The organism is Clostridioides sp. LIBA-6822 (assembly GCF_056688955.1).
In genome coordinates this window covers 2,865,561-3,326,933 of sequence record NZ_CP196995.1, presented here as the reverse complement: position 1 = coordinate 3,326,933, position 461,373 = coordinate 2,865,561, and the positions used below count along the sequence as shown (strand labels likewise).

The 461,373-nt window shown below is 28.8% G+C and carries 423 protein-coding genes, 2 tRNA genes, 2 rRNA genes, 1 other RNA gene, 1 riboswitch and 5 other annotated features (2 of these 434 running past the window's edge); of the genes, 361 read left to right on the top strand and 67 right to left on the bottom strand.

Going from position 1 to position 461,373, the window contains the following annotated elements; genetic code table 11:
- The 7 genes from ACTG48_RS15920 to ACTG48_RS15890 all read left to right on the top strand — a co-directional run.
- Positions 1-1,530 carry the 3' portion of a cell wall-binding repeat-containing protein gene (locus ACTG48_RS15920; RefSeq protein WP_479917349.1) on the top strand. Its footprint begins 60 nt before the window's first position, so only the last 1,530 of its 1,590 coding nucleotides appear in the window; its start codon lies off the left edge, out of view; its stop codon occupies positions 1,528-1,530.
- Positions 1,531-1,759: 229 nt separating this feature from the next.
- Complete coding sequence (locus tag ACTG48_RS15915; protein ID WP_479917348.1) at positions 1,760-3,346, top strand: cell wall-binding repeat-containing protein; 1,587 nt, start codon at positions 1,760-1,762, stop codon at positions 3,344-3,346.
- Positions 3,347-3,555: 209 nt separating this feature from the next.
- Complete coding sequence (gene slpA / locus ACTG48_RS15910; RefSeq protein ID WP_479917347.1) at positions 3,556-5,709, top strand: S-layer protein SlpA; 2,154 nt, start codon at positions 3,556-3,558, stop codon at positions 5,707-5,709.
- Between the two features lie 247 nt (positions 5,710-5,956).
- On the top strand, positions 5,957-8,302 hold the full coding sequence (gene secA / locus ACTG48_RS15905) for a preprotein translocase subunit SecA (RefSeq protein ID WP_479917346.1): 2,346 nt from the start codon (positions 5,957-5,959) through the stop codon (positions 8,300-8,302).
- A 424-nt stretch (positions 8,303-8,726) separates the two neighbouring features.
- On the top strand, positions 8,727-10,598 hold the full coding sequence (locus tag ACTG48_RS15900; RefSeq protein WP_479917345.1) for a cell wall-binding repeat-containing protein: 1,872 nt from the start codon (positions 8,727-8,729) through the stop codon (positions 10,596-10,598).
- Between the two features lie 104 nt (positions 10,599-10,702).
- Positions 10,703-11,410 carry a PIG-L family deacetylase gene (locus tag ACTG48_RS15895; RefSeq protein ID WP_479917344.1) on the top strand — a complete coding sequence of 236 codons (708 nt, stop codon included), beginning with the start codon at positions 10,703-10,705 and terminating at the stop codon, positions 11,408-11,410.
- 32 nt (positions 11,411-11,442) lie between these two features.
- Positions 11,443-13,275 carry a cell wall-binding repeat-containing protein gene (locus ACTG48_RS15890; protein WP_479917343.1) on the top strand — a complete coding sequence of 611 codons (1,833 nt, stop codon included), beginning with the start codon at positions 11,443-11,445 and terminating at the stop codon, positions 13,273-13,275.
- Between the two features lie 50 nt (positions 13,276-13,325).
- Here the strand turns inward: ACTG48_RS15890 and ACTG48_RS15885 are convergent, their stop codons facing one another.
- On the bottom strand, positions 13,326-13,721 hold the full coding sequence (locus ACTG48_RS15885) for a GtrA family protein (RefSeq protein WP_479917342.1): 396 nt from the start codon (positions 13,719-13,721) through the stop codon (positions 13,326-13,328).
- Between the two features lie 231 nt (positions 13,722-13,952).
- On the opposite strand from ACTG48_RS15885, the gene ACTG48_RS15880 reads away from it, so the two are divergent.
- From ACTG48_RS15880 to ACTG48_RS15780, 21 genes are all read left to right on the top strand, one after another.
- Entirely contained in the window at positions 13,953-16,364 is a 2,412-nt protein-coding gene (locus ACTG48_RS15880; RefSeq protein ID WP_479917341.1) for a cell wall-binding cysteine protease Cwp84, read from the top strand.
- Between the two features lie 307 nt (positions 16,365-16,671).
- Entirely contained in the window at positions 16,672-18,249 is a 1,578-nt protein-coding gene (locus ACTG48_RS15875; RefSeq protein ID WP_479917340.1) for a cell wall-binding repeat-containing protein, read from the top strand.
- Between the two features lie 109 nt (positions 18,250-18,358).
- Positions 18,359-19,510: an acyltransferase family protein gene (locus tag ACTG48_RS15870; RefSeq protein ID WP_479917339.1), complete on the top strand. Its 1,152-nt coding sequence runs from the start codon at positions 18,359-18,361 to the stop codon at positions 19,508-19,510.
- A gap of 248 nt (positions 19,511-19,758) precedes the next feature.
- Complete coding sequence (locus ACTG48_RS15865; RefSeq protein WP_479917338.1) at positions 19,759-21,783, top strand: N-acetylmuramoyl-L-alanine amidase; 2,025 nt, start codon at positions 19,759-19,761, stop codon at positions 21,781-21,783.
- A 219-nt stretch (positions 21,784-22,002) separates the two neighbouring features.
- Positions 22,003-22,689 carry a sugar transferase gene (locus ACTG48_RS15860; protein WP_021385677.1) on the top strand — a complete coding sequence of 229 codons (687 nt, stop codon included), beginning with the start codon at positions 22,003-22,005 and terminating at the stop codon, positions 22,687-22,689.
- 95 nt (positions 22,690-22,784) lie between these two features.
- The gene (locus ACTG48_RS15855) at positions 22,785-23,840 is read left to right on the top strand and encodes a cell wall-binding repeat-containing protein (protein ID WP_021385686.1); all 1,056 of its coding nucleotides are present in this window, start codon (positions 22,785-22,787) and stop codon (positions 23,838-23,840) included.
- Between the two features lie 113 nt (positions 23,841-23,953).
- The gene (gene murJ / locus ACTG48_RS15850) at positions 23,954-25,510 is read left to right on the top strand and encodes a murein biosynthesis integral membrane protein MurJ (protein ID WP_021385722.1); all 1,557 of its coding nucleotides are present in this window, start codon (positions 23,954-23,956) and stop codon (positions 25,508-25,510) included.
- A gap of 45 nt (positions 25,511-25,555) precedes the next feature.
- Complete coding sequence (locus tag ACTG48_RS15845; protein ID WP_479917337.1) at positions 25,556-27,262, top strand: phospho-sugar mutase; 1,707 nt, start codon at positions 25,556-25,558, stop codon at positions 27,260-27,262.
- Between the two features lie 21 nt (positions 27,263-27,283).
- Positions 27,284-28,357 (top strand): mannose-1-phosphate guanylyltransferase, encoded by a 1,074-nt coding sequence (locus ACTG48_RS15840; protein ID WP_479917336.1) that lies wholly within the window; start codon positions 27,284-27,286, stop codon positions 28,355-28,357.
- An 11-nt stretch (positions 28,358-28,368) separates the two neighbouring features.
- A complete protein-coding gene (locus ACTG48_RS15835) occupies positions 28,369-29,091 on the top strand; it encodes a glycosyltransferase family 32 protein (RefSeq protein WP_021385663.1) in 723 nt (240 codons plus the stop codon).
- Between the two features lie 15 nt (positions 29,092-29,106).
- The gene (locus ACTG48_RS15830; RefSeq protein ID WP_479917335.1) at positions 29,107-30,264 is read left to right on the top strand and encodes a polysaccharide polymerase; all 1,158 of its coding nucleotides are present in this window, start codon (positions 29,107-29,109) and stop codon (positions 30,262-30,264) included.
- 2 nt (positions 30,265-30,266) lie between these two features.
- A complete protein-coding gene (locus tag ACTG48_RS15825) occupies positions 30,267-31,106 on the top strand; it encodes a glycosyltransferase family 2 protein (RefSeq protein WP_479917334.1) in 840 nt (279 codons plus the stop codon).
- 14 nt (positions 31,107-31,120) lie between these two features.
- Positions 31,121-32,296 carry a CDP-glycerol glycerophosphotransferase family protein gene (locus ACTG48_RS15820; protein WP_479917333.1) on the top strand — a complete coding sequence of 392 codons (1,176 nt, stop codon included), beginning with the start codon at positions 31,121-31,123 and terminating at the stop codon, positions 32,294-32,296.
- Between the two features lie 28 nt (positions 32,297-32,324).
- The gene (locus ACTG48_RS15815; protein WP_021385701.1) at positions 32,325-33,074 is read left to right on the top strand and encodes a glycosyltransferase family 2 protein; all 750 of its coding nucleotides are present in this window, start codon (positions 32,325-32,327) and stop codon (positions 33,072-33,074) included.
- A gap of 21 nt (positions 33,075-33,095) precedes the next feature.
- Entirely contained in the window at positions 33,096-34,004 is a 909-nt protein-coding gene (locus ACTG48_RS15810) for a glycosyltransferase family A protein (RefSeq protein WP_021385664.1), read from the top strand.
- Between the two features lie 47 nt (positions 34,005-34,051).
- The gene (locus ACTG48_RS15805) at positions 34,052-34,804 is read left to right on the top strand and encodes a glycosyltransferase family 2 protein (RefSeq protein ID WP_021385696.1); all 753 of its coding nucleotides are present in this window, start codon (positions 34,052-34,054) and stop codon (positions 34,802-34,804) included.
- A gap of 26 nt (positions 34,805-34,830) precedes the next feature.
- A complete protein-coding gene (locus ACTG48_RS15800; RefSeq protein ID WP_021385715.1) occupies positions 34,831-36,126 on the top strand; it encodes a UDP-glucose dehydrogenase family protein in 1,296 nt (431 codons plus the stop codon).
- 5 nt (positions 36,127-36,131) lie between these two features.
- A complete protein-coding gene (locus ACTG48_RS15795; protein ID WP_479917332.1) occupies positions 36,132-37,223 on the top strand; it encodes a glycosyltransferase family 4 protein in 1,092 nt (363 codons plus the stop codon).
- Positions 37,224-37,307: 84 nt separating this feature from the next.
- Entirely contained in the window at positions 37,308-39,221 is a 1,914-nt protein-coding gene (locus ACTG48_RS15790) for a polysaccharide biosynthesis protein (RefSeq protein ID WP_479917331.1), read from the top strand.
- A 198-nt stretch (positions 39,222-39,419) separates the two neighbouring features.
- The gene (locus tag ACTG48_RS15785) at positions 39,420-40,127 is read left to right on the top strand and encodes a C40 family peptidase (RefSeq protein WP_021385707.1); all 708 of its coding nucleotides are present in this window, start codon (positions 39,420-39,422) and stop codon (positions 40,125-40,127) included.
- 303 nt (positions 40,128-40,430) lie between these two features.
- A complete protein-coding gene (locus ACTG48_RS15780) occupies positions 40,431-42,545 on the top strand; it encodes a cell wall-binding glycosyl-hydrolase Cwp19 (protein WP_479917330.1) in 2,115 nt (704 codons plus the stop codon).
- 195 nt (positions 42,546-42,740) lie between these two features.
- Here ACTG48_RS15780 and ACTG48_RS15775 read toward each other — a convergent pair whose 3' ends face one another.
- Both ACTG48_RS15775 and ACTG48_RS15770 read right to left on the bottom strand, forming a co-directional pair.
- Complete coding sequence (locus ACTG48_RS15775) at positions 42,741-43,706, bottom strand: LCP family protein (RefSeq protein WP_021385667.1); 966 nt, start codon at positions 43,704-43,706, stop codon at positions 42,741-42,743.
- Positions 43,707-44,000: 294 nt separating this feature from the next.
- The gene (locus ACTG48_RS15770) at positions 44,001-44,957 is read right to left on the bottom strand and encodes an LCP family protein (protein WP_479917329.1); all 957 of its coding nucleotides are present in this window, start codon (positions 44,955-44,957) and stop codon (positions 44,001-44,003) included.
- Positions 44,958-45,325: 368 nt separating this feature from the next.
- Here ACTG48_RS15770 and ACTG48_RS15765 point away from each other — a divergent pair, with 368 nt between their 5' ends.
- The 4 genes from ACTG48_RS15765 to ACTG48_RS15750 all read left to right on the top strand — a co-directional run bounded on the left by ACTG48_RS15765 (position 45,326) and on the right by ACTG48_RS15750 (position 51,183).
- On the top strand, positions 45,326-46,114 hold the full coding sequence (locus ACTG48_RS15765; protein ID WP_479917328.1) for an HAD family hydrolase: 789 nt from the start codon (positions 45,326-45,328) through the stop codon (positions 46,112-46,114).
- A 21-nt stretch (positions 46,115-46,135) separates the two neighbouring features.
- Positions 46,136-48,259, top strand: coding sequence for a sigma-54 interaction domain-containing protein (locus tag ACTG48_RS15760; protein WP_479917327.1), 2,124 nt, complete (start codon positions 46,136-46,138; stop codon positions 48,257-48,259).
- Between the two features lie 213 nt (positions 48,260-48,472).
- The gene (locus ACTG48_RS15755) at positions 48,473-49,846 is read left to right on the top strand and encodes a M20 family metallopeptidase (RefSeq protein WP_479917326.1); all 1,374 of its coding nucleotides are present in this window, start codon (positions 48,473-48,475) and stop codon (positions 49,844-49,846) included.
- Between the two features lie 74 nt (positions 49,847-49,920).
- Complete coding sequence (locus ACTG48_RS15750) at positions 49,921-51,183, top strand: MFS transporter (protein WP_479917325.1); 1,263 nt, start codon at positions 49,921-49,923, stop codon at positions 51,181-51,183.
- A gap of 104 nt (positions 51,184-51,287) precedes the next feature.
- Here the strand turns inward: ACTG48_RS15750 and ACTG48_RS15745 are convergent, their stop codons facing one another.
- On the bottom strand, positions 51,288-51,758 hold the full coding sequence (locus ACTG48_RS15745; RefSeq protein ID WP_021385671.1) for a DUF4358 domain-containing protein: 471 nt from the start codon (positions 51,756-51,758) through the stop codon (positions 51,288-51,290).
- A 138-nt stretch (positions 51,759-51,896) separates the two neighbouring features.
- Here ACTG48_RS15745 and ACTG48_RS15740 point away from each other — a divergent pair, with 138 nt between their 5' ends.
- The 9 genes from ACTG48_RS15740 (at position 51,897) to ACTG48_RS15700 (ending at position 62,889) form a co-directional block, all read left to right on the top strand.
- Positions 51,897-52,541: an undecaprenyl diphosphate synthase family protein gene (locus ACTG48_RS15740; RefSeq protein WP_021385732.1), complete on the top strand. Its 645-nt coding sequence runs from the start codon at positions 51,897-51,899 to the stop codon at positions 52,539-52,541.
- Between the two features lie 146 nt (positions 52,542-52,687).
- Complete coding sequence (locus ACTG48_RS15735; protein ID WP_479917324.1) at positions 52,688-53,506, top strand: N-acetylmuramoyl-L-alanine amidase family protein; 819 nt, start codon at positions 52,688-52,690, stop codon at positions 53,504-53,506.
- Between the two features lie 322 nt (positions 53,507-53,828).
- Entirely contained in the window at positions 53,829-55,382 is a 1,554-nt protein-coding gene (locus ACTG48_RS15730) for a putative bifunctional diguanylate cyclase/phosphodiesterase (protein WP_021385700.1), read from the top strand.
- Complete coding sequence (locus ACTG48_RS15725; protein WP_021385699.1) at positions 55,379-55,777, top strand: RrF2 family transcriptional regulator; 399 nt, start codon at positions 55,379-55,381, stop codon at positions 55,775-55,777. The genes ACTG48_RS15730 and ACTG48_RS15725 overlap by 4 nt, the downstream gene beginning before the upstream one ends.
- A 39-nt stretch (positions 55,778-55,816) precedes the next feature.
- Positions 55,817-57,550 carry an N-6 DNA methylase family protein gene (locus ACTG48_RS15720; protein WP_479917323.1) on the top strand — a complete coding sequence of 578 codons (1,734 nt, stop codon included), beginning with the start codon at positions 55,817-55,819 and terminating at the stop codon, positions 57,548-57,550.
- Between the two features lie 230 nt (positions 57,551-57,780).
- Entirely contained in the window at positions 57,781-58,992 is a 1,212-nt protein-coding gene (locus ACTG48_RS15715) for a patatin-like phospholipase family protein (protein ID WP_021385709.1), read from the top strand.
- A 191-nt stretch (positions 58,993-59,183) separates the two neighbouring features.
- Positions 59,184-59,444: an HPr family phosphocarrier protein gene (locus ACTG48_RS15710; RefSeq protein WP_021385729.1), complete on the top strand. Its 261-nt coding sequence runs from the start codon at positions 59,184-59,186 to the stop codon at positions 59,442-59,444.
- 258 nt (positions 59,445-59,702) lie between these two features.
- Positions 59,703-61,415, top strand: coding sequence for a phosphoenolpyruvate--protein phosphotransferase (ptsP, locus tag ACTG48_RS15705; RefSeq protein ID WP_479917322.1), 1,713 nt, complete (start codon positions 59,703-59,705; stop codon positions 61,413-61,415).
- 196 nt (positions 61,416-61,611) lie between these two features.
- Positions 61,612-62,889, top strand: coding sequence for a DUF4830 domain-containing protein (locus ACTG48_RS15700; protein WP_479917321.1), 1,278 nt, complete (start codon positions 61,612-61,614; stop codon positions 62,887-62,889).
- A 425-nt stretch (positions 62,890-63,314) separates the two neighbouring features.
- On the opposite strand, the gene ACTG48_RS15695 is transcribed toward ACTG48_RS15700, so the two are convergent.
- A complete protein-coding gene (locus tag ACTG48_RS15695; protein ID WP_479917320.1) occupies positions 63,315-63,980 on the bottom strand; it encodes a hypothetical protein in 666 nt (221 codons plus the stop codon).
- A gap of 343 nt (positions 63,981-64,323) precedes the next feature.
- On the opposite strand from ACTG48_RS15695, the gene ACTG48_RS15690 reads away from it, so the two are divergent.
- From ACTG48_RS15690 to aspS, 14 genes are all read left to right on the top strand, one after another.
- Positions 64,324-65,754 carry a DUF4116 domain-containing protein gene (locus ACTG48_RS15690; protein WP_479917319.1) on the top strand — a complete coding sequence of 477 codons (1,431 nt, stop codon included), beginning with the start codon at positions 64,324-64,326 and terminating at the stop codon, positions 65,752-65,754.
- A 276-nt stretch (positions 65,755-66,030) separates the two neighbouring features.
- Entirely contained in the window at positions 66,031-66,636 is a 606-nt protein-coding gene (locus ACTG48_RS15685; RefSeq protein WP_479917318.1) for an accessory gene regulator ArgB-like protein, read from the top strand.
- Between the two features lie 3 nt (positions 66,637-66,639).
- Entirely contained in the window at positions 66,640-66,786 is a 147-nt protein-coding gene (locus ACTG48_RS15680; protein ID WP_021385659.1) for a cyclic lactone autoinducer peptide, read from the top strand.
- A 294-nt stretch (positions 66,787-67,080) separates the two neighbouring features.
- Positions 67,081-68,460, top strand: coding sequence for a thioether cross-link-forming SCIFF peptide maturase (scfB, locus tag ACTG48_RS15675; RefSeq protein ID WP_479917317.1), 1,380 nt, complete (start codon positions 67,081-67,083; stop codon positions 68,458-68,460).
- A 28-nt stretch (positions 68,461-68,488) separates the two neighbouring features.
- Positions 68,489-68,986 (top strand): gamma carbonic anhydrase family protein, encoded by a 498-nt coding sequence (locus ACTG48_RS15670; protein WP_021385726.1) that lies wholly within the window; start codon positions 68,489-68,491, stop codon positions 68,984-68,986.
- Between the two features lie 292 nt (positions 68,987-69,278).
- Positions 69,279-70,943 (top strand): ABC1 kinase family protein, encoded by a 1,665-nt coding sequence (locus tag ACTG48_RS15665; RefSeq protein ID WP_479917316.1) that lies wholly within the window; start codon positions 69,279-69,281, stop codon positions 70,941-70,943.
- A gap of 12 nt (positions 70,944-70,955) precedes the next feature.
- Entirely contained in the window at positions 70,956-73,406 is a 2,451-nt protein-coding gene (recJ, locus tag ACTG48_RS15660) for a single-stranded-DNA-specific exonuclease RecJ (protein WP_479917315.1), read from the top strand.
- A 12-nt stretch (positions 73,407-73,418) separates the two neighbouring features.
- Positions 73,419-73,931 carry an adenine phosphoribosyltransferase gene (locus ACTG48_RS15655; protein WP_021385675.1) on the top strand — a complete coding sequence of 171 codons (513 nt, stop codon included), beginning with the start codon at positions 73,419-73,421 and terminating at the stop codon, positions 73,929-73,931.
- Positions 73,932-74,004: 73 nt separating this feature from the next.
- Positions 74,005-76,212, top strand: coding sequence for a RelA/SpoT family protein (locus tag ACTG48_RS15650; RefSeq protein WP_021385682.1), 2,208 nt, complete (start codon positions 74,005-74,007; stop codon positions 76,210-76,212).
- 24 nt (positions 76,213-76,236) lie between these two features.
- Positions 76,237-76,686: a D-aminoacyl-tRNA deacylase gene (gene dtd / locus ACTG48_RS15645; RefSeq protein ID WP_021385652.1), complete on the top strand. Its 450-nt coding sequence runs from the start codon at positions 76,237-76,239 to the stop codon at positions 76,684-76,686.
- A gap of 14 nt (positions 76,687-76,700) precedes the next feature.
- Positions 76,701-77,315: an MBL fold metallo-hydrolase gene (locus ACTG48_RS15640; RefSeq protein ID WP_479917314.1), complete on the top strand. Its 615-nt coding sequence runs from the start codon at positions 76,701-76,703 to the stop codon at positions 77,313-77,315.
- Positions 77,316-77,405: 90 nt separating this feature from the next.
- On the top strand, positions 77,406-78,965 hold the full coding sequence (locus ACTG48_RS15635; RefSeq protein WP_479917313.1) for a coproporphyrinogen III oxidase: 1,560 nt from the start codon (positions 77,406-77,408) through the stop codon (positions 78,963-78,965).
- Entirely contained in the window at positions 78,955-80,217 is a 1,263-nt protein-coding gene (gene hisS, locus ACTG48_RS15630; protein ID WP_021385688.1) for a histidine--tRNA ligase, read from the top strand. Before ACTG48_RS15635 ends, hisS begins: the two co-directional genes overlap by 11 nt.
- A 73-nt stretch (positions 80,218-80,290) precedes the next feature.
- Positions 80,291-82,078 (top strand): aspartate--tRNA ligase, encoded by a 1,788-nt coding sequence (aspS, locus tag ACTG48_RS15625; RefSeq protein WP_479917312.1) that lies wholly within the window; start codon positions 80,291-80,293, stop codon positions 82,076-82,078.
- Between the two features lie 70 nt (positions 82,079-82,148).
- Here aspS and ACTG48_RS15620 read toward each other — a convergent pair whose 3' ends face one another.
- Entirely contained in the window at positions 82,149-82,415 is a 267-nt protein-coding gene (locus ACTG48_RS15620) for a TIGR04076 family protein (protein WP_021385678.1), read from the bottom strand.
- 62 nt (positions 82,416-82,477) lie between these two features.
- Positions 82,478-83,347, bottom strand: coding sequence for a LysR family transcriptional regulator (locus ACTG48_RS15615; protein ID WP_479917311.1), 870 nt, complete (start codon positions 83,345-83,347; stop codon positions 82,478-82,480).
- A gap of 404 nt (positions 83,348-83,751) precedes the next feature.
- On the opposite strand from ACTG48_RS15615, the gene ACTG48_RS15610 reads away from it, so the two are divergent.
- Positions 83,752-85,179, top strand: a complete 1,428-nt coding sequence (locus tag ACTG48_RS15610) for a cell wall-binding protein Cwp14 (RefSeq protein ID WP_479917310.1) — start codon at positions 83,752-83,754, stop codon at positions 85,177-85,179.
- A 168-nt stretch (positions 85,180-85,347) separates the two neighbouring features.
- On the opposite strand, the gene ACTG48_RS15605 is transcribed toward ACTG48_RS15610, so the two are convergent.
- The 4 genes from ACTG48_RS15605 to ACTG48_RS15590 all read right to left on the bottom strand — a co-directional run bounded on the left by ACTG48_RS15605 (position 85,348) and on the right by ACTG48_RS15590 (position 90,603).
- Positions 85,348-85,617 carry a hypothetical protein gene (locus ACTG48_RS15605; protein WP_479917309.1) on the bottom strand — a complete coding sequence of 90 codons (270 nt, stop codon included), beginning with the start codon at positions 85,615-85,617 and terminating at the stop codon, positions 85,348-85,350.
- 2 nt (positions 85,618-85,619) lie between these two features.
- Positions 85,620-87,062: a Na+/H+ antiporter NhaC gene (gene nhaC, locus ACTG48_RS15600; RefSeq protein ID WP_479917308.1), complete on the bottom strand. Its 1,443-nt coding sequence runs from the start codon at positions 87,060-87,062 to the stop codon at positions 85,620-85,622.
- 24 nt (positions 87,063-87,086) lie between these two features.
- On the bottom strand, positions 87,087-88,253 hold the full coding sequence (locus tag ACTG48_RS15595; protein WP_021385653.1) for a MalY/PatB family protein: 1,167 nt from the start codon (positions 88,251-88,253) through the stop codon (positions 87,087-87,089).
- Between the two features lie 247 nt (positions 88,254-88,500).
- On the bottom strand, positions 88,501-90,603 hold the full coding sequence (locus tag ACTG48_RS15590; protein WP_021385717.1) for a sigma-54 interaction domain-containing protein: 2,103 nt from the start codon (positions 90,601-90,603) through the stop codon (positions 88,501-88,503).
- A 233-nt stretch (positions 90,604-90,836) separates the two neighbouring features.
- Between ACTG48_RS15590 and ACTG48_RS15585 the strand changes: the two genes are divergently transcribed.
- From ACTG48_RS15585 to ACTG48_RS15575, 3 genes are read left to right on the top strand one after another with little or no spacing between them, the layout of a single operon-like run.
- A complete protein-coding gene (locus tag ACTG48_RS15585) occupies positions 90,837-91,238 on the top strand; it encodes a hypothetical protein (RefSeq protein ID WP_021385692.1) in 402 nt (133 codons plus the stop codon).
- Between the two features lie 42 nt (positions 91,239-91,280).
- On the top strand, positions 91,281-91,574 hold the full coding sequence (locus tag ACTG48_RS15580; RefSeq protein ID WP_021385716.1) for a metal-sensitive transcriptional regulator: 294 nt from the start codon (positions 91,281-91,283) through the stop codon (positions 91,572-91,574).
- Positions 91,575-91,588: 14 nt separating this feature from the next.
- Positions 91,589-92,029, top strand: a complete 441-nt coding sequence (locus ACTG48_RS15575) for a SoxR reducing system RseC family protein (protein WP_479917307.1) — start codon at positions 91,589-91,591, stop codon at positions 92,027-92,029.
- Between the two features lie 90 nt (positions 92,030-92,119).
- Here the strand turns inward: ACTG48_RS15575 and ACTG48_RS15570 are convergent, their stop codons facing one another.
- Positions 92,120-92,593: a threonine/serine exporter family protein gene (locus ACTG48_RS15570; protein ID WP_021385661.1), complete on the bottom strand. Its 474-nt coding sequence runs from the start codon at positions 92,591-92,593 to the stop codon at positions 92,120-92,122.
- Positions 92,593-93,381 carry a threonine/serine exporter family protein gene (locus ACTG48_RS15565; protein WP_054271303.1) on the bottom strand — a complete coding sequence of 263 codons (789 nt, stop codon included), beginning with the start codon at positions 93,379-93,381 and terminating at the stop codon, positions 92,593-92,595. Before ACTG48_RS15565 ends, ACTG48_RS15570 begins: the two co-directional genes overlap by 1 nt.
- 325 nt (positions 93,382-93,706) lie before the next feature.
- On the opposite strand from ACTG48_RS15565, the gene ACTG48_RS15560 reads away from it, so the two are divergent.
- The 7 genes from ACTG48_RS15560 (at position 93,707) to ACTG48_RS15530 (ending at position 101,737) form a co-directional block, all read left to right on the top strand.
- The gene (locus ACTG48_RS15560; protein WP_044213851.1) at positions 93,707-94,951 is read left to right on the top strand and encodes a serine hydroxymethyltransferase; all 1,245 of its coding nucleotides are present in this window, start codon (positions 93,707-93,709) and stop codon (positions 94,949-94,951) included.
- Between the two features lie 247 nt (positions 94,952-95,198).
- Positions 95,199-96,296: a monogalactosyldiacylglycerol synthase HexS gene (gene hexS / locus ACTG48_RS15555; RefSeq protein ID WP_021385713.1), complete on the top strand. Its 1,098-nt coding sequence runs from the start codon at positions 95,199-95,201 to the stop codon at positions 96,294-96,296.
- Positions 96,287-96,985: a polysaccharide deacetylase HexD gene (gene hexD, locus ACTG48_RS15550; protein ID WP_479917306.1), complete on the top strand. Its 699-nt coding sequence runs from the start codon at positions 96,287-96,289 to the stop codon at positions 96,983-96,985. Before hexS ends, hexD begins: the two co-directional genes overlap by 10 nt.
- A gap of 2 nt (positions 96,986-96,987) precedes the next feature.
- The gene (hexF, locus tag ACTG48_RS15545; RefSeq protein ID WP_021385730.1) at positions 96,988-98,052 is read left to right on the top strand and encodes an aminohexosyl-hexosyldiradylglycerol biosynthesis protein HexF; all 1,065 of its coding nucleotides are present in this window, start codon (positions 96,988-96,990) and stop codon (positions 98,050-98,052) included.
- Positions 98,053-98,233: 181 nt separating this feature from the next.
- On the top strand, positions 98,234-98,938 hold the full coding sequence (gene hexR, locus ACTG48_RS15540; RefSeq protein WP_021385681.1) for a response regulator transcription factor HexR: 705 nt from the start codon (positions 98,234-98,236) through the stop codon (positions 98,936-98,938).
- Positions 98,931-100,253, top strand: a complete 1,323-nt coding sequence (gene hexK, locus ACTG48_RS15535) for a sensor histidine kinase HexK (protein ID WP_021385711.1) — start codon at positions 98,931-98,933, stop codon at positions 100,251-100,253. The genes hexR and hexK overlap by 8 nt, the downstream gene beginning before the upstream one ends.
- 110 nt (positions 100,254-100,363) lie before the next feature.
- A complete protein-coding gene (locus tag ACTG48_RS15530) occupies positions 100,364-101,737 on the top strand; it encodes a membrane protein (RefSeq protein ID WP_021385668.1) in 1,374 nt (457 codons plus the stop codon).
- A gap of 237 nt (positions 101,738-101,974) precedes the next feature.
- Here ACTG48_RS15530 and pdaA read toward each other — a convergent pair whose 3' ends face one another.
- Positions 101,975-102,916 (bottom strand): delta-lactam-biosynthetic de-N-acetylase, encoded by a 942-nt coding sequence (pdaA, locus tag ACTG48_RS15525; RefSeq protein ID WP_021385662.1) that lies wholly within the window; start codon positions 102,914-102,916, stop codon positions 101,975-101,977.
- A gap of 342 nt (positions 102,917-103,258) precedes the next feature.
- Here pdaA and ACTG48_RS15520 point away from each other — a divergent pair.
- From ACTG48_RS15520 to ACTG48_RS15510, 3 genes are all read left to right on the top strand, one after another.
- A 16S ribosomal RNA gene (locus ACTG48_RS15520) occupies positions 103,259-104,761 on the top strand.
- Between the two features lie 344 nt (positions 104,762-105,105).
- Positions 105,106-108,002: ribosomal RNA gene (locus tag ACTG48_RS15515) — 23S ribosomal RNA — on the top strand.
- Together the 16S and 23S rRNA genes with 1 tRNA gene alongside form the textbook arrangement of a ribosomal RNA operon.
- 82 nt (positions 108,003-108,084) lie before the next feature.
- A tRNA-Thr gene (locus ACTG48_RS15510) sits at positions 108,085-108,159 on the top strand.
- 195 nt (positions 108,160-108,354) lie between these two features.
- Here the strand turns inward: ACTG48_RS15510 and srtB are convergent.
- Positions 108,355-109,038: a class B sortase gene (gene srtB, locus ACTG48_RS15505; protein ID WP_479917305.1), complete on the bottom strand. Its 684-nt coding sequence runs from the start codon at positions 109,036-109,038 to the stop codon at positions 108,355-108,357.
- 130 nt (positions 109,039-109,168) lie between these two features.
- Here srtB and rnpB point away from each other — a divergent pair.
- The 8 genes from rnpB to ACTG48_RS15465 all read left to right on the top strand — a co-directional run bounded on the left by rnpB (position 109,169) and on the right by ACTG48_RS15465 (position 119,941).
- Positions 109,169-109,504: RNase P RNA component class A (gene rnpB / locus ACTG48_RS15500), an RNA gene on the top strand.
- 276 nt (positions 109,505-109,780) lie between these two features.
- On the top strand, positions 109,781-112,348 hold the full coding sequence (locus ACTG48_RS15495) for an SPOR domain-containing protein (RefSeq protein WP_479917304.1): 2,568 nt from the start codon (positions 109,781-109,783) through the stop codon (positions 112,346-112,348).
- Between the two features lie 123 nt (positions 112,349-112,471).
- Positions 112,472-114,463 (top strand): hypothetical protein, encoded by a 1,992-nt coding sequence (locus ACTG48_RS15490; protein ID WP_479917303.1) that lies wholly within the window; start codon positions 112,472-112,474, stop codon positions 114,461-114,463.
- A complete protein-coding gene (locus ACTG48_RS15485; RefSeq protein ID WP_479917302.1) occupies positions 114,453-114,773 on the top strand; it encodes a hypothetical protein in 321 nt (106 codons plus the stop codon). The genes ACTG48_RS15490 and ACTG48_RS15485 overlap by 11 nt, the downstream gene beginning before the upstream one ends.
- Before the next feature lie 191 nt (positions 114,774-114,964).
- Positions 114,965-115,840, top strand: coding sequence for a UTP--glucose-1-phosphate uridylyltransferase GalU (gene galU, locus ACTG48_RS15480; protein WP_044213845.1), 876 nt, complete (start codon positions 114,965-114,967; stop codon positions 115,838-115,840).
- Between the two features lie 23 nt (positions 115,841-115,863).
- Positions 115,864-116,877, top strand: coding sequence for a UDP-glucose 4-epimerase GalE (gene galE, locus ACTG48_RS15475; RefSeq protein ID WP_021385580.1), 1,014 nt, complete (start codon positions 115,864-115,866; stop codon positions 116,875-116,877).
- A 109-nt stretch (positions 116,878-116,986) separates the two neighbouring features.
- Entirely contained in the window at positions 116,987-118,921 is a 1,935-nt protein-coding gene (locus ACTG48_RS15470; protein ID WP_479917301.1) for a cell wall-binding repeat-containing protein, read from the top strand.
- Between the two features lie 210 nt (positions 118,922-119,131).
- The gene (locus tag ACTG48_RS15465; protein ID WP_052328886.1) at positions 119,132-119,941 is read left to right on the top strand and encodes a DUF3800 domain-containing protein; all 810 of its coding nucleotides are present in this window, start codon (positions 119,132-119,134) and stop codon (positions 119,939-119,941) included.
- Positions 119,942-120,149: 208 nt separating this feature from the next.
- Here the strand turns inward: ACTG48_RS15465 and ACTG48_RS15460 are convergent, their stop codons facing one another.
- Positions 120,150-121,031, bottom strand: coding sequence for a LysR family transcriptional regulator (locus tag ACTG48_RS15460; RefSeq protein WP_021385590.1), 882 nt, complete (start codon positions 121,029-121,031; stop codon positions 120,150-120,152).
- 412 nt (positions 121,032-121,443) lie between these two features.
- On the opposite strand from ACTG48_RS15460, the gene ACTG48_RS15455 reads away from it, so the two are divergent.
- The 7 genes from ACTG48_RS15455 to ACTG48_RS15425 all read left to right on the top strand — a co-directional run bounded on the left by ACTG48_RS15455 (position 121,444) and on the right by ACTG48_RS15425 (position 133,105).
- Entirely contained in the window at positions 121,444-122,292 is an 849-nt protein-coding gene (locus ACTG48_RS15455; RefSeq protein WP_479917300.1) for a sugar phosphate isomerase/epimerase family protein, read from the top strand.
- Positions 122,293-122,369: 77 nt separating this feature from the next.
- On the top strand, positions 122,370-124,292 hold the full coding sequence (locus ACTG48_RS15450) for an oxidoreductase (protein WP_021385605.1): 1,923 nt from the start codon (positions 122,370-122,372) through the stop codon (positions 124,290-124,292).
- Between the two features lie 80 nt (positions 124,293-124,372).
- The gene (aroE, locus tag ACTG48_RS15445) at positions 124,373-125,236 is read left to right on the top strand and encodes a shikimate dehydrogenase (RefSeq protein ID WP_021385619.1); all 864 of its coding nucleotides are present in this window, start codon (positions 124,373-124,375) and stop codon (positions 125,234-125,236) included.
- A gap of 143 nt (positions 125,237-125,379) precedes the next feature.
- Positions 125,380-126,597, top strand: a complete 1,218-nt coding sequence (locus ACTG48_RS15440) for an MFS transporter (protein ID WP_479917299.1) — start codon at positions 125,380-125,382, stop codon at positions 126,595-126,597.
- Between the two features lie 63 nt (positions 126,598-126,660).
- Positions 126,661-127,443, top strand: coding sequence for a shikimate kinase (locus ACTG48_RS15435; protein WP_021385643.1), 783 nt, complete (start codon positions 126,661-126,663; stop codon positions 127,441-127,443).
- 215 nt (positions 127,444-127,658) lie between these two features.
- On the top strand, positions 127,659-129,524 hold the full coding sequence (locus tag ACTG48_RS15430; protein ID WP_479917298.1) for an HIRAN domain-containing protein: 1,866 nt from the start codon (positions 127,659-127,661) through the stop codon (positions 129,522-129,524).
- Positions 129,525-129,760: 236 nt separating this feature from the next.
- Positions 129,761-133,105: a diguanylate cyclase domain-containing protein gene (locus ACTG48_RS15425; protein WP_479917297.1), complete on the top strand. Its 3,345-nt coding sequence runs from the start codon at positions 129,761-129,763 to the stop codon at positions 133,103-133,105.
- A gap of 130 nt (positions 133,106-133,235) precedes the next feature.
- Here ACTG48_RS15425 and ACTG48_RS15420 read toward each other — a convergent pair whose 3' ends face one another.
- Both ACTG48_RS15420 and ACTG48_RS15415 read right to left on the bottom strand, forming a co-directional pair.
- Positions 133,236-134,600: an amidohydrolase gene (locus tag ACTG48_RS15420; protein WP_479917296.1), complete on the bottom strand. Its 1,365-nt coding sequence runs from the start codon at positions 134,598-134,600 to the stop codon at positions 133,236-133,238.
- A 156-nt stretch (positions 134,601-134,756) separates the two neighbouring features.
- The gene (locus tag ACTG48_RS15415; protein WP_021385637.1) at positions 134,757-136,100 is read right to left on the bottom strand and encodes an NCS2 family permease; all 1,344 of its coding nucleotides are present in this window, start codon (positions 136,098-136,100) and stop codon (positions 134,757-134,759) included.
- A 71-nt stretch (positions 136,101-136,171) separates the two neighbouring features.
- Positions 136,172-136,273: riboswitch (purine riboswitch) on the bottom strand.
- A gap of 328 nt (positions 136,274-136,601) precedes the next feature.
- Here ACTG48_RS15415 and ACTG48_RS15410 point away from each other — a divergent pair.
- The 3 genes from ACTG48_RS15410 to ACTG48_RS15400 all read left to right on the top strand — a co-directional run bounded on the left by ACTG48_RS15410 (position 136,602) and on the right by ACTG48_RS15400 (position 140,057).
- Positions 136,602-137,255 (top strand): pentapeptide repeat-containing protein, encoded by a 654-nt coding sequence (locus tag ACTG48_RS15410; protein ID WP_021385622.1) that lies wholly within the window; start codon positions 136,602-136,604, stop codon positions 137,253-137,255.
- Positions 137,256-137,395: 140 nt separating this feature from the next.
- Positions 137,396-138,667: a branched-chain amino acid transport system II carrier protein gene (gene brnQ / locus ACTG48_RS15405; RefSeq protein ID WP_479918802.1), complete on the top strand. Its 1,272-nt coding sequence runs from the start codon at positions 137,396-137,398 to the stop codon at positions 138,665-138,667.
- A 202-nt stretch (positions 138,668-138,869) separates the two neighbouring features.
- Positions 138,870-140,057, top strand: coding sequence for a DUF3798 domain-containing protein (locus tag ACTG48_RS15400; RefSeq protein ID WP_479917295.1), 1,188 nt, complete (start codon positions 138,870-138,872; stop codon positions 140,055-140,057).
- Positions 140,058-140,208: 151 nt separating this feature from the next.
- Here the strand turns inward: ACTG48_RS15400 and ACTG48_RS15395 are convergent, their stop codons facing one another.
- Positions 140,209-142,233 carry a sigma-54 interaction domain-containing protein gene (locus tag ACTG48_RS15395; RefSeq protein WP_021385602.1) on the bottom strand — a complete coding sequence of 675 codons (2,025 nt, stop codon included), beginning with the start codon at positions 142,231-142,233 and terminating at the stop codon, positions 140,209-140,211.
- 385 nt (positions 142,234-142,618) lie between these two features.
- Here ACTG48_RS15395 and ACTG48_RS15390 point away from each other — a divergent pair, with 385 nt between their 5' ends.
- From ACTG48_RS15390 to ACTG48_RS15360, 7 genes are all read left to right on the top strand, one after another.
- Positions 142,619-143,287 carry a nucleoside recognition domain-containing protein gene (locus ACTG48_RS15390; protein ID WP_021385630.1) on the top strand — a complete coding sequence of 223 codons (669 nt, stop codon included), beginning with the start codon at positions 142,619-142,621 and terminating at the stop codon, positions 143,285-143,287.
- Position 143,288: 1 nt separating this feature from the next.
- Complete coding sequence (locus ACTG48_RS15385) at positions 143,289-143,774, top strand: YjiG family protein (RefSeq protein ID WP_021385587.1); 486 nt, start codon at positions 143,289-143,291, stop codon at positions 143,772-143,774.
- Between the two features lie 60 nt (positions 143,775-143,834).
- The gene (locus ACTG48_RS15380; protein WP_479917294.1) at positions 143,835-144,962 is read left to right on the top strand and encodes a M20 peptidase aminoacylase family protein; all 1,128 of its coding nucleotides are present in this window, start codon (positions 143,835-143,837) and stop codon (positions 144,960-144,962) included.
- Positions 144,963-145,232: 270 nt separating this feature from the next.
- On the top strand, positions 145,233-146,423 hold the full coding sequence (locus ACTG48_RS15375) for a MalY/PatB family protein (protein ID WP_479917293.1): 1,191 nt from the start codon (positions 145,233-145,235) through the stop codon (positions 146,421-146,423).
- 131 nt (positions 146,424-146,554) lie between these two features.
- Positions 146,555-146,810, top strand: a binding site (T-box leader).
- A gap of 58 nt (positions 146,811-146,868) precedes the next feature.
- Positions 146,869-147,870 carry an aspartate--ammonia ligase gene (asnA, locus tag ACTG48_RS15370; RefSeq protein WP_021385601.1) on the top strand — a complete coding sequence of 334 codons (1,002 nt, stop codon included), beginning with the start codon at positions 146,869-146,871 and terminating at the stop codon, positions 147,868-147,870.
- 103 nt (positions 147,871-147,973) lie between these two features.
- Positions 147,974-148,363, top strand: a complete 390-nt coding sequence (locus ACTG48_RS15365; protein WP_479917292.1) for a YkvA family protein — start codon at positions 147,974-147,976, stop codon at positions 148,361-148,363.
- 160 nt (positions 148,364-148,523) lie between these two features.
- Positions 148,524-149,732, top strand: a complete 1,209-nt coding sequence (locus tag ACTG48_RS15360) for a dicarboxylate/amino acid:cation symporter (protein ID WP_021385368.1) — start codon at positions 148,524-148,526, stop codon at positions 149,730-149,732.
- A gap of 84 nt (positions 149,733-149,816) precedes the next feature.
- On the opposite strand, the gene ACTG48_RS15355 is transcribed toward ACTG48_RS15360, so the two are convergent.
- Entirely contained in the window at positions 149,817-150,893 is a 1,077-nt protein-coding gene (locus ACTG48_RS15355) for a pyridoxal phosphate-dependent aminotransferase (RefSeq protein ID WP_479917291.1), read from the bottom strand.
- Between the two features lie 228 nt (positions 150,894-151,121).
- Between ACTG48_RS15355 and hpt the strand changes: the two genes are divergently transcribed.
- From hpt to ACTG48_RS15330, 5 genes are all read left to right on the top strand, one after another.
- On the top strand, positions 151,122-151,649 hold the full coding sequence (gene hpt, locus ACTG48_RS15350; RefSeq protein ID WP_044213776.1) for a hypoxanthine phosphoribosyltransferase: 528 nt from the start codon (positions 151,122-151,124) through the stop codon (positions 151,647-151,649).
- 89 nt (positions 151,650-151,738) lie between these two features.
- Positions 151,739-152,671, top strand: coding sequence for a phosphatase PAP2 family protein (locus tag ACTG48_RS15345; protein WP_479917290.1), 933 nt, complete (start codon positions 151,739-151,741; stop codon positions 152,669-152,671).
- A gap of 54 nt (positions 152,672-152,725) precedes the next feature.
- Complete coding sequence (locus ACTG48_RS15340) at positions 152,726-153,952, top strand: BaiN/RdsA family NAD(P)/FAD-dependent oxidoreductase (RefSeq protein WP_021385378.1); 1,227 nt, start codon at positions 152,726-152,728, stop codon at positions 153,950-153,952.
- 83 nt (positions 153,953-154,035) lie between these two features.
- Positions 154,036-154,257 (top strand): alpha/beta-type small acid-soluble spore protein, encoded by a 222-nt coding sequence (locus ACTG48_RS15335; RefSeq protein WP_003416009.1) that lies wholly within the window; start codon positions 154,036-154,038, stop codon positions 154,255-154,257.
- A gap of 189 nt (positions 154,258-154,446) precedes the next feature.
- A complete protein-coding gene (locus ACTG48_RS15330; RefSeq protein WP_021385572.1) occupies positions 154,447-154,617 on the top strand; it encodes a hypothetical protein in 171 nt (56 codons plus the stop codon).
- A gap of 92 nt (positions 154,618-154,709) precedes the next feature.
- Here the strand turns inward: ACTG48_RS15330 and ACTG48_RS15325 are convergent, their stop codons facing one another.
- Positions 154,710-155,171: a hypothetical protein gene (locus ACTG48_RS15325; protein WP_021385554.1), complete on the bottom strand. Its 462-nt coding sequence runs from the start codon at positions 155,169-155,171 to the stop codon at positions 154,710-154,712.
- A gap of 191 nt (positions 155,172-155,362) precedes the next feature.
- On the opposite strand from ACTG48_RS15325, the gene ACTG48_RS15320 reads away from it, so the two are divergent.
- From ACTG48_RS15320 to nifJ, 5 genes are all read left to right on the top strand, one after another.
- Positions 155,363-155,824 (top strand): hypothetical protein, encoded by a 462-nt coding sequence (locus ACTG48_RS15320; protein ID WP_021385435.1) that lies wholly within the window; start codon positions 155,363-155,365, stop codon positions 155,822-155,824.
- 42 nt (positions 155,825-155,866) lie between these two features.
- Positions 155,867-157,630: a GAF domain-containing SpoIIE family protein phosphatase gene (locus ACTG48_RS15315; protein ID WP_479917289.1), complete on the top strand. Its 1,764-nt coding sequence runs from the start codon at positions 155,867-155,869 to the stop codon at positions 157,628-157,630.
- Between the two features lie 7 nt (positions 157,631-157,637).
- Entirely contained in the window at positions 157,638-158,246 is a 609-nt protein-coding gene (locus ACTG48_RS15310) for a flavodoxin family protein (protein ID WP_021385359.1), read from the top strand.
- A 72-nt stretch (positions 158,247-158,318) separates the two neighbouring features.
- Complete coding sequence (gene pduL, locus ACTG48_RS15305; protein ID WP_021385571.1) at positions 158,319-158,888, top strand: phosphate propanoyltransferase; 570 nt, start codon at positions 158,319-158,321, stop codon at positions 158,886-158,888.
- A gap of 517 nt (positions 158,889-159,405) precedes the next feature.
- A complete protein-coding gene (nifJ, locus tag ACTG48_RS15300) occupies positions 159,406-162,945 on the top strand; it encodes a pyruvate:ferredoxin (flavodoxin) oxidoreductase (protein WP_479917288.1) in 3,540 nt (1,179 codons plus the stop codon).
- Positions 162,946-163,121: 176 nt separating this feature from the next.
- On the opposite strand, the gene ACTG48_RS15295 is transcribed toward nifJ, so the two are convergent.
- The 7 genes from ACTG48_RS15295 to ACTG48_RS15265 all read right to left on the bottom strand — a co-directional run bounded on the left by ACTG48_RS15295 (position 163,122) and on the right by ACTG48_RS15265 (position 170,054).
- Complete coding sequence (locus ACTG48_RS15295; protein WP_479917287.1) at positions 163,122-163,613, bottom strand: methyltransferase family protein; 492 nt, start codon at positions 163,611-163,613, stop codon at positions 163,122-163,124.
- A 372-nt stretch (positions 163,614-163,985) separates the two neighbouring features.
- Positions 163,986-164,882 (bottom strand): CAP domain-containing protein, encoded by an 897-nt coding sequence (locus tag ACTG48_RS15290; RefSeq protein WP_479917286.1) that lies wholly within the window; start codon positions 164,880-164,882, stop codon positions 163,986-163,988.
- 407 nt (positions 164,883-165,289) lie between these two features.
- Positions 165,290-166,624 carry a GntP family permease gene (locus ACTG48_RS15285; protein WP_021385488.1) on the bottom strand — a complete coding sequence of 445 codons (1,335 nt, stop codon included), beginning with the start codon at positions 166,622-166,624 and terminating at the stop codon, positions 165,290-165,292.
- Positions 166,625-166,683: 59 nt separating this feature from the next.
- Positions 166,684-167,460: a 3-hydroxybutyrate dehydrogenase gene (locus tag ACTG48_RS15280; RefSeq protein WP_021385548.1), complete on the bottom strand. Its 777-nt coding sequence runs from the start codon at positions 167,458-167,460 to the stop codon at positions 166,684-166,686.
- A gap of 85 nt (positions 167,461-167,545) precedes the next feature.
- A complete protein-coding gene (locus ACTG48_RS15275; protein ID WP_021385507.1) occupies positions 167,546-168,211 on the bottom strand; it encodes a 3-oxoacid CoA-transferase subunit B in 666 nt (221 codons plus the stop codon).
- The gene (locus ACTG48_RS15270) at positions 168,211-168,867 is read right to left on the bottom strand and encodes a CoA transferase subunit A (protein ID WP_021385432.1); all 657 of its coding nucleotides are present in this window, start codon (positions 168,865-168,867) and stop codon (positions 168,211-168,213) included. Before ACTG48_RS15270 ends, ACTG48_RS15275 begins: the two co-directional genes overlap by 1 nt.
- 8 nt (positions 168,868-168,875) lie before the next feature.
- Positions 168,876-170,054, bottom strand: a complete 1,179-nt coding sequence (locus ACTG48_RS15265) for an acetyl-CoA C-acetyltransferase (RefSeq protein WP_479917285.1) — start codon at positions 170,052-170,054, stop codon at positions 168,876-168,878.
- 352 nt (positions 170,055-170,406) lie between these two features.
- Between ACTG48_RS15265 and ACTG48_RS15260 the strand changes: the two genes are divergently transcribed.
- Positions 170,407-171,309: a LysR family transcriptional regulator gene (locus ACTG48_RS15260; RefSeq protein WP_021385361.1), complete on the top strand. Its 903-nt coding sequence runs from the start codon at positions 170,407-170,409 to the stop codon at positions 171,307-171,309.
- A 227-nt stretch (positions 171,310-171,536) separates the two neighbouring features.
- Here the strand turns inward: ACTG48_RS15260 and ACTG48_RS15255 are convergent, their stop codons facing one another.
- The 3 genes from ACTG48_RS15255 to ACTG48_RS15245 all read right to left on the bottom strand — a co-directional run bounded on the left by ACTG48_RS15255 (position 171,537) and on the right by ACTG48_RS15245 (position 175,014).
- Complete coding sequence (locus ACTG48_RS15255; protein ID WP_021385410.1) at positions 171,537-172,349, bottom strand: ABC transporter permease; 813 nt, start codon at positions 172,347-172,349, stop codon at positions 171,537-171,539.
- A gap of 2 nt (positions 172,350-172,351) precedes the next feature.
- Positions 172,352-173,311: an ABC transporter permease gene (locus ACTG48_RS15250; RefSeq protein WP_479917284.1), complete on the bottom strand. Its 960-nt coding sequence runs from the start codon at positions 173,309-173,311 to the stop codon at positions 172,352-172,354.
- Positions 173,312-173,445: 134 nt separating this feature from the next.
- On the bottom strand, positions 173,446-175,014 hold the full coding sequence (locus tag ACTG48_RS15245) for an ABC transporter substrate-binding protein (RefSeq protein WP_479917283.1): 1,569 nt from the start codon (positions 175,012-175,014) through the stop codon (positions 173,446-173,448).
- Positions 175,015-175,231: 217 nt separating this feature from the next.
- On the opposite strand from ACTG48_RS15245, the gene ACTG48_RS15240 reads away from it, so the two are divergent.
- The 3 genes from ACTG48_RS15240 (at position 175,232) to ACTG48_RS15230 (ending at position 179,371) form a co-directional block, all read left to right on the top strand.
- Entirely contained in the window at positions 175,232-176,209 is a 978-nt protein-coding gene (locus ACTG48_RS15240) for an ABC transporter ATP-binding protein (RefSeq protein ID WP_479917282.1), read from the top strand.
- Positions 176,210-177,181, top strand: coding sequence for an ABC transporter ATP-binding protein (locus ACTG48_RS15235; RefSeq protein WP_479917281.1), 972 nt, complete (start codon positions 176,210-176,212; stop codon positions 177,179-177,181).
- Positions 177,182-177,331: 150 nt separating this feature from the next.
- On the top strand, positions 177,332-179,371 hold the full coding sequence (locus ACTG48_RS15230; protein WP_479917280.1) for a cation:proton antiporter: 2,040 nt from the start codon (positions 177,332-177,334) through the stop codon (positions 179,369-179,371).
- Between the two features lie 91 nt (positions 179,372-179,462).
- Here the strand turns inward: ACTG48_RS15230 and ACTG48_RS15225 are convergent, their stop codons facing one another.
- Positions 179,463-180,332: an AraC family transcriptional regulator gene (locus ACTG48_RS15225; RefSeq protein WP_021385525.1), complete on the bottom strand. Its 870-nt coding sequence runs from the start codon at positions 180,330-180,332 to the stop codon at positions 179,463-179,465.
- A 163-nt stretch (positions 180,333-180,495) separates the two neighbouring features.
- Here ACTG48_RS15225 and ACTG48_RS15220 point away from each other — a divergent pair, with 163 nt between their 5' ends.
- The 3 genes from ACTG48_RS15220 to ACTG48_RS15210 all read left to right on the top strand — a co-directional run bounded on the left by ACTG48_RS15220 (position 180,496) and on the right by ACTG48_RS15210 (position 185,787).
- On the top strand, positions 180,496-181,950 hold the full coding sequence (locus ACTG48_RS15220) for a UDP-N-acetylmuramoyl-L-alanyl-D-glutamate--2,6-diaminopimelate ligase (protein ID WP_479917279.1): 1,455 nt from the start codon (positions 180,496-180,498) through the stop codon (positions 181,948-181,950).
- A 276-nt stretch (positions 181,951-182,226) separates the two neighbouring features.
- Positions 182,227-184,506 (top strand): bifunctional diguanylate cyclase/phosphodiesterase, encoded by a 2,280-nt coding sequence (locus ACTG48_RS15215; protein ID WP_021385423.1) that lies wholly within the window; start codon positions 182,227-182,229, stop codon positions 184,504-184,506.
- A gap of 243 nt (positions 184,507-184,749) precedes the next feature.
- Positions 184,750-185,787, top strand: coding sequence for a GNAT family N-acetyltransferase (locus ACTG48_RS15210; protein ID WP_479917278.1), 1,038 nt, complete (start codon positions 184,750-184,752; stop codon positions 185,785-185,787).
- A gap of 269 nt (positions 185,788-186,056) precedes the next feature.
- Here the strand turns inward: ACTG48_RS15210 and ychF are convergent, their stop codons facing one another.
- Positions 186,057-187,154, bottom strand: coding sequence for a redox-regulated ATPase YchF (gene ychF, locus ACTG48_RS15205; RefSeq protein WP_021385477.1), 1,098 nt, complete (start codon positions 187,152-187,154; stop codon positions 186,057-186,059).
- A gap of 315 nt (positions 187,155-187,469) precedes the next feature.
- Here ychF and yfmF point away from each other — a divergent pair, with 315 nt between their 5' ends.
- The 32 genes from yfmF (at position 187,470) to ACTG48_RS15045 (ending at position 220,220) form a co-directional block, all read left to right on the top strand.
- Positions 187,470-188,735, top strand: coding sequence for an EF-P 5-aminopentanol modification-associated protein YfmF (gene yfmF / locus ACTG48_RS15200; RefSeq protein ID WP_021385537.1), 1,266 nt, complete (start codon positions 187,470-187,472; stop codon positions 188,733-188,735).
- 14 nt (positions 188,736-188,749) lie between these two features.
- Positions 188,750-190,036, top strand: a complete 1,287-nt coding sequence (yfmH, locus tag ACTG48_RS15195; RefSeq protein ID WP_021385478.1) for an EF-P 5-aminopentanol modification-associated protein YfmH — start codon at positions 188,750-188,752, stop codon at positions 190,034-190,036.
- A 354-nt stretch (positions 190,037-190,390) separates the two neighbouring features.
- Positions 190,391-191,137, top strand: coding sequence for a prolipoprotein diacylglyceryl transferase (gene lgt, locus ACTG48_RS15190; protein ID WP_479917277.1), 747 nt, complete (start codon positions 190,391-190,393; stop codon positions 191,135-191,137).
- Between the two features lie 29 nt (positions 191,138-191,166).
- Complete coding sequence (rsmH, locus tag ACTG48_RS15185) at positions 191,167-192,102, top strand: 16S rRNA (cytosine(1402)-N(4))-methyltransferase RsmH (protein WP_021385393.1); 936 nt, start codon at positions 191,167-191,169, stop codon at positions 192,100-192,102.
- Positions 192,103-192,580: 478 nt separating this feature from the next.
- Positions 192,581-192,928, top strand: coding sequence for a hypothetical protein (locus ACTG48_RS15180; RefSeq protein ID WP_021385411.1), 348 nt, complete (start codon positions 192,581-192,583; stop codon positions 192,926-192,928).
- 11 nt (positions 192,929-192,939) lie between these two features.
- Positions 192,940-194,919, top strand: a complete 1,980-nt coding sequence (locus ACTG48_RS15175; protein WP_479917276.1) for a stage V sporulation protein D — start codon at positions 192,940-192,942, stop codon at positions 194,917-194,919.
- A 166-nt stretch (positions 194,920-195,085) separates the two neighbouring features.
- Positions 195,086-196,459, top strand: coding sequence for a UDP-N-acetylmuramoyl-tripeptide--D-alanyl-D-alanine ligase (locus tag ACTG48_RS15170; RefSeq protein ID WP_479917275.1), 1,374 nt, complete (start codon positions 195,086-195,088; stop codon positions 196,457-196,459).
- Between the two features lie 43 nt (positions 196,460-196,502).
- Positions 196,503-197,468 (top strand): phospho-N-acetylmuramoyl-pentapeptide-transferase, encoded by a 966-nt coding sequence (gene mraY, locus ACTG48_RS15165; protein WP_021385460.1) that lies wholly within the window; start codon positions 196,503-196,505, stop codon positions 197,466-197,468.
- An 18-nt stretch (positions 197,469-197,486) separates the two neighbouring features.
- The gene (murD, locus tag ACTG48_RS15160; RefSeq protein WP_021385568.1) at positions 197,487-198,842 is read left to right on the top strand and encodes a UDP-N-acetylmuramoyl-L-alanine--D-glutamate ligase; all 1,356 of its coding nucleotides are present in this window, start codon (positions 197,487-197,489) and stop codon (positions 198,840-198,842) included.
- A gap of 51 nt (positions 198,843-198,893) precedes the next feature.
- The gene (gene spoVE / locus ACTG48_RS15155) at positions 198,894-200,024 is read left to right on the top strand and encodes a stage V sporulation protein E (protein ID WP_021385452.1); all 1,131 of its coding nucleotides are present in this window, start codon (positions 198,894-198,896) and stop codon (positions 200,022-200,024) included.
- Between the two features lie 17 nt (positions 200,025-200,041).
- Positions 200,042-201,268 (top strand): undecaprenyldiphospho-muramoylpentapeptide beta-N-acetylglucosaminyltransferase, encoded by a 1,227-nt coding sequence (gene murG / locus ACTG48_RS15150; protein ID WP_021385369.1) that lies wholly within the window; start codon positions 200,042-200,044, stop codon positions 201,266-201,268.
- 270 nt (positions 201,269-201,538) lie between these two features.
- Complete coding sequence (locus tag ACTG48_RS15145) at positions 201,539-202,279, top strand: cell division protein FtsQ/DivIB (RefSeq protein ID WP_479917274.1); 741 nt, start codon at positions 201,539-201,541, stop codon at positions 202,277-202,279.
- Between the two features lie 22 nt (positions 202,280-202,301).
- Complete coding sequence (locus ACTG48_RS15140; protein WP_479917273.1) at positions 202,302-203,000, top strand: DUF881 domain-containing protein; 699 nt, start codon at positions 202,302-202,304, stop codon at positions 202,998-203,000.
- 4 nt (positions 203,001-203,004) lie between these two features.
- Positions 203,005-203,679 (top strand): DUF881 domain-containing protein, encoded by a 675-nt coding sequence (locus ACTG48_RS15135; protein WP_021385504.1) that lies wholly within the window; start codon positions 203,005-203,007, stop codon positions 203,677-203,679.
- Between the two features lie 98 nt (positions 203,680-203,777).
- Positions 203,778-204,131 carry a small basic family protein gene (locus ACTG48_RS15130; RefSeq protein ID WP_021385508.1) on the top strand — a complete coding sequence of 118 codons (354 nt, stop codon included), beginning with the start codon at positions 203,778-203,780 and terminating at the stop codon, positions 204,129-204,131.
- A 188-nt stretch (positions 204,132-204,319) separates the two neighbouring features.
- Positions 204,320-205,477 (top strand): cell division protein FtsZ, encoded by a 1,158-nt coding sequence (ftsZ, locus tag ACTG48_RS15125; RefSeq protein ID WP_021385415.1) that lies wholly within the window; start codon positions 204,320-204,322, stop codon positions 205,475-205,477.
- Positions 205,478-205,750: 273 nt separating this feature from the next.
- Complete coding sequence (locus ACTG48_RS15120) at positions 205,751-207,025, top strand: ABC transporter substrate-binding protein (protein ID WP_021385408.1); 1,275 nt, start codon at positions 205,751-205,753, stop codon at positions 207,023-207,025.
- Positions 207,026-207,344: 319 nt separating this feature from the next.
- Entirely contained in the window at positions 207,345-208,190 is an 846-nt protein-coding gene (locus ACTG48_RS15115; protein ID WP_479917272.1) for a sigma-E processing peptidase SpoIIGA, read from the top strand.
- Positions 208,191-208,214: 24 nt separating this feature from the next.
- Entirely contained in the window at positions 208,215-208,937 is a 723-nt protein-coding gene (gene sigE / locus ACTG48_RS15110; RefSeq protein ID WP_021385541.1) for an RNA polymerase sporulation sigma factor SigE, read from the top strand.
- A gap of 91 nt (positions 208,938-209,028) precedes the next feature.
- Positions 209,029-209,802, top strand: a complete 774-nt coding sequence (gene sigG, locus ACTG48_RS15105) for an RNA polymerase sporulation sigma factor SigG (RefSeq protein ID WP_021385524.1) — start codon at positions 209,029-209,031, stop codon at positions 209,800-209,802.
- A gap of 104 nt (positions 209,803-209,906) precedes the next feature.
- Complete coding sequence (locus ACTG48_RS15100; protein ID WP_021385512.1) at positions 209,907-210,170, top strand: YlmC/YmxH family sporulation protein; 264 nt, start codon at positions 209,907-209,909, stop codon at positions 210,168-210,170.
- A gap of 22 nt (positions 210,171-210,192) precedes the next feature.
- Positions 210,193-210,654 (top strand): transcriptional regulator NrdR, encoded by a 462-nt coding sequence (gene nrdR, locus ACTG48_RS15095; protein ID WP_021385527.1) that lies wholly within the window; start codon positions 210,193-210,195, stop codon positions 210,652-210,654.
- Complete coding sequence (pgeF, locus tag ACTG48_RS15090) at positions 210,651-211,412, top strand: peptidoglycan editing factor PgeF (protein ID WP_079747032.1); 762 nt, start codon at positions 210,651-210,653, stop codon at positions 211,410-211,412. The genes nrdR and pgeF overlap by 4 nt, the downstream gene beginning before the upstream one ends.
- Positions 211,413-211,426: 14 nt before the next feature.
- On the top strand, positions 211,427-212,119 hold the full coding sequence (locus ACTG48_RS15085) for a winged helix-turn-helix domain-containing protein (protein WP_003416112.1): 693 nt from the start codon (positions 211,427-211,429) through the stop codon (positions 212,117-212,119).
- Between the two features lie 28 nt (positions 212,120-212,147).
- Positions 212,148-213,437, top strand: a complete 1,290-nt coding sequence (locus tag ACTG48_RS15080; RefSeq protein ID WP_021385406.1) for a HAMP domain-containing sensor histidine kinase — start codon at positions 212,148-212,150, stop codon at positions 213,435-213,437.
- A 54-nt stretch (positions 213,438-213,491) separates the two neighbouring features.
- Positions 213,492-214,424, top strand: a complete 933-nt coding sequence (locus ACTG48_RS15075; protein WP_021385421.1) for a YIEGIA family protein — start codon at positions 213,492-213,494, stop codon at positions 214,422-214,424.
- A 44-nt stretch (positions 214,425-214,468) separates the two neighbouring features.
- The gene (locus ACTG48_RS15070; RefSeq protein WP_021385495.1) at positions 214,469-215,401 is read left to right on the top strand and encodes a YIEGIA family protein; all 933 of its coding nucleotides are present in this window, start codon (positions 214,469-214,471) and stop codon (positions 215,399-215,401) included.
- Between the two features lies 1 nt (position 215,402).
- On the top strand, positions 215,403-215,603 hold the full coding sequence (locus tag ACTG48_RS15065) for a capping complex subunit for YIEGIA (RefSeq protein WP_021385530.1): 201 nt from the start codon (positions 215,403-215,405) through the stop codon (positions 215,601-215,603).
- 237 nt (positions 215,604-215,840) lie between these two features.
- Positions 215,841-217,169 (top strand): DUF512 domain-containing protein, encoded by a 1,329-nt coding sequence (locus ACTG48_RS15060; RefSeq protein ID WP_479918801.1) that lies wholly within the window; start codon positions 215,841-215,843, stop codon positions 217,167-217,169.
- 27 nt (positions 217,170-217,196) lie between these two features.
- Positions 217,197-218,522, top strand: coding sequence for a ribosome biogenesis GTPase Der (der, locus tag ACTG48_RS15055; protein ID WP_021385505.1), 1,326 nt, complete (start codon positions 217,197-217,199; stop codon positions 218,520-218,522).
- Between the two features lie 33 nt (positions 218,523-218,555).
- Positions 218,556-219,170 (top strand): glycerol-3-phosphate 1-O-acyltransferase PlsY, encoded by a 615-nt coding sequence (plsY, locus tag ACTG48_RS15050; protein ID WP_021385546.1) that lies wholly within the window; start codon positions 218,556-218,558, stop codon positions 219,168-219,170.
- A gap of 30 nt (positions 219,171-219,200) precedes the next feature.
- Positions 219,201-220,220: an NAD(P)H-dependent glycerol-3-phosphate dehydrogenase gene (locus tag ACTG48_RS15045; RefSeq protein ID WP_021385389.1), complete on the top strand. Its 1,020-nt coding sequence runs from the start codon at positions 219,201-219,203 to the stop codon at positions 220,218-220,220.
- 67 nt (positions 220,221-220,287) lie between these two features.
- On the opposite strand, the gene ACTG48_RS15040 is transcribed toward ACTG48_RS15045, so the two are convergent.
- Entirely contained in the window at positions 220,288-220,938 is a 651-nt protein-coding gene (locus ACTG48_RS15040; protein ID WP_021385457.1) for a TetR family transcriptional regulator, read from the bottom strand.
- A gap of 316 nt (positions 220,939-221,254) precedes the next feature.
- Here ACTG48_RS15040 and ACTG48_RS15035 point away from each other — a divergent pair, with 316 nt between their 5' ends.
- The 9 genes from ACTG48_RS15035 to ACTG48_RS14995 all read left to right on the top strand — a co-directional run bounded on the left by ACTG48_RS15035 (position 221,255) and on the right by ACTG48_RS14995 (position 234,938).
- A complete protein-coding gene (locus ACTG48_RS15035; RefSeq protein ID WP_479917271.1) occupies positions 221,255-222,394 on the top strand; it encodes a M24 family metallopeptidase in 1,140 nt (379 codons plus the stop codon).
- Between the two features lie 47 nt (positions 222,395-222,441).
- Positions 222,442-223,860 (top strand): APC family permease, encoded by a 1,419-nt coding sequence (locus tag ACTG48_RS15030; protein WP_479917270.1) that lies wholly within the window; start codon positions 222,442-222,444, stop codon positions 223,858-223,860.
- 109 nt (positions 223,861-223,969) lie between these two features.
- A complete protein-coding gene (locus ACTG48_RS15025; RefSeq protein WP_479917269.1) occupies positions 223,970-225,265 on the top strand; it encodes an MFS transporter in 1,296 nt (431 codons plus the stop codon).
- A gap of 170 nt (positions 225,266-225,435) precedes the next feature.
- The gene (gene spoIVA / locus ACTG48_RS15020) at positions 225,436-226,911 is read left to right on the top strand and encodes a stage IV sporulation protein A (RefSeq protein WP_021385466.1); all 1,476 of its coding nucleotides are present in this window, start codon (positions 225,436-225,438) and stop codon (positions 226,909-226,911) included.
- Between the two features lie 152 nt (positions 226,912-227,063).
- Positions 227,064-228,992, top strand: coding sequence for a hypothetical protein (locus ACTG48_RS15015; RefSeq protein ID WP_479917268.1), 1,929 nt, complete (start codon positions 227,064-227,066; stop codon positions 228,990-228,992).
- A gap of 54 nt (positions 228,993-229,046) precedes the next feature.
- Complete coding sequence (locus ACTG48_RS15010) at positions 229,047-230,990, top strand: hypothetical protein (RefSeq protein ID WP_479917267.1); 1,944 nt, start codon at positions 229,047-229,049, stop codon at positions 230,988-230,990.
- Between the two features lie 44 nt (positions 230,991-231,034).
- The gene (locus ACTG48_RS15005) at positions 231,035-232,996 is read left to right on the top strand and encodes a hypothetical protein (RefSeq protein ID WP_479917266.1); all 1,962 of its coding nucleotides are present in this window, start codon (positions 231,035-231,037) and stop codon (positions 232,994-232,996) included.
- Between the two features lie 290 nt (positions 232,997-233,286).
- Entirely contained in the window at positions 233,287-233,556 is a 270-nt protein-coding gene (locus ACTG48_RS15000) for an ACT domain-containing protein (protein ID WP_021385426.1), read from the top strand.
- Between the two features lie 26 nt (positions 233,557-233,582).
- Positions 233,583-234,938, top strand: coding sequence for a PFL family protein (locus tag ACTG48_RS14995; RefSeq protein WP_021385371.1), 1,356 nt, complete (start codon positions 233,583-233,585; stop codon positions 234,936-234,938).
- A gap of 439 nt (positions 234,939-235,377) precedes the next feature.
- Here the strand turns inward: ACTG48_RS14995 and ACTG48_RS14990 are convergent, their stop codons facing one another.
- Positions 235,378-236,418: a PTS sugar transporter subunit IIC gene (locus ACTG48_RS14990; protein ID WP_021385442.1), complete on the bottom strand. Its 1,041-nt coding sequence runs from the start codon at positions 236,416-236,418 to the stop codon at positions 235,378-235,380.
- 381 nt (positions 236,419-236,799) lie between these two features.
- Between ACTG48_RS14990 and ACTG48_RS14985 the strand changes: the two genes are divergently transcribed.
- The 9 genes from ACTG48_RS14985 to ACTG48_RS14945 all read left to right on the top strand — a co-directional run bounded on the left by ACTG48_RS14985 (position 236,800) and on the right by ACTG48_RS14945 (position 245,421).
- Positions 236,800-237,435 carry a biotin/lipoyl attachment domain-containing protein gene (locus tag ACTG48_RS14985; RefSeq protein WP_021385552.1) on the top strand — a complete coding sequence of 212 codons (636 nt, stop codon included), beginning with the start codon at positions 236,800-236,802 and terminating at the stop codon, positions 237,433-237,435.
- A 9-nt stretch (positions 237,436-237,444) separates the two neighbouring features.
- Complete coding sequence (locus ACTG48_RS14980; protein WP_479917265.1) at positions 237,445-238,149, top strand: YggS family pyridoxal phosphate-dependent enzyme; 705 nt, start codon at positions 237,445-237,447, stop codon at positions 238,147-238,149.
- Positions 238,150-238,188: 39 nt separating this feature from the next.
- A complete protein-coding gene (locus ACTG48_RS14975) occupies positions 238,189-238,647 on the top strand; it encodes a cell division protein SepF (RefSeq protein ID WP_021385412.1) in 459 nt (152 codons plus the stop codon).
- Positions 238,648-238,665: 18 nt separating this feature from the next.
- On the top strand, positions 238,666-238,923 hold the full coding sequence (locus tag ACTG48_RS14970) for a YggT family protein (RefSeq protein WP_021385428.1): 258 nt from the start codon (positions 238,666-238,668) through the stop codon (positions 238,921-238,923).
- Between the two features lie 10 nt (positions 238,924-238,933).
- A complete protein-coding gene (locus ACTG48_RS14965; protein ID WP_021385503.1) occupies positions 238,934-239,719 on the top strand; it encodes a YlmH family RNA-binding protein in 786 nt (261 codons plus the stop codon).
- Between the two features lie 34 nt (positions 239,720-239,753).
- Entirely contained in the window at positions 239,754-240,281 is a 528-nt protein-coding gene (locus ACTG48_RS14960; RefSeq protein ID WP_003426928.1) for a DivIVA domain-containing protein, read from the top strand.
- Between the two features lie 173 nt (positions 240,282-240,454).
- Positions 240,455-240,687 (top strand) — a binding site (T-box leader).
- A gap of 90 nt (positions 240,688-240,777) precedes the next feature.
- Positions 240,778-243,885 (top strand): isoleucine--tRNA ligase, encoded by a 3,108-nt coding sequence (ileS, locus tag ACTG48_RS14955; RefSeq protein ID WP_021385522.1) that lies wholly within the window; start codon positions 240,778-240,780, stop codon positions 243,883-243,885.
- A gap of 297 nt (positions 243,886-244,182) precedes the next feature.
- Complete coding sequence (locus tag ACTG48_RS14950) at positions 244,183-245,055, top strand: YitT family protein (RefSeq protein ID WP_479917264.1); 873 nt, start codon at positions 244,183-244,185, stop codon at positions 245,053-245,055.
- A gap of 111 nt (positions 245,056-245,166) precedes the next feature.
- Positions 245,167-245,421: a hypothetical protein gene (locus tag ACTG48_RS14945; protein ID WP_479917263.1), complete on the top strand. Its 255-nt coding sequence runs from the start codon at positions 245,167-245,169 to the stop codon at positions 245,419-245,421.
- Positions 245,422-245,582: 161 nt separating this feature from the next.
- On the opposite strand, the gene ACTG48_RS14940 is transcribed toward ACTG48_RS14945, so the two are convergent.
- Positions 245,583-246,155 (bottom strand): TetR/AcrR family transcriptional regulator, encoded by a 573-nt coding sequence (locus ACTG48_RS14940; protein WP_021385499.1) that lies wholly within the window; start codon positions 246,153-246,155, stop codon positions 245,583-245,585.
- A gap of 184 nt (positions 246,156-246,339) precedes the next feature.
- Between ACTG48_RS14940 and ACTG48_RS14935 the strand changes: the two genes are divergently transcribed.
- The gene (locus ACTG48_RS14935) at positions 246,340-247,182 is read left to right on the top strand and encodes a DegV family protein (protein ID WP_021385542.1); all 843 of its coding nucleotides are present in this window, start codon (positions 246,340-246,342) and stop codon (positions 247,180-247,182) included.
- Positions 247,183-247,269: 87 nt separating this feature from the next.
- Here the strand turns inward: ACTG48_RS14935 and ACTG48_RS14930 are convergent, their stop codons facing one another.
- The gene (locus ACTG48_RS14930) at positions 247,270-248,346 is read right to left on the bottom strand and encodes a M24 family metallopeptidase (protein WP_479917262.1); all 1,077 of its coding nucleotides are present in this window, start codon (positions 248,344-248,346) and stop codon (positions 247,270-247,272) included.
- A gap of 496 nt (positions 248,347-248,842) precedes the next feature.
- Between ACTG48_RS14930 and ACTG48_RS14925 the strand changes: the two genes are divergently transcribed.
- The 13 genes from ACTG48_RS14925 to cplR all read left to right on the top strand — a co-directional run bounded on the left by ACTG48_RS14925 (position 248,843) and on the right by cplR (position 263,668).
- Positions 248,843-250,246, top strand: a complete 1,404-nt coding sequence (locus ACTG48_RS14925; protein ID WP_479917261.1) for an APC family permease — start codon at positions 248,843-248,845, stop codon at positions 250,244-250,246.
- 90 nt (positions 250,247-250,336) lie between these two features.
- Positions 250,337-250,577 (top strand) — a binding site (T-box leader).
- A gap of 42 nt (positions 250,578-250,619) precedes the next feature.
- Positions 250,620-251,318 (top strand): 5'-methylthioadenosine/adenosylhomocysteine nucleosidase, encoded by a 699-nt coding sequence (locus ACTG48_RS14920; protein WP_479917260.1) that lies wholly within the window; start codon positions 250,620-250,622, stop codon positions 251,316-251,318.
- A 23-nt stretch (positions 251,319-251,341) separates the two neighbouring features.
- On the top strand, positions 251,342-252,343 hold the full coding sequence (gene trpS / locus ACTG48_RS14915; RefSeq protein WP_479917259.1) for a tryptophan--tRNA ligase: 1,002 nt from the start codon (positions 251,342-251,344) through the stop codon (positions 252,341-252,343).
- 446 nt (positions 252,344-252,789) lie between these two features.
- Positions 252,790-253,992 (top strand): sensor histidine kinase, encoded by a 1,203-nt coding sequence (locus tag ACTG48_RS14910; RefSeq protein WP_479917258.1) that lies wholly within the window; start codon positions 252,790-252,792, stop codon positions 253,990-253,992.
- 4 nt (positions 253,993-253,996) lie between these two features.
- The gene (locus ACTG48_RS14905) at positions 253,997-254,767 is read left to right on the top strand and encodes a LytR/AlgR family response regulator transcription factor (RefSeq protein ID WP_021385375.1); all 771 of its coding nucleotides are present in this window, start codon (positions 253,997-253,999) and stop codon (positions 254,765-254,767) included.
- A gap of 146 nt (positions 254,768-254,913) precedes the next feature.
- Entirely contained in the window at positions 254,914-256,335 is a 1,422-nt protein-coding gene (locus tag ACTG48_RS14900; protein WP_021385467.1) for a carbon starvation CstA family protein, read from the top strand.
- 176 nt (positions 256,336-256,511) lie between these two features.
- Positions 256,512-256,994: a TraR/DksA C4-type zinc finger protein gene (locus ACTG48_RS14895; protein WP_479917257.1), complete on the top strand. Its 483-nt coding sequence runs from the start codon at positions 256,512-256,514 to the stop codon at positions 256,992-256,994.
- Between the two features lie 48 nt (positions 256,995-257,042).
- Positions 257,043-257,813, top strand: a complete 771-nt coding sequence (locus ACTG48_RS14890; protein WP_479917256.1) for a polysaccharide deacetylase family protein — start codon at positions 257,043-257,045, stop codon at positions 257,811-257,813.
- A 158-nt stretch (positions 257,814-257,971) separates the two neighbouring features.
- Positions 257,972-258,418 (top strand): signal peptidase II, encoded by a 447-nt coding sequence (gene lspA / locus ACTG48_RS14885; protein WP_021385553.1) that lies wholly within the window; start codon positions 257,972-257,974, stop codon positions 258,416-258,418.
- On the top strand, positions 258,387-259,334 hold the full coding sequence (locus ACTG48_RS14880; RefSeq protein WP_044213762.1) for an RluA family pseudouridine synthase: 948 nt from the start codon (positions 258,387-258,389) through the stop codon (positions 259,332-259,334). The genes lspA and ACTG48_RS14880 overlap by 32 nt, the downstream gene beginning before the upstream one ends.
- A 356-nt stretch (positions 259,335-259,690) precedes the next feature.
- Positions 259,691-260,224 (top strand): bifunctional pyr operon transcriptional regulator/uracil phosphoribosyltransferase PyrR, encoded by a 534-nt coding sequence (gene pyrR, locus ACTG48_RS14875; RefSeq protein ID WP_021385574.1) that lies wholly within the window; start codon positions 259,691-259,693, stop codon positions 260,222-260,224.
- Positions 260,225-260,507: 283 nt separating this feature from the next.
- The gene (locus ACTG48_RS14870; RefSeq protein ID WP_021385440.1) at positions 260,508-261,716 is read left to right on the top strand and encodes a uracil-xanthine permease family protein; all 1,209 of its coding nucleotides are present in this window, start codon (positions 260,508-260,510) and stop codon (positions 261,714-261,716) included.
- 290 nt (positions 261,717-262,006) lie between these two features.
- Positions 262,007-263,668, top strand: a complete 1,662-nt coding sequence (gene cplR / locus ACTG48_RS14865; protein ID WP_479917255.1) for an ABC-F type ribosomal protection protein CplR — start codon at positions 262,007-262,009, stop codon at positions 263,666-263,668.
- 197 nt (positions 263,669-263,865) lie between these two features.
- Here cplR and ACTG48_RS14860 read toward each other — a convergent pair whose 3' ends face one another.
- The gene (locus tag ACTG48_RS14860) at positions 263,866-265,641 is read right to left on the bottom strand and encodes an Rqc2 family fibronectin-binding protein (protein WP_479917254.1); all 1,776 of its coding nucleotides are present in this window, start codon (positions 265,639-265,641) and stop codon (positions 263,866-263,868) included.
- A 294-nt stretch (positions 265,642-265,935) separates the two neighbouring features.
- On the opposite strand from ACTG48_RS14860, the gene ltaE reads away from it, so the two are divergent.
- The 23 genes from ltaE (at position 265,936) to ACTG48_RS14745 (ending at position 290,085) form a co-directional block, all read left to right on the top strand.
- Positions 265,936-266,970, top strand: a complete 1,035-nt coding sequence (gene ltaE / locus ACTG48_RS14855) for a low-specificity L-threonine aldolase (RefSeq protein ID WP_021385487.1) — start codon at positions 265,936-265,938, stop codon at positions 266,968-266,970.
- Between the two features lie 288 nt (positions 266,971-267,258).
- Positions 267,259-268,089 (top strand): diaminopimelate epimerase, encoded by an 831-nt coding sequence (gene dapF, locus ACTG48_RS14850; RefSeq protein WP_021385362.1) that lies wholly within the window; start codon positions 267,259-267,261, stop codon positions 268,087-268,089.
- A 3-nt stretch (positions 268,090-268,092) separates the two neighbouring features.
- Positions 268,093-268,974 carry a YicC/YloC family endoribonuclease gene (locus tag ACTG48_RS14845; RefSeq protein ID WP_021385520.1) on the top strand — a complete coding sequence of 294 codons (882 nt, stop codon included), beginning with the start codon at positions 268,093-268,095 and terminating at the stop codon, positions 268,972-268,974.
- A gap of 29 nt (positions 268,975-269,003) precedes the next feature.
- Positions 269,004-269,621 carry a guanylate kinase gene (gene gmk / locus ACTG48_RS14840; RefSeq protein ID WP_021385567.1) on the top strand — a complete coding sequence of 206 codons (618 nt, stop codon included), beginning with the start codon at positions 269,004-269,006 and terminating at the stop codon, positions 269,619-269,621.
- 2 nt (positions 269,622-269,623) lie between these two features.
- A complete protein-coding gene (gene rpoZ / locus ACTG48_RS14835) occupies positions 269,624-269,890 on the top strand; it encodes a DNA-directed RNA polymerase subunit omega (protein WP_021385513.1) in 267 nt (88 codons plus the stop codon).
- A gap of 4 nt (positions 269,891-269,894) precedes the next feature.
- The gene (coaBC, locus tag ACTG48_RS14830; RefSeq protein ID WP_021385549.1) at positions 269,895-271,094 is read left to right on the top strand and encodes a bifunctional phosphopantothenoylcysteine decarboxylase/phosphopantothenate--cysteine ligase CoaBC; all 1,200 of its coding nucleotides are present in this window, start codon (positions 269,895-269,897) and stop codon (positions 271,092-271,094) included.
- 278 nt (positions 271,095-271,372) lie between these two features.
- The gene (gene priA, locus ACTG48_RS14825; protein ID WP_479917253.1) at positions 271,373-273,862 is read left to right on the top strand and encodes a primosomal protein N'; all 2,490 of its coding nucleotides are present in this window, start codon (positions 271,373-271,375) and stop codon (positions 273,860-273,862) included.
- Between the two features lie 17 nt (positions 273,863-273,879).
- The gene (gene def / locus ACTG48_RS14820; protein WP_021385382.1) at positions 273,880-274,320 is read left to right on the top strand and encodes a peptide deformylase; all 441 of its coding nucleotides are present in this window, start codon (positions 273,880-273,882) and stop codon (positions 274,318-274,320) included.
- A 14-nt stretch (positions 274,321-274,334) separates the two neighbouring features.
- On the top strand, positions 274,335-275,264 hold the full coding sequence (fmt, locus tag ACTG48_RS14815) for a methionyl-tRNA formyltransferase (protein ID WP_021385518.1): 930 nt from the start codon (positions 274,335-274,337) through the stop codon (positions 275,262-275,264).
- Between the two features lie 9 nt (positions 275,265-275,273).
- A complete protein-coding gene (locus ACTG48_RS14810; RefSeq protein ID WP_021385401.1) occupies positions 275,274-276,026 on the top strand; it encodes a DUF116 domain-containing protein in 753 nt (250 codons plus the stop codon).
- A gap of 65 nt (positions 276,027-276,091) precedes the next feature.
- Positions 276,092-276,793 carry a zinc metallopeptidase gene (locus ACTG48_RS14805; protein ID WP_021385405.1) on the top strand — a complete coding sequence of 234 codons (702 nt, stop codon included), beginning with the start codon at positions 276,092-276,094 and terminating at the stop codon, positions 276,791-276,793.
- A gap of 61 nt (positions 276,794-276,854) precedes the next feature.
- Positions 276,855-278,180, top strand: coding sequence for a 16S rRNA (cytosine(967)-C(5))-methyltransferase RsmB (gene rsmB, locus ACTG48_RS14800; RefSeq protein ID WP_021385566.1), 1,326 nt, complete (start codon positions 276,855-276,857; stop codon positions 278,178-278,180).
- Positions 278,181-278,188: 8 nt separating this feature from the next.
- Positions 278,189-279,220, top strand: a complete 1,032-nt coding sequence (rlmN, locus tag ACTG48_RS14795) for a dual-specificity RNA methyltransferase RlmN (protein WP_021385364.1) — start codon at positions 278,189-278,191, stop codon at positions 279,218-279,220.
- A gap of 19 nt (positions 279,221-279,239) precedes the next feature.
- The gene (locus ACTG48_RS14790) at positions 279,240-279,992 is read left to right on the top strand and encodes a Stp1/IreP family PP2C-type Ser/Thr phosphatase (protein WP_021385496.1); all 753 of its coding nucleotides are present in this window, start codon (positions 279,240-279,242) and stop codon (positions 279,990-279,992) included.
- A gap of 16 nt (positions 279,993-280,008) precedes the next feature.
- On the top strand, positions 280,009-282,030 hold the full coding sequence (prkC, locus tag ACTG48_RS14785) for a PASTA domain-containing Ser/Thr kinase PrkC (protein ID WP_021385376.1): 2,022 nt from the start codon (positions 280,009-280,011) through the stop codon (positions 282,028-282,030).
- A gap of 107 nt (positions 282,031-282,137) precedes the next feature.
- On the top strand, positions 282,138-282,875 hold the full coding sequence (ymfI, locus tag ACTG48_RS14780; RefSeq protein WP_479917252.1) for an elongation factor P 5-aminopentanone reductase: 738 nt from the start codon (positions 282,138-282,140) through the stop codon (positions 282,873-282,875).
- A 97-nt stretch (positions 282,876-282,972) separates the two neighbouring features.
- Positions 282,973-283,857 (top strand): ribosome small subunit-dependent GTPase A, encoded by an 885-nt coding sequence (gene rsgA / locus ACTG48_RS14775; RefSeq protein ID WP_479917251.1) that lies wholly within the window; start codon positions 282,973-282,975, stop codon positions 283,855-283,857.
- A gap of 4 nt (positions 283,858-283,861) precedes the next feature.
- A complete protein-coding gene (gene rpe / locus ACTG48_RS14770; protein ID WP_021385379.1) occupies positions 283,862-284,533 on the top strand; it encodes a ribulose-phosphate 3-epimerase in 672 nt (223 codons plus the stop codon).
- Between the two features lie 8 nt (positions 284,534-284,541).
- Positions 284,542-285,183 carry a thiamine diphosphokinase gene (locus ACTG48_RS14765; RefSeq protein WP_021385534.1) on the top strand — a complete coding sequence of 214 codons (642 nt, stop codon included), beginning with the start codon at positions 284,542-284,544 and terminating at the stop codon, positions 285,181-285,183.
- Between the two features lie 132 nt (positions 285,184-285,315).
- A complete protein-coding gene (locus tag ACTG48_RS14760; RefSeq protein ID WP_021385482.1) occupies positions 285,316-285,945 on the top strand; it encodes an HAD family hydrolase in 630 nt (209 codons plus the stop codon).
- A gap of 54 nt (positions 285,946-285,999) precedes the next feature.
- Entirely contained in the window at positions 286,000-286,656 is a 657-nt protein-coding gene (locus ACTG48_RS14755) for a nitroreductase family protein (protein ID WP_021385448.1), read from the top strand.
- Between the two features lie 404 nt (positions 286,657-287,060).
- Positions 287,061-287,777 (top strand): response regulator transcription factor, encoded by a 717-nt coding sequence (locus ACTG48_RS14750; protein ID WP_479917250.1) that lies wholly within the window; start codon positions 287,061-287,063, stop codon positions 287,775-287,777.
- The gene (locus ACTG48_RS14745) at positions 287,749-290,085 is read left to right on the top strand and encodes a sensor histidine kinase (protein ID WP_479917249.1); all 2,337 of its coding nucleotides are present in this window, start codon (positions 287,749-287,751) and stop codon (positions 290,083-290,085) included. The genes ACTG48_RS14750 and ACTG48_RS14745 overlap by 29 nt, the downstream gene beginning before the upstream one ends.
- A gap of 205 nt (positions 290,086-290,290) precedes the next feature.
- On the opposite strand, the gene ACTG48_RS14740 is transcribed toward ACTG48_RS14745, so the two are convergent.
- From ACTG48_RS14740 to ACTG48_RS14720, 5 genes are all read right to left on the bottom strand, one after another.
- Positions 290,291-291,187, bottom strand: coding sequence for an ROK family protein (locus tag ACTG48_RS14740; protein WP_021385562.1), 897 nt, complete (start codon positions 291,185-291,187; stop codon positions 290,291-290,293).
- A 157-nt stretch (positions 291,188-291,344) separates the two neighbouring features.
- Positions 291,345-294,023 (bottom strand): mannosylglycerate hydrolase, encoded by a 2,679-nt coding sequence (gene mngB, locus ACTG48_RS14735; protein WP_479917248.1) that lies wholly within the window; start codon positions 294,021-294,023, stop codon positions 291,345-291,347.
- A gap of 73 nt (positions 294,024-294,096) precedes the next feature.
- Positions 294,097-295,203: a PTS fructose transporter subunit IIC gene (locus ACTG48_RS14730; RefSeq protein ID WP_021385439.1), complete on the bottom strand. Its 1,107-nt coding sequence runs from the start codon at positions 295,201-295,203 to the stop codon at positions 294,097-294,099.
- Positions 295,204-295,317: 114 nt separating this feature from the next.
- Complete coding sequence (locus tag ACTG48_RS14725; protein WP_021385450.1) at positions 295,318-295,626, bottom strand: PTS fructose transporter subunit IIB; 309 nt, start codon at positions 295,624-295,626, stop codon at positions 295,318-295,320.
- Positions 295,627-295,628: 2 nt separating this feature from the next.
- Positions 295,629-296,081 carry a PTS sugar transporter subunit IIA gene (locus tag ACTG48_RS14720; protein ID WP_479917247.1) on the bottom strand — a complete coding sequence of 151 codons (453 nt, stop codon included), beginning with the start codon at positions 296,079-296,081 and terminating at the stop codon, positions 295,629-295,631.
- A 239-nt stretch (positions 296,082-296,320) separates the two neighbouring features.
- Between ACTG48_RS14720 and ACTG48_RS14715 the strand changes: the two genes are divergently transcribed.
- A complete protein-coding gene (locus ACTG48_RS14715; protein WP_479917246.1) occupies positions 296,321-298,249 on the top strand; it encodes a BglG family transcription antiterminator in 1,929 nt (642 codons plus the stop codon).
- Positions 298,250-298,411: 162 nt separating this feature from the next.
- Here the strand turns inward: ACTG48_RS14715 and ACTG48_RS14710 are convergent, their stop codons facing one another.
- Complete coding sequence (locus tag ACTG48_RS14710) at positions 298,412-299,173, bottom strand: MerR family transcriptional regulator (RefSeq protein ID WP_479917245.1); 762 nt, start codon at positions 299,171-299,173, stop codon at positions 298,412-298,414.
- A gap of 218 nt (positions 299,174-299,391) precedes the next feature.
- Between ACTG48_RS14710 and ACTG48_RS14705 the strand changes: the two genes are divergently transcribed.
- Positions 299,392-299,868, top strand: a complete 477-nt coding sequence (locus tag ACTG48_RS14705; protein WP_021385456.1) for an Rpn family recombination-promoting nuclease/putative transposase — start codon at positions 299,392-299,394, stop codon at positions 299,866-299,868.
- 97 nt (positions 299,869-299,965) lie between these two features.
- Positions 299,966-300,118: a hypothetical protein gene (locus ACTG48_RS14700; protein ID WP_009893656.1), complete on the top strand. Its 153-nt coding sequence runs from the start codon at positions 299,966-299,968 to the stop codon at positions 300,116-300,118.
- A 159-nt stretch (positions 300,119-300,277) separates the two neighbouring features.
- Here the strand turns inward: ACTG48_RS14700 and rpmB are convergent, their stop codons facing one another.
- Positions 300,278-300,466, bottom strand: a complete 189-nt coding sequence (gene rpmB, locus ACTG48_RS14695) for a 50S ribosomal protein L28 (RefSeq protein WP_003416297.1) — start codon at positions 300,464-300,466, stop codon at positions 300,278-300,280.
- Between the two features lie 360 nt (positions 300,467-300,826).
- Here rpmB and ACTG48_RS14690 point away from each other — a divergent pair, with 360 nt between their 5' ends.
- The 19 genes from ACTG48_RS14690 (at position 300,827) to ACTG48_RS14600 (ending at position 323,841) form a co-directional block, all read left to right on the top strand.
- Positions 300,827-301,177 carry an Asp23/Gls24 family envelope stress response protein gene (locus ACTG48_RS14690; protein ID WP_021385398.1) on the top strand — a complete coding sequence of 117 codons (351 nt, stop codon included), beginning with the start codon at positions 300,827-300,829 and terminating at the stop codon, positions 301,175-301,177.
- 18 nt (positions 301,178-301,195) lie between these two features.
- Positions 301,196-302,839: a DAK2 domain-containing protein gene (locus ACTG48_RS14685; RefSeq protein ID WP_479917244.1), complete on the top strand. Its 1,644-nt coding sequence runs from the start codon at positions 301,196-301,198 to the stop codon at positions 302,837-302,839.
- Between the two features lie 80 nt (positions 302,840-302,919).
- The gene (gene recG, locus ACTG48_RS14680; protein ID WP_021385455.1) at positions 302,920-304,977 is read left to right on the top strand and encodes an ATP-dependent DNA helicase RecG; all 2,058 of its coding nucleotides are present in this window, start codon (positions 302,920-302,922) and stop codon (positions 304,975-304,977) included.
- A 58-nt stretch (positions 304,978-305,035) separates the two neighbouring features.
- Positions 305,036-305,590, top strand: coding sequence for a 16S rRNA (guanine(966)-N(2))-methyltransferase RsmD (gene rsmD, locus ACTG48_RS14675; RefSeq protein WP_021385565.1), 555 nt, complete (start codon positions 305,036-305,038; stop codon positions 305,588-305,590).
- Position 305,591: 1 nt separating this feature from the next.
- Complete coding sequence (gene coaD / locus ACTG48_RS14670; RefSeq protein ID WP_021385493.1) at positions 305,592-306,089, top strand: pantetheine-phosphate adenylyltransferase; 498 nt, start codon at positions 305,592-305,594, stop codon at positions 306,087-306,089.
- A gap of 3 nt (positions 306,090-306,092) precedes the next feature.
- A complete protein-coding gene (locus tag ACTG48_RS14665) occupies positions 306,093-306,617 on the top strand; it encodes a hypothetical protein (RefSeq protein ID WP_021385431.1) in 525 nt (174 codons plus the stop codon).
- A 189-nt stretch (positions 306,618-306,806) separates the two neighbouring features.
- The gene (locus ACTG48_RS14660) at positions 306,807-308,726 is read left to right on the top strand and encodes a BglG family transcription antiterminator (RefSeq protein WP_479917243.1); all 1,920 of its coding nucleotides are present in this window, start codon (positions 306,807-306,809) and stop codon (positions 308,724-308,726) included.
- A gap of 12 nt (positions 308,727-308,738) precedes the next feature.
- Positions 308,739-309,017, top strand: a complete 279-nt coding sequence (locus ACTG48_RS14655) for a PTS sugar transporter subunit IIB (RefSeq protein ID WP_021385399.1) — start codon at positions 308,739-308,741, stop codon at positions 309,015-309,017.
- A gap of 133 nt (positions 309,018-309,150) precedes the next feature.
- Positions 309,151-310,410 (top strand): PTS ascorbate transporter subunit IIC, encoded by a 1,260-nt coding sequence (locus tag ACTG48_RS14650; RefSeq protein WP_479917242.1) that lies wholly within the window; start codon positions 309,151-309,153, stop codon positions 310,408-310,410.
- Positions 310,411-310,412: 2 nt separating this feature from the next.
- Positions 310,413-311,153: an SIS domain-containing protein gene (locus tag ACTG48_RS14645; protein WP_479917241.1), complete on the top strand. Its 741-nt coding sequence runs from the start codon at positions 310,413-310,415 to the stop codon at positions 311,151-311,153.
- 404 nt (positions 311,154-311,557) lie between these two features.
- Positions 311,558-312,850: an ABC transporter substrate-binding protein gene (locus ACTG48_RS14640; RefSeq protein ID WP_479917240.1), complete on the top strand. Its 1,293-nt coding sequence runs from the start codon at positions 311,558-311,560 to the stop codon at positions 312,848-312,850.
- A 96-nt stretch (positions 312,851-312,946) separates the two neighbouring features.
- Positions 312,947-313,864 (top strand): carbohydrate ABC transporter permease, encoded by a 918-nt coding sequence (locus tag ACTG48_RS14635; protein ID WP_021385409.1) that lies wholly within the window; start codon positions 312,947-312,949, stop codon positions 313,862-313,864.
- Between the two features lie 15 nt (positions 313,865-313,879).
- A complete protein-coding gene (locus tag ACTG48_RS14630; protein ID WP_021385501.1) occupies positions 313,880-314,689 on the top strand; it encodes a carbohydrate ABC transporter permease in 810 nt (269 codons plus the stop codon).
- A 57-nt stretch (positions 314,690-314,746) separates the two neighbouring features.
- Positions 314,747-316,495: a DUF4091 domain-containing protein gene (locus tag ACTG48_RS14625; protein ID WP_479917239.1), complete on the top strand. Its 1,749-nt coding sequence runs from the start codon at positions 314,747-314,749 to the stop codon at positions 316,493-316,495.
- Between the two features lie 330 nt (positions 316,496-316,825).
- The gene (locus ACTG48_RS14620) at positions 316,826-317,782 is read left to right on the top strand and encodes a glycoside hydrolase family 5 protein (RefSeq protein WP_479917238.1); all 957 of its coding nucleotides are present in this window, start codon (positions 316,826-316,828) and stop codon (positions 317,780-317,782) included.
- A gap of 4 nt (positions 317,783-317,786) precedes the next feature.
- Positions 317,787-320,093, top strand: coding sequence for a glycosyltransferase (locus ACTG48_RS14615; RefSeq protein WP_479917237.1), 2,307 nt, complete (start codon positions 317,787-317,789; stop codon positions 320,091-320,093).
- Between the two features lie 10 nt (positions 320,094-320,103).
- Positions 320,104-321,180 carry a hypothetical protein gene (locus ACTG48_RS14610; protein ID WP_479917236.1) on the top strand — a complete coding sequence of 359 codons (1,077 nt, stop codon included), beginning with the start codon at positions 320,104-320,106 and terminating at the stop codon, positions 321,178-321,180.
- Between the two features lie 17 nt (positions 321,181-321,197).
- A complete protein-coding gene (locus tag ACTG48_RS14605; protein ID WP_044213747.1) occupies positions 321,198-322,616 on the top strand; it encodes an MBOAT family O-acyltransferase in 1,419 nt (472 codons plus the stop codon).
- Positions 322,617-322,632: 16 nt separating this feature from the next.
- Complete coding sequence (locus tag ACTG48_RS14600) at positions 322,633-323,841, top strand: alginate O-acetyltransferase AlgX-related protein (RefSeq protein WP_479917235.1); 1,209 nt, start codon at positions 322,633-322,635, stop codon at positions 323,839-323,841.
- Positions 323,842-324,016: 175 nt separating this feature from the next.
- On the opposite strand, the gene ACTG48_RS14595 is transcribed toward ACTG48_RS14600, so the two are convergent.
- Entirely contained in the window at positions 324,017-325,405 is a 1,389-nt protein-coding gene (locus ACTG48_RS14595; RefSeq protein WP_479917234.1) for a cation:dicarboxylate symporter family transporter, read from the bottom strand.
- A gap of 339 nt (positions 325,406-325,744) precedes the next feature.
- Here ACTG48_RS14595 and ACTG48_RS14590 point away from each other — a divergent pair, with 339 nt between their 5' ends.
- Complete coding sequence (locus ACTG48_RS14590; RefSeq protein ID WP_479917233.1) at positions 325,745-327,079, top strand: CoA-disulfide reductase; 1,335 nt, start codon at positions 325,745-325,747, stop codon at positions 327,077-327,079.
- Between the two features lie 108 nt (positions 327,080-327,187).
- Here the strand turns inward: ACTG48_RS14590 and ACTG48_RS14585 are convergent, their stop codons facing one another.
- Positions 327,188-328,105: a ribonuclease Z gene (locus ACTG48_RS14585; protein ID WP_479917232.1), complete on the bottom strand. Its 918-nt coding sequence runs from the start codon at positions 328,103-328,105 to the stop codon at positions 327,188-327,190.
- 207 nt (positions 328,106-328,312) lie between these two features.
- Between ACTG48_RS14585 and ACTG48_RS14580 the strand changes: the two genes are divergently transcribed.
- The 10 genes from ACTG48_RS14580 to ACTG48_RS14535 all read left to right on the top strand — a co-directional run bounded on the left by ACTG48_RS14580 (position 328,313) and on the right by ACTG48_RS14535 (position 339,947).
- Positions 328,313-329,197 (top strand): DUF4846 domain-containing protein, encoded by an 885-nt coding sequence (locus ACTG48_RS14580; RefSeq protein WP_479917231.1) that lies wholly within the window; start codon positions 328,313-328,315, stop codon positions 329,195-329,197.
- A gap of 211 nt (positions 329,198-329,408) precedes the next feature.
- On the top strand, positions 329,409-331,253 hold the full coding sequence (locus ACTG48_RS14575) for a bifunctional metallophosphatase/5'-nucleotidase (RefSeq protein WP_479917230.1): 1,845 nt from the start codon (positions 329,409-329,411) through the stop codon (positions 331,251-331,253).
- Between the two features lie 233 nt (positions 331,254-331,486).
- The gene (locus ACTG48_RS14570) at positions 331,487-332,194 is read left to right on the top strand and encodes a response regulator transcription factor (RefSeq protein ID WP_479917229.1); all 708 of its coding nucleotides are present in this window, start codon (positions 331,487-331,489) and stop codon (positions 332,192-332,194) included.
- A complete protein-coding gene (locus ACTG48_RS14565) occupies positions 332,188-333,498 on the top strand; it encodes a sensor histidine kinase (protein WP_479917228.1) in 1,311 nt (436 codons plus the stop codon). The genes ACTG48_RS14570 and ACTG48_RS14565 overlap by 7 nt, the downstream gene beginning before the upstream one ends.
- Positions 333,499-333,614: 116 nt before the next feature.
- Positions 333,615-334,298, top strand: coding sequence for an ABC transporter ATP-binding protein (locus ACTG48_RS14560; RefSeq protein ID WP_021385402.1), 684 nt, complete (start codon positions 333,615-333,617; stop codon positions 334,296-334,298).
- Entirely contained in the window at positions 334,291-336,678 is a 2,388-nt protein-coding gene (locus ACTG48_RS14555; protein ID WP_479917227.1) for an ABC transporter permease, read from the top strand. The genes ACTG48_RS14560 and ACTG48_RS14555 overlap by 8 nt, the downstream gene beginning before the upstream one ends.
- 270 nt (positions 336,679-336,948) lie before the next feature.
- Positions 336,949-338,091 carry a pyridoxal-phosphate-dependent aminotransferase family protein gene (locus ACTG48_RS14550; RefSeq protein ID WP_479917226.1) on the top strand — a complete coding sequence of 381 codons (1,143 nt, stop codon included), beginning with the start codon at positions 336,949-336,951 and terminating at the stop codon, positions 338,089-338,091.
- A 23-nt stretch (positions 338,092-338,114) separates the two neighbouring features.
- A complete protein-coding gene (locus tag ACTG48_RS14545; protein WP_021385547.1) occupies positions 338,115-338,639 on the top strand; it encodes an ECF transporter S component in 525 nt (174 codons plus the stop codon).
- A gap of 99 nt (positions 338,640-338,738) precedes the next feature.
- Positions 338,739-339,557, top strand: a complete 819-nt coding sequence (locus ACTG48_RS14540; protein WP_479917225.1) for a DUF6597 domain-containing transcriptional factor — start codon at positions 338,739-338,741, stop codon at positions 339,555-339,557.
- Positions 339,558-339,635: 78 nt separating this feature from the next.
- Positions 339,636-339,947, top strand: a complete 312-nt coding sequence (locus ACTG48_RS14535; protein WP_479917224.1) for an antibiotic biosynthesis monooxygenase family protein — start codon at positions 339,636-339,638, stop codon at positions 339,945-339,947.
- Between the two features lie 99 nt (positions 339,948-340,046).
- On the opposite strand, the gene ACTG48_RS14530 is transcribed toward ACTG48_RS14535, so the two are convergent.
- From ACTG48_RS14530 to recX, 4 genes are all read right to left on the bottom strand, one after another.
- Positions 340,047-342,050 (bottom strand): alpha-amylase family glycosyl hydrolase, encoded by a 2,004-nt coding sequence (locus ACTG48_RS14530; protein ID WP_479917223.1) that lies wholly within the window; start codon positions 342,048-342,050, stop codon positions 340,047-340,049.
- Positions 342,051-342,202: 152 nt separating this feature from the next.
- The gene (locus tag ACTG48_RS14525; protein WP_479917222.1) at positions 342,203-342,400 is read right to left on the bottom strand and encodes a hypothetical protein; all 198 of its coding nucleotides are present in this window, start codon (positions 342,398-342,400) and stop codon (positions 342,203-342,205) included.
- Between the two features lie 132 nt (positions 342,401-342,532).
- Positions 342,533-343,642, bottom strand: a complete 1,110-nt coding sequence (gene tnpB, locus ACTG48_RS14520; RefSeq protein ID WP_479917221.1) for an IS200/IS605 family element RNA-guided endonuclease TnpB — start codon at positions 343,640-343,642, stop codon at positions 342,533-342,535.
- Positions 343,643-344,262: 620 nt separating this feature from the next.
- Positions 344,263-344,700, bottom strand: a complete 438-nt coding sequence (gene recX / locus ACTG48_RS14515; RefSeq protein ID WP_479917220.1) for a recombination regulator RecX — start codon at positions 344,698-344,700, stop codon at positions 344,263-344,265.
- Positions 344,701-344,975: 275 nt separating this feature from the next.
- Between recX and nadD the strand changes: the two genes are divergently transcribed.
- The 4 genes from nadD to leuS all read left to right on the top strand — a co-directional run bounded on the left by nadD (position 344,976) and on the right by leuS (position 349,475).
- Positions 344,976-345,665 (top strand): nicotinate-nucleotide adenylyltransferase, encoded by a 690-nt coding sequence (gene nadD / locus ACTG48_RS14510; protein ID WP_479917219.1) that lies wholly within the window; start codon positions 344,976-344,978, stop codon positions 345,663-345,665.
- A complete protein-coding gene (yqeK, locus tag ACTG48_RS14505) occupies positions 345,666-346,238 on the top strand; it encodes a bis(5'-nucleosyl)-tetraphosphatase (symmetrical) YqeK (protein WP_021385417.1) in 573 nt (190 codons plus the stop codon).
- A gap of 115 nt (positions 346,239-346,353) precedes the next feature.
- Complete coding sequence (gene rsfS, locus ACTG48_RS14500; RefSeq protein ID WP_021385550.1) at positions 346,354-346,704, top strand: ribosome silencing factor; 351 nt, start codon at positions 346,354-346,356, stop codon at positions 346,702-346,704.
- Between the two features lie 52 nt (positions 346,705-346,756).
- Positions 346,757-346,947, top strand: a binding site (T-box leader).
- Positions 346,948-347,054: 107 nt separating this feature from the next.
- Positions 347,055-349,475 carry a leucine--tRNA ligase gene (gene leuS / locus ACTG48_RS14495; protein ID WP_479917218.1) on the top strand — a complete coding sequence of 807 codons (2,421 nt, stop codon included), beginning with the start codon at positions 347,055-347,057 and terminating at the stop codon, positions 349,473-349,475.
- Positions 349,476-349,562: 87 nt separating this feature from the next.
- On the opposite strand, the gene ACTG48_RS14490 is transcribed toward leuS, so the two are convergent.
- Entirely contained in the window at positions 349,563-350,558 is a 996-nt protein-coding gene (locus ACTG48_RS14490; RefSeq protein ID WP_021385532.1) for an asparaginase, read from the bottom strand.
- 120 nt (positions 350,559-350,678) lie between these two features.
- Positions 350,679-352,307 carry an aspartate 4-decarboxylase gene (gene aspD, locus ACTG48_RS14485; RefSeq protein WP_021385413.1) on the bottom strand — a complete coding sequence of 543 codons (1,629 nt, stop codon included), beginning with the start codon at positions 352,305-352,307 and terminating at the stop codon, positions 350,679-350,681.
- Positions 352,308-352,965: 658 nt separating this feature from the next.
- On the opposite strand from aspD, the gene ilvA reads away from it, so the two are divergent.
- The 4 genes from ilvA (at position 352,966) to ACTG48_RS14465 (ending at position 356,349) form a co-directional block, all read left to right on the top strand.
- Positions 352,966-354,183 carry a threonine ammonia-lyase gene (gene ilvA, locus ACTG48_RS14480; RefSeq protein ID WP_021385388.1) on the top strand — a complete coding sequence of 406 codons (1,218 nt, stop codon included), beginning with the start codon at positions 352,966-352,968 and terminating at the stop codon, positions 354,181-354,183.
- Positions 354,184-354,277: 94 nt separating this feature from the next.
- Positions 354,278-354,658: a RidA family protein gene (locus ACTG48_RS14475; protein WP_003416451.1), complete on the top strand. Its 381-nt coding sequence runs from the start codon at positions 354,278-354,280 to the stop codon at positions 354,656-354,658.
- 211 nt (positions 354,659-354,869) lie between these two features.
- Positions 354,870-355,583 (top strand): helix-turn-helix domain-containing protein, encoded by a 714-nt coding sequence (locus ACTG48_RS14470; RefSeq protein WP_479917217.1) that lies wholly within the window; start codon positions 354,870-354,872, stop codon positions 355,581-355,583.
- A gap of 46 nt (positions 355,584-355,629) precedes the next feature.
- The gene (locus ACTG48_RS14465) at positions 355,630-356,349 is read left to right on the top strand and encodes a transglutaminase-like domain-containing protein (RefSeq protein WP_479917216.1); all 720 of its coding nucleotides are present in this window, start codon (positions 355,630-355,632) and stop codon (positions 356,347-356,349) included.
- A 137-nt stretch (positions 356,350-356,486) separates the two neighbouring features.
- Here ACTG48_RS14465 and ACTG48_RS14460 read toward each other — a convergent pair whose 3' ends face one another.
- Both ACTG48_RS14460 and ACTG48_RS14455 read right to left on the bottom strand, forming a co-directional pair.
- Positions 356,487-357,887 carry an MDR family MFS transporter gene (locus ACTG48_RS14460; protein WP_479917215.1) on the bottom strand — a complete coding sequence of 467 codons (1,401 nt, stop codon included), beginning with the start codon at positions 357,885-357,887 and terminating at the stop codon, positions 356,487-356,489.
- Positions 357,888-357,890: 3 nt separating this feature from the next.
- Positions 357,891-358,781: a TetR/AcrR family transcriptional regulator gene (locus tag ACTG48_RS14455; RefSeq protein ID WP_021385533.1), complete on the bottom strand. Its 891-nt coding sequence runs from the start codon at positions 358,779-358,781 to the stop codon at positions 357,891-357,893.
- Between the two features lie 278 nt (positions 358,782-359,059).
- On the opposite strand from ACTG48_RS14455, the gene ACTG48_RS14450 reads away from it, so the two are divergent.
- Complete coding sequence (locus ACTG48_RS14450) at positions 359,060-359,707, top strand: M15 family metallopeptidase (protein WP_021385434.1); 648 nt, start codon at positions 359,060-359,062, stop codon at positions 359,705-359,707.
- A 326-nt stretch (positions 359,708-360,033) separates the two neighbouring features.
- On the top strand, positions 360,034-362,673 hold the full coding sequence (locus tag ACTG48_RS14445) for a cation-translocating P-type ATPase (RefSeq protein WP_479917214.1): 2,640 nt from the start codon (positions 360,034-360,036) through the stop codon (positions 362,671-362,673).
- Positions 362,674-362,724: 51 nt separating this feature from the next.
- Here the strand turns inward: ACTG48_RS14445 and ACTG48_RS14440 are convergent, their stop codons facing one another.
- Positions 362,725-363,828: a pyridoxal phosphate-dependent aminotransferase gene (locus ACTG48_RS14440; protein ID WP_021385535.1), complete on the bottom strand. Its 1,104-nt coding sequence runs from the start codon at positions 363,826-363,828 to the stop codon at positions 362,725-362,727.
- 360 nt (positions 363,829-364,188) lie between these two features.
- On the opposite strand from ACTG48_RS14440, the gene ACTG48_RS14435 reads away from it, so the two are divergent.
- From ACTG48_RS14435 to ACTG48_RS14425, 3 genes are all read left to right on the top strand, one after another.
- On the top strand, positions 364,189-365,010 hold the full coding sequence (locus ACTG48_RS14435; protein ID WP_021385490.1) for a Cof-type HAD-IIB family hydrolase: 822 nt from the start codon (positions 364,189-364,191) through the stop codon (positions 365,008-365,010).
- Between the two features lie 79 nt (positions 365,011-365,089).
- Positions 365,090-365,300, top strand: a binding site (T-box leader).
- Positions 365,301-365,387: 87 nt separating this feature from the next.
- Positions 365,388-366,704 carry an argininosuccinate lyase gene (gene argH, locus ACTG48_RS14430; RefSeq protein WP_021385418.1) on the top strand — a complete coding sequence of 439 codons (1,317 nt, stop codon included), beginning with the start codon at positions 365,388-365,390 and terminating at the stop codon, positions 366,702-366,704.
- 250 nt (positions 366,705-366,954) lie between these two features.
- Complete coding sequence (locus ACTG48_RS14425) at positions 366,955-367,293, top strand: DUF2325 domain-containing protein (protein ID WP_021385441.1); 339 nt, start codon at positions 366,955-366,957, stop codon at positions 367,291-367,293.
- Positions 367,294-367,427: 134 nt separating this feature from the next.
- Here ACTG48_RS14425 and ACTG48_RS14420 read toward each other — a convergent pair whose 3' ends face one another.
- A complete protein-coding gene (locus tag ACTG48_RS14420) occupies positions 367,428-368,714 on the bottom strand; it encodes a D-alanyl-D-alanine carboxypeptidase family protein (RefSeq protein WP_479917213.1) in 1,287 nt (428 codons plus the stop codon).
- A 79-nt stretch (positions 368,715-368,793) separates the two neighbouring features.
- Between ACTG48_RS14420 and ACTG48_RS14415 the strand changes: the two genes are divergently transcribed.
- From ACTG48_RS14415 to ACTG48_RS14395, 5 genes are all read left to right on the top strand, one after another.
- Positions 368,794-369,486: a helix-hairpin-helix domain-containing protein gene (locus ACTG48_RS14415; protein ID WP_021385472.1), complete on the top strand. Its 693-nt coding sequence runs from the start codon at positions 368,794-368,796 to the stop codon at positions 369,484-369,486.
- Between the two features lie 91 nt (positions 369,487-369,577).
- On the top strand, positions 369,578-370,624 hold the full coding sequence (gene selD / locus ACTG48_RS14410) for a selenide, water dikinase SelD (RefSeq protein ID WP_079747027.1): 1,047 nt from the start codon (positions 369,578-369,580) through the stop codon (positions 370,622-370,624).
- 50 nt (positions 370,625-370,674) lie between these two features.
- A complete protein-coding gene (selA, locus tag ACTG48_RS14405; RefSeq protein ID WP_044213781.1) occupies positions 370,675-372,054 on the top strand; it encodes an L-seryl-tRNA(Sec) selenium transferase in 1,380 nt (459 codons plus the stop codon).
- A gap of 75 nt (positions 372,055-372,129) precedes the next feature.
- Entirely contained in the window at positions 372,130-374,013 is a 1,884-nt protein-coding gene (gene selB / locus ACTG48_RS14400) for a selenocysteine-specific translation elongation factor (protein ID WP_479917212.1), read from the top strand.
- Between the two features lie 105 nt (positions 374,014-374,118).
- Complete coding sequence (locus ACTG48_RS14395; RefSeq protein ID WP_021385433.1) at positions 374,119-376,857, top strand: PAS domain-containing sensor histidine kinase; 2,739 nt, start codon at positions 374,119-374,121, stop codon at positions 376,855-376,857.
- A 118-nt stretch (positions 376,858-376,975) separates the two neighbouring features.
- Here the strand turns inward: ACTG48_RS14395 and manA are convergent, their stop codons facing one another.
- The gene (manA, locus tag ACTG48_RS14390) at positions 376,976-377,920 is read right to left on the bottom strand and encodes a mannose-6-phosphate isomerase, class I (RefSeq protein WP_479917211.1); all 945 of its coding nucleotides are present in this window, start codon (positions 377,918-377,920) and stop codon (positions 376,976-376,978) included.
- A gap of 172 nt (positions 377,921-378,092) precedes the next feature.
- Here manA and ACTG48_RS14385 point away from each other — a divergent pair, with 172 nt between their 5' ends.
- From ACTG48_RS14385 to ACTG48_RS14355, 7 genes are all read left to right on the top strand, one after another.
- A complete protein-coding gene (locus ACTG48_RS14385) occupies positions 378,093-379,454 on the top strand; it encodes a M20 family metallopeptidase (protein ID WP_479917210.1) in 1,362 nt (453 codons plus the stop codon).
- Between the two features lie 87 nt (positions 379,455-379,541).
- Positions 379,542-381,431 (top strand): BglG family transcription antiterminator, encoded by a 1,890-nt coding sequence (locus ACTG48_RS14380; RefSeq protein WP_479917209.1) that lies wholly within the window; start codon positions 379,542-379,544, stop codon positions 381,429-381,431.
- A gap of 14 nt (positions 381,432-381,445) precedes the next feature.
- Positions 381,446-381,901: a PTS sugar transporter subunit IIA gene (locus tag ACTG48_RS14375; protein ID WP_021385484.1), complete on the top strand. Its 456-nt coding sequence runs from the start codon at positions 381,446-381,448 to the stop codon at positions 381,899-381,901.
- Positions 381,902-381,959: 58 nt separating this feature from the next.
- Positions 381,960-382,277 (top strand): PTS fructose transporter subunit IIB, encoded by a 318-nt coding sequence (locus ACTG48_RS14370; protein ID WP_003416512.1) that lies wholly within the window; start codon positions 381,960-381,962, stop codon positions 382,275-382,277.
- Between the two features lie 23 nt (positions 382,278-382,300).
- On the top strand, positions 382,301-383,563 hold the full coding sequence (locus ACTG48_RS14365; protein WP_479917208.1) for a PTS fructose transporter subunit IIC: 1,263 nt from the start codon (positions 382,301-382,303) through the stop codon (positions 383,561-383,563).
- 97 nt (positions 383,564-383,660) lie between these two features.
- Positions 383,661-384,725: an aminopeptidase P family protein gene (locus ACTG48_RS14360; protein WP_479917207.1), complete on the top strand. Its 1,065-nt coding sequence runs from the start codon at positions 383,661-383,663 to the stop codon at positions 384,723-384,725.
- A 62-nt stretch (positions 384,726-384,787) separates the two neighbouring features.
- Entirely contained in the window at positions 384,788-385,966 is a 1,179-nt protein-coding gene (locus ACTG48_RS14355) for a MalY/PatB family protein (RefSeq protein ID WP_479917206.1), read from the top strand.
- A gap of 246 nt (positions 385,967-386,212) precedes the next feature.
- Here ACTG48_RS14355 and ACTG48_RS14350 read toward each other — a convergent pair whose 3' ends face one another.
- A complete protein-coding gene (locus ACTG48_RS14350; protein ID WP_479917205.1) occupies positions 386,213-387,268 on the bottom strand; it encodes an FAD:protein FMN transferase in 1,056 nt (351 codons plus the stop codon).
- A 66-nt stretch (positions 387,269-387,334) separates the two neighbouring features.
- On the opposite strand from ACTG48_RS14350, the gene ACTG48_RS14345 reads away from it, so the two are divergent.
- The 5 genes from ACTG48_RS14345 to ACTG48_RS14325 all read left to right on the top strand — a co-directional run bounded on the left by ACTG48_RS14345 (position 387,335) and on the right by ACTG48_RS14325 (position 390,698).
- On the top strand, positions 387,335-387,706 hold the full coding sequence (locus ACTG48_RS14345; protein WP_021385551.1) for a NusG domain II-containing protein: 372 nt from the start codon (positions 387,335-387,337) through the stop codon (positions 387,704-387,706).
- A gap of 35 nt (positions 387,707-387,741) precedes the next feature.
- Positions 387,742-388,416, top strand: coding sequence for a uracil-DNA glycosylase (locus ACTG48_RS14340; protein WP_021385356.1), 675 nt, complete (start codon positions 387,742-387,744; stop codon positions 388,414-388,416).
- Positions 388,417-388,664: 248 nt separating this feature from the next.
- Positions 388,665-389,504: a G5 domain-containing protein gene (locus ACTG48_RS14335; RefSeq protein WP_021385564.1), complete on the top strand. Its 840-nt coding sequence runs from the start codon at positions 388,665-388,667 to the stop codon at positions 389,502-389,504.
- A 243-nt stretch (positions 389,505-389,747) separates the two neighbouring features.
- Positions 389,748-389,844, top strand: a tRNA-Sec gene (locus ACTG48_RS14330).
- 146 nt (positions 389,845-389,990) lie between these two features.
- Entirely contained in the window at positions 389,991-390,698 is a 708-nt protein-coding gene (locus tag ACTG48_RS14325) for a tRNA threonylcarbamoyladenosine dehydratase (RefSeq protein ID WP_479917204.1), read from the top strand.
- 126 nt (positions 390,699-390,824) lie between these two features.
- On the opposite strand, the gene ACTG48_RS14320 is transcribed toward ACTG48_RS14325, so the two are convergent.
- Complete coding sequence (locus tag ACTG48_RS14320; protein WP_044213738.1) at positions 390,825-391,661, bottom strand: ComEC/Rec2 family competence protein; 837 nt, start codon at positions 391,659-391,661, stop codon at positions 390,825-390,827.
- 183 nt (positions 391,662-391,844) lie between these two features.
- On the opposite strand from ACTG48_RS14320, the gene ACTG48_RS14315 reads away from it, so the two are divergent.
- The 4 genes from ACTG48_RS14315 to holA all read left to right on the top strand — a co-directional run bounded on the left by ACTG48_RS14315 (position 391,845) and on the right by holA (position 396,354).
- Positions 391,845-392,750, top strand: coding sequence for a DUF2156 domain-containing protein (locus ACTG48_RS14315; protein ID WP_021385469.1), 906 nt, complete (start codon positions 391,845-391,847; stop codon positions 392,748-392,750).
- Positions 392,751-392,758: 8 nt separating this feature from the next.
- Positions 392,759-393,943 carry a GNAT family N-acetyltransferase gene (locus ACTG48_RS14310; protein WP_479917203.1) on the top strand — a complete coding sequence of 395 codons (1,185 nt, stop codon included), beginning with the start codon at positions 392,759-392,761 and terminating at the stop codon, positions 393,941-393,943.
- A 112-nt stretch (positions 393,944-394,055) separates the two neighbouring features.
- On the top strand, positions 394,056-395,357 hold the full coding sequence (locus tag ACTG48_RS14305) for a ComEC/Rec2 family competence protein (protein ID WP_479918800.1): 1,302 nt from the start codon (positions 394,056-394,058) through the stop codon (positions 395,355-395,357).
- Positions 395,311-396,354 (top strand): DNA polymerase III subunit delta, encoded by a 1,044-nt coding sequence (gene holA / locus ACTG48_RS14300; RefSeq protein ID WP_021385390.1) that lies wholly within the window; start codon positions 395,311-395,313, stop codon positions 396,352-396,354. The genes ACTG48_RS14305 and holA overlap by 47 nt, the downstream gene beginning before the upstream one ends.
- A gap of 177 nt (positions 396,355-396,531) precedes the next feature.
- Here the strand turns inward: holA and rpsT are convergent, their stop codons facing one another.
- Positions 396,532-396,798 (bottom strand): 30S ribosomal protein S20, encoded by a 267-nt coding sequence (gene rpsT, locus ACTG48_RS14295; RefSeq protein WP_021385419.1) that lies wholly within the window; start codon positions 396,796-396,798, stop codon positions 396,532-396,534.
- A gap of 460 nt (positions 396,799-397,258) precedes the next feature.
- Between rpsT and ACTG48_RS14290 the strand changes: the two genes are divergently transcribed.
- The 4 genes from ACTG48_RS14290 (at position 397,259) to ACTG48_RS14275 (ending at position 402,325) form a co-directional block, all read left to right on the top strand.
- Positions 397,259-398,911, top strand: coding sequence for a cell wall-binding repeat-containing protein (locus tag ACTG48_RS14290; RefSeq protein ID WP_479917202.1), 1,653 nt, complete (start codon positions 397,259-397,261; stop codon positions 398,909-398,911).
- Positions 398,912-399,100: 189 nt separating this feature from the next.
- Positions 399,101-400,753 (top strand): cell wall-binding repeat-containing protein, encoded by a 1,653-nt coding sequence (locus tag ACTG48_RS14285; RefSeq protein ID WP_479917201.1) that lies wholly within the window; start codon positions 399,101-399,103, stop codon positions 400,751-400,753.
- 243 nt (positions 400,754-400,996) lie between these two features.
- A complete protein-coding gene (locus ACTG48_RS14280; protein ID WP_021385313.1) occupies positions 400,997-401,515 on the top strand; it encodes a helix-turn-helix domain-containing protein in 519 nt (172 codons plus the stop codon).
- A 33-nt stretch (positions 401,516-401,548) separates the two neighbouring features.
- Positions 401,549-402,325: an alpha/beta hydrolase gene (locus tag ACTG48_RS14275; RefSeq protein ID WP_021385315.1), complete on the top strand. Its 777-nt coding sequence runs from the start codon at positions 401,549-401,551 to the stop codon at positions 402,323-402,325.
- A gap of 463 nt (positions 402,326-402,788) precedes the next feature.
- Here the strand turns inward: ACTG48_RS14275 and ACTG48_RS14270 are convergent, their stop codons facing one another.
- Positions 402,789-403,910, bottom strand: a complete 1,122-nt coding sequence (locus ACTG48_RS14270; RefSeq protein WP_479917200.1) for a site-specific integrase — start codon at positions 403,908-403,910, stop codon at positions 402,789-402,791.
- Positions 403,911-404,349: 439 nt separating this feature from the next.
- Here ACTG48_RS14270 and ACTG48_RS14265 point away from each other — a divergent pair, with 439 nt between their 5' ends.
- Positions 404,350-404,487, top strand: coding sequence for a hypothetical protein (locus ACTG48_RS14265; protein ID WP_021385638.1), 138 nt, complete (start codon positions 404,350-404,352; stop codon positions 404,485-404,487).
- Here ACTG48_RS14265 and ACTG48_RS14260 read toward each other — a convergent pair.
- Positions 404,484-404,879: a helix-turn-helix domain-containing protein gene (locus ACTG48_RS14260; protein ID WP_479917199.1), complete on the bottom strand. Its 396-nt coding sequence runs from the start codon at positions 404,877-404,879 to the stop codon at positions 404,484-404,486. The genes ACTG48_RS14265 and ACTG48_RS14260 overlap by 4 nt on opposite strands.
- Before the next feature lie 176 nt (positions 404,880-405,055).
- Here ACTG48_RS14260 and ACTG48_RS14255 point away from each other — a divergent pair, with 176 nt between their 5' ends.
- The 4 genes from ACTG48_RS14255 to ACTG48_RS14240 are packed head-to-tail and all read left to right on the top strand — an operon-like array spanning position 405,056 to position 406,605.
- Entirely contained in the window at positions 405,056-405,265 is a 210-nt protein-coding gene (locus tag ACTG48_RS14255; protein WP_021385649.1) for a hypothetical protein, read from the top strand.
- 36 nt (positions 405,266-405,301) lie between these two features.
- Positions 405,302-406,045 carry an antA/AntB antirepressor family protein gene (locus ACTG48_RS14250; RefSeq protein ID WP_479917198.1) on the top strand — a complete coding sequence of 248 codons (744 nt, stop codon included), beginning with the start codon at positions 405,302-405,304 and terminating at the stop codon, positions 406,043-406,045.
- A 56-nt stretch (positions 406,046-406,101) separates the two neighbouring features.
- The gene (locus tag ACTG48_RS14245; RefSeq protein ID WP_479917197.1) at positions 406,102-406,404 is read left to right on the top strand and encodes a hypothetical protein; all 303 of its coding nucleotides are present in this window, start codon (positions 406,102-406,104) and stop codon (positions 406,402-406,404) included.
- A gap of 12 nt (positions 406,405-406,416) precedes the next feature.
- Positions 406,417-406,605: a hypothetical protein gene (locus tag ACTG48_RS14240; RefSeq protein WP_479917196.1), complete on the top strand. Its 189-nt coding sequence runs from the start codon at positions 406,417-406,419 to the stop codon at positions 406,603-406,605.
- Positions 406,606-406,745: 140 nt separating this feature from the next.
- On the opposite strand, the gene ACTG48_RS14235 is transcribed toward ACTG48_RS14240, so the two are convergent.
- Positions 406,746-406,916, bottom strand: a complete 171-nt coding sequence (locus tag ACTG48_RS14235; protein ID WP_479917195.1) for a hypothetical protein — start codon at positions 406,914-406,916, stop codon at positions 406,746-406,748.
- Positions 406,917-407,054: 138 nt separating this feature from the next.
- On the opposite strand from ACTG48_RS14235, the gene ACTG48_RS14230 reads away from it, so the two are divergent.
- The 71 genes from ACTG48_RS14230 (at position 407,055) to ACTG48_RS13880 (ending at position 448,317) form a co-directional block, all read left to right on the top strand.
- Positions 407,055-407,207, top strand: coding sequence for an Arc family DNA-binding protein (locus tag ACTG48_RS14230; RefSeq protein ID WP_479917194.1), 153 nt, complete (start codon positions 407,055-407,057; stop codon positions 407,205-407,207).
- Positions 407,208-407,217: 10 nt separating this feature from the next.
- Positions 407,218-407,433: a hypothetical protein gene (locus ACTG48_RS14225; protein WP_479917193.1), complete on the top strand. Its 216-nt coding sequence runs from the start codon at positions 407,218-407,220 to the stop codon at positions 407,431-407,433.
- Positions 407,434-407,443: 10 nt separating this feature from the next.
- Positions 407,444-407,758, top strand: coding sequence for a hypothetical protein (locus ACTG48_RS14220; protein WP_479917192.1), 315 nt, complete (start codon positions 407,444-407,446; stop codon positions 407,756-407,758).
- A gap of 80 nt (positions 407,759-407,838) precedes the next feature.
- Entirely contained in the window at positions 407,839-408,117 is a 279-nt protein-coding gene (locus tag ACTG48_RS14215) for a hypothetical protein (protein ID WP_479917191.1), read from the top strand.
- A gap of 19 nt (positions 408,118-408,136) precedes the next feature.
- Positions 408,137-408,697 (top strand): ERF family protein, encoded by a 561-nt coding sequence (locus ACTG48_RS14210; RefSeq protein ID WP_479917190.1) that lies wholly within the window; start codon positions 408,137-408,139, stop codon positions 408,695-408,697.
- Between the two features lie 8 nt (positions 408,698-408,705).
- Positions 408,706-409,659, top strand: coding sequence for a DnaD domain-containing protein (locus tag ACTG48_RS14205; protein ID WP_479917189.1), 954 nt, complete (start codon positions 408,706-408,708; stop codon positions 409,657-409,659).
- A gap of 62 nt (positions 409,660-409,721) precedes the next feature.
- On the top strand, positions 409,722-409,895 hold the full coding sequence (locus tag ACTG48_RS14200; RefSeq protein WP_407815254.1) for a resolvase: 174 nt from the start codon (positions 409,722-409,724) through the stop codon (positions 409,893-409,895).
- A 16-nt stretch (positions 409,896-409,911) separates the two neighbouring features.
- A complete protein-coding gene (locus ACTG48_RS14195) occupies positions 409,912-410,319 on the top strand; it encodes a single-stranded DNA-binding protein (RefSeq protein WP_479917188.1) in 408 nt (135 codons plus the stop codon).
- 67 nt (positions 410,320-410,386) lie between these two features.
- Positions 410,387-410,806 carry a YopX family protein gene (locus ACTG48_RS14190; protein WP_479917187.1) on the top strand — a complete coding sequence of 140 codons (420 nt, stop codon included), beginning with the start codon at positions 410,387-410,389 and terminating at the stop codon, positions 410,804-410,806.
- Positions 410,807-410,808: 2 nt separating this feature from the next.
- Positions 410,809-410,973, top strand: coding sequence for a hypothetical protein (locus ACTG48_RS14185; RefSeq protein WP_199857328.1), 165 nt, complete (start codon positions 410,809-410,811; stop codon positions 410,971-410,973).
- A 1-nt stretch (position 410,974) separates the two neighbouring features.
- Positions 410,975-411,238: a hypothetical protein gene (locus ACTG48_RS14180; RefSeq protein ID WP_479917186.1), complete on the top strand. Its 264-nt coding sequence runs from the start codon at positions 410,975-410,977 to the stop codon at positions 411,236-411,238.
- The gene (locus tag ACTG48_RS14175; RefSeq protein ID WP_479917185.1) at positions 411,225-411,476 is read left to right on the top strand and encodes a hypothetical protein; all 252 of its coding nucleotides are present in this window, start codon (positions 411,225-411,227) and stop codon (positions 411,474-411,476) included. Before ACTG48_RS14180 ends, ACTG48_RS14175 begins: the two co-directional genes overlap by 14 nt.
- Before the next feature lie 12 nt (positions 411,477-411,488).
- On the top strand, positions 411,489-411,845 hold the full coding sequence (locus ACTG48_RS14170) for a hypothetical protein (protein ID WP_479917184.1): 357 nt from the start codon (positions 411,489-411,491) through the stop codon (positions 411,843-411,845).
- On the top strand, positions 411,814-411,948 hold the full coding sequence (locus ACTG48_RS14165) for a hypothetical protein (RefSeq protein ID WP_479917183.1): 135 nt from the start codon (positions 411,814-411,816) through the stop codon (positions 411,946-411,948). Before ACTG48_RS14170 ends, ACTG48_RS14165 begins: the two co-directional genes overlap by 32 nt.
- A complete protein-coding gene (locus ACTG48_RS14160) occupies positions 411,945-412,169 on the top strand; it encodes a hypothetical protein (protein WP_479917182.1) in 225 nt (74 codons plus the stop codon). Before ACTG48_RS14165 ends, ACTG48_RS14160 begins: the two co-directional genes overlap by 4 nt.
- Before the next feature lie 88 nt (positions 412,170-412,257).
- Positions 412,258-412,590: a hypothetical protein gene (locus ACTG48_RS14155; RefSeq protein ID WP_479917181.1), complete on the top strand. Its 333-nt coding sequence runs from the start codon at positions 412,258-412,260 to the stop codon at positions 412,588-412,590.
- Between the two features lie 19 nt (positions 412,591-412,609).
- Positions 412,610-412,876 (top strand): hypothetical protein, encoded by a 267-nt coding sequence (locus ACTG48_RS14150; protein ID WP_479917180.1) that lies wholly within the window; start codon positions 412,610-412,612, stop codon positions 412,874-412,876.
- Between the two features lie 107 nt (positions 412,877-412,983).
- Entirely contained in the window at positions 412,984-413,205 is a 222-nt protein-coding gene (locus ACTG48_RS14145; protein ID WP_479917179.1) for a hypothetical protein, read from the top strand.
- Positions 413,202-414,200, top strand: coding sequence for a nucleoid-associated protein (locus ACTG48_RS14140; RefSeq protein WP_479917178.1), 999 nt, complete (start codon positions 413,202-413,204; stop codon positions 414,198-414,200). The genes ACTG48_RS14145 and ACTG48_RS14140 overlap by 4 nt, the downstream gene beginning before the upstream one ends.
- Positions 414,201-414,233: 33 nt before the next feature.
- Positions 414,234-414,557 (top strand): DUF1827 family protein, encoded by a 324-nt coding sequence (locus ACTG48_RS14135; protein ID WP_479917177.1) that lies wholly within the window; start codon positions 414,234-414,236, stop codon positions 414,555-414,557.
- A 103-nt stretch (positions 414,558-414,660) separates the two neighbouring features.
- Positions 414,661-414,915 carry a hypothetical protein gene (locus ACTG48_RS14130; RefSeq protein WP_479917176.1) on the top strand — a complete coding sequence of 85 codons (255 nt, stop codon included), beginning with the start codon at positions 414,661-414,663 and terminating at the stop codon, positions 414,913-414,915.
- Positions 414,916-414,937: 22 nt separating this feature from the next.
- Positions 414,938-415,150: a DUF3850 domain-containing protein gene (locus tag ACTG48_RS14125; RefSeq protein WP_479917175.1), complete on the top strand. Its 213-nt coding sequence runs from the start codon at positions 414,938-414,940 to the stop codon at positions 415,148-415,150.
- Positions 415,151-415,163: 13 nt separating this feature from the next.
- Positions 415,164-415,532, top strand: coding sequence for a hypothetical protein (locus ACTG48_RS14120; RefSeq protein ID WP_479917174.1), 369 nt, complete (start codon positions 415,164-415,166; stop codon positions 415,530-415,532).
- A 12-nt stretch (positions 415,533-415,544) separates the two neighbouring features.
- Positions 415,545-415,958 carry a DUF1064 domain-containing protein gene (locus ACTG48_RS14115; protein ID WP_479917173.1) on the top strand — a complete coding sequence of 138 codons (414 nt, stop codon included), beginning with the start codon at positions 415,545-415,547 and terminating at the stop codon, positions 415,956-415,958.
- 91 nt (positions 415,959-416,049) lie between these two features.
- Positions 416,050-416,868, top strand: coding sequence for an ORF6C domain-containing protein (locus ACTG48_RS14110; RefSeq protein ID WP_479917172.1), 819 nt, complete (start codon positions 416,050-416,052; stop codon positions 416,866-416,868).
- 143 nt (positions 416,869-417,011) lie between these two features.
- On the top strand, positions 417,012-417,494 hold the full coding sequence (locus tag ACTG48_RS14105; RefSeq protein WP_479917171.1) for a hypothetical protein: 483 nt from the start codon (positions 417,012-417,014) through the stop codon (positions 417,492-417,494).
- A 485-nt stretch (positions 417,495-417,979) separates the two neighbouring features.
- Positions 417,980-418,114 (top strand): hypothetical protein, encoded by a 135-nt coding sequence (locus ACTG48_RS14100; RefSeq protein WP_074178760.1) that lies wholly within the window; start codon positions 417,980-417,982, stop codon positions 418,112-418,114.
- A gap of 60 nt (positions 418,115-418,174) precedes the next feature.
- A complete protein-coding gene (locus ACTG48_RS14095; protein ID WP_479917170.1) occupies positions 418,175-418,666 on the top strand; it encodes a ParB N-terminal domain-containing protein in 492 nt (163 codons plus the stop codon).
- Positions 418,666-419,433 carry a hypothetical protein gene (locus ACTG48_RS14090; RefSeq protein WP_479917169.1) on the top strand — a complete coding sequence of 256 codons (768 nt, stop codon included), beginning with the start codon at positions 418,666-418,668 and terminating at the stop codon, positions 419,431-419,433. The genes ACTG48_RS14095 and ACTG48_RS14090 overlap by 1 nt, the downstream gene beginning before the upstream one ends.
- The gene (locus ACTG48_RS14085; protein WP_479917168.1) at positions 419,430-420,062 is read left to right on the top strand and encodes a queuosine precursor transporter; all 633 of its coding nucleotides are present in this window, start codon (positions 419,430-419,432) and stop codon (positions 420,060-420,062) included. The genes ACTG48_RS14090 and ACTG48_RS14085 overlap by 4 nt, the downstream gene beginning before the upstream one ends.
- Before the next feature lie 45 nt (positions 420,063-420,107).
- Positions 420,108-420,806 carry a phage terminase small subunit gene (gene terS / locus ACTG48_RS14080; protein WP_479917167.1) on the top strand — a complete coding sequence of 233 codons (699 nt, stop codon included), beginning with the start codon at positions 420,108-420,110 and terminating at the stop codon, positions 420,804-420,806.
- Entirely contained in the window at positions 420,799-422,028 is a 1,230-nt protein-coding gene (locus ACTG48_RS14075; protein ID WP_479917166.1) for a PBSX family phage terminase large subunit, read from the top strand. The genes terS and ACTG48_RS14075 overlap by 8 nt, the downstream gene beginning before the upstream one ends.
- Complete coding sequence (locus ACTG48_RS14070) at positions 422,015-423,433, top strand: phage portal protein (RefSeq protein ID WP_479917165.1); 1,419 nt, start codon at positions 422,015-422,017, stop codon at positions 423,431-423,433. Before ACTG48_RS14075 ends, ACTG48_RS14070 begins: the two co-directional genes overlap by 14 nt.
- Entirely contained in the window at positions 423,423-424,910 is a 1,488-nt protein-coding gene (locus ACTG48_RS14065) for a minor capsid protein (protein WP_479917164.1), read from the top strand. The genes ACTG48_RS14070 and ACTG48_RS14065 overlap by 11 nt, the downstream gene beginning before the upstream one ends.
- 1 nt (position 424,911) lies before the next feature.
- Positions 424,912-425,070 carry a hypothetical protein gene (locus ACTG48_RS14060; RefSeq protein WP_021385615.1) on the top strand — a complete coding sequence of 53 codons (159 nt, stop codon included), beginning with the start codon at positions 424,912-424,914 and terminating at the stop codon, positions 425,068-425,070.
- Between the two features lie 71 nt (positions 425,071-425,141).
- Positions 425,142-425,387 carry a hypothetical protein gene (locus ACTG48_RS14055; protein ID WP_479917163.1) on the top strand — a complete coding sequence of 82 codons (246 nt, stop codon included), beginning with the start codon at positions 425,142-425,144 and terminating at the stop codon, positions 425,385-425,387.
- 1 nt (position 425,388) lies between these two features.
- Positions 425,389-425,799 (top strand): hypothetical protein, encoded by a 411-nt coding sequence (locus tag ACTG48_RS14050; protein ID WP_479917162.1) that lies wholly within the window; start codon positions 425,389-425,391, stop codon positions 425,797-425,799.
- On the top strand, positions 425,800-426,297 hold the full coding sequence (locus ACTG48_RS14045) for a hypothetical protein (RefSeq protein WP_479917161.1): 498 nt from the start codon (positions 425,800-425,802) through the stop codon (positions 426,295-426,297).
- 18 nt (positions 426,298-426,315) lie between these two features.
- Positions 426,316-426,588, top strand: a complete 273-nt coding sequence (locus ACTG48_RS14040) for a hypothetical protein (RefSeq protein ID WP_479917160.1) — start codon at positions 426,316-426,318, stop codon at positions 426,586-426,588.
- A 49-nt stretch (positions 426,589-426,637) separates the two neighbouring features.
- Positions 426,638-426,868: a hypothetical protein gene (locus tag ACTG48_RS14035; protein ID WP_479917159.1), complete on the top strand. Its 231-nt coding sequence runs from the start codon at positions 426,638-426,640 to the stop codon at positions 426,866-426,868.
- A gap of 44 nt (positions 426,869-426,912) precedes the next feature.
- Positions 426,913-427,485 carry a phage scaffolding protein gene (locus ACTG48_RS14030; protein WP_479917158.1) on the top strand — a complete coding sequence of 191 codons (573 nt, stop codon included), beginning with the start codon at positions 426,913-426,915 and terminating at the stop codon, positions 427,483-427,485.
- 15 nt (positions 427,486-427,500) lie between these two features.
- Complete coding sequence (locus tag ACTG48_RS14025; RefSeq protein ID WP_479917157.1) at positions 427,501-427,881, top strand: hypothetical protein; 381 nt, start codon at positions 427,501-427,503, stop codon at positions 427,879-427,881.
- 11 nt (positions 427,882-427,892) lie between these two features.
- Positions 427,893-428,912 (top strand): major capsid protein, encoded by a 1,020-nt coding sequence (locus ACTG48_RS14020; RefSeq protein WP_479917156.1) that lies wholly within the window; start codon positions 427,893-427,895, stop codon positions 428,910-428,912.
- Between the two features lie 10 nt (positions 428,913-428,922).
- Entirely contained in the window at positions 428,923-429,267 is a 345-nt protein-coding gene (locus tag ACTG48_RS14015; protein WP_479917155.1) for a phage head-tail connector protein, read from the top strand.
- A gap of 2 nt (positions 429,268-429,269) precedes the next feature.
- Positions 429,270-429,629, top strand: coding sequence for a hypothetical protein (locus tag ACTG48_RS14010; RefSeq protein ID WP_479917154.1), 360 nt, complete (start codon positions 429,270-429,272; stop codon positions 429,627-429,629).
- On the top strand, positions 429,629-430,054 hold the full coding sequence (locus ACTG48_RS14005) for an HK97 gp10 family phage protein (RefSeq protein ID WP_194655000.1): 426 nt from the start codon (positions 429,629-429,631) through the stop codon (positions 430,052-430,054). The genes ACTG48_RS14010 and ACTG48_RS14005 overlap by 1 nt, the downstream gene beginning before the upstream one ends.
- A complete protein-coding gene (locus tag ACTG48_RS14000; RefSeq protein WP_479917153.1) occupies positions 430,047-430,484 on the top strand; it encodes a phage tail terminator family protein in 438 nt (145 codons plus the stop codon). The genes ACTG48_RS14005 and ACTG48_RS14000 overlap by 8 nt, the downstream gene beginning before the upstream one ends.
- On the top strand, positions 430,468-430,653 hold the full coding sequence (locus tag ACTG48_RS13995) for a hypothetical protein (RefSeq protein WP_479917152.1): 186 nt from the start codon (positions 430,468-430,470) through the stop codon (positions 430,651-430,653). The genes ACTG48_RS14000 and ACTG48_RS13995 overlap by 17 nt, the downstream gene beginning before the upstream one ends.
- Before the next feature lies 1 nt (position 430,654).
- On the top strand, positions 430,655-431,965 hold the full coding sequence (locus ACTG48_RS13990; RefSeq protein ID WP_479917151.1) for a phage tail sheath family protein: 1,311 nt from the start codon (positions 430,655-430,657) through the stop codon (positions 431,963-431,965).
- Between the two features lie 20 nt (positions 431,966-431,985).
- A complete protein-coding gene (locus tag ACTG48_RS13985; protein ID WP_243194254.1) occupies positions 431,986-432,462 on the top strand; it encodes a phage tail tube protein in 477 nt (158 codons plus the stop codon).
- A 52-nt stretch (positions 432,463-432,514) separates the two neighbouring features.
- Positions 432,515-432,772: a hypothetical protein gene (locus ACTG48_RS13980; RefSeq protein WP_479917150.1), complete on the top strand. Its 258-nt coding sequence runs from the start codon at positions 432,515-432,517 to the stop codon at positions 432,770-432,772.
- Between the two features lies 1 nt (position 432,773).
- Positions 432,774-433,214 (top strand): phage tail assembly chaperone, encoded by a 441-nt coding sequence (locus ACTG48_RS13975; RefSeq protein WP_243194252.1) that lies wholly within the window; start codon positions 432,774-432,776, stop codon positions 433,212-433,214.
- A gap of 265 nt (positions 433,215-433,479) precedes the next feature.
- The gene (locus ACTG48_RS13970; RefSeq protein WP_479917149.1) at positions 433,480-434,358 is read left to right on the top strand and encodes a hypothetical protein; all 879 of its coding nucleotides are present in this window, start codon (positions 433,480-433,482) and stop codon (positions 434,356-434,358) included.
- Between the two features lie 70 nt (positions 434,359-434,428).
- Positions 434,429-436,717: a tape measure protein gene (locus ACTG48_RS13965; RefSeq protein WP_479917148.1), complete on the top strand. Its 2,289-nt coding sequence runs from the start codon at positions 434,429-434,431 to the stop codon at positions 436,715-436,717.
- 15 nt (positions 436,718-436,732) lie between these two features.
- Positions 436,733-437,422 carry a LysM peptidoglycan-binding domain-containing protein gene (locus ACTG48_RS13960; RefSeq protein WP_479917147.1) on the top strand — a complete coding sequence of 230 codons (690 nt, stop codon included), beginning with the start codon at positions 436,733-436,735 and terminating at the stop codon, positions 437,420-437,422.
- On the top strand, positions 437,415-439,385 hold the full coding sequence (locus tag ACTG48_RS13955; RefSeq protein WP_479917146.1) for a C40 family peptidase: 1,971 nt from the start codon (positions 437,415-437,417) through the stop codon (positions 439,383-439,385). Before ACTG48_RS13960 ends, ACTG48_RS13955 begins: the two co-directional genes overlap by 8 nt.
- A 13-nt stretch (positions 439,386-439,398) precedes the next feature.
- Positions 439,399-439,659, top strand: coding sequence for a DUF2577 domain-containing protein (locus tag ACTG48_RS13950; RefSeq protein ID WP_227832502.1), 261 nt, complete (start codon positions 439,399-439,401; stop codon positions 439,657-439,659).
- A gap of 4 nt (positions 439,660-439,663) precedes the next feature.
- Positions 439,664-440,083 (top strand): DUF2634 domain-containing protein, encoded by a 420-nt coding sequence (locus ACTG48_RS13945; RefSeq protein ID WP_479917008.1) that lies wholly within the window; start codon positions 439,664-439,666, stop codon positions 440,081-440,083.
- Complete coding sequence (locus ACTG48_RS13940; protein ID WP_479917145.1) at positions 440,083-441,129, top strand: baseplate J/gp47 family protein; 1,047 nt, start codon at positions 440,083-440,085, stop codon at positions 441,127-441,129. The genes ACTG48_RS13945 and ACTG48_RS13940 overlap by 1 nt, the downstream gene beginning before the upstream one ends.
- Complete coding sequence (locus ACTG48_RS13935) at positions 441,122-441,739, top strand: YmfQ family protein (RefSeq protein ID WP_479917144.1); 618 nt, start codon at positions 441,122-441,124, stop codon at positions 441,737-441,739. The genes ACTG48_RS13940 and ACTG48_RS13935 overlap by 8 nt, the downstream gene beginning before the upstream one ends.
- Before the next feature lie 11 nt (positions 441,740-441,750).
- Positions 441,751-442,776, top strand: a complete 1,026-nt coding sequence (locus ACTG48_RS13930) for a phage tail protein (RefSeq protein ID WP_479917143.1) — start codon at positions 441,751-441,753, stop codon at positions 442,774-442,776.
- Between the two features lie 23 nt (positions 442,777-442,799).
- Positions 442,800-444,398: a glycine rich domain-containing protein gene (locus tag ACTG48_RS13925; protein ID WP_479917142.1), complete on the top strand. Its 1,599-nt coding sequence runs from the start codon at positions 442,800-442,802 to the stop codon at positions 444,396-444,398.
- A gap of 13 nt (positions 444,399-444,411) precedes the next feature.
- Positions 444,412-444,759 (top strand): hypothetical protein, encoded by a 348-nt coding sequence (locus ACTG48_RS13920; protein WP_479917141.1) that lies wholly within the window; start codon positions 444,412-444,414, stop codon positions 444,757-444,759.
- An 11-nt stretch (positions 444,760-444,770) separates the two neighbouring features.
- Positions 444,771-444,938 carry a hypothetical protein gene (locus ACTG48_RS13915; protein WP_479917140.1) on the top strand — a complete coding sequence of 56 codons (168 nt, stop codon included), beginning with the start codon at positions 444,771-444,773 and terminating at the stop codon, positions 444,936-444,938.
- 34 nt (positions 444,939-444,972) lie between these two features.
- Positions 444,973-445,164: a hypothetical protein gene (locus ACTG48_RS13910; protein WP_479917139.1), complete on the top strand. Its 192-nt coding sequence runs from the start codon at positions 444,973-444,975 to the stop codon at positions 445,162-445,164.
- A 13-nt stretch (positions 445,165-445,177) separates the two neighbouring features.
- Positions 445,178-446,527, top strand: a complete 1,350-nt coding sequence (locus ACTG48_RS13905) for a hypothetical protein (protein ID WP_479917138.1) — start codon at positions 445,178-445,180, stop codon at positions 446,525-446,527.
- Positions 446,527-446,709, top strand: coding sequence for a hypothetical protein (locus ACTG48_RS13900; protein WP_479917137.1), 183 nt, complete (start codon positions 446,527-446,529; stop codon positions 446,707-446,709). The genes ACTG48_RS13905 and ACTG48_RS13900 overlap by 1 nt, the downstream gene beginning before the upstream one ends.
- A 38-nt stretch (positions 446,710-446,747) precedes the next feature.
- Positions 446,748-446,978: a hemolysin XhlA family protein gene (locus ACTG48_RS13895; RefSeq protein WP_021385516.1), complete on the top strand. Its 231-nt coding sequence runs from the start codon at positions 446,748-446,750 to the stop codon at positions 446,976-446,978.
- A 15-nt stretch (positions 446,979-446,993) separates the two neighbouring features.
- Positions 446,994-447,251: a phage holin family protein gene (locus ACTG48_RS13890; protein WP_479917136.1), complete on the top strand. Its 258-nt coding sequence runs from the start codon at positions 446,994-446,996 to the stop codon at positions 447,249-447,251.
- The gene (locus ACTG48_RS13885; protein ID WP_479917135.1) at positions 447,251-448,009 is read left to right on the top strand and encodes a peptidoglycan recognition protein family protein; all 759 of its coding nucleotides are present in this window, start codon (positions 447,251-447,253) and stop codon (positions 448,007-448,009) included. Before ACTG48_RS13890 ends, ACTG48_RS13885 begins: the two co-directional genes overlap by 1 nt.
- Before the next feature lie 20 nt (positions 448,010-448,029).
- Positions 448,030-448,317: a hypothetical protein gene (locus tag ACTG48_RS13880; protein ID WP_479917134.1), complete on the top strand. Its 288-nt coding sequence runs from the start codon at positions 448,030-448,032 to the stop codon at positions 448,315-448,317.
- A gap of 24 nt (positions 448,318-448,341) precedes the next feature.
- On the opposite strand, the gene ACTG48_RS13875 is transcribed toward ACTG48_RS13880, so the two are convergent.
- Positions 448,342-448,551: a helix-turn-helix domain-containing protein gene (locus ACTG48_RS13875; protein ID WP_479917133.1), complete on the bottom strand. Its 210-nt coding sequence runs from the start codon at positions 448,549-448,551 to the stop codon at positions 448,342-448,344.
- A 152-nt stretch (positions 448,552-448,703) separates the two neighbouring features.
- Between ACTG48_RS13875 and ACTG48_RS13870 the strand changes: the two genes are divergently transcribed.
- The 6 genes from ACTG48_RS13870 to ACTG48_RS13845 are packed head-to-tail and all read left to right on the top strand — an operon-like array spanning position 448,704 to position 451,118.
- Complete coding sequence (locus tag ACTG48_RS13870; protein WP_479917132.1) at positions 448,704-449,153, top strand: hypothetical protein; 450 nt, start codon at positions 448,704-448,706, stop codon at positions 449,151-449,153.
- Positions 449,154-449,173: 20 nt separating this feature from the next.
- Positions 449,174-449,815: a hypothetical protein gene (locus ACTG48_RS13865; protein WP_479917131.1), complete on the top strand. Its 642-nt coding sequence runs from the start codon at positions 449,174-449,176 to the stop codon at positions 449,813-449,815.
- Between the two features lie 19 nt (positions 449,816-449,834).
- The gene (locus ACTG48_RS13860) at positions 449,835-450,203 is read left to right on the top strand and encodes a helix-turn-helix domain-containing protein (protein ID WP_479917130.1); all 369 of its coding nucleotides are present in this window, start codon (positions 449,835-449,837) and stop codon (positions 450,201-450,203) included.
- A 19-nt stretch (positions 450,204-450,222) separates the two neighbouring features.
- Entirely contained in the window at positions 450,223-450,570 is a 348-nt protein-coding gene (locus ACTG48_RS13855) for a helix-turn-helix domain-containing protein (RefSeq protein ID WP_479917129.1), read from the top strand.
- An 11-nt stretch (positions 450,571-450,581) separates the two neighbouring features.
- Complete coding sequence (locus tag ACTG48_RS13850; protein WP_479917128.1) at positions 450,582-450,770, top strand: helix-turn-helix domain-containing protein; 189 nt, start codon at positions 450,582-450,584, stop codon at positions 450,768-450,770.
- 24 nt (positions 450,771-450,794) lie between these two features.
- Entirely contained in the window at positions 450,795-451,118 is a 324-nt protein-coding gene (locus ACTG48_RS13845; RefSeq protein WP_479918799.1) for a helix-turn-helix domain-containing protein, read from the top strand.
- A 228-nt stretch (positions 451,119-451,346) separates the two neighbouring features.
- On the opposite strand, the gene ACTG48_RS13840 is transcribed toward ACTG48_RS13845, so the two are convergent.
- Entirely contained in the window at positions 451,347-451,553 is a 207-nt protein-coding gene (locus tag ACTG48_RS13840) for a hypothetical protein (protein ID WP_479917127.1), read from the bottom strand.
- Positions 451,554-452,546, bottom strand: a complete 993-nt coding sequence (locus ACTG48_RS13835; RefSeq protein WP_479917126.1) for a hypothetical protein — start codon at positions 452,544-452,546, stop codon at positions 451,554-451,556. It abuts the gene before it with no gap.
- Between the two features lie 168 nt (positions 452,547-452,714).
- Here ACTG48_RS13835 and ACTG48_RS13830 point away from each other — a divergent pair, with 168 nt between their 5' ends.
- The 10 genes from ACTG48_RS13830 to ACTG48_RS13785 form a co-directional block, all read left to right on the top strand.
- Positions 452,715-452,921, top strand: a complete 207-nt coding sequence (locus ACTG48_RS13830) for a helix-turn-helix domain-containing protein (RefSeq protein WP_479917125.1) — start codon at positions 452,715-452,717, stop codon at positions 452,919-452,921.
- A 118-nt stretch (positions 452,922-453,039) separates the two neighbouring features.
- A complete protein-coding gene (locus tag ACTG48_RS13825; RefSeq protein ID WP_021385485.1) occupies positions 453,040-453,216 on the top strand; it encodes a hypothetical protein in 177 nt (58 codons plus the stop codon).
- Positions 453,217-453,735: 519 nt separating this feature from the next.
- A complete protein-coding gene (locus tag ACTG48_RS13820) occupies positions 453,736-454,131 on the top strand; it encodes a BlaI/MecI/CopY family transcriptional regulator (protein WP_479917124.1) in 396 nt (131 codons plus the stop codon).
- 25 nt (positions 454,132-454,156) lie between these two features.
- Positions 454,157-454,540 carry a BlaI/MecI/CopY family transcriptional regulator gene (locus ACTG48_RS13815; RefSeq protein ID WP_479917123.1) on the top strand — a complete coding sequence of 128 codons (384 nt, stop codon included), beginning with the start codon at positions 454,157-454,159 and terminating at the stop codon, positions 454,538-454,540.
- Between the two features lie 249 nt (positions 454,541-454,789).
- On the top strand, positions 454,790-455,743 hold the full coding sequence (gene gpr, locus ACTG48_RS13810) for a GPR endopeptidase (RefSeq protein ID WP_021385350.1): 954 nt from the start codon (positions 454,790-454,792) through the stop codon (positions 455,741-455,743).
- A 17-nt stretch (positions 455,744-455,760) separates the two neighbouring features.
- Complete coding sequence (spoIIP, locus tag ACTG48_RS13805; RefSeq protein ID WP_021385341.1) at positions 455,761-456,768, top strand: stage II sporulation protein P; 1,008 nt, start codon at positions 455,761-455,763, stop codon at positions 456,766-456,768.
- A gap of 29 nt (positions 456,769-456,797) precedes the next feature.
- Complete coding sequence (locus ACTG48_RS13800; protein WP_021385354.1) at positions 456,798-457,049, top strand: hypothetical protein; 252 nt, start codon at positions 456,798-456,800, stop codon at positions 457,047-457,049.
- Between the two features lie 278 nt (positions 457,050-457,327).
- A complete protein-coding gene (gene lepA, locus ACTG48_RS13795; protein ID WP_021385339.1) occupies positions 457,328-459,133 on the top strand; it encodes a translation elongation factor 4 in 1,806 nt (601 codons plus the stop codon).
- Positions 459,134-459,283: 150 nt separating this feature from the next.
- On the top strand, positions 459,284-460,621 hold the full coding sequence (locus ACTG48_RS13790; protein ID WP_479917122.1) for a CCA tRNA nucleotidyltransferase: 1,338 nt from the start codon (positions 459,284-459,286) through the stop codon (positions 460,619-460,621).
- Positions 460,622-460,858: 237 nt separating this feature from the next.
- On the top strand, positions 460,859-461,373 hold the 5' portion of the coding sequence (locus tag ACTG48_RS13785; RefSeq protein ID WP_479917121.1) for an APC family permease. 799 nt of this gene lie beyond the right edge of the window; the window shows 515 of its 1,314 coding nt (coding positions 1-515); the start codon lies at positions 460,859-460,861; the stop codon falls past the right edge of the window.

Below are 461,373 nucleotides of genomic sequence, written 5' to 3'. Positions count from 1 at the left end.
TTCAAAAGTGTAAATGCATCATCAGTAGTAGAAAAAATATATGGTAAAGATAGATATGAAACAGCAGCAAAGATAGCTGATAGACAAACTTATGAAACAGTAATTTTAGTAAATACAGAAAAATCACTTGCAGATGGATTGAGTGCAAGTGGATTGTCAGGTGCCACAAAAGCACCAATATTATTTACACAAAAAAATAAGATACCAACAGAGACGAATAGATGTTTAAAAAATATCAAAAAAGCATACATAATAGGTACAGAAGATACTATAAGTAAATCAGTAGAAAAAGAACTAGATTCTAAAAATATAGAAGTCAAGAGAATTGGTGGAGAAGACAGATTAAAAACAAGTTATTTAGTAGCTAAAGAAATATCAACTATAAAAAAAGTGGACAAAGTTCTATTAACTAATGCATATAGTGGAGAAGCTGATGCAATGAGTGTATCATCAGTAGCAACTAGAGATGGAGTTCCAATAATACTTACAGATGGAAAGAGTGTACCTTTTGATGTAAAAGATGTTCTATCATATTGTATAGGCTCAGAAGAGATAATGAGTAACTCTCTAGTTAAAAATACAAACTCAGTAAGAATAGAAGGAACTGACCGATTTGAAACTAATAAAAAGGTAATAGACTACTTTTTTAAAAGTACAGATGGGTTTTATGTGTCAGATGGCTATCAGTTAGTAGATGCTATAGCAGCTGCACCACTTACTAAAGACTATCCAATAGTATTAGTAAATGATGGTAGTGATAAGAATATATTAGAAGGAGCTAAACATATAACTTCTATAGGTGAATTGAGTAATAAAGTGATACAACAATGTGTAAGTGCATCGGAATCAAATGGACAACCTCCAACAATCACAGTAGGGACTACAGAGATATATAAAGGCGAAAAGTTTGATAGTGGGAAGTTGAATATAGTAGCTAAAGATAATACTGGGAAGGTATTGCCAATAAAAATTGATGGATTTATAGACACAAATAGAGTAGGTGCATATATATTGACATTAAAGGCTACAGATGAATGGGGAAAAAGCACAGAAAAAAGAGTAGAAATAAAAGTGCTAGATGATAAAACTCATGATTATAATAGCCCAGAATTTAAAACAATGGTGTCTAATGAAATGTATAACTTAATTAATTCCTATAGAAAAGAAAAAGGTAAAGAACCTTTAGTAGTGTCTAGTAAGCTAGAGAGTATGGCAAATGCATGGTCTAAGTATATGATGGATAAAAAAGTTTTTGCACATTATATAGATGGTAAAAATGCTCCACAAGTATTTTCTGATTTTGGAATGAGAAGTGAGGAAAATATAGCATATATTTATATCAACTCTAAAAATGTCCAAACTACTCAAGATGCAAAAGATTTAGCAAAGTCTATATTTGAAGTATGGAAGAAGTCTCCTGAGTACAATGCAAATATGCTTAGTAATGAGTTCTATAGTACTGGATTTGGGATTTATATATTATCTGATGGTCAGGTGCATGCTACTCAAGAGTTTTTAAATGGCAATTAAGTCGTTTTGTAAAAATTTCCATAAATCTTGTTTTTTTATTAATTTACTGATATCATAAAATGAAAATCACATCTAATGTACTTTTTATAATCTGCTTTGTTATCATCTTACAGATTATGGTATCTTAGATGTTTTTTATTTTAGTAATTTATAAATTTTGAGGGAATCACTACTGAGGATGTAATTTATGATTAGCTGAATTATATAAAAAATTAGTAGGAGGGGTTCGATGAAAGCAAATAAGAGAATATTATCAATAGGATTGGCAGTATCATTAATAATGGCAGGAGCACTAAACATTAATGCACTTTCAAGTATAGAAAAGATACAAGGGAAAGATAGATATGAAACAGCCGCAAAAATTGCGCAGAAGCAAACATATGAAAATGTGGTATTAGTAAACACAGACAATACTCTAGCAGATGGGCTTAGTGCAAGTGGATTAGCAGGGGCAGTTAAAGCACCTATATTATTATCACAAAAAAATAATATACCATCAGATACAGAAAGTATGCTAAAAGACGTAAAGAAGGTCTACATAATAGGAACTGAAGATTCAATAGGGAAGTCAGTTGAAAATAAGTTAAAGCAAAAAGGTATAGAAGTTAAAAGAATAGGTGGTAATGATAGAATAGAAACAAGTTATCTTATAGCAAAGGAAATAGCTTCAATAAAGACTATAGATAAGGTTTTTATAACTAATGGGTATAAAGGTGAAGCAGATGCAATGAGTGTATCATCAGTAGCATCAAGAGATGGTGCCCCTATAATTTTAACTGATGGGAAAAGTGTAGCATTTGAGAAAAAAGAAGGTGTACAATGTTATGCACTTGGTTCAGAAGAAATAATAAGTAATGACCTAGTTAAGAAAACCAACGCAGTTAGATTAGCAGGAGAAGATAGATTTGAAACTAATAAAAAAGTTATAAAACATTTTTATAGTTCAGCAAAAGAGTTCTATCTTTCTAAAGGATTCCAATTAGTGGATGCAGTTGCTGGTTCTTCTATAGCTAAAAATGCACCAATTGTATTAGTTGATGGAAGTAGTGATAAGTCTGTACTTAGAAGCGCTGATAAAATCATAGTACTAGGAGGCATAGATGAGAAAACACTACAACAATGTTTAAGTGCATCATCATTGGATGCAAGTGCACCAACAATAACAGTTGGGAATTTAAATGTATATCAAGGAGATAAGTTTGATATAAGTAAGTTAAATATAGTTGCAAGGGATAATAAGGGAAATGAATTAAAACCAGAACTTATAGGAGAAGTTAATACTGATAAGGTTGGTAAATATAAAGTGACTATAAAGACTACTGATATTGGTGGAAAAACTACATCAATAAATGTAGAGGTAAATGTACTTGAATATAAGACTAATGACATGAATAGTACTGATTTTAAAATGATGGTTTCTAGTGAAATGTACAATTTGGTAAATTCTTATAGAAAAGAAAAAGGGAAAGAGCCATTACAAGTATCTAAAAATTTACAAGGAATGGCAAATTATTGGTCTAAGTATATGGCTGATAAAGGAGAATTCGCACATGTAATAAATGGTAAAAATGCTGCAGAATTATTTTCTAATGGAATGAGAAGTGAAGAAAATATAGCTTTTGTTCCACTTACTACAAAGAGTACTTATACAACAAAAGATGCTAGAGAAGTGGCAAATGTAATATTTACAGTTTGGAAAAAGTCTGATAAATATAACGAAAACATGTTAAATAGCAGCTTTGCGTACACTGGATTTGGATTATATATATTACCAGATGGACAAGTGTATGCTACTCAAGAATTTCTAAATAAATAAAATTAAATTTATTAGTTTGTTACATCTTGAAGTTTTGGGTATAAAAACTCATATATTTGGATAAAATAATAATTTAAAAAAATAGCTTGCAAAAAGAATAAAAATGGATTATTATAGAGATGTGAGAAATATTAGGAATATATGGATGATTATTCTATGTACATAATAAAGAGATGTAATTTAATATAATGTTGGGAGGAATTTAAGAAATGAATAAGAAAAATATAGCAATAGCTATGTCAGGTTTAACAGTTTTAGCTTCGGCTGCACCTGTTTTTGCTGCAACTGTAGAGCCTGCAGATTATACTGTAGTACAAGGGAAGTATGAAAAAGCAGTTAAAGAGTTACAAGATGGATTAGATAAGAAAATAATAAGCAATGTTGCTGTTAGTTTTGAAGGGAAGCCAGTATCTTCAAATGTTACTGATTCAAAAACATTATTTAATCTTGTAGATGCTAAATTAGATGGATTAGGTGATGGAGATTATGTAGATTTCACAATTACTTATAATGCTGATAAGCAAAGTGTAACAGTAGACGATTTAAAAGCAATGCAAAAATCTATTGAAAATAAAGTGATAGTAAACGCTGCAACAACTGTTAAGGCAGGAGCAGTTATTGAAGGTTCTACAGTTGACAAATTTAATGTTTCAGCAGGAAAAAACCTTAAAGGTTCTGATTTGTTTGATTTTGCGATCACAGGGGCAGAGGGTGCAGAAAAACTTGTAGTTACATTAAATGCAACTGCAGCAGATAAATATAAAATTGGTATAGCTAATGGAACAGATAAGTTTGCATCTGCAACTGCTTTCACTCTTGCTACTTGTGAACTTGATGTATCTACTACAGCTAAAGCAAAAATAGATATGGATGCATCATTTAAAACTAATACAAGTTCTGGAGCGATCTCTATATTTACACCAGTTACACCAGATGCAGATAAAAATGAAGTTCTTAGAGTTATAAATGCTAAAGAAGAATCAATCGATATAGATGCAAGTTCAAGTAAAACTGCTCAAGATTTAGCTAAAAAGTATGTGTTTAATCAAAAAGATTTAAATGAACTTTATGAAGATTTAGATACAAACGGAACTAATGCAAATTCTGTAAGTACTGTTAGTGGAAAATATCAAGTAGTTCTTTATCCAGAAGGTAAAAGATTAGAAACTAAATCTGCAAGTGGAGACAATACAAATGCTCCAGCAAAATTAGTAATAAAAGCTGACAAAATCAAAGATTTAACAGATTATATAAAAGATTTGAAGAACTATAATAATGGTTATTCAAATAATGTAGTTGTAGCTGGAGATGACAGAATAGAAACTGCAGTGGAATTAAGTTCTAAATATTATAATTCAAATGATGATAATGCCTTATTTAAAGATGCAGTTGACAATGTTGTTTTAGTAGGTTCTCAAGCAATAGTAGATGGTCTTGTTGCTTCACCTTTAGCATCAGAGAAAAAAGCTCCATTATTATTAACTTCAAAAGATAAATTAGATTCAGCAACTAAATCAGAAATAAAGAGAGTTATGGATTTAAAAACTACAACTGGTGTAAATACTTCTAAAAAGGTATACTTAGCTGGTGGTGTAAACTCTATATCTAAAGATGTAGAAAATGAATTAAAAGATATGGGCCTTAAAGTTACAAGATTAGCTGGAGATGATAGATATGCAACTTCTCTAGAAATAGCAGATGAAATAGGCTTAGATAATGATAAAGCATTTGTAGTAGGAGGAACAGGACTTGCTGATGCTATGAGTATAGCTCCAGTTGCTTCTCAGTTAAGAAATTCTAGTGGTGATTTAGATACAGAAGGTCAAGCTACTCCAATTGTTGTTGTTGATGGAAAAGCAAAGACTTTAAGTGCTGAAGCAGAAGATTTCTTAGATGATGCAAAGGTTGATATAATAGGTGGAGTAAATAGTGTTTCTAAAGAAGTAATGGAAGCAATAGATGATGCAACTGGCAATTCACCAGATAGAATAAGTGGAGATGACAGACAAGAAACTAATGCTGAAGTTATGAAAGAAGAAGATTACTTCAAACAAGGCAACGTAGAAAATTACTTTGTAGCTAAAGATGGTTCTACTAAGGAAGATCAATTAGTTGATGCATTAGCAGCAGCATCAATAGCTGGTAATTTTGGAGTAACACTTGATTCAAATGGTAATCCAATAAACGGAAGTGCTACTGTTGTATCTCCAGCTCCAATAATATTAGCTACTGATAGTTTATCATCTGATCAGCATGTAGGTATAAGTAAGAGTGCAGCTAAAGATACTAAAAATTTAGTTCAAGTTGGTCAAGGAATAGCTAATTCAGTTATAACAAAAGTAAAAGATTTATTAGATATGTAATATAAGTTTTAGTAAAACTTTAAATATAAAAAGACTTCTCATATTGAGGAGTCTTTTTTACTATAAAAATAAATACAAAATAAAATAGAGGCTATAGTTAGCCTCTATTTTATGTGAGAAATACCTAAATAAAAAGATGCTTAATTTATTTAAGTAAAATCATTATACTATAAATTAAAATAATTGTCTACTATTATGGATTTTTAATGTATAATAGTAATTGGACAATAGAAAAGGAGGTACTTATATGTCAGTTATAGATGCAATACTTGACAAAGCAGATGAACAAGAAATAAAGAAATTAAATGTTATAGTAGATAAAATAGATGCTCTAGAAGACAGTATGAAAAACTCATCAGATGAAGAATTAAAAAATATGACAGAGTTATTTAAAAATAGACTTAAAAATGGAGAAACTTTGGATGATATACTTCCAGAAGCATTTGCTGTGGTTAGAGAAGTATCAAGAAGAAAACTTGGAATGCGTCAATATAGAGTACAGTTAATTGGTGGTATAGTAATACATCAAGGAAAGATAGCAGAGATGAGAACTGGTGAAGGTAAAACTTTAGTTGAAGTAGCACCAGTGTACTTAAATGCTCTTACAGGCAAAGGGGTACATGTAATCACAGTAAATGATTATCTAGCAGAACGTGATAAGGAGCTTATGCGACCAGTTTACGAATCTCTTGGTATGACAGTAGGAGTAATTATAGCTAACCAAGACCCAAATATAAGAAAACAACAATATAAATGTGATATAACTTATGGTACAAATAGTGAATTTGGGTTTGACTATTTAAGAGATAATATGGTACCAGATTTATCTTATAAGGTACAAAGAGAACTAAACTTTGCCATAGTAGATGAGGTAGACTCAATATTAATAGACGAGGCTAGAACTCCACTTATAATTGCTGGAGATGGAGATGAAGATTTAAATCTTTATGAGCTAGCAAATAACTTTATAAAAACTGTCAAAGAAGAAGATTTTGAGATGGATAGAAAAGATAAAACTATAGCATTAACAGCAAATGGTATAAGTAAGGCAGAGTCGTTTTTTGGTATAAAGAATATTACTGATATAAAGAATATAGAATTATATCATCATATAAATCAAGCTTTAAGAGGTCATAAGCTTATGGAAAAAGATGTTGACTATGTTATTTCAAATGGAGAAGTAATGATAGTTGACGAATTTACAGGAAGAGTAATGGATGGAAGAAGATTTACAGATGGACTTCACCAAGCTATAGAAGCTAAAGAAGGTGTTGAAATAAAAAATGAATCTAAAACCATGGCTACAGTTACTTATCAAAACTTCTTTAGACTATATGGCAAACTTTCTGGTATGACTGGTACTGCAAAGACAGAAGAAGGGGAATTCGAGTCAATTTATAAATTAAATGTTGTTCAAATTCCAACTAACAAACCAGTTATTAGAGCTGATTTACATGACAAAGTATTTAAAACAGAAGAAGAAAAATACGATGCTGTTGTAGAAGAAATAATAAGTATACATAAGACTAGACAACCAATACTTGTTGGTACAGTTTCTGTTGAAAAGTCTGAGAAGTTATCTAAAATGCTTAAAAAACAAGGTATAAAACACCAAGTCTTAAACGCAAAACAACATGATAGAGAGGCAGAAATAATCTCTAAAGCTGGTAAATTGGATGCTATAACTATTGCCACAAACATGGCAGGTAGAGGAACTGATATTTCTTTAGGAGCAGGAGATAAAGAAGAAGAACAAGAAGTTAAAAACTTAGGAGGTCTTTACGTTATAGGAACAGAAAGACATGAATCAAGAAGAATTGATAACCAGCTTAGAGGTCGTTCTGGTCGTCAAGGAGACCCAGGTACATCAAGATTTTTTGTAAGTCTTGAAGATGATGTAATAAAACTTTATGGTGGAAAAACTATAGAGAAATTAATGAAGAGAACAAGTTCAAATGAAAATATGGCTATTGAAAGCAAAGCACTTACAAGAGCTATAGAAAGAGCACAAAAAGGTGTAGAAGGTAAAAACTTTGAAATAAGAAAAAATGTCCTTAAATATGATGATACTATAAATGAACAAAGAAAAGTTATATACAATGAAAGAAATAAAGTTCTAAATGATGAGGATATTCAAGAAGATATTCAAAAAATGGTTAAGGATATTATACAAGAAGCAGGAGAAACTTATTTAGTTGGAAGAAAAAGAGATTATTATGGATATTTTAAACATTTATACAGTACATTTATGCCAGCAGATACATTATTAATTCCTGGAGTAGATAAAAAAAGTGTCCAAGAAATAGTTGATAGCACTTATGAAATTTCAAAAAGAGTTTATGACTTGAAAAAGATGATGGTTGGTATTGAAAAGGTTGCAGAGTTGGAAAAGACAGTACTTTTAAAAGTAGTTGACCAATACTGGATAGACCATATAGATGCTATGGAACAATTGAGACAGTATGTAGGTCTAAAAACTTATGCTCAAAAAGATCCGTTTAAGGAATATTCTTTAGAAGGATACGATATGTTTGAAGAACTAAATAAAAATATAAGGGAAACAACAATACAATACCTATATAAATTTAATTAAAAATGATAATTTAGATTACCTCCATTAAAAATAGGTAAAATACGTATTTTGATTTATATATGATAAGATTATAATTAAATTAATAAATTCATATAAATGAAAAAGAAGCTGAAAATCAGCTTCTTTTTCTGTGTGAGAAATACGGAAAAAAGAGATGCTTGAAATTTCTTTCTTCCATTTAATATTATACTATAAAGAAGATGAAAAGTCTATTAGTTATAAACTGGATTATAAAAATAAATTACAATTTTGTTACTTTTTTGTATACATAAATGTTTAAAAAATAAAGTATAAAAAAGAATTTCATACTAAATGGTTAATTATTACAATATAGCCTATTTATTGAAATAATATCAAATATATATTATAATTGGTAAATAAGGAAAAAATGATGAAAAATTGAATTTTTTAGGGGGAAAATACTATGAATAGAAAAAATCTTTCTATAGTTATGGCAGCTGCAATGATAAGTACATCAGTAGCTCCAATTTTTGCTGCAGAAACTACACAGGTAAAAAAAGAAACAATAACTAAAAAAGAAGCTACAGAATTAGTTTCAAAAGTTAGAGATTTAATGTCTCAAAAGTATACTGGAGGTTCTCAAGTTGGACAACCAATATATGAAATAAAAGTTGGTGAGACTTCATCACAGTTAAAAATAATAACTAATATAGATGAATTAGAAAAATTAGTAAATGCTTTGGGACAAAATAAAGAACTTCTTGTAACTATAACAGATAAAGGGCATACAACAAACAGTGCTAATGAAGTAGTTGCAGAAGCAATTGAAAAATATGAAAACTCAGCAGACCTTTCAGCTGAAGCTAATTCTATAACAGAAAAAGCTAAAGCTGAAAATACTGGAATTTATAAAGTTGCAGACGTAAAAGCTTCATATGATAGTGCTAAAGATAAATTAGTCATAACTTTAAGAGATAAAGAAGAAACAATAACTTCTAAAACTATAGAAATAGGCATTGGTGATGAAAAGATTGATTTAACAGCAAATCCAGTTGACTCAACTGGAACAAATTTAGACCTATCTGTAGAAGGATTTAAAGTAAATAAAATAAATAAGTTAGGTTTAGCAGGAACTAAAGACATAGCTGATGTTAAATTAGCTGAAATAACTATAAAAAATAGTGACCTAAATACAGTTTCACCACAAGATTTATATGATGGATATAGATTAACTGTTAAAGGTAATATGGTAGTAAATGGCACATCAAAATCAATTAGTGATATTTCAGCAAAAGATTCAGAAACAGGAAAATATAAATTTACTGTTAAGTATACTGATGCATCTGGAAAAGCTATAGAGCTTACTGTAGAAAGTACTAATGAGAAGGATTTAAAAGATGCTAAGGCTGCATTAGAAGGAAATTCAAAAGTTAAATTGATAGCTGGAGATGATAGATATTCAACTGCTGTAGCTATAGCAAAACAAACAAAATATACTGATAATGTAGTTATAGTTAATTCAAATAAACTAGTTGATGGATTAGCAGCTACACCACTAGCTCAATCTAAAAAGGCGCCTATATTATTAGCATCTGACAATGAAATACCAAAAGTAACTTTAGACTATATAAAAGATATAATTAAGAAAAGTCCATCAGCTAAAATATATATAGTTGGAGGAGAATCAGCAGTATCAAATACAGCTAAAAAGCAATTAGAATCAGTAACTAAAAATGTTGAAAGACTAGCTGGAGATGATAGACATACAACTTCTGTAGCAGTAGCAAAAGATATGGGTTCTTTTAAAGATGCATTTGTAGTAGGTGCGAAAGGTGAAGCTGATGCTATGAGTATAGCTGCTAAAGCTGCTGAACTTAAGGCTCCTATAATAGTAAATGGCTGGAATGATCTCTCAGCAGAAGCTATCAAATTGATGGATGGAAAAGAGATTGGTATAGTTGGTGGTTCTAACAATGTATCTAGCCAAATTGAAAATCAACTTATTGATATTGATAAAGATAGAAAGGTTCAAAGAGTTGAAGGAGAAACAAGACACGATACTAATGCCAAAGTCATAGAAACATATTATGATAAATTAGATAAGCTATATATAGCAAAAGATGGATATGGAAATAATGGTATGCTAGTAGATGCATTAGCAGCAGGACCTTTAGCAGCAGGGAAAGGTCCAATACTTCTAGCTAAAAATGACATAACAGATTCACAGAAAAGTGCTCTTGATAAAAAATTAAATCTTGGTGCAGAAATAACTCAAATAGGTAATGGGGTTGAATTGACAGTAATACAAAAGATAGCTAAAATACTAGGTTGGTAATAATCTATACTGTGGAGAAGATTCCTTAATATATAGGAATCTTTTTCTACAGTTTAGTTATTTATTGTAGATTATAACATTTTATGAAATAGGAGGATACAGTAGTGGTAGATGCAACTTTATTTTTTACACCACATCAAGATGATGAAACTTTAAGTATGGGTAGTGCTATAATTGAGCATGTTGAAAAAAGTGATACACACGTAATTTTGTGTACAGATGGTAGTAAATCAATAATAAGAAAAGTTCTAGATGATGGAGGTACATGTTCCTATCATATTAAAGATGTGCATAAGTATTCTCTATCAGAAAGTGAATTTTCAAAAAATAGAGATGAAGAATTCAAAGATAGTTGTGAAGCAATGGGTGTAAAAGAAAGCAATATACATATAGAAGATAATAGAGCTCATGATGGTGAGCTAAATAAAGAAAAAGCAAGAGAAATAATTCTTAAGTATCTAAAAGAATATCCAAATGCTAAAGTAAAAACAGTGACTCCATTTAAAGCTAGTGGAATACATGAAGACCATAGAGCATTAGGTGAAGCAGCTTTAGAATTATATGAAGAAGGTAAAATAAAAGACTTAAGATTTTATGTAGAACCATATGACTACATTGATTTTAAAAAAGTTAATCCAAATGTAGAAGTATGGGAGGTATTACCTAGCCAAGAAGAGAAGTTATTAAGTGCAATGAATTCATATAAGAAATGGAATCCAGAAAGTGGACATTATGCTATAGGGTACCATTCAGTAAAATCTCACTTTGATGAACTAGCTACAAGTAAAATACAGTATGTACATGCTCCATAAAATATTATTAAAGAATTAGGAGGTAAGAATTAATGAAAATATCAAAAAAGATAGTGTCATTATTAACTATAACATTTTTATCTATTACATTATATGGAAATACGTCTAATGCGTCAACCAAGGATACACTAACAGGTTCTGGTAGATGGGAAACTGCTATAAAAATAAGTCAAGCTGGATGGGCAAAATCTGATAATGCTGTATTAGTAAATGATAATTCAATAGCAGATGCTTTATCAGCTACTCCATTTGCAAAAGCAAAAAATGCACCAATACTATTAACTCAAAGTAATAAACTGGATAGTAGAACAAAAACAGAATTAAAAAGACTTGGTGTAAAAAATGTATATTTGATAGGTGGTTCAATTGCAATAGGTTCAAATGTTGAAAAGCAATTAGATGCAGATAATATAAACTTTGAAAGAATATCTGGTAATAGTAGATATGAAACTTCTTTAAAATTAGCTGAAAAATTAGATAAGGAAAATTCTATATCTAAAATAGTTGTGGTAAATGGAGAAAAAGGACTTGCTGATGCTGTAAGTATTGGAGCTATAGCAGCTCAAGAAAATATGCCAATAATACTTTCCGATTCGAATGGTGGGACTGAAGTAGCAGATAATTTTATAGATAGTAAAGATATCGAAAAGTCATATGTAATAGGTGGAACATATTCTATTTCTAATTCTGTAGAAAGAAATCTACCAAATGCTGCAAGAATAGCAGGAGAGAGTAGAAGTGAGACAAATGCAAAGATTATAGAAGAATTCTATAAAGATACTGATATAAAAAATATTTATGTTACAAAAGATGGTACAAAGAATAAGAATGATTTAATAGATTCTTTGGCAGTAGGAGTATTAGCTGCAAAAAATGATTCTCCAATACTTCTAGCAGGCAATAAATTAGATACTAATCAAAAAGATATATTAAATACTAAAGTTATAGATAAAGTTACTCAAATTGGTGGTTTAGGAAATGAAAATGTTGTAGAAGATATACTAGATATACAAGAAGAGACTAAGTATACTGTTGAAACTATTGATGAACTTAATGTTGCTATAAAAAAAGCAGATGCAAATGATGTTATAAAATTTAAACCAGAAAAAGATACAGGGATAAATAGTTCATTTAAAATAGAAACTGATAAAGCTATAAAGGTTGAGTTTGATGGAGTATACAAACAATCAATAACTATAAATATGCCTAATGGCGATATTAGTAATTTAGGAGAAATAAATGGTACTATAGAGATAAGAGATATAAAAAATAATAAAATCATAAATGAAGGTAGTATACAAGATTTAGATATCTATACTAAAAATGGTTGTAAAATAGAAAATGAGAGTTCTGGTGAAATTTGGCTTATAACTATATTGCCAAATGCTAAGAATATATATATTGTAAATGAGGGTGAAATAACTAAAATATCTAATAATGCTTCTGATGTTATAATAAAAAATTCTGGTAAGATAGATACAGTAACTGGGAGCAAGGAACCTGCAATAAGTGGAACAAAGCCAAAAACTAATGATACTACTATTGATGACAAACTAGCAAGAGGTATTTCTGTAAAAACAGAGCCTTTATATGTGAAAGAAAAAGGTTATGTATTGGTCAAAATTTCAAGTAAACCTCGCAATTCTGATCATGAAATTTATTATAGAGTTGTTAATGATAAACCATCAGCTATGTATGTAGGGGATAAAATTAATCCTAGGTATTGGGAGGAGGTTTCTTCATATAATGATGGATTTATTGAAAAGGCTAAAAATGGGTCATATATAGAAGTTGTTGAAATAAATACTTCAACTAATAAAGTTACTAGATGGGGAAGATCAAATGTAACTGATGATGGATTTTAAAGTGTAAATGAAATTTTAAAAGTAGATTACTATTTATAGTAGTCTACTTTTTACTTTCTAAAAATTATCATCTTACTAAATAAATAATTTAAAACTATAACAACTATATTAGTAAAAACCTTCACTATAACATCATTTACAAAAAGTAAATCAATCATTATATACATAATAACCATTTCTATAATCCCAGAAATCAACCTAAAACTAACAAAAGACAAAAACTCCTTAAATAAGAACCTTAACTCAACTCTTCTACTTTCAAACACGAAAAACTTATTAGTAACATAAGCAAATAAAACAGCAAGAATCCATGCCAAAGCATTTGCAACCATAAAATTAAATGAAATAACTCTAGTAAAAAATAAATAAGAAACTATATTCACAAGGGTAGTAAATGCTCCAAAAAATAAATATAATATTGTCTCTTTATGTTTTTTAAAAATCAAATATAACCCTCCCAAACTAATCAAATATAACTATTCTTGAAGATTCTAACATACTTTAGTATAACATATCCATTAATTAATAAATCAACACATTATAAAATATCATAAAAAATAAAATTATAACATTATACAATTAATATGCACTTATAATCCATATTTTATCAAAATAAAATATGACCTCGATTTAGAAATCTGATATAATAAAAATTAAATACATACAAGGGGGTAAATATGAGAAAGTACAAATCAAAAAAATTGTCAAAGCTACTGGCATTGTTGACAGTTTGCTTTTTAATAGTGTCAACAGTACCTGTATCAGCAGAAAACAATAAAACACTAGATGGAGTAGAAACTGCAGAATACTCTGAAAGCTATCTTCAATATCTAGAAGATGTCAAAAATGGCGACACAGCAAAATATAATGGAGTAATACCAGTTCCACATGAAATGGAAGGTACAATACTTCAAAATAAGGGAAGAAGCACTCTTCCATCATCATACAAAGCAAGTGCATCATACAATCCAATAAACCTAGGATTGACTACACCAGCAAAAAATCAGGGAAATCTTAATACATGCTGGGCATTTTCTAGTATGTCAACTTTAGAATCATACTTAAAATTAAAAGGTTATGGAACTTATGACCTTTCAGAAGAACACTTTAGATGGTGGTCAACTGGAGGAACGTATGGATGGAATTTAGACGATATGTCAGGTAGCTCAAATGTAACAGCTATAGGGTATTTGACTGCATGGGCAGGGCCTAAATTAGAAAAAGATATACCATATAATCTTAAATCTGAAGAACAAGGTGCAACTAGACCTTCAAATATGGATACTGCACCAACACAATTTAATGTAACAGATGTTATTCGTCTTAGTAAAGATAAAGAAACTGTAAAAAATGCTATAATGCAATACGGTTCTGTTACATCAGGATATGCACATTATACAAATTACTTTAATGATGATGAAACAGCATATAACTGTACAAATAAGAGAGCACCTTTAAATCATGCTGTAGCTATAGTAGGATGGGATGATAATTATTCAAAAGATAACTTTGCTTCTGATGCTAAGCCAGAATCAAATGGAGCCTGGTTAGTAAAAAGTAGTTGGGGAGAATTCAACTCTATGAAAGGATTCTTCTGGATTTCTTATGAAGACAAAACTCTTTTAACAGATACAGATAACTATTCAATGAAATCAGTATCAAAACCAGATAGTGACAAAAAAATGTACCAACTTGAATATGCTGGTCTTAGTAAGATAATGTCAAATAAAGTAACAGCAGCAAATGTATTTGATTTCAGCAGAGACTCTGAAAAACTTGACTCAGTTATGTTTGAAACAGACTCTGTAGGAGCAAAATATGAAGTATATTATGCACCAGTAGTAAATGGAGTTCCTCAAAACAACTCAATGACAAAACTTGCAAATGGAACAGTATCATACTCTGGATACATAAATGTGCCTACTAACTCTTATAACCTTCCAAAAGGGAAAGGAGCAATAGTAGTAGTTATAGACAACACAGCAAATCCTAATAGAGAAAAATCAACTTTAGCATATGAAACTAACATAGATGGATACTATCTATATGAAGCTAAAGCAAACTTAGGTGAAAGTTACATACTTCAAAACAATAAATTTGAAGATATAAATACATATAGTGAATTTTCTCCTTGTAACTTTGTTATAAAAGCTATAACAAAAACATCTTCTGGACAAGCTACTTCAGGGGAATCTTTAACTGGAGCAGATAGATATGAAACAGCAGTTAAAGTTAGTCAAAAAGGATGGACTTCTTCACAAAATGCAGTATTAGTAAATGGAAATGCAATAGTGGATGCTTTAACAGCTACACCATTTACAGCAGCAATCGATTCTCCAATCCTTTTAACAGGAAAAGATAACTTAGATTCAAAGACTAAATCAGAATTACAAAGATTAGGAACTAAAAAAGTTTATTTAATAGGTGGAGAGAATTCTTTAAGTAAGAATGTACAAACTCAACTTAGCAATATGGGTATATCAGTAGAAAGAATTTCAGGTAGTGATAGATACAAGACTAGTATATCTCTAGCTCAAAAACTAAACAGTATAAAATCTGTTTCACAAGTTGCAGTGGCAAATGGTGTTAATGGACTTGCAGATGCAATAAGTGTTGGCGCAGCAGCAGCTGACAACAATATGCCAATAATACTTACTAATGAAAAGAGTGAGTTACAAGGTGCTGATGAGTTTTTAAATTCATCAAAAATAACTAAGTCTTATATAATTGGTGGCACAGCTACTTTATCATCAAACTTAGAAAGCAAGCTTTCAAATCCAACAAGACTTGCAGGAAGTAATAGAAATGAAACTAATGCTAAGATAATAGATAAATTCTATACTAATTCAGATTTAAAATATGCTTTTGTTGTTAAAGATGGTTCAAAAAGTCAAGGTGACTTAATAGATGGACTAGCAGTAGGAGCATTAGGTGCTAAAACTGATTCGCCAGTAGTTCTAGTTGGAAATAAATTAGATGAAAGTCAAAAAAATGTTCTTAAATCTAAGGAAATAGAAACTCCTATTAGAGTTGGTGGAAATGGAAATGAAAGTGCTTTTAATGAATTAAATAGTCTTTTAGGAAAATAATAAATATAAAGATAGTAAAGCTATACATTTTATTATTAGAAAATATTTAATATAAGTTTATAGATATAAAGTAACAAAATGGAGTGTCTCAAAATGAACTTTTTAGTTCATGAGGCACTCTTTTTATATGAAATAAAATATATTTTTAGCATTTCAACAATTGGGGTGCAGTACAATCTCTATTTTGAGATAGCTCTTTTTTTATTGGGTGAGGAAAAATGTAATAAATTTAAACTGTAAAATAGTGTAAAGATATTTTATAATATAAATATAGTAAGATTTTAAACAAAATAAGGGGGTAATGATAATGAAAGCACCAAAAACTATTTTAACAATATTAACAATAGCGCTTACTTTAAGTAGCATTTCTATAACTTCATCATATGCACTTACAGAGGAAAAAATAATAGGTAATGGAAGATATGAAACTGCTGTAAAGATAAGTCAAAAGGCGTATAGCTCTAGTACTAATGTAGTACTGGTTAATGATAAGTCATTAGCAGATGCTCTTTCAGCCACATCATTTGCAAAAGTTAAAGGAGCACCAATACTTTTAACAGAAAGTAATAAATTGGATGATAGAACTAAATCAGAGATAAAACGCCTAGGAGCTAAAGATATTTATTTGATAGGTGGCACTGTTGTTTTAAGTAACGATATAGAAAATCAATTGAAAAGTGAAGGATTTAATGTAGAAAGAATTAGTGGTAATGATAGATATGAAACTTCATTGATTTTGGCTAATAAATTGAAAGATATAAAAGATGTTAAGGAAGTGGCTGTCGTAAATGGAGAAAAAGGTCTAAGTGATGCTGTTAGTGTTGGAGCACCATCTGCTCAAAATAATATGCCTATAATATTATCTAGTCCAAAAGATGGAGTAGAACCATTTGAAAAATTTATAAAAGATGAGAAAGTTATTAAGGCATATGTAATAGGAGGTACAAATTCTGTTTCAAGAGCAGTAGAAAAGAGTCTTCCTAATGCAGAAAGGTTGAGTGGAAAAGATAGAAATGAAACTAATGCCAAAGTTGTAGAAAAGTTTTATACTGATACAAGTTTAAATAATCTATATGTTACCAAGGATGGAAGTAAAAATGAAAACCAGCTTATAGACTCATTAGCAGTTGGAGTATTAGCAGCTAGAAATGAGTCACCAGTTGTTTTAGTTGGAGATAAACTAAATACAAAGCAGAGAGATGTGCTTAGTACGAAAAAATTAAGTACTGTAACACAAGTTGGTGGAAATGGAAATGAAGAAGCTTTTGATGAGATTAAGAGCCTACAAGATAAGACTGTGTTTGAGGCGAAAACTGTTGAAGAATTAACTGACATGATAAATATTGCAAGTCCTAATGATATTATAAACTTTAATCCAAAAGAGGATACTGTTAATGAGGCTTTTAGAATGGTGACAAATAAGCCAATAACTATTAACATAAAAGGCGATTGCTCAAAAACTGTTACAGTAGATATGCCTAATGGTGAAGTAAATAACTATGCTACTTTAGTAAATGTTATAGTTAGAAATATTGGAGAAGGTGGATTTAATAATCATGATACAATAACTATATTGTCAGTTCGTGACAAAAATGGTAGAGTTATAGAAAATACTAGAAATTCAGATATAGAAACAATGATGATATTGGCATCTGCTAATGATACAAAATTAATTAATGATGGTTATATAGGAAAGCTTATAGACAACTCATCTAATAGTGACATCACTAATCATGGAACTATAGATAAAAAAGTAAATCAGGTTGAGGATTTAGAGGCTAAGGTTGATTCAATAGAAAAAACTATAGATTCTATAAGCCAGAAAATTAATAAGATACAAGATATATTAGATAAACTTGGATTTCTAAAGAAGTTTCTTAATTAAAAAGATGTGTATTTAAGAAAGCTATATTTTAGACTTATATCTGAAGATATATAGTTAGATAGATTCATAGCTAAATCTAAATATACAGTTAAATCTTGGGGGAGGTAATATGGAAAGTGGATTTGAAGGTAAATTAGATACAAAAATTATGAAAAACAGAGTTAAATCAATAGATATAATAAGAGGGCTATCAATAGCCCTCATGATAGTTTGTAATAATCCTGGAACTTGGATGAGAATGTATCCTCAACTAAGACATGCTATATGGCATGGTGTAACACTTGCAGATTTTGCATTTCCTTTCTTTGTTATATCTTTAGGTGTTACAATTCCAATATCAATAAATAGTAAACTAAAAAACAATAAGTCTACACTAAGTATAATACTCAGTATATTTAAGAGAAGTATTTTACTTATACTATTTGGGTTTTTCCTAAATTACCTAGGAAATCATGACTTAAGTACTGTAAGAATACTTGGAGTACTTCAACGTATGGGACTAGTTTATTTTGTAACTAGTTTAGTATACTTACTACTAAAAAAATTAAATGTAGGAAGCACTATGACTATAATTATATTTATATGTATATCTGCATTTATAATAATAGGTTATTATGTAGTGGCAAAACCATATGGATTCGAGTTAGAAGGTTCTCTTGCACAATTAGTGGATTTCCATTTTTTTAAAGGACATTTATATAAACCAGAATTTGAACCAGATGGATTTCTAACTAGTATAGTAGCAATTTCTTCAGGAATGTTGGGTTGTACTATGGGATGTGTACTTTTAAAAGAAAACATAGGAGAATACAAAAAATTCTTTAAAATATTAGTTATGAGTATTCTTTTACTAATATGTGCTTTTATATTTAATCAATATTTTCCATTTAATAAAAGATTATGGTCTAGCTCATTTGTACTTTTAATGGCTGGAAGTTATGGTATATTACTGGCAATATTTTATTTTATATGTGACATCAAAAATAAAAGTAAAATATTCACACCAGTAATAGCACTTGGGAGTAGCCCTATTTTTACATATATGTGCCTTGAGATATTAAGCCATGTTTTTTGGAATCTTCCAAAACTTACAGATAAAGTCGATTATCCAACTACTTTGGTAGAGTGGGTTACATATGAACTTATAACACCTTGGGCAGGTACAACTTGGGATTCCCTTGTATTTTCTTTATTGTATGTCTTATTCTGGGTTATAGTAATGTCTATTATGTATAAGAAAAAAATATTTATTAAAATTTAGTGTGATATTTTTTTAGACAAGAATTCCTTTGTTTTGTTTAAATATACAGAAAGTATCGGATATAACCCAAATTTCCTCTAGATAAAATTTAAAAATCATGCCATAAAAGATTACAAAAAGATTACAATTTGTAATCTTTTGTGCTATAATGAAAAAAGATTTACATAATATTGAATTTATGTAATATAAAACAAATTTAAGACGAATTAAAAAAGATTTAAAGGTCTAAAAAATCTAGGGGGGATATAATGAAAAAGAGTACAAAATTATTGGCAACAGGAATGTTGTCTGTAGCAATGGTGGCACCAAACGTGGCTTTAGCGGCGGAAAATACTACTGCAAATACAGAATCTAATTCAGATATTAATATAAATTTACAAAGAAAAAGTGTAGTGTTAGGAAGTAAATCGAATGCAAGTGTGAAATTTAAAGAAAAATTAAATGCTGATTCAATAACATTAAACTTTATGTGTTATGATATGCCACTTGAAGCTACTTTAAATTACAATGAAAAGACAGATACATATGAAGGTGTAATAAACTATAATAAAGACCCAGAATACTTAAATGTATGGGAACTTCAAAGCATAAAAGTAAATGGTAAAGATGAACAAAAAGTCTTAAACAAAGAAGACTTAGAATCTATGGGATTAAATCTTAAAGATTATGATGTTACACAAGAATTTATAATAAGTGATGCAAATTCAACAAAAGCAGTAAATGAATATATGAGAAAAACTTCTGCACCAGTAAAAAAACTTGCAGGAGCTACTAGATTTGAAACTGCTGTTGAGATAAGTAAACAAGGTTGGAAAGATGGAGCTAAGAAGGTTGTAATAGTTAATGGAGAACTAGCAGCAGACGGAATAACAGCTACTCCACTTGCTTCTACTTATGATGCACCAATATTACTTGCAAATAAAGATGATATACCAGAAAGCACAAAGGCAGAATTAAAACGTCTAAATCCAAGTGATGTAATAATCATCGGTGATGATGGTTCAGTTTCACAAAAGGCAGTATCTCAAATTAAATCTGCTGTAGATGTGAATGTAACTCGTATTGGTGGTGTTGATAGACACGAAACATCTTTACTTATAGCAAAAGAAATAGACAAGTACCATGATGTTAATAAAATATATATAGCAAATGGTTATGCTGGTGAATACGATGCTCTTAATATCTCACCAAAAGCAGGTGAAGACCAACAACCTATAATATTATCTAATAAAGATTCCGTACCACAAGGTACATATGATTGGTTATCTTCACAAGGTTTAGAAGAAGCTTATTACATAGGTGGTAGCCAAAGTTTATCATCAAAACTTATAGACCAAATATCTAAAATAGCAAAAAATGGAGCTTCAAAAAATAGAGTTTCTGGTGCAGATAGACATGAAACAAATGCAAATGTAATTAAGACTTTCTATCCAGACCAAGAGTTGAGTGCAATGTTAGTTGCAAAATCTGACATAATAGTTGACTCAATAACAGCAGGGCCTTTGGCAGCTAAATTAAAAGCTCCAATACTTATAACTCCAAAAACTTATGTTTCTGCATATCATACTACAAACTTATCAGAAAAAACAGCAGGAACAGTATACCAAATTGGTGATGGAATGAAGGATAGTGTTATAAGCTCTATAGCATCTAGCTTATCAAAGCATAATGCACCTACAGAACCAGAAAATCCAGGAGATGCTGCAGGAAAAACTGTAGTGATAGACCCAGGTCATGGGGGTTCTGATTCAGGAGCAACAAGTGGATTAAATGGTGGTGCACAAGAAAAGAAATATACTCTTAATACAGCATTAGCAACTACTGAATATTTACGTTCAAAAGGTGTAAATGTTGTTATGACTAGAGATACAGATAAAACAATGGCTTTAGGAGAAAGAACAGCATTATCAAATACTATAAAACCAGATTTATTTACAAGTATACATTACAATGCATCTAATGGAGCTGGTAATGGTGTAGAAATCTATTATAAAGTAAAAGATAAAAATGGTGGAAAAACTAAGACTGCTGCATCAAATATATTAAAAAGAATATTAGAAAAATTTGACATGAAAAATAGAGGAATCAAGACAAAAACACTTGCAAATGGAAATGATTACCTATATGTTTTAAGAACTAATAATTATCCAGCAATACTTGTTGAATGTGCATTTATAGACAATAAGAGCGATATGGATAAGTTAAATACAGCTGAAAAAGTAAAAACAATGGGAACTCAAATTGGTATAGGAATAGAAGAATCTGTAAAATAAAACAAAAAATATTAAAGCAAAATATATCATCTCCTGTTATAATGTAAAATATAGCAAGGGATGATATATTTTTGTAAAGAATCAAATTGTTTACAATGACGTTTATTGTATTGATAATCTGCTCATTATTGAGTATAATATAGAAATAAGTCAAAAATAAGATAGAAATAAGTTGAAATTAAGAATTAAAAAAATTTTTATTCCAATATGGAGGTAACTATGTCTGGATATACTAATGATGAATGTGAAATACCTAAAGTTAAAAGCTATCCAGGGGCAGATAAAGAAATTGCAAGTGAGATTGACTATAGCATAGTAAAAGGAACAGTTTTATTCGACTTGTACCAAAGAATTATGGATTTAGTTTTATCTATAATAGGACTTGTGATAGGTTTACCTTTAATAGCAATATTTGGAATTCTTATTAAAATAGAGGACAAAGGACCAATAACTTATAAGCAAGAAAGACTAGGAAAATGCGGGAGAAGATTCTATATATATAAATTAAGATCTATGAGAACAGACGCAGAAAAATTTGGCGCACAATGGGCTGAAAAAGATGATCCTAGAATAACTAAGGTTGGAAAGTTTATTAGGAAAACTAGAATTGATGAGATTCCACAGCTGTTTAATATATTAAAGGGGGATATGGGCTTAATAGGCCCTAGACCAGAGAGACCAAACTTTACTGTTCAATTTAATGAGGAAATACCTGGATTTATCAACAGGCTTGCTATAAAACCTGGACTTACAGGTTGGGCACAAGTAAATGGTGGATACGAAATCACTCCTGAAGAAAAACTTAAAGAAGATATTTACTATATAAAAAATAGGAGTATATTACTTGACTTTAAGATACTCTTTAAAACTGTTAAAGTAGTATTGACAGGAGATGGAGCTAGATAATTTTAAAATATTAGATTACTAATCAATGAAAAAGCTCTTTAAAAAGAGCTTTTTTATTGTCAAAAAATACAAAAAAAGAAAAGGAATGAGAACTTATGATTAAAAAAATTTCTACTATATTATCGTTAGTTTTATTAATCTCTATTTCTAGTACGATAGGAGTATTTGCAGATGCAAATCCTAAAGAAGAGTTGATAGAAGGCAGTATACCAGAGATTTCTACAGAGTTAAATAAAAGAGTATTTAAGAGTTCTAAGGAAGTAATTCTTGTAAATGAAGATTCAATTGTAGATAGTATAAGTGCAACACCTTTAGCCTATGTAAAAAATGCCCCAATAGTTGTAACTAAGAATAAAAATCTTGGGAGAGTAACAAGAAATTATCTAAAAGAACTGGGTACAGAGAAAGTTACAATAATAGGTGGTTTAAAAGCAGTATCTAAAGATGCTGAGCGTACTATAGAAAGAATGGGAATGAAAGTTGAAAGAATAAGAGGAAAAGACAGATATGATACATCCTTAAAGATAGCGAGAGAAATGTATAGAACAGTAGGATTCGATAAAGCATTTTTACTTAGCTCAACTGTAGGATTAGAGAATGCCATATCTGTATATTCTTATGCCGCTAAAAATGGAATGCCAATAATATGGGCTAAAGATGAAGGTTTTGAAGAACAAATTGATTTCCTAAAAGGTAAAGACCTTGAAACAATATATGCATTAGGTGATTCAAAAGAGTTTATTGCAGAAGTTGATTCTAGCTTAAAGAATATAGAAGGTATAAAGCAAATAAATAAATCAAGTACGAATATCGATTTAATAAAGAAGTTTTATAATGAAAAGGATATAAAGAAAATATATACTGCTAGTTTAGACTTTGGTAGTAGGTCTGATGTAAATGAATATATTTCTTTGGGAGTAGTATCAGCTAAAGAAAATATGCCAATACTGATTTGTAGTGATAATTTAAGTAGTACACAAGATAAATTCTTAAAAAGTAACAATATAAATGAGGTAGTTGAAGTTGGATATGCAGTAGGGGATTATAATCTATTAAAGAGTATATTTAATCTAACATCCTTATCTTGTATAATATTAATACTATTATTGTTATTGATTACATTTAGGGCACTTAGATATGATTCAATATAGTCTTTAATTTATAAGGAAGCTTTTCATAGGTTAGATTTATTTAATCAGAATAATGTTTATAAGCAGTTTTAAAAGTTCTACTTTTAGAGTTTAAATAGATAAGGAGAAAGAAAATGTCAAAAACAGCTAAAGCAGCATTGTGGATTATGGCAGCCACTATGTTTTCAAAAGTATTAGGTTTCCTTAGAGAACTTGTACTTGCAAATTTCTATGGGACAGGTATGTATGCAGACGTATTTGTATTAACATTAAATATACCTGGTTTAATCATAGCAGTCATAGGCTCTGCAATTGCTACAACTTATATACCTATGTACTTTGAGACAAAGAAAAGACTCGGAGATGAAGGTGCCTTAAAATTTACTAATAATGTTTTAAATATATGCTATATAATGGCTATAATAATAGCTATTCTTGGGCTTTTATTTACAGAGCAATTTGTTACAGTATTTGCAGCTGGATTTAGAAATGACCCTGCTAAATTCCAAGCAGCAATATTATTTACTAAAATAATGATTTCAGGAGTTTTGTTCCTGAGTGGAAGTAAAATATTTAGTTCATTTTTACAGGTGAATGATAGTTTTGTAATTCCTGGACTTATAGGAATTCCATATAACATTATAATAATAGCAGCAATAGCACTAAGTGCAGGAAAAAATGTATGGATACTACCAGCAGGAGCACTACTTGCTATGGCGAGTCAACTATTATTTCAGTTGCCATTTGCATTTAAGAAGTCCTATAAGTATAAGCCTTATATAAATTTAAAGGATGAGTCTATAAAAGAATTAGTTAACCTAGTATTGCCTATGTTAATAGGAGTAGCTGTTGGACAGTTAAATATATTTGTTGACAGGTTATTGGCAACGACTTTGGGGGATGGAAAGTTGTCTGCTCTTAACTATGCAAATAGACTAAATGAGTTTGTTATGGCGTTATTTGTTACATCTATAATAACTGTTATATATCCTAAACTAGCAAAAATGTCAGGTAAAGATAATAAAGAAGGATTTATAAGTACTATTGTAAAATCATCAAACTGTATTATATTGGTGGTGCTTCCTATATCTATAGGAGCTATCATATTAGCAGAACCTTTAGTTAGAATCTTATTCCAAAGGGGTAAATTCGACGCATTATCAACAGACCTTACATCTATAGCACTTAGATTGTATTCGCTAGGCTTATTAGCTTGTGGAGTAAGAGATGTTTTATATAGAGCATTTTACTCTCTTGCAGATACAAAGACACCAATGATAAATGGAAGTATAGCTTTGATAATAAACATAGTTCTTAATTTAATACTGATAAGACCACTGGGCCATGCAGGTATTGCTATATCAACTAGTACATCTAATATAATTACAGTTATATTACTATTTATATCTCTTAAAAAGAAGAATGGATATTTTGGAGGAGATAAAATTATAAAGACTGGTATAAAAAGTTTGGTAGCATCGGGCGTAATGGCAGTAGTTACCTTATTGATATATAATAATCTATATGCATTTATGGGTGCAGGAACAATCAAAGAAATTATATCAGTTGGAGTTGGAGTATTAGGTGGAGCTTCTGTATATACGATATTAATAGTTTTATTTAAGGTAGAAGAGATGGATTTAGCTTTTGAATTTTTAAGAAAAGGAAAACAAAAACTACTTAAGAGATAGATATTTACATTAAAAAATTAAAATAAAGTCAGAAAGGATGAAAATATGGATTATAAGAATAATTATGAAATGTGGTTAAATTCTCCTTATTTTGATGAACAAACAAAAGATGAGCTATTAAACATAAAAGATGATGAAAAAGAAATACAAGATAGATTTTATAAGAATTTAGAGTTTGGAACAGGTGGTTTAAGAGGTATAATAGGGGCGGGAACTAATAGAATTAATATTTATACTGTTAGACGTGCGACACTTGGAGTTTTAAATTATATTATAAAGACTCAAGGAGAAGAAGGAAAACAAAAAGGAATAGTTATAGCACATGATAGTAGATACATGTCGAGAGAGTTTTGCATAGAAGTAGCAAAGACTTTAAGTGCTTATGGTGTAAAGGCTTATATTTTTGAAGAATTAAAGCCTACACCAGAACTTTCTTTTGCTGTTAGATACTTAAAGTGTGCTATGGGAATAGTAATAACAGCAAGTCATAATCCTAAAGAGTATAATGGATATAAGGTATACGACTCAGATGGAGGCCAAATCTGTATAGATATGGCAAATGATATAATAGCAGAAGTTAATAAGATTGATGATTATAGTATTATTAAAAGTTTAGATTTTGAAGAAGCCTTATCTAAAAATTTAATAACTATATTAGATAATGAAGTAGATGATGAGTTTATAAAGGCTGTTAAGAAACAAGTTTTAAGACAAGATATAATAAATGAATACGGAAAAAAATTAAAAATAATATATACACCTATTCATGGAACTGGAAATAAGCCAGTAAGAAGAGTCTTAAATGAATGTGGTTTTGAAAATGTAATGGTGGTTACAGAGCAAGAATTGCCAGATTCTAATTTTTCAACAGTTAAGTATCCTAATCCTGAAGAAAAGTCAGTATTTAATATAGCTATTGAAATGGCAAAGCGTAATGATACTGATTTGATAATAGGCACAGACCCTGATTGTGACAGAGTAGGTGTTGTTGTAAAAGATTCAAGTGGTGAATATGTAGTTTTAAATGGAAACCAAGTGGGCTCACTTTTAGTTAGATATATATTAGAGAGTTTAGTTGAAGAAAATAAACTTCCTAAAAACAATCCTACAATAATAAAAACTATAGTTACATCAGAACTAGGAGCAAAAATAGCAAAGGCTTATAATGTAGATTGTTTAAATACTTTAACAGGATTCAAATTTATAGGAGAAAAAATAAAAGCATTTGAAGAAAGTAATGATAGAAGCTTTATAATGGGATATGAGGAAAGTTATGGTTACTTAATTGGAACTCATGCTAGAGATAAAGATGGTGTTGTATCTTCACTTATGATATGTGAAATGGCAGCATACTATTCTTTAAAAGGTATGAACTTGTATGAAGCTTTGATAGATACATATAATAAATTTGGATATTATAAAGAAGAATTAAAGTCAGTGACTTTAAAAGGTATAGATGGAATAAAAAAAATAAAAGAGATGATGCTTTACTTTAGAAGTGTTAAAATAGATAATGTAGCTGATGTAAAAGTAGATAAAATTTTAGATTATAAAGATGGAGTCGATGATTTACCTAAATCAGATGTACTTAAATTTTTACTTGAAGATGGTTCTTGGATAGCTATAAGACCTTCAGGTACAGAACCTAAAATCAAATTCTACTTTGGAGCAAATTCAGACAACCAAGAAGATGTAGAATTTAAATTGAAAAATTTAATATCTTATATATTAAATGTAGTGGATTCTATATAAAAAGCTAAGGGGAGATAAACAATGAAAGTATACAATGTCATAATGGCTGGAGGAGGCGGAACTCGTTTCTGGCCACTTAGTAGACAAGAAGTACCTAAACAGCTTATAAATTTAAGCGGAGAAGATGCTTTAATAAATGAAACTATAAACAGAATAGATTCTCTAGCAAAAAAAGAAGATTTATTTATAGTAACTAACGAGAAGCAAATGGATGCTTTAAAAGATACAGTAAAAGATAAATGTTTAGATGACAATATTTTACCAGAACCATGTGCCAGAAATACTGCTGCAGCTATAGGTTTTGCAGCTTTTAATATAATGAAAAAATATGGTGATGGTGTTATGTGTGTATATCCAGCTGACCATTATATAAAAGATGAAAAAGAATTTAAATCTATTTTAGAAAAAGCTATCTATATAGCAGAAAATAATGATAAACTAGTAACTATTGGGATAACTCCTACATTTCCATCAACAGGGTATGGATACATAAATTTTAATAGAGAAAGCACAATAGAGAATGTTGCATATGAGGTAGTGGAGTTTGTAGAAAAACCAAGCTATGAAATTGCTAAAGAATATGTAAACTCTAAAAAATATGTCTGGAATAGTGGAATGTTTGTATGGAAGGTATCTAAAATATTAGAAGATTTTAAGAGATACTTACCTAAAGTATATGAAAAGTTAGAGGAAATCAGTAATTACTTAGGAACAAAAGATGAAATAGAAAAAATAAAAGAAATATATCCAACAATACAATCAATCTCTATAGATTATGGTATTATGGAAAGAAGTAATGATGTTATAGTAGTTCCTGGTGATTTTGGATGGAATGATGTTGGTTCTTGGGATTCTCTGGGTGCAATATACCCAACTGATAATGAAGGTAACATCAAAAGAGGTGAAAATATTACTATAGATACTAAAAATTCAATTATATATTCAGATGATAAATTAATATCTACAATAGGTATTAGTGATTTGATAGTAGTATCTACGAATGATGCAGTTATGGTTTGTAGAAAAGATAAAGCTCAAGATGTCAAAAAGATAGTAGAGCAATTAAAAGAAGAAGATAGACAAGAATATATGTAGGAGGTGTTCATTTGATTCCTAAAAAAATACATTATGTATGGTTTGGTGGTCCAAAAGGAAATATAGAAAATATATGTATAAATTCTTGGAAAGAAAAACTTCCAGAATATGAGATAGTAGAGTGGAATGAAAAAAACTTTGATATAGAAAAAGAGATAAAAGGAAATAAATTTTTGGAAGAATGTTATAAAAGAAAGCTTTGGGCATTTATATCAGATTACACAAGAATAAGAGTACTCTATGAACAAGGTGGAGTTTATATGGATACAGATATGCAAATCTTAAAGGATATAACTCCTCTTTTGGAAAACAATAGACTAATCTGTGGGTATGAAGATGATAGAGAATATATAAATGGAGCTATAATAGGTGCAGAAAAAGGACATCCTTTTTTAAAAGACTTATTGGAGTATTATGAAAAAGAAGTGCTTACTTCTTCATTGTTTACAATACCAAAGATTATGACTCATCTTATGGAAAAAAATTATAAGAAGATTGACCCAAATAATTATGAAGAGGGCATATGTGCCTATGATAAAGAATATTTTTATCCTTTTGGATTTAAAGAAGACTTTACACCAGAATGTATAACAGAAAACACTTTTGGGATACATTGGTGGGGAAAAAGTTGGGCTAAAAAGAGAAATTATTTCTTAGAAAGTAAACACTTAACAGGTGCAAATAAGATATGGAAGTGTTGTAAAATATTTGCAAGTAATACTTTACGAAACTAAAAGGGAGAAAGTAAAATGAAGACTTTAAACGATGATAGAAATATTATGATGAAAAAATATCTTTATATATTTGTTTTGTTTATCATAGTACTTAGAAAGTATATGATATCATTTATTGACCCAAATATAAATCTAGGGATGATTAAATCAGCGTTATTTTATTCTTCAATAGGAATACTAATGCTACTTTTTTTATTTGATAAGAGAAAAAGTATAACAGAAATGTTTCTAGTTGGAGCTTGTGTCTTACTTTATGTATTAAATAGAGAAGGAGCTATATTATTAATTGTCTTACTAGCTGTATCAGCTAAACAAATAGATGATAAATATATAGTTAAAAGTTACTTAATAATATCTGCATGTTTTTTAATAGCAGCTATATTATTATTTAATTTATTTCCTTCATTAGTATTTAATCAAGAAGTCCACTATAGATATATAGAAAATATAGATATGCTTGTTACAAGAATGGATTTTGGGCTTGGCAATCCAAATAGTGTATTTTATCATATGGTTACTATATATGCAGCATATATATTCTTAAGATATAAAAACTATAATAAATGGGATAGAATAATTTTATTTGGTTCTGCATTTTTTGTTTATCAAACTACATATAGTAGAACTGGTTTTTTTACTATATTAGCGGGATTAATATTTGTAGAAATAATAAGATTAATAAACATAAAAAAAATAAAAGGTCTACCAACACTTGTAAAGATATTGCCAATACTACTTACTTTATCTAGTGTGGCTATTGGTATAATGTTTTCTAAAAGCAGTATATTAAATAGATTATTAGCAAGTAGACCTAAGTATTGGCACGTATACTTAGCTGAAGCAGGAAATTTTATGAAACCTTTTGGAAATTCATATAGTGCAGCTATAAAAGCAACTAATCCATTAGATAGTTCTTATATATATATAATTAGTGTGCTGGGAGTAGTTGCTTGTATATTGTTTATGTATTTGATGTATAAAGGCATAGGAAGTTTTATAGAAAAAGATAAAAAGGAGTATTTAGTAGCTTTATTCATATTTTTACTATACTCTTTTGCAGAAAACTTACTATTAGAGGCTTCATTTAGTTTTGTAATAGTGTTACTAATAAAAGAAGTTATATTAAATGATAAAAGAGAGGTAGACTTGTGGAAAACGAAAAGTAGGAGGTAGTAATGTTAATATCATTAATAATGCCAACATTAAATAGATATGATGATATATACTTACTTATGGACAGCTTAAAAAGTCAAACTTACAAAAACTTTGAACTTATAGTAGTAGACCAAAATAATAATAACAAAGTTAAAGATATAGTTGATAAATACGTTGATAAGTTAGATATAAAGTATATAAAAAGTGATAAGCCAGGATTAAGTTATAACAGAAATGTAGGCATAGACAATGCTAAAGGGCAAATTATAGGCTTCCCTGATGATGACTGTGTTTACGAAAGTGATACATTAGAAAAAGTTATAAATTTCTTTAATCAAAATAAAGATTATAAAATATACAGTTGCAAAACTATGGATGCAAATAAAATTGATGCATTTAAAAAAATGGCGGATGGAACTTGTGATATTACAAGTTCCAACGTTTTAAATACTATAACATCTATAACTTTTTTTGTTGATTTTGAAGAGAACAAATATACAAGATTTGATGAAAAATTAGGTGTTGGTGGAGAATTTGGTGCTGGTGAAGAGATAGATTATGTTTTAAATTTATTGAGCTTAGGATTTAAAGGAAAATACTTTGGAGATGATATAATTTACCATCCTGCAAAAAAACATTCTAAATCTAAAGAAAAGTATCAAAAAGATTATAACTATGGAAGAGGTTTTGGAGCACTCTGCAAAAAAGAAATAATCTACAGAAAGAATTATAAGTTTGTAAAGGTTATGGCATCAAAACTTGTAAGAAATATAGGCGGTCTTATATTGAGTTCCAACAGAGATTATCATAGTGCCACTATAAAAGGAAGAATTAATGGATTTAGACAGTATAAGTTATAATGAGGATGGTGTTTATGGACAAGGTTAAATTTTTAATAAATATGCTTTTGGCTTTTTTTATGTATCCATTTAATAAGCATAAGTTTAATGGTAGAAATATCTGGCTTATAGGTGGACATTCAGGAGATATATACAATGATAATGCGAAGTTCTTTTATGAGTATATGTTGAAGGAGCATAATGATGTAGAAACTTATTGGGTAGTAAATAAAGACAGTAAAGTATTCGATAAAATTCCAGGCAAAAAATTAATAAGAGGAAGTGTAGAAAACTATCTATATTATTACAATTCAAAAGCTATAGTATTTTCACATGCGCCATCAGCAGATATAGCACCATATAATTTTGCTGTACCTGTTCTTAATTATTTTCATAAAAAGACGGTAAAAGTGTTCTTAAATCATGGGACTATAAGTTTTAAAAAGAGAAAACCAATGAATAAAAAATTCAAAAATATTATAGATAATCTATATAAAAGCTATAATATAGTTACAGCAAGTTCTGAGTTTGAAAGAAATGTTATGGTAAATGACTGGGGAATGTTGGATGACTCAGTTTATATAATTGGAAATGCAAGATACGACAATTTACCAACAAATGAAGTTGCACAAACACGAGATATACTATATACTCCTACATGGAGAGATTGGATAAAATTTAGTTCAGGAAAATTTACAGATACAGATTATTTTAAAAGTATAATGAATTTTTTGAATGATGACAAGTTAAATAAAATACTAGATGAGAAAGATATAAATGTAAAAATTTATATGCATCATCTTATGCATGAGTTTATAGATGACATAAAAGAAAATATAACGGGAAAACGAATTGTGTTTTTAGATAAAGGGGTAACTCTAGCAAATGAAATTAGAAAATCAGCTGCAAATATAACTGATTATTCAAGTGTAGCTATAGACTTTTTATATATGAATAGACCTATATTGTTTTACCAATTTGATTTGGAGGAATATATGGAAAAAGTTGATTCATATATAGATTTAAAAGGTGAAATGTTTGGGTCTTTAGCTTATAATAATGATGAAGCTGTGAATAAACTTATTGATATTATTGAAAATAATTTTGAGGTTATGGATAACCAAAAAAATGAGAGAAATAAGTTTTTCAGATATAATGACAATAAGAACTGCAAGAGGATATATGATTGTGTAATAAGTAAAATTAAATAAATATTTTATAAATGATGAGGAAGGTAATATGAAGAAGAATTTAGTATCTATAATTACTCCCATGTATAATTCTGAAAAATTTATTGAAGCAACCATAAAATCAGTATTAAACCAAACTTATCAAGAATGGGAAATGTTAATTATTGATGATTGCTCAACAGATAATAGTCCTAATATAGTCAAATCTTATATGCAACAAGATAGTAGAATAAGATGTATAAAGACTGAGACTAATAAGGGTGTCTCTAATGCTAGAAATTTAGCACTAAGTAAGGCAACAGGACAATTTATAGCTTTTTTAGATAGCGATGACCAATGGAATAGTAGTAAGTTAGAAAAACAAGTAAACTTTATGTTAGAAAATGATTATGTAATCTCATTTACTTCATATGAACTGATGGATGAAAATGATAAAAAATTAAACAAAGTTATAAAAGTACCACCTAATGTAGATTATAAAAGATTATTAAAAGGAAATATATTAGGATGTCTTACTGTTGTAATTGATAAGTCTAAACTAGATTTTGAAATCAAAATGAGTGGTGTAAGACATGAAGATTATGTTTTATGGCTATCTATATTGAAAAAAGGGCATATTGCTCACGGAATAAATGAAGTTCTAGCATTATATAGAAAGTCTAGCAATTCACTAAGTGGTAATAAAATAAAAGCTGCCATGTGGACTTGGAATATATATAGAAATATAGAAAAAATACCTCTATACAAAGCTATATACTACTTTATTAATTATGGAATAAATGGAATTAAAAAAAGTTAGATAGAGAGGAAGATTTAATTAATGTATAAATATAAATTTACTGTATTTACTCCAACATATAATAGAGCTCATTTACTTGAAAATTTGTACAATGATTTAAAAGCTCAAACTTATGACTTCAATGATTTTGAATGGTTGATTGTTGATGATGGAAGTAGAGATGGTACTAAAGAATTAGTTGAAAAATTTATATCAGAAAATAAATTAAATATAAGATATATATACAAAGAAAATGGAGGAAAGCATACTGCAATAAATCTAGGTGTAAAAAATGCAGATGGAGAACTATTTTTCATTGTAGATAGTGATGATGGTTTAATTAAAGATTCTCTTGAAATTGCTAATGATGAATGGAATTCTGTAGAGAATAAAGTAGGGTTTAGTGGAGTTGTTGGCCTTTGTGTATATCCAAGCGGAGATTTAATAGGTACAGAAATGCCTGAAGATAAGAAAATATGTCACTTTGCAGACCTATATTTTAAGTATGGCGTTAAGGGAGATAAAAGTATAGTATTTGTAACTGATGAGCTTATAAAATTTCCTTTTCCAGAAAGAAAAGAAGTGAGATTTTTACCAGAAAGTGTAGTATGGAATGAAATGTCTAAATACTATAAAGTTAAATGTGTAAACAAACCGATGATAATAAGAGATTATTTGGATGATGGTTTGACTAAAAATATATTAAATAAAAATGCATTAAAAGGTAGAGCATTAGAGTTTTTATATTTAATAAATCAGAATACATATCCATTAGGTAGATATCCATATATGTGGATAAAAAATTACATAAATTTAGCTAGATATTCGTTATTGTCTGACAGCCATTATTTTGGAGAAATCAATAAAATATCTGATAAATTGTTGTATTTAGTATTATTCCCATTAGGATATTACAAATATATTGGACAAAGAAAATTAGTATCTAAGTAAACTTGTTGGTATAGTACTGCTAGTTGCTATATAAGGAGAGTAAAAATATGAATGAGCCTTTAGTATCGATAATCACTCCTGTATATAATTCAGAAGAGTTTTTATCAGAGACAATAAAGTCAATCCAAAATCAAACTTATAAAAATTGGCAGCTTTTATTAGTGGATGATTGTTCTAAGGACAATTCAAGTGAAATTATAAAAAGTTTTCAAAAAGAAGATGCTAGAATAAAATATATAGAACTTGAAAAAAATTCTGGAGCTGCAGTATCTAGGAATGTTGGTATTGAAAATGCGGAAGGTCGATTTATTGCATTTGTAGATAGTGATGATTTGTGGGATAGTAAAAAGTTAGAAATTCAGATAGGATATATGTTAAAAGAAAAAATCGGGTTTTCTTTTACATCTTATAGATATATGAGACAAGATGGAACAAAAACGAGCAAAGTTGCAAGAGCACCTAAAAAGATTGACTATGAAGGATTACTTAGAAATACTATAATAGGGTGTTCTACAGTGGTCATTGATAAGGAGATTGTAGGAGAGTTTAGTATGCCTTTAGTAAGAAGAGGACAAGATACTGCAACTTGGTTACAGTTACTTAAAAAGGAAAAATATGCATATGGAATTCAGGAAGATTTAGTTAATTATAGGCTAGTTGGAAATTCTATATCAAGTAATAAGATAAAAGCATTAAAACGAACTTGGAATACTTATAGGAATGTTGAAAATTTAAGTTTGCCAAAAAGTCTATATGTATTTTGTTTTTATGTTTTTAATGCTATCAAGAAGAGAGTATAAGTTTTATATACTTGGAGGTAAAGATAATGAAAATAGCTATAGCTGGGACTGGATATGTAGGATTGGTTACAGGCGTTTGTCTAGCAGAAGTAGGTAATGAGAATGTAATCTGTGTTGATGTAGATGAACAAAAAGTTAAATCAATGAAGCTGGGAATAGCTCCTATATATGAAGAAGGCCTAGAAGAACTTATGGTTAAAAATTACAATAGAGGAAGAATAGATTACACTACTGACTATAAAAAAGCTTATGAAGATGTAGATGTAATATTAATAGCTGTAGGTACTCCAGAGAGAAGTGATGGTTCAGCTAATTTAGATTATATAAAGGCAGTTGCTAAGCAAATAGCTGAAACTGTAACAAAGGATACTCTAGTGGTAATAAAATCTACAGTGCCAATTGGTACAAATGAAGAGATAGAAGATTATATAAGTAGAAACTTAAAAAATGATGTCAAAATAGAACTTGCATCTAATCCAGAGTTTTTGTCACAAGGGACAGCAGTAAAAGATACTTTACATGCTTCAAGAATCGTTATAGGTGTAGAAAGTGAATGGGCTAGAGATATATTACAGCAAATTTATGAACCATTTAATCAACCTATAATAGTTACAAATAGAAATAGTGCTGAAATGATAAAATATGCATCAAATAATTTCTTGGCACTTAAGATATCATTTATGAATGATATTGCAAATCTCTGTGAAATAGCTGGAGCTAATGTAGAAGATGTAGCTTTAGGAATGAGTTATGATGATAGAATCGGAAGTAAGTTTTTAAAAGCAGGAATAGGGTATGGAGGTTCTTGTTTTCCAAAAGATACAAAAGCACTTCATTGGTTATCTGAACATAATGGCTACGAACTAAAAACAGTAAAGGCTGCAATCGAAGTAAATGAAAGCCAAAAGCTTAAATTAGTTAGAAAAGCATCAAAATTAGTTGAGAGTTTCCAAGATATGAAGGTTGCTGTCTTAGGTTTGACTTTTAAACCAGAGACTGATGATATAAGAGAAGCACCATCTATACCAAATATAAAATATTTGCTTGAAAGAGGAGCAAGAGTAACAGTATATGACCCAATTGGTGTAAATAATACTAAAAAAATATTTGGTGACTCTATACTTTATGCAAATTCTATAGATGATACAATAGAAGATGCAGAGATATGTTTTATAATGACAGAATGGAAAGATGTCTTAAATTATGATATACATAAGTATAAGGAAAAGATGAAAAATCCTCTTGTTCTTGATGGAAGAAACTGCTATAAGGTTAAAGATATGGAAGAACTTGGGATTGAGTATTATTCGATAGGAAGGTAAATATTATGAAGACTGTTTGTTATTTAGCTGATGGGTCAAATCCTCATACTTTAAAATGGTGTAGTTTTTTTAAAAATAAAGGATACGACATTCATGTAATTTCTCTAAATGGAGGTCACATGGAAGGGATAAAAATTTATGACTTTAGTTCTAATGTAGAAGAACTAAAAAATGAAAATATTTCTAAAAAAACAGGATACTTAGGCTCAATAAAAAAAATAAAGAAGCTAGTAAATGAAATAAAGCCAGACATATTGCATGCACAGTATGCAAGTAGTTATGGATTTATAGGAAGCCTACTTGGGTATCATCCATATATTATTTCTGTTTGGGGTACTGATATTTACGATTTCCCTAACAATGGTTTTATACAAAAACAAATTATAAAGCATAACTTTAGAAAAGCTGACTATATTTTTTCAAATAGTAGAGATATGGCTAAAGAAGCTAATAAATATACAGCAAAACATGTGGATGTAACCTTTTTCGGAGTAGATATGGATAGATTTAAACCTATGGAAGTAGAAAAAGAAGATGCTTTTGTAATAGGAATTATAAAGAGTCTAGAAAAAAAATATGGAATAGAATATTTAATACAAGCATTTAAGATGCTGAAAGATGAATATAAAGAAAAGAAAATAATTCTTAAAATAGGTGGTTCTGGGAGCCAGATGGACAACCTAATAAATTTAACTAAGGAATTAGGAATAGAAGAAGATGTTCAGTTTTTAGGAAGAATATCTCCAGAGAATGTCAGCAAGACTTTTAATTCTTTTGATGTAACTGTATTTCCTTCTTTAAGAGAGGGATTTGGTGTGGCAGCTATAGAATCAGAATCATGTGAAGTACCTGTTATAGTTACAAATGTAGGTGGACATCCAGAATCTGTATGGGAAAATGAAACTGGCTTAATTGTAGAGCCAAAACAACCAGAAGAAATAAAAAATGCCATAATAAAACTAATGGAAAATGACGAACTTAGACTTAGAATGGGTAAAAAAGGTCGTCAATTCGTTAAAGATAATTATGAAGTTAATTTAAACTTTAATGATATAGAAAAAATTTATGACTCTATATTGGATAAACATAAAAAATAAAATTAAAAATATACAGCAAAAGATAGATGTTGTTGGCTATGCTTAGGTGCGTAGCTTTTGCTGTTTAATGGAGGGCTTCTAGTTATGCGAGAAAGTATAGATTTAGAGAAAGAAAGCTTTTTAAATAAGCTTTTTAAAAAATATAAATTTAGACAATTAACATTATTAATTCTAGATATTTGTAGCGTGCTAGTAGCATTTCGAATGTCTTTGAGTTTGACAGGTAATTTAAATGTATTTACTATCAATGATGTAATAATTTCAGCTTGTATATATATTGTACTTCATATAGTATCATTTAGATTATTTAAGTGTTACAACACATTATGGAGATATGCAGGAGAAGAAGAAATTATCTCTATTTTTATTGCAACCTTAGCTTATTTAATACCAGCTTATATAATCAATAAATTATTAGGTTTTGATTATCCCATAATGTTTTATGTATTAAATACAATATTTATTATAATGTTTACAAGTGGTGCTAGAATAGCATATAGAGCTATAAGAATAGTCATGAATAAGACATATTCTAGAGGTAAGGTTTCAAATATCCTTATAATTGGAGCAGGAGATGCTGGAGAAATGGTTATACAGGAGTTAAAAAGAAATTCAGAACTTAAAAAGGTAGCAGTAGCTATAATTGATGATGATGAAAATAAAGTTGGAAGAATAATTCATAATGTAAAGATTGTAGGGACAACTTCAAATATAAAAGATGTAGTCGAAAAATACAATATAGATGAAATAATCTTTTCAATTGCAAATATAGAAAAATATAGAAAAAAAGAAATTATTGATATATGTAAGAATACTAACTGTAAAATAAAGACAATACCAGGAATTTACGAAATTATAGACGGAAAAGTGGATATAAAACAGATTAGAGAAGTAGACATAGAAGATTTGTTGGGTAGAGAGCCAATAAAAACAAATTTAAGAGAGATAAGTAACTATATTGAAGGAAAAGTAATTCTAATAACTGGAGGCGGAGGCTCAATTGGTTCAGAGCTTTGCAGACAGATTGCAGGATTTAATCCTAAAGAACTTATCATAGTTGATAATTATGAAAACAATGCTTATGCAATACAACAAGAATTGCTTAGAAAATACAGAAATAAATTGGATTTAAAGACAGTAATAGCATCAATAAGAGAAGAAAAAAGAATGGATGAGATATTTAATAAATATAAGCCAGAAGTAGTATTTCATGCAGCAGCACATAAACATGTTCCTCTTATGGAATCAAGTCCTGGTGAAGCTATAAAGAATAATATATTTGGTACTTTAAACATAGCTGGATTGTCTTCAAAATATAGAGCTAAGAAATTTGTCCTTATATCAACAGATAAGGCTGTAAATCCTACTAATATAATGGGAGCTACTAAAAGAGCTGCTGAAATGATTATCCAGACTATTAATGCTGAAAGTGAGACTGAATTTGTTGCTGTTAGATTTGGAAATGTACTTGGTAGTAATGGAAGTGTAATTCCACTTTTTAAAAAGCAAATAGAAGATGGTGGACCAGTTACAGTTACACATCCAGATATCATTAGATATTTTATGACAATACCAGAGGCAGTAGGTTTGGTTATACAAGCTGGAGCTATGGCTAAAGGTGGAGAAATATTTGTGCTTGATATGGGAGAGCCTGTAAGAATATTGGATTTAGCAAAAAATTTGATTAAATTTAGTGGGTTTGAACCAGATGTTGATATAAAAATTGAGTTTTCTGGTCTTAGACCAGGAGAAAAGTTATATGAAGAACTACTTATGTCAGAAGAAGGTCTGTTAGATACAGAGCATAAAAAGATTTTTATTGGTAGACCAATAGATGTTGATAGAGAAAAAATAACAAAATACTTAAAACTTTTAAGAGAAATTACTAACAATGAAGAAATTGAAAAAATAGATAGTGTTATGAGAAAATTAGTGCCAACTTACATTAAACCAGAAGATGCTAATATTAAGGAAATTGCAACAACTCGGGAGAAGTAGAATATATTTCTAATTTGTAACCAGGGGGAGCAAAAAGAAACAAATATATACGAAAAAGAAACAAAAGATTACAAAAAGATTACAAAAAGATTACAAAAAAGGTTGCAATTTATTTTGATGTAAGTTAGAATGTTAATTAGGAATTGGAAACAAATGAAAAAAATGTTAAATTTTCGAAAGGATTAGGTATTTGAGATTATGATGAATATTAAAAATAAAAAACATATATTAAAAAAATTTATAGCTATGGTGTTAATAGCAGGAGTTGTCACAGTAGAAGCAGGAGCAATAACAGCTAGTGCAGCAGAGTTAACTAATTCACCTATGACTGCAACAGTAGACCAATGTGATTTCTTAAATATGAGAAGTGGAGCTAGTGCAAATGACTCAGTAGTAGGAAAGATAAACACAGGAGACAAAGTTGAGGTTTTAGAATTACATTCAAATGGATGGATTAAAATAAAATCAGTTGATAATGTTACAGGATGGGTAAATGGAGACTATTTAACTATTGAAGGTGGAAATGTAGACGCAAAGGTACAAAATGTTTTAAACTTAGCATTTAAGCAACAAGGTAAGCCATATAGATGGGGAGCAACTGGACCAAATTCTTTTGATTGTTCTGGGTTCACTTCTTATGTCTATAAAAATGGAGCAGGAGTTAATTTACCAAGGGTATCAAGATCACAAGCAACAGTAGGAAAGAAAGTATCAAGAGCAGAATTAAAACCAGGAGATTTAGTTTTCTTTGGTTCAGGTGGTTCAATAAATCATGTTGGATTGTATGTTGGAAATTCTAAATTCATACATTCACCACAAACAGGAGATGTAGTAAAAGTTACTAGTATGGCACCAGGAACTAATTATGCAAAAAGACTTATAACTGCTACTCGTGTTTTACAATAATAATAGAAATTGATTTACATAGGATTGAATATTAACATTAAGTATGTAGAGTTACATTTAATGTTTTACATATATATTGAAATGGTTAGTAATATTAAAATAGTGATGGACGTTATAAAAACAGCAAAGAAGATAAATTTCTTTGCTGTTTTTTTTATAATAAATTATTTCATATTATAATCAAATATCAAATATAAATTTTAACTATATTATTCAATATTTGACAGATAATATGAATTTTAGATATACTTAGTAAGGAGTATATTGTAAAAAAAATAAATTTTAGAAATTAAGGGGGATGAAATGAAAAAAATAAGTATATTAGTATTATCACTTATAATGACACTTACAATGTGTAGTGTAAGTTCATTTGCAGATTCATCAAATGATAAGGAAATGAGAGCTGCTTGGATATCTACAGTTTATAATTTGGACTGGCCTAAGACTAAAAATAATGAAGCCAAGCAAAAAAAGGAATACACAGATTTGTTGGACAAGTTAAAAAGTTCAGGAATAAATACAGCAGTGGTTCAAGTAAGACCAAAATCAGATGCTTTATATAAATCAAATATAAATCCATGGTCTGAATATCTTACAGGTACACAAGGTAAAGACCCTGGATATGACCCATTACCATTTTTAATAGAAGAAGCACATAAAAGAGGGATGGAATTCCATGCATGGTTTAATCCATACAGAATAACTATGGCAGATGAGAGCATTGATAAATTACCAGCTAACCATCCAGCAAAGAAAAATCCAAGTTGGGTAATTAAGCATGGAAATAAGTATTACTATGACCCAGGTTTGCCAGAAGTTAGAAAATACATAGTTGATAGTATAGCAGAAGTTGTTCAAAATTATGACATAGATGGTGTTCATTTTGATGATTATTTCTACCCAGGAGTAAGCTTCAGTGATAATGCAACATATCAAAAATATGGAAATGGACAAAATAAAGACAATTGGAGAAGAGAGAATGTAAATACTTTACTTAGAGATGTAAAAGCATCTATAAAGAGTATAAAATCTAATGTTGTATTTGGTGTAAGTCCAGCTGGAATATGGAGAAATAAGAGTAGTGACCCAACAGGTTCAGATACATCAGGTAATGAAAGTTATGTAGGTACATATGCAGATACAAGAGCATGGATAAAACAAGGGTTAGTTGATTATGTAGTTCCACAACTTTATTGGCCAATTGGTCTTAAAGCTGCAGATTACTCTAAATTAGTAGCATGGTGGGCTAATGAAGTAAAAGGAACAAATGTAGACTTATACATAGGACAAGGTATATATAAGCAAGGTCAATCAAGTTATAATGGACAAAATATAGCAAAAGAAATAGTAAAACAAGTAACATTAAATAGAAAATACAGTGAAATAAAAGGTAGTATGTATTTTTCAGCTAAAGATATAGCAAATAGTACTTCTATACAAAACGATTTAAAGAGTTTATATTCTAGTAGTAATGAAGAGCCAGTTACTCCACCATCAAATGTTAAAGTAGAAAAATTAAGAGGTAATGAAAGATATGATACAGCAGTAGCAATAAGTAAAAAAGGTTGGGTTACAAATTCAGATACAGTAGTATTAGTAAATGGATATTCTATAGTTGATGGGATAACATCAACACCACTTGCTACAGCAAATGATGCTCCTATATTATTAGTAAATAAGGACAATATACCTACATCTACTAAGAATGAGATAAAAAGACTTAATCCAAGTAAAGTTGTCCTAATAGGAGGAAATAGCTCTATTGGAGATAAAGTTGAGAATGAGATAAAAGATACAATATCAAATGTATCAATAAATAGAGTTGGTGGTTCAGATAGATATAGTACATCTTTATTAATAGCAAAGGAATTAGTAAAAACTAATCCAGTAGAAAAATTATATATAACAAGTGGAACAGGTGAGGCTGATTCTCTTTCTATAGCTTCAAAAGCAGGAGAGGAAAAGCAACCAATAGTATTAGTATCAAAAGATAATGTAAGTGATGATGTTTATAATTGGATATCAGACTTAAAAGTAAAAGATGCTTATTTCATAGGTGGTAATCTAAGTATATCTGATTCAGTAATAACTAAATTAGATAAGGTTATTACAAACGATGTGTCTAAAAATAGAATAGCTGGAGAAAACAGAGAAGAAACAAATGGAAAAGTAATACAAAAATTCTATCCTAATGCTGAATATCCATCAATGTTTGTAAGTAAAAGTAATCAGCTAGTAGATGCATTAACATCAGGTCCTTTAGCTGCTAAATTAAAATCACCAGTAGTTATGCTTGGAAATAGTGTGACATCTGCTCAGAAAACAGCTTTAGAGCCTAAGAAAACAACTCTAGTATATGAAGCTGGTGATGGCATAAATCAAAATTCATTAAATACTTTCCTAAACTTAGTTAAGTAATAGAAAAGTTTGTTTAAGATATAGGTTGGTTTATAAAAATAGAGTCAAATAAAATCATAAATATACATTAGAAAATAAAAAAGAACTATATGCATTTTGTAATCAAGTGTAAATAATAACTTGAAAATAATTATGCGATATAGTTCTTTTTTAATATTTAATCTTATATTTCCAGTAAACTTTATGTTAAATTTCTTATTGTTTATATTCTATGTCATTAAATATAAAATCATGTAATATGTCTAAAGTATCTGGGTCAAATCTAAGAACCCATCCAGCTTTTCCATATATACCACCTGTACTGTGAATTTCATCATCAATAGGGAATTCAAATTGCTTAACATTTAAGTCACCCATTTTTAAAACTTGAGCTCCTAAAGAAAGTATTGCATTAGGTTTCATGTTAGTTTTAACATATGGAAGAACAGCATCTAATAAACCTGGATATTTAGTGACAGGTAAAGTTTCTGTTTTCTTGATTATAGCTTGTATAATCTGTCTCTGTCTACCATCTCTAGCAAAAGCTGTATCGTTGTGTCTGATACGTGCAAAAGATAGTGCTTGATATCCATTTAAAGTTTGTTCTCCTGATTTTTTAATGTATTGTATGCTACCTTTATCATCACTTTTATTCCAACCATAAGTTTCAGGAATAAATTTATTTAATTCTCGTATTTCTCCTTTTTCAATGGTAACTTCAACGCCACCAATAGCATCAATTATATACATAAATGATTCGAAATTAACACAAGCATAATTCTGAATATCAATATTAAAGTTCTCTTCAATTGTTTGTATTAATAAATCAGCTTGTCCATAAGCATAAGCATGAGTAAGTTTTTGTTTACCATGACCAGGGATGTCTACATAGCTATCACGAGCTAATGATGTAAGTTTGATATCATTATGCTTGTTATCAATAGTAAGTATCATCATAGCATCTGACCTTGAAGAATCTTCATTTGGTCTAGCATCTGTTCCCATAAGTAGTATGTTAGTTATCCCATTTTCATTTTTATGGTCATTATTATTTAACAAATCACTATTTATGCTTGAGTCATGAATAGAAGATAATTTATAATAAAAATATCCATAGACGCTTATAGGGAATATTACTACCAAGAAAGCCAGTAGTATAACAAATTTCTTTAATTTTGACAAAAGTACCCCTTCTTTCTTCTTTTTCCTGTATATTTTTTAATAGCATACACTTAATTATATTAAAGTATTGAGATATATTCAATACTTGTTTCAGTTACAAAAAAAAGACAATGATATAATTTATAAGAAAAATTGTCAATTTATATATATAATTAAAAGTATATGTAATATATTTTTTGAAAAATAAATTTATATTTTAAAATAAAAACACACCCCACAATTGCAAAGTAATTTGCCTTTGAGAGGTATGTACTTACTATAAGATTATTAATTTATTTTGTTTTAGATAAATATTTACTCTTCAACCATAATATCTTCAAATATAAAATCATGCATCGCATCTAATTCATATTCTTCAAAAGGAATTACATATCCTGCATCACCTATTTTTCTACCATTTTCAGTAGAAAGAGGGAATTCCATAGACTTAAGGTCTAAATTTCCTATGCTTAAAAGGTCTTTTCCTAAAGATATTATTTCATTAGGGTTCATATTAGTTTTTACATATGGAAGTATTGTATTAACTAGATTAGGATATTTAGTAACTGGTAAATCCTTAACACCATTTATTAAGCTTTGTATAACGCTTCTTTGTCTTCTATCTCTTTGGTCTGTGCTATCATTTTTTCTTATACGAGAAAATGCAAGTGTCTGGTATCCATTTAATTTTTGTTCACCTGAGTTTCTTATATATTTAAGAGAACCTTTGTCATCGCTTTTATGCCACTTATAAGTTTCAGGTATAAATTTGTTTAATTCTCTTATTTCACTCTTATCAACAGTAACCGTAACTCCACCTAGAGCATCAACTATATCCATAAAAGAGAAGAAGTCAACTACAGCATAGTTTTGTATGTCAATTTGGAAGTTTTCCTCTATAGTTTCTATCAATAAGTTAGCTTGTCCATATACATAAGCATGTGTTAGTTTTTCATCCCCATGTCCTGGTATATTAACATAAGTATCTCTATTTAATGAAGTTAATTTTAGGCTTTTATTTTTATTATCAATAGTCAGTATCATCATGGCATCTGAACGAGAAACTTCTTCTCCAGGTCTAGCATCTGTACCTAACAATAATATATTTGTGATACTTTCTTCATTTTTATAGTCATTACTACTCAGCGCCTCTGTATTTATACTATCATCTTGGATAGTTTTTAATTTAGTAAAAACATATCCATAGACACTAACAGGAAATGCTATAACTAAAAGGGCTAGAAATATAACGAACTTTTTGAGTCCTGACAATAATATCCCCTACTTTCTAAATTTTTTAATTACACATAGTTAATTATATTAAAAATTTGTTATATAATCAATAAAAAACACAATAAATTAGCATAAGTTTGTCATAATATAATTATTTTTATGGTATTTTATATAAGAAAGTGTGTAGTTATTATAAATTCACTTGGAATATAATTATATGAAGATTTAAATTTTTATAAATTGATGTATATATTGAAAAAAATATTTTCCTAGATATGCTTAGAACATCTTACAAAAGGAGTAAATTGTAATTTAGAAATTTTAGTGTATAATAGGAATTGAAAATTTAAACTGATAAAAAATAATAAAAAATAATCATAAATTATATAATTTGGGGGAGGAAATGTATGATAAAATTAATAGCAACAGACTTAGATGGAACTTTGTTAGATGAGAAGAGCGAAATAAATCCAGAGTTTTATAAAGTATTTAAAAAATTAAGAGAAAGAGGAATAATGTTTTCCGCGGCAAGTGGTAGGCAGTATCAAAATCTTATAAAAAAATTTGAAGATATAAAAGATGATATGATGTTTATCTCAGAAAATGGAACATTGGTAGTATATAAAGGAAAAGAAATATTATCAAATCCTTTGGATAAAGAATTAGTAAATGAAATTATAGAGACAACAAGAAGTATAAAAGGAAAAAAAATTGTGATGAGTGGTAAAAAATACGCTTATATAGAAAGTAAAGATGAAGCATTTATAGAAGAAGTTAGTACTTACTATGCAAAGTTTAAAGTTGTAGATGACTTGACTAAAGTAGAAGGCGATATATTAAAGATAGCCGTATTTGACTTCAAAGGTGCAGAACATAATAATAGTATCTACTTTGAAAAGTTTTCTGATAGAGCTCAAGTATGTATTTCTGGAGTAGAGTGGCTTGATTTAACTGCAAAAGGTGCTAATAAAGGAAGTGCTATAAAAAAAGTACAAAGAATGCTAGATATAAAATATGAAGAAACTATGGTATTTGGCGACCAATTGAATGATGTAGAAATGATGAAGAGTGCTTATCATAGTTACGCCATGGAAAATGCAAATGAGTATTTAAAAGAAATTGCTAGATTCAGAGCAAAAAGAAATACTGAGAATGGTGTTGTAGATAAGATAAAAGAGGTCATGAAAATAGGATAGCCATTTATAGTGGGGGTCTAAATGAAAAAGATTATTTTAGCTGGTATAAATGATAAGTTGAAAGTAGCATATAAATTGCAACTTGAAGAGGTATTGGGAGATGTTGCAAAAATAGAGACTTATGATATAGAAGATTTGAACTTGTCAAATTGTGATGTTATAGTAGCGATGAATTATTTAGATGAACAAATAGTAGACAAATGGATAAAAAGAAATAAAGAAAAATTAGTTTTAGTAAAAACTATGTATACTAAAGATGTAGTAGAAAAATTGAGAAAAATTCAAAAAGGAAAGAGAGTTCTCCTTATAACTCCTGAATGGATATATACACTAGAATGTATAGCAATATTAAAGAAATTAGGAATAAATCATATTGAATTTATACCATATAATAAAGAACTATTTGGGGTGTATATAGAAAATGTAGATACAGCAGTTTATTTGGGAGAACTTTTTTACACACCAGATTTTGTTACAAATTTTATTGATATTGGTTGGAGAGAAATCGTATATAATGGATATTTAGAAATATTGGAAAAATTAGAAATAGACCCTAGTATAGTAGCATTTAAGTTAAAAGTAGTGAAAGAAAATGTGTATAGTGAAGATGAGATTGATATTAAATCTATAATGGAAGATTTGAAATATAAAAATCGAGTAAGACATTTAATTGATTCCATACCAATAGGGATGATTATTTTAAATCAAGATAAAACTATAGAGCTATATAATGAATATGCAAGAAAATTACTCAATATAAAAGAAAGTAATATAGGAAAAGATTTAAGTACAATTAAGCCACTACTAAATATATATAACTTATTTAAACGCACAAATCTTAAAAAAAATATATATTACTCAGATAAAACGCTAAATAAAGAATTTATAGTCAGTAAAAACAATATAAACTTTATGGGTAAAAACTATCAAGAGTCTATATTCATAGATGAAGTGTTTGAAGCATATGAAGGAAATACTGGAAAGATAAATAAATCTTATTTGGCTAAATATACGTTTGATGATATAGTAGGAAACTCTAAGAAGAATAAAGAAGTTATAGAATACGCTAAGAAATACGCTAAAATAGACTCAACTGTACTGATATTAGGTCAAACTGGAACAGGAAAAGAGTTATATGCTCATTCTATCCATAATTGTTCAAATAAAAGTAATAGACCCTTTATATCTATAAATTGTGCAGCGATACCAGATGAATTACTTGAAAGTGAATTGTTTGGGTATGAAAGTGGAAGTTTTACAGGTGCTAGGTCTCAGGGTAAAAAAGGTCTATTTGAAATAGCTAATGGTGGAACTATATTTTTAGATGAAATAGGAGATACAAGTCAATTATTTCAAGTAAAGCTTTTGAGAGTATTACAAGAGAAGGAAATAGTTAAAATTGGTGGATATGAAAAAATTAGACTGGATATAAGAGTAATTGCTGCTACTAATAAGACTATAGATGAACTTAGAAATTCTTGTAATTTTAGAAAAGACTTGTTTTATAGACTTAGTACTTGCATACTCAGTATACCTCCACTTGAAGAGAGGAAAGAAGATATACCAGTGCTATGCAATTATTTTTTAGGAAATATGGGATATCATTATAAAAAAATCGATGACAAATTAGGAAAATTTCTGTATACATACAAATGGGATGGAAATGTACGAGAATTAAAAAATTGTATTGAATATGTTGGAAATTTTGGTGGTGAACTACTTACAATAGATGATTTACCTATGATATATAAAGACTCTTGCCAAAATAAATATATTGAAGATAAAGAAAGTGCTTCAAATACATATAACAATAATCAAAACAGAGCATATGAAAATAATATAATTAATTATACAGGTTTTGAAATTAATGATAATATAGAAAAATCTTATAATGTATATTTTGAAAACTTAAGCCATCGAGATAATATTATAGCGTGTGAGATTATGAGAATCTTATATAAAGAAAATTGTGGAAGAAGAATGTTAGTAAATAAATTACAATCAAACAATGTAGATTCGAGTGAGCATAGCGTTAGAGTAATTATGAACTTTTTAGAGTCAGAAGGATATATTGGAAAGAGTATTGGGAGAAATGGGAGTCACCTTGAAGAAAAAGGGGAGAAATGGGTTACTAAAAACTTATAAATATAAAATAAATGGGATATCGATTTAATAATATCCCATTTATTTTTTTTGTTTACAATATTATTTATTTAATCAGAATAATTAAAATTTTAAAATAGAGTATTCACAAGTCTTATAAGACTTATTGAGATTAAAACCTACTTACTTGGTATAATCATTGCTTATATAGTAAGTCACAAGTAAAAATTAATTACTATGGGGAGGGTTTTAAATATGAAAAACGATTTAATTAATTGTGTTAATAAAAATAAAGAAGATTTAGTAGAAATGGCAAAAGGAATATGGGAAAATCCAGAGACTTCATATGAAGAATATTTTGCAAGTGGTGTACAAAAGAAATACTTAGAAGAAAATGGATTTAATGTAAATACTGTACAAGGAATAGAAACTGCCTTTGTAGCAGAGTTTGGAGAAGGTAGACCTGTCATAGGGATATTAGGAGAATACGATGCCTTACCAGGATTATCACAGAAAGTATCTTTAACTAAAGAAGCTATAACTGAATCTGCCCCAGGTCATGGGTGTGGTCACAATCTGTTGGGAGTAGGAGGAGTAGGAGCAGTAGTAGCATTAAAAGAAGTTATGGAGAGAGAAAATATCAAAGGGACTATAAAATATTTTGGATGTCCAGCTGAAGAAGGTGGCGTTGGAAAATGTAATATGTATAAAAAAGGATGTTTTAGAGATATAGATTGTGCATTTAGCTGGCATCCTTTTGATGTAAATAGTCCTTGGAGACCAACTAGTTTGTCAAATTTCTCTATGAAATTTAGATTTAAAGGAATTACTTCTCATGCGGCACAATCTCCACATACTGGTAGAAGTGCACTTGATGCTGTTGAACTTATGAATGTAGGTGCTAATTATCTAAGAGAACACATATTGGATTCTATACGAATGCATTATGTAATAACTAATGGAGGAGAAAGACCAAATATAGTTCCTGGTTCTGCAGAATCATGGTATTTCCTGAGAGGTAAAAAAGCATCAGATGTAAAGAGTACTCTTGATAGATTGGTAAAAATTGCTAAAGGTGCAGCAATGATGACAGAAACAGAGATGGAATATGAAGTTATAGATGCAATGTATGATTATTTGCCTAATCAAAGTCTAACAGATGTTGTATCTGAGAATATGAGATTAGTAGGAGCACCTAACTTTAAAGCTGAAGATTTAGAGTTTGCTCACAAATTAGCAAATACAATTACAAAAGAAGAAAGAAGAAATGTAGCAACTTCATTTCAAGGTAATCCTAATATAGCAGAAAAATATCTACATGATGATATTGCTGACTTTGAAGATTATAAATACAAAAATGTATCTGGTTCAACTGATGTAGGAGATATAAGTTATATAGTACCAACTGCACAATTTGCTATGGCAGCATGGCCTATTGGTACAGCAGCTCATACTTGGCAAGCTTGTTCATCATCTGGTTCTAATGTAGGTTTTGAGGCAATGTTAAGTGCGGCAAAAGTACTTGCCTGTTCTGCATATGATATCTTGATGGACAGAGAAAAGCTTGAAAAATCAAAAGAAGAGTTTACAAAATCTTTGGATGGATTTGAATATAAACCATTGGTATAATCTTTATTTTAAAAATAGAACTATACATTAAATAATAAAATAATCTTAAATTTACTAAAATTGGGGGGTAAAAAATGGAATCAAATAATATATCTAATTCACAAAAAGGATTTTTTAGAGGATGGTTAGTTGTATTTGCTGGCTTAATACTAATGATATCTGTTTATGGAATAGTAAATAATTGTGCAAGTTTATTTATAAAACCTGTAACAGAAGACTTAGGTTTTTCTAGGTCTGAGTTTTCTCTTTATTATACAGTAATTGCTTTATCTACTATGGTAATAGCACTTTTTATGGGGAAATTAGCAAAAAAATTTAAACTAAAAAATATAATGCTTGTGGGATGTGTATTAGCAGGAATAGGTTATATAGGATATTCATATGCAAATAGTATATATGTTTTTTATTTAATGAGTATATTTTCAGGTTTGGGGTTAGGTATGACAACTCTAACTCCTCTATCAATAATAATAAGTAATTGGTTTGTAGAAAAAAGAGGTCTGGCGTTAGGTCTAACTTTTATGGGAAGTGGAGTAGGTGGTATGATATTTAATCCTATAGCTAACTATATAATATTAAACTACAGTTGGAGACAATCATATTTAGTATTGGGAATAATAATCTTAGTTACAACTATACCAGTAGTTTTGATATTTATGTCTGAAAAACCAAGTGATAAAGGTTTACTTCCATATGGATATAGTAATTCTTCTGAAAACGTTTTAGATAATTCTGCAAAAGGAATCATGCTTGGAGATGCTGTAAAAACTAAAATATTTTGGATTATGGTTGTAGGGTTAATTTTGATTACAATAATAGCTATGGGAGTACAAATGCATATTGCATCTTATTTGACTGATATAGGGTATTCTCCAACTTTTGCAGCAAGTGTTATATCTATAAACATGGGAGTAGTTATATTAGGTAAAATACTTCTAGGTTACGTATTTGATAAAGTTGGATGTGAAAAAGGTGTTATATTTGTTGGATTGCAGGTGTTTTTAGGGGTATTGGCTCTATTATTTGCTAGTAAGTATCCAGCTATAATAGTATTTATTATATGTTGGGGAATTGGAAACTGTATGGGAACTATTGTACCTGCTCTTATCACATCAGAGATATTTGGTAAAAGAGATTATTCAACAATAGTTGGTGTAGTAAATGCAGTGGTTTTATTGGGGGCGGCTTTAGGGTCAGCTGTTACAGGAAAATTATATGATATGTCTGGAGGATATACATTAGCATGGATGACATACTTGGTATTGACTGTAATTATGGTTGGATTGATATTAATAAGTCTAGTTTTAGGAAAAAAGAAAAAGCTAAAAGAGATTTAAATTATACTAATTAAGTAAATAAAAAATATCAATGTAATTTTTAATAAAATAAATTTATTTATATAAAAATTACATTGATATTTAATAAACATCAATAATGATATTTATTTTTTTATTATACTCAGTATTTTGTTTTCTATTTGAGAGGCATTTTCAGCAGAAATTAGATAAACATATCTGCCTGCTTTCTCAACTATAGTATTATTTGCTATTTCAGAATTGCTTTTTTCTCCATGTCCTTCTCCAAAAGGTGCTTGTATCATGTCTTTTTTATAATTTTCTAGAGTTTTATAAATTTTATCTACATCGTCAGTTTTTATGACGATAATATCTTCTAGAGATAATTTTTCAGAAGAATTAATTACAAAACCTTGAATGATGTCTTCTTCCACATCATTGAAATAGTTAAATTCCTTTGCATCAAAGACCTTTGATTCCTTTGTAAGTAAATCAGAAGATTTTAATGACCTTTCAATTTTCGATGTAGAAACGTTTTTGTAATCACCACTTGAAGAACAACTAACCATTCCAAATGATAAGATTATCGAAAAAAACAATATTAAAATTTTTTTCATGATAAACCTCCAAGTTTTTTAAACTCTATCTTAAATTAGTTTACTACATAATTATATAAAAATAAATGTATTTAATGTTACAGTTTTGATTAATAATGTAATATTTTGATAATAATACCTATTAAGAGGTGATTATAAATGAGAATACCAAAACATGTAGGAATTATCCCAGATGGAAATAGAAGATGGGCGAGCCAAAATGGTATGACAAAAGATAGAGGATATGAAAGTGGAATAAATCCTGGACTAGAATCTTATAGATTATGTAGAGATTTAGGTTGTGAAGAAGTAACTTTTTATGGATTTACAACTGATAATACAAGACGTCCATCAGTTCAGACAAAAGCTTTTACAAAAGCATGTATTGATGCTGCAAATATACTAATAGATGAAGGTGCGGCTTTATTAGTTGTTGGAAATACGAAATCTCCAATGTTTCCAGAAGAATTATTACCATATACTAATAGAATTCAAGCAAAGGAAGGCCAAATAAAAGCAAATCTATTGGTAAATTATGGATGGTATTGGGACTTAAATAATATATCAGGAGTAGAAAATGTAAATAAAAATAACATACAAGATTACATACAGTCATTTGATGTATCAAGATTAGATTTGATAATCAGATGGGGTGGAAGAAGGAGATTAAGCGGTTTTTTACCTGTGCAATCGATTTATGCAGACTTTTATGTTATAGATAACTATTGGCCAGATTTTAGAGGTGATGATATAAAAGATGCCTTTAGCTGGTATGACACACAAGATGTTACTTTAGGTGGATAATTAGAAAATTTTGAAGTTTTAGATTGTAGAATGTTTTAAATTATTGAAAAAAAACCTTCTTGGTGGTAAAATAACACTAATATTATGAAAAAATAACACTAATATTATAAAAAAATGTAAAAATCTATACCAAGAAGGGTGAAAAAATGTCAAAAAGCAATAATAACAATAATTCAAGAAACAAATCTAAAAATACCAGCCATCTGAATAGAAAAAAAAGAAAATTAAATAAGAAAAAATTAGTAGCGTTGGTTTGCTTTACGATGTTATTTTTATTTATTGCATTTAAAGTTACTCAAGGTGTAGTAGCTTTAGTAAAAGGGATGGATAAAAGCAATAAAAACAACCAACAACAAAACGTTGAGTCAGAGCAATTTGACCTTGGCACTGAGGAAGAAAATAAAAATAAAAAATACACTGTATTCATAGACCCAGGTCATGGAGGACATGATAACGGAACTGAAAGTAAGACTAGCAAAGAAAAAGACCTAACTTTACAGATTTCAAAAAAATTAGCAAATAAATTAGCCAAACAGAAGGATATTCAAGTCGTAGTATCTAGAACTGATGATACATATCTAACATTGATGGATAGAGTTAATTTAGCGAATAATAGTTCTGCTGATGTACTTGTTTCTATCCATTTAAATGCAGAGAAAAATGGACATACAGCAACAGGTATAGAAACCTGGTATAGGAATAAAGCTACAGATGGTTCAAAAGATCTTGCACAGTCAGTGCAAAGTACGATAGTATCCTATGTTAAAGTAAGGGATAGGGGTATAGTTGAAAATAATTTTGAAGTACTTAGAGAATCAAAGATGCCTGCCATATTAGTAGAGTGTGGATTTTTAACAACACCATCAGAAGAACAAAAAATAATAAATGCAAAATATCAAGACCAACTTACAGAAGGAATTGTGCAAGGTATACTTTCATACTTAGATTCTAAAGGTAAAAAATAAGGTGAATTCATTTTTATGTAAGTATTTACTTAAGTATGAAACTATATAGATAGTATTAAATTTATTCTGCTATGTTGTATTAAAAAACACTATTTGAATTTAAAAACTATGAAATTAGAAATTATTTTACATATACCTAATCTCATAGTTTTTTTTGCCAATAAAGTTAATATTTATGAAACTTAGAAAAGTTAATTTAAGTATGACATAGTTATTTATATGTGATTTCAACATACATTGATTTACTATCAATTGTGCTTTATAATTAATATAGAAAAAGTTTGACTGTAAGATAATTTAAAAATAATATAGGGGAATTTATATGAATAAAAATAGTATGACAAAAATTTACAGTTTAAATAAAATAATTTTTATCATAATCGGAATTTTGGGAATAGTTTTACTTACAAGACATGTCGGGATAGATATAAAGGCTTTAATTTTACTTTTATTAATATTATTTACTATAAATGTATTTATTTCGTATCTTAAAATCAAGCTATATGAGGATAAAATTAATTTAGAGATGGTAAATAATTCAGATAAGATTATGAATATTACTAAGGATGAGAACTTTTTAAAACATATTCAAAATTATATCATCAGCAATAAGAAAGAAAACTGTGTTATGGCTTGTTTTGATTTATGTAGACTTAAACTTATAAATGATATATATGGTTATGAGCTAGGGGATGAAGTATTAGATAATATTTCAAGTAATCTAAAAAGTTATTTTGGTGAAGAGGCTATTTATGGAAAGTTAAAAAGCGACGTTTTTATATTAATAATAAAGCTTGAAGATAGAGAACAAAAGATTCCTTATTTGGTAAATCTCATTAGGAATAAAATTGTGACATTAAGTCAGATTGATAGTTTTAAAATGAATATAAATGTTGAAGCATCAATTGGAATTTATAGATTTAATGATGATAAAATTGATATAAAAAAAGCTATGGATAATGCAGATATGGCGAGGGTTAAGTCAAAAGGACTAAAGCATATAGAATATGTAGAATTTGATTCTGCAATGGAAGAAGAAATACAATCACTTATGAAAATAGAGCAAGATTTATTCTTAGCTATAAAGAATAAGGAATTTGTAATCCATTATCAACCTAAAGTTGATTCGAGTACAGGTAAAATTATAGGTTCAGAGGCATTAATAAGATGGATACATCCATCTTTAGGTATGGTTGGACCAAATAAGTTTATCCCTATAGCTGAAAGAAGTGGTTTGATAAATAATATTGGTAGATGGCTAATTCAAGAAGTATTTGTTACTATTGATAATTGGATTTCAGAAGGTATAAATGTCTTGCCAGTTTCAATAAATCTTTCCAGAGTAGAACTATATAAAAATGATTTAGTAGATTTTTTTAAATCAATGTTTAATACATATAATGTGCCTAAAGAACTCATAGAAATAGAAGTTACAGAAACAACAGCACTAAGAGATGTAAAATTTATAAGTGAGAGGCTTTATGAGATTAAATCTTTAGGTATAGACATATCATTAGATGATTTTGGAGTAGGCAACTCAAATTTTATCAATCTTAAGGGGATACCACTAGATGTTATAAAAATTGATAGGTCACTTATAATGGATATAGTTACAAATACAAAGACAAAGTTTATGGTAAAAGCAATTGTTAATCTTTCACAAGATTTAAACTTAACTGTTATATGTGAGGGTGTGGAAGATATGGAGCAGGTTAAAGTTTTAAACGAAATGGGATGTAATTTAATACAAGGTTACATATTTTTTAAGCCTTTAGATGAGAGTAGCTACAAAAGAATTCTTACTGACATAAATTATGTAAATTTAGGAAATACTCTCTTAGATAAATACATGGCAGTTGAGGAGGCGGAAGAATGATTTCAGAAGATGTAGATTATTCAATAAGAATTATAAGAGCTATATTTAATAATGGGGAAGATAATCCAATAGATGTTAAAACGATATTAAAAAGCGAAGAGATACCGATACTAACACTGTATAAGCTTCTTAGAAAACTTTGTGCAAATAATGTGCTTACTTTTAATAAAGAAGATGGCAAGAAATACATGTTAAATGTATCATTGGATACAATAAGTCTAAGGACTATTGTAGAAGTAATTGATGGAAAAATATATATAAATAAATGTACGAGATATGTATCTAATTGCAGTAATTGCTTAAAAGGTTGCAAAGTAAATCGTGAGTTACTAGAAATAGAAAAAGAAATCTATAAACTTTTATCAAGAAAATCTATAAGACAAATACTAGAATAATAAATTTTCAGCTATGATAATAATTGGAGGTTTTCAGCTATGGATGATATATCTCAAGATAATTTTCTACTATCTAAAGAGTATGAGAATAGTTTAGATGTAGATACTAAAAAAGCAAGTGGAATATACTATACTCCTAAAATCATTGTCGATTATATTGTAAAAAAAACTTTAAAAAATCACAATATAATTAAAAATCCATATCCACGGATACTCGATATTTCTTGTGGGTGCGGAAATTTTCTTTTGGAAGTATACGATATTTTATATGACTTATTTGAGGAAAATATCTATGAATTAAAAGAGAAATATGATGAAAATTATTGGACTGTTAATAATATACATAGTCATATATTAAATTATTGTATATATGGTGCTGATATTGATGAGAAAGCTATAAATATATTAAAAGACAGCTTAATAAACAAAAAGGCAGTAAATGACTTAGAGGAATCTGATATAAAGATTAATCTATTTTGTTGTGATAGCCTAAAAAAGAACTGGCGATATAAGTTTGATTACATAATTGGTAATCCACCATATATTGGTCATAAAAAACTTGAAAAGAAATATAAAAAATTTCTTCTAGAAAAATACAGTGAAGTTTATAAAGATAAAGCTGACTTGTATTTTTGTTTTTATAAAAAGATTATAGATATCTTGAAACAAGGAGGAACTGGTAGCGTTATAACTCCAAGATATTTTTTAGAAAGTTTATCTGGTAAAGATTTAAGAGAATATATTAAATCAAATGTCAGTGTTAAAGAAATAGTAGATTTTTTAGGTGCAAATATATTTAAAAATATAGGGATATCTAGTTGTATACTTACTTTCGATAAGAAAAAATCAAAAGACAAAGCTATAGATGTATTTAAAATAAAAAATGAAGATATATGCATAAATAAATTTGAAACGCTAGAAGAACTTTTAAATAGTAATAACTTTAATTATTTTAATATAAATCAAAGTTTATTATCTGATGAATGGATACTTGTAAATAAGGATGATGAAGCTTTTTATAATAAGATACAAGAAAAATGCAACTATAGTTTGGAAGATATAGCAATAAGCTTTCAAGGAATAATCACGGGCTGTGATAAAGCATTTATTTTGAGTAAAGATGATGTAAAATTGAACCTTGTGGATAATAAATTTTTAAAATATTGGATAAAAAGTAAAAATATAAATAAATATATAGTAGATAAAAGTGATTATAGGTTAATATACTCAAATGATATAGATGATGAAGAAAAAAATAAGAAGATACTTGATGAGATTATAGGAATATATAAATCAAAACTAGAAAACAGAAGAGAATGTAAAAGTGGAATAAGGAAATGGTATGAACTTCAATGGGGCAGAGAAAAGCTTTTCTTTGAAAGAAAAAAGATAATGTATCCTTATAAATCCAAAGAAAATAGATTTGCCATAGACTATGATAATAATTTTTCAAGTGCAGACGTATATTCTTTTTTCATAAAAGAAGAGTATTTAGATAAATTCTCATATGAATATCTAGTTGGAATTTTAAATTCCAGTATTTATGATAAATACTTTAAAATAACTGCTAAAAAAATGAGTAAAAATATATATGATTACTATCCTAATAAGGTTATGAAGATAAGAATTTTTAGAGATAATAATTATGAAGAGATAGAGAGTTTATCAAGGCAAATAATATCAATTTTATTAAATAAATCTATAGATAAAGAAAAGGTAGAAAGATTGCAGATAAAAATGGATAACTTAATAATTGATTCTTTAGGTATATAAGTATCCATAAATATGAAAAAAATTGAAATGTTAATTATTTATCTAAATTTTGAATAAAAAGTTAACCATATAAAAAAATATTAAAGATATATACTTTTCAATGTTTTTTTGATAAAATAAAAATAAATTTGTGCAATTTTATTTTTCTCCAATAACTAAAAATAGTTTTTTGAATTAATATTTGCTGAGAAATAGAAATCAGAAATGTTTTTAATATAGTAGGTGATAGTATGAAAGGATTAGTTTTAGAAGGTGGAGGAACAAAAGGAGCCTATCAAATAGGTGCATATAAGGCTTTAAGAGAACTTGGGATAGAGTTTCAAGGAGTAACTGGCACATCAATTGGTGCTTTAAATGGAGCATATATAATTCAAAATGATATTGAAGTAATGGAAGATATTTGGTTAAACTACGATTATACTCACTTTATGAATATTGATAAAGATACCTATGAGAAATTTAAAAATGTAGATTTCACTACTAAAAATATCAATGCACTTATTGAACTTATAAATAAGGCTAGAAAAAATGAAGGTATAGATATAAGCCCTATGAGACAACTAATGGAAACTACATTAAATGAAGATATAATAAGAAAATCAAAAAAAGACTTTGGGCTTGTTACAGTGTGGTGGGATAAGAAGATTAATCCACACCCATTGTATATTGAAGATATGCCACAAGGGAGATTGATTGATTATTTAATTGCTAGTTCTAGTTTGCCTATTTTTCAATCAAATATGATGGATGATAAATTATATCTTGATGGAATGTTTTGTGACAATATGCCAATAGGACTTTTAGAAGACAAAGGGTATGAAGATGTTGTTGTGATTAGATTGATTGATGATTTTCTTGGAAAGATGAATCTAAATAAACATCAGAATATAAATATAAAAACTATAATACCATCAGAGTATCTGGGAGGTTCTCTTAATAAAGATAGAGACAATGTAGAAAAAAATATTAGATTGGGTTACTTGGATACTATGAAAGCATATGAAAGATGCAATGGGATTAAGTATTATTTTGATGTAGAATATAAATATAATGAAGAATATTGTTTTGACAAGTTTAGAAGTATGAGTAATGAAACTGTACAGTGTATTTGTAATTTATTAAACATAAAAAGAGATGCTTCACTTAGAACTATTATGGAAAGTGTAATACCAAAGCTTGGTGAAGTGCTTGGATTACCAAAGAATTTTTCATATAAAGATTTATTTTACTGTATATATGAAAAAAAACTTGAAGAAAATAGCATAAATAGAATAAAATTATATGATTTTAACAAAGTTTTAGATGTTGTAAATACAAATATTGATTCTAATAAAAATTTAGCTTCTAATTTTGAAATTAGACCTAAAATTAGTATTAAAAAGAACAAAAATACAAAATTATTGACAAATTGTATTATAAAAGACTTAAAAAATCAAAGTTAAATAAAAAACAAAAAAAAATTTGTAATTATACTCGAAAAAAGTGTATATTAGTAGTATAATATTTTTGTAGCACTAGTGGGAACAAAAAATGACCATAGGACAAAAAAGTACCACTAAGTACCATTAAAGTAAAAAATAGGAAAACAATTTTAAAAAATATAAAATGTAAAGTCTATAGGAGGATTAAAAAAATGGAAAAAATAGTTAGTATCAAAAATGCAAGTGGATTACATGCTAGACCAGCAGGAATGTTTGTTAAGAAGGCAGCTGAATTCAAATCAACAGTAGAGGTTGTAGCAAAAGACAAAACTGTAAATGCAAAATCAATAATGGGAATAATGAGTTTAGGTTTAGCTCAAGGAGAAGAATTAAAGTTAGTTGTAAATGGAGACGATGAAGAAGTAGCTTTAGCTGCAATGGTTGAATTAGTTGAAAGTGGATTTGGAGAGTAGATATAATAATTTTTTTAAGTTTAATATTTGTAATCTAATCATTACTTAGAGTAAAAGTAACAGAGAAGCATTAAACATATACAGATTAACGTTTGTAGATATTTAATTTCTTTGTTACTTTCATGTTTATTTAATCAGAAGATTAAGACTATTGTTAATTGGGTATGAAAATACAAATATTTTAGAATATGAAATAAGATATTTTTAATCATAAATTTAGTATGAAAATACAGAAGATATTTTTTAGGAGGTAGGGTTATGGCTTACAAAGGAATAGGTGCTTCTCCTGGTGTTGCTTTAGGGAAAGCGTTAGTAGTTGAGCATAGTGAATTAGTAATTGAAAAGAAATCTATAGATAATGTTGAAGCGGAAATTGCTAAATTAGAAAATGCAGTTGCAGTTTCTAAAGAAGAATTAGTAAAAGTTAAGGAAAAGGCTTCTGAAGAATTAGGAGCAGAAGAGGCAGAAATATTTGAAGCACATTTATTAGTTTTAGAAGACCCAGAGTTAATTGGTTCTGCAATAGATAAAATTAAAACTGAAAATGTAAATGCAGAGTATGCTTTAAATGAAATAAAAGAGATGTTTGTTAGCATGTTCGAGTCTATGGATAATGAGTATATGAAAGAAAGAGCAGCGGACATAAAAGATGTTACAAATAGAATACTTAGACATATATTAGGAATTAAAGTTGTTGATTTATCTGCTTTAAGTGAAGAAGTAGTATTAATAGCACATGACTTAACTCCATCAGACACAGCAACTATGAATAAAAAAATGGTTTTAGGATTTTTAACTGATATAGGTGGAAGAACTTCTCATACGGCTATCATGTCTAGAACTTTAGAGATAGCTGCAATCGTTGGATTAAGTGATATAACTTCAAATGTTAAGGATGGAGATTTTGTAGTCTTCAATGGAGATACTGGAGAAGTAATCGTTAATCCAGATGAAGAGACTATAAATAAATATACTGAGTTAAAAGCTAAGTATGAAGAAGAGAGAAAAGCATTACAATTATTAAAGGGAAAAGCATCTGTAACTTTAGATGGTAAGCATGTAGAACTAGCTGGTAATATAGGAACTCCTAATGATATAGAAGGTCTAATAAAGAATGATGCAGAAGGTGTTGGTCTTTATAGAACAGAATTCTTATACATGGATAGAGATTCTTTCCCAACTGAAGAAATACAATATGAAGCTTACAAAGCTGTACTAGAAGGAATGGATGGGAAACCTATAGTTATAAGAACACTGGATATAGGTGGAGATAAAGAATTAAGTTATTTAAGTATGGAACCTGAAATGAATCCATTCTTAGGTTATAGAGCAATAAGACTTTGCTTAGATAGAAAAGATATATTTAAGACTCAATTAAGAGCTTTATATAGAGCAAGTGTTCATGGAAAACTAAGAATCATGTTCCCTATGATTTCATCTTTAGAAGAATTATTACAAGCTAAAGAAGTTGTAAAAGAAGTTTTAGCAGAACTTGATTCTGAGGGTGTAGCTTATGCTAAAGATGTAGAAATTGGTATGATGATAGAAGTACCATCTGCTGCTATAATATCTGATGTATTGGCTAAACATGTAGATTTCTTCTCTATAGGAACTAATGACTTAATTCAATATACTTGTGCAGTTGATAGAATGAATCAAAAAATAAGCTATCTTTATAATCAATTTAATCCAGCTGTTTTAAGACTTATAAAGACAGTTATAGATAATGCACATAAAGAAGGTAAATGGGCAGGTATGTGTGGAGAATCTGCTGGAGACCAAAAAATGATACCAATACTTTTAGGTATGGGATTAGATGAGTTCTCTATGTCTCCAATATCAATACTTCCTGCTAGAAAGTTAATAACTTCAGTTAAAGAATCTGATATGAAAAAATTAGCTGATGAAGTACTTAATATGGGTACTGCTGAAGAAATAAAGAAATATATTGAAACTAGTTTTAATATGTAATTATTAAATTATATCTACATAAATACTTATTTAGGTAGATTATAGATAATGAAAATTATTTAATGAATGAGTAAAAGCCATAGTTTGTCTATATACTATGGCTTTTTTATTGTATAATTTAATGTATTATAATATTTATGGTTTGGTATTAAGGATATAGTCTGCATCTAATAAATATTTAATGGAGGTATACAATTTGAAAGGTATAAAAACAAAAGTATTTATCATAGCTATGCTTATTTTGAGTTTTGTAATATTATATTTAAATACAAAACCCAATTTAATAAATGATAAACATGATAAAAAAATATATTTAGATTTAAAAGATACAAAAAAAATAGAAATTTACAGTAATACTAGTCAAGAAAATGATTCTAAGCCAATTTTAATTTTAGATAAACATTTAATAGATGAGATACTAAATTATTTAAATGGTGTAACGTATTATAAAGATAAAGATAAAGATAAGAATACGAATGAAGTTATATTAAAAAGTCAAAGTATAAATTTCTATAATGGTGATGGAGAACAAAAAATCATAAGTTACTCATATGATAGTACACATAATGTCGGAAATATTGAATATAATAATGAAAAATTTAATGTACCACATGATTTCTTTAGGTTGATATCATCACTTGAAGAATTTAGACCTCAATATTCGAAAGTACCTAATGATGTAAATGAACTTTTTAAAAAGTATAACTGGACACCAAGTTTTTTAATATCATCTCAACAAAAAACAATTCCAAATAATTTTAAGTATTCATCAGAAGATACAGTAGAGAAGTTATACTGGGCATATAATATAGAGCTATCTAAAGATATAGGTTTAGACTTTTCAAACTTAAAATCAAAAGAGATTACTGCTGAGATATACAATTTAACTGAACCATTATCAGATGAACTTGAAGATACTCTATTAAGTACTAGAGGTATAATAATAAGGTATGAAGGAAAAATTGTAGGAGCGTATATTGATTCTGGAAGGCATGAAGGGAACGCTATTAGCTTAAAAAGACATAGTTTTAAAGAAGTAACAAAAGAAGACTTAAGTTCATGGATAGAAGAGAATTGTATAGATAAGTCCAATTCTTTATATATAGAGGTATCAAAGTTAAGCAATGAAGATTTGATAAAAATGTATATAAAGGCTATAAAAGAAAATAATACAAAGGTTTTATTAACTACTATGGATGTAGAAAGTAAGATAAACACTCTCTTTATCAATTTGGATAATCATAAGCTTTTTAATGATACTAAGTTTGAGATGAATTTACCAGATTATATTGATAATGATAAAATTGTATATATGGAAAATGTGGATTTAAAAGAAAATGGAAAAAGATGTTATAATGTGGTATTTGGGGGTAATGATATAATGAGTGACACTGGAAGAGGAAGTTTTTCTGATATCAATATTGATATTGTAGATGAAAAAGGAGTGTGGAAAGTGTCTGGATTTACAAAATAAATCTAAAATAAATATTGTTAAAAATTAATATTGTATTGAAAAATAATTAAAAGTATTTAATAATAGAATTAGGGGAAGACTAAGTTTGTAAGTAGAAAATAATTAATTAATATTTAATAAAATAAATGTGATATCCAAATAAATCCTGAATCTAATTTGAGTTTTAATATAGATAGTCTAAAGTTTGATTATTAAAGATTTAATTGTAAGTTGTTACAGTTGAAGATATTGATGTAGAGATTAAAGTTTAGAATAGAAAGTTACCTTAAATTTAAAAATGCAAGATAACACAATCTAAAAATTATAATCACTCAATAGGTTTATGGATTTATTTGTTTATTATAAATGAATGGGAGTAGATTTATCTACTCCCATTTTGTATACTATTATTAATTTAATTAACAATCTTAGCTAAAATTATAATACTAGCTAAGATTTTCTGCATTATTAGTAAATAATTTTTTTATATCATTATTTCTAGTATTTAAATCATTACTAGAATTATTTGTTTTTTTCATAATTAATGAGTAACGTTTTTTATTTATAAAAAAGATTAAAATCTTATCATCGTCAAAATTGTATTCTTTGTATCTATCAATAGACTCATAACCTAAATTTAGAATGTTCTTATCCTTTATACTATCTACATCTAAAATATATGATGGGTCAGCCTTTAGTAATATATTAATTAAACATTTTTCTTCACCAGCACAGAATAACTCCATCTTATTTGATATAGACTTAGATTGTTCTGAAGTTATTTTTGCAGGAATAAGATTATTATTATCATCTCTTAAAAGATAACCATGTGTGTCTTGTTGATATACTAAATTAACCTTTTTCTTAGGGACACTAATTATTTTATCTAAATGCACATAATGATGATTTTCAACAAATCCTTCATTTAATATTTCAACAAAGTTGTCAATCTTACCTAGACAAAAAGATTCTATAGATTCTTTACAAAATTTATTTGTAAATGGTATGATGTTTACGTTTTCCTCATCTGTATTCCATGCTATTGCATAATCTAACGAATATACTTCTTCCTCTATATCTGCAAAATTAAATTGTACTATGTTTCCTTTCAAAATTACTCGACCTCCATCTTATAATATATTTAATATACTTTATAAAACTTATATTATATTTAAATAATATCATAAATTGGATAATTATGATATAGTAAATAAGAAAAAAATTGAAAAAAATCACTATAAATGAGTAATAAATATAAATAGTGTATACTAATGGGATGGAAACTGTCCACTATTAAATTTATTACCCCACATATGTAAAATAAATTTATTAATATAAAATATAATCTATCGACAATGAATGGACTTTTAAAGGAACTTAATATAAAATTAATTAAATAAATACTTAAAAACGATTTACTTTAATGATAAAATCGTATTAAAGGAGGTTAATTTTATGGATATAAAAAATAAAATTAAATCTATATTTTTACCAGAAAAAGATGACTATTTAGATGATGAAGAATTTGAGGATGATATAGAGAATAATGAGGAAAATTCAAAGGAAGAAAGTAAAGTACATTTAAATGACTTAAGCAGAGTAAAATATGATTACAGAGAATTGAAAGACATAGAAAATCAAACAGAGGAAATGTGTTTACTAGCAGTAAAACAGGATGGTACTATAATTGAGTTTGTAAAAGATAAGACTTATGGAGTATGTATGGAAGCAGTTAAACAGACATACAAGGCTCTTAAGTATATAACAAATCAAACAGAGGATATTTGTATAGAAGCAGTCAAGCAGAACTACAGAGCCTTGTACTACATAAATGACAAGACAGATAATGTATTAATTGAGGCTATAAAAAATGCATCTACTCATGATGTCATGGAAGTTTTTAAATTTGTAGAAGAGCAAACTGAAGATGTGTGTCTAGCATTTATAGAAAGGGCATCAAAAAATGATGTTGCAGAGATACTTAAAGATATAAAAGAGCAAACTCCAACTATATGTTTAGAAGCAGTAAAAAAAGATGGAAAATCTCTAGCTTATGTTAAAGAACAAAATAATAGTATATGTTTAGAAGCAGTAAAAGAAAATTATAGTGCACTACCTTGTGTAAAAGAGCAAACAGAAGAAATATGTATAGAAGCAGTAAAACAAAATGATTTTGCATTGTATTATGTAAATGAGCAGACAGAAGAAATATGTATAGAAGCAGTTAGAAGAAGTTATATGGCACTACAATATGTAAAAAAACAGACAGAAGATATATGTATGGAAGCAGTTAGAAATGATGGAAGAGCGTTACAATATGTAAAAGAGCAGACAGAAGAAATATGTATAGAAGCAGTTAGACAAAATGGGAAAGTCTTGCAATATGTAAAAAAACAGACAGAAGATATATGTATAGAGGCAATAAAAGGTTCATTTGAAGAACTTCAAATAAAAGAAATATTAAGTTATGTAAAAGTTCCAACAGAAAGAGTTTTTGTAGAAGCAGTAAAACAAAATGGAAAGACTCTTAAATATATAGAAAATCAGACTGAATTAATGTGCATAGAGGCAGTAAGAGAAAATTATAATGCTTTACAATATGTAAAGAAACAAACAGAAGAAGTTTGTTTAGAGGCAGTAAATCAAAGTTATGAGGCCCTTAAATATGTAAAAGAGCAAACAGAAGAAATTTGTTTAAAAGCAGTAAAGCAAGATTATAGAATGTTGAAATATGTGAAAAAACAAACAGAAAAAGTGTGTCTAGAAGCAGTAAAACAAAATTATAGAGCTTTGGAATTTGTTGATAATCAAACAGAAAAAATTTGCTTAGAGGCAGTAAAACAGAATAGAAAAGCACTACAATATGTAAAACAAAAACAAAGTTGAAATATATAGAAGAATATCTGTAAATAAATTAAAAACTGATATTTTGTACTGTATAAAGACACCTAGCTTATAGTAATAAGTTAGGTGTTTTTATGTATATAAAAGATAGTAAAACTATTTTATTATAATTATTTTGTTATATAAAGAATATCTAAAAATTTATATAGGTCTTTTTTTGACCAGTTTTACAATTTTAACAACTAGTTTTGTAAAGTATATTGAATTTTCTCAAAAAAGAAGGTATTCTATGTATGTAAAATTTTTTTGGAGGTAAAAATGTTTAAGAAATATGCTGATAAAATGACATCTGTTTTAATCTGTAATAATATGATAGATAATAATGAATCCAGAGTTTACTCTTATGGATTTGAAATATTAATGGCTTTTATAGTTAATATAACGACCATGCTGCTCATAGGTTTTTTATTTGGTAAATTTACATATATATTGTTTTTCTTGATGTGCTACTGTCCAATAAGACAATTTTCAGGAGGGTATCATGCAGACAATTATTTTAGATGCCTATTGACTTTTGTTTTTATAATTTTGTCTACAATATTAATTATAGAAAATCTAAATATATACTTATTTAAAAATATCATTATGATTATTGCTAGTATTAGTTGGATTGGAATTTGTCTTCTCTGTCCAATAGAGCATAGAAGTAATCCTATTAGTGATAGAGAAAAATCAACTTACAAAAAAGTTGCTATATTTATATCTACAGTAGTGTTATCAATGACAGTTTTAAGTTTTTTATTAAATATATTTGTAGATTATTTCATATATAGTGTATTTGCTATGTTTTGGATATTTATAATGTTGGTATTAGGAAAATTAAAAGCTAAGAATATAAGTAAAATATGTATGAGGGAGAATTAAGTTATGAAGAAGTTTATTGTAAAATTTATGAAATTTGCTAGTTCATTAGCACTTAGCACTGCTATATTGTCAGCTAATAGTACTTGTCCATGGATTATACATCAGCCTAAAGTTCCTGAAGAAATTAAGACTTTAAAGAAGAAAAATTAAACACAAGCAATTATTTACATAAAATTATTATAAAAAAGGAATTATTATATTTTAATAAGGTTAAAATCATATAAAACTAGATACAAAATTTATTTTACGGGTGTATAATATATATTTGATAGTGTATTAGTGTGCCAATTTAGGGGGATATAGTGTATCCAATGAAATGACTTACGATTAGTAAGTCATTTTTGTATTGTATGTATTTTAGATAAACTTATGATATAATGAAGGGTAAAGTTTAATTAAAATAATAAAAAACTTTAGTATAGATAGTAATTTAGGAGGTAGGTTATGAGTATGATACATAAATTTTCTATGAATGGATATAATATCGTTTTAGATGTGAATGGTGGAGCTGTTCATGTATTAGATGATGTTGCATACGACTTATTAGACTTTTATAAAGAAAAAAGTAAAGAAGAAGTATTAGATGTATTGAAATCTAAATATCAAGAAGAAAAAATAAATGAAGCATATGAAGAAATATCAAATTTAGAAAAAGAAGGTCTTTTATATACAGAAGATACATATCAATATCATCCAAGTTTTGTACATAGAGAACCTGTGGTAAAAGCTTTATGTTTGAATGTAGCACATGATTGTAATTTAAAATGTAAATACTGTTTTGCAGCTCAAGGTGACTTTGGTGGAGAAAAAGAACTTATGAGCTTTGAAGTAGGTAAGGCAGCAATAGACTATTTGATTGCTAATTCAGGCAGTAGAAAGAACTTAGAGATAGATTTCTTTGGTGGAGAGCCTTTGATGAATTTTGAAGTTGTAAAACAGTTAGTTGATTATGGTAGAAGTATTGAAAAAGATTATAATAAAAATATAAGATTTACAATAACTACAAATGGTGTACTATTAAATGATGAAATTATAGATTATATAAATGAAAATATGCATAATGTGGTTTTAAGTTTAGATGGAAGAAAAGAAATTAATGATAATATGAGACCAACTTTAAATGATAAAGGGAGTTATGATATTACATTACCACGATTTAAAAAGCTTGTGGAAAAAAGAGCGAAAGATAAGTATTACTATATAAGAGGGACATTTACAAGAGATAATTTGGATTTTGCTAAAGATGTTATGCATTTTGCAGATTTAGGATTTAAATTAACATCTGTAGAGCCAGTTGTTGGAGATGAAAGTAATCCATATGCACTTAGAGAAGAAGATTTACCTAAGATATTTGAAGAGTATGAAAAGTTTGCTGTGGAGTATGCAGATAGACAATTACAAGGAGATGGATTTAAGTTTTTCCATTTTATGATAGATTTAAATCAAGGACCATGTGTAATAAAGAGAATAACTGGATGTGGTGCTGGAAATGAATATCTTTCTGTAACACCAAATGGAGATATCTATCCATGCCATCAATTTGTTGGAAATGAAGAATTTAAAATGGCAAATATATTTGATGAAGAAATTGTACTTCCAGAAAGCTTAAAAAATATGTTTAGAGAAGCTCATGTATATACTAAAGAAGAGTGTAAACAATGTTGGAATAAGTTTTACTGTTCAGGTGGATGTCATGCAAATGCAATAAACTTTAATAATGACATATCAAAACCATATGAATTAGGATGTGAAATGCAAAGAAAACGTACAGAGTGCTCTATAATGATACAAGCTAAGTTGATGTTAGAAGGAGCAACTAACTAAATTTATATCTTAAAGGAGTTGTTTATATATGATTAGAGATTATTTGGAAGATAAGCCTTTAATTGATGAAAGTGTATTTGTGGCAAAATCAGCAGATATAATTGGAAACGTCAAAATAGGTAAGAATTCAAGTGTATGGTATAATGCGGTAGTTAGAGGAGATGAAGGACCGATAACTATTGGAGAAAATACTAATATACAAGATTGTTCTATAGTTCATGGAGATGCAGACACTATAATTGGTAACAATGTAACAGTCGGGCATAGGTCAATAGTTCATGGTTGTAAAATTAGCGACAATGTTTTGATTGGTATGGGTTCAATAATATTGGATAATGCTGAAATAGGAGAATATACTTTGATAGGAGCAGGTACATTAATTACATCTAATAAGAAGTTTCCACCAGGTGTTTTGATAATGGGGTCTCCTGGTAAGGTTGTTAGAGAACTTACAGAAGAAGATAAAAGATATATTGATGAATCCTACGAATGGTATCTAGAAGCAGCACAAAATCAAAAATATTAAATTAAAAGGTGGTTGTTTCAAAACATACTTAAATCTGTTTTGAGGCAACCACTAATTTATTTTATTAAATTTAGTTGATATTTTAGTTTTAAAAAAGTGTCTGATTAAAATAGGTATAAAATGTCAAAAATAAAAATTAACTGAGTTAAATAATTTTAATAAAATTACTAGTATATGTGATAAAATTAAATATTAAAGAGGATATTAGAATATCAATTGGTAGGATAATGTCATATATGTGATAAATTAAGGTGTAAGTTTTTGGGTATACCTATTTTAGGAGTGAAAATATTTGAGAATAAGTTATAGAAATTTAAAAAGATATAGAGAAATTGGATATGTTTTAATAAAGTATGGTTTTAGTTTTATTGTAGAAAGATTAAATATAGAAGGAATAGCTTATAAAATTCCACTATTTGACCCACCAGAAGAAATAAAAAATATGACAACTGGTGAGAGAATAAAAAGAGTTTTAGAAGAATTAGGACCTACATATATAAAAATAGGGCAGATACTGAGTACAAGAAAAGACTTGTTAGACCAAGATATAATTGATGAGATATCAAAACTTAGAGATGATGTGGAGAAATTTGACTCAAATATAGCCATTGAGATATTTAAAGAAGAAGTAGGATTAAGTATAGAAGAGATATTCTTAGAGTTTAAAGAAGAACCAATTGCAGCTGCTTCAATTGGACAAGTTTATGAGGGTATACTTAGAACTGGAGAAGAAGTAATTGTAAAAATTCAAAGACCAAATATAGAGAAAATAATAAAGTCTGATTTAGAAATTCTTAGAACAGTTGCAAATACTTTAAAGGATTTAAAAAAAGATTTTAATTTAGACTTAGTACAAATGATTGAAGAATTTCAAACTCAATTAATGAGAGAACTGGATTATACTTTTGAAGCTATAAATGCAACTAAATTCTCTAGGATATTTAAAAATAGCGATGAAGTATATATACCTAAAATATACCCAGAATATAATACTAAGAAAATTTTAGTAATGGAGAAGGTTAATGGTACAAAATTAAGTGATGTAGAAAAAATAAAGAGACTGGGCTATAATACAAAAACTATTGTTGAAATAGGCGTGAGGTCTTTTTTTACACAAGTATTATCCCATGGATTTTTTCATGCAGACCCACATCCAGGTAATATATTTGTAGTTGCTAAAAACAAGATAGCATATATAGATTTCGGAATGATTGGAATTATTGACAATAAAACGCTAAACCAATTAAATGAAATTGCATTAGCAGGTGTAGAAAAGAATGTTGACAAGATAATATACTTGTTGATAGAAATGGATGCATTAAATGGAGAAGCAGATATTAAAGGTCTTAGACAGGATTTACTTTATCTAATACATTACTACTATGATGTTTCTATAGAAAAAATAAATGTAACAGATGTATTAAATGAACTGTTTAGATTTTTTAGACAGTATAAGATAATCATGCCAGCACAATTTGTGACTCTTGCTAAGACTATTATAACATTAGAAGGAACAAGTAGAACTTTAAATACAGATTTTTCTTTTGGTTCTATGGGAAAAGAGTTTATGAAACATCATTATAAGAATAAGTTTAATCCTAAAAATGTCGTTTTAAGTTCAAGACAAAATATAGAGGAAATATTACTTGATATAAAAACTATTCCAAAACAGTTAAAAGCAATCTTAAAGAATGTAGAAAGAAACAACATAAAAATGCAAATTGAAGACGTAAAAATGACAAAGTTAGAAAATTGTATATTAGAGTTAACGTCTCAAATATCACTGAGCTTAGTGTTAGCATCAATTATAGTGGGTTCTTCCCTTATAATTGCATCTCCAAATATAGAAAACAATATATGGATAAAGTTTACTGCTATAGGAGGTTTCTTTATATCTTTTATAATAGGGCTTTGTTTAGTTATAAGGAGTGTTAGGTCAAAATATAAAAAGGATTAGGGGGAATAAAATTTGAAAAAATGGATATTGAAATATAAAGGTAAGATAGAGGAAAGTGAATTTAGCAAAAAAATTAATATTTCCCCGGAAATCTGCCAAATTTTAAAAAATAGAGGGATATGTAGTGAAAAAGATTCAGAAATATTTATGAATCCATCTTTAGATTATTTAAGGGACCCTTTTTTGATGAAAGATATGCAGAAGGCTGTTGATAGGATAAAATCAGCTATTGAAAATAACGAAAAAATTTGGATTTATGGAGATTATGATGTTGATGGTGTGTCATCTACTTCTATTTTATGTATATATTTTAAAAGTATAGGGTATCATGTGGATTACTATATCCCAAATAGATTAGAAGAAGGCTATGGTATAAATGAAGAGGCTATTAAGCTTATAAGCTCTAGAGGATGTGACTTGATTATAAGTGTTGACTGTGGAATTACATCGGTATCTGAGGTCAATATAGCGAATGATTTGGGTATAGATGTTATAATAACAGACCATCATGAATGTCAAAATGAGATTCCATCAGCATTTGCAGTAATAAATCCAAAACAAGAAGATTGTAATTATCCATTTGATTCACTATGTGGATGTGGAGTAGCATTTAAAATGATTCAAGCATTAACTCCAAAAGAAGAATTTAAAACTAGTATGTATGATTATCTAGAAATAGTAACTCTGGCAACTATTTGTGATATTGTTCCACTTATAGATGAAAATAGAATAATTGTAAAAAATGGTTTAAAATTAATGAAAGAAGGCAAAAATATTGGATTAAGAGAGCTTATAAAAGTTTGTGGTGTAGAAAGTGATAAAATAGGTTCTTCTCATATAGGTTTTGCAATAGGTCCTAGGATAAATGCTTCTGGTAGATTGGGTTATTCTTACTTAGGGGTGGAGTTGTTTACAACTCAATCACAAGAGGAAGCTATAGAAATATCTAATATATTAGAAGAAAAAAATAATGAAAGACAGATGATTGAGGCTAAGATGTATCATGAAGCTGAAGAAATGTTAAAGTCTAATAGCAGATACAATGATGATAAAGTGTTGGTTTTAGCTAAAGAAGGTTGGCAACATGGAATAATAGGAATTGTAGCATCAAAGCTAACTGAAAAATACTATAAACCTACAATTCTTTTAGGCATAGAAGATGGAGAGGCTACTGGTTCAGCAAGGTCTATAAAAGGATTTAATGTGTTTGAAGCTCTTGTAAAGTGTAAAGACTTAATGACTAAGTTTGGAGGTCATGAACAAGCAGCAGGATTATCTTTAAATTCAGATAATGTGGAAGCTTTAGCAAATGAAATAAATAAATTTGCAAATTATAATTTAACTGAAGATGATATGATAGAGAATGTTAATGTTGAATTTGAACTACAAGAAAATGTAATAAATTTAAATCTTGTAGAAGAATTACATAAGTTAGAGCCTTTTGGATTAAATAATCCAAATCCTAGATTTATAGTTAGAAATTATATCTTAAAAGATTTAAAAATTATAGGTAAAAATCAACAACATCTAAAATTAAGTATAGAAAAAGAAAAAAGCTATGAATGTATAGGATTTAACATGAGTCACTTAAAATCATTGTATAAAGTAGGAGACAAAGTAGATGTATTGTTCCAATTAGATGAAAATAACTATATGGGAAATAGGAAAGTACAGTTTTTACTTAAAGATATCCGATTAGCTCGACCTAAAAGTGCAAGTAATGACAAACTTTCACTGAAATTAATGTCAAAAATAATACCAAAAGATACACAAAGCTTGTATAATATATCTGTATCTGACTTTGAATTATTTGATGGAAATACTGATATAAATATATTTGATTATTTTGAAAAAGGTACATTAATAATATCTAATTCTATAAATGGATTTTATAGAGCAGTGTCAGATATATCACTTGTAGATTTAGATTTTAAGATAAATTACAATATTATTGAAGATATTAGCAAAAATACTGATAAATTAGAGCTTATATTTTCTCCTAATATTGATAAAATAGACTTAAAAAGATATAATAATATTATTCTTTATGATTATTTATACAATAAAGGCGAATATTCGTATATATATGAGAATAAAAGAGAAGAAAGTGAAATTATAAAATATTATAATAAAACAGACCTATTATATTTAAAGAATGTAGTTAGTAATATGGTTCCATCAAGAGATGAATTTATAACAATTTATAAACAAGCACTCATAAAAAAAGAAATTGATTTGGATATGGTAAATATAAAGGGAACTTTTAATGTAATTCCATTAAAGTTTTTTACGATATTGAATGTGTTTAGAGAATTAAATTTACTTGACTTTAATTTAAATTATGAAAAAAATTCTGTACTCATAAGAATATTGCCAAAACCACAGAAAAAATTAGATTTAAATGAGAGTTTAATACTCAATAATCTAAAAAATTTAGAAAAACAATATAATAGCAGTTATTAGGAGGCGTTTCCCATGGATTTAAAAAACTTTATAAGGAATATTGATGATTTCCCAAAGCCAGGTATAGATTTTAAAGATGTTACTACTCTATTTAAAGATGGCGAGGCATTTAAATATGCAGTAGACTCTATAGTTGAAGAACTAAAAAATAAAGGTGTAGATTTAGTAATAGGCCCAGAAGCAAGAGGATTTCTGATGGGTACACCTGTAGCGTATGCTTTAGGAGTAGGATTTGTTCCAATTAGAAAGCCTGGAAAATTACCAGGAGAAGTTGAGAGTTATGAGTATGGCTTAGAGTATGGTACGGATACTTTAGAAATACATAAAGATGCAATTAAAAAAGGTCAAAAAGTAGCAATAGTAGACGATTTATTGGCTACTGGTGGAACTATGGAAGCTGCTGCTAAGCTTGTAGAAAAATTAGGTGGAGAAGTAGTTTCTATGCAATTTTTAATTGAGCTAGAATTCTTAAATGGGAGAGAAAAGTTATCTAACTATAATGTTAATTCTCTTATAAAATACTAGTACTTTTACAATAGTTGGTATAGCACCAACTATTTTCATATATATTAAAATTTTATACAAAATAGGTGGTTATATGCATGATAAAGAATTACAAGAAATAATTGAAAAAATAAAAGTTTATGCGCCTAATGCAAATTTTGAAATGGTTGAAAAAGCCTATAATCTTGCAAAAAAAGCGCATGAAGGACAATATAGAAAATCTGGGGAACCATACTTTATTCATCCATTAGCAGTGGCAAACATTTTGATAGAGATGGAATTAGATATTGAAACTATAACAGCTGGTTTACTTCATGATGTTGTAGAAGATACGGAATATACCTATGAAGACATAACAAAAGAATTTGGCAAAGAAGTGGCGGATTTAGTTGATGGAGTAACGAAACTTGGTCAAATAAAATATCGTTCAAAAGAAGAAACTCAATCTGAAAACCTAAGAAAAATGTTTTTGGCAATGGCGAAAGATATAAGAGTTATACTTATAAAACTTGCCGATAGATTGCACAATATGAGAACATTAAAATACATGCCTCCAGAAAAAGCGAAATATAAGGCAAAAGAAACACTTGAAATTTATGGAGGTATAGCTCATAGATTAGGAATTTCTAAGATAAAGTGGGAATTAGAAGATAGAGCATTAAGATTTATGGACCCAGAAGGGTATTATGATTTAGTTGATAGAGTGTCAATGAAGAGAAGTCAAAGAGAAGATTATATACACGGAATTGTTGAACTTCTTAAAGATAAGTTTAAAGATTTAAGTATACCATGTGATGTATATGGTAGACCAAAGCATTTTTACAGTATTTATAGAAAGATGCAAAAAAAACATAAGACTTTTGAAGAAATTTTTGATTTAACAGCAGTAAGAATACTAGTAGATAATGTAAAGGATTGTTATGCAGTTCTTGGTATAGTTCATACATTATGGAGACCTATTCCAGGCAGATTTAAAGATTATATAGCAATGCCAAAGCCAAATCTGTATCAATCATTGCATACTACTGTTGTAGGTCCTGATGGAGAGCCTTTAGAGATACAAATAAGGACTCATGAAATGCATAATATAGCTGAAAATGGTATCGCAGCCCATTGGAAATATAAAGAAGGTATTTCTAGTAAAGAATCAAAGGTTGAAGAGAAACTTCAGTGGTTGAGACAAATGATGGAGTGGGAAAAAGACTTAAAAGACCCACAAGAGTTTATGGATGCACTTAAAGAAGATGTATTTAATAGTCAGGTTTATGTATTTACACCAAAAGGAGACGTAATTGAATTACCAGCAGAATCAACACCTATAGATTTTGCGTATAGGGTTCATACAAATGTAGGAAATAAATGTGTAGGAGCTAAAATTGATGGAAGAATAGTTCCTATTGATTATAAGCTTCAAAATGGTAATATTGTAGAGGTGCTTACATCATCTAATTCTAATGGTCCAAGTAGAGATTGGCTTAATATAGTAAAGACACCAAATGCTAAGAGTAGAATTAGACAATTTTTCAAGAAAGAAAGAAGAGAAGAAAATGTTGACCGTGGAAATACAATATTAGAAAGAGAATTTAAGAAGCATGATATACCACAAAAAGACCCTCTTGTTGAAAAATATATGGCACTAGTTGCTAAGAAATTTAATCAGCCAAGTGTTGAGGATTTAGTTGCTACTGTAGGTTATGGTGGTATAATGTCATCTCAAGTTGTATCTAAAGTAAAAGATTTATATTTAAAAGAAGTTAAAAAAGTTAAAAAAGAACAACAAATACAAGAAGAAGATTTAAATAAACACAATATAAGTGAAACAGAATACAGTAAAAAGAGAAAGAAAAATGCATCACAAGGGATTATAGTAAAAGGGCTTGACAATATCTTAGTAAGATTTGCTAAGTGTTGTAATCCTCTTCCAGGAGATGAAATTGTAGGATATATCACTAAGGGTAGAGGAGTAGCTATACACAGAGCTGATTGCCCAAATGCAAACAACAATGGAGATTTCTTCCAAAATAGATTGGTAGAAGTTTCATGGAGTTCAGCAGGAAAAGGTAAGTTTGAAGCAGAGATTCAAATAAAGGCTGTTGACAGAAGAGGAATTGTTAATGAAATAACTCATATTGTTGCAATGGATAAACTTAGTTTAAATGGAATAAATGCAAGAAAAGGTAAGGATAGTATTGTAAGTATAAACCTACTTGTAGAAGTTAATGACACAGACGAATTAAAAATTCTAATGAAAAAATTAAAAGCAATTCCTGGTGTAGAAAGTATTTATAGAATGACAAATTAGAGTTAAAATAATAGGGAGGAAACTATGAGAGCAGTAGTACAGAGAGTATCTTCATCTAAAGTTACAGTAGATGAAAACACTATAGGTCAAATAAATAAAGGGTTACTAGTATTATTAGGAGTGACTCATGATGATAAATCAAGTGATGTAGATTATATGATTGACAAAATATTGAATCTGAGAATTTTTGAAGATGAAGATGACAAAATGAATTTATCTCTAATGGATATAGGTGGAGAGCTTTTAGTAGTATCTCAATTTACTTTATATGGAGATTGTAGAAAAGGAAGAAGACCTGGATTTAGTAATGCAGCTAAACCAGAACTTGCAAATAATCTGTACGAAGAGTTTATAAAAAAGGCAAAAGATAAAGGTGTAACAGTTGGTACAGGACAATTTGCGGCTCATATGATGGTAGAATTAACTAACGATGGTCCAGTAACAATACTATTAGATTCAAGTAAATCTTTTTAAGGGGGAAAACTTTAATGGTTATAAAAAAATTTGTAGATAGTTATTTTGGAGTAAATACTTATGTATTAGGTGATGAAAAAACTAAAAAATGTGCAGTTATAGACCCAGGTGGAAGTTTGGTAGATACTCTAAGTTTTGTAAAAGAAAATGAATTAAATATCGAATATATAATTCTTACTCATGGGCATGGAGACCATATAGGATATGTTAAAGATATTAAAGATAAAACTGGTGCTAGGGTAGTTGCACATATTGATGAAAAAGAATTATTAAATGATAAAAATAAAAATCTAAGCTATACAATGAGATGTGGAGCACAAGAGTTCGATGCAGATATATATGTAAATGATAAAGACAAGCTTGAACTTGGTGAATTAAAAATGACTTTCTTGCATACTCCAGGACATACACAAGGATGTATGTGTATAAGAGTTGAAGATGAATTGTTCACAGGAGATACTTTATTTGCTGGAAGCATTGGTAGAACTGACTTGTATAGTGGAGATTTTCATCAAATGGAAAAATCACTTAAAAAATTATGTAAATATGAAGATGCTGTTAGAGTATATCCTGGACATGGTCCAACTAGTACTCTAGGGGTTGAAAAGAAGACAAATCCTTATATGTAATTTTATAGTAGTATTAAATAATGTATCAAATATTTAATAACTGTATTAGAGATGGGGTTCTTCTACTGTTAAATAGAAGGAGTTAAGTTGATGTTATATGTTTTTTTAAAAGGACACAGTTATAAGTATGAAGTAGCAGAACTTATAAAATTGTTTACTAATGAATTTAAGTTTACTGACTCTGATAAATGTAGTAATAATATGGAGTCAATGTATTTAACAAATAGATTGATTTATGAAAATGGTGTATTGTCTTCAAGTACTGAGTGTTATGAAGATGGAAATTTAAAGTATGAATCAATACAAAATATAGAAAATATGAATCTTGAATTTTTAAATGGATTTGATAATAGCAAATCCATTGAAGGTTTTTTGAATAAGTTAGATAATGAAAGTAAGAGAAACTTTAAAAAGTTATGTAAAGAAAGTATCAAAAAAAGCATGTTTATAGTGCTTAAACAAATGTTTAATTCTTATGTTCCATGGGGAATTTTGACTGGTATTAGACCAGTCAAAATTGTCCACAATCTAATGGATAAAAAGTTAGATGATAATAGCATAAGAACTATTCTAAAAGATAATTATTTTATAATAGATGAGAAAATAGATTTAGCTCTGGAAATCGCCAAAAGAGAGCGAGTATTTATGTATCCTATAGATAAAAATAAAATTTCTCTTTATGTAAGTATTCCATTTTGTCCAACTAGATGTGTATATTGTTCATTTCCTTCAAATTCATTAAAGCAATTTGGGCATTTGAAAAGAGAATATGTTTATAAATTGATTGAAGAAATTAGGGGTTTTGCCAAGCTTATCAAGGATACTAACAAAGAAATTGAAACTTTATATATTGGTGGTGGAACTCCTACTACATTGGATGAGGAAGAGTTGGACTTGCTTATAAATTCATTATTTAATGAATTAGATTTAACTAAAATTAAGGAATTTACTGTAGAAGCAGGTAGACCAGATACTATTACAGAGCAAAAACTAAAAGTATTGAAAAAACACAATGTAAGTAGAATTAGTATAAATCCTCAAACTATGAATGATGAGACTTTAGTTAAAATTGGTAGAGAACATAAAGTTTCTGATTTAGTAGACTGTTTTAATATGGCCCGTAGAATGGGATTTGATAATATAAACATGGATATAATTTTAGGTCTTATAGATGAGGACTTAAATATGGTGAAGAATACATTAGAAGAAATAAAAAGACTTTCTCCAGAAAGTCTTACAGTTCATACATTAGCTATAAAGAGAGCGTCTAACTTAAATATAAATATGGATATGTATAAAGAACACCTAACACAGTATGAAGAAATGGTAAAAATGATAGATTTATCAATGAAATACGCAAAAGATATGGGATTAAATCCATATTATATGTACAGACAAAAACATATGTTAGGAAATTTAGAAAATATAGGTTATGCTAAAGAAGGATACGAGTGTATTTATAATATACAAATTATGGAAGAAAAACAAAGTAACTATGCATTAGGTGCAGGTGCTATATCAAAATTTGTTTATGTAGACGAAGATAGAATTGAAAGAGTAGAAAATGTAAAAAATGTTGAACAATACATTGAAAGAGTAGATGAAATGATAAAAAGAAAGAAAGAAGAGGTATATAAAAATGTTGACTAAAGCTCCTAGAGGAACTAAAGACATAACTCCAAAAGAGGCTTATAAATGGAGTTATGTAGAAAATAAATTTAGAGAAATATGCGCTTTATATGGATATGAAGAAATGGTAACACCTATATTTGAACATACAGAACTTTTTAAGAGAAGTGTTGGAGATACTACAGATATAGTTCAAAAAGAAATGTATTCCTTTAAAGATAAAGGTGACAGAGAAATCACATTAAAACCAGAAGGAACAGCGGGTGTAGTAAGAGCATTTATAGAAAATAAATTGTATGCAGATACTCAACCAACTAAGTTATTTTATGTTACACCTTGCTTTAGATATGAAAGACCACAAGCTGGAAGACAAAGACAATTTCATCAATTTGGTATAGAAGCACTTGGAAGTGATACTCCTTCAATGGATGCTGAAATAATAGCATTAGCTGTTCAATTTTTCAATGAAGTTGGACTAAAGGATTTAATAGTAAGCATAAATTCAGTTGGTTGTCCAGTTTGTAGAAAAGAATACAATGCTTTATTAAAAGAATATCTTGATTCAAAAGCAGATGTATTATGCGAGACTTGTAATGAAAGAAGAGAAAAAAATCCAATGAGGGTTATAGATTGTAAAAACCCTACATGTAAAGAAAATATTAAGGATATACCATTTATTGCAGACCATTTATGTGATGATTGTAAAACTCACTTTACGAAATTACAAGAATACTTAAATGAAATGGATATAAACTTTGTAGTTGATAAAACAATAGTTAGAGGATTAGATTATTACAGAAAAACTGCCTTTGAAATTATATCTAATGATATAGGAGCACAAAGTACTGTATGTGGTGGAGGTAGATATGATGGCCTTGTTGAGCAACTAGGAGGACCAAAAGGTATAAGTGGAATTGGTTTTGGATTAGGAATTGAAAGACTTTTACTTACACTTGAAAATAATGGAATTGAAATAGAAAATCCACAGTCTACAGACATATTTATAGTAACAATAGGAGAAGAAGCAAATACAAAAAGCTTTAAACTCTTAAAAGAATTGAGAAAAAATCATATAAGTGCAGATAAAGACCATATAGAGAGAAGTGTCAAAGCACAATTTAAATATTCAGATAAAATAAATTCTAAATTTACAATAGTAATTGGAGACGATGAGCTTAAAAATGACACTGCGACATTAAAAAATATGAAAACATCAGAGCAAACTACTGTAAAATTAAGTACATTAGTTGAAGAATTAAAACAAAAGCTGTAAAATAAGAAAGTATGATGTTTTGCATATTAGATAATAATATAGCATTAAAATTAAATAAAATGGAGGTAGTATCTTGGAAACTTTAAAGGGTTTAAAGAGAACTCACTACTGTGGAGAGTTGAGAGAAAAAAACATAAATGAAGAAGTTGTACTTATGGGATGGGTACAGAAAAAAAGAAACTTAGGTGGTCTTGTATTTGTTGATTTAAGAGATACAAGCGGATTGTGTCAAATAGTTTTTGATACAGATGTAGATAAAGAAGCTTTTGAAAAAGCTGAAAAATTAGGGGCTGAATTTGTAATAGCTGCGAAAGGAAAAGTATGCGAAAGACAATCTAAAAATCCTAATATGCCAACTGGAGATATAGAAATATTTGCCACTGAACTTAGAATCTTAAATAAGTCAGAAACTCCACCTATTTATATAAAAGATGATGATGATGTTTCAGAAGCACTAAGATTAAAATATAGATACTTAGATTTAAGAAAAGCATCTATGCAGAGAAACTTAAAATTAAGACACAAAGTAATGAATATTACGAGAAATTACTTATCAAATAATAGATTTTGCGAAATAGAAACACCATTTTTAATTGCACCAACTCCAGAAGGCGCAAGAGATTACCTTGTACCAAGTAGAGTTAATCCAGGGAAATTTTATGCATTACCACAATCACCACAATTATATAAACAGTTATTAATGGTAAGTGGTATGGATAGATATTTCCAAATAGTTAAATGTTTTAGAGATGAAGATTTAAGAGCAGATAGACAACCAGAGTTTACACAAATAGACTGTGAAATGTCTTTTGTTGAGCAAGAAGATGTTATGAATATGATTGAAGGATTGCTTGAAGCTATATTTAAAGAAGTTTTAAATGTAGAGTTGACACTTCCACTTCCTAAGATGACTTATGCAGAAGCTATGTCTAGATATGGTTCAGATAAGCCAGATACTAGATTTGGATATGAATTAACAGATATATCTGATGTTGTTTGTAGCTGTGGGTTCAAAGTGTTTGCGGATGCTACACAGCCAGGAAAAAGTGTTAGAGGTATAAATGTAAAAGGTAAAGCTGGTGATTTTACTAGAAAGCAAATATCATCATTAGAAGAACATGCTAAGACATATAGAGCAAAAGGTCTTGCTTGGATGAAAGTAGGACAAGAAGGAGTAACTTCTCCAATAGCAAAATTCTTTAATGAAGAAGAAATGAATGCTATACTTACAAGAATGAATGCTGAAGCAGGAGATTTACTTTTATTTGTAGCTGATAAAAACTCAGTAGTATTTGATGCTTTAGGACAAGTTAGACTTGAAGTAGCTAATAGACTTAATATGTTAGATAAAAATGTATATAATCTGTTATGGGTAACTGAATTCCCAGTTTTTGAAGAAGATGAAGAAACAGGCAAGTTCTCAGCAATGCATCACCCATTTACATCACCTATGGATGAAGATTTAGATAAGTTAGAAGAAGGTGATAAATCATCTTTAAGAGCAAAAGCTTATGATATTGTATTGAATGGTTATGAAATAGGTGGAGGAAGTGTTAGAATATCAAATTCTGATGTCCAATCAAAAATGTTTAAAGCACTTGGTTTCACAGAAGAAAGAGCTAATGAGAAGTTTGGATACTTATTAGAAGCATTTAAATATGGAACTCCTCCTCATGCTGGTTTAGCTTTTGGTCTTGATAGACTTGTTATGTTACTTGCAGGAGCTGACAATATAAGGGAGGTTATTGCTTTCCCTAAAAATCAAAATGCTGTTTGTCCTATGACAAATGCTCCAACAGTAGCAGAAGATGAGCAATTAGAAGAATTAAGTATAAAGGTTGATATAAAAGACAACGAATAATATATAGTTATAAGAAACTAAAATGTAAAAAGTCTGGATATAAAGCATGTTTATATTCAGACTTTTTATGTTAATCTATTTTTTCTATTTTAAATATATTTATAATTTTAGCATCTGGGCAACAAAATATACATTCATTTTTATTTTCCTCACCAGGTATGCTTCCACCATATCGTAGTATGTCAATATAAGGAAAAGCTACATGTAATGCCATTGGGCACAATCTTCCTCTTTCTGTATCAAAATCAAATGAATCTCCAATCTTATGTCCATAATGACAAGCACCTTTTTCTTTTTTATCTATTAAAGTTATCTTTATCTTTGGTCTTTTAGCCATATTTTTATATGTCCCCCTTTTATTTTTATTTAATATAAAAAGACTATATTTACAGCTTTTATTTAAAGGTTTTTAAAATAGCTAATAAGGAAATCTTTAAATAGTAATACAGCTTTAGATGTGTAATTTTCATTAAACCATGATAGATTTAAATATCTTTTAAATTCAATATCTTTTATATGTAATAGTTTAATCTCGGGGTCTTTAGATAACCCCCATGACTTTCCACATATGAATCCAACACCTTGGAGTGATTTTATTAGTGCATAGATTGTATATGGTGAATCGCATTCAAAGGCTATTTTTGGTTTGAAATTAGCAGATTCACATAGTATATCTATTATTTCTCTGTAGTTTTCACCTTTAGTTATAACTATGAAGTTTTCATCTGAAACTTCACTTAAGTATACTTTATCTTTTAAAGATAAGTTGTGATTAATTGAAATACCCAATAATATCTCTTCACAAGTTAAAGTTATATTATTTTCTGAATTTATTTTTGTAAACGAAGAAGATATATACAAATCAAAATCACTTTTCTTGTAAGAAGATGGTAAAGTATGTGAGACATTAAAAGTAATGTTAGGATATAGTTTTCTAAAATTACTTAAAAGTGAAGGCAGTACATTAGCTGCCGCAGTGGCTAATATTTTTACTTCCCCTGAGTTCTCTAAAGAAGTATCTCGTAATTCCTTTTTTGACATCTCTACCAAATCTAAAATACTGTCCACTCTTTTTAGAAATAATTTTCCATATTCATTTAATACAATATATCTTCCTTTTCTATCGAATAACTTGACTCCAAGTTCTCTTTCCAAAGAAGATATGGTTTTACTTAAAGCTGGTTGTGCTATATTTAGTTTTTGTGATGCTTTTGTTATATGCTCCATTCTAGCAACCGTTTGAAAGTACTTAAGATGCAATAAATCCATAATATAAAATACACCTCTTTTAATATGACTTAAGTTATATCCGTTTGATAATTAACTATATATTATACATTATAATATAAAGCTTGTATAATAAACTATAGTATCTTAAAAAGTTAATCATATAGTTATTTATATATTATACATAATCTAATTAAAAAAAGTGAGTTCGATATATAATTAATTAAATAAATAATGCTAAAAACTTTAATTATATAAAAATATATCTGAGAAATAAATCGTATATCAAGTAAGGTAAAAAAATTATTACAGAAGTTAAGATATACTAAAAATAAAATTCTATTTATATTATTTAATATCTTAGAGTAATGATATTAGCTAAATTATTATGTTATACTATTTTAAATAGTAAAAATCTAGATACTATAATTTTAGGGGGAATTAAGATGAAGTTAACTAAATCAATATCATCAATATTGTGTTTATCTCTAGTTTTAAGTCTATCACCAGTAGCACATGCAAATGAAATAAGCAGAACAGCAGTGGAGAATACTTTAGTAGGTCAGGATAGATACCAAACTGCTGTTGAGGTAAGTAAAAAAGGATGGAGTAGTGCAAATGAGGCTGTAATTGTAAATAGTGAATCTATTGTAGATGCGTTGGCTGTAACACCATTTGCTAAATTAAAAAATGCTCCTATATTATTGACAGAAAAAAATAATCTAAATTCACAAACTGAGAAAGAATTAAAAAGATTAGGAGTTAAAAAAGTTTATATAATTGGACTATCTAGCTCTGTATCAAATGATGTACAAAAACAGTTAGAATCCAATAGTTTAACTACTGATAGAGTTGGTGGTAGTGATAGATACCAAACAGCCTTGAGTATAGCTAAAAAAATAGAGGGATTAAAAGATATATCAGAAATAGCTGTAGTAAATGGATATACGGGTCTTGCAGACGCAGTTAGTATAGCTTCTGTAGCAGCTACTAATGGAATGGTTATACTTCCAGTGTCTGATGCATCTGGAATATCTAGCTTTAAAGATTTTATAGAATCTAAGAATATAAGTAAATCATACATAATAGGGTCTACTCATGCTGTATCAGATAAAATAAAACAAAGTTTGCCTAATTCAGAAAGAATAGGTGGAGCAGATAGAAATGAAACTAATGGTAAAGTAATAGAAAAGTTTTATACGTCTAATAAATTAAATAATGTATTTGTAGCCAAAGATGGAATGAAAAAGCAAAATCAACTTATAGATGCTCTAGCAGTAGGAGTACTAGCATCAAAAGAAGACTCTCCTGTACTTATAGTAGGAGAACAATTAAGTACAACACAAAAGAGTGTATTTTCTAATAAAAGTGCTACTTCTATAACTCAAGTTGGCAGTGGCGGAAATGAAAGTGCATTTAAAGAATTAAAAGATTTACAGGCAAATAATACTGATAAGAAAGTAATGTATGTAACTAACACGGATAAGGTAAATATAAGAAGTGATGCTACAATAGAAGCTTCTGTTATAGGATATCTAAATAATGGTGATGAAGTAGAAGTTTTAGAAGTGTTAAAAACTGGATGGGTAAAAATAAAATACAATGAAGATATTGGATATGTTAGTGGGTCTTATTTAACAAATAATAAGCCTGATAGTAGTAATGAAAATGTAAAAATAAAGTATGTAAAAGAAAAAGATGGTCTGAATGTTAGAAAAGGGCCAAGTACAGAAGATGAAAAAATAGGACATCTTCCATATGGTAGCAAAGTAGAAACAATAGAAATGTTTGCTACTGGATGGGTAAAAATAAAATATAGTGGTGGATATGGTTATGTAAGTAATGATTACTTATCTGATACACCGGTTATTTAATTATAAGTAATGATTAAAGGGGCTATCTCAAAATAGAGATGAGCCTCTTTTCATTGTTGAAATGATGAAAATATATATGATTTCATACAAAAAAGAGCGCCTCATGAACTAAAAAGTTCATTTTGAGACACTTCCTTTTTTATAAAACTTTGAGTTTGATGGTTATTTCTATTTTGATACCTTAATTCTAGGGTTTATTATTATGGATATTACTATCATACAAAAACTCAAAATCCAGTGAATAATTCCAAAGTTAGATATTAATAAATTCAATCCTGCTATAGCAAATAAGCAATATTTAATTAGAATTAAAAGTGTATTTATAGAAAGTCCTTTTATAGAAAGTATTCTAAATCCTAGGATGGACATTCTAAGTCCTACAAATGCCAATAATATACCTGTAATGTCCTGAATTAAGTAGTAGTATTCAAATTTCATACTTAATCAACTCTTCTCTGAACAGTGTCAAATATCTCTAACTCTTCAATTTCATCATCTGTATATGTAAGCATAGTAAAACCAGTTACACCATAAATAAATGAAATTATAGGAGTAATCCAACTTAAGAAACAATATGGTATAAATTCCAGTGGACTCACACCAAGAGTTTGAGCACAGAAAACAGCATTTGAATTCCATGGTATTAGTGGTCCACCAAGTGTGGCTGTATCTTCTATAATTCTAGATAGATTCTGTGGTTTTAATCTAAATTCTTTGTATATTGGAGACATTAAAGTTCCAACAAACACTGAAGTAAACATCATTGACGAACTAAATGCATTTGCAAAGTAGCTTACTATAAAAGTAGACCCAACTAATTTGGTTCTAGAATTTCCTATTTTAGTTATCATAGGTTGAAGTAGTACCTCTAAGAAACCAGTTTTTTGGAGAATACCAGCAATAACGAAAACTACAAATACTAGTAAAACGGTTTCAGCCATACTCATTATTCCTCCACGATTTAATAGTTTGTCAGCATAAACAAATCCAGTATCTATAGTAAAACCTGATAACATATAATTTAAAATATCACCTATTTTTTCTCCTTCTTGAAATACAGCTATAATAAGTCCCATTACAGCTGAACTTAGTATAGATATAATAGGAGGTTTTTGCAACAATAAAAGTAATAATAAAAATATTATTGGAATCATTGCTACTAAACCAATATGAAAGTTTGAATTTAATACATCTTTAATTTGGTTTATTTGAACATAGTCGATAGTGTTATTTGAATATTTTAATCCAATTACTGTATATAGAACTATACATATTACATATGCAGGTCCTGTTGTGTAAATCATGTGTTTCATGTGTGTAATCACATCTGTCTTACAAACTGCTGCAGCTAAGTTTGTAGAATCTGATAGGGGAGACATTTTATCTCCAAAGAAAGCACCAGAAATCACTGCACCAGCTGTTAAGCCAAGAGGAATACCCATGCTAGTACCAATACTCATCATTGCTATACCAGAAGTTCCAAGAGTTCCCCAAGATGTACCAGTAGCGACAGAAGTAAGTGAACAGACTATTAATGTTGTAAGTAAAAAATATTTAGGGGTTATTATTGTTAGACCACTATACACTACTGTTGGTATCGTACCAGCAGCTATCCAAGCTGCTATTAGTACGCCAACAGAAAGTATAATCAAATTTGACTGAAATGCATCCTTACCAACTTCAAATCCAAAGGCTTCTATTTCATCATTAGTATAACCAAGTTTCATAGCTGCAGGAACTACTATAAGCCATGAAAGTAAAAACATTGTAGTTATAGAAGCATTAAATACAACTATGCCAACTGATGTTAAAGCTATTATTGCAAACATTACTAACAAGGAATATCTAAATGAAGGTCTTTTTCTTTCTGTATCTATTTTCATAGTGAAAATTCTCCTTAAATCTTTTTAGTTAATTGCATTTTTTATTCTTGTAAGAGCTTCTTCAAGCATACTTTGTGGACATGCTAAGTTTATTCTTTGATGTTGACTGCCTCCAATACCAAAGCTGTTTCCTTGATTTAAAGCAACTTTGCCTTTATTTACAAGTATATTTTCTAGCTCATCATCACTTAATCCAAGTTCACTAAAGTCTACCCATAATAAATAAGTACCTTCTGGTTTTCTAACTTTAAGTTTTGGCATATTTTCATGTATATAGTTTATAGCAAAATCTACATTAGATTCTAAATATTCCAAGAATGATTCTAACCAAGGTTCACCATTATTATATGAAGCCTCTGTTGCAACTAAGCTAAAGCAGTTATTTCTTTTTATATCAATTCTAGTAAAAGCATCATCTAATGATTTATAGTCTTTTTTATCAGGTAGTATCACATAAGATGATTGAAGCCCAGCTATATTAAAAGTTTTTGTTGGAGCCATACAAGTAATCGTATTTTTTTCATATTCTTTAGAAATAGATGCCATAGGGATATGTTTATGTTTTTTTAATATGATATCACTATGTATTTCATCAGATATTACTTTTACATTATGTTTAAGGCAAATATCTCCTAATTTCTTTAATTCTTTCTTTGTCCATACTCTACCAACTGGATTATGAGGATTACAAAGTATGAATAATTTTACATCTTTAATATTTCTCTCAATGTCTTCATAATTCATTACATAATTTCCATCTTCTAATTTTTGTAATGGGCTTATAATTAGTTCTCTATTGTTATTTTTTACAACACTATTAAAAGGACTATAAACTGGCTCCTGTATCATTATTTTATCGTTTTCTTTTGTAAGTTCATTTATTAAAAGACTTATGGCTGGTATAACACCTGGGCTATAAACTAACCATTCACTTTTTATTTTCCAATTATGTCTTTTATCTAGCCAATTTACTATAGATTCATTGTAAGAATCTGGTCTTGTTGTGTAACCATAAATCTCTTGTTCTAGTCTATTTTTTAAAGCATCAATTATGCAAGGAGCAGCTTTAAAATCCATATCAGCTACCCACATAGGAAGTAAATCATTGCTTCCATACTTTTTATCCATCTCTGACCATTTAGACGAAAAATTATTGCTCCTATCAACAATTTCATTAAAATTATAATTCATTGTAAAAACCTCCAGTAATTTTTAAATTTATGTTAATAATATTAAGCAAACAACATGCCAAGATATATAATAAAAAGTATTTAACTATAAGTTAATATGTGATATTAAGTGATTTCAAAGTGTAAGGTAGCTAAAAATATTAATTATATTTAGAGATTTGTGGAAAAGGTTATTTCTAATAAGGTTTCATATGTATGAAAATATAAATGAATTGGTTTAAGTGGTTTAACTGTTTAACTTATTAGACCTATTCATTTATATTTTTTAGAAATTCAAATCCTTTTGATGTTATAACTGAACCACCACGACCAACCAGTATGTTTACAAGTCCAAAGTCTTGTAATTCTAAAAGTATATTTCTAATCTGTTGCTCTGTCAAAAATCTATTTTCATCTAAAGCTATTTTGTATAGACTTTTTCTGCCAATTCTTTCTTTTAAATTATAAGCCTTTTTTAAATTATCCAATATAAATAAGTATTCATCTAAAGGTCTTTTAAAATTATAATCATGTTTTAGTGAGTTTTTATCTTTGTTAATGTTTAGTTGATGCTTTCCTATTTTATCGGTTACTTTATTACAGACATTTCTGCTATAATTTGAATCTATAGTATCCAATATGTATTCAGGTAAATCACATATCTCTATAACATCTTTTCCTAAGTAGCAGAAGTATTCTCCTAAGTTTCTTAATTCTCTCACATTTCCTTCCCACCTATACACTTTGAAGATTTCTTTTACTTCTTCACTTAGAATAAAATTGCATGGAATATCGTATTTTAGAGAGTTAAAAATCTCAAATATATCAACAGGTCTTTCTCTAAGAGGGTGTATTTTAAGAGGAAGAACGTTTAATCTAAAATATAAATCTCTTCTAAACATATCTTTAGATACAAGTTCTTTTAAATTTCTATTAGTAGCTGCAATTATTCTTACATCAATATCAATGACATTATTAGAGCCAATACGTCTTACTTGTTTTTCTTGTATAACTCTAAGTAATTTGGATTGTGAATTTAAATCCATTTCTCCAATTTCATCTAAAAATATTGTTCCATTATTAGCCAATTCAAATAAACCCATTTTCCCACCTTTTTTAGCACCAGTAAAAGCACCTTCATCATAGCCAAATAGTTCGCTTTGCAATAAATTTTCTTGAAAAGTACTGCAATTTACCGCTACAAAAGGTCCATCTTTTCTTCGAGAGGCACTATGAATTGATTGAGCAAATAATTCCTTACCAGTACCACTTTCACCAATTATTAAAATAGAGGAGTTTGATTGGGCCATATTATTGGCAATTTTTTTTGTATTAATGGTTTGTATACTGGAACCTAATATATCATCAAATGTATATTTACTAATATTGCCAGAATTGACTAACTGCGCTCTTAGCTTAGCTTGTTTTTTTTCTAGTTGTGAGAATTTGGTCATTTTTAATATAAATCCATCAAATACATTTAATTGTATATGTTTAATTTCTAAATTTATATCGACATGGTTTATTTTAATTAACTTTTCATAAAATGGAGCTTTATTGCTTAATATATTTTGGAAATTGATTTCTTTTATGCAATCACCAACAAATGCATAAATCATTTCATTTGCATTTATAGATAAAATTTTTCTAGCCATATGATTGTAGAATTGAATTATCCCATCATTATTAGTACATATGATTCCATCATCAATTATGGATAATAATAAATCAAATTGTCTTTCAAATTTATTTGCATCTAATAATAATTCACCTGTACTATAGCTTGTAGGAATTATCTTCTCCACATATTTTTTTATTAAGTCATCCTTTATTAGATGTTTTAACTTAGTTTTTGTAGCAATTTCAACAATACAACTTAAATCTATTATTCTATACTTTAAGTCTATGACTTCACAATTTTTAATTTTAGGTAAGATTTTTTCACCAGGAGTTAGAATTATAGCATCTGTAGGGGTAAACTCTATCTCTGGATAGCAAGGTAGGACATTGATATTGTCTATTCCTAATCTATGTATTAAAGATATTGTCTCTATTGCCATATCCTTACTTAGATTATATACATAAATAGTTTTATCTTTTTCTAATTTTGATATCATATCTATACTGTTCTTTTCAAATGTTAACTTAGGTACAATAATTTGAGCATCATAATGAGACAATTTTACTATCTCATCATACTTTAAATAAGCAGATAGAAGTATCAAATTTTCTTTGAAAAATTTTAAATTTCCTTCTTCAAATGAGTATAAATTTATTTTTATATTGTCACCTAAAAATTGTCTTATTTGGTCTTCATAAATTTCTCCAGCATCTTTTTTCAAACTTACAATAGCTAATTCCATTTGTTCCATTTTAACCTCTCATACAAATTTGACTTATTTTAGATTATATAACAATTAAACTAGATATAAATAATTTTGTTTAATTGTTATTATAAATTTATTATATTACACATTGAAATAAAAGAAATCGCTAAAATTGTTCCTTTTATTTTTGTTTTTTGTATCTATTTGGTATAATAGTATTAAAGCATATAATAATTTAGGCAAAATTTTTAAAGAGGAATACTAGAGGAGAATATAACATGAAAAAATGTCTTTACTGTAATAGGGATATAAAGTCGCCAAATAATAAATTAGCTATACAATATGATGACAATACAAATATATATCCATGTCGTGCAGAATGTAAGGAAAAAATTGAAGAATATATAGCAAAAAAACCTACGTATAAGTTTATAAATATATTAGAGGTTCTTTTAGGTGTGGGTGGAATATTCTGTTTTTTGAGTAAATGGACTATTGCAGCCCAGATTGTACTTGGAATTGATGCATTGGTTATATTTTTATTTCCATTAGCAGGGTTTAAGATGAATGGAAAGTTAAGTATGGAACAAACTAAGAATCAAAGTAGGTCTATCGCAATATCAATTTTAGCATTTATAGTAGTAATAACGGTATTATATTTTAAACAAGTTGGTAAGTAGAGCATAATTATATAAGACATCATTAGAGTATGAGGTGAGTTTATGGAAGAAAGAAAATTAGCACCAAACAATGAGAGAGAAGCTCTTATAAAAAGATTAAAAAGAATAGAAGGTCAAGTTAAGGGTATACAAAAAATGGTAGAACAAGAACGTTATTGTGTTGATATATTGGTTCAAATATCTGCTATAAGGTCTGCTATAAATAGAGTAGGCACGATTATATTGGAGAACCATATAAAAGGATGTGTAGCAGAAAGCATCAAACATGATGATGGTGAGCAAACTGAAGAGATGATAAAAGAACTTATGGATACTATAAATAAATTTACAAAATAAGGAGGCGGTTAGTTATGAATCAACAAGGATTTATTATGGAAATTGTTGATGATAGAACTGCGAAATTAAAAATGCAAAGACATTCAGCTTGTGCTGCTTGTGGAAAGTGTGCTACTACAGATTCGGCAGAGTCAAAGGAAATATTAGTAGAAGTAGATAACACAATTGGTGCAAAAGTTGGAGACCATGTAGAAGTAAGTATGGATAATATGAATGTATTAAAAGCAGCTGTAATGGCTTATATAATACCACTTATAGCACTTCTTGTTGGAACAATAGGGACTTATTATATATTAGGTGCAGTAGGGATGACATCTGGTGTTGAAGCCATAAGTGGGCTAGTTGGAATTTGTCTTACAATACTTTGTTATTTGTACTTAAAGAAGAATGACAAAAAATTCAGAGATAGTAGAGAGTTTATACCAGTAATAACAAGAATATTAATTGACCTTTAAAATAATTATAATTAAAAATAGCAATGTACTTTTTAAATAAATACTCGATGTGTATTTGTAAACTTTTAGTACATTGCTATTTTTATGTTTTTATTTTGACTTTCTGTAAGGAATAAAGTTTTTTCTGATTTTTAAAAGATTCAATGTTCTTACAAAAGAAGTTACAACTAATACACCTAGTGCTATCGCGGCACTTAGAAACAGTGCATCTGTACCTTTTGACATGGCCAAAGAATAATTTTTTTGAATCAAAGATAACATTGTATTGTACAATCCAATTCCTGGTATTAAAGGAAGAATACCTGGAATTACAAATACAATAGCTGGTTGCTTTAGTTTTCTAGCCAAAGTTTCACTACATGCTGATACTAAAGCAGCAGCTATAAAACCTGCAAAAACTGCATTTGTAGTAAAGTTAAATAAATAAACATATACAATCCAACCAATTCCACCAGTTATTCCAGCTGGAAGAAGTAGATAAGGTGGTGCATTAAAGAAAACAGCAAATCCAGCAGTTGCAATTCCTGAAAATAAAAAATGTAAAATCATTGACATATCAGTCATTAGAAAGGACCTCCTATTCTATACCATGTATCAAGAACAAAACCAACTCCAGAAGCAATTGCAATAATAATCATAGCTGCATCAAAAGCACGAGAAATTCCTGATATTAAATTACCTGATATTAAATCTCTAATAGCTTTTATAAAAGCAACTCCTGGGAGTAGTGGCATTATGGCACCAACTATAAGCATTTTAGGGTCATTTAAAATGCCTATTTCAACTAGCAGAACTCCTGAAAGTGCAATTAAAAAAGAAGATACTAAACAGGAAAACGCAGATATTGCACTTATCTTCATAGTTTTATCATAAGTAATTGCGGCAAATATTGCTATTATAAACGTAAGTATAAAATTTAATACATAATTCCCTCCAAGCAAACAAGCAAAACAAGCAGATGCAATTCCTGTACAAGAGTAAAATAACCATAAAGGATACGGTTTTACATCTTGGATTTCATAAAGTCGTGCAATGGCATTATCAATATCATATTCTTTGTCGCTTACAAATTCTCGAGAAAAACTATTTAATAAAGAAATCTTATTTAAGTTTATACCTCTTGATTGAATCGTTTTCATAAATGAAAAGCCATCAAATTTTTCATCAGAAATAATTATTACTGTAGGAGTTGTAAAAATATTTACATGATAAAATCCTCTTGACCTGCATATTCTAAGGACACTGTCTTCAACCCTAGATGTTTCAGCTCCATTTTTTATCATAAGTTCCCCTACAAATAGAGCTAATTTTAGAATATTTTTCTTATATTCAAGCTCCTCATTTTGATTCATAAATACACCTCCAAATTAAAAACCGTAATATTGAAATTATACCAAATTTTTAAGCAATATTCTTTAATATATATAAATTATATTATCTTTTTTTATTTCAAAATAGTCACATTTAAATTATATCCAATTAAAAGAATTAGACAATATTATTTATTATATTTTAACTTAAAAATAAAGAAAGTAACTATGTTAAATATGGAAAAATGGCAAAACACTTGACTATTAATTTGTAAAGGACTATAATAATAAATTATCATATTGATAAAAACGAAAATTAAGAAATGTCTGTAAAAATAAAAATTAAATAATAACTAGGAGGAGTAATATGTTTGAGAACTTGAAAAAAGCGGACCCTGAGATTTATGAAAGTATGAAAAGAGAGTTAAAAAGACAACAAAGAAATATTGAATTAATAGCATCTGAAAACATAGTATCAGTTCCAGTAATGGAAACTATGGGAAGTCATCTTACAAATAAGTATGCAGAAGGTTACTCAGGCAAAAGATATTATGGTGGATGTGAGTACATAGATGAAGTTGAAACTCTTGCAATAGATAGAATTAAAAAAATATTTGGAGCAGAACATGCTAATGTTCAACCTCACTCTGGAGCAAATGCAAATATTGGTGTATATTTTGCTATGTTAAAACCAGGTGATGTTGTTATGGGAATGAATTTATCTCAAGGTGGGCATTTAACTCATGGTGCTCCAGTTAATATTTCTGGTCAATATTATAAATTTTATGAATATGGTATAGACAAAGATAGTGGACTTATAGATTTTGATGAAGTTAGAAAAATAGCACATGAAGTAAAACCTAAAATGATAGTTGCAGGAGCAAGTGCATATCCTAGAGAAATAGATTTTAAAAAGTTTAGAGAGATAGCTGATGAAGTTGGAGCATTACTAATGGTAGATATGGCTCATATAGCAGGTCTTGTGGCTGCTGGTCTTCACCAAAATCCATGTGAAGTGGCTGACTTTGTTACAACAACAACTCACAAAACTTTAAGAGGACCTCGTGGAGGAGTTATTTTATGTAAAGAAAAGTATGCTAAAGCTATAGATAAAGCAATATTCCCTGGAATTCAAGGTGGACCTCTTGAGCATATAATTGCATCTAAGGCAGTTTGTTTTAAAGAAGCATTAAGTGATGAGTTTAAAGAGTATCAAGTACAAGTTGCTAAAAACGCAAAAGCTCTAGCTGAAGAACTTATTAAAAGAAACTTTAAATTAATTTCTGGAGGTACAGATAATCATTTAATACTATTAGATTTAACTAATAAAAATATAACTGGTAAAGCTGCAGAAAAAAGATTGGATGATGCTTATATAACAGCTAATAAGAATACAATTCCATTTGACCCAAATGGTGCTCTTGTTACAAGTGGAATAAGACTTGGTACTCCAGCTGTAACTACTAGAGGTATGAAAGAAGAAGATATGGCGGTAATCGCTGAGGCCATAGACTTATGTTTAACTTATGATGAAGAATCTAAGGCTAGAACATTAGTTGTTGGATTAACTGAAAAGTATCCTTTATATGAAGAATATAATATTATGGATTAATTATAAAGAATAATTAAATAAAGTATGTTTAAATAATTATAATGATTGTGTATGTATTTGAATATATGTAGATATAAAGCCCAATTGGTATAGGAGATAATCTTCTATATTAATTGGGTTTTGTATTTTTTAATTAAAACTTTAAGATTTCTTAAGAATTATACTAGGTTTTTCTAAAGATTTAAAGTCTATACTTATAAATATAGTAATTAGAGGAAAAGAAAGACTTTAATGAGGAGGGAATCTTATGAAAGTATTAATTCTTACAGGAAAATTTGGTATGGGTCATTACTCAGCATCAAACTCTTTAAGTGAAGATATAAAAACAAAATTTAATAATTCAGAAATAATAATTAAAGATATATTTGAATACATTATGCCAAACTATTCAGATAAAATGTACAAGACATTTTCTATTCTTGTAAATCGGGGAAGTAGTCTTTATAATTTATTTTACAAATGTACAGAAAATGGAAAGAAAGATATAAAATTTACTTTTTCAGATTATTTTTTAACTAAATTAGACAAGTTACTTAATGAAATACAACCAACAGTGGTCATCTCAACTTTTCCATTTTGTTCACAATTAGTATCAAGATATAAGGAAAAGTATAATTCAAATCTTCCTTTGATAACATGTATAACAGATATAAGTAGTCACTCAGAATGGATTAGTAAAAATACAGACTGTTATTTAGTAGCTAGTAAATCTACTAAAGAAGAACTTATTTTTAAAGGAATAGATGAAGAAAAAGTTAAAGTTAATGGTATTCCAGTAAAAAAAGAATTTAAAAAAATAGAACATATAAAATATTCAAATAAAAAAAATATACTTATAATGGGTGGAGGATTAGGATTACTACCTAAATCAGAACAATTTTATAGTGAATTAAATAGTTTAGAAGGCGTAAAAACTACTGTAATAACTGGTAATAATAAGAAAATGTACTATAAGTTATCTGGTAGATATGAAAATATAGAGGTAGTAGGTTATACTAATGAAGTATATAGATATATGAAAAATGCTGACCTTATTATTTCTAAACCAGGTGGAATAACATTATTTGAAACGATTTATTCAGAGCTTCCAATATTAGCATTTAATCCGTTTTTACAACAAGAGATAAATAATGCTGACTTTATACTAAATAATAGAATAGGGAGAATACTTGATAAAAATAAAAAGTACTATGTAGATGAAATAAAAGATTTAATTTATGATGATGCTACTCTTAAAGAAATGAGTAAAAATATGAGAGAATTGAAAAAACAGTTTGATAATAATACATTAGAAAATATTTTATTTTCATTTGATGAACAAGGAGCGTGTAGAGAATGTATGTAGTAGGTTTAATTATAGTTGTAGCATTGATTTTTTTAATCCATTCAATTATACCTACATATTATAACAAACTATTAAATAAAGATGTGTTAAAAAATATGACTGGAGAAAATGAAATTGCGCTGACATTTGATGATGGCCCAGATAAGAGATATACAGAAAAATTATTAGATGTGTTAAAAGAAAATGATATACAAGCTATGTTTTTTGTAGTTGCAAAGAATGCTGAAAAAGAGCCTGAAATTATAAAAAGGATGTTAAGAGAAAATCACATAGTTGGTTTACATTCACTAGAACATAAGAATGCATGGCTTTACAGCTATAATTATGTTAAAAAAGATTTTATGGAAAGTGTAAATATAATGAAAAATTTAGGTGTAGATATAAACTATTATCGTCCACCATGGGGTCATACTAATCTATTTTCAAATTTATTTGTTAAAAAATATAATTTGAAAATGACCTTATGGGATGTAATGGCGGAAGATTGGAGTAAAGATAGTACAGTAGAGATTATTATAAATAAGTTAATGAATAGAACAAAAGAAAATTCTATAATTTGCTTGCATGATGCAGGTGAAAATTCAGGTGGTGCAGTAGGTGCACCTGAACGTACTATTGAAGCTTTGAAGATAGCCATTCGAAAACTTAAAGATAGTGGTTTTAAATTTGTAGCACCAGAAAGGATGTAGCTATGATAAGTAAAACTGAAAAGAAAAATAAATGCCTAGGTAGTGTCGCTTTTTTAGTTTTACTAATGGGCATAACAGGATATTTTGTTTTTAGAGGACAATCAATTGAATCGTTAATAAAATCATTAAAAGGTGCAAGCCCTGTGTTTATACTAATTGGATTTATGATGATGATTATATACGTTGCCTGTGAAGGTATAAATATATATTTAGGTATAAAAGCCTTAAAACAAAAAACTACTCTTTTAAAATGTATGGGGTATGCTTTTATTGGGTTTTATTTTAGTTCAATTACACCTTCAGCATCAGGAGGTCAACCAGCACAAGTTTATTATATGAAGAAAGATGATATAAATATCTCTTATTCTTCACTTATATTATTAGTGATTGTTGTCATCCATCAAGTAGTTGTATTAGCATATAGTGGAATAATGTTCATTATGGAACGTGAATTTATACTAAATAACGTAAGTGGTATGAATATTTTACTAATATATGGTGTAATAACAAATGTAGCCCTTGTAGTTGGAGTAATCGCAATTATATTTTCAAAAAAATTGGTCAACAATTTTATAATATTAATAACAAACTTATTAGGTAAGCTGAGAATAATAAAAGATGTTGAGGGCTCAAGAAAAGTTATAACTTCTCAGATTGAAGAATATGTTAAAGGTGCTCAGTATATCAAACAGAATCCAAAGCTTGTAATACAAATTTTAGCCGTAACTATTGTACAAATAACAGCTATGTTTTTAGTACCATTCTTTGTATATAAAGCTTTTCATTTATCAACATATACTGTATTTGAGATATTGGCAATACAATCACTACTGAATATTGCTGTTTCATCATTACCATTACCAGGGGCTGTTGGAGCTTCTGAAAACAGTTTTATGACATTGTTTAAGATATTTTTCCCAGGTCATCTACTAGTTCCAGCAATGTTACTTAGTAGAGGTATAAGTTTCTATGCATTTGTAGCTATAAGTGGTTTGATATGTATTATAGTACATGTAAAATCTTCTGAAAAAGTGAAATCAGTAAAAAAAGTTATTTATGCAAGATAATATTATATAGAGCATTTTATAAAGATGTCAATTTATGTATACATGTTAATTGAATCTTAAAGGTGTTTACAGTAGTAGAAAGTATTAAAACGTGTGACATTGCTAAGCTTTTGCTAATAAAGTATAATATTTTATATAGTTTGAAATATTTAAGAAATATAGCAAAGAAAGGAGTTTAGTGATGAATAAAGAGATTCCAAAAAAAATTTTAGTAGCTGACGATAATCCTGAGATTAGAGAAATCGTGGAAATACTTTTAACTGGTGAAGGTTATGAGGTTGTTATGGCAACAAACGGAGAAGAAGCTGTAAACTTAGTAGATAGTACGATTGATTTGATTATTTTGGATGTTGTCATGCCTGTAAAGACGGGGTTTGTTGCATGTAATGAAATTAGAGAAAAAACAACAGCCCCAATATTATTTTTAACTGCAAAAACTCAAGATTCTGATAAAGTTATTGGCTTTTCAGCAGGAGGAGATGACTATTTGTCAAAGCCTTTTTCATATTCTGAATTAATTTCAAGAGTCAAGTCATTACTTAGACGTTATTATATATATCAAGGAAAGGAAAAGGAAAGAGAGCCAAACATATTACAGACAAAAGAATTATATGTCAATTTAGACACTCAAGATGTTACATTGAATGGCGAACCTGTGTTTTTGACAACTATAGAATATAGTATTTTGGTTCTTATGTTGAAAAATAGAAAAAAAGTTTTTTCATCTGAGAATATATATGAAACTATTTGGGATGAACAATATTTTTATACAGCAAATAATACAATAATGGTGCATATTAGAAATTTAAGAAAAAAACTAGAAAAAGACCAAAAAAATCCACAATACATAAAAACTGCATGGGGAAAGGGGTATTATATTGATTAGCAAAATTAAGCCATCAAAGTTGGGTGTTATACTATTGATATATGTAGTAATCTCAGCTGCAATGGCTTTTATTTTAAATATACCATTTTACTCTGCTGTTGAATCTATAGTAAAAGATGTATCAGAAGGAAAAGTATACTTTAAAAGAGAAGTAGACCAACTGATGGATGATTTTCAAATTTATGTTAATGATAATAGAGTAAATTCAAATAATGGAGATGCTATAGCAGAATGGAATGGTGATAATTGGTTTGTTTCTATGAAAATATACAAAGGAAATAAGGTTTTTTATGATACATTATACTATCCTAATGAAGTGCCTGATAAAAGTGAGGAAAATGAATTTTATAGCAATTCTATGGCTAGACATTATGAGATACAATTTTCTAATGTTAAAGCTGATATAGTTGTAATAGCTTTATTTAGATTCCGATTTCAAAATTTTATAGATGCAATTTCTATTACCTTCATGGCACTTACATTTATTATAACATTCTTACTGTTATTGAGTAGAAAGATAAAATACCTAAGAAAAATAGAGATGGGTATAAAAATAGTGGAGAGTGGTAGTTTAAAATACAGAATTCCAGTCAAAGGGAATGATGAATTATCATCACTTGCATCTAGTATTAATGAGATGAGTCAAACATTAGAGAATCAACTTATAAAAGAAAGAGAAATGAAGAATAAAAATAAAGACATAGTAACTTCAATATCACATGATGTCAGAACTCCATTAACATCAGTAATATGTTATCTAGATTTGATTAAAGACCATAAATATAATAGCCCTGAGCAATTAGAGCAGTACATAAAAAATGTAAGGTCTAAAGCATATCAAATAAAAGATTTAACTGATGACCTTTTTACCCATTTTGTAAATTCTGGAGAGGAAGTTTCAAAAGAATACGAAAAAATAAATGCAAATGAATTTATTTTTCAATTGCTTTTGGATAGTTCATATACATTGGAAGAAAAGGGATTTCATATAACAATAGAGAATGAACTTTATAATCAGTATCATATTTATGTAGATGTAACACAATTTAGGAGAATATTTGATAACTTATGTTCCAATATAATAAAATACGCTAGGAGAGATAAACCAGTAGTATTTTTCATTAAAGTTGAAGATTCTAAATTATTAATCATACAAAAAAATAGAGTGAGTAATTTCTCTAAAAATGTAGAAAGTTTTGGGATAGGTATAAAGAATTGTGAGAAAATAATTGCTCATCATAATGGAAGTATAAGTGTAAACTCAGATGATAAAGAGTTTTCTATTGAAATATCTATTCCAGTAAAAGAATTATAAAAATTTAAATTGCATATTGAACATTGATTATTACATACCTGTGAGCAAGTAACAAGTTAACTTACAAGACCATATAATATTATTATCTTAAAAAAAGGGGACATAATAATATGGTTTTGACAGGAGCGCATTATATTTACATTATATTTATGGTAATTATATTAATTACTATGATTATGAAAAAGGATACAATAGTACCATGTATATTGGGTGTTTTTTTCATGGGATTGTTCTTTGAAAAAAATATATTTGGTGCAATAACAGCAGTGTTTAACTCGTTTATTATATCTTTAAATGAGTTGGGACCAATTATTTTAATTATAGCTATTATGGTTGCTTTATCTAAAGCATTAGAAGCTAATAATGCTATACAGTATATGGTAAGACCATTTTCAAAAGTTATAAAAAATTCTAATACTGCATTTTTTGTAACTGGATTTGTTATGTTAATTCTTTCTTGGTTTTTCTGGCCGACTCCAGCTGTTGCTTTAGTTGGGGCTGTTTTTTTACCTGTTGCTATGAGAGCTGGGCTACCAGCAATTGGTGTTGCAGTGGCATTAAATTTATTTGGTCATGGTCTTGCTTTATCTACAGACTTTGTCATTCAAGGGGCTCCAAGTATAACAGCTGGTGCAGCAGGAGTTGCTGTATCATATGTAATAAATGATGGTATGATTCTATTTTGGGTAATGGGAATTGTAACAATATCTATGGCATTTTATACATTGAAAAGAGACATTAATAAGGGAATGTTTAGAGAAGAATTAAAAGATTTTGAAAGTGAAGAAGTAGAAGAATTTAATGGGAAATCTAAAATAGCAACTATTTTAGTAGCTTTAGGATTTCTTGCGGATATAATTGCAATGTATGTATTTGACCTAAAAGGAGGAGATGCCTCAGCTCTTTTAGGTGGGACAGCAGTATTTTTAATAATCATTATAAATACCATAAATTTTGGCAAAGACAGTCTTGAAAATGTCTGTGAGAATATAATAGATGGTTTTGTATTTGGTATAAAAATATTTGGAGCAATTATACCAATAGCAGCATTCTTTTATATGGGTGAAGTTGCACCTTTAACAGGTGTATTTGGAAAAGTGTTAGCACCAGGTTCACAAGGTTTATTATCAGATATAGGGATAGCTCTTTCTCAAACAATACCACTTAATAAATTTGCTGTATCGGGTATAGAAACTATAGTAGGAGCAATAACTGGACTTGATGGTTCTGGATTTTCTGGAATTTCATTAGTAGGTTCACTTGCTTCTGTATTTGGAACAGCTATCAATGCAAGTGTTGGTGCATTAGCTGCATTAGGTCAAATTAGTGGTATCTGGGTAGGTGGAGGATGTCTAGTTCCTTGGGGGCTTATCTCAGCAGCAGCAATTTGTGGAGTTAGTCCAATAGAGTTGGCAAAACGAAATTTTGTACCAGTTATAACAGGACTGATTGTAACAACTATAGTAGCAATGTTTATTATTTAGTCAATTAAATAAGTGCTAATTATATGCAAATTAAAACAAACATTGATTATATACAAATTAAAAATAGATGTATAACTATAATTTATAATAATGATTTTACTAACATTAAGCTATACATCTATTTTTTATTGATATTCTTCTATTAAAATCATTTAATAAGAAGAATATTTTTATGCTATATTTTATAATGCTTAATACGCTATGGTAATTTACATTCTTTGGATGTAATTTAAAGTATTAATACTTTAAAAGCTCAAACTCATATCCTAGCTTTCTTGCATCTGATATAAAATCATTTAAAATTTCTGTACTAGTTTTGGAAACTGCATGTAATAGTAAAATAGAACCATCGTGTAAATTATCCATTATTTTTTTGCTTGCTTCTTCATGTGATGGTTGTTTTTCAGTATCCCAATCTCTGTATGCAAAACTCCAAAATATAGTCTTGTATCCTAAATTTTTAGTCATTGCTAAGCTTTTCTCTGAGTATTTGCCCATAGGAGGTCTGAAAAATTTAATCATATCCTTTCCAGTCACATCCTTGTAAAGTCTTTCAACATCAGAGAACTCATCATTAAAGCTTTTTAGATTACTTGTTTTTGTTGGCATAGACGGATGAGATTTACTGTGATTTCCAACTATATGTCCTTCAGACACCATTCTTTTAACTAAGTCTTTATTTTCTTTTATGTATGGAGATGTAACAAAAAAAACTGCTTTAACCTGATTTTGTTTTAAATTGTCTAGTATCTTTGATGTATATCCATTTTCATAACCCTCATCAAATGTAAGGTATAAAGTTTTCTGACCATCTTTTTTAGGTCCATTGTATAGGGCATCATAGTCAGAAAATTTAAAGTCAATGTCAGTATTTACTTCTGGGGTCTTGTGTTTAGTGTTTGGTATGTAAAACCAATCAAGAGTGGTGTTATCTAAAGAGGATACATCTAGCTTGTCACTATCATTATCAGTAGTATCTTGTTTTGGTGGTTTATCTGTTCCATCTGAAACGACAACATTGGAAGTATCCTTATCACTATCTACTTTTTTAGTATCTTCTTGCGATTGTGTTTCTTTATTTTGGTTTGTATTCTGTTTGTTCTGTGAATTTGAACATCCAACAATAAAAAAAACAGATATAGAAAGTAGTGTTAAAAAATATAATACCTTTCTAAACATTTTGAAGCTCCTTTCTAAATTAACAACAATTGTATATAGTATTATTATAATTGTAAATTGTTATTAATAATAGTTACATCTTTGAAAATAAAGTCACAATTGTATTACAAAAGATGAATAATCGATAAATTTAAGAAAAAATGAAAAAAGTAGTTGACCATACTATGATAAGATGTTATTATAATAAATGTGCTCAACAAGAAGTAAAGAAATAACAAGCACAAATAAGTTAATGAAATGAAATGAACTTTGAAAATTAAACAGTAGGTTAATTTATAAAACAAGAAACAAACCATAAAGCCAGATATTTTGATAACAATAGTATCTGAGCCTGATAAACTTTTATTTGAGAGTTTGATCCTGGCTCAGGATGAACGCTGGCGGCGTGCCTAACACATGCAAGTTGAGCGATTTACTTCGGTAAAGAGCGGCGGACGGGTGAGTAACGCGTGGGTAACCTACCCTGTACACACGGATAACATACCGAAAGGTATGCTAATACGGGATAACATATTTGAGAGGCATCTCTTAAATATCAAAGGTGAGCCAGTACAGGATGGACCCGCGTCTGATTAGCTAGTTGGTAAGGTAACGGCTTACCAAGGCGACGATCAGTAGCCGACCTGAGAGGGTGATCGGCCACATTGGAACTGAGACACGGTCCAAACTCCTACGGGAGGCAGCAGTGGGGAATATTGCACAATGGGCGAAAGCCTGATGCAGCAACGCCGCGTGAGTGATGAAGGCCTTCGGGTCGTAAAACTCTGTCCTCAAAGAAGATAATGACGGTACTTGAGGAGGAAGCCCCGGCTAACTACGTGCCAGCAGCCGCGGTAATACGTAGGGGGCTAGCGTTATCCGGATTTACTGGGCGTAAAGGGTGCGTAGGCGGTCTTTCAAGTCAGGAGTGAAAGGCTACGGCTCAACCGTAGTAAGCTCTTGAAACTGGGAGACTTGAGTGCAGGAGAGGAGAGTGGAATTCCTAGTGTAGCGGTGAAATGCGTAGATATTAGGAGGAACACCAGTTGCGAAGGCGGCTCTCTGGACTGTAACTGACGCTGAGGCACGAAAGCGTGGGGAGCAAACAGGATTAGATACCCTGGTAGTCCACGCTGTAAACGATGAGTACTAGGTGTCGGGGGTTACCCCCCTCGGTGCCGCAGCTAACGCATTAAGTACTCCGCCTGGGAAGTACGCTCGCAAGAGTGAAACTCAAAGGAATTGACGGGGACCCGCACAAGTAGCGGAGCATGTGGTTTAATTCGAAGCAACGCGAAGAACCTTACCTAAGCTTGACATCCCAATGACATCTCCTTAATCGGAGAGTTCCCTTCGGGGACATTGGTGACAGGTGGTGCATGGTTGTCGTCAGCTCGTGTCGTGAGATGTTGGGTTAAGTCCCGCAACGAGCGCAACCCTTGTCTTTAGTTGCCATCATTAAGTTGGGCACTCTAGAGAGACTGCCAGGGATAACCTGGAGGAAGGTGGGGATGACGTCAAATCATCATGCCCCTTATGCTTAGGGCTACACACGTGCTACAATGGGTAGTACAGAGGGTTGCCAAGCCGTAAGGTGGAGCTAATCCCTTAAAGCTACTCTCAGTTCGGATTGTAGGCTGAAACTCGCCTACATGAAGCTGGAGTTACTAGTAATCGCAGATCAGAATGCTGCGGTGAATGCGTTCCCGGGTCTTGTACACACCGCCCGTCACACCACGGGAGTTGGAGACGCCCGAAGCCGATTATCTAACCTTTTGGAAGAAGTCGTCGAAGGTGGAATCAATAACTGGGGTGAAGTCGTAACAAGGTAGCCGTATCGGAAGGTGCGGCTGGATCACCTCCTTTCTAAGGAGAATTACCTACTGTTTAATTTTGAGGGTTCGTTTTTACGAATACTCAAAATTAGCACTTTAAGCAACAGAATAAACTGAACGAATGTGAAGTTTGTTTGTTGGCGCTGTGCGTTAGCACTTTAAGCAACAGAATAAACTGAGCGCATGCGAAGTTTGTTTGTTGGCGACGTGCGTTAGCACTTTAAGCAACGGGATTTATCCGTTGGTGCTGTGCCTTAGCACTTTGAAAACTGCATATATATTTAGTGATATGACATCTAATTTGTAATATATAAAGCTGATAACTTTTAAAAATTATCAAGTTGATAGACTTTAATCTATCAAACCTTTTTAACTGGTCAAGTTATTAAGGGTGCAGGGCGGATGCCTTGGCACTAGGAGCCGATGAAGGACGTGATAAGCTGCGATAAGCTTCGGGGAGTTGCACGTAAACTTTGATCCGAAGATTTCCGAATGAGGAAACTCACTTAGAGTAATGTCTAAGTATCATTAAGTGAATACATAGCTTAATGAGGGGAACTCAGGGAACTGAAACATCTAAGTACCTGAAGGAAGAGAAAGAAATTCGATTCCGTAAGTAGCGGCGAGCGAACGCGGAATAGCCCAAACCAATAAAGTTTTCTTTATTGGGGTTGCGGACATATCATAACGAAGAGGTATCGTAATTGAAGAGGTTTGGAAAGACCCACCACAGAAGGTAATAGTCCTGTATGTTAAACGAGAAAACTTCAGATATGATCCAGAGTACCACGGGACACGTGAAACCCTGTGGGAAGCAGGAGGGACCACCCTCCAAGGCTAAATACTACCTAGTGACCGATAGCGTATAGTACCGTGAGGGAAAGGTGAAAAGAACCCCGGGAGGGGAGTGAAATAGAACCTGAAACCCTGCACTTACAAGCTGTGGAAGCACATTTCTTGTGTGACCGCGTACTTTTTGTAGAACGGGCCAACGAGTTACGTTAAGTAGCAAGGTTAAGCACTTAAGGTGTGGAGCCGTAGCGAAAGCGAGTTTTAACTGAGCGTTCAGTTACTTGACGTAGACCCGAAACCGGGCGACCTACCCATGAGCAGGATGAAGCGAAAGTAAAATTTCGTGGAGGTCCGAACCCACGAGCGTTGAAAAGCTCGGGGATGACTTGTGGGTAGCGGTGAAATTCCAATCGAGCCCGGAGATAGCTGGTTCTCCCCGAAATAGCTTTAGGGCTAGCCTCAAGGTGAGAGATACGGAGGTAGAGCACTGAATGTCCTAGGGGGTATTGCACCTACCGAAGACTATCAAACTCCGAATGCCGTCATCTTATACTTGGGAGTCAGACTGTGGGTGATAAGATTCATAGTCGAAAGGGCAACAGCCCAGATCGTCAGCTAAGGTCCCTAAATGTAAGTTAAGTGGTAAAGGATGTGGGATTGCACAGACAACCAGGATGTTGGCTTAGAAGCAGCCACTCATTCAAAGAGTGCGTAATAGCTCACTGGTCGAGTGATCCTGCGCCGAAGATTTCCGGGGCTAAAACTTACTACCGAAGCTACGGCATCATTATGATGGGTAGGGGAGCTTCCCATACGGGTTGAAGCATGACCGTAAGGACATGTGGACAGTATGGGAGTGAGAATGTTGGCATGAGTAGCGAGATGTGGGTGAGAATCCCACAGGCCGTAAACCCAAGGTTTCCAGGGGAAGGTTCGTCCGCCCTGGGTTAGTCGGGACCTAAGCTGAGGCCGAAAGGCGTAGGTGATGGACAACAGGTTGATATTCCTGTACTACCGATAACCGTTTGAGAGATGGGATGACACAGTAGGATAAGCTAAGCACACTGTTGGTTATGTGTGCCCAAGCATTGAGGCAGTCAGAGTAGGTAAATCCGCTTTGATAATGCTGGGATGTGATGGGGAGCGAAATTTAGTAGCGAAGTAGCTGATTTCACACTGTCAAGAAAAGTCTCTATCGAGGTTAAAGGTACCCGTACCGCAAACCGACACAGGTGGGTGAGGAGAGTATCCTAAGGCCCGCGAGAGAACTGTTGTTAAGGAACTCGGCAAAATGACCCCGTAACTTAGGGATAAGGGGTGCCACCATCCGGTGGCCGCAGAGAATAGGCCCAAGCGACTGTTTACCAAAAACATAGGTTTCTGCTAAGTCGCAAGACGATGTATAGGAGCTGACGCCTGCCCGGTGCTGGAAGGTTAAGGGGATCTGTTAGAGCAATCGAAGCAGTGAACTTAAGCCCCAGTAAACGGCGGCCGTAACTATAACGGTCCTAAGGTAGCGAAATTCCTTGTCGGGTAAGTTCCGACCCGCACGAAAGGCGTAACGATTTGGGCACTGTCTCAACAACAGACTCGGTGAAATTGTAATTCCGGTGAAGATGCCGGATACCTGCGACAGGACGGAAAGACCCCATGGAGCTTTACTGTAGCTTGACATTGGGTCTTGGTACTACATGTACAGGATAGGTGGGAGGCTTTGAAACCAGGACGCCAGTTTTGGCGGAGCCATCCTTGGGATACCACCCTTGTAGTACTGGGACTCTAACCATAGGCCATGAATCTGGTCTTGGGACACTGTCAGGTGGGCAGTTTGACTGGGGCGGTCGCCTCCCAAAAGGTAACGGAGGCGCTCAAAGGTTCTCTCAGTACGGTCGGAAATCGTACGTAGAGTGTAAAGGCAAAAGAGAGCTTGATTGCAAGACATACAGGTCGAGCAAGGATGAAAATCGGACTTAGTGATCCGGTGGTTCTGCGTGGAAGGGCCATCGCTCAACGGATAAAAGCTACCCTGGGGATAACAGGCTTATCTCCCCCAAGAGTCCACATCGACGGGGAGGTTTGGCACCTCGATGTCGGCTCATCACATCCTGGGGCTGTAGTAGGTCCCAAGGGTTGGGCTGTTCGCCCATTAAAGTGGTACGCGAGCTGGGTTCAGAACGTCGTGAGACAGTTCGGTCCCTATCCGTCGCAGGCGTAGGAAATTTGAGAAGACCTGTCCTTAGTACGAGAGGACCGGGATGGACGTACCTCTGGTGTACCAGTTGTTCTGCCAAGGGCATGGCTGGGTAGCTATGTACGGAATGGATAAGCGCTGAAAGCATCTAAGCGCGAAGCCAACTTCAAGATAAGATTTCCCACCGCAAGGGTAAGACCCCAGAAAGACTATCTGGTTGATAGGTCGAAGGTGTAAGTGCAGCAATGTATTTAGCTTATCGATACTAATAGGTCGAGGACTTGACCAAATTATTTGATATTCATTCAGTAAAATATATATGTAGTTTTTAGAGTGTTAATTAAAAATTAGTTTTACTATATAATAAGTTTGCTGGTGTGGCTCAACGGTAGAGCAGCTGACTTGTAATCAGCAGGTTGTAGGTTCGATTCCTATCACCAGCTCCAGTAAAGACTATGTTAAAAACATAGTCTTTTTTTATTGTTTAATATATATTATTTTATAGTACATATTTTTAGTAATTTATGAGTTATTCACATATAGAATGACACAGTCTAAAATTCTTATTTTAAACTGTGTCTAGAAGTTTTGAATATAGAAGTTTTTAAATAAAAAAGTTCAAATACCTATAAAAGATATCTCTAATTTGAAACTAATTTACCATGAATCACCATTCTGGCATCATCAAATTCATAAGTACAGGTAGAAAGTGTAACTATTTTATCATTATTATTTACATTAATAGGAGATTTGTGCAATGACTTAGAAGTAATATCCTTTATGTAATTTTGATAATCTGATTCACTGTTAAAACTTGTTTTTAAATAGTCATAATCTGATTCTACAATGTAAGCAGAAAAGACATCATATAAAAACTCTTTCCCATTAAGGATAATTTTTATTTGATTATTTTCTTTAAAAAATGTTTCATCTTTAAACTTATTTAGATTATTAAACATAGTTTTATTTTTCATATTATGTCCATATATTATGACATTTTGGTCATCAAGAGATTTATTTCTATAATCCATAAATAATGTCCCTGAAATAGAATCTTTTTTATAAAAGTCTTTGTCTAGATAATAAGAATTATCTTTAGATTGTACAACTGGATAATTTATATTTGTATTCTTAACAGAAATCCAAAACTTAAAATCACTATTTATTTTTGATAAGTCTTCTTTTTTATCTTCTTTTTTTTGAAGTTCAGAAGATGTCTTAGTATCATGATTGTATTTGGTAAGTTTTGAGTATATATTAAATCCGCTGTAAATTATAACTAATATTAATATAATGTTAATTATTGTTTTATATGATTTTTTCAATATTTCACCTCAAGTCAAAATAGTTTATATACTTATATTACACTATTTTTGAAGAAATTTAAATTTTTAGTATAATATGTCTTTGACATATTGAAAAATTTATGTTAACATAACTAAGTGAAATAAATATTAAGTAAGCCAGATAATCGCATGTAGTTTTACATGAGGAAAGTCGGAGCTCCATAGAGCAGGGTGCTAGGTAACGCCTAGTGGGAGCGATCCTAAGGATAGTGCAACAGAAATAAACCGCCACCTTGTGTGGTAAGGATGGAAAGGCGAGGTAAGAGCTCACCAGCAGCTAGGAGACTAGCTGGCTATGTAAACCCCACCTGGAGCAAGACCAAGATAGGAATGAAGAGTGCTGCTCGTACTCTCCGGTAGGTAGGTCGCTTGAGCTTATTGGTGACGATAAGCCTAGAAAGATGATTATCTAATACAGAACTCCGCTTATAGACTTGCTTAATTATTTTGATAGTCAAAACATCAGTTTAAACTGGTGTTTTTTTATTTGTAAATTTGTCTAATTTACTTTTAAAATTTTGAGGAATATTGTAATATAAGTTAGTACAGATATTAAAAATGGTATAATATAAGATAGATATAAAAAGAAAAGGTAAAATGATGTAAATAATATGATATGATATAAGATGTAGCAAATTTAATAAATAATTATTTAAATATCATAATCAAATTAGTAACTTTGCACAATGTAAATATTACAATAAAATAATTGATTTAAGGAGTGAAGGTTTTGAGTGAAAATAATATAATAAGAAACACTGTTTTAAATGTCACAGCAAGTTTTTTAAAACAAGAGTCTAAAATAAATGAAAAATTAGATGGTGTTTTGGAAAAGAAATTTGAAAAAGTAGAATTTAATGAAGCAAAATATGCTGAGCTTTTAAAATTTAATATATTGTTTTATAAGACATTAGCAAGAAATACAGAGCCACTTATTGGCAAATGGATAGTAGATAAGTACATACCTGAGATAGATGAATTAGAAAAGGATTTAGAATTAACTACAGCCAAATGTAGAAAGTATGTAAATAATGCGATGAAAGAAGGTTTAGACTCTCTAAAAGCCAATGATTTAAATAGTTTTCTAGCATATGATAAAATGGAGCTATCAGAGAGAAGAAGACGTTTAGAAAAGGATTATAAGGTTTTAAACTTATATAAAGACCTTCTTAACATATCGCTTAGAAAAATAAGTTTAGAAAAGAAAGAATGTGGAAGTTTATTTCTTAAAAATCAAGCTGATGCTAAAAGAGAATTAAAAAGAGAGATTATATTCTGTGTAAATAAGATATTAGCTAGTAATAAAGATGTAGTAGCTAAGAATGTGGAAGAAAATAATGAACAAGATAGAGTTGAAATAAAAGCTACAGAAATTGAAGATTTGCAATTAGGTAAAGATAATTCAGAAAATGATTCATTATTAAATGAAGTTAAAAAATCAAGAGTGGAACAAGAATCAAAGACAAATGATATAAACTCAAAGTTTATGGATAAATTACATAGTTTAAATGATGAAAGCATATCACAAACAATATACAATGAATATAAAAAGTTGTGTGGATTAGAAGAACTTCATTCTGTTGAAGGATATGGCTTTGGTAAAGATGCTATTAAAGATTTTGCTTGTGCAACAATTGCATTAGAATTTTTAAAGAGAAGACATAGAGACCTTGTAGAAGGTGCAATGAGACTAACTATAATTGGAGAATTTGGTGCTGAAAACTTTAAAGAATTTGTAGACTATGTAATTAAAAATAAAACAGAAATTAGTGAAGATGTATGGAATGAAGCTCATAATCTGATAAAAGATAACTATAATGAATTAGAAAATCATGAGATTGCATCAAAAAGAACTAGAAAAAATAAAGATATCGACATTGAAGAATATATTTATATGATAAAAAATGCAGATAAAGATATTTGCTTTAGAAGTAGTATCTCTATAGAAGATGATGTTAAAGAAGAAGTAGATAATCATGATGAAAATATAAGTGATATTGTAGAAGAAAAAGAGAATACAGACAAAGAAGACAATATTGATAAAGAAGATATAACCGAATCAGAAAATAAAAAGAGTAAAAAGAAATCTAAATTATTTGGATTCATGAAAAAAGAAAATAAAGAAGAAAAAATTGACCAAGAAATTGATCAAGAAGAAGTTGAGCAGAAAGAAAATAATTTAGATGACATTTCTTCTGATGTAATTTTAGATAAACCTATTGAAAATAATCAAGAAGAGTTAAAAGAAGTGGAGCAAGAAGAAGTAAAACAAGACCTAGAAGAAGAACGTAGTGTAAAAATAGAAAAACCAATAAATAATGACTTAGATGAAAAAATATCTTTAAATAGTGAATCTAAACCTAAAAAAGAAAGTAAAGATTTAGAAGAGGAAATACCAAAAGAAATAAAAGAAGAAAAATTACAAAATGAAAAAGCAGAAAGTGAAAAGTCAGTAATAATACCTATTAATAAGAAAGAAAGAGGCAATAAAAAATCAAAACATTCTTCTAATAATAAATCTAGAGCAAATAAGGTAGAAATGAAAAAGTATGAATCAAATAAAGATGATTCTAAAGACGATTATATAGAAGATGAAGAAGTTGGCTCTAAGAAGAGCAGAGTAAAAGAAACTATTATAGCAGTAGTTATAGTAGCAATTGTTGGTGTGGGTTACTTTATAACAGTAGGTAATAACAAGAAAAATGAGAAAGCTGTTACTCCAAAAACATCAACTCAGCAACAAGCTAATAACAAACTAACAGAGGAAGAGAAAAAAGCAAAAGCTGAGAAAGAGAAAAAGGAAGCAGAAGAAAAAGCAAAGGCTGAAAAAGAAGCAGAAGAGAAGGCAAAAGCTGAAAAGAAAGCAGCAGAAATGGAAGCATATAAAGATGGTAAAGGTGTGTATTATACTGTTTATGCTGGTTCACTTAAAGTTGAAAAAACAGCAAAAGAAACAGCAAAAGAATATGAAGCTAAAGGTATCTCTTCAACAATAATTCAAGAAAATGGATACTATAAAATAAAAATAGGCGATTATTCTCAATATGGGGAAGCACAAGAAAAATGTAATGAGCTAGCTAAGAAATCTATTGATACATATATAGCGATGTATGATAAGTACTATGATTATAAATTAGAGGATTTAAAAGAATCAGCTCCTTCATTGAGTGCTGAAGAACTTAGACAAAAATATGAAGATTTAAGAAGTGAATTAAGAAATAAATCTGGATATAGTGAATATGTTAGACATTTAGATAAACTTTATGAAGAAATAGTTGAAGGTGCTTAGGATATTATAAAAAATAAGGAGAAATTATGTCTCAGAATAAATAATATTAAAAGATATTATTTATCTTGAGGCATTTTGTTCACCTTTAGAGAATACTTATAATTTTGTTTAGGTGGTGAAGGTATGTTGAAATTAGGAGAAAAAATCATATATGAGCTTTCAGATGGCTTTGAGCTTAATGGTATCAGTAGATACTCAAAAGAATATAAAAAACTTCATATAACAAATTTAGGTAATATAATAATTAGTAAACCAGATGAAGTTAATGATGATACAGGGGTAAAATATATATATAGTTTTTCAGACAATAAAGAAAAATTAGAAGCAGTTTTAGAAGGTTCTCAAATAATTGTCTATGGAAATAACTTGCCTTTTTATATAAAAAGTGAAAATTCAAGTAAGAATGTTACAGCAAACCTGACTATGAAAATAACTGTAGATGAATATGATTTAATCTGTAAAAGTCAAAGAGAATTTATATTTTATATAAAGGACAATATGACTATATTAAGTTTAGATGATAATAAGTTTTATATGGGTGGAATCAATAAGGATAATGAGAAGTTCATATTTATCAGTGGGAAAAACAGATTTGAAATAAACTTTGATGATATAGAAAGATATATTTTAGAAGACAAAAGAGTCTCTTTAAAGGGATATTTTCATATGGAAAGAGAAGGTATCATAGTAAGGTCTGTATCTATATTCAATAACAACATAGAGAATATAGTTCCATCTGATTTAAATGAAAGAGTTAAAGATAATAAAAAAATAGGAAACCTTCCTAAAGATTGCGATATAGTCTTTTGTAAGATATCAGGAAATATAGATGGATTTGATTACAAAAACACAAATATGCTTCTAGTAAAATATCAAGACCAATTAATTTTTATAAATAAGAAGTCTAAGAAGACTATTGTAAAATCAGCAAAAGATAATTGTTCAAAGTTGAATTTTGGAGAAGACATTATATTATACGACAGTAAAAATGTATTCAACTTACACATAAATGATAAAAATAAAGCAATTATGCAGATAGATGATTTAAATGATATAGAAAATGAAATAGTAGGATATACATTAAAACATGCTCCATTTTTTATTCAAGAAGATTTCGATAGTTTGACTATTCTAAAGTCTTTCCAAAAAGAAATCATATCTATAAAAAATAGCGATGTAAAAGATATTGTAATTAATAAGGAGCTTGAAAGTGAAAATTCTAATTTTGTAGAGACAGAAATAAAGTTTAATAATCAAAAACTAACTTTGAATCTAAGTAAAAGTATGGTTCAAAAACTTATGCAAGATGTTTTTATATATGCAAAACAACCCCTACTTAAAGATACCTCTATTGAAGTTTTATATAAGAATTGGTCTAAAGCTATGAATGATATGATAATATTTAATTTCTTTGGAAATATTTATTATATGAAATATGAGTTTGATAAGGCTCTAAAAAAAGAATTAAATGATGAAATAAGAATAGAAGTTATAAATGAACTTTATAAGCAAGTACAGGAACAAAGAAACAATTTAGACTTATTATCAGCCTATATGCCAAGAATATTAGAAAATCAAGAGATAGAGTTATTTGAAAAATATAATGCTAAACTTGATATACAGGTATTTAAGCAGATTAAAAACCTATTATTCGATTTATCATATAATATCAGTAGTTATTTAGATGAAGTTGAAAAAAGCCTAGATAACATTATATTTGTAATCTCGGGAGAAGATAAGAAGAAGTACAATTATAGGATGCTAAAGGAAAGCGAAAGTGCAAGTCTTGATGTATTTTTAAAACAAGCCATATCAAGATTAAATCATTTGGTAGAAAATATGTATCCTTATTATGTGGACGAAACTAGTAGAGAAATATTTAAGTTATTTGAAATTTTATGGAAAAGCTATAAAAATATCAATGATGATAGTATAAAAGAAATATTATTCGAGAGAATAACAAATACATATGTATTTAGACAATTGACATTAAATAATGGTACAAATGAAAGAAGAAAAGACATAATTGAAAAAATATATAATTCTGTTGATTATGGAGCAAATAAACTAGATGAAAATATGTTTTTCACAGGAGGAATAAAGTATGTCAAGTAAATACAATGTTTGGAATTTTAACTATGAGTTTTTAGGATTAAATTCAGGAGATGAAAAAAATAATGAAGTTTATTATGAGATTGATTTAGATGAAATTTTAAATGAAAATTATATAGGTGAAGATATAGATGGAGATTTAGATGCTGATGGAAATAGCATTTTAGGAGAATTGATATCGGAGATGGATATAGACGAAGATGTAAGTGTTGATATGACATATCAAGAATTAGAAGTTGATTTGGAAGATTTAGATTCTTATTTGGATGATGATATAGATAGCGATATTAAAGGTATCTTAGATGAAATTTAGTGCCGATATAAGTTTCAGATAAAATATAAACAATAATATATTAACTTATAAAATTAAAGGTAGATGAAATTTCATCTACCTTATATGGTCTTAAGGCATTAATTATTGGGATAATATAGAGTTTGAAGAAAAAGTATAAATATGGTATATTAATTTGGTACAAGAGAAAATTTATGAAGAAGGGTGAAAAGATGCAGATGACAGTTAAAAAAGCGATAATACCAGCAGCAGGGCTAGGAACTAGGTTTTTACCAGCAACAAAATCACAGCCCAAAGAAATGCTTCCTATAGTAGATAAACCAACTTTACAGTATATAATAGAAGAAGCTATAGAATCAGGAATTGAAGAAATTCTTATAATAACAGGTAGAAATAAAAAATCTATAGAAGACCATTTTGATAAATCAGTTGAATTAGAGTTAGAATTAGAGCAAAAAGGTAAGACAGAGATGTTAGAAATGGTAAGAGATATATCGAATATGGTAAATATTCATTATATAAGACAAAAAGAGCCAAAAGGTCTTGGGCATGCAATTTACTGTGCAAAAAGCTTTATAGGTGATGAACCATTTGCTGTATTGTTAGGTGATGATATAGTAGATTCAAATGTTCCTTGTCTAAAACAATTAATAGATACTTATAATGAGTATAAAACAACTGTTCTAGGTGTACAAAAGATAGCTAAAGAAGATACTAATAAATATGGTATATTGGATGTAAAACATATAGAAGATAGAGTATACAAAGTTAAGGATATGGTTGAAAAACCTGCAATTGAAGAAGCACCATCAGACATAGCTATACTTGGAAGATATATAATAACTCCTGCAATATTTGATATATTAGAGAAGCAAACTCCTGGTAAAGGTGGAGAGATACAACTGACAGATGCGCTTCAGACTCTTGGAAAACAAGAGGCCATTTATGCGTATAATTTTGAAGGTAAAAGATATGATGTGGGAGATAAAATTGGTTTTCTAGAGGCGACGATAGACTTTGCATTAAAAAGAGAAAATCTAAAAGACGATTTAATGGATTATATGAGAAAAAAAGTAAGTGAAAAATAAATATTAGAAAAGAGGTAATTACTATGGCAGTTTTAGTAGCTGGGGGAGCAGGATATATAGGAAGCCATACAGCAATAGAACTTTTAGAATCAGGTTATGAAGTTGTTATAGTTGATAACTTAAGTAATAGTAGTTCAATAGTAGTTGATAGAATTAAAGAGTTATCTGGAAAACCAATAAAATTTTATAATATTGATATCAGAAATAAAAATGAAATGCATGTTGTATTTAAAGAAAATAATATTGAATCAATTATACATTTCGCAGCTTTAAAGGCTGTTGGTGAATCAGTAGAAAAGCCAATTGAATATTATAGCAATAATCTAATAAGTACTTTAAATTTATTTGAATTAATGAGAGAATATGGTGTTAAAAAGTTTGTATTTAGTTCTTCAGCTACTGTATATGGAGACCCACATACTTGTCCTATATTAGAAGATTTTCCACTTTCTGTAACTAACCCATATGGAAGAACTAAGCTTATGATAGAGCAGATGTTAGTAGATATATCAAAAGCAGATGAATCATTAGATATAGCACTTTTAAGATACTTTAATCCAGTAGGTGCTCATAAGAGTGGTAGAATAGGTGAAGAACCAAATGGAGTTCCAAGTAATTTAATGCCTTATATAACAAAAATAGCAGTAGGCAAATTAAAAGAATTAAGTGTGTATGGAAATGATTATCCAACACATGATGGAACAGGGGTTAGAGACTATATACATGTATTAGATTTAGCTGCTGGTCATGTGAAAGCATTACAAAAACTAGAAGAAAATCCAGGTCTTGTTGTTTATAATTTAGGAACTGGGAAGGGCTATAGTGTTCTCGATTTAGTCAAAGCATTTTCTAAAGCAAGTGGAAAAGAAATACCATACAAGATTGTAGGAAGAAGAGCTGGAGATGTAGCTATGTGTTATGCAGATTCTTCTAAGGCAGAAAAAGAGCTTGGATGGAAAGCTAAATATGAACTTGAAGAAATGTGTCAAGATTCTTGGAGATGGCAAAGTATGAATCCAAATGGATACGAGGAATAGAATATAATCAAATGTATAAATGTAACAAATTTGTAAATATAAGGGATTGGTAATTTTATGTTATAATTAGACACATGTAGTAATGTTTCTAAAAGAGGGGGAAGTTATAGTGAAAAAAAGTCTAAAAAAGTATTTAGTACTAGCACTGACTTTAGTTTTAGTATTCGCATGTGGGGTACCAGAATCAAGTGCAGCCAGCAAACATGTGATTATAGTAAACTCAAGAAAAAATACTCTAGGATACTTTGTAAATAGTAAACTTGTAAAAGAGTTTAAAATTGCAACAGGGAAAAAAGGTTCAGAGACACCAACAGGGAAGACAAAAGTAGTTAATAAGATAAAAAACAGACCATATTATAAAGGTAATATACCTGGAGGAAGCCCAAGAAATCCATTAGGAGATAGATGGATGGGACTTGCATTAAAAGGAACTTATGGAGATACATATGGAATACATGGAAATAATGATGAGAGTTCTATAGGAAAGCATATTTCTGGTGGATGTATAAGAATGCATAATAAAGAAGTTAGATGGTTATTTGACCAAGTTCCAGTGGGTTCAGATGTAATTATAGATTATAGCAATGACAGTTATATAAAAATAGCAGCAAAATATAAGATAAATTTAAACCAAACAGGATGGAAAACAGAAAATGGTAAGAAGTATTATGTAAAATCTGATGGAACATACCAAAAAAATAGTTGGTTAAAAGTAAATGGAAAAATGTATTATTTTGATGCTTCAGGAGTAATGCAAACAGGATGGAAAACAATTAACAACAAAAAATATTACTTAGGAACTGATGGAGTAAGAGTATCTGGATGGAAAGTAATTGATGGAAAGACTTATTACTTTAATGCAGATGGAGTAATGCAAACAGGCTGGCAAGAAAAAGATGGAAAGAAATACTATCTAGATGCTGATGGATTATCAGTTACAGGCTGGCAAGAAATAGATGGTAACAAATATTACTTTGACAAAACAGGAGTAATGCAGACAGGATGGCAACAAATAGAAGGAAAATCTTACCATTTAGATAAAGATGGTAAAATGCTAACTGGTACTCAAAAAATAGATGGAAAAGATTATACTTTCAATGAAGATGGAACTATAAATCCTACATGGGATACAGTTATAGGCGCAAATAGATTTGATACAGCTAAGAAGATAAGTTCAGTTGGAAACTGGAATGCTGAGAGTTCAGATACTGTAATATTAGTAAATGGTAATGCAATAGCTGATGGTATAACAGCTACTCCTTTAGCAAGTAGTTATAATTCAACAATATTACTTACTAATACAGATAAATTACCATCTGAGACTATTGAACAAATGAATTTATTAGCACCTAAAACAGTAATATTGATAGGTGGAGAAAATGCAATAAGCTCTAAATTAGAACAAGAAATAAAAACTACTTTTAATACAGAAACAAAGAGAATAGCAGGTCAAGACAGATACCAAACTGCTACAAAAATAGCTACAGAACTTGGAAGTAGAGAAGAAATAAAAACAGCTTATATGGTTTCTGGAAGTGGAGAAGCAGATGCACTATCTATAGCTTCTAAAGCTGGAGAAGAAAAGCAACCTATAATATTGGTTAAAAAAGATGGAATTACTGAAGAATCTTATGCATGGCTAACAGAAAGAAAATTAGAAAATGCATACTTTATAGGTGGACCAAGTGCAATTAGTGATTCAGCAATAGCAAAAATGAATGAGATAACTACTGAAGATGTTTCAGGAAATAGAATATATGGAAATAGCAGAGTAGATACTAATGCTAAAGTAATAGAGAAATTCTATGGAGATGTTGATTTACAAGCTATATTAGTTAGTAAATCAGATACTTTAGTGGATGCTTTATCAGCTGGACCATTAGCTGTAAAATTACATTCACCAATAGTTCTAGTGGATAATTCAGGATTATCATCAGAACAACAAAGAGTATTTGCAAATAAAAAAGTTGAAACTCCTTATCAAATTGGAGGAGGAGTATCTTATATAGTAATGGACAAATTAATGGATATTATTGGAAAATAATAAACCTATACATTAAGAAATAACTATAATTGAGATGTGAAATTCAATCGTCAAAAGCGTTGATTGTTTTTACATCTCAATTTTTTAGTGTAAAATTAAATTTAAGTTATATAAAAATCTTGGAATATTTTTAAAACTCATATAAAATGGATATAGATGCTATCATCATATGTTAAGAGGGTGAGTGAGATTACAAAGAAAAAATATATAATGTTTATTGATGAAAGTGGAAGGGCCGATATAAATCATGAAGACCCATTTACATTAACAGGAGTAATTTTTGAATATAAATATGCAGTGAGTCAAGGAGATTATGTCTGTTCTTTAAGGAAAGAAATGGATGTATTTAAAGAACAGTGCTTTGGTACTAGTAATATAGGAATACATTTGACAGATATATCAAGAAAATCAAGAGCATTTGAGAAGTTTGATGATTCACAAATTAAGTTTTTTTATGATGAATTACCTTTATTTCTATCTAGATTAGAGTGTACTATAATATCAGTAACAGTAGATAAAGCTAGATTAAAAAAATATTATGCACCTTCAAAGGAACCTTATGTAGTGGCTTTTATACATGTACTTCAGAACTTTTATTCGTTCGTAAATGATGAAACTGTGGAATCTGCAAGAATAGTTATCGAATCAAGAGACGACGTATCAAATCTAAAAGTACAAAAGGCATTTTTTGATGTTTTTAATAATGGAACAATATATTTAGACATAGATGAGGAATTAAGAGATAAGGTTAAAGGTTTTATAATTGCTAAAAAGGAAGATGTAGATTATAGAGAAGGTTTGGAGATAGCAGATATTTTATGTAATCCTCTTAGCAGAGCAAGAAGAGGCTTAATAGAAGCTAATCCAAAATGCATGCAATATGGAGAAAAAAATAAAATATTTAAATCTGTAAGAAATAAAATATATACTCCAACTAGTGTAAATGATATAAGAAATTGGGGATTCAAAGAGGTTCCTATTGTAGAGCCTGTTGGACCATGGCTCGAAAAAATGAGGTAGGTAGCATTGACAAGTGCTATAAAGTTTGATATAATGTAAATAACCTAGTTATTCAGGAACTGAAATTCAGTTGCTGTTGTATAACGATAATTACTGAGACTCGGATGCCGACTGTCAGTTAGGAATCTATACTTTTAAAAGTATAGATTTTTTTATTTTATAAAAATAATAAAAGAGGGTATTTAAAAATAACCCCTTTATTAATAAATTATAGTTGAGCGTTTTTAATGACGAAGTTTTTAAAGTTTTTAATTGCAGGAGGTAAATATCTATCTTTTATAACTGCTAAGTAGAAATTTCTTTCCCAACTTGGGTGAACAATCTGAATTACTTTCACTTTTGTAAAGCTGAGCATATTCATATTTGGTACTACAGCAATTCCAAAATTTTTTGCAACTAATCCAGCAATTACTTGGTCTTCTTCCACTTCATAGACTATGTTAGGTTGTTGATTTATTTTTTTAAACATATCATCAATTATATATCTAAGCCCACTTCTCTGATTAAATACTATTTGAGGATAAGGGATGGTTTCTTTTAAGTCTATAGTATCCTTTGCAGCTAATGGATGGCTATATGGTACAATTAATACTAAATCTTGTTTAGCAACAGGTATAAATTCAATTCCTTTTTCCTTTTCAAGTTTCGAACAAAAAGCAATATCGTATTTTCTTTCTTTAAGACCTTGAATAATGTCAGTCGTTACACCAGTATGAAATTTAAAATCTATTGATTTATCAGGATTAGATTTTAAAAATTTATGCACTATATCAGGGATAAAGTCAGTACCTAAGGTTCTAAGGAAAGCCAGGTCTATTTGTCCTTCACCAGTACCAGTTATTTTTAATGATTTTACACTTGAATCTAAAATTTCTAATGATTTTTCCACGTCTTTTAAAAATATTTTTCCATATTTAGTAAGTACTATGTTTCTACCTTCCTTTTCAAATAGAGCCACTCCAAGTTCACTTTCTAGCAAAGATATAGCATGACTTAAGCTTGGTTGTGTTATAGATAAATTTTCTGCTGCTTTTGTATAGTGTTCTAAATGTGCCAATGTAACAAAATAGCGTAGGTGATATAAATTCAATTTTTGTTCATCCTTTCCTGGGTATTTTTATTTATATATTTGGAGAAGCTGACCTTCAAGATATTTTTCACATTTTTATTATATATGATTATGCAGTAAGAATAAAAGCTTTTAAAAAAATTTATCGTTTTTTGTCTGAATTATAAGATAAAGATATTTATATGATGCACTAGAAAGCAAAATAAGTATCCCATAAATAAAATCTATAAACAAAATCTATGAATTGATAGGAAATTATCAATTTGTTATTAGTAAAGTCTCATGGTACAATAAATTTATAAAATCTAGATAAAGATAAATCAAAAAATACTTTTGTTTTTAAAGTTAAATAATACTACTAGTAGGATAAATAAAAATATAAAATCAAAAATACTATTGTTTTTAAAGAAAATAAAGGGGGCAAATTTAACTTATGAATAATCAAAAAAATCTTAATATTCCAATTACAATTAGTTCTTATACACTAGGTACAGAAGTTTCATTCCGTGATAGAGTACGTATTGCGAAAGAAGCTGGTTTTGATGGTATTGGATTACGAGCTGAAAATTATGTAGATGCAAAAAACGCTGGAGTTACAGATGAAGAAATGCTTGCAATTCTTGAGGAATATAATATGAAAGTTACAGAAGTAGAGTATATAACTCAATGGGGAACAGAAGAAGACAGAAGCGAAGCTCAAAGAGAAAAAGAGCAAAATGTTTATCATATGGCTCGTTTATTTAATGTTAAACATATAAATTGCGGTTTATTAGAAATGATACCTGAAGAACAAATTATAACAGCATTGGGACAATTATGTGATAGAGCAGGAGAACTTATTATAGGTCTTGAGTTTATGCCATATAGTGGTGTGCCAGACTTAGCTACTGCATGGCGTGTTGTTAAGGGATGTAATCGCGAAAATGCAATGCTTATATTAGATACTTGGCACTGGGCTAGAGCAAAACAGACAGCAAAAGACCTTGCGCCTGTTCCAGCAGACAAGATAGTATCAATTCAAGTATGTGATGTTTTAGAAACTCCTTATGAAAAACTTAGAGATGAATCACTACATGACCGTGTAGTTCCAGGTGAGGGATATGGAAATACAGAAGAATTTGTGAAAACAATAAAAGAACACAATATATCACCAAGAGTCATAGGAGCAGAAGTAATATCTGACGCTTTAATATCTAAGGGATTGTCAACTGCTGCTGAAACTGTATTTAATGCAACTAAAAAAGTTTTAGATAAAGCATGGCCTGAAGTATCTCCAAAATAAATCTATACAATAGAAAAATATACAAAGTATTATAATATGAAAATTTTAAATCAAAACTTGAAAGGAAGGAAAACCTTATGAAGATTAGTTCTATGTTTACACCTATAAAAATTGGTTCGATGACAGTTCCAAATCGTTTTGTAGTTCCTCCTATGGGAAATAATTTTGCAAATACAGACGGGACTTTAAGTGAAACTTCTAAAGCTTATTATCTTGAACGTGCTTTAGGTGGTTTTGGATTGATAACTATAGAATCTAGTGTTGTAGACAAAAAAGCAAAAGGAGGCCCTCGTAAACCTTGTTTATATGATGATAGTACAATAGATAGTTTTAAAAATGTAATAGATGCTTGTCATAATGCAGGTTCAAAGGTATCTATACAATTACAACATGCTGGTTCTGAAGGGAATGAAAAAATAGCAGGTCATCCATTAAAAGCTGCATCTGCAATCCCTGCATCGAATGGTCGTAACACACCATTAGCAATAACAACTGAAGAAATATATGAACTTATAGAATCTTATGGAGATGCTGCATTACGTGCACAAAAAGCTGGTGCAGATGCTGTTGAAGTTCACTGTGCTCATGGATATTTAGTTAGTAGTTTTATATCACCAAGAACAAATAAGCGTGTAGATGAGTTTGGTGGATGTTTTGAAAATAGAATGAGATTAGCTCGTCTTATTATTGAAAATATACGTAAAAAAGTAGGAGATTCTCTAGCAATATTATGTCGTATAAATAGTACAGATGATATTTTAGGTGGAATAGATGTACATGATAGTTCAGTAATAGCAGCATATCTAGAAGACTGTGGAGTAGATGGACTTCATGTTTCTCGTAGTATACATATACATGATGAATATATGTGGGCTCCTACAGTTTTACATGCTGGATTCAGTGCAGAATTAGTCACAGAAATAAAAAAAGCTGTTAGTATACCAGTAATAACAGTTGGACGTTACACAGAACCACAATTTGCTGAGTTAATGGTTAAACAAGGTAGATGTGATTTAGTAGCATTTGGTAGACAAAGTTTGGCTGACCCAGAAATGCCTAATAAGGCTAAAAATGGAAAGTTAGATGAAATGATACCATGTATTGCCTGCTTACAAGGATGTGTACCAAATATGTTCCAAGGTAAACCTATAGCCTGTCTTGCAAATCCTATATTAGGTCATGAGGCAGAACTTAAACCAGCTGAAACTAGTAAAGAAGTGTTGGTTGTTGGTGGAGGCGTTGGAGGTATGCTTGCAGCATGGGTATGTGCTAAAAGAGGGCATAATGTAACTTTAGTTGAAAAGTCTGAAGTTCTAGGTGGTCAAATGCGTTTAGCTGCATATCCTCCAGGTAAGGGAGATATCACTAATTTAGTTAGAAGTTACATTTCAAAATGTAATCAATATGGTGTGAAAATATGTACTAACACAGAAGCTACAGTAGAACTTATAAAAGAAAAATCACCTAATGCAGTTATTATAGCTACTGGAGCAACTCCACTTGTACTTCCTATACCAGGAATTAATGATTCAGGATTGATACATGCTGTAGACCTTCTTGATGGTAATAAATCTTGTGGGAAAAAAGTACTTGTTGTTGGTGGTGGAATGGTTGGTTGTGAAGTGGCAGCTTTCCTTGGAGAACAAGAGCATGAGGTTACTGTTATTGAGCTTAGAGAAGAAGTTGGTGCAGACGTGATTTCAGAGCACCGTAAGTTCCTTATGAATGATTTTGAAAATTATAATATACATACTGTTACTGGTGCAAAAGTTGCTAAATTTTATAATGATGGTGTCGACTATTTACTTGCAGATGGTACAGAACACGATTTAAAAGGATTTGACTCAGTAGTGCTTGCTATGGGTTCTCGTAATTATGACCCATTAAGTGAATCTGTAAAACAATTTGTAAAAGAAACTTATGTTGTTGGGGATGCAGTAAAAGCACGTAGAGCATTAGATGCAACAAAAGAAGCCTTTGAGGTAGCATTAAATATATAAAAATAAATAAATTTTTCTTTGCAAATAATTGAGTAGATTATTTGCAAAGAAAATGATAATATCGGGAGGAAATGATAGTTATGGAAATTTCAGGTAGAACAGGTTTGTTTGCATTAATAGGTACACCAGTTGGTCATTCTAAATCGCCAGTGATGTATAACTATAGTTTTGAAAAATTAGATTTAGATTATAGATATTTAGCTTTTGATATTACAGTAGACAAGGTAAAAGATGCACTTTCAGCAATAAAAACTTTTAATATAAAGGGAGCTAATGTAACTATGCCATGTAAATCTGCTGTTACAGGATATATGGATGAACTTTCTCCAGCAGCTCGTATAATTGGAGCATGTAACACAATTGTAAATGAAGATGGAAAGTTAATTGGTCATATAACAGATGGAGTAGGTTATGTTCGTAATTTAAAAGAAAATGGAGTAGAAGTTAAAGGTAAAAAGATTACGATTATGGGTGCTGGTGGAGCAGCGACTGCTATACAAGTACAGTGTGCATTAGATGGAGCAAGAGAAATCTCTATCTTCAATGCTAAGGATGATTTTTATAAAAGAGCAGAACAAACAGTTGAGAACATCAAAAAAGAAGTTCCAGAATGTGTTGTTAATCTATATGATTTAGAAGATACAGAAAAACTTTATGAAGAGATAGCATCAAGTGACATATTGACGAATGCAACTCTTATCGGTATGAAACCTCATGATAATGAAACTAATATAAAAGATGTTAGTGTTTTAAGAAAAGAATTAGTAGTAACAGATGTGGTCTATAATCCAAAGAAAACAAAAATGATTGAAGATGCTGAAGCTAATGGATGTAAGGCTATTGGTGGATTAGGAATGTTATTATACCAAGGAGCAGAAGCTTTTAATTTATATACTGGATTAGAAATGCCTGTAGAAGAGGTAAATGAGTTATGTTTTAAATAATAATTTACAAATTGTCATGGTGGGTTTTGTATTGTAGTCTAGTTAAATTTAAAGGTTTAACTGACTATACTTTAAACCCATTATGGTGATAAGTTTATTGTACATAAAAATGTTAATAAATTAACAAGAATAGGAGAAGAACTATGAACAATAAAAAATATTATCCTACTGCCATAGCGTTGTATTTTTCATATTTTTTACTTGGTATCGGAATTTCAATTTTAGGACAATATAAACCAGAATTTTCATCAATGTGGGGGGCTAAAACACTATCAGATGGGACATTAGATGTAAGTATTGTTTTGGCTGTTATTGCCGCATTAGGGTTGGGTAGACTTATATCATATCCATTTGCAGGACCTATTTCAGATAAGTATGGAAGAAAAGTAAGTGGTCTTATAGGAAATTTTCTGCATGCAATTTTCTTCATTGGAATTGTATTTTCACCAAACTTTTATGTAGCATATGTATTTGCAATAATTGGAGGAGCTGCTAACTCGTTTTTAGATACGTGTGTAACTCCTTCTTGTATGGAGATATTTGCTAGTTTAGGAACAATAGCAAATATGTTTACTAAATTTACAATAGCTTTAGCACAATTTTTACTTCCTTTTGTAATTGGTTTTGTCGCAGCAAATTCAATATCATTTAAAGTTATTTTTATAGTAACAGCTATTCTTATTATCATAGACGCAATTTTGATAGCTGTATTACCATTTCCACCAGCTAATAATGTTACTGATAATAAAGGAAAAACAGTTAAATCAGAAAAGATGAAATTTACACCAACAAGTATAGCTCTTGTTTGTATTGGATTTACATGTACATCAACGTTTGTATTATGGTTAAATTGTAATCAGGAATTGGGGAAATTATATGGTATGTCTGACCCTACAAAAATTCAGTCTTTCTATTCAATGGGAGTAATATGTGCAGTATTAATAACTTCTGTACTTATTAAAAAATATATTAAGCCAATCAGAATACTAGTTATATATCCTATAATTGCTTTGATTATGCTATTAGTCGTATATTTTGTTCAAACTCCAACTATTTGTATGTTAGGGGGATTTGTAATAGGCTATTCAGCAGCAGGTGGTGTTCTCCAATTAACAACATCAACAGCAAATGAAATGTTTCCAACTAATAAAGGAAAAATAACATCTATAGTTATGATTGCATCTAGTATAGCGAACTATGTTATTTTAAATATAGCAGGTATTATTACAAAATCAGGTGGAGTGAATGGACCAAAATATGTTGTATTATTTAACGTAGCTATAACTTTTGTTGGAATTTTACTTGCTTTATTTGTAAATATGAGATATGGAAAAGAAAAAGTGTATGATTATGAGGTTTAATATCAGTATAATATAATTGCAAAGTTTTTAAATTTTGTCCAGTTTGGAAGTTGAGGTGTCACTATGGAAAATATAGAAAATATAAGAGCAAAAATAGATTTATATGATGATGAGTTTATAAAATTGCTTGAAAAAAGAATGGAATGTATAAAAGATATTATAGATATTAAGAAAGAAAAAGGTCTACCTATTTTACAATCAGATTATGAAAATAAAAAAGAAGTGGCATTGATTAATAAATTAAAAGGTAATAAGTTTGAAAATGAAATTATAGATATTTTTAGATATATGGTTAAAACAAGTAAGAAAATACAAGCTAAAAATTTATTTTCTTACAATATAATGCTTGTTGGATTTATGGGTGTAGGTAAAAGTACTATATCATCATACTTAAGTCATTTATTAGAGATGGAACGAGTAGAAACAGATTCATATATAGTAAAACAACAAGGTATGAGTATTTCTGAAATATTTGAAAAAATGGGGGAGGAGTATTTTAGAAATCTTGAAAGCCAAACACTAATAAATCTGCAACAAAAGAAAGGTATTGTTGTTTCTTGTGGGGGAGGAATTGTACTTAAAGATAAAAATGTAGAGTATATGAAAAAAAGCGGAAGGATTGTTTTGTTGACAGCAAGTCCAGAAACTATTTTTCAGCGTGTTAAACATAGTGATGAAAGACCGATACTTAATAATAATATGAATGTAGAATTTATATCTGACCTGATGAAAAAACGAGAAGCAAAATACATGGCATGTGCAGATATTATTATCAATACAGATAATAAGACAATAAAAGAAATTTGTGAAGAGATGATTGTAAAGTTAACTGAATTTGATAGATAAATTTAACGTTATAGTAGATTTATATTAAGAGGAATTAAAATTTAAACTAATAATGACATCATTTACTGTTAGAAGATAAGGTATTTACATAATCAATTTTACTAATATTACTAGAATTTCAAATTCTAGTAATATTTTTTTGCGTAGAAATGTAAACTTACCGAAATAAGTAGTATAATCAATATAAATTATATCATGTAAAGGAGGATAATTTAATGGGTAATATTTTTAAACAATTGCAGGAAGTTAAGGGTTATGATGGATATAAAGAATCATTTGAAATGAATTATCTATGTATATATGAAAATATACCTTTAAGAGAGCAAGTAGAACTTGCAAATAATCTAGTAGATGGAATTTTAAATATGTATAAAAGTGAATCTAATGAAATCTATCTATTGGAGAATAATAATTCCAAACCTCTAATTTGCTATTTTGAAGTTTTTATAAAAAAGATAAATACTTTAGTAAAAGAAATGATGATTGATGAAAAGTGGTTATATAAGCTAACTAAAGAATTAATATATAAAAGTAAAAAGGCTGAGTATGTAAAACTTGGATTAATTTTAAGTGAAAAATATTTAGAGAAAGAAAATATAAGAGAAGTTGTAGATACATTTTCTAAATCTGGAGAATACGTGTTTTACTTGAGCAATACTATCAAGAAACTAGAATTTTACAATACATATTTATTTAATTTATCTAAAAAGGCTACAGGTTCAATAAAAGTATTTGCTATTGTTAACATGGAAATTTTGGACTTTAAAATAAATTCCTACCTAATTGAAGAGGGGTATAAGGATACAAAATATGAACGATTATTAATGAATTATATTATTTCTATTATTGATTTGAGTGAATATCTTGAAAGAAGAGATTTAGATAGAGAAAAGATAGATAACTTAGCACATCTAATATGTAACTACTTATTAAGTGTAGATTTTAAATACATAGGGAATAAAGTACAATTAGTAAATCAATTTTTACCAATTGTAGTCAATTATGGAACCACATTTGAAAGTTTATATTCAATTTTCTTAATAGCTATAAATGTATTGAAAGATGAAACTGTAGAATGTGATAAGGTTGAATTTGAGAAAGAAATGAATGCTGTCCTACTTAGTGAAAAGTGGAAGAATATATATTTTAAAGCATTAAGAAATGCAAGTGGAAAAACAGAAGATATGATAAAAATGTCAGAAATTTATGCTATGAATTTATCTTTTGATGATTTATTGCCGTACTTGGATAGAGATATTAGAGATTTTGAGGTGTATTGGCATATATCTAAAAAAGGAAGTACAGATTCTAGATTAAAGTTATTAAACTTTTTTGAAAAGACATTTAACATAGATGACTTAATTGGAAAAATGGAAGATATAGAGAAAGATAGATTAACTCAAGAATATTATGATGATATGTTATTTTTTATTGTTATTAAAGGAAGTAATTCATTATACCCTGAAGGAAAAAGCATATCTTTAAAAGGTATATTTGGAAATATAAATGAAGTAAGAAAAGAGTCCATAAATATTTTAAAAAGATACAGAGAAAAATTATCTCTTGGAGAATTGAAAATAGTTAAAGAAGCTTATGAAAAAGAAAAAAACCTAAGGTTGAAGGATGAATTGAGAAGACTATTATATGAGAGTAATAATTTGAAGAAAGAATTTATAAATATCGAAAAAATAAAAGTGGATGAACATGGTAAGGATATCTATTTAACTTCAGTAGCTGTTGCTGGTTCAAGATTCAGAAATAGAGAATGCCTTGAAAAAGAATTAGAGAAGAGTAAAATATATTATCTAAATAGAGAGAAAGATAATTTGTATGATGAAAATGCTATTAAAATAGTTGGAGAAACAGGTTATGTAATAGGCTATGTTCCAAGAAAAGATAATTATATTTTAAGCAATCTAATAGATGGAGGAAAGCTATTATATTGCAGAGTAACAGAATACAATTTATATGAAGATTATATTTATGCAAATGTATACTTAAGTTATAAGGATGTAATTGAAACAGTTGAAAATTCTCTAAAAATGGTATTGGATAGGAGCAAAGTAAAAATTATAAACTAATAATTCTATATATTAATTAAGAATTGGATTATAAACAATAATATTTAGTATTATATAGTTGAAATGTAGAAAAATTTAAAATACAATGAATATATAAATAATTTTGATTTGAAATCTGTAAATATAGTTTTAATTTTGGGGAATAAATACATAAGTTTTATAAGTCAAATAAATGAATAGTAAATATTTAAAGAAATTTATATTTATATTGTTTATTAAAAATAGGGGGAGAACTTATGAAGATACAAAAAAAAATATTTATTATTCTTATATTAGTTTCAATAATTCCATCAATAATTATTGCTGGAATTTGTATACATAAGTTTACTAATAATTCTAATGAATTGATGAAAAATAACATTAAAACAGCCACAATAATAGAATCAAAGCGATTAAAGAGTTATTTTAGCCAAAAAGAAGTTACATTAAAAACAACTTCTCAAATTTCTTTAATTCAAGAATATCTATATAATGAAAATAGGAGAATTATAGATGATAGATTAAAACAAGAAAATATAAATAGTATATTAAGAGATATTAATAGTAAGGAAAAGTTTTTGCTTAGAATGTCGCTTATTGATAAAAATGATGTAGTAGTTGCATCAAGTGATGAAAATATTATTAATAAAAAGGCACTAATGTCAGGGTCAGAGTTTAAAGGTTTACCACAAGATAGTTTTAAAATCTCTAACATAAATAATAAAAAGAGTTTTTATATAAGTAAAAGAAATTTTGTAATGGGATATCCAATTTGGCTCAACAATGAATATCAAGGTTTTGTGTCCTTTATTGTAGATACAGACTATATTAAAAGTACAATAAATGATATACCTTCTTTTGATACAGGTAAAATGATTGTGATTGATTCTATAGGAAATGTAGTTTCTAATGATGGTAAATATAAATATAAAAATATAATAGACGATGAAAGTTTTTTTAATGAATGGAAATCTACAAATTTAAAAAATAATCCAGATGGGTTTATAAGTTACTCTGAAGATAATATCAAAAATATTGGGTATTATTCTGAAGTATCAGATGGATGGTTTATATTAAGTAGTGTAGAAGAGTCAGAGATAATGAAGCCAATTGATAGGGCTATATTTGTTGTATTACTTTTTATGGTTTTGATTATATTTTTTATATGTTTAATCTCTGTATATGTAAAAAAACACTTTTTAAATCCTATAGGTAAGTTAATTGAAGTCATAGAAAAAATAAGAGATGGAGATACGAGTATAAGATTTAATCTTGATAAAAATAATGAATATGCTAAAATTACCAAAGCTTTCAATAATTTGATTGATACTATGGTCAATAATTCTGAAGAGCTAAAAAGAATAAATGATGACTTAAAAGTGTTGACTTCAAACATTCCTGGAGGAGTATATAAATATAGTTGTGATGGAAACTACATATTTAATTTTGTTAATGAAGGATATCAAAATTTATTGGGATATACAAAAGAAGAGATTGAATCATTTTTCGATAACAAATTGTTAAATGTTATATATGAAGATGACCGTGAAATAGTTAAAAATGAACTAGAAAGGCAACTAAAAAATGGCAATATACTTGAAGTTGAATATAGAGTAGTTCATTCAGATGGAGAGATACGTTGGTTATTAGATAAAGGACAAATAGTAAAAGATAAATATGGAGATTCATGGGTGTATTGTGTTGTGATTGATATTACATCAAGTAAGTCAGCACAAGAACAATTAGATGTAAGTGAAGAGTGCTATAGAATTGTTATGGACCAAGAGAATAACATTGTCTTTGAGTGGAACCTAAATACAGATACAGTAAACATTTCTGACAAATGGGAGAAGAAATTTGGATACAAACCAGTGAGAAATAATCTAATTGAAAATATGTTAGAAAGGGAAATGATATACAAAGATGATATATCAAAATATATAGACCTTTTCACTAGTGCTATGGAAGGCAATAATGCATATAATGAAACAGAACTTAGATTTAGAAAAGGAAAAAATGAATATATTTGGTGTAAAGTTAGATTATCTAGTATTATTGATAAGCACAATCAATGTACACGTGTTATAGGTATTGTTGTAGATATAGATAAAGAAAAAAGAAATAATGACGAACTTAAAAATAGAGCACAGAGAGACTTACTTACAGGATTATATAATAAAATTACAACAGAAGATTTAGTTAGAAATTATTTAGAAAATGAAGGTAGAGAATGTAGTAGTGCATTATTTATAATAGATATTGATGATTTCAAGAGAATTAATGATAATCTAGGGCATTTATTTGGAGATGCAGTTTTAAATGATATAGCATCTAAATTTATAAATATTTTTAGAGAAAGTGATATTATTGGACGTATAGGAGGAGATGAGTTTTTAATTCTTCTAAAAAACTTGAATTCAGAAGAAATACTAAAGCAAAAAGCAGATGATTTAATGAATTTATTTAGACGTTCATTTACAGGAAAAAATAAAGATTATAAAATTTCTGGAAGCATAGGGATTGCTATTTATCCTCAACATGGCAAAAACTTTAATGAACTTTTTAAAAGTGCAGACAATTCACTATATGTTGCAAAAGATAAGGGTAAAGATTGCTATTGGATATGTGAAAATAATAGTCAAACCATAGATAGTAAAAGAATAAGAGCTAAAAATTTTACTTCTGTGTTAGGTGGAGAAGAAGATATTGATGATGTGTACAAGAGCAAATCTACATTTAAACAAAATCTTTCTGAGTATATATTTAGAATTTTATATGAATCTAAAGATGTTGATACAGCAGTAAATTTTATATTGGAATTAGTTGGTAGGTCTTATAATGTAAGTCGTGCATATGTATTTGAAAATTCAGATGATAATACTTATTGTAGCAATACATTTGAATGGTGTAATGATGGTATTAAACCAGAAATAGATAATCTTAGAGAAGTATACTACAGTGTAATTGGAGATTATAAGCAATATTTTAATGAGAGAGGGATTTTTTATTGTAAAGATATATCTACACTTAAAGGTGGATTATATGAAATATTGAAAGCACAGGGTATTGTATCTATGTTGCAGTGTGCAATCTTAGATGAAGGCGAATTTAGTGGATATGTAGGATTTGATGAATGTAATGGAAATAGATTTTGGACCAAGGAAGAAATAGAATCATTGACATTTATATCAGAAATCTTAAGTGTATTTTTGATTAACAAGCATAAACAAGATAAATTAATAAAATCTTATGAGACTACAAAAGTGATTATGGATAATCTTAATTCATGGACTTATGTAATAAACAAAAATACTTATGAACTATTATTCATAAACCAAAAGACATTAAGTATTGCTCCAAATGCAAAGATAAATCAACTATGCTACAAGGCATTTTGGGGTAGAGATGAGCCATGTGAAATTTGTCCAATGAATGAACTTAATGAAGAAAAAAGGTCTTGTACAATTGAGATGTATAATGACAATCTTAATGTTTGGAGTAGTGCAAATGCTTCATATATAGAATGGAATGAAGAAAAAGGAGCTTGTCTAATGTGTTGTAATGATATAACTAAGTATAAAGGTAATAAATGTAAAGTTTAATATATTTTTTCTTGTTGTTAGATAAAACGAATATATGACTAAATTATTTTCTTAAAAAAACAATTGTTTTGTATATATGATGTATAATTAGAATTATATATTCATATTTACAAAACAATTGAAATTTGTATTATTTTATGATTTTAAATTTAGAAGGAATTGTAACTTCCGCCTTTTCTTTTATTTTAGAAGCTTGTTCTTTAACCTTATTTAACAATTCAGATTCATTTACAACTAATACTTTTCTTTCTTTCATTAGCCATTTACCATCACAAATTGTAGAGTCTACATTTTCACTAGTCATAGAATAAACTATATTTCCAATTGGATTATGCATTGGTAAACTATGAATTGTATCTGGATTTAGAATAATCATGTCAGCTTTTTTTCCTACTTCAAGACTACCAATTTCTTTTTCCAATAGAGCACATTTTGCTCCATTTAGAGTAGCCATTTCTAATACCTCTTCAGCAGGAATGACTGTTGGATTTAAAGTTCTACCTTTATGTATTAATGAAGTTAAATACATATCTCTCATAAGGTCCATTCTATTATTTGAAGGTGCGCCATCAGTACCAATTGAAACTGGTATTCCTTTTTCCAACATTTCAGGAATTGATGCAAACCCTAGAACTACTTTCATAGCTGCAGCTGGATTATGAGAAACTTTTACATCATGTAATCTAAATAAATCAATTTCTTTATGAGTAAGCCAAACTGTATGAGCAGCTAAAAGGTTTGGACCTAACACACCCAACTTATCAAGATACTCAACTGTTCCAACTCCATTATTTTGTTTTACAAATGAAATCTCATCAGCTATTTCAGCAATATGCATATGTATACCTGTATCGTACTTATCAGCTAGTTGTTTAGTCCTAACAAGTAATTCGTCTGTTGTATTAAAAATAGTTCTTAATGCAAACCATATTTTAATTCTCTCATTAGATGTATTATTAAATTTGTGGAATAAATCTAATTGAGTATTGATTTCTTCATCAGTAGTTTTTTGCCATGCCTCAGGAAGCCCATCTCCTGTATCCATAACCGATTTAGCTAAACATGCTCTAAGTCCAGTTTTGTCAACCGCTTCAACCATAGCGTCTACATATTGACCACCAGATTCTAAAAATGTAGTAACACCAGATTTTATCAACTCAATACAACATGCAGTGGATGAAATTAATGAATCTTCATAATTAAAGCTACTTTCAAATGGCCAGATTCTTTCTCTAAGCCAAGTTAAAAGTACAACATCATCTGCAAGACCACGTTCTAATTGTTGAGATAAATGAACATGTGTATTTACTAATCCTGGCATTAATATTTTTCCTTTAGCATCGTATATCTCGGCATCTTTATCAGCAATATTACTATCAAACTTACCAACCTTTTTTATAATGTTATTTTCAATAAGTATACTTCCATTCTCGTATACTTCTCTATTTGCATTCATAGTAATTAGATATGCATTTTTTATAAGTAATTGTGACATAAGTATCCTTCCTTTTCTATATATTTTTGTATCTACATATTATGATAATAAATTTTCTATACAAAGTTAATAGCAAAATCAATTTATATATAAAATTGATTTTGCTATTCATAAAATTTAAAATAAATAAGATTTTATTTTATATATTTTAAAATATTAACTTAGAACTAAGTTTACAACTGCAAGTAAACCTATAACCCAAAGTGTAATACTGATTTTATTAGTTTCTTTAGCTACAACATGCATTATTATATATGAAATAAATCCAAAGCATAAACCAATACTTATACTATAAGTCAAAGGCATTAATAAAACTGTGACAAAAGCAGGTACTGCTATTTTACTATCAGCAAAATCAATTTGTTTTATGCTTTCAAACATGAACACACCAACCATTACAAGTGCAGGTGCTGCAGCATAAGTAGGAACTACACCAAGTAATGGTGTAAATATAAGTGTAGCTAAGAATAATGCTGCTGTTACTATTGAAGCAAGACCAGTTCTTGCACCTGCTGCTATACCAGAAGCAGATTCTCCAAATGTTGTAACTGTACTAGTTCCTAAGAATGAACCTATTAAAGTAGAAGAAACATCTGCATATAACATTTTTCCTAAATCTTTTATTTCGCCATTTTCATCTTCAAGACCCATTTGTTTACAGCAAGTAATAAGAAATGCTAATGAATCAAACATATCTATAAACATAAAAGAGAATATAGGTCCAATTAATGAGAATTTCAATGCTCCTACAATATCTAATTTAAAAGCAATTGGTGCTATACTAGGTGGTTTTGAAATTATTGCTGTTGGTAATTCTACAAATCCAAATATAATAGATATTATTGTTGCAACAACGATACTTATTAATATTCCACCTTTAACTTTCTTATATTCTAATATTGCCATTAAGATAAGAGCAAAAAGAGCTATTAAAACTGTTGGTGTAAAATCTGCAAGTGAAACTATAGTGTCTGGATTTGCTATTATAACACCCATATTTTTTAAACCAACAAAAGCAAGGAAAAGACCTATACCTGCTGAAGATGCTACTGCTAATTCTCTAGGAATCGCGTCTGCAATGGTCTTTCGAAGACCAGTTACTGCGAGTGTAAAGAATACACATCCAGATAAAAAGACTACCCCAAGACCTGTTTGCCACGGAATTCCTGCTCCTATAACCAAAGAGTATGTGAAAAATGCATTTAATCCCATACCAGGTGCTAGAGCAAATGGAGCATTTCCTAAAAGTGCAAATATAAGTGTACCAATGGCTGTAGCTAATATAGTAACAGTTATAAGTGCGGCTTTATCCATACCAGCTTCAGATAATATTGCTGGATTTACGAAAACTATATATGCCATTGTTAAGAATGTAGTAACTCCACCTATCACTTCTGTTTTAAGATTAGAGCCACGTTCGCTGAATTTAAACATTTTGTCTAAAAAGCTTAGTGATGAATTATTTCCATCTGGTTGTACATTGTTAGTGTTTGGTACCATTTTTACCTCCAAAAAACTTAAGATATAAACAAAAAAATATATATTCATATAGATAGAATAGAATATATATTCAAAGTTGACATTCTATTCATAGAAAACTCATTTAAGGTGAGTTTGTAGAAACTATTAGACCATATTACTAATATTATATGAACATTTTCTATTTGTTTTTCTGTTGTATTATATCGTAATATTGTATTATTTACAATAAATTTAATGAAATTATTCGTTTTTTTTGTCGATTTTATAAAAAATTAAGGTTATTATTATTAAAAATTATTATCTTCAATAATAAAATACGTATGAGAATAGAACAAGCTATACCTATATACCTTATACTATTAATGGAAGTTTATTATAGTTAAGTTTGTGATATAATTATAAATGTACTGAATACAAGAATATTTCGTAAAAACTTTTTAATATATTAAATATATATATTAAGTTAATATATTAAATAAAACAATGATAAAAAGAATATAATTTATAGTGGAGGGGAAAATGACTAAAATTATTAAAGTACAAAAGCCTAAATTTACAGGGGAATTAGAAACTATTGAAAATTTTGAAAATATACTTGATGATATACTTAATGATGAAAAAATATTTAATAAAATTATAGAAAATGAAATTATAAGTGATTTAGATGCTGTAAGAGTTAGCTTTGAGTCTTGTATATTTAGAAATGTATCTTTTGAAAATTGTAACTTAAAAAAGATTGATTTACTGGATGTGGTGTTTGAAAATTGTAATTTATCAAATACATTTTTTGATGAAGGAAGTATATATAGAGTTGAATTTAAAGACAGTAAATTGATAGGAGTTAGATTTGATGATTGTATACTTAAAAACGTTTTGTTCAAGGATGTTTTAGGTAAGTATTCTAACTTTTCATTCTCTAAATTTAAGATAGTTTCTATTTTAGATTCAAATTTTGAAAATTCTGTCTTTCAAGAAGTAAAAAATGATAACTTGGTATTCGAGTATACAAATCTTAGAAAAGCAAATTTTAATGGAGCTAGACTTTCTGGTGTAGATTTTACTACTAATAATATTGAAGGAATTGAGGTTGGAATAAACGATATTAGAGGAGCTATCTTTGATGTATCACAAGCAATTGATTTAACGAAATTGATGGGAATTATCATAAAATGAAAAAAATATTCATGAAATAAATTGGGAAAACGTTAACAATGTGTGAATTTTTACCAGATTGACATTTTTATGAAAATAAAGTAAGATTATCTTAATATTCAAAATATTTTCAAAGGGGGTAGTTTAGTGTGAGTAAGCAGATGAGAGATATTTTTATAGTTGGTTTTGCTTTATTTTCTATGTTCTTTGGCGCAGGAAATCTTATGTTCCCTCCATTTTTAGGAATGGAATCCGGCAAAGACTGGTTAATTCCTCTTGTTGGCTTTGTTGTTGCAGATGCTGGTATAGCAATGCTTGTTATTATAGCAACAGCAAGATGTAAGGGAAGCATGGATGATGTACTTAGGAGAGCTGGTAAAGGATTAGCAAGAGTAATGAGTGTAGCTGCTCTAGCATGTTTGGCACTTCTTGTTATACCAAGAACTTGCGCAACAACATATGAAATGGGTATTATACCAATATTTGGAGACCATGGACCAGTAGCTAAAGCAATATTTTCAGTAATCTTCTTTGGATTGACTTTAGCATTTACAATTAGGTCTTCTAAGGTTATAGACATAATAGGTAAGTATTTAACTCCAGCGTTATTATTAGTATTATTTGTTTTAATAGTAAAAGGTATAATTTCACCAGCAGGACCTATGAGTCCAGAGCATATGATAGATAGAAATCTATTTGGTGAAGGTATATCACAAGGTTATCAGACAATGGATGCTCTAGGAGCAGCATCTATGGCAACTATAATGTTGATGTCTATAGTAGGTAAAGGATATACATCAGATAAAGACCAAATAGGAATGACTATTAAAGCTGGTTTTGTAGCTTGTGTATTTCTAGCATTAGTATATGGAGGTCTTACTTATTTAGGTGCAACAGTTTCAACAATATATGATACTAGTGTTCCTCAAGCATCTTTATTAGTTGAAATAACTAGTATACTATTATATGGTCAAGTAGGAAAGGTAATTTTAGGTATAATTGTAGCACTTGCCTGTCTTACTACTTCTACAGGTTTAACAGCATCAATATCAACTTATTTTGAAGGAATAAGCAAGGCAACTTACAAACAACTAGTTATAGGGATATGTATAGCTAGTATGCTTATATCAAATTTAGGTGTTGATTCTATAATAGCTATATCAGTTCCAATCCTACAAACTATATATCCTGTTTTATTAGCAATAGTTATCATGGAGTTGGCTGGTAAAAATATAAAGAATGATAACGCATTTAAAGGTGCAGCATATGTTACATTAGTGGTTAGTTTATTATCTGCTGTAAATGGAATGACAGGAGCTGTTCCATTTATACAAAGCTTACCACTTGCAGGTTTGGGCTTTAACTGGGTAATACCAGCTATATTGGGTGGAATAGTTGGTAACTTCATAAAAAGCAACAAACAAGTAGCATAATAATTTGTAATTAATTTAATTTTATAATATATAATTTTTTTAGTACTATGGGTAGGTTTAATCAAAACCTAATCTACCCATAGTACTTTTTAGATTGAAGTACAATAATGTGTATATAATTTTTTATAATATAATTTTTCTTTGAAGTATGATAAAATTAGTAATAGTGATAAGAAAGTACAAATTTAGGAGGTTTTAACTAATGCTTAGAAAAATAACAGCATTTATGCTATCCATATGTTTAATTATTGGACTTACAGGCTGTAGTTTGCTTACAGGCAAGAAAGATAAAAAGGAAATTATAGATGACTTTAAAGTTGCAGTAGTGACTCAACCATTATCTGAAAACAAAGTACAGTATAATATAGTAGAAGAGTTGGCAAAAGAGTATGAAGAAGAGAATAAAATTGATAAAGACAAAGATGGTAAAGCTAAAGTTAAACAAACTATAAAGCATGTTGTATTACCAGAAAACTTTACTTCTAATATAGATAACGCTATAAATCAAATAGTAAAATTGGCTGATGATAAAGAAATTCAGGCAATTGTAGTATCTACAGATCAAGCAGGTCTTTTACCAGCGTTACAAAAGGTAAAGGAAAAGCGTTCAGAAATAATAACTATTTCTGCACCTATGGGAGATGACAAGAATCAATTAAGCCAGTATGTTGATGTGAATTTAGGAATTAATATAGAGGAAAGAGGAAAGTTGTTAGCAGAACATTCAAAAGAAATGGGAGCAAAGGCTTTTATTCATTATGCTTCTAAAGATGACTTAAAAGATGCTAATATAGCCAAAAGACTAGAGAAGATTAAAGAGGCTTGTAAAAATATAGGATTGCAATTTGTACAAGTGGATACACCAAACATGAATACTGAAGAAGATAAAAATAAAGTCAAGCAATTTTTAAATGAAGATATTGAAAAACAAGTTAAAAAATATGGAAAAGACATAAATGTATTTGGTGTAAATGAGTATATGGACGAAGTTATATTAACGAAGGCTTTAGAGTTAAAGTATATAGTTGCAGAGCAAAGTAATCCATCACCAACACAAACATATCCTGAGGTTATGGGATTAAAAATATCTAAAAAAGATGCTCAAAATTATGATAAAATAAACGATATGATAAGTGAAAAAGCTAAGGTTGCTGGTATGTCAAATAGACTTGGCGGATATCCTATGCCAATGGATGCTTTTATACCATCATTAGCAATCTATCTTGCTAGTGAAATGGTAAAGGGTGACTTGACACAAGAAGATGTAAGTGAACCAGATTATTTAGAGGCATTTACAGAATTAAAATTTGGAATTGGTGCTGAATTTGCACCTTTAACAGATGTACTTTATAATTATCAATTAGTAATTTTAAATCAATTAATCTATTAATATTAAAAGCTATGAGATTAGTAATAAAATACTAATTTCATAGCTTTTTCTGATAATAAATGAGTTTTATTATTTTATATAAAAACTTATAAAAAAATAAAATCTTATAGATATATAAAACTTGATAAAGTAAATATGAATTACTATAGATTTAAATTATATTATTTTCTATTATTTTTATGCCTTTTTCGGTTAAAGTGGAACCTTTTCTTCCTTTACTAGAAGATAAGTATCCATTGTGTGTCAAATATTCTAGCATATTTCTTACTTCATATTCTGTGACATTATATTCCATAAATTTCATTAGTTTTGTCCTTCCCATGGGTTTCATATATAATGATTTTAAAATAGAAATACATATGTTTTTGTCATATTGACTTAATTCATGAAATATAGAGATATTATTTGATACATGATGATTATTTAATTTTGAAGATATATTTTGAGGTAAATCATTTATTGTAAGATAATTAGAACCCATGTAAGCCATATATTCAATACAATTTCTTAATTCCCTAATATTACCCATCCAAGTGTAGGAATTTAAAGTCTCTAAAAGATATTTATCTAGTTTGACATTTTTATAGGGAAGTTCTTTTAAAAATGATTCTAAAAGAAGTGGGATATCTTCTAATCTCTTTCTAAGAGGAGGTAAGTCCAAGGTAAACATACTTATTCTATAAAATAAATCCATCCTAAATTTATTTTCTATGATTAATTTTTCTAAGTCTTTATTTGTGGCAGCTAATATCCTTACATCAATTGGAATGATGCTTGTACCACCAATTTTTCTGATTTCTTTTTCTTGTAAAACTCTCAGAAGTTTAACTTGTAAATTATGTGGCATATCTCCTATTTCATCTAAAAATATAGTACCAGTATGAGCTAATTCAAATAATCCTTTTTTTCCACCCTTTTTTGCACCAGTAAAAGAGCCATCTTCATATCCGAATAGCTCACTTTCAAGCAGCTCACTTGGTAATGAAGCACAATTTATGGCTACAAAAGGTTTATTTTTTCTATTTGAATGGTTATGTATTGATTGAATGAAGGCTTCTTTACCTGTTCCTGTTTCACCTGTTATTAATATAGGATTGTCTGTAAGGGCCATTTTCTTTGCTTTTTCAATACAATCTTTTATAACCACACTATTTCCAATAATATTATTAAATTTATATTTAGCTACATAACCTCTTTTAACAGAATCACTTCTTATTTTCTGTTCTAATATCTCTATATCGTTTACATCTTTTAAGGTAACTAAGCAACCTTCTATATTTTTATAAAGATAAAATGGTTTTTTAGAAAGTATGAATTTTTTATCTATTTCATCTATGTATATAATCATATTATCTATGTTTAAATTCTTCGTAATTTTATGCAAAAAACTCTTTGGTAGATAATCCATTAAAGATGGAGATTTTATAAGCTTTTCATCTAGTTCCAACATGTTAAGTAAAGACTTATTTACAAAGGTAACTTTGTTGAAGGTGTTAAAAAATATTAAACCATCCCCTATTTCATCAATAGTCATGTAAAGTATAGTTTTTAATTTAGATATATTATCTAATGATGTATTTAAAAAGTCATGACTGAGTGTTTCCTTGGATAATTTGTATAATCTTTCTATAAATTTTTCATTTTTTAATTTTAATACCACTAGTAATGACATATATGTATCTAATGAAATTTTTCTCCATCCTAAATCAACTATATTTTTTATGTATTTTGGTATAAATCTAATTTGTCCTGGCGTTATAGCTGTATCTAAATCATATATTTCGTTACAATCTGGATATGTTGGTACAAAATCTATATGATTTATCCCAATTTTATATAGGTAGGTAGCCATTTCAAATGCGGATGTTTTATTAGTTGTCATAAGCAATGATTTTGTACCAGGAGGTAGTTGCATCATTTTTTCATAACCAAGCTTTGAAAGTGCTTTTGTTCCATGGATAATTTCAATATCTTCTTTAAAATGTTTTATTAAAAAATTACTAGTTAAAGGTGATAGAGAAAGTACAACGTCTCCTTCTAAATTTTCTTTTATACCATCGAGTATATTTTGTGTTTCTATTATTATCTCATCTCCAAAAAAGTTTATTAACTCTTCTTTGTAATGATTACTATTCAATTTATCGTATGTTATAAGGATTAATTTCTTTTTATCCATTTTATTTCTCCTAACAAAGTAGTATTTATTTTATTTTTTAAAGTATAAGGTAAGTTATATTATACAACAAATAAGATGATAAATTTAGAAATTCAATCAAAAAAAGGTTTTTGTAGGTTTTTATCCTATAAAAACCTATTTATAAATATTTTTTAAGAAATAAATAATGTGTGTTTTTATTTAAATAAGTATGTTTTAATAGGCAGTAAAAAAAATAAGGTATTTGTAGACTTTAGAAGTTAGTAATTATAAGCAATTTACTGAATGGAATAAATTTACAATAAAAAGATATATACAAAAACATTATTATTAAGTTATTGGCATAAATTTTGCTTATTGAAGAGATATACTAATAAATTTTATTTAAACAGGAGGGAGAATTTAAATGAGCAAATTAGAATCAACAACAGAAAAAGTAGAGGTAAAATGGTATGGGTATGTAGCATTAATCTTGGGTGCATTATTCTTTTCAGGAATATTTAAAGATGCATCAGGGCCATTAAAAGTATTGGATTTTAACAATGTATTGGGTTCTTTTGGAACATTAGGAACAGTTAATGATGGTGTAGGTACATTAGCTGCAAATTTTAGAGGAGATGGAGGTACTGGTCCTAGAGATGGGTGGTTATACGCATTGACACTGATACCATCAGTTATGTTTGCACTTGGAATAGTTAGAGTTATAGACCATTTAGATGGAATGAAGGCAGCTCAAAAACTTCTTAGTCCTCTATTAAAACCATTACTAGGATTGCCTGGATTTGCAGGGTTAACTTTAATAGCTAGTTTACAATCTACTGATGCAGCTGCATCTATGACTAAAGAACTTAAAGATGATGGATATATAGATGATAAACAAAAAGCTGTATTTTGTGCATTTCAATTTTCAGGTGCATCTGCAATCACGAACTTCTTTGCTTCTGGAGCAGCATTGTTTCCATTTATCGGAGATGTTCCAATATTTATACCACTTGCTTTAATATTAATTATGAAGTTTGTTGGAGCAAACTTACTTAGACTATATTTAAATAAATTTGACAAGGAGGAAGTTTAATATGAGTGAGGTAGCAAAAAAAGAAGTAAAAGCTAAGAAAGGGAATGTAATAGACGCATTTATTGGAGGAGCTAGAAATGGATTTCAAATAAGTACAAATTCAATGGCTCCAAATGTTATATTCGGTTTTGCTATAATTTCTATATTTAATTTAACAGGTCTTTTGGATTTAATAGGGACAATATTTACGCCTGTAATGAGTATATTTGGACTTCCAGGTGTTGCAGCAACTGCAATAATGACAATATTTATATCAATGGGAGGTGCATCTGGAGTAATAGCAGGTCTATTTACAGCAGGTCAGATAAGCCAAGCACATGTTGCAATTCTTTTACCAATGTTATTGCTTTCAGGAGCTCAGATACAATTTATGGGTAGACTCTTAGGGACTGCTGAATTAAAGACAAAATATTATCCACATATGTTTGTTATAGCAACTTTAAATGGTTGTATTGCAATGCTTATAATGAATTATTTCGTGGTGTAGGTAATTATAAGAAAAGTTTAATATAAATAGAAGATTTACATTCTAAGGAGGAGTTATATTATGGAAACTAATAAAAATTATATTGAATATGTACATAGAGTGTATGATTATTTACACACTATACCAGAAAAAGGGTTTGAAGAATACAAGACATCTGAGTTTGTTTTAAAAGAACTTGAAAAAATGGGTTTTGAAAATATTAGTAAAGGTATTGCAGGAACTGGTATTATAGTAACTATAGATTCTAAAAAAGAAGGACCAGTATTTGCTATAAGAGCAGATATGGATGCGTTGGAATTTATAATAGATGGAGAAAAGAAAATGATACATGCTTGTGGTCATGATGGTCATACTTCTATGCTTTTAACAGCTGCAAAGTTAATAAAAGAAAGAAATTTAGTAAAGAGAGGAATTCTAAAAATACTTTTTCAACCAGGAGAAGAAAAGTTATATGGTGCATTAAGAGTAATTGATTCTGGTTTATTGGATGATGTGGAAGAAATGGTAGGTATGCACTTAAGACCTGGACAAGATTGTAGATTGGGAAAGGCAATACCTGCAATGTATCATTGTGCTAGTTGTATAATGGAATTTACGATTAAAGGTGTTACTTGTCATGGTTCTAAACCGCATCTAGGAGTAAATGCAGTAGATGCCGTTTGCTTAGCAGTGAATGCAATAAATGCAATAAGAGTAAATCCAGCTGTACCAAATTCTATAAAAGTAACAAATGTATCGGTTAAAGGAGAAACATATAATAATATACCAGATGAAGCATTTATGGCTTTAGATATAAGAGCAGAAAGTAATGAGATAATAGAAGAATTAAAAGAAAAAGCAATACATGCTGTAAAAACTTCTGCCAATTCTATAAATGCAGAAGCTGTGTTGCTTTCAAAAGATGGAGTTCCAGCAGCAGAGTTTGACGAAGAGCTTGTAAACTTAGCTGAAGAAACTATAAAAGATGTATTGGGAGAAGATGCGTCTATAGGTATATTTAAAAATTCTGGTGGAGAAGATTTTCACTATTATACACAAAAACTAAAATGTAAAACTACATATATTGGATTGGGAGCTGATGCTACACCAGGATTTCATAATCCAAATGTGACATTCGATACAAAAGCTTTAGAATATGGCGTTGATATATGGTGTAGATTAGTTGAAAAGAGATTGGGTAATATATAAATTAATGATTCCACATTTAGAATTTTAAAAATTGTAGAAAAAGATTGCTTATATTAGTTGAAATGTAATTAATATGAGCAATCTTATTTTGATATGGTGAAATTATTTTTGCAACATTGAAAAAAACTATGACAATAAAAATAAGTATATTTTTAATCTATTGGACAAAAAAGTGTTACTATTATAATATGTAGAATTGTAAAATGACACCAAATTACATCTAGTAATATACGTAATAATTATAAAATTTATATTTTTAGGAGGAGTAAAATGAGTAAATATAATTTTGACCGAGTAATAGATAGAGTGGGGACAGATTGTGTAAAATGGGACTTTAGAACTAATTGTTCACCAAAAGCACAAAAAGATGGTTTACCTTTTTGGATTGCAGATATGGATTTTGAATGTGCAGAGCCAATAATAGAAGCATTACATAAAAAAGTTGACCACAAAATATTTGGATACAGTTCTAATGACAGCGAGAGATACTTTAATGCAGTTTGTGGTTGGTATAAAAGAAGATTTAACTGGGAGATAAACAGAGAAGATATTATTTTTAGCCCAGGAGTTGTACCAGCTGTTGCTATTTTAGTAAGAATATTAACCGATTCTAATGAAGGTGTAATAGTTCAAAAACCAGTGTATTATCCATTTGAAGCTAAGATAAAAAGTAATAATAGAGAAGTTGTAAACAATCCTCTGATATATGAGAATGGCACATATAGAATGGATTATGTTGATTTAGAAGAAAAGGCTAAGTGTAGTAAAAATAAAGTACTTATACTTTGTAGTCCTCATAACCCTGTGGGCAGAGTATGGAGGGAAGATGAATTAAAAAAAGTTGTAGAAATATGCAAAAAATATGACTTATGGATAATAGCTGATGAGATACATTCTGACTTAATTAGAAAAGGATTTAAACATACTCCTTTACAATCATTATGCCCAGAATATAAAGATAAAATAGTTACATGTATAGCACCAAGTAAAACGTTTAATTTGGCTGGAATGCAACTATCTAATATAATAGTGAATAATAATGAATTAAAAAAGAAATATCAAGAAGAGGTCACAGCTGTTGGAGTTGGAACTTCACCAAATCCTTTTGCTATTGTGGCTACTATAGCAGCATATAATGAAAGTGAAGGTTGGCTTAATGAATTGAATGAATATTTAGATAGTAATATAAAATTTATTGATGAATACTTAAAAGAAAATTTACCAAAAGTAAAACTTGTTTATCCAGAAGGAACGTATTTAGCATGGTTAGATTTTACTGCATATGGATTGAATGAAATAGAACTTGAAGATTTAATGTTTAAGAAAGCTAATGTATTATTTGATGAAGGCTATATATTTGGAAAACAAGGAATAGGATTTGAAAGAATAAATGTAGCATGCCCACAGTCTTTATTAAAAGAATGTATGGATAGATTAAAGGCTACATTTGAAAATTTATAAGTATATGTAAAAATTTATAGGATGTATAGAAATAAAAAATATTAAACTTGACAAATTTTAACTAATCACTTATCATACTATTATGAATAAATAGAAAACATAAGAGAGTTAAATTTTATTAGATTAAATTCTTAAAGACTTTGAAAGGAAGAGTAGTTATAGAATGTAGTTAAAGCGAGTTGGTGATGGTGTGAGACCAATATGAAGTCTATAATGAAGAACATCCTGGAGTTGCTAACCGAAATTTTAAAATAGTAGGCTTAGTCGGAACCAAACCGTTATCATATTGGGATGTATCGAGTAATATCTGTACATTATGAGCTGGGTTTAAATTTATTTTAAACTAATCAGGGTGGTACCGCGGAAAGATAACCTTTCGTCCCTTTTATATAGGGATGAGAGGTTTTTTTAATGGAAAAATATATAAATCTAGGGAGTGAATAATATGAGTACAATAATACCAAAGGATTATAAAAGTAGTTTGAATGTAATTGATACACAAGTAGCTATAAAAAAATTAAAAGATTTTTTTGAAATGAGATTAAGTAATGAGCTAAATCTAATAAGAGTTTCTTCTCCATTATTTGTATTACCTGAAACAGGTGCAAATGATAATTTAAATGGAGAAAAGGCTGTAAGTTTTGATATACCATTTATGAATAAAAATGCAGAAATTGTTCAATCACTTGCAAAATGGAAGAGATTAGCTCTTAAAAAATATGGCTTTGAAGTTGGTAGTGGTTTATATACAGATATGAATGCGATAAGAAAAAATGAAGAATTAGATAACATACATTCTCTTTATGTAGACCAATGGGATTGGGAATTGGTGATAGATAAAAGTAGCAGAAATGAAAAAACTTTGAAAGATATTGTAAAAAGATTGTATGGAGTATTTAAAGATACTGAAATATTTGTATGTAGCATGTATGAAGGTATAAAAGAAATATTGCCAGAAGAAATAACATTTATAACATCACAAGAGTTAGAAGATATGTATCCAGAACTATCTCCAAAGGAAAGAGAAGATAAAATTGTAAAAGATAAGAAAGCTGTATTTATAACTCAAATAGGAAAGACACTAATGTCAGGAGAAAAGCATGATGGAAGAAGCCCTGACTACGATGATTGGGAATTGAATGGAGATATATTATTTTATAACCCTGTTTTAGATTCTGCATTAGAACTATCTTCAATGGGAATTAGGGTTGATGAAGAGTCTCTTGATAGACAATTGAAACTGGCTGAATGTGAAGAAAGAAAAGAGTTTGATTATCATAAGATGCTTTTAAATGGTGAACTTCCATATACAATTGGTGGAGGTATTGGTCAGTCAAGAATATGTATGTATTTCTTACAAAAAGCTCATATAGGAGAAGTACAAGTTGGAGTATGGCCACAAGATATGATTAAAAATTGTAGTAGTGCAGGAATTGAATTATTATAATTTAAATATATACTAATTGATAAAATTTATAGCTAATATACTCATCAAATTAATTATATCGGTTATAATGTAGAATAACCTATAATTATAAGAGGTGGTAAATATGGAATCTCTAAAAAGAGTCGTTAATATAATTTTAGATTTTTTAAAAAAAATTTTAGTGAGATTTAAAAATGCTAAATTTGGTTTACTTTTTATATTTGATTTACTCAAACTACCTGATTTTATGACTGATAAAAGAATCAATATAGTTTATAAAGTAAAAGTAGTTTCTGTTTTGATTTTCACTATATCATACTTTGTATCTGGAGTTGATATAATCCCGGAGATGCTTACTGGAGCATTTGGATTTATAGACGATATTATAGTATTAATTTGGAGTATAGGTATTGTGAATGAAGAAATTAATAGATATAGAAATATTACAAAAAAAGATAAACATTCAAATATAATTGAAAATGTAGAATTTTCTATAAAAGATGAAGAAGAATAACAATTTATATATGTTATTCTTTTTTTTATTAACAAAAACTGGTTAAATTGTTGACGGACAGTTAAAACTCTATTATCATAATAAGTGGATATCCAATATTTAGCTAAGTATTCAATGTACAAGGATGCTTAATTTAAAAAAATTATGGAGGGTAAATATTATGAAGAAAAAAATAGGTTTAGTGCCCAAACTAATCATCGGTATCATAGTCGGTATTTTAATCGGAAGTTATGCACCAGAAATACTTGTACAAATATTAGTAACAGTTAGTACTCTATTCTCAGCATTCCTAAAGTTTGTCATACCATTTATAATTATAGGGTTTGTAACAGCAGGTATAGCAGATTTAGCAACAGGAGCAGGAAAATTATTAGGAATAACTACAGCAATAGCATATGGTTCTACTCTAATTGCAGGGTTATTATCATTTGCAGTATCTATGCTAATTTTCCCAAATTTTATTGATGCAAGTGTAGCAAGTCAAATTGGAGACCCAGAAGCAGGAATGTTAGCTCCAATCTTCACAATTCCATTAGAGCCTATGGTAGATGTAACAGCAGCAATTGTGTTTGCATTTGTAATGGGACTTGGAATATCAGCTTTAAGAAATCATGGAAAGGGAGAAACTTTATTTAAATTCTTCCAAGAATTCCAAGAAATTGTGACGAAAACGTTGTCAACAGTAATTATACCTTTATTACCTTTATACATAGCAGGAACTTTTGCAAATATAACTATAGCAGGGCAAGTATGGACAATATTAGGGGTATTCTGGAAAGTTTATTTAGTGGTAATACCTTTACATTTTGTGTATATGGCATGTCAATTTACAGCATCAGGAATGTTTTCAGGAAAAAATCCAGTAAAAATGTTAAAAAATCAAATACCTGGATATTTAACAGCTATAGGTACTCAGTCTTCAGCAGCAACTATACCAGTTAACGTTGGTTGTGCAGAAAAAAATGGAGTAAGTAAGCAAATTAGAGAATTTGTTGTGCCTCTTTGTGCAACAATACATTTATCAGGTAGTATGATATCAATAACAGGATTCACAACAGCAGTTTTAATGATGAATGGTATGCCACATGGAATAGGTGTATTATTCCCTTATATTGCAATGTTAGGTATAGCAATGGTTGCAGCACCAGGAGCACCAGGGGGAGCTATAATGAGTGCACTTCCTTTCTTACCAATGGTTGGAATACCATCAGATGGTGGTCTTGCGAGCTTAATGATAGCTTTATACTTAACTCAAGATAGTTTTGGTACAGCATGTAATGTATCAGGAGATAATGCAATAGCAGCAGTTGTTGATAAAATAAATGATGGAATGAGTAAAAAAGGAAACAAAGAAAAGCAAAGTGCTTAGTTTGTTAATAAATAAAAATGAGTTATCTCGTATAGAGATAACTCATTTTTATATTATATAGAGTTATAAAATAAAGTGATTTTTCTATTTGAAAATTGATTTAAGAGATGATATTAATAATTTGTTTTCATTAGGTTTTAGTATACATACTCTAAAGAAATATTCATCTAAACCTTCAAATGAATAACAATCTCTTATTATTATCTTTTGAGGAATTAATTTCTCACGAAGAGCTTTAGCAGTAAATTCCTTTGTTTTAATTTTACATAGTATGAAATTACCTTTAGTATCATACACATCTAAGTGCTTAATGTTTTTAAGTTCTTTAAGTAAATAATCTCTTTCAGTATTCATTAAAGAAATAGTGCTTGATATAAAATTTGAATCACTAAACATGATTTCTCCCATTTTGGAAGCTATTATATTTATATTCCATAAATCTAGATTTTTATTTATTTCAGTTTTAACATCAGTGTTAGATATAAGGCCATATCCAAGTCTTATGCCAGGTGTTGAAAAAAATTTTGATGTACCTCTTATAACAAATAAATTATGATAATCATCAACTAATTGAGTACAAGAGTATATGTCTGTATCAGTAAACTCTACATAAGTCTCATCAATCATCAAAAATGAGTCTGTGTTTTTTAAAATCTCTCTCACTTCTATTTTAGTAAATGCAAATCCAGTAGGATTGCTAGGGTTGCAGATTACAACCAAATCATAATCTTTAGAGTTAATAGTTTTTATAAGATTTTCTAAATTTATATGAAAATTATCCTCTTCTTTGGCAAAGTATTTATCTATAGAACAATTAATTTTAGATAGCTCTTTTTCATATTCTGAATAAGCAGGAGAAAGTAAAAGTGCTTGTTTAGGGTTAATTGTATGTATAAATGATGAAATTAATTCTGTAGCTCCACTACCAAGTACTATATTATCTATAGAACATTTGCAGTAATTGGATATAGAAGTTTTTAAGTCTATGTAATCGGGGTCAGGATACATAGATACCATATCTATATTGTTTACAATGTACTGTTTGGCTAAACTTGATGTACCAAAAGGATTGATATTTGAACTAAAATCCATAAATTCTTCCTTTGAAAAGCCATACTTACTAGATAAACTATATAAATTAGCTCCATGATTTGTGCTCATAAAAGTACCTCCAAAAATAAAATTATATAATTGATAAAAATAACTGATTAATATACGTACATATAGATTATAATACAAAGGAATGTTTATTCCAAATTTTTAAGATAAAAAGCAAAAAAGTATGGATAAGCTGTTACTTTGAGTTCAAAAATGATGAAAAATATTTTAATTGATATTTTGATATGCTATAATATATAGGTTAATAGATGGAAAGCGGGAGGATACAAGATGTACAAAATTACAGGAAAAATGTTGACAGAAGAACAAATAAAAGAAAAAGTTTATGAATTAGGGAAAAAGATAGAAGAAGATTTTAAAGGTGAAGATTTACTAGTAGTAGGTATCCTTAAAGGAGCTAGTGTATTTGTTTCAGATTTAATAAGATGTATAGATTTAGATGTAAATATAGATTTTATGAGTGTTACAAGTTATGGTAGTTCAACAGAATCTTCTGGAACAGTTAAAATATTAAAAGACTTAGATGTAGATATTGAAGGAAAGAATGTGTTAATTGTAGAAGATATAATAGATTCTGGATTGACATTAAGCAACCTGGTTGCAGCTTTAAAGACTAGAAGCCCAAAATGTTTAAAACTATGTACTTTACTTGATAAACCTCAAAGAAGAAAAGCTAATATACCTGTAGACTATGTGGGATTTGTTATTGAAGATAAATTTATTGTTGGCTATGGAATAGATTATGCTGAGAAGTATAGAAATTTGCCTTATATAGGTATAGTTGAGGATGTAGAATAAGACTTAAATGTGAATTAAAAGCACTAATCTCTAAGGGAGTTAGTGCTTTTTAATTAAGTATATAAAATTTTAGTGAAGGAGACATCTATATGGATATTCAATTAAGTATATTATTATTTTTCCAAAATTTAAGAAATCCAATTTTGAACTTTATATTTCTTGTATTCACAATAAGTACAGAAGCACCACTATTAATATTAATTACAACAATCATTTACTGGTGTATAAATAAAAAATGTGGGCAGAAAATATTGTTTGCTATAATTGGAAACTTTGTTGTAAATTTAGGAATCAAAGAATTTGTAAAAGCACCAAGACCAATAGGAATAAAAGGTCTTGAGTCATTGAGAGTTTCTACTGCTGGTGGTTACTCTTTCCCAAGTGCTCATACTCAAACTGCAACTACATTTTGGGTTAGCATTATGACTATATTTAAAAATAGATATATTCACTTAATAGGTGCAGTAATGGTCTTAGGCGTTGGATTTTCTAGACTATATTTGGCAGTTCATTGGCCTATAGACGTAATAGCTGGCTGGATATTAGGTATATTTTTTACAGTGATATTTGTAAAAATATTTGACTATATCGATGATAATAAAAATTATATTTTTCTTGTAACTTTACTAATACCATTTGTAATAGTAGCTATATTTCTAAATAGTCCTGAGTATTTTGAAAAAATTGGTATTATAGTAGGGTTTGTATTTGGATATATAGTTGAAGATATATTTGTTAAATTTAATACAGATAATAATACAAAAAAAATTAATTTTAGTAGTAAAAATAAAAACAGTAAAAATATAATATTTTCAAGAATATGTAGGTTTTTGATTGGGATAGTAACAATAGGCATGTTATATATCGGTATTAAAGTATTTATTTCAATGTTAATTGTTACTTTAAATCTAAGTGATTCCAATGTGAGTATAATTTTTATGAACTTTATAAAGAATACTGTAGTTGTTTTTTATGGAGTAGCAGGAGCTCCTGCATTATTTAAACTTTTGAAATTAAATTAAATTATTAAATTAATAGTTTAATTTAAAAAATTAAGGGAAGAAGAGAGTGATTATTTGAAAAAGGTAGTAGTAATAGGTGGAGGACCAGCAGGGATGATAGCAGCATCAACTGCATGTGAAAGAGGATTTGACGTAACATTAATTGAGAAAAATTATAAATTAGGTAAAAAACTTTCGATAACAGGAAAAGGTAGATGTAATATAACTAATGCTTGTGATATAGAAGAACTAATAGAAAATGTTCCTACAAATGGAAAGTTTTTATATAGTGCTTTTTATACTTTTACAAATGATGATGTAATAAGTATGTTTAATAATCTTGGTGTAAAAACTAAAACAGAAAGAGGAAAAAGAGTATTTCCAGAAAGTGATAAAGCATTTGATGTTGTAAAGGCTCTTGAAAAACAACTTAAAAACAAGAAAGTAGATATATTATTAAATTCGAAAGTAGAAAAAATAATATCTAAAAATAATAAAATTGAAAAAGTAGTTCTAGCCAATAAAAAAGAAATCAAGTGCGACTCAGTTATAGTAGCAACTGGAGGATTAAGTTATCCACTTACTGGTTCTACTGGTGATGGATATAAATTTGCTGCTTCTCAGGGACACACTATTGTAGATACAAAGCCATCTTTAATTGGTATTGAAATACAAGAAAGCTTTATAAAAGATTTGGAAAAATTATCATTAAGAAATGTTGAGATAAGAGTATTTAATAGCAAACAAAAGAAAGTTTATAGTGATTTTGGAGAACTTGAATTTACTAAGTTTGGCTTAGATGGACCTATAATAAAATCTGCAAGTTGTAGAATGAAAGATACAACTAAAGAAAATTACACTATATTGTTGGATTTAAAACCAGCATTAGACGAAGAAAAGCTGGATAAAAGAGTTCAAAAAGATTTCACAAAGTATACAAATAAAAAATTTGAAAAAGCATTGGACGATTTACTTCCAAAAAAACTTATACCTGTAATAATAAATTTAAGTGATATTAATCCAGATACAGTTGTTCACCAAATTTCTAGAGAACAGCGAAAAAACTTAGTTCATTTACTAAAAAATTTAAAGTTTACTGTAAAAAGATACAGACCTATTGATGAAGCTATAATAACTTCTGGTGGTGTAAAAGTAAATGAGATAAATGCAAGTACAATGGAGTCAAAATTAGTAGAAGGTCTATTTTTTGCTGGAGAGATAATAGATATAGATGCATATACAGGAGGATTCAATTTACAAATAGCTTTTTCTACTGGATATTTAGCAGGCTTTAATTGCTAAAAATTACCTGAATTAAAAATGTTTAAAATCACATAATATTATCAGCAACACAAAATAAATTAAACAGAAGGAAGGTAATCAACATGGCAAGTAACAATAACAACAACAGAACAGTAGTACCAGGAGCAAAAGAGGCTTTAAACCAAATGAAATTAGAAATAGCTAACGAACTTGGTATGAGTAATTATCAACAAGTTGATAAAGGAAACCTTACTGCAAGAGAAAATGGTTATGTAGGTGGATACATGACTAAAAAATTAGTTGAAATGGCTGAACAACAAATGGCTGGAAAAAGCAACAGATAGTTAATAAATAATTATTTATAACTATTAGGCTATTAGTTTAGCTAAAGCTATCTCAAATATAGAAAGTAATTTCTAAATTGAGATAGCTTTTTTTTATTAAATTTTACATAGGTGCATTTTTATGTAATAAATTTTAGGAATTTGGATAAAATAATACAAATGAATATGTTACATAAGGAGTGATGTAAAATGAGTAGCGTAAATTTTGAGGATTTAAAAAACAAATTTATTAATAGTGACTTAGATGAAAAGATAAGAATATACACAACAACAGAAGGTCTATCAGTAGAACAATTCAAAGAGCTATTGAGATATTATCCAATACAACATTTATCTAAATTAGAAAAAGCTCTTGGATAATAATCTTTGATTAAAAAATTAAAAGGCAATTTATTTAATATTAAAAATAGTTTTTATTAAATAAATTGCCTTTTTATAATAATTTTATATTATCATACTTTGGATATATAATTATAGATTCTCTCATTTCCAAGCTCAATAGAACCAGTATTAATAAGAGTAACGATTCCTTCTATATCCTTAGAAGTTAAGTATTTATATGGAATCAATAAATTATAACCAGTATCATTTAGTAAATTTTTTAATTGGATTACTTGAGAGATGTTGAAACACTCTACAGACTTAGTAAATTTTTTTCTAGAGTTAGATAAATTTTCATTTTGTATTTTTATCAAAGTTTCTATATAGTCTATATAAGATAATTTAAAGTCGTACTCCTTGACTATTTTTTCATCAAGTATATTACTAATAAAACCTTGAGATAATATATTATCTGCAAATTTATCTGCGGTTAATTTACCAGATGTTATACCTTTTTGGTATTTCCTAAGTATTTTTTTAGTATAGCAGTATATTTTATTTCTTGTTTCTAAATCAAGTTGTTCTATTTGCACACAACCACTTCCTTCTAATTGTAAAAATATTTATTTTAAAAAATTTATACTTAGCCTATAAAGTTTTACTAACTTATTTACAATAAATACTAAATTATAAAATATTTGTTATTTTTTATTATTACCAAGTATAAAAAATATTATAATTGTAAAACTTACAAATATATGTAAAATATTTAGGAGTGATGAAAATGTTAAATGGGATAATAAAGCTTTTCTATTCTGAAATTGTAAAAACAAAGATTAATAATTTAGATTCAAGTGGATATTCTTTAAGAGATGAATGTAAAGAAATCAGAAATATAACTTTAAAAATAGACAGCGTATTTTTTAAACTTTTAAAGTTAGTTTTTGGTTCAATATTACTTATGCTAGCATTTAATTTAAATTTGGTTTTAGGTATAGGAGTGTTTTTAATTGGTGTGGTTTATATTCTATATAAGAGAAATATGGAAGAACAAGTAAAAGAACATATAAATAATGTAAAGAATAATATAGACATCTCTAAAATTACTTTTATGGATGAAAAAGGAAGAACAGGTCTAAATGCACTAATTACATTGCTTCTTATAGGATTATTGACAGGATTTAACTGGATATTAGTTGCTAGTTTTGTCGTTGTTTTTGTTTTTACTATAAAGAATGTATGTTAAAATACTAATAAATAGTTTAATATATAGGGGGAGAAATTGAGTATGACTAATGGCAGTTATAAAATGAAGAATTTAGTGGAAATATCCGCTATGGTGACTGAATCTACAGATTTTTTTAATATAAAAGACGACATAATAGAAAAAATGTTAGAGGTTGTTCACCCTACAAAGGCATGTGTAAATCTATTCTATAAAAATGATTCTAAACATGCCTACTTAGTATGTTCACAAACCTTAGAATATGTACCTCAAATTTTTCCAATCAATAGTCTTAAAGGTGCAAAGATTGATTTTGACACGTATCCAGAATATATACATGAAGCTGTAAATGAAAAGAAGATAATATATGTAAAAAATGTATTTGAAGATTCTAGAGCAGAAGGTGAACGAGATTTAGCAAAATCTGAAGGTTATATTGGGAGAATAGTTTTTCCTTTTATAATAAACAATGTAGTTGTTGGATTTATGACTTGCTTTTTAAAAGAGGAGGATTATTTAACAGAACAAGATATAGACTTTATATCCTCTGTTGCATCACTTCTAAGTTTATCAATAGAAATAACTAATAAAAACAATAATGTACAAATTTTAATTGATAAGTTAAGAGGTTCAATAAGTGCTATAAATGAAGCTACTAAAAAATTATACCTTAATAAGAGTATAGATGGTTTTTTAGAAAATTTAAGTAAACAAGCTTGCAATATTACTAATAGTAAAGAAGCTTTAATAATTATAACTGGTCATGAAAATAAGGATAAAATATTTAGCTGTTATAATACTGAGCAAAAAAAGAAAACCAATTTATACCCTATGCTTGATACATTTTTGAAGAAAGAGTCATTGGGAGGATACCTAAATAACTTAAAACCATGTTCAAAAAAGGGAATAAACTTGGAAAGTTATATATATTATAAACTTCAGGATAAGAATGAGACTATAGGGTGTATAGTTTGTGCAAACAGTAAAAACTATACTAGTGATGATTTAAATATTCTTAGTATATTGTCCAAACAAGTTTCTGTTGGAATGCAATTATATGAGCACAACGAAAAAGAAGTAAAACACAAAGTTCTTGAAAATGAGTTGAATATATTAAATAAACAGCAACAACTTATTATGGACAAAGGAAAAATGGATTGTAATGATGAGAAAGAGCTTTATTTTTATCATAAACCAGCAAGAGTAGTAGGAGGAGATTTTTATTATGCTACAAGGGTAGATGATGAACACATAGTTTATATTGTAGCTGATGTAATGGGACATGGAATGGTATCAAATTATGTTGTTGCGATGATAAAAGGAGCTTTTAAAGTATTATGCAATCAATATAATACACCAAGAGAAATAATGACACATTTAAATAGCATGTTGTATGATGAATTTGATAAAATGGGTGTATTTACAACATGTTTGATAGGTACTATAGATACTAAAGAAAATATTATTACAGTATCTAATGCTGGTCACTACAGTCCTGTAGTTGTAAAGAAGGATGGGACGATAGAAACTAATTTGAATTGTAAAAAAGGAATACCTATTGGGATAATGGAAGATGCTACTTATGAAAATAATACTCTTTCAATGGAAGATTATGCAATGGTATGTATGTACACTGATGGAATTTTAGAGATAAAAAATACATCAAAAGAAGAATATGGTATAAATAGATTAGAAAACTTTCTAAAAGAAAACTTTAGATTGAATCAGCAGTTAATAGTAGAAAATCTAAAATTAGATTTAAAGAATTTCTCATCAAAAGATAATTATGATGATGATATTTTAATCGTTATGTTAAAGGATAGGTAGATTGATTATGGATTTAAATGATAAAAAACAACTTAAAAGTCCAGAGATTATGATAATAAATGGAAGCCCAAGAAATAATAAAAATTGCAGTTTTATAGCAAATGAAGTAAAGGTTAAATTAGAAGAGAGTGGATTGAGTAGCAAAATATTTAACATATATGATATGGATATTGAATATTGTACAGCATGTGGATTTTGTGAAAAAACAGGTTTTTGCAAGTTTAATGATGACATGAAACCATTATATAAAATGTTTGATGAATCAAAAGGAACTATCGTGATAAGCCCTGTACACTTTGATTCAATCTCAGCTAAATTAAAAACTGTTGTTGATAGAACTCAAGCTATATATGCAAGTAAATATGTGCTAAAGAAGCCCTCAATTGATAGGAATAAGAAACGTATTGGTATGTATATTGCAGTAGGAGGTAGTAAATCCTATGATTCACAATTTAAAGGTGGGCAGATTGTCATGGATTTTTTCTTTAAGAGTATAAATACTAAACTTTTACACAATATATATTTAAATAATACAGACAATATACCTTACACAGATAATCAAGAATTTAAAGATATAATATATAAAAATTTAAAGATATATATTGATTCAATATAATTTGATTTTGTAGGTAATATTATGTATAATTGTATTGCAATAATTTAAAATAATTAAAAGGAGGGAATTTCAATGAAATTACCAATAGCATTATCTAATAAACATGTTCATTTGAGTCAAGCTGATATAGACGTATTATTTGGAGCAGGTCATGAATTAACTAAATTTAAACCATTATCTCAACCAGGACAATATGCCTGTGAAGAAAAGGTAGATTTAGTAGGACCAAAAGGAACTTTAAAAGGAGTTAGAGTATTAGGACCAGCTAGAGCTCACACTCAAGTTGAAATATCTTTAGCAGATGGATTCCCATTAGGAGTAAAAGCACCAATAAAAGAATCTGGTGATATAGCTGGAACTCCAGGTGTTAAATTAGTAGGACCTGCTGGAGAAGTAGAAATGAAAGAAGGAGTTATAGTTGCTTCTAGACATATACATATGAGCAATGAAGACGCTGCTAAATTTGGTGTAGCTGATAAGCAAATAGTAAAAGTTAAAACTTCTGGACCAAGAGCATTAGTATTTGAAAATGTATTAGTAAGAGCTAGTGATAGCTTCAATCTAGAAATGCATGTTGACATGGAAGAAGGAAATGCAGCAGGAGTTAAAAATGGAGAGTTAGTAGAATTAATAGTTGATTAATATTATAAATGAAATTTATGCTAGTGGATGCTCTATTTGCTAGCATATTTTTTTAAATGTAATAAATTTCTATTTGATAAAATTAATCTATTAGATTAATTTATAAAATAAAGGGGTATTATGAAAAATATAATAAAAACTTACAAAAACATAATGTAATATGGTAAAATTATATATATAAAAATTTGCATATATAAAGATAACTATTTTACTCTTTAGACCAATATATACAAATAGATAAAAAAGTTTGAAAAATCTAACTTAATTTATTATATATTGTATACAAAATTATGAAGAAAACTTAACATATTTAATTTAAAAAAAAATCTACTTAAATATGTAATTAATTTACAATTTTCAAAGGAATTTTATCTAATCTGTAGTATTATATTAGAAGATAGAGTATTTGCGCGACTATATGTGTGTTTATATTTTTGTTGTGTAAATTATATGTAAATATAAAAAATAGACTTGTTATAAACAAGTACAATTGTAGCTATCAAGGAGGATACATATTATGGCTAAGTTTATGAAAACACTTGATGGAAATACAGCTGCAGCTCACGTTGCCTATGCGTTTACAGATGTAGCAGCTATATATCCAATCACACCATCTTCAACTATGGCTGAAGTAGTTGATGAGTGGGCATCACAAGGAAGAAAAAATGTATTTGGACAAGAAGTTAATGTTGTTGAAATGCAGTCAGAAGCAGGAGCAGCAGGAGCATTCCATGGTTCTTTACAAGGAGGCGCTTTAACTTCTACTTTTACAGCATCTCAAGGTTTATTATTAATGATACCTAACATGTATAAAGTTGCAGGAGAGTTATTACCAGGAGTATTCCATGTAAGTGCTCGTGCTTTAGCATCTCAAGCTTTATCAATATTTGGGGATCATCAAGACGTTATGGCTGCTAGACAAACTGGATGTGTATTATTAGCTTCTGGTTCAGTTCAAGAAGTAGCTGATATAGCACCAGTTGCACATTTAGCTGCAATAGAAGGTAGATTACCATTTATACATTTCTTTGATGGATTCAGAACTTCACATGAAATCCAAAAAGTTGAATTATTAGAAAATGAAGATTACGCAAGTTTATTAAATTTTGAAGCAGTTCAAGCATTTAGAGATAACGCATTATCTCCAAATCATCCAGTTACTCGTGGTACTGCTCAAAATCCAGATATATATTTCCAAACTAGAGAAGCTTCTAATAAATACTATCAAAATATAGTAGGTATAGTTGAAAAATACATGGAAAAAATGAGTAATTTAACAGGTAGAAAACATAGTTTATTTGATTACTATGGAGCAGAAGATGCTAAATATGTATTAATAGCTATGGGGTCTGTAACAGAGACAATAGAAGAAACTATAGATTACTTAAATGCTAAGGGAGAAAAATATGGTTTAGTTAAAGTTCATTTATATAGACCATTCTCAATGAAACATTTCTTAGATGCTATGCCATCTACTGTTGAAAGAATATGTGTACTTGATAGAACTAAAGAGCCAGGTGCAACTGGTGAACCATTATACTTAGATGTACGTGATGTATTCTATGGAAAAGAAAATGCTCCTATGATAATAGGTGGAAGATATGGATTAGGTTCAAAAGATACTACTCCTTCAGATATAAAAACTGTTTTTGATAACTTAGTTTCAGAACAACCTAAGAATGGATTCACAGTAGGTATAGTTGATGATGTAACTAATACTTCTTTAAATCCAGCTGAGCCAATTAAAATAGCTTCTAAAGGAACTATAAGATGTAAGTTCTGGGGATTAGGTTCTGACGGTACTGTTGGAGCTAACAAACAAGCTATAAAAATAATCGGTGACCACACTGAAAAATATGCTCAAGCTTACTTTGATTATGACTCTAAAAAATCTGGTGGTATAACTATGTCTCACTTAAGATTTGGTGATACTCCAATAAGAGCAACTTATTTAATAGATGAGGCTGACTATATTGCCTGTCATAAACAATCATATGTTTATCAATATGATTTATTAAAAGGTCTTAAAAAAGGTGGTACATTTGTACTTAACACTATATGGGACCAAGCTGGAATTGAAGAAAACTTACCAGCTCATATGAAACAATATATAGCTAAAAATGATATAAAATTCTATACAGTTAATGCTGTTAAATTAGGACAAGAAATAGGTCTTGGAAACAGAATAAACATGATAATGCAATCTGCATTCTTTAAATTAGCTGAAATAATACCAGAAGAAGATGCTGTTAAATACTTAAAAGATTCTATAGTTAAAGCTTATGGTAAAAAAGGTGAAAAAATAGTTAACATGAACTATGCTGCTGTTGATGCAGGAATAAATGCTTTAGTTAAAGTTGAAGTTCCAGCTTCTTGGACAAATGCTGTTGATGCAGATAAAGAAGAAGTTAAAGAACCAGAATTTATAAGAAATATATTAAGACCAATGACTGCACAAGAAGGAAATAACTTACCAGTAAGTACATTCAATGGTATAGAAGATGGAACATTCCCTTGTGGTACTTCAGCTTACGAAAAACGTGGTATAGCTGTTGATGTTCCTGAATGGATAACAGATAACTGTATCCAATGTAACCAATGTTCTTTTATATGTCCTCATGCATGTATAAGACCAGTATTAGTTACTGAAGAAGAATTAGCTAATGCTCCAAAAGGATTTGAGACTAAAAAAGCATTAGGTAAAGGATTAGAAGGATTAAAATATAGAATTCAAGTTAGTCCACTTGACTGTACAGGATGTGGAAACTGTGCTGACATATGTCCAGCTAAAGAAAAAGCTTTAGTTATGAAGCCAATAGATACTCAACTTGATACAGAGTTAGATAATTGGGCATTTGCAGTAAATCCTGATGAAGTAGCTCCAAAAGTAGATGTTATGCCTGCAAATACTGTTAAAGGAAGTCAATTTAGACAACCATTAATGGAATTCTCAGGAGCATGTGCTGGATGTGGAGAAACTGCATACATCAAGTTAGTTACACAATTATATGGAGATAGAATGATGATAGCTAATGCTACTGGATGTTCTTCTATATGGGGAGCTTCTGCACCATCAACTCCTTATACTTGTAACCATGAAGGTAAAGGTCCATCTTGGGCAAACTCTTTATTTGAAGACAATGCTGAATACGGATTTGGTATGTACACAGCTGTTAAACAAATAAGAGGAAAAATAGTAGATGCTATGACAGAATTAGTTTCTATGGATATCTGTGAAGATGCTAAAGCAGTATTTACAGAATGGTTAGATTCTAGAAATGATGGAGAAGCTTCTAAAGTAGCAAGTGCTAAAGTTGTTGAATTATTAGCAAAACCAGCTTGTGATTGTACAGATGCAAAAGCTAAAGAATTAGTAAAAGCTATCGAGGATAGAAAAGATTATCTAGTTAAGAGATCTCAATGGATACTAGGTGGAGATGGTTGGGCATATGACATCGGTTACGGTGGATTAGACCATGTTCTTGCATCTGGTGAAAATGTAAATGTACTTGTATTTGATACAGAAGTATACTCAAATACAGGAGGTCAAGCTTCTAAAGCTACTCCAGCTGCTGCTATGGCTAAATTTGCTGCTGCAGGTAAGCAATCTAGAAAGAAAGATTTAGGAATGATGGCTATGACTTACGGAAACGTATATGTAGCTCAAGTTGCTATGGGTGCTGATAAAAACCAATTTATCAAAGCTGTTCTAGAAGCTGAAAAACATGATGGACCATCTTTAATAATAGCTTATGCTCCATGTATAAACCATGGATTAAAAGAAGGTATGGGAAGAACTGTAGCTAACGAAGCACAAGCTGTTGCTTGCGGATACTGGCATTTATACAGATTCAATCCAGAAGTGAAAGCTGAAGGTAAAAACCCATTCACTTTAGACTCTAAAGAACCAACTGCAAGCTTCAGAGATTTCATACTTGCACAAGTAAGATACTCTGCTATAGCTAAGCAATTCCCAGAGCAAGCTGAGGGATTATTTACTAAAGCTGAAGCTGATGCTAAAGAAAGATATGAAGGATATAAAAAATTAGCTGAATAATATTAAAGTGTTATAAGCTTATGTAAAGTATAGATTTAATAAAAAGGGGCTATCTCAAAATAGAGATAAGCTCTTTTTTATTGTTGAAATGATAAAAATATATTTGATTTCATACAAAAAAGAGTGCCTCATGAACTAAAAAATTCATTTGAGACACCTCCTTTTTCTATAAAATATTAAAATTTTGTTTCTGTATTTTGAATATCTTTTTTAAGTGATATTTTAGGAAGAAACATTCCAGTTTTTTTACAGTAAGTAATATAATCATTTCCAAATTCATTTATCATCTCATTTTCTTCTTTCTTTGCTAATCTATAATATACAATTACTAGTATAGGCCACATGATTAAAAGAGGAATAGTTGCCCATTCAAATATCATACCAAGTGTTATTAGTAAACGCCATGTATATTGTGGATGTATTATATGGTTATAAATTCCCTTTGTTACTAATATTCCTTTTCCATTCTCATATCTCCAATATTTTTTATATATTGTTCTCCAGCCCAAAACCACTAGTAAGGCACCTATGACATTTAAGATTATACATATATACATTCTGAGGTGACCAATATATTGATTTAATGTATGTCCACATAAGATGCCATCTGGTAATTGTTTGCAAAAAAACCATGCTACGAAATACATACTCATTGGTATACCAAACATTTCAAGAGCGTAAGCTATTATAAATGCTAGATAGGCTGTAGTGGGTTTTCTTTGGCCCTTTTTGTAAAAAGGCAGAAATAATTTTATCTGTTTTCACGTTTTTACTTGACCCAGGTATTTTTACTTGGGATAAAGAAGAAAGACATCGTAAATTAAAAGCATTAAGTTTAATTTTAGATAGAACTTTAATGGCACCTGAAGGAAGCTTTGATTTTTTTACGAATGACTTTTAAAGTATATATTATTAAATAATGTTTATACTGTATTTATTTGTATTTAATAGTTTTGAATATAGATACAAAAGAGTACCTCATTTGTGATTTTTTTAATCATTTAGAGATACTCTTTTGATGTATATTGAAAAAGAGTATTTTATCCTACAAAGATTTGTGTCCAATAAATTGAACCACTACTTTTTTGTGCTACTCCAACACCTATTTTACTAAAATTTGGATTTAGTATGTTTTTTCTGTGACCTTCAGAATTCATCCATGCATTTACAACTTCTTTTGGAGTTTTTTGACCCATAGCTATATTTTCACCAGCTGTTTTATAGCTTATCCCAAACTTCTTCAACATATCGAATGGAGAACCATAAGTTGGAGAATTATGTGAAAAATAATTGTTATCAATCATATCTTGAGATTTCTTTGTAGCAACATTTGATACAGAAGAATCAAGTGTAAGAGGATTTAATCCAGCTTTAGATCTTTCTATATTTACTAAGTCAACGACTTCCTTTTGATAAGCTGAAAAATTTCCATTTGTAGAATCTGAATTATCATTATCTTCAGGTTTATTAGAATCTGAGTTGTTGTTATCCTCAGGTTTATTAGTAGAGCCTGAATTGTTATCTTCAGGTTTGTTAGAATCTGAGTTATTATTATCCTCAGGTTTATCAGTAGAACCAGAATTATTATTGTCCTCAGGTTTATTAGTAGAATCTGAGTTATTATTATCTTCAGGTTTGTTAGTAGAACCAGAATTATTATTGTCCTCAGGTTTGTTAGTGTTATTGCAATTCTTGTCATTATGATTCTTATCTTTGCAAGAATTATCTTTATCAGGCTTAAGCTCTGGTTTTACAGAACAATTTGGTTTTGCTGAAAATTTGTATTTAGTATTACTGTATACTAAACTTTTGTTACTTAGATTTACATTGTTTTCAAGTGATGAAGCACTTGCAGTAACAGCACTAGAAGCTGTAGCTAAGGTTAACACTCCTAAAGCTAACATAGTTTTTAATTTTGTTGGTATATTTTTTCTCATTATAAACACCTCTCAATCTAAAAATTCTAAAAATGTTACTAATTTGTAACCTTTAGTGTAGGGGTACCCGTGCATCTATACTAACATAAGAACAAGCATTTTTTTACTGTAAAGATATGTAAAAAAAATATACATGGAATAAATAGGTATATTTCGGAGCATTCGATAATTTATGTTATAAATCTGTATAGTATGGAATTACTAGTATAGAGAAAAAAATATTTTTATAATAATCTCACCATGTAAATTTATGGCTACTATAAAATTTTTTATATAGTTATTGAGATTTATTCAATATATGACTTAATACCAATAATATATTATCATTGTTTAAGCTTTTGAGAAATAAGAAAGTCATCTACTAGAATAGATGACCTTTTATATGATAAATTATAATATATTTTAGTTTAATATAGAAGTAATCCTAACGTAATTACTATGATTTCTGCTATTAATGAGCCAACTGCAACTACAATGAAAGTTTCTTTAAATCCAGTTTTATGTGTTAACTTAGATAAACTTAAGAATGTAAGAAAAACACCACTTTGTGGAACTATAGTAAGTATATTTGAAGCTATTGTAGCAACACGATGAATTAATTCTGGATTCAGACCAGTGCTTAAATAATAATCTGCGAAGTTTGGCATTACTATTCCCAATGCACCAGAAGATGAACCTGTTATTGCTGACATTGTTGAAGTTAATACAGTAAGACTTATAAGTGGGCTACCTGGTATTGACATAATAAGTTTACTGAAGACATTAAAACCTGGTGCGGTCATTATTACTGCTCCAAATGCAACAGCAGAAGATGTTGCAAATATAGGTCCTATAGAACCACTAGCTCCTATGCTCAGTGTCTGTATCTTGGATGATAAAAATTTACGGAATAAAAATGCAGATAAAAGAATTGCAACAATTAAAGCTATGTAAATTACATTTTTTTTCAAAAACTCTGAACCAAAAGTACTTCCAACTATTGCTATAATTACAAGTGCTAATAGAGGAAAAATACTGGCAAAAAATCCTGGTAATTCTCTATCTAAAGATTCTTCTTCTGATTCTGAAGTATAAGTTGCATAAGTTTCACCTTTTTTAATACTTTTGTTTAGAGCATATTTCATGTAGACAAGTCCAAACACAGCACAACCGATACTACCTGCAATACTTGGTATAATAGCTGCAGTAAGAGAAGTATTTAGATATTGAATAGGAATAACATTTTGAATGGCTGGTGTTCCAGGAATCATAGTCATGGTAATTGTCGCAATTCCAAGCCAAAGAGGTATCTGAATAAGGTTCCAAGAAATATCAAGTTTCTTAAATAGAGTTCTTGCAAGTGGAATGACTGCGAACATAACTACAAATAAACTTATACCACCGTATGTTAATATAAAACTTACTATGAATATAGCAACTAAAACTCTATAAGGATGCTTAGAGCCGAATTTGCTTAAAATAAAATCTGCTATAGATACAGTGGCTCCACTTTCTTCCATAAATTTAGCAAGTATTGAGCCTAATAAGAATATTGCAAAATAGCTCATTATATAGTTTCCAAGTGCTCCCATGTAATTATTTTTACCAGCACCTAGCATAGATGTTACAATATCCATTCTATTTAAGAGAACAACTATTAAAGTTGCTATTGGAGCAGCTATAGTTATATGAATTTCTTTAACTGAAAAATATATAATAGCTATAATACCAATAATTATACCAATTGGTGCGATAATACTCATAAATATACCTCCTTATTAGAAGGACTTGAAGAATAGTTTCTTCAAGACCTAAATATAATCTACTGTGCAGTATATCCTCCATCTAGTAGGCAAGCTTGTCCTGTAATTCCTTTAGCTTTATCACTTGCTAAAAACATAGCATAATCTGCAATTTCTTGAACATCTAATAGACGTTTTTGTGGTACAAGTGGGTATAAAACTTCTTCTAAGACATTTTCTAATGGTATGTTACGAGTTTTTGAAAGGTCATTAAACTGACCTCTAACAAGTGGAGTATCTACATATCCAGGGCATAAAGCATTAACTGTTATACCAGAATCAGCAGCTTCAAGGGCAGCAACTTTTGTCAAGCCTATAAGACCATGTTTTGCTGAGTTATAAGCAGCTTTACCAGCAAATCCTATTACACCATTGATTGAAGCCATATTTATTATACGACCAAATCCTTGTTTTTTCATTATAGGGAATACTTTTTTAGTAGCTATAAAAGGAGCTGTTAGCATTATTTTTATCATAAATTCAAATTTATCAGTTGGAAAATCTTCTATCATAGAAACATGTTGAAGTCCAGCATTGTTTATTAATATATCTAATCTGCCATACTTTTCAACAGTTTTGTCTATAGCGTGGTTAATTTCTTCTTCTTTAGTTACATCACACTTTACATTCATGCAATCATAGCCTTCTTTTTGTAGTTCTGTTGTAACCTTGTTTAAGGCTTCTTGATTTATGTCAGAGAACATTACTTTAGCACCACTTTTTAAAAATGATTCAGCTATTTGCTTACCTATTCCACTTGCAGCTCCTGTTACGAATACAACTTTATCTTTAACCATTTTCATTTCCTCCAATTTTATTTTATTTTTATATTAATATTTTAAATAATTTAAATAATTTAAATTATTTTTATTTTTAATCAATTTAAACAACAGATATGTTTCCATTTAATGAATCTGATAATATTAAAGGTGCTTCAGTAGCAGAAATAACATCATCCAATGTGAAAGCAGGATTTATTTCCTTAAGTAAAATTCCATCTGATGTTACTTCCATAACTCCCATTTCAGTAACTATCAAATCTACAGCATTGGTTGCAGTAAGTGGGAGAGTACAATTATTTAATATTTTTGCAGAACCTTTTGAAGTATGTTCCATTGCTACAATAACTCTCTTAGCTCCAGTTACTAGGTCCATAGCTCCTCCCATACCTGGAACCATCTTACCTGGAATCATATAGTTTGCTATATTGCCATATTTATCAACTTGAAGTGCACCAAGAACTGTTATATCTACATGACCACCTCTGATTATTCCAAAAGATGTAGCACTATCAAAGAAACACCCTCCAGGAAGTATAGTAACTGGCTGACCACCAGCATTTACAATGGTTTCATCACTTAAATTACTATTTTCAGCTGCTCCTAAACCTAGAAAACCATTTTCAGATTGCAAGATAACGTTTACATCATCTGGAATATAATTTGCTACTTTAGTTGGTAGACCTATACCAAGGTTTACAACAGCTCCATCTTTTAATTCCTTAGAAACTCTATTTGCAATATATTCTTGTATTTCTAATTTATCCATTATAAATTACCCCCTTTAACGATGTAATTCACAAAAATACCTGGTGTAGTAACTTCATTTGGGTTAATATCGCCAATTTCAACTATTTCATCTGCTTCAACTATTGTAATCTTAGCAGCTGAAGCCATTAAATTATTAAAATTGTTCATAGAACCCTTATAAACGAGATTACCTGCCTTATCAACCTTTGATGCAAATAGAAGAGCGACATCTGCATGAATTGGCTTTTCAAGAAGGTATTCTCTATCATCTATGACGATTTTTTGCTTTCCTTCCTCAACAAGAGTACCAATACCAGTAGGTGTTAAGATACCTCCTAAGCCATAACCAGCTGCACGTATTTGTTCAGCAAGAGTTCCTTGAGGAACCAATTCAACTTCTGTTTCATTATTATTCATTTGTCTACCAGTTTCTTTATTTAATCCTATGTGGGAAGCAATTATCTTTTTGAACTGCTTATTTACAACCATTTTTCCAACACCTTTGTCAATAAAGCCAGTATCATTACAAATTAGTGTTAAATCTTTTATATTCTCATTGCATAAATAATCAATCAAACTTTCTGGTGAACCATTAGCCATGAATCCACCAACCATTATTGTATCTCCATCTTTTACATGAGATAGAGCTTCATTGATGCTAACTATTTTATTCATATTTCCTCCTATCGTGAAACCACCATTGATATTCCTTGACCGCCACCAATACAAAGCGTTGCAAGACCAGTTTTAGCTTTACGTTTTTGCATTTCATAAAGTAGGGTAACAAGTATTCTAGCACCACTTGCTCCTATTGGATGTCCTAATGCTATTGCACCACCATTAACATTTAACTTTGATGAGTCTATTTGAAGTTCGTTTTTAACAGCTAGTGCTTGAGAAGCAAATGCTTCATTTGCCTCTATTAAGTCTATATCATTAATATTAAGTCCAGCTTTTTCTAGTGCTTTTCTAGTCGCAGGAATTGGACCAGTACCCATTATTTCAGGTTCAACACCAGCCGATGCATATGACTTTATTTTAGCAAGTGGTTTAATTCCTAGTTCGTCTGCTTTTTGTTGACTCATTAATATCAACATAGCTGCACCATCATTGATACCTGATGCATTTCCAGCTGTTACAGTGCCATCTTTTTTGAATGCAGGCTTAAGCTTAGATAAGCCTTCAAATGTCATACCAAATTTAGGATATTCATCTGTATCAATGGTCTCTACCTTACCACGGCGTACTAAAATATCTACTGGAACGATTTCGTCTTTAAAACGATTGCTTTTTATAGCTTTCTCAGCTTTATTTTGACTTTCTAATGCTAGATTATCTTGCATTTCTCTAGTAAATTCAAATTTAGTGGCAATATTTTCTGCAGTTATCCCCATATGGTATTGATTGAAAGCATCAATAAGACCATCAGTTAACATGCTATCTACCATAGTTATATTGCCCATCTTACTACCAAAGCGAGCAGTTGGGACAATATAAGGAACTTGACTCATATTTTCAGTACCACCTGCGATGACTACATCATTTTCTCCAGATGAGATTGATTGAGCAGCTAGTTGAACACTTTTAAGTCCTGAGCCACATAATTTATTTACTGGATAACTTGGGACAGAATTTGGTATACCTGCATTTATAGCAATTTGTCTAGAGACATTTTGTCCAAGTCCTGCTTGTAATACATTTCCAATTATTACTTCATCTATTTCAGATAAATTAAGACCTATACGTGATATCGCTTCTTTAACAGCGATAGTTCCAAGTTGGACAGCAGAAGTATTTTTAAATACCCCTCCAAAACTTCCTGTAGGTGTTCTGACTGCTGATACGATTACTACATTTTTCATTTCTAATAGCTACCTTTCTTGAATGATAATTAAAAATTTTCTGAATAAAAAGATTATGGAACACTATAATAAATTACTTCTAATACAAGCTTGATTTTAAGTATTTCGATTATTTTTATTCCTAATGCTTTAGGTTTTCCTGTTTCTAATTATAGATTACGGCGAAAAAAGCGTTTTGTCTAAGTCTAATTTTTTATATAGTGTATAAGAAAAATTTATAGGACAGAAATTTATGGCATGCTTAGAAAAATATTTTGTTAAAATATTAATGAAATTATGTTGATTTTCCTATAGAATATTATTATAAGAAAAAATATAATCTAAACTATACTTTTGAGAAAGGTGGTTTAAAATGGACATAAAACAGTTAAAATATTTTGTTGAGATAGTGAAATCTGGTTTTAATTTATCAATAGCATCTAAGACACTTCATATATCTCAACCAGCACTGAGTCAAATCATAAAAAATTTCGAAGAGAGTGAAGATGTATATTTATTTGAGAGGTACAAAGGCAGATTAAATGGGTTAACACCAGCAGGAGAGAGATTTTATGTAAATGCAGAACATATTATAAATGAATACAAAAACATGATGGAAGATTTAAGGGAAGATTCAGTTCAATTTAAAGGTAAAGTTAGAATAGGAATACCACCACTTATACTTGGAATAGCCTTTTCAGATGTAGTTGCACAGCTAGTTGCAAACAATCCAGATATAGAATTTGACATAGTAGAGAAGGGAGCCTATGATTTAAATAGAATGCTTATCTTACAAGAATTAGATTATGCAGTACTATTACACCCACATAAAATTGATAAAAGTGTAGTGACTGAACATGTGCTTCAAGAAGATGAACTTACAGCTTTTTTAAATGTAAATCATCCACTTGCTAAAAAAGATAAGATAGACTGGAACGATTTGAATGAGCAGTTACTTGCAATATTTAATCCTACTTTTATGATACATCATAAGTTAATGCAAAAGTTTACTGATGAAAATGTAAAGTTAAAAAGATACATCATGTCTGGATCATGGGATTTTTTATTGTTATCAACTACAAACTCTGACTTTATAACCATTCTACCATCACCAGTCCACGATTTCTTTGAGAATAGTAAAATTATAGAAAGACCATTTAATCATCCTATTACATGGAAAGTTGTACTATGTAGACCTAAGAAAGAACGTTACAGCCATGTAGATGAACATGTATTTAAATTTATTATAGATTTCTTTAGTAAAAAGAAATTATAAAAATGTTATTAAAATAACAAAAAAAAGCAAACAAATTTTTAAAAATTACAATAAACTATTAGTTTTTTATCTATATATATGATAGGCGATAATAGATTTTACATATCATGGTGAATTAGTATTGAAAATTATAATATACAAAATATATCTTTTTAAAATAAAAAATAAAAACAGTGAGTATCTATGGATAGTCACTGTTTTTATTTTGTTTTTCTACATAAGGATTATTAAGTATTACTAGAAAACTTTTTACTTATTATAGTCAAACTCATAACTGTTAAAAATATAAGTAGACCTGGAAATACAGCTAAATATAACTTATCAAAAATATGTCTTTGAGCATCTTGAAGCATATTACCCCATGATGCAAGAGGTAATTGTATTCCAAGACCTAAAAAACTAAGAGCAGATTCAGTTAAGATAGCATTAGCAATATTTAATGAGCCTGCAACTACAATAGTTTCTTTCAAGTTTAAAACTATGTGTCTTAATAGTATATTTCTAGTTTTAATACCTGTAGCTTTAGCAGCTATACAGTATTCATTTTCCTTTATTTTTAACGTTTCTCCGCGGACGATTCTTGAGACTTCCATCCAACTTAAAAACCCAATAATTAGTATAATAGTGGAAACTTTAGGTGTCAAATAAGTATTTAGCACAATCAAAACTAAGAAGCTAGGGATACTCATAAGCATATCTACTATCCTCATTAAGAATTGGTCCAACTTACCTCCAATATATCCACTAATAACACCTACAGCAGTACCAAATACTATAGAAATAATCATTGATAAAATACCAACACTAAGTGAAATTCTTCCACCATAAAGAGCTCTAGAAAAATAATCTCTTCCAAGTTCATCTGTACCAAAAATATGTTTTAAAGTAGGTTCTTGAAGTTTAGAAGTAGTGTCAATTGCATTAGAGTCTATATTTAATGTAAAAGAGGCTATAATTAATAGGATGATTATACTGAGAGTAATGCATGCAAAAGCAAAGGATTTGTCTTTTTTTAATTCTTTTAGAATGTTTGTAAACATAGTTAGAACCCTCCCTTGCTGGATTTAATCTTAGGGTCAATTAATAGATATAATATATCAGCAACTAGATTACCTAAAATTAAAAAGAGTGCTGATAGCATAGTTATTGCCATAATTATGGTATAATCTCTTGAAAAAATCGAATCAATCATTAGTCTACCCATACCTGGCCAAGAGAAAACTACTTCTGTAACAAATGCACCAGTAACTAATTTTTGTATACTCATACCAAGAATTGTAACTAATGATGTTAGTGAGTTTTTCAAGACATGTTTAAAGAGTATGACTTTTTCTGATAATCCTTTTGCTCTTGCTGTAACAACATACTGTTTTTTTAATTGTTCACTTACACTAGCTTCTACATAATTTGTAAAAATAGCTGTATTATATAGGCCTAAAGTTATTACAGGTAATACTAAATGTTTTACTAAATCTCCAAGACTATCATTTCCAATAGTATGCATACCTCCTGATGGAAAAACGTTAAATTTAACTGAAAAAATTGAAATGAGTATCATACCTATCCAAAAAGAAGGAATAGAAACACCTATATAATTAAAGATAGATGATATTTTACTAGTTATTGAATTTCTATTTACAGCTAAAAATATTCCAAGAGGTATAGCTACTAATATTGAAAATATTAAAGAAGTTCCCATAAGAATAAATGTATTTCCCATCTTTTCCATAATTTGTTCTGTAACAGGCATATGGTTTATATAAGAAATACCTAGATTTCCACTTAAAGTGTTTTTTAACCAACTTAAGTATCTTATGTATACTGGTTTATCAAGTCCCATGTTAACTCTTATATTTTCAATATCTTGTGCAGACATTAAAGGATTTATATATGCATCTGCTGGGTCACCAGGAGCTAATTCTAAAAGTCCAAATGATAATATAGATATTAAGATTAACATAGGTATTAAAACTTTTACTCTATTTAATATTAATTTCAACATAAATGAATTCTCCTAATTAAGGGAGATGTCTCGTTTTAGAATAATAAAACAATGCAATGGACACTAAGTTCAAAGTTGCCATATTATTTTTAGACATCTCCCTTTTTAATTAATAATATAAAATTTTACATAAATTATTCTACATATAGCTTAGACCAGTCTTCAAATAATATTGCAGGAGATGGTTTAGCATCTTCTATTCCTTTTAAACTTTTTTGAGCTGCCATTAAATTCTGTTCATAATCTATAGTGTAAATAGGTGCATCTTTAGATATATCTTGTTGTATTTGTTTGTATATTTCTTTACGTTTTTCTTTGTCTAATTCAGTAAATCCTTTTTCCCATAAAGAATCTATTTCAGTATTAGAATATTTAGTTTGATTACAGTATTGACCAGTTTCAAACATACCTCTATATGGATTTGGCTCTAATCCCCAAGCATATCCATTTACATACATATCACATTCAGTACCATTACTAAATAATATATTGAAGAAAGCTTTACTTTCATAAGGAACTATTTCAGCTTCTATACCAATTTTTTTCAACTCTTGTTGAGCTACTAAAGCATAGTTTTTATGTCCAAATCTACCTGTGTTATAACCTATTTTTAATTTATCAATTTTAACACCACTTTTAGCTAATAAGTCTTTAGCTTTATTTGTATCTTGGTTATATCCTTCAACACCTTCTTCAGTGTAGAAGTCTGCTTCTGGAACTAATATAGATTTAGCAGGTACAGAACCTTCTTTTCCATATGCTGATTCTATCATTTCGTTTCTATTCAAAGCATATGATAATGCTTGTCTTACTTCTTTATTAGCCATATTTGCTATATTTTGGTTAAATACAATATAATTTAATCTTTCTTCACTATAAGTGTAAGTTTGTAAGTTTGAATTTGATTTTGCTTTTTCATATCCTTCAGCAGATGTTTTCATAATTGAAATTTCACCATTATTTAAAGCTGCTTCTTGAGATGCTTCATTAGGTATTATTTTTAATGCGATAGAGTCTGCCTTAGGTTCTCCACCAAAATAATCTGCATTTTTTTCAAATACTATGCTTTCACCTTTTTTCCATTCTTTAAATTTGAATGCCCCAGAACCAACTGGATTATTGTTTTTTTCTGATTTAGCTATATTTGCTTCTCCTTCAAATATATGTTTAGGTATTGGAGCTATTTTAGATATACCATACAAGAAAGATTCACTTGCAGTTGGTAAGGTAATCTTAACAGTTAAATCATCAACTTTTTCTACTTTAACTGGTTTTTCGCCTATCAATAAGTATTGTCTTGATGGTGAATTTTGTTTTTCATCTAAAACTGTATTAAATGTAAATAAAACATCTTCAGCAGTTATTGGTTTTCCATCATGCCATTTTAAGTTGGATTTTAATTTTATAGTTAACTCCTTACTATCTTTAAAATCTACTTTTTCTGCTAGATAATTTACTAAATTTCCTTTTTCGTAAGTATAAAGAGGAGCATAAACTATATTTGATGCAAGAGAATCTTCTTTAACATTTGCAAAAGCTCCATTGATTATGTCAGGGTCACTTGCCATAGGAATTACAACAGTTCCACCAGATTTACTTTCTCCTCCTCCACTAGACTTGTCTTTATCATTAGAACTACAAGCTGTGAATGTAAGCATTAATGCCGAAACTAAGATTAATGATGCCAATTTTTTGAATTTCATATTCTTATAAAACCTCCATAAAATAATATTTGACGCATATTTTCATTGTATAATAAGAATCATTATTAAATCAATATATATAGAAAATAACTATTATACTGTTTTAATTGATAGAAAAAAAGAATAAAATGTAAGAAAATGTTGTAATTTAAAATTTTATAAAATACAATCAAAAAGTGTATGTTATTTTAAGCAATTTTGCTGAGAGGAGAAAATAATGAATAAAACACTAGTTGAAGTTAGAGATTTAAAAGTTTATTTTCATACAGATAAAGGTATTGTCAAAAGTGTAAATGGAGTAAGTTTTAATATAAATGAAGGTGAAACTATTGGAATAGTTGGAGAATCAGGATGTGGTAAATCTGTAACAGCTATGTCTTTGATGAAGTTACTTCCAACATCAAAAATAGAAGGTGGGGAAATAATATTTCAAGGTAAAGACATTTTAAAGATGAATGAAAATGAACTTATGGGAATAAGAGGAAATGAGATATCTATGATTTTTCAAGAACCAATGACATCTTTAAATCCAGCATTTACTGTTGGGAATCAAATCATTGAAGGAATTATGTTGCATCAAGATTTATCAAAAGAAGAGGCTAAAAAAAAGGTAATAGATATGATAAAGTTAGTAGAAATACCAAGAGCTGAAGAAATATATAATTCATATCCACATGAGTTATCTGGTGGTATGAGACAGAGAATAATGATAGCTATGGCTTTATCATGTAATCCAAAATTACTTATAGCTGATGAACCAACAACAGCTTTAGATGTTACTATTCAAGCTCAAGTTCTAGATATAATGAAAAATATAAAAGAAAAATTAAACACGTCTATAATGATGATTACACATGATTTGGGAGTAGTTGCAGAAATGTGTGATAAAGTAGCAGTAATGTATGCTGGCAAAATTATAGAAGTAGCAGAGGTTGTTGAATTATTTAAAAATCCAAAACATCCTTATACTATTGGACTTTTAAAGTCAAAACCTATTCTTGGAGAAAACAAAGGAAAAAGATTGTATTCAATTCCAGGACAAGTACCAAACCCAATTGGAATACCAGATTCTTGTTACTTTAGTGATAGATGTGAAAAAGTATGTGATAAATGTAGAACTCAGATACCTCCTTTAATAGAATTGAATGATGGTCATAGTATTGCATGTTGGTTATATACAAAGGAGGAGATGTAAATGGAAAGAGAAACATGTTTATTAAAAGTAGAAGGTCTTAAAAAGTATTTTGAAGTTAAATCTGGATTGTTTGATAAGGAAGTTAAATATGTAAAGGCAGTAGATGGAGTTTCTTTTGATTTAAAAAAAGGAGAAACTTTGGCTATAGTTGGAGAATCAGGATGTGGAAAATCAACTGCTGGAAGAACAATTCTTAGGTTAATTGAAAAAACTGAAGGTAAAGTTGAATTTAATGGTATAGATATATATAAGTTAGAGAAGGAACAACTTAGAAAATTAAGACCCAAAATGCAAATGATATTTCAAGACCCATATAGCTCATTAAATCCAAGATTAAATGTAGAGCAAATAATATCTGAGGCAGTTATAGAACATAATTTAGTACCAAAGAATGAAATAAAAGATAATATACTAAATGTTGTAGAGAATTGTGGACTTTCTAAGTATCATTTAAATAGGAAACCAGGTGAGTTTTCTGGAGGTCAAAGACAGAGAATAGGTATAGCAAGAGCATTAGCATTAAATCCAGAATTTATAGTTTGTGATGAACCTGTCTCTGCACTAGATGTTTCTATTCAATCTCAAATTATAAATTTGCTTATGGATTTACAGGAGAAATATAAACTTTCGTATTTGTTTATATCTCATGACTTGAGCGTGGTAAATCATATTGCACATAGAGTCTGTGTTATGTACCTAGGCTCTATAATAGAAATTGCAACTAAAGAAGAACTTTACTTGCATTCTCAACATCCATACACAAAAGCACTTATGAGTGCAGTACCAATACAAGACCCTACAATTAAGAAAAATAGAATTATATTAAAAGGAGATATACCTTCTCCAACAAACCCACCAAGTGGATGTAAGTTTCATACAAGATGCCCTTATTGTAAAGAAATATGCAAAATAGAAGTTCCAGTTTTAAAAGAAATATCAAGAAATCATTTTGTTTCGTGTCATCTAGTATAGATATTTTCAAAATTAAGAATGACATATATAATACGAATAATAGAATAAATTGAAAATTTTTTGATGCAGATAAAATTATATGCTGTTAATATTAAGTTAGTTGATATATAAGTTTAATCTATAATGTAATTATTGAAAAGAGGGGTAGATGTGTCAATTTTAGTAACATTGTTAGGGTTATTAGTTTGTACAACAATTTCAACTGTACTTAGTAAAAAGTGGAACAGTATTCCTCTTGCAATATATCAAATTGTATTAGGAGTTGTATTGTCTATTTTGCCATTTAAATTCTCATTTTCATTTAATCCAGAAATATTTGTAATATGTATCATAGCTCCATTATTATTTAGTGAAGGTCAAAATGTATCGAGAAAAGAGTTATTAGAACTTAGAAAACCAATTTTACTTCTTGCATTTGGTCTAGTTTTAACAACTGTATTTGCAGGTGGAATCTTTATACATTTTATTATTCCTGAGATGCCTCTGTCAGTTTCATTTGCTCTAGCGGCAGTAATATCTCCAACTGATTTAGTGGCAGTAAAATCAATCACACAAGGGTTAGATTTCCCTAAAAATATGATGAGTATACTTGAAGGGGAATCTCTATTAAATGATGCTGCTGGAGTAGTAGCATTTAAAGTTGCAGTACTTGCCACAGTTACAGGCGCATTTTCAATAAAAGAAGCGGGTATTCAATTTATAATTACTGCTTTTGGAGGAATAATATTAGGATGCCTTTTAGGATATATAATTATAAAAATAAGACTTAGATTACATAAGTGGAATCTAGAAGAAATTCCAATGGTAATAGTTATACAAATAATGACTCCACTTTTTGTGTATTTTGTGGCAGAAGAAGTAGGAGTGTCTGGAATCTTAGCTGTTGTAATGGCAGGAATAGCTCATGGAATTGAAAAAGAACATTTACAAAATACAACTACTAAATTAAGAATAATATCAGATAATACATGGTATGTTTTAGAGTATGTATTGAATGGGTTTGTCTTTACATTACTTGGTTTTTTATTGCCAAGCATATATAGGGGACTTAGTACTAAAAATGAAAATATGGCATTGAAATTGACTTTTATTGCTGTTTTAATTGTACTTATTTTATTCGCTATAAGGTTTATCTGTGTATATTTATGGCATGATTCTTTTATAAAAACTAAGAAGAATCCATTAAATAATTTCTTTAGAGGTTTTTTAGGTTTTAAGAATGAAGAAGTTGTAAAAGACAGTATTTCTAGATGTAAATACTCATTAATAGTTGCTACTTGTGGTATTCATGGTACATTTACACTAGCAACTGCATTGTCCATACCATTTTATCTAGCTAGTGGAGATGTATTTCCGATGAGGGATACTGTTTTATTCATATCATCAGAAGTTATTCTTATAAGTTTGATACTGGCAACAGTTTTATTGCCAAGACTATTAAAAAGTGATGTACAAGAGTCAGAATATTTATTATCTGATAAAGAGGCATATCAAATAATTTTGAAAGAAGCTATTTTAAAACTCAGTAATGAAAAAGCACAAGAAGTACAACCAGTTATACATGATTTAAATGAACAGTTGGTAGACTCTGAAAAGGGAATATTAAATACTCCAGATAACAAACTTATAAGTATGATGATTGCACAAGCAGACCATCAGGGATTATTGGCAGTTCAGAAACTATTAGAAGATGGGAAAATTTCTGATAGAGCATTTAAATTGTATAGATTTTATATTACAAAATCAAGAAAATCTGTTCAGAAATCTATATTTAAGATTGCAAAGTTAAAAATAAGTATGTGGATTATAGATAGAAAAGTAAAGATAGAAGTAAAAGAAAAAATTACAAAACTAATATCTGAAAATACAGAAATAATTAAAGAATTTCATCATGCATATGCACTTTCTACTAAAACTGCTATATTATTTATAAATAAAAATACTGATGAGAATAACAGACATGAATCATTAATAGCAATCAGATTTTATAATCGTTATTTAAATTGGCTAACTAGAAAGATTCAAAATGATGATAAGTTTGAAGCGAAAGTAGAATACTATAGGCTAATGGCAATCCAAAGTGAAAGAGATAGTGTTCAACAATTAGTTGAAACTAGACAAATATCAAGAGAAGTAGCTAAGGAGTTATTGGAGAATATTCTTTATGATGAAATGATGATGATAGAATAATATTTTGAAATATTAGCAAACAAGAGATATTAGTAAGATAAATATACTAATATCTCTTGTATTTATTAAAAGAAAATTTATAATAAATAATTTACTCATCTAAAAGAGTAATATCTAAAGGATTTTTATTGTTTATATAATTTTTAGGAGATACACCATAGTACTTTTTAAATGCTCTTACAAAACTAGAATAATCATTGAATCCACATTTACTACAAACTTCACTCATAAGATTGCCATTAATTATTAATGTTTTTGCTAAAATTAATCTTTTTTGAACTATATAATTGTGTATGGATGTTCCAGTATAAGACTTAAATTTTCTCATAAGATAATATTTACTTATAAAAAATTCAGACGATATACTATCTATGGAAAGTTTATTATCTATATTTGAATTTATATAGTTTAATATTTTTTTTATGGTTTCATCATAAAAAACATCTTCTGTTGATTCTATATTTTCATTTTTTAAGAAAATTCTATTTAAGAATATCATAAGTTGTATAAATAGTGTATTCCTCAATATTTCATTTCCAAATTCATTGTTAGATTCAGAAATATTTATTTGTTCAATAAAAGTCTTAATGGATTGAATATCATGTATATTTAAACGCAACCTATTACATTTATTTTCTGTAGCTATTTTAAAACATTTTTCTAAGTCACTAGTAATATCACTATTTTTTTTCATAAATTCTGGGCTAATCCATATTGCAATTCTCTCATAAAATACATTTGAATCTATAACTGGTTTATGGATTTCATTATTACTTATAAAAAGTATATCCCAAGGCTTTAGTTTATAAGGAATCCCTTCAACAAAATAAGTGACATTTCCATCTATAAATATAATTATCTTATTAAAATCGTGATTATGGTATTCAAATTTTATATCTTTTTTGTCCCTAATATTAAATATTTTAAAATTATCATTTAAGTATCCAATTTTTTTATCCATAGTTTTTATATAAGACCTTTCTATATTTATATTATAGAAAAGTATAGAGCATTTTTTGCAATATTTCAAGCATTTTTAACCATTCACATAGTAAAAAATTCTTAATATAATATTATATGTAGTGTAATTTTAGCAGAAAGAGTTTAAAGGGAGGAAAGCATTTATGAAATTAAATGATATTATACAAGGGTTGGATATAATCAATGTCAAAGGTGAATTAAATATAGATATTAATAATGTACAATATGATTCAAGAAAGGTTACAGAAGGTACATTATTTGTATGTATAAAAGGATTTGTATCAGATGGCCATAAGTATATAAAAGATGCTGTAGAAAAGGGAGCAAAAGCCTTTATTGTTGAAGAAGATGTAGAAATAAAAGGATATACATTTATAAAGGTAAAAGATACAAGAAAAGATATGGCAAAAATAGCTGATAATTTTTATAATCATCCATCTCAGAAATTTAATGTTATAGGAGTTACAGGTACTAATGGAAAAACTAGTATAACTACTATACTAAATGAGATATTAACTTTAAATAAAAATAAAGTTGGTCTTATAGGAACTATAAAAATTTTTGATGGGGAAAAAGACATTGTTTCAAGTTCAACAACTCCAGAAAGTATAGATTTACAATATCATTTTAATAACATGTTAGATAATGGATGTGATTACTGTGCGATGGAAGTTTCATCTCACTCATTGGCATTAAATAGAGTTGATGAGACAGACTTTAAACTGGGCATATTTACAAATTTAACACCTGACCATTTAGATTTTCATAAAGATTTAGAGGACTATAGAAAAGCCAAAGAAAAATTATTTTTTAAGACTACTATGGCTAATATAATAAATATAGATGATGAAGGTGGAAAAAAGATATACGAAAATGTAAAAAGTTTAAATGTACCTTGTTACACTTATGGTGTTGACACTAAAGCTGATTTTATGGCTAGAGATATAAAATCAGATTCAGATGGGGTATCTTATAGATTAATAACACCTTCTTATGAAGAAGTTATATTTATACCTGTTCCAGGAATGTTTACAGTATATAATACTTTGGCAGTTATAGCTGCTTGTTATGTACTTGGTATACCTAAACCAGTGTATAAAGAAGGGCTTAGACTTTCTAATGGAGTATCAGGAAGGTTTGAAACAGTTCCAAATGATAAGGGTATAAGTGTAATTGTAGATTATGCTCATACTCCTGATGCACTTGAAAATGTATTGAAAACAACTCAACAATTTGCAGAAGGAAAAATAATTTCTGTATTTGGATGTGGTGGAGATAGAGATACTGAAAAGAGACCTTTAATGGGAGCTATTGGACAAAAGTATTCTGATTTATGTATTATAACTTCTGATAATCCAAGAACTGAAGAACCAGAAGCAATAATAAAAGATATACTTGAAGGAATTGATAAGAAAAAAGAAAATTATCATGCTGTTGTTGATAGAAAACAGGCTATAGCAGAGGCCATAAGTACAGCAAAGAAAAATGATGTTGTTATTATAACAGGTAAGGGACACGAGACTTATCAAATTATAGGTAAAGTTAAGCATCATTTTGATGATAAAGAAGTTGCAAATGAATGCTTAAGTAAAATGTAGCATGAAAATTTAATAAAATATACCATCTAAAAATGTAATATCAAAATCTGTTTTGATATTACATTTTTATTTTTTATATGGGAATTATTGTAAAATGGATAATACGATAATATAAGTTATAATATCCTTGCTAGTTAATTTATTATTGTAATAAAGTTTATAATTTTGTATAATTACAGTAAATATGGAAAAATAAGTATCATTATAAAATGCTTACAGTAACTGACACAAAATAATAATTATATATATAGAGATTCTAGAAAGGCAGGAAGCATAATGTTAAGTGATGCAAAAAATAATAGGCATGGTTTGTCAATAATTGCTGTCATAAGTATCTTAGTAATTACAATTTCCTGTTTGATTTATGGTTCAAGGTTGAATAAGACATTAGGGGAAGAAACGAATCAATATCTTTCAGAAATAGCAAATCAAAGCGTAAATGTATTAAAAAAGCAAATTAATGGAGATATAAAGCTACTACAATCAATTTCAATATTTGTTGAAGGAGAAGGGTCTTTTGAAGTAAATAATATCCTTTCTATACTTAAAAGAGAGTCTGTTAATAGTTCATTTAAACGAATGGGAGTTATTTTACCAAATGGAACAGCATATACTACAGATGGATATATAGAAGATTTCTCTAAAAGAGATTATTTTTTAGAATCGATGCAGGGAGAAGTGGTTATAACAGGAAAATTAAAAGATGTAATAGAAGATGACAAAAATGTTAATAACGACATTAATGTATATTCTGTACCAATTTATAAGGGTAATGAGGTTAAAGGAGTCATATTTGCCACACATAATACAAAGTTGTATGAAAAGATACTTTCTGTACCAACATTTAATGGAAAAGGATATTCTTATATAGCTAAGAGTAATGGAGATATTGTTTTAAATCCAAGTAGTAAAAATGCCAATACGAACAAGGAAAATTTATTTACTTATATTGGTAAAAGCGATTCTTTATCAAAATCTACTCTTAATGGCATGAAGTCAAATATAAAAAATTTTAAGTCAGGTTCATTGAGTTATAATATGTCTGGAAGAGGATATTATTTGAGTTATGCACCAATAGGAATCAATGATTGGTATCTTTTTTCTGAAGTTCCTAAAACTGCTGTATCTGAGAAATCATATGCTATTATAAAGCTTACATTATCGGCATGTGTAGTTTTGATTATAATATTTACAGCATTAACAATTTACATATTGTTTATACAAAAAAAGAGTAAGGAAAAATTAGAAGATTTTGCATTTAAGGACAACGTTACAGGTATCGGAAATTCAAATAAATTTAATCTTGAAGGTGGCAAATTTTTATCATCCCACGAGAAAAAGAATCTAGTTTTAATTTATTTTGATATAGATAAATTTAAGTTAGTGAATGATAGGTTTGGGTATGAAGAAGGAGATAGAGTATTAAAAGAAATAGCAGAGATAATTAAGAATATATTCAAAGAACAAGCCGTATTTTCAAGAATTTCAAATGATAATTTTGCTATAATATTTGAAAAGAAAAATAATAGAGAATCAGTTATTGAAATATGTGAACTTATACGTAAAAAAATGTCAATGATAAAAACTAGTTTGGGAGTAGAACTAAATTTAATTCCATCTATAGGTGTATATTTTGTTGAAGATAGAGAAACAAATATTTCTACTTGTCTTGATAAAGCTATGATTGCAAAAACTACAGTAAAAAGAAAATATTTAAAAGTCTATGAAATTTATGCAGAAAACTTAAAAGAAACTCTCATAGAGGAACGTGATATTGAGCAAGAAATGCATGATGCTTTAACTAATGAACAATTTAAAGTTTATTTACAACCTAAAATCGAATTATCAACTGCTAAAATTGTAGGTGCTGAAGCTCTTGTACGTTGGCAACATCCTAAAAAAGGATTAATAAGTCCAGGTGTGTTTATTCCTATTTTTGAGAAGAATGGTTTTATAACAGAATTAGATATGTTTGTATTTACTCAAGTTTGTAAAAATTTTAAACGTTGGGAAAATGAAAATTTCCCTACATTTCCTATATCAATAAATTTATCAAGGGTACATCTTGAGAATCCAGATTTTATATTTGAACTTGAAAATATAACAAAAGAATATGGAATTGAACCAGATTTGATTGAAATTGAGCTTACAGAAAGTGCAATTTTTGATAATACAAAAATATTGTTTAAAATAATGCAGGATTTAAAATCTGTTGGATTCAAAATTTCTATGGATGATTTCGGTTCAGGTTATTCTTCCTTAAATATGCTTAAAGATATGCCAATTGATGTATTAAAATTGGATAGAGAATTTTTTATAACAGTAGGAGATATGAAGAAAAGTCAAATTGTAGTTTCAAGTATTGTTCAAATGGCAAAACAACTTGATATAAAAGTTGTTTCAGAAGGTGTTGAGACATTGGAGCAAGCTGAGTTTTTAAGATTTATAGGTTGTGATATGGCTCAAGGATTTTTATTTGCTAGACCAATGCAAATCGAAAAATATGAAAAACTAATATTAGATAGATATAATGTAAAAGGAAAAGAAACAAATTAAATAAACTTATAAAACATAACATAAAAATTTATAAAAAGTGAACCTTGTTTAATCAATGCTCACTTTTTTTATATAACAATACACTATTATAAGAATATTAATTGTTACAGGAATATTATTTTAGGAATTAGATGATATTTTGTAAAAAACATATAAAATATTCTGATATAAACTTTTAATGTAATAGTATGATTTATGAAATTAAGCATATTAAAAATTATTTAAAAAATTGGGAGGATAAATTTGGATAATATAATAATTAGAGAAATGGTAGCTGAAGAAAGAAGGTTCGTGTGGGAACTTGGTAAATCAAGCTTTGGATTGGTTGAAGGTTTGGCATTTAAAAAGCCAAAAGAAGCTTTTATTGCAATAGTGGATGGTCATATTGTTGGTATGGCTTCTTATAGAATTTTTCCTGCGAAAAATGGTCAAAAGATTGGATATCTAGAGACAGCCTACGTAAAAAAGGGCTATGAGGGAAAAGGAATAGGAAGTGAACTTTATAAAAAGGTAACTATGTTTTTAAAAGAGCATGGTTGTAAAACTGTAACTGCCACAGTAAAAGATGATAATGTTGCATCATGGAAGCTCTTTGAAAATAATGGATATAATATTATGAGTTTTACACAGATGTTTCAAAACTATGGCTTAATTGGAACTGTGCAATTATGGATATATAGTACGCTTTTTATTGCTTCTGGATTTCATCTATGGAGTACCTCAGCACAAAAAAGTAATTCATCAATTCAACAATTAGGAATTTATATGATTTTAAACTTATTGATATTGCTCCCTATTTTATTGTTTAATAATAATTTACCTGATTTTAGCATCATTGTAGGTGCATTTTTTTCTTTGTTGATTATTTCATTAATTGGTGGTATGTTTGCAACTTTAATTTTGCCTGAAAAATGGACATTTACTGTTACACGAGGTGGATTGTTTATATCACTATTGATTACAGTATTAGGAGGTATATGGCCAATAATAGGTAGATTTTATCCTAAAGAGTACAAGCCAACTGCTAAATTTAGACGTAACATGGCTATTGAAGGATTGTTTGAATGGTTAGGATTATTGTGTTTTGTTTTGTGGGTAGCAGTTGAAGGACAATCACAATTTTGTGAATACATAGTTTCACTTGGAAAAACCTTGTTGATTTTACATAGCATACCTTTTTATCCATTTGAATGTTTTGGAGGAAAGCGTATTTGGGATTATAGTAAAATACTTTCAATAGCAACAGTAGTAATTTCTGTAGGGATATTATACATATTTTAGAAATGTAATTTTATAATTAAGATTTTAGATTAAAGTTTTATTAAATAGCAAACAATTAACTTATGAATTTAATTGTTATATGTGATAGATTATATTTTATCATAATAAAAAAGAGAGTTTTCATTATGATTATTATAGACCATTTGAAAGAACTCTCTTTTTTATAAAAAATTTATATAATTATTGCAGATAATAAAAAATTTATTATTATAAGTCTAATCTTCTAGTTATCATACATATAATAGTCAAAGTGTACAGAGTTAATCATTTTAAACATTAAATCTAAACAATATTACATCTCCATCTTTAACTATGTATTCCTTACCTTCTAATTTAACTAACCCTTTTTCTTTAGCAGCAGCCATAGTACCATGCTCAACTAAATCATTAAAAGCTATTGTTTCAGCTCTTATAAATCCTCTCTCTATATCAGAATGTATCTTTCCTCCTGCTTGAGGTGCCTTACTTCCAACTTTTATAGTCCATGCTCTAACTTCTTTTGGACCAGCAGTTAAGAATGAAATTAAACCAAGTAAAGCGTAAGAAGATTTTATAAGTTTATCAAGTCCTGATTGTTCAAGACCTAATGTCTCCAAGAACTCTTTCTTTTCTTCAGGAGAATCAAGTTCAGAAATTTCTGCTTCTATTTGTGCACATACAACAACCACTTCAGCATCTTCTGTTTCTGCAAATGCTTTAACTTGTTGAACATACTTATTATTTTCTCCATTATCAGCTAAATCATCTTCTGATACGTTTGAAGCGTATATAACAGGTTTAGATGTAAGTAAATCTAGTGAATTTACGAATACTTGTTCATCTTCTGTAAATTGCATAGTTCTTACACATTTACTATCTTCTAAAGTAGACATGATTGATTTTAATAAATCAAGTTCAGAACCTAAAGTCTTATCAGCTTTAGCAGCTTTTTGAGTTTTATGAATTCTTCTTTCAAGAATTTCTATATCAGAGAAAATTAATTCTAAGTTTATAGTTTCTATATCACGAAGTGGGTCTACAGAGCCATCTACATGTATAACATTTTCATCTTCAAAGCATCTAACAACATGGACTATTGCATCAACTTCTCTTATATGTGATAAAAATTTATTTCCCAAACCTTCTCCTTTAGAAGCACCTCTAACTAAACCAGCTATATCACAAAATTCTATAGCAGTAGGGACTATCTTTTCAGAATTATATAATTCTTGTAGCTTGTTTAATCTTTCATCTGGAACAGATACAACTCCAACATTTGGGTCTATCGTACAAAAAGGGTAATTTGCAGATTCTGCACCTGCTTGAGTTATTGCGTTAAATAGTGTGCTTTTACCTACATTTGGTAAACCAACTATACCTAATTTCATATTAATCGTCCTCTCTCTTATTCTTTTTTATATTCTTTATATAACTTTAAACAATCAATCTATAGGATTGTAAAATTGTTTTAATTATAGACATACATATTGATTATACATCATATATATTAAGCTTGTAAACTAGACTTTAAAGCAGATTGATTTAAATAATATTTGAATTTAATTTAAATAAAAATATTGCTTTTAGAAAATAATAAAAAGGATATAATTAAATAGAAGGTTTTTATATGTTAGTATATACAATTAGAAAATAAATAAATTTCAATTTGAAAATTGATGTTTAAATAAAAATAGGAGGTACATATGGTTAATACTAAGAAAATAATAAATTTGGGTAATAATATTAATCTTACTTTGATAAAAACAGAAAAGTTTAAATCAAATCTTATAAGTTTATATGTTCAAAGATTACTTGATGAAAAAGAAACTACAAAAAATGCTCTAATTCCATCAATAATAGCAAGTGGAAGTGAAAAATATCCTAGTGCTAGAGCAATATCTAATAAGTTAGATGATTTATATGGTTCATCTATGGGAGCTGATGCTGTAAAGCGTGGAGAACGCCAAGTATTGAGTTTCAAAATAATTAATATAAGTGAAAAATATTTAGATGAGAGTATATTTGAAGAAGTAGTGGAATTTTTTAATGAAGTAATAAATAACACGCTTGTTGTAGATGGTGGATTTAAAGAAGAGTATTTAAACATTGAAAAAGAAAATTTAAGGGAAAAAATACAATCAGTAATAAATGATAAAAAAGAGTATGCACAAGACAAATGTATTGAGGCTATGTGTAAAGATGAAAGATATAGTATAAGTGAATTTGGTTATGAAGATGAAATAGATAGTATAACTCCAAAAGATTTATATGAACATTATAAAAATATACTTAAAACATCACCAATAGATATAGTTGTAGAAGGTGATTTTGATGAAGATAAAGTTATAGATATAATAAGTAAGAATCTAAAATTTGAAAGAGAAGATATTATAGATATACCAAGAGCAGATTTTATAAAAAATGTAGATGAAGTAAAAGTTGTAGATGAACAAATGGAAATAACTCAAGGTAAGCTAGTTATGGGTTATAGAGCAAATATAGATTATGCAGATACAGATAAATATTATGCTCTTGTTGTGGGAAGCAATGTATTAGGTGGCGGACCTCATTCTAAATTATTTGTGAATGTAAGAGAAAAAGAAAGTTTATGTTATTATATATTTTCTTCAATAGAAAAATATAAAAGTATTATGTTTATATCTTCTGGTATAGAAACTAAAGATTATGATAAAGCTGTGAAACTGATAAAAGAACAAGTAGAAAGTATAAAAGCAGGAGATATATCTGATGAAGAATTAGAAAACAGTAAACTTGCCTTAGTTAACTCTATGAAATCTATAACGGATAATATAGGTGGTATGTCTGATTTTGCTTTTTCTCAGTCTATGTCAAAGACAAATTCTGAAGTAGAAGACATAATATCTAGTATAGAAAAAGTTACTAAAGAGGATATAGTGGAAGCTATAAAAGATATAGAGCTTGATACTATATACTTTTTGAGAAATTAATGGAGGAAATGTCTATGGAAAAAATAGTTAATGATATATTAAGAGAAGAAGTTTATTATGAAAAATTACAAAATGGGCTAGATGTATATTTTATGCCTAAAAGAGGTTTTACTAAAAAATATGCTATTTTGGCTACTAATTATGGCTCAAATGATTTGGAATTTATACCAATTGGAGAAGATAAAAAAATTAGAGTAAATGAAGGAATAGCACACTTTCTAGAGCATAAAATGTTTGAACAACCTGATGGAGGAGATGCATTTGATAAATTTTCTAAATTAGGAGTAAATGCAAATGCATTTACTAATTTTACAATGACAGCATACTTATTTTCTGCTACTGAAAATTTTTATGAGAGTTTAGAACATTTAATTGACTATGTACAAACACCTTATTTTACAGATGAAAATGTTGAAAAGGAAAAAGGTATAATAGCACAAGAAATAAAAATGTATAATGATGACGCTGACTGGAATGTATATTTTAATTGTTTGAAGGCAATGTATGTAAATTATCCTGCTAGAATTGACATAGCAGGAACAGTAGATAGCATATATAAAATAACTAAAGAAGAACTATATAAATGTTACAATACTTTTTATAATCCAGGAAATATGGCTTTATTTGTTGTTGGTGATTTGGATGTAGAAAAAGTTATAGATGTAACTAAAAAATCAAATAACTATGATGTAGATAAACTTTCTAAGAGTATAGAAAGGTTTTATCCAGAAGAACCTAAAAGTGTAAAAGAAAAAGAAGTCATAGAAAAATTTCCTATATCTATGCCTATGTTTAATATAGGATTTAAAGATAGTAATGTTGGTTTAAAAGGAAAAGAGCTTTTACGTAAAGAGATTGTAACTGACATACTTGTAGGTATGTTATTTAAAAAAGGAAGTAAACTTTATGAAGATTTATATATGCAAGGATTAATAAATGAAAATTTTGGAGCTGGATTTTCATCTCAAGTAGATTATGCTTTTAGTATAATAGCAGGAGATTCTAAGGAACCTAAAAAGGTAAAAGATATAATTATTGAGTATATAGAAAACTCAAAAAAAGAAGGTTTATCTAAAGCGGAATTTGAAAGAACTAAGAAGAAAAAAATTGGTTCTTTTATTAAATGCTTTGATTCAATAAACTTTATAGCAAACAGTTTTATATCTTATATATTTAAGGATATAAATATATTGGATTATTTAGATGTTATTAAAGATATTACTTTTGATGAAGTGGAAGAAAGATTAAAAGAACACTTTAAAGAAGAGTATTGTGTTATTTCTATTGTAGAACCTAAATAAAGATTTAATATAATAAGAATAACTAGATAAATGCTAAATTGTAAGGTTGAATACTTATCTTGTTTAAATAAGAAATAAATTTATGTAAATTAAGTTGAAAAATTTAAGAATCGTATATAAAAATGTATAAGAGGTTGGTGCATAAATGTACCAATCTCTTTGATTTTAAAGAATTTTATAGCAATTATATTGGTATAATATATGTAGTATATTATAGGTATTTGTAGAATTGATTTTAATATTTTTTGTAGAATTAACATTAATATGTTATCATAATTTAGTATAATTACAATTAATTGTAAAGATAATATATTGCTTTGGAAATATTTTTAATTAATACGAAGAGGTGAAGTTATGGATAGAGTGGCATTTACACTGTTTGGAATAGACATCATGTGGTATGGAATTCTTATGGCATGTGGAATGATTTTAGGGACTTTAATTGCAATAAAAGAATCAAAAAGAGTAGGCATTAAAGAAGACGATGTATTAAATGTAGCTATAATAGCCATTCCAGCTGGATTAATCTGTGCAAGAATCTATTATGTAGTATTTAATTGGAGTTATTATGCTCAAAATATGTCTCAAATCTTCAACTTTAGAGGTGGCGGACTTGCTATACATGGAGGTTTAATTGGTGGAATATTAGCAGGTTATATATACACTAAGGTCAAAAATATTAACTTCTTAAAAATGGCTGATACAGTTATACTTGGAATGCCTTTAGCACAAGCTATAGGAAGATGGGGTAATTTTATTAATGGAGAAGCACATGGAGGTGCGACTAATTTACCTTGGGGAATAATGGTTGATGGAGTAAAGGTGCATCCAACTTTTCTATATGAATCTATATGGGATTTTGGCATATTTATAATTTTATTGCTATTTAGAAAAAATAAAAAATATGAAGGTCAAGTTATAGTTACTTATGTAACTCTATATTCAATTGGAAGATTTTTTATAGAGGGATTAAGAACAGATAGTTTAATGTTAGGACCACTTAGAATGGCACAAGTTATAAGTCTAATTGGAGTTATTGGTGGTATAATTGCACATATTTATTTATCAAAGAGAAATAAAAACAATATTAGTGAACAATAGTTTAAATAGTGAATTTAAGGGAGGTAACTATGGAATTTCATCACGTATCAGTTCTTTTAAATGAGTGTATAGAAAATTTAAATATAAAGCCAGATGGAGTATATGTAGACTGTACTATGGGAGGAGCAGGTCATTCTAAAGAGATAGTAAAAAAACTATCAGATAAAGGATTATTTATAGGATTTGACCAAGATAAAAATGCTATAAATACAGCAAGAGAGAGATTGAGTGAATATGAAGGTAGAGTAAAGTTTGTTCATAGCAATTTTGAAAATATAAAAGAAGAGTTAGAAAAAATAGGAGTTCACAGGATTGATGGGGTACTAGCAGATTTAGGAGTATCATCTCATCAACTTGATGAAGCAGATAGAGGTTTTTCTTATATGCAAGATGCACCACTTGATATGAGGATGGATGTCAGATGTGAGTTTTCTGCATATGATGTTGTAAATACTTATACAGAAGATGAACTTGCTAAGATAATAAAAGATTATGGAGAAGACAACTGGGCTAAACGTATAGCTAAATTTATAGTTGAAGAAAGAGCAAATAAATCAATAGAAACTACAGGTGAATTGGTAGATGTAATTAAAAAGGCCATTCCTAAAAAAGCTAGAATAGATGGACCTCATCCAGCTAAAAGAACTTTTCAGGCTATACGAATAGAAGTAAATAATGAGCTTGGAGTAATTACGAAGATGATAAATGATGCTTCTTCTATAATGAATGATGGTGGAAGAATATGTATAATAACATTTCATTCATTGGAAGATAGAATAGTAAAGAATGCATTTAAATATCTAGCATCAGATTGTATATGCCCACAGCATTTGCCTATATGCCAGTGTGATAAAGAATCTGAGGTAAAAATAATAACTAGAAAACCAATATTACCAAGTGATGAAGAAATAGAAGTAAATCCACGTTCAAGAAGTGCTAAGTTAAGAGTAGCAGAAAAAATATAACTTTTACAATCTAGAATTAAAGAGTAAGCTTGTGTAAATGAGAGCTATTATACGCAATTAAAAAGTATGATAGATTATGTTGTATTAAAAGGTAATTGCGATACAGTTGATAGTATAAGGTATATTTTTGTTACTGATATAAGTTATGAAGATTGAAATACAAAAATATGGAGATAGATAATATAATGAAGAGATTAGTAATAGAAAATAGATAAACTAGTTACATATTGTACTTATGGAAAATATTATCTTAATATAATATAAGTAATAAAAATAAATAAAAATTAGTATATAACCTATAGATTCAATATAAGAGTATAAGTGAATTTATAGGTTTTTTTGTTGTGTATAGAAAAAATTACAATTAGATTGTTCAATAGTGTATTAATTTAGCAATTGAATTTTAGAGGAAGAGATATGAATAATAACAAATATAGTATAGAGGAAAATCTAAAATCTATATTATCGGGGTGATAATTTGAAAAAAAATTATAAAATACATAATCTAAATGAATATAAAAATAAGAAAAAGAATAATTATAAAAAGAGAAATAATAAAAAAATAGGGACTAAATGTATTTTATTGATTACAACCTTTATAGTAATAATATTGAATCTATGTGGTTATTCAAAAATCTCAGAAATGAAATATGACATTTATTATTTACAAAAAGATTTAAGAAAAAAAGAGATAGTACTAGAGGAACTAAAGGCAAAAGAAACTGAAAAAACATCGATAAAAGAAATTGAGCTAAAGGCAAAAGAATTGCTCAATATGGACTATCCAAAAGATGGACAAATAAAGTATATAGATGTGGATAACTAGGGGGAATAGATTTGAGAAAAGTAAAGAGGATAAGTAAAAAAAGATTGGTACTCGTTCTTATTCTAGCATGTGCATTGTTTTTTTGTCTTGTTATCAGGACTGGATACCTACAACTTATGAAAGGAAATTGGTTAAGCACAAAAGCACTAGAACAACAGACCAGAGATATACCAATAGAACCTAAAAGAGGAACTATATATGATAGAAATATGAAAGAGTTAGCAGTAAGTGTAACTAAGTACACTGTATGGTGCAAACCTGTAGAAGTAGAAGACAAAAAAGAAGCAGCTCAAAAGGTAGCTGATATCTTGGATGAAGACTATAAAGATATTTATGCTTTAATAAGCAAAAAAAATATGGCTCTTGTAAAAGTTAAAAGATGGATAGATGATGATAAAGCAACTCAAATAAGAGATGCTAAATTAGGTGGAATATGGGTAGCAGAAGATAATCAAAGATATTATCCATATGGAAATTTTGCACCATATGTACTAGGACATACTTCTTCAGATGCAACAGGTATATCTGGCATAGAAATGCAATATGATAAAAAATTAAAAGGAAAACCTGGAAAATTAATAGTAAGTACTGATGCTTCAGGTAGAGAAATACCACAAGGAATGGAAAAATATTATGAACCTGTTCAAGGTAATGGGCTTGTTTTGTCTATAGACGAAGTAATTCAACACTATACTGAAAAAGCAGTACAAAAAGCTTATGAGATAAACAATGCAAAAAAGGTTACTGCAATAGCTATGAATCCTAAAACTGGTGATATCCTTGCTCTAGCATCAAAACCAGACTATGACCCTAATGATTCTAGAACACCAATATATCCATATTATCAAGAAGAACTTGAAAAGTATAATGATAAAGAAAAAATAAAAGGTTATTATCAAATGTGGAGAAATCCAGCAGTAAGTGATACATATGAGCCAGGTTCTACGTTTAAACTTATCACATCTTCTAGTGCTCTTGAAGAAGGCGTGATTAAAGATGGTGAGAAATTCACCTGTACAGGTAGTGTAACTGTTGGAGGAAGAAAGATTAAATGTTGGAGACACTATAGACCTCATGGAACACAAGAGTTTAAACAAGCAGTACAAAACTCTTGCAACCCTGTATTTGTTGAGTTAGGAAGTAGATTAGGTGTTGGAAAAATGTATGATTATATAGAATCTTTTGGTCTTATGGATAAGACTGGAATTGATTTACCAGGAGAAGCTAAAGGAATACTGTATAACGAAAAAAATGTAGGTCCAGTTGAACTGGCTACAATATCGTTTGGTCAATCTATATCAGTGACTCCAATACAACTTATAACAGCTATATCATCAATAGCAAATGGTGGAGATTTAATGCAACCAAGAGTGGTAAAATCTTATACTGATAACAAAGGTAATATAACTGAAACAGTAAAACCAAAAAAAGTAAGAAGTGTTATATCTAAAGAAACATCTAAGAAAATGTTAGAAATTGCAGAGTCAGTTGTAAGTGAAGGTGGAGGAAAGATAGCATATATACCAGGTTACAGACTTGGTGGAAAAACAGGTACAGCTCAAAAAGTTATAGATGGTAAGTATGCTCCAGGAAAATATATATGTTCATTTGTTGGAATAGCACCTTGTGATGACCCTCAAATTGTAGTTCTTGCTATTGTTGATGAGCCAACAGGAGTGAGTGCATTTGGTAGTACTACAGCAGGACCAATAGTAAAGGAAATAATGAATGATTCCTTAAAATATTTAGGCGTTAAACCAGTATATAAAGAAGAAGAAAAAGCTGAATATGAAAAGAAACAAGTTCAAGTCCCAGATGTAAGAAATTTAAAAATAGGTGATGCCGTAAAGGCGTTAGAAGATGCGAAGTTAAAACCAGACTTAGATACAGATATAGAGCTTCCAGAGAATACAAAGGTAAAAGATATCTTCCCAAAACCTGGAGTAAAAGTTAATGAGGATTCAAGTATAACACTATATTTTGAAAAGTAAAAAGTAACAGATAATTAACATATACCCATAAACATCTTCAAAAAAACAGAAATATAGTATATAATTATAAAGTTAAGAGTTATCGTAGGCAATGTATATATAACGGTATACATTGCCTTTTGTTGCTAAGACAATATAACTAAGGTTTTAAAGGAGGAGTTTGATAATGGAGTGCTTAACAATAAAAGAGTTAGTACTTGCAACTAATGGGAAGTTAATATATGGAGATTATAATGACTGTGTAAGTGATATAGTTATAGATAGCAGGGAAGCAAATGCCCAAAATGCATTTGTAGCCATAGTTGGAGAAAATTTAGATGGGCATACATTTATAAAGTCTGCATATGATAATGGATGCAAAACTTTTATAAAAAGTGAAAGTAATGGAATAAAATTAGAAAGTTCGGATATAAATTTAATAGAGGTAAAAGATACATCTTTAGCCCTAGGAGATATCTCAAGATATTATAAAGAAAAATTTGATATCCCATTTATAGGTGTTACAGGTAGTGTAGGAAAAACTACGACTAGAGATATGATATATTCTGCCATATCTGCAAAACTAAACATATTAAAAAATGAAAAGAACTTAAATAATCATTTTGGAGTTCCATTGACTTTATTTAATTTAAATAAAGAACATGAGTGTGCTGTAATAGAGATGGGAATGTCTGGTTTTAATGAAATAAAATATCTAGTAGATATAGTAAATCCAAAAATTGCAGTAATATCAAACATAGGATTATCACATGTAGAAAAACTAGGTTCACAAGAAGGTATTTTAAAAGCAAAGATGGAAATTACTTCTAACTTTAATGAAACAAATACTTTAATTGTAAATGGAGATGATAAGTTTTTATCTACATTAAAAGAAAAAGAACATGTATATAAACTAAAAACATTTGGATTCAACAAAAATAATGATATTTATTGTGAAAGTTACACTATGGAAGAAGATAGTCTTACATTTATATGCGTTATAGATGGAAAAAAAGAGGAAATATTTATACCAACAATAGGAGAACATAATATATATAATGCTATGTCTGCAATATTGGTTGGAATGTGTTTAAATATTTCTTTAGATTATATAAAAAAAGGTTTAAAAAATTTCAAAGGGACAAAAATGAGACTAGACATAATAAAAAATGAAAAATTAACAATAATTAATGATTCATATAATGCTAGTCCAGATTCTATGGATGCTGCTTTAAAGATACTTGGAAGATATAAAGGTAGAAGGGTAGCAATACTTGGAGATATACTAGAAATGGGTGAAATTTCAGAGTATGGTCATAGATTAGTAGGAAAATCATCTATGAATAATACTGATGTTATAATAACTATAGGTGAAAAATCAGTGTTTATTGGAGAAGAGGCAAAACAATTAGGATTCAACCCAGCCAATATATATCACTTTGAGAATAGAGAAGAAGTACTTAACAAGTTAGACGAATTAGTAAAAACAGGAGACACTATTTTAGTAAAAGGCTCAAGAGGCATGAGATTAGAAAAAATAGTCGAATATCTAAATAAATAAGCTTAAACTAATGAGTTGATTGACAAGGGAGAGGAGTTTTACGATGTTAGGAATAACAGAGCTTACGTACACCGCATTGATTGCGTTTTTAATAGTAATTATAATAGGACCAATATTTATACCAATGCTTAGAAAATTTAAATTTGGTCAGACAGTTAGAGATGATGGACCTCAAACACATCTAGCTAAAAATGGAACACCTACTATGGGTGGAATTATAATGATAGTTGCAATTCTAATAACTGGACTTACAAGAGTAAAAGTTAGTCATGATATGGCAGTAGGTCTTATATGTATTGCTGGTTTTGGTTTTATTGGTTTTTTAGACGACTTTATAAAAATAAAGTTAAAAAGATCACTTGGACTAAAAGCATATCAAAAAATAATCCTTCAAGTTGCATTATCTTTTTATGTTGCTTTTTATCAGTATACATCATCGTCAAGTGCTTCACAACTTATGATACCATTTACAGATTTTGTAATAAATGTTGGAATATTATATATACCAATAATGATGTTTATAATCGTAGCAATAGTAAATGCTGTGAATTTAACTGATGGTTTAGATGGATTGGCGTCAGGAGTAACTTTAATAGTTTCTGTATTTTTTATGCTATTTGCAAGTTCTATTGCTGGGAACACAGAAGTTGCAGTTTTAGCAGCAGCAACTGTCGGAGCATGTTTAGGCTTTTTAGGATTTAATTCATATCCAGCAAGAGTATTTATGGGAGATACGGGTTCAATGGCATTAGGTGGAGCAGTTGTAGCATTTTCAGTTCTAACTAATTCAGTGCTTATAATACCTATAATTGGAGGAATTTACTTTGCAGAAGCTCTATCGGTTTTGATTCAAGTTGGATATTTTAAAGCGACAAGAAAGAGATTCTTTAAGATGGCTCCAATACACCATCACTTTGAACAATGTGGTTGGCCAGAGACAAGGGTTGTATTCGTTTTTTGGATTATCACAGTTGTTTTAGCTTGGATAAGTATAATAGCAGTATTTTAGGCCTAGGGGGAATTAAAAATGAACTTAAAAGGAAAAAAAGTTTTATTAGTAGGACTTGCAAAAACTGGTATATCTACAATTAAACATTTAGATAAATTAGGTGCAAGTATAATAGTGAATGATATTAAAGATGAAAATAAATTGAAAAACATACTTGATGAATTGAAATCTATAAATGACATAGAATACATATTAGGACATCATCCAGAGGATGTAGATAGTATAGATATGGTAGTAGTATCTCCAGGGGTACCACTAGACCTACCATTTATCTTGAAATTAAAAAATTCGGGCAAGTATATAATTGGTGAAGTAGAATTAGCTTTTAAATTATCAAATAATCCAACTTTTATAGGGATTACAGGTACAAATGGTAAGACAACTACAACTAGCCTGGTAGGAGAAATTTTTTCGAGAGCAAAAAGAGATACATATGTAGTTGGTAATATAGGAAATCCTGTAATAGATACTATAGAAACTTCAAATGAAGAGTCTGTGCTTGTAACTGAACTAAGCAGTTTTCAACTTGAGAGTATAGATGAATTTAGACCTAAAGTAAGTGCTATACTAAATATCACAGAAGACCATTTAAACAGACATCACACTATGGAAAAATATATAGAAGCAAAAGCAAATATATTTATGAATCAAACTGCTGAAGATTTTTGTATATTAAACTATGATGATGAGACAGTAAAAAATCTAACTGACAAATGTAATGCTAAAGTAATTTACTTTTCAAGAACTCAAAAAGTAAATGGAGGAGTATATTTAGAAAATAATGACATAATAATAGATATAGATGATAAAATCAAATTTCTAAATAAAGATGATGTAAGTTTACCTGGAGGTCATAATTTAGAAAACTGTATGGCAGCTATAGCAATAGCATATGTCTGTAAAGTTGATTTAGACGTTATAAGAGATGTATTGATGACATTTAAAGGCGTTGAACACAGACAAGAGTTTGTACGAAACTTAGACAATGTAATATATGTAAATGATTCAAAAGGGACTAATCCAGACTCTACTATAAAAGCTGTACAGTCTTACAATAGACCAATAATACTTATAGCAGGAGGAATGGATAAAGGCAGTAATTTTGATGAACTTTTTGAAACTGCAAAGTCATATGTTAAATCAGTAGTCTTGTTAGGAGAAACTGCATCAAAGATAGAAAATTGTGCAAAAAATAAAGGATTTAATGACATACATATAGTAAAAGATATGGAAGAAGCAGTTAATACTTCTCATGAGATTTCAAAAAGTGGAGATATAGTGCTTCTTTCACCAGCTTGTGCAAGTTGGGATATGTATGAAAGTTTTGAAGTAAGAGGAAAAGACTTCAAAGATAATGTAAACAATTTAAAATAATCTCTTACCTCTAAACTTACTTAAATGGAAGAATGGAGGTATATTAGTTGGATGCCTAAAGAAAATTTGAAAAAACAAATTGACATAAGGATGAAGACTGAATTTGATGGAGTAGTATTTTATACTACTATGCTTTTAGTATTTGTAGGAATAGTTATGGTGTTTAGTGCAAGTTTTATACAATCTTCATTTAAACACAATGATGCGTACTATTTTCTAAAAAAGAATGTAATATATGCTATACTTGGGTTTATAGTTATGATTATTACATCAAGGATAGATTATAGTTTTTGGAAGAAAAATGCTACAGCAATTGGAGCTATAGCAGTAGTATTATTATTGTTAGTTCTAACCCCTTTAGGGATAGAAGCAAACGGAGCAAAAAGATGGTTAGGAATAGGTGCCTTAACATTTCAGCCCGCAGAAATAGCTAAGTTTGCTACAATAATATTAACTGCAAAATTAATTGAAAAAAATTATGATAAGATAAAATCTTTGACAAAAGGTGTTGTACCACTTCTCGTAGTTCCAGGGATATTTTTTGCGTTGATAATACTTCAGCCAAATCTATCAACAGCAGGTACTGTAATTTTAGTTACGTTTGTAATGATATTTGTTGCTGGAATGGATATGAAAATTGTATTTGCTATGATTGGAAGTGGGGCTGCTTTATTTGCTGCATTGGTAATTGCTGAACCTTATAGACTTAGCCGTGTCACATCGTTTTTAGACCCTTTTCAAGACCCTCTTGGCAAGGGGTATCAGGTAATACAAGGTTTATATGCACTTGGTTCAGGTGGATTGTTTGGTTTAGGCTTAGGAAAGAGTAAACAAAAGTATTTTTATATACCAGAGCCACAAAATGACTTTATATTTGCTATAATAGGAGAAGAGTTAGGATTGATTGGTTGTATAATAGTTATTATGCTATTTGTAGCCTTGGTCTACAGATGTGTAAGAATAGCTTTGAAGACTTCTAATGTATTTGCTTGTATGGTTGTCATAGGTATAGGGGCACAAATTGGAATACAAGCAGCTTTAAATATAGCAGTTGCAACATCATCAATGCCAGCTACAGGTGTGGCACTACCATTTATAAGTTATGGGGGAACCTCGCTCACCATCTTTATGGGAGCTATAGGCATAGTGTTAAACATCTCAAAGCATGTCAAAATTAATTAACAGGAGATGATGATTTGATGAAAGTTTTATTATCAGGCGGTGGAACTGGAGGACACGTGTATCCAGCTATAGCTATTGCTAACAAAATAAGAGATGAGCATCCAGACGCTGAGATAATTTTTGTTGGGACGGAAAAAGGAATAGAATCAGAAATAGTTCCTAAGTATGGATTTGAATTAAAGACTGTAACAGTACAAGGATTCAAGCGAAAAATAGACTTTGATAATGTAAAAAGAGTTTTTAAGCTTTTTAAAGGTTTGGAGCAATCAAGAAAGATTGTTAAGAAGTTTAAACCAGATGTAGTTATAGGAACTGGTGGATATGTTAGTGGACCCGTTTTATTTAATGCATCTATGGGGAAAATACCAGCCATAATACATGAGCAAAATTCTTTTCCTGGTGTAACCAATAAGATTTTATCTAAAACGGTTACTAAGGTACTTACAAGTTTTGAAGATTCACATAAAAGATTTCCAGAGGCAGCAGAAGAAAAACTAGTTTTTACAGGAAATCCAGTTAGAAAAGAAATTTTATTATCAAGAAAAAATATTGCAAGAAAGAATCTTGCAATAAGTGAAGAAAAAAGAATGGTTCTTTGTTATGGTGGTAGTGGAGGCTCAAGGAAAATAAATGATGCAATGAGACTTGTAATAAAGAACATGGTAAATGAAGATATAGCTTTTATATTTGCCACAGGGAAAAGCTATTATGATGAGTTTATGGAAAGTATTAGCGATATAAATCTTAAGCCATACCAAAAAGTTGTACCTTACTTGGAAGATATGGCAAATGCACTTGCAGCAAGTGACTTAGTTATAGGTAGTGCAGGAGCAATTTCATTAGCTGAAATAACAGCTCTTGGAAAGCCATCTATAATAATACCTAAAGCATATACTGCTGAAAATCATCAAGAGTATAATGCTAAAAGTATAGAAAAGCAAGGGGCAGGGATTGCAATTTTAGAAAAAAACCTAACTCCAGAGAGCCTGAATACAGCAGTATTTAAACTTTTAGGAGATAGAGAACTTTTGGTTGATATGGCAAATGCAAGCAAAACTATAGGGAAACCTGAAGCCATAGACCTTATATACGATGAGATAATAAAAGTATACAATTCAACGCAGAAGTCATCATCTAAAAAAACAAAAAAAGAAAAAGTTGTTGAAGAAGTAAAAGAAATAAAAAAAGAAGCAACTCCAAGTATAGAAGGTCAAGCCAAAGTAATAGGAATAAAGAAAAGGTAAGTCAATATTTACCCCTAATTTATAATATATTAGATTTTCTAAATTATTATAAATTAGGGGTTTATTTGTATGTACACAAGTCTAAAGATATAAAAATATATATATCCTTTTGTATTTATTTTGATGAAATATTGATTTATTTCTATTTATTTACATTTTATTTAGATGTTTTGTAAGAAAATGAAAAAATTTGACTTTAAATATTATAATTTTCTTGTAGGAAAAATAAGCTCTAAAGGTGTATTTATTAACCAAAGGGGTTGATTATATTTGAAAAAGAGAAGGAAGTTAAATACAAATAATGTCATGATAGTTTTAGTCTTTATACTTATGCTATCTTTTGGGATATGTATGATTGTAAAAAGTGATTTATTTGATGTAAAGAAAATAGATATAGTAGGAAATAAGAGAGTGACTAAATCAAATATAATGAAAGAACTAAATATAAATTTACATGAAAATATATTTGCATATGATTTTAAATATATGAAAGATAATCTTATGAAAAATCCATATATAGAAAATGTAGAAATAAAAAGAAAATTTCCAAATAAAATAATTATAAGTTTAAAAGAAAAAGAAATCTTTGCAGTATTAAAAGATGAAGATAATTATTGTTATATAGATAAGAAAGGTAATTTGTTGGAGGAACTTAGAGGTTCTAATGAAAGTAAAAAAGATTTAATAGTAGATGTAGATTATAGCGTTGATGATGATAAAGCAATAAAATTTAAAAATTATAAAACTAAAGAGAATGTATTTAAAACTTTAAATTCTTTAAAAGAAGAAGGACTTTATAGAAAAATAAATTATGTAAACTTAAGAAAAGAAAGCAATATAGATATGCTTACAAGAAGTAATATAAAAATCTTACTTTCTAATGATGATAACTTAGATTATAATATATCTAGGGTAAGTAAAATTCTGATTGACCTGCAAAATAAAAATACCGATGGAGGGACTATAAATCTCAATTATGGAAAATTAGCTGTGTATAGTCCTGAAGGATAGACAATTGTAAGGAAGTGATATATTGAAAAAAAGATTTATAAATAAAAGTATAATCATAGGAAGCATTGTATTAGGTGTTCTTGTTAGTTTACAGCTTAAAATTATTAATATAGAAAATAGAGGTATGACAACTTTTAAAAGAGGAGAGCAACTTACAGAAGAACTTAAATCTCTAAAAAAAGAAAAAGAGGATTTACAGTCAGAAATTAATAGTGTGAAGAAAGATATAGAGACTTATAGAGGTAAAAATGATGAAGGAGAACAAGATATAATTAAGTCAGAAATAGAAAAATATGAAACATTAGCTGGATATACAGATGTTGAAGGCAAAGGAATAAAAGTTGAGATAAATTCTGTAAAAGACTTAGGAAGCTCTGATAAAAACGATAGTATATTATATAACTATGATTTATTACTATCAATGATAAATAAATTAAATTCAGCACAAGCAAGTGCTATATCTATAAATGACCAGAGAATAGTTTCTAATACATATATGTATTTAAAAGAGGATAAGCTTTACATGAATGACACTGTTATAAAAGAGCCAATTATAATAAAAGCAATTGGTGATTCTGATACATTATCTTCTGCACTTAATATAAAATATGGTATTGTCTGGGAAATAGAAACGTATTATAATGCTAAGGTAAAAGTAACTAAAGAAGACAATGTAGAAATAGATGGACATGGTGATATAAACAAAGTAGAGAGGAACTAATAGTATGAAAAAGAAAATGGTTATATTAGGAGCATTCATATTAGGCGTTTTCATATCAACTTATATAAAATCACTAGACCCAAATAAAGTGTACATAACATTGAGTCAGACTGAAAGTATTGAAAGTGAGATAGAAAATACAAAGAAAGAAATAAAACATTTAAAAGAAGCGCTTAAAAGTAACAAAAAAACTTTGAATGAATATAAAGAAGCAAAAGAGAATGGAAATGAATCTATACAAACACTTATGAAAAAAGAGCTTGAAGAAGTCAAAGAATTAAGCGGTTATTCAACTGTTACAGGGCCAGGCATAACGATTACTATGAAGGATAGTGACAGAGAATTAAAAGATGGTCAGAATCCAAATGACTTGATTATACATGACATTGATATTTTAAGAGTTTTAAATGATTTAAAAAAAGCTGGTGCAAAAGCAATTTCTATAAATGGAGAAAGAGTACTATCAACTAGCAAGATAAAATGTTCAGGAGCTACTATCACAGTAAATGATACTACATATGGACAACCATTTATAATAAAAGCCATAGGAGATATAGATTTATTGAGTGCCGCTATAAATTCTCCAGAATCATATGCTAAGTCTCTTAAAGATATATATGGAATCAATATAAAAATACAGGAAAATAATGGAAATAAAGTGGATTTATTCGCAAAATAAAGCGAAAAATATAAAAAAATAAAGAAAAAATAAGAAAATTTAATAAAAAGGATTGTAATATAGTTGCGTTTCAAAGTAAAATAAAGAGGTGAGGATTTATGATATGGGTTTTAGGAGGATTGGCATTTGGTGTTGTAGTAGGTTACTACATTCCATTTACATATTCTATGGATTATTCCATATATATGTCAGTAGCTATTCTTGCAATAATGGATTCTATTTTTGGAGCGATAAAATCCAGTTTTGAAGATAACTATGACAATGTAATTTTTGTTACTGGCTTCATAGGGAATGCTATATTGGCTATATTATTGACTTATATAGGAGAAAAATTAGGTGTTTCTCTTTACTATGTTGCTGTATTAGTTTTTGGTATGAGATTATTTAATAATTTATCCATAATTAGACGTTATGTTGTTAGCAATATTATGAATAAGAAACGTAAAAATTAAAGAGCATTTGATATATACGTAAATTATTTTATACTCAAGAGTAATATTTGACAATATAAGTAAGAAAATTAAAAAGGAAAATTTACGTTTTTGTGGAATATGTTACTTAAAGGTTAACAAAATAAAAGAAGAAAATGATATAATTAATACATACGATAACTTTGAATCATGAGAGAAGGGGGTTTATGATGCTAAACTTTGACGTAGAATTAGAAGAATGTGCACAAATTAAAGTAATAGGTGTAGGTGGCGGTGGAAACAATGCTGTCAATAGAATGGTAGAAGCGCAACTAAAAGGCGTTGAATTTATATCAGTAAATACAGATAAACAAGCTTTATATACATCAAAAGCTGAATATAAAGTTCAAATAGGAGAAAAATTAACTAGAGGACTTGGTGCAGGAGCAAATCCAGAAGTAGGAAAAAGGGCTGCTGAGGAGAGTAAAGACGAAATAGTGAAATTGCTTCAAGGAGCTGATATGGTCTTTGTTACAGCCGGAATGGGCGGTGGTACTGGTACAGGAGCTGCTCCAGTAGTTGCAGGCTTAGCAAAAGAAATGGGTATACTTACAGTAGGTGTAGTTACAAAACCTTTTGCATTTGAAGGTAAGATAAGAATGAAAAATGCTGAAGGTGGAATAGCAGAACTTAAATCAAAAGTTGATACTCTTATAACAATACCAAACGATAGACTTTTACAGATAGTACAAAAAAATACTTCGATGTTAGATGCTTTTGCAGTTGCAGATGATGTATTAAAACAAGGTATACAATCAATTTCTGATCTTATAGCAGTTGAAGGATTAATAAACCTAGACTTTGCAGATGTTACTACTATAATGAAAGATAAGGGTCTTGCTCATATGGGTATAGGTAGTGCTAGTGGTGAGACTAGAGCAATAGATGCTGCTAGACAAGCTATTCAATCTCCACTTCTAGAAACATCAATACAAGGAGCTAAAGGAGTTCTTCTTAACGTTACTGGTGGACCTAACTTAGGATTATTTGAAGTTAATGAAGCATCTACTTTAGTTATGGAATCCTGTGACCCAGAGGCAAATGTTATATTTGGTGCTTCTATAAAAGAAGACTTAGGTGATGAAATAATGATTACAGTAATCGCAACAGGATTTGAAGGATTACAAAGTGGTATTTTAGACTTAGATACTAAGCCTAAGTCAAGCATACGTTCTTCATTAAATACAACAGTAAAACAAGCTGTAAAAGAAATTGAAGAAGAAGTAATTGTTGAGGAAAAAATAGAAGCTCCTAAAAAAGCAAGTATAATTGAAGAAGATGATGATGAGAGCATGGAGATACCTACATTCCTAAGAAGAAGAAGATAATATGTAAGCTTATAAAGAAGTCAGTAGACTTCTTTTTATTTTGCCTAATTTAAACTCCTAAGACATAAAAATACATTGCAATATTTTGAAATGTAAAAGAAGTTTTTTAATAAATGAATAAAAACAACATATATAGAAAAAAATGATAGTTGTAAGAGTTAGTATAGTTTTTTATGATTAGACAAGGGTAGTCTTATTTGTTAATATTAAATCTGAATTAAATTGTAAATATTTGAGGAAAAAGACAAATTAAAGTCTGAAAGGGGATTAAGCATGATTAAGCTAAAAAGAATTCTTTCTTTAGTGATGGTAGGTGTTTTATCAGTATCAATTCTTGCTGGATGTTCAAAAAAAGAAGATTCTAAAGGTAAAGATGGTAAAGAAAAATTAGTTGTATGGTCTGCACCATTGACAGACCATGATGCAGATGCATGGAAACCAATATTGGAGAAATTTGAAAAGGAAAATAATTGTGAAATTGAATTCCAGATAGTACCTTGGGATAACTATGCAGAAAAATATGCAACTGCAATAAGTGCAGGTGAAGGTCCAGACATAGGATACATGTATGCAGAGATGTTTCCTCAATTTATAGAAATGGGCGCAGTTGAAGATTTGACACCTTATCTAGAAAAATCAGGAACTTCAGATAATTATCTATACTTAGATAATGCAAAAATGATGGGTGGTATTTATGGATTACCTATAGAAGCTGCTAACCCAGGTGTATTGTATTATAATAAAGACATACTAGAAAAATTAGGAGAGAAGCCTCCTAAAACATGGGATGATTTTAAAAGAATTTGTGAAAAAGCAACAAAAGATACTGATGGAGATGGAAAAATCGACCAGTGGGGTCTTGCACAAGGTTGGGGTTCTAAAGTATTTGGAAGCTTAAACTGGAACTGGTATCCTTATTTATGGCAAGCTGGTGGAGATATATATAATGATGATTTAAAATCAGTTAAATTTAATAATGAAGAAGGTTTAAAAGCTGCAAACTTTATAAATGATATGAAAAAATATATACCAGACAATGCTTTATCAAAAGATAGCAATGAAATGGTTGAAAGTGTATTTGGGCCAGGAAAAGCTGCATTTACTATAATGTTATCTTCTGCTGCTACAAGCACTTTTGATAAATCATTTCCAGATTTAAACTGGGGATATGTAACTTCATTAGAAGATAAGACAGTTGGTAGTTTTGCATCAGTAGATGATTTAACATTAATGTCAGCATGTAAAAATAAAGAGCTTGGATTTAAACTTCTTGAATATATGTTAAGCAAAGAATCAATGGAAGCTTTCCATAAAGAAATACCAAGAGCTCCAGTTGCAAAAGGTGAAAAATATCAAGGAGACCCAAGATTTGAAGAAATGGTAACAAAAGATAAACATATGTATAGACCATTGACTGTTGGGCCTCATGGAGTAGAGATATATGAATACTTATGGAAACAACTTCAAATGATGATAGCTGGAGATATAACTCCAGAACAAGCACTAGATGATTCTGCAAAATATGCAAACGGATTATTAGCACAATAATTTGAATTTAAATTTATAGGCTGTGTAATTTGATTTTATACAAGTAAAAAATTTACTTGATATATTATTAAGTTACATAGTCTTTTTTTTATAAAAATATACCCCAAAAAGAACTAATAACTTCTACCTAGATATCTTAGATTCTACAAAAAAGCTTATTTGTTTGATACTAAAAAAATATCTTTTGGCGACATAAAGTATAAGACATATATCATTGTTATTTTTAAATAGAATTTGTTTTGGATTCGACCATCAAAAGTGACATAAAATTTTGTACATACTATCTTATAATATGTTTAAAGGTTTTAAGGGGGGATACATGGTGTATATTGAGTACTATGTTATAGAAAACCTAGTAATAAATTATATTATTATAAGTTGTACTTCTATTCTCACTAAAAAATACAATCCTAAAAAAAATAAGTTATTGGGGGCTAGTTTAGGAGGTGCCTATTCTGTTGCTTATTTGTATCCATCAATGAACATATTATTCACAGTACCATTTAAAATAATAATTATGAGTATAATAACTTTAATTTCATTTAGAAGTAAGAGTAAAAAAGATTATGTTCATGTAGCATTAGTTTTTTACTTAGTAAACATTTTTATTTCTGGAAGCACTTATTTTATAATTTATTTTACAGGAATAAGTCATTTAAAAATATCTTTCTTAATTGCATGTACTTATGTAAGTTGTGAATTGTTAAAGTACATTTATAAAGATTTGAAAATGCTTAAATACATCAAGGAACTTACAAAGACCATAAATATAAACTTATTAGAAAAGAGTTTTTGTTGTAAAGCTTTAGTGGATAGTGGGAACTTATTAAAAGACCCAATAAGTCAAAGTGATGTAATAATAGTTAAGTCAAGTGTGTTAGAAGGGTTTATTCCAGAAAATCTATTAAATATTAATTATGAAGACATAGATATGAAGAAAGCACAAGAGATTATAGGAAGCCTAGATGATAAAACGTCAGGTAGAGTTAGGATAATACCTTATAAACATGCTGGAAGTAATAAGACAAACATAATAATAGGTCTAAAAGCTGACTATGTAGAAGTAGATGAGCAGAAGATAGGAAATATAATACTTGGTATATCAAATTTTAATGATAGAGAATATGGAGCAATAATGAATCCAAATATATTGCCTGGATTTTAGGTGAAAATTTAAGGGGGACAAGATATGTTACGATTGAAAGAGAGAATTATAAGCTTTATTACTATGTTAGGTATTAAATTAAAAATAATAAAGCCAAAGGGAATATACTATATGGGAGGGGCAAATATACTTCCTCCTCCATTAAAGCCAGAAGAAGAAATGGAAATTTTACAAAAACTGGAAACGGATGAAAGTGTAAAATCAATTTTGATAGAAAGAAATCTGAGATTAGTAGTCTACATATCTAGAAAGTTTGAAAATACAGGTATAGATGTAGAAGATTTAATTTCTATAGGAACTATAGGTTTGATAAAAGCAGTTAATACTTTCAAACTAAACAAAAACATAAAATTGGCAACTTATGCTTCAAGATGTATCGAAAATGAAATTTTAATGTACTTAAGGAAAAATAATAAAAAGAAAACAGAAGTATCATTTGATGAGCCTTTAAATATAGATTTAGATGGAAATGAACTTTTACTATCTGATGTTCTAGGTACAGAAAATGATGAAATATACAAAATAATCGAAGAAGAAATAGATAGAGATTTATTGGTTATGGCACTCGACAGATTAAGCGATAGAGAAAAGCAAATTATGGAATTAAGGTTTGGACTTATAGATAAAGGTATCGAAAAAACACAAAAAGAAGTTGCTGGAATGCTTGGAATATCTCAGTCTTACATATCTAGACTTGAAAAGAAAATAATTTCAAGATTACAGAAAGAAATGAAAAAATTTGTATAATGCTAAATTAATTCTTCTTAAAAAGTATAAAAAAATTGGAAATGTAAATAATTTCAATAGATGAATACTTTTGAGAGAGGACTGAAAATGTATGCAAGTTAATAAGGTTGAAATATGTGGTGTTAATACATCGGAACTTCCAGTTCTTAAAAATAAGCAAATGAAGGAACTTTTATTAAAAATAAAAAGTGGTGACGAAGAAGCTAGACAGCAGTTTGTAAGAGGGAATTTAAGATTAGTCTTGAGTGTAATAAAAAAGTTTAACAACAGAGGAGAAAACATAGACGATTTATTTCAAATAGGTTGTATCGGTCTTATAAAAGCTATAGATAACTTTGATTTAAGTCAAAATGTAAGGTTTTCAACTTATGCTGTTCCTATGATTATAGGAGAAATTAGAAGATATCTAAGAGACAATAACCCAATTAGAGTAAGTAGGTCATTAAAAGATATAGCATATAAGGCACTACAAGTTAGAGAAAGACTAATTAGAACAAATTCTAAAGAACCTACAGTATCAGAAATAGCAAAAGAATTAGAATTAGAAGTTGAGTCAGTTGTAATGGCACTAGATGCCATACAAGATCCAATATCTTTATTTGACCCAGTATATCAAGATAATGGAGATGCAATATTTGTTATGGACCAGGTTCAAGACAAAAAAGATACTGACGAAAATTGGTTGCAAGAAATATCACTTAAAGAAGCTATTAAGAAATTAAATAGTAGAGAGAAGTTGGTATTAGATTTAAGGTTTTATAAAGGAAGAACGCAGATAGAAGTTGCTGATGAAATCGGTATATCTCAAGCGCAAGTATCAAGAATTGAAAAAAATGCTTTAAAAAATATGAGAAAGTATGTATAAGTAATCCATGGACTGTAAACATTATTTTAAATTTAAATGACCTATATAGGTCATTTTTTTTTAACTCAATACATATTTATTTTTAAAGAAAGGGTGAGTATAATATGATTAGAGTTTCTGATATAATGGAAAAAGAAATTATAAATGTAAAAAATGGAAAAAGGATGGGATTTATAATAGACATAGATATGGATATTCATGAGGGAAAGGTAGTCTCATTTACCATTTTTGGAGATGGAAATAGAAATTTTTTTTCAAGAGGAGGGGATGAAGAAGTTATATTTTGGAATGATATACTTAAAATAGGTTGTGATACAATAATAGTAAATATAGGTTCAGAATTAAGCTTGGATGAATTTGAGATATAGTTAAAACAAAGGAGGAATATATATGCAATGTCCTTATTGTAATTATAAAGAATCAAAGGTAATAGATTCTAGACATACAGATTTAAAATCTATCAGAAGAAGACGTGAATGTGAATCATGTAAAAAGAGATTCACTACTTATGAGAAAATAGAAACAACTCCTTTAATGGTTATCAAAAAAGATAATAGTAGAGAGTATTTTGATAGAGAAAAGATAAAGTACGGGTTATTAAAAGCATGTGAAAAAAGACCTGTATCTATAGAAGAAATTGAAAGTATAGTTGTACATATTGAAAATGAAATAAATAAATGTTTTATAGAAGAAATTGAAACCAAAAGAATTGGTGAGATGGTAATGGATAAACTAAAAGACTTAGATGAAGTAGCTTATGTAAGGTTTGCTTCTGTGTATAGACAATTTAAAGATATAAATACTTTTGTAAATGAGCTTAAAAGTATATTGATAGAAAAAGGAGACAAATGATGAAAGATTATATAAATATAAAAAATGTACAAGATATTAAAGAGTATGTTAATTTAAATGGAGATTGTAAAGAACTTGATGAAAAATTAGATTCTGTAAATCTAGTTATAACATGTAAGAATGTAGATGCAAAAAATAAAGAAGATATGTTAAAAGTATGTAAAGAATGCGATTTAGCATTTGAGAACTTAACTAGTAATTCTCAAATACATTCAGATATAGTTAACATAGTAAATAAAGATACTATAGGAAAAAGAATAGATGGAGATGCACTTATAACGAACTTAGAGAAAGTACCTCTTTTATTATTTACAGCAGATTGTGTACCTATATCAATCATAGATGCTAAAAATAAAGCCATAGGACTGGCTCATGCAGGTTGGAGAGGTACTTTTAGTAATATAGGTCATAAAACAATTAAATTAATGTCTGAATGTTATAAAACGGTCCCTGAAGATTTAGTTTGTATAATTGGCCCATCAATTGGACCTTGTTGTTATGAAGTATCTGAGGATTTAGTAGAAAAATTTAACACAATTCTTACAAATAATGATGAAAAGTTCTATATAATAAAAGAGGGAAGTTACTATTTAGATTTATGGAAAATTAATGAGTACATGCTGAGATGTAGTGGAGTTAAAAAGGAGAATATAATAAATTTAAATTTATGCACTAGTTGTAGAGCAAATGAATTCCACTCTTATAGAAAACATAATAAGGCATCAGAACGAATAGGAACGGTACTACAGATAAAATAGAGAGGAGCTTTTTAATGAATACTAAAGTGCTTGTTATAGACGATGAAATGCATATAGTTGAGCTATTAAAATTCAATTTGGAGGTGTCAAATTACGAAGTTAGTTATTCGTATGATGGGTTTGATGGATTTATAAAAGCTAAGGAAATTAAACCAGATTTAATACTTTTAGATTGGATGCTACCAAATATAAGTGGAATAGAAGTTTTGAGAAAAATAAGAAGTGATAAAGATTTAAAAAATATTCCTGTTATAATGCTTACTGCTAAAAATATGGAAAATGACAAGGTAGAAGGGCTTGAAATAGGTGCTGATGACTATATAACTAAGCCGTTTAGTATAAAGGAGTTGTTAGCTAGAATTAGTTCTGTTTTAAGAAGGTATAACTTGACTAGCTTAGGTGAAGAAAATAATATACTTACTACAGGTAATTTAAAATTAGATTTATCAAAGCATGAGGTCACTAAAGGTTCTGAAAAGATAGAGTTAACACTTAAAGAATTTGAACTGTTAAAATTATTAATTCAAAATAAAGGTAAAGTACTTTCAAGAAATTATCTTTTAGATAAAATATGGGGGTATGAATACTATGGAGAAACTAGAACAGTAGATGTTCATATAAGATATTTAAGAAAAAAAATAGAAGATGAAGATAAGTCAGAAAAATATATAGAGACTATAAGAGGTGTTGGATATAAAATAGATTAAAATGGTTATATTTTAGGAGTGTTATCTTGTGGAAGAATTAAATAGCATATATTTTTTTATTGTTATGTTATCAATAGCTATTGTGATATTGTCTGTAAGATATACAATAACATTAAGAAAATATTTAAAAGAATTTATATACGTCTCAAAAAAAGTAAGTAATAATGAATATCATGCTAGACTCAATATATCAGCTAAAGGAGAACTTGGAGAATTAGCTAGAAATTTTAATCATATGATAAAAAATATGGATAAAACATTAGAAGAGGTACAGTATAAACATTTACAGTTAAGGTCTATACTAAAGAGTATATCACATGGAATTCTAGCTATAGATGTAAATGGAAGTATACTTCTGATAAATGATGAAGCAAAAGAAATGATAAAAAGTGAACCAAATCAATTGGTGGAAGGCCACAACATTAATGTTGTAATAAAAGAAGAAGAAATATTAAAACAGATACTTAGATTTATTGGCTCTAAAGATAATGAAACTGCCCATATTACTACTAAAGATGATATAGTATATAAAATAAAAGTAGACCCAGTTTATCTTCAAAATACTAATAATGTAATAATAGGTTCGATAGTAAATATAGAAGATATTACTAAAAAAGTTAAACTTGAAAATATGAGAAGTGATTTTGTTGCAAATGTAAGTCATGAACTTAAAACACCTCTCACATCTATAAGTGGATTTGTTGAAACTCTAAAGTCAAATGAAAATATAGATGTAAATACTAGAAATAGATTCTTGGAAATAATAGAGAGTGAATCAGATAGATTAAAAAGATTGATTGATGATATATTACTATTATCATTCGTAGAAAATAAAGATACCCTTCTTATGGAAAATGTTGTAGTATATGATGTGTTTAAAGAAGTATATGAAATAACACAACATTCAGCTAAAGAAAAAAATATAGAAGTTTTATATAAATGTGATGATAAATCAATAAGTATATTATCTAATAAAGACTATATAAAACAAGTATTTTTAAACTTAGTTGATAATGCTATAAAATATACTCAGGATAATGGCATTGTGCAAGTTGTAGTTTCAAAAGATGAAGAAAAAATAGTAATCAAAGTTATAGATAATGGTGTAGGTATACCAAAAGAAGATGTAGAACGCATCTTTGAACGATTCTATAGGGTAGATAAAGCAAGAAGTAGAGATGTAGGAGGAACGGGTTTAGGATTGGCTATAACTAAGCATATAGTTAAATCGCTAAATGGATGTATAAAAGTAAAAAGTGAGCTTGGTATTGGTAGTGAGTTTATTGTTACGATACTACAAAAAAATTTCCTTAAATAGAAGGAAATTTTTTTTGTTTTTTGCACAAACTATATAAGAGAAGGAGCTGAGAAAATGGAAGAAAGTTTATTGAATGCAAATTTATTTAGACACTCTTTTATAGTTGCATTAGTTGTAGGAATATTATGTAGAGGATTAGTTTTAAGAGTTACAGACAAACAGTACCCATCAAGACCACAAGATTACTTAGAACAGATAATTATATCTGGGCTTTCAGCTTCATTAGGTGCGATAGCATTGCCTGCACTTATAGATAAAGAATTTGCTGCATTGACATTTTTTGCAGTAGCAATACAACAATTTCAAGGTCTTGCAGAGCAAGAAAGAATAACATTAAAGAATATTGATAATGAAGAATTAGTGCCAAAAGGAGATGCCTATGTCGAAGAAATAGCATCTACTTATGAATCTAGAAGTTATATAAGTCTATTTTCTGCATTAGTATCTTCTATAGTTTATATTGTTTTTGCGAGAAAATATGACCTTGGATTCTTTTACTGTACAGTATTAGCTGTTGTGGCAGGAGCTATTGTTGGTGTAATTTTTAGAAGGTTTTTAAGAAGAAATAGTATAGCTGATATAGCAGATATAGTTCCTGCTAAAATAAGTTTTGAAGGACCTATCTTAATGGTTAATGGTGTAATAATAACTAATATAGGTTTGGAAAGTACAAGAGAAAAATACAAAAATGAATGTCTAGCTATAGAAGTTATACCAAGAAACTTAGGTGCATTTGGAATAGTAAATGATGTAGGGCAAAGACAAGCTATTATACATAATCTATTTATTCATATGGGTATAGATAAAGATGTAGATGAGGTTGATATTGTAGCTATATCTAAGACTAATTTAGAAAAAAGTACCGTAGTTATACCATATATGCCAATACTAAAAGATATAGATACCATGATAAAGGTAGTAAAGAGTACACCTATTATAGAGACATCAAAAGGAAAGCAGAGTGATTTTTCTAGGAAAACTTTGTAGATTTACAGGTAAAATTTTAAATTAAATATTTTAGGAGTGATTTAATGGATAGAGTATTTTTTGTTGCTGTTATTATTGGTATGACATCTAGAATTATAATGTTGAACTTAGACCAAAAACAGTACCCAACGCAACCAAATGTTTTGCTATCTCAACTTATATTAGCATTCGTTGCTTCTTCATTAGGAGCATTATTAGTTCCAGCTCTTATAAATCGTTCTTATACATCTATAACATTTTTATCTCTTGCAGCAGAACAATTTAGACAAGTAAGAGCAAATAGAAGGAATACATTACAAAACCTAGAGGAAGTTCAGCTTGTAAAGAGAGGAGCTGCATTCATAGAGGAGATAGCTAGGACTTATGAAGTAAGAAATTATATGTGTATAGTTACATCTTTTTTAACAATAGGACTGTATTATGTAATACTTGCAGAAACGAAAATAAGTGAAGGTATGAGTTTGATAATAAGTTCAATTTGTGGATTATTGTTAGCCTTTATACTAAAAAAACTACTTACTAGAAAAAGTATTGGAGATATAGCTGATGTAATGCCTGCTGAGATTAGTTTTGTGGACGAGTCTATATTGAAGGTAGGAGATTTAAAAGGTATAACAAATATAGGTCTAAAAAGTGATAGAGAAGTATATATTAATAGAGGTGTAGGAATACAAATAATTCCTAAAAATAAAGATTATGCTAATGCGGGAATATTATTTGATTCAGGTCAAAGACAAGCAATAGTATACAATATATATTCAAGGTTAGGTTTATATGGAGATTATGGAGAACCTTCATTTGTACCATTACCTAGAAGAAATAAAGATGATGAAAGTATAATGATTGCTTATTTACCAATCGATAAGAATGTAGAAAAAGTGATGGAAGCTGTAAAGTCATGTCCAATACTTTCAAGTTCTAAAGGAAAAAACTTATCACTAAAAAATTATAAAATAGGAAAGAAAGGAAGTGCATAAGATGGGAATGGATATAGGTTTAAATGAATATACACTAGCTATAGTTACACTTGATAAGAATATGAAAAATGGTGGAGGTTGCCCAATCTTTTATGCAAATGATGAGAAAGACTTGCAAAATAAAGCAATGTTAATGTCAAAGTGCGTAGGTGGAATGGTTCATGATATGACAAATGGAACGCTGATTATAGTAAAACATTAAAGTTATAAAATGTTTCTAATAACAAATAGTATTCAAATTTTTAAAATACTTAAATTTGAATATTATTTGTTTTAATCTTTTTTATAGCTATTTACTTATATTGACTATTAGAATTAAAATGTGTTATTATGACATGAAATGCTTAAAAATGCTATTATAAAATATAATAAACTTACAAACTATATATGAAAATATATTATAATAAGCTTTGATGAAAACAAAAGAGTGGTGAAAAAATTGGAAGTAAATGTAAAAAAAATAAATAATATTATAAGTAAGGTTTACAAAGATAGTATTGCAGAAGAAATAGGCATAGAAGTAGGAGATTTACTTATATCTGTGAATGAACAGCCAATACATGATATAATAGAGTATAGATTCTTACTAAGTGATGAATATCTAGAGGTAGAGATACAAAAAAAAGATGGCGAAGTCTACATATACGAGATAGAAAAAGACTATGATGAAGATTTGGGTGTTGAATTTACAAATCCAATAATTGACCAAGCTAAAAGTTGTAGAAATAAGTGTATGTTTTGTTTTATAGACCAGTTGCCAGAAGGAATGAGAGAAACTCTTTATTTTAAAGATGATGATTCAAGATTATCTTTTTTGCAAGGAAATTTTGTTACACTTACAAACATGAGTGAAGAAGATATAAATAATATCATTAAATATAGAATAAGTCCTATAAATATATCTGTGCATACGACTAATCCAGAATTAAGACAAAAAATGATAAGCAATAAATTTGCAGGAAAATTATATGGTATAATGAAGAGATTGGCAGATGCTCATATAGAAATGAACTGTCAAATTGTTTTATGTCCAGGTATAAATGACGGAAAAGAATTAGAGAGAACAATAAAAGAATTAGCTCAACTTTATCCATATGTGAATAGTGTTGCTATAGTACCTGTTGGAATTACAAAACACAGAGAAAATTTGGCAAATTTAGACATATTTGATAGTGAAGGTGCAAGTAGAACTATAGAGCAGATACACAAGATGCAAAAAAAATATCTTAATGAAATAGGGACTCGATTTGCCTTTTTATCAGATGAATTTTATATATTATCTAGTAGAGAGTTGCCTACATATGAAGAATATGAAGGTTTTTTACAGTTTGAAGATGGTGTCGGAATGATACGTAGATTAAAATCAGAAATTGAAGAATATTTAAATACATTACCAGAAAAAATTCTTAAAAGAGAGAAAAAAGTTTCAATAGCTACTGGTCATTCTGCGTATGAATTTATACAAAGTATGGCAGATGCTATGATGGACAAGTTTCAAAATCTTCAAGTAGATGTATATGAAATAAAAAATAAATTTTTTGGAGAGACAATAACCGTATCAGGTCTTTTAACAGCTAAAGATTTAAGAGAGCAACTTGAAAATAAAGAATTAGGAGAAGCTCTTTATATAACAAGAAGCATGCTAAAAGCAGATGAAGAAATTTTCTTAGATAATATTGAATTAAATCAATTAGAAGAACTTATGAAAATAAAAATTATCCCATGTTTGAATGAAGGAAAAGACTTTGTGGATAAAATTTTAAAATAGAAAACAAAAGATGGAAGGAGAAACAACATGAGTATAAGTAGGCCAGTTGTAGCTGTAGTTGGGAGACCAAACGTTGGTAAGTCTACAATATTTAATAAATTCGCAGGAAAAAGGATATCGATAGTTGAAAATACACCTGGAGTTACAAGGGATAGAATATTTGCTGAAGTAGAGTGGTTAGATAAGTATTTTACATTAGTGGATACAGGAGGAATTGAACCTGATAGTGAGGACATAATATTATCTCAAATGAGAAATCAAGCTATGCTTGCAATGGACATGTCACATGTCATACTTTTTATAGTTGATGGTAAGGCTGGAATAACAGCTGCTGATAAAGAAATTGCCCAGTTGCTTAGAAAGACAAAAAAACCAGTAATCTTAGTAGTTAATAAGATTGATAGCCAAAGTCAATTTGATAATATATATGATTTTTATGAATTAGGATTTGGAACTCCTTTTGCAGTTTCAGGAGCCAATAGTATGGGCTTTGGAGATTTATTAGATGAGATAGTTGAAAATTTTCCAGCAGGATTAGATACAGAGTATGAAGAAGATATAATAAGAGTAGCTATAACAGGTAAACCAAATGCAGGAAAAAGTTCTATACTTAACAAAATACTTGGAGAAGAAAGAGTAATTGTAAGTCCGATTGCAGGAACTACTAGAGATGCAATTGATACTTATTTTGAAAAGAATGGACAGAAATTTCTTCTGATAGATACAGCAGGACTTAGAAGAAAAAGTAAAATATATGAAACAATAGAAAAATACAGTGTAATAAGAGCTATGAGTGCTGTGGATAGAGCAGATGTAGTATTGATAGTAATAGATGCCCTAGAAGGTGTAACAGAACAAGATACAAAAGTAGCAGGTATAGCACATGATGAAGGTAAAGGATGTATATTTGTAGTCAATAAATGGGACTTAATAGAGAAAGATAATAAGACTATGAGTAATTACACAAAAGATATAAAAGAAAAATTTCCATTTATGATGTATGCTCCAATCGTGTTTGTTTCTGCAAAGACTAATCAGAGAATGAATAAGATATTGGATACAGTTGAGTATGTATCAAATGAACATTCTAAGAGAATATCAACTTCATCATTAAATGAAGTAATTGGAGAAGCAGTAATGTTAAATCAACCACCATCTGATAAAGGTAGAAGATTAAAAATTTACTATGGAACTCAAACAGATATTAGACCTCCTAAAATTACATTGTTTATAAATGATAAGGACTTAACTCACTTCTCATATCAAAGGTATCTTGAAAATAAGATAAGAGAAAATTTTGGATTTGAAGGAACATCCATAAAGTTTGAGTATAGACAAAAAAATAAGAAATAAGTATTTAAAATATAACTAAAAGGGGGAAATTCAGTGGAGATATTTAGTTATATAATTATCGCTGTAGTTGCATATCTTTTAGGTAACATATCGACTTCATACATAGTTGCAAAGCGAATTGCTGGAGTTGATATAAGGACTCAAGGTTCAGGTAATGCAGGTTCAACAAATGTGCTTAGGACACTTGGAAAAAGAGCAGGAGCAATGACATTTTTAGGTGATGTTCTTAAAGGTGTAATGGCTGTTTTAATATCAGAGCTTGCAGCAAGATTAGTTGGTATAGATACTCTTTTAGCTGGATATCTGGCAGTTATATGTGTTGTGGCAGGTCATAATTGGCCAGCAGTTTTAGGGTTTAGAGGAGGTAAAGGTGTTGCAACTTCGTTAGGAGCAATGCTCGCTGTAAATCCAGTAATAACACTAATGTGTCTAGCAGTATTTATATTGGTGGTAGTTATAACAAAGTATGTTTCTTTAGGTTCTGTTGTAGGAATAGGATGTTCACCAATATTTATGATTATAGTAAAAAATAAAGCTGGTTTAATAGTAGCTTTGTTTTTAACCGCATCAGTAATATATAATCACAGAGCAAATATAAAGCGATTATTAAATGGGACAGAGAGAAAGATTGGTCAAAAGAAAGAATAGTAAATATATTATACTCAGGTGGTGTTAAACATGGAGAAAGTATGTGTATTAGGTACTGGAAGTTGGGGAAGTGCATTAGCTTTAGGTCTCGCAAAAAAAGGTAACGATGTGAGTATGTGGACTCGAAAAGAAGAGCAAGCCAAAAAAATAAACAGAACTAAAGAAAATACAGACTATTTACCAGGAGTATTATTTCCAAATAATATAACTATAAGTACTGATATAGAAAAAACTATAAAAGATTGTAAGGTGATAGTTTTAGCAGTTCCATCACAGGCCGTAAGGAGTACTTGTCAAAAAATAAAACCATTTATAAAAGAGGGACAAATTATTGTTAATGTAGCAAAAGGTCTCGAAAAAGGTACTGGACTTAGATTATCTCAAGTCTGTGAAGAAGAATTACCACAAAATCCATATGTAATACTATCTGGGCCATCTCATGCTGAAGAAGTAGCAAAAGATATCCCTACCACAGTAGTAGTAGCTTCTAAAGAGTTAAAAATAGCACAGAGGATACAAGATTTATTTATGAGCCCTAAACTTAGAGTTTATACGAATCCAGATATAGTTGGAGTAGAACTTGGAGGAGCATTAAAAAATATTATAGCCTTTGGAGCTGGGATATGTGATGGATTAGGATATGGTGACAATGCAAAAGCTGCTCTTATGACAAGAGGTATTAGTGAAATGAGTAGACTTGGAATTGCTATGGGAGCTAACATGCCTACATTTGCAGGTCTTTCAGGAATAGGAGATTTAATTGTTACCTGTACAAGTATGCATAGTAGAAATAGAAGAGCTGGTATACTTATAGGTAAAGGTATGAGCTTAGAAGATACTTTAAAAGAAGTCAAGATGGTTGTAGAAGGTATAACTGCGACTGAAGTAGCACATGATGTAGCTGAAAAGTTGAATATAGACATGCCAATAACTAATGCTATATACTCTGTAATAAATAAAGGTTCAGATCCAAAGGAAGTTGGAATAGAACTAATGATGAGAAGTAAAAAGCATGAAATGGAAGAAGTAGTTTTAGGTGATGATATATAAATCATTGAAATGTAAAATAATAGATATATTTTAGCCCTCTTTTATATAAAAGAGGGCTATTTTAATTTTATTTAGCATGTTTTATTATGTATTCAATAGAAGAAATCATTTTTACAGTTAATTCATCATCATTAGAATTTTTCTCTATGTTCTTTTTTAAGAATAAGAGATTTTGATAAAACGAGATAATTATATCATTTATTATATCTAAATCTTTTGCGGGTATATATTGTGCATCTACAAGATTATTCAATAGTATTTTATTTCTTTCTTTTATACTTTTTCCTGTAATCATTAGGGAGATATCACTATCATGAGTACCTAAATCTTCTGGAAACATATTATAATACTGTTTTGTTATATAACTGAGTTCCTCGCTAGACAAGTTAAAAAATATCTTATAAAAAGCCTCAGCATTTTCAAAAGAATGTTTACAAAATAATTTCCACATAATTATATATTTCTGATATTCATCAGTAACCCCTTCTATGCACCTAGAAATACTCAGATTGTACTCTTTAAAATATTTTATAGATGCAAATGATATTAGGTGGTCTAAATTTTTAAAATAGTTGTATAGAGTTGAGCTGTTGTAGCCAGCCATATTTGCAACTTTACGTAGCGTAATATTTTCTATACCTTCATTTTCCATAATATTTTGAGCAGCTTCTATGAAGTACATTAATATCCTTTTTTTTTGTAATTCTTTATTTGTCATTTTATTCACCTACAAATAATCAATATAGTTTATATAATCGTGATTTTATCATTAAATTTACTATAAATCAAGAATAATGTTCTAACACCTAATATATATTGTTATTTTTTAGATAATTTAAAATAAAACTAAAATAAAAAATATTTAAAACATAATCATGATTGACAAAATAATCATGATTATGATAAAATAATCACAAATAAATTTGATTTACATACAAATGCAACAAGGATTAAAATATTAAAGATTTTAAAAATAAGATATTTATCATTGTTGTATTAAATAAATTATCTAAATATTAAGAAAGAGGTGTACTATGTCAAATAACATGAGAATAGAAAGATTAAGAAAGTATATGAGTGAAAAAAACATTGAAATTGGTTTAATATTTGAACCAGATAATCAATTTTATATTAGTGGATTTAAAGCAATAACTTATTCTAGACCAATTGTAACAGTAGTAACTAAAGATAAAATAGAACTAATAGTACCTGGATTAGAAGAATTACATGCTAAAGAAGTTGCAAAAGTTGATAATGTATATGTATATTATGAAATACCAGAAATGAAAGAACATGGAATATCGCATAAGCATTATTTAGATATAATTTTAAGTAGATATCCTAAAGGAACAATTGTTGGAATAGAAAAAGATATAGTGTCTGCAAGCTTCTCAGAATATATAACTGATAAGTCATTTGACATTAAAGATATTGGAAGTAAAATATTTGAAATGAGATATGTAAAAGATGCAGAAGAGATAGAATTTTTGAAGATAGCTGGTTATTTATCTGATATAGGTATAAAAGGGTCTTTGGAAAATGTTAGAGTTGGAATGAGTGAGTTGGAATTTGATGTAGCAGGGGACAATGCTTTGTTAAAATATGTATCTGAAAATTATCCTGATACATATATAGGGTTTGCAAACTGGACTTGTTCTGGTATCGATAGAACAGCACAACCACATTTAGATTCTAATACTAGAATACTTCAAAGAGGAGATATAGTGATACATAGTAGACAGGTTTGGTATGAAAATTATAGAGCAGAAAATGAGAGAACTTTTATCATAGGTAAGCCAACGGAAAGACAAAAAGAAGTATTTAAGATAGCAGTGGAGGCTCAACAGGCGGGATTAGATACAATAAAAGCTGGTATACCAGCAAGAATGGTTGATGAAGCAGCAAGAGCTGTTGTTGCAAAACATGGTCTAGAACTATATGCAAATCATAGGATTGGACATGGCTTAGGTTTATCAGAGCATGAAGAACCATATTTAAGATTTGACAATGAATTAATATTAGAAGAAGGTATGGTATTTTCTATGGAGCCAGGAATATATATACCTGGAGTTGGAGGATTTAGACACTCTGATACAGCAATAGTGGGTAAGAATGGTGCTACAATTATAACTAATTATCCAAGAAGTGTTGAAGACCTTATACTTGATATTTAATTAGAGTATGAATATATTCAAGTAAATTTAAAATTGGAGGAATTATAGTGAAAAAGAAAATTGGATTTTGGGATTTAGTATTTATGAATATATCAGCATTATTTGGGATTAGATGGATAGCTAAATCTACTGCTTCTAGTTTTGGTTTGGGTCTTGGTTCAATACCAGTTTGGTTATTGTTTGCTTTTATATTCTTTGTACCAGCATCACTTATATGTGCAGAGTTGGCAGCAACATATCCAAGAGATGGTGGACTTGGAGAGTGGGTTAAACAAGCTTATGGAGAAAAGTGGGGATTTATGGTGTCATGGTTAAATTGGACATCAAAGATATTTTGGTATTCTTCTTTTTTGACATTTTTAGCTATAAACATTGCCTATATGCTTGGAAATCCAGAACTATCAAACAATAAAATATTTATTTTAGTACTTTCACTTATAATATTCTGGATATTATCCCTAATAAGTACTCGAGGAATGGCATTTGGAAAATTCTTTACAAACACAGGAGCATTAGGTTCTACAATTCCTGCGATATTACTTATAGTAATGGCATTTATGTCTGTAGTTATTCTTAAAAAAGCTCCATCAGCATCTGTATATACAATTCAAAATATATTACCAAAGATAGATGCAAATGCATTAGTTTCTATATCTGCCATAATATTTGCTCTATCAGGAGCTGAAACGACTGCTAATTTTATAACTGAAATGGATAATGCTAAGAAAAACTTTCCCAAAGCTATATTGACAGTAGCTGTGTTAATAGGAGGAATCTATATTCTAGGTTCAGTAGCAATAACAATGATACTTCCTCCAAATGAAATTGCAGCATCGACAGGTATACTCGATGCATTAGCTAAGGTTGCACAAGATTTAGGTATAGGAAACTGGTTTATAAGAGTGGTTGCGTTTGGAATAACCTTATCAGTACTTGGAGCATTAATACTTTATATAGCAGGTCCAGTAAAGATGCTTTTTGGAAATGTAAAAGAAGGCGTATTTCCTAAGAAATTAACTGATACAAATGAACACAATATACCATCAAATGCAGTATTGATTCAAGCTATAATCGTAAGTCTACTTCTTATAGGCTCAAATTTATTGCCATCAGTGGACAATATATATAATGTTCTTGTTACTATGACAGCATTAACCGCATTATTTCCATATGTGTTGCTTTTCACATCTTATATAAGGCTGAGAAAGACAAGACCAAATGAAGAAAGACCTTATTCAATTTCCAAAAGTAATTTGGTTTGTATAAATATAGCTAGGATGGTACTTGTAGTGACTGTTGTTGGTATACTTTTCTCAACAGCACCAGTCATGGAAACTTTAAAAGATAATATAGTTTATGAGATTGAGATGATAGGTGGAGGACTTTTTGTCATAATAACAGGTTTAATGATATGGAAGAATTATGAAAAGAAAATGTTGAATAACACAGGAATTTCTCATAAGTAAAAATATATGTACGAACCAAAAAATAATACACTAATAATTTCTATTGTATTTTAAATAACTAATAGGAGGTCATTATAAAAATTTATGAGTACTTACATAAGGAGGGAATATGTCAACTGAAGCAAACAAACCAAGCATTTGGAAAAATTTCAAAGTATTGATAATACTCTTTGTAGCAGGAGCATTTATATATGCTTTACCGTATTTAAAGAACTATTATTATGATACCTTTTCACAAGCGTTCAATCTTACAAACACACAAATGGGAAGTCTAGGAAGTATTTATGGCCTCCTTGCAATGGTATCGTACCTTTTTGGTGGCTTCTTAGCAGATCGTATTTCAGCTAGAAAGCTACTTTCAGGTTCCTTAATTATTACAGGAGTATTAGGGCTTGTATTAACTCTCTATCCTCCATATATTGTTGTATTTTTAATCCATGCTTTATGGGGAATAACGACGATTCTTACTTTTTGGCCAGCTCTTGTAAAAGCTGTTAGGATGTTAGCATCTGAAAATGAACAAGGTAAGGCTTTTGGATTTATGGAAAGTGGTCGTGGAATTACCAATGCAATTCATTTATCCCTAGTATTGGTATTATTTGGTTACATTTCGTCGAAAGTAAGTGATAAAACTGGTCTTACAGCTATTATAGTACTGTATTCAGCTATAAATGTAATAGTTGGAGTATTAGTATTTTTAAAGTTAAAGGATAATGAAAAAGAAGTATCAGCTAAGTTTGATAAAGAAGCTTTCTTTGCGGTGATAAAAATGCCTCATACATGGGTAATAACAATAATCATGTTTTGTTCATATTCAGCTAATATGTCATTTTACTACTTCACACCATATTCAACTGAGGCATTTGGAGCAACAGTAGTATTTGCATCTGCAATATCAATATTAGCTCAATACTGTAGACCAGTAGCATCGGCTGTTTCTGGGTTACTTGGAGATAAGGTTGGTTCATCAAAGATTATATCTTATGGATTTATACTTATGATTATAGGTCTTTTAGGTGTAATACTTACACCAACAAAAGCATCTATGATTTATATATTATTGATTGGATGTGTTGCAATATATGTATCTATGTATGCAATTCAAGGCTTACACTATTCATTACTTGAAGAAGGTAATTATTCATTATCAATATCAGGAACTGCTATAGGTATAGTTGCTACATTAGGATATCTTCCAGAAGTACTTTGTCCATTAGCAGCAGGAAAGATATTAGATACATTTCCAGGTGTGACTGGATATAAATATTACTTTATAGCTCTTACTATAGTAGCTATAATTGGATTGGTGTTTACATTTGTATGGATGAATATGACCAAAGAAAGACGTAAAGAGCTTATTCAAATGAATAATAAGTCAAGTGAAAGTATTACTAAAGTCAGTTAATATAACTCACTACTATTTGGGCTAGCATATTAATTTAATTTACATTGAAATTCACAAATTTTTCTATGTAATTCAATTTAATATTGCTGGTCTTTATTTTTCTATTTTAAGAATATTAACCCCTAACTCTAAATATAATTTAATAAGATTAGATGTATAGGAGGAATAATATGAATAATAACATATACGAAGATATATCCAAAAGGACTCAAGGGGATATATATATTGGAGTAGTGGGTCCTGTAAGAACAGGAAAATCAACTTTTATAAGAAAATTCATGGAAAAGTTGGTTATCCCAAATATAGACAATGAGTTTAAAAAAGATAGAACAAGAGATGAGATACCTCAAAGTGGTTCAGGCAAAACAATAATGACAGTAGAACCAAAATTTGTACCAGCAGATGGTGTAGAAATTAAAATAAAAGACACAGTATCTTTAAAAGTAAGAATGGTAGATTGTGTTGGATACATAGTTGAAGGAGCTTTAGGGCATGAGGAAGGTGGAAAACAAAGATTGGTATCAACTCCTTGGTCACAAGAAGCTATGACGTTTGAAAAGGCAGCAGAGATAGGAACTAAAAAAGTCATAAAAGACCATTCTACAATAGGGATAGTTGTTTTGACAGATGGTTCAGTTACTGGTATTGACAGAAAAAGTTATGTAGAGCCAGAAGAAAGAGTTATACAGGAATTAAAAAGTCTTAAAAAACCATTTGCTGTGGTTTTAAATACTCTAAGTCCAAAAAGTGAGGAAACAAGTATGCTTAGAAATGAATTGGAAGAAAAGTATGAAGTTCCAGTTCTTCCAATGAATGTAGTTGAAATGGAAGAAGATGACATCGAGGAAGTTATGGAAGCTGTATTGTATGATTTCCCACTTACAGAAATAAGAATCAATTTACCTAAATGGGTTGAAGGTCTTGAGAGAAATCATTGGATAAAAAGTAGCATAATAACAACATTAAAACAAAGTATTATAGATATAGGTAAAATAAGAGATATAGAAGGTATTATGCAAGGTTTTTCTGAGTTAGAGTTTTTGGAAGATACAGGTGTTGATAATGTAGAGTTAGGAGAAGGAGTTATAAATATTGATTTACAGACAAAGCAAGATTTATTCTATAATATCCTTGAAGAAAAGAGTGGGTTTAAAATTGAGGGAGATTATCAATTGCTTAGTCTAATAACTAGATTATCTAAAGTTAAAAATGAGTATGATAAAATAGAAAGTGCTTTAGTAGATGCTAAGATAAAAGGATATGGAGTAGTAGCCCCTTCACTAGAAGAACTTAGTTTAGAGGAACCAGAAATAATGAAGCAAGGAAAACAATATGGTATCAAGCTAAGAGCTAATGCACCATCACTTCATATTATAAAAGCAGATATATCTACAGAAGTCTCTCCAATAGTTGGTAATCAAAATCAAGGTGAAGAGATGATAAAATATCTTATGGAGGTGTTTGAAGAGCAACCAGCAGATTTATGGGAATCAAATATGTTTGGTAAGTCACTTCATGATTTAGTGAAAGAGCAATTACAAAGTAAATTGTATACTATGCCAGAAGAAATAAGAGTTAAGATGCAAAAGACTCTACAAAAAATTGTAAATGAAGGAAGCTCTAATATTATAACTATTTTATTATAAGAATATAAGCTACTTATTAAAGTTAAACACTTGTTTACTTTAGTAAGTAGCTTTTTATTTATAAAAATTGACAATAAGTTCTAATTATGGAAAAATTAAATATATAAGATGCGTTTTTCAACATTATTATATTAAAATATTAGGAGTAAAAGATGAAGAAGTCTGAAATATTTATTTTTGTAAGCATAATAATACTCTGTTTTGTAATTTCTCCAAACAAGGTCTTTGGACAAGAGGATAATTGTTTTGAAGATTTTGAAAGGTGGGTTCAAGAAAATAAAAATAATAAAGAAGAAATAGTTTATACTCTTCCTTGTGATATGGTAATAGACGAAGAGTTTAGATTTTATATTCCTTATGACAGTAATTTTACAATAGATACCAACAAATATAAAATACTGATAAAAAATCATGGGAGATTTATTATTGATGATAATGAACTAAATATAATAGGTGAAGGAGGAAAAGAAGGAGTAATACATGTAGAAACTGGTGGAAGTATAAGTATCGGTATAAATAACATAATTGCTACTGATGGGACAGCCTTATACGTTGAAGAAGGAGGAGACTTATATATTAAATCATCCTATGAATCTGTTGAAAAAATAAAGGCAAATGGAAAAGATGCAATAGGAATTTATACTGAAAATGATATTAGAATATTAAATAAGGATATTGAAGTGAATGGAGAGAGTGCTATAGGTGTTTACTCTAAAGGTGATGTTGAGATAGAAGAATCTTCAATAAAAGCTTATAGTAGTAACAAAGAAAATGGATTATTAAGAGCTAATAATAAGGTTGTAAAATCAATTGTATCAGAAAGCAAGAAAGTTTATATAATTGATAACTCTAATGAGCTTATACCAGCTATATCTGAAGATTCTGGCTATAATATTATAACATGTTGCCAGAGGGGAATTGATGTATTTAGTGAAGAAATAAAAGTAAGTAAAGATGATAAAATAGAAGATATAAAATTTCCGAAAGATATGGTATTAGAAACATCTAGTGGTAATCAACTTGATATAGATGTAGAGTGGGATTTTACTGATTATTATGAAAAGTTGAAAAAAGAAGAAACTTTTAGTATAACAGGAAAGTTTAAAATAGAAACATTAAATAGAGAAAAAATTGTAGTAAATGATGATGTTGTTCCTATTTTGGACATATCTGTTGCAGAGAAAAAACCAATAGATAATTTGGAATTAGATTATCAAAACACAAGAGATGGATATGTAGCTGTCTTGTATTTTGATATGCCATACAATGCAAATAAAGTTTTTGTGGAATATTCAGTAGATGGAATCAATTGGACATCTGAGGAACAGGAAGATATTAGAGACCAAGCTATACTTTTCTTTGAAGATTTTAAGCTACGTTGTTTTAGAGTAAGAGTGGAAGGCGGATTAAAAGAAGGTTATTCAAATATGGTTTTTAAACCAGGATTTATAATGGGGGGTGGTGACAATCAAGAGACACCAGATGATGAACGGGGAAATGATGATATTGATGGTGACCGTGGCGGTGGTGGTAGAGATGACCCAGATAGAGAAAATGATGGACTTACTTTAGATAGTGATAAGGAAAATGATAGTGTTGATGAAGCAGTTCCTGAAGATTCTAATAGCATAACAGATTCTAATAATGAAGAAAAAGACAATATTAATCAAGAAGATGAAAGAAATGATAAGTCTGACAAAGAGATTATAGAGAAAGAGAAAGAAAAGAATAATACTAACACTAATAACAGAGATAATGGTGTTAAGAATGATGATTTAACTATTATAAATAAGTCTAATAAGAGTTTAATTCAAATATTAAAAAGAGACTATGAAGAAAATCAAGCATATAAAAACACAACTGATGATAAAAAAATATCAAATGAAAAAGACACTTTTCAAGTAGGTAAATTTAATAATAGACTAAACTCTACTTCTAACTCGCATAGTAAAACTCATAATTTTCAAGATGGAATTGCTATTGGATTTGGAATTGTAGTTTCAACTATGTTATTTTCAATAGTAGCAATAAATCCTTGTATCATAAAATATGTAAATAAATTTATAAAATATAAAAAGTAGATAAAATCGTTTGAAAAATTTTAATATTATTAAAAAAGTTAATTGGAGAACAATATGAATAAAATAAGTAAAGTTTTTGTGCTTATAAATTTGTTAATTATAATTTTCGTAATTTTACCAAACAAGAGTTTTTCGCAAGATAATAATTGTTTAGAAGATTTTAAAAATTGGGTTATAAAAAATAAAAATAATAAAGAAGAAATAGTTTACACTCTTCCTTGTGATATGGTAATAGACAATTATTTTGAATTTAGTATTCCATATGGAACTAATATTACAATAGATACAAATCAATACAAAATACTTATAAAGGATAAAGGTCATTTTAATATTAATGGTAATAAGCTAAACATAATTGGAGAAGGTGGAAATGAAGGTGTAATACATGTAGAACGAGGAGGAAAATTAAATATAGGAATAGATAATATAGTTGCATTGAATGGAACTGCTTTATATGTTGAAAAAGATGCGAATTTGAGTATAGATACATATTATGATAAAGTTGGACATATAAAAGCAAGTGGAGAAAATGCAATAGGAATTTATTCAGAAAATGATATCAGAGTGTATTCTAAAATAATTGAAGTTAATGGAGAAAATGCAATAGGAATCTATTGCAGGGGAGAAGTAGAAATAGAAAACACTTCAATAATTGCAAATAGTGTTAATAAGAAGCAAAACATATTATTGGAAAATAAAAAGGAAGAAGCAATTGTATCAGAAGCTACTGATGTTTATGTTATTGGACAAAAAAATATAATAACTCCAGATATATCTCAGAATAAAAATTATAATATTATAAGATGTAATTATAGAGGGGTTAGAGCTTTTGAGAAAGAAGTGAGTATATCAAAAGAAGACAAAGTAGAAGACATAATATTACCAGAAAAAGTACGTTTAAGAACTTCTAGTATGAATTCTATAGATTTAGATGTAGAGTGGGATTTATCAAACTATTATAATGATTTAAATGAGAATACAGAATTTACTGTAATAGGTAAATTTAAAAAAGACGATTTAGATGAGAATAACATAATTGTAAACAATGATGTTATTCCTATTTTACATGTTTATGTTGCTAATAAAGAACCTATAGAGGATTTAAAAGTATCTTTCTTAAATTTTAAAAATGGTTATCTAGCTACACTAGAGTATAGTATGCCATATAGTGCTAAAAAAGTGTTTGTAGAATATTCAGATGATGGTGTAAATTGGGTAAGTGAAGAGTTAGAAAATATTAGCAATCAGGTTATACTTGACTTTGAAGATTTTAAGTTACGATGTTTTAGGATAAAAGTAGAAGGTGGATTGAGAGAAGGATATTCAAATGTGTTTTTAAAGCCTGGATTTGTAATTGGAGGAGGAAATAATCAAATTACACCAGACGATGAACAAGAGGCTGATGATGATAGTGGTGACCGTGGAGGAGGAGGAAGAGATGACCCAGATAGAGATGACAATAAGGTTACCTCAGGTGGAAATAATAAAAATAACAATGATAATGGGCAAAATCCATTAGATTCTAATAAAGTCATAGAAGATAATGGTGAAGAAACAAATAGTAATCAACAAGATGAAAAAAGCGATAAGTCACATGAAAAATATACTGAAACAGATAAAAATGTACATAAAGAAATAAATGATGAAAATGTCAATAATAATAAAAATAACAACTTGATTGAGGAAAGTAAATTTAAAAATAGTTTAGAGCAAAGCTTAAAAGGAAGTTATAAGGAAAATAATGAATCTTTCCAAAACACATCTAAAGATAAAATAATATTAAGTAAAACAGAGGGAATTGAAATAGGTGATTCTAATGATAAACTAAAAACTGTTTTAAAATCATATGATAAGACTCAGAATTCTAAAAATGGGATTGTAATTGGAGTTGGACTCATAGTTTTGACCATGTTATTTTCAATGATAGTAGTAAATAAGGGCATTATAAAATATCTAGATAAATTTATAAGATTAAAAATGAATAAAAAAATACTTTAAAGAGACATAATTTTACTTAACAGAAGAATAAATAGGAGAAAAAAATGAATAAAAAAAATAGTATATTTGTTCTTATAACTTTATTAGTAATTATTTTTATAATTTTACCAAAAAAGAGTTTTTCACAAGAAGACAATTGTTTGGAGGATTTTAAAAATTGGATTGTAAAAAATGAAGATAATGAGGAAGACATAGTTTATACTCTTACGTGTGATATGGTAATAGATGATTATTTTGATTTCAGCATCCCATATGGAACTAATATTACAATAGATACAAATCAGTACAAATTACTTGTAAAAAATAATGGTTATTTTGCTATTGAAGGAAATAAATTGGATATAGTTGGAGAAGGTGGAAGTGAAGGTGTAATACATGTAGAAAAAGGTGGGAAGTTAAAGATAGGAATAGATAATATAATTGCTTTAAATGGAACTGCTTTATATATAGAGAAAGATGCTGAATTAGATATAGCTACATACTATGGAAAAACTGGTAAAATACATGCAAGTGGAGAAAATGCAATAGGAATTTATTCAGAAAATGATATCAAAGTAGAATCTAAAATAATTGAAGTTAATGGAAAAGATGCTGTGGGTATTTACTGTAATGGAGAGGTGGAAATAGAGAATACATCAGTAATTGTTAATAAGAATAACCAACAAAATACAATAGCAAATAATACAAAAGGCGAATCAATTGTATCAAAAACTAAGAGTGTTTATATCATTGGTGATGGGAATGTAATAATGCCAGACATACCACAAGATGAAGATTATAATATTATAAGATGTAATCTTAGAGGCATTAGTGTATTTGAAGAGGAATTGATATTAACAAAAGATGATAAAATTGAGGACGTAGAACTTCCAAAAGAAGTAAGTTTAAAAACTTCGAGTGGAAAAATTGCAGATATAAATGTAGAGTGGGATTTATCAAATTACTATACTGATTTAAAAAAAAATTTAGAGTTTGTTATAAGAGGTAAATTTGATGAAAATCTTCTGAATGAAAAAAATATAGTATTAAATCAAGATGTCTTTCCAGTTATAAATATCTATATTAGAAATAAAGAGCCTATAAATAATTTAATTGTGTATTTTAGAAATCGGGAAAATGGTTATACAGCTGCTTTAGCCTATGATATGCCATATAATGCAAAAAAAGTATTTGTGGAGTATTCCGATGATGGTATAAACTGGATAAGTAGTGAATTAGAGTATATCACAGACCAAGTTGTAATTGATTTTGAAGATTTTAAGTTGAGATGCTTTAGAGTGAAAGTAGAAGGTGGATTAAGAGATGGGTATTCAAATATATTTTTAAAACCTGGATTTGTGTTAGGAGGAGGTAATAATCAAATCACACCAGATGATGAACAAGAAAATGAAGATGCTGGTGGTGACCGTGGAGGAGGAGGAAGAGATGACCCAGATAGAGAAGAAGATAATAATGGTAATCTAAATAGTGATAATAAAGATAAAGATGATAACAATAGTAATAATGATGAGAAAACTCCTAATACTCCAAATGATGATAATATAGAGTCTGGCACTAGCAGTACTACAAATAAAAATCCCCCAAAGGACAAAGATGATAGTAGTATAGGCAATGACAAAGAAAAAGACGATATTTTAAAAAATGAAAATGAGTTAAAAAATGAGGATAAATCTAACAAAAGTTTTATTTTAGAAAATGGGAATAAAGGCTTAAAGCAAAAGTCTGTATTTAGCACTAATAATCAGTCATATTTTTATAATAAAGATTTTTATAAAGATAATTTAGATATAAATAATAATCATCAATCAAAACTAAATAATCAAGTAAATGGTAATAACGAAAAAACAGATAAAACTAATACTAAATTATCAACTAAAAAATATAGCTTTGAGAAAGATAGTTTCATTTTAATTGGAGTGTTAAGTTTAACAATGTTTTGCTCTATTTTGATTGTAAATCCTAGCACAAGAAAAAATATAATTAGATTCATACAAATAAAAAAATAATTTTTAGAAAGGTATTATTTATCAAATTATAAGTTTGTTAAGTGATACCTTTCATTATTATGAAAACTATATATTTTTATCAATAAAATGAGTATTATATATAATTTGATTAAATAGTATAAAAATAATAGAATATTGAAAAAAAATTGACAAATGAAGGTATAGGTATTAAAATATATTAAATATATACATAAAAAGTGATTTACTAACAAATAAATGAAATATATGCTAATAAATAGTTCAATTTGTGAAAATGTAAGATTTATAAAAAAATAAGGGAGGATATTATTATGAGAGCAATTTTAACAGTAATTGGAAAGGACAAACCAGGTATAGTAGCAGGAATTAGTGATGAGTTATACAAGCAAAATATTAACATAGTAGATATTTCACAAAAGATATTACAAGAGTATTTTACAATGATTATGATAGTTGATTTAGAGAAATCATTAAATTCTTTTGAGCAAACGGTTGAAGATTTAATAAATAGAGGAAAAGAGTTATCAGTAGATGTAAAAATTCAAAGAGAAGAAATATTTAACTCAATGCATAATCTGTAAAAAACAGTAATCGGGAGGTGAGAATAGTGAATGTAGGAAATATACTTGAGACAATCAAAATGATAGATGAAGAACAATTAGATATAAGAACTATAACTATGGGGATTTCTTTATTAGATTGTATAGACCCTGATGGAGATAAAGCTAGAGAGAAGATATACAACAAGATTATGAATTCTGCTAAAGATTTAGTAAAAGTGGGAAAAGAAATAGAGCGTGAATATGGTATTCCAATTGTAAATAAGAGAGTATCAGTAACTCCAATATCTATTATTGCAGGTGCAACAGATGAAAGTGATTATGTAAAGTTTGCACAGACATTAGATAAAGCTGCAGAGGATTTAGGTATAGATTTTATAGGTGGATTCTCAGCATTGGTTCAAAAAGGATATACAAAAGGTGATAAGATATTAATTAAATCAATTCCAAAAGCTTTGGCAAGCACAAACAAGGTATGTGCCTCAGTAAATGTAGGTTCGACAAGATGTGGTATAAACATGGATGCAGTAAAAGAAATGGGAGAAATTATAAAAGAAACTGCAGAATTAACGAAAGATGCAAAGGGATTTGGTTGTGCAAAACTAGTAGTATTCTGTAATGCAGTTGAAGATAATCCATTTATGGCAGGGGCTTTCCATGGTGTTGGTGAAGCTGATAGGATAATAAATGTTGGTGTAAGTGGTCCTGGTGTTGTAAAAAGAGCTTTAGAAAAAGTAAAAGGAGAACCATTTGATGTTGTAGCAGAGACAGTTAAGAAGACTGCATTTAAAATCACAAGAGTTGGTCAATTGGTAGCAAAAGAAGCCTCTAGTAGGTTGGATGTACCATTTGGAATAATAGACTTATCACTAGCTCCTACACCTGCTATTGGAGACTCAGTAGCAAATATATTAGAAGAAATGGGTCTTGAAGTTGTTGGTACTCATGGTACTACAGCAGCGTTGGCTCTTTTAAATGATGCTGTTAAAAAAGGTGGAGTTATGGCTTGTTCACATGTTGGAGGACTTAGTGGTGCATTTATACCAGTATCAGAAGATGCGGGAATGATTGATGCTGTTATTAAAGGTGCTTTAAGTATAGATAAGCTTGAGGCAATGACTGCTATTTGTTCTGTAGGTCTTGATATGATAGCTGTGCCAGGAAGTACTACAGCAGGTACACTTGGAGCTATGATAGCTGACGAGGCAGCAATAGGTATGATTAATAATAAGACTACAGCTGTTAGAATTATACCAGCTCCAGGATGTGATGTAGGCGACATGGTAGAGTTTGGTGGTCTTTTAGGACGAGCACCAGTAATGCCTATAAATACAAATTCGTCTGAGTTGTTTACTCAAAGAGGAGGAAGAATTCCAGCTCCTATACATTCATTTAAAAATTAAGTATATTTACATATAGTAATATTTAGATAGAGATTTGTATGACAGAATCAAATACATTTAGATATTATAAGATTATAATTAAAACAATAAGTTTAAAGTTTATATGTTAAGATTGTTATAATAGTAAAGCGATATACAACCTTGTAAAAAAGTTGTATATCGCTTTTATTTTGATACTATCTAATTAATATAAAATTTTTTATGTATTTTAAACGTTATGTTATTCAATAGTAATTATACTAATTTTTCTGTTCAATATATCAACCAAATAAAAAACTAAATAAAAATAAAAAAATAAAAATTTATCTAAATATTCAACACACATAATAATAAATATAAATAAAAAATAAAACGCTTGCAATTAATAAAATTGCTACAATATAAAACTCTACTGTTTAAAATATCAACTTAAAATATAAATTTATAAATCTTATGAATTTTAAGCAATTTCTTCTTCTACATCAGTGCCACGTATTTTGTCAGCAGTAAGAACCTTAAAGGTACTGAATATTTTTGAGCCTACAAATCCTGCAATTACATTAAATAAAGCACATAGTGCAGCTGTTATAAGAACTTGATTAACTGGATTATAGGCAAACATTATGGCAAAACCAGCCACAGGTGTAGCTGTACCTGGTGTCATATTTACAAGGCCCATCAAAGCTACAATAATACCAGAAAAAGCTCCTCCAAAGAAATTAGTAGAATATATTGGTATTGGATTAGCTGAAATTATGTCTGATTGAGTCAGGGGTTCAATAGCAACAGATATAATGTCTTTCTTAGAACCTAACTTCAATCTTGCAAATAGTGTTGAGTTCATAAAAGCTGAACCAAAAGCTCCTAATGCTCCTATTGCCATAGGAAGACCAGTAAGACCAATTATAGATGTAAGAGCCATTGAACTAAGTGGAGATGTTCCAACTACTGTTATTAGACCTCCCAATATAATTCCCATTATAATAGGGCTAATATTAGTAGCTTCTATTAGAACTTGTCCGATTTGTAATAGTGTACTATTAACTAATGGGTCTACATTTGAAGCTATAAAACGAGATAGTGGAGCACATAAAAGGATTACTACTACTAAATCTACTCCAGGTGGGACTTTTTTCTCTATAAACTTAATTAAGAAAGAAACAAAGTATCCAGCAACGAATCCAGATAATATAGAAAACTTTAAACAAGATAATCCTATTAAAACTGCATAAACTGGAGATACACCTAAAGCCAAAGGTACAAGTATAGCAGCAGCAACTCCACCAAGGCTACCATTAGCAGCACCAACACTTCTAAAAAACTCCATACCTAGAACATCACCAAGTAAAGAAAGGTTGAATGCCTCTACTAAGAAAGTAGCACATGCAGCATTTGCTAAGGCTCCCATAGCTTTCATACCATATGGAGCTTTGTAACTAAAGATTGTGAAACAACATAGAACCAATAAAAGTAAACCTGTTCCTAATAAAATTTCTGACATAAGAAAATCCTCCTTGTATTTTTTTTAGGACATAAACCTTTGCCGTGATAACGTTATCCTTGCGGATAAATGTTTAACTAAATCAGTATCAGCATGACAAAAGTTATTTTAAAGCTTAATTGGTTTTATATTGCATCTAAAAATAAAAATAACTATAAGAGTACATAAAGTAAGTTTAAGATATAAAATGTAAATTAAACTTATACTTTATAATATAATTATATATAAATAATGCGGTCTTGTATAGGAAGATTGATAAAAAATAAATTTAATATGAAAAAAACAATTATTAGTACATAAAATATTAGCATATAAAAAAGGAATAAACATTTTTTAGAAGAAGTATTTATTAATGAAAGAAATTTTATAGGGGGAGAGTTTTTGAAAAAGATTAAATATACCAGATTAGTGATACTTGGTATTCTTATATATTTAGTATTTAATATGTTAGCAATGATTATTAGCAAAAATGTAGATACCTTGGTGTTAAAAGTAGAAAAAGTTGATGCAAAGATTCATGTAGAAGGAACTATAGAAAAAGATGTAAATGACCAAAGTAATTATCTATCAGCATACATAAGTAAAGAAGATTCTAAGAACTTTGAAAAAAATCAAAATGTAGTAATTGAATATCGTGAGCAAAAAATAGATGCAAAAGTTTACAAAATATATAAAAATAATAATAAAATAATGCTAAAATTAAAAATAAGTAACCAAATTGTTGCAAATCAGGATACAAGTGTCGAAGAATTTGATATAATATATAATCAGATGGAATGTTTAAAAATACCTAAAACTTCTATAAAAACAAAAGACAATAAACGTGGTGTATATGTGATTGATGAACAATCACAAAGTGTAAAATTTGTCATATTAGAAGGAATAACTTATGAAAATGAATCTTCTGTATTTGTGGACTATTATAAAAATGACATAAATGGGGTGACAAGTGTTAATCTATATGACAAAATAATTTTAAGACCTAATTGTATAAACACAAATATAAGGATAAAGTAGGTGATAATAATGGGTTCTATTAAAGATAATTTATCTGAGATAAAAAGTAAGATTGACAAAGCTGCAAAAAAAGTAAATAGACAGAGTGAAGAAATAACCCTTTTAGCAGTCACAAAAACTGTTGATGTAGATTTAGTTAATGAGGCAATGAATGAAGGCATTACTTCTGCTGGTGAAAATAAACCACAAGAATTAGCCAGAAAGTACGATATTATAGGTGACAAATTAAACTGGCACTTGATAGGGACTTTGCAAACAAATAAAGTTAAGTACATAATAGATAAAGTTTGTATGATACATTCTTTAGATAGAATTGCATTATGTGAAGAGATTCAAAAACGTGCAGAGCAAATAAATAGAGAAATATATTGCTTAGTACAAGTGAATATATCTAAAGAAGAATCTAAGCATGGACTTGATAAAGAAGAAGTTGTAGGTTTTGTCAAAGAAGTGTCAGAAAAATATAAAAATATAAAAATAAAAGGTCTAATGACAATGGCACCTTTTGTAGAAGATGAAAATGAAATAAGAGGTGTATTCAAAGGTCTTAAAGATTTATCAACACGAATAAAAGAGCTAAACATACCTAATGTAGGAATGGACGTTTTGTCAATGGGAATGAGTCACGATTATGAGATTGCTATAGAGGAAGGGGCTACCATTGTTAGGGTTGGAACATCAATCTTTGGAGAAAGAAACTACAATAAAAAATAATTACTCAAATCTGAATAAATTCTAAGGAGGAAGTTAATAATGTCAAATGGAATAATATCTAAATTTAAGAACTGGATAGTTGATGAAGAAGAAGATTACATTGAAGAAGAATATGAAGGTGGGATGGACGATATAGTTCAAGAAGAAGAAATAAATAGTGGCTTTAGTACTGCAAAAGCAAATAAAATTGTAAATTTACATACAACGAGTCAAATGAAAGTTGTAATAGTTGAACCTAAAGTTTATGATGAAGCTGCAACTATAGCAGACCATCTAAAACAAAGAAGGGCAGTTATAGTGAATTTGGAAGGGTTGACTAATTCTGAAGTTCGTAAATCTATATTTAACTTTATGAATGGGGCGGTTTATGTTTTAGATGGAAGTATACAAAAGGTTTCTAAATCAATATTTATACTAGCTCCTAACAATGTGGATATAGATGCAAATATGAAAAAAGAATTAGAAAGTAAAGCATTCTTCCCTTGGCAAAATAAATAGTAAAAAGGCGGTTAATATATGGGAACAATAAGAATTGCACTTTATTATCTTTTGGATATAATAGCATGGATGATAGTTATAAAAAGCTTGATGACTTGGTTTCCAAATGGAAGACAAAGCAAAATTTTCGAGATTTTAGAAAATCTTACAGAGCCAATAGAAGGACCAATAAGGTCTATAATGTATAGATATACAAATGGACCTATAGATTTTTCTCCTTTAATTGCGATAGTATTATTGATGTTCCTAAGACAATTAGTGTTGGTTATATTCTAAGGTGATAGAAATGGATAAATTAAAATTAACAAATCACATAAAGGATATAGACTTGAAAAATAAAATGTTTAAAGTAATAGACAAGGCTAATAGTTGTATAAAAAACTATGATGTTAAGTTTACTGAGTTTCTTAATCCATATGAAGTGAAAAATGCTGTAGCTATATTGAATTCTACAAATGAAATAAAATACAGTGTGGATGGAGGTTATGAACAAGCTGAAAGAAGCACTGTATTTATTTATCCATTTTACATGGAATATGAAGATATAGAGGATACTCTTAGATTTTTACAGATAGAAGGGAATTTCAAATTTAAAAATATATCTCATAAAGATTATTTAGGAGCAATTATGAGTCTAGGTATAAAAAGAGAAAAAATTGGAGATATAATTATACATGATAGCTTTTGTCAAGTAATTGTAAGTAGTGATATTTGCGATTTTATAATCGTGAATTTGGAGAAAGTTTCAAGAAATAATGTAATTGTAAAGGAAATTTCCAGAGAAAACATTGTTAATAGTTCTTCAAAATATAAGGAAGTATCATTTACAGTATCTTCAGATAGGTTAGATTGTGTCATAAGTGGTCTTTACAATATATCTAGACAAGATAGTGCAAAATACATAAATGGAGAAAAAGTCCATGTCAATTATGAAAAGATAACTTCAACGTCTAAAATAGTTAAAAATGATGATTTGATTTCTATTAGAGGCAAAGGAAGAGCTAATGTAACACAAATAGGAGATATTACTAAAAAAGGTAAAATAAAAGTTCAAGCAAGATTAATTGTATAAGGACTAATTTAAATTATAGCTGGGAGGAAATGTAATGCTAACTCCAATTGAGATAGAAAATAAAGAGTTTAAAAAAGGTTTAAGAGGATATAGAGACGAAGAGGTTGATGAGTTTTTAGATATCATCAAAGAAGACTATGAATCTCTATGTAGAGAAAATACAGCTCTTAAAGAAAAATTAGGATTATATCAAGACCAAGTAAATAAGTATGAAAATATTGAAGAAACATTAAAAGCTACTCTAATAACTGCTCAAAGTGCAGCAGAAGACACTTGTAGCGCGGCTAATAAAAAAGCTAAAATAATCGTTGAAGAGGCAGATTTAAAAGCTAGACAAATTATAGAACAAGCCAATAACCGTGTTATAGAAATAAGAAAAGAGTATGATGCTTTAGTTAAAGAATTTAAGATATTTAGAAATAAATTTAAGTCATTATTAGAAGATGAAATAAGAAGTGTTGATGAGATTTTTTATGATGTAGATGAAAAATGTGTAAATGCATTTGAAGGAACAACAGTGTATAATTATAGTAATGATGAAGCTGCTACAACTCTAGAATAAGCCTATAATTTATTTGATTTTAGGTGAAATTGTTGTGGAAGTTTGAGAAATCTATAACAAAAATTAAAAATAGGATAAAAATGTAAGAAAAATAGAAATTATTATATTTTTCAAAAATATATTGACTATTCAAATTATTTGTTATAGAATTTCATATAAACACAGATAAATTTTTAAAAGCGTTGATGGAGACAATTATCTTTAGATAATTTTACAGAGAATTGGGTATGCTGAGAACCAATGAATTTATAAAGATAAAAATCACTCTTGAGCTGCAGGCTGAACGATTAAATTCTATTAAGCTGTGCCGGTTAGTACCGTTATACTATTAGAGTGTTATATGTGGATAGCATTAAGTTCACATATAGAATTAGGGTGGTAACGCGATTTATAACTCGTCCCTTTGTTTAAAGGGGGCGAGTTTTTTAGTATTTAAATTTATGTGAAAGAATAAAAAAATTTGGAATTATAATATTTATAGGAAAGGGTGATTTACATGGCGAAATTTAAGCCATTAGTGGACAGTTCAGTAAAACAAGCAGAAGCACAAGTTTTTGATTATTGGAAAGATATAAATATACTTGAAAAAACTTTAGAAAAAGGGGAAAATGACCCAAGTTTCGTATTTTATGAAGGGCCTCCAACAGCAAATGGAAATCCTGGAGTACACCATGTTTTATCTAGAACACTTAAAGATTCAGTTTGTAGATATAAAACAATGTCTGGTTATCAAGTAAAGAGAAAAGCTGGTTGGGATACACATGGATTACCAGTTGAAATACAAGTAGAGAAAGAATTAGGTCTTACTAGTAAACAGCAAATAGAAGAATATGGAATAGCTGAATTCAACCAAAAATGTAGAGAATCAGTTTTCTCATTTGAAAAACAATGGAGAATAATGACTGAGAGAATGGCTTACGAAGTTGATTTAGATAATCCATATATAACTTTAGATAATAACTATATAGAGTCTGTATGGTGGATACTTAATAAATTCAACAAAGAAGGATATATCTATGAAGGGCATAAAATACTTCCTTATTGCCCAAGATGTGGAACTGGTCTTGCTAGTCATGAGGTTGCACAAGGGTATAAAGAAGTAAAAACTAATACAGTTATAGCTAAATTTAAGAAAAAAGATGCTGATGAATATTTCTTAGCATGGACAACAACTCCATGGACTTTACCATCAAATGTTTCATTAACAGTAAATGCTGATGTTGATTACTTAAAAGTTAAGAAAGGTGACGAGGTATATTATGTATCTAAACCTCTAGCTAATAAAGTACTAGGTGAAGACTATGAAGTTTTAGAAGAAATGAAAGGTAAAGACCTAGAAGGATTAGAATATGAACAATTAATGCCTTTTGTAGAAGTTGACAAAAAAGCATTTTTCATTACAGTAGGGGATTATGTAACTACTGAAGATGGTACTGGAATAGTTCATACAGCACCAGCATTTGGTGAAGATGACTATAACACAGGTAAGAGATATGATTTACCAGTTGTACAACCAGTAGATGAAACTGGTAAATTTACAGCTACTCCTTGGGAAGGTAAATTTGTAATGGAAGATGGGCTAGATGTTGAAATAATAAAATGGCTAGCTTCTGAAAATAAGTTATATAGTAAAGAAAAAGTAGTTCATAATTATCCACATTGTTGGAGATGTCAAACTCCATTAGTATACTATGCAAAACCAAGCTGGTATATAGAGATGACTAAACTTAAAGATAAATTAATAGAAAATAACAATGGCGTAAAATGGTTCCCAAGCTTTGTAGGTGAAAAGAGATTTGGAAACTGGTTAGAAAATCTAAATGATTGGGCAATATCAAGAACTAGATATTGGGGAACTCCACTTCCTATATGGAGATGTGAATGTGGTCATACAGATTCAGTAGGTTCAAGAGCTGAATTAGCTGAAAAAGCTATAGAAGATGTAAATCCAGAGACAGTTGAACTTCATAGACCATATGTAGATGATATACATTTAAAATGTGAAAAATGTGGAAAACCAATGACAAGAGTAACAGAAGTTATAGACTGTTGGTTTGATAGTGGGGCTATGCCATTTGCTCAACACCACTATCCATTTGAAAATAAAGAGAACTTTGACCAATTATTCCCAGCTGATTATATATCAGAAGGTATAGACCAAACTAGAGGTTGGTTCTACTCATTACTTGCAGTATCAACATTTGTATTAGGAAAAGCACCATATAAGAGTGTTTTAGTTCCAGACCTTGTACTTGATAAAGATGGAAAGAAAATGAGTAAATCAAGGGGAAATACAGTAAATCCAATGGAGTTATTTGATCAATATGGAGCAGATGCATTAAGATGGTATCTACTATATGTTTCTCCACCATGGACTCCAACTAAATTTGATATGGATGGATTAAAAGAAATACAAAGTAAATTTATAGGAACTATGAAGAATGTATATAACTTCTTCACTTTATATGCAAATACAGATGATATAAATCCAACTGAATTCTTTGTAGAATATAAAGATAGACCAGAACTTGATAGATGGATACTATCTAAGTTTAATAATTTAATGAAAGATGTAGAGGAAAATTTAGCTATATTTGAATTAAATAAGACTTTAAGAATGATACAAGATTTCATAAATGATGATTTATCTAACTGGTATATCAGACGTTCAAGAAGAAGATTCTGGGCAACTGAATTAACAGAAGATAAAAAAGCAGTGTACAATACAACTTATGAATTATTACATGGTCTTTGTAGAGCTATAGCTCCATTTGCACCATATATGTCAGAAGAAATGTACAGAAATCTGACAGGAGAAGTATCTGTTCACTTAGCTGAATATCCTAAGTTTAATGAAGAATTAATAGATGCTAAATTAGAAGAAAAAATGGATTTAGCTAAAAATCTAGTTACTCTAGGTAGAGCTTCAAGAGAAGTTGAAAGAATAAAAGTTCGTCAACCATTACAAAAAGTATTAGTAGACGGTAAGTTTGAAGATACAATAAGCGATGTAGTTGATTTAATAAAAGAAGAGCTTAATGTTAAAGAGGTAGTGTTCGCTAAGGACTTAGATGAGTACATGAACTTTAGTCTAAAACCAAACTTTAAGGAAGCAGGACCATTACTAGGGGCTAAGATGAATTTATTTGTGGGAGCATTAAATAAATTAAATGCACATGAAGCTGTTAATAAACTTGAAAATGGTGAAAGTTTAACAGTTGATTTAGATGGTGAAGCTTTTGAGTTTAATAAGGATTTAGTGTTAATAGGTATAACTGCTAAGGAAGGATTTAATGTATCTGTTGAAAACAATCTTTTTGTTATACTAGATACTAAGTTAACAGAAGCATTGGTTGATGAGGGTTATGCTAGAGAATTTATATCTAAAGTACAGCAATTAAGAAAATCTAATAACTTTGAAGTATTGGATAATATAGTAATAGATTACTGTGGTGATGATGAAATTGCTAAGGCTGTTGACCATTTTGATGAATATATCAAGTCTGAAACTTTAGCTTTAGAAATAAACAGAGTAGACGATAAGTCTCTAGAAGAACAAAACTTAAATGACCATATGACAGGTATAAAAGTTACAAAAAAATAAAAAGAATAGTTAGTTAATTAAAATCCCTATAGAAATTAGTTTATAAATTTCTATAGGGATTTTTTAATACAGTATAATTCTCTATTCAATAAAATGTTGAAATATTCCAAAATTTACAATAAATAAATCTGTATAAATCATATAAATTATTTATAGCATATGATAGAATATTAGTGAATAAACGTTTAAGTGAGGATGAATAATATTTTAGAGTAAACTACTTCTGATAAATTTATTTATAAATTTATTGTGTGTAATGCAGGGTGGTTTATTTATTATGCAAAGGGGTGCGTTTTGATGTATGGTGAAAGTAAAAAGCTAAGTATTGATAATAACATATTTTTGCAATATGGTCTTATTATATTGGGGATGATTCTATCAACCTTAGGAATAAATTTATATCTAGCACCAGCCAAGTTATTAAGTGGAGGAGTAGCTGGAATTTGTGTTATATTATATAAACTATTTGGTATAAATCAAGGGATATCCAGTTTTTTGATGAATATACCTATATTTATCATAGCTAAAAGGTATTTTGATAATAAATTTTTGTTAATAAGTTTTGTTAATATGTTATTATTTTCTGTTGCACTTGGTTTAACACAAGATATTGCTAAATATTTCCCAATAGATGATACTATGCTACAGTGTATTTATGGTGGTGCCTTAACTGGTATAGGTATGGGGTTGACTTTTAAAGCAAGAGCTACTGCTGGAGGACTTGACATAATAGCAGCTATAATGAAAAGAAAGTACGATATACCTATGAAAAATACATTTTTATTTATAAATTTCTTTGTAGTATGTGCAGGTGCGTTTTTATTTGGAGCTAAGTTGGTAATGTATACTCTAATTGCTATGTATATAATTTCTTTTACAATGGACATAGCAAAAGATTGCTTTGATAGAAAAAAATCTATACTTCTAATATCTAATAAATATGATAAAATATCTAAAGTAATAATGAATAAAATGGGAAGAGGTGTAACTTTTTTAGAGGCAGAAGGAGCATACACACAAAATAAGAAAAAGATGATTTATTGTATAATATCTGCAAATGAAATAGGTAAATTTAAGGATTTGATTTATGACATGGATAGTGAAGCTTTTATTTCTGTTAATAATGTAGAAGAAGTAAAAGGTGGGGGTTTTAAAGATAAGTTTCTTTAAAATATCAATGTTAAAAAATGACATATGTATTGTGATTACACCTAGTTAGATGTATACTGTAATTAATGGGGTACATGAAGTACTCAATAATATACTAGGAGGTATAATAATATGTTAAGAGAGAGATTTGTAGTAAGAAATCACCATAATCCACATACAAGTGGATGTTGTGGTACTGGAGGAGAAGGATGTTGTGGAGGAGATAACCATGAGCATTCACATCAACATTCTCACAGTCATGGGCATGAACATGAGCATGTAAATGGTGTGGGTCATGACCACAATCATGAAGATGGTTTTTCAGGAACTCATGAACATGGTCACGAGCATACGCACACACATGGACATACGCATGAGCATAAGTAAAAATATTTAAAGTTTGTAAAAGATTTTTATTTTGTGATTCCATGAAGGTTTAAATAAAAATTAAATATTTTAAATAAAAATTATTGTTAATAAATAAGAAAGTGAACTGTTAAATTCAAAAACTTTAATAGTTCACTTTTATTAATTATTAAGAATTAAATTTAAATCCAATGATTTACTAAAAAAGAAGCTATATTTTCATAAGGTATTTTTTCTGTTTTTAATAGGCTTTGAACAACCAAACCATCAACTATAGACATAAGTAAGAAAGAAAATGACTCAGCATCCTGTTCATTTTCACTACTACTGTATTTTTCTAATGACTCAACAATTTCAGATTTAAGAGTAGTTCTCCATTCAATATATTTTAATCTCATTCTTTCTTTCAAATCATCATTTGAAGTAATTGCTTCACAAATAAGATACATATGTACTCTACCACGACTTTCTATAGTAGATATTTTCTCTAAGATTAAGTTAACCATTTCTATTTGAGAATTTTTTGATTTGACGTTTTTTACGCAGTTTAATATAGCACTTGTTATAACTTCTAAATGAGTATCCGCAATATCATATATAATATCATTTTTAGATGCATAGTGATAATACAAAGTACCCTTACTTATATTTACATCTTTTGCAATATCAGCAAGACTAGTATTTTGAACTCCATTTTTGGCTATTAAATTGGTTGCAGATGATAAAATAGCCTGTTTCATATTGTTTGTTTTCATAAAACCTACCTTTCTATGTATATTTATAACAAATTAATAACATTATAAGCTTATGGATATTTATTGTCAATAAAGCAAGAATCTATATCTATTGACTTTTTTCCATTCAAAATATAAAATAATAATTAAATCGGTCGTACGACCGACTGAATAAATAAAAACAATATCTTATAGTGAGGTTAATATGGATAAAATAAAATTGATAGTGGACAGTGCATGTGACTTACCTAATGATATAATAGAAAAATACAACATTGAAGTTGTTGGTTTAAATGTATCTTTTGGAGAAGAAAGTTATATATCTGGAAAGGAAATAGATAACGAAACTTTCTATAGAAAAATGAGTGAAAGTAAGGTACTACCAAAAACATCATGCCCTTCACCTGATAAATTTTTAGAAGCATATCATTGCCAAGAAGAAAGTGTTTTGGTCATTAATATAAGTTCAGGTCTATCTGGTACTTATAATAGTGCACTTTTAGCAAAAGATATGTTTGAAAAGGAAGGGAACAATAAGAAAGTTGAGGTTATAGACTCGCTTAGTGGCTCAATTGGAATAGGACAACTGGTGTTAAAGGCAGCAATATTAATAAAAGAAGGAAAAGAAATCGAAGAAATTGTTTCAATAATAGATAAATATAAAGATAATCCTCCATTTTTTGGAACTTTAGAGACTTTAGAAAATGCTATTAAGGGAGGTAGAATAAACCCTATAGCAGGGAAAATTATAAATACATTGAATTTTAAGGCAATAATACAAGTTGCAGATGGAATTGTAACTCCGATAGATAAGGCAAGAGGTGAAGGTAATAGCTTAAAAAAACTAATTAATTTGGTAGAGTCTAAAATTAAAGATAGAGAAGAAAAGGTTTTATTTATAGGACATGCAAACTGCCCTGAGAAGGCTCAAAAAGTAAGGGAAGTTATGGAAAAAGATGTAAAATATAAAGATGTTGTAATCTGTGAAGTTGGCTCAGTTATGGGTACATATACTTCAAAAGGTGCAATTTTAATAACAGCTATATAAGTCATGAGCTGAAAATTAAAGCCATATAAAAATGCTTAAAAGCATTTTTATATGGCTTATTTTATTTCTATTGAGTTAATTTTATAATTAACCAACTACACATATTTCTTTATCATATTTATTTAATATCTCGCAACCATCTTCAGTAACAAGTACTAAATCTTCTATTCTAACTCCAAACTCACCTGGTAAATATATACCTGGCTCTATAGAGAATATCATTCCTGGTTGTACAACATCTGTATTTATAGAAGATACATCTCCCTTATCATGAACTTCAAGTCCTATAGAGTGACCAGTTCTATGAGTGAAGTATTGTCCATATCCTTTTTCAGTTATGTAATCACGAGCAGCAGCATCTATATCACAGAATCTAACTCCTGGTTTTACAATAGCTTCAGCTCTCTTATTAGCCTCAAGAACTATTTCAAATATTTCTCTACCTTTTTCAGGTATTTCTTTATAGAATACAGTTCTTGTCATATCAGCACAATAATTATCTTTTATACAACCTATATCTAATATTATTGCATCTCCTGGTTTTACAAGTGCATTTCCAGGTTCACCATGTGGATTAGCTCCATTAGATCCAAATCCTATAATAGGGTCAAATGAGAATCCGTCAGCACCTAAATCTTCATATATTTTAGATAATTTACCAACAAGTTGTTTCTCTGTAAGTTCACCAGAAACAGTAGCTTTAAGTTGCTCCATACTCTTGTCATTCAATCTTGAAGCTATTCTCATTAATTCTTTTTCTTCTTCATCTTTACACATTCTTAAAGTATCTATTATATAAGATGAATTTACAAATTTACTTCCTCCACCTAATTCCATTAAGTTTAATAAGAATCTAGCTGGCCAGTTTTTATCAACACCCATAGTAGCATTTTTGTCTATATGTTCAGTTATTATTTCTACTGGATTTTGAGTATCATTAAACCAAACCATTTCAACACCTAAATCTTCTGCAACTGGGAATAATTCATTTATAAATAATTTATTATTACCATTTAAATTTAGATATAATGCTAATAATCTTTCACCTGGATGGATTAGTGTTCCTGTTAGATAAAATATCGAAGTAGGGTCACTTACCAACATTTGAGAAATATCATCTTTTTTCATTTGTTCAAGTACAGCATTTAATCTTTGAGTCTTCATAATAATTTCCTCCTAATCAAAATTCAATACAAATCAATTTTAGCATTATTAAACAAAAAAGAGTATACTTTTCTTCTAGAAATATAAAAAAAATTTGTTATATATTTTTTATATTAAATTTAATCCTCATTTTCACATTAAATGTAGAGGTAAAATGATTTTTTATTGTGAAAAATTTATATAAATGATGAATACAATCCATAAAGTTGTGTATTTAAGCTTTTTATATAATCATGAAAAATAATAAATAAAATTTTATATTAAAATAATATTGAAACAATTTTAAAAATTTAGTATGATTAGAATTAAAGTGGTAGAGCTTTTGTAATTTATCATTTTTAACAAAATTTGATTTCGAAGTATTTAGATTTCATCAATAAACGACATTAATAAATTGAAAATTCTGAAAATAATTGATTTAATGACAATGAATCTATTTTATCAATTTTGAAATCAACATTTTAACTAATTAATAGAGAGGAGAATTTAGATTAGGATGGAAAAGAAAAAAATAGGCCTATGGAGTTTGGTATTTATGAATGTATCGGCTTTATATGGTATAAGATGGATAGCTAAATCTACAGCATCAAGCTTTGGTTTAGGATTAGGTGCAATACCTATGTGGTTATTATTCTCATTTATATATTTCGTACCAGGAGCTTTAATTTGTGCTGAGTTAGCATCTACATATCAAAAAGGCGATGGAGGTTTATATGATTGGGTTAAGGAAGCCTTTGGAGAAAAATATGGATTTTTAGTTTCTTGGTTAAACTGGACAGCTAAAATATTTTGGTATTCTTCATTCTTAACTTTCTTAGCAGTAAATGTTTCTTATACAATAGGAAATCCAGCACTTGCTGATAATAAGATGTTTGTACTTATATTATCTTTAGTAATATTCTGGGCATTATCTCTTATAGCAACTAAAGGAATAAGTTTTACAAAGATATTTACTAACACAGGTGCATTAGGTTCAACAATACCAAGTGCGATACTTATAATATTTTCATTTGTAGCAGTATTTGTATTGAAAAAACATGATATAGCTTCAACATATACAATAGCTTCAATGACTCCAAAAGTTAATATGGATGCGTTTGTTGCTATATCAGCTATAATGTTTGGTTTAGCAGGAGCAGAAACTGCGGCTAACTTTATAACAGAGATAGATAAGCCTGAGAAGAACTTCCCTAAGGCGATATTAATATCAGCTGGAATAGTAGCTTCATTATATGTATTAGGTTCAATTGCAATAACAATGATAATACCACCAGACGAAATTACTGCTTCTAAAGGTGTGCTAGATGCACTTGCAGCTGTTTGTCAATCTTTAGGAATAGGGTCTTGGTTGGTTCAATTAATAGCTTTTGGTATAGCTTTTTCAATATTAGGAGCGATAGTTCTTTACATAGCATCACCAATAAAAATGTTATTTGGTAGTGTCAAAAAAGGGGTATTCCCAGATAGCTTAGTAGAAGTAAATGAACATAAAATACCTTCTAAAGCTGTTATACTTCAAGCAATAATAGTTACTATAATATTATTAGTGACGACATTAATGCCTTCTGTTGACGCTATATATAATGTTCTTGTAACTATGACAGCATTAACTGCTTTATTCCCATATGTGTTATTATATGCTTCTTATATTAAATTAAGAAAAGAGAGACCAGATGAAATTAGACCTTATACTATGGCAAAATCAACAAGTACTTGTATAGGTTTAGCGAAAATGGTTTTAACAGTAACTGTAGTTGGTATATTGTTATCTGCAGCACCAGTTATGCCTACATTTGCTGAAAATATCATATATGAGATAGAGATGATTGGTGGAGGGCTTCTAGTTATACTATCTGGTATATGGTTGTGGAATAGATATGAAAAGAAAACAGCTAAATAAAATGTATTTTAAGAATTTCTTTTGGATATTATAATATATAGTTGACAATTTATAGTGTAAGGAATATTATAAAATAAAGAAATTAATAAATTGAATCCTGTGATAAGAAATAGTAAATAAATATACTTTTGTACAGAGAATTAAGGGTGCTGAGAACTTAATAAAAAGTGTTTATTGAATGGGTCTTTGAGGAGTAAGGTGAAATGTAGTTTAAAACTATAGAGTATCTGATATCGTGTGTGCACGTTACAGCATATATTGAGATATATATATTCAACTTTGAGTGTATATAAATTTAGGTGGTACCACGGAAAATATATCCGTCCTATTGATTTAGGACGGATTTTTTAATATAGAAAATTTAGGAGGAAAAATGAACGTAATAGGAATTATAGGTGCAATGGATGAAGAAGTAAGTATCTTAGTTAATTTAATGGATATTAAAGAAACTGTAAAAAAAGCTAGTTTAGAGTTTCATCAAGGAACATTAGAAGGAAAAAATGTAGTATTAGTAAAATGTGGTATAGGTAAAGTTAATTCTGCTCTTTGTACACAGATACTAATAAGTGAATTTAAAGTTGATGCTATTGTTAATACAGGTGTTGCAGGAGCTTTGAACGAAAATCTTGATGTTAATGACATAGTAATATCTACTGATGCTATACAATATGATATAGATACTACAGCATTTGGAGACCCTAAGGGAGTTATACCAAGAATGAAGACTTCTGTATTTAAAGCAGATGAAAGACTTATAGACGCTGCTTATAAATCTTCTGTAGAAGAAGTAAAGACTCACAAAGTACTGAAAGGAAGAGTCGTTACAGGAGATAAATTTATAAATTCTAAAGAATTAAAAGATGAATTAGTAAATGATTTTGGTGGATATTGTGGCGAAATGGAAGGTGGAGCTATAGCTCATGTATGTTATTTAAATGATACTCCATTTGTAATAATAAGAGCAATGTCTGATAAGGCAGATGGAAGTGCTGATGTTACGTATGATGTATTTGTGCATGATGCTGCCAATAATTCTAAGGATATAGTTTTAAACATGCTAAAATCAATATAAGTATATAAGGAGGTACAAATAAAATGAGTGAAAAAAAAGTTATATTTAGTGGTGCACAACCATCAGGAAAAATGACTTTAGGAAATTATTTAGGAGCTATAAAAAACTGGACTGAACTTCAAGATAATTATGATTGCTATTATAGTATAGTCGATTTACATGCAATAACAGTACCTCAGGACCCTAAAGTTTTGAGAGCTAATGCCATAGAATTGCTTGCTCAATATATAGCTTGTGGATTAGACCCAGAAAAAAATACTATATTTATACAGTCACATGTCAAAGAGCATGTTGAACTTATGTGGGTATTAAATACTATGACTTATATGGGTGAATTAAGTAGAATGACTCAATTTAAGGATAAATCACAAAAGAGTGAAGCAAATCTAAATGCAGGTTTATTCACATATCCAGTTCTTATGGCTGCTGATATATTGTTGTATCAAACTGATTTGGTTCCAGTTGGAGATGACCAAAAACAACATCTAGAATTAGCTCGTGATCTAGCAAATAGATTTAATAATAGATTTTCGCCTACTTTTGTAGTTCCAGAAGGATACTATCCAAAAGGTGGAGCAAGAGTAATGAGTTTACAGGAGCCAACTAAGAAAATGAGTAAATCTGATTCAAATGAAAATGCATTTATACTATTAGCTGATGATTCAGATTCTATAAAGAGAAAGATAAAAAGAAGTGTTACTGATTCCTTAGGTGTTGTGAAATATACTGATGAACAACCTGGTATTAAGAATCTAATTGATATATATTCTAATTTAAGTAAAAAGAGTGTAGAAGAGATTGTAAATATGTATGAAGGTAAAGGATATGGAGTATTTAAAGAAGATGTAGCTGAAGTGGTATCAGAATCTTTAAGACCTATAAGAGAAAAATATACTGACCTTCTTAATAATAAAGATTATTTAGAAAAAATATATAGTATGGGAGCAGAAAAAGCTGAAAAACAAGCTAGAAAAACTCTTAGAAAAGTTTATAAAAAAGTTGGTTTTATAGAAAGAAGATATTAATTATATGTTATAAAGAGGATATTATTTTATGAATATCCTCTTTATTTTTACATAAAAAAAGATGAGCTTTTGCTCATCTCAAAGGGGTTAGATTATTCTTACTTTGGGGAAAGTAGAATAAAGGTAAAAGTTAACTAACGTTAACTCTGTCTTTTTTGCATATCACTACTGAGCATAAAAAAATCAGAAAACCATAGCCTTCTGAACTAACTTTAAATATGTACTTTATACCCAATATGTAATTTATGAGTTAATTTTAACTCTTATAATGAAAATTGTCAATAATATATCAAAAAAACATTTTTTAAATTTATACAATTAAATGAATTTATGTTTCTATATAGATGATATGATACAATAACTATGGAATTTATTTTTGTGTATCTAACTTACAATAAAAATAATAAATTTAAAGTATGTAAAGATTTATTTTTAAGAGGGAAAATATGAAAACATCAATTTTAATAGCATTAATAGAAAAAACAAGTCTTATTGTAGTACTATTTCTTTTGATAACAAAGTTAAAAATGTTTAAGCAAATATTTCAAAAAGAAGAGTATAGCTTTAATGATTTAGTCTGTATAGCATTAGTTTTTACGTTTTTAGCCATATTTGGTACTTATAATGGTATAAACTATATGGGGTCAATAGTGAATACCAGAATAATATCTATAGTATCAGGAGGCGTTTTATTTGGACCGATGGTAGGTATTACAGCAGGGCTTCTTTCAGGTATTCATAGATACTTTATGGATATTGGAGGTATAACATCTGTTCCATGTCTTCTATCAAGTATACTAGCAGGTGTATTATCAGGATTTCTATATAAGAGGATACCAAAACAACATAGAGTAATATATGGCATACTGGTAGGTATGGTTTCTGAAAGTTTTACTATACTACTTATATATTTAATATCGCACCCACATTCTTTAGCGATTCAAATAATTGGTGGAATATATTTGCCTTTAATTGTTGGACAGATTGGAATAGGATTTGTTATATCCATAGTTGAGGGGATTGAAAAGGATAAAAAAGATATAGAAGCAAGAAATAAAGCAGAAATAAAAGCACTTCAAAGACAGATTAATCCTCATTTTTTGTTTAATTCCCTAAACACAATAGCATCATTTATAAGATTCAGTCCAGATAAAGCAAGAGAGCTAATAATAAATTTATCAACTTATCTAAGATATAATCTGGAATATAGTGATAATTTGATAGATATAAATAAAGAGGTTGAACAGGTTAAATCTTTTGTAGAGATAGAAAAGGCTAGATTTGGAGAATTACTAACTGTATCTTATGATATAGATGATGTAAATATAAAGATTCCAAGTTTGATTATACAGCCATTGGTGGAAAATGCAATAATACATGGAATTTTAGAAAGTGGTAGGGCTGGCACAGTAAAAATATCTATAAAAAAGTTACCATATTCATTAGAAAATACTGTAAGGATATCAATTGAGGATAATGGTATAGGCATAAGTGAGGAAATCATAAATAATGTATATCGAGATAATATGCCTGAAAATAAGATTGGGCTTTACAATGTACATTTAAGGCTCAAACTGATGTATGGAAGTGGGCTTAATATGAGAAGAACTGACAATGGGACTTTGATAGTATTTTATGTAAAGGAGTAGAAGAATGAGAGCTATAATAGTGGAAGATGAGTTTCCAGCAAGAAAGGAATTGAGATATTTTATTGAAAATAAAAGTAGCATTGAGGTAGTAAGTGAATTTACTAATGGTATAGAGGTGTTAAATTTTATTCAGGAAAATAAAATAGATGTAATTTTTTTGGATATAAATATACCTCATCTTGATGGGATGCTGCTTGCAAAAACATTGAATCAATTTAAATCAAGACCTAAGATTGTTTTTATAACTGCATATGAAAATTATGCAGTCGATGCTTTTTCTTTGGGAGTATTCGATTATGTACTTAAACCATATTCTGAAGAGAGAATAATTTCAATGCTGAATAAGTTAGAAAAAAGTAAAATGAATGATGTTGAACTATCTAATGACAGTAGTAATTTATCTAATGACAAGAAAGACATAATAAATCAAAACATAGAAGAAATAACACATAAAATTAGCCTTTGGAAAGGTGATAAACTGGTTGTAATAGATATTGATGATATATATTATTGTGAAGCTAATGAAAGGCAGACATTTATATATACAGAGGAAGAGAAGTTTATATTAAAAGAAGGAATATCAGAAGTAGAAACTATGATAAATGATAAAAAATTTTTTAGAACACATAGGTCTTATATCGTAAATTTAAGCAAAGTAAAAGAAATTATACCATGGTTTAATAATACATACATATTAAAATTAAAAAATAGTGATTATGAAGTAACTGTAAGTAGAAGTAAAGTAAAAGAATTCAGGTTATTAATGCATATATAAAGTCATTTCATGTACTTAAATATGCACTTAATGTAATTAACATTTATATTAGCATAAAAAAGTATTACCATTTGAACTGGAAATAGTTTTCTTAAACTTATAAAAATTTATAGAGCAATTATATAAAAAACTAAGGGGATGAATTTATGGTAAGTTTTTTAGGTTCAATAGTAGTACTTATAGCAGGGTATTTTATCTATGGTACTTTTGTAGAAAAGGTTTTTGGAATCAATGATAAAAATCAAACTCCAGCTATAGCTTGTAGAGATGGAGTAGATTACGTTCCAATGAAATGGAAGAGAATCTTTTTAATTCAATTTTTAAATATCGCAGGATTAGGACCTATATTTGGTGCTATACAAGGAGCGTTATTTGGACCATCAGCATTTTTGTGGATTGTATTTGGAACAATCTTTGCAGGTGGAGTACATGATTTTGCTTCTGGATATTTATCAATGAAGAACAAAGGTACATCTGCATCAGAGTTGGTAGGTCTTTATTTAGGCAATGGTGCAAAAATAGCAATGAGAATATTTAGTGTTATTCTTTTAGTATTGGTTGGAGTTGTGTTTGTAACAGGTCCAGCAGGATTATTAAAAACATTAACAGGTGTAAATACACAAATATGGGTTGGAGTGATAATCCTTTATTATATTATGGCTACTGTTTTACCAATAGACAAATTAATTGGTAAAATATATCCTGTATTTGGAGCTGCTTTGTTAATTATGGCAGTTGGAGTAGCAGGAGGATTAATAATAAAAGGATATAATATACCAAATATAAATTTACAAAATATGAATCCAAATGGGACACCTTTATTTCCATACTTATTTATAACAATAGCATGTGGAGCAATATCTGGTTTCCATGCAACACAATCACCTCTTATGGCAAGATGTGTTGAAAAAGAGAGTGAAGCAAGACCTGTATTTTATGGGTCAATGGTTGCAGAAGGGATAATAGCTTTAGTTTGGGCAGCAGCAGCCATGTCATATTTCCATGGTATACCTCAACTTAATGTGATATTTAATGATGGTGGAGCAGCAACAGTTGTAAATACAGTATCTGTTGGATTGATGGGACCTATTGGAGGAGCTTTAGCTATACTTGGAGTTGTGGCATGTCCTATAACTTCTGGAGATACAGCATTTAGAAGTGCTAGATTAACAATAGCAGATGCAATGAATTATAATCAAGATGCAGTAAAAAATAGATTTTTAATAGCTTTACCATTGTTTGCAGTTGGTGTTGCTCTTACATTTATAGATTTTAATATAATTTGGAGATATTTCTCTTGGGCAAATCAGACACTTGCTATGATAATGTTGTGGACTGGTTCTGCATATTTGGTTAAAGCAAATAAAAATCATTATATAACTACATTACCAGCACTTTTTATGACTGTAGTTACATTTAGTTATATAATGCAAGCAAAAGAAGGCTTTAGATTGCCAGTTAATATATCTAATGGAATAGGTGTTGCTGTTGCAATAATTCTTGGACTTTTATTCTTTAAAAAAGCTAAAGATATCAAAGAACAGAATAGCCATAAATTGGCAAGTTAGAAAATAATTACTATAAAAAATTAAAAAATTATATTTAAATTATATTCAAAAAATTGTAGGTGAATTTAAAATTTACCTACAATTTTTTTTATCGAATCTTATTTTTTATTGTATGTTTAATTTAGTTTTCCACATACTATTTTTATGATATAAATATTAAAATAGAGGTGTTAAATATGGATACTAAAAAATATAAAGATAGATTATTAAAAGAAAAAGAAAAATTAGCTAATCTAGTAGTAGATATGAAAGATAATACTTTATTTGGAGATACAACTAAACATACAAGTGAAAAGTATTCATCAGGAGAACTATCTAGTTATGATAATCATATAGGAGATATGGGAACAGATGTATATATGCAAAATATGCAAAATAGTCTAATAAATCATGAAGAGGGAAGAATGTATCAAATAGATTTAGCGTTATCTAAAATAGAAAATGGAACATATGGGATTTGTGATTTATGTCATAATAAAATAGATTTAGAAAGATTGGATATATTACCTGATACAAATTTATGTAACAATTGTGCAAATAAAGAAAATGATTTATTAGGAGATGCAAGTGAAAATCCTGATGTTGAAAATACTAATTTTTATTCAGAATATTTAACAGACTTGACTGATTTAAATAAAAATGAATTATTGAAAGATTAAAAACTGACATCACATGTTGTTTAAATGAATTGGAAAAGAGGTAATGACATGAAAAAGGTAGTATGGGGTATATGTATATGTTTATTATCACTAGTAGGTGTGTATACATATAATCATAATCAAGATAACTTAAAAGAAACTTATAGTTTGAGTGACAGTAAAATAAGTGATTATGAAGATGTGATAATCAAAAAAGGAAACGATAATGAAAAGGTCATAGCTCTTACTTTTGATGATGGGCCAGATGAGGTTTTTACACCACAAGTGCTTGACATACTGAAGAAAAATGATGTAAAGGCAACTTTTTTCGTAGTTGGAGAAAAGGTAGAATACAATAAGGAATTGTTAAAAAGACAGTATGATGAGGGACATGAGATAGGAAATCATACATTTACACATATAAATGTTGCAAAGAATAGTTATGATAAGGTAGAAAAAGAAATAACAGATACACAGAATGCTGTAAAAAGTGTAATTGGAGTAGAGCCAAAAGTATTTAGACCTCCATATAGAGCTATGAGTAAGAGCGTGTGTGATATTATAGTTTCTAAACGTATGAATATAATTCTTTGGTCCAACTTAGACCCTAGAGATTGGTCTAATCCTGGAGTGGGTAGCATTATAAATACTATTCTTACAAAAGTTCAAAATGGAAATATAATACTTTTGCATGATTATAACAACAAAAGAAATGATAAGTCACAAACTATACAAGCTTTAGAAGTAGTGATACCTAAATTAAAAGAAAAAGGATATAAATTTGTAACAATATCGGAACTTATAGAACACTTAGATAAAAATGAGCAAGTACAAAAATAAAAAATATTTATTAAAGTATTAATGATGTTTGTATTTTAAATTTACAAGCATCATTAATATTTTAAGAGAGTTGCTCTTTAGAGTATTTTTTTTGTATAATGGTAATAGTGAATTTCAAATAAAATTGATTTTTAAATAATTTATAGGGGGAAAAATAATTGCTATATGTATTAATAATAATTTTACTTATAGGGTTAGACCAACTGTCTAAAATATGGGTATTAAATAATTTGGTAGATGTATCAACAATACCAATAATAAATAATGTATTTCATTTAACTTATGTAGAAAATAGAGGTGCAGCATTTGGATTATTGCAAAATAACCAATGGATATTTATAATAGTTGCATTGCTTGCAACAGTATTTGGATTATACTATATTAATACAAGAAAAGTACATATATTTGGTAAGTTGGGGATTATACTAGTAATATCAGGTGCATTAGGAAATTTAGTTGATAGAGTTAGACTAGGTTTTGTAGTAGATTATTTTGATTTTAGGATTATATGGGAATATGTGTTCAACATAGCTGATGTATTTGTAGTTGTAGGAACTGTATTTTTATGTATATATGTTTTATTTTTTGAAAGTAAAAGTAGGTGATTTGATGGATGAAGTAAAAGAGTTTTTAGTACTTGAAGAGGAAGAAGAAGTTAGGCTGGATGTTTACTTAGCAGAGCAATTAGGTGATATGTCACGAAGCTACATACAAAAAATTATAAAAGATGGTAAAGTAAAAGTTAATGATAAGGTAGAAAAAGCTAAGTATTTAGTTAAAGAAGAAGATAAGATTGTTATAGAGATACCAGAACCTAAAGTTTTAGAAGTTGTAGCTCAAGATATTCCAATAGATATTGTATATGAAGACGATGATGTTTTGATAATAAATAAACCTCAGGACATGGTTGTTCATCCTGCTCCTGGGAACTATGAAAATACATTAGTAAATGGAATTCTATACCATTGCAAAGATAAATTGTCATCAATAAATGGTATTATTAGACCTGGTATAGTTCATAGGATAGACAAAGATACTTCTGGTCTTCTTATGGTAGCCAAGAATAATTATGCACATAATTTTCTAGCAGAACAGTTAAAAGAACACACTATAACCAGGGAGTATGAATTTATATGTTATGGTGTAGTTAAAGAAGATAAAATAACTGTAGATAAACCTATAGGAAGAAACCCTAAAGATAGGTTAAAAATGGCTGTAGTAAAAGATGGCAGAAATGCAACTACTCATTTTGAAGTGGTAGAAAGATTTAATAAATTTACTCATATGAGAGCTAGGCTTGAAACTGGTAGAACTCATCAAATAAGAGTTCATGCTTTGTCTATAAATCATCCACTTTTAGGTGATAATGTATATGGTCCAAAAGAAAATAAATTTAAACTAAAAGGACAAACCTTACATGCTAAGAAGTTGGGATTTATACATCCCACTACAAAGGAGTATATTGAATTTAATTCAGAATTACCTGAGTATTTTAAGGACGTTATTAGAAAAATTAAATAAGAATTTACACAATACTGTAAATCATTTGTTTGGTTTTGTATAAGTGATAAATTTAGTGAAATTTAACTAAAATATTTTATATTAAAGTATTTTGCTTAAAAAAGCTTGAAAAATTTGAAATATAAATATATAATTTGAGTTAATGAATTATAAAAATTATCTTTAAACGATACAGAGATATCGTAAGACAATTGCTAAATTAGACTGTATATTTTTATATAAGAGCTTCTTGTCTTGTGATGAGGAGTTTTTTGTTGTTTAAATTGAAAATTTAAGTAAAAGTAAGGTTATAAAAATTAAAAGAAAGGAGTAGATTTGTCAAAAAGATATATTATATATTTGACAATAATTATGATATGGTAGAAAAAGCTCAATTAATGGATGAAAAGGCAATAGCAAGAGCAATTACTAGGATAAGTCATGAAATAATTGAAAGAAACAAGGGTGTAGAAAATCTAGTTTTAGTTGGAATAAAGACTAGAGGTGTACCAATTGCAAATAGAATTTCTAAAAGAATAGAACAAATAGAAGGAACAAAAGTAGATACAGGGGATATTGATATAACCTTGTATAGAGATGATTTGGAAAAAATTGATGTGGAACCTGTAGTTAAAGGAACTTATTTAGATTTTAATGTAAATGATAAAACTGTGGTTTTAGTTGATGATGTTTTATATACAGGAAGAACTGTAAGAGCAGCACTGGATGCTATTATAGATATAGGAAGACCAAAATCAATACAATTAGCCGTATTAGTGGATAGAGGGCATAGAGAGTTGCCTATAAGAGCAGATTATGTAGGAAAAAATGTACCTACTTCTAGGCATGAAATTATATCTGTCAGTTTACTAGAAATTGATGGAGAAGATTCAGTTACAATCAAAGAATAATAATTTTTAAATATTGTATAAAAGCTTAGCATTGAATAGTCAGGGAGGAGGATAAAGCTTACATAGATTGCACAAAATAAATATTATGATTTTATGAATGTGTGTCTTAATGTGGTCTTTATTCTCCTTTATTTGAGTTTTTAATGTCGTAAAATGTAAAATAATGATAGATTGCATAATAAATATATAAAGATTAAAAAGTAGAATCTAGGGAATGATAATTAATTAAAAGATATTAATTAAACAGAGGATTTATTTATATATAATAATTTTGGAGGTTTTTATGAAAAAAACGATAATGTCTTTACAACATCTATTAGCCATGTTTGGAGCGACAGTATTAGTTCCCATTTTGACAGGCTTTAATCCGTCAGTTGCGATTTTCTGTGCTGGTGTTGGTACATTGATATTTCATTTTTGTACGGAAGGAAAAGTACCTGCCTTTTTAGGTTCAAGTTTTGCATTTATACCAGTTATACTAGCAGCTAAAGAAGCATATGGTGGAGATTTAGCATATGCTCAAGGAGGTATAATAGTAGCAGGATTAATTTATATTATAATGTCAATTATAGTAAAAGTAGTTGGAGTAAATAAAATTAAATTGTATTTTCCAGCACAAGTTACAGGAGCAATGATAGTAGTTATAGGATTAAATTTATTGCCAACAGCTTTTAGTATGGCTTCAGCGAATTTTGTAATAGCATTTATAACTTTAGCAATAGCAATTTTAACTAATAAGTTTGGTAGAGGATTTATAAAGCAACTGGGAATATTAATAGCTGTTTTTTCTGGATATATAATATGCTTGATATTAGGGTTAGTAGATGTAACTACAATTACAGAAGCAAGTTTATTTGCAATACCTAACTTTACAATACCTAAATTCAGCTTAGGAGCCATTGTTATTATATCTCCAGTTGTTCTAGCTGTATTTATGGAACATATAGGAGATATGACTACTAATGGTGCTGTAGTAGGTAAAAACTTTATAGAAAACCCAGGTTTAAACAGAACTTTACTTGGAGATGGATTTGCAACTATAGTTGCAGGTTGTTTAGGTGGACCAGCTAATACAACTTATGGAGAAAATACAGCAGTACTTGCTATAACTAAAAACTATGACCCTTCAATACTTAGACGTACAGCAGTTTTTGCTATATTACTTGCTTGTGTAGGCAAGTTTGGAGGATTTCTTCAAAGTATACCAAGTTCAGTTATGGGCGGAATTAGTATAATGCTATTTTCAATGATAACTTATGTAGGATTAAAGACTATAAGAGATAGTTCTTGTGTAGAAAGTAAAATTAATATATTAATAATAGCAGTTATATTACTAATAGGTCTTGGAACAACATACCTGTCTAATAAAGGTATCTCTATAGGTATACCAATAACAAGTACAGTAAAGATAACAGGTCTTAGCTTAGCTGCAATTGTCGGAATTGTATTAAATAGAATTTTAAATAATAAGGATTTTAAAGTTGAAGAATAGTAAATAATAACTTGTATAATTTTAAATAATTAAATTTCTATAGACATTTGTAATTAATGTTGATATAATGATTAAAAATAAATGAAAGAAAGGGCAAGGTAACTGGGACAATGAGAATATAATTTATTTTTTATAATTTAAAGTATTGTAATTTTTGAAAAGCCTATTTTGGTGGCTTTATTTATGATGCTTAAATTAAGGAGAGTAGATTATAGTCTATACGTTTATTTGTTATGCCTATTTATGCAAATCTCTCCTTATATTTAAGTGCGTTAAGGAGGGATTTTTTTATGCTTTTATTAAAAGTAGAAAATTTAAAGAAATATTATGCTAATAGATTAATTTTAGATATAGATAAATTTGAAGTGTCAGAAGGAGACAAAATAGGTCTAGTTGGTTCAAATGGTCAAGGAAAAACAACATTATTAAAGGCAATACTAGGTGAAATAGAAATTGATGAAGGGAATATTTATCTTACAGATAGTTATTCATATATAAGTCAAAGCGAAAATAATATTGAAATATGTAGTAATAGTAAAGAAAAGAGTCTTTTAAATGCTCCTGATAAATTTGAAGAGTACTTATCAGGAGGTGAAAAAGTTAAGCTAAAGATAGCAGATGCACTAAGTGATAAGAAAAATATAATAATAGCTGATGAGCCAACTTCAAACTTAGATAAAAAAAGTATTGGGATTTTGGAAAATATGTTTAAAAGATATGAGGGAGCCTTATTATTAATATCTCATGATAGACGTTTCCTGGATGAGTTATGTACAACCATACTGGAGCTAGAGGATGGAAAATTAAAAGCTTATAAAGGCAATTACACTGATTATTTAATGCAAAAAGAAGAAGAAGTAAAAAGAGCTGATTTTGAATATCAGGAATATGTTAAAGAGAAAAAAAGACTTGAAAAAGCTCTTTTATACAAAAAAGCTTTAAGTGATGGTGTAAGAAAAACTCCAAAACGAATGGGTAACTCTGAGGCAAGACTACACAAAATGGGTGGGCAAACTAATAAGAAAAAATTAGACTCAAATGTGAAAGCTATAAAAAGTAGAATTGATAAGCTTGAGATAAAGAATAAACCTAAGGTTTCTGCTGAAATGAAGATTAAGATTCAAGATGGTATGGAGATAATTAGTAAAAATTTAGTAGAGATAAAGGATATGACTTTAAATTTAGGAAATAAACTTTTGCTAGATAATGTTTCTTTTAAAATAAAAAGAGGTAAAAAAATAGCTTTGTTAGGTGATAATGGATGTGGAAAAAGTACTTTGATAAAAGAAATACTGAACAATAAAAATGAACATATAAAAATAAACAACAAGGTAAAAATAGGCTATTTTGACCAACATCAAAGTATATTAAATGAAGAAAAGAGTGTTTTGTATAACACTAAAGTTAATAGTTCATTCGATGAATCTTTTATAAGGATAAATTTAAATTTATTTGGATTTAAAGGTGATGATGTCTACAAAAAGGTAAAAGTACTCAGTGGTGGAGAAAAGGTAAAAATAGCACTATGTAAAATAATATTGGAAGATAATAATTTTTTAGTATTTGATGAACCAACGAATTACTTAGATATAAAATCTATGGAGGCATTAGAAAAGGCACTGATAAATACTGATAAAACTATGCTTATAGTATCTCATGATAGAGTATTTACATCTCATATTTGTAACTATATTGTTGAGATAAAAAATACTAAAATAAGAGAGTTTGACTGTGATTATGAGGAATATACAATTAATAGAAATAAAAAAAATCCTAGTAGAGATAATCAAGCTAAAAAAGAAAATCTTTTGGTATTAGAAAACAGACTTACAAATGTTATATCTATGTTGTCTATAGAAAAAGATAATATAAAGAAAGAACATTATGAATTAGAATATAATGAGTTGTTAAAACAAATCAGCAAAATAAAGAATAGTTTGTCAGAAAATTAAATGTGACTAAATATAAAATGAGGTGTCTCAAAATGGACTTTTTAGTCCATTTTGAGGCACTCTTTTTGTATGAAATCAAATATATGTTCATCATGTCAAATGAAAAAGAGGTCTATCTCTATTTTGAGATAGCCTTTTTTCATTTAACATGATATTGTATAATTATTTGATATTAAATTTTGTATTTAATTTAAAATTTATTCTGATTTAACTTTAAGCTTGGCAACCATTTCTTCTTCTGGAGTAACATAAATAGTACTGTTAGTCTCATAAATAACCATACCTGGCTTAGAACCACTAGGTTTTTTTACATTTTTTCTTTTAGTATAGTCTATAGGTACCTGAGAAGAAAGCTTTGACTTACTAAAAAATGCTGCTAGCATTGCCCCTTCAAATATAGTGTTATCAGGTACTTCTTTACCAGCACATTTTATTATTACATGAGAGCCAGGAATGTTCTTTGTGTGCATCCACAAGTCATCATTATCAGCAAGTCTTAGTGTAAGATAGTCATTCTGTTTATTATTTTTACCAACTAAAATCTTAAATCCATCAGAAGAAGTAAACTCATGAGGTTTTGTAGAAGGGATAGTATCCTTTTTACTGTTTTTCTTTTGAGCCTTGATATATCCAACCTTAGCAAGTTCTTCTTTTATATCTTGTAATTCAGCTAAATTTTCGCAGTTTTCAATACTTAAAATTATATTTTCCAAGTAATCTATTTCTTCCTTATTTAATGAAATCTGATGAGATATTTCAACTTTAGCATGTTTCATTTTATTATACTTTTTGAAGTATTTTTGAGCATTTTCAGATGGTGTCAAATTTTTATTTAATTCTATAGTTACATTTTTACAATTTTCATCATAAAAATTAGCAACCTCAATACTTTCCATACCTTTTTCTACCATATAGATATATGAAGTAATCAATTCACCTTTTACCTTGTAAATATCTGCGTTTTCAGACTCTGATAATTCTTCTTCCTGTTTTTTTAGTTTATTATAAAGTCTATCAAGCTTAACTGAGATACTCTTCTTTAAGTCAGATGAACGTTGATTGATTCTATCCTTAATATCTTTAGTTCTATAGAAATCTTCTAATATACGAGACATACTATCTTTATTGATATATGATAAATCACTAAATAATGTAAGATTTACACAACTGAAATCGACTACTTTATCCACTTTTTTATCTATAACAATACAAGGTGAGTATTTACTAGCATTTATATCACTGAACAAACTACAAAATTCTTTGTATAAAGAATTGAATTGTTCGTTAGAAACATCCTTTATAGAAGTACTTTGATTTACATTTGCTCGGTAACAAATTTCTTTGGCTATAGTAGGGCTTATACCTAGAAATTTAGAATATATGGACTTAAAAATAGGCCCTTCAAATTCATTCAAGTTACTAATAAACAAATCGTTAGATATATTATCAAGAGGATTAAGTTTATCTTGTTTTGGTGGTAATGAATAGCTATGTGCAGGTAAAACTTGACGAACCCTACTGATGCTAAAAGGTACTCTTTTTATTGAATCTATAATTTTGTTATCTTCACCATGAGTTATTATTATGTTGCTGTGTCTTCCCATAATTTCAATCATAATATTTTTAATTGTCTTTTCTTTTAGTTCATCCAAAGATTCAACACTTATTTTTATTATTCTTTCAAAACCTATTTGAGAAATTTCTACTATGTTACCACCTTGTATGTATTTTCTAAGTAACATACAAAACATAGGTGCCTTTAGAGGGTTTTCTTTTTGATAATTGCTTGTAAGATAAACCCTAGGATTTGAAGCACTTGCACTTAAAACTAATCTAAAATTTTCTTTATTATTTCTTATATTAAAAATTACCTCATCATCTTCAGGTTGATGTATTTTATCTATTTTTCCACCTGTAAGTTTTGCTGATAATTCATCTACTATTGAATGTATAACTAATCCATCTAATGCCATGTATAGCACCCCTTTCTTTGACCAAAATAGTCAGTAAATTAATTATACACATAATATATGCTTTGTGACTAGGGGAAATTTAAACGAGAGAGTAATATTTAAATTGAATAATTATTTATACTTACTATGAAAGGAAATACTATATTTTAAAATTAATAATTTAAAGTTGATTAAATGTAAAATAAATATAGTATAATTATTGTGTAAAGTATAAGTTGTTACAATATATGAACTTTAAAAAATAAATCAATTTTAAAGTGTCATAGTATATAAATATGAAAGAAGGTTGAAAAAATGAAATTTATTGATTTAAGAAGTGATACTGTTACTATGCCTACTGATGAAATGAGAGAAGCTATGGCAAAGGCTCCTGTTGGAGATTCAATCTTTAGGGATGACCCTACTGTAAATAAACTTGAAGAATTAGCAGCAGCTAAAGTTGGAAAAGAAGATGCTATTTTTCTTCCAAGTGGAACTTTTGGAAATCAACTAGCTTTATTTACTCACTGTCTAAGAGGACAAGAAATTATTATTGGTAAAGGTTATCACATTGTAACTCATGAAGTTGGAGCACCTGCTGTAATAGCTGGAGTTCAACTTAGAACTATAGATGAAGATGAAAATGGAGCTCTTAATCCTGAGCTTGTTGAAAAGGCAATTAGAAGAGATGACATACATGAACCACAAACAGGTCTTATATGTGTAGAAAATGCATATTCAGGTGGAACTGTTGTAAGTCTTGACAATTTAAGAGAAATTAAAAAAATAGCTGAGAAACATAACTTACCAGTACATCTAGATGGAGCAAGATTATTTAATGCAGCTTTAACTTTAGGTGTAGAACCTAAAGAAATAGCAAAGTGTTGTGATAGTGTTATGTTCTGCGTATCAAAAGGATTAGCTGCACCAATGGGTTCTATACTTGCTGGAAGTAAAGAATTCATAGCAAAAGCTAGAAGAAAGCAAAAAATTATGGGTGGGGGAATGAGACAAGTTGGTATAGTTGCAGCTGCTGGTATAATTGCCATTGAAAAAATGACATTAAGATTAAATGAAGACCACGAAAATGCAAAGTATTTAGCTTGTGAATTAAATAAAATTGAGGGTATTGAAGTAAATAACATTAATCCAGACATAAGTATGGTATTCTTTAAAATGAGTGAAGACGTTATAAAAGAAGATGTTTTAATAAAAGAATTTTTTGAAAGAAATATAAAAATTAACAAAATGGAAAATGGTGAGTATAGATTTGTAACTCATGTAGATGTTACTAAAGAAGATTTAGACTATGTTTTAAAAACACTTAAAGAGCTAATAGGTGTATGTTAATAGAAAGCTACTAAAAGAGAACTATAGCTAGTTATTAGATATTTAATTATAAAATTCATAGACAGTTTAAATAAAACATACATAAAATTCATATAGAAATATTATTATATAAACATAGAAAGAACTAACTTAAAAACATAATATAATTACCCTAATTGTAATGGCAACTCTCCCTCACATCCTCAAATTATAGTTGTCATTACAAAACTTTTCCCATAAATTATAAGTTTATGGGAATTTTTTTATGTTATAATAGTTTAAGTGTTAATTTACAAAGGAGCGATACTTATGAAATTTTGGAAACTACATGGAATAGGGAATGATTTTATTGCAATAGATGGAAGATTCGACCAGATAGATTCATCGAATTATACTTCTTTAGCAAAAAAAGTATGCCATAGAAGATTTTCTGTAGGAGCGGATGGCTTATTAGTTGTAAAAGATTCAAAAGTTGCAGATATAGAAATGGTATATTACAATTCTGATGGTTCAAGAGCAGCCATGTGTGGAAATGGTCTTAGATGTTTTTGTAAATTTGTTTATGATAATGGTATAGTCAAAAAAGAAAATTTTACAGTAGATACATTAGATGGTATAAAAGATATAAAAATAAATCTTACAAATAGTGAAATAAACTCTATAAGAGTCAATATGGGAGAAGGAAGTTTTATAGCTAAAGATGTTCCAGTATCTACAGATAAAAAACGTTTTGTGCAAGAAAGTATAAAAGTTTTAGATAGGGAATTCAAGCTTACTTCTATGTTGATGGGGGTTCCTCATACGGTAGTTATAGTAGATGAACTAGATGTAGATGATGTTTGTAAATATGGAAAAGAGATTGAAAATAATAAAATATTTCCTGAAAAAACGAATGTAAATTTTGTAAAGGTAGAAGATAAGTATAATATACATGTCTACACTTGGGAAAGAGGTTGTGGATATACTTTAGGCTGTGGGACTGGTATGACTGCATCAGCAATAGTATGTAATTTACTTAATATGGTAGAGAGTAGTGTAAATGTAACTTCTCAAGGAGGAACAGTTAAAATAGATGTAGGAGAGTTCTCTTATATGACAGGTCCAGCAGTAAAAATATGTGAAGGTGTTTTGGAGGATTAAGTAATGGCTATAAGTATGACTGGTTTTGGAAGAGGAGAATACAAAGATGACAATTATTATTTTTTAGTAGAATGTAAAACGATAAATCATAAGTATTCAGATATAAATATACGTCTTCCAAGAAAAATTTCATTTTTAGAGGATAAAGTTAGAAATTTAGTGAAAAATTATGTAAAAAGAGGAAGAGTAGATTTATACATAAAATTTGACTTATTAGGCAAAGAAGATGTAAACTTAAACTTTGATGAAGGACTAGCTTCTCAATATATAGATATATTAAAAGAAATAAAAAATAAATTCGATATTATAGATGATATTAGTGTTATGAATGTTGCAAGGTTTCCTGATATTGTAAAAATAGAAGAAAAAGAAGACGATGAAGACTTATTATGGTCAATGTTGAATCAAGCTGTTGAAGATGCATTAATAAAATTAAAAGAAATGAGAAGAGAAGAAGGTAAAAAATTAGCAGAAGATATTACTATGAGATGTGATTTATTAAAAGCTCATATAGAAGAAATTGAAAAATATTCAAGCAGTGTTGTAGAAGATTATAGAGAAAAATTGAATTTGAGAATAAGCGAATTGTTAGATGACCCAAGTATAATGGATGAAAATAGATTGGCACAAGAAGTTGCAATATATGCAGATAAAAGCAGTATAACAGAAGAAATAGTTAGATTTAAAAGTCATATAGGTCAACTTAAAAACACTATATTTAAAGACGATTCTATAGGTAGAAAAATAGATTTCCTAATACAAGAGATGAATAGAGAGACTAATACTATAGGTTCAAAGTCCTCTGATATAAATATAACTAATTTAGTAGTAGAACTAAAAAGCGAATTAGAAAAAATAAGAGAACAAATACAAAATATAGAGTAAGAATACAATATTAGAAGGGGAATATTTAAATGTTTGTGAAAAAAGGATTATTGCTAGTTGTATCAGGACCATCAGGTGCAGGAAAAGGTACTATTTGCAAAGAACTACTTAAAGAAAATGATACAATAAAACTTTCTGTATCAGCTACTACAAGAAAGCCAAGAACTGGAGAAGTTGATGGAGTAAATTATTTCTTCATAAGTAAGGATAAGTTTGAAGCAATGATAGAAAAAGGTGAGTTTTTGGAGTATGCTCAAATTTATGATAATTTTTATGGAACTCCAAAAGCAGCAATAATGGAATGTTTAGAAAAAGGGCAAGATGTACTATTAGAGATTGAAATGCAGGGAGCAAGACAAATAAAGGAAGTTTGTCCAGAGGGAGTATTTATATTTGTACTACCACCATCACTTGAAGAACTAAAAAATAGAATTGTTGGAAGAGGTACAGAAACAGAAGCTGAAATAGAGAAAAGATTTAGCTGTGCATATGAAGAAATTAAAATGATTAAGGATTATGATTATTTTATATTTAATGAAGATGTAAAAACATCTGCTAAAGAAATAGAAGGTATAATATCATCTGAAAAGAATAAAGTTAGCAGATATAAAAATATTATAATAGAGAAATTCAAGGAGGAATTATAATTATGTTAAAACCATCTATCAATGAGGTACTAGAAAAAATAGACAACAGATACTATTTAGTAGGAACTGTTTCAAAGAGAGCAAGAAAATTAATTGATGGAGAAGAGCCATACGTTTCAAATAAAGCTAAAGAGAAGCCTGTATGTGTAGCAACTAAGGAAGTTGCAAGTGGAAAAATAACATACAGATTATTGACAGAAGAAGAAATAGAGATAGAAGAAGCTAGACACCATGCTGAGCAACACAAACAAATTTCAGAAGAGGAGTAAGGTCATGCTAAAAGATAAAACTGTTGTAATTGGCATAAGCGGCGGAATAGCTGCATATAAGGCTTGTGATGTTGTAAGTAAGTTAAAAAAACTAAATGCAAATATCCATGTTATAATGACAAAATCGGCAACAGAATTTGTTAAACCACTTACACTTCAATCACTAAGTCAAAATTATGTAGTAGAAGATATGTTTGAAGAACCAAAAACTTGGGAAGTTGAGCATATATCATTAGCAAAAAAGGCAGATTTATTTTTAATAGTGCCAGCAAGTGCAAATATTATAGGAAAAATTGCAAATGGTATAGCTGATGATATGTTGACAACTACTGTTATGGCAACAAAAGCACAAGTTTTGATGGCACCAGCTATGAATACTAATATGTATGAAAATCCAATTGTTCAAAAAAATATTCAAACGTTAAAGGATTTTGGGTATAAATTTATTGAACCAGAAAGTGGAAGACTTGCATGTGGAGATATTGGAGCAGGTAAATTAGCTAATCCAGATGTAATAGTAGAGGAAGTTTTAGCTAATCTTACTAAAGAGCAAGATTTAAAAGGTCAAAGCATTATAGTTACAGCTGGTCCAACTGTAGAAAGCATAGACCCAGTAAGATACCTAACTAATAGGTCTTCTGGTAAAATGGGATATTCTATAGCGAGAGAAGCTATATCTAGAGGTGCTGATGTAACATTAATATCAGGTCCTACAAACCTTTCTATTCCACAAAACCTTAAAAAGTTTGTGAAAATAGAATCAGCACAGGATTTGTATGAAGCAGTAGTATCAAATTTAAGTGAAAATAAAATTGTAATTCAAAGTGCAGCAGTTGCAGATTATAAGCCAAAAACCTATTCTGACAAAAAGATTAAAAAGAAGAATGATGATTTATCAATAGAACTAAGTAGGAATTATGATATTGCTTATGAAATAGGAAAAATAAAAGAAGATAGGATATTAGTAGGATTTGCAGCTGAAACTAACGACCTTATAGAACATGCCAAAGGAAAAATAAAAAAGAAAAATCTAGATTTTATTGTGGCAAATGATTTAACTAAAGAGGGTGCTGGTTTTAGAACTGATACTAATATTGTAAAAATCATAGATGTAGAAGGAAATATTACTGAGTATCCTAAAATGAAAAAAGAAGAAGTAGCTAATGTTATTTTAAATAAAATTAAAGTGTTACTTGAGAGATAAGAACTTTTTTAAATATGATATTTGTGTATTTTATCACAGCTAAAGTGGCTGAAAGCTGCAATTTAATTTTAGCGAGTAAAAACTCGCAAATGTCAGTTAAATTGTGGTTTTCAGCATTTATTTTGCCATAAAGTATAAAATATAATTAATAGTTAACTATTAAGATATGGTTAATATTATTAATGACTTGAAATTTTTTATAAATGCTGATATTTTTAACATTTTGTAAAATATATTAGAATATAAACAGTAGATTAAATTTAAGTAGAGGTTTTATAATGAAAAAATATGCAAAGGTAATAGTTAGAAGTAATACTATATACACAGATAATTTATTTACATATCAAATTCCTGTATTTTTATCAGAGTCTATAAGACTTGGACATAGAATATTAGTACCATTTGGAAAAGGTAATAGACCAACAGAAGCCTTTGTATTTCAATTTACAGATAGTTTAGATGAAAAAATAAAGATAAAAGAAATTATTGATATATTGGATGAGAAGCCAATATTTAGAGAAGAAGACTTAGAATTGGTTTATTGGATGAAAAATAGATATTTGTGTACTTATATAGAATGTATAAATTTAATATATCCAAAAGGATACAAATTAAATAATTATAAAGTGATATTATTAGGTGAAAGTTTAGCTGGATTAAACGAAGCTCAATTAAAGGAAAAAATATTGACTTTGAGTGATAAAAATAGAGAGATATTAGAAAAAGTAATTGATGGTAAAGGAAAAATTAAGGTTGATAAGTTAAAATATATACCAAATCTAAATAGTTCTTTGTACACAATGAATAGAAATGGAATTATAAAGCTATGTTGGGAATACAAAAATCATAAAAATGAAAAGAAGGTATGTTATATATCTTTGAGTTTGGAAAATGATAAAATTGATGATTATATAGAACAAAATAAGATAAATGTAGGAAGCAAGCAAAAAGAGATATTAAGTTTTCTTAAAAATAATGAAAATGTAGAGATAAATGATTTGTTAGATTTATTAAATGCCTCAAGACAAAGTATAAATTCTTTAAATAAAAAGAAGTTAATAACATTAGAGTTTAAGGATTACTATAGAGAGCCAAAAAGTATTTACAAATCTATATCAAAAAGTATAAAATTAAACAATGAGCAACAACAAGCGGTTGATGAGATAAAGTCAGATATGTTTGTGAATGAGAAGAAACCATACTTAATTCATGGCGTAACTGGAAGTGGAAAAACTGAAGTTTATATGGAAATAATAGAATTTGCATTAAATCAAGGCTTAGATAGTATATTTTTAGTTCCTGAAATAGCATTAACTCCTCAAACAATAGATAGGTTAAAAAGCAGGTTTGGTGATTTAGTTGGAGTGTTTCACAGTAAACTATCTGAAGGAGAAAAACATGACGTCTATAAAGCTGTAAAAGCAGGGAGAATAAGAGTTTTGATTGGAGCTAGGTCAGCTCTATTTGCACCTTTTAATTCTTTAGGTCTTATAATAATTGATGAATTCCATGAGTCATCATATAAGTCTGAGAAGAATCCAAAATTTAATGCCATAGAAGTAGCTAGATTTATGGCACTAAAAAATAATCTAACTCTTATTTTAGGTTCAGCTACTCCTTCAATTGAAGAATATTATAAAGCAAAATCTGGAGAATACAAACTTATAAATATAAAAAATAGAGCAAATGATAAACCTCTTCCAAACATCGAAGTGGTAGACATGAAAGATGAACTGGACAAGGGGAATAGGAGTATATTTAGTTTGAAGCTCCAAAAAGAAATAAGTTGTGCAATTGAAGAGAATAGCCAAGTCATACTGTTTTTAAATAGAAGAGGTTATGCAAATTTTGTATCTTGTAGAAAGTGTGGATACGTTTTTCAGTGTGAAAATTGTGACATATCTTTAACTTATCACAAGAAAAGTAATAATGGAAGATGCCACTATTGTGGATATGAGAAAGAAATACCAAAAGAGTGTCCTGAGTGCAAAAGTCACTATGTTAAGCCTTTTGGAGTTGGAACTCAAAAGATTGAAGAAGAATTAAAAAATATTTTTCCAGATATAAGAACCTTGAGAATGGATAAGGATACAACTTCAAAAAAAGGTGCTTTAGATGAAATACTAAATAAATTTAAAGATAAAGAAGCAGATGTACTCATTGGAACACAGATGTTAAGTAAAGGATTAGATTTTGATAATATAACTTTAGTAGGGATTTTATCTGCAGATATGATATTAAATTTTCCAGATTTTAAAAGTTTTGAAACTACATTTCAACTGATAACTCAAGTTTCTGGAAGAGCCGGGAGAGCAGATAAAGAGGGTAAAGTAGTACTTCAGACATATGATACTGAACACTATGCTATTAAACATGCTATTGAATATGACTATGAGGGTTTTTATGAAGATGAGATAAAAATAAGAAAAGCATTTGGATATTCTCCTTTTAATAACATGTTGAGTGTAGTTGTTAGTGGTGAAGATGAGAGATTAGTAGTAAAAAACATAAAAAATATGCATGCATCATTGATTTATTTATTAGAAAAAAGGGGTATAAATGATTTAGGATTTATATTAGGTCCAAACCCATGTTCAATATCAAAAATAAATCAAAATTATAGATGGCAGATACTCTTTAAAGATGAAAATATTGAAATTAATCTGTTAAAGGGTATAATAAAATATATATGTATAACAAAACGAGATTTGATATTTGATAAGAATATCAATGTATCTATAGATATTAATCCAAACAGTGTATTATAAATTTAGGAGGAAATATAATGGCTTTAAGACAGATAGTTCAAATAGGAGAACCAGTATTAAGAAAAAAATCAAAAAAGGTTGAAAAAATTGATGAAAAAATAATACAATTATTAGATGATATGGCAGAAACTATGTATGATGCAGATGGTGTTGGATTAGCTGCACCTCAAGTTGGAATTTTAAAAAGAGTAGTAGTAATAGATATCGGAGAAGAACTTATAGAACTTATAAATCCTGAAATAATAGAAACATCTGGAGAGCAAATAGACGAGGAAGGATGTTTAAGTGTTGTTGGAGAGGGTGGAGATGTTCGAAGACCAAATTATGTAAAAGTTAGAGCTTTAAATAGAAATGGTGAAACAATAGAGTTAGAAGGAGAAGAACTTTTAGCTAGAGCATTTTGTCATGAGATAGACCATTTAGATGGAATTCTATTTGTTGATAGAATAGAAAAGTAGTAGGAGTTGATTTAATGAAAATAGTATTTATGGGGACACCTGATATAGCGGTTCCTTGTTTACAAAAAATAATAGATGAGAAGTATGATATATTAGGTGTTGTAACTCAGCCAGATAAACCAAAAGGAAGAGGTAAGAAACTAGGCATGAGTCCAGTAAAAGAGCTTGCAATTGAAAATAATATACCTGTATATCAACCAATCAAAGCTAGGGATGAAGAATTCATAGAGACAATGAAATCTTTAAATCCAGATGTAATAGTGGTTGTAGCTTTTGGACAGATACTTCCAAAAGACATATTAGAAATTCCTAAACTTGGATGTATAAATGTCCATGTTTCTTTACTTCCAAAATATAGAGGTGCGGCACCTATAAATTGGGTAATAATAAATGGTGAAGAAAAGACTGGTGTTACAACTATGTACATGGATGAAGGTTTAGATACTGGAGATATGATATTAAAAACAGAAGTGAATCTTGATGATAATATAACAGCAGGAGAACTTCATGATAAAATGATGAACATAGGTGCAGAAACTTTAAAAGAAACATTAAAGTTAATTGGAGAAGGAACTGCACCAAGAGAGGTACAAAATCATGAAGAATTTTCTTATGCTCCAATAATGAATAAATCATTAGGCAATATAGATTTTTCAAAAAATGCTATGGAAATACACAATTTAGTTAGAGGTGTAAACCCATGGCCAAGTGCTTATACTACTTACAATGGTGTTACAATGAAAATTTGGAAAACCAAAGTGTTAGATGAAGAAAGCACAAAAGATGCAGGTACAATAATTGATGTAAATAAAGAGGGTATAAAAGTAAGTACTAAAGATAAGGTACTTTTAATTGAAGAAATTCAGATGCCAAATAAAAAGAGAATGTTGGTTGGTGAATATATAAAAGGGAATACTATAGAAACTGGTTTAGTATTGGGTTAGGTGAAAAGTATGACAGATATAAAGAAGTATTTAACAAGTGTTGGGATTTTAATTTTAATATTAGGGATTTTGATAGGAGTTGTAAACTTTTTTATAATGAGTTTAACTCAAATATTTTCTTTAGCAATAAATGTTATAATAATATCACTAATACTTATAATACTATCTTCAACAGCAGTTACTTATAGAGTAATTAAAGGAAAAAATGTTAACTCAAATATAATGAAAATAAACTTTAAGATTGTCAGTGGATTATTTCCCATTATATCTTTCATTGCATCCTCATTTGGTATGTCAAAAAGTGAGATTAGAAGGATATATATAAAGTTAAATAATGAATATATATACAGTAATAAATATAATTTTAATCCAGAGGATATAATAATTTTAATACCTCATTGTATTCAAGAGAATAGTTGTAAATTAAAAGTTACTAATGATATAGATAATTGTAAAGAATGTGGAAGATGCAATATAGGAGAATTGACTAAGTTGAAGAAAAGAAGTAAAGTAAAAATATTTGTAGCTACAGGAGGAACTTTAGCTAGAAAGATTATAATAGACAATAAACCTAAAGCTGTTATAGCTGTTGCATGTGAAAGAGACTTAACATCTGGAATACAAGATATAAAAAAAATTCCTGTTTTAGGTGTATTTAACAAAAGACCTAACGGACCCTGTGTAAATACTAATGTAGATATGGTAGATATTGAAAAAGCTATAGACTTTTTAACAGGAAAAAATATATTAGCTTGTAATTAAACTGTTTTTAAGCTATGTGAATATTAAGAGGATGTGTAAAAATATATTTTAGGAGAGTGTTATTTATGTACCCTGTATATGGCGGTTTTTGGGGATTTGACCCAACGATGATTATATTAATTCCAGCTATACTATTCACTGCATATGCACAATTTAAAGTGAGTTCAACAACAAATAAGTATTTGAAAGTAAGAACACGTCGAGGATATACTGGAGAACAAACAGCAAGAAGAGTACTTGATTCAAATGGTCTGTATGATGTAAGTATAGAAATGGTTAGAGGACACTTAAGTGACCACTATGACCCAAGAAGAAAGGTCGTAAGATTATCAGAAGATGTATATTATGGAACTTCCATAACTTCTGTTGCAGTAGCTGCACATGAGTGTGGTCATGCAATGCAACATGCTAAAGGTTATGCTCCTCTTCAAATAAGAAGTAGCTTAGTGCCAGTAGTAAATTTTGCATCAAGTATATCTTGGTTTTTAATATTTATAGGATTTATTATGGCTGGTCCATTTTTAAAAATTGGTATACTATTGTTTTCAGCTTCAGTATTGTTTCAGATAATAACATTACCTGTAGAATTTAATGCTTCAAGTAGAGCAATTGTTCAACTTGGAAATTTAGGTATTATAGATGAGAGTGAGTCAAGACAAAGTAGAAAAGTGCTTTCAGCAGCAGCTTTAACATATGTTGCAGCAGCATTGGTTTCAATACTTCAATTACTTAGATTGTTACTAATAGCTCAAAGAAGAGATGACTAAAAGTAAAGTGGGTTGTTTAGAAACAACCCTTTTTTATGTTTAATAAAAGGGAGAAATTTATATGGATGCAAGAGAAATTGGATTTAAAGTATTATGTGATATAGAGAAAAATAATAACTACTCAAATATTGCAATAAATAAACATTTTAAAAACTTAGAAATAAGTGATATGGATAGAGGACTTGCAACAGAGTTAATCTATGGTGTAATAGAAAATAAGTATTATTTAGATTACATAATCAATAAACTTTCAAAAATAAAAGTAAAAAAAATGTCAACTTATGTTAAAATCTTTTTAAGAATGGGAACATATCAAATTTTATTTTTGGATAGTATATCAGATTATGCAGCAGTCAATGAAACTGTAAAATTATCTAAAAAATATGATAAAAAGTCTTCTGGTTTTATAAATGCTATTCTTAGAAATGAAATAAGAAGTAAAGATACTATAATGGACATAACTGAGGAAGATAGTGTAAAATACTTATCTATAAAGTATTCTTATAATTCTTGGATTATAAAAAATTGGATAGATAATTTTGGACAAGAATTTACTGAAGATTTATTGGAGGCAAACGATGAAAAGCCGAGTATTTATATAAGAACCAATACACTTAAAATAAGTAGAGAGGAACTTATTGAAAAATTAAATGCAATGGGTATTGTATGTTTAAAAGTTCCTATGGTAGAAGAAGCTATTAAAGTCGAAAAAATGAAGAATATAGAAAATAATGAATTATTTAAAGCTGGTTTATTTACAATTCAAGATATAAGTTCTATGATAGTAGGGAAAGTAATTAACCCAAAAGAAGATTCGTCTATTTTGGATGTATGTAGTGCTCCTGGTGGAAAATCTACTCATTTAGCTACTTTGATGAATAATACTGGTAAAGTAATAGCTAGAGATATTTTTGAGCACAAATTAAAGCTTATAAAAGCTACTGTAAATAGACTGGGCATTAAAAATGTCTGTGTAGAAAAGTTTGATGCTTCTGAAATTGATGAAAATAGTATAAGTGAATTTGATTATGTTTTAGCAGATGTTCCTTGTTCTGGGCTTGGTATAATAAGACGTAAGCCAGAAATTAAATACAAGAAAGAAGAAGACTTAAAAGATATTACTTCTATACAAAAGAAAATTTTAGAAAATGCATCAAAGTATGTTAAAATTGGTGGAACTTTAGTATATAGTACATGTACAATTCAAGATATGGAAAATATAAATATAGTTACTTCTTTTATTGAAGAAAATAATAATTTTGAATTGACTCCAATTGATACAGTAAATGTAGACTTGGATAATCAAGACAAAGGGTATTTAAAGATATATCCTAATATTCATGGTATAGATGGTTTTTTCATAGCAAAATTAAAGAGAATAAGGTAGTGAAGATAATGGAAAAGAAAAAGGTAGTATTAAAAAATTTTACTGAAGATGAACTTAAAGAATTTATGAAGACTATAGATGAAAAGCCCTTTAGAGGAAGTCAAATATTTGCTTGGATATATAAGGGTGCAAAAACTTTTGATGATATGAATAATATACCAAAAAGTTTGAGAAATAAATTAGAAGAAGTTTCATGTATAGGACATATAGATATAGAATTAAAGTTAGAGTCTAAGGTAGATAGTACAAAAAAATATTTGTTTTTATTAGATGATGGAAATATAATAGAAACTGTGATGATGGATTATGATAGTAGGGTTACTGTCTGTATTTCCAATCAAGTGGGTTGTAGAATGGGATGTAATTTCTGTGCATCTACAATGGATGGATTGATTAGAAACTTAGAACCATGGGAGATTTTAGACCAAGTTATTAAAATTCAAGAAGATACTGGAAAGAGAGTATCAAATCTTGTATTGATGGGAAGTGGTGAACCACTTGATAATTTTGAAAATACAAAACAATTTTTAAAAATAATTAATGAAAAAAATGGTCTTAATATAGGGTATAGACACATAACTCTTTCAACTTGTGGAATAGTACCTAAAATGTATGAATTGGCAGATTTAAAAATAGCCATAAATTTAGCTTTATCACTTCATTCTCCATATGATGAAGAAAGACGAAAAATTATGCCTGTAGCAAATGCTTACTCTATTAAAGAAATATTGGATGCATGTAGATACTATATAAAAAAGACAAATAGAAGGGTCACATTTGAATATTCTCTTATAAAAGGAGTAAATGACTCAGAACAAGAAGCAAAGGCATTAGCTAAGCTCCTAAAAGGTATGCTCTGCCATGTAAATTTAATTCCAATAAACAAAGTCGAAGAAAGAGAATATGAAAAGCCTGATAAAGCATTTATTTATAAATTTAGGGATAGTTTGGAGAAAAATAATATACCTGCTACAGTTAGAATGTCTATGGGTTCTGATATTAGTGGAGCTTGTGGTCAATTGAGAAGAAAATACAAGTAATTTGTAAGGAGGAAGTCGTATGGTTTATAGTTGTGCCTCCCATATAGGTAAAATAAGAAAAAACAATGAAGACTACTGTGAGGGAGAAGTTATAGATACAGAACATGGTCCAATAGGAATATTTGCCATAGCTGATGGAATGGGCGGACATAAAAAGGGTGAGGTCGCCAGTAAATTAGCAGTAGAAAATATAATTGATTTTCTAAAAGAAAACTTATTACAACATGATAATGTAAAAATAGACTATATAGATGATATATTAAAACAGGCTTATAATAATGTAAACTCAATTGTGCACAATAAATCTATGGAAGATATAGAGTTTGAAGGAATGGGAACTACATTAGTTACAGCTATAGTGTATAACAATGTCTTATATGTGGCAAATGTTGGAGATAGCAGATGTTATTTGTTAACAGATGAAAAATTTGATAAAATAACTATAGACCATTCCGTGGTTGAAGAACTTATGATGGCTCATGTTATTACAGAAGAAGAGGCGAGAAGACATCCACAAAGGAATAGAATAACTAGAGCAATTGGAACAGATGATATGGTTGTTGTAGATATTTTTAAGAAAGAAATTAAAAAAAGTGATATAATACTTCTTGCGACAGATGGATTAACTGGGTTTATTGATGATGAAGATATAAGAGATTTAATATTAGATTATGAATACGAGAGAATTAGTAATATAAGTGAAGAATTGATAAGTATGGCCAATGATGTTTCTGGTAAAGATAATGTTTCGGTTATAGTGATAAAAGTATAATTAGGACGGTGATATTGTGGGAGATACAATTTTAGGAAATCGATATGAAATCATCAGAAAGATTGGTGATGGAGGTATGGCCTTTGTATATGAGGCTAAAGACAGGTTATTAAACAGGACTGTTGCACTTAAGGTACTTAGACCTGAATTTGTAGATGACGATGAATTTTTAACAAAATTTAAAAGAGAGGCAGAGGCAGTAGCTAGTCTTTCTCATCCAAATATAGTAAATGTTTATGATGTTGGTGAAGATGGAAAAGTTCACTACATTGTAATGGAGTTTGTAGATGGTAAGAATCTAAAAGAGATTATACAAGATGAAGGTATATTAGATGAATATACTGCATTAGATATAACAAAACAGATAGCTATGGCACTTAGTGCTGCACATAAAAAAGGGATTATACATAGAGATATAAAACCTCATAATATCCTCATATCCAATGAAGGAAGAGTAGTAAAAGTAGCTGATTTTGGTATAGCTAAAGCTGTCTCAAACTCAACAATGACCAATATTGGTAGTATAATCGGTTCAGTACATTATTTTTCACCAGAACAAGCCAAAGGTAAATTTGTAACTAATAATGCTGACCTGTATTCTTTAGGTATAGTTTTATATGAAATGTTGATAGGAAAAGTTCCATTTAGGGGAGATAGTCCAATTTCTATAGCTCTTCAACACATTAATGATGATATAGATTTTACATCAGAAGAAAAAGTTAGAATTCCTCAAAGTGTAAGAACTACAATAAAAAAGCTTACAGAAAAATCTAGTGCAGACAGATACCAAACTGCTGAAGAGTTGATAGAAGATATCGAGTATATAGAAAAAAACATTGATTTAGATTTTATAAAAGAATATGATGATTTTGCAACTAAGAAAATTGATGAAAAGGAAATTAATAAAGTTGTAAATCCAATACTTGCAAAGCCAGCTCCCGAAAAAGTAGTTAAGCCTGTTGAAGTTGCTGATTTGGATGAAGATGATGATTACTATGATGATTTTTATGAAGACGATGATGAAGAAGATGAAGATGAGGAAGAGATAATGAGAGCTAAAAAGAATCAGAAACCTAAGAATACTACAAGTAAGAGGGCTAAGAAAAAGAAGAAAAAACAGGAAAGTCCAAAGTCTAGAAAAAGATTAAAAGTAATTGCAGCTGTTTTAATAGTAATATTATGTGCTCAAGTATTCCTAGCATATAAATTTTTATTTGCAGGAGGGTTTGGCAGTAAGTCTCTGAGTGTTCCTAATCTTGTAAATATGACTTTGGAAGAAGCTCAAAGTGCTGTTGAAAAAGAAGGATTATCCTTAAGTGTAAAAAGTGAAGAGTATAGTAGTGAGGTCGATGAAAACTGTATAATATCACAGACACCTGAAGGAGGAAGCACAAATGTTAAGAAGGGTGATACTATAAATGTTGTTGTAAGCAAAGGTGCAAATCAGGCTTCTGTTCCTAATGTAGTAGGACTTACTTTAAGTAATGCAAAGCAACTTATTGAGGAAAATAACTTAAAAGTGGGGACAGTTAAGTATGAGTACAGTTCAATATATAAAGAAGGTACAGTTTTAAATCAAAGTCCAGGAGCTAGTTCATCAAGAGTTCAAGAGGGCGATGAGATAAACCTATATGTGAGTAAAGGTTCAGAAAAATCAAATACACAGACACCAACAACACCAGACAAAACACCAACAACACCTGATGATGATGATACAAAAACACCTGGTTCAAACTCAGGAAATAACGGCAGTAACTCAGGAGGTTCAAACTCAGGAAATAGTGGAGGAAATTCAGGAAATAACGGTAGTAATTCAGGAGGTTCAAACTCAGGAAATAGTGGAGGAAACTCAGGAAACAACGGTAGTAACTCAGGAGATAATGGAGATAATTCAGGAGGTTCAAATTCAGGAAATAGTGGAGATAATTCAGGAGGCTCAAACTCAGGAAATAGTGGAGATAACTCAGGAGGCTCAAGCTCAGGAGGAAATGGAGAAACTCCATCTGGAACTGGCGGAAATATTGGTAAAACAGAATAAATGTTAGCAAAATAAGAGCTGTCCTTTTATGGAAAATATTTTCTTTAAAGGGGCAGTTTGTTTTGTATAAAATATGGAATTGGTTATAATAAAGGAGAAAAGAGTTTATGGAAAATAAAACAGTTTTAATTACAGGAGGCTCTAGAGGTATTGGCAAAGCTATGTGTGAAGCTTTTGCAAAAGAAGGATATAATGTATTAATAAACTTTAATAAGTCAGAAAATGAAGCTAAAGAGTTGTATACTAAATTAAGTAAAAAAAATTTTTCTGTAAAATTATTTAAAGCAGATATTTCAAATAGAGTAGATGTAGAGAATATGATAGATTATTGCATAAAAGAATTTGGGGGGGTGGACGTACTCGTAAATAATGCTGGTATAAGTCAAGACAAGTTATTTACAGATATAACTGATGAAGACTGGGATAGTATGATGAATATTAACTTAAAAGGAAGTTTTTATTGTTCACAAGTTGCTTTAAAATACATGATATCAGAAAAAAAAGGGAATATAATTAATATATCTTCGATTTGGGGAATATCAGGTGCTTCTTGTGAAGTACATTACTCTATAACAAAAGCAGGTATAATAGGTATGACAAAGGCATTAGCTAAAGAAGTTGGACCATCAAATATTAGAGTAAATAGTATAGCTCCAGGTGTTATTGATACTGACATGTTATCTGAATATAATAAAGAAGATATAAATGTTCTTGTAGAAGAAACTCCTCTAATGAGGCTTGGAACCCCAGAAGATATAGCAAATTGTGCTATTTTCTTAGCATCGGATAAATCAAATTTTATCACTGGTCAAGTAATTAGTCCAAACGGAGGATTTGTTATTTAAAAAAAATGTGGTATTATATAAAAATAGGAAACAATAACACGATATACTGCTTAGAAACAGTATATGTTTATATAAATTTTATAAAGGGAGGCATTTGATGCTAGAAGGAAAAATTATAAAGGGGATTAGTGGATTTTATTATGTAGATACAGACAATGGTCTTTATGAATGTAAAGCTAGAGGAATATTTAGAAAGAAAAAAATAACACCTTTAGTTGGAGATAGAGTGAAGATAAGTGTTGTTGATGAAGACGAAAAAAAAGGTATCTTAGAAGAAATAGATATTAGAGATACAGAACTCATAAGACCTCCTATAGCAAATGTAGATAAGGCATTAATAGTATTTGCAATAAAAAATCCTAAACCAAACTTGTCTCTTTTAGATAGATTTATAGTTTTGGCAGAAAAAGAAAATTTAGAAACTGTAATAATCCTTACAAAAGCAGATTTAGATGATAATGATACGTTAGAAACTGTTAAAAATATATATGAACTTAGTGGATATAAGGTCATCCCAGTAAGTAATATTACTAAGTTAAATATAGAGAAGGTAAAAGAAGAATTAAAAGAAAATGTTGTAGTATTTGCAGGACCATCTGGAGTTGGAAAATCAAGCTTGCTAAATGAAATAGATGAAAACTTTAAACTGCAAACAGGAGTGGTAAGTGATAAAATAAAAAGAGGAAAGCACACTACTCGCCATGCAGAACTTTTAAAGTTGGAATTTGGTGGAATGGTTGCAGATACACCAGGATTTAGTTCACTTGCACTTGAAGATATAGAAGAAGTTGAGCTTAAAGATTATTTTATAGAATTTGATAAATTTAATGATTGTAAGTTTGGTTCAAAATGTATTCATGAAAATGAACCCAATTGTGCTATAAAAGAAGCTGTTGCAAATGGAGAAATATCTAAAGAAAGATATGATAGTTATATACAGCTACTAAATGAAATAAGACAAAATAACAGTAGGAGGTATTAGAAACATGATTAAATTAGCACCATCAATATTATCAGCAGATTTTGCAAAATTATTAGAGGATGTAAAGAAGGTAGAGAGTGCAGGATGTGAATATCTTCATATCGATGTAATGGATGGACACTTTGTACCAAATATTACATTAGGTCCACTTGTAGTTAAAAGCCTAAAAAAAGAAAATATAAATATGGTATTTGATGCTCATCTTATGATAGAAAATCCAGACCAGTATATTGAAGAGTTTGTAAAAGCAGGATGTGACATAATAACAGTTCATCAGGAAGCTTGTGTGCATCTACATAGAACTATACAAAACATAAAATCATATGGAATAAAAGCAGGTGTAGTGCTTAATCCAGCTACACCAATAGATACTATTAAACATGTGCTACCTGATTTAGATATGGTATTATTAATGTCTGTTAATCCTGGATTTGGAGGTCAATCATTTATACCTTGTGTTTTAGATAAAATTAAAGAGTTAAAAGCCCTTATAGATAATCAAGGATTAAACATTGATATAGAAGTTGATGGTGGTATAAGCCCTAAAAATGTGGCTGAAGTTGTACAGGCAGGGGCTAATGTAATAGTAGCAGGTTCTGCAATATTTGGAAGTGATGACATTCAAGAAACAGTTAATTTATTTAGAAAGAATGCTTCTCTTGAAGAATTGGTTTAAATTTAAGAATGAAAATATGTATTATTTTAAATGGTGAAATTGAAGATTACGAAATTACAAGAAATATTATAATTAAAGAATGTTATGACTGTATAATATGTGCAGATGGAGGGGCAAATCATGCCTACAAAATGGAAATCATGCCAGATTATATATTAGGCGACTTAGATTCAGTAGACGAAGAAAAGGTAGATTTTTACAGAAATCAAGGTGTTAAATTTGAAAAATTTCCATCTAAGAAAGATGAGACTGATACAGAGCTTTGTCTTTTTTTAGCCAAAACTCTTAAAGCAAATCATATTGATTTTTTTGGAGCTTTAGGTGGAAGGATTGACCATACTATTACCAATATAAATCTATTATACTATCTAAAAGAAGATGGTATATATTCTAGAATATTCTCTGATAAAGAAGAGATGTATATAGTTATGAATGAGGAAATTACTTTACATGGAAATGCAGGTGATACTATTTCTGTAATAGCTCTAAAAGGAGATGCTAAAGGTGTAACACTTACTGGTTTAGAATACCCTCTAGATAACTATTATATGAAATACTCTGTACCTATTGGAATGTCAAATGTTATGTTGAGTAATTCTTGTAGTATTAAAGTAGAGCAAGGGTGTGTACTTGTAGTTAGAAATTTATAAAAGTCGATTTTGGCAATTGATTTTATATTACAAAGCAGATACAATCAAGTAAAATATATTTATGATTGTATCTGCTTTTTAGTATATAATTATAAATATATGATAAATTTTGGACATAAGGGGGATTTTTTTGTGGTAGATAGTATTATTTTCGATTTAGATGGAACTTTATGGGATTCAACTGAAGAAGTATGCAAGGTATGGCAGGATGTTTTAAATAAGCATAAAGATATAGACTTAAATGTCACAAGAGAGTTGTTTAGAAGCGTCATGGGTCTTTCTTTTGATGAAATAGCAAATCGTTTATTTCCAACTTTAAGTGAAGAAGAAAGAATGAATTTATTGAATGAATGTTCCTTAAAAGAATGTGACTATTTATCTGAAAATGGAGCTAAATTATTTGATGGTATAGAAGATACTCTTAGATTGCTATCTAAAAAGTATAAATTATTTATAGTAAGCAATTGCCAAGCTGGATATATAGAATCTTTTTTAAAAGCACATAAGTTAGAACAGTATTTTATAGATTTTGAATGTCCTGGAAATACTGGCTTACATAAAGGTGAGAATAATAAACTTATAATCGATAGAAATAAATTAATTAATCCAATTTATGTTGGAGATACGCAAGGTGATGCAAATAGTGCTAAGTTTGTAAGTATACCTTTTATATATGCAAAGTATGGATTTGGGAATGTAGATGGATATGAATATTCTATAGACTCATTTAAAGATTTATTAGAACATGATATATTAAAATAGGATGAGTTTAGAGATTATATTAAAATAATAAAAAAGTTATGGGGGGATTTAAAAATGGAATTACAAGATACTATTTTTAAAAGACAAAGTGTAAGAAAGTTTAAAAATCAAGATGTTTCAGATGAGGATATTTTAAAAATGATAAAAGCAGCTGGAGCAGCTCCATCAGGAAAAAATATTCAAAACTGGCATTTTGTAGTTATAAAGCGACGTGATTTGATGGAAAAAATTGCAGCTGTAATAACTAAAAAACAACAAGAAATACTTGTAGAGATGGATAAAGTATCAGCAGAAAAGGCTAATAGATTTAGAAAGTTTGTACCAAACTTTACATTATTCTATTTAAAAGCCCCAGTTTTAGTATTAGTTTTTACAAAGGTGTATAATCCATCAGGATATTATGAATTAGAACTTATAGATGCACCTAAAGAGACTATAGATAAGTTGTTTATAAGAAATCCAGGTATGCAGAGTTTAGGTGCTGCAATTGAAAACTTTACCTTATCAGCAATTGAGTTAGGATATGGTTCTTGTTGGTTGACAAGTCAAAACTATGCAGCAGATGAGATAGAAGATGTTTTAGAAGCAGAAACTGGATTTGAAAAGGGAGAGTATTTTTTAGGAGCAATGTTAGCTCTTGGAGTACCAGAAGATAACCTAAAGAGTCCATCTAAAAAGCCAGTAGAAGAAATATGCACATTTATAAAGTAAAAATGATGATTTCTATAAAAGCAAATTGAAGTAAAAATAAATATGTTAAAAATTAAAAAGTAGATTCTATTGATATTAATATTATATTTCAAATCATTGATTTAATTGATACAATAAGAGCTACTTTTTTTGTGCATATTAATTTTAAATATATTTAAATCTTTAGAAAATCTTTAGAAAAGTATATATAATATCTTAAGTTTTTAACTTTAATATTAAGTATATAAACAAAATAAAACAGTACTAAACTTGTACTAGAGGGAGGTCTTTAAAATGAGAATTTAAGTACAAATAACTAAAATAAAAAGCTATAAATATATAAAAAAATGGAAAAACTTCTATCATATTGTATAATCATAGATGTAAAGAAAATTTACAAACTAATTGATATAAAGGAGATTAAAATGAATTCATATAATATTTTGGTGGTAGAAGATGAAAAAGAAATAGCAGATGCTATAGAAATATACCTATTAAATCAAGGGTATAATGTTTTTAAGGGATACAATGGATTAGAAGGGCTTAAGGTTATAGAAAATCAAGAAATACATCTGGCAATAGTTGATATAATGATGCCTAAGATGGATGGAATAACACTTACAATGAAGCTTAGAGAAAATCATAATTTTCCAGTAATAATGTTATCTGCAAAATCAGAGGAAGTTGATAAAATAATGGGGCTTAATATAGGAGCAGATGATTATGTGACAAAACCTTTTAAGCCATTAGAGTTATTGGCTAGGGTTAATTCACAACTTAGAAGATATACTAAGTATCTAAACATGGTTGGAGATAAAGAGCAAAGTGTAGAAGCTAATGATAGCGTATTTGCAATAGGTGGATTAGAATTAAATGAAAATACAAAAGAAGTTAGTATTGATGGAAAATATATAAAAACAACTCCTATAGAATTTAAAATACTAAGTTTACTTATGAGAAATGCAGGAAGAGTTTTTTCTGCTGATGAAATATACGAAAGAGTTTGGAATGAGAATGCTGTAAATACAGATACAGTTATGGTACATGTTAGGAATATAAGAGAAAAAATAGAGATAGACCCAAAAAATCCAAAATATTTGAAGGTGGTGTGGGGTGTTGGATACAAAATTGAAAAAATTTAAAGATAAATATATAGTTACTATTATAGTTTTTATACTTATGTTATCAGCATCATTAGGAATGGTTAGTCAATATTCTACTATACAAGCAGGTGCTAAAGGTGGAGCTAAAAATCCATTTGAACAAGAAAATTTTGTAGATGATATATATAAAGGAAGTTATGTTTTATATCACAATATGAAAGAAGATCAAGAAGGAAAAATGATACAACCATCAAAGCTTTTTATAAATGAAGAAACTATGAACTATATAAAAAATGTGGGCAAAGAAAAAAACTTATATGATGGTTCAGAAAGCTATTATACAGATGATAATATTAATGCAGATTTTAATGAAAACTTTGAAAGTTGGGAGTCTTTTATTAATGATTCAGGAAAAAATTTAAAATATTATTTAGTTGATAAAGAAAAAAATTTCGAACTTTTTAATGAAGATAAAGAATTAAGAGCTCTTGATACAACAAAGAATGATAGTTCAGGAGAAAATTCTGATGAAAATCAAACAAAAAATACAACAATGAGTGACGAAGAAAAAAAAAATAAGATTAAGGGTATAAAAGAAAATTATAGATTTTATGTTGTAATGAATTTTGATAAAGATGGAAAAGTAAATGTTGTCGATTCTTATGGAGTAAATCAAAAAGTTATTAATCAAATGCTATTATCTAAAGCAAGAGAAGATTTAATGAATACAAATTTAGGTGAAAATTCAATTTCATATAAACTAACACCAATAAAAAATGTAACATTAGTATATGCTATTCCTAAAGTAATAAGCAAAGATGATAGTGCAGGGTATGGTTATGGAAGTATTTATAACAGCGATAATATAAGTGGATATATAAACAATGTAGAAAATAATTCTTATTATAAAATTTCTGGAATGATTTTAAAAATTATGTTAGCTATAGTCGTGATTGTGGCTTTAGCATTCCCATATAGAAAATCTAAGGAGTTACTAGGATTTGATACATTATCAAGAATACCATTGGAGATACTTTTTATTACCGTTGCTATTGTACAGGGGATTGTAGACTTATATCCAACTGGTATAATAAGTGATACCTTGAATGGAAATTATGTAGAGTATCTAATAAATAATGATATAAGTGCTAAAATGGCAAGTATATTGGTAAGCTTAATGAATCTAACTTATTGGTTTGTAATCTTCTCAATAATATTTGTATTTATAACACTTTTAAAACATATTTTAAATGTTGGAATAAGAGAGTATTTTGTAAAGAATACTGTAACAGGAATGTTTTTTGTATGGTTTAGAAAAGCATGGAAAAAGGTTATTAATCAAATTAGAACAATAAATTTAAAAGAAAAACCAAATAAAACTATAGCTATAATTCTGGGAGTAAACTTAGTAATTATAGTTATAATGTGTAGTATGTGGTTCTTTGGGATAATACTTGCAATAATTTACTCAATAGTTTTATTTAAAGTACTATCAGATTATTCTAAAAAGACAGTATGTGAATATAATCAACTTTTGGATGTTACGAAGAAAATTTCAGATGGAAACTTAGAAGTAAATATGGAAAAAGATTTAGGATTCTTTAATCCTATAAAAGATGAACTAGGAAATATTCAAACTGGATTTAAAAAAGCTGTTGATGAAGAAGTTAAGAGTCAAAAGATGAAAACAGAGCTTATATCAAATGTATCACATGACTTAAAAACACCTTTAACATCTATAATCACTTATATAGATTTATTAAAAGATGAAAGTATAACAGAAGAAAATCGCAGATTGTATATTGATACATTGGATAGAAAATCACAAAGATTACAACACTTAATAGAAGACTTGTTTGAAGTAAGTAAGGTAAATAGTGGAGATGTACATTTGAATATAGTAAATGTGGATATTGTATCTCTAATGAAACAGACACTTTTAGAGTTAGATGACAAAATTGCAGATTCATCTCTAATATTAAAAAATAATTTTTCTAGTGAAAAAATAATATTACCACTGGATAGTCAGCGTACATTTAGAGTATTTGAAAATCTTATAATAAATATAAGTAAGTATGCAATGCCAAGTTCAAGAGTGTATATTGATATTTTAGAAACAGATAATAAAGTAACTATTATGCTTAAGAATATGTCTGCAACTGAGATTGATTTTAGTGTAGATGATATAATGGAGAGATTTGTAAGAGGGGATAAGTCACGTAATACAGAAGGCTCTGGACTTGGTCTAGCAATAGCAAAAAGTTTTGTAGAGTTACAGGGTGGTAAGATGAATATAAGTGTAGATGGAGACTTATTTAAAGTTACAATTACTTTTAATAAAAAATAGATTAGACTTCTATCACAGATTATAACTATAGATTCTATAAAATAAAATTTTGTAAAAGTTGTCTTGAAATATAATGTTAATTTGTACAAATAAAAAGGTGAATCCTGATATACTGGATTCACCTTTTTTAGTTTATAAAACATATTATGTATATCCTGTTGTATTCTTATCTTTATAATTTTACTCTAGATAAAAAAATACTTTATTAATGAATCAATGAAGTTGCCAATATGGCACTTCCTATTAATCCTGCATCATCTCCTATTTCTGCTAACTTTATATTAACATTAACAGTTTCAAAAACCATTTTTTCAACTTGGTACACTATATCTTTTAAGTAAGTGCTATTATGTAGTATTATAGAACCTCCAAGTACTATAACCTCTGGGTCTACTATTACTATGATATTGGCTATTGCCTTTGAGATATTTATTACCCAGTTATTTATAATTTCCTTGCAATATGGATTTTTTAATTGAGCTTGTTCAAAAACTTCCTTTGTAGAGATGTGTTTGTTTAATTTTTCAGTAGCAATTCTAGATATATTAACTCCACTACATTGACCTTCCAAAGCTCCTTTGTTTAATCCAGAATGAGAGTAAGTATCTTCATTAATAATCATATTACACAACTCTGCTGCTACATTATTAAATCCATTTACAATTTCTCCTTTATATATGTATCCACCACCAATACCAGTTGATAGAGTCATATAATACACACTTTCTGCATCTTTTCCAGAACCTACTTTAGCTTCACCATATCCTGCTACATTAGCATCATTGTTAACAGCTACAGGAATACCAAACTCGGTTTCTATAAATTTTTTTATCTCAAAATTTTCCCAACCTAGTAAATTAGGTGGATTTAAAATCTTTCCTTGTCTTAAATCTAGTGGACCTGGACACCCTACACCTATAGATTTTATGCTGTATTTGCCCCATCTTTCTTTTATATAATTACATAAGTTACCTATATTTTTGTATGGTCCTTCTGATACATTATTTTGTATCTTAATTTTATCTACCATTCCATAGTTTTCATTTAATATAGCAGCTCTTATGTTGGTTCCACCTATATCAATACCTATATAATAATTCATGATTTTTCCCCCTATATTTTGTGTACATTCATATTTTTCATAATATAAATTCTCGGATTTTATTGTATATATTATAGATTATATCGATAACTTTTAGTGTTTTATATAATCTATAAAAAGGCTTATAAAGAATGAAATCTTATATAAGCCATTTATATTATTTAATTACTATTGTTTGTACTTTACAATGTGCTAAAGAATTTATTTCTACAGTTTTTACATTTACTTCACACTTATTAGTGTTATCATAGCTTTCATCCAGCATTGCACTATAAACACTAGTAATATTTCTATTAATATTAAAACTTCCCTTAGTATCTTTATTTTTCATACCATTGAAGATTCTAATTACAATTCCATCTCCATTTTCTTCTTTCTTTATTGCACTTACAGTAAAATCTGAACCATCTACATTCATCAAACTGTATTCATTTTCATATATTTGTTTTTCATCTCTAAATGCAAATATAAGTCTACCATTTAAGAAGTCTGCATACTCATATATTTGTATAGGTGTTAAGAATCTCTTGGCAGTATTAGCTACATTTGCTTCATCAAACTGACTATTGTAAATGTAAAGACCAAAGTCAAAGTTTAATTTTTTAAGTAATTGCGCATCTGGTGTTGGTATTATTTTTTCGCCAGAAGCTCTGCCTGGTCTATAAAGTAAGTTTTCTCTTCCCATATATCCAAATGACCTGAATAATGTTAATGCTATTGTATCTAGGTTAACACCAACTATTTGATATTCTCTTACACTCTCAGTCAATAATGCTACCCCTCTTTGCCCATCCTCTAGAGTAACAAAACTTTGCATTGGTTCAATAGTTATGGGTTTTTCTTGCCATGATTGATTATCTCTTTCCCATAATGCAATATCTTCTTCTAATACTGTTGGTCTTTGTATTATTCCAAACTGTTGATCTGCTATAGAAAACTTAGACGCTATTTCAGTATTAAATAAAACTCTTACTCTATGAGATAATGCTCTGTCATTTTTTATATTAACGTTAAACTTAATTATTTGTTCTTTAGGCTCTAATGTAATTTTCATTTTTATAGGCATTTTTACAGAAACTTTACCTTTAGCTCTTTCTTCTAGTGAAGCTGGTATCATTAATGAATATTTAAGTATCATTTCTTCCTGAACATCTGACTTTAGTACTTCTACTAAAGATACAGAATCTAAAGACGATATATAAATATCTTCTCTTGGTGGAGAGTAGTTATATGAATCTCCATCATCTCCATTATCTTCAATTACAGCTTGGTTTTTGTAAATTTTATTAGATTCTTTGTCTAGTATTTCTACTGAACCATTTTCATTGGCAGTTATTTTGTAGTATTTATTTTCTATTTCTTTGGAATTACTTATTTTTATTTCAAAGTGATTTTTAGTATCTAGTTCAAATACTAACTGAGTATATCCCATTGGTGGTATATCTTTTACTGAAAGAGCAATTTTTGCTCTATATACAGTTTCTGGTATGTATATTTTTTTGCTTGGATTTAATCTTATTGTTTGAGTTAGTACATAATCTGTAATATCTTCTTTTTCCTTTACTACATAATTAAGAATTTCTCCGTTTTTATTCTTTATTACAAAGTTTTCACCTGGAATATAAGCATCAAATTCAACAACTTCGTTTCTAACTTCTGGCAATCCGTTGAATATTGTTAATGTTATTTCTTCATTATTATTTTTGATTTGAGTGCTTATAAGCCTCATATGCAAATCTAATAAATTTATACTTAAATCTCTAGCTTGTTTGTATCTTGTGTATACATCTTCATTTGTTGTGTCACTATTGCAAGAACCAATACTATCATGAGCTGCATTTTCAAACATAAGCTTCCATATATCCTTTAGAACAAGGTGAGGGTATTCATTTCCAAGTGAATAACTTAATGTTAATAATGGCTCAAGTACATTTGTAATATAGTTTTCTAATTTGTTATTCATAATCTTAAGGTCTGACCTTGATGAGAATATTGATTTGTGTATTCTCATATGTTTAGCATTTACAAATTCTCCTTCAAGTTCTGAAAATTCATTTCTCTCATTTCTCACTGATGTAATATAGTTTTCTATACTACTTATTTCATAGTCATTTTCTACATCTATTTTATTAGCTTTTTTCAATATCTCAGGAAGATTTTTTCTTATTGGTGCTTGGTCAAATCCATTTGGGAAATACACATTGTTAGTAGATGCTTTATTCTTAAGTTTTCCAATTGTATCTTTTAAGTATTCTTTTAAATCAGAATCATCTTCTGGTATATTACCACCATAATAATAACCAAATGGTATCTGAACTGCTAATACTTTTGAACCATCTGAACCCTTCCACATAAATTCTGTTGTTTTTACCATATCATCAGAAACTCCACGCCAGAATAATGAACTATCTATTCCAAAACCTTTATATATCTGTGGCATTTGGGCTGATTGACCAAAAGAATCTGGTACATATCCAATTTTCATAGGTTTACCAAATTCATTACATCTCTCTATTCCATAATAAAGGTTTCTAACTATGGATTCTCCTGATATGACTAATTGGTCTGTTTGAGTGTACCAAGGTCCTATAATTAACTTTTTTCTTTGAACTAAGTTTCTTATTCTATCTTCATCTTGAGGTCTCCACTTTAAATAGTCATCCAAGAGAGAAGCTTGTGCATCCATCATAAAATATTTAAAGTCTTCTTGTTTTTCTAATGTATCTAGGATATCTTGAAAATCTTTCATTAGATATATTTTTGATCGTGATGTTGTAAAATACCACTCTCTATCCCAGTGACTATGTGGAACTACATGTACTTTTGTCTTTTTCATAAAACCCTCCCAAAATTTAATTGAGAATTGAGGTTAATCTCAATTCTCGATTACTTAAAATTAAGCTGTTGACTTACATTATATCCAATTCTATTTCATCAAATTCTGTATCTTCATCAGTTTCTTCTTCTTTAAAATCCACTAAAGTTGTTGATAATACTGCTATTACTAAAGCACCAAATATTGCACCAACTAAGTAAGCCCATCCAGAACCTACTGATATAAATCCATATAATCCACCAACTGGAGGCATTATAGCATGTGCACCTAATAAAGCTGCTAATCCTACACCTAAAGCACACCCTATCATATTAACAGGAACTAATTTTAAGGGATTTGTTAAAGTGAAGGGGATTGCACCTTCTGTTATTCCGATTATACCCATAACTATATTACCTTTTCCTGTTTCAGCTAATGTCTTAGAGAATCTTGATTTTCTTACAAATGTAGCTAAACCATATCCTAATGGAGGTATAACTATTGCACAGTTTACTAATATTGCTGGTAAATAGATACCTTCTAACATTAACGCATTTCCTGCCATCCAAGCTGCTTTGTTTACTGGTCCACCCAAATCAAATCCTATCATTGCTCCTAAAATTAAAGCTAATACTACCGAATTTGTTCCGTTTTGACACATTTCAGCTACCCAAGCATTTAATGAAGTATTTATATTTCCTAAAGGTCCTGCTAAGATAACACTCATTAAAAAGCCAGTTAATCCAACTGTGATAAGTGGCATTATGATAAGTGGCATCATTCCTGCTGCGGAACCAGATATTTTAATTTTTTCCTTTAAAAATTTACAAACATAACCAGCGAAGAAACCTGCTATTACTGCTCCTAAGAATCCTGCATTGGTATTACTTGCTATAAGCCCACCAATAAAACCTGCTCCTATAGCTGGTTTTTCACCTATTGAAAATGCTATAAATCCTGCTAATACAGTATTTAGTAGACCTATGCCAGTCCAACCAACTTGTTCCATTAAATAAAGCGTATGATAGAATCCTGATACATCAGCATAAGCATCTAAACTTGTTATTCCCATTGCTAAAGCTGTAAGCTTTGGTATAGCCACAACTAAAGATGAGCCTATTATAAGTGGTAATATATATGAAATTCCTGTCATTAAGTGACCTTTGAGTTCACTTAGAAGAGATTTATTTTTTTTACTCATTTTTAATTCCTCCTATATAAGTTTGTTATATTTTTTGATAATATGTTATAATTACATTAGACAATTTTTTATTTTTTTATTTTTCTCATTCTATATTAGGGTGAGATTTTTTTATTAAGAGATAGCTTCTATACACTTTGTTAAAACAGCTTCTGGTTTTTTTAAAGCAACACCTATTTTAACTTTTATTACTTTTTTACCATCAAACCTTTCCATTCCAGATATAGTTTGGTCAGATGCTATAAGTACGAAGTCTGCACTTTTGGCTTCTTCTTTTGTTATAGCATTTACTTGACCCATAGCCCCTTGTTGTTCTACTTTGATTTCATGACCCATTTTTGAGGCAGCTTGTTCTAAAGCCTTTGCTGCCATTGGTGTGTGTGCTAACCCTGCTATACATGATGTTATTGCTACTATTTTCATAATTATTCCTCCTTCATTTTATTAGTTATATATTTTACTAAATGATTTACATCACTAGCATTTTTAACTTCACTTGTAAAATCATCTTCCATTAGACATGTAGCTAATTTTGATAAAGTTTTCAAATGTATATTTCCTTCGTTTTCTTGTGGAGCTAGTAAGCTAAATACATATCTAACTTTACTATCATCTAAGGTTTTCCATTCTAATTCTTGATTTGTTTTAATATAGAGTATAGATGCTTCCTTTACATTTGCACTTTTTGTGTGGGGGATTGCAAATCCATCCCGTATTCCTGTTGGAAATTCATTTTCTCTCTTCAAAAGGTCTTCCAAAAGAGCATCTTTATTAGATGTAATACCTAAACTATAAGCACTCTTTGCAATAAAGTTTAATACTTCTTCTTTACTTTTTAAGTCTTTATCTATAAATATATTTTTTTCTTGTATTACCATATATTTTCCCACTCCATTTCTTAATGTCTTAACTTATATTTCTATTGTAAACGCTATCTTGATTAAATTAAACATAACTAATTTCCACTTCGACATGGAAATTTATATTATGATAATAACTAATTTCCACTTTAAACTGGAAATTAATTATTATCATACAATTTTATTAGACTAATTGTATAATAGGAATGTAAATAGTATAATTTTAGAAGAAATTCTATAAGGGGAGGGGAATACTTATGCATAAGAGATTACTCACTTTGTTTAAATTATTAAATGAAAGTGATGATAAAATCACTTGTAAAGCTTTAAGTAATCATTTAAAAGTGAGTGAAAGAACTATAAGAACTGATATTACTTCTATAAATGAAACTTTAGAGAAAAATGGTGCTATCATTAAAATAAAAAAAGGGGAAGGTTATTATATAGATATTCTGAATTTAGGATTATACCAACAATATTTAGCAGTAATATCTGATGATATTATGGATTCTAGCGAAATACCAGACTCTCCTATGGAAAGAAATCAATATATTTTAAAATATATTCTTTATAACAATACATATATAAAACTAGAAGATTTAGCTAATAGCTTGTATGTAAGTAAGGTCACAATATTAAATGATATAAAAAGGATAAAGCCTATTTTGTCAAAATATGATTTAATACTAGTTTCAAAACCATACTATGGAGTGAAAGTTGAAGGGAAAGAAATAGATATTCGAAGATGTATTTCTAATAATATAATAAATCGAGATTTTGAGAATTATATAATTGGAATTACAGATAGAGAAATAGAATTATTTAATAATGTAGATTTAATAGAGCTACAAAAAATAGTATTACGTGAAATCAATAAATTTAATATCAATTTCCTAGATTTTAACTTAAAAAACTTTATTATTCATTTAGCGATTACTATAAGTAGAATACTTGATGGTTACTGTTTAGATAATATATTAGACATTGTTTTAACAGACTTTGAATTAAATATTGCTGTCGAAAATATATTTGATTATATTGAGACTAAATATAATATAACTATTTTAAAGGCAGATAGGATTTATCTATACAATCATTTTATATCTAAAAGTTATCCTGTAGATACCGTTTCCAAGGGGGTAGACACTAAGATTATAGAATATGTTGAAGAACTTTTAGATGTAATCAACAATCAATATACCTTTGATCTTAGAGATGATAATGTATTATTTAATGATTTAGTACTCCACTTTAAATCTATCTTAAATTCTAAATCATATAATTTAAATAAGGTTAATCCTCTTATAAATACAATAAAAAGCAATTATCCTTTAGCATTTGAAATAACTTTAAATGCTATAGAAAAAGTTTTTAAAAAGAGTATTTACTCTTTAACAGAAGATGAAGTAGGATATGTATCCCTTCACATAGGTGCTGGAATTGAGAGATTTTTTCAAAATAATATTAAATGTAAAAATGTAGTATTAGTATGTGGTTCAGGATATGGTTCAAGTAGATTATTAGAGGTTCAACTAAATAAAGTTTTCCATGAAAAAATAAATATACTTAAGTGTTTATCTTTTAATCAATTTTTGGCGAGTGAATTATCAAATGTAGATATAATAATATCAACTATTCCTTTAAGCCATAGTAGTATACCTGTTGTATTAGTAGATTTAAAACTACTAAAAAAAGATATTGAGAATATATCTAAATCAATAACTAATGATTCTCATACTTATAGTAATCTTTTGGAGAATTTTTTTGATAAAAATTTATTTATTGTTGCTCCTAAAGTTAAGGACAAGGATGAACTTATAAATTTAATGTGTAATCAATTAACTAAAAATGAAATTGTATTTCCATCATTTACAGAATCCGTATTTTATAGAGAAAGCTTGTCCTCTACGAATATAGATGACTTTTTAGCAATACCTCATCCTATGGAATTAAGTTCTATAAAAACCAAGATTTGTATTTCTATACTAGAAGAACCAATTTATTGGAACAAAGATTCTACTGTTAAGTTAGTTATAATGTTAGCTATAAATAAAGATGATTATATAAAAATGAACTCCATTTATGACATCTTTTTAAAGATAATTAATGATAGCGATATTAGAAATAATATATCTAACTGTAATAATTTTGAGAATTTTATTTCTATAATCAAATCTATAATATAGGCTTTTATAGTACATAAGCTTTATAAAAATTCAATAAAATATTTTTTATTAATTAAGTATAAATAAACGTAAGTAATGGATTTGCATATTGTTGTATATTGATGTACAGTTATTAAATAATAAGTCTCAAGTTTACTTAAACTTGAGACTTATTATTTTGTGTTATTTATTTTTTGTATATATTACTATAGCATCTCTCAAAAACTTTGCTAGCCCTGGTTGTTCTTTATCATAGTATGATGTAAAACGTTCATCACATACATACATCTGTGCTAAAGAGGCATGGGCTTCCTTAGAATATGTATTCCAAGTGTAACTCAGCCATTTATGATGTAATCTTGCAACTTCTTGAGAAAGTTCATTGGAAGCATCACCAGTTTTAAAAGCTTTTTTAAGTTTGCTAATTATTTCAATACTTAGATTTTGCCAATCTTCATAATCTTCTTTAGACATATTTTTAAGCTTTTTATTTGATGTATCTACAGCATCTTTACCATATTTTTCTCTAATTTCAGTTCCGTAATTTTTTTCATTTTCATAAATCAATTTTTCTTTAAAACCCTCAAATTTTTCTATATCTGTCATAGTACATTTTTCCTCCTTTAGAGCTATAGTTTTGGTTACATTCTCTATTAGCAAATCAATTTGTTTTCTTTTAGCTAGTAACTTAGTATGATGTTCTTTTAACGCACTTAGACTATCAAAAGTTGGTGAATTTACAATGCTTTTTATATTTTCTAAGCTAATCCCTAATTCTCTATAAAAAAGTATCTGTTGCAGTTTATTAACTTCATTTTGACCGTATATACGATAGCCTGAGGAATTTATTTTAAGCGGTTTAAGAAGCTCAATTTCATCATAGTATCTAAGTGTTCTAGTGCTTATACCAGCTATTTTACTTAATTTTTGAACTGTATATTCCATGAGTAGTACCTCCTATAAATTAAATATACACTTTTACGTAACGTCAATGTCAATATATTAAAATATAAAAATTTATATCTTTTAATAAAAATATAAAAAAATATCTTTACTGGATATTTTACACACAAGTGTCAATACTCACTAGTGAAAATTAAAAAATAAAATTTATAGATTTTCTCTATTAAAATATAGAGAGTCCGTAAAATAGGAGGAACTGTATGAATTTAAAAAGAAGCAACGAAAAACGAGAAGAGTATAGAAAAATGTATTCAGATAAAGAAAGTTTTTTAAGTTTGATTCAAAATTTTACAAGTGTCTCAATAGCAAAAGAATTAACTCTTAAAAATATAGAGTTAGAAACATCTTTTATATGTGAATATAAAGGAAAGGAAGTTGATATAATTTATAAGGTCTTTTCTAAAAAACATAAGGTATCACATTATATAGTATTGGAGTTTCAAACAGAAATGGATACTGATATTGTACCAAGATTAAAATCATATAGAGAGCAAATTTGGAAAAGCTTTATCATGAAAAAGAGCCTTGAGGAAATAGAAGATAAAAATTTTAAACTTCCTAAAGTCATACCAGTGGTTTTATATAGCGGACCTGAAAGATTAAGTAGAAAAAGAGGTATTTTAGATATGATAGAATCTATATCAGAAGAGAGTAATAATTCTAGTATAAAAAATTAAAATTACATATTATGTTTGTTGGTCTAAAATGGAAAACTATCGCATAAACTTGAATATGAAAATATTTATAGATACAAGTTCTATGTGGAGGTGTTCCATGAGAAATAACAAGTCTAAGGTATTGCTAGGAATACTATGTCTGGCAACAGGAATGGCTGTAATTTTGTCAATGTTGCTTCCTGGCTGGATTTGGTCAGCACTTACCGCATTAATACTTATTGGATGTGGAGCATTATTATTTTTTTGTTAAAATAATTTTAACTATAAAGTGTGGGGTGAGTATTGATGAAAGTAGTAACAATAAAGTTACCAAAATGGATTTCAAATATAATCTTAAAATTCATGAGAAAGAGTAAAAATGATTAAATTAAAAAGCCTACTTACGGAAGTAGGCTTTTAAACGTGGTTACTAAGCTCTTTCAATTTTACCAGAACGTAAACATCTAGTACAAACTTTTACTCTCTTAGGAGCTCCATCTATAATCGCTCTTACGCTTCTTAAGTTAGCTGACCATGTTCTTTTATTATGTTTATTTGAGTGTGATACTTGGTTTCCAGAAACCTTACCTTTACCACATACGCTACATACTTTTGCCATCTACGCACACCTCCTTAAAATGATAACTATTTAAAGACTAAAAACATATTTATATTATCATAAATAACAAAAATTTGCAATAGAAATATATATTTGCCTTACACATATTGAAGAATTTCTTATTATCATATAAAATTATATATATAATTCTATATAAAGTAAATATATTTGGAAAATAATTATTATTTTTCTTTCAATATATATACTATAGAAGAAATTTTATCCAAAAAATTTTCTAGGTTTAAATTATACCATATTTATAGTATGATATGATTATAATTTTATATAATAAATAAGTAAAAATAGTAAAAAATAAATTAAGAAATATTTTTAATAAAAATAAGCTTAAGGGGGTCAACCATGAGTGCAAAGGTAACGAATCAATATGGAAGTATAGAAATAGATAATCAAGTAATAGCTCAAGTCATATATAGAGCTGCCATGGAAAGTTATGGTTTAGTAGGTTTAGCATATAAATCTAAAGGAATAGTAGAGTTATTGAAAGGCGAAAATGCTACGAAAGGTGTTAGAGTTGAAGAAGTTGAAGAAGATGCCATAGCAATAGAACTTTATGTTATAATACAATATGGTACAAATATATCTACTGTTGCCAATAATATAATAGATAGAGTAAAATACGTAGTTGAAAAAATGACTGGTGTAAGAGTCACTAGAATTGATATTAATGTACAAGGAATAAGAGTTAAGTAATTTCATAGGAGGAAACAAATGATTCAGTATATAGATGGTAAAAGGTTAAGAGAGATGTTTATTTCAGGTGCAAACAATCTCCAAAACAATAAAGATTTGGTTGACAAGTTAAATGTATTCCCTGTACCAGATGGAGATACAGGAACTAATATGTCATTAACTATATCTTATGCCTTAAAAGAATTAGCAAAAGTGGAAACTGATAACATATCGGACATAGGAAAGGCATTATCTAAAGGTTCTTTAATGGGAGCTAGAGGAAACTCAGGAGTTATACTTTCACAAATAATAAGAGGTATAGCTAAATCTATAGAAGGAAAAAGTAAATTATCAACAGATGATTTAGCAAAAGCTTTCAAAAATGGCTCAGATACAGCATATAAAGCTGTCATAAAGCCAATTGAAGGTACTATACTTACTGTAGTTAGAGAAAGTGGAGAATTTGCAATAAAAGCTGCCAAAAAAGAAAAAGATATAGTAAAGTTTTTAAGTATGCTTGTAAAGGAATCTAATGCTTCATTAGAAAGAACTCCAGACCTTCTAAAAAATCTAAGAGATGCTGGTGTAGTTGACTCTGGTGGAAAAGGTCTTGTACTTATATACGAAGGAATGTTAGCTTCTATAAAGGGAAATAATATAGAAATAAAAAATGCTAGCTTGGATGTTAATACTTCAGCGAGTATGGACTTTGCAAAGAGTACTACTAGTACAGAGGATATAAAATACTGTTACTGTACAGAATTTATACTAGAAAGTTCTAAGGTAGAAGACACTAAAATAAGAGATATAATGATGGCTTATGGTGATAGCTTAGCAGTAGTTGGAGACGATGGAGTCATAAAGGTACATGTACACACTAATGACCCAGGAAATGTGATTCAGGAAGCTCTAAAGTATGGTCAATTATTAACTATAAAAATAGAAAACATGAAGTTACAACATGAAAACACATTATTAGATGTAGAAGATAAGAAAGAAAAAGAAGATGAGCCTTTAGAAGAAGAAAAAGAGTTTGGATTTATAGCTACTTCTATGGGTGAAGGATTGGCAAATATATTTAAAGACTTTGGAGTTGACCATATAATAGAAGGTGGTCAAACGATGAATCCAAGCACAGAAGACTTTATGAATGCCATAAAGAATATAAATGCCAAAAATATATTTATTTTCCCAAATAACAGTAATATAATAATGGCTGCTAATCAAGCTAAAGAATTGAGTGAGAAAAACATAATAGTTATACCTACAAAAAACACACCTCAAGGATTTGCTGCATTAGTAACATTTAATGGAGAGTTAAGTGAAGATGAGAATAAAGAAGCTATGATGAATGCTTTAAATTCAGTTAAATCAGGTCAAGTAACTTTTGCTGTTAGGGATACAGTAATGAATGAAATTGATGTTAAAGAAGGTAATATAATTGGAATTGCAGAAGGAAATTTATTATCAGCAGGAGATTATGTAGATGAAGTAACATCAAACCTTATTGAAAAGTTGGTTGATGAAGATACTGCTATAATAACATTATTCTTTGGTGAAGATGTTACAGAATCTCAAGCAAATGAACTACGTACTTCTTTAGAAGAAAAGTTTGAAGATGTAGATGTAGAATTATATTATGGAGGACAACCTCTTTATTATTACTTAATTTCAGTTGAATAATGATTATAAGAACCTGTATGACCAAGTAGCTTTTATAAAGTTGGTTGTACAGGATTTTTGTGTAGTAGGTGATATATTTGTTGGATTTATATAAAGATGTTCAATATGTTAAAGGAATAGGACCGAAAAAGGCAGATAAGCTAAATAAGTTGGGAATATTTACCTTAAAAGACTTATTGTATTATTTTCCAAGGCAATTTGAAGATAGAAATAATCTAAAGAAAATAGCACAATTAGAGGATGATGAGAAAGTTACAATAAAAGCAGTAATATCGAGTATAAATACGTTTAGTCCCAAAGAAGGTATGACTTTAACAAAAATTGATGTAAAGGATGAGACTGGCTCAGCTAAATTAGTGTTTTTTAATAAGAGTTATATAAAAAATACATTTCGCCCAGGTGATTCGATATTAGTTTTTGGTAAGGTTAAGAAGAAATTTAATAGTTTAGAACTTACATCATGTGAGTTAGAATATCTTACTAATTCGCCTAAGAATACATGTAGATTTATGCCTGTGTACCAGCTTACATATGGTGTTACAAATAAAGAAATTATGAGTATAATTAGAACAGTACTTGAAGATAAAGAGCTAATTATACAAGAATATATGCCAAAGAGAATTATAGAAAAATATAGGCTATGCAATATAGATTTTGCGGTTAGAAATATACATTCACCAAGCAATAAAGAATCGTTAAAAATAGCTTTATATAGAATTGTATTTGAAGAATTACTCATACTACAGCTAGGCTTGTTTGTGTTTAAAAGTGGAAGAAATAAAGAAGATGGAATAAAATTTGAAATCAGTAAAGATTTAAAAAATATAACGAGTGCGTTACCATTTAAATTGACTAAAGCTCAAAATAGAGCATTGGATGAAATTATACAAGATATGAATTCTGATAAAATAATGAATAGACTAGTTCAAGGTGACGTAGGGAGTGGTAAGACAGTAGTAGCACTTTTAGCACTTGCAAATTGCGTTTTAAATGGATATCAAGGAGCTTTGATGGCACCAACAGAGATATTAGCAGGACAACACTATATTTCCCTTACGGAGTCCCTGAAAGATTTTGGCATAAATGTAGGTTTATTGATAGGTAGCCTTACAAAAAAACAAAAGGATACAGTTTTAGAACAAATCAAAAACAATGAAATTGATATATTGATAGGAACACATGCACTAATAGAAGACAAGGTTGAATTTAATAATATTGGTTTAGTTATAACGGATGAGCAACATAGATTTGGAGTTATGCAAAGAAGTAAACTTTCCATGAAAGGTGCAAATCCCGATATATTAGTAATGACAGCAACACCAATACCAAGAACCTTAGCACTTATACTTTATGGAGATTTAGATATTTCTATTATAGATGAACTTCCTCCAGGAAGACAGCCAATAGAAACACTTGCCATTGAGAAGAGTAAGAGGGATAGAGCGTACAACAATCTTGTAAGAAGAGAGGTTGAATCAGGGAGACAGGTGTATATTGTATGTCCTCTGGTGGAAGAAAGTGAAGCTATAGAAGCTAAATCAGCTGTTGAACTTGTAGAGGAATTAAGAGCTGAATATTTCCAAGATTTAAGGCTTGGATTGCTTCATGGTAAAATGAAGTCGAGTGAAAAAGACGAAGTAATGGGTCGTTTTAAAAATAAAGAAATAGATATTTTAGTTTCAACAACAGTTATAGAAGTTGGTGTTAATGTGCCAAATGCGACATTAATGATAATAGAAAATGCAGAGAGATTTGGGCTTGCACAATTACATCAGCTCAGAGGTCGAGTTGGAAGAGGAAGTCATAAATCTTATTGTGTACTAATTTATGATTCTAAAACAGATGTATGCAGACAGCGAATGGCTATAATGGAAGAGACAAATGATGGTTTTAAGATTTCAGAGAAAGATTTAGAAATAAGAGGTCCTGGAGAATTTTTTGGGACAAGGCAACATGGGCTTCCAGAACTTAAGGTAGCAAACCTGTTTAAGCATATAAAAATATTAAAGTTAGCACAGCAAGAAGCTCGATATATATTAGGTGAAGATAATAATCTACAATTGAAAGAAAACATGCCACTTAAAAAAGAAATTATAGATAAATTCAAAGATATAGTGAAAGAAATTTCATTAAATTAATTTTAAATTATGTTAAAATATTATTAATGTAATAATGTGCTGAAGGGAGATTGTCATATTGAGAGTAATTTCAGGAAAAGCGAGAGGATTAAAACTAAATACTCCAAAAAATGAAGATGTAAGGCCAACTACAGATAGAGTAAAAGAATCTCTATTTAATATAATAAATTCATATGTAATGGAAAGTGAAGTTCTAGATTTATTTGCTGGGACTGGTTCTTTAGGAATAGAGTGTTTATCTAGAGGTGCCAAGGCATGTACTTTTGTAGATATCAGTAAGGAAAGTATAGATATTGTTAAGTCTAATATAAAAAAGGCAAGAGTTGAAAATGAAAGTATTATTCTAAACCTCGATTTTAAATCTGCTGTAGATAAACTTAAGTTACAAAATAGTAAATTTGACATAATTTTTATGGACCCTCCGTATTATAAAAATATGTTTATAGAAGCTATTGAAAAAATTGATAATTCTAATTTGTTGAATGAAGATGGAATAATAGTTGTAGAACATGATACTAATGATTTGTTTCCAGATAAAATATGTAAATTAGAAAAAACTAGAGATAAGAAATATGGAAATACTACATTAACTTTTTATAAGATGGAGGCATAATATGGAAAATAAACCTAGAAAAGCTATATTTGCAGGAAGCTTTGACCCAATTACTAATGGACATTTAGATATTATTTGCAGGGCTTCGAAGTTATTTGACGAATTACAAATAGGAGTATTAAATAATCCTAATAAAAAGGGTCTATTTAGCTTTGATGAGAGAGTAAAGCTTATAGAAAAAAGTACAAGCCATTTAAATAATATAAAAGTTGTAACTTTTAATGGTTTATTAATAAATTACTGTCAAGAAAATGGGATTGGAGCATTAGTTAGAGGTGTAAGAAGTGGTGCTGATGTTGATTATGAACTTCAAATGGCTCATATGAATAGAGAACTTAATCCAGATATAGAGACTATAATTTTACCAAGCTGTACAAAATACTCATTTATAAGCTCATCTTTAATAAAAGAGGTTTTGCTCTTTGATGCTGATATAAAAAATTTGGTTCCAAAGATTGTTTTGGAAGAATTAAAGAAAAAAACTACTGGGGGTAATTGATATATGAAGATAGATTTAGAAATGATTGAACTATTTGAACAGTTAGAGGAGATGTTTAGAAGTGCCTCTACAATTCCTTTCTCACATAAATGTACTGTAGATAAAGACGAAGTTTTGGCTATAATTAACGATATAAGAACTTTGATACCAGAGGAAGTAACACAAGCAGTATGGATTAATAAAGAAAGAAATAAAATAATAAGCCAAGCTAAGCAAGATGCTGCAAATATAGTTGAACAAGCAAAAAAAGAAGCTGAAAGAATACAACAAGAATATCATGAGAATATAGAAGAATTAAAGAAAAATTCTGAAGATGTGGTAAAAGCATACGTAGAATCAAGTGAACCTGTTGTTCAAGCAGACCAAAGAGCTAAGGAGATAGTTGATAGAGCTGAAAGAATAGCAAATGAGATAAGAATTGGGTCAATTGAGTATGCAGAAGATGTGCTTTCTAGTGTTGAGTACAATTTGAAGGAAATATTAGAAGAAGTAAAAAGAGATAAGAATGAACTTAGACCTAAAAAATAAATTTTAAGTTAATAGAATGGGGCTGTCGTACAAATGATTTTAAATGATTTGCGATAGCTCTTTTTTATTAGCATTTATTTTAGAACAGAGTTAAAATGTGCAAAAGTATAAAATAATATTAAATCATGTGCAATTATTTGGTATGGAATTATATATAGAAAATATAGATAATAAAATTAAGGAGGTAGTATGAAAGAGAGGGCTAAAAAAATATTAGGTTTTATTATTAAAAACAATAATGTAACATCACAAGAATTACAAGAAAAGTTTAATGTATCAAAGAGAACTATTTATTATGATATCTTAGCTATAAATGAACAACTAGGAAAAAATGGTAATATAAAAAATATAAAACATAAATTTACATTTGAAGGGAACTTAGTTAATGCAAGAAAAATAATTTCAACCGAAGAAGATAAATTTTTAGATAGTGACTATAGAAAAATTTTTATATTAAACAAAATATTACTTGGTGAAAAAATATCAATAGAAAAACTAACAAATGAAATGTTACTTTCAAAAAACACAGTAGTGCAAACAATAACAGATGTAAAAAAATACCTTCAAACAATGGGATTGAAATTAGAGTACAATGGAAAATACAAAATTATAGGTGATGAATACGTTATTAGAGAACTATTTTTATTACTTACACAAGAAAATGTACTAGAAATTAATTGTATAAGTAAGGAAGTAACTAGATTTGATACAAAAGGATGTATAAACCTTACAGATTACTCTTTATTAAATCTAACTAAGTTTACAGAATTTGTAAATAAAAGAATAAGAGATGGGAAAACATTATACTCATATAAATATCTAAATGAAGCCAAAAAAATTGCTTATTTTAATAATTGTAAAGACCTTTTATGTGAAGAAGCAAATGAAAATGAACAGGCCTATATGTGTACTTATGTAAGTTCACTTCCTAGTTTAAATAATGAAGTTAAGGAAGATATTGTTGAAGAATATGTAGATAAACTTATAGACAAGTTTGAAGTAAATACAGCAATAAAATTAGAAAGTAAGCATGAATTTAAAAAAAATATTTTAAGGCACCTACATTCTTCTTACAACAGAATAAGATTTAAGTTTCCTATTAGCAATCCTATGCTAGATGAGACTAAGTATAAACATGAGTCACTTTATAAAATTATAAAATCAATTATAGAGAATGAAGAAGAGTTTCCTGTATTTGAGGGGATAAGGGAAGAAGAAATAGGATTTATAGCAGCCTATTTTGGTGGATACTTAAGAGGTTCTAGAGATAATGGTCTAAGAAGAAATAAAGTCTTGCTAGTTTGTCCTAATGGTCTTATGGTATCAAAAAGCTTGGAAATACAGTTATACAAATATATACCAACTATAGAAATAGTGGGAATAGTGTCCATTAAGCAATTAAAAGAAGTAAAAGTATACTACGATTACATAATTACGACCATAGATATACAAGATGTAAGTAATGTAATAGTTGTAAATCCCCTTTTAACAGCATCAGATATTCAATTACTTATGAACAAACTAACAAGTGTAAAAGAAAATGATAAATATTTCAATCTTGAACTAATAATACAGGCTATAAGAAAAAATGGAGTTATTAATAATGAAGAAGCACTAAAGTCTGATTTATTAAACATAATACACAAGATAGATGAAGGAGAGATATATCAACCAATGTTAAAGGAATTAATTAATGAAGAAAGAGTCAACATAATAAGTAGCGTTAAAGATTGGAAGGAGGCAATAAAAATAGCATCAAAGCCTTTATTGGAAGATAACTCTATAGAAGAGTTATATATAGAAAATATGATAAAATCAGTTGAAAAATATGGACCTTATATTGTTTTAGCTGATAGATTTGCTCTACCACATGCAAGTTCTAAAGAAGGGGTAAACAAGCTTGCCATGTCTTTACTTATAGTGGAAGAGGAAGTTGACTTATTAGGAAAGCCAGTAAACATATTCATGGTATTAGCTGCCATAGATAATACTACTCACATTAGAGCATTGGCATCATTATCAGAGATGATGTATGAAGAAGAAAATATAAAGTTGATACTTAACAGTGATAAAAGTTCAATACTAGAACTTATAAATAGACAAAATTAGGAGGAATGAAAAATGAAAATATTAGCAGTATGTGGATTTGGTGTAGGCTCATCAATGGTATTAAAAATGACAATACAAAAGGTTCTAAAACAGTTAGATATAGAGGGGGAAGTAGAAAATACAGACATAAACTCAGCTAGAGGAACTGATTGTGACTGTATATTTACAAGTCAAGAACTATTAAACGAATTAAAAGGAACTTGCAATGTACCAGTATATCCTGTTAAGAAGTATATGGACTTATCAGAAGTTAAAGAAGTTGTTCAAGCTTTCTTAAATGATAAGAAATAGTGTAAATCTTCAAAAGTAAATTTAAAATAAGTAACAAAAAATAAAAGATTATTAAAAGTAAAAGTAGTAATAAGGGGAGGAGGAATTTAGTGTTAGAAAACTTAAATAGTTGACCTATCACTAAAAAAATATAATGCTTGATTTTATTTCAAATAATATTTTACGTAATCCATCTATGTTAATTGGATTGATAGCAGCATTTGGTCTTATATTACAGAAAAAGAAAGCATCGGATGTTATAAAAGGGTCATTACTTGCAGCTTTCGGAATCATAATTATGGAGACTGGAACAGGTATGTTAGTTAGCTCAATAGCACCAATTAATGGAGCTTTCCAAAGTATAAGTGGTGGTGCAGTAACAAAAGGTTTAAGTGATGTTACTTTTACTGCAAGTTATGGAGGTATTATAGGTTTAGCCATGTTTGTAGGTCTAGCTCTTCACTTAATGATAGCGAGGTTTACACCTATTAAGACTATCTTTTTAACAGGCCACATGCTTTACTGGTTCCCATTTATATTTGTAGCATCAGGAGTTGAAGCGGGATTAAGTGGTGGAGTATTAATCGCTTTTGCAGCAGTATTATCAGCTCTTTATTGGTCAATAATGCCATGGTTATTAAGAAAGTATGTATTTGATGTTATTGGAGACGAATCGTTTACACTAGGTCATCCATCGGGTTGTTTAGCACTTATATCTGGATTTATTGCAAAGTTAGTAGGAAATAAAGAAAAATCTACAGAAGATATAAACATACCTCAAAGTATATCATTCTTTAGAGAAATATCTATAAGTGGAGGAATGGCAGTGTTTCTAATGTTTATAGTTGTTGGAATAGTGATACCAGATGCGTTTAAAGATACTAATGAGTTTATTGGAACATATGCAATAAAACAAGGTCTTTCTTTTGGGGCAGGTCTTATAATAATGCTTCATGGTGTAAGAATGTTAATAAATCAAATAATGCCAGCATTCCAAGGTATATCAGAAAAAGTTGTACCAAATGCACTACCAGCTTTTGATTGTCCAATATTATTTAACTATAAGCCTAATGCTGTATTAATAGGATTCTTAGTTGCTATGTTAACATCTACAGCTATGATTTTAATATGTAACTACTTTAATGTATTTAATATGTTACTTATACCACTTGTTATAACTTCATTCTTTGAATGTGGAGCAGCAGCTGTAATAGGAGAATCTCAAGGTGGTATACGTGGAGCTATAATAGGTACAGCTGTAGCTGCAATATTTATGGTAGCTTTAGTAGGAATATCTGCTGTAATTTACTCAGGGACTATTCAAAACTGGATACTAATATTTGGAGGTAACGACCTTTCTCTATTTGGAATAATCAGTAAGTTTATAGGTTCATTACTTGGAGGAGTATTATAGATATGGAATTTAAATACATAAATGAGATAAAAAGATTAATCAATATAATTGAAAATGAAGAAAAAGCTAATATGGAAAAAGCAGTACAAATACTTGTTGAAGCAATAGAAAATAAAAAAGCAATATTTTCTTTTGGTGCTTCACATGCAGGAATACTAACAGAAGAATTGTTCTACAGAGCAGGTGGGTGTGTTCTTATAAATCCGGTATTTGCAAAATCCTTAATGCTAGATACATCACCTATAACTCATACTAGTAAGATGGAAAGATTAGAAGGATATGGCTCAGCGTTATCTAGTAAGACTCCAATTAAAGAAGGAGATGTAGTTATAGTTCACTCGGTATCTGGTAGAAATCCAGTAAGTATAGAATTTGCTATAGAGGCTAAAGAAAAGAATGCAATAGTAATATGTATAACTAATTTAAGTTACTCAAAGAGCGTATCTTCAAGGCATTCTTCAGGAAAAAATCTTTATGAAGTATGTGATTTGGTGATAGATAATCACGGTAAAAAGGGAGATGCCTGTGTAGAAATAGATGGTCTAAATCAAAGAGTTAGTCCAACTTCTACTGTAATTGCAACTACTATAATGAATTCTATTATAGCTCAAATTACACAAGAGTTAGTTGATAGAGGATTAAAGAATCCACCAATTTTTTATAGTGCAAATATAGATGGTGGAGATGAATTAAATAAGAAGATTTTTGAGGAGTATAAAAGTGTAATTCACTATGAGTATTAAGGTGAATAATATGTTTTAATAAATTCTAAAGTATTATAACAATATAAATAAGTAGTATAAAATAAAGAGGATGTCTCAAAATAGAGATAAGCCTCTTTTTATTGTTGAAATAATAAAAAGATATTTGATTTCATGCAAAAAAGAGTGCTTCATGAACTAAAAAATTCATTTTGAGACACTTCCTTTATTGTTGAGTAATGGTATTAAATGAAGATAAAACCTTATTTACTGACTGATTAGATATGGTAAAATATTATTTTTGGAATTTTAGAAAACGTTGTCATAGAAAAAAACTATAATAAAAAAAAATGCATAGAAAAAACTGATTAGACAATAAATACATGCTTTGATAATATTTTAAATGGAATAAAAATATGTAGAATTATAATGAAAAAGAAAATAAGATGGAGGGAATAAGAGTGGGTATGTTAAAAAAATTATGTTCACTAGCTATGGTGGCAATTATGACTACAACACTTATAACAGGGTGTTCAAGCGGAAATGGAAAAGATTCAAAAAAGGATGGAGAAAAAGAAAAGCTAGTTCTTTGGATGCCACCAGTAGAAGACAATATGAAGGAAGTTTGGGACCCTATTTTAGATAAATTTGAGGAAAAGAATAACTGTGAAGTAGATTTGCAGATAATTCCTTGGGAGAATTATTCTGAAAAATTTGCAACAGCTATAAGTGCTGATGAAGGTCCAGATGTAGGATACATGTATGCAGAAATGTATCCACAGTTTATACAAAGTGGAGCAGTAGAAGATTTGACTAATTATGCAACTAAAGAAGATAAGGAACAATCTATTTATATAAAGACATCTGAAATGATGGGTGGAATGTATGGAATGCCATTCCAAGCAGCAAATCCAGGTGTACTGTATTATAACAAGGATATTTTAGAAAAAATAGGAGAAAAACCTCCTAAAACATGGGAAGATTTTAAAAGAATCTGTAAAAAAGCAACACAAGATACTGATGGTGATGGAAAGATAGACCAATGGGGATTGGCTCAAGGATGGGGAGCTAAAACTTTCGGTAACTTAAATTGGAACTGGTACCCTTATTTATGGCAAGCTGGTGGAGATATATATAATGATGATTTAAAATCAGTTAAGTTTAATAATAAAAATGGTTTAGAAGCAGCGAATTTCTTAAAAGAATTACAAGCATATGTGCCTGAAGATTCTTTATCTAAAGATAGTAATGAAATAATAGAAAGTGTATTTGGACCAGGAAAAGCAGCATTTACAGTAATGCTATCTTCTGCTGCAACAAGTGTATTTGATAAATCATTCCCAGATTTAAATTGGGGATTTGTAACTGGGTTAGAGGATAAGAAAGCTGCGACTTTTGGAGCAGTAGACCATCTATCTTTAATGTCATCAGCAAAAAATAAAGAACTTGCATATAAACTAATACAGCACATGTTAAGTGTTGAATCAATGACAGAATTCCATAAAGCAATACCAAGAGCACCAATAACAAAAGGTGAACCATATCAAGGTGATGAAAGATTCAAAGAAATGGTTGAAAATGACAAGGATATATATAGACCATTGGTTGTAGGACCTCATGGAGTTGAAATATATGAATATTTATGGAAAGAACTTCAAACAATGATTTCAGGTGATAAAACGCCAAAACAAGCATTAGATGATGCTGCAAAATATTCAAATGATTTATTAGCACAATAAAAGTTTACGGCTGTAAGACGTTTCATAGTATCTTGCAGAATAAAATTAGCATTGTATCATAAGTACAATGCTAATATTTATATTGGAGAGGATAAAATGGAAAACTTAGTTAGGGATTTTGAAGCAAATTCAAAAAAGAAAAAAACAAGATTAAATATTAAACCATATATTTATATATTGCCATTAGGTATAATTCTAGTAGCATTTTATGTAATACCAATAATAATGTCAATATATTTTAGTTTTACAAAGTACAATATTATTAGTCCAGCTACTTTTATAGGTTTAGAAAACTATAAAAAATTATTTACAGATGAAACACTAAAAGTATCTATTATAAATACAATTAAATTTACTCTTATTGTAGTACCTTGCCAAACTATTTTATCATTGGTTTTGGCAGTTTGGATTACTGGAAAGGGAAATAGTAAAATAGCTTCATTTGCTAAAGGTGCGATATTTATACCAGTATTATCATCTATGGTTTTGATAGGTATGGTATGGAGAGCTTTACTAAATGGAGAAGGTTCAATTGTATATCAAGTATTAGGTGCTTTTGGAATAGAGTCATCTAAACTTTTAGGAGATAGTAAGACTGCACTACCTACACTTATGTTTATATCTATGTGGAAAAATATAGGTTATTTTATGGTAATTTATATTTCAGGGATAATGAATTTGCCAAAACATTGTTATGAAGTGGCAAAGGTCGATGGAGCCACAAAACTTCAAGAATTTATGAAAATAACGGTTCCTTTATTAAAACCAACAACAATAATGGTTGTGTTTTTAGGTACTATATGGTCATTACAGGTATTTGACTTAATCTATACTGTAACTGGTGGAGGACCAGGTATATCTACTATGAGTATAGTTATGCATGCTTTTAATTTAAACTTTAAAAATTTTAATTCTGGATATGCAATGACTGTAGCAAATGTATTATTCTTGTTGATAGCTGTAGTCTCTATTTTTCAGAATAAATTTGTAAAACGAGATAGTTCAGATATTTAGAAAGGTAGGTACAAGATGAAAACGACAAGAAGATTATTGAGTGATGGTTTGCTATTATTTATAGCATGTGCCAGCTTAGTACCTTTTATATACATGTTGATAATATCCTTAAAGGTAACATATAATTCATATAATTTAGATATATCTTTTTCAACAGTAACCCTTCAAAACTATATAGATATATTTACTAAAAAAGGATTTGCACAATACTTTTTAAATACAGCTATAGTATCCTTCTCAGGTGTATTATTAAATTTGGTATTTAGCACATTGGCAGGATATTCTTTTGCAAAGATGGATTTTAAAGGTAGTGATAAATTATTTTTATTTATGATAATGACTTTAATTATACCATCTCAAGTTACAATGATACCACTTTATATAATAATGAAACATTTAGGGTGGATAAATAGTTACCTTGCACTTATTATGCCAATACCAACTGCATTTGGTGTATTTATAATGAGACAAGCTATTTTAGGAGTTCCAAAAGAGCTACTGGAGTCAGCAAAAATAGATGGTTGTTCAGACCTTAGGATTTTAATACAAATAGTGTTGCCTCTAATCAAGCCAGCATTAATTACACTAGCAATATTTACTTTTATGGGAGCATGGAATGAATTTATGTGGCCTCTTATAGCGACAACTAAAGATACAATGAGAACATTGACAGTTGGATTGTCTACTCTTAAGACTTTCCAGATAACAAACTATGGGCAAATGATGGCAGGTGCAACAATAACATTTTTACCACCATTTATTTTCTATTTGATTTTACAGAGTAAATTTGTGGAAGGGGTATCTTTGTCTGGAATAAAGGGTTAGTTACTTTAATTTAAAAAATATAGGGCAGAATTATGTAGATATGGAGGAGTTTAAAATATGGAGATTTCATATGTATTGAAGGATTGTACATTTAAACACAATAAATATTCAGTTATAGAGGATGATACTTGGGAACATAAAGACTTAAACATTGTAGTAGCTAAGGGAGAGAAGTTTGCTTTTCAAATTATGCTAAAAGCAACAGAAGAATTTAATTGTACAATTGATGCAAGTAGTGCTATATCATGGAAAGGTCTTGGAAATAGAGTAAGACTTGGATTAAATGTACCTAATGAATTAGAAAATGATTTTAGTATCAATATAATGGGGTATGTTCAAGACGATACAAAAGCATTTGTAAATGATGCTATTTTGAGAGATAAAGATGTATTGGTAGAACAACATTTACCTCAAATGTTTTGGGTTGAAGGTCAAGCACCTGAGGACTTTATAGAAAATAGCTTTAATATAGGTATTGATGTATTCAAAAGTTTTGGGTATGAAGATGAAGAGAGAGTTTGCACAATTAATGTTCCTGTGGAAGTAAAAAATGTTGTATTAAAGCCTTTGGATGAAAGTAGATTCTTTTTAGATTTATGGCAACATCCAAGTTGTTTAGCTAGAATGTATAAGGTTGAACTATGGTCTGATATACATTTTGAAATAATTGATAATTATTTAAAAGAATTAGCTTCTTTAGGAGAAAAAGTTACAACGGTTATAGTTTCAGATTATCCATGGGCAGGACAAAGTTGTTACAAAGTTTATAAAAATCCATCAAACTTATATGAATACAATATGGTAAGTGTTTCAAAAGGTCTAGATGGAAAGATTAAGTGCAATTTTGAAAGTATGGACAGATATATAGATATAGCTAATAAACATAAAATGGCTCAGGAGATAGATTTATTTGGTTTGTTGGGTAATTGGTGTGCTGGTGAGTTTGGAAACCCTATAGAAGGATATAAAGACCCTATAAGAGTAAGATATTATGATGAAAATGACAAAGTATTTAAGTTTATAAATAATACAAAAGATTTAAAAGAATATATAGGACTAGTTTTAAATCATTTAATAGAAAATGGATTATGGGATAGAGTTAGAATTATAGCTGATGAACCAAATAATCCAGAAGTAGTGAAAGAGTGTATCGAGTTTATAAACTCCACTATAGGAGAGCATGGAGTTAAGTACAAGTCAGCAACACATGACCAAAACTTTTTAGATAGAGGTCAAGACGAAGTTGATGATATGTCAATAAACTTAAAGCTTACTATTCAAAATTATAAGGATATAGATAAGTTAAAGAAAAAGATTAATGACAAGGGCGGAATATTGACTTGGTTTGTATGCTGTTTTCCAGAGAAGCCAAATAGTTTTATAAGTTCTCCTTTTGTTGAAAATAGAATAATAGGATGGTATACTTATTATTTTGGTCTTGATGGATTTTTAAGATGGGACTACAATTTATGGACGGAAGACCCTTGGAAAGATGCAAGTTACAAATTCCCTATTTGGAAGGCTGGAGATATGTTCTTTGTTTATCCTGGAAAAGATTTAAAGCCAGTTAGAAGTGTTAGAATGGAGAATTTAAGATTTGGAATACAGGATTTTGAGTTATTTACTATGCTAGAAAAAGAAAAGGGCAGAGAGTATATAGAAGTTGAACTTATGCAAGAACTATTAAATAAAAAAGAAAATGCTGAAATTAAAGGCTTTGGAAATATAGAACTTGGATATTCACTTGATAATTGTGGATACAATAAAGTTAAAAAACAAGTACTGGATTTATTAGAAGGATTATAAAAAATATAAGGGGGTGTCTCAAAATGAATTATTTAGTTCATGAGGCACTCTTTTTTGTATGAAATCAAATATATTTTTATTATTTCAACAATGAAAAATAGGTCTATCTCTGTCTTGAGACAGCCCCTTTAGTTTTTCAAGTTGTATTTAATATCTTCAAATTATATTCAAGACAGAACCTATAAATAACAATAATTAGATATAACATGATATAATTTAATTTGATATAATAGGGTATTGATAATATTATCTGTAAAATAACATTGTTAGGAGGGGAATAAAATAAAAAAAATAGCTATTGTTATAATATTTTTTTTTAGTATAGTTTTTATGGTATTTTATTTTAGAATAAAAGGAAATAGTGATTCAGTTATGATGCAACGAGGAATAAATATAGGTAATGCGTTGGAATCGCCGAAAGATTTTCTCTGGGATGTAAAAATGTCAAATAAATTTTTTGATGATATAAAAAATGCTGGTTTTGATACAGTACGTATACCTATAAGGTTTTCTGATTATACATCAAGTTCTAATGATTTTAAAATTGATGAAGAATTTTTCAAGAAAATTGATGGACATATAAATTATGCATTGGACAAAGATTTAACAGTTATTTTGGATTTACATCATTTTGAAGAAATTATGAAAGAGCCAGAAGTCAATAAAGAGAAGTTTTTAAAAATATGGAAACAGATAGCGAATAGGTATCAAAAGTATGATAAAAAATTGGTATTTGAACTGTTAAATGAGCCTAAAGAGAATCTATCTTCACAGTTATTAAATGAATACATTGAAGAAACAATAAATATAATTAGAAAAAATAATCCTAAAAGAACAATCATAGTAGGTCCATACAATTTTTATCAAATTGATTATTTAAAAGAATTAAATATTCCTAAAGATTCTAATATAGTAGTTTCTTTTCACTATTATGAACCAAATGATTTTGCATTCCAAGGAAATGTCTATCATGAGGGATTTGAACACTTGAGTAATATTACTTGGGAAGGAACAGATGAACAGATGAGCTACCTAAAGAAAAGATTTGACACTGTAGAGAAGTGGGCAAATAAAAATAAAGTAAAAGTTTTTTTGGGTGAATTTGGAATAACAAAAGAGGCACCAGAAGCTTCGAGAAAAGCTTGGATAAAAGCAGTAAGAGAAGAAGCTGAAAAACGAAATTTTTCATGGGCTTATTGGGAACTTGCTTCTGGGTTTGGAATATATAATCAGGATGATGGAACTTGGGATGAAGATATATTAAATGTGTTAATAGAAAAGAGGTGATTTTATGAAGAAAAATTCAAAAAAAATACTTATAACTTTAACTATTATTACCAATATAATATATATATTATGGAGAATTTTTTATACAGTTCCTAAAGAAGAAGGTATGTTTGCTTTAGTATGTGCCATAATACTGCTTTTTGTAGAGATAATAGGAATGATGGAAATGTTTGTGCATTATTATGGTATGTCAAAGATTGAGTATCCTGAAAAGCCCATTATAAGTGAAGAACTTTACCCTCATGTGGATGTATTTGTTGCAACATATAATGAATCTGTTGATTTGGTGAGAAAAACCATAAATGGATGTGTTCATATGCAGTATCCAGATAAGAAAAAGGTACATATATATATATGTGATGATGGTAATCGTGAAGAAATGCGTATTCTAGCAGAAAAAATGGGTGTGAATTATATAACTAGAACGGAAAGAGAAGGAGCTAAAGCTGGGAATTTAAATAATGCAATGCAACATACAAACTCTCCTTTGATTGCTACATTTGACGCAGATATGATACCAATGCATGATTTTTTGATTGCTACAGTACCATACTTTTTGAAAAATGAGCAGGCTAAAAAAGATGGAGAAAAAGAGACATATGAAAAGGTTGGTTTTGTACAAACTCCACAAAGCTTTTATAATCCAGATTTGTTCCAATTTAATTTGCACTCTGAGGGTAGAATTCCAAATGAGCAAGACTATTTTTATAGAGATATTCAATTAGCTAGAAATAGGACAAATTCTGTAATTTATGGTGGTAGTAATACAGTTATTTCAAGAGAAGCTCTAGAGGAAGTTGATGGATTTTATACTTATTCTATTACAGAAGATTTTGCAACAGGTATATTAATTCAAAGTAAGGGATACAGATGCTATGCTATTCCGGAAGTACATGCATCAGGTTTATCTCCTACTGACTTAAAAAGTCTTATTAAGCAACGTGAAAGATGGGCACGTGGGTGCATACAAACTGGTAGACGATTAAATATTTTATTTAGAAGAGGTTTAGGATTTTGGCAGAAAATAAGTTATATTTCTTCAATTACTTATTGGTATGCAAGTATAAAACGCTTTGTATATATAATGGCACCTATTTTATTTTCTGTGTTTAATGTGATTGTAGTAAAATGTACATTACTTCAAGTATTAATATTTTGGTTACCAATGTATATTTTAAGTAGCTTGTCTCTTAAAATATTTTCTCAAAATATAAGGAACACTAGATGGACTAATATATATGAAACTATAATGTTTCAGTCTTTAATGCCATCGGTAATACTTGAAACGTTTGCAATATCTAAAAATAAATTTTCGGTGACAAATAAGGATAAATTAGAAGATAATAGAATGTATAAGTTTTTACAGGGAATACCGTATTTTATTTATATAGTGTTATCTATAATAGGAATTTTAAAAATGTTTACATCAATATTTAAAGTGGGTTCAATGACATATTCAGTTGTTTTATTTTGGCTAATTGGAAATCTTTTTAATCTTGTTATGGCTACATTATTTATATCAGGAAGACAACAATTAAGAAAATCTGAGCGTTATATTGCTGAAATTAATTTTAAGTTAAAGCAAAATTCTTATGCTCTTTCTTCAAAAACAATTGACATATCAGAAAATGGATTTGCGTTTTTATTAGAAAACCCAGAATATATTTCTCCAGAAGAAGAGTTTGAGGTAGAGTTTAGAGAAAAATCGGGAAACGAAATGTATATAGCTAATATGAAAGCAAAGGTTGTTAATGTTGTAGAAGTGAATTCAAAATGGAAATATGCAGCTTATATTACACATATTGAAGACAATGAAGTAGATAACTGGATGTGTATTGTTCATGATAGAATACCTACTTTGCCAATGACAATATCGAATCAACTAGGTTTCTTTGATGATTTGCAAATTAACCTAAAAAAACGTATTGAAAAAAACAGAACACTATCACGAAGAAGCCCAAGAATTAATATGAATTTTCATATAGATATAAAAGATATAGGTAAATTAAGAATAGTAAATTTTAATTATCAATATGTATTATTAAATTTTGAAAATAAAAATATTTATCCTAAAGAAATAGCTTTGGAAATTAATGAAAATATTGTATTAGAATGTGATTTATGTGAGGGGAAAACTGATGAAAGAGGCATTTTATATAAAGTGAATAACATTGACAGTATAATGCAAAATTTCTTTTTAAGAAATGAAATGATGGATTGGATATTACAAAATAAGACAATTATTGTTTCAGAACCTAGTAAAAAGAAAGAAGAAAGCAAAGATGAGTTTGAACCCATGGAATATATTTAGGAGAGATGAAATGAAGACTTTAAAAGTGTTTTTTTGTTCTGTAAAATATCTTATTTTGGTGTTTATTTTCTTTATAAACGCTACTTTTACAAGTTCAGCAACAAGTGACAAAACCTTAGATTTATCTTTTAAGAAGATAGAGAATAATATAAGTTCTAATATTACACATGAAGATACAGGTATAAAAATAGAAACAGATGATTCTAAGAGTGATAAGGAACGTTATTTATATATTTATCAAAATATAAAAGAAAATTGGGGTATGTACCATAATTTTTATATTGAGATTCAAAATAAAAACAAAAGCTCTCAGAGAATAAATTTAAGCATACAAAATAAAAATATGCTTGAGTTTAGATTAAAAGAAGGTAGTGAAGTATTTTTTGAAGATAAAAATATAATATATTCAGATAAAATAAAAGATGGATGTATAGAAGTGCCAGGAGAATTTGAAGGTAAAATTTATGTAAATTTTAATAGTTTTATAAATGATAAAAGTAATGTATTACTGGATTCGAGTATGCTTTCAAATATTGTTAATTGGGGAATTACATTTATCCCATCTGATGAAGGACATAATGTTGTTACTATAAGAAAGTTATCTTTGTTAGTCGAGGATAAATTAGAATCTTTGCATAATATTAGAATAACTGGAGATGAAGAAGTACAAATACCGGTATTGGGTCAAAGTATAAGTCAGTACAATGTATTAGGTCTTGAAAATAATTCAAAGATTAAGTATTCTCTTATAGAAAAACAAGATAGTGTAAATATATCTCAAAAAGGTAAGTTGACGTTAAGTGATAAAGCCAAACCTGGACAAATTATTTTACAAGTTGACGTTAATGATAAATTTAAAGTCGGCAAAAAAATAACATTAACTCAATCTTGGAGTATTAATAAAAAAGATAAAGATGGTGTTCCATATACATTAGTATCACCTAAACAATCGCCAACAGTACAAGATATGAAAAAAATAAACTTTATGAATAATAGCATAATATTTATTCAAATTTTATTTATATCTTTAGTAATAATATGCTTTGGGATTTATTTGTATTGGAAAAAACATTCAAAAACTAAGTAAAGAGAGGAGGTTAGATTGTGTTATTTTCAAGCTTAATTTTTTTATTTTATTTTTTACCGATAACATTGGTATTGTATTATGTGTTTAGATTTAATCGAACTATACAAAATATGATATTACTAGTTGTTAGTTTATTTTTTTATGCTTGGGGAGAACCAAAATTTGTTGTTATTATGATAGCTTCTATAATAATGAATTATATATTTGGTTTACTAGTAGATAGATACAGGGAAAGTAAAATAAAAGTGAAAATTTTTCTAGTTTTAATGTGTGTATATAATATAGGTGTTTTATTTATATTTAAATATCTAGCTTTTGCACTAAGAAATATTAGCGAACTTATTAGTACTGAATTGACTATACCTAGTATTGTTTTACCTATAGGAATTTCATTTTTTACATTTCAAGGAATGTCTTACGTTATAGACGTTTATCGTAGGCATGGAGAAGTTCAAAAAAATCCTTTTTATGTGGGACTTTATATAGCTTTTTTCCCTCAATTAATAGCAGGGCCTATAGTTAGATATGAGAGTGTAGCAGAGCAAATTCTTAATAGAAAAGAGACTTGGGATAAGTTTTCTATTGGGACTTGTAGATTTATAACAGGTCTAGGCAAAAAGGTATTAATTTCAAATAACATGGCTATAGTAGCGGACTATATTTATACCATGAATAGTCAAGGAGAAATAGCTGCATCACTTGCATGGCTTGGTTCGATAGCTTATACCTTGCAAATATTCTTTGATTTTTCTGCTTACTCGGATATGGCTATAGGTTTAGGTCTTATGTTTGGTTTTAAATTTGAAGAAAACTTTAATTATCCATATATATCAAAATCAATCACTGAGTTTTGGAGAAGATGGCATATTTCTTTAGGAATGTGGTTTAAGAGCTATATATACTTTCCACTTGGTGGTTCTAGAGTAGCAAATAAAGATATTATGATTAGAAATATGTTTATAGTGTGGTTATTTACTGGAATATGGCATGGAGCAGAATGGACATTTGTAATTTGGGGAATTTTAAATTTTGTTTTCTTAATTATAGAGAGATTTATAATGTTTGAAAAGATTGAAAATCATAATTTTATAAAACATATTTATACTTTATTAGTAGTTAATTTTGGGTGGGTATTATTTAGATCCCCCAATTTAAAAGAAGCATATAACTATTTTAAAGCTATGTTTGGAGGAAGTGGGGTTATTTGGAGTGATTATACATATATGTTTTTAAAAGAATACTGGATTTTCTTTATATTTGCGTTTATTTTTAGTGTGCCTATTGCAAAGAAAATTAATAAGTTTGTTGTTGAACAAGCTAAATACAGTATGCTATTTAATGTATTTTATCCAATATCAGCTATTCTATTGTTCTTTATTTCTGTGACATATTTAGTAACTGGAAGCTATAATCCATTTATTTATTTTAATTTTTAGTTAAGGGGGGAAAAGTATGAATAGATTTTTTAAAGTAAGATTAATAACTGCAATTATGTTCTTAATTGTTTTATTCGCTTTCTCTATCTTTAATATTTGTTATTCTGGAAAAGATATGATACATGAAATAAAAAATTCAGTTGCTAAGAGAAATAGTTTAAAAGATACAATATCATCTATTGATAATACAGTAAATGATAAAGTAATATATAAAAATACATTTATTGAAACTTATGGATATTTACAAAAGTTAATGGGTAAAAATGAGTTTTCAAAGTTTAGTGTTGTAAAGGATACTTCAGGTAAAATGCATTATACATATTTTGCTAAAGCTCCAAATCAAGTTGGTGTACTAGCAGATAGGGTAAGAAAATTTTCTGAAGAAATGGAAAAACAAGACACGAAATTAGTTTATTTAATGACTCCAGATAAGTATGTAAAAGGAGTGACAAAATTTCCAAAAGGGATACCTTATTCTTACAGCAATGAGACCGCAGATAATTTTTTAAGCCAACTCAAAAAGTACAATGTGGACTATATTGATTTTAGGGAAAATATTTTAAAAAGCGGTATTCCAAAAGATGATTTATTTTTTAAAACAGACCATCACTGGAAAGTAGAAACTTCTTTTTGGGCATTTGGAGAACTAGTTGAGCAACTTAATAAAAAATATAATATGAATTTAGACAGAAATAATTATTATAGAGATAAGGAAAATTATAATTCAATTGTATACCCTAAATCATTTCTTGGTTCTATGGGAAGAAAGACAGGTATTTTATATGGTGGGATAGATGATTTTACATTGATTTATCCTAAATTTAAGACCAATTATACTTATTATACAGATTCTAAATCGCAAAAATTTGAATTAAAAGGCAGATTTGAAGAGAGTTTGATATTATCATATCCTTTTAATGCAGACCTTAATTTAATGGATGGTCAATCAGATAAGTATTTTACATATTTATTGGGAAATAGACCATTAGTTAAGATAAAAAATATAGAAAATCCAGAAGGATTAAAAGTGCTATTTGTTAAAGACTCTTTAATTGTACCAACAGCAGCCTTCTTTTCCTCTGTTTGTTCAACTATAGATATGATAGACCCTAGATATTATGATGGAGATATATTGGAATATGCAAAGTCTCAAGACTATGACTTTGTTTTTATATCTGTATATCCTCAAAATCTTACAAAAGAATTCTTTCCATTTTGTGAGTAAGTTTTTAAATAAATTTTCTAATAAAATAAAAAATAAATGGGAGTGTCTCAAAATGAACTTTTTAGTTCATGAGGCATTCTTTTTTGTATGAAATCAAATATATTTTTATTATTTCAACAATGAAAAAGAGGCTTGTCTCTATTTTGAGACAGCCTCATCTATTTCCATACTTATTTTAAGAAATATTTTTTTTACTAAATACTTCTTTATCGACTTTTCCGAGTGATTTTCCTACAGTAATTGATGATACCATGGCACCATTAACATTTATCATTGTACGTCCCATATCTAATATAGGGTCTATTGCAAGTATACCACCAACTAATGGGAAATAAGAACCAAGACCAACTCCAGATATAACAACTGAAACTGCCATTGTAGCAGTTCCTGGAAGACCTGCTATTCCAAAAGAACTAATTGTTATAACTATTAACAACATAACATAAAAACTCATATCCATGTTTACACCAGCCATATTTGCAAGTGTAACAGCCATTAAAGCGGGATATATACCTGCACAACCATTCATACCCATATTTGCACCTAAACTTGCTGTAAAGCTTGATACACCCTCATCAACTCCATGATTTTGTACTAGGCTTTCTATTGTTACAGGCAATGTTCCTAAGCTAGAACGCGAAGTAAATGCTAGAAGTAGGGCTTCAGTTGAATTTTTTATATAAGTAATGGGATTTAGTCCATTTAGAGTTATAAAAATCAAATGTATAACAAATAATATTGCAACTGATATATAAAGTGCTAATATAAAATGTAAAACAGATACTATTGAGCTAATACCTTGTGAAGTTATTGTATTTGCAAGTAGAGCAACCACAGCATAAGGCATAAATTTAATAACAGTCATAGATACACTTACAATTATCTTGTAAGATGCTTCTATAAAATCTATAAATGGTTTTATTGTTTCAAAATGTTTTTTACTTAATCTCTTTATTGATGTAGCTATAAATGTAGCAAATATTATTGTAGCTACAATATTTCCATTTGCCATAGCCATTACAGGATTTGATGGTAGTAACCCTCTTAAAGTATCTACAAGAGAATTTATTTCTTTAAGCTCTTGATTTCCTCCTAAAGCAGGGAGATTAACTCCTACACCTAACTTCATTATATTTGCAACTACAATTCCAACAATAGCAGCTATAGCAGTAGTAGTAAGAAGCATACCTAAAGACCTAAATGTAAGTGTTCCAAGATTATTATCTTTCATATTAATAATTACCTTTATAATTGATAAGAAAACTAAAGGTACTACTAACATTTTTAATAAGTCCATGAATCCAGAACCAAATAGACTATACCATTTACTTACTTCCTGTAACCAAGTGACTTGAGTTGTATCATTAGGAAAACCAGCAAAAGCTTGAATTATAATTCCTAATATAAGTCCGAGTATTGTAGCATATATTGTTCTCAATGAAAATTTGATTTTTTTCTTTTCAAATTGTCTAACAATAAAGAATGTACCTAGAAGTAAGATTATAAAAAAAATCGTTTTAAAATTTGTAATCATAAGAAATTGTGATAAGAATGAACTTTCCAATATTTTTTCTCCTTTATCTAAAAATAAATTTTTCTAAGTCTAAATAATATCAATATATTAAAAAAATGTCAATATTATATCATAATTTACTAAAATAGAATAAATTAATTTAATTTACAGAAATGTGATTAAATACAGAAAAATAGGGTATAATATGTGTTTAAAGAATTTGAATTGGGGTAAGAAAAGATAAAATAGCTTTTATAAAATTTGATTTCAAACAAAATAATGTGAAAAAAATAACTTTGATTTATGATAAAGATGTGTACATAGAATATATATCAAATGAAAAGCTCAAAATAAGTAAAGAAATTAATTAGACATCAAAGGAGAGATAAAATGAGAGTAATAATAATTGGTGGTGTTGCAGCTGGGATGAGTGCTGCAGCTAAATTAAAAAGAATAAAACCTGAATATGAGGTTGTTGTTTACGAAAAAACAGAGATAGTATCTTTTGGTGCTTGTGGATTGCCATATTTTGTTGGTGGATATTTTGATGATGCTAATGACTTATTAGCAAGAACACCTGAAAAACTTAGAGAGTCTGGGATTGATTTAAATATATTTAGAGAAGTTGTTGAGGTTGATAGTGAATCTAAGAAAATAAAAGTAAAAAACGTAAAAACAGGTGAAATACATGAAGATTACTATGATAAATTGATGATAGCAACTGGGGCAAGAAGTATTATGCCTCCTATAAAAAATGTAGAATTGAAGAATGTTTCTATGTTAAAAAGTTTATACGATGGAGAGTATCTAAAAAAGATTTTAAGTGATAAAGAAAATAAAAGAGTTACAATAATAGGTGCTGGATTTATAGGATTAGAAGCAGTTGAGGCATGTAAGAAGTTAGGCAAAAATGTGCATGTAATTCAATTGGAAGATAGAATATTACCTCAAGTATTTGATAAGGAAATTACAGATGTGTTAGAGGAAGAAATAAGACGACATGATGTTAAATTGCACTTGGATAAAATGGTTGTAGAACTGTATGGAAAAGATAAAGTAGAAAAAGTTATAACAAATAAAGGGGAAATAGATACGGATGTAGTAATAATTGCTACTGGTGTAAGACCTAATACAGAGTTTTTGTCAAACACTAATATAGAAATGCTAAAAAATGGAGCTATAGTAGTTGATGAGTACGGAAGAACTTCTGTAAAAGATATATACTCTGCTGGTGACTGTGCGACCATAAAGAATATAGTAAGTAATGAAAATGTATATGTACCTTTAGCAACTGGAGCTAATAAATTAGGTAGGATAGTAGGAGAAAACCTAGGAGGGAGAGAAGTTTCTTATCAAGGTTCACTATCTTCAAGTTGTATAAAAATTATGGATATGGAAGCTGCTTCAACTGGAATTACAGAAAGACAAGCTAAAGATTTAGGCATAAATGTTAAATCTAAATTTATTTCTGATTATAATCAAACACACTATTATCCAGGAAGAAATAAAATATATGTAAAGCTTGTTTATGATGCAGATACAAAAGTTATTTTAGGAGGACAAGTGGCTGGGTTTAAGGATGCTGTTCAAAGAACAAATGTACTGGCTGCTGCTATTTTTGGGAAAATGACTACAAATCAGCTTGGAATGTTAGATTTGTGTTATGCTCCACCATTTGCAAGAACATGGGATGTTTTAAATGTGGCTGGAAATGTATCTAAATAATATCATTTAATTTGTGACTAACAAGTACTTAAAGGAATGAATTTACTCTGCAATATTTCATAAAGGTAAAATTCATTCCTAATTTTTTGTCAATAAAGATAAACAGAATTATTCATCAAAATTTAAATGCAAACTTAGTCTATCTTCTCCAAGAAGAGTATTTTCAAAAACATTAGTAGCATTTTCTAAGTACATACTAGGCATATCTAATGATGGACTAAAATGTGTTAGTAAAAGTTGCTTAACATTTCCTAATTTTGCAAGATTTGCAGCTTCTCTAAAAGTCATATGTTTGTTTCTAACAGCTTTTGATATGTCTAAATCATCGCCATACATAGCTTCACATATGAATAAATCACTATCTTTTATAAAGCCTGGTATTGATTCTATAGGTCTTGTATCAGTTGTAAGACTTATTTTAACTCCCTTTCTTGATTCTCCCAAAACCATATCTGGGGTGTATTTTTTTGAATCTAAAACTACATTTTGACCTTCTTGTAGCTTTTTCCATAACATTTTAGGAACTTCATTTCTAGTTGCCTTATCTATATCAAATTTAGGATTTCTTCTAAAATTAAAACTGTATCCTAAACACTCTATGGAGTGTTCTAAATCAATTGTTGAAATTTCTACATTTCTTAAAAATTCATTATCTAAAGAAAAACTGCCTTGAGGATTCTCTATAATTTTTAAAGTATATGGTATATATTCTACTAAATTTCTCATAGAACGAATACAATCAACTATTCCAACTGGGCCAATTATAGTTAAATCACTTGTACGACCGCTATTTCCAATAGTTGATAGAAGTCCTAAAAGTCCAAATATATGGTCACCATGTAAATGGGTTATACAAATCAAGTCTATATCTTTAAAGCCACATTTTTTTAGCTTCATGGATACCTGAGTGCCCTCACCACAATCAATTAGTATTTTTCTACCTTTATAATTTATGAATACAGAAGATAGAAATCTGTTTGGCATAGGGACATTTCCACCACATCCAAGTAAAGTTAAATCTATCATTTTTTCCCCTTTCTAAAATTAACACAAATCTGTTGTTTGTTTTTATTATAATATCCTATTATAATTATTTTAACATTAAATATAGCAATAGATGTGTATTTGAGTCAAGAAATATTGTCAAATAGTTTTTTTGTATTGCAATATATAAAAATTTTATGAGAAGAAATTGAATTTTATTTTTAGAAACATTTAAAGGAGGATAAATTAATGAAAATACTAAAGAAAATAACTATTTTGTCATTAATTACATTAACTTTGGTTGGATGTAGTAATGGAGAAAGTAAAAAAACTATTGAAGGTTCTAAGAAAACTCAAAGCTCTAAAGAAGATGAACAAGCAATAATAGTACATAAAGATGCAAATATATTGAAAGATAGGTATGAGCCACCAAAAGGTTTTAAAAGAGTGGATGTAGAAAAAGGTAGTTTCGAATCATTCCTTAGAAATACTAAGTTAAAAAATTATGGTGAGAAGGTAAAGTATTATAATGGTAAAACTAAGGAATCAAAAGGCATTTATGATAGTGTATTCGATGTTGATATTGGTAATAGAGATTTACATCAATGTGCAGATGCAATTATGCTTATGAGAGCTGAATACTTGTATCAGAATAAGAGGTATGATGAAATAAGTTTTGACTTTGTCGATGGTTTTAAGGCTAAGTATTCAAAATGGGCAGAAGGATATAGAATTTCAGTAAAAGATAGTGGTTCAAGTTGGTATAAATCGACTGAATATTCAACATCATATGAGAGCTTTAGGAAGTTTATGGATATAGTATTTGCTTATTCAGGAACTTTATCTCTTGAAAAAGAATTGAAGCCTGTAAAAATTGAAGATATGCAAATAGGAGATGTGTTTATAGTTGGTGGAAGTCCAGGACATGCAAGTATAATCATGGATATGGCAGAAAATGAAAAGACTGGAGAAAAGATATTTATGATAGCTCAAAGCTACATGCCTGCACAACAAACTCAACTTCTTATTAACCGTAAAAATACAAACTTAAGCCCTTGGTATAGTTTAGATTTTGAAGGCGATTTAACAATACCTCAATGGACCTTTAAAAGAGACCAATTAAAAAGATTCTAAAATAATTTTATATAAAATAAAAGAAAAATATAGATACGAAAAAATGTAATTAGATTAAAACTAATTGGATATGGACAAAATTAAATTGATAGATAAATATTAAAAATTATACTAATTAATCTTATGTATGCTTAATATTTACCTAAAAAGTTTTATATAAAATATAAATTTTATACTAAAGCTAAAACTAATTTGAGGAGGATAATTTATATTGAAAATTAGAAGATATTTAATTTTGGTAATTATAATTCTAATTACAACAAGTCAGAGTTTTATTTCTTGTGGGCTAGAGCAATCTGAAGAAATAACTATTTTTCACACTAATGACATACATGGAAGATATTCTGAAGGTAATGAACAAATACAAATAGGTAACCTAGCTACATTGAAAAAAGAAACTCCAAACTCAATTTTAGTAGATGCAGGAGATTGTTTACATGGACTTCCAATAGTAAATATGGACAAGGGTAAAAATGCGATTGAATTGATTAAGTGTGCTGGTTATGACTACATTACTCCTGGAAATCATGACTTTAACTATGGAAAAGATAGATTGTTTGAATTATCACAAATTGCTAGTTCAGGAGATAACACTTTAAAATTTTTATCATCAAATATCCTCAAAAATGGTGAAAAAGTCTTTGAGAGTAACGATATAAAAGAAATAGATGGTATAAAAATAGGATTTTTTGGACTTACAACTCAAGAAACAAAGAGCAAAACAGGATTTAAAAATGTGGAAGGATTAGAATTTGCAAATCCTATAGAATATGCAACAGAGCAAGTAAGTGAGTTGAAAAGAAAAGGTGCAGATGTAATAGTTGCAATATGCCATATTGGTACTAATAGTTTGAGTAAGCCAAATAGCATAGATATAGCCAATGAAGTACAAGGTATCGATTTAATTATTGATGGGCATAGTCATACTAAATTTGAAAATGGCAAGCAAGTTGGTGACACATTGATTGTAAGTACAGGACAATATCTAGAAAATATTGGCGAAGTAAAACTAACACTTAATACTAGTGATATAGAAAATATAAAAATAGAAAATAAATCAGCTAGATTGATAGATAAGGAAGAAGCATTAAAATATGAATTGGATGATAGTATAAGTAAAAAGATTGATGAAATAAAAGAACATCAAGAAAAAATATTAGATAAAGTTATAGGTGTAACAAAAAACACTCTAGATGGCTCATATGAAAATGTAAGGACAAAAGAAACTAATTTAGGTAATTTAATAAGTGATATTTTACTTGATAAGACTAAGGCTGATATTTCTCTATTTAATGGAGGAAATATCAGAGATACAATAGAAAAAGGGAACATAACAAGAAGAGATATTGTAGATGTATTTCCTTTTAATAATACGATAGTTACCAAAGAACTTACAGGAGCACAAATTAAAGATGTATTAGAGCAAGGAGTAAAACTCTATCCAGAAAAGAATTCAGCCTTTTTACAAGTAGGAGGAATCTCATATTATTTTGACCCAAAGCAAAAAGAAGGAGAAAAAATAACTGGTATTTTAAAAGATGGAAAGCCATTAGATTTGAATAAAAAGTATATAGTTGCAACTAATGACTATATAGCATCAGGTGGGGATGATTTTAGTTGCTTTTCAAAAGAGCCAGTATTAAATGATTTTGGAAATTTAGAGAGTATAGTAATTGAATATATAGAGTACAAAAAAGAAATATCACAAAGTGTAGATGGAAGAATTAGTATCAAGTCTAAAAAAGAGATAGCAAGTAAGAGTCAAGATAGTGAATTGATAGTAGGGGAAAATAAAGAAAATATTAGTGATAATGAAGGTAGTATACCTAATAATGATATAAAAAATTCTGATAGTGAGAAAAGTAAAAAAATAGATAAAAGAAAACCTATAGAGAGTTCTAATACAGGAGTATATAAAAGAGAAGCTAAAGAAAAATCTCCTAAAACAGGAGACTTAGGTTTTTCAAATAGTATGATTGTATTTATAGCATCTGGTACATTACTATACTTATTAAATTTTAATCAAAAAGATTTAAAAAGCAAAAAGTCAAAATAAAAATTAATAAGTAAGAGTTAGCAAATAAAAATTTAATCTTAGATACTAATAAAAGAGCAAAGGTAATTAGTTATATAAATACTAATGCCCTTTGTTTTTTTTGTGTTTAAGTATATTTATAATTAAGTGAAATCCAATTAATAACTTATGAAATATTTATAAATTGATAAATAAAATGCTTTTACTAGTATGATATAATTTAGCTAGTATGTATGATAATGGAGGATAGAAGGATGAATAATATATTACTTTTAGAGGATGATAAATCTTTAAATAGGGGAATTAGTTTTAAACTAAAAAAAGAAGGATACAATGTTTTTAATGCATTTAGCATAGAGGAAGCAAAAAATATTTTCGTAAAAGAGGAGATAAATTTAATTATTTCCGATATAGGTCTTCCTGATGGGAGTGGTTTTGATTTTTGTGAGGAGATTAGAAATAAAAGTGATGTATATATAATAATGTTGACAGCCCTTGATGAAGAAGTGGATATTGTTACAGGATATGACTTAGGTGCAGATGATTATATCACAAAGCCATTTAGTCTGATGGTATTAATATCAAAAGTGAATGCATTTATGAAAAGGGTAAATACAGTAAAAAATTATACTTTATTGGTTTGTGATGATTTATTTTTTTATTATATAGAAAATAAGTTGATTATAAAAACAAATGATAAAGAAGAAGAGATAATTTTAAGTAAAACGGAAACTAAACTCTTAAGATATTTGATGGAAAATTCAATGCAGACATTAACTAAAGAACAACTGTTAGAATCTTTATGGGACAATAGTGGAAATTTTGTAGATGATAATACGATTGCAGTAAATATAAGAAGACTTAGACAAAAAGTAGAAAAAAATCCATCTGAGCCTAAGTATATAAAGACAGTAAGGGGTGTTGGATATATGTGGGGGGAAAGGAGTATAAAAAAATGTTAAAAAGTATGAATGTCAAAGATAGCTTGAGTATGAAAGATGATTATATAATGAGAAGAGTTATTGTATGCTCTATCTTGTCTGTACTAATAGTAACGCTTGTATTTATACTCTTTGAATATAATAGATTACATAAATTATATGAATATCAAATAAGAAATACTCAAAGTATTGCTGGGATATTGATTGAGAAATATCCAAATGATGAGATAGATATAGTAAAATCTATTTACAATTCTGATTATAGTAAGGTGGCTATTGGAGAAAAAGCATTTAAAAAATTTGGATATGGATTAGAAAATAAAATGTCAAATGATAAAAATTTTGGACTATATTTAAAATCCTTTTTTAAAGAATCAGTTTCTGTTTTTGTAGTAATGTTTATAGTTGTTACAGGTATAATATATTATTTTATAAGATACATAAATAAAAGATTGAGTAAAATTTATTTTATAGTAGATAAGATGTCACAAGAAAATTACTTGAAGGATTCTACTGAGTTAGAAGATACTGGTTATCTAGTAGAATACAATGAGTATTTTAAAGAAGGTACATTTAGCAAGATAAATAACTGTTTATATGAGCTGAATAGAAGTTTAAAGATAAAGTTTATTAAATTAGAGAAAGAAAAAGAAAGTGTAAAGTCATTAGTAACAGATATTTCCCATCAACTAAAAACTCCTTTAGCATCATTAAAATTATATAATACATTGCTTATAGAAGAAGACTTAGAGGAAGACGAAGCTCAAGAGTTTTTAGTAACTAACAAAAATTCTATAAGTAAATTAGAAAGCTTAATAAATTCTTTAGTTAACATATCAAGGCTAGAGATTAGCATGATAAACATAAAAAAAGAAGATAATGATATAAAAAATACTATTTTAAATGCTGTAAAAAGTGTGCTTCCAAAAGCTAAGAGTAAAAATATAACATTAAATTTAAATGAATTCAATAGTAGAATTATACCTCATGATAAAAAATGGACTGAAGAAAGTATTTTCAATGTATTAGATAATGCTGTAAAATACACACAAATGAATGGGGAAATAAATATATCTGTAGAGGAAACTGCCAATTATTTTAAAATTATAATAGAGGATAATGGTAGTGGGATTAAAAAGAGTGAATTTAATAATATATTTAAACGTTTTTATAGAGGTATCTCTGAGGAAATTGAATCTATAGAAGGTAGTGGAGTAGGATTGTATCTAAGTAGAAAAATATTAGAAGAACAGGGTGGAAATATTATGGTTTCTTCTAAAGTAGGGGTAGGAAGCAAGTTTTCTTTGTTTCTTACAACTATGTAATATTAAATGAAAGGAAAATGTAAGCCTCTACATTTATTATATAAGTATAGACAGCTCCAAAAAATAAAGAGTAATAAAAAATGGGGTAATATAACTTAGAATGAGAGGGAAATTTTATGAAAATACTATACACTGAAAACTTATCAAAACATTATGGAGCAGGAGAAAGTTTAGTAAGAGCTTTGGATAATGTTAACTTAGAAATAAATGAAGGTGAATTTGTTGCAATAATAGGAAAATCAGGTTCTGGAAAAAGCACGCTTTTACATATGATTGGAGGACTTGATATACCTACATCTGGGAATGTATATATAGATAATAAAAATATATTTACATTAAAAGAAGAAGAACTTGCTGTATTTAGAAGAAGAAAGATAGGATTTATATTTCAAAGCTATAACCTAATCCCATCTCTTAATGTGTGGGAAAATGTAGTATTACCAATCGGTCTAGATGGTAGAGAAGTGGATGAACATTTTATAAAAGAACTTCTAAAATCATTGGGACTTGAAAATAAACACGATGTTTTACCAAATACATTATCAGGTGGTCAACAACAAAGGGTAGCAATAGCAAGAGCTTTAGCTACAAGACCTGCTATAATACTTGCAGATGAACCAACTGGAAACCTAGATTCTAAAACATCTGATGAAGTTATGAGTATTCTAAAGTCTATGTCTAAGAAATACAGTCAAACTTTAGTTATGATAACGCATGATGATAGTATAGCTCAAATGGCTGATAGAGTTATATTTATAGAAGATGGTAGGGTATCAAAGGTTGGTGGTAAAAATGATTAATACTACTAAAATAGCAAAAAGTAATCTAAAGCAAAATAAATCAAAAAGTATTTTAATAATAATCACTATAATACTTTCAACTTTAATGCTTTCATCTATTGGAATTTATATTATTGATGCAGGTACATATCAAAAAGAAAATACTATAAAGTATTCAGGTAATTATCATGGTGTATTAGCCAATGTAGACGAAAAACAAGCTAATATATTGAGTAATCATGCAGATGTAGAATTAACTGGTGAAATGAATGGAGTAGGTTTTGAGAAGCTAGAAGATGATTCAAATATTTCTCTAGCATACATGAATGAAGATACTTTAAGATTAAATAACTTTGAGTTTGTCAAAGGTGAGTTACCAACAAAAGAGAATGAAATTGTGTTGGATAGAGGGGCTTTAAAAGCACTTGGTTATAGTAATAAAAATTTAGGTGAAAAGATAAAAATAGCTTATAATGACTATAAAAGTGACAATAGAATTGAAAAAGAGTTCATTATAACTGGAATTTTAAAAACTAGTGAAATATCTGAAGCAGGTAAATATTATTCTGCTATTATATCAGAAACATATATGAAAAATACTAGAGATATGTCACAAGAAGATTTTAATATATATGTAAAATTAAACGATAAAAGTAATTTATCGATAGAACAAGCTAAATCAAGATTAAATAAGATTGCTAATGATATAGGGTTGGATACGATTAATGTAGTTGTAAATGAAAACTATATAAATGCTTTAAAACCTGATATGGAAATAATTATGGGTGGAGTTTTTGTAGGGTTAGTAATCGTATTGTCTAGTATTTTAGTAATATACAATATATTCTATATTTCAATAGTTACAAAAGTTCAAGAATTTGGAAAGCTTAGAGCAATTGGTGCAACTAAAAAACAAGTAAAAAATATAGTATTTAAGGAAGGTTTTATCTTAGCAGGGATTGCAATACCAATAGGAACAATTTTAGGTTATGCGCTTGCAAATATTATAATAAAATTAGTTATGGATATGAATGTAAAATCATCACAATTACCAGTTATATTATTGGTTGTAGTAATAAGCTTTATGTCTGTTGTGTTATCACTTTTAAAGCCAATGAAAGTAGCATCAAAAGTATCTATAGTTGATGCAGTAAGGTATACTGGAAATAAAATAAGTAATAAAAATAAGAGAAAAGGTCATAAAAATATAAATTTAAATAGATTATCACAAGCTAATTTAGAAAGAAATAAAAAGCGTACTTACATGACATTGGTATCTCTTATATTGAGTGGAACTATATTTATAACAGTATCAACTGCCTTAGAAAGTTTTGATGCTGAGAAGATGGCAAGAGCAAATTTTCCTTATGATATAGAAGTTAGGCTTTCTGGTTATGAAATGGATAGTGATAAAAATCCTAAAAATAATTTGAATATTTTGCAAATGAATAATCCTTTAAGTAAAGACTTTTTAAATCAAATAAAAAATATAGAAGGAATTAAAAAAATAGAGTCTGCAAGTAGTATAAAGGTTGGAATGGATGATTATGATGTTGAATTTAAACATGACCTTTTACAAAGTGTAGATGAAAATGATGTGAAATCATTAAATAATAATTTAGTAGATGGGAAAATAAATTTTGAAAAACTGCAAACAGGAGATGAAATAATAATTACTCATGTTGATACAGCAAAAGAAATGGGAGTAAAGGCAGGAGATAAAATAAAATTAACTCTATATGATGGAGATAAAGTAATAAAAAAAGAATTTAAGGTTCAAGCAATAGCTATGGGGTCTCCGAGCTTTGGTATAGGAAAAGATTTTATAGATAGAACTTTGAAAAATGATTCAACAAGTAGTTTAGGAATATATACGGAAGAAGGAAAGTATCAAGAAATAAAAGATAGCATAAAGAAAATAGCTAAATCTAATGGATTTCTAGAAACTGATTTTTTAGATAGCAGAATAGAGTCAAATAAAGCTGTGATTTCATTTATAAAAATAATGGGATACACTTTAACAGGTATAATAGGTGTTATCGGATTTATGAATCTTGTAAATACAATGATAACTAGTATAGTTACTAGAAAGAAAGAACTTGGTATGCTTCAAGCCATTGGTCTTACTAATAAACAATTAATAAAAATGCTTAACTCAGAGGCTATATATTATACTTCTAGAATGATGATAGGAAGTATTTTATCTGGAGGAATATTAGGATATATTGCTGTTATATTCCTAAAAAAGACTGGCTTATCTTATGCAACATATGCTTTACCAATAGTACCAATCCTATTGATGGCTGTATGTATTATTATAGCTCAATTTATAACAACTTATTTAATAGGAAAAAGTTTCAATAAAGAATCACTTATTGATAGAGTAAGATATAGTGAATAAAGTATGGATATTTAATGGATAGTTTTTTAGTAATAAAAATAAGCACACAAAAAAATAATCAAATAGATTAAATTATATAGATACAGAGCAGACAATTAAAATAATGTTTGCTCTGTATTTTTTGTGCAATCAATAGCTATGTCTAATAAATGGATATTATTCATATCAGCAAATGTATCGGTACAATTTCAAAAAAACATAAAATTGTACCATATAAAATGAAAATTTTGTATAATAAGCGTATATAAAATAAAAAGGAGCTGAATATATATGAACAATAAAATTAATTATGCACCAGGACCAACAGAAACTAGGGAAAATGTAAGGTTAGCAAGAGCAGAGAAGACAACAAACCCAGATATAGATGTTGATTTTATTGAATTTTATAAAAAAACGTGTGAAAAGTTTGGTAATATAGTTGGTACAAAAAATGATGTTTACATATTGAGTGGTGAAGGTATATTAGGGCTTGAAGCAGCTTGTGCATCACTTACAGAAAAGGGAGATAGAGTCCTTGTAATTGATAATGGTATATATGGAGAAGGTTTTAAGGATTTTGTAACAATGTATGGTGGAGAGTATGTGCTTTTTTCAAGCAAATATACAAAAAGTATAGATGTTGATGAATTAAAGGCATTTTTAGATAAAGATAGTAACTTTAAGTATGCAACAGTTGTACACTGTGATACTCCAACTGGTTTATTAAACGATGTAAGTAAAATATGCCCATTACTTAAGGAATATGGGATATTAACTGTAGTTGATTCTGTAGCAGGTATGGTTGGAGAGAGATTAAATGTAGATGAATCTAAAATAGACATAATATTAGGTGGTTCGCAAAAAGCTATCTCTGCACCAGCAGGTCTTACTATAGTTGGGATAAGTAAAGATGCGAAAAATTGCATAAAGAATAGAAAAACAGATGTAATAGGTTTTTATTGTAATTTAAATATATGGGAAGGTTATTATGAAAAAAAATATTTTCCTTATACAATGCCAATAAGCGACATAATAGGTCTTGATAAAGCTCTTGATAATATATTAGAAGAGGGAATAGAAAAAGTATTAGATAGACATGAAAAAATAGCTTATAGTGTCAGAAAATCTATTGAGGAATATGGTCTAGAATTATTTTTAGAAGAAGGATATTCTAATACAGTCACAGCTATAAAAATTCCTGAAAGTATAGGAGCTTTAAAACTTACCAATTACATGCTTAAAAATTATAATACACTTGTTGCAACATCATTAAATCAATACATGGACACTATTTTAAGAATAGGTCACATGGGGGAAAATGCTAATCTAAATAAAATAGAGCACATACTAAATGTTTTGGATAAGAGCATAAGTGCATTAGGATTTAAAGGAAATGAAAGTTTGTTAGATTTATTTAATAAGTATTATTTTTAATAGATAGACAAGGGGGATGAAGCATGGAAATTACAGCTAAACAAAAATTTACTACAAAAGACATGGTGGAAACTTCACTATTAATAGCTTTAGTATTTATTGCAACTAAATTTATAAATATAAGGTTGCCAATATCTATAAATGGTGGACTTGTTCATTTAGGAACAGCGATGTTATTCATATCAGCGATAGTATTTGGAAGTAAGAAAGGTGCCTTATCGGGTGCTATTGGTATGTCGCTTTTTGATTTAATATCTGGATGGACTCTATGGGCTCCATTTACTTTTATAGTTAGAGGTATTATGGGTTATTTACTTGGAAAGATTGTATGGGCAAATGGCAAGAATGGAAATAATTTTTTAATTAATGTAATAGGTGTAGCTGTCTCATCAATTTGGATGTTATTTGGATATTATGTAACAGAGGTTATACTTTATGGCAATTTTGTAGTACCTCTTACTTCAATACCAGGTAATTTAATGCAAGTATTAATAGGTCTTATAATAGCACTTCCTATTTCTAAAATATTGAAAAAATGTATGAAATGATAGTAAAGTAGATTAAAATTTATGATAGCATAAATTATATTGTATAATATTAAGGTGAAGTACATAATAAAAATATTTTAGGATAGGGGCTAACTCAATATGTTATCAGTTACAAGATATTCAGTTAGAAATGCTCGTTTAAAGCCGTGGGTAAAGTTTATTTGGTATCTTAAGACAGATGAAAATATATTGTTAAACAATAAGTTACTACCCACAGATAGTATAGATATTATTCTTAATCTTTCTGATATTATAGAATATAAAATTGAAAACCAAAACTATACAACTAGTAATATACATTTTAATGGAATAAGAGATAAACATGGATTTATTATTCAACGTGGAAATATACGTGTTATGGGGATTTCTTTTTATCCATTTGGTCTTTATCCATTTTTAAAGATACCAATTTCAGAGTTTAATAGTCAAATTGTCGATTTAGAACAAGTATCAGAGGTCTTTGCAAAAAAATTGGAAGAGTCATTAAATAAAATATTATCAATAGAAAAAGCAGTCTTACATTTAGAAGAAGTATTATTATCCATATTAGAAGAAGGGTTAATTGAAAATAAATCTGTAAAGCTTTTGAATTCATTTATATATGGCAATAGTTCTAATAATGTAAAATCATTTTGTGATAATATGAATATAAATATTAAAACCTTGGAAAGAAGCTGTTTAAAGTATACTGGGTATACACCTAAGATTCTAAAGAGAATATGCAGATTTAAAATGGCAAGTAATCAGCTCATTCATACCTATAAAAATAATGAACTTTTTGATTTTATTTATGAAAATGAGTACTATGACCAAGCACACTTTATAAAAGAATTTAAAGAATTCTCAGGGACATCACCAATTAAATTTATTAGTGAGAATAAGACTATTAAAGAAAATATAAGGTATAGTTACTTGTAATTACACTGTCGATTTTTTACAATACCTCTAATTTAGTTTTTGATATGATATAAGAAAAATAAATTGGAGGTTTTGTATATGAAAATTATTACAGAGATAGTGGAATTTAGTGTGGAAGAAAACTTGTCAAAAGACGAGTTTATAGAGATTGTAAATGATTTAGAAATGAAATTTCATTCTATACAACCTGGTTTTATTGATACAGAGCTTTTGTATGATGAAAAAAGCCAAAAATGGATTATGATACAACATTGGGACTCTATGGAAGACCTTAAGAATTCTTCTAGCAAGATGTTTAAGGATTCTTCAACTGAGAAATTTAGAAAAGCCTTAAAAAGTCAAACTGTTAAAATGAACATAATGCCACAAATTAAAAGCTGGAAATTATAGTATTAAATCTAAAAAGTAATTAAACCACAAGAAAATAAATTAGCCAAATAACCTTTTGTATTAAAATTGTTATTTGGCTTTTAATATATATTTTAATATTTAAACATTATCATCTAAAAAAACTATTGCTGTACGAGAGGCAACAGGTAGTTTTGAAGATGGTGGGGCTGAACTAAAGTATACATTATAGTCTAGTAAATTTTCTTTTTTTGTATTTCCTCCAAACTCTATCATATCAGTACTTAGTATTGTTTTATAGTTTGTATTTTGAAATTTTGAAATATCGACTGACTGTATTAGATTAGGATGGAAATTAAATATAAATAAATATTTGCCCTTACTGTACACTAAAAGTTTTTTATCATTATCCATATGTATAAGTTCATAGCTATTTTGGATAAAAACATCACCGTATTTTGTAAGTTCAAGCATAGCATTATCAAAGTTTAATAATTGTTTATATTTTAAAGTATCATTTTCTGAAAGGTTCCATTGTCTTCTAGCATACTTATAACTCCAATTATTTCCTTCTCGTGGAAAATCAATCCATTCAGGATGTCCAAATTCATTTCCCATAAAATTTAGGTAACCTTCACCAGCTAAAGAAAAAGTTATTAATTTAATTAGCTTAATTAGAGATATGGCTCTATTGATAACATGGTTATTTGAGTCTATTTCCATGTTCCAGTACATTTCCTTGTCAGCCAACCAAAAAATAATTGTTTTGTCACCAACTAACGCTTGGTCATGAGATTCACAATAACCTATATTTTTTTCACCAGGACGTCTAGTTGTAAGCTCATACCACATTTTACCTAAATCCCAGTTTTCATCAGATAAGTTAGAAATAGTTTTTATCCAAAAATCTGGTACTCCCATTGCAAGTCTGTAGTCAAATCCTATTCCACCATCTTCTATAGGTATACACATACCAGGCATTCCGCTCATATCTTCTGCGATACTTATTGAATTAGGTTTAATCTCTTTTATTAATTCGTTTGCAAATTGGAGATATGTTATGGCTTCAATATCTGTATTCATGCTAAAATATTTTTTATAACTATCAAATGAAACTCCAAGACCATGGTTATGATATAACATTGAGGTTACACCATCAAACCTAAAGCCATCAAAATGGTACTCATTTAACCAAAATTTTATGTTTGAAAGTAAAAAATGGATTACTTCGGGTTTACCATAGTTAAATAGCTTTGTACCCCAAGCAGGATGATTTCCTTTTGAACCTGAGTGGAAGAATTGATGTTCACTTCCATCAAACTCATTTATTCCCTCCAAAGTATTCTTTACAGCATGAGAATGAACTAAATCTAATAAAACAGCAATTCCCATAGAATGAGCAGTATTTATGAGATTTTTTAAGTCTTCAGGAGTACCAAACCTAGATGAGATTGCATAAAAGTTTGAAACTTGATACCCAAAAGATGCATAGTATGGATGTTCCATAATAGCCATAAGCTGAATAGTATTGTATCCAGATTTTTTTATTTTAGGAAGTATATTTTCAGTAAATTCACTATACGTTCCGATAGATTCGTTTTCAGTAGCCATGCCTATATGACATTCATAGATTAGTGGAGAAGTTATGCTTTTTAAGTCAAATTCATTATCAGTCCAGACAAATGGAGTTTTTGGTTGCCATATTTGTCCATTAAATCCACCAAAATCCTTTTGAATTACTCTTTTTATATATAGTGGTATACGGTCAAATGTTTTTCCATTTGCAGTTACTTGTACTTTTACCTCTGATTTGTGAGGTAAGCTATCTTTACCAGGAATAAATATCTCCCAATTACCAGAACCAACTTTTTTGAGAAGATGAGATTTTCTATTCCAATTATTAAAGTCACCAATTAATGATAAACTGTCTGCATTTGGAGCCCATTCTCTGTAAAACCATCCATCATTTGTTTGATGAAAGCTATAGTAAAGGTGAGCATTTGCAAAAGAATTAAAATCTTTATAGTTAGTTAATATTTTTGATTTCACATCTTCATAGTGTTTCATTCGCTTTTTTATATCAGACTCAAATGGTTGCAGGTATACATCAATGTCTAAAATTTTAAATCTTTTTTGACTTTTCATTTTATTTCTCCTCCATAATAAATATTACATCTAAAAAATAATATTTATCTCATACTATCTTCTCTATATAATTGATATATATTATATAATCCTAATAAAAAGCTTAAACCACCAATGATTAATTTCATAATTTACCTCCTTAGTATTTACACTTATATATCATATTCATCGAAATTTAAAAGTTTGTTTAAAACTCTTTTAATAATATCATAATCAAAGCCTTTATAGGAAAGATGTTGAGAAATTTTTTGATATATTTTCTTTTTATCTTCCTTCTTTACCCTTTCAAACCTTTTTTTTGCTAGATACATAGCATTTTCAAATTCAGTATCCTTATCCAATTCAGACACAGCTTCCTGAACCTCCCATGACTAAAGTCACAGGGTTCCTGCTTCATAGAATTTTGCATACTAAAATATGTCTTACCAATTCTCCACAAGCTATCCCCGTAGTTCCTACGGTTCTTACATAAGTTATTTATTTTAAACTGTTATTAGTCTTAGTCCTTCTTTTAGTATATTTATACTCGCATTTATATCTCTATTGTGAGTTACATTACAACAAGGACAAATCCATTCTCTTATATTTAAATTCTTAACTTCCTCGTTTTTGTACCCACATTTATTACATATTTGTGAACTTGCAAAGAATTTACCTACTTTTACAATTTGTCTACCATACCAATTAGCCTTGTATTCTAATTGACGGACAAATTCTGACCATGACACATCAGAAATTAAACGAGATAGTTTACGATTTTTAGTCATATTCTTTACTTGTAAATCCTCTATGCAAATAATATCATTCTCTCGTATTAATTTAGTAGATAGTTTTTGTAGAAAATCCTTCCTTTGATTAGCTATATGTTCTTGAAGTCTTGCAACTTTTAATCTTGCTTTATTTCTATTTAAACTACCAATTGTTTTTCTCGATAGTTCTCTTTGTAATTTAGCAAGTTTGTTTAATGACTTTAGAAGATACTTAGGATTTTCTATAAATTGTCCACAACTTGAGATACAAAATTCTTTAATTCCTAAATCTAAACCTATCTGATTATTAGTATTTTCAAAAGCTTTAATATCTATATCAGTACAACATAATGATACATAATATTTACCACTTGGTTCTTTGGATACTGTAGCATTAAGTATTCTCCCTTGAGGTACTTGTTTATCCCTTACTTTGACCATACCAAGTTTAGGTAATTTTATATATTGACCAAGGTGCATAATATTTCCATTTGTAAAGTTAGTTCTATATGAAAATCTATTAGTTTTCTTTGATTTAAATTTAGGAAATCCTACATTTTCTTTAAAGAATTTTTTATATGCGTTTTCTAAATCTTTTAAGGTGTTTTGTAGTGAAAATTTGTCAGGTTCTTTAAGCCACTCTAATTCTCTTTTTAAATTGGTCAAATCAGAACTGCACTGTTTATAAGTAAAAGTTTCTTTATTATTTTCATAAACTTCTATTTTTTTAGCAAGATATTTATTATATACAAATCTACAACATCCAAAAATTTTGCTAATTAACTCTTGCTGTTTTTTATTTGGATACATTCTAAACTTATAAGCTTTTTCCACTACTATCACCTCACTTTAATTGTTTTTTATGATTATTAATATACATATCCGAGTAACTTCTATTTTTCATCACCCATTATAATATTAACAAACGTAATTATTTAAAACAATTATTTGGAAGGTTTTTATATTTATTTCTAAATAACATATGTAAGAACCGTAAGTTCTAACTTTTATCATTTTTGAGGTTGTCGTTCACATAAGTTCGCTACTACCTATGCAGTTCTCTTATGAACTTCTTACATTTTCATGCAAGCACAGACTATATCTTATCCTTCGGCATTATCCGTTAAGGTCTACCCACTTCCACTACCAATAGCTTGTAGTGTACTTCCCTCAAGAGGAATAGTCGTTGAAGTTTCTCCTATTCGGAGCTTACCTGCTGATTGCCCATTTTAAAGTACTTAGGGTTTAACCTTATACCATCTAACCAATTTTTTCTACTTTCGTAACTTTCACACTTAGGTTTATTTCATCCTTATGTTTTAGTTTAGTTAGCTTTAGGGGTTTCCAGCAATTCAAGTAGTATTGGATAGGTTCTTTCCTATCTCTACATATAAGTTTCCCTATATGCTGACTACTTTAGCTACTAACTCACGACTAAAGTCACGAGTGTGCGTAGCTATTTTTTAATCAATTGTACTTCTATTGATACCTTTATTATATAGATTTTGCTTAATTCTATTTTTACCACATCTATTTAAATTAACATTTGTATTAACTATTTTTTGAGCTAATACACTATCATTTACGAGATTATAATTTTTAAGAAAATCTATAACTCTATCAATTATGTTTTCATCAAATTCTGCTGATAACTTTTCTTTTATTTTTTTTTCAGACTGGTCAGCGTGAGATAAAATATTTAGTGCTTTATTTTTAGCTTTTATATACATCTCATCATCTAAAAGAGGTTTTAATTCCTCTTCATTTATTTCATTACCCTTTTTTAAATTGAATGTATAAACAAGTTCTTTAAATATAGCAATAAAAAATTTATCATCTACATAAATATTAACTCTATCATCATTTCTTTTTTGTTGTTCTATCTTAGTAATTGTGCCCATAAATCCTCCCTTTTTGTATGTAATTATATTAACAAAAGCAACTAATAAAATTTAATAAAAAACTTACATTTATATGTTATATTTTATCAAAATTAAGACAAAATAGTAAAAAGTTATTTTTATTAAAAAGTAAAGTAAAAACATGTTAAATAATTATTTTTTAAAGCATTTTTTAGCATATAAATATAATTATATACCAAAAAAAATAAATTATAAGCTTTAAGAAATAAAAAATAATGGTACAATAGTATTATAACATTAAAAGGAGACAAAATATGAAAAGCGAAAATCTAGTTAAGAAGGCGGAATTGAAAAATACTGAAAAACTAGAGAAATTTAATCGCCATAAAGGCAAAATCAAAATAGGTATATTGGGAGGTACTTTTGACCCTATACACTATGCTCATTTAGCAACAGCAGAGTTTATTAGAGACAAGTATGACATTGACAAAATTATCTTTATACCATCAGGAAATCCACCACATAAACTATGTATCACTACAGACAAGTATGATAGATATAATATGACACTTCTAGCAACTGAAAGCAACGAAGATTTTTTAGTTTCAAAAATAGAAATCGAAAGAAAAAAAAGGACTTATACAATAGACACATTAAAATACTTGAAGAAAAAATACAAAGATGCAGATATTTATTTTATAACAGGGGCAGATGCTATTTGTAGTGTTGAAGAGTGGAAAGATGTAAAGAAAAACTTTGAGTTAGCTACCTTTATAGCTGCGACAAGACCAGGAATTAGTTTGTTAAGGTCACAAGAGACTATAGAAAAGTTAACTAAAAAGTATGATGCTGACATTATAACAGTTTATGTTCCATCACTGGATATATCGTCCACATATATAAGGGAACAGCTAAATGAAGGCAAGTCAATACGTTACTTAGTACCCGAAAATGTAGAAAATTATTTATATGAAAATAAACTATATCAATATGGAGATGATTAAATGAACTTAGAGAATATTAACCAGAGACTAAATCAAATGCTACCAGTGGGGAGGCTTAGCCACTCAAAAAATGTTGCAAAATGTGCTGAAAAATTATGTGAGATTTATGGGTGTGACAAAGAAAAAGCTTGTTTAGCAGGAATGATTCATGATTGTGCAAAGTATTTAAGCGATAAAGAAATAGAAGATTATGTAAATAAGTATGAAATATACTTAGACCCAATAGAGGATGGAAATCGCTCTCTATCTCATAGTGTAATTGGGTCATACATATGTAAGTATGAGTTTGGAATAGAAGATGAAGATGTTATAAATGCAATCAAATATCATACAACAGGAAGAGAAGATATGTCTCTTTTAGAAAAAATAATTTACATAGCAGATTTAATTGAAGAAGGAAGAAAATTCCCAGTTGTAGATACATTAAGAGATTTAGCATATGGGGGAAAGCTTGATGAAGCACTTTTGACTTCTTTTAATAATACTTTAATGTTTGTTATCAATAAAGAAGAAGAGATACATCCAAGAACAGTTATGGCAAGAAACTATCTAATTAAAGAAAAGTTATTATAAAAAACCTGCATAAAGGTAAATATATTAATAAATTTAAAGTTGACTATGTTACAAAATCGTATTAATATGTTACAATAACTAAGTGTACTTTAATTAGGAAAGTGAGGAATTTTATATGACAGTGGAACAAATGACAAAAATAGCATATGATGCCATAGAAGATAAACTGGGTCAAGATACAGTTATAATAAATATAGGAAAGGTTTCTAGTTTGTGTGATTACTTTATTATCACTACAGCATCTTCTCAGAGACAGGTAAAAGCTATTGCTGATAATGTAGAAGATGAATTATCAAAACTAGGACTAGAACCAAGAGGAAAAGAAGGACAAAGCACTCAAACTTGGGTACTTCTTGATTATGGAGATGTAATGGTTCATGTATTTAATGAGGAAAACAGAGGATTTTATAATTTAGAAAAATTATGGAAAGATGCACCTTATATAGATATTGACACATTAGCATAAACATGATAATATATGTTATTATAATTAGAAAATTTCAAAAATTATATTAAATTGAATAGACTAGAGCAGTAAAAGACTATATTTTTTCAGAGAGTTAGTGGCAGGTGAGAACTAATATTATATAACTTTGAACTTACTAGATTGAAATCTATTTTCCGTAGCTGGATTAAAAGCTATCTAAGAGGGTCTATATAATGTAGGCTAATTAGGGTGGTACCGCGAAGATTTATCCTCGTCCCTAAACGTAAGTTTAGTGACGAGGATTTTTTATTTTCAAGGAATTATTTGGAAATTATAAGTAAATAATATTAAATAAGGTAGTTGAACACAACTAAAATAGGAGGCAAAATATGAGCGTATATAATTTTAAAGAAGTAGAATCGAAATGGCAAAAAATTTGGAAAGACAATAATCAATACAAGATGGATACAGCACAAACTGAAAAACCTAATTATTACACATTAGAAATGTTCCCTTATCCATCTGGAAAGATACACATGGGTCATGTTAGAAACTATTCTATAGGTGATGTTGTCGCAAGATTCAAAAAAATGGAAGGGTATAATGTACTTCATCCAATGGGATGGGATTCTTTTGGTTTACCAGCTGAAAATGCTGCTATAAAGCATGGGATACATCCACACAAATGGACAATGGAAAATATAGAAGAAATGAAAGAACAATTAAATTTATTAGGCCTTAGCTATGATTGGGATAAAGAAGTAGCAACTTCAACTCCAGAATACTATAGATTTACTCAAGAGATATTTTTGAAATTTTTAGAACATAGACTTGCATATAAGAAAAAATCTTATGTTAACTGGTGTCCTTCTTGTGAGACTGTTCTTGCAAATGAGCAAGTTGTTCAAGGAGCATGTGAGAGATGTAAAGCAACAGTATTAAAGAAAGATTTAGAGCAATGGTATTTTAAGACTACTGAATTTGCAGAAGAATTACTTAATGATTTAGATACATTAGATGGATGGCCAGAAAAGGTTAAAATAATGCAAAAAAATTGGATAGGTAAGAGTACAGGAGCAGACTTAGTTTTTGATATAGATGGAACTGATAAGTCTATGACAGTATTTACAACTAGACCAGATACAACTTATGGAGTTACTTATATGGTACTTGCTCCAGAACATGAGTTAGTTAAAGAATTGGTTGCTGGTACTGAATATGAAGCAGAGGTTGAAGCTTTTGTTCAAAAAATGCATACAATGACAGAAATAGAAAGAACAGCGGCTGATGTAGAAAAAGAAGGAATGTTTATAGGTAGATACGTTATAAATCCTTTAAATGGTAAGAAGGTTCCTCTATGGATAGCTAATTATGTGTTAGTTGAATATGGAACTGGAGCTATAATGGCAGTTCCTGCACATGATGAAAGAGATAGAGAATTTGCTGAGAAATATAATTTAGATATAATAGATGTAATAACAGAAGATAACAAAATGATAAACTCAGAAGAGTTTAATGGATTAGATGCTTCAGAAGGATTTGAAGGAATAATAGATAAATTAGAAAAAGAAGGTAGAGGAAAGAGAACTATTAACTATAGATTAAGAGACTGGTTAGTTTCAAGACAAAGATATTGGGGTTGTCCTATACCTGTAGTTTATTGTGATGAATGTGGAATAGTTCCAGTTAAGAAAGAAGATTTACCAGTTCTTTTACCAACTGACGTTGAGTTTACTGGAAAAGGGGAATCTCCACTTACTACTTCAAAGCAATTTATGTCAACAACTTGTCCTCACTGTGGAAAACCAGCTAGAAGAGAAGTTGACACTATGGATACATTTGTAGATTCTTCTTGGTATTTCTTGAGATATGTGGATAGCAATAATGAAAATGAGCCATTTAGTAAAGAGTTAGTTAATAGATGGCATCCAGTAGACCAATATATAGGCGGAGTAGAACATGCTATAATGCACTTACTTTATGCAAGATGGTTTGTAAAAGCATTTAAGAGTATGGGTATGGTAGATTTTGATGAGCCATTTAAAAACTTACTTACTCAAGGAATGGTTCTTATGGATGGTTCTAAAATGAGTAAATCTAAAGGTAATACAGTATCACCTATGGATATAATTGATGAGTATGGAGCAGATACTGCAAGACTTTTCGTATTATTTGCAGCACCACCAGAAAGAGATTTAGACTGGTCAGAGCAAGGTGTTGATGGATGCTTTAGATTCTTAAATAGAGTTTATAGATTGGTTGATGAGTTAGCAGATGTAGTTAAAAAGGACGTAGAGTTTGGAGAATTAAATTCTCAAGATAAAAATATGAGATATACTATACATTCTACACTTAAAAAAGTTACAGCTGATTTAAGTGAAAAATTTGGATTTAATACTGCTATATCAGCTCTTATGGAATTAATAAATGATATGTATAAATATAAAGAGTTAGATAATATAAATGAAGCAGTTATAAAAGAAGGTGTACAAACTATAGTAACTATAATTGCACCATTTGCACCTCATTTAGGTGAAGAATTATGGACTATGATAGGTAAAGATGGAAGCGTATTTGATATAGATTGGCCTAAGTATGATGAAAAAGCTTTAGTAAAAGATGAAATAGAAGTTGTTGTACAAGTTAATGGAAAAGTTAGAGGAAAATTAACTGTTAACTCAAATATATCTAAAGAAGACATGGAAAAGGTAGCTTTAGAAGATGAAAAAATAAAAGGATTAGTTGAAGGCAAAACTATAGTTAAAGTTGTTGCTGTACCTAAGAAGTTAGTTAATGTAGTTGTGAAATAAATCAAAACTATAAGATAAAATAATACCCCTATTACAAATTAATTAAAAATTTGTAATAGGGGTTTATTATTTTAAGATTTATTATAATTAACAGTAGATTCCTTTTTCAAAGAAATCCTTGATTTCATCAAGATTATCAGTTTTTCCAAGTGCCAAGATAAGTTTTATTCTAGCTTTTTGACCTGGAAGGTCTCCACCAAATATACATCCAAGATTTTTTAAATCTCTGCCAGAGCCATAATAACCATAGCTATCAAACACTCTACCTGAGTGGCATCTAGAAACTATAACAACAGGAAGTCCTTTTTCTCTAGCATATTCAACTCCAGAAAGCATCTGAGGAGGAATATTACCTCTACCCATTGCCTCAATAACTATACCTTTATATCCACTATCAACAGCAAATCTTATAAAGTCTGCATTTTCTCCTACATATGCTTTAAATAAAGCAACTTTAGATTCTACTTTATCAGTATCTATAATTGTTCTATTTACGATATCTCTTGTAAGAACAAGTTCATTACAGTCAATTATTCCTAATGGGCCACTAGTTAAAGATTTAAATGTATTTAAAGAAAGAGTATTTGTTTTAGTAGCTTCAGAAGCCAATAATACTTCATTGTTTAAAACTACAAGAACACCTTTGCCCATAGCATCTTTAGATACAGCAGTACAAACTGATGCAGATAAATTACTTGAACCATCATATCCAAGCTCAGAGCTACTTCTCATAGCACCTGTGACTATTACAGGTTTGATATTATCAATTGTAAGGTCTAGAAAATAAGCTGTTTCTTCTAAACTATCTGTACCATGTGTTATTACAACTCCTGTAATATCTTTTCTAGCTAATAAATCATTTACATAATTTTTTAATTCCATCATTCTATAAGGCGTTATATGAGGTCCTGGAATTTCATCAAAGTTAAAGACCTCAACATCTGCAACTTTATCAATGTTGGTAACCATTGATAATATTTGTTCCCCTGATAAGGTTGGTATAGCAGCTCCCACTTTATCATCTACTGTCATAGATATAGTTCCACCAGTAAAAACTATGGCAACTTTTTTCTTAATACTCATACTATTCTCTGCCTTTCATAAATAAAATTTATAATTCCGATAGGATTATATCAAAAAAAGTAGCTAAGGTCTACATAAATTCTTTTATTCATATAATTTAGATATTTCAGTGTAATAGAACTATTTAATAGTTTTTTGCCATTCAGTAACGTAGCTATTTAGTATTTCTCTTATGGCTTTTCCTATCTTAGTGTAAGCTTCATCATATAAATTTGCTAGAGATATTCTAATTGACCATTCAGGGCCATAGAATCCATTTCCACTAAGTAAGACTACAGAATAGTCATTAGCTAATTTATAAAGAACATCTACTGGAGTGGAATTTTTATTTATAAATTTAAATAAGTCTTCTCCATAGTTTAATTTAGCCCATTCTTCAATATCAAACTGAGTATAATATGCAGCATTATTTTTACTTTCGTTAATTGGAAGCTCTAAAGCTTCAAACAGTAGCTTCTGACGTCTATGACAAATACTCATATTAAGTTTTTTGTAGGCATCAACTTTGTCAATTAAGGCAAAGGCAGAGAAAAATGCCATTTGTACTTGCTGAGGAGTAGAAAGACCCGCAGTATGATTAAGAGCAACAAGTCTACTATCAGCAACAACTCTTTCCATAAATGAAAGACTAGAAGGATTAAGACTCATATCACTGTAACGCTTATCTACTGATTTTTTTAGTTCTCCAGTTAAATCATTTATCTTCTTATCAAAAACATTCTTCTTATGAAGTGCAAATGTACCAAGTCTCCATCCTGTAACTCCAAAATATTTTGAATAAGAATAAACTCCAACAGTGTTGTAAGGAAGTTTTGACATTAATGATGAAAAGTCTTCTACAAAAGTTCCATACACATCATCTGATATTATCATTAAATCTTTGTTATAATTCTCAATCACATCTATTAGGTTATTACAAGATGTGTCATCCATAGCTATAGATGCAGGATTATTTGGATTGACAACAAATAAAGCTTTAATAGACTTGTCACGAAGTTTTTCTAATTCTTTTTTTGTGTATTGCCATGTATGAGCACCTTTTTCATCAACTTCATTAGCATTTATATTTACAACTTTAAAATCGTAACGAGGAAGATTAGGTATTTCAAGATAAGGTGTAAATATTGGAGTCATTAAAGCTATAGTATCACCTTTTTTTAGGAGTTCATTAGCCATTAATGAATCAAAAATATAACACATGGCAGCTGTAGCACCTTCAACAGCAAAAATCTCTACATCACCATATTTACCTGATATATCGTATTTCATTTCTTGAACTAAGTAATCATGCACTATTTTTTCCATATGAGGTAACATTCTATCTGGAAGTGGATAGTTATCACCAATGATTCCATCGGCTAATTCATGAACAAATTCATCTCCATCAAATCCAAGTTCATTTATACCAAAGTTTATAATATCTCTAGCTAAATATGCTCCAGGCATATCTATATTTTCATTTATAAATTTAAAAAATCTTTCTTTTATACCTTTCTTTTGAGGCATTCCAGCCAAGTGACCTAAATCCCAATTAGAACGAGTTTCAGTAATAGCAAAATGACCAAAAGTAAAAAAAGCTTCTCTGGCAGTTGAGCAAGTCCAGTTTGGATTACCACGACCTGCATCAAGTAATTCCCTGTTATTTTCCTTTGCAGTGTATTTTGCAATATCTATTAATTTGTCCTTAAATTCAAAAGGGCTTATTTTTCCATATATGTTTTTGATTTCTTTATAAGTATTATTTTTCATGTTAAATTCCTCCTTATGTAATAAGTTTCACATTTTTATAATAAAATAAACAAGTTACCAAAATGATTATACTTTAATTATAATAGGTTTATAGAAAAAGTAAAGTATAAAATTAAAATGATTATTCTATTTAACCTTATTAAATGTATATTAAAATAAAAAATACCTTTTAATAAAAAATGATTACTATATAAAATAAAACTTCAATTTGATTGGCATTTTAGTTTTTTTATTATATTTTATTATTAATGTATAGTTTTCTAATTTTGAATAAAAATAAAGTAAAACTTTCTTTTACATTGAAGTTGTTTAGTAATATATATTTATTATTATTTTGTTGACTTTAATAAGGTTAAAAAAAGCTAAAAAAAGAGCCTATAAGTAAATAAAATAATATAAAATATAAATTTTAATAAAAATAATAAAGAATACATTGTTATTTTGATAAAATTGTAAAATATATTTTTAAATTATCATTTAATGTAATTTAAACGAATTGAAGATATGTGTTTATTGTATTCAATTGTTGTATTTTTAGTTTTTTTGTGATTAATTAAAAAATTATAAAAATCGTTTACATGTTGATTTTTAAAAAAAAAAGATATAGAATTATATATAAAGTAATAAACAAAAATTGGATTTACGGGAGTGGAATAAAATGATAAATGTTACCTTAACAGATGTAAAAGAAGCTAGAGAGACCATTAAAGACATAGTTAAAAAAACTGATTTACTTGAAAGCGTTAAACTTAGCGAAAAAACAGGTGCAAAGGTGTTCTATAAATGTGAAAACCTTCAAAAAACAGGTTCTTTTAAATTAAGAGGAGCTTGTAACAAAATAGCAAGTTTAACAGATGAAGAAAAAGCAAGTGGAGTTATAGCTTCAAGTGCAGGAAATCATGCTCAAGGTGTTGCATTAGGGGCGAAAATGACTGGTATAAAATCTACAATAGTAATGCCAGCAACTGCACCTTTAGCAAAAGTTAGTGCAACTAAAGGGTATGGAGCAGAAGTAGTTTTAAATGGTGCGGTTTATGATGATGCATATGCAAAAGCTGTTGAAATACAAAAAGAAACAGGAGCAACTTTCTTACATCCATTCAATGATAAATATGTTATAGCAGGACAAGGAACTATATCTCTTGAAATTTTCGAACAATTAGACAATAAAGTTGATACTATATTATGCCCAGTTGGTGGTGGAGGAATCATCTCTGGTATTGCTGTTGCAGCAAAAGCATTAAATCCTAATGTTAAAATAGTTGGTGTTCAAACTGCAAATATACCTTCAATGAAAGAATCAGTTAAAAATGGAAAAGTAACAACAGCATTTAATGATACTACAATAGCTGATGGTATAGCTGTTAAAACTCCAGGAGATTTAACTTTTGAAATAATACATGAATTAGTTGATGAAATAGTTGTTGTTGAAGAAACAGAAATTGCAGAATCAATATTATTTATGATGGAAAGTCAAAAGATAGTTTCAGAAGGTGCCGGAGCTGTATGTACAGCTGCTATATTAAGTGGTAAGTATGTGCCAGCAAAAGATGAAAATGTAGTTTGTATAATATCTGGTGGTAATATAGACATAAATACATTATATAGAATAATAGGTGTTGCTTTAGCTAAAGAAGGAAGAAGATATTCATTTAGTACAATTATGGAAGACAAGCCAGGAAACTTTGCTGAATTAACTAGAATAATAAGTGAGAATGGTGGAAACATTTTAAGTGCTAATCAAGGTAAATTATCAGCAGGGGAAGCTCTAGGAAAACAAAGTGCGGAATTTATATTAGAGACAATAGATTATGACCATATAGCTAAAATAAAGAAAGCTATAGAAGAAAAAGGTTTTAAAATTATAGAATTATAATAAAAAGTGTATATAATATACAAAAAAAATAGTATAATAGTGTATAAAGATACATTTTATGTGTATTAGATTAACGAATTAGGAGGATTTTAAAATGAAACATGAAGTAATACATACTAATGATGCACCAGCAGCTTTAGGACCATACTCTCAAGCTATAAAAGCTGGAAACTTATTATTTGTATCTGGACAAGTTCCTCTTGTACCAGAGACTATGGAAGTAGTTGAAGGAGATGTACAAGCTCAAACTGCTCAATCTTTAAAAAATCTTAAAGCTATATTAGCTGAAAGTGGAGCTGATTTTTCAAATGTAGTAAAAACTACAGTATTTATAAAAGATATGAATGAATTTGGAGCTATAAACGAAGTTTATGCTGAATATTTTGGAGAAAATAAACCAGCAAGAGCTTGTGTAGAAGTTGCTAGATTACCAAAAGACGTTAAAGTTGAAATAGAAGTAATAGCTGTATTATAAGAATATATAATTTGGAACATGTAGCTATTAGATTAGGCATGAATTCTTGGGTATTTTTATCCTAAGGATTCATGCCTTTTTGCAGGTCTTTTATCAAATGTATTCACAAATATAGGACAATCTATTAAAATAAAGAGTGATATTTTTAGAAGAATGGAGTGATACAATGAACATTATAAATAAAATTTTCTGGCAAGAAGATAGAATTAGTATGATTACAAATCATTTAGAGGCAGATAAACATAGCCATTGGATGTTACAATTATTTATAGGAATAGAAGACAGCATTGAAATAATAGTTAATGAAAAATTAGTTAAATGTAATTGTATCGTAGTAGATAAAAATATCTCTCACTCATTTTCAGCAAGAAAAAAAGTTTATTATTCTGCTCTTATTGAACCTACATCTATATTTGCAGAACAGCTTACCTCAAAAATGAATGATTTTGGATATTGGATATGTGAAAAAGATGGATTAGATGAATTACGCCAACAAGGAACTTTTTTGATATCTCAATCCAGTGAAGAACAATATTTAAAGTTTATGAAAATGCTTAACAGCTATTTGAGTTTCCCTGCAACTATTAAATACTATGATGATAGAATTACCGAGTTGCTTCATTTATTACATACTTGTAATTGTTATAATCATACGATATCAAATTTTGCAGATAAAGTGGGACTATCAGCAAGTAGATTATCACACCTTTTTAAAGAGCAAATTGGGATACCTTTAAAAAGCTATATTTTACTTCATCAAATGGAGTGTGCTTTTAGAGAATTGCTTTCTGGGAAAAGTGTTACTGAAGCTTCTATGATTGCTGGATTCGATACTCCATCACACTTTGCAGGAACAGTTAAGCGTATGATGGGAATGCCCGTTTCTTTATCTTTAAAAGATAGCGAGTTTTTGAAAGTATATTAAATATTCTCGTTATATAATGAAGTTGTACTAAGAAAGGGGATTTGTTATGAATAAAGAATATTTAGAAGAAACAAAGATGCTAAACTATAATGACCCACAACTTAAGTTTTTGGTATCACTTAAAAAGTGGTTAGATTTAGATGATTTTCATAAAATAAAATCTATTTATGAGTTTGTCCAAAATGATATTTTATTTGGCTATAATGCTTCTGATATGTTGAAGGCAACACAGGTACTAAATGAAGGTATGGGACAATGTAATACAAAAGCTACTCTTTTAATGGCATTATTACGTTCAGTGAATATACCTTGTAGGCTTCATGCTTTTAATGTAACAAAAGACTTTCAACGAGGTGCTACATCTAAATTGATTTCACTATTAGCACCAAAATATATTCTTCATACTTGGGTAGAGGTATTTTATCAAGATAAATGGATTGCTTTAGAGGGAGTAATAACTGATAAAAAATATTTAGAAGCAATTCAGAAGAAATTTATTAATCAGAATGGAATATTCAAAAAGTATGCAATAGCCACAAATGATTTGAAAAACACATCTATTGATTGGGATGGTAAAGATACTTTTATTCAAAAAGAAGCTATAGCATATGATTATGGTGTTTTTTCTTCACCAGATGTATTTTTCTCTACTCATTCACAACATCTATCAAAATTAAAAAACTTCATATATGTGCATCTTATTAGAAAAATAATGACAAAAAATGTATGTAAGATTAGAAACAATTATTTTGGTAAAAATAACTGAGTGTTTGATGTATAGGGACTATATAGGAAAATATAGCATAATTAAAAATGTGATGATTAAAATAGGTAAAAAGGAGTTGTCATAGAGCAAACTTAAATTGTTCATATGACAACTCCTTTTTTATTAATTTCTTTTTGTTAACCTCTAATAATTTGACGTTCTTTTATAAAACATATAGAAATAACTAAACCAATAAATGCAAGAGTTGCAGCTGTTGAAAATGCAACATCCATTCCATGTATGTTAGACAGAATAGCTGAATTCATATGAGCTTTTTTAGTGGCAGATGTCATTATAGTAATAAGTACAGCAGAACCTATAGCACCAGATATTTGTCTAAGAGTACTATTTATTGCTGTAGCATGAGAAATAAGCTCTCTATCTAGGGATTTAAGTCCCCATGTAGTTAATGGCATTAGAACTAGTGAAATACCAATCATACGTATACAATACATCAATGATACATGAATTAAAGATGTATCTTTACCTAAAAAAGCGAAAGACAAAGTTCCTAAAAATAAACAGCCAGTTCCCAATATTGATAAAGCTTGAGGTCCGTATTTATCTAAATGACGACCTGCAACTGGATTTAATACAACCATCAGTATAGCACCTGGCATCATTAAAGAACCTGAAACTAATGCAGAAAAACCTCTTACAGATTGGATATATAGAGGAATCATTAATGTAGCAGACATCATTGAAGCGTATACAATCATAATCAATATTGTAGAAATTAAAAATGGTTTGTTTTTAAAAACTCTCAATTCCAAAAATGGTTCTTTAGATTTTAATTGGCGTAATGTAAATAAGATTAATGATATAAATCCTATAATTATTGGTAAATATGTGGCAATATTAGTCCATCCATAATTACCTTGATTAGTAAATCCAATCAACAAACCACCAAACCCTAGAGAAGATAGTATTATTGAAGGTATATCTAATTTTAATTTTTGAGCTTCTCCAACATTTTTTAATAGAATAAATGAAAGTATAACGTCTAATATAGCAATAGGTGAGAGAAGTAAAAATAAACTATGCCAACCAAATGAATCTACCAACCATCCAGATAAAGTTGGTCCTATAGCTGGAGCAAATCCTACTGTAATACCGACTAAACCCATAGCTGCACCACGTTTTTCTACAGGACATAAATAAAGTATAATAACTTGTAATAGTGGCATTAAAGAACCAGAACCTACTGCTTGTAATACACGAGCAACTAACATAGTTGAAAAATTATTAGAAAAAAGTGCAATGACACATCCTAGAGAAAATATAGTCATTGATGTAATAAACAATTTTCTAGTACTAAACCTATTTATTAAGTAAGCTGTTGTGGGTACAATAATACCTGCAATAAGTAGATAAATTGTTGTTAGCCACTGACCAACATCAGCAGTAATTTTAAAATCTGACATTATATTAGGTAATGCAGTTGATAATAATGTTTGGCTAAGGGAGCTTATAAAAGCACCAGTCATTACGATTGCTATTATTAAATTTCCTTTTTTGTTATTACTTTGGGTTTCCATGATTTATAACGTCTCCTTTTTTAATTGATTTTTAATACTGTTCAATAAAAGTACCTTTGGTCTCAAAATGTCTTCTTTTTCTAAATATGTAATCATTGCATCCATAATTAAAGAATCATATTGTTGATTTTTTTCCTCGATATATAATTTTTGTGTTGCTTCTAGTAACTTGGGGTTTTCAAGGAGTGAAGTATCCGTTTTTATTAGTTCCTCTATATCTTGTATCGTTTTAAAAAATAGCGATTTATTATGAATGGAAAAGTAGGCTTCATCTTCTTGTTCATATAAAAACATTGATTTTTCAATTAAAGGATTTAGATTATTAATATTTTCTACTACTAAATCTAGAATTTGTATAGTGAATTCAGCAATAAAGTATACATTCACTTCTCTCTTTTGTATGTGAATAATATACGTAAACTGATGAATTAGTGCATCTAATAAGAAAACTAAATCGAATATATTGTTTTCTATTTTATCCCCATAGTTATCGAATAAACTGAGTTTGTATTCATTCAATAAGTTAGCTCGAGATTTTTTTTGTAATTTACTTGTAGTATTACGTTGAGCTTCAGAAAAATTTTCTCTTATATAGGTATTTATAGTAGTTCTAGAAAAAATATTTTCCCATACAGCGATTATCTTTCTTCTTAACTTCTCAGATGATGGAATATCATTGTTTTCATTGATGGAATGTATAATTTCTAAGAATTTTTCATCATAATAATTGATTATTTCACAGATAAAAATTTCTTTAGTTTCAAAATGTTTATAAAAAGTAGCTTTAGACATTTTACATTCTTTGACAATATCCAGTATCGAAGTATTTTGAAAACCTTTTTGGTCAAAAATTCTTTGTGCAATAGTTATAATAAGTCTTTGCTTATCCGTCACTTTACTATCTCCTTTCATATAAAAACATAAAGTACTAAAGAGTACTTATGAGTTTCTATAGATATATTATACACTATTTGGAAAAAAAATCAATATATGTACCATTAACCTGAGAATTTTGAGAAATTTGTTGTTGTTTTTAGTCATATAGAGAAGAAATTAAGAACTTCGTAAGAATACTTTAACTATATTGCAATAAATTAGTGGTATGATTATACTAAGAAAGAAAATGTCTTGAAATTTTTCTGTATCAAATACTAATTATGGAGGTGTAGTATATGAAAAAGAAAACTTGTCTAGCCATAATTTTTGCTCTATGTATAGTTTTTGTAGGAATGTTTATTGATAGTTCTAGCGCAGGAAAGAAAATTATGATATCTGAATTAAGTAAATACAGGAGAGGCGTAAATGTATTAGCAATAAATAATATTATAGTAGCAAATAAGAAATATAGCTTACCGAAGGATTATTCTCCACAAGAGAGTAATGAAGCCAAAGATGCTTTTTATAAAATGAATAAAGAGGCTCAAAAGTCAGGATTAAATTTAAAAGCTTTTAGTACATATAGAAGTTATGAATATCAAGATAAATTATTTAAATCGTATGTAAAAGAACATGGAGAGAAAGAGGCAAATAGATTTTCAGCTAAGCCTGGAGAAAGTGAACATCAAACTGGACTTGCTTTTGATATTGGAGGAAATGACCAATCTAGTTGGGCAAATCAGAAGTTTAATAATACAAAAGAAGCTAAGTGGTTGTATGAAAATGCATATAAGTATGGTTTTATACTTAGATATCCAAAAGGTAAAGAGAATATAACTGGATATATGTATGAATCTTGGCATTATAGATATGTTGGGACTGAACATAGCAAAAACTTTGCAATGAATAACTTGACTTTAGAAGAATATTTACATATAGACTAAGTTATAATTTGTTAAATTTAGGTTAAAACAAAAAAATAAACTGGACTATCAATCATGTAAGATGATATAATGTAAATACAATTTAAGATAACTACTCGAAGGGGAGTAGCTTACACGAAAGTGGTAATTAATCGTCAAGACAGTAGAAATACTCGGTTAATTAGCAAGGAATTCCTTGATAGCAAGACCTTCAAAATAAGCATTAGGTATGTTTGTTTTGGGGTCTTTTTTTATTCAAGGAATTTTTATTTAAAAAAAATTTAAATTTCAAGTATACATAAGAGCCCCCAAACATAAAATAAATTTATTAAAGAGGAGGGCAACAAATGTCTTACAAAAGTACTTATCAAGAAGTAATTAAAAATTTAGACTCAAGCTTATCTGGTTTGAGTAAAGAAAGAGCAGAAGAGCTATTAGAAAAAAATGGAGCTAATGAATTAAAAGAAGCAGATAAAGTTCCTACGTATAAGCTTTTCTTAGAGAGTTTTAAAGACCCTTTAGTAATAATTCTATTAATAGCTGCTTTAGTACAAATATTTTTAGGTGAAACTGTTGAGTCTATAATAATTTTTGCAGTTATTATTATAAACTCTGTTTTAGGTGTCGTACAAACAAAGAAAGCAGAAAGTTCATTAGAAAGTTTGAAAAATTTATCTGCACCAAACGCAAAGGTAATAAGAGACAATAAAAAAATGACAATTCCAGCAAAAAATTTAGTAGTTGGAGATATTGTATTCTTAGAAGCTGGCGATTACATACCAGCAGATGGAAGACTTATAGAAGCACAATCTCTGAAGGTTGTAGAAGGTATGTTAACTGGAGAATCAGAGCCAGTTTTAAAGCATACAGAAAAAATAAGTGAAGATGTAAGTTTAGGTGACCAGAAGAATATGGTATTTAGTGGTGCCGTGGTTGTTTATGGTAGAGGTTCTTTTGTAGTAACTGGAATAGGTATGGATACTGAGATGGGTAAAATAGCAGGACTTTTAGAAAGTGCTGAAAATAAACTTACTCCATTACAACAAAAGATAGAGGATTTTAGTAAAAAACTTGGTGTAGGTATTGTAATACTTGCTCTTTTAATATTTATAATTCAAGTAGCAAGAAATTACTTTATGGCTGGAAATGGAGAAATGACACAAATCATTCTCGATTCATTCATGTTCTCTGTAGCAGTGGCAGTGGCAGCTATACCAGAAGCTTTGTCATCAATAGTAACGATAGTATTGGCTGTTGGAACAAACAGTATGGCGAAAAAACAAGCTATAATAAGAAAATTACCAGCAGTAGAAACTTTAGGTTCAACAAGTGTTATATGTACTGATAAAACAGGTACTCTTACACAAAATAAAATGACAGTTGTTGATTATTATATGTATGGAACTAACAATGATGAGTTAAATAAGGAAAAAGTAAACTATTCTTATCATGCTAAATTATTGACTATGGTTTCTACGTTATGTAATGATTCTCATATAACTAGTGATGGTAAAGAAGTTGGTGACCCAACAGAAGTAGCATTAATAAATTATTCAAGTAAAAATGATTTAGATTATGATAAATTAAGAAGTAAATATATTAGAATCAATGAAATACCCTTTGACTCAGATAGAAAGCTTATGTCTACTGTAAATAGCATATATGGAGACTATATAATGTTTACAAAAGGAGCTCCAGATATTGTATTTAGCAGATGTAAATACGCTTTAAAAAATGGTTTAAAAGTAGATATAACAGATGAGATAATAGAAGAATATAAGCATAAAAATGAAGAATTTTCAAATAGGGCACTTAGAGTATTGGCATTTGCAATAAAAGATGTTCCAGAAGAAGGTTTTACACCTTCAATTGACGACGAACATGATATGACTTTAGTTGGAATAATGGCAATGATAGACCCACCAAGAGAAGAAGTAATGGATGCTGTAAGAGAAGCAAAGAGTGCTGGTATAAAAACTGTTATGATAACTGGTGACCATAAAACAACAGCAGCGGCAATTGCAAAAGAAATTGGTATAATGGAAGAGGGAGACTTAGCCCTTACTGGAAAAGAACTTGATGCTTTAAGTGAAGAAGAATTATATAAAAAACTAGAAAGTATAAGTGTATATGCTAGAGTTTCACCAGAAAATAAAATTCGTATAGTAAAAGCATGGCAACATAAAAATAATATAACTGCTATGACTGGTGATGGTGTAAATGATGCACCAGCATTGAAACAAGCAGATATAGGAATAGGTATGGGAAGTGGTACTGATGTGGCAAAAGATGCATCTGCCATGGTACTAGTTGATGATAACTTTGCAAGTATAGTAAATGCTGTTGAAGTTGGTAGAACAGTATACAGCAATATAATAAAAGCAATTACTTATTTGTTTGCAGGAAACTTAGGAGCTATAGTGGCTATATTGTTTGCAGTATTTGCAGGTTGGTCAAATCCATTTACAGCTTTACAACTTTTATTTATAAACTTAGTAAATGACTCTTTACCAGCAATTGCATTGGGATTTGAAAAGTCAGAAAAAAATATAATGAATAAACCTCCTAGACATCCAGATGAAAGTATACTAGCAGGAGGAACATTGAAGGCAGTAGCTATAAGAGGGTGTATAATAGGTATAGTTACAATAATTGCACAATATATAGGATTACAAGTGTCTCCAGAACTTGGAGTAGCTATGGCATTCTCAACATTGATATTAGCTAGAATAATGCAGACATTACCTGCACGTTCTAATAATCAAACAGTAATAAAGCTAGGTTTTTTCAGTAATAAATATGTTATAGGAGCAGTTTTAATTTGCTTTGGGCTTTACTCTTTAACACTAATACCAGTGTTAAGAGGTATATTCTCTATACCAACAGTATTTGGACTATATCAATTAGGAATTTGTTTAGGTTTAGCATTACTTTCATCAATATTAATGGAGCTTAACAAGTTAATTAATAGAAATACAGTAAAATAATTAAAAAATCAAAGGGGCATATTGGTTTTAACAATATGCCCCTTATATAATTTACTCTATATTATCAATTATTTGGAATGCTTTTATAACTTCAGGAAGTTCTTTTTCTTCAGGCATTCTAAATCTTATAAAATTTTTATCAAGCCCAGTGAAGTCACTACCAGATATAACTCTTATTTTTAACTTTGCAAATTCTTGTTGTAAATCTACATCTTTGTTTTTATGTTCAACTGTCATTATTGATACAGTATCATTAGTTTCAGCTATATTAAGGTTTTTCCATGGAATTAATAACTGATTTTTTATAGCTTGTGTTTTTTCCTTTAATTCTTCTATAAATTGAACATCATCTAATAAATTGGCTGCAATACTACGAGATATTTCAGATACTTCGTAAGGAGTAGAAATCTTTTTAATAGGGTCAACAAGTTCTTTTGGAAGAACTGCATATCCTGCTCTTAGTCCTGCTAGACCAAAACCTTTTGAAAATGTTTTTAAGACAATTACATTATCGTAATTATTTAGAAGTTTTACAGCTGAATTTTCTTTTGGCATGTATTCACCATAAGCTTCATCTACCATAACTGCGATATTATATTTAGATGCTTCTTTTACTATGTTTTCAATTGATGATAAAGGTATAATTTGTCCTGTAGGATTGTTTGGATTGTCTATGTAAATTACTTTGTATTCTGGATTTATTTTTTCAATAAATTCTTTTTCATTAAATTTGAAATTATCCTCTTTCTTTAAAAGAACATAATCATAAATAGCTCCATGCATTTTTATGTCTGTCTCATATTCTGAGAATTGAGGTGAATATCCTAAAACCTTATCTCCTTTTTCAACAAATAGTCTATTTAAAAGGTAAATAACATGTATAGAGCCATCTGCCAAACAAATTCTATCAATGTCTAATGTTATGAAGTCTTTCCAATAATCAACTATATTGTCCTTTAAGGCAATTGAATGAGGGTATCCTCTTATCATATCAAATTCTAGAGCATTAAAAGCTTCTACAGCTTTATCTGAGTAAGATACTGTATTTATTCCTTCACCACAGTCTATCTCAAATACATTTTCTGAATGCCCAGATTCTATTGCATAACTTTTTTTCAACTGCATTTCAATAGCTTTGTTAATTTTTAATTTCATAGTTTATCACTCCTTATTTAGTCAATAGTAAATGTTATAAAAGTCGCTAGATTTAAAATATTATGAAAATATATAATAGTAAAAAACGAATATAAATATTATAATAGCTCACTTTATTTAATATGATTATATATCATATATTGTAAAATTTCTAGCATTATAAGACTATAAATTGAAAATATTCAGAAAAATACTACAAGAAACGATTTATTTTGCTCTTAAAATGAGTTAAATGGATGTTATTAATTTTGTAAATTGAAATAGTTTAAGTATAAAGTTATGATATAATCTAATAAGGGTAATTCTTTAGATTATATTAAGGAAATAGAGGTATACAATAAAAAGTTATGGAGTTGGATTATGGGATATAAATTAATTGTAACAGATATGGATGGAACTTTATTAGGAAATAATCATAAGGTTACAGATGAAAATAAAACTGCACTACAAGAAGTTATAGAGTGCGGTATTAATGTAACTTTAGCAACAGGAAGAGCCTTCGATTCAGCTAAATGCAATGTAGATTTTCTTAAAGAAGATATGCCAATAATAGCTTGTAATGGTTCATTGATAAGAGAGCAAAATGGAAATATAATATATTCAAATAAAATTGACACAGCAACATGTTTAAATATCTTAGATGTATTGGACAAATACGATATTTACTATCAGTGTAATAGTATAGATTCTATGCTTTCAAGAAAAATAGAGGGACGTGAGGACAAGTTAAGTATATTTTTAGGTAATGAGACAGAAGTAATTGTAAAAGACGATTTAAGAGATGAAATTTTAAAAAATGATATACTAAAATTTGTAATCATAGAAGAAAAAAATCCTTCTATTTTAGATGAGATAAGAAAAGAATTGATAAAGGTTCAAGGTATAAAGATAACTTCTTCATGGCCAAACAATATTGAAGTTATGAATGAAGGTGTTGATAAAGGCAATGCAGTTAAGTTTTTAGCTGAAAAGATGAATATAGATAGGGAAGATATAATTGCATTTGGAGATAATTATAATGATATAGAGATGATAAAATTTGCTGGTCTTGGAATAGCTATGGGAAATGCAGAAGAATTAATTAAACAAGAAGCTGATTATGTTACAGATACCAATCAAGATAGTGGAGTTGCAAAAGCAATTTATAAATTCTTAGAGTTAAAAAAATCACTTAGCTCTTAAAAAAGGTATATACAGGAAAAAAGAGGTTGACTATTTTATTGATAGTAATTATAATACAAATAGATAAAACATAAAAAACTTAGATTCAGTGAAGAAGAGAGTAGATATAAAGAAAATCTCAGCGAGTTAGGAATGGTGTGAGCCTAATGATAACACTTTATATTGAAAAGAGCTTTGGAGAATACTACTTGAAATTTAGTATGGTAGTAGGTAATCTCGCCTTAAGAGAATAGAGTGGGTAAACTTTGTTTATCAACTAGAGTGGTAACACGGAATATTTCGTCTCTTGGTCTTTTTGACCAAGAGATTTTTTAATTTTAACTTAGATGTAAATATTATAATTAAAATAAAAAAATTTAAAATATGAGGTGAAAGGTATGAAATTATGGGGTGGACGCTTTAGAAAAGCCGAAAATCAACTTATGGAAGAATTTAATAAATCTTTTGGTTATGACTGTGTACTGTACAAAAAAGATATTGAAGGAAGTATAGCACATGTCCATATGCAGGTAAAATGTGGTCTTTTAACAGAGGAAGAAGGAAAGACGATAACAGAAGGATTAAAAGGGATACTTGAAGATGTAGAAAATGGAAAGTTAGCATTAGATGGAGAATATGAAGATATACATAGCTTTACTGAGATAAATTTAATTCAAAGAATTGGCGATGTTGGTAAGAAACTTCATACAGCACGTAGCAGAAATGACCAAGTTGCAGTTGACATGAGATTGTATGCTAAAGAAAAGGCAAATGATTTGGTGGATTTAATATCTGAGTTTAAAGCAACTATAAAAGATGTTGCTGATAAAAATCCAGTGATGATGCCAGGTTATACTCATCTTCAAAGAGCACAAGTAGTAACATTTAAACATCACTTGATGGCGTATTATAGTATGTTTGATAGAGATGAGAAAAGAATAAAAAATGCTATAGAAATATTAGATGAATCACCTTTAGGTTGTGGAGCTTTGGCAGGAACTACACACGATATAGATAGAAATATAACTTGTGAACAATTAGGATTTAAAAAAGTAGTAGATAATTTTATGGATGGAGTAAGTGATAGAGATTATTTATTAGAGTTAATGAGTGATTTTTCGATTATTATGATGCACTTAAGTAGATTAAGTGAAGAATTGATACTTTGGAGTTCTCAAGAATTTGGATTTGTTGAGATAGATGATTTATATACTACAGGGAGTAGTATAATGCCTCAAAAGAAAAATCCTGATGGAGCAGAACTTATAAGAGGAAAGACTGGAAGAGTATATGGAAATCTGTTTGGTCTTTTTACAGTAATGAAGGGTATACCATTAGCATATAATAAAGATATGCAAGAAGATAAGGAAGGCTTTTTCGATAGTGTACATACTATTGAAATGTGCATACAGATAATGGATAGAATGATAGCTACATTAAAGGTAAATGAAGATAAAATGAAACAAGCAGTAAAGAATGGATTTTTAAATGCAACAGAAGTTGCTGATTACTTGGTTAAAAATAATGTTGCTTTTAGAGATGCTCATGGAATAGTAGGAAGTATCGTTATATATTGTGAAGACAATAAAAAGGCAATAGAAGATTTAACATTAGAAGAATTACATAAGTTTTCAGATGCATTTAAGGAAGATATTTATGATTTTATCGACTATGAGAGTATATTAAATAAAGGAATAAAAAAGAATTTAAAATAATACATTAAATTTCAAAAAGCTGTAAATTTGGGTGATACATTCAAATCTACAGCTTTTTTGTATAAAAATTTATTATATGTAAAAGTAGTAAGTTTAAAAAGAGTAATATTGGAAATAAATATAAGTAAAAAATTTTATTATTAAAATGATAATTAATATCAATAAGTATTGACAAATTTATTTCTAGATACTATTATATATAATATAAATAATAATGAAAATCAATATCAAATAAATGGGAGGAAATCTAATGAACTTATTAGTGATTGGTGGCCATGAAAGAATGGAAAAAGATTATATGGTTATGGCCAAGAAAAAAGGTTATAAGACAAAGGTATATACCACTATGTCTTCTAAATTAAATAACTCTATAGGAAAACCAGATGCAGTTGTTATACTCACATCAACAGTTTCACATAAGATGTCTAGAACGGTTGAGTCTCAAGCTAAAAAACAAGATATATTAATTGTAAGACATAAAAATAGTAGTAAGGTAGCATTTAATGAATGTCTAGATATGGTCGATGAATGTCTTGGAAATTGTTCAAAATGTAAACTTAATGATAAACAAAAACAGAAAAATACATAAATATAAATTAAAGGTACTGGCATAGTATTTATATTTAATAATCTTGAGAGCTTTTCTCAATAAATTAAATACATATTACTATAACAGTACCTATTTTATAAGAAGAAATAGATTTGATTTTTTTCTTATAATTACTATTTTTTCTTATTTCTTTTGGATTTTTTTCTATTATTTTTCTTCTTGATACTTGAAGCTATTATAAATAAAATTAAAAGTATTAAAATTCCTGCAACAATCTTAACTAAAGTCATTAAAGTATCATTACTAGTTATAAATGGAATACTACTATCAAGATTATTTTTTGCAACTAGGTCTATACTATTTTCTAGCTTACCAGCATTATATATATTCAAAGTACCGACCTTAGCTCCCTTTTTTATAGGTAAATCAATTTTGTTTAGTTCTGTTTTAACATCATAGTTACTTTGAGATTCATTTTTTCCTAAAAATATCTTATAACTATTTTTTGGTTCATAAACTAATTCATGCTGTTTTGTAAATAGTACTTTTTTAGTATCAGCATATTTTTTCTTATCAACAATAGTGGCACACTTAAAATTATCAAATCCATAATCAATTAAGATTCGTGAGTCTAAATATAAATCAGCATTAGTTGAGTTAAAGACAGCAGAGATAACTCTTCTTTCATCTTTTACAGCACTAGATAAAAGACATTTACCAGCAGCATCAGTAAATCCAGTTTTTATACCATCAACTATATCATATTTTATATCTATAGGTTGACCTTTATATGTAATCTTAGCATGTGATGTCAAAAACTTATTAGTGTTTACAAAATATCTTTCATAAGGGTATGCTTTTGTAGCCTCAAATTTAAGTGACTTAGTCTTTACAATTTGTCTAAAAATATCATTATGCATGGCTTCTCTGGCTATAAGAGCCATATCATGAGCTGTAGTGTAATGATTAGGGTCAGGTAATCCATGAGGATTATTAAAGTGAGTATTATTAGCTCCAATTTTTTTTGCCTCAGAATTCATAAGGTCAACAAATTTTTGGACATCTCCACCACCCACATATCTGGCTAATACAAAAGCGGCATCATTAGCAGAATGAACTAAAAGAGCATTTAGTAACTCTTTTACAGTAAAAGATTCTCCTTCTTTTAGATACATACTAGAACCATCTATTTGAGGTAGATTTTTAATCTCTATTACTTGATTTAAATCTTTAACCTTTTTTAGAACTAGGCAAGCTGTCCATGCTTTAGTTGTTGAAGCTGGATAAAGTTTGGAATCTCCATCTTTATTGTATAATATTTTCCCAGTTTCGTAGTCCATTAAAACTGCATGTTTAGCAACTATAGCTGGTTCATCATCTGCAAAAGAGATATTAGAACTTCCTAAAAATGAAGTGAATATCAATAAACAGATTAATAAAAGTGATAAATTTCTTTTCATTGTGAACCTCCAAATTTTAAATTCATCTTTTAGTATAGCATATATTTGTCAATAATTAAAAGAAAGGAGTGGTTAATATATGAAAAAAAAGGTAAAAATTATTTCATTTTTTGTTTTCTGTTTTTTAATATTATCATCACTAATCGTTTATAAATCAAATATTTTTAAAGATGATGTATATGTTGTAAGTAAAAAAAATTCACCTAATGAGAAAAATCGTAATGTAGAGGACTCAATTAAAAATGAAGATAATAGTCACAATAAAGTAGTTAAAGACATAGATAAAAGTGTTCAAAATAATAAAATTACTATATACATAAGTGGGGCAGTAAATAGACCAGGAATTGTAACTATAGAACCAGATAAGAGACTTTATGATGCTGTAGAATTACTGGGAGGAACAACGAGTGAGGCTGATTTAAATGGAGTTAATTTATCCATAAAGCTGGAAGATGAGCAACATTACATAATACCTAAAATAGGTGAGACGATATCTGTAACAAGCAATAATGATTCTAACAAATCAAATCAAAAAAGCGAATCTGAAAATAAAGATAATGAAAATACATCTAAAGAAGCAAAGATAAACATAAATGTAGCTACAATAGAAGAATTAGATTCTTTACCTGGAGTTGGAGAAGCTACAGCTAATAAAATTTTACAGCATAGAGAAGACAATGGACAGTTTAGTTCAATCGAAGATATAAAAAATGTAAATGGTATTGGAGATAAAAAATATGAAAATATAAAAGATTTAATTTGTGTAGACTAAAATATAATACAAAACTTACTTATAGATATGGTATTATAAATATGTATGTATATGTGTGTATATGTGGAAATTTAGTAAAGGAGGCACTTTTATGAAAAAAGAACAAAAAAAACTTACAGAGATGACAACAGCAGGTGGTTGAGCCGCTAAAATAGGGCCAGAGGTTCTGGCATCAGTTTTATCTCAATTACCTAAAAATGATAATATAGAAAACCTATTAGTAGGATTAGATACAGCAGATGATGCTGCTGTTTATAAATTAAATGATGATATGGCACTTATTCAGACATTAGACTTCTTTACACCAATGGTAGACGACCCATATGTATTTGGACAGATTGCTGCATCAAATTCTCTATCAGATGTATATGCTATGGGAGGCAAACCTTTGGTTGCAATGAATATTGTTTGTTTTCCATCATGCCATGATATGAATGTGCTTGCAGAAATATTAAAGGGTGGATTTGATAAAGTAAAAGAAAGTGGAGCACTTTTAGTTGGAGGACATACTGTAGATGACAAGGAGCCTAAGTATGGTCTTTCGGTTTCTGGGATTGTAAATCCAAATAAAGTTTTGTCAAATGCCACTGCAAAGCCTGGTGATAAGTTAATTATAACAAAACCAATTGGAGTAGGTGTGTTAAATACTGCTATGAAAGAAGGTATGGTAGAACAATACATAGCAGATAAAGTAATAGAAATAATGATACATTTAAATAAATATGCAGCGATGAGTTTTGATAAATTTGATGTAAATTCAGTTACAGATATAACTGGATTTGGTTTACTTGGTCATACTTTAGAAATGGCTAAAGCCTCTGAAGTAAGTATTGAAATTGAATCAAATAATGTACCAATCATTGAAAGTGCAATAGAAATGGCACAAATGGGAATTATACCTGCGGGTATGTACAAAAACATGCATTATGTATCTAAAGATGTAGAAATTGTAGGAGATGTGGAAGTAGCAGTTCAAGATATTTTATACGACCCACAAACATCAGGTGGGCTATTAATTTCTGTAAAAGAAGAACTTGCAGAAGAACTTGTGAGAGATATGAAATTAAATGGAGCAATAGAAGCAAAGATTATAGGGTCTGTAGTTCCAAAAGGGGAAAAATATATTACCGTTTTATAAAATATTATAGAGAAAGAGTGATTGTTTTGAGCAAAAGAGAATTGTTTGCAATGTTGCCTTCAGTTGATGAAGTATTAAGTGATAATAGAATTGTAGAAATAATAAATGAATATCCTAGAAGCTTAGTTTTAGAATCTGTTAGAGAAATAATAGATTCTAAAAGACAGTTTATATTAAGATTAAAAGAAGATGCATCAAATTCTGTAACAATAGAATTTGATGAAATAATAGAATCTGCGATAGACAGGGTTAAATTAAATTACTCACTATCATTAAAAAAAGTTATAAATGCAACTGGTACAGTTATTCATACAAATTTAGGTAGGTCTTTACTGAGTGAAGATATAAAAGATGAATTATGGTGTGCTGCCTCAAGGTACTCAAACTTAGAATACGATTTGGATAATGGAGAAAGAGGTTCAAGATATTCTCATTTAACTAGTACAATAAAAAGACTTACTGGTGCAGAAGATGTACTAGTTGTAAATAATAATGCCGCAGCAGTACTTCTTGTACTTAGCACAATGGCTAAAGGTGGAGAAGCAATTGTATCTCGTGGAGAGCTAGTTGAGGTAGGTGGTTCGTTTAGAATTCCAAGTATAATGGCTCTTAGTGGTGCAGAGCTTGTTGAAATTGGTTCAACTAATAAAACTCATTTAAAAGATTATAAAGAGGCTATTACAGAGGATACAAACGTATTAATGAAAGTTCATACAAGTAACTATAGAATTATGGGATTTACAGAGAGTGTTTCTATAGAAGAACTAGTTAATTTAGGCAAAAAGTATAAACTGCCTGTAATAGAAGACCTAGGAAGTGGAGTATTTATAGACTTATCAAAATATGGATTATCTTATGAACCAACTGTATTAGATTCTATACGACAAGGTGCAGATGTAGTAACTTTTAGTGGTGATAAGATGCTTGGAGGTCCACAAGCAGGTATTATAGTTGGTAAAAAAGAGTATATAGAAAAAATGAAGAAAAATCAGCTTACTAGAGCTCTTAGAGTTGATAAACTTACAATATGTGCTCTTGAAGCAACCTTGAGAATGTATTTAGATGAGACAAAGGCAATAGAAAATATACCTACTTTAAAAATGTTAACATATAAGATGGAAGAATTAGAAGTAAAAGCAGATAAGCTATTTGAAAAAATAACTGCTTTAAATTTAAATGCTAGTATAAATATAGAAGATGGATTTTCACAAGTAGGAGGAGGGTCAATGCCTCTTGAAACTATAAGTACAAAGGTAGTAACAATAACTCCTGAGCATATAAATGTGTCATCTTTAGAAAAGAAGTTAAGACTTAGTGAAGCACATATAATCGCTAGAGTATATGATAATAAATATGTACTAGATGTAAGAACTATATTTGATGATGAGTTTGATGTGATTGTTGAAGAATTAAGAAAAGCATTTAATTAAATAAATTTTAGATAATATTGATATTGAATTTAATTTGAGAAGTAGAAGTATTGAAGTTTGGATAGGGGGCAAAAAATGAAAAATGTAGTAATTGGAACGGCAGGTCATATTGACCATGGAAAAACAACTCTTATAAAAGCATTGACAGGAAGAGAAACTGATACATTAGATGAAGAAAAAAAGAGAGGTATTTCAATAAATCTAGGATTTACTTATTTTGATTTACCAAATAATAAAAGAGCAGGTATTGTAGACGTACCAGGACATGAGAAGTTTATAAAAAATATGCTAGCTGGAGCATCAGGTCTTGACATAGTATTACTTGTTGTAGCAGCAGACGAAGGAGTTATGCCACAAACAGTTGAGCATTTAGATATTTTAAGCTTTTTAAATATAAAAAATGGAATAGTGGTTCTAACTAAGTCTGATACTGTAGACGAAGAATTTAGAGAATTGGTAAAAGAAGATATTTGTGAAAAAATAAAAGGAACTTTTCTTGAAAACGCAGAAATAATTGAAGTTGATTCTGTATCTAAAAAAGGTATAGATACCCTTATTGAAAAAATAGATAAAATGAGTGATGATATAGAAGATAAAAACGAAAATTCTCCATCGAGACTTAATATAGACAGAGTATTTTCAATAAAAGGATTTGGTACTGTAATAACAGGAACTTTAATAGAAGGAAAGATAAGTATAGAAGATGATTTGATTATATATCCACAAGTGTTAAAAACAAAGATAAGAAGTATACAGGTTCATGGAGAAAATAAAGATACAGCTTATGCAGGGCAAAGAACAGCAATCAATATATCAAATGTAAAAGTGGAAGATATAAAAAGAGGAGATGTTTTGGCTGCACCAAATTCATTAGAAGAATCAATGATGTTAGATGTGAAATTATCATTGGTAAACCATTTGGACAAAGGGTTAAAACATTGGGATAGATTAAGATTGTATCATGGTACTAGAGAAATACTTTGTAGAGCAGTTCCACTAGATAAAGAATTAATTGAAAGTGGAGAGAGTGGATATGTTCAGTTAAGACTTGAAGAAAGTATAGTATCCAAAAAAGGTGATACCTTCGTAGTTAGACGCTATTCTCCAATGGAAACTATTGGTGGAGGTGTAATAATCGACCCATCTCCTAAAAAACATAAGAGATTTGATGAAAAGGTTATAGAAGCATTAAAAATAAAAGAAAAAGGCGAACTTAAAGATATAATAGAAGAATACTTAAAGAGGAACCTAAAAAATTATCCAAATATAAAAGAAATAATGAGTTATAGTGGTGCCCATGAAGAGCAGGTAAAAAAAGCTCTTGAAACACTTATATCGGAAAGTAAAGTATTTATTATAGGCAATATGTATATGCATATAAATCAATATAACAAATTAAAAGAAAATATAGTAAATCTTTTAAATGAATACCATAAGAAATATAGATTGAGAAAAGGAATATTAAAAGAAGAAGTAAGGTCTAAAATAGAAAGTAATTTTAAGACTAGAGAAATGGATATTTTATTAGAAAGATTATCTACAGAAAATATCATAAAAATAGAAAATAATATAGTATCTCTATTTGATTTTGAGGTTGTTTTAAATGACAAGCAAAAAGAAATCGCAAAGAAGATAGAAAAAAGATTAAAATCATGTGGAGTTTCTTCTATATTGACAATAGATGAAGTTTCTGAAGGAAATAATAACTATGCTGAAGTATTAGAGTCAATGATAGGTAATAAGGTAGAGAAATTAGATGATTTGTATGTAATGGACAAAGACATTTATGAAAATGCAAAAAATACTTTGATAAATTATATAAAAGAAAATAAAGAGATAACACTAGGAGAATACAGAGATTTGATTGATTCTAGTAGAAAAAATTGCATGATTATATTGGAAAACTTCGATAGAAACAAGATAACTAAGAGGGTAGAAAACAAAAGAATTTTGTTTTAGCGGAAAATGTCTGTTTTTGCTTTGAGGTATAAAGAAGGAATTATAATGTCGAGTATCGTATAAATTAATTAGTATAAAATATTAATTAAGAGGAAGTGTAAAGTATTGAAGAATATAATACCTGATGTAAATCCAGATATAAAAGAAAGAGAAAATATGAGCCTTTTATTTATAATAATGGGCTCAGTACTTTTATTCTTTATTATAAAAGATACAGATAAATATGAAACTTTGTTACATGCAATATATGCCATATTTTTAATAGCCACAGGAATGGTTATATTTAATACTACAAAATTTAAAGTAGATTCATTTTCTACATTTTTAGGATTAATTTTTACCGCTACTGGAGCATTAGAATGTATATATTTATTTAATTGCTTAGGAATTAGAACAGAGTCTATAATTGGTACTAATATTACAATATCAGCAATAACCGATTTATTTCCTATACTTGGTGTATACTTAAGTTTTAAATTTGTTAAGGATAATAAACAAATTAATTCAAGTGTAATTTTATTCATAACAAGTGTGGCTTTAACAGTAGCATCTTTATTCATAATATCTGGAATAGTTGAATCTCTAGGAAAAGATAGATTACATTATTCTTTAGGCATTGTAACATCTGTGTTTATGATAATTACTTCCATTGTAAGTGGAATTGAATTAAATTCAAGTTCAAATGAAAGTAAATGGGAATATAATGAAAAAAAATTTTTTAATAGAATAATAATAATAATAATTTTATCAAGGGTTCCAAATTTATTGCATATAATGATTGCTAATAGACATGTAGAGGGGATATTATCGCAGATAATAATAAATGTAGCCTTATATTATTTATATAATTACATAGTGTCTAAGAATATTAAGAAAACAGCATTAGAATTACATGACACAAATGAAGAATTAACAATAAAAACAGAAAGCCTAAAAGAAAAGAACAAAAAATTAATCTATGAAACAGAAAAGATAGAAGAACTTAAAGAAATACTTATAAGAAGAGAATCTAGACTACAATCTACTTTAGATGTTGCAGTAAATAGTATAGTTGTGTTTAGTAAAGATGGAGAAATTACATATGCAAACAAGAGTTTTAGAAACATTTTTGGAGATTATAAAGAACAGGATAAATTAGGTGATAAAATAAAAAATTTCCACGATTTAATAGAAAGTATTCATTCTGTATTTGATAATGAAAAGAACGTGGAAAAGTTTATTAATACAAGCGATAACAAGGTTTATCAAGCCATATTTGCTCCTTTAATTATTGCTTCTCAAATAGAAGGTGTATTATGTGTATTAAAAGATAAGACTAAGAAAAAGGAATATGAACATAAGCTTATTGAAGCAAATAAGAGAAGCAGAGATTTTTTAGAAAGTGTTGGTGACGGGATAGTAGTACTTGAAGGTAGCAATAAAATATATGTGAATAATGCATGTAGGGAAATTTTTAAAAGTAACTTAGAAAGTATTGATTTCTCTTCAATATGCAAAAGTGAAGAGAGCATAGAAAAAAGATACTTAATAAATGGGGAAGTAAAGTATGTTGAAATGAGTTTTTCACAGTATACTAATGCTGGAACAGATAAAACCATTATTGTAATACGTGATACAACTTCTCGAAAAATATCTCAAATAAAACTTGAAGAAAGTCAATCATCTTATTCAAGATTTATAGATATATTACCTGATGGGATATGTCTACTAAAAGATAATTTAAGTATAAATTATGCAAATAAGTCATTTTTAGATATGCTATCTTTTACAAATATAGATGATATAAAAGACTCTAACATTAAGTTATTAATGAATGCAAATACTGAAGAAAAAATGAAATTTACTGATAATATGGCTAAGGTTTTAAATGAAAATAGAAGTGTATTTTTATTAGAGTATGAGTTGATAAATAGTTATGATGATATAGTAGAAGTAGAATTAAGTGCATTACCTTTTGCTATATATAATACTAGATACATAATGCTTATTATAAAAGACTTAGCACATAAAAAATATTCTGAACAAGCAGAAAAAGAACTGCTTGAAAGATTTAAAACAGATAAAATAAAAACTGAGTTTTTCGCAAATATGTCTCATGAGTTAAAAACTCCACTAAATGTTATATCAAGTTCAAATCAATTAGTAGACTCTTTCTATAGAAGTGAAAAGATAAAAGACTACAACAATAATATTAAGTCTCATGTAGATTTAGTGAGACAAAGCTCTTATAGACTTCAAAGACTAATAAATAATATTATAGATTTAACAAAGATGGAGTCTGGATTCTATACACTAAAACTTGCAAAATACAATATTGTATCTGTAATAGAAGATTTATTTATGAATATAGAAGAGTATACAAGTAGGAAAGATATAAAAATTCTATTTGATACAGAGCTTGAAGAAATTAATGTCTATATAGACAAGGTTGAAATTGAGAGAATCATATTGAATCTATTGTCAAATTGTATTAAGTTTACTGACAATGGAGGATGGATATACGTAAATATTTATTATAAAATAGATAAGGTAATGATAAGTGTAAAAGATACTGGAGTTGGAATACCTCAAGATAAACTAGAATTGATTTTTGAAGAATTTTCACAAGTTGATAAGACATTATCTAGAAATACTGAAGGAAGTGGAATAGGCCTTGCTATAGTTAAGAACCTAGTAAGTCTTCATGGTGGAGATATAGAAGTAATAAGTGAAGTGAACAAAGGGACAGAGTTCTTAATTTCACTTCCAATGAAGAGTTTTAATAGTGAACATTATACAGAAGATAAGAGAATATATAATATTCAAGAAAAAATAAAAATAGAATTTTCTGATATATATTATTAAAGACTCTTATAAACAAATCCTAAATCAAAATACTATGTGTTTTAGTAAGTATTTTATAAAGAATAGGCTATCATAAAGTAAGTTATTATGATAGCCTATTTTTAGTTATATTTTATATCTAGATATGGGAGCATATAATCTCCAAATTACCTTCAAAGCTAAAATCTCCAAAGTTATTTGGTAATATGAAATGCATACCCTTTTTTAAATCATATTCTACAGAATTGTGTATTAGTTTTCCATTTCCCTCCAACACACTATATAAGGAAAAAGGTGTATTATGTGTAAAATTACATTTTCCAAAGATATCTAATTTATAAACACTAAAAAATTCATTTGATACAAATGTTGTGCATTTAAAGTCTGATGTTGATACAGTTTTATAATCAGTATCAAGATTTATATGAGGAACATTCGTAACATCTATGGATTTTTGAACATGAAGTTCACGTTTGTTGCCTGAATTGTCAGTTCTATCATAATCATAAACTCTATAAGTAGTGTCTGAATTTTGTTGAGTTTCTAAAATTAATGTTCCTCTACATATGGCATGTATAGTACCACTAGGAACGTAGAAAAAGTCTCCTTTTTTTATATTAACCTTTCTAAGCAGTTTATCCCATTCATTGTTATTTATCATATCTACAAACTCTTTATGAGATTTTGCATTATGACCTATGATAATTTCTGCATCATCAGAACAATCTATTACATACCAACATTCTGTCTTACCCAACTCTCCATTTTCGTTTTTCTTTGCATATTCATCATTTGGATGAACTTGAACTGATAAATTATCATTTGCATCTAATATTTTTGTAAGCAAAGGAAATTTATCTCCAGGTGTATTTCCAAATAATTCTCTATTTTTGTCCCACAATTCAGATAGACTTTTACCTTTATATGCTCCATTTTCTATTAAGCAATCTCCATTTTTATGAGAACTTATAGCCCAACATTCACCAGTTGTTGGCGAATTTATTTCATAATTAAATTTATCTTTAAGTGCAGTACCACCCCATATTCTATCCATAAAAATAGGTTTTAAAAATAATGGTTCCATAATCTTGTTCCTCCTATGATATTAAATTTATCCTACAAATAATTATATATAAATAGATTATAAAATCAATAGTAAAAAAGTTTTGTCCCTTGAAATGACATAAAGTATAAGGAGTTATCAAATAAGATAAACTATGATATATAATATAAAGTTCTAAATTGGAGTGATAATTATGGAATTATTTAAAGAAGAAAGTAAAAAGTATGAAATGGAATTTTTAAAACTGTTGGAAGAATGGGTTAGCATACCATCATTTTATGATAACAAAACTGTATCTAAAGATATGCCTTTTGGAAAAGGAGTCTATGATGCGTTAAATTGGTTTGAAAACCTAGGTAGAGAAAACAATTTCAAGGTCAAAAATATAGATAATCATGCTGTTCAAATTGAATATGGAGATGGAAAAGAGTTTGTAGATATATTTGGGCACTGTGATGTTGTAAATCCAGGGGAAGGATGGGATAGTGAACCATTTAAACTAAATATTATAGGAGATAAATTGGTTGCTAGAGGAGTATCTGACAATAAAGGTCCTATGATAGCGAATTTTTTAGCACTAAAAATGATAAAAGATTTAAATATTGATTTAAAACGAAAGGTTAGATTAATTGCTGGCGGAAATGAGGAAAGTGGATTTAGATGTATAAAGCACTATTATAGCAAAGAACCCTATGGTGTATGTGGATTTACTCCAGATGCTAAGTTTCCTGTACTAAACGGAGAAAAAGGTGGGGCAATAATAAAGTTAATTTCAGATATAGAGGATAAGTCTTTATACATAAGTGGTGGAATAGAGTTTAACACAATACCAGATAAAGTATATATAAAAAATACAAACAAATTGGGTAAAGATAATATATGCTGTGATTTTAATAATACTTCAATAAGTTATAATAATGGAGATTATGTTATACACGGCAAAGGTGGACATTCATCTAAACCAGAAAAAGCAATCAATCCAATACTAGCCACAATTAAACTTTTATCAGAAAATATTGATGAAGATTGGATAAAAGATTTGGATGAGTTAATAAATCAAGATAATATAGATGGAAAATTATTTGGTTTAGACATTGAAGGCAAATGTGGGATTTTATCAATTGTTCCAACAATAATAAACATAATAGATGGAAGGCTAGAATTAGTTCTAAGCGTTAGATATCCAGAAGTATTAACGCTTGAAGATATAATAAAAAAATTTAATTTGTATATGAAGAAGAATAATATTAATAAATTCGAGATTATTGGGGAAAATTTAAAGCAAGCCAATTATATAGATAGAAATTCAAAACTTGTAAAAAGTTTGCATGAGATATATATAAAGTATTCTAGAGATTTAAAAAATGATGTTAGAGTAACTAGTGCAGGAAGTTATGCTTCTGAAATGAATAATTCAGTAATATTTGGTTGTGAATTTCCTGATGGTAGTTTTGGAAATGTCCATAGTGCAAATGAATTTGCTAGCTTAGATAGATTTATAACTGCAATAGCTATATATGCAGAGGCAATAGTTGCATTATGTAACAATATATAAATACAAAATGTCCCTTATATAGACATATTATATATACAATTAAAATTTTACTTGATATATAATTGAAATCAAAGAGAAGGTGATACAATGATAACTAAGAAACATGCAGTAATAGTAAAAAGTTTAAGCAATAAAGACGGATATATGACATCAAATGAACTAGCTATCAAATTGGATGTGTCTACAAAAACTATTAAAAGATATATAGCAGATTTAAATAGTATTTTAAGCAAGTATGATTTGGTAATAGCTTCTTCTAGAGGTATAGGATATAAGCTAAGTGGCTCTAAAAGTAATATAGCAAGAGCTATTAAAGAAGCAAATAAATATATTGATGGTTTTTTAGATGACTCTGAAGAATCAAGAATGTCAAACATAATATGTATGCTTATTAATAGGAATTATATGAGCATAGAAGCAATGGCAGAAGAATTAAATCTGAGTATAGCCGCTATAAACAAATTGTCTAGTAAGCTTAAAAGAAAACTTGAAAAGTATGACTTAGTTATAAAATCTAAACCTTACTATGGAAGCTATATACATGGTGAAGAAATTAATATAAGACAATTGATTACTGACTATGCAATAAAGTTGGATGAAAAAAGTAAAATCAAAGTGTTTTTGGATGACATCAGTGAAAACGATATACACTGTATAGAAAATATTTTAGAAAAACATTTAAGAAAGAAAGATACAATAATTTCAGATAAAGATTTTAATCTTTTGCTTTCAAAAATAATTGTTTCTGTATTTAGGAGTAAGAGAGGACATAGTAACAACATAAATCTAATAGATACAAGTTATAGATTTCATAATTACTCTTTTATAGAAAGCTTAATGAAAGAAATCTCTGATAAGATTGGGTTTAAACTTATTGAAGATGAAGTAATTTACATTTCAAATTACTCTGGTGTAATAGCGTATAAAGGAACACAAGGAAGAAAAAACACAAGTGAAATTGAGGAGCGAATAAATAGTGTTATAAGTAGTGCACTTCAAGATATATTACTTATTTCAGGAAGTGATTATACAAAGGATGAGGAGTTTATGGTTGCAATATCTGACCATATAAAGAGATTTTTAAATAGAGCGAAAGCTAATATAAAATCCAATAACCCTTTACTTCATCAAATAAAAGAGAAGTTTCCAATTGCTTTTAATCTAGCTGTGTTTTTATCAAATAAACTAGAAACTGAGTTTAATTTAAAACTTGATGAAGATGAACTTGGGTATATAGCTATTCACTTTGCGGCTTCAAATGAAAGAATGAAAAAAAATACGAGTAAGAAAATCTGCATAGTTTGCCATTATGGGATAGGGACAGGGCAACTTATTTCTGAAAAATTAAAGCAGAATATAAGTGATTTAAATGTTGTAGGTGTTTATCCGGTTAGATATCTTGATATGGCTATAAGTCAAGATGTTGATTTAATAGTATCTACTGTTGAATTAAAAGGATATGAAAAACCTGTCTTATATATCGAAAATATATTTGATGATAGCTTGATAGAAAACGTAAACAAAGCATTTTACGAAAAAGAAGAAAGAAGAAAGATAATAAGTAATATGTTTGATGAAAAAGCTTTTTTTAGTATAAAGGCTAGTACTAAAGAAGAGGTTATACTTTCTCTTTCTAACAAACTGAAAGAAAGAGATTTTATAGAAGAAAGTTCAATAGAAAGCATAATAGATAGAGAAAATATTTCATCAACTGAAATAGGAAATCTAGTAGCAATACCTCACACAATAGTGAAGGGAGATAAAAAATCTATAATAGGAGTTGGGATACTTGAAAATCCAATAGTTTGGGATAAACAAGAGGTTCAGCTAGTATTTATGGTATTTTTTAATACTAAAGAAAAACATAATTTTTCAATATTTAAATACCTTTATAACTTTATAAAAGATGAAGGTGGAGTAAGAGGAATTATTAAAATATGTGACTTTGATAAACTAATGGCACTGATAGGTAATTAAGGAGGAAATTAATAATGGAAACAAACATATTTAACACAGAATATGTATTTTTAAATGTTGATACTAAGTCTAAGGTTGAGGTTTTAAAATTTATAGCAAAAAAAGCTAAAGAATTAAACTTAACAGAAGACGAAAATTTAGTATATGAAGGTTTAATGGCTAGAGAAGAACAATTTACTACAAATTTAGGTGAATCTATCGCAATACCTCATACTAAAAATGATGCGATTGAAAATCCAGCAGTAGTAGTATTGAAATTTACTGATGATGTTGTTTGGAATGAAGGTGAAGATAAGGTTAAATTGGCAATAAGCTTACTTATGCCAGGAAAAAGCAAAGAAAATATTCATCTTAAATTATTATCATCTCTTTCAAGAAAATTGATAAATAAAGACTTTAAAGATTCTCTTTTAAAGAGCAATAATGTTGAAGAAATATCTAACTTAATAAATGAAGCTTTAGGTTTATAATTAAACGCTAAGGCTAAAATAAAACAAATAATTAATTAAAAAATAGGAGGAATTTAAAATGAATAAAAAATTAGTAGCATTATGTGCTTGTCCAATGGGACTAGCTCACACTTTCATGGCAGCAGAGGCAATAGAGCAAGCTGCAAAGGCACTAGGTTATGAAGCGAAAGTTGAAACTCAAGGTGCAGATGGTGTACAAAATGAGTTAACAAGAGATGATATATTAGGAGCAACTATGATAATACATGCAGTAGCAATAACACCAGAAGGTATGGAAAGATTTGATGGTTGTGAAGTTTATGAAGTTGAGTTACAAGAAGCTATAAAAAATGCAGAAGGCGTTATAAAAGAAATAGAAGAAGATTTAGGAATATAATAAATTTTTGTGGAGGAAAGAGAATGGCAATTAAGAAAAAAGTTATAAACAGTTCAGGCGCTTCTACAACAGGAGGAAATAATGTAGGAAAGCCTACTCCATCTAATCCAACTCAATCAAAGGGAAATGGAAAATGGAAGGAAATAAGTAAGCATATAATGACAGGTATATCATATATGATACCAGTCTTAGTAATGGGTGGACTTATAGGAGCTTTATCTCAATTAATACCATATGCTATATTAGGGCTTGACCCATCTGTAGGTATAGTTGATGCTATGAACTCAGGTGATTTTACAGGATTTAAACTTACTCTTTTAAATATGGCACAATTAATGTCAAATTTCGGATTTACTTTATTTGGATTTGCAATACCACTATTTGCAGCATTTTGTGCAAACTCTATAGGTGGAAAAACAGCTTTAATTGCAGGTTTTATAGGCGGATATATAGCTAATAAACCTGTAGGTGTTCCACAATTTGTGGATGGGCAATGGACTGAAGTTGTTCCAGTTGCATCAGGATTTTTAGGTGCAATATTAATAGCATTTATAATAGGATATTTTGTAAAATGGTTAAATAAATCTATAAAGGTTTCTCATAACTGGTTAGCTTTTAAGACAACATTTTTAATACCACTAATAGCATCATTAACTTGTATGATATTAATGATATTTATAATAACTCCATTTGGTGGGTTAATTAATGAAAGTATGAAAAACTTCTTAACAGCAGCAGGAGCAGCTGGAGAATATGTATATGCAACAGCTTTAGCAGCAGCTACAGCGTTTGACTTAGGAGGACCAATAAATAAAGCGGCAGGATTCGTTGCACTTGGTTTAACTACAGAGAATGTACTGCCAATAACAGCAAGAACAATAGCTATAGTTGTTCCTCCAATTGGATTAGGATTAACAACTTTATTAGATAAAAGATTAGTAGGAAGAAGAGTATATGATAGACAATTCTATCAAGCAGGAAAAACTTCTATATTCCTATCATTTATGGGTATATCTGAGGGAGCAATACCATTTGCACTTGAAAGACCAGGTTTTGTTATACCTTTAAACATAGTGGGAAGTGTAATAGGAGCGATTACAGGTATAGTTCTAGGCGCAATTCAATGGTTCCCAGAGTCAGCAGTATGGGCATGGCCTTTAGTTGACAATTTATTTGGGTATATAATAGGTATAGCAGTTGGTGCTATATTCATAGCTGTAGGAAATATATTCTATAGAAATAAATTAATAAAAGAGGGTAAACTTGTTGTGGATTATATAGACTAACATTTAAGTTTATTTATGATAACTTTGGCTGGTAATATTGTTTTAATTAATATTACCAGCCTTACCTATATATCAATTAAAGGTGGTGTATAAAAATATGAGTAAAATAGAAAAAATAAGAAAGTATCTAGAAAAATATGATATAGATGGAATTCTTATTAATAGTTCTACCAATAAATTTTATATTGGAAATCTATTTAGTTCATCAGGCTATGTTTTTATAACTAAAAGGAAACAATATATAATAGTAGACTTTAGATATTTTGAAGAAATTAAAAGAAAATCAAATTTATTTGATGTCATTTTAATGGATAAAAACAGAACATATTTTGATATAGTAAATGAAATTTGTGAAAATCAAAATATAAAAGAAATTGGATTTGAAGGAAGCGAGGTATCTTTTGATTCATACAAGAATATGAGTCAAAGGTTGAGTGTAACTTTAAAATCGGTTGATTTATCTACTTTAAGAAAAGAAAAAGATGAAGATGAAATAAAATATATAAAAAAAGCTTGTGAAATAGTGGATGCTACATTTTATCATATAATTGATTTTATAAAAGTTGGTATGACTGAAAAGCAAGTTGAAAATGAAATTGTTAGATTTATAAAAGAGTTGGGTGGTCAAAAAGAGTCTTTTGATACAATAGTAGCATCTGGATTGAGAGGAGCATTACCTCATGGAAAAGCCAGTGAAAAAATTATAGAGTATGGTGATTTTGTGACTTTTGATTTTGGTGCTAAATACAATAATTATTGTTCAGATATTACTAGAACTATTTGTATGGGTACTATAAACAAAGAGTTAGAAGAAATATATAATATAGTAAAAGAAGCCAATGAAGAGTGTATAAAGGTTTTAAAACCAGGCATGACTACTGGTGAAATAGATAAAATTGCAAGAGATATAATTGGCTCATATGGATATGCTGATAATTTTGGTCATAACTTAGGTCATGGTGTAGGTATCATGGTACATGAATATCCTGCATTAGCTCCTGAATCAAATGAAGTATTAAAAGAAGGTATGATTGTAACTATAGAGCCAGGTATATATGTACCAAATCTTGGAGGCGTAAGAATAGAAGATGATGTGCTTATAACACAAGATGGATGTGTGAGATTGACTACATCTACTAAAGATTTAATTGTTGTAAGTTAAAAATGAATTAGATTAATATTTTATAATAAGTAAGATAATTAGAAAAGAAGAGGTAAATTTAAATGTATAATTTTGATGATAGACCAGATAGAGTAAGTGAAAAGTGTAGAAAATGGGATTTAAATATTATAAGAGATAAGTTTGGAGATATAAGAGAAGATTTTGTACCAATGTGGATTGCTGATATGGACTTTAAAATACCAACAGAAATAGAAAATAAATTTATTGAAGCTGTAAAAAGAGGTGTATTTGGATATACATACTGTTATGATGAATTTTATGATTCAGTTATCAGATGGCAAAATGATATGCATAAAGTAAATGTAGAAAGAGAATGGATTACATTGACTTATGGAACTGTATCAACACTTCACTATGTAGTACAAGCTTTTTGTCAAAAGGGGGATAGTATAATATTAAATACACCAGTTTATGACCCTTTTGAATCATCAGCAAAAAAGCAAGGTGTAAATATAGTTTGTAATACATTAGATATTATAAATGATAGATATTATATAAACTTTGATAAATTAGAAGCTCAAATTAAAGAAAATAAACCTAAGTTAATGATGTTTTGTACACCACATAATCCATCTGGAAGAATATGGTCAATTGAAGAAATGACAAAAGTAGCAACTATATGTAAAGAAAATAATGTTATTTTGGTTGCAGATGAAGTACATGCAGAACATATTCATTATGGTGAGTTTAACTCAATACTTAAACTTGAAAAAGAGCTTTTAGAAAATGTTATTCTATTGACATCACCAAATAAAGGGTTTAATCTTGGTGGATTAAAGACTTCTTACTCAATAGTTATAAATAAGAACATAAGAGATAGATTTAGAGATAAACTAAAGCAAAACTCTATAACTTCTCCAAATGTATTTGGAATTATAGGATTGATAACTGCTTATAATGAATGTCGTGAGTGGTTAAATGGTGTAAATGAATATATAAAATCAAATTATGAACTTTTAGGAACTTGGGTAGATAAATATAATAATATTAAATTGATGAAGATGGAATCATCTTATTTAGCTTGGATGGATATAAGTGGATTAGGTATAAGTGCAAGTGAATTTACAGATAAGTTGGCTGTTGATACAGGAGTATTGTTGGAGGATGGGAGCCATTTTGTAAAAGATGGTGAGAATTATGTTAGAATAAACTTAGGAACTCAAAAAGAAAATGTAATTGAAGCTTTAAATAGAATGGAGTTATTTTTAAAGTCTTTATAAAATAATTTTAAAAAATAAGGAAATAAGTTTTGTTTCAATAAGTATAATATTATTTGAGTGATTATGTATTTGAAAATATGATAAAGAAAGCTTTATAGAGTAAAATATAAATTATTTGTAAAAACTAATAGAATGTTATGAAAAGCACCTTGAATATAATAAGGTGCTTTTTTATTGCTGTCAAATTCTTAAATTTTATTGTTGTCAGTATGATTTATTTCTTATAACATAGTTTATCGAATTTTACTATTTATTTAGTTTTTTAATAGAAAAGGCTTTGTCAGTAAGTTTAAAATTATCTTTTATACCCTTAGTCAAGTATACTTTTTTATCCTTAGTTATAAATATAGCATCTACATTATCAATACTATTAATTAAATCCATACCTTTTTCAAGTCCAAGTCCAAAGGTAGAAGTAGATAAAGCATCACAATTAATAGATTTATCAGATATTATTGTTACACTACTTAAGCCATTTTCAAAAGGATACCCTGTAAACGGATTTAGCATGTGGTGATATATTTTGCCATCCTTTTCTATAAATCTTTCATAAATTCCAGAAGTAACAACAGATTTGTTTGTGGTTTCTATATTTCCTATAGATTCTCCATTTTTACTAGTTGGGTCTTGAATACCTATTTTAAAAGGTTTATCATTTTTACCATTTTCTAAGGTAAATATATTACCTCCTAAATTTACTAAACCTTTTTGTATACCTTCTGATTTTAGATAGGCCACAATTTTATCAGCAGCATATCCTTTAGCTATTGCACCTAAATCAATTTTCATATTTTCTTTGGTCAATTTTATAGATTTATTTTTTTCATCCAATATAATATTCTTATAATCAATTAGAGGCAAAAGCTCTTTTATTTCAGAATCACTTGGCACTTTGGCTTTATCTGTTCCAATTGCCCACAAGTTTGATATTGGACCAACTGTTATATCAAAATACCCACTTGATAATTTAGAATATTGGATTGCCTCTTTTACAACGAAAAACGTATCGTCTGAAACTTTGACAAAACTCTTTCCAGCATTATCATTTATCTTAGAAACATCACTTCCTGGTATATGAGTACTCATTTTATTGTCAATATATCTTAAAATTGAATCACATTCATTTAAGATTTTATCACTTTTGGATTCTTTTATATTAAATACAGTAACTTCATTTACTGTACCAAGGTAATAGCTAGTTTTACTATATTTAGTATTCTGGCTTGAACTCCTAAAAAATGAAAATAAAATTAATGCTAAAATCAATATCACAAAAATAAATGTGATTTTTTTCTTATTCATGGTATATTCCTCCTATGAAATTGTGTTATTATTTTATTATAACATAATTTCATAGGAGGACAAAAAATGAAGAAAAAAGACATTCTTCTTATTTTAGGCATTTTAGTTGTTATTACAGCATGTTATGGGATAATAAATGTTATAAATTCTAAAAATGCTGGAAGTATTGAGATTTATGTAGATAATAAATTGTATAAGACTGTTCCAATAGATGCCAGAGAAGAATTTAAAATAGAGAATAGAGGGGGGTATAATATAGTCAAGATTCATGATAAAGGGGTAGAAATAGTAGATGCCTCATGTCCTGATAAGGTTTGTGTACATACTGGTTTTATAAATAAACCAAGTCAAAGTATAGTTTGTATACCTAATAGAGTTAGTATAAAAATAAATACAAATGAAAAGGACGATAATCAAGAAGATATAATTTCTAAATAAAATAATAAAATAATTGAAAGGAATTGGTGATAATTATGGTTAACTTAGAAAATGATTGGAATGAATTATTGAAAGAAGAATTTGAAAAAGATTACTATTTAAATTTAAGAAAATTTCTTATAGAAGAATATAAGACACGTCAAATATTCCCCAATATGCATAATATATATGAAGCTTTGAAACATACTTCATATAAAGATACAAAAGTTTTGATACTTGGACAAGACCCCTATCATGGAGATAATCAAGCTCATGGTTTAGCTTTTTCAGTTCAACCACAAGTGAAAACTCCACCATCTTTATTAAATATGTATAAAGAGTTAAAAGAAGATTTAGGATGTTTTATACCTAACAATGGATATTTGATGCCTTGGGCAGACCAAGGAGTGTTACTTTTAAATACTGCTCTTACTGTTAGAGCACATGAAGCTAATTCTCATAAAAATAAAGGGTGGGAAATTTTCACGGATAGAGTAATCTCTATTTTAAGTGAACGTGAAGACCCAGTTATTTTCGTATTATGGGGAAGTAATGCACGTAAAAAAGTAGAGTTGATTGATACAAGTAAGCATTATATTTTAGAAGCACCTCATCCAAGCCCATTATCAGCAAGTAAAGGTTTTTTTGGATGTAAACACTTCTCTAAGATAAATGAAATTCTAGAAAAATTAGGAAAAGAACCTATTAATTGGCAAATAGAAAATATATAAGATTAAAAGGTAACAAAATGATAACAAAACAACAATAAACAATGACATTGTTGTAACTAATAGAAATATGTGTGAATAGTTGAAAATACTATATATGCATATTTCTATTTTTTTGTCAAGTTGACAACTCTTGAAAAAATAGTTACAATTTAGTTACACAAAAAACACAAACAAAAAAAGAAATTTACAAAGCAGAATTTTACGAAGCAAAATATATAGTGTAAAAAATTTGAGGGAGGAAAGTTTATATGAATTTTAAAAAATTGAGTAATGCTAAAGTCTCGGTGATGGCGGTTGTTTTATCAGTTGGGATATTATCGGGGTACTCTGCACTTAATAAACAAGTAACATTAGTAGTAAAGGGAGAAGAAAGAACTATATCGACATTTAGTTCTAATGTAGGAGACCTTCTAGAATCTCAAAACATTAGTTATGATGCAAATGATATAGTTACTTTAGATGAAAACTCAAAATTATCTAATGGAGATAAAATAGAAGTAATTGATGTAAAGGAAAAAACAGTTGTAGAAACTAAAGATATTCCATTTGAAGTTACAGTTGTTGAAGATGGTTCTTTATCAAAGGGAGACTCTGAAGTTAAAGAAGAAGGAAAATCTGGAAAAAGTGAATTAATATATAAAGAAACTTATCACAATGGAAAGAAAGTAGAAAAGGAATTTGTGAAAAAGGTTGTTAAAGCTGAGCCTGTAAACAAGGTTGTAAGCAAAGGAACAAAAGTAGAGATGCAAGTAGCTTCGTCAAGGGGAGAAAACTCAAGAAGAATGGCTTCATCATCATCTAGTAATAGTAGTAGTAACAATGGTAAAAATATGAGAGTAGTAGCAACTGCATATAGTGGTCATAGTATAACTGCTACAGGAACAAAGCCTAAGTGGGGAACAATAGCTGTAGACCCTAAGGTTATACCATATGGAACTAAGGTTTATATACCTCAATTTGATATGGTATTTACTGCAGAAGACTGTGGTGGAGCAATAAAAGGAAATAAAATTGATATATTTATGAATGACTCAAAAACAGTTTATAACTGGGGAAGAAAAACTATAGATATACGTATATTAAAATAATTATATAATCTATATTTGTACTGGAAATTATATTTTGATTAATATAGAGAGGGAACTCTTTGTATATAAATAAAATATAATTTCCAGTTTTTAATTTTAAGCATATAATAAAAAAGTAAATTTTAACCATGTATAGATAAAAGCTATTTAAATTATAATTTACTATCAGATAAATCTATAAAAATTGTTGCAAAGAGTCAAAATATATGATATTATAGATTTCGTTGAGACGCATTTCATTATGGGAGTGGATGGGTGCCGGTGTGCCCTCTAGTCTTCAAAACTAGTATGAGGGGTTAAGAGCCTCTTAGGTGGGTTCGATTCCCACGCATTCCCGCCAGTATATAAAAGGTATCTTTTAATATTAAAAGATACCTTTTTAAATTTAGATAATTTACTTTTAATGATATATAATATTTTGGTATTATATAATGTAAATTTTATAATACTATTATTGTTTAGATAAAAATCTAGGAGAGTGAAAAGATGGAAAATAACTTTACAACGAGAACTAGTTTTCTAGTTGGAGATGATGGAATAGAAAAACTTAATAATTCAAATGTAATAGTATTTGGAGTAGGAGGAGTTGGTAGTTTTACTGTTGAAGCTCTAGCAAGAGCTGGAGTTGGCAATCTTACTATTGTGGATTTTGATGATGTGGATATAACAAATATAAATAGACAAATACCAGCCTTACATTCAACTATAGGAAAGTATAAAGTTGATGTAATGGAGGAGAGAATCTTGGATATAAACCCTAATATCAATATAAAAAAAATAAGAAGTCTTTATAATAAAGACACTAGTGATGAAATATTGACTGAAAGATATGATTATGTTGTGGATGCAATAGATATGGTAAGTTCTAAAATACATCTAATTGAAACCTGTGAAAAAAACGGTTTAAAAATAATAAGTTCTATGGGGATGGGAAATAAATTAGACCCAACTAAAATAGTCGTTACTGATATACACAAAACAAGTACTTGCCCTTTAGCTAAAGTTATGAGGAAAGAGCTTAGAGATAGAGGGATTAAAAAATTAAAAGTAGTATACTCAACTGAACAACCAATAGAACTTAAAAAGAAAGTAATGAATGGGAGAAAAGTAACACCTGGTAGTGTATCATTTGTTCCATCTGTAGGAGGACTAATAATTGCATCTGTAATAGTTAATGAATTATTAGAACAATAAGTCTAAATATTTTAATTTATAAAGTTTAAATACGTATTTTGAAGGCTAAAAGCATCAATGTGAAACTATTTTATATTGATACTTTTAGCCTAATTATATTATGTAGTTATAGTTTTATTTTCTATATTATGTATCTATTTCATATTTATATTTTGTAAATATCATTTCTCCATCACTATAAAAGACAATATCACCTATTTTATCTGTTCTATAAATTGATACATGGTTTTGTTTCAAATTGTTGAGAACTTCTCTGTGGGGATGACCATATTGATTTTTATATCCACATGATATTGCAGCTATATCTGGATTAATTCTTTTTATAAATTCTAAAGATGATGATGAATTACTTCCATGATGCCCTATTTTTACAAAATTAATATTGTTCAATTCAAAAGAATGTAAGATTTCTTTTTCAATTGATTCCTCAGCATCACCCATAAATAAAAAAGAGTTATTATTAAAAGTTAGTTTGAAAACTATTGAATTTAAATTTGATTCTTCTTGTATATATGATGGACTTAATACATATATATTTATATTGTTATCGATATTTAAAATATCGTCTTTATAGAGATACTGAATAGAGAGGTTTTTGTCATTACAAGAATTTATTAGATTTTGATAAGCTTCACTATTTGTTGATTGTTCAGGCATATATATGGAGCTTACATTAAATTTTTTTACAACATTATCAAGACTTCCTATATGGTCAGAATCTGGATGTGTAGCTATTATCACATCAATAGTTTTTATTTTTCTCTGTTTCAAATAACTAGTAACTATATTTCCACTATCCTCATCACCTCCATCAATTAATATATTTTTATTTGTAGGTGTTTGTACTAAAATACTATCACCTTGTCCAACATCTATCATATGTATAGATAGTAGAGATTTTTTGTCACAACCGCTTAAAAGTGATATTATAATAAGTATTAATAAAAAAATTTTATTTCTCAATAAAAAATCACTCCAGTCATTACATGTTTATATAATTTTATGATGGGTAATATAAGATATATATGACTTATTATATTTTATATTTTAAACAATATAAATGAAATTAATACCAAAACAAAATTGGAGTTTTTATAGATATAAAATTTTAAAAAATTAAGCAATAAAAAAAGGTAGGAGGATTTTATGTTTTTCAAAGATATTGAACTAAATTCAAAAAAGGAATTAGACCCATATTTTGATTTAGTAGATTATGAAGCTTGTGAGTACTGTTTTAGTACTTTATATATGTGGCAACATGTTTATAAGACAGGATATTATATAGGAGAAGATTTTGCTGTTTTAGTTGGTGAATATGAGGGAGATAGTTTCTCAATATTACCACTTGCTAAAAGAGAAAAGCTTCCAGAAGTTGTAGATTTTGTGCTTGAATATTTTTCTAAAAATAATAAAAAAATATACCTAAGAGGTATTACTACTGAAGTAGTAGAATTTTTAAAAGAAAAATATCCAAATAGATTTGAGTATATAGAAGAAAGAGATTTATTTGACTATATTTATGATGCAGAAAGTTTAAGAACTTTAGCTGGTAAAAAGAATCAAAAGAAGAGAAACCATATAAATTATTTCTTAAAAGAATACGCAGGTAGATATGAAGTCAAATTATTAGATAAAGAAAACTTCAATGAATGTTTAGTATTAATGAAAGAATGGGAAAGTAATAAGGAAGAAAATGATGAATTTGATGAAAGTATGGATGATGAATTGGTAGGTATCAAAAAGATATTTAACCATTATGATGTACTAAAAGATAGAGTAAAAGTGTTTGGTGTTTATGTGGATGGAAAATTAGAAGCATTCAGTATAGGAGAGCTTTTAAACAAAAATATGGCACTTATTCATATAGAAAAAGCTAATCCTGATATAAGAGGTTTATATCCATTTATAAACCAACAGTTTTTGGTAAATGAATTTAAAGATGTTGAATTTGTAAATAGAGAAGAAGATTTAGGTATTGAAGGTTTGAGAAAAGCTAAACTTTCTTACCATCCTTGTAGATTTGTTGAAAAGTACAGTGTTAGGGAGGCTTAATATACTATATGGAGATTAGGTATGCTAAAGAAGAAGAAATAGAAAGTATAAAAGAAATTTGGAGTTATTGTTTTAATGATAGTGAAAATTTTATGAAGTACTATTTCAATGATAAGTATAAATATGAAAATACTGTAATAGCTTTAGATGAAGGAAAAATTGTTTCCTCTCTTCAGCTAAATCAGTATAAGTTAATACTAAACAATAAGGTATACAATACATCGTATGTAGTAGGGGTTTCCACACTTCCTGAAGGCAGAGGAACTGGATATATGAGTAAAGTTATTAAATTTACTTTAAACGAATTGTATAAAAAAGGTCAATTAGTTTCTATATTGATGCCAATCGACTATAGACTTTATAGAAGATTCGGATATGAACATTGCTATGACCAGATTGAATATACTCTTAATACAGATGATTTAAAAAATTTTAAGTCAAGTGGAAAGATGATAAAAGCTAATATATCACAAATTGATGATTTGATACAAATAGATAGAGCTTTTTTAAATGAGGTTAATGGTAATGTGTTAAAAGATGAACATTATTATGAAAACTTATTTAAAGAAATTCAAAGTGAAGATGGGCTTTTATACATTCATGAAGGTAATGGAAAAGATGGATATATAGTTTATTTTCTTCAAGGAGACAAAATGTTTGTTAGAGAGTTATTTTATAAAAATATAGATGCTCTTAAATCAATGCTTAAATTTATATATAATCACAATACTCAATGTAAGATAGCTACTATATCTGCTCCTATAATAGATAAAATAAGACTTATATTAGACAACCCTAAAGATTGTGAGATAAAAATAAAACCTTTTATGATGGGAAGAGTTATAAATGTAAAGAAATTTATAGAAGATATATATGTAGATGAGGATATTAATAGTTCAGTTAACTTATTAATAGAAGACAAGTTTATAGATGAAAATAATGGTCTATTTAAAGTTTCTATACAGAATCGTAAGATAGCTGTAGAAAAATTAGATAAAAAAGGTATAGAAAAGCCTCAAGAAGGTTTTGATATTAAATTAGATATAAATACCTTAACACAGTTATCATTTTCATATATAGATGTAGAAGAAGCTCTTTTCTTAAATAATCTAGAAGGGGTTTCAAAAGAAACAATAGAAATACTTAAGTGTATTTTTTCTAAAAGAAATAACTATATAAACGAATATATATAAAAAGAATACGCCAAAAGATTTTTAAAATCTTTTGGCGTATTCTTTTGTTTATAATAATTTATCTTGTTTAAAAATTTACTATTTGAAAATAATCTAAATAATATGTTTTTATATAGGAGTGATTATAATTAAAATAAGAAGACCTTTATTAATTGTATTGATATTTGTGATTGTTATATCATTTATAACCACAAGTAATAAGAAAAAAGATGAAAAATTCAATGATAAGATAATAACTATACAAGGTGTTGTTAAAGGGAAAGTTGAAAAGAAAAGATACAATCAGTATAAGGTAGGTGTTTTTTTAATAAATGATTATTCAAGAAATAAAAATTTGAAAATTGGACAAGAAGTTAATATTACAGGAAAATTTAAGAGCTTAGATAAAATGGAGTATGATGATTTTGATTATGGAAGGTACATAAAAAGTACTGGATATAGAGGTATAATATATATAAATAATTATAAAGTTGTTGGTAAAAATAAAATATATTCTTTAGTTGGAAAAATAAAGTTTTATATAAGTAAGACTTACAGATATTTATATAAGAAAAACTCAGATTTTATAAATTCTATATTGTTAGCTGAGGTTGAAAACCTTACTGATGAACAAAAAGAATTGTTCACTAGGACAGGAACTAGTCATGTAGTATCTATATCTGGTCTTCATACAGGTATACTATGTGTAATTATATCTTTTTTATTAAGAGGTATAAATAAATTGTATAAATTATTAATATTGTCGATTTTTATAACTTTATATTGTATAATGGTAGGTGCGTCTCCATCCATAATTAGGTCTATAACATTTGTTATAGTTTTCTATCTATCAATATTTATTGATAGAAAAAAGGATGGTATATCAACATTGTCTCTAATAGGGATAGTTTTAATTATGAATAACCCCTATGTTATATATAATGTAAGTTTTCAATTGTCTTTTTTAGCTACACTTTCTATATTGATATTCTACAATAAAATAAATGGTATTGTAAAATTAAGTATGGTATCATTGACAATATCATCAAATATATTAACTCTACCTATAATTTATTACACATTTAAAGGAATACCACTGCTTTCAGTTATAGGAAATTTGATTATAGTACCATTTGTAGGTGTAATAATGTATTTGAGTATTGCAAGTTTAATAGTATTTAAAGTAAGTGTAGTAATAGCTAAAATTATATCCTTTTTTAATAGTTCATTGATAGAAAGCATATTTTTTTTACTAGATAAACTCAGCAATTTAAATTTTGCATATATTAATATAGAAAATCCTAAATTTTATATTGTAGTGATTTATTACATAGGAGTGTTTTTTTACATATTTTACATAGAAGGAAAAGAGATAAAGGAGCAAGAAAATGGATTACAAGGATATTATAAGGAATGTAAAAGAGAACAATTTTGAAAAGATGTATCTTTTTTATGGAAGAGAGTATTATTTAATTGAGAATGCAATAAAAGCATTTAAAGATAGTCTAAACGAGGGAATGCTTGATTTTAATTTAGATATAATAGATGGAAAGGAAATCGTCTTAAATCAGCTTATAAGCTCTATAGAAACACTTCCATTTATGGATGATAGAAAGATAGTAATAATAAAAGATTTTGAACTATTAAAAGGAAAGAAAAAGAACTTTACTGATAGTGATGAGAAATACTTAATAGAGCATCTAGATAATACTCCAGATACTACCACTATAGTTTTTGTTGTGTATGGAGATGTTGATAAAAGAAAATCTCTAGTTAAGAAAATCGGAAATAATGGAATTGTCTTTGATTGTGATAAGCTTTCTGATATGGACTTATTTAAGTGGATAAAAAAATCTTTTACTCTAAATGAAGTTATAATAGAAAATTCTCAAATAATGTATTTTATTGAACAAGAAGGATATAGAGATAAGAGTAGTGAAAAGACTTTATCTGATTTGGAAAACGAGATAAATAAGATAAGTTCGTTTGTTGGTAAGGGTAATAATGTAACTAATGAAGTAATTGATAAATTATCTCAAAAAAAAGTTGAGAATGATATATTTAAATTAATCGATTATATTGGAGAACAAAATGCTTCTAATGCAATGAAAATATTGAATGATATGATACAAGAAGGTGAGTCTGTTTTAGGGATATTTTCTATGATAGCAAGACAATTTAAAATAGTAATGCAGGTAAGACAGTTACAACTTGATGGATATTCAACTAAACTTATAGCTGATAAATTAAAAATGCATCAATTTGTTGTAGGAAAAGCATTAAAGCAAACTAAAAATTTTTCTGATGACATAATTGTAGAAATCTTAAATTATATATTAGAAAGTGATTATAAAATAAAGACTGGTCTTATAAGAGATACCTTAGCGATAGAAATGTTGGTTAGTAAGTATTGTAAAAGACAAATTATATAAATTAATAATAGATAAAAAATAAATAGCAGGATTGTTGTAGTTTAAAACAAAGTAGACTAAATTTAGTCTACTTTATATACTATAGAATATCTAACTATTTATTTTTTATTGTATAAATTTCCAAAATAAAAAACCCCTGCATAGGGGTTATTATATATAAGAAATATAAACTGGTAATTAAGCGTTCATACCGTTTAATTTTTGAGCTAATTTAGCTACTTTTCTAGCTGCAGCATTCTTATGTATAGTTCCTTTAGAAGCTACTTGGTATATTCTTTTTTGAGCGTATTGGAACTTAGCAACAGCATCCTCTCTGTTTCCAGCTGCAACAGCATCTTCGAATCTTCTTATTGCAGTTTTTATTTGAGATTTTCTAACTCTATTTAAAGCAGTTTTCTTTTCGATAACACCTATTCTTTTCTTAGCTGATTTTATATTTGCCACCGTGTTCACCTCCCTGTATTTTTTTATCATATTCATCGTCAACATATTAGATTTTAACAGAAATAAATCTAAAAATCAAGGATTATTATTTATATATTTTAATAATGTTTTTTATTTTGATTTTTTAGATTATGGATTTTGTATAAATAATTTGCAATATCTTGTTTTGGGTTGGTATATTTTGTGTTTTGAATATTTTAATATATATAAATTAATATTTCATTTTTGGAACAAATATTTTGAGATAATACAAACTATTAACATACATTTTGATAGTATTTCCAATTATTATAAGATAATACAAGAAATTACTCATTTTTATGCGTTTAGTAAAAAAAATTTATAAAAATATAAATTTATATGGTTAATTATGATAAATTTTCCATTGATTAAGATGACTTTTTTCATTTTATAGTCTATCATTTAAGTAGAACTATAATATTTAGGAGGGATTTATACTATGAAAATATGCAAAAAATTATTAACTATGGGGATTTCACTGGCGATAGCAATTTCTATTTTTCCAATAACATCAAATGCACTAAGTTCGATTGATAGCATAAAGGGTAAAGACAAGTATGAAACTTCAGCTATTGTTGCAGATAAACAAAATTATACTAAAGCCATACTTATCAATGTGGATAATAGTTTAGCAGATGGTCTATCAGCAAGTGGATTGGCTGGAGTTGAAAATGCACCAATATTATTGACAAAGAAAAATACGATACCAGACTCAACATTAAAAAGACTTAATAATGTTAAAAAAGTGTATATAATAGGAGGAAATAATTCTATAGATAGTATAGTAGAGCGTTATCTAAAGGGGAAAAATATTGATACTGAAAGAATTGAAGGAAAAGATAGACTTAGTACAAGTTATAAGGTGAGTGAAAAGGTTTTAGAATTAAAAGGTAGTTCAGGTGATGTGTTAGTAGCAAATGGGTTTAAAGGAGAAGCTGATGCTATAAGTGCAGCCTCAGTTGCATTTAAAAATGCGATACCTGTATTACTTACTAATGGCTCAGATATGCCTGAATTCAAAATTAAAGGAAATAAAATATTTGCATTTGGTTCGACAAATACTATGAGTAATCAACTTGTAGAAAAACTAGGGGCAACTAGACTAGGTGGAAGTGATAGATATGAGACTAATAAGAAGATAATCCAACAGTTTTATGGTAATGCCAAAGAATTTTACGTAGCTAGTGGTAGTGACTTAGTTTATCCATTAATTGGTTCAACTCTAGCTAAAAACAAACCAATTGTATTAGTCGAAAATGGAAGTAACAAAAGTATACTTAAAGGTGCGACTAAAATAACAGCAATAGGAAATATTTATGATTCTATAATAAAAGAATGTCTAAATGTAACTAATAATGTAGGTGACACTAATACAGGTGTAGTCAAAAACAATACAGATGAGAAGTATCCTCTCAAAGGAATGTTAGTACAGCTTGGTCTTAACACAACTAATAAGAATGGATGGGATATAAACTATGGAGGAAATGCTCATGGAATTGAACTTCGAGCAGATGGAAAATATTATTATATAAATAAAGGAGATGCAGCAATGGGTGCGTATGCTGCTGCATTAGCAGGTGAAAAATATAATAGTCTGGGCTTTGGAGACCTAGATCCTATAACAATAATAGCAGGTAGAGAAGTAATTTCTTACAAAGAAGCCCAAAAAGAACTAGAAGTAATAAGGAATTTTTTAAATAGTTTTGATTGGAAAAATGCATCTGACTTAGAAAAAGCTACTAGAGCTGGAAAATTGGTATCAGAGGCAAAATATGGTGGTGGAGCAAATGATGTATATGATAATCTTATTGGAAAAAAAGGATTATGTCAAAGTTTTGCAAGTACCTTTCATATATTAACAAGATTAATGGGAATGAATTCACTATATCAGACAGGTATGAATGCAGGTGGTTTACCACATGCTTGGAATTATGTACAAATTGATGGTAAATGGTATGAATTTGATGGGTCTCAGATTTCAAAATTTGAACTTCCATTAGCATTTGATTCTTACAGATTAGAAAATGCGACAAAACAAATGCATAAGTCCTATGATGCTAAGGCATTATCCTTATTAGGATTTAATCAATAAATTATTTTAATTGTCAAGTAATCACTGTTGATTGCTTGACAATTCTATATCATAGATTTAGACAGTATAGAAAATTAGATTATAATATTTTTATAGACTAGAAAAGGATAATAAGATGTATACACAACTTCATGGCTGTGTTTATGCATCTTGCAGTAGAACAAATAATATCTAGGAGGGATTTATATTATGAGAATACACAAAAAATTATTAACCATGGGAATTTCACTGTCGATAGCAATTTCTGCATTCCCAATAGCATCAAATGCACTAAGTTCGATTGATAACATAAAGGGTAGAGACAAGTATGAAACTTCAGCCATTATTGCAGATAAACAGAATTATACTAAAGCAATCCTTATTAATGTGGATAATAGCTTAGCAGATGGTCTATCAGCAAGTGGATTGGCTGGAGTTGAAAATGCACCAATATTATTGACGAAGAAAAATACGATACTAGACTCAACATTAAAAAGACTTAATAATGTTAAAAAAGTGTATATAATAGGAGGAAATAATTCTATAGGCAGTAAGGTAGAAAGCGTTCTAAAAGAAAAAAATATTGATATTGAAAGAATTGAAGGAAAAGATAGACTTAGTACAAGTTATAAGGTGAGTGAAAAGGTTTTAGAATTAAAAGGTAGTTCAGGTGATGTGTTAGTAGCAAATGGGTTTAAAGGAGAAGCTGATGCTATAAGTGCAGCCTCAGTTGCATTTAAAAATGCTATACCTGTATTACTTACTAATGGCTCAGATATGCCTGAATTCAAAATTGAAGGAAATAAAATATTTGCATTTGGTTCGACAAATACTATGAGTAATCAACTTGTAGAAAAACTAGGTGCAACTAGACTGGGTGGAAGTGATAGATATGAGACTAATAAGAAGATAATCCAACAGTTTTATGGTAATACTAAAGAGTTTTACATAGCTAGTGGTAGTGAATTAGTTTATCCATTAATTGGTTCAACTCTAGCTAAAAGCAAACCAGTTGTATTGGTTGAGCATGGAAGTAACAAAAGTATACTTAAAGGTGCGACTAAAATAACAGCAATAGGAACTGTTTATGATTCTATAATAAAAGAATGTCTAAATGTAACTAATAATGTAGGTGATGCTAATACAGGTGTAGTTAAAAAGAATACAGATGAGAAGTATCCTCTCAAAGGAATGTTAGTACAGCTTGGTCTTAACACAACTAATAAGGAGGGGTGGGATATTAATTATGGAGGAAATGAAAATGGAATTGAACTTCGAGCAGATGGAAAATATTATTATATAAATCAAGGAATGGAAGCATTGGGTTCGTATGCTGCTGCATTAGCAGGTGAAAAATATCATAGCCTGTACTTTGGAGACCGTGATCCTATAAATACAATAGCAATTAGAGAACGTATTTCTTACAACGATGTTCAAAAGGAAATCTCAGTAATCAGAAACTTTCTAAATAGTTTTGATTGGAAGAATGCTTCTGACCTTGAAAAGGCTACTAGAGCTGGAAAATTAGTTACAGAGGCAGACTATGTTCTAGGAAATTATAATGTATATAATAATCTTATTGAAAAGAAAAGTGTCTGTGAGGGTTATGCAAAAAGCTTTCATATATTGACAAGACTAATGGGAATGAATTCACTATATCAGGAAGATTTTAATTTAAGACACTCATGGAACTATGTACAAATTGATGGTAAATGGTATGAATTTGATGGGACTGAAGTTGGAGCATATAAAGATCTTGGAATTAGATTAGAATTCAATTCTTCTAAACTCGAAAGTGCAACAAAAAAAATGCCTAAGTACTATGATGCTAAAGCATTATCTATATTAGGATTTAATCAATAAAAGAAAGGCTCTTTAAAGAGCCTTTCTTTTATTGATTAAATATCCAAAAATTATTATTATTAAAGATGAAGTATTGAATTAAAAATAGCAGTGGAATGGATAGAAAGACTATCATATGAAAATTATGAAAAAGATTTAAAAAATTTATTTGATTAAGTTGTAATTACTATTTATATCATATACTTGAATAGTCTAAAAAATTAGACTATAATGTTTTTATAGACTAAAGAAAGGGATGATAAGATGGACATAGTAAAATTGGTTTTAAATCCTGCTAGACTTCGTATTTTACAGTATATCCGACTTCATGGCAGTGTTCGAACATCTGATATTGTAAAATATCTAAATGATATTCCTCGTGCAACAGTTTATCATCATGTAAAAATTTTAGAAGAGAACAATATGATTGAAGTGGTAAAAGAAAACCGTGTACGTGGCACTATTGAAAAAGTTTATGCACTAAAAGAATATACATCATCTATGGAAGGGGAAACATTTGTTGCACTTTCTACAGCTTTTCATGTAGGATTGATGCAGGAAATGAATGAATATTTTAGTAGAAAAGACCAAGACCATAAAAAAGATAATGTATTTTTCTCTTCAGCATTACTATATATGAGTGATAATGAATATGAAAGTCTTCTTAAAAATATGGCTGATTTATTGAAGCCATATATAGAACAAAAGCCTAAATCAAATCTAAAACTTAGAAAACTTTCAATCATATCTTCTCCACCAGTTGATAATGGTAATAAAAAATAACATATATCTTATTTTTATAGAAAGAGGTTATATATGAAATTTCATGAATTTGGAAATAAAAACAAACCACACATTATGTTGATTCATGGAGGGGGAAATGCATGGTGGAACTATTTGCGACAAGCAGAAGTTTTGTCTAACAACTATTATGTTATACTTCCTACATTGGATGGTCATGGAGAAGAATATGAAACGATATACACATCTACAGAGGATACAGCGGATAAATTGATGTCATATATAGATGAAAAGTGTGATGGACATCTTTTTGCTTTGTGTGGGGTATCGCTGGGTGGCCAAATTGTAATGGAGCTTTTATCTCGAAAACCTGATATTACTAAAAAAGCAATTATTGATGGGAGTATCTGCTACCCAAGACCTACTATGGCACGATTTTGTATTGCTGGTATTCGATTTTTTGGAGGATTTTTATTCAGTGAGAAGGCTTGTCGTTTTCAAATTGCTATGATGCCAAAATTGTTACCTAAAAATATGCAGTATCCAGATAAAATTAAAAAATATTATATGCAAGATATGCCACATGTCAGAAAAGAAACATTTTACAATATATATCGTACTTATATGATGAAATATACGCTTAAAAAGAGTATAAAAACAACCAAAGCAGAAGTAATGTATTGGTATGGAGAAAAAGAAATGAAGTGTGTTAAAAACTCTGCAAAAATGTTTAAGTCTTTTGTTAGTACTTGCCAAATTTATGAAGCTAAGGGTTATAATCATGGATATTTATCTCTTTATCTTCCAAATGAATGGCTGGAAATTGTTGAACCATTTTTTCAACAGGAATAAAGTAGTAAGGTGGTTATAGGGTAATCAGTGCTTGTTTTTTAAAAATGTAGCAAATAAATGAGGTATGATATGAAAAAATTATTTTAGAGCAAATATATAATAAATGAAAACTTAATAGAAAAATGATAAATAGATTAAAAGGTAGCGCCTATATAAATAGTTGCTACCTTTTTACATTTGTAAATAAATGATAGATAAGAAAGTTTACTGACAAATTACTGACCAAACTCAATTTTCTTACATTGAAAGCCTTAATTTTACTTGTTTTAAATAAATTTATAGTTTTTTGTTATAAAATACGAAGTTGATAGTACAAAATAGAATACCAAGGAATAAGTTAGCTATTCCAATGGTTATGTCAGAATATGCAAGAATATAAAACCCTGCCAAATTACTGACCACGTGCAAAAATAGGGCAAAAAATAGTATTTTACTGACACATTACTGACACGCTACTGACACATTAACTAAATAGTAATTTGCTTATATTATTACTTGCTTCTTCGTTCATTTCGTCTAAGACATGAGAATATGTATTCAATGTAATATTAATATCTGAATGACCTAAACGCTCTGAGATTGTCTTATAATCGGTTCTAGCTAGTAATAAAAGCGTAGCATGTGTGTGTCTTAAATCATGCAACTTAATTTGTCTCAAATTATTTTTTTTAGTGAAAGTTATAAAATTAGACCTTAAATTAGTTTCTGTCCAAGGTCTAAGTTGACCATTTAAACATACTAAATCGTGTTCATTTTCCAATAGTCCTTGAAGTTTTAATTTATTCTGTCTTAGCTTCTCTTGTTTTAATTTGTCAATAACCTCTTTAGAAACTGTTAAGCTTCTTTTAGAACCGCATGTTTTAGGTTCTTTGAATTGAAAATTTCCTTTAATATAAAGTAATATTTGATTAATATTAATTATATTATTATCAATATCTATGTCTTTCCATCTGAGACCAGCGACCTCGCTAAATCTTAATCCAAGAGTAACCATTAGAAGAATTGGTATTTCTATCTTATTTCCAAGCAATTTATCTAACAATTCTTTTGTTTCTTGTTTATCATATATATTTATATTTTTTTCTTTTCCTCTCACATTAGGAATTTTTATAAAATCATTTATATTTTCATTTATTTCTCGTAGTCTATAAGCTTCTTTTATGACACTTCTTAAAAATGTAGTGTATGTATTAGCACTTCCTTTTTCATATTCAATATAAGTTTGATTTATAAAACTTTGTAGTAAAAGAGGTGTCAGTTCAGAAAGTTTTATATTCTTAAAAAAAACTTGTATTTGATTTTTAGTTATAGACTCATATGTTTGTGCTGTGACAGGAGATAAGTTTAATTTTAAATCTTCTATGTACTTGTAACATCTATCAACTACAGTTAGCTCCTTTGGAGCTATAAACTTATTATTATTTATAGTAGATTTTATCTCTATCAGACGTTTTTCAGCATCCTTTTTCTTCTCATAACTTCCATAACTTTTTTGTCTTTTTTTCCCTGTAAATTCATCCACATACTCCACATATACAAAAAATTTACATCTTCTTTTTCTTATAAAAGCTGCTGTTGAGTCCATATTTAACCCTCCCTTAAAGTCTATGATTATATTTTACATCAAGTATAAATCTTTTTCATGTTTTTATTAGAAAATAATATTATGTTTTGATACAATTTTTTTATAATAAATGTATAAATAAATTATATTTAAAAAAACACTATATACATGATGGAATTTAAAAAAATATAATAAAAAGCTCGATTAATAACACCTTTAATTGGAAAAAACTTCCAACTGTCTACAAAATTCGATTTTTTTATTACAATTACGCTTTTTTTATTGCATTAACAAATCAAAAGTATTATTATGTAAGTAAGATAATTATCTAACACAATTCTGAATAGTCGGAAAATATTTCTAGAAATGAAAGGGTATAATTACATAGTTTTTATTAAAAAATTGTTGGGAGTTTTTAACTAAAAATAAGAACATAAGTTCTTATGATAGGGGGATATATATGTATAAGTCAAATGAAAGCATTAATGAAGAAGAACGCATTAAGAAGACCATGGAAGAATTAGAGTTATTATTAGAATTGGATGTTGAGTTTTTTGAAAGTTTATTAAAAAAAATAGAAAGAGAAGAAGAGTTTTAATTCTCTTCTTCCTTTGTTTTTATTATATAAGCATTATCAATTATTTTTTCTATAGCACTTCTATCATCATCATTGAGAGAGTATATTTTTTTCATAAGTTCTTTAACTTTTTTATTAGCATCTGAATTTTCGATTATATCAAAAGCTGTAGTAGTTGTATTAACTTCATCATTAATTATGTTTCTTGTATTACTTCTGCATAGTAAATAATCTATTGATACATCAAAATAGTCAGCAATATTTTTTAATGTATCTTGGTCAGGAAATCTTCTATCACTTTCCCAGTTGCTTACAGCTACTTTTGTAACATTTAATATTTTTCCGAACTCTTCGCCTGTTATTCTTTTTTCACTTCTTAAATTTTTTAATCTGTTTCCAAATGTATTAGTCATAATATTCACCTTCCGTTTTAATAATTAACTAAATGATAACATGTTATTAGCAATATGATAACTATTGTTAGCAAAATGTATATTTTTATTAAAAAATTCATAAAAATGTATTGACAGTTAGCAAAATGTTAACTATAATTAAGTTAACAGAATGAAAACAAAGAGAGGTGACAAAAATGATTAACAATCTTGCTAGGTATAGAAAGTTTATGGAGATGTCACAAAAAGAAATGGCTACTGTGGCTAATATGTGTCTAACATCATATTATATGAAAGAAAAGGGAGCTAGAGAGTTCACTCAGGCAGAAATGTTTAATATATATAATTGCATAAAAGAAAGGGTGCCAGAAATAACAATAGAGGAACTTTTCTATAGAAAAAGTTAGCAAAATGAAAACTTAAAGAGAGAGAGGTTGCAACATATGAATAGTTTACAAGTAATTGAGAACGAAAATCTTATAAAAGTGGGAGTTAATGAACATCAAGAACAAATATTAAGTGCAAGAGATTTACATGAATTTTTAGAAGTAGGAAGCAGATATAATGATTGGTTTAATAGAATGATTGGTTATGGATTTGTAGAAAATGAAGATTTTATATCTCTTACTCAAAAAAAAGTAACAGCTCAAGGGAATGAAATTGAATATATAGACCATGTAATTAAATTAGATATGGCAAAAGAAATAGCTATGATACAACGTAATGAAAAAGGAAAACAAGCAAGAAAGTATTTCCTACAAATTGAAAAAGACTGGAATAGTCCCGAGAAGGTTATGGCTAGAGCGTTAATTGTAGCAAATAAAACAATAGAGCAAAAAAATAAAGAATTGCAGGAAAAAAGTAAATTTATTAATCAAATAGCATCATCAAAAAATAGTTTACTTGTAAGAGAGGTAGCAAAAATCATTTCTAAAAGCAAAGGGATAGTTATTGGAGAGAAAAGATTATACGAGAAATTAAGAGAATGGGATTTAGTATTTAAGAATTCTACCGAACCAAAGCAAGTTGCAATAGATAGAGATTATTTAGAAACCGTAGAAGGTGTTAAGGAGACATCAACTGGTACATTTACTTTTAAAACAACTAGAGTTACAGGAAAAGGTCAAGAGTATATTTTAAAAAGACTATTGAAGGAGCAGGAAGAACAATTATCAATGTTAGGTTAAATAAAACTAGCACTTTGAAAATTAAATACAGAATATTTTGAAAAGGAAGTGATTAAATGAACTATAACGAAAATTGCATAACTAGAAAAGACTTAGTAAAAGAAATGAGGGAGCTTTTAACAAGAGCAGAGGAAATAACTAAACTTATTTTAGAAAACAAGCAAGAAGATATGGATTTTATGACAGTTAAAGAGTTTTGTAATTACATTAAATGTTCTGATAAAAAGGCTCACAGTATGATTAAACAAGCAAGAGCTACAAATGCTTTTATTACAACAAAAGTTGGAACAGATTACAGAGTTGATAAAAATTCATTCAAAAATTGGGTTTTAAAAACAGGTGGAGTATTTGAACAATAGAAAGGGGTCACTATGAAAATAATCTATAAAAATAAAGTTTATAAGGTAGAGAGAAATAAAGCGTTATACAGGATTACATACTATGACGAGCAGAGAAGTAACAAGAAATTTAATAAAGATAAGAAAGTTAAAAGAAGTGCATTAACAAGAGATATAAATGTAGTTAACACATATTTACCAGCTAATTTAAAAATAAAATGAGTTTAATCTATAAATAATTAAAGAAAAAGGTGATTAGATGCAAAGAGAACAAACAACAATACGCCTGTCTAGAGAACTTAAAGACAAGCTTCTAAAACAGGCAAAAGTTAAAGGATATACATTAAAAGATATGGTAGTTTTTATTCTAAAGGATTATCTTCAAAATATTTCTCAAGAATAAATTCAATTTCTCTACCTGTAGAACGTTTATCTTTTTGAGCAAGTTGTTCTATTTTTTCAAAAAGAAGTTTATTAATTCTTAGTGTAAATCTCTTATCTTCTTCACGAGTATAAATATCTTTATTGGACATATTTATCATTCCTTATATAAAATTTGACGTCTTTATGACACTTTAATAATAAAATAATTAATAGAGAAAGTCAATAAAAATGCTTGACGTCAAATGTATGACGTGGTATTATTAAAACAAGAAAGGAGTTGACGTCAAATGTATGACAAAGACGAGAGAGTAAGGTTTACTTTTAGATTACCAGCACCATTGCTTGAGAAAATAAAAGATATAGCATCAACAGAAGGCAGTTCAATGAACTCGCTAATATTGCACATACTTTGGGATTACATAAAAGAAGCAGAAAAATAAGGAGGTAATTATGAATAAATTCGATTTAAAGAAAGTTGAAGTAGGAAATGCAGTAAAAGTAAATTGTAAAAGACTTGGTTTTGAAATTGATTGTATCGTAGTAGTGGCAACAGAAAATGAACTGAATTTAGCATACTACGACAAAGAAAGAGGATGTATGGAGTATCAAGCATTAACAGTAGAAGATATTAAAGATAATGATTATGAAGTTAAAAATTTAAACTAGGGGGTTAATTATGGAAAGTTTAAAAAGAATAAAAAAAATGGTTCAAAAACAATTAGTTTTAGCTGAATTAGAGATAAACAAAAATAGCAAGCTTTATGAGGAACTTAGAAATAAGGATAGAGGTTTAATAGATGATATACACATGAGAGAATATCTAAGAGAAAAAGTTGCATGGGAAAGAGTAAAATATGCTATCGAAAATATTTTAGGTGGTATAAATTTAGAGATTAAATCAAAGGAACATGAAGAAAGCGAGGATTACAAGATATTTCAATTAATTTTAGAAGAAATTGAAAGAGATAGACCTATAGAGGTGCAGATATAAGAAAAGAGCCACTCGTAATGGCTCTAATCAAAAACAAAAAATAAAGATATTAATGTATATTATAGCACAAGGGGGAAGAAATGAAAACTAGAAATGAGATAATTAATGATTTAGAAGATAGATTATTTATATTAAAATTTACTAGATTTGAAGGAATAGAAGCAGAACAAGCTTTAGGAAGTATTGCAGGGCTAAAATATTGTATAAAAAGGCATAAAGAAAATTGGACAATAGAGCAGTTTAAAGAAGATTTAGAAAAGCAAAAATCAGATGGTTTATATGGAGACTATATAGATGGATGGGAAGGTGTTTTAAAAAGAAATATAAAGGACATGGAGCGTGGTGGAATTGGAATCTAATAATATTTACATTAAATTGATGGATGTAAGAGTTAAGTTCAGTAAGTTGAATCTAAAGAAAAGTGGAGAGAATAAGTTCGCTAACTTTAAGTATTTTGAGTTAGCAGACTTCTTGCCACAAGCTACTGGATTACTTGAAGAAACTAAGCTATGCCCTGTAGTTACCTTTACAAATGACTATGCAACATTAACACTAATTAATGGAGAAAACCCAACAGAACAGATTGTATTCACTTCTCCCATGCGAAACTTACAACTTAAAGGCTCTAATGAGTTACAAGCATTAGGAGGTATAGAAACCTATCAGACTAGATATTTATATATTCAGTTATTAAACATTACAGAAAGCGATACTTTTGACGCAACTAGTGGTAAAAATGAAGCTAAAAGTAATTCTAACAATAGAATTTTAACAGATAAACAATTAAGCAGGTTGTATGCAATAGCAAGTAATGCAAATGTTGATAAGGAAAGTTTAAAAGAGAAAGTATTTAAGAGATTTGGAAAAGAGATAAAAGATTTAACGAAAAAAGAGTATGACACAATTTGTAATGCTTATGAAAAGCAAAGTCAAGAGTAGGTGATATATTGAATTTTAATAATGAAACATACTTTCACATAAATTTTGACGACCCATTTACAAGAGTACCTAACACAATACTAGATAATGAAAAACTTTCTTATTCAGCTATAGGAGTAGTTACTCAGATGCTAAGATTTCAAAGGTCAGGTAGTCATAAAGTTTATGCAAAATCATTAATAAGTTATAGAAAAGATAGTAAGACAAAAGTAAGCAATGCTTTAAAGGAGCTTATGCAAGAAGGTTTTGTTATTAGGACACAAATAAGGGATAAAAAAGGACAAATGAAAGGTTATAGATATGATATTTTTGATACACCTCAAAGTGTAAATTCTGGAAACGTTGAAAATACTGAATCCCAACCGTGTGCCGATTTCCCGACTCCGGTAAAACCGGAAGCTGGTAAAACCGAGGTCGGTGAAACCGGAAGTCGGCAAAACCGGGGTCGGGAAATCGGCAACATAAAAGAAAATAGTATTAAAAAGAAAATAGATTTAAAAGAAAATGGTATTACTACTATTGTTATTAATGAACAACCTCAACAAGATAAAACTGTCTACATAAAAAAATACTTTGAAAAATATATAGGTGTAATTACTCCAAACAACTTTTTAGAGTTACTAGGCTTTCTAGATGATGGAATGGAGGTTGATGTAATTATAAGGGCTATTGATGAAGCTGTAGGGAGTGGAGTTAAGAACTATAGATATGTAAAAACAATCTTAAATAACTGGATAGAAGCAGGTGTAAAGACTAGTTTAGAACTTACAGAGTATCAGAATGAGTTTGAGAGGAAGAAAAAGAGTAGGCAGGAGAAGAAGCAGTCTAGTAACAAGGTTGTTAATGCTCCTAATAAAATTAAAAAAACTAATTTTCATAACTTTAATGAAACATTTAATCAATATACGAGTGACGAATTAGATGACATAATCAAGAAAAGTCAAAAGGCTAAATTCAAATAAAATTAAATTAAACTTCTAGGAAGTAAATAACATACTATTGCTTCCTAGAAAGGAGGATTAAGATGGGGAGAATATATGCACAGAAAAGTGGTTCTTTGAATGAGCAAGATAGATTGGAATTGTTGAGATTGCTTGGAAAAGCTGGATATACAGTAAGGATTGGTAGAGAGAAACAAAATAGTAAAACTACTTATACTTACTTTGTTGAGTATATAGAAGAACATGAAGAAAAATAAAAAGGGGGCTATTTAAATGAATACAATAACTTTAGTTGGGAGATTAGTTGCAGATGCAGAATTGAAGTACCTTCCTAATTCAGGTACTCCAAAAATAACATTTTCAATAGCGGTAGATAGAAGGTTTAAAGATAAGAATGGAAACAAAATAACTGATTTTATTCAATGCGAACAATTAGGAAAACATGTTGAAAATCTTGTGCAATATCTTGTTAAAGCTAAGTCTGTGTATGCTGTTGGAGAGTTAAATATATATAATTACAAAGATGAAAATGGTTGCTGGAAATCTATTACTAAAGTTAATGTAAATGCTTTAGAATTGCTTTCTAGTAAAAGTGATAGTAACCATAAGCAAGAATATATACCACCAGGATTAGACCCTCAAGGGTTTCAAGCAATAGATGATGATGATATACCTTTTTAAGTTAAATAATCTAGGGGGTAATTATACAATATTACTTCCTAGAAGTTAAAAAATGGAGGATTGAAAAATGGAGTTAAAATTTAGAGAATGGAATAAAAATGGTAAAGAAATGTATAGTTATGATGAAATGGTGTGCTATTCTAAAAATTTGCTTAGAGAGTGGGTTTATAATGGTGTTTATTTGCCAAAAAACAATGAAAATTTTGAGGTTATGATATATACAGGTTTGAAGGATTACCATGGAAGAGAAATATATGAAGGTGATATTGTTTTATGCAATGATTTAATGCATGAATCTGATTTTCCATGTGAAGTTAAGTTTTTAGATGGTAGATTTGTTGCTACAAATGATTTATTGGAAGAAAAAATCTCTTTATTTGAGAGAAGCATAGTAGACTATGCCATTGACTTTGAAATTATTGGAAATATATATGAAAATACTGGAATGTTAGAAAAGATAAGAAAGCCTAAAGTGTTGGAGGGATAGGAATGAGCAGAACAGCTATATGTAGTGTTTGTGGAGAGTTTTTAGTTGATTGTTATGATGATAAATTTACAAATGCTAAGGTCATGGATTTGTATGGTAGAGAATTTGTAATTGTTATCTGTAAGAGTTGCTTGGAAGAATTATTGAGAAAATGTGAGGACCAATAATATGAGATTTGAGATAGGTAAAACTTATAGATTTGATAAAGAGAAATTTATAAAAAGTAATGGTATGGAGCAGTACAAAAAATATAAAGAACTTTGGATTGACGATATTGAAAATACTGAATTTACTGTTAAGAAAATCTTTGATGATGGTTATGTTCATTATCCGAATGAATTTTGGTTTAATTTTGGTATAGTGCCAGAGTGGTGTGTTGAAGTCGAAAAAAATTCAAATAAGGTTGGGGGTATTAGGAATGATAATAATTAAAAGTCAAGATAAATTAGGTTTAATGAGAACTGATAGGGTTGAAATAGGTTTTAATCGAATGTATGCAATACTTGAAAATGAAAATAGAAAAATAGCTGAATATGAAAGTAAAGAAAGAGCTATACAAGTGTTAAATGAGATACAAAAGTTTATAGAAAATGGAGTGAAAATGGATTATATAGATTCTTGCAGAGTTAGACATAATCAAGAGAAAGTATTTGAAATGCCAGTTGAATAAGGGGGTAAGAATATGGCTAAAGTTTGGATAGATGCAGGAGAGCTGTTAGAGAAAACTATGGATTTAGAAATTATGTATGAAAATAATCTAAAAAAAGTAAGAATTAAAAATAAGCAAGAAAATGTTATTGATTTGCAAATAAATAATAATGTGCAAGGTAGAAAGGGCAAGAAAGTAGAGTGTTTCAATATTAGAACTGGAGAAACTAAAGTATTTGACACTACTGTTGAAGCAAGTAAATATGTGCATTTTACAGATGTTCATATTGCTAACTTAGCAAGAACAGGTAAGGTTTCTAAAAATGGATGGAAAGCTAGATATATTCAAGAGGTGTCAGATGGTATTAGCAAATGTGGAACAAGTAATTAAATTAGCTGAAAAGATAATAAATAAGAAAAAGTGTTCTGTAAATAAAGCTATTGATATAGCTATAAAAATATTGAGTAAGTATGAGGGGATGTTAGAAAAATGAATATCAGCGTCGAAGAAGGTTTAAACTTATTTTTTAAAACAATATTTGAGTGGAATGACTTACCAAACTATGTATATAGCAATGAATATAAAGAAGCATTCACAAAATGTATTATTGGAAAAAGTAAAAATAGTAAGTTGACTAAAGAGTATATTCTAAAATTGATTGACCATGAAACTGGAAATAAAAAACCTTATTTTGAATTTACAAGGAGACGTTAAAAAATGAATATATTAGCTGTTGTAATGTTTGTAATAGGAAGTTTTATAGCCGGTAGGATTTATGAGTATAGATTGAATCTAAAAGAGTGTGAAAATTGCGATAACAATGTGTGGAGGTAAAAGAATAATGCTTTATATATGTAGCTCGCAAGGGTTAGAAGAAATTGAAATTTACAATATAACTGATAAGTTTATTGAACTATATGAAGACAGTAGAATGCTTTTTAGAGATACAGAGTTCTTTAAGATAGATAAAACTGAGTTAAGAAAAATATTAAGCAAAGAAAATGTTTTTAGGGCTTATATAATTTCAGATGATAAAGAACAGGCAATAAAAACATGGAATGAGTATGTCAAAAATGAAATTAAAAGTCTGAATGAAAGATTAAAAATGTGTGTGGATTTTATTATAACAAGATAATTTAAGGGAGGAATAGATTATGAAATATGAAGAATATGAGGTAGCTTCAAAAAGAACTAAAGAATTTGAAAAAATATCAAAGTGTAAACAAACTATTGAGGAAGTGCTAGAAAAATTAGATTCTGATAATTACAAATTACAAATAAAATTTGATTTTAATGATTGTCCATTATGCAGATTGAATTTAAGTTCTGATGATGATGAAGAACACTTTATAAAAAAAGAAATGTATTGTGCATTTAGAAATATTAAAAATAAACTTGAGGAAATGTTGGAAAAAATATAAGTGAAAATATCTAATTAAAACAGTTTAGAGAGTTGCAAAATGTATATTAATATAAATTATTGTTGAAGTGTTTTGCGACTCTCAAAAACGAAAAGAGAGGGGAATAAATGTCAAAATATATATTGAGATGGCAAATGGGATTGTTGTTAGAAAACATTAAAATACATTACACATATGGTAGCAAAGAAATGTTAAGACAAAAAGCAGAAGTATTAGCTAAAGATGACAAGATATTATTCATAACAATAGATAAGATAGATGAAGTTATAAAAGATACGAGAAGTCAGAAAATGGCTGAATATTTTGATAATGAAGGGGTGGAATTATGATAATACACAAATTTATAATACATGTTTTGGATAAGAATAGCGATACTCCAATACTAAATGATTTTGAAGGTAGAGTTAGTCAAGATATTGAAGTTTTCTTTCAAAAGAAAATCAACAAAGTATTAAGAGATAATGACATCAGAAAAGCAGTATTTAATGACTATAGTAACAATCTAATTAAGAAATGTTGTGAACAGATAATATATGATGAAAATTCATTTTTAAGTAACTCTAAAGAAATAGCAGCTTATTTATTTGAGGTTATGAAAGTGAATGCTACATTAGAATCTTGTGACTTAGCAATTTGCTTATACTCTCAAAAAGATGAAAAGAAAGTTGCTATATTAAAACTTGATTACAACAAGTCGTATACTCATTCTATTAGCTTTGAGGATGATAAATTTAATATACAGATGTCAACTAATGAAGTTAACATACAAGAGACTAAGACGGTTAAAATAGCTACTTTGGTTGGCTTGAGTGGGATGAATGACGAGTATCATTTAAGAGTCTTAGACAAGGATGCAGAGAAGGAAGAAACTAATTCTAAGTTTGTTACAGAGTTTTTAAATGCTACTAAAATTAAAGATGATAAGTATAAGACTAAGGTGTTTAAAGGCTTGGTAGATGCTTTTATAGCAAATTTATATAGTGATATGAAGCAGGGAGAAGATGTAAGAAGTATCTTGCTTTACATGCTAAGAGAAAAGCAAAAACTTGATATAAATGAGTTTACTGAAATAGCAATAAAGGAAGATTTAAAAGATAGTTTTAAGGACCATGCAGAAGAAAAGGGTATTGATGGAAGTTTTAATATTGATAAAAAATGGGTTGAGAAAAATCTAAAAAATAGACATATAAAAACAGATACAGGGATTGAGATAAAAGGCAAAATGGATGATTTTGAGGATTTTATGAAATATGGCATTAGACATAATGAGAATGGAACTATAGATATAGTTATTAAAAATGTAAGTTTTTATGAGGAGAAGTAGGTGCTCATATGAATAAAATTTGGAGGGAATAAAATGTTATTAGTTGAGAATAAAAATGATAGGTCCATTCTTGCAAAAGAATCGCTTGAAAGATTAGGGGCTAAAAATGTGAAAATATATAATATGGATACTGGGAGCAATGTTATATATTCAGTTGAAAATGGAAAAGAGCATCTAACTATATCAAATGAAAAAAGATTTCCTAATTGGAATGAAATTAAGTATGTTAGATATAAATTAATGAAACCAAATAAGACTATAGTACAGATATTGCCACAAAAACAAGAATATATAAATTTACATGAAAATTGCTTTCATCTTTGGGAAATAGAGGATAATGCAGTTCCAACTAAGTAATTTGTAAAAAATAAATAGTCAAGGTAAGTTTGTGAATGGAACTAGAACGTTATAGACTTACTTTGACTTATAAAAATGAGGTGAGATTATGATTACTACTCAAATGTATAAGATAAATAATGAGATATTTCTAAATGATTTATGCTTGAAAGAAAATAAGGAAATGGCTATGTGGGTAGAAAAGAAGAATACACATGAACTTATATATTTAAAAATAGTAAATGTAAATGGCAAATTAGCTATATTTGTACAAGATATTGAAGATACCATAATAAAAGAATGGCAAGGTCAAATAGCATATAAAAAAGTTATATATCAAATAGAATGTGAACAAGTTGAAAAAGGTGAAATAGACTAAAACTTTTAAAGGGTGTGAGCTTATGATACATGAATTGCAGATAGCTTCTAGTACTTTTAAAGATGTAATTAAGAATAAATGTATTAAAGTTAGAGAAAACAAGACTTTTGGAAAAGGTGATTTATTAGTATTGCAAACATATGAAGGTCAAAAACCATTAGGAATTGAGCTTAATAAAGAGATTGTATATGTTGTTAATTTAAAACATGGTTATGTTGAGTTGGGAATAAAGTAGAGGAGGAATTTATATGCAAAATAAAAAAGATGTGTGGCTATATAGTAAAGATAGAGAATATTTTGATAGTGATGAATACGAAAGCAAAGAAGCAGCAATTAAGGGTGCTGTAAAAGATGGGATTACTAAAATAGTTTATGTTGGCAAAAGAGAAGAAGCTTATATCCCTTGCGTAGATACAGAAAACATACTGGATTATGTTCAAGGTAGAATTGATGATGAATTTGGAGAATTTGGAGAGAGCTGGTCAAGTTATGTAAAGGATGAGGATGAAAAAATACTTGATGATAGATTAAATGAAGTGTTTTCTAAATGGGTAGATGAATTTGAATACAAGCCAGATTGGTATATGGTTGTAGATGTAGAAGAAATAGAAATATAGAGGAGAAAACAATTGAGCAAATACAATAATAGGAAAACTATAATAGATGGAATTAAATTTGATAGTAAAGATGAAGCAGAATACTATTTATATCTTAAAGATAAGAAAGCAAAAGGAGAAATTAAAGATTTTGGGCTACAACAGAAATTTGAGTTGCAACCAAAATTTAAAAAGTTTGGAGTTTCTGAAAGAGCTATTACTTATACCGTTGATTTTGCAATATACAAATGGAATGGAGAGGTTGAATATATAGATGTAAAAGGGTTTGGAACTCAACAAGGAGAGATAAAAAGAAAGATATTTGATTATAACTTTCCTGAAAAATTGACATGGGTTTCTAGGAGTAAGAAATATGGTGTAGATGGTTGGATAGAGTATAAAGAATTAAATAAGAAAAAAAGAGATGCAAAAAAGAATAAGAAGTAAATATTGAAGCTTACAAGATGTACTTAGTTTTTCATAAAAATGTGAAAAAGTTAAATAGAGAATATATCAAATGATAAAGGAGAGATAGACTATGAATGAAAACATAAATAAAGAAATAACAGTACTTGGAACTTTAGAAGTTGAGGGAATGAAATTTCATGATATTGAGGGTGGGTTTGGAAAAGGCAAGAAAGCAATGCTAGTAAAGGATATAGCTGAGATACATAATAGAGAACTGAAGGAGATAAATAAAAATATAAATAATAATAGAAAAAGATTTAAAGATATGATAGATATATTAGATTTAAAAGTGAGTGATTTAAAATCACTGAGTTTAGAAATGGGTTACTCTAATCAATCTTATGCAAATGCAAATAACATTTACTTGTTGTCTGAAAGAGGTTATTCAAAACTACTAAAGATATTAGAAGATGATAAGGCTTGGGAACAATACGAGAAAATAGTTGATGGATACTTCTCTATGAGAAAAGAATTAAATAATCCTCTTTTAAGTGCATCAAAGGAGTTACAAGCTATATTTATGCTAGATAAGAAACAAGAAGTCTTAGAGACTAAAATAGAGAGTGTTAATGAGAAGTTAGAAAACTTTATGGATGATGCACCATTATTCAATATTGAGTGTGAGAGTATTGTTAAAGAAGTTAAGAGAGTAGCAACAAAATCACTTGGAGGACATGGTAGTAGGGCTTATAAAAATAAGTCTCTAAGAGGTAAAGTTTACAGTGATATATATCATCAAATTAAACGAGAGTTTGGGGTAGATAGTTATAAGGCTATAAAGCGTTGTCAGTTAGAAAAAGTACTGGAAATAGTAGATAATTATAAGTTACCTACAGTTCTTGAAGAAGAAATAAGATTATTAAATAATCAATTATCAATAGTAAGTTAAAGAATGAATGGACTTTTACTCTTTAAAGGGGAAAACCTTCAATCAAAAAAGAAAAAGGAGTGCTTTCACACTCCACTTGTCAAAGATATAAAGCTTTTATCCAAGATTATTATAACATAAATAATTGATAGGAGTGTGAAAGTATGAATAAAAAGACACTATTCCAAGAAGTTGAGGGAAGATTATATAACTATAAAAAATTAGAAAGTCAAATAAGAATAAAAGATATATATATTAAAAAGTTAGAAAACGAGTTTTGTGGATGTAAGGCTCTTGGTTATGAAGAAAAAACATCACCTACCTATAATATAAGTTCAAGCGTGGAAAATGAAGTTATTAAAAGAGAAGAGGATTTAAATAGATTAAAAGAAGATAAGAAAACACTAGAGATTGAAAAAGAAACTATAGAATGTGCATTAACAAGTCTAAATAGCTTTGAAACAGAGTTTTTCAATGAAATGTACATGAACAATGAGAAAATTAACATGGATTATATGTCTAATGCTATGCACATAGATAGAAGTCATTGTTTTAGGATTAGGAAAAGGATAGTTTGCAAAATCATGGATATGTTATATCCGAAAATAAAAGAGTTTGAATTGCCCATTTTTTCATGGAAAGCTTAAAAATGAGACTATTTTGAGACTTTTTGGAGACTATCGTGAGACTTTTTATTGCTAAAAACATGAGATAATAATATTGTGGAAATGAAATATTTCCCTCTCAAAACTAAATTGGCTAGGGTTAAGGGATTGCCCTAGTCACTATGAACAGACTAGGCAGGGCATGAGGATGCTGTTAGTTCAATTCTAACTATGTTCAAATATTAATCTAACGGATACACTAAAAAGCAAAGAAATTGAGAATGAAATTTTATACAATTTTGTATCTTAATTCAGAGGTCTAAAAATCGGGTGGGGCTTGGTAACCTCACTCACCATGCAGGTGCTGGTGTTTAATCTAGGTTCGATTCCTAGAACTTGCTCCCTTAAAGAATATGTATCCCCCTTTAAAAAGACTAAGCTTACACAAACTTAGTCTTTTATTTTTTTAAGAAGGAAAATGGATTTAATTGTTGTATTTTATATAAAAAAGAGGATGTGAGATAATTATGGGGATATTAGAAGGTGCTGAGTTAATTAGAGATATAGCACAGAAAATTGCTATAGAAAAAGGAATAACAGAGCAAGAAGCTTGGAATGAAGCTATAAAAGAGTTTAAAGAAAAATATGAGTGTTTAGTTTAAAGAGTCATCTTTGTAGGTGACTCTTTTATTATATTTAAATTTTAAAAAGGAGGTCTTAAAATGAACAAAAGAGAAGTTGTTTATCTTAATTTAGAAGATATAAAACCTTATGCAAATAATCCTCGAAACAATGAGTATGCAGTTGAAAAAGTAGTTAATTCAATCAAAGAATTTGGTTTTAATAATCCAATTACAGTTGATAAAGATTATGTAATTGTAACAGGTCACACAAGGTATGAGGCTTCTAAAATACTTGGTCTAAAACAAGTACCTTGCATAGTTTTAAGTAATTTAGCAGAAGAACAGATAAAAGGATACAGACTAGCTGATAATAAAGTTGGAGAGTTCTCAGAGTGGGAGTTTGACAAAATGACAAAAGAATTAGCTGAAATAGAAAATATTGATATGAGTAATTTTGGATTTAATGTACTAACATTTGAAGATTTAGGAGTAACAGATTTAGATTTTATATTAGATGAAGAATTAGAGGAAAAAGAGAAAAAAGCTAAAATAGTGAAATGTCCACATTGTAATGAGGAGTTTGAAGTATAATGAGGATTTTTCTTGCTGCAACAAAAAGTGGAATGAATAAAGAATTAAGATTAGAAACAATAGAGAAATGTAAACCACTTTATATACTTGAGACTTTTTTTAATAAAGAGAAAGCATGTCTAGAAGCTTTGCAAATAGTAGGAAATGAGAATTTCTTACTCGATAGTGGAGCTTTTTCTTTTATGAATGGCACAGAAATCTCAAAAGAAGGAATGGAAAACTATATTGATAGATATATAAAGTTCATTAAAGACTATAATATAAAATATTTCTTTGAAGTAGATGTAGATGTGATATTTGGCTTAGAGCAAGTAGAAAAATGGACTAAAAAAATAGAAAGTGAAGTAGGCAGACAATGTATACCTGTTTGGCATAAAAGTCGGGGAGTAGAATACTGGAAAAAGTTATGTGCAACATATAAATATATTGCAGTTGGAGGATTTGCAATAAATGATATAAAAAAACAAGAGTATCCTTTAATACAAAAAATGGTTGAGTATGCTTATCAAAAAGGTGTAAAAGTGCATGGACTAGGCTTTACTAAGACAAAGATATTAAAATCATTTAAGTTTTATAGTGTTGATAGCAGTTCGTGGACAATAGGGGCATCAATTGGTCAACAACTTTACACTTTTAAAAATGGAGATATACATATAAGAAGGTTAGAAAAAGAAGGTAATAAGAAAACTGATTTGAAAAAATTAGTAGCTCATAGCATGTGTGAGTGGGTTAAATACCAAAAATTTATGAATGGAGTGAGATATTGAAAAAGACAGAAAGAAATTTAACATTATTAAATTGTGTATTTGTAACAAGCTTAGTGGTTTCTAATATTGTTGCAGGAAAGGTGATTGATGTATTTGGGCTTATAGTTCCTGCCGCAGTAGTGGCATATCCATTGACATTTCTATGTACTGACATAATTGGAGAAATATGGGGCAAAGAAGAAGCTAACAGAACAGTCAAAGCAGGTATTTTAATGCAGTTATTTAGTCTTTTATTAATTACAATAGCAATAGCCCTTCCAAGTGCAAGTTTTGCAACAGAGTATAGTAGTAACTTAAAAATAGTATTAGGACAAAATGCGAGGTTTGTATTAGCTAGTTTAATAGCTTATATATTAGCTCAAAGTAATGATGTATTTATATTTCATAAGCTAAAAGAGCGATTTAATGGAAAACATAAGTGGTTAAGAAACAATGCTAGTACTATGTTAAGCCAACTAATAGATACGGCTATATTTATTACAATCGGGTTTTGGGGTACTGTTCCAAATCTACTAGTAATGATTATAAGTCAGTATGTAGTTAAGTTCTTCTTAGCTTTAGCAGATACTCCATTCTTCTATTTATTAACTAGAAATAAAGAAATAAAAGTGGATAAACAAGCTTCATAATAAAAAATAAGATTCAAACGAATATAGAAATAATGAGGTGGTGGTGTGGCAAAAGCTAGAAGCCCCAACAGGGATAAAGCACTTAATTTATATATAGAACGCAATGGAAATATAACAAACAGAGAAATATCAGAAATATTAAAAGAAAATGAAAAAACAATAAGTAATTGGAAATGCAGAGATAAATGGAATGTAGTACTACGAAAAGGTGAATGTAGTACTACAAAGAAAAGAGGGGGGCAAATTGGCAATAAAAATGCTGTTGGCAGTGGTGCTCCAAAAGGAAATAAAAATAGATTAAAGCATGGTCTTTATGAAGGTGTTTACTGGGATACTTTAAGCGAAGAAGAAAAAGAAATGTTACAAGAAATGGAATTCGATAGAGAGGAACAACTTTTAAAAGAACAATTAATGTTGTTTACAGTAAGAGAACGACGATTGCTAAAATCTATAGAGAATTATAAAAATAAACCAAAAGGATTAGTTTTAGAAAGTGGAACAATAAGAAATTTAACAATACAAGGTAATCTTGTAAAAGATAATGAGCAAAAACAGATAGAAACAACTAGTAGAACTATAAGCGTATTTGAGGTAATACAAAAACTTGAATCTGAATTAACTAAAATACAATCTAAAAAAACTAGATGTATTGAACTTCTAAGTAAAATAAATAGCCAAGAAAATAGAGAAGATAAACTCGACAGATACTTTGATAAGCTTGAGAGTGTGATAAAAAATGATTGATAAATTATATCATAAAAAGCAACTTGAAGTTCTTGATTTTGCTTTAAATAATGACTATTTCATGTTAATAAATTATGGAGCTAAGAGGACTGGTAAAACAATAATTGACAATGATTTATTCTTGCTTGAACTTAGAAGGGTCAGAAAGATAGCTAATAAACTAGACATTAAGCTTCCTCAATACATTCTAGCAGGTGCAGATTTAGGAGCTTTACAAAGAAATGTACTGAATGAACTTACAAATAAGTATGATATTGAATTTAAGTTTGATAAACATAATAGATTTGTACTTTTTGGAGTTCAAGTATGTTGTTTTGGACACTCAAAAACGAATGACTTGGGAAGAATAAGAGGTATGACTTCGTTTGGTGCATACATAAACGAAGGTACAGTTGCAAATGAAGTGGTTTTCAATGAAATAAAGTCAAGATGCAGTGGCGAGGGTGCTAGAATACTTGTAGATACTAACCCCGACCAACCCGAGCATTGGTTGAAAACTGATTTTGTAGACAAGACAGATGGGAAAGCTATTCAATCTTTCCATTACACATTAGATGATAATATATTTTTGAGTGAAAGATATAGAGAAAATATTAAAAAAACTACTCCTAGCGGTGTTTTTTATGATAGGGACATAAATGGCTTATGGGTTTCAGCAGATGGGCTTGTTTATCAAGATTTCAATAAAGATATACATTATATATCTAAAGATAAATTGAATGATATTAACTTTGTAAGATACTTTGCAGGTGTTGACTGGGGCTATGAACATTTTGGAGCTATTGTTGTAATTGGTGAGGATGATAAAGGCAACTTATACTTATTAGAAGAACATTCAGCTCAACACAAAGAAATTGATTATTGGACAGATAAAGCTAAGAGTATAAAAGAGAAATATGGAAATATAAAGTTTTATTGTGACAGTGCTAGACCCGAACATTTGGCAGCATTTAAAAGAAATGGGATAAAAGCTTTTAATGCTAACAAAGCGAGATTGTCGGGTATTGAAGCAGTTGCAAAAAGGTTTAAAACTAATACTTTATTTATAGTTTATGAGAATGTTAATTTATTTAGAAAAGAAATTTTTATGTATGCTTGGAACAAAAATACAGGTGAGCCAATTAAACAATGGGATGATGTATTAGACGCACTTAGATATGCTATTTATACAGATTCATTAGGTACAGGAATTAAAGTGCTTACACCAAGTGGAAGAAGGTGATAAATTGGAACTAGATGTAATAAAAAAGTTAATTGAACAAACTAATAGTAAACATAATAACTTTGTTAAAAAGGCTGATGAAGCTGAAAAATACTATAAAAATGAAAATGATATTATAAGAGATAGAAGCCCTAATAATGTTGGCAAAGTAAATACAACCAATAATCCATTACGAAATGCAGACAATAGAATACCATTTAATTGGTTTGGTTTTTTAGTTAATCAAAAAATATCATATCTGTTCACTTATCCTCCTACATTTGACGTTGGAGATGATAGTATAAATTCAAAGATAACCGATATTTTAGGTGATAGATACCCAAAAGAAGCCAAGACACTTGGGAAAAATGCTAGTATATGCTCTAAAGCATGGCTACATGTTTGGGAGGATGATAATAACGACTTTCAATATACTAATATAGACCCCCGCCAAATAAGAGCAGTATATTCATCAGATTTAAATGGAAAGCTTCTCGCAGTACTTAGAGAGTATGAAAAGACTGATGCCGAAGGAAAAGAATATGCAATCTATGAGTATTGGACAGATGAATGTTGTTATACTTACGGAAATAAAAATGGGAAGAGTGACATTAATGGATTAGAGATACTTAATAAATTTATAGAGAAAAACTTAGATAATAAACTTGAAACTCAAACTAATGTGTACAAACATAACTTTGGAGAAGTTCCGTTTATTGAATTTCCAAACAATGATTTAGAGGTAAGAGACTTAGATAATGTTAAACACCTCATTGATGTATACGACAAGGTTTATAGCGGTTTTGTGAATGATATTGAAGATATACAAGAAGTTATTTTTGTTCTTACAAATTATGGAGGTGCAGACTTAACAGAGTTCTTAAAAGGACTTAAAGAATATAAAACTATTGATTTACAAAGTAGTGGTGCAGATGATAAGAGTGGACTAAGTACAATTACAATAAATATTCCAATAGAAGCTCGAGATTCGCTTCTTAAAACAACTGAAAAGCAAATATATGTACAAGGTCAAGGAGTTGACCCTAAACCCGAAAATTTTGCGAATACAAGTGGTGTAGCACTTAAATTTCTATACACTTTATTGGAATTAAAAGCAGGTTTAATGGAAACTGAGTTTAGACTAGGGTTCGCTAAACTGGTTAGAATGATATGTAGATATTTAGGATATTCTCCTAAAAGGGTTTTACAGACTTGGACTAGAAATATGATTCAAAATGACTTGGAGTTAGCAGAGATATGCTCTAAGAGTGTTGGAATAGTATCAGAAAAGACTAATTTAAAAAATCATCCACTTGTAGATAATGCGGAGGAAGAAGAAAAACAGATTAAGAAAGAAAAAGAAGATAGCCAACAAGAATATGATAATCTAATTCCTAATCAAGATGGTGTCATAGATGAAACATAAAGATTATTGGAGGAAGAGATTTGAACAATTAGAAGAAGCTCAGAATAATAAAAGTGTAAAATATTATCTTGAATTGGAAAAGCAATACAAATTAGCTATGAATAGTATAGAAAAAGATATATTATCATGGTATAACAGATTTGCTGAAAATGAAGGTATTTCTTTGTTAGAAGCTAAGAAGCTACTTAACACAAGAGAGTTGGAAGAGTTTAAGTGGAGTGTTGAGGAATATATTAAATATGGCAAAGAAAATGCTATTAATCAAAAGTGGATGAAAGAGTTAGAAAATGCTAGTGCAAGGGTTCATATAACGAGGCTTGAAGCTTTAAAGTTACAAATACAACAACAAGTAGAAGTTCTTTATGGAAATGAACTTGATAGTATTGATAAACTAATGAGAGATATTTATACAAGTGGATATTATCACACAGTTTTTAATATTCAACAAGGTATTGGTGTTGGTTGGAGCTTAATGAGTCTTGATACTAACAGAATAAATAAAGTAATATCTAAGCCATGGACGAGTGATGGGTTAAATTTCTCAGAAAGAATTTGGGGTAAACATAGACCTGCTCTAATTAATGAGCTACATACTAAACTTACTCAATCAATTATAAAAGGAGAAAATCCAAAAAGTTTAGTAAATGACTTTGCTAAAAGATTTAATGTATCCAAATCCCAAGCTAAGAATTTAATAATGACTGAATCAGCTTTCTTTGCATCAGCTTCTAGGAAAGATTGTTTCAATGATTTAAATGTAGAGAAATATGAGATAGTTGCCACATTAGATTTAAAAACATCAAATATTTGTAGAGAACTAGATGGTAAAGTATTTGATATGAAAGATTATAAAGTTGGAATAATAGCTCCACCGTTTCATTGTCATTGTAGGACTACAACATCTCCTTGGTTCGAGGGTGAAGAAGGTTATAGAGTAGCAAGAGATGAAAATGGTAAAACTTATTATGTGCCATCAAGTATGAAATATCAAGAATGGTATGAGAAATACATTAATAAAAACATTAAGTTACCAGATAATGAACAACTTGCAATTAATAAATATATAAGTAGTGATTCTTATAAAATTAATGAGAAGCTTAGAAATGGTCTTACATTGACAAATGAGGACAAAAGGTTTATAAATGACTTAGATAGTGCATTAGATAAGATGTCTAACTATAAAGGAGAGGTAAATAGGTCTTTATATTTCTTTAATGATAGTGATAAAATAGCTTTTTTAGATAAACATCAAGTAGGTAAAGAAATAATCTATAATGAATATATCTCTACATCCAGTAAGGGTGAATATAATCCAAGTGGTCAAGTTGAATTAAATATTATAAGTGCAAATGGTAAAGATATAAGAAAATATAATCCTCAAGAAGCAGAAATTTTATTTAAAAGAAATAGCAAGTTTATAACTACTGATAATTTTGAATATGATGGGAAATATTATATAACAATGAAAGAGGTGTAATATGAAAAAGGATAATGAAAAATTATTTTCAGCACCAAGATGGGCAGAAATACCACAAGGTAAGGTAGTTGGAGAAAGAAGTTTAACAGAAGAAGAAGTAAAAGAAGCTCAAGAAATTAGAAGAAAGATAATTGAAAGAAAAATTAATAATAAAGAATAAAAGCACTTGCTAAATGATTAATTAGTAGGTGCTTTTATTATGTAAAAATTTAGTTGAGAGGGTGATTTGAAATGTTTAAATTATATATTTTATCAATAATTGTGTTTTTCACAGGGTTTTATTTGTATATGTTAAGACTTGGAAATATTAAAGAAGTAATCGAAACTTTAAAGAAATATAAGGCTTGGAGAAACTATAAACTTATTTTTATAGCTTTGTTTCCATTGTTAAACTTTATTCTTGGTTTAATATTTATAGCAGTTTCTTTATTTGCAACAAATAAGGATATAATTAAAAGTTTGGAGGATGATAAATAAAATGGCTAAATTTAAAAGGAAGTCCGAGGAAGTAGAAGCCTTCAAATGGATATTAGGAAGTACAAACACTCCTAAATGGTTTTATCAAGCTTTTGAAAAAGGAACTATATGGCTTGATGAATCTTTAAACTCTATGAATCGCAAAGGTGAAGTAAAGAAAACTATTTGTATAAAGTATAAAAATGGAGTTATTAGAGCAACTAATGGAGATTTTATTATAAAAGATAGTGAAGGTAAAATCTATTCTTGTGCATGTGGGGAATTTGAAAAGTATTATGAGGATTTAGATGATGAAAAAACAAAGATTTCTGATAAAGTTTTTAAATATCCAAGTGAGATGGTATCAAAAGAGGTAAGGTTAATATGTCCAGAAATGAAACTTGAAATTGTAGGATTTAAGGAGGATGAATAAATGGCTAGATTTGTAAAGAAAGCAATTGAAGTGGAAGCTTTTAGATTTGATATAGATGTAGAACCAACAGTATGGATACGAAAAGAGATTGAACGTGGCAATGCTTGGGTTGAACACTCTATTGATAAGGCACATACTAAATTGTTCATAAGAACTCTTGAAGGGCTGATATATCAAGTTAACATAGGGGATTATGTTATACAAGGTGTAAAAGGAGAAATATATCCTTGTAAAGCAGATATGTTTGAAATGACTTATGAGAAAGTTGGATATAGAGGGAAAAATAAATTATCAACAGAGATGACTTTAGATTCAACAAACTTTCAAGAAAATATTAAAAATGCCACAAAGGAATTAGAGTTTTTTATAGAAACCTTAGAAAAAGCAGATGATAAAATTGATAAACTAACAGAAAAAATGAATAAATATGCTTGTAAAGTTGATGTAGATAAGATTGTAAAACAGTTAGTGAAACACCTAAGAGAAGGTATTGAATAAGTTTTGGGGGATGGAAATATGTTTAAAAAGAAATATATTAAAAAGCCAAGTAAAATAAGCGTTAGAAATATTATAGCATTTATTATTACAGTTATTGGTATAGCATTAGGTGTTTTTACAGGTATCAACATAATTATGGCTCATGTTTTAGGTATAGCTAACATGGTAGATAATAATACTTTTACATGTGTTAGATTAGTTTATGGCTTAGTAGGAGTTATAAGTGGGTATTTGATAGGAAAAGCAATATACCTTATGGCTTCACTAATAAGCTATATTATTTATGAATAATTTGTTTAAAGGTTTTTATTAGGTAAAAAACAAAAGGAGGATTGCATTATTGAAAGAGTATGTAATTTGGTTTAAGAGTGGAAATTGTATATCTGGAATAACAGACGAATATGTTGCTGATAAGCTAATGAAAGATTTTATGGGAGCTGACTCAGATTGTAGGAACTTGAAAGGATATTTAGATGAAGATGGAACAACAATAATAGATTTATCACAAATAGAAGCTATATCAATAAATAATTGTAATGAGAATAATAATATTGGTTTTAGTAAGTCCTAGATAGGGCTTTTTATTATGTAAAAATGAAAGGAGAATTAAATAAAATGAAAAAAGGTGAACTAATTGCACTAGGTCTTAGTGAAGAAGATGCAAAGAAAGTAGAAGTTGAATCGATAAAAGAATTAGAAAATTATATTAATAAGATTGAGTATGAAAAAGTAAAAGAAGAATTAAAAGCATCTAAAGAAGCAATTGAAGGTTTTAAGGATGGAATGACAAAAGAGCAGATTGAAGAACTTAAAAAAGGTTATGAGACTAAATTAACTGCAAAAGATGAAGAATATCAAAAAAAATTAAAAGAAAAAGAGCAAAGAGAGTTTGACATGGCGTTAGAAAATGAACTTATTAAGCTTAATGTTCATAGTACTAAAGCAGCAAAAGCAGAACTTGATTTAGAAAGGATAAAATATGAAAATGGTACTTTTACGGGGCTAAAGGAACAGACTGATAGTTGGGCAACTCAAAAGTCTTTCTTAATAAAAACAGGAGAAACTAAGATAAATTACAATCCCGATAATGGCAATAAAAATACATTAAGCAGGGCTGAAAATATTGCAAAAGAAAAAAATGAGGAAGGTTCAAAAAATCCATATGCTGACGCATGGAGTATAAAATAAAAAGGAGGATAAAGTATGTATTTTAAAGAGGTAAATTTTAATAACACACCCGAATTTCTAGCTTCTCAACACTATATTAACTTTACAAATACAGTATTAGATACAGATGTAGTGGCTGATGAAAATGGCAGAAAGTATGTATTAGCAGGAAGCTTATTAGGTGAAAGTGGAAAGGTAGTAAAGATAACTAGAGCAGGTTCTTCGGGTAGCTATACATACACATTATCAGAAGACCCTGTAGGGATTGTATTTGCAACTGTAGATGTTACTTATGGACCACAACCAGTTGCATCAATGGTAGAAGGTTATGTAATAACTGAAAGATTACAAGGTGAGTATGTAAAAGAAGCTATAGAAACTATAAAGACAAAATTACCAAATATTAAATTTATGTAGGAGGATGAAATATGGCAAGAGTAGAGGAATTATTATCAGTTCAAGAGCTGATAAACTATACAAAGACTAGAAAACTGAAAGAAACAATGGGAGATTTATTGTTTCCAACTCAAAAGATAGAAGGGCTTGAAATAAAAATGATAAAAGGTGCATCTAACCTTCCAGTATCAGCAAGTGTTCATGCGTTTGATACAGAAGCAGAAATTGCATCAAGAGAAGGTGCTAATTTAAGTATAGCTGAACTTGCACTTGTAAAAAGAAAAATAAAGCTAGATGAAAAAGATATAATTGTACTTGAACAACCAAGAAATTCTCAAGAAGAAACTCAGATGATAAATCAAATATTTAATGATGTTGATAACCTTGTATCAAGTGTAAATACTAGAGTAGAAGCAATGAGAATGGAAGTACTATCGACTGGAGAATTGAATATAAATGAAAATGGAGTTAAAGCTGCTTTAAAATATGGAACTCCAACAAATCATAAAGAAACAAAAACTTGGTCTAGTGGAACACCAGATATATTAGGAGATATTTATAATATGACTGATAAAATAGTTGTTGATACTGGATTTACTCCAACAAGGTCATTAACTTCTAAAACTATCCTAAATGTGATATTAAGGGATGAAAAACTAAGAAAGGCTATATTTGGTATAAATAGTGATAAACTACTTACTTTAAATGAATTAAATACATTTTTAGTTTCTCAATCTCTTCCACCTATTTTTACTTATGATGAAAGATATAGAGTACAAGGCAAGGATGGTAAGTATACAACAAAAAGATTCTTAGATGAAAATAAATTTATACTTATGCCTGATGGCAAAATGGGAGACACTTTTTTTGGACTAACAGCAGAAGAATTAGAATTAAGAAAGAATCCATCTATAGATATTAGTTCAATCGGAAATATAATTGTAGAACAATACTCTACTGCTGACCCAGTCGCTAAGTGGATAAAAGCAGTTGCAACAGTTTTACCGAGCTTTCCTTATGCCGACCAAGTGTTTATGGGTACAATAAATTAGAGGTGTTAATATGGAAATTGAAAGACTAAAAAAGCTTTTAGGGTTTAGCAGGGAAGATGATTCAAAAGATATTATATTAGAGTTTGTATTAGAAGATGTAGAGGAAATGGTCAAAAATTATTGTAATATATCTATCATTCCTAAAGAGTTGAATAATACAGTTTTAAGAATGGCTATGGATATGTATAAAAATGAGAGTCTAGGAAATGAAGATATTGCATTAGGCTCTATTTCTTCTATAAGTGAGGGCGATACATCTGTTTCATATAGAAGTTCAGCTAGTGAATTTAAAGAATCTTTACTCAAAGATTATAAAGCACAATTAAACAGATACAGAAAAATTAGGTGGAAATAACGATGGATAAGACTAGAAAAGCAATAGAAATGATGTATAGAGATAAATGTACTATAGTAGAATATCAACCAGCCAAAGACCCTATTACAAAACGAACTAACAATAAAGAAGTAGTTGTATTAGAAAATCAACCTTGTAAGCTTTCATATAAGAATATTACTTCTACAGAACAGGGAAAAGTAGCTAAGCTTACACAAACTATTAAACTCTTTATATCTCCAAATATAAATATTAAGGCAGGTTCAAAACTTATTATAACTAATCAAAATAATGTCACAAAAGAGTATGTAAGAAGTGGAGAATCTGCGATATATCCAAACCATCAAGAAATAATACTTGAATTATTTAAGGATAAAGCTTAATGGCTAGATGGGGTAGTGTTGATTTTAGAGAGTTTAAAAGAGCTTGTAAAAGGATGGAGAAATTTACAAAGATTGATTTAGATAAGTTTTGTAAGGATGCAGCAAGAGAATTAGCAGCACGATTACTTGGAAAAGTAATTAGAAGAACACCAGTTGATACAGGATTTTTAAGAGAAGGCTGGAGCGGAGTAGCTTACGCTAGGTCGCTTCCTGTTTACAAACAAGGTAATAATTATATTATAGAAGTTGTTAATCCAACTGAATATGCAAGTTATGTAAATTTCGGGCATAGAACTAAAGATGGCAAGGGATGGGTTAAAGGACAACATTTCTTAACTATTTCAGAGATGGAACTACAAAGTCAAGTTGATAAGATTATAGAGAAAAAGTTATTAATTTTGTTGAAAGGAGTGTTTGATGCTTAATAATATTATAGATGGAATATCCGTAAAATTAGACAAATCGTTTGGAGAAAGTTATACAATTTACAGTGAGGATGTAGAACAAGGGATAAATGAACCTTGTTTTTTTATTGTTCCTTTAAATCCAAGCAAGATACCATATCCAAGTGGCAGGACATTAAAAAAGAACTCATTTGATGTACATTATTTTCCAAAAAGTAATGACAAATCATTTGAAATAAATGAGATAGCAGAAATGTTACTAGAGGAATTAGAGTATATAGAAATTGATGGAGATTTAGTGAGAGGAACAAATATGAACTTCGAAGTCGTAGATAATGTACTCCATTTCTTTGTTGATTATAACTACTTCACTATAAAAAGTAATAATACAGATAAGATGGACACAGTAGAGCTATTCGGTGGTCTAAAAAGAGGTGATAAGTTTGAGTAAAACATTAAGTAAAGAAGATAATTATAAATTTACTAAAGAACAGATAGTTAATTCTAAGAAGTATGTAAATAGAAAAGACTTATTAAATGCAATTTTAAGAGAAAATGAGTTATATTCCTTCTCAGAGGTAGAGGAAATAATAAATAATTTTATGAAAGGAGTGAGTTAATTTGGCTTTAGGTGGAGGAACATTTGTCACACAGAATAAAGTATTACCAGGAGCTTATATAAACTTTATCTCAGCTAAGAGAGCAACTAGTTCTCTTAGCAATAGAGGTATTATTGCGATGCCTTTAGAGTTTGATTGGGGTATTGATGAAGAAGTAGTTATAGTAACTAGTGATGATTTTGAGAAGTATTCAACTAAGTTCTTTGGATATGATTACACTCATGAGAAGCTGAAAGGACTCAGAGACTTATTTAAAAATATAAGACTAGGATATTTCTATAAATTAAATAAGGGAGTTAAAGCTAGTTGCACTATTGCTACAGCGAAGTGTAGTGGAATAAGAGGTAATGATTTGAAGATAGTAGTTACAACAAACATTGATGACAACACTAAATTTGATGTTGTAACACTTTTAGATAATAAGAAAGTAGATACACAAATAGCTAAAGTGATTACGGATTTAGAGGACAATGACTATGTTAGTTGGAAAAAGGATTCGACACTAGAAGCAAGTGCAGGTTTGGTATTTAGTAATGGGACTAATGGAGAAACAGTTACAGGGACAGAATATCAAGATTTCTTGGATAAAATAGAAAGCTATAGCTTTAATGCTTTAGGGTGTTTGGCTACTACAACAGAGATTAAGAGTCTATTTGTAGAGTTTACAAAAAGAATGAGAGATAAGGTAGGAGCTAAGTTTCAAACTGTATTATATAAGAAAAGTGATTCAGATTACGAAGGTGTGGTATCTGTAGAAAATAAAATAAAAGATGCTGGACTATTAGAGTCTAGTTTAATTTATTGGACTACTGGAGCTATAGCTGGATGCGACATAAATAAATCTAATACAAATAAGCGATACGATGGTGAGTTTGATATTGATGTTAATTATACACAAATACAACTCGAAGAAGCTCTAAAAACAGGTAAGTTTATATTCCACAAGGTTGGTGATGAAGTTCATGTGCTAGAGGATATAAATACTTTTGTTAGTTTTACAGATGATAAGAATGATGATTTTTCAAGTAATCAAAGCGTTAGAGTGCTTGACCAAATTGCTAATGATATTGCAACTTTATTTAATACAAAGTACTTGGGTAAAGTTCCGAATGATGCAGCAGGAAGAATAAGTTTTTGGAATGATGTAGTAAAACATCACAAGGAATTAGAGAATATAAGGGCAATAGAAGATTTTAAAACTGATGATGTATCCGTAGAACTTGGAAATGATAAAAAAACAGTTATAGTAAGTGATGCGGTTAAGGTTATTAATGCTATGAGTAAGCTTTATATGACTGTTTCAGTTAGTTAAGAGAGGAGTGTGATAAATAGATGCCTAAAAACGCACCTATGAATGTTAAAGATACAATAAGTGCATCTTTAGCAGAATGTTTTGTAACAATAGAGGGTAAAAGATACAATTTTATGCAAGCTATTAATTTAGAAGCTAAGATGGAAAAAACAAAAAGTGAAGTGCCAATTCTAGGGAAAACTACAAAGGGTAATAAAACAACAGGTAGTAAAATTACAGGGAGTGCAACATTTCATTTTAATACTTCTATATTTAGAGAGCTTCTCTATAGGTATAAAGAAACTGGAGAAGACATTTACTTTGATATACAAGTTACTAATGAAGACCCAACAAGTTCAGTAGGGAGACAGACAGTAATTTTAAAAGACTGTAATATGGATTCAGGCATAATTACTAAGTTTGATGCTGATGGAGAATATTTAGAAGAAGATATGGACTTTACATGCGAGGATTGGGAATTAGTTGAGAAGTTTAAAATGTTAATAGGAATGGAATAAAATACACATTTATAAATTATAGATGTGTATTTTTTATTTATAAGAATAGGAGATGGTTAAAATTAAAGATAAATATGAGATAAAAGATTCAATTTATTTTGATTATAGTAAGAAAAGACCTTCGGAAGAACGTGTCAGCGAGATGTATAAAAAGGCAGGAAAATATCTTATAGATATTTCAGATAAGTTAGCAACAGATACAATTGATGGTTCGTCATTAAAGCCAATAATAATAAAATTTGAAATAAATGAAGCTGGTGTTGCAACAATAGAAAAACAAACAAAATATTTAGTTATGGAGGTAGAATAATATGGGAGATTTAAACGCTTTTTTAAGTCAAAATGCAATAAAAGTAGAGAATAGAAAGTATGTAGCAAGCAATAGATTTATAGATGAAGATGGGAAACCAATAGAATGGGAAATAAGAGCATTATCTTCAGAAGAAGATAATATAATAAGAAAAAATTGTCCGAAGAGAGAACCCATTTTAAATAAAAAAGGAAAACACACAGGACAATACAACACTATAACTGACTATAATAAATATTACGAAGAACTAAGTATAGCTTGTACAGTTTTTCCTGATTTGAATGACTCAATGTTACAAGATAGTTATAGAGTTATGGGAGCAAATCAACTGCTTAAAGCAATGCTTACACCAGGCGAATATACAGAATATGTGCAAGAGGTACTAGATATAAATGGTTTTGACAATTCATTTGAGGATAAGGTAGAAGAAGCAAAAAACTAATTGAAGAAGGCGATTATGATTCTAACGTAGCTCATTATTGCCTTCACAAGTTTAAGTGGAAACCGCATGAATATATGGATTTGCCAGTTGATGAAAAAGCATTTGTTGCTGCATCTATAGATATCAAAGTAGAAGAAGAAAAAGAAGAAGCTAAAAAAGCTGACAAAGATGCAAAGAGAGGTAGAAGAAGATAATCTATAATGTAAAAATTTTACTGATATAGTATAATATTGCTAAAGAATATAATTTAGGGGGATATTATATTATGTGGAGTAAATTTAAATCTTTTAGCAAAGGCAAGAAAATATTCTTTGGAATACTAGCTTTTATTTTATTTCCAGTTACAATAGCCATTTTTTTAGGAGAGGCAAGTATAAACTTATTAATAGGAGGATTTAAAAAAAAGAAGATATTAAAGATTGTAGGAGGATTATTTGTAGCATATTTTTTTATAGTCGTTATAATAGCAGATATAGAGATATATAGCAGTTTATTCAAAGGAGAACTTCAAAATGCTGAACCAGTAGCTAATGAAAATGAAGGTCAAACTAAAAAAGTGAAAGAAGAAAAAACTGATGAGATTAAAATGTCTAAAGATGAACAAAAAATTTCTAAAGTTATAGATACAGAGCCAAAGAAAATTAAAAATATAGCTAATATACTTAAAGAATGTGGAATAGAAGATTTTGATAGTATAAAGCATGATGACGGATTGGATAATGCACATTTTGATGGGGAAAAAGGTTATAGAATTGAATTTAGTGGCTCTAAAAATATAATACTATATATAAACAAGGATAGCTCTGTTTACAATGTTAGATGGGCGAATAATGACTTTTACAAAGATAGCAAAGTAGTATCTAAAGTGAGTGATTATACTCTTACAATTGATGAAAAAACAGAATTACAATTACAATGTGAAAATGGTGTTAGTGCAGTTCTAAAGTCACCAAGCACGGCTAAATTTCCAAATATAACAGAATGGGCATTTTCTAAAGATAAAGAAAAAATAGTAGTTCAGTCTTATGTAGACTCTCAAAATTCACTAGGGGCAATGCTTAGAAGTGATTTTCAAATAACTTTTACAAGTGATAGTAAAAATGTAAAATCTTTTATATTTGATGGAGAAGAAATGATAAAATAATTGATTTAAGGAGTAATCTAGTTGATTACTCCTTTCTTATATCTAAAATAATAAGGAAGGAGGTTGAAATATGGCTACAATACAAACTTCTATAAAAATATTTGATGGAATGACACCTGCATTCAGACATATGACTAATGCTATGAATATAGTAATTAGCTCATTTGAGCAGTTGCAAAGAACTTCTAGTAATGCAGTAGATGCCAATAGTATAAGAACCGCTAGGGAAGAATTAGCACGTGCAGAGGCTGGGTTTGATAGATTAGAAAGACAAATAAGAGAAGCAGATGGGCAGCAAAGAAAACTTAATGATGATATTAGCAAAGGAACAAGTAATACAGATAAATTACTTAGAAGTGCTAAAAAACTTGTTGGAGTGTACATGAGCTTAAGGACTTTGGGGAGTGTTGTTAATTTATCTGACCAAATGACTAGCACAAATGCTAGACTTAATATGATAAATGATGGTCAACAATCAGATAGTGGACTTAATAAAATGATATTTCAATCAGCAGAAAGAGCAAGGGCATCTTATTTAGATACTTCTAAAATAGTAACTAGAGTCGGAATGAATGCAGGTAAAGCATTTAGCAGCACAAAAGAGATAGTAGCATTTGCTGAACAATTAAATAAAAAATTCGTAATTGCAGGAGCAACGACAGAAGAAACAAATTCAGCCTTGCTACAACTAACACAAGGATTAGGAAGTGGTGTTCTAAGAGGTGAGGAACTTAATGCAGTATTTGAGTCAGCACCTAACATTATTCAATCGATTGCTGATTATTTAGACGTGGATATAGGAAAAATAAGGAGCATGGCAAGTGAAGGAATGTTAACAGCAGACATTGTAAAAAACTCATTACTTGCAGCAGCAGAACAAACCAATGCAGAGTTTGAGAAGATGCCTTATACATTTAATCAAATTTGGACATCAATAAAAAATAATTGCATTATGATTTTTGGTGTTATACAAAAAAAGATAGAACAATCTATGTCTAGTCAAGGTTTTCGAACCTTTATAGATAATTTTATAAATGGATTATATGTTTTAGGCAATGTATTTTTTAATATTTTCAATGGTATTGTAAATATATTAGGAAGCCCGTTTTTTCAAGCTTTTACTAATATAATTATTGTAGGTGTTAGTTTGATAACAGAAGCACTAGGTTGGATAATAACACAAGCATTAAATGTTGTTAATGTTTTTGCACAAAACTGGAATATTATTGCACCTATAATTTATGGAGTTGTTGCAGCTATTGCAATTTATTCTATAGCTCTAGCAGGAATGTGGTTGTGGGAAAAATTGGTCGCAGCTTCTAAATTCGTTGTAATGTTTGCTCAGATGCTTTTGAATACTCAAACATTGGCGGGGTATGCATATCTTATAAAATATGCAGCTGGACAATGGATAGCAAATGAAGCCATGTTAGCATGTCCAATTTTTTGGATAGTTGCAGGTATAATCGCTTTAGTAGTAGCTTTGTTCGTTGGGATTGCAGTTTTCAACCATTTTGCAGGAACAAGTATAAGTGCAGTTGGTGCAGTAGCAGGAGCAATATCAGTTGCGGCAAGTTTTATAGGTAATATATTTATTGCAGTAGGTAATATGCTTATAGATATAGTTGCTTTAATTTGGAATACATTTGCTACTTTTGCAGAGTTTTTAGCAAATGTATTTAACGACCCACTAGGTTCTGTCATAAGGTTATTTTCAGGGATGGCAGATACTGTTTTAGGGATTTTGCAAAGTATAGCTTCTGCAATAGACACCATATTTGGTTCAAATCTAGCAAATGCAGTGAGTGGATGGTCAGATAAGTTACAAGGATGGACAGACGAAGTGGCAGGAGAAGCTAAGATAAAAGTAGAAAGAATTGACCCTTCATCTTTACATTATGATAGGCTTAATTACGGAAAAGCTTGGGACGCAGGATATAAATGGGGAGATAAGCTAGAAACTAATATAAAAGATAAATTCGATATTGGCAAAATGGCAGAGGATGCAAAGAAAAAACTTGGGCTTGATGATTTATGGGATAAAAAATACGGACTTGGTGATGGAATTGGTTCAGCTGGATTAAACTCACCTTTGAGCGATGCAGCAAAAGGAGCAAAAGATACCGCGGGAAATACTGCAAAGATGGCTAAGACCATGGATAAAAGTCAAGAAGACCTTAAATACCTTAGAGATATAGCAGAACAGGAAACAATCAACCGATATACAGGAGTAAACATTAAAATAGACATGAACAACACAAACAACATAAGTAAAGATGCAGATGTAGATGGAATAGTTAATGTACTAACTGAAAAACTTAATGATGCAATGATTATCTCAGCAGAGGGAGTGATTTAGAGAGGAGGGATATAAATGGCTTATGACTTTTATTTAGATGGAGTGCAATTACCAATACCTCCTGCAAAATTAGAGATTAAAGTAACAAATAAGAATAAGACAGTTGACTTAATAAACACTGGAGAAGTAAACATATTAAAAAAAGAGGGATTATCTGAAATAAGTTTCGAAGCAGAATTTACACATAATAAACTACCATTTTATCGTGGTCAATTTAAAGATGTCCAATTCTTTTTAAGTAAACTAGAACTACTAAAAACAGATTGTAAGCCATTCCAATTTATTGTATCTCGACAACTTGGGAATAAAGTACTATTTAATACCAATATGAAAGTATCTCTTGAAGAGTATGCTATTTCAGAAGATGCAGAAAATGGCTCAGATACAAAAGTTGCAATAAAGTTAAAACAATATAGAGATTATTCAACTAAAAAGTTAGTTCCTGCTGCACCTAAAAACGAGACAGGTAGACCTAATGTAAAAATAGAGCCAAAACGAGTTGATTCAGTCAATGCACCAAATGCTAAAACATACACAGTCAAGGCAGGTGATAGTTTATGGTCAATCTGTCAAAAACAACTTGGAAATGGGTCGCTATATAAGAAAGTATATGAGTTAAATAAAACTATGATGGATAAAGCTAATAAGAATAAAAACTTAAGTAAATATACTATTTACAAAGGGCAGGTGTTAAAACTTGGCTGATGAATTAGTATTAGCAAATGATAGGGATGTAAGGTTAGTTATTGCCCACTTAGAAGATTTCTATGAGCCCGTAGTTTTAGATGGAATCACATGGGAAATTGAAAGACGAGGAACACCGTCTAAACTTGAATTTACAATAGTCATGGATAAGATATTAGAATTTTGTGAGGGAAATTCTGTAAGACTATATTACAAGGGTGTTGGAATCTTTTATGGATATATATTTCAGAAGAAAAGGGACAAAGAAAATCATATCAAAATAGTTGCATATGACCAATTAAGATTTTTTAAAAATAAAGATACTTATGTTCTTGAGAACAATACTGCAAGTGAACTTATAAAGATGTTAGCTAAAGATTTTAATTTAAAATATAATGTTATAGAAGATACTAAGTATAAAATATCAAGAGTTGAAGAAAATAAAACACTCTTTGATATGATACTAACTGCACTAGATGATACTCTAAGAGAGAAAAAGGAAATGTATGTTTTGTATGATGACTTTGGAAGAATAACTTTAAAAAATGTTGCTTCTATGAAACTTGATACTGTTATGAATAATGATGTAATAGAAGATTTTGACTATAACTCAAGCATTGATAGTGATACTTATACAAAAATAAAACTAGTAAGAGACAACGAAGAGACAGGTAAAAGGGATGTGTATATTGCACAAGATTCTACACATATGAGGAGTTGGGGAATACTTCAAATGTTTGATACAGTAGACAAGAACATGAGTGAAGCAGAAATAAAACAAAAATGTGATATACTTTTAAAACTATATAATAAGAAAACTAAGTCATTAAGTTTAAAAAACGCAATTGGAGATATTAGAGTGAGAGCAGGTTGTTTAGTACCTGTTTTTTTGTCATTAGGAGATATTGAGTTACAAAATTATATGCTAGTTGAGAAAGTTAAGCATACATTTGAAAATAACAGTCATTTTATGGACCTAACTTTGGTTGATGGAGACGAATTTGCTTCTTATTCTTCAAGTTCCTACTCAAGCGGAAATAGTAATAATAAAAATGAGAAACAAAATGGCACTGCACAAAGCACTACAAGCAAAGAAGATACTGAAATGGCTAATAAAATTAATAAACTACTTAAAGGGAAATTATCAAATACAGGGAATGCCTTTGTTAAGTACTCAAATGCTTATAAAGTTAATCCAGCTTTAATGGCTGCAATATCAATGCATGAATCAGCTAGGGGTACTTCAAACATTGCAAACACTAAAAATAATTTCTTTGGAATGAGAAGAGATGGTAATTACTTAAGTTTTTCTAATGTAGATGAAGGAATAAAAAGAGGTATAAGTAATTTATCAAGAAACTATATCTATCAAGGTAGAAAAACATTAGAAAGTATCAGAAATAAGTATTCTTCAAGTTCAGACAAAGAATGGGTAAAATGTGTGAGTGCATTTTATAAACAAATAACAGGGAGTAATTACGATAATTCAAGTGGTACAGGAATTGGAAGTGATGAAGAAGCAGAAAAGAATTTAAAAGATACAACTTATCAAGTTCAAAATAATAGCACTGATAATACATCAACAAACAATAATAGTAAAGTAAGTAAAGTTATTCAAGAAGCAAAAAATCAACTTGGCAAGCCATATGCTTGGGGTGGTAATGGTCCTAAAAGTTTTGATTGTAGTGGACTTATGATTTGGGCATTTAAGAGAGGTGCAGGAATAAATCTACCTAGAGTTTCAGCAGACCAATCAAAAGATAGTAGAGGAAAACTATTATGCAACATAAATGATGTAAAAGCTGGGGATTTAGTATTCTTTGCATACAATCAAGGAAAAGGAAAGGTACATCACGTTGGACTATGTATAGGAAATGACCAGTTCATACATTCGCCAAAGACTGGTGATGTAGTCAAAATAAGTAGTTTAAGTGGTAGACAAAATAAGAATCATGATTTTGCAAGAGCTAGAAGATTCTTTTAAGTGAGGTGATAATATGAGTCAAGAATTATTGCAAATAATTAAAAAGGCAGCAATGGATGCAGTAGAAACAAGTAATCCAATGCAAATTGTATTTGGAACAATAGAAAGTGTAAGTCCTTTAAAAATTAAAATAGAACAAAAATTATCTATTGGTGAATTTTTTTTAATACAAACAGATACATTTAAAAGATATACAGATAAAAAGATAGGAGATAAATTAGTTCTAATTCGTATGCAAGGAGGACAACAGTATTTAATTTTAGATAGGATGTGATGAAGTGATACCAACAGACACTATTGACTATGATATTGAAGATGTATCAATTATAAATTTTAATGTAAGGCAAGAACCAAGTAAGACTTTTAAACTTCATATAGAGAGAAATAAAGTAGATGGTATTTGTGATGATGTGGAAGCATTAAAACAGACCATCTTTTTAATTTTAAATACAGAGAGATACCAACATCTAATATATAGTTGGAATTATGGAGTCGAGTTGAACGACCTTATTGGAGAACCTGTCTCATATGTAATACCCGAACTTGAAAGAAGGATAACAGAAGCATTAATGCAGGATGATAGGATTGAAAATGTAGATAATTTTGAGTTTGAAAATCAAAAAGGAAAGGTTCAGTGTAAATTTATTGTCCATACCAAATATGGAAATATCAAAGCAGAGAAGGTGGTGAGTATTTAGTGTTTGAACTTATGACATTTGAAAATATAATTAAAAGAATGTTAGATAGTGTACCTGACACGTTTGACAAACGAGAGGGTTCTATAATATATAATGCCTTGGCACCAGTTGCTATAGAACTTACAGAGACCTACATTGCCATGGATGAATTACTAGACCAAACATTTGTTGATACTGCCAGTTACTATTATTTAGAGAAAAGATGTAAAGAAAGAGGAATTACACCACTTGAAGCTACTAATACAATTGCAAAAGGAGTCTTTAATATAGACATTCCATTAGATTCACGTTTTAATCTAGGAGAATACAATTATATTGCAACAGAGAGAATTAGTGAAGGAGTATATAAAATGAAATGTGAAACTGCTGGACCTGTATTTGAACTTGGTCAGTTGATTACAATTGAATATATAGATAAATTAGAAACAGCAGAACTAACAGAAATATTGATAAATGGAGAGGATGAAGAATCTGAGGACAGTTTGAGGCAAAGATACTATGATAGTTTAAACTCACAAAGTTTTGGTGGTAATATACAAAACTATAAGGATGAAGTTAATAAGATACAAGATGTCGGAGGAGTTAAGGTTTATCCTGTCTGGAATGGTGGAGGAACTGTTAAGTTAGTAATAATTAACTCTAATTTTAAAGTACCATCTGCTGATTTAGTTAATCTAGTACAAGAAGAAATTGACCCAAACCCAAAAGGAGAAGGTCTCGGACTAGCACCTATAGGGCATAAAGTTACTGTTACAGGAGTCGTGAGTACAACTATAAACATATCAGCAGAGATAACATATAAAAGTGGCTACACTTGGGAGAATATAAAGAATATAGCAGAGGAAACAATAGACGACTACTTAAATGAACTTAACATGAGCTGGGAAGATGAAGAAAACTTAATAGTCCGTATATCTCAAATTGAAACTAGATTGCTTAGTATAGATGGAGTATTAGACATTGCAAATACTATGATAAATGATGTTGCATCAAATTTTAGTGTTGATAAAGATTCAATAGTAGTAAGAGGTGAGGTACTTGGATAAAGAGGTAAATCTAATAAGTTACTTACCACAGATTTTACAGGACAAAGAAGAATATATAAAAGCATTTAATGCAGATAACAAAGAAATAAAGATACTACATGATAAATTAGATGATGTCTTAAATGACCAGTTCTTAGAAGATTTGACCATAACTGGTATAAAAAGATGGGAAAAAATAATGTCTATAGTTCCAAAAAGTAATGAAACTTTAGAGGATAGAAAGTTTAGGATTTTCAGTAGATATATAAGCAAATTACCCTACTCAGAGAGATTTCTTAGGAACTGGTTAGATTCAATTGTTGGAGAAGGTAATTATGAGTTAACTATTAATAGTTCTACTTATAATATACACCTGGAAAGTGATGCAAGGAATCAAGACTGGTTTGAGGAAGTTCATTCATTTGTAAGTAGTATCAAACCTTGTAACCTAACTTTAGATTATACTAGAGTTTTGGTTAGTAAAGATAATGGTCTGTACTTTGGAGCGACAACTATTACAGGGCATGAGATTACAATATACCCTTGGTCACCTAGTGATATTGAGACTTATGGAGAGATTAATATTCTCAGTGGCAATGGTTGTGGATACCAAGAAATAACTATTTATTAGGAGGTGGTAGTTTGGCTATAGATAAAAGCTATTACACGATATTAACAAACATAGGTAAGGCTAAAATAGCAAACGCAAGTTTAGTAGGAGGAAAAGTTGATTTTGTCAAGATTCAACTTGGAGATGGTGCAGGAAGTGAATATAATCCAACAGAAGAGCAAACAGTACTCAAAAATGTAGTTTGGGAAGGTAATGTAGGAAATGTTAAAACTGATGAAGACTTGGCAAATTGTCTAATTTTAGAGAGTCTTATACCTGCAAATGCTGGAGGCTTTATAGTTAGAGAGATAGGTTATTTAGATACAGAAGGTAATTTACTTGCTATATCAAAATATAGGTCAGCATACAAGCCTAGATTAGAAGATGGAGCAGTTATTGACATGAAGGTAAAAACTATTTTTGTTGTATCTAATGTTAATAATATAGAGCTTAAAATTGACCCTACAATAATTTTTGCTACATTAAAAGATTTGCAAGATTTAGAGGTCAAAATAGACACTATTAATGCTAAAATAGATACAACTAAAACAGAGTTAACAAGCAACATAGAAACTGCTAAGACAGAGTTAAACACTAGAATTGACACAGAAAATGAGAAACAAAATATCAAGATTGACCAATTAATCGCAGGTGGCTCGAATGTGGCATATACTCAAAAAGTCACAATTGATGATTGGGTGGATGATACAGAAAATGGATTCAAAGCAACTGTAACACATAGTTTGTTAACACAGAGAATAACTGTAAATATTATAGATGCTACTACAAAAGAAAATGTAGTTACAAACTTTAAAATTATAGATGATAATTCTATTGAAATTAGAAGTGAGGTAAAAGTTGAATTAAATGTCTATGTGATAAATGGGAATGCAGAGACTCATTTTATAAATGCTACAGTAGATGATAACAGAGTGTCTGAAATGACTACTTATTCATCTAAAAAGATTGAGGATAGATTCGTTAATTTAGAAGAAAAAGTAAATGGTGGGCTATCCAGTATTGCAACGAGTGTGAATGAGTTGATAACTTATTGTTAGAAATTAGAAAGGAGAGTGATGAAATGACTACGGAATGGAATTTTGATTATACAGGTACAGAACAACCTATTACTTTAAAACCAGGTAGATATAAACTTGAATGCTGGGGTGCTAGTGGCGGAGAAACGCATAGTGCTGCGTCTCATTCAGGCGGAGGATACTCTGTTGGTGAACTTATACTAAGAAAAGAGACTCTTTTATATGTTTATGTTGGTCAACTAGGTTTAGATACTTCTTCTACTGACTATGTATTTAATGGAGGTGGTTATGGTGTTAGTACTGGGGGAGGAGCTACTGATATAAGACTTGTTGGAGGAGCGTGGGACAGTGAACAAGGTTTATTTTCACGTATAATTGTAGCAGGAGGAGGTGGTGGTGGTCATGCAGGTTTTGGAGGTGGCAATGGAGGTGGATTAAAAGGAGAAAATAGTATTAATTCTGATGGAAGTGCTGTTGGAGCAACTCAATATGATGGAGGTAGAGGTTTAGAAAATGATGGCAAAAATGATGGCTTCTTTGGAAAAGGTGGTTGTTCTTCTAATCATGCAGGAGGCGGTGGTGGATGGTTTGGCGGTTCAGGTTGCTACTATTCTCACTGCAATGGCGGAGGAGGTAGCGGATATGTTCTAACTAAAAACAGTTATAAACCTACTGGATATACACCAACTTCTGAATATTGGCTAGAAAATGCTAGTACAACGGCAGGTAAAACATCAGCAGGTAATAGTGGAGTCAATGGTAAAGCCAAAATAACATTACTCCAAACATTACCTTTTTTAACTGTATCAGCTTATAACTCAACTACTGCAACGTTTAAAGCAGACCACACAGAACCTGCATTACTAACTAAAATAGAATGCTTTATAGATGATACACTAAAAGAAACTATAACAACAGATTTAACTCTTGAAAAAACAATTAACTATGAACTTACGGATAATGCAATACACACACTTAAAATAGTCGTTACAGATAGTGCAAATGCTACAGTAGAAAAAGTATTAAGTATAAGTAAGAATATAATGCCATTACCCGAAAATGTGAATTTAAATGATATATCTACAAAATTAGTGGAAGTTAATGCAGGATTTAAGAATGGAAAAACAAGTATTATAAATACTTTAGCATTAAAGAATATAGAAGCAAGTTTAAATAATACATTAGTTGAGTTATCAGAGAAAATTAAAACTTCTTTTGACAGTTCGGATGCTAGTGTTGAGGAGTTGCAAAATAGGATAACAGAGTTGACCAATCAGTTAAGTCAACGTGTTAGATATGCTAGTGGTGCTTATACTTTTGATACTCCAACTACTTTACCAATTATTATTCCAACTAATTTGAATTTTACTCCTAAACTCGTTATAGTTAAATATTTTAGTGTACATGATAAGAATGATTTAGCTATAAGCATTACTTATCTAATTAATGATGGTTCACAGTATGGTTTAGCTAGAGTTGATGGTAAAGACCGTAAAGTTTTTATATTTGATATAAAAAATATCACTGATAAAAGCTTTACTATTAGTGGTGGTTCTACTGATAGTATTGTTGAATTTCCTATTGCTTTAAAATACAGTAGAACTGTAAAGTGGTATGCGTTTGATGTTGATATAAAATTATAAGGAGGTAATAAAAATGAATAGAGGAAATAGAATAATATATAATGAAAAAGGAGACATACTGTTTCAAACAGGAGAAGCAATAGGAGATGTATCAGAGCATGATACAATAACAGAACTACATTACTTAGATGTTGAATATGGAAGTATAGACTATAGTAAACAATATATAGAGTCTATAAATCCAGTTACAAAAGAACCAAATATAAAAGATATACCAGTCATTTTAACAGATGAACAAAAGAGATTACAAGCATTAGAAGAAGAACTAAGTATGTTAAAAGAAGAAAATAAAAATAGAGATAGTGAGATAGTAAACACAACATTTGAAGTAGTAAATATGAAATTAAATAACAACCTATAGGAGGAATTAATATGTATAACTTATTAAAATTAATGATAGAACAAAAGAACTATAGTACTAAAGAGGATTTACAACATAAGATGGATGTATTCTATGCAGTAAACAGGATTACAGAGGAACAATATTTAGAATTAACAGGTTTATTAAATAAAGAAGAAACACCAGTAGAACCAGCGTAGAAGGTTCTTTTTTTATTGGAAAGAGGTGATTTAATTGACTTTCAAAGAGTTAGTTAATAAAGTTAGAAATCTTGTTTTAGAAGCAAAGAAAGTAACTATAGAAGATGCAGATAATAATTTTACAAGCGATAATGTAGAAGATGCTTTAAAAGAGTTATCAATAGAGTTAAGTGGGCAAAGAACAAAAGGAATAGAAGCATTTAATAGGTTTGTAGATATATTATAAGTGAGGTGATAATATGATTAATAAATTGCCAAATGATTCTAATTTAAGTGAATTAATAACTGCATTTGAAAATGGTGTAAATGAAACAAGAACAATTTCAAATACATTGAAACAAACTTTAATAAATAAAAATGTCAAGGTGCTAGATACAGATAAATTAAGTACTTTAGTAAGTAAAGTAGACAAATTAAAAGCACAAGAATTTGGTGTAAGAATAAATAAATTAGATGAAAATCCAAATACTTGTGTAAGTTATGTGGGAGATGCAATAGGAATGACTCCTGCTAGTGTTGGCAGTTATGGTAGTTGGGATACTATAGATTTTATTAGAGAAATAAAACCATGTGGATTTAAAGATGGAATAGTAACAAAGTATATTAAAAAAGAAAATTTTAGTATGTATGAAGATGGAACTAGTGTAGAAGATGATACAGATGTTATGATTGAATTTCCTAAATTTTATTGGAAAATACAGAGTTCTGATAACTACATGGATATATTTGTATCTAAAACAAAATTAGATGATGATTATGAATGTCCAGCACATTTAATTGGTAGTACAGAAAAAGAATTTATTTATATAGGTGCATATTTAGCATATTTGGAAAATGGAAAATTAAGAAGTAAAAAGAATGTTAGTCCAACATTACAATCGTATTCATATTTTAAAAGTATAAGTAATAAATATTCAGGTTATGACACATTAGACCAACAATGTATGTTAATGTTACAAATTTTATTTATTCTAATTTTTAAATCTATAGATTGTATAAAATTAGGCATTGGTTATGGCTCTTATATTGCAGGACACTATAAATCAAATGGTACAAACACAGGAGGCTCTAATTTCAAAGGGATGCTCTATGGAGAACAAAATGGAGATGAACAAATAAAGTTTCTAGGTATAGAAGATTTGTGGGGAAATTATCAGCAAATAAACAGTAGATGTGTAGGAGAACCCCAAAATGGATGTATGGGTATAAAAATAATTAAAAGAGATGGAATAAAAATTTTTAGTAGCATAGGAAGGAAAGTAGGCGTAGTAACAGATGTATTAGGGGGAACAAATACTGGATTTTTAGTGAAAAATATGATAGAAAATGCAGGCGGAGAACAACAAGATGTTAGATATTATAAATGTTGGGCAAATTTGGATGAACAATTGATAAGACATTATATTGGATTTAACTATAATGAAAATAGTAGATACTATGGTCTATTTTCATCTTTTTTTCAAAGCGACCATTCAGCATCAACAAGATTAATTTTTATAGGAGAAGATAATAAAAACTCTTTAAGAATAATAAAAGAAAACGAGTTATTGACAGCAGTGAATCAAGAAATAGGTGGAGGGTTATTATAATGAATATAAATAACATTGTAGTAAGAATACTAGCAGAAAGGATATTAAATAAAGGGCTGAACCCGTTGAAAAATAGACCTTTTGAACTGGATGATGTTACTAATACAGAGTATAGAAAAGCAGTAGAAGATTATATAATACAAAATAGTGGAGCAATAGAAAGAGCAGAACCGACATTATAAGAAGGTTCTTTTTTAATATCAAAAATTAGGAGGCTTGCATGAATGAAGAACTTTTCAACGCAGATTTAAAAAGACATGAAACAAGAATAAATAAGCATGGAGAAGAAATAGACGAATTAAAGATAGCAAATATAGAGTCTAAAGCAGAATTAAAAGCATTGTGTGAGAATTTGAACTCGCTTACAAGTATGCTAAAGTGGCTAATTGGAACAATGATTACAACATTAGTAGGGTTCTTTATATTTGCCATACAGAGAGGAATATTTTAATTAGGAGGAAAATAAATGGATAATTTAATAAGTTTTATACCAGAGCAGTTACTAATTTTAGTAGCTGCTCTCTCTATTATAGGTAAAGGTTGTAAAAAATATAAACAATTAGACAATAAATATATTCCAGTAGTTTTATTAGCACTTGGGATAGGTTTTTCTATTTGGATGTTAGGATTAAATGCTGATGCAGTCTTACAAGGTGTAATTTGCTGGGGTATATCAATAGGTATAAATCAAACTTACAAACAATTAAAGGATGGTGAAAAGTAATGGTAGATATAATAAAGATGTTAACAAAGAAAAAGTGTTATCCAAACAAGAATAATGCAAAGTTTATAGTAATTCATGAGACTGACAACGAGGATAAGGGAGCAGATGCTAAGAGACATGCACAAGCACTCAATAATGGTAATTTAGAAGCAAGTGTACATTATTATGTAGATGATAAAGTTATATATCAAACACTATCTCATTCTGATGGAGCGTGGGCAGTTGGTAAAAGCTATGGTACTGCGCTAATTCAAAGAGTTACAAACTACAATAGTATTAATATAGAAATATGTGTAAATCGTGATGGAAATTATACAAAAGCAAGACAAAATACAATAGACCTAACTAAAAAGTTAATGAAAGATTTAAATATTAGTGCAGATAAAGTGATTAGGCATTATGATGCTAAGAAAAAATATTGTCCTCGTAAGATGCTTGATAGTCCGTCATTGTGGGTAGATTTTAAAGATAAGATAAAAAATAGTGGGGGAGTGAGTAAGATGTATAAACATACAATAGTTTATGATGGAGAGGTTGACAAAATCCCTGCAACTGTAGTTGGCTGGGGATATAATGATGGCAAAATATTAATATGTGATATAAAAGATTATGTACCAGGTCAGACAGAGAACTTATATGTTGTAGGTGGAGGAGCATGTAATAAGATAAGTTCTATAACTAAGGAGAGATATACTATGATAAAGGGAAATGATAGATTTGATACACTTTATAAGGCATTAGATTTTATTGATAGATAGAATGATAAGGGGTGGATAAGATGTTAATATATGATAAAAGTTTTTATCCAAATAATATTTATCCAACAATAGACTTTCTCAAGATAAAAAGACAATTAAAATCAATATACAAGAATGATTTATCAGATTGTGGAAGCATATGTATAATAGAAAGAAAAGACTATTCTATAAGCATAAATAGCATAGGTGAGATAAATATATATTATGATTCAAGATATGAAAATAAGATACAGAATGTAGTTGATGAGATTGAACAGTTATTCAAGTCTCAAGTTAAGAATTTTAGTGTATCAAAATTTAAGCATTGATGATTGAGAAGGTAGCAACTAGAATTAGTTGTTACCTTCTTTTTTTATGTCTATTTTTCCGTATTCTCTTTCAAGCGCTGACTTTTTAAATACCCATGTAGTTCCGAATTTTTTACAGTCCGTACCATCCACGAATTTTTTATTTCTTATATTTAGTCTTAATGTACTTTCGCCTTTTTTGTAAAGTTCACAAGCATCTTTTATAGAAATAAGTTCATCGAAAATATCTTTCATTTTAACAACTCCTTTTAATTACATTATAAACGCAAAAGTTTAATAATGCAAGAAAAAAATAAACGCAAAAGTTTAATAAACGCCTTGACTAAATAAACGGAAACGTTTATAATATAATTAAAGAAAGAGATAAACAAAGGGGGATATAAAAAATGGAAAAATTCATCAGACTTGATTACGATAAAAATTTTAGAGGGAAAGAACACAGAAGTAGTGCAACTGGAGATGCAGAACACTTCGAGGAAGGAATTAGTTGTTATAAGATAAGTAAAGAAAATTGTTATGATGCTATAATAAACTTATGTGAGTATTGGTTTAAAATTGCAGGAGAATGTCAATTCAAAGACTACGATATAAATATATTTGAAGGATGTTGCGTAGGCGAAGGATGCAGTTATGAAGACTTAGCAACTTGCGAGAGACATTTACATACTATAGATGGAACTTTATTTAATGAAGTTTATGACTTATATTATAAGCATGATACATACTTAGATGAAAATGGAGACATTGAAGAATTAGAAGAAAATTATAAAGATGAATATATAACAACAGAAGAATTTGAAAGTAAAATAAAAGAAATGTTTATTAAATATTTATAATACCTACAGGAAGTGAAAATATGAATATTGGAGATAAGTACGGGAACTTTACAATACTAGATATAGAGCAAAGAAATAATAGAAAATATTGTTTGTGCAAATGTTCGAATTGCAACAACGAGAAATGGATAAGAGCAGATAGTTTGAAAAGAATAAAAGCGTGTGGATGTATGCAAAGTGAGACACAGTTTAAACAAAATAATTTAGCAGGTAAAAAATTTGGCAGATTGACTGCTATAAAATCAACTAATAACAAAACAAAAAGTGGACATTATATTTGGATTTGTAAGTGTGATTGTGGAAATGAAATTGAAACAGCAGAAAACAATTTAACTACTAATAGAACTAAATCATGTGGATGTTTAAAAAAAGAAGCTGAGATAAGAAATGCAAGGATAGCTTTAAGAGTACACCAAGAAAAAAATATTGTTGATAATACAAATATATCTATTATAAAAAAGACAGAAGCAAGTATAAATTCTAAAACAAAAATAAGAGGAGTTTGTTGGAATAAAGAAAAGGGTAAATACCATGCTCAGATAGAGTTTAAGAAAGTACATCGCAATTTAGGATACTATGATAATATAGAAGATGCTGAGAAGGCATATATGGAAGCTAAAGAGAAGTTACATAAGAAATTTTTAAAAGAGCTAAAAAAATAAAGTTGAGGAAGTGTTACAGATGATTAATGAAGATATTAATAAAAGAATAAAGGAAATAAGAGAAGATATAAATTTATCACAACAAAAATTCGGAGAAAAACTAGGTGTTAGTAGAGATGTTATAAGCAATATAGAGAATAATAGAGTAGAAGTTAAAACAGTATTTATTACTCATATGTGTGAGGTTTTTAATGTTAACAAATGTTGGCTAGAAACTGGCGAGGGAGAGAAGTTTATTGTACAAGAATATGACATTATTCTAGGAGAGGCTTTTGCCAATATAACCATATCTGAGAATGAAAATTTAAGAGAGTTAATTATAAATATTTCTAAGTTAAATGATACATATATAAATAATTTAAATGAGATTGTAAAGGGTCTAATTTAAATAGTGGGAGGTGGTATAATTGTCTGATGAAACTATAAGCACAAGAATTAGAAAGATAAGAAAAGATGCTAATTTATCACAACCAGCTTTTGGTGAAAAACTTGGTGTCAGTAAAGATGTTATAAGTAATATAGAATATGATAGAGTTGAACCCAAGCCTTTGTTTATTAATTATATGTGTGAAATTTTTAATGTTAATAAAGAATGGCTTACAAATGGAACTGGAGAAATGTACATAGAAAATAAGTGTAATAGGAATGTTTCAGAAGCAACTGACTTATTGATGAAACTTTCAATAGAATTTCAAGAATGTGCAATTAAACAAATTAAAGAATTAATAAAATTACAACAATCATTAAAAAAGTAGGTGAGATTAATATGTCTAATGAGGATTCAACTGCTAGATTAAATTTAATAAAATTAAGAAAGATTTTAAAACTTACACAAGAAGAAATGTCTGCATCATTAAAAATAAGTCGCTCAAATTATGGAAATATTGAGACTGGCAAAGTAGGACTGACTGAACGTGTTAAATCAGATATTTGTGATATATATAATGTTAATTAAAATAGGTGGTGTTTAAGCTTGAGCATGATAGAAAACTTGGATAAATTACTATACTCTAAAAATATAACTAAGGCTCAACTGTCAAAGGAAAGTGGTATCCCTTATACAACTATTTCGGGCTTCTATACAAAAGGAACTGATAATGTAAAACTCTCAACATTAAAAAAATTAGCTGATTATTTTCAATGTTCAATTGACTTTTTAGTAAGTAATAATATAGAAAATGAAAATGTACTGGATTTTGAAGATTTTAAAAACTTGTTTAAAAATTTAAATAATGGAGAAAAAGAACTGATATATGAAGCAATAAAAGTTATATACAAGAATAAAGGAAAAGATTGTGGTTAAAACTAGAGACTTCATTTATTGATGAAGTTAAGCACTTAAGGTAAACAAAGCACTCCTATAAAAAGAGTGCTTATTTTTTTGAAATACATTAAATGTATAAACTATTAAGAATCTTACTCAATATACCTTAGAAACGATTTAAATAGGTCTTTTTCATAGAATAAATTATATGATATAATAAAAAAGTAAAGATGAACATCCAATCCATCTTTACTAAGTTAACCAATATTAAAGAGAGCATTTTCTGTCGTAAGGGATGCTCTTTTTACTTTTCCAAACAACCTCGTTTTTTTCATCAATAATTATCAAATCAATCTTATTATCTTTCAATATTTCTGTTGCAGTACAAATGAGATTATCTAAGTCAAAACTTCGAGTTAATTCTAGTTGCTTGTTATTTACTACTCTTTTCAGTATATAAGTTTTAAAACACATTTATATCGCTCCTTGCTTTAATTTATTTATCTGATATATTAACCACTTTTTAGCTTCTAACAATGTTTCACTAGTTTTAGTGCTATACAGTTCAATTCCGTTTTGGTCATAAACTCTCCAAGCTCCCCAGTTCTTAGCTATAAAATAATCATTGTATTTGTGCATTGTTATAAGACATGTCGTATTTTTATCAAATATTCTATCAACTGCACTAGGATTTATATACTTTTTAACTCTTTCAAATTTTGGAATAATAATATTTTTTGTACCTTCTTCAAATTCTTTTCTTTCTCTTATCCTTTTTTCTTTTCTTATATTACTTCTATTTTTATTACATATTTCTTTAAACCCATTTTTTATATCAAATAAATTTTGTAATAGTTTATCTTGTCTATCATTGTTTTTTCTATCTCTAGTAGAATTTCTACCACTTCTGCCAGTAACTAACCAAGATGGATTATCGCCTTTATGATTCAGATATTTTATGTAAGCTTCTGTATAATTCTTTTTAAATCTTTGTAAAGCTAGTTTTAAGTAGTATTCTATTTCTAAGCTACTAGTGTTTTTTAGTATGTCCATAACTATTTCATTAGCTTCTATAAATTCATCTTGCAAAACCTTTGTATGATTTCTTTCTGTTCTTCTAAAAAAAGAGTTTTCATTTTCTCTTTTACTTATTTCAGAAGGCACTATATAGTTTTCTATATCTTCTATATTAATCTCCATCAATTTTTTTCTTAAGTCCTCTTGTTTCTGTTCTTTGTATTCCTCACTTTTTTCTTTTATTTCTTCTGTTGTTGTATTAGCTAAAGAATTTGCGAAAGATATTGTTTTATCACTTCGTTTAGCAAACCAACACTCATTAAATCTAGACCATTTAAATCCGTTAGATTTCAGATTGTTTCTAGTTTCTTCACATGGTTTAACATTAAAATATAATTCAACACCATTTTTTTCTTCATTTAAAACAACTTTGATTTCAAGTCCAAACATTTCATTACCTCCTTTATATATTATCCTTAAATAGTTAATAATAACCTTCTAAGGTTAATTTAATGATAGTATTATTTAATAAGAAAGTCAAGATAAATTAACTATAAAAGAGAAATATTGTCCTTTTGAGGTTAATTATGATAAAATAAATTATAAGGAGTTGATAAAATGATTTCATATAACCGATTATGGAAATTACTAATTGATAAAAAAATAAAAAAAATGGAATTTAAAGAAATGACAGGGTTAGGAAGCTCAAGTATAAGTAAATTAAGAGAAGATAAAGTTGTCTCTATGTCTACAATAGAAAAAATATGTTTAGCATTAGATTGTAATATAGAAGATATTGTTGAGATTAAAAAAGATGAAGAATAGATATTTGATAATTATAAAACTATGTTATAATTAAAATGCAAGAATATATCTTGTAAGAAACTACAATCTAAGGGCGAAAGTTTTCAGAAATCACCTTCGTATGAAAGGGGGTGAGTATATGAAAACACTTATGTTTATACTTGTTATAGCGTATTATATTACTATTATAATAAAATCTATTACAACAATAGTAAAGTCTATAACAAGGTTATTAGATTCTATAAGTAAATTAAAAGAATCTTTACATAAACTAAGAAATCGTCCTGACGGCAATCAAGACGATTTCAATGAATAAATCATTACTTAAATTATTTTGAATTTGAAACTTCGCTCTAGGCTAATAGATTGTAGTTTCTTTTTTATTTTTGATACGATTTTACATCTTTATTATATCGCATTTTAACAAAAAATAAAACTATGAATCCTAGAAATATATTTTATTTTAGCTCAAAGTATATATATTATTGCCCACCTAAAAAAACTTTCATAAAATCAAAAGAGTATATGTTTTTAATAACTTACCAATATAACTTATAACTCATTTTACAAGTCTTATTTAATAAATATTTATGCCACTAAATTCCTCTAGTTTTACCAATTTAGTATTATTCTACAATTAAAACAATACAATACAACTAGTTATTATTCAATATATGTGTTTGAAAATTGAATAAATTTGTAGATATGAATAATATTTTTTATATATAAAAACAAACTAAAATAGTAGAATATATGGTAAATTTTACCTGTAGTTTTTGTGTTAAAAAGCTCCTATTATTAGTTTAAGTTAGACAAGTTGAGGAAGTGACATAAGATGGAGCAGCAAGAGGTAATAGCCAAATTGCGTAGAGGGGAACTGTTGTTAATGGAATATATGTGGAGGAAAAAGTCTATTCTATATAAAAAAGAAATAATCTCGGCAATGCAAGAAAGATACAAATGGAGAAAAAGTACTACAGAAATTCTCCTAAAAAGATTAGTAAAGATGAAAGTGTTAAAAAAGAAAATAGTGAGTTTTAAATCTAACTATGAGGTGCTAGTAACTAAAAAAGAATATTTAAACGCTATAAGAGAAGAAAGAAATATAAATATAGATGATGATTTTTTTACTCGAATATTTACAACTATACATAGAAGGAATCAAATGATAGAAGAAAAATTTAAAAAATTCATAACAAATATAAAAGATATGATAAAAAGACAAGTTTGAGTTTTATAGAAAGAAGGGATATATTATGATAAATAAGAAATTACCAGATGCAGAATTAAAAATTATGAAATACATATGGAATACTGGTTATAAAACTGTAATATCAAAAGATGTTGCAGATGAGATAGAAAAAATGTATGGCTGGAAACATACAACTACAATTACACTTTTAACTAGATTAACTAAAAAGGGTTTTTTAATCTCTCAGCGAATTGGAAAACATGTACACTATACAGTATTAGTAAAAGAAAAAGAATATTTGAAATTAGAAGGCAAAAGAATTTTTGGAGGTTTACATAACAATCCTCTATCAGAATTGATTTCAAAATTACATGATGGAGAAAAAATAACAGAAGAAAAAATAACAGAAATAGGAGATTGGATAAAAACTTGGAAAGAAGAAGATTGATAGATATGAAAAAGGTAGTGCCTATGTAAATAGTTGCTACCTTTTTCATATCTGTGGATAAAACTGTGGATAATGTTGTGGATAAAATGTGGATGAATATATTTACTGACCATTTACTGACCAAACTCATTTTTGGGGTTCTGAAAGCGTTGAATTTACTTGTTTTAAATAAATTTATAGTTTTTTGTTATAAAATACTAAATTTTGTTAACAATTATAATTAGCATTTAATTTATACTGGAGGTTTATATGATTAGCGTAAGAACAGATTTAGCTTTAGAAGCTAGTGAAATGTGTGAAAAGTCTCAAGAAGGAAGTAGTATTCCTGGTGTAAAAATAGAAACTAAAGAATTAGAAAATTGTATTGTAACAAAAGTTGAAGTAGTAGACGGACAAGGCGCAGAAATAATGAATAAGGATATAGGAAAGTATATAACTCTGGAAAGTAATCTTATGAAGTTTGATGATGATGAATCAAGAGAAGAAATGATAAGTTATTTGAAAGAGGAATTGGTAGATATATTTGGACAAGACAAAAACAAAAAAACACTGGTAATTGGTCTTGGAAATAGAAATATTACTTCTGATGCATTAGGACCAAAGAGTGTATCAAAAACACTTGTGACTAGACATCTTTTTAAAAATTATAATAAAGACTATGATGATGATTTCACTGAGGTATCAGCTTTAAGCCCAGGAGTTATGGGTGTTACTGGAATAGAGACTAGTGAAATAGTAAAGTCATTGGTTGAGAAAGTTAAGCCAGATAGAGTAGTAGCAATAGATGCACTGGCTTCAAGAAAAATGGAAAGAGTAAACTCTACTATACAGATATCAACAGCAGGAATATCACCTGGTGGAGGTGTTGGTAATACGAGAAAATCTCTAACTAAGGAAACATTAGGAGTAGAAGTTATTGCAATAGGTGTACCAACTGTGGTTGATGCAGCCACTCTTACGATAGATGTTTTAGATATGGCAATAGACAATTTAATAGCTCAATCAGAAGAAACAGAAAGCTTTTATGAAATGTTGAAAAAGCTTAAAGAAGAAGAAAAATATCATCTAATAAAAGATTCATTAGACCCATATGACAAAAATTTAATAGTAACACCAAAGGATATAGATGATACAATCGAAAATCTATCTATAATAATAAGCGAAGGTTTAAATAGGTCTTTGCATCCAGGTAGATTGGTATAAAATAAGGAGGAACAATTATGTTTAAAAAATGCATTAAAGTAGTAACCTTGACTTTTATATTAGCATGCATTTTACCAGGAAAATCATTGGCTTTGAATCAAGATGATTTTTTAAAGTTTTTAGTAAACTCATCTTATCCAGAAGCTAAAGTCGAAGGAAATAATACAGAAGATAAAAAGAATAATAAAAATAAAGAAGAAAATAAAGAAAGCAAAAATGAAAAAGAAAAATCTGAAGATGCAAGTAAAGTTGATAGCAAAAAAGAAAGTGAAAAAGAATATATAAAACTTTATGTTGGTAAAGAAAATGTTCCAGACATTGAGTCAAAGAATTCTGACACGACTGAAACTAATACTACATCTAGCTCAGAATACAAGGATGATTTAAGAGTAACTAAAGAAAATCCAAGAATTTTAATATATCATACTCATGGATGTGAAACTTATTCAAATTCACCTGCTGGAAATTATCATTCAAGAGATAAGAAAAATTCGGTAATGGAAGTAGGAAGTGCATTGACTAGTGCCTTAGATAGTAAAGGATGGGGTGTAGTTCATACAACTAAGTACCATGACTATCCATCTTATAATAATTCTTATGCAAGTAGCTTAAAAACAATAAAAAGTATACTCCCTAAATATAATTCAGTGGACATAGCAATAGACTTACATAGAGATGCTAGGGATTTAACTAATCCAGCCACTAAAGAAAAAGACCATTTAAAATATACAACTATGATAAATGGAGAGAGAGTAGCAAAGTTTTTCTTTGTTGTAGGAGGTAAAAATACAAATAGAGCACAACTCAGAGCTTTAGCAGATGATATAACTGCTTTTGCTGAAAAGAAATATCCTGGTTTGGTGTCTCCAATAGTAGAAAAAGACTATGCTAGATTTAATCAATTTGCAGTTAAGAATCATATGCTAGTAGAAATAGGAAATAATGCAACAAGTATAGAAGAATCTAAAGCTACTACAAAGTATCTAGCTGAGATTTTGGATGAATATTTTAAACAAAAAAATTAGATTGTTAGATACAATTAGGAGCATGTTAAATGAGCCGATTAGAAAAAAATATAGAAAGTAAAAGTAAACTAAGAAAATACAAGTATATTATGAGAATCGTGTTTTTGATTACTATGATAATAGGTACATCAGTTTGTGTCTTTATAGTAGATAGTAATGCAAAAAGTATGTTAGGAATGAAACAATATGATTTTCCAAGTATTAATTTTGATATAACAAACTTTGATTTTGATATATGGAACTTTGATATAAATGGAATCATCAAAAAATTTAATAAGTAGTAATAAGTGAATAAGGTTTATTGATTAAAATAAACCTTATTTTAGTTATATATTCTTAGGATATAAAATAAAAATGCATTAACTGTGTCTTATAGGATTTACTTTAAGTTTATGATATTATATAATATTTAGTGTTAGACTTGATAATCCACATATAATGTGGATAATTTTGTTTAGTGCCAATTAGTTTATATTCAAAAGTTTTACAATTATATAAAGAGTTTTTATATAATGTAAAATAATAACTATAAGAATAATTAAGAGGAGGGAATTTTAAGGTGGACAATAAACAAAGTAGAACTAGAAATTTTAGTATAATTGCACATATAGACCATGGAAAGTCTACCTTAGCTGATAGATTAATACAACAAACGGGGCTTGTTAGTGAAAGGGACATGAAAAGTCAATTGCTTGACAATATGGACCTTGAAAGAGAAAGAGGAATTACTATAAAGCTTCAAAACATAAGATTAATGTATAAAGCGAAGGATGGAAATGAATATTATTTAAATCTTATAGATACACCTGGACATGTAGACTTTAACTATGAGGTATCAAGAAGTTTGGCTGCATGTGAAGGTGCATTACTGGTAGTTGATGCAGCTCAAGGTGTTGAGGCGCAAACCTTAGCCAATGTTTATCTTGCTATAGACCAAGATTTAGAAATATTACCAATAATAAATAAAATAGATTTACCAAGTGCAAGACCAGAGGAAGTAAAGCATGAAATAGAAGATTTAATAGGGCTTGATTCAAGTGAGGCACCTCTTATTTCTGCAAAGACTGGCTTAAACATAGAAGATGTATTAGAAGATATTGTAAAAAATGTTCCTCCACCTAAAGGAGATAATGAAGCACCATTAAAGGCGTTAATATTCGATTCTTACTATGATGCTTATAAAGGTGTTGTAGCTTATGTTAGAGTATTTGAAGGAACTGTTAAAAAAGGCATGACAATAAAAATGATGAACACTAACAAAAAGTTTGAAGTAACTGAAGTTGGTGTAATGGCTCCAGGTCAAACTGAGCTTAGTGAATTATCAGCAGGTGATGTTGGTTATATTGCAGCAAGCATAAAAGATATAAGAAGTTGCCGTGTTGGAGATACAATAACAGATTCAAATAATCCTACAGATGAACCTTTACCAGGATATAAAAAAGCTACTCCAATGGTATACTGTGGTATATATCCAGGAGAAGGAGAAAAGTATGAAAATGTAAGAGATGCTCTTGAAAAACTTCAAGTAAATGATGCTGCACTTGAGTATGAAGCTGAGACTTCAGCAGCACTAGGATTTGGTTTTAGATGTGGTTTCTTAGGTCTTTTACATATGGAGATAATGCAAGAAAGACTTGAGAGAGAATTTAATCTTGATATAATTACGACAGCACCATCTGTTATATACAGAGTTACAAAAATTGATGGAGAAGTTGTAATGATACAAAATCCTGCAAACTTACCAGAGCCATCTGAGATAAAGATGATAGAAGAACCTATAGTAAAAGGAGATATAATAGTTCCTAAAGACTATGTAGGTGTAGTCATGGAACTTTGTCAAGAAAGACGTGGAAACATGTTAAATATGGAATATATAGATGATAGAAGAGTAATGCTTCACTATGACCTTCCTCTTAATGAGGTTGTTTACGACTTCTTTGATGCTTTGAAATCAAGAACTAGAGGATATGGCTCTCTTGATTATGAGGTTAAAGGTTATGTGCCATCTACACTTGTAAAACTTGATATATTAATTAATAAAGAGCAAGTAGATGCACTTAGTTTTATTGTTCATGAAACTCGTGCTTTCCATAGAGGCAAGGCAATGTGTGAAAAACTAAAAGGGGAAATCCCAAGACATCAATTTGCTATACCTATACAAGCTGCTGTTGGTAATAAGGTTATTGCAAGGGAGACGATAAGTGCGTTAAGAAAAGATGTACTTGCTAAATGTTATGGTGGGGATATATCTCGTAAGAAGAAACTTCTTGAAAAGCAAAAAGAAGGTAAGAAGCGTATGAGACAAATTGGTTCTGTTGAAGTTCCTCAAAAAGCATTTATGTCTGTACTTAAATTAGATGAATAAATTTTTATAAATTTAGATAAAGATATTTAAAAGCTAGAGTGATTTTAGAATTATTTCTAAATTAATCTAGCTTTTTTGTGGTATATTTTAAGTAAACTAATAGAAAATATAAACAAGAGTATATTAAAGAAAAATAAAAAGGTGATATTTATGATTAATATAGAAATTCCTAAAAAAGTAGATTATATAATTAAAGAATTAGAAAAACATGGTCATGAAGCATATGTAGTTGGAGGATGTGTTAGAGATTGTTTGTTAGAAAGAATTCCAAATGACTGGGATATAACAACTAGTGCGAGACCAGAAGTAGTAGTAGAGCTATTTGAAAAAACAATTCCAACTGGCATACAACATGGTACTGTAACAGTTATGCTTTGTAATGAACCATTTGAAGTAACAACTTATAGAATAGATGGAAATTATAGTGATGGTAGACATCCAGATTCAATAGAATTTACAAATAACATAGTTAAGGACCTATCAAGAAGAGATTTTACTATCAATGCAATTGCATACAATGCAAAGACTGGATTGGTTGACCCATTTAATGGGTATGAAGATATACAAAATAAGTATATACGTTGTGTTGGAAATCCAGTAGATAGATTTGAAGAAGATGCACTTAGAATGCTTAGAGCAGTTAGATTTTCGGCACAACTCAGTTTTAAAATAGCTGAAGGAACTAAGCAAAGTATCCACAAAAAAGCAGACTTGATAAAAAATATTTCTATAGAAAGAATCCAAACAGAATTCAACAAAATGCTAGTATCTGATTCATCTAAATTAGAATTATTAAATTCAACAGGTTTGTTGAAATTTATAATTCCTGAAATATGCGAATTAGAAGAAGTTACTCAACATAATCCGTATCATATTTATGATGTACAAAAACATACTTTAATGGCTACAGAAGTGATTGAAGATGAATTATATTTAAAGCTTACAATGTTGTTTCATGATTTGGGAAAAAAGGTAACTAAAACGACTGATAAAAACGGAATTGACCACTTTTATACTCATAGTAGAGAATCTGTAAAGATTGCAAAGCGAATTTTAAAGAGACTCAAGTACGATAATTATACTATTAATAAAGTTTTGACATTAATAAAGTATCATGATTATAGGATAGAGCCAAAAAGGAAAATAATTAAAAAATTATTAAATAAACTTGAAGATGTTGAACTATTTGAAGATTTAATAAAGGTTAATTGGGCAGATACGCTTGCTAAAAATCCAAAATATGCAAAAAGTAAGATATTAAATCTTATCGAGTGTGAAAAAGAATTTAAACACATAATAAATCAAAATGAATGTTTTAATATTAAGGATTTAGCTATTAATGGAAAAGATTTGATATCTATAGGTGTAAAACCAGGTAAAGATATGGGACACATATTAAATAAGATGCTTGAAATTGTTATAAATAATCCAGAACTAAATGAAAAAGAAATACTGAAAGAAAAAGTATTAAATATATATACATTTTAGAATAGAGTATAAAAATTTTAGTTTAATTAATTTAAAAAGCTGAAAATACAGTACTTATTTAGAAAAAATAGATAATTTTTAGAGAATGTTTTAAAGATTGAGGTTGTACAATTTTTAAATGTATAGAAACTTAATCTAAAATTAGCAGATTAATATAAAAAAAAACTTTGGGAATACTAAAACCATAATTTATAAAATTAATATTTTATGCACTATAAAACAGTGAGGAGGGACAGTATGCGTACTCAACTACAAAAGACTATTGGTCTTTCAGCAGCTCTTTCTACTGTTGTAGGTATGGTTATAGGTTCGGGAGTTTTTTTTAAGCCACAAGCAATATACACTACAACTAATGGAGCTCCAGGTCTAGGTATTATAGCATGGCTTTTAGGTGGATTTATAACAATAACTGCAGGTCTTACAGCTACAGAAATCTCAGCTGCTATACCAAAAACTGGTGGTATGATGATTTATATCGAAGAGATATATGGAGAAAAGTTAGGTTTTTTAACTGGATGGATGCAAACTGTATTATTTTTCCCAGGTACATCAGCAGCACTAGGAGTAATATTTGCTCAACAAGCATCTGAGCTTTTGGGCATGAGTCCAAATAATATGTCTAATGTACTTCCTATAGCAATTGGAGTTATATTATTTCTAGCATTACTAAATATAATAGGCTCATCCCTAGGGGGAAAAGTTCAGACAGTAGCAACTGTTGGAAAAATGATACCTTTAATTTTAATAATAAT

Excerpts from the sequence above, each read along its gene's own strand:
- ACTG48_RS15915 (WP_479917348.1), top strand. The coding sequence starts at position 1,760 with ATGAAAGCAAATAAGAGAATATTATCAATAGGATTGGCAGTATCATTA.
- slpA (WP_479917347.1), top strand. The coding sequence starts at position 3,556 with ATGAATAAGAAAAATATAGCAATAGCTATGTCAGGTTTAACAGTTTTA.
- secA (WP_479917346.1), top strand. The coding sequence starts at position 5,957 with ATGTCAGTTATAGATGCAATACTTGACAAAGCAGATGAACAAGAAATA.
- ACTG48_RS15900 (WP_479917345.1), top strand. The coding sequence starts at position 8,727 with ATGAATAGAAAAAATCTTTCTATAGTTATGGCAGCTGCAATGATAAGT.
- ACTG48_RS15890 (WP_479917343.1), top strand. The coding sequence starts at position 11,443 with ATGAAAATATCAAAAAAGATAGTGTCATTATTAACTATAACATTTTTA.
- ACTG48_RS15880 (WP_479917341.1), top strand. The coding sequence starts at position 13,953 with ATGAGAAAGTACAAATCAAAAAAATTGTCAAAGCTACTGGCATTGTTG.
- ACTG48_RS15875 (WP_479917340.1), top strand. The coding sequence starts at position 16,672 with ATGAAAGCACCAAAAACTATTTTAACAATATTAACAATAGCGCTTACT.
- ACTG48_RS15870 (WP_479917339.1), top strand. The coding sequence starts at position 18,359 with ATGGAAAGTGGATTTGAAGGTAAATTAGATACAAAAATTATGAAAAAC.
- ACTG48_RS15865 (WP_479917338.1), top strand. The coding sequence starts at position 19,759 with ATGAAAAAGAGTACAAAATTATTGGCAACAGGAATGTTGTCTGTAGCA.
- ACTG48_RS15860 (WP_021385677.1), top strand. The coding sequence starts at position 22,003 with ATGTCTGGATATACTAATGATGAATGTGAAATACCTAAAGTTAAAAGC.
- ACTG48_RS15855 (WP_021385686.1), top strand. The coding sequence starts at position 22,785 with ATGATTAAAAAAATTTCTACTATATTATCGTTAGTTTTATTAATCTCT.
- murJ (WP_021385722.1), top strand. The coding sequence starts at position 23,954 with ATGTCAAAAACAGCTAAAGCAGCATTGTGGATTATGGCAGCCACTATG.
- ACTG48_RS15845 (WP_479917337.1), top strand. The coding sequence starts at position 25,556 with ATGGATTATAAGAATAATTATGAAATGTGGTTAAATTCTCCTTATTTT.
- ACTG48_RS15840 (WP_479917336.1), top strand. The coding sequence starts at position 27,284 with ATGAAAGTATACAATGTCATAATGGCTGGAGGAGGCGGAACTCGTTTC.
- ACTG48_RS15830 (WP_479917335.1), top strand. The coding sequence starts at position 29,107 with ATGAAGACTTTAAACGATGATAGAAATATTATGATGAAAAAATATCTT.
- ACTG48_RS15825 (WP_479917334.1), top strand. The coding sequence starts at position 30,267 with ATGTTAATATCATTAATAATGCCAACATTAAATAGATATGATGATATA.
- ACTG48_RS15820 (WP_479917333.1), top strand. The coding sequence starts at position 31,121 with ATGGACAAGGTTAAATTTTTAATAAATATGCTTTTGGCTTTTTTTATG.
- ACTG48_RS15815 (WP_021385701.1), top strand. The coding sequence starts at position 32,325 with ATGAAGAAGAATTTAGTATCTATAATTACTCCCATGTATAATTCTGAA.
- ACTG48_RS15810 (WP_021385664.1), top strand. The coding sequence starts at position 33,096 with ATGTATAAATATAAATTTACTGTATTTACTCCAACATATAATAGAGCT.
- ACTG48_RS15805 (WP_021385696.1), top strand. The coding sequence starts at position 34,052 with ATGAATGAGCCTTTAGTATCGATAATCACTCCTGTATATAATTCAGAA.
- ACTG48_RS15800 (WP_021385715.1), top strand. The coding sequence starts at position 34,831 with ATGAAAATAGCTATAGCTGGGACTGGATATGTAGGATTGGTTACAGGC.
- ACTG48_RS15795 (WP_479917332.1), top strand. The coding sequence starts at position 36,132 with ATGAAGACTGTTTGTTATTTAGCTGATGGGTCAAATCCTCATACTTTA.
- ACTG48_RS15790 (WP_479917331.1), top strand. The coding sequence starts at position 37,308 with ATGCGAGAAAGTATAGATTTAGAGAAAGAAAGCTTTTTAAATAAGCTT.
- ACTG48_RS15785 (WP_021385707.1), top strand. The coding sequence starts at position 39,420 with ATGATGAATATTAAAAATAAAAAACATATATTAAAAAAATTTATAGCT.
- ACTG48_RS15780 (WP_479917330.1), top strand. The coding sequence starts at position 40,431 with ATGAAAAAAATAAGTATATTAGTATTATCACTTATAATGACACTTACA.
- ACTG48_RS15765 (WP_479917328.1), top strand. The coding sequence starts at position 45,326 with ATGATAAAATTAATAGCAACAGACTTAGATGGAACTTTGTTAGATGAG.
- ACTG48_RS15760 (WP_479917327.1), top strand. The coding sequence starts at position 46,136 with ATGAAAAAGATTATTTTAGCTGGTATAAATGATAAGTTGAAAGTAGCA.
- ACTG48_RS15755 (WP_479917326.1), top strand. The coding sequence starts at position 48,473 with ATGAAAAACGATTTAATTAATTGTGTTAATAAAAATAAAGAAGATTTA.
- ACTG48_RS15750 (WP_479917325.1), top strand. The coding sequence starts at position 49,921 with ATGGAATCAAATAATATATCTAATTCACAAAAAGGATTTTTTAGAGGA.
- ACTG48_RS15745 (WP_021385671.1), bottom strand. The coding sequence starts at position 51,758 with ATGAAAAAAATTTTAATATTGTTTTTTTCGATAATCTTATCATTTGGA.
- ACTG48_RS15740 (WP_021385732.1), top strand. The coding sequence starts at position 51,897 with ATGAGAATACCAAAACATGTAGGAATTATCCCAGATGGAAATAGAAGA.
- ACTG48_RS15735 (WP_479917324.1), top strand. The coding sequence starts at position 52,688 with ATGTCAAAAAGCAATAATAACAATAATTCAAGAAACAAATCTAAAAAT.
- ACTG48_RS15730 (WP_021385700.1), top strand. The coding sequence starts at position 53,829 with ATGAATAAAAATAGTATGACAAAAATTTACAGTTTAAATAAAATAATT.
- ACTG48_RS15725 (WP_021385699.1), top strand. The coding sequence starts at position 55,379 with ATGATTTCAGAAGATGTAGATTATTCAATAAGAATTATAAGAGCTATA.
- ACTG48_RS15720 (WP_479917323.1), top strand. The coding sequence starts at position 55,817 with ATGGATGATATATCTCAAGATAATTTTCTACTATCTAAAGAGTATGAG.
- ACTG48_RS15715 (WP_021385709.1), top strand. The coding sequence starts at position 57,781 with ATGAAAGGATTAGTTTTAGAAGGTGGAGGAACAAAAGGAGCCTATCAA.
- ACTG48_RS15710 (WP_021385729.1), top strand. The coding sequence starts at position 59,184 with ATGGAAAAAATAGTTAGTATCAAAAATGCAAGTGGATTACATGCTAGA.
- ptsP (WP_479917322.1), top strand. The coding sequence starts at position 59,703 with ATGGCTTACAAAGGAATAGGTGCTTCTCCTGGTGTTGCTTTAGGGAAA.
- ACTG48_RS15690 (WP_479917319.1), top strand. The coding sequence starts at position 64,324 with ATGGATATAAAAAATAAAATTAAATCTATATTTTTACCAGAAAAAGAT.
- ACTG48_RS15685 (WP_479917318.1), top strand. The coding sequence starts at position 66,031 with ATGTTTAAGAAATATGCTGATAAAATGACATCTGTTTTAATCTGTAAT.
- ACTG48_RS15680 (WP_021385659.1), top strand. The coding sequence starts at position 66,640 with ATGAAGAAGTTTATTGTAAAATTTATGAAATTTGCTAGTTCATTAGCA.
- scfB (WP_479917317.1), top strand. The coding sequence starts at position 67,081 with ATGAGTATGATACATAAATTTTCTATGAATGGATATAATATCGTTTTA.
- ACTG48_RS15670 (WP_021385726.1), top strand. The coding sequence starts at position 68,489 with ATGATTAGAGATTATTTGGAAGATAAGCCTTTAATTGATGAAAGTGTA.
- ACTG48_RS15655 (WP_021385675.1), top strand. The coding sequence starts at position 73,419 with ATGGATTTAAAAAACTTTATAAGGAATATTGATGATTTCCCAAAGCCA.
- ACTG48_RS15650 (WP_021385682.1), top strand. The coding sequence starts at position 74,005 with ATGCATGATAAAGAATTACAAGAAATAATTGAAAAAATAAAAGTTTAT.
- dtd (WP_021385652.1), top strand. The coding sequence starts at position 76,237 with ATGAGAGCAGTAGTACAGAGAGTATCTTCATCTAAAGTTACAGTAGAT.
- ACTG48_RS15640 (WP_479917314.1), top strand. The coding sequence starts at position 76,701 with ATGGTTATAAAAAAATTTGTAGATAGTTATTTTGGAGTAAATACTTAT.
- ACTG48_RS15635 (WP_479917313.1), top strand. The coding sequence starts at position 77,406 with ATGTTATATGTTTTTTTAAAAGGACACAGTTATAAGTATGAAGTAGCA.
- hisS (WP_021385688.1), top strand. The coding sequence starts at position 78,955 with ATGTTGACTAAAGCTCCTAGAGGAACTAAAGACATAACTCCAAAAGAG.
- ACTG48_RS15620 (WP_021385678.1), bottom strand. The coding sequence starts at position 82,415 with ATGGCTAAAAGACCAAAGATAAAGATAACTTTAATAGATAAAAAAGAA.
- ACTG48_RS15615 (WP_479917311.1), bottom strand. The coding sequence starts at position 83,347 with ATGGATTTATTGCATCTTAAGTACTTTCAAACGGTTGCTAGAATGGAG.
- ACTG48_RS15610 (WP_479917310.1), top strand. The coding sequence starts at position 83,752 with ATGAAGTTAACTAAATCAATATCATCAATATTGTGTTTATCTCTAGTT.
- ACTG48_RS15605 (WP_479917309.1), bottom strand. The coding sequence starts at position 85,617 with ATGAAATTTGAATACTACTACTTAATTCAGGACATTACAGGTATATTA.
- nhaC (WP_479917308.1), bottom strand. The coding sequence starts at position 87,062 with ATGAAAATAGATACAGAAAGAAAAAGACCTTCATTTAGATATTCCTTG.
- ACTG48_RS15595 (WP_021385653.1), bottom strand. The coding sequence starts at position 88,253 with ATGAATTATAATTTTAATGAAATTGTTGATAGGAGCAATAATTTTTCG.
- ACTG48_RS15590 (WP_021385717.1), bottom strand. The coding sequence starts at position 90,603 with ATGGAACAAATGGAATTAGCTATTGTAAGTTTGAAAAAAGATGCTGGA.
- ACTG48_RS15585 (WP_021385692.1), top strand. The coding sequence starts at position 90,837 with ATGAAAAAATGTCTTTACTGTAATAGGGATATAAAGTCGCCAAATAAT.
- ACTG48_RS15580 (WP_021385716.1), top strand. The coding sequence starts at position 91,281 with ATGGAAGAAAGAAAATTAGCACCAAACAATGAGAGAGAAGCTCTTATA.
- ACTG48_RS15575 (WP_479917307.1), top strand. The coding sequence starts at position 91,589 with ATGAATCAACAAGGATTTATTATGGAAATTGTTGATGATAGAACTGCG.
- ACTG48_RS15570 (WP_021385661.1), bottom strand. The coding sequence starts at position 92,593 with ATGACTGATATGTCAATGATTTTACATTTTTTATTTTCAGGAATTGCA.
- ACTG48_RS15565 (WP_054271303.1), bottom strand. The coding sequence starts at position 93,381 with ATGAATCAAAATGAGGAGCTTGAATATAAGAAAAATATTCTAAAATTA.
- ACTG48_RS15560 (WP_044213851.1), top strand. The coding sequence starts at position 93,707 with ATGTTTGAGAACTTGAAAAAAGCGGACCCTGAGATTTATGAAAGTATG.
- hexS (WP_021385713.1), top strand. The coding sequence starts at position 95,199 with ATGAAAGTATTAATTCTTACAGGAAAATTTGGTATGGGTCATTACTCA.
- hexD (WP_479917306.1), top strand. The coding sequence starts at position 96,287 with ATGTATGTAGTAGGTTTAATTATAGTTGTAGCATTGATTTTTTTAATC.
- hexF (WP_021385730.1), top strand. The coding sequence starts at position 96,988 with ATGATAAGTAAAACTGAAAAGAAAAATAAATGCCTAGGTAGTGTCGCT.
- hexR (WP_021385681.1), top strand. The coding sequence starts at position 98,234 with ATGAATAAAGAGATTCCAAAAAAAATTTTAGTAGCTGACGATAATCCT.
- ACTG48_RS15530 (WP_021385668.1), top strand. The coding sequence starts at position 100,364 with ATGGTTTTGACAGGAGCGCATTATATTTACATTATATTTATGGTAATT.
- pdaA (WP_021385662.1), bottom strand. The coding sequence starts at position 102,916 with ATGTTTAGAAAGGTATTATATTTTTTAACACTACTTTCTATATCTGTT.
- ACTG48_RS15490 (WP_479917303.1), top strand. The coding sequence starts at position 112,472 with ATGTTGAAATTAGGAGAAAAAATCATATATGAGCTTTCAGATGGCTTT.
- ACTG48_RS15485 (WP_479917302.1), top strand. The coding sequence starts at position 114,453 with ATGTCAAGTAAATACAATGTTTGGAATTTTAACTATGAGTTTTTAGGA.
- galU (WP_044213845.1), top strand. The coding sequence starts at position 114,965 with ATGCAGATGACAGTTAAAAAAGCGATAATACCAGCAGCAGGGCTAGGA.
- galE (WP_021385580.1), top strand. The coding sequence starts at position 115,864 with ATGGCAGTTTTAGTAGCTGGGGGAGCAGGATATATAGGAAGCCATACA.
- ACTG48_RS15465 (WP_052328886.1), top strand. The coding sequence starts at position 119,132 with ATGTTTATTGATGAAAGTGGAAGGGCCGATATAAATCATGAAGACCCA.
- ACTG48_RS15455 (WP_479917300.1), top strand. The coding sequence starts at position 121,444 with ATGAATAATCAAAAAAATCTTAATATTCCAATTACAATTAGTTCTTAT.
- ACTG48_RS15450 (WP_021385605.1), top strand. The coding sequence starts at position 122,370 with ATGAAGATTAGTTCTATGTTTACACCTATAAAAATTGGTTCGATGACA.
- aroE (WP_021385619.1), top strand. The coding sequence starts at position 124,373 with ATGGAAATTTCAGGTAGAACAGGTTTGTTTGCATTAATAGGTACACCA.
- ACTG48_RS15440 (WP_479917299.1), top strand. The coding sequence starts at position 125,380 with ATGAACAATAAAAAATATTATCCTACTGCCATAGCGTTGTATTTTTCA.
- ACTG48_RS15435 (WP_021385643.1), top strand. The coding sequence starts at position 126,661 with ATGGAAAATATAGAAAATATAAGAGCAAAAATAGATTTATATGATGAT.
- ACTG48_RS15430 (WP_479917298.1), top strand. The coding sequence starts at position 127,659 with ATGGGTAATATTTTTAAACAATTGCAGGAAGTTAAGGGTTATGATGGA.
- ACTG48_RS15425 (WP_479917297.1), top strand. The coding sequence starts at position 129,761 with ATGAAGATACAAAAAAAAATATTTATTATTCTTATATTAGTTTCAATA.
- ACTG48_RS15420 (WP_479917296.1), bottom strand. The coding sequence starts at position 134,600 with ATGTCACAATTACTTATAAAAAATGCATATCTAATTACTATGAATGCA.
- ACTG48_RS15415 (WP_021385637.1), bottom strand. The coding sequence starts at position 136,100 with ATGGTACCAAACACTAACAATGTACAACCAGATGGAAATAATTCATCA.
- ACTG48_RS15410 (WP_021385622.1), top strand. The coding sequence starts at position 136,602 with ATGACTAAAATTATTAAAGTACAAAAGCCTAAATTTACAGGGGAATTA.
- brnQ (WP_479918802.1), top strand. The coding sequence starts at position 137,396 with ATGAGAGATATTTTTATAGTTGGTTTTGCTTTATTTTCTATGTTCTTT.
- ACTG48_RS15400 (WP_479917295.1), top strand. The coding sequence starts at position 138,870 with ATGCTTAGAAAAATAACAGCATTTATGCTATCCATATGTTTAATTATT.
- ACTG48_RS15395 (WP_021385602.1), bottom strand. The coding sequence starts at position 142,233 with ATGGATAAAAAGAAATTAATCCTTATAACATACGATAAATTGAATAGT.
- ACTG48_RS15390 (WP_021385630.1), top strand. The coding sequence starts at position 142,619 with ATGAGCAAATTAGAATCAACAACAGAAAAAGTAGAGGTAAAATGGTAT.
- ACTG48_RS15385 (WP_021385587.1), top strand. The coding sequence starts at position 143,289 with ATGAGTGAGGTAGCAAAAAAAGAAGTAAAAGCTAAGAAAGGGAATGTA.
- ACTG48_RS15380 (WP_479917294.1), top strand. The coding sequence starts at position 143,835 with ATGGAAACTAATAAAAATTATATTGAATATGTACATAGAGTGTATGAT.
- ACTG48_RS15375 (WP_479917293.1), top strand. The coding sequence starts at position 145,233 with ATGAGTAAATATAATTTTGACCGAGTAATAGATAGAGTGGGGACAGAT.
- asnA (WP_021385601.1), top strand. The coding sequence starts at position 146,869 with ATGAGTACAATAATACCAAAGGATTATAAAAGTAGTTTGAATGTAATT.
- ACTG48_RS15365 (WP_479917292.1), top strand. The coding sequence starts at position 147,974 with ATGGAATCTCTAAAAAGAGTCGTTAATATAATTTTAGATTTTTTAAAA.
- ACTG48_RS15360 (WP_021385368.1), top strand. The coding sequence starts at position 148,524 with ATGAAGAAAAAAATAGGTTTAGTGCCCAAACTAATCATCGGTATCATA.
- ACTG48_RS15355 (WP_479917291.1), bottom strand. The coding sequence starts at position 150,893 with ATGAGCACAAATCATGGAGCTAATTTATATAGTTTATCTAGTAAGTAT.
- hpt (WP_044213776.1), top strand. The coding sequence starts at position 151,122 with ATGTACAAAATTACAGGAAAAATGTTGACAGAAGAACAAATAAAAGAA.
- ACTG48_RS15345 (WP_479917290.1), top strand. The coding sequence starts at position 151,739 with ATGGATATTCAATTAAGTATATTATTATTTTTCCAAAATTTAAGAAAT.
- ACTG48_RS15335 (WP_003416009.1), top strand. The coding sequence starts at position 154,036 with ATGGCAAGTAACAATAACAACAACAGAACAGTAGTACCAGGAGCAAAA.
- ACTG48_RS15330 (WP_021385572.1), top strand. The coding sequence starts at position 154,447 with ATGAGTAGCGTAAATTTTGAGGATTTAAAAAACAAATTTATTAATAGT.
- ACTG48_RS15320 (WP_021385435.1), top strand. The coding sequence starts at position 155,363 with ATGTTAAATGGGATAATAAAGCTTTTCTATTCTGAAATTGTAAAAACA.
- ACTG48_RS15315 (WP_479917289.1), top strand. The coding sequence starts at position 155,867 with ATGACTAATGGCAGTTATAAAATGAAGAATTTAGTGGAAATATCCGCT.
- ACTG48_RS15310 (WP_021385359.1), top strand. The coding sequence starts at position 157,638 with ATGGATTTAAATGATAAAAAACAACTTAAAAGTCCAGAGATTATGATA.
- pduL (WP_021385571.1), top strand. The coding sequence starts at position 158,319 with ATGAAATTACCAATAGCATTATCTAATAAACATGTTCATTTGAGTCAA.
- nifJ (WP_479917288.1), top strand. The coding sequence starts at position 159,406 with ATGGCTAAGTTTATGAAAACACTTGATGGAAATACAGCTGCAGCTCAC.
- ACTG48_RS15295 (WP_479917287.1), bottom strand. The coding sequence starts at position 163,613 with ATGTTTGGTATACCAATGAGTATGTATTTCGTAGCATGGTTTTTTTGC.
- ACTG48_RS15290 (WP_479917286.1), bottom strand. The coding sequence starts at position 164,882 with ATGAGAAAAAATATACCAACAAAATTAAAAACTATGTTAGCTTTAGGA.
- ACTG48_RS15285 (WP_021385488.1), bottom strand. The coding sequence starts at position 166,624 with ATGAGTATTATCGCACCAATTGGTATAATTATTGGTATTATAGCTATT.
- ACTG48_RS15280 (WP_021385548.1), bottom strand. The coding sequence starts at position 167,460 with ATGGTTAAAGATAAAGTTGTATTCGTAACAGGAGCTGCAAGTGGAATA.
- ACTG48_RS15275 (WP_021385507.1), bottom strand. The coding sequence starts at position 168,211 with ATGGATAAATTAGAAATACAAGAATATATTGCAAATAGAGTTTCTAAG.
- ACTG48_RS15270 (WP_021385432.1), bottom strand. The coding sequence starts at position 168,867 with ATGAATAAAATAGTTAGCATCAATGAAGCTCTATCTCATGTAAAAGAT.
- ACTG48_RS15265 (WP_479917285.1), bottom strand. The coding sequence starts at position 170,054 with ATGAAAAATGTAGTAATCGTATCAGCAGTCAGAACACCTACAGGAAGT.
- ACTG48_RS15260 (WP_021385361.1), top strand. The coding sequence starts at position 170,407 with ATGGACATAAAACAGTTAAAATATTTTGTTGAGATAGTGAAATCTGGT.
- ACTG48_RS15255 (WP_021385410.1), bottom strand. The coding sequence starts at position 172,349 with ATGTTTACAAACATTCTAAAAGAATTAAAAAAAGACAAATCCTTTGCT.
- ACTG48_RS15250 (WP_479917284.1), bottom strand. The coding sequence starts at position 173,311 with ATGTTGAAATTAATATTAAATAGAGTAAAAGTTTTAATACCTATGTTA.
- ACTG48_RS15245 (WP_479917283.1), bottom strand. The coding sequence starts at position 175,014 with ATGAAATTCAAAAAATTGGCATCATTAATCTTAGTTTCGGCATTAATG.
- ACTG48_RS15240 (WP_479917282.1), top strand. The coding sequence starts at position 175,232 with ATGAATAAAACACTAGTTGAAGTTAGAGATTTAAAAGTTTATTTTCAT.
- ACTG48_RS15235 (WP_479917281.1), top strand. The coding sequence starts at position 176,210 with ATGGAAAGAGAAACATGTTTATTAAAAGTAGAAGGTCTTAAAAAGTAT.
- ACTG48_RS15225 (WP_021385525.1), bottom strand. The coding sequence starts at position 180,332 with ATGGATAAAAAAATTGGATACTTAAATGATAATTTTAAAATATTTAAT.
- ACTG48_RS15220 (WP_479917279.1), top strand. The coding sequence starts at position 180,496 with ATGAAATTAAATGATATTATACAAGGGTTGGATATAATCAATGTCAAA.
- ACTG48_RS15215 (WP_021385423.1), top strand. The coding sequence starts at position 182,227 with ATGTTAAGTGATGCAAAAAATAATAGGCATGGTTTGTCAATAATTGCT.
- ychF (WP_021385477.1), bottom strand. The coding sequence starts at position 187,154 with ATGAAATTAGGTATAGTTGGTTTACCAAATGTAGGTAAAAGCACACTA.
- yfmF (WP_021385537.1), top strand. The coding sequence starts at position 187,470 with ATGGTTAATACTAAGAAAATAATAAATTTGGGTAATAATATTAATCTT.
- yfmH (WP_021385478.1), top strand. The coding sequence starts at position 188,750 with ATGGAAAAAATAGTTAATGATATATTAAGAGAAGAAGTTTATTATGAA.
- lgt (WP_479917277.1), top strand. The coding sequence starts at position 190,391 with ATGGATAGAGTGGCATTTACACTGTTTGGAATAGACATCATGTGGTAT.
- rsmH (WP_021385393.1), top strand. The coding sequence starts at position 191,167 with ATGGAATTTCATCACGTATCAGTTCTTTTAAATGAGTGTATAGAAAAT.
- ACTG48_RS15170 (WP_479917275.1), top strand. The coding sequence starts at position 195,086 with ATGGAGTGCTTAACAATAAAAGAGTTAGTACTTGCAACTAATGGGAAG.
- mraY (WP_021385460.1), top strand. The coding sequence starts at position 196,503 with ATGTTAGGAATAACAGAGCTTACGTACACCGCATTGATTGCGTTTTTA.
- murD (WP_021385568.1), top strand. The coding sequence starts at position 197,487 with ATGAACTTAAAAGGAAAAAAAGTTTTATTAGTAGGACTTGCAAAAACT.
- spoVE (WP_021385452.1), top strand. The coding sequence starts at position 198,894 with ATGCCTAAAGAAAATTTGAAAAAACAAATTGACATAAGGATGAAGACT.
- murG (WP_021385369.1), top strand. The coding sequence starts at position 200,042 with ATGAAAGTTTTATTATCAGGCGGTGGAACTGGAGGACACGTGTATCCA.
- ACTG48_RS15135 (WP_021385504.1), top strand. The coding sequence starts at position 203,005 with ATGAAAAAGAAAATGGTTATATTAGGAGCATTCATATTAGGCGTTTTC.
- ACTG48_RS15130 (WP_021385508.1), top strand. The coding sequence starts at position 203,778 with ATGATATGGGTTTTAGGAGGATTGGCATTTGGTGTTGTAGTAGGTTAC.
- ftsZ (WP_021385415.1), top strand. The coding sequence starts at position 204,320 with ATGCTAAACTTTGACGTAGAATTAGAAGAATGTGCACAAATTAAAGTA.
- ACTG48_RS15120 (WP_021385408.1), top strand. The coding sequence starts at position 205,751 with ATGATTAAGCTAAAAAGAATTCTTTCTTTAGTGATGGTAGGTGTTTTA.
- ACTG48_RS15115 (WP_479917272.1), top strand. The coding sequence starts at position 207,345 with ATGGTGTATATTGAGTACTATGTTATAGAAAACCTAGTAATAAATTAT.
- sigE (WP_021385541.1), top strand. The coding sequence starts at position 208,215 with ATGTTACGATTGAAAGAGAGAATTATAAGCTTTATTACTATGTTAGGT.
- sigG (WP_021385524.1), top strand. The coding sequence starts at position 209,029 with ATGCAAGTTAATAAGGTTGAAATATGTGGTGTTAATACATCGGAACTT.
- ACTG48_RS15100 (WP_021385512.1), top strand. The coding sequence starts at position 209,907 with ATGATTAGAGTTTCTGATATAATGGAAAAAGAAATTATAAATGTAAAA.
- nrdR (WP_021385527.1), top strand. The coding sequence starts at position 210,193 with ATGCAATGTCCTTATTGTAATTATAAAGAATCAAAGGTAATAGATTCT.
- pgeF (WP_079747032.1), top strand. The coding sequence starts at position 210,651 with ATGATGAAAGATTATATAAATATAAAAAATGTACAAGATATTAAAGAG.
- ACTG48_RS15085 (WP_003416112.1), top strand. The coding sequence starts at position 211,427 with ATGAATACTAAAGTGCTTGTTATAGACGATGAAATGCATATAGTTGAG.
- ACTG48_RS15075 (WP_021385421.1), top strand. The coding sequence starts at position 213,492 with ATGGAAGAAAGTTTATTGAATGCAAATTTATTTAGACACTCTTTTATA.
- ACTG48_RS15070 (WP_021385495.1), top strand. The coding sequence starts at position 214,469 with ATGGATAGAGTATTTTTTGTTGCTGTTATTATTGGTATGACATCTAGA.
- ACTG48_RS15065 (WP_021385530.1), top strand. The coding sequence starts at position 215,403 with ATGGGAATGGATATAGGTTTAAATGAATATACACTAGCTATAGTTACA.
- der (WP_021385505.1), top strand. The coding sequence starts at position 217,197 with ATGAGTATAAGTAGGCCAGTTGTAGCTGTAGTTGGGAGACCAAACGTT.
- ACTG48_RS15045 (WP_021385389.1), top strand. The coding sequence starts at position 219,201 with ATGGAGAAAGTATGTGTATTAGGTACTGGAAGTTGGGGAAGTGCATTA.
- ACTG48_RS15040 (WP_021385457.1), bottom strand. The coding sequence starts at position 220,938 with ATGACAAATAAAGAATTACAAAAAAAAAGGATATTAATGTACTTCATA.
- ACTG48_RS15035 (WP_479917271.1), top strand. The coding sequence starts at position 221,255 with ATGTCAAATAACATGAGAATAGAAAGATTAAGAAAGTATATGAGTGAA.
- ACTG48_RS15025 (WP_479917269.1), top strand. The coding sequence starts at position 223,970 with ATGTCAACTGAAGCAAACAAACCAAGCATTTGGAAAAATTTCAAAGTA.
- spoIVA (WP_021385466.1), top strand. The coding sequence starts at position 225,436 with ATGAATAATAACATATACGAAGATATATCCAAAAGGACTCAAGGGGAT.
- ACTG48_RS15015 (WP_479917268.1), top strand. The coding sequence starts at position 227,064 with ATGAAGAAGTCTGAAATATTTATTTTTGTAAGCATAATAATACTCTGT.
- ACTG48_RS15010 (WP_479917267.1), top strand. The coding sequence starts at position 229,047 with ATGAATAAAATAAGTAAAGTTTTTGTGCTTATAAATTTGTTAATTATA.
- ACTG48_RS15005 (WP_479917266.1), top strand. The coding sequence starts at position 231,035 with ATGAATAAAAAAAATAGTATATTTGTTCTTATAACTTTATTAGTAATT.
- ACTG48_RS15000 (WP_021385426.1), top strand. The coding sequence starts at position 233,287 with ATGAGAGCAATTTTAACAGTAATTGGAAAGGACAAACCAGGTATAGTA.
- ACTG48_RS14990 (WP_021385442.1), bottom strand. The coding sequence starts at position 236,418 with ATGTCAGAAATTTTATTAGGAACAGGTTTACTTTTATTGGTTCTATGT.
- ACTG48_RS14980 (WP_479917265.1), top strand. The coding sequence starts at position 237,445 with ATGGGTTCTATTAAAGATAATTTATCTGAGATAAAAAGTAAGATTGAC.
- ACTG48_RS14975 (WP_021385412.1), top strand. The coding sequence starts at position 238,189 with ATGTCAAATGGAATAATATCTAAATTTAAGAACTGGATAGTTGATGAA.
- ACTG48_RS14970 (WP_021385428.1), top strand. The coding sequence starts at position 238,666 with ATGGGAACAATAAGAATTGCACTTTATTATCTTTTGGATATAATAGCA.
- ACTG48_RS14965 (WP_021385503.1), top strand. The coding sequence starts at position 238,934 with ATGGATAAATTAAAATTAACAAATCACATAAAGGATATAGACTTGAAA.
- ACTG48_RS14960 (WP_003426928.1), top strand. The coding sequence starts at position 239,754 with ATGCTAACTCCAATTGAGATAGAAAATAAAGAGTTTAAAAAAGGTTTA.
- ileS (WP_021385522.1), top strand. The coding sequence starts at position 240,778 with ATGGCGAAATTTAAGCCATTAGTGGACAGTTCAGTAAAACAAGCAGAA.
- ACTG48_RS14950 (WP_479917264.1), top strand. The coding sequence starts at position 244,183 with ATGTATGGTGAAAGTAAAAAGCTAAGTATTGATAATAACATATTTTTG.
- ACTG48_RS14945 (WP_479917263.1), top strand. The coding sequence starts at position 245,167 with ATGTTAAGAGAGAGATTTGTAGTAAGAAATCACCATAATCCACATACA.
- ACTG48_RS14940 (WP_021385499.1), bottom strand. The coding sequence starts at position 246,155 with ATGAAAACAAACAATATGAAACAGGCTATTTTATCATCTGCAACCAAT.
- ACTG48_RS14935 (WP_021385542.1), top strand. The coding sequence starts at position 246,340 with ATGGATAAAATAAAATTGATAGTGGACAGTGCATGTGACTTACCTAAT.
- ACTG48_RS14930 (WP_479917262.1), bottom strand. The coding sequence starts at position 248,346 with ATGAAGACTCAAAGATTAAATGCTGTACTTGAACAAATGAAAAAAGAT.
- ACTG48_RS14925 (WP_479917261.1), top strand. The coding sequence starts at position 248,843 with ATGGAAAAGAAAAAAATAGGCCTATGGAGTTTGGTATTTATGAATGTA.
- ACTG48_RS14920 (WP_479917260.1), top strand. The coding sequence starts at position 250,620 with ATGAACGTAATAGGAATTATAGGTGCAATGGATGAAGAAGTAAGTATC.
- trpS (WP_479917259.1), top strand. The coding sequence starts at position 251,342 with ATGAGTGAAAAAAAAGTTATATTTAGTGGTGCACAACCATCAGGAAAA.
- ACTG48_RS14910 (WP_479917258.1), top strand. The coding sequence starts at position 252,790 with ATGAAAACATCAATTTTAATAGCATTAATAGAAAAAACAAGTCTTATT.
- ACTG48_RS14905 (WP_021385375.1), top strand. The coding sequence starts at position 253,997 with ATGAGAGCTATAATAGTGGAAGATGAGTTTCCAGCAAGAAAGGAATTG.
- ACTG48_RS14900 (WP_021385467.1), top strand. The coding sequence starts at position 254,914 with ATGGTAAGTTTTTTAGGTTCAATAGTAGTACTTATAGCAGGGTATTTT.
- ACTG48_RS14895 (WP_479917257.1), top strand. The coding sequence starts at position 256,512 with ATGGATACTAAAAAATATAAAGATAGATTATTAAAAGAAAAAGAAAAA.
- ACTG48_RS14890 (WP_479917256.1), top strand. The coding sequence starts at position 257,043 with ATGAAAAAGGTAGTATGGGGTATATGTATATGTTTATTATCACTAGTA.
- ACTG48_RS14880 (WP_044213762.1), top strand. The coding sequence starts at position 258,387 with ATGTTTTATTTTTTGAAAGTAAAAGTAGGTGATTTGATGGATGAAGTA.
- pyrR (WP_021385574.1), top strand. The coding sequence starts at position 259,691 with ATGGTAGAAAAAGCTCAATTAATGGATGAAAAGGCAATAGCAAGAGCA.
- ACTG48_RS14870 (WP_021385440.1), top strand. The coding sequence starts at position 260,508 with ATGAAAAAAACGATAATGTCTTTACAACATCTATTAGCCATGTTTGGA.
- cplR (WP_479917255.1), top strand. The coding sequence starts at position 262,007 with ATGCTTTTATTAAAAGTAGAAAATTTAAAGAAATATTATGCTAATAGA.
- ACTG48_RS14860 (WP_479917254.1), bottom strand. The coding sequence starts at position 265,641 with ATGGCATTAGATGGATTAGTTATACATTCAATAGTAGATGAATTATCA.
- ltaE (WP_021385487.1), top strand. The coding sequence starts at position 265,936 with ATGAAATTTATTGATTTAAGAAGTGATACTGTTACTATGCCTACTGAT.
- dapF (WP_021385362.1), top strand. The coding sequence starts at position 267,259 with ATGAAATTTTGGAAACTACATGGAATAGGGAATGATTTTATTGCAATA.
- ACTG48_RS14845 (WP_021385520.1), top strand. The coding sequence starts at position 268,093 with ATGGCTATAAGTATGACTGGTTTTGGAAGAGGAGAATACAAAGATGAC.
- gmk (WP_021385567.1), top strand. The coding sequence starts at position 269,004 with ATGTTTGTGAAAAAAGGATTATTGCTAGTTGTATCAGGACCATCAGGT.
- rpoZ (WP_021385513.1), top strand. The coding sequence starts at position 269,624 with ATGTTAAAACCATCTATCAATGAGGTACTAGAAAAAATAGACAACAGA.
- coaBC (WP_021385549.1), top strand. The coding sequence starts at position 269,895 with ATGCTAAAAGATAAAACTGTTGTAATTGGCATAAGCGGCGGAATAGCT.
- priA (WP_479917253.1), top strand. The coding sequence starts at position 271,373 with ATGAAAAAATATGCAAAGGTAATAGTTAGAAGTAATACTATATACACA.
- def (WP_021385382.1), top strand. The coding sequence starts at position 273,880 with ATGGCTTTAAGACAGATAGTTCAAATAGGAGAACCAGTATTAAGAAAA.
- fmt (WP_021385518.1), top strand. The coding sequence starts at position 274,335 with ATGAAAATAGTATTTATGGGGACACCTGATATAGCGGTTCCTTGTTTA.
- ACTG48_RS14810 (WP_021385401.1), top strand. The coding sequence starts at position 275,274 with ATGACAGATATAAAGAAGTATTTAACAAGTGTTGGGATTTTAATTTTA.
- ACTG48_RS14805 (WP_021385405.1), top strand. The coding sequence starts at position 276,092 with ATGTACCCTGTATATGGCGGTTTTTGGGGATTTGACCCAACGATGATT.
- rsmB (WP_021385566.1), top strand. The coding sequence starts at position 276,855 with ATGGATGCAAGAGAAATTGGATTTAAAGTATTATGTGATATAGAGAAA.
- rlmN (WP_021385364.1), top strand. The coding sequence starts at position 278,189 with ATGGAAAAGAAAAAGGTAGTATTAAAAAATTTTACTGAAGATGAACTT.
- ACTG48_RS14790 (WP_021385496.1), top strand. The coding sequence starts at position 279,240 with ATGGTTTATAGTTGTGCCTCCCATATAGGTAAAATAAGAAAAAACAAT.
- ymfI (WP_479917252.1), top strand. The coding sequence starts at position 282,138 with ATGGAAAATAAAACAGTTTTAATTACAGGAGGCTCTAGAGGTATTGGC.
- rsgA (WP_479917251.1), top strand. The coding sequence starts at position 282,973 with ATGCTAGAAGGAAAAATTATAAAGGGGATTAGTGGATTTTATTATGTA.
- rpe (WP_021385379.1), top strand. The coding sequence starts at position 283,862 with ATGATTAAATTAGCACCATCAATATTATCAGCAGATTTTGCAAAATTA.
- ACTG48_RS14765 (WP_021385534.1), top strand. The coding sequence starts at position 284,542 with ATGAAAATATGTATTATTTTAAATGGTGAAATTGAAGATTACGAAATT.
- ACTG48_RS14755 (WP_021385448.1), top strand. The coding sequence starts at position 286,000 with ATGGAATTACAAGATACTATTTTTAAAAGACAAAGTGTAAGAAAGTTT.
- ACTG48_RS14750 (WP_479917250.1), top strand. The coding sequence starts at position 287,061 with ATGAATTCATATAATATTTTGGTGGTAGAAGATGAAAAAGAAATAGCA.
- ACTG48_RS14740 (WP_021385562.1), bottom strand. The coding sequence starts at position 291,187 with ATGAATTATTATATAGGTATTGATATAGGTGGAACCAACATAAGAGCT.
- mngB (WP_479917248.1), bottom strand. The coding sequence starts at position 294,023 with ATGAAAAAGACAAAAGTACATGTAGTTCCACATAGTCACTGGGATAGA.
- ACTG48_RS14730 (WP_021385439.1), bottom strand. The coding sequence starts at position 295,203 with ATGAGTAAAAAAAATAAATCTCTTCTAAGTGAACTCAAAGGTCACTTA.
- ACTG48_RS14725 (WP_021385450.1), bottom strand. The coding sequence starts at position 295,626 with ATGAAAATAGTAGCAATAACATCATGTATAGCAGGGTTAGCACACACA.
- ACTG48_RS14720 (WP_479917247.1), bottom strand. The coding sequence starts at position 296,081 with ATGGTAATACAAGAAAAAAATATATTTATAGATAAAGACTTAAAAAGT.
- ACTG48_RS14715 (WP_479917246.1), top strand. The coding sequence starts at position 296,321 with ATGCATAAGAGATTACTCACTTTGTTTAAATTATTAAATGAAAGTGAT.
- ACTG48_RS14710 (WP_479917245.1), bottom strand. The coding sequence starts at position 299,173 with ATGGAATATACAGTTCAAAAATTAAGTAAAATAGCTGGTATAAGCACT.
- ACTG48_RS14705 (WP_021385456.1), top strand. The coding sequence starts at position 299,392 with ATGAATTTAAAAAGAAGCAACGAAAAACGAGAAGAGTATAGAAAAATG.
- ACTG48_RS14700 (WP_009893656.1), top strand. The coding sequence starts at position 299,966 with ATGAGAAATAACAAGTCTAAGGTATTGCTAGGAATACTATGTCTGGCA.
- rpmB (WP_003416297.1), bottom strand. The coding sequence starts at position 300,466 with ATGGCAAAAGTATGTAGCGTATGTGGTAAAGGTAAGGTTTCTGGAAAC.
- ACTG48_RS14690 (WP_021385398.1), top strand. The coding sequence starts at position 300,827 with ATGAGTGCAAAGGTAACGAATCAATATGGAAGTATAGAAATAGATAAT.
- ACTG48_RS14685 (WP_479917244.1), top strand. The coding sequence starts at position 301,196 with ATGATTCAGTATATAGATGGTAAAAGGTTAAGAGAGATGTTTATTTCA.
- coaD (WP_021385493.1), top strand. The coding sequence starts at position 305,592 with ATGGAAAATAAACCTAGAAAAGCTATATTTGCAGGAAGCTTTGACCCA.
- ACTG48_RS14665 (WP_021385431.1), top strand. The coding sequence starts at position 306,093 with ATGAAGATAGATTTAGAAATGATTGAACTATTTGAACAGTTAGAGGAG.
- ACTG48_RS14660 (WP_479917243.1), top strand. The coding sequence starts at position 306,807 with ATGAAAGAGAGGGCTAAAAAAATATTAGGTTTTATTATTAAAAACAAT.
- ACTG48_RS14655 (WP_021385399.1), top strand. The coding sequence starts at position 308,739 with ATGAAAATATTAGCAGTATGTGGATTTGGTGTAGGCTCATCAATGGTA.
- ACTG48_RS14650 (WP_479917242.1), top strand. The coding sequence starts at position 309,151 with ATGCTTGATTTTATTTCAAATAATATTTTACGTAATCCATCTATGTTA.
- ACTG48_RS14645 (WP_479917241.1), top strand. The coding sequence starts at position 310,413 with ATGGAATTTAAATACATAAATGAGATAAAAAGATTAATCAATATAATT.
- ACTG48_RS14640 (WP_479917240.1), top strand. The coding sequence starts at position 311,558 with ATGGAGGGAATAAGAGTGGGTATGTTAAAAAAATTATGTTCACTAGCT.
- ACTG48_RS14635 (WP_021385409.1), top strand. The coding sequence starts at position 312,947 with ATGGAAAACTTAGTTAGGGATTTTGAAGCAAATTCAAAAAAGAAAAAA.
- ACTG48_RS14630 (WP_021385501.1), top strand. The coding sequence starts at position 313,880 with ATGAAAACGACAAGAAGATTATTGAGTGATGGTTTGCTATTATTTATA.
- ACTG48_RS14625 (WP_479917239.1), top strand. The coding sequence starts at position 314,747 with ATGGAGATTTCATATGTATTGAAGGATTGTACATTTAAACACAATAAA.
- ACTG48_RS14620 (WP_479917238.1), top strand. The coding sequence starts at position 316,826 with ATGGTATTTTATTTTAGAATAAAAGGAAATAGTGATTCAGTTATGATG.
- ACTG48_RS14615 (WP_479917237.1), top strand. The coding sequence starts at position 317,787 with ATGAAGAAAAATTCAAAAAAAATACTTATAACTTTAACTATTATTACC.
- ACTG48_RS14610 (WP_479917236.1), top strand. The coding sequence starts at position 320,104 with ATGAAGACTTTAAAAGTGTTTTTTTGTTCTGTAAAATATCTTATTTTG.
- ACTG48_RS14600 (WP_479917235.1), top strand. The coding sequence starts at position 322,633 with ATGAATAGATTTTTTAAAGTAAGATTAATAACTGCAATTATGTTCTTA.
- ACTG48_RS14590 (WP_479917233.1), top strand. The coding sequence starts at position 325,745 with ATGAGAGTAATAATAATTGGTGGTGTTGCAGCTGGGATGAGTGCTGCA.
- ACTG48_RS14585 (WP_479917232.1), bottom strand. The coding sequence starts at position 328,105 with ATGATAGATTTAACTTTACTTGGATGTGGTGGAAATGTCCCTATGCCA.
- ACTG48_RS14580 (WP_479917231.1), top strand. The coding sequence starts at position 328,313 with ATGAAAATACTAAAGAAAATAACTATTTTGTCATTAATTACATTAACT.
- ACTG48_RS14570 (WP_479917229.1), top strand. The coding sequence starts at position 331,487 with ATGAATAATATATTACTTTTAGAGGATGATAAATCTTTAAATAGGGGA.
- ACTG48_RS14565 (WP_479917228.1), top strand. The coding sequence starts at position 332,188 with ATGTTAAAAAGTATGAATGTCAAAGATAGCTTGAGTATGAAAGATGAT.
- ACTG48_RS14560 (WP_021385402.1), top strand. The coding sequence starts at position 333,615 with ATGAAAATACTATACACTGAAAACTTATCAAAACATTATGGAGCAGGA.
- ACTG48_RS14555 (WP_479917227.1), top strand. The coding sequence starts at position 334,291 with ATGATTAATACTACTAAAATAGCAAAAAGTAATCTAAAGCAAAATAAA.
- ACTG48_RS14550 (WP_479917226.1), top strand. The coding sequence starts at position 336,949 with ATGAACAATAAAATTAATTATGCACCAGGACCAACAGAAACTAGGGAA.
- ACTG48_RS14545 (WP_021385547.1), top strand. The coding sequence starts at position 338,115 with ATGGAAATTACAGCTAAACAAAAATTTACTACAAAAGACATGGTGGAA.
- ACTG48_RS14540 (WP_479917225.1), top strand. The coding sequence starts at position 338,739 with ATGTTATCAGTTACAAGATATTCAGTTAGAAATGCTCGTTTAAAGCCG.
- ACTG48_RS14535 (WP_479917224.1), top strand. The coding sequence starts at position 339,636 with ATGAAAATTATTACAGAGATAGTGGAATTTAGTGTGGAAGAAAACTTG.
- ACTG48_RS14530 (WP_479917223.1), bottom strand. The coding sequence starts at position 342,050 with ATGAAAAGTCAAAAAAGATTTAAAATTTTAGACATTGATGTATACCTG.
- recX (WP_479917220.1), bottom strand. The coding sequence starts at position 344,700 with ATGGGCACAATTACTAAGATAGAACAACAAAAAAGAAATGATGATAGA.
- nadD (WP_479917219.1), top strand. The coding sequence starts at position 344,976 with ATGAAAAGCGAAAATCTAGTTAAGAAGGCGGAATTGAAAAATACTGAA.
- yqeK (WP_021385417.1), top strand. The coding sequence starts at position 345,666 with ATGAACTTAGAGAATATTAACCAGAGACTAAATCAAATGCTACCAGTG.
- rsfS (WP_021385550.1), top strand. The coding sequence starts at position 346,354 with ATGACAGTGGAACAAATGACAAAAATAGCATATGATGCCATAGAAGAT.
- leuS (WP_479917218.1), top strand. The coding sequence starts at position 347,055 with ATGAGCGTATATAATTTTAAAGAAGTAGAATCGAAATGGCAAAAAATT.
- ACTG48_RS14490 (WP_021385532.1), bottom strand. The coding sequence starts at position 350,558 with ATGAGTATTAAGAAAAAAGTTGCCATAGTTTTTACTGGTGGAACTATA.
- aspD (WP_021385413.1), bottom strand. The coding sequence starts at position 352,307 with ATGAAAAATAATACTTATAAAGAAATCAAAAACATATATGGAAAAATA.
- ilvA (WP_021385388.1), top strand. The coding sequence starts at position 352,966 with ATGATAAATGTTACCTTAACAGATGTAAAAGAAGCTAGAGAGACCATT.
- ACTG48_RS14475 (WP_003416451.1), top strand. The coding sequence starts at position 354,278 with ATGAAACATGAAGTAATACATACTAATGATGCACCAGCAGCTTTAGGA.
- ACTG48_RS14470 (WP_479917217.1), top strand. The coding sequence starts at position 354,870 with ATGATTACAAATCATTTAGAGGCAGATAAACATAGCCATTGGATGTTA.
- ACTG48_RS14465 (WP_479917216.1), top strand. The coding sequence starts at position 355,630 with ATGAATAAAGAATATTTAGAAGAAACAAAGATGCTAAACTATAATGAC.
- ACTG48_RS14460 (WP_479917215.1), bottom strand. The coding sequence starts at position 357,887 with ATGGAAACCCAAAGTAATAACAAAAAAGGAAATTTAATAATAGCAATC.
- ACTG48_RS14450 (WP_021385434.1), top strand. The coding sequence starts at position 359,060 with ATGAAAAAGAAAACTTGTCTAGCCATAATTTTTGCTCTATGTATAGTT.
- ACTG48_RS14445 (WP_479917214.1), top strand. The coding sequence starts at position 360,034 with ATGTCTTACAAAAGTACTTATCAAGAAGTAATTAAAAATTTAGACTCA.
- ACTG48_RS14440 (WP_021385535.1), bottom strand. The coding sequence starts at position 363,828 with ATGAAATTAAAAATTAACAAAGCTATTGAAATGCAGTTGAAAAAAAGT.
- ACTG48_RS14435 (WP_021385490.1), top strand. The coding sequence starts at position 364,189 with ATGGGATATAAATTAATTGTAACAGATATGGATGGAACTTTATTAGGA.
- argH (WP_021385418.1), top strand. The coding sequence starts at position 365,388 with ATGAAATTATGGGGTGGACGCTTTAGAAAAGCCGAAAATCAACTTATG.
- ACTG48_RS14425 (WP_021385441.1), top strand. The coding sequence starts at position 366,955 with ATGAACTTATTAGTGATTGGTGGCCATGAAAGAATGGAAAAAGATTAT.
- ACTG48_RS14420 (WP_479917213.1), bottom strand. The coding sequence starts at position 368,714 with ATGAAAAGAAATTTATCACTTTTATTAATCTGTTTATTGATATTCACT.
- ACTG48_RS14415 (WP_021385472.1), top strand. The coding sequence starts at position 368,794 with ATGAAAAAAAAGGTAAAAATTATTTCATTTTTTGTTTTCTGTTTTTTA.
- selA (WP_044213781.1), top strand. The coding sequence starts at position 370,675 with ATGTTGCCTTCAGTTGATGAAGTATTAAGTGATAATAGAATTGTAGAA.
- selB (WP_479917212.1), top strand. The coding sequence starts at position 372,130 with ATGAAAAATGTAGTAATTGGAACGGCAGGTCATATTGACCATGGAAAA.
- manA (WP_479917211.1), bottom strand. The coding sequence starts at position 377,920 with ATGGAACCATTATTTTTAAAACCTATTTTTATGGATAGAATATGGGGT.
- ACTG48_RS14385 (WP_479917210.1), top strand. The coding sequence starts at position 378,093 with ATGGAATTATTTAAAGAAGAAAGTAAAAAGTATGAAATGGAATTTTTA.
- ACTG48_RS14380 (WP_479917209.1), top strand. The coding sequence starts at position 379,542 with ATGATAACTAAGAAACATGCAGTAATAGTAAAAAGTTTAAGCAATAAA.
- ACTG48_RS14375 (WP_021385484.1), top strand. The coding sequence starts at position 381,446 with ATGGAAACAAACATATTTAACACAGAATATGTATTTTTAAATGTTGAT.
- ACTG48_RS14370 (WP_003416512.1), top strand. The coding sequence starts at position 381,960 with ATGAATAAAAAATTAGTAGCATTATGTGCTTGTCCAATGGGACTAGCT.
- ACTG48_RS14365 (WP_479917208.1), top strand. The coding sequence starts at position 382,301 with ATGGCAATTAAGAAAAAAGTTATAAACAGTTCAGGCGCTTCTACAACA.
- ACTG48_RS14360 (WP_479917207.1), top strand. The coding sequence starts at position 383,661 with ATGAGTAAAATAGAAAAAATAAGAAAGTATCTAGAAAAATATGATATA.
- ACTG48_RS14355 (WP_479917206.1), top strand. The coding sequence starts at position 384,788 with ATGTATAATTTTGATGATAGACCAGATAGAGTAAGTGAAAAGTGTAGA.
- ACTG48_RS14350 (WP_479917205.1), bottom strand. The coding sequence starts at position 387,268 with ATGAATAAGAAAAAAATCACATTTATTTTTGTGATATTGATTTTAGCA.
- ACTG48_RS14345 (WP_021385551.1), top strand. The coding sequence starts at position 387,335 with ATGAAGAAAAAAGACATTCTTCTTATTTTAGGCATTTTAGTTGTTATT.
- ACTG48_RS14340 (WP_021385356.1), top strand. The coding sequence starts at position 387,742 with ATGGTTAACTTAGAAAATGATTGGAATGAATTATTGAAAGAAGAATTT.
- ACTG48_RS14335 (WP_021385564.1), top strand. The coding sequence starts at position 388,665 with ATGAATTTTAAAAAATTGAGTAATGCTAAAGTCTCGGTGATGGCGGTT.
- ACTG48_RS14325 (WP_479917204.1), top strand. The coding sequence starts at position 389,991 with ATGGAAAATAACTTTACAACGAGAACTAGTTTTCTAGTTGGAGATGAT.
- ACTG48_RS14315 (WP_021385469.1), top strand. The coding sequence starts at position 391,845 with ATGTTTTTCAAAGATATTGAACTAAATTCAAAAAAGGAATTAGACCCA.
- ACTG48_RS14310 (WP_479917203.1), top strand. The coding sequence starts at position 392,759 with ATGGAGATTAGGTATGCTAAAGAAGAAGAAATAGAAAGTATAAAAGAA.
- holA (WP_021385390.1), top strand. The coding sequence starts at position 395,311 with ATGGATTACAAGGATATTATAAGGAATGTAAAAGAGAACAATTTTGAA.
- ACTG48_RS14290 (WP_479917202.1), top strand. The coding sequence starts at position 397,259 with ATGAAAATATGCAAAAAATTATTAACTATGGGGATTTCACTGGCGATA.
- ACTG48_RS14285 (WP_479917201.1), top strand. The coding sequence starts at position 399,101 with ATGAGAATACACAAAAAATTATTAACCATGGGAATTTCACTGTCGATA.
- ACTG48_RS14280 (WP_021385313.1), top strand. The coding sequence starts at position 400,997 with ATGGACATAGTAAAATTGGTTTTAAATCCTGCTAGACTTCGTATTTTA.
- ACTG48_RS14275 (WP_021385315.1), top strand. The coding sequence starts at position 401,549 with ATGAAATTTCATGAATTTGGAAATAAAAACAAACCACACATTATGTTG.
- ACTG48_RS14270 (WP_479917200.1), bottom strand. The coding sequence starts at position 403,910 with ATGGACTCAACAGCAGCTTTTATAAGAAAAAGAAGATGTAAATTTTTT.
- ACTG48_RS14265 (WP_021385638.1), top strand. The coding sequence starts at position 404,350 with ATGTATAAGTCAAATGAAAGCATTAATGAAGAAGAACGCATTAAGAAG.
- ACTG48_RS14260 (WP_479917199.1), bottom strand. The coding sequence starts at position 404,879 with ATGACTAATACATTTGGAAACAGATTAAAAAATTTAAGAAGTGAAAAA.
- ACTG48_RS14255 (WP_021385649.1), top strand. The coding sequence starts at position 405,056 with ATGATTAACAATCTTGCTAGGTATAGAAAGTTTATGGAGATGTCACAA.
- ACTG48_RS14250 (WP_479917198.1), top strand. The coding sequence starts at position 405,302 with ATGAATAGTTTACAAGTAATTGAGAACGAAAATCTTATAAAAGTGGGA.
- ACTG48_RS14245 (WP_479917197.1), top strand. The coding sequence starts at position 406,102 with ATGAACTATAACGAAAATTGCATAACTAGAAAAGACTTAGTAAAAGAA.
- ACTG48_RS14240 (WP_479917196.1), top strand. The coding sequence starts at position 406,417 with ATGAAAATAATCTATAAAAATAAAGTTTATAAGGTAGAGAGAAATAAA.
- ACTG48_RS14235 (WP_479917195.1), bottom strand. The coding sequence starts at position 406,916 with ATGTCCAATAAAGATATTTATACTCGTGAAGAAGATAAGAGATTTACA.
- ACTG48_RS14230 (WP_479917194.1), top strand. The coding sequence starts at position 407,055 with ATGTATGACAAAGACGAGAGAGTAAGGTTTACTTTTAGATTACCAGCA.
- ACTG48_RS14225 (WP_479917193.1), top strand. The coding sequence starts at position 407,218 with ATGAATAAATTCGATTTAAAGAAAGTTGAAGTAGGAAATGCAGTAAAA.
- ACTG48_RS14220 (WP_479917192.1), top strand. The coding sequence starts at position 407,444 with ATGGAAAGTTTAAAAAGAATAAAAAAAATGGTTCAAAAACAATTAGTT.
- ACTG48_RS14215 (WP_479917191.1), top strand. The coding sequence starts at position 407,839 with ATGAAAACTAGAAATGAGATAATTAATGATTTAGAAGATAGATTATTT.
- ACTG48_RS14210 (WP_479917190.1), top strand. The coding sequence starts at position 408,137 with ATGGATGTAAGAGTTAAGTTCAGTAAGTTGAATCTAAAGAAAAGTGGA.
- ACTG48_RS14200 (WP_407815254.1), top strand. The coding sequence starts at position 409,722 with ATGGGGAGAATATATGCACAGAAAAGTGGTTCTTTGAATGAGCAAGAT.
- ACTG48_RS14195 (WP_479917188.1), top strand. The coding sequence starts at position 409,912 with ATGAATACAATAACTTTAGTTGGGAGATTAGTTGCAGATGCAGAATTG.
- ACTG48_RS14190 (WP_479917187.1), top strand. The coding sequence starts at position 410,387 with ATGGAGTTAAAATTTAGAGAATGGAATAAAAATGGTAAAGAAATGTAT.
- ACTG48_RS14185 (WP_199857328.1), top strand. The coding sequence starts at position 410,809 with ATGAGCAGAACAGCTATATGTAGTGTTTGTGGAGAGTTTTTAGTTGAT.
- ACTG48_RS14180 (WP_479917186.1), top strand. The coding sequence starts at position 410,975 with ATGAGATTTGAGATAGGTAAAACTTATAGATTTGATAAAGAGAAATTT.
- ACTG48_RS14175 (WP_479917185.1), top strand. The coding sequence starts at position 411,225 with ATGATAATAATTAAAAGTCAAGATAAATTAGGTTTAATGAGAACTGAT.
- ACTG48_RS14170 (WP_479917184.1), top strand. The coding sequence starts at position 411,489 with ATGGCTAAAGTTTGGATAGATGCAGGAGAGCTGTTAGAGAAAACTATG.
- ACTG48_RS14165 (WP_479917183.1), top strand. The coding sequence starts at position 411,814 with ATGGTATTAGCAAATGTGGAACAAGTAATTAAATTAGCTGAAAAGATA.
- ACTG48_RS14160 (WP_479917182.1), top strand. The coding sequence starts at position 411,945 with ATGAATATCAGCGTCGAAGAAGGTTTAAACTTATTTTTTAAAACAATA.
- ACTG48_RS14150 (WP_479917180.1), top strand. The coding sequence starts at position 412,610 with ATGAAATATGAAGAATATGAGGTAGCTTCAAAAAGAACTAAAGAATTT.
- ACTG48_RS14145 (WP_479917179.1), top strand. The coding sequence starts at position 412,984 with ATGTCAAAATATATATTGAGATGGCAAATGGGATTGTTGTTAGAAAAC.
- ACTG48_RS14140 (WP_479917178.1), top strand. The coding sequence starts at position 413,202 with ATGATAATACACAAATTTATAATACATGTTTTGGATAAGAATAGCGAT.
- ACTG48_RS14135 (WP_479917177.1), top strand. The coding sequence starts at position 414,234 with ATGTTATTAGTTGAGAATAAAAATGATAGGTCCATTCTTGCAAAAGAA.
- ACTG48_RS14130 (WP_479917176.1), top strand. The coding sequence starts at position 414,661 with ATGTATAAGATAAATAATGAGATATTTCTAAATGATTTATGCTTGAAA.
- ACTG48_RS14125 (WP_479917175.1), top strand. The coding sequence starts at position 414,938 with ATGATACATGAATTGCAGATAGCTTCTAGTACTTTTAAAGATGTAATT.
- ACTG48_RS14120 (WP_479917174.1), top strand. The coding sequence starts at position 415,164 with ATGCAAAATAAAAAAGATGTGTGGCTATATAGTAAAGATAGAGAATAT.
- ACTG48_RS14110 (WP_479917172.1), top strand. The coding sequence starts at position 416,050 with ATGAATGAAAACATAAATAAAGAAATAACAGTACTTGGAACTTTAGAA.
- ACTG48_RS14105 (WP_479917171.1), top strand. The coding sequence starts at position 417,012 with ATGAATAAAAAGACACTATTCCAAGAAGTTGAGGGAAGATTATATAAC.
- ACTG48_RS14100 (WP_074178760.1), top strand. The coding sequence starts at position 417,980 with ATGGGGATATTAGAAGGTGCTGAGTTAATTAGAGATATAGCACAGAAA.
- ACTG48_RS14095 (WP_479917170.1), top strand. The coding sequence starts at position 418,175 with ATGAACAAAAGAGAAGTTGTTTATCTTAATTTAGAAGATATAAAACCT.
- ACTG48_RS14090 (WP_479917169.1), top strand. The coding sequence starts at position 418,666 with ATGAGGATTTTTCTTGCTGCAACAAAAAGTGGAATGAATAAAGAATTA.
- ACTG48_RS14075 (WP_479917166.1), top strand. The coding sequence starts at position 420,799 with ATGATTGATAAATTATATCATAAAAAGCAACTTGAAGTTCTTGATTTT.
- ACTG48_RS14065 (WP_479917164.1), top strand. The coding sequence starts at position 423,423 with ATGAAACATAAAGATTATTGGAGGAAGAGATTTGAACAATTAGAAGAA.
- ACTG48_RS14060 (WP_021385615.1), top strand. The coding sequence starts at position 424,912 with ATGAAAAAGGATAATGAAAAATTATTTTCAGCACCAAGATGGGCAGAA.
- ACTG48_RS14055 (WP_479917163.1), top strand. The coding sequence starts at position 425,142 with ATGTTTAAATTATATATTTTATCAATAATTGTGTTTTTCACAGGGTTT.
- ACTG48_RS14050 (WP_479917162.1), top strand. The coding sequence starts at position 425,389 with ATGGCTAAATTTAAAAGGAAGTCCGAGGAAGTAGAAGCCTTCAAATGG.
- ACTG48_RS14045 (WP_479917161.1), top strand. The coding sequence starts at position 425,800 with ATGGCTAGATTTGTAAAGAAAGCAATTGAAGTGGAAGCTTTTAGATTT.
- ACTG48_RS14040 (WP_479917160.1), top strand. The coding sequence starts at position 426,316 with ATGTTTAAAAAGAAATATATTAAAAAGCCAAGTAAAATAAGCGTTAGA.
- ACTG48_RS14030 (WP_479917158.1), top strand. The coding sequence starts at position 426,913 with ATGAAAAAAGGTGAACTAATTGCACTAGGTCTTAGTGAAGAAGATGCA.
- ACTG48_RS14025 (WP_479917157.1), top strand. The coding sequence starts at position 427,501 with ATGTATTTTAAAGAGGTAAATTTTAATAACACACCCGAATTTCTAGCT.
- ACTG48_RS14020 (WP_479917156.1), top strand. The coding sequence starts at position 427,893 with ATGGCAAGAGTAGAGGAATTATTATCAGTTCAAGAGCTGATAAACTAT.
- ACTG48_RS14015 (WP_479917155.1), top strand. The coding sequence starts at position 428,923 with ATGGAAATTGAAAGACTAAAAAAGCTTTTAGGGTTTAGCAGGGAAGAT.
- ACTG48_RS14010 (WP_479917154.1), top strand. The coding sequence starts at position 429,270 with ATGGATAAGACTAGAAAAGCAATAGAAATGATGTATAGAGATAAATGT.
- ACTG48_RS14005 (WP_194655000.1), top strand. The coding sequence starts at position 429,629 with ATGGCTAGATGGGGTAGTGTTGATTTTAGAGAGTTTAAAAGAGCTTGT.
- ACTG48_RS14000 (WP_479917153.1), top strand. The coding sequence starts at position 430,047 with ATGCTTAATAATATTATAGATGGAATATCCGTAAAATTAGACAAATCG.
- ACTG48_RS13985 (WP_243194254.1), top strand. The coding sequence starts at position 431,986 with ATGCCTAAAAACGCACCTATGAATGTTAAAGATACAATAAGTGCATCT.
- ACTG48_RS13980 (WP_479917150.1), top strand. The coding sequence starts at position 432,515 with ATGGTTAAAATTAAAGATAAATATGAGATAAAAGATTCAATTTATTTT.
- ACTG48_RS13975 (WP_243194252.1), top strand. The coding sequence starts at position 432,774 with ATGGGAGATTTAAACGCTTTTTTAAGTCAAAATGCAATAAAAGTAGAG.
- ACTG48_RS13970 (WP_479917149.1), top strand. The coding sequence starts at position 433,480 with ATGTGGAGTAAATTTAAATCTTTTAGCAAAGGCAAGAAAATATTCTTT.
- ACTG48_RS13965 (WP_479917148.1), top strand. The coding sequence starts at position 434,429 with ATGGCTACAATACAAACTTCTATAAAAATATTTGATGGAATGACACCT.
- ACTG48_RS13960 (WP_479917147.1), top strand. The coding sequence starts at position 436,733 with ATGGCTTATGACTTTTATTTAGATGGAGTGCAATTACCAATACCTCCT.
- ACTG48_RS13950 (WP_227832502.1), top strand. The coding sequence starts at position 439,399 with ATGAGTCAAGAATTATTGCAAATAATTAAAAAGGCAGCAATGGATGCA.
- ACTG48_RS13925 (WP_479917142.1), top strand. The coding sequence starts at position 442,800 with ATGACTACGGAATGGAATTTTGATTATACAGGTACAGAACAACCTATT.
- ACTG48_RS13920 (WP_479917141.1), top strand. The coding sequence starts at position 444,412 with ATGAATAGAGGAAATAGAATAATATATAATGAAAAAGGAGACATACTG.
- ACTG48_RS13915 (WP_479917140.1), top strand. The coding sequence starts at position 444,771 with ATGTATAACTTATTAAAATTAATGATAGAACAAAAGAACTATAGTACT.
- ACTG48_RS13905 (WP_479917138.1), top strand. The coding sequence starts at position 445,178 with ATGATTAATAAATTGCCAAATGATTCTAATTTAAGTGAATTAATAACT.
- ACTG48_RS13900 (WP_479917137.1), top strand. The coding sequence starts at position 446,527 with ATGAATATAAATAACATTGTAGTAAGAATACTAGCAGAAAGGATATTA.
- ACTG48_RS13895 (WP_021385516.1), top strand. The coding sequence starts at position 446,748 with ATGAATGAAGAACTTTTCAACGCAGATTTAAAAAGACATGAAACAAGA.
- ACTG48_RS13890 (WP_479917136.1), top strand. The coding sequence starts at position 446,994 with ATGGATAATTTAATAAGTTTTATACCAGAGCAGTTACTAATTTTAGTA.
- ACTG48_RS13885 (WP_479917135.1), top strand. The coding sequence starts at position 447,251 with ATGGTAGATATAATAAAGATGTTAACAAAGAAAAAGTGTTATCCAAAC.
- ACTG48_RS13880 (WP_479917134.1), top strand. The coding sequence starts at position 448,030 with ATGTTAATATATGATAAAAGTTTTTATCCAAATAATATTTATCCAACA.
- ACTG48_RS13875 (WP_479917133.1), bottom strand. The coding sequence starts at position 448,551 with ATGAAAGATATTTTCGATGAACTTATTTCTATAAAAGATGCTTGTGAA.
- ACTG48_RS13870 (WP_479917132.1), top strand. The coding sequence starts at position 448,704 with ATGGAAAAATTCATCAGACTTGATTACGATAAAAATTTTAGAGGGAAA.
- ACTG48_RS13865 (WP_479917131.1), top strand. The coding sequence starts at position 449,174 with ATGAATATTGGAGATAAGTACGGGAACTTTACAATACTAGATATAGAG.
- ACTG48_RS13860 (WP_479917130.1), top strand. The coding sequence starts at position 449,835 with ATGATTAATGAAGATATTAATAAAAGAATAAAGGAAATAAGAGAAGAT.
- ACTG48_RS13850 (WP_479917128.1), top strand. The coding sequence starts at position 450,582 with ATGTCTAATGAGGATTCAACTGCTAGATTAAATTTAATAAAATTAAGA.
- ACTG48_RS13845 (WP_479918799.1), top strand. The coding sequence starts at position 450,795 with ATGATAGAAAACTTGGATAAATTACTATACTCTAAAAATATAACTAAG.
- ACTG48_RS13840 (WP_479917127.1), bottom strand. The coding sequence starts at position 451,553 with ATGTGTTTTAAAACTTATATACTGAAAAGAGTAGTAAATAACAAGCAA.
- ACTG48_RS13835 (WP_479917126.1), bottom strand. The coding sequence starts at position 452,546 with ATGTTTGGACTTGAAATCAAAGTTGTTTTAAATGAAGAAAAAAATGGT.
- ACTG48_RS13830 (WP_479917125.1), top strand. The coding sequence starts at position 452,715 with ATGATTTCATATAACCGATTATGGAAATTACTAATTGATAAAAAAATA.
- ACTG48_RS13825 (WP_021385485.1), top strand. The coding sequence starts at position 453,040 with ATGAAAACACTTATGTTTATACTTGTTATAGCGTATTATATTACTATT.
- ACTG48_RS13820 (WP_479917124.1), top strand. The coding sequence starts at position 453,736 with ATGGAGCAGCAAGAGGTAATAGCCAAATTGCGTAGAGGGGAACTGTTG.
- ACTG48_RS13815 (WP_479917123.1), top strand. The coding sequence starts at position 454,157 with ATGATAAATAAGAAATTACCAGATGCAGAATTAAAAATTATGAAATAC.
- gpr (WP_021385350.1), top strand. The coding sequence starts at position 454,790 with ATGATTAGCGTAAGAACAGATTTAGCTTTAGAAGCTAGTGAAATGTGT.
- spoIIP (WP_021385341.1), top strand. The coding sequence starts at position 455,761 with ATGTTTAAAAAATGCATTAAAGTAGTAACCTTGACTTTTATATTAGCA.
- ACTG48_RS13800 (WP_021385354.1), top strand. The coding sequence starts at position 456,798 with ATGAGCCGATTAGAAAAAAATATAGAAAGTAAAAGTAAACTAAGAAAA.
- ACTG48_RS13790 (WP_479917122.1), top strand. The coding sequence starts at position 459,284 with ATGATTAATATAGAAATTCCTAAAAAAGTAGATTATATAATTAAAGAA.